This is a genomic window from Mycolicibacterium sp. 624 (assembly GCF_040548615.1).
Lineage (GTDB): Bacteria > Actinomycetota > Actinomycetes > Mycobacteriales > Mycobacteriaceae > Mycobacterium.
Map to the genome: position 1 here is coordinate 859,543 of NZ_JBEPRZ010000001.1, position 452,002 is coordinate 1,311,544.

Sequence of the window (452,002 nt, forward strand, 5' to 3'; positions counted from 1 at the left end):
GCCCTGGTTCGTTGTCGTGACCACGAACCTCGGACTCTTCATCACCTACGAGTCGATCGTCTCGATGCTCGGTGTCGGGCTTCAACCGCCCACCATTTCGTGGGGCCAGCTCATCTACGACGCCCAGAGCCGCTTCCTCGACGCGCCCCTTCCCCTTCTCGCACCAGCCGGATTCCTCACCGCCGCCGTCTTCGCCTTCATCCTGATCGGCGACTCGATGCGCGACGCGCTCGATCCCAAGGATGCGAAATGAACCCCAAGTCGACGAGTACGCCCGTCGTTTCCTCCGAAGAGGGCACGGAATCGCAACGCCCAGCGCTGCGCCTCGAAGATCTGCGGGTGTCGCTTCGCGACGGCACTCCCCTATTGCGCGGGGTCGATCTCGAGGTCAACGCCGGCGAGGGGCTTGCTCTCCTGGGTGAGTCCGGTTCAGGAAAGAGCCTCACTGCCCAGGCGATCATGGGGCTTCTGCCCAACACCTGCACCGTCGAGGGCCGCATCGAATCAGACGGCCTTGACCTTCGCAGCCTGACACCACGTCAAATGCAGGCAGTGCGAGGCGCTCGGATCGGTCTCGTCTTCCAGGATTCCCTGTCGGCATTGAACCCTGTGCACCGTGTCGGTGCACAGATCGGCGAGGCACTTCGCATTCGGGAGGGACTCTCGCGCACACAAGCCAAAGAACGCGCATTGGAACTCATGCGACGGGTCCGCATCCCCGACGCCGAAGCCCGATACCGAAGCTATCCGCACCAGTTCTCCGGCGGCATGCGCCAACGGGTCGCCATTGCGATTGCCCTCGCGCAGTCTCCCCGGATCCTGATCGCCGACGAGCCCACGACCGCCCTCGACGCGACGGTGCAACTGCAGATTCTGCACCTGCTGAAGTCGCTCCAAGAGCAACTCGGCATGGGCCTGATCCTGATCACCCACGACCTCAAAGCGGCGGCTGCGATCGCTGACCGGGTGGCCGTCATGTACGCGGGGCGCATCGTCGAGACGGGACCGACCCCGTCTCTGCTCGCTCACCCACAACACCCGTACACCTCTGCCTTGCTACGTGCGATTCCCAGCAGGAGCCGACGCGCAGGGCATCTCGATGTCCTGCCGGGAGGCCCACCCGAACTCACCGCTGAACTCAGGGGGTGCCCGTTCAGGTTCCGTTGCAGCGATGTCATCGAGATCTGCTCCACGACCGATCCCCGATTGACGCCTCGAGCCTCGGAGGGAGCGTGTGCCTGCCATGTCAAGTGAAACCCTTCCCAAGCCGGCAGCAGAGCCGATGCTGACGTTGCGGGGTGTCCAACGGCACTACAAGGTCGCGCGCGGACTGGGTCGCAACCAGCTGCTCCGCGCGGTCGACGGTGTCGATCTCGAAGTAGCGCGCGGCGAGACCCTTGGTCTGGTCGGGGAATCCGGCTGCGGCAAATCGACGTTGAGCCGAATGATCGTCGGCCTTGACCGGCCCACATCGGGTGAGATCCACGTCGGCAGTACAGAAGTCGGCCAGGCCGATCGACGAACGCGGCGGGAGCTGACGAAGACGGTCCAGATCGTCCTGCAGGACCCCTACACGTCGCTCAATCCCCGAATGACCGTCGGCGCGATCATCGGGGAACCGTTGGTCGTCCATAAACTCGGCGACAAGCAGTCGATCCGCCGCCGAGTGTCGGAGATGCTTGACCTGGTTGGGCTTTCGGCCAAGGTCTCGAGCCGCTATCCGCACGAGTTTTCGGGCGGCCAGCTACAGAGAATCGGCATTGCGCGCGCCCTCGCCGTCAACCCGTCTGTACTCGTCTGCGACGAACCGGTGTCCGCATTGGACGTCCTCGTCCAAGCCCAGATACTGAACCTCCTCGCGGACGTGCGTGACGAACTCCATTTGACCTGTATCTTCGTCGCCCACGATCTCGATGTCGTTCGTCAGATCAGTGACCGGATCGCGGTGATGTACCTCGGCAAGATCGTCGAAGTAGGTCATGTCGACACAGTCTTGACGGCGCCGCAGCACCCGTACACACAGGCGCTGCTTGGTTCAGTCCCAACCTTGGACGCCGCCGGCCGCGGTCTGCCGACCCCAACGCTCGTCGGTGACCCCCCGAGTCCGATCCAACCCCCGTCTGGCTGCGCGTTCGAGCCGCGTTGCCCCGTCGCAGTCGATGACTGTCGCGTTCAGGCTCCGTCACTCGATCTCGTAGATGGTCACACCCACAGCGTTTCGTGTCATCTCGTACACGGCGCGCCCCGGCGCACGCCGACACACACCCGGACCCATCAAAAGGAAGGTAAGGAATGAACACAGTAGGAACCAACACCCAATATGCGATAAAGGCACAGCGTGTCCTCGATCCAGAACGCGACGGCTATTTGGAGAATGCAGTTGTCGTCGTGAGCGGCGGCAAGATCGAATCCGTAGTCGATACTCCCCCGCCAGGTGCCGTGGTTGTCGATCTCGGCGACCGAACGCTTCTTCCCGGCCTTATCGACTGCCACACGCACATGCTGCTACGGCCGGAGGACCAAGTTTGGCCTCCCGCAATCCTTTTCAAAACCCAGGTCTACCGCATGATCGAAGGAGTGGCAGCCGCGGCACGGGCGCTGGAGATCGGAATCACCAGCCAGCGTGATACCGACAACGAGCAGGTTTGGCACGGGGATACCGCCCTGCGCGATGCGATCGCGGCCGGCACCGTTCCCGGCCCTCGGATGTGGGTCGCCTCCGACGCAATCTCGATCACCGGCGGAGACATGAGGATCGACGACAAGGTCAATCCGGAACTCAATCTGCCGGATGTCGCGGCGATGGCCGACTCACGCGACGCCTACATTGGTGAGGTTCGCCGCCAGATCAAGATCGGCGCCGACTGGATCAAGATCTACTGCACGAGCACTCGCAAGGATGTCGAGCCAGAGACGATGGAGCCGCTCCATCAGTTCGACATCGAGGACGTGCGTGCAATCGTCAAGGAGGCGAAGCGATTCCGCAGGGACGTCGCTGCACACGCGTATGGAGGGCACGGTGCACAGGCGGCCATTCAGGGTGGCGTCCGCACGCTCGAACACGGTCCACTGTTGCTTGAGGAAGACCTGCAAGCGATGCTCCAGAGTGGCACCTATTGGGTCCCGACGATGCAAACGTATTACAAGCGACAGAACACCGATTTCGAGAAGCGATTCGTCAAGCGACACGAAGTTGCCTTCAAACGAGGCCTGGAACTCGGTGTGAAGGTCGCATTCGGCACCGACATCGGGTCCTTCCCGCATGGTGAACAACTCGACGAGTTCGACTTGATGGTCGAGTACGGTATGACGCCACTGCAGGCGATTCAGTCCGCAACCACCGTGGCAGCCGAGCTACTGCGTCAGGACGGCAAGATCGGCTGCCTGCACGCCGGCGCACATGCGGACCTGATCGCTGTCGATGGAGATCCGCTGCAGAACATCGCCGATCTGAAAGCGACGCGCCTCGTCATGAAGGACGGGAAGGTCCACAGGGACGACGACCGAGTCACGACTGACGTCAAAGACCTCGCCTGGGTTCCCTCGCGCTGACGGAGGTTGGGACGAAAGCCTGTCCGGCGCCGTCTCGACGCACCATTCCTAACTCGAATGGTGTTCTTTGCCAGTGGGGGCCGACATATTGTCGGCCCCCACGAGCATCTTCGGCATGCCTGGCGACACTCAGGACCCCAGCCTGATTCAACTCCATTCACCACACCGATTCCCCGCGTGGCAGCCTCAGTGTGAACAGGTCACCGTGGGTGCCGCGCAACGCTCCATGAGGTCCAAGGGACGGACCGCCCAGACGGCCGTCTGCACCGCGACGGGAAGTCGGGCGCCAGCCGGCAGAACATAGCGGGCCAAGTCGGTCACCTCCGACCGGGAGCCGTCGGATCATGCGCTTGTTCAGAACAAACCTATGCGGTTCCCTCCCCTGGTCTGCTGGTCGTCAGCGGCTCTGGTGCACGGTGGTGTCGACCTGCGGTGCGTGAGCCCTCGGCTGGATGTCATAGAGCCAGCCGTGGTGGTCGATACCGGTCGGCGCCGTCTGTAGAACGGCCGCCACGTTGGCCGCGGGCACGGCGTTCGCGGTGTCGGCCTGAGCCGGTGCGGCGAGTCCGAGGACCGCGGCGGCCAGTCCCCCGGCGATCACTGAGGCGAATCCGATGTTCTTCATGTCATTCCCACTTCCCTGAAGTCAACCGGCCCGGGTGTTTCTCGTGCCGGTCTGATGGTAGGAACGGCCAGCTCAGGGCATTCATTTCCGGTGGCAGCAATTGACCGCCGGGTGGCAGGAATCGACCTACTTGAACCGGGCCTCGCAGAGGTCGCGGTCACCGCTGAGACCCGAGCGGTAGGCGATGATCCTGGTGAAGCCGCCGGGCACCGTTTGGCTGTCGACGTTGCTCGCCGCCAGTCCGTTGGTGAGCAGACCCGCGACGGCCTCGTCGAGGTCACCGGCGGTCAACGTGAGGCTCTGACCGCTGGGCAGCTCGACGGTGTCAGACATCGCGGCCTGTGCGACGCCGGTGAGGCATGCCGTGCGCAGGGCCGAGGCCGGTGTGTTCAGCGCGTCGCCGTTCTCGTGCTGGAGCGCAAGGGCGTACCGCGACGTGAGCACCGACAATGCGGTGTTGTCACCCTGCAGCAGAACGTAATTGGACTCGTCGGCGGCCTCCCCCATCTGCTGCAGCGCGCCGAGATCCACCGCGATGGTGTTGGTCGACGGGCAGTATGATGTCGGCGGGACTGGCTGCGCGTCCGGGCATGCGGCGGGTTCGTAGGACAACGTGGGCGCCTCGGACGGCTGGTACACCTCGCCGAGCGTCTCCATCAACAGGGCAAGGATGTCCTCGTCGAGGGTGACCTCGCCGCTCTGCACGTCCCCGTTGTCATCGAACGGCAGGGCGATCGGCAGGTCGCCGCGCCGCGTCTCGATCTCGTCCATGTCGATGCGAGCGCACTCGGATGCGCCGGAGGTGAAGCCCATCTGGAAGGCGCTGATCCGGTCGAGCGCGGTGCCGTGGCCGTCCTCGACGAAATCGATGTCCTGCGGTCCGAGGATCGGGTCGCGCAGCGTGATCGCCGCAGCGAGAACGTGATTGAGCCCATCGCCGGTACTGAGATTGAACCGGGGGGAGTTGCCCTCGGCGACCCAGCGGACGTAGGTGCCCGCGAAGCAGTCGGCCTGCTGTTCCATGACCAGGACGGGGGTGTCGTCAGCCACCAGCCCGGCCATGTGCTGTACGGCGTGGCCGTACTCGTGGGCCATCAGTGCGGCGACCGAGACATCGCCGAAGAACTCTCGGCCGATCGGCACCATCACCCCGCGGTCCCACGCCATGATCTCCTTGCTCGGGCAGTAGAAGGCGTTGGGTTCGCCATAGGTGTCGGTGTTGCACACCATTGGACTCGACGGGTCGTCGGAGTCGTAGGACAGCAGGTTCTCGATGGGCGCGAAGGTGCCGTCAAGGTCGCCGTAGTTCTGCTCCCAGAACTCGGCGATGTCGTTGACCGACAGCAGTGCCAACTTGTCGATGTCGCCGCCGTCGCTGCCCTGCACCTCGCCGGTCGGCGGTGGTGCGTCGTCCTTGACGCCGCTGGGTCCGTCCTGCGCAGGCAGCCCGCCGGCCCGGAACGGGTCGTAGAGCGTGGATACGGCCTGACCCTGGGTAACCGGGGAGCAACCCGCGATCAGCACTGCCACACATGCGGCGCTGATCGCCGCCACCACTCTGCTGTGTCGATTCATGTCCTGACGATCTTCTGATTCCGGTGTGAGCTAGCCGAGGTTATCCCGACGCCCGGAAGTTCGGACAGGCTTGATCAGCGGCGATGCGGTGGGGGAGCGCTCAGGGCGCGACACGCGGGGCACGTCTTTACCCGCGGAGAGGCGCGGGCAAACATCGCCGATCATTTTGCCGAAGCAGGTTATGAGAACGGAAAGTGGGCTCTTACCAGACCATTAGACGTAGTACCCCAAGATCTTAGGTTTGCGGCATAGCGTCGATCTCAACAGTTCGACGGCGCTACGGAAGGCGGCACATGACCACCACGATCGAGGACTTCCGCTACGGCATCTCCGCACAGGATGACGAGGGTGCGCTGGTCCGTGCGTACAGCCGTCAGCTGGCGACCGTCGTGAGCGTCAGCGGCGTGGTCGACGGCCACAACCTCAACCAGGTGTTGTCCCGCGTCGAGCGCCACGTTCTCGACGACGACTTCATTCTCGACCTCGGTGGCCTTGACGCCGTGAGTGCTGAAGGCCACGACCTCGTCTGCGCCGTGGAGCGTGCGTGCCGTGCAGCGGGTGTGCAGTGGGTTCTGGTGGCCGCCGACGAGGTGGTCGATGGACTGAATCTCGACGCCGATCAGGTCACGTGTGCGGTGGCGCAGTCGGTACGCGAGGCGCTGCGGTTCTTCGCCGATGTCTCGGGTGTGCGCCGACGGATTCTGCTGCCGTTGCTCGGCAGGACCGCCTGAACCGACCCACACTGGAATTCATCGGAGGCAACAGATGGCCAAGTCGAGAGGGACGCTGGGCACCTTCCGCTACGGCAACCCGGCCCTCGAGTGTGACGGCGCGCTGATCCGCGCGCACAGTCGTCGGCTGGCCACCGTGGTGAGCGTCAGCGGTGAGTTGTCTGCGCGCAATCTCGACCGGGTGGCGTCGCGGGTGGGCCGCTTCGTGATCGAGGAGAGTGATTTCATCCTGGATCTGGGCGGGCTGGAGGCCGTCGGCGCCGAGTGTCGTTCACTCATCCACGTCGTCGACGACGCGTGCCGCCTCGCGGGTGTCGAGTGGGTGCTGGTGGCTGCCGACGACGTCGCCGACGTGCTGGGTCTCGATGATGACGAGGTCAGGTGTTCGGGTGCGCGTTCGGTGCCCGCGGCACTTCGCCTCCTCGGCGACGCGGCCAACGCGCGGCACCGCGCCCTGTTGCCGCTGCTGCGCAGGACGGCCTAGAACACGCCCAACGGCATCCCGGTGATGGTGGTCACTGTCGGCTCCTGATAAGGATTGACGGTGGGAAAGAACCAGCGTTCGAAGATCGTCATGTCCGACGACGAGATCACCGAGTTCATCGATCGCAGCCGCACGGCCACGATGGCGACGGTCTCGGGCGGGGGGCGGCCGCACCTGGTCGCTATGTGGTACGCCGTGCTCGACGGTGAGATCTGGTTCGAGACCAAGGCCAAATCGCAGAAGGCCGTGAACCTGCGCCGTGACCCGACGATCACCGTGATGATCGAGGACGGCGACACCTACGACACGTTGCGCGGCGTCTCGATCGACGGCACCGCCGAGATCGTGGACAGCGACCCGGATCTGCTGCACCGTGTGGGCGTCAGTGTGTGGGAGCGCTACACCGGCCCCTACACCGACGAGATGAAGCCGTTCGTCGACCAGATGATGAACAACCGCGTCGCGGTGCGCGTGGTGCCGTCCCGGCTGCGCAGCTGGGATCACCGCAAGCTCGGCCTGCCCGAGATGCCGGTCGGTGGCTCGACCGCGCAGTACCTGGGCTGAGATGGCGGCGCCCAAACGGCCGGACCAGCTGGATTCACCCGTCCTTCCGGTGATCTTCCGGCACGTCGGCCGCGCCCAGGTCTGGATCTACCGCCGCACGGGTGGCCGGATCGGTGGGAAGTGGCGAGTGGGAGCGGGCTTCCGCAAGCCGGTGCCCACGCTGCTGCTCGACCACGTGGGGCGCAAGTCGGGCAGGTCGTTCACCGTGCCGCTGCTCTACATCCACGACGGCGACGACGTGATCATCGTCGCGTCGCAGGGCGGCCGGCCCGAGCACCCCCAGTGGTACCGCAACCTCGTCGCCAACCCCGACACCCACATCCAGATCGGTGCGCGGCGAATCGCTGTCCACGCGGTCGTGGCGGGCGCCGAGGAGCGGAAGCGGTTGTGGCCCAGCCTCGTCGAGGCCTACGCGGACTTCGACACCTACCAGAGTTGGGCCGAGCGGGAGATCCCGGTGGTGGTGCTGCGGCCGCGCTAGACCTCGCGATGTCGTGTCATCGCAAGTTCAGCATGGGTGGCGATTTGGATATGTCGGCGGTGCCTCCCACATAGATGCTCGCCACGCCCTGGTCCATCCCGCCGTCCGTCAACTTGTAGCTGAGGGGGAGATGGGCTTCACCGCCAAGGATGACAGTGAGCGAGTAGGCGGAGAAGTCGCCGATCGTGACACCGGACAGATCGGCCTGGCCCCAGCTAGCGGTCCCGTCCACGGCGTCCGGGCGGGTAACTCTGCCAGGACAGTTCGGCGGGGCAAGCGATTGAGACTTCTGGCAGTTGGCGAAAGCGTCGACCAATGATTGTTGAATGGCGTCGCGCCCGTCGTCGTTGAGGCTGATCTGCGGCGACAGCCACGCCGTGGAATACGACGAAAGATGTTGAAGCAAGAGCGGTTCGGCCGTTGCCTTCAGGTAGCGGTTGGTGCTGCCGATGTCGAGGTAGCCGGGAAATGCATACAGCGAACCCTTGTCGAAGGATTTGCCGAAGATGGTCACCGTTTTGGCTGACAGGTTCGAGTCCGCGCCGGGAGGCGGTTCGATCTTGATGGCGGCGGTCTCGAGCTTCCAGCTGCCATCGGCATCCTTCTTCAGCCGCAGCTCGACGTCGTCGACGACGCTCCCGAAGCTGGCTGCCGCGTGGACCGTCGTCATGCCGATGGCCATCATCGAGGTGTCCTCGTCGAGGATGCGAATGTTCGTGATCGGCATCCGGGCCAACTGCTTCTTGAGGATCTCGTCGGTGAGCAGGTCGGAGCTGGCGGGCTGCGCAGCGCCGTAGGACAACGCCTTGGCCGCGTCACCGGCGCTGAGGGCCTCCAGGTAACCCTTCACGGTGTCGCTGGCGGAGATGTTGTCGCTTCCTCCGAGCGCCTTGATGGCCAGTACTGCCACGACGATCACCACGACGGCCGCCGCGATCAGCCCCACGATCAGCGGGGTACGGCGGCGATTCGTGGGTGGCGGTCCGCCGGCTCCCGGGTAGACCGGCCACGGTGGCTGTGGCTGTTGGTGTGGCCACAGCCCTGGGGGCGGCGGTTGATTCTGCGCTGGCCACGGCGGGGGTTCTGCGGGTGGCTGCTGTGGCTGCTGCCATCCGCTTGGTTGTGGTCGTTGGTGCTGGGGTGCGAGGCCGGTAGGGGCGTCGGGATCGACCCACCCTGAGGAGCCGCCGGGCGGTGGTGGTGGCGGTGGTGTTCCCGGCCAGTTGGTCATTCCCGGTTCCTCATCTGTCGTGCTCGAAATCCGTGAGTGGTCAGGGGAATCGGGTGTAACAGGCGTCGCCATCGGTGTCGAGCAGCCCTGACCGGAACGCCATGATGCGACTGAAGCCCGCCGGAACGGTCTCGCCGTCGACGTCACTGGCGACCAGACCGTTGTTGAGTAGACCGGCCACCGCCTCATCCATGTCGCCGGCGGTGAGAGTGATGCTTGATCCGGACGGCAACGGCTCGACCTCGACCATGTTGCGCTGGGCGAATCCAGTCAGGCAGGCCGTGCGCAGGCTGGCAGCCGCGTCGTCCAGCGAGGCGTTGCGCTCGTGTTGAAGCGCGAGCACGTATCTGGAGATCAGCACCGATATCGCGGTGTTGTCACCTTGGACCAGCACGCCCTGCTCGATGTCGGCGACCGCTCCGAACTTCTGCATCGCTGGCACGTCGACTGTGATCGTGTTGGTGGACGGACAGTAAGACGCGACCAGGGTCGGCTTGGCGTCAGGGCAGGGTTGCGCCGCGGGCTGAGTGGACACCGTCGGCGGGGTCGTTGGAGTGAACTGGCGATTGAGCTGTCCGATGAGCGTGTCGACGAGTTTCTGGTTGATCGGCACCTCACCGGTCTGATCGGCGCCGGAATCGTCAGTGCCGAGCAATATCGGAAGATCACCTCGACGTGTCTCGATCTCCTCGAGATCGATTCGAGCACAGGCTGATACGCCCTCGACGAACCCCATCTGGAAGGCGGTGACGCGATCCAGCGCGGTGCCGTGCCCCTCGGTCACCATCTCCTGGTCTTCCTCATTCCACACGGGATCTCGACTTGTGAGGATGCTGGCGAGGACTTTGGTCAGCCCTTCGCCGGTATTGAGTTCGAATCGTGGCGATTTCCCCTCGGCGACCCAACGGATGTAGGTGCCCGCGAAGCAGTCGGCCTGTTGTTCCCCAATGACAGTGGGGTCAGACCGATCGACTATGTCGGCCATGTCCTGTACGGCGTGGCCGTACTCGTGAGCGATGACGGACGCGACTGAGAGGTCGCCGAAGTACTTTTGTCCTATCGGCAACAACACACCGCGATCCCAGGCCATCAGGTCCAGGGGATAGCAGAAGAACGCGTTGGGACTCTTATATCCGTTCTGTCCGCACAGTTCCGGTCCGTTGGGGTCGTTTGAATCCCACGAGGCGTAGTTCTCGACCGGCGCGAATGTGCCTTCGAGGGTGGGACTGTAATTCGCCCGCCAGAACTCCTCGGCATCGTTGACCGCGAGCATTCCCAACCGGTCTACTGAACCACCGTCGGAGTAGGCGACTCTGCCCTCGGGGTCCGGTGCGTCCGAACGGATTCCGCTGGGTCCATCGGTGAGGGGCAATCCGCCAACGTTGTCGGGGTTCCACAGGATTGACTTCGCCTCACCCTGCAGAGCGGGTGAGCACGCGGTGAGAACGGCGACGCTCAACGCGATCACCACGCACACCCAGCGTTTGCCCCCACTGACCGACTCACGTGCCCCGTCCAGAGTCGTTCGACTCTTCGGGCCCCCTCCCGTCCCCGTCCAACCCCAGCGAAGTGACCGGATGATGTCCGGGGCGTGGGCTGCCTCAATATGCTAAGCCCTGCCACGGGGGCCCTCGAGCAGTAATCGCGTAGCCGGTCTGGTAGCTGGCCCAGACGTCACCACCACTCAGAGGCCTACCGCAAAGGGCTGATGGCCGGCCCGACGACGGTGACGAAATGTTCAAGAGCCTCCGCCGCGGCGCCGGCCGGGCGGTCTTCTGTTTCGACGGCCTCGACGTCGGCGGCCGTGACCCCCGCTGCCGCAGCGACTTCGGGGGCGGTCAAGCCGCCGCGCTGGCGGATGGCGCCCAGGCGTTGCCCCAAACTGGCATGAGGCGAGCCGGCCGCCCGAACGATGAGATCGGCTCTGAGCTGACGGATCCCGGCCAGAGCCACGACCGCCTCCAGTCGGCCGGGGGCGTTGCGAGCCGCCGCGGTGACGGTGCGGTCCAGCCGCCGCAGTTCGGTGAGCATCGGGGTGATGTCGTGGGTGAAGTCGCGGGCGTGGGGGGAGGGCAGCAATTCGGCTCGAGCACGAATGGCGCGCATCGCGATGTCAGCGGCGTCAACGGCCACGGAGACCTGCACCGTGGGTGTGAGCACCTCGGTGAATTCGTCCTCGGGAACGGGCGCGCCGTCGCGGATGCTCGCGATGGCGCCCGCCGGCCATTTGAGGCGCTCCTCGAGCGTTGCGAGGGCGTCGTGATCCGGCCAGTGCCGCCCGCCTTCGAACAGTGCCAGCTCTTCGAGCGCGACGACGTCGGCGGACAGGGTCAGGTGAGACAAGCCGAGTTCTTCCCTGCGCGCCGCCACCGCGGAGCCCGCGCGACTGAGAGCCGCGTCGGCTGGCTCGACGTGGCGGGCGTGCGGAATGAGTTGAAGCGCAACGCCGTTGGGGTCTCCTATGTGCACGACCAGCCTGCTGCCGACGATGACGTGGTCGACGCGTTCGCCATCGAGGTAGATCCCGTTTCGACTGCCCGCATCGGTCAGCAACCAGTGGTCGCCGTCGCGCTGCACGCGAACGTGCACACGCGAGACGCCAGGCCTGGGTACCACGATCTCTGCCGGCGGCTCACGTCCGATCGTCACAGCGTGGTCGCCCGGCTGCAGGATGTGGGAACTGCCGTCGACCTCGATCGTCAACACCGGAAGTTCGGGTGTGTTGCTCGCTGCGGTGTCGTCGGACTGCTCGTCGCCCACTCGATCGCCTCCGGTCTGGCTCATTGCCGAAATGCTAGCCACTCTGGGTGGCATGCGGATGCGCTGCTGCGGTGCGGGCTGAGGCAAACCCCGATTTAGTGCATTCCGCTAGCCGCACGACATGCGAGGATGGCCGAACAGTCAGCGATCCGGCGTGGTCGTGGACGTGTCGGCACGCCATGGCGTGGCATATGAGACAAGGGAGAAGTCATTGAGCCCGAATGATCCCACCAGCGGGCATGACGGCGAGGAGACGTCGGACTGGCCGAGGAGTGAGCCGGCTTCGGCGGCACCCGGGAGCGCCGAACCTAGATTCCCGCCCGCCGCCAGTGAGGTGGACCCGGACGGAGCCACCATGGAGGCGCCGAAGTTCACTCGGCCACCCCAGCAACCACCAGTCCCTCCCACGTCGCCGAGTTGGCCCAACCCGCAGCAGCCACAGGCCCCGCAATGGGTTCAGGGCGCGCCGTCGTCCTACGGCCAGGCTCCTCCCGCCGGGTACCCGCCACATAACCAGAGTCCACCCGGCGCCTACCTGCCACACTCTGGCTACCAGCAACCACCCGTCGGTGGCCCGCCGCAGGGCCGACCGGGACAGGCTTCCGGGAAGCCGACGCTGAGCAGCCAGATGGCACAACGACGGTGGTGGATTGTAGGCGGCGCATCGGCGCTGGCAGCCGTGGTCGTCATCGCGCTCGTCGCAACCAACGGTGGCGAGGATTCCGACACGGTGAGCGAGCAGCCCTCCACGACCGCGGCTCAGGTGCCGGCGGCACCGATCACCACGGTCCCGTCCGATCCGGCGGCGCCCGAGGTGCCGGGGGCGCCCGCTCCGGCACCGTCCGGGCCGACCCTGGGAGTGGACGCACTGGCCGGATTGCTGCTGTCGGCTGAGCAAGTCGGTCAGCGCCTCGATACTCCCGGCATGTCTGCCATGGACGTCGAGAGCAATCTGCTTGATGGCACCATCACACCTCCCGAGTGCGCCAGCGCGTGGGGTCCGGCATACGCGGCCACTTACAACGGTTCGGGTTTCACGGGGCTAGCCGTGCAGGGAGTCTTCCTCGAACCGAGCGCGAAGGTGGCTCAGGCCGTTGTGGCGTTTCCCGACCCGGGCGCAGCCAAGAGTTTCTTCGACAAGCAGTCCGCCGCGTGGTCGGGGTGCAAGTCCACTCACGTGACGTTCAGCTACGCCGGCAATAGCACTGGGGTGGACGTCGGCGTGCCAGCGATGACAGGCGACATCATGACCCTGAAGTTGGTCCCCACTACCTCCTCGGTGGCCGGTCAGCAATGCGAACGCGATATGACGGTGCGCGGCAACGTCATCGTCGACGTGCGTTCGTGCTTGCCGACGGTTGGCAGCGGCGGGCTGTCGATCGTCAGTGATATCGCCGCGAAGATCCGGTGATGCGCTACCGGATCTGGCGTACCAACTGATTGACAAGCGCGGTGTTTAGGAAGTTGGTCGCGGCGTAGCCCGGGGCGTTCAGCGCGGCGACAGTGTCGGAGTCATCGACGATGATGGTGATTCCGCGGTAGGCCGAGAATGCTTGCGGGAGACCGTTGTAGCTTCCCCCACCTGCTGCCTGATCGGTGCGCACCAGCAGTCGGACGTCGGTGGGTGCGGCGTTGAGTTGTGCGGGGTCGGGCACCGATCGCGTTTGACCGCCAGCTCCTGCCGCCCCGAGGTCCGACGGGTAGCGGAAACCGAGCCCCTGCAAATAACGGGCCGCCCCCGATTGGGCAACGGCGACGCTCACGCCATCGTCGGAGACCAGCACCACCTGAATGCTCTTGCCGCCGAATGCGGGATGCGCGGCGCGGATCTCGGACTGCGTGGCGGCCGCGGTGTCCAGCAGCGACTGCGCCTGTTCGGCGCGGCCGAGGATCCGGCCGATCCATTCCAACTGGCTTTGCCATGTCCAGTCGCCAGTGCCCTGCGGACGGGTGATCGTCGGCGCGAGTGCGGCCAGCGCCTTGTAGGCGGTGTCGTCGATGTCGGAGGTGTCGATGATTAGGTCCGGCTTTGCTGCCTCAATCGCCACGGGGGCAGCATCGGGCAAAACTCGCACATCATCTACCACGAGCTGCTTCTCCCAGCTGGGCAGACCACCGCCTGTGGAGACGATGGCGACGGGCTGTACCCCGAGTGACAGAACAGCATCGCCGTCGCCCGGTCCGGCGGCGGCCACCGCCCGCGGTACCGCACTCATAACGGTTTCACCGTGCTGGTGCACCAGTGTCTGCACCTGGTAGGCCGGACCCGAATCACCCTTGAGCGCCACGAATCCGATAACACCGCCCGCTACCAAAGCGACGACTGCCGCGATCGCGGCTGCCATCCGAACCGTGCGCCGTCTGCGTGGCGGGGCGGGTACGAGCCAGTTCGCTCCAGCCCCGCTGGGGCTGGACGGCACTGAGTGGAGCTCACCGGACCGGTGGTCGTGGGGCCCTGCCATGCCAGAAGGATTGGGTTGCGACCGACCGGGACTGTTCTCGCCGGGCCAGTACGGCGGCATCGGGCGCGGCGGGGTCAGACGGACGGCGTCGGTCGTCTCGTCGAGGGCGCGAGCGGCCGCGTACGCCAGGTCCATCGCGTTTTGGTAGCGCTCCGCGGGATTCTTGGCCATCGCGGTGGCGATGACCGCGTCCATCGCCGTCGGCAGGTGCGGGGCGAGGTCGGTGGCGCGAGGCGGCGGTTCGGTGAGGTGTGCTGCGCCGACGGCGGCCATGCCGCCCGACCGCGCGTAGGGGGCGCGGCCGGTGAGCATCCGATACAGGGAGCAGCCCAGCGAGTAGATGTCAGATCGGTGATCGGCCGGCTCGCCGGTCAGCGACTCTGGGGACGCGTAGGCGACGCTGGCCATGACCATCCCGGTTTGTGTCAGTCCCACCACTTCGTCGAGCGCGCGCGCGATGCCGAAGTCCGCGAGGAACACACGTTCGTCGTTGTGTGCCAGCAGGAAGTTGGCCGGTTTGACATCGCGGTGCAGGAGATGACGGCGGTGGGCGTAGTTCAGCGCTTTGGCCACCTCGCCGATGATGTAGACCGCGCGCTGCGGCGACATCCGCCCCTGGGTCAACTCCTTGTCGGCGTCGCTGCCTGCGACGTACTGCATGGCGATCCACAGTTGACCGTCGGTCTCACCACGGCTGTAAACCGCGACGATATTCGGATGATCAAGGGTGGCGGCCAGCTCGGCCTCTCGTTCGAATCGTGCCCGAAAGTGCGCGTCCTGCGACAGTTCTGCTGAAAGCACCTTCAACGCGTCACTGCGAGGCAGCGATGGGTTGCGGGCGCGGTAGACGGTGCCCATACCGCCGCGGCCGACCACCTCTTCGATGGTGTAGCCCGCCACCACCGCACCTGTACTCAACGCCATTGATGAACCTTCATTCGCCGGCCAGGATGCGGTACTGCGCGGACATCTGTTGCCGGGCATCGGCCGCGTCCTCGGAGAACGCGGTGTAGGCGTAGCGGTCCACGCTGGCCACGCACTTGAAGTGCCACATGACGCGCTGCCAGCTCGGGGCCGCGGTCTCCGGAAGCCAATCCTTCACTCGCTCGAAGCACTGCGCCGACGGCAGTCCCGGTACTCCGTCGATTATGTTGACGGAATCCAGTTCGTCGATCTGGCGGGCGAACTCGTCGACGATCCGGGCGGCACCGTCGGCGTTGCCTGCCTGATAGACAGTGGTCAAGCGCTGGGTGACGGCGTCGACGCCAGCGGCGTTGAACACGGCGCCGGTGGCGATGGGATCCTCCTCGAAATGCAGCCACCCCTGTGGCGGCCACACTCCGGCGATCACCGGAAGCGCGTTGTCGGGCGCCCACAACGTGCGCGCGAAAAGTTGCCCGGTCGGATCCAGCGGCAGGCTCGCCAAGGCGGACGGCTCGGTCGGGGTGAACTCATCGATGCGCTTCTTCTGCGCGATCAGGTTGCCGACAACGAGATTGATGGCGGATGTGCCGACGAGCGCGTCGGCGGTGCGGGCGGACTGGTACAGCACGAAGACCCCGTGCGCGGTGAAGCTGTCGACGCGTGTGATGGCGTCGGGAAGGGCGTAGGTGACAGCCAATGCCTCTGGTGAGTACTCCACCGGCGTGGGTGGCCCGGGCAGGATGCCCTGCAGCGGTGGAGCCTTGGCCGCCATCTCCGCTGCGGCCGCGGCGGCGGCCGGGGCGTCGGGAAACCGCAAGACGACGTTCTGCAGCCCGCGGGACTGCCCGGCTTGCGGCGGCGACACCCGCACGGAGGAGAACCCCGACATGAAGCCGTGCGCTTCGGCGACGTCGGGCAGGGGGATGGGCAGGATCTCACCGTCCCGCATTATCTTCACGGTGGGGAGCGGTGACGTCACAATCGTATTGATTCCCTTGGGCAGCGTGACCAGCGCGTTGTCGACCTCCCAGGGACCCACGGTGAACTCCGCGATGCGATGTGCCTCGAGCATGTTCTGGCTATAGGCGTCGTCGCCCGCCACACCGAATGGGTGTCCGGGGGTGGTCGGGTACGCACCGGTGTCCATGAGAGCCACCACCGCTGCGTCCGCGTCGGTGTCCATGACTGCCTTGCCCGACGTCGTCGGCGCCGCACACCCGGCCACCATGGCGGCCGCGCATGCGAGCACCGTTGCGGTGCGTAGCGCAGTCGCCGTCACCGCGAAACGTCGCCTTGTCGTCTGGTCGGAACCCATGGCCTCACTCGGCAAACGAGGGTAGGCGAGCCGAGTCTTGTTCCCCGGTGAACGTATTGGCGAAGAGGACCTCATTGGTGGCCGGCAAGTCGGTTTCGCCAACCGCCCTTGCATCGTCTGAGAACCCGATGTTCAGTGCAGGCACCCCACGTCCCCTCGTCCGGTGGTATCGGTACGGTACTACGACACAAACGGCTTCGGCCCGGCTCTTGGCCGCGCTCACGTGTGGATCTACCGCAAGTTGGGCGGTCGGCAGTGCTGTTGGACAGCTGCGACCACGTCGGTTAGACCGGGTCGGTGATGTCGGCGAACTCGGGGTTCTTGTCGATGTAGCCGGCCACCATCGAGCACGTGGGCACGATGCGCAGACCCGCAGCTCGGGTGACTCGGAGTGCTTCGGCGACGAGAATCGTTGCGAGGCCGCGCCCTTCGAAGCTCGGCTGGACCTCGGTGTGGGGGAACACGCGGCGGCCGTCGATGTCCTGGAAGTCCGCAAGGCCCACGGCGCGGCCGTCGACCGAGATGACGAACCGTCCGGGCTCCTCCGTGACGGTGGTCGGAGCGCCGGTCTTGTCGGTGGTGATCTCGGTGGTCAAGGTGCTCCTCGGTGGGTGCGGTTCGCGCGGGGCTGCAGTCTGCCGCCCGGCATGGGTGGCGCGGGGAGGCGGGCGCCGGGGTAGCCGGTCACCGCACCGAACCGCTCGTCCTGATCCTGCCACTGGGTCCGGAACTGGACGATCTCGTCGTGACTGCGCCCGACGAAGTTCCACCACATGACGAGTTGCTCGGGGAACGGGGTGCCTCCCAGCAGCACGACGCGGGCTGGCTGCGCGCCAGTGTTGATCAGCTCAATGCGGTCGCAGCCCGGCGCCTGGTACCAGAGGTCGCCGATGCCCAGCACGTCGCCGTGTACGTCGACGACGCCCTGATCGAGAAGCACGCCGTGCTCGAAGTCGCGGTCGACGGCGAGAGCGATCGACGTCTGCGGCGGGAGGTCGACCTGCGCGCCCAGCAGGGGAGTGAAGGTGTGGACGGGCGAGCGTTCGCCGACCAGCTCTCCGAGGAAGACGCGCACCACCGCGTCGCCCACCTCGCGCGCCGCGGGCACGTAGTGGGCGAAGTCGCGGGCCGTGTCTCGGTCGGCGTCGGGCAGGGCCACCCACAGCTGCACCCCGTGCAGAGTGCGGGTGTCCGGTGTCGACACCTCCGAGTGGCAGATGCCCGCGCCCGCGGTCATCAGGTTGAGCTCGCCTGGCCGGACGTAGGCGTGCACACCCGCGCTGTCGCGGTGCTCGATCTCGCCGCTGAATAACCAGCTCACGGTCTGCAGGCCGGTGTGCGGATGCGGCGCGACGTTCATTCCACTTCCAGCGGCGACGTCATGTGGGCCGTAGTGATCGGCGAAGCACCACGCGCCGATCATCGACAGGTCGCGTTGCGGCAGGGTCCGTCGTACCAGGATGCCGCGGGGCCCTCCGAGGGGCACGTCGCGCGGGTGCAGGACGCCGCTGAACGGTGAAGGGCCGCAGGCCACTTCGTCAGGAGCGATCTCGGTATTGCTCACCGCACCCACACTATCCCCGGGTGGCCGACGTCAGCCCGTCATTGCCGAACGGATGACGCCGAAGTCGTGCTCGTCGATTTCAAAGACGCCGGACCGGAAGCGGTAACCCCAGCGCGATTTGTCCACGACGAAGTCCAGGTCGTCGAGCAGCGGGCGAATGGGTGTCTCCTCACACGGCAGGAACCGCATGCGTCGGCGCCAAGGCTGGAACTGCGGGTCGAAGTCCTCCTGGTAAACCTCGTCGTCGGTGACCTGACCGATGGCGGTGAACGCCTGCAGCGGAGCCCCGTCGGGATAGTCGGTCTTGGGGGAGTAGAAGGCGATCCAGTCATCCCTCGCCATCCGCCTCAGCATGTGGGGCTTGCCGTGATTGGCCTGAGTGAATCCGCCTGCCACCCCGCGCAGCACGTGGCCGCGGCTGACGGTGTTGATCCAGTACGTCATGCGCCCACGCTAGGAGCCCACGCCGACAGGCCGCGGAATCCATCCACAGGTTGGGAATCCATCCACAGGTTGACAGACGTCGTGGTGGGCGCGCTTCGCGTAGGTGAGACGAACAGAGCCGCCGACGCTAATGCGTCGGCGGCTCTAGGACAGTGCCGTCATGGCGCCTCTCGGCAGTTGGTCGCTCTAGGCGACTTAAGGGGTGGTACCCGGGGCATGTCCGGCACTGTCGATGATGTTAACGGTGTCCGGCGCCCGATTGTTCCTGACCCGCCCGAGTCGGCGTCGCCCCGCTGCCGTCCCCTCGAAAAGCGGCAGCGAGGCGGTCTGTCATGCGGATTCCAGGAAGACCCGTCGGGCGCGAACGGTGTAGCCGTTCTGTTCGGCCAGTGACCGCAGTTGGCGCAGCGCGAACGTGCGGCCGCGGCCGGCCTCCGGGATCACCACGCCAGCCCACAGGCCCTCGGCCCGCGGCAGCTCGACCGCGTCGCGGGCGCAGGCCCACCGGCGCGGGCACAGCCGGCAGATGGTCTTGGCGTCCTCGTCGGCCGTGGTCACCCACCGCTCGGGATCGCGTGTGCACTCACCGACGGGGAGTCCGTCCAGGCCCACTGCGTTCATTGGTTCTCCTCAGGTCTTGCGCCGGTCGTTCGGGCGCGATGGAGAGAAATGTATCGCAGGAACCGTAGCGATGCAACAGTTAGCGTCAAATGAACCGCTGCGGCGCTACGGAATCGTGGAAAGACCACGTCAGGGCAGGCGATCTAAGTGGGAAAGTCGCCGCTCTGGACGCGTGGTTTCCCGATAGTCGAAGCAATGACATGGTTGTAACTGTTTCCTCGCAACGGTTATAAACGCCGGGCGATCCGGCTAAAGTGGTTCAAGACGTAGCGGTGCAGCGGAACGGCTGGCCGCCCCACATGTAGGGGAAAGGGCACGCAGTTGGTCCCCGTCGACTCAGGCGTCGCACCCGACGACGCCGCGGATGTCGATCCGGGGATGGCGCGCGCCGGTGCCGCCGCCGCCGCCCGGCGCCGCGAACTCGACATCAGCCAACGCAGCCTCGCCGCCGACGGGATCATGAACGCCGGTGCGTTGATCGCGTTCGAGAAGGGCAGAAGCTGGCCGCGGGAGAAGACGCGCGCGAAGCTCGAGGAGATCCTGCAGTGGTCGCCAGGGACCATCGCCCGCATCCGACAGGGTGGCCCGGTATCCACCGAACCACAGCGCCAGCTCGAGCCGCAGCAGCCAGGCGGCGACGAGGTATCGCTCATCGCTCAGGCGGTCGACGCGGCGGTCCACACCCTGGGCAGCACCATCGGGGCGCTGCCGCCCCCTGAGAACGCCGACTTCACCCCGCGGGTCACCGCGATCCTGGCGGATCTGCGTCAGTTGGAGGCGGTCGCCGCCCGCGCGGCACGCATCGGTCGGGTGACCCCGCCCCTGCTGCGGGCGCTGAGCATGGTCCGGAGGCAGATCGACGAGCTCACGGTCCTGAGCGCGACATCACCCACCGCGACGCTGGGGCAGCGGCTGTACGCGGCCAGGCGGCGCGCCAACCTCACCATCGCCGAGACCGCGCAGGCGGCCGGGGTCGCCGAGGACGTGATCGTCGCCGCGGAGGCCGGTCAGCCCGTGCCGCCCGACATCGCACGCCTTGTCGAGTCGCTCATCGACCAAATCGACTGGCGCTGAACGTCAGTAGCGGTCGCGCGTGCGTTCCCGGTCGTCGTTGGCGGGGAAGTGTGCGGCCAGTGCCGCCGCGATCTCGATGATCTTGCGGCGGGTGGCGGGCGACATCTCGGCGGTTCGCTCGATGACTCCACCCGGACGGAGGTGGCCGTCGAAGGGCACCTCCACGACCACCTGGCCCTGACCGGCGAACTGCTGTGCCAGAATCGCGCGGGTTCGCTTGTCGGCGTGGCCATCCGAGTCGTTGAGGACGACGACGGTGCGTTGCAGCAGCCGGGTCAGGCCGCGGTTGGCCAGCCAGTCCAGGGTCTGGCCCGCGGCGGCCGCACCGTCGACCCAGGGGGACGACACCACGATCAGCGCGTCGAGATCCCGCAACACCTCCTGCGTGACCGGGGCGTCCATGGTGGAACTGCAATCGACGATCGAGATGGTGAAGTATCGGTCCAGGCGCGCGGTGGCCTCGCGGTAGATCGCCGGATCGAGCACGCGCCTGCGTGCCGGGCTGGCCTCACCGGCGAGGACGAACAGTCCCGCGGCGTTGTTGCCGACGCGGCTGCGCACGTCGGCGAACGTCTCGAGGTGCTGATCGGCTGCCAGCTCCCAGTACGAGCCCATGGCCTTCGGGTCCACCCGACTGCCCAGCTTGCCGAACGCGGTGTCGGCGTCGATCGCGACGACGCGGTCGTCCTGGCGCAGTTCGGCGAAGATCGAGCCGATGCTGGCCGACATCGTGGTCTTGCCGACGCCGCCCTTGCCCATCACGCCGATCTTGTAGTGGCCGCGCAGGACGCCGCGAATCCGTGCCTCGAGTTCCGCCTCGCGGATCTCCTCGGGTGACTGGCCCAGGTTGACCAGCCCGAACGTCGCGCGGAAGACCGCCAGCCGCCAGCCTCGGGTGGGTGGCGGCTGCTTGGTGGGGACCAGGTCGTCGGCCCGGATCCGGTCGGCGTAGGAGCCCGTCGGCGAGGGTGGCATGACGCGGGTGTCGGGCCCGAAGTTCGGCGCCGGCCAGGGGGCGGTCGGAGGCCCGGGGTTGTGCTGTCCCGGGTTGTGCGGTCCGCGCGGGGGAGCGGGTGGTTGGGGTGGCGGCGGAGGTGCGGGTGGCGGAGGCTGCTGCGGCCAGCCGGGCTGCGGACCCCACTGCTGACCCCACTGCTGGGGGTTGTCCGGACGACTCACCGCGGGGAACTGGCCTGTGTCACGGGGATTCGTCTCGCGTTGCGGTGCATCACGTCGAGGACTCTCGCGCGGCGGCTGGGTGGTGTCGCGGGCCAGCCCCGATGGCGGGGCGTAGCGGGGGCGCTGCTGATGGGCGCCGCCGGATGGGGGTTCGGCCTGTGGCTCGCGCGGGGGCTGCGGGCCGGGGAGTACGGGTTCGTCACTCGGTTCCTGGGGGTCGCTCGGCGCCACGAAGTCGACCGGCGGCCGGGTGGGAAGTGGTGTGGCCGCCGGGGTGAACGTCGGCTCGACGGGGGTGGGCTCGTAGTCGGTTTCCTCTGGCCCGGTCCACCCGAGTTGTCTGCGCAGATCATCGTCGCGGTCGTTCACGTCAGCAGGTCTCCCTTCGAACATCCGACGACGCGACTGTCGGCCTTGGTCTCAAGTATCAACCACGGCGTGCCGGGGGCGCGTCAGCACGGGGCCGGCGAGGGTCGTCAGCAAACACGTGATCGACGTCAGAGGCCGCCTTGTCGAACCCGAGATCTCCGATCCGCGGCCCTGGGACCGGGTGAGGTCAGCGTCGGCCGATGCCGGCGTCCGGCGCGGCGGTGCGGGACGACGCCGCGACCCCGGCCCGCGGTGAAGCAGGATAAGGCCTGTTCACCGACCCAATGGGTGCATCGCCGTGTCGAAAATTGGTGCGTTTTGGGCCCCGAATCCGCTGGTAACGTCGCAGCCGGCGAAGGGGATTGGGTAAATGAGCCTGCTCGGGGACATCAAGGACGTGGGTGCGGCCGTATTCGAGGTCGGCAAAGCCGCCAAGGGTCTCATCGGCAATGCCGACAAACTAGCGGGCGGCGTGAAGGGACTCGGCAGTCTGTTTCAGCGGTTCTCCACTGCCGGCCGGTTGGCGGAGCTGGCGCGACTGGGCCGCAAGCTCTCCGAGTACGGCGATGACGCGCTGCGCTTCCTCGCCAACCCCGAGATCAAGAAGTTCCTCAAGCGGGCGAAGACGCCCATTCTGGTCGGCGGCCAGATGACCATCTCCGGAATGAAGCTCACCACCGGAGTCGGCAGCCCCGACGACGGCGCGCGGTTCGGTGCCGGCGCCAGCCGGTTCGCCGGTGCCCGCGACACCTTGGCGGGCGCGTATCCGAACGGCTCCTGGACGGGCAGTGGTTCGGAGTCCTACTCCAACAGCAACTCCCGCCAGATCGGCCGCACTCAGACGATGGTGGCCTCGGATCAGTCGATCAATGCGGTGCTGGCGCGTGAGGCGGGACAGATCACGGCGACGCGCGCCGTGCTCGACGACCAGAGCGACTGGCTGGCCGACGTCGGGCTCGTCACCATGCTCGTCGCGGCCACACCGTTCGTCGGACAGGGGGCGGCGCTGGCGATGGAGATCGCCGCGGTGACCAAGGCGCTCGGCGCGTGCACGATGCAGCTCACCGAGCTCACGCAGCAGGTCAGCTCCAACGCCGCGGAGATTTCGCGCACGGCTGGCCGGTACGGCGAGCGGTCCGGGCGGTCTGGGCGGTCCACCATGTCTAAGAAGACGCCCGACCCGAACACTCCGCCCCCGTCCCCGCCGCCCGGTGGTGAGGAGGGCGATGCGCCTGGTGACGGGGACACGGGCGACAAGGACACGGACACCTCGCCCGGCGAAGCTCGATCGGACCGCACGCGGCCCGAGGGCGCCGGCACAGGTAGTGGTTCGGGTTCAGGTACGGGGTCGGGTGGTGGCTCATCGTCGGGTGGCACGTCATCGGGTGACGGCGAGTCTGCCGACATGCCATCCGCGCCGGAGCCCCCAGATGCCTCCACCCCCACGCCGCCGGTCGCCACCGGGTCGCCGGCGTCGGGCGGCGGCGCGGCACCAGGCGGTCTCGCGGCGCCGCTGAGCAGTCTGCCGGGTGCGGCGGTCGGGGCCATGCCCGCCGCGGCCGCTACGGGAATGAGTGCCGCACAGATCGCCTCGCTGGTGCAGTCGGCGGTGCAGAAGGCCATGCAGGAGCAGGCCGCGAAGGAGGAGGCAGAGAAGGAGGCCGAGGACGCGAGGGCGGCTACCACCGACACCGACGGCGACGGGATCCCCGACGTCGAGGAGGACGAGAACGGCGACGGCATCCCCGACGTCGAGCAGCACATCGAGGAGCAGGATGCGGACGGCGCGGTCCCGCCCGAGGAGCCGGGCGCCGCGCCCGGTGCCGCCGACGGCGGTCGCGCCCCGGTGCACTTGGCAGTCGATGTCGATCCCGCCGGGATGGCCGGCCCGATCACAGCTACTTTGGATCGGAATGACCCAATCGGGTCGCCGTCGCTGGCACAACAGTAGGAAGATGAGCGCGAGGGGGTTTTTCCAATGTCTGGTGAGCTAGAGGTCACGACCGCCCACTTGGGCGAACTGGCGGCGAAGCAGGGGCGAGCCGCTGCCGAGATTCTGTCGGCAACCGAGGTCACCGAGGGGGTCGACACATCGGTGCGGGTCAGCCACGGTGTCATCTCGTGGTCGACGGCGGCTGCGGTCGAGGCGGCCAACAGCGCGCGACGCGCGGCGGGCAGGTCCATGCAGGACATGTCGGACCACCTGGAGGCCAGCCTCGTCGACGCCGCCAGGCGCTACGACGACACAGACGACTGCGCCAGGGGTCTGCTCGGCGCGCAGATGCAGGGGCGGGCATGACCAATTCGTACGGTTCGACGCACGCTGATGACGTCGTCGCGGTCGAGGTGACCATCGACGGGCTGCTCGTCATCGCCGACAAGTTGAACCTGATGGACTTCCCGACGTCGTTGGGTATTCGGCAGAACATTCCGCTACTCGAGCTGCGTGACATGGTGTGGGAACAGGTGACCCGTGACCTCACGGCGCAGGGCATCCTGAACGTGTTCGGCGATCCGCATCCCGAGGTCGCCGCCATGCTCGACACCCTGAGCCGCGCCGATCGCACCCTCGAGGGACGATGGTGGCGACGCGATGTTGGTGGCAAAATGGTGCGCTTCACCGTGTGCCGTAAGGGGGACCGCCATGTCGTCGCCGCCCGCGACGGAGACATGTTGGTCCTGCAGCGCGTCGCACCTCAGGTCGGTCTGGCCGGAATGGTGAATGTCGTGCTGGGCTCGGCACCGCCAGCCGATGTCGAACCGTTGACCGGGGTGGCAAGCAAACTCGGTGATTGCACCACCGCTAATCAGCTCGCGCAGTTCGGAATTGCGCCGCCGTCGGCGCGTATTTACGCCGACGCCATCGCAGAGCCCAAGAGTTGGGTCGAGATCACCGCCAACGAGCGGCATGACGGCGGCACCTTCACCCAGACCGACGTCGCGGCCGGCGTTCTGGATGCGCGCCAGGGGCGGATCGTGTCGATTCCACGGCGGGTCAACGGGGAGCTGTACGGCAGCTTCCTCGCGGGCACCACCGAGAACCTGCAGCGGGCCCTCGACGGGCTGCTGGAGTTCCTGCCGTCGCGCTCGTGGTTCGACGTGGCCTGGTCTGACGGCGCCGACACCGATTCCTACGCGGACTGAGAGAGGGCAAGCCCCAGGTGGACGACACTTCGCCGCACGACGACGAAGAGGACGACTACGACGTCCTGTCGGCGTTGGACTTCTCGACGTCCGGCGACGACACCTCCCCCAACGACCGAGCGTCCGACCTGGATGCGTTCGACGGCTACGTCGTCGAGGACCCGACCGTCGATGGCGGCGGTTTGCTGCCCGACCCCGACCCCGACCCCGACCCCGACCCCGACCCCGATCCCGATCCGGGCCTGCCCGACGACGGGCTGCCGGTACCGCTCTTCACGGTGACGAATCCGCAGGGGACCGTGACCGTGACTACCTTCATGGATGGACGAGTGCACCGGATCGACCTCTCTCCGAAGGTGAGCACGATGACCGAAACGAACCTGGCCGACGAGATCCTCGTCATCGCGCGTCTTGCGACGCAGGACGCCAGGTCCGCGCAGTACACATTCATGCTCGAGGGCATGCGCCAACAGGGTCACGACGACGTCGCGACCCGCGACTTCCTCAGCCGGGACCTCGACCTGCCCTCGCCCGAACAGGCGGACGCGGATCGGGCCGCGGTGTTCTCCACTCGATACACAGGTGACCATGACTGACCAATTGGCCGGGCTCTTCGGAAGTGCCGTGGGCATGCTGCCGAACTCCCCGGCGCGCTCCCTGGAGATTTTCTCCGAGATCACATCGCACGACGAGACCGCGTGCGACGCGTGGGTGGGACGGATTCGCTGCGGTGACACCGACCGGGTGACGTTGTTCCGGGCGTGGTTCTCGCGCAACAACTTCGGCCAACTCGCGGGCGCCGCCGAGATCTCGATGAACAGCGTCGGCGCCCGGGTGCCCATCGGGGGGCAGTTCGGTGACATCACCTACCCGGTGAACTCACCACTGGCGATCACCATGGGCTTCGCCGTGAACGAGGCGGCCGAGGGCAACTTCGCCGACGCGATGGAGGCGCTCGAGGACGCGCCCGCAACCGGCGCCGAGCACCTGGTCTCCTGGGTCAAGGCCGTGGTCTACGCCGCGGCCGAGCGGTGGACCGACGTGATCGAGGAGGTGCGCGGCGCGACCGCGTGGCCCGACAAGTTCCTCGCCGCGGCCGCGAGCGTCGCCCACGGTGTCGCCGCTGCCAACCTCGGGCTGTTCACCGAGGCGGAACGTCGTCTGACCGAGGCCAATTCGTCACCCGCGGGGGAGGCCTGCGCGACCTCCATCGCCTGGTTCCTGGCCATGACACGGCGCAGCCAGGGCAACGAGGAGTCCGCCGTGGCGCTGCTGGAGTGGTTACAGGCCAGCCATTCGGAGCCGAAAGTCGCTGCCGCGCTGCGGGACCCGAACTACCGGCTGCAGACCACCACGTCGGAGAAGATCGCCTCGCGTCAGGACCCGTGGGATCCGTCCAGCGCGGTCACCGACAACTCGGGCCGCGAGAGGCTGTTGGAGGAGGCCCAGGCCGAACTCGACCGGCAGATCGGCCTGAGCCGGGTCAAGGAGCAGATCGAGCGCTACCGGGCGGCCACCCAGATGGCGAAGGTGCGTGCGGCGCGCGGCATGAAGGTCGGCCAGACGTCCAAGCACATGATTTTCACCGGCCCGCCCGGCACCGGCAAGACGACGATCGCGCGGGTGGTGGCCAACATCCTGGCCGGCCTCGGCGTTATCGCCGAGCCCAAACTGATCGAGACGTCACGCAAGGACTTCGTCGGCGAGTACCTCGGGCACACCGCGGTGAAGACCAGCAAGACGATCGACCGGGCGCTGGGCGGCGTGCTGTTCATCGACGAGGCCTACGCCCTGGTGCAGGACTCCAAACAGGGTGGTGGGGACCAGTTCGGCACCGAGGCACTGGACACGCTGCTGGCCCGCATGGAGAACGACCGCGACCGGCTGGTGGTCATCATCGCCGGCTACAGCGTGGACATCGACCGGCTGCTGGAGACCAACGACGGCCTGCGGTCGCGCTTCGCGACGCGAATCGAGTTCGACTCGTACTCGCCGGAGGATATCGTCGATATCGCCAAGGTCATTGCCACCAACAATGACTCGGCGCTCAGCGAGGAGGCGGCCAAGAGGTTGTTGGAGGCGGCCACGTTGTTGAGCGAGCGCAAGCTCAACGACAAGCCGGCGCTGGACATCGCAGGTAACGGTCGGTACGCGCGGCAACTCGTGGAGGCCGGGGAGCAGTGCCGCGACATGCGGCTGACGCGCTCGGTCGACTTCGAGAGCCTCGGGGTGGAACAACTCAGTGAAATCGGGGGGCAGGACATGGCGGAAGCCATTGAGGCCGTACATGCACGCCTGAACATCGGCGATTAGCCCATGGCTGGTTTTCGGCTCACCACCAAGGTTCAGGTCAGTGGCTGGCGGTTCCTCCTTCGCCGCGTCGAGCACGCCATCGTGCGGCGCGACACCCGGATGTTCGACGATCCACTGCAGTTCTACAGCCGGGCGGTGATGGCGGGCATCATCCTGGCGGTGGTGATCTGTCTGGGCGCAGCACTTCTGGCGTACTTCAAGCCCCTGGGCAAGCGCGGCGGCGACAGCCTGCTGGTCGACCGCACCACCAACCAGCTCTACGTGATGCTGCCGGGCACCGATCAGCTGCGTCCGGTGTACAACCTGACCTCCGCGCGGCTGGTGCTCGGAAACCCGGGCACACCGTCGGCGGTCAAGTCCGAGGAACTCAACCGGATGTCGAAGGGGCAGCCCATCGGTATCCCCGGTGCGCCCTACGCCACGCCGGTCAGTTCCGTCGCCGAGTCCACGTGGACCCTGTGCGACACCGTGACCAAGGCGGAAAGCGTTGCGCCGACGGTGAACACATCGGTCATCGTGCTGCCGCTGGTGAAGGACGGATCGGTGGGACCGATGCGGCCCGACCAGGGCATGCTGGTCACCTACGAGGGCGGGGACTGGCTGGTCACCGACCGCGGCAGGCACGCCATCGACCTGTCCGATCGGGCCGTCACGTCGGCAGTCGGAATCCCGGTGACCGCCAAGGCGACGCCGATCTCATCGGGGTTGTTCAACGCGCTGCCCAACGTGGGGCCGTGGCAGCTGCCGCAGATACCCGGGGCCGGCGCGCCGAACACGCTCGGGTTGCCGGCCAACCTGGTGATCGGGTCGGTGTTCCAGACGGTCACCGAGTCGGGTGAGCAGCACTACGTCGTGCTGCCCGACGGTGTGGCCAAGGTCAATGACCCCACGGCCGCGGCATTGCGCGCCGGCAACTCCTACGGGCTGGTCGCGCCGCCGTCGGTCGAGTCCAGCGTCGTCGCCAAGATCGCCGAACAGGTCTACGTGTCGCCGTTGCCGGACAAGGCACTCGAGATGCAGCTGCGCGAGGAGTCGCCGACGCTGTGCTGGTCGTGGCAGCGCCAGCCCGGCGATCAGGGGTCTCGGACGTCGGTGATCAGCGGCCGCAGGCTGCCCATCCCGGCGACGGCGATGAACAATGGGATCGACCAGATCGGTGGCGACTCAACGGTCTTCATCAACGGTGGCCAGTTCATCCGGCTGCAGTCACCTGATCCGCGCTACGGCGAGAGTATGTACTACGTCGATCCGCAGGGCGTGCGGTACGGCATTCCGAACGACGACGCGGCGAGCGACCTCGGGCTTTACGGGCCGTTGACGGCGCCGTGGCAGGTGGTCAGCCTACTGGTGGACGGCCCGGTGCTGTCCCAGCAGGCCGCGCTGCTGGAACACGACTCCCTGCCGGCCGATCCGAACCCGCGCAGGGTCGACGGCGGTAGCGCCGGTGGGGCCCAACCCGCGTCGAACACCGGAGGCGGTTGATGACGACCAAGAAGTTCACCCCCACCATCAAGCGGGGTCCGCGGCTGACGCCGGGCGAGATCAACGTGACGCCACCCGAGGACCTCGGCGTCGATATTCCACCGTCGGGCATGCAGAAGGCGATGCCGTGGGTGATGGGTGGCTGCATGCTCGGAATGATCGCGATCATGATCTTCACCGGCGTGCGTCAGCTCTCGCCGTACATGCTGATGATGCCGCTGATGATGGTCATGGGCACCGTGGGCTTCATGGCCGGAGGCGGATCGGGAGGCAAGAAGGTGCCCGAGATCAACGCCGACCGCAAGGAGTACCTGCGCTACCTCGCGGGGCTGCGGACCAGGGTCACCTCATCTGCCGCGGCGCAGGTGACGTTCTTCAACTACCACGCACCCCACCCCGATGACCTGCTGTCGATCATCGGCACCAACCGGCAGTGGTCACGACAGACCGGCACCGACTTCTACGCCGCCACCCGTATCGGCATCGGGTCGGAACCCGCGGTGGACCGCCTGCTCAAACCGTCCGTCGGCGGCGAACTCGCCGGTCCGCAGGCCGCACCGCAACCGCACCTCGAGCCGGTCAGCCACATGTGGGTCACCAAGTTCCTGCGCACCCACGGCCTGATCCACGACTGTCCGAAACTCGTTCAGCTGCGGACCTTTCCGACGGTTGCTATCGGTGGCGACCCGGATGGGGCGGCGGGACTGCTGACCGCGATGATCTGTCACCTGGCGGTGTTCCATCCGCCGGACCTGCTTCAGATCCGGGTGCTGACGGAGAATCCGGAGGATCCGGACTGGGCGTGGCTGAAGTGGCTGCCGCACGTGCAGCACCAGACCGACACCGACGCCGCGGGCGCAACACGGTTGGTGTTCACCCGCCCCGACGGACTGTCGGATCTGACTGCACGCGGGCCGCACGCCGCCGACTCCGCGCCCAGCGGCCCCTACGTCGTGGTCATCGATCTCACCGGCGGCAAGGCGGGTTTCCCCGTCGACGGCCGCGCGGGTGTCACCGTGATCACGCTCGGCAACCACCGCGGTTCGGCCTACCGGATCCGAGTCGACGCCGACGGCACCGCCGACGACCGCCTGCCCAACCAGACGTTCCGCTTGGTGACCAGTGGCACGGACACGATGACCCCGCAGCAGGCGGGCCGGATCGCGCGCAAGCTGGCGGGCTGGTCCATCACCGGCACGATCATCGACAAGAGCACCCGGGTGCAGAAGAAGGTCGCCACCGAGTGGCACCAGCTGGTGGGCGCGCAGACCATCGAGGAGGTCACGCCCAACCGGTGGCGGATGTTCACCGATCTCGACCGGGACCGGTTGAAGATCCCGTTCGGCCACGAATTGAAGTCGGGTGACATCTGCTACCTCGACATCAAGGAGGGCGCGGAGTTCGGCGCGGGCCCGCACGGCATGCTCATCGGAACCACGGGTTCGGGCAAGTCGGAATTCCTTCGCACGCTGATCCTCTCGCTCGCCGCGACGCACCACCCAGATCAGGTCAACCTCCTACTGACGGACTTCAAGGGCGGTTCGACGTTCCTCGGTATGGAGAAGCTGCCACACACCGCGGCAGTCGTCACCAACATGGAGGAGGAGGCCGAGCTGGTCAGCCGCATGGGCGAGGTGCTCTCCGGTGAGCTGGACCGGCGCCAGTCGATCCTGCGCCAGGCCGGCATCCAGGTGGGCGCGGCCGGTGCCCTGTCCGGGGTGGCCGAGTATGAGAAGCACCGGGAACGCGGCGCCGACCTGCCGCCGCTGCCGACGCTCTTCGTGGTGGTCGACGAGTTCGCCGAGCTCCTGCAGAACCACCCCGACTTCATCAACCTGTTCGACCGCATCTGCCGTGTCGGCCGGTCACTGCGCGTGCACCTGCTGCTCGCGACGCAGTCGCTGAACACCGGCGGTGTGCGCATCGACAAGCTCGAACCCAACCTGACCTACCGGATCGCGTTGCGCACCACCAGTTCCGCGGAGTCCAAGGCGGTGATCGGCACGCCCGAGGCGCAGTACATCACCAACAAGGAGAGCGGGGTCGGCTTCCTGCGGGTGGGGATGGAGGACCCGATGAAGTTCAAGAGCGTATACACCGGGACACCCTACGAACCGACGACGGTCATCAGCGAGAACGGTGAAGTCGCGCCACGGCATGCGCCGCAGAGCAAGCTGAAGATCCACGCGTTCACCGCGGCGCCGATCGCTGAGTCGGTGGTGAACTGATGAGCATCGAGCCCGAACAGCGCGTCCTGCGCGAGGTGGTCCTCGAACAGCTGAACACCGGCGAGATGCGGGCCTACGCAATGTGGTTGCCCCCGTTGACCGATCCGACGCCCGTAAACGAACTGGTCGAGCGTGACGACAGGCGTCAGCCGCTGCGCTTCGGCCTGGGCATCATGGACGAACCCCGCAGGCACCGCCAGGAGGTGTGGGGCGTCGACGTGTCCGCCGCGGGCGGGAACATCGCCGTCGGCGGCGCGCCCCAGACCGGGAAGTCGACCTTCCTGCAGACGATGATCCTGTCGGCCGCCGCGACACACACCCCGCGGCAGGTGCAGTTCTACTGCATCGACCTCGGTGGCGGCGGCCTGATGTACCTCGAGGACCTGCCACACGTCGGCGGCGTCGCCACACGTTCCGAACCAGACCGCGTGAATCGCATGGTGGCCGAGATAAAGTCCGTCCTGCGGTCACGTGAAGCGATGTTCAAGGAGCACCGCGTCGGCTCGATCGCGACGTACCGCCAGCTGCGCGACGACCCGAACCACCCCGCGTCCGCCGACCCGTTCGGCGATGTGTTTCTGGTGATCGACGGCTGGCCGGCGTTCACCTCGGAGTTCCCGGACCTGGAGCCGGTGGTGCAGGACCTTGCCGGCCAAGGGCTGGCGTTCGGTGTGCACACCGTGATCTCGACACCGCGCTGGACCGAGCTGAAGGCGCGCGTGCGCGACTACCTGGGCACCAAGCTGGAGTTCCGGCTCGGCGACGTCAACGAGACGCAGATCGACAGGATCACCCGGGAGATTCCGGCGAACCGGCCTGGCCGTGCGGTGTCGGTGGAGAAGCACCATCTGATGATCGGCGTCCCACGGATCGACGGCGTGCACAGCGCCACCGACATGGTTCCGGCGATCTCGGCCGCGGTGGAGCACATCGCCGCCCGCCACACCGACCAGGCGCCTCAGGTCAGGGTCCTGCCAGAGCGGATCCATCTGCATGAGCTCGATCCGCACCCGCCCGGGCCAGATTCGGACTACCGCACCAGGTGGACGATCCCGATTGGGCTGCGCGAGTCGGACCTTTCGGTGGCCTACAACCCGATGCACACGACTCCGCACCTGCTGATCTTCGGTGCGCCCAAGTCGGGCAAGACAACCATCGCACATGCCGTCGCGTCGGCGATCTGCGCGAGGAACAGTCCGTCGCAGGTGCGCTTCATGCTGGCCGACTACCGATCGGGTTTGCTCGATGCCGTTCCACAGAGCCATCTACTTGCTGCGGGCGCGGTCAACCGCAACAACACCACGTTGGAGGAGTCGATCAAGGCGCTGGCCACCAACCTCAAGAAGCGGCTGCCGCCGCCCGACCTGACCACCTCGCAGTTGCGGGCCCGGTCCTGGTGGACCGGCCCCGACGTGGTCCTGCTCGTCGACGACTGGCACATGATCGTCGCCGCCGGCGGCATGGTGCCGCCCATGGCGCCATTAGCACCACTGCTCCCGGCGGCCGCCGACATCGGTCTGCACATCGTCGTGACGTGCCAGATGAGCCAGGCCCACCGCGCCACGATGGACAAGTTCGTTGGTGCTGCCTACGGCGCCGGGTCTCCGACGATGTTCCTCTCCGGCGAGAAGACCGAGTTCCCCACCAGTGAGTTCAAGCTGAAGCGCAGGCCTCCTGGCCAGGCATTACTTGTCTCGCCGGACGGCAAGGAGATCATTCAGGCGGCCTACGTCGATCCACCCGAAGAAGAAGTGTTCGCAGCACCTCCGGAGTCCCGGTAACATTCTCTTCAGTCATTCAGCAACGCCTAGCACAATGGGCTAGCAAATGGGTCGGGGGATCACATGGTGGGGATTTGCAAATCTCTCAGTGCCGCCGAAACATCGGCTTTACAGCCCATTCGGAATTGGTAAAGGAGAAGTGCAAATGCAACCCATGTCCCACAATCCCGCAGCAGCCTCCATCGGTTCACAGGTGGTCGCAAACGGTGCCCGCGGCCTGGCCGGCGGTAGCGCGGCGGCCGCGGAGGTAACGGCACTTATGCCCGCCGGCGCTGACGAGGTGTCGATGCAGGCGGCGCTTGCTTTCGCGAGCGAGGGCGCACAGGCTCTCGCGACCAATGCGCTCGCTCAGGAGGAACTGTCGCGAACCGGCGCAGCCTTCATTGAGGTCTCGGGTATCTACGCCACAGTCGACGCAGCCAACGCCAGCGTTTTGTCGTAATAACAACATTAACTCTGTGAGCTGAAACTCGGATCTAGCAAACCATGTCTCTAATCCCCGCGGTGCCCACCATGTCGTGGCACGCCATGCCTCCGGAGGTCAACACCTCCCGGCTCATGCTCGGCGCGGGTCCTGCACCGATGATGCAGGCCGCCGCTGGGTGGGAGGCAATGGCGATCCTGTTGGAGACGCAGGCAGACGAGCTGGCCGCGAGCCTCACATCGCTCAGCAGCGTGTGGACGGGCGCGGCGAGTGAGCGGGCGGTGCAGGCGACCATGCCGATGGTGCTATGGCTGCGTACAACGTCACTGCAGGCGCAGAAGCGTGCGCTGCAGGCCACGGCCCAGGCGACCTCCTACACCGCAGCGCTCATGGGCACGCCGCCGTTGGCCGAGATCGAGTTGAACCACGTCACGCACGGGGTCCTGGAGGCGACGAACTTCCTGGGCGTCAACGCCGTGCCGATCGGGCTCAACGAGGCGGACTACTTCGTCCGGATGTGGAATCAGGCGGCGTTTGTCATGGACGCCTATCAGGCTGAGACCACGGCCAACACGTTGTTCGAGCCCATCATGCCCATGAAGCCGATCGTCGTGCCGGGTGTCGGCCAGGCGGGGGTGGGCGCGGCGTTGGGCCAGGTCGCGACAATGGCTCCGGGCGCGCTAGTCCGGGAACTGTCGATCGCGTCGGTGAGCGCACGGGCCAAGCTGGGGTCGATGGCGCTGCACGCCGGCAGGGGTGCGGCCCAGGCGAACATGGCCGCCCAGAAGGCCGAGGGTCAGACAGAGACGGCGAAGAACGCCGCTCAGCAGAACCCGATGCAGGGCGCCCAGCAGGGTGCGCAGATGGCGATGCAGATGGGGTCACAGTTGGGCTCCATGGCCATGCAGCTGCCGCAACAGGCCACACAAATGGTGACGCAGCCGCTGCAGCAGCTGACGTCGCCGCTGCAACAGATGACGTCCATGTTCAGCGGGATGGGCAACTCGTCCAATCCGGCACAGATGGGACTGATGGGGGCCAGCCCGTTCTCCAACCATCCGCTCGCCGGCGGATCGGGTCTGGGTGCGGGAGCCGGTCTGGTGCGGGCGGCGTCGCTGCCCGGGATGGGTGGATCGATGGCGCAGACGCCATTGATGGCCAATCTGGTCGGCAAGCCAGAGACACCACTACCGGTCGGCGCGGGTGCTGGCTCCGGTGGTGCCGGTCTGGCGCCCGTGGGCTCTGGAGGCGGTGCCCCGATGGGAATGATGGGCCATAACAAGAAGAGTGGCGGATCCAAGGCCGGTCTGCAGGCGCCGTCACCACTCGCTCATGACCTGGGCGAGGACGAGGACGACGACTGGTAGGTCGTCGACGAAAACAAGACTCCCGACCCGAGGGGGCGGAAGGACTCGCCATTTCCCGTGGTGAGGACACAGGAAAAAGAAGAGGTAAACACCGATGTCACAGATGAATACCGATGCCGCTGTCCTCGCCAAGGAGGCAGCCAACTTCGAGCGCATCTCCGGAGAGCTCAAGGGCGTCATCGCGCATGTCGAGTCCACAGGAGGCCAACTCGCCGCCCAGTGGCAGGGCCAGGCCGGTATGGCGGCGCAGAACGCGCTCTTGCGTTTCCAGGAGGCCGCTCAGCAGCAGATCCAGCAGCTGAACGACATCTCGGGGAACATTCACACGGCTGGCGCGGGGTACACGTCGACCGATGAAGACCAATCAGCCGCGGTGACCGCCGCCATGGGCAGCTCGATGTAACCGGCTTGACCTGATCGTCACAACCATTCACGAGAAACGGAGATAACTAATGTCAGAACAGCTTTGGAACTTCGCCGCGATAGAAGGCGGCGTGAGCGACTTGCAGGGTTCGGTGGCCACCACCGCGGGTCTGCTCGACGAGGGCAAGGGGTCGCTCGCCGCACTGAGTGCCGCTTGGGGTGGCGCGGGCTCAGAGGCCTACCAGGGCGTGCAGATGCGCTGGGACGAGGCGTCGCTCGAGCTGAACAACGCACTGCAGAACCTGGCGTCGACTTGCGCCGAGGCATCCGCCTCCATGCAAACGACCGAAAGCCACGCGCAGGGACTGTTTTCCGGCTAAGACGGACGCACCACGGAGGTGGGCGGGCCGGCCTCGGTGCCGCCTCGCCCACCTCGCCGCATGACCAGGCGTGACCCCACTGTCGAGAGGCTTCCCCATGTCGGCCGACTATGACCGGCTCTTCCACTCATCTGAGGCTGCACAAGCGGGCGATGACGAGACGACGACCGTCGACCCCAAGGCCCTGCAGGCAGCGATTGCTGCAGCTGCGTCGATGCCCACCGGCACCGTGAGCCCGGACGCGTCGGCCGATCCCATGCCCGTGACGCCGGCGCCCACCCAGGCCGCCGCCGCGCCGCCACCGCGCGCCGCCGAGATCACGGCCCAGATGCGGCCGACCCCACCGGCCACTGGTCAGCAGCGGGCCGTGCCGCCCAACGGGATGATGCGCGCGCCGCAGGGATCCGCATCCGCCGGAGCCCGCTACGAGCAGCAGCGCTCTGCCCCGGTTTCGCAGGCGCGGCACGCTCCGACACCCGCACCGTCGCAGCACTTCGCCGACGCTCAGATGGAGGGTCAGGGTGCCTGGACCGGTGGGCAGCCCGCACTGGCGTCGGCCGCGAGCATCGGCAACCACCGGGCGATCGACGCGCTGTCGCACGTCGGCGTGCGGTCGGCGGTCAAGGCGCCGTCGCAGCGCGGATGGCGCCGGTTCCTGTACCTGCTGACCCGCATCAACGTGGGACTCTCACCCGACGAGCTCTACGAGCTGGATCTGTTCGCACGGATCCGACGCAATGCGCGCGACTCGTACCAGATCGGTGTGTTCGGACTGAAGGGCGGCGTAGGTAAGACCGCGGTCACCGTGGCCCTGGGCTCGGCGATGAGCAAGATCCGCGGCGACCGCATCCTGGCCGTCGACGCGGATCCCGACGCAGGCAACCTGGCCGACCGCGCGGGCAGGCAGTCCGCGGCGACCATCGCAGACCTGTTGTCGGACAAGGAATTATCGCGCTACAACGACATCCGCGCGTACACCAGCATGAACGGCTCGAACCTCGAGGTGCTCTCGTCGGAGGACTACAGCGGCGCGCGCCGCGAGTTCAACGAGGAGGACTGGGCGGGCGCGGTCAACATTGTGTCGCGGTACTACAACTTGGTGCTCGCCGACTGCGGTGCCGGACTGTTCCAGTCGAGTTCACGCGGAGTGCTGTCCACAGTGTCGGGTCTAGTGATCGTGGCCAGCGCCTCGATCGACGGCGCACGACAGGCCGCGGTGACGATGGACTGGTTGCGCCAGAACGGCTACCAGGATCTACTGGGTCGGTCGTGCGTCGTGATCAACCACGTCGTACCGGGCAAGCCGAACATCGACGTGGAGGATCTGGTGCAGCAGTTCGAACGGCACGTTGCGCCCGGCCGGGTCATCGTCCTGCCGTGGGACAAGCACATCGCCTCGGGCACCGAGATCGAACTGGAGCTGCTGAGTAACACCTTCCGACGGCGCACGGTCGAGCTGGCCGCGGCGCTGTCCGACGACTTCGACCGGCTCGAGCGTCGTTGACCGCCACGGCCGCCGCACCCAGCACGCCGGGCGTCACGCCCGGCAGGCCATCGACGACTCGCGTCACGGTGCTGACCGGACGTCGCATGACCGATCTGGTCCTGCCCGCGTCGGCTCCGGTCGAGACCTACATCGATGACACGGTGTCGGTTCTCGGTGATCTGCTCGAGGACGCGCCGGCCGACGTGCTGGCCGGCTTCGACTTCAAGGCGCAGGGCGAGTGGGCGTTTGCGCGCCCCGGTGCTCCGCCGCTGCGGGCCAGTGAGTCCCTGGACGACGTGGGCGTGGTCGACGGAGCGCTGCTGACGCTGGTGTCGGTGAGCCGCACCGAGCGCTACCGGCCACTGGTCGAGGACGTGATCGACGCGATCGCAGTGCTCGACGAGTCGCCGGAGTTCGACCGCACGGCACTCAACCGTTTCGTCGGCCTGGCCATCCCGTTCGTCGCGCTGGTGCTGACGGGCGCGACGCTGCGGGCGTGGTCCACGACCGGGCATAGCTGGTGGTGGACGCTCGGGGTCGGCGTGCTCGGGCTCGGGGTGCTGGCCGGCAGCATGCTGGCCAAGACCCGATATGGCGACATCGCCATGTCGGAAAGCCTTCTGATCGCTGCGGTTCCGCTGCTGGCGGGCGCGGCGGCACTTGCCGTTCCGCTGCCGCGTGGCATCGACGGGCTGGGTGCCCCCAACATCGCCGGCGCGGCGGCAGTCGTCCTGCTGCTGGTGCTGGCAACCAGAGGTGGCCCACGAAAGCGCGCCGAGGTGGCGTCCTTCCTGGCTGTCACGGCCATCGCGGTCACCGCCGCGGCCATCGCGTTCGGGTACGGCTGGTCTTTCTGGGTGCCCGCCGGCGCCATCGCGTTCGGACTCATCGTGGTGACGAATGCCGCCAAGCTGACCGTCGCGGTCGCGCGCATCGCCTTGCCTCCGATCCCGGCGCCGGGCGAGTCGGTCACCAACGATGAACTGCTGGACCCCGTTTCGGTGCCCGAGGCCTCCGAGGAGTCCCCGACGTGGCAGGCGATCATCGCGTCGGTTCCCGAGTCGGCGGCACGGCTCACCGAGCGCAGCCAGCTCGCCAAGCAACTGCTGATCGGCTTCGTCATGGCGGGCGCCACGGTGCTGTCCGTTGGCGCCATCACCGTCGTGGTGCAGGGACACTTCTTCGTGCACAGCATGATCGTGGCGGGCCTGGTCACCGCCGTCTGCGCGTTCCGCTCCCGGTTGTACGCCGAACGCTGGTGTGCCTGGGCGCTTCTCGGGGCCGTGGTGGTCATTCCCACAGGTGTGGCAGTCCGGCTGTCCGACTGGTACCCCGATATGGCATGGCTGGTGCTGGTTCTTTATGCCGCCGCCGGGATGGTGGCGCTGATCGTCATCGGTGCGACGGCGGGCGTGCGCCGGGTGTCGCCGGTGACCAAGCGAATCCTCGAGTTGCTTGACGGCGCGGCGATCGCCTCGGTGATCCCGCTGCTGCTGTGGATCGCGGGCGTCTACGACCTCCTTCGCAACCTGCGTTTCTGAAGCGAGGTGTGACATGTCGATTGGTAACAGCGCCGGTGGCGGCGACATCCTGAGGGTCGACACGGAGATGCTGTCACAGTTGGGTTCTCAGCTCGAGGTGTCCGCCAGTGCTTTGCCCGACGCGCCTGCGCCGTTTAGCGTGCCTGGCGGCGACGCCATCTCGCAGGCGATCGCGGCGAAGCTGCCCGGCCTGGAGACGCCGATCATCGAGGGCCTGCCCGCGGTGAAGGAGGCGGCCGGTCAGACCGCGTCGAACATCGTGACCGCGGCGGACATGTATCAGACCAAGGATGAGCAGCTCGCCGCCGAGTACGAGAAGCATCGTTTCGACGGGTCTGGTGGTGGTTCCAGTTCCGGTGGCGGTTCGGGCTCGGGTGTTGCCAGCGGCATGGGTGCTGGCGCTGCCGGAAGTGCCGCCGGCGCAGGCGGGGACGCGATGAGTCAGATGAGCCAGATGATGGGCACGCCGATGCAGATGGCCAGTCAGGCCGCGCAGATGCCCATGCAGGCGATGGGCGCTGTGTCGTCCGTACCGCAGAGTGCCATGCAGGGCGTGCAGCAGATCAGTCAGATGGCTGGCGGCAAGGGTGCGAGTGGTGGCCCCGGGCCGGGCTCGGGCGACGCCCCGGCCGCTGCGCAGCGGGAGGAGCCGCGCCCCGAGGAGCGTTCCGCCGAGGAGCAGCAGGCCGCTGCGTCCGAGGAGCGCCGTGAGCGTGTGCCGGAGTCTGCGGTTGGTCAGTCTGATTCAGTGGTGCCGGATCAGCGTCCTGCTGGGCCGCGGCATGCCGCGCCGGATCCTGCTATCGAAGTGTGAGGGTTGAGCCGGGTCGCACCACCCGTCACGGCTGCGGAACCAGCACTGCATGTGCCCACCTCTGAGCGACAATCCCAGGTGGGGCCGCGAATATGACAATGGGGCACCGCCGCGGCGATGCCCCTTCGTCGTCGTAGGACCTACTTCACGTCGACGTAGACCGTCTTGTTGGTGACGGTCGTCTGCCGGCTGTCACCGGGGTTGCCCGAGTCGGTCCGGCTGTAGGTCTGCCCGGGACGTATCGCGACGACGGTCGCCTGGGAAAGCGGTGTGCTGCCAATGTGATTGACGATTACCTTGTAGCCCTGCTGCTGTAGTTGGTTGATGGTCTGCTGCGCGCTGCCCGGGCCGCTGGGGGCCGCAACCGCAGGAGCGGCGAGCCCGAGAACGGCTGCCGCCAAACCGCTTGCGACGATGGTGGCGATGCCGAGGTTCTTCATTATCGTGTTTCCTTCTCTTCTCACATCCGCTACCGAGCCGTGGCGCAAACGTCCTCGGTTCGGCCCGCAGTTGGTCCTGGGGCGCTGGCCGAACACTCAGGAAGGGCTTAGAGCGTAAGCAAGCCTGAACTTTTCGAGCATGTAGGGCCCGGATACCACCGGCGCGTACCGTGCCGGATTGTCGGGTGTGGTGCACGTGGGAATGCACTCAATGACGGCATCGAAATTGGGTTGGTGGAAGAAGGGGATGCTGAACCGATCGCCGCTCGGCTTGTCTGAGTCCGTGCTGACCACGCGGTGAACGGTGCTGACCCAGCGGTCATTGGTCCACCGCGCCAGAAGGTCACCAATGTTGATGACGAACGATCCAGGCACCACTGGCACGTCAACCCACTCGCCGCGATCATTGAGAACCTGGAGTCCGCGCTGGGATTCGTCCTGTAGCAGGATCGTGAGATTGCCCCAGTCGCTGTGCTGGCTGAGGCGAATCTGTCCGGGTGTCTGGTCATCGGCCGGGTAGTAGTTAGACATGAGGTTGGAGTGGTGTCGGTCGATCTTTTCGTCGAACCAGTCCTCGCGCAGTCCCAACGCGAGGGCGAACAACCGGGACAATTCGGTAGCAAGGGAGGCCATCTCGGAGTAATAGCTTTGGTAGACCGTGCGGAATCCGGGGACCTCGGGCCACCGTTCTTCGACGAGCACGCGCTCGTCGGTCCACCCGGGCCCATCGATACCCTCCGGGTTGCCCAGCGGAACGTAGACGAACTTCTCGACCCGGTCCGGTGCTTGGTGCTCCGCCTCGACGTCGGCCTGATCATTGGTCGCCGACAGTTTGCCGTTGCTGCTGAACCCGCGCGCCAGCGGATCGGCAGGATCAGCGCGCAACGCGTCCTTCGAGCTTTCGGGCAACGCGAAGAATGTGCGCACTGATCGATTCATGTCCGCGATCACGTCATCGGGAACGCCGTGTCCGACAAGTATGAGAAATCCACTGCTTTCGAAGCACCGGCCGATGGCTTCAGCGACGACTTGCCGTTGTTGCGGATCGCTGTCGCGGGCGCTGCTGATGTCGATCACCGGAACGAATCCGTCACGGAGTACGACGTTGTCTACGATTACGTCTTCTTGGTGTGCGGTCACATCCCGAACGTAGAATCTGAAGTGCGGTTGAGGTCAAGCGTCGCCTGTTACCCCGGTCTGTCGTTCGGCGTGGCGTGTAATCGACGTCACCGTTCGGGTCAAGGAACCGTCGGTGATTACGGCCGAGGGGGGTCAATACGCAGGATTGAGACACGGCATGACGAGGGTGGTGAAGTCGCCGTCGTCGGCTGATCGGATGGTGGCCGGTTGGTCGGCCCCACGGAGGTCGAGCATCAAGTGTTTGCCCAGTGCGTGGCTCACCGCTGGGTACAACGTGGTCAGCTCGAACCAGAGCGTCAGGTCGGGGCCAGACGCGGTTCCGTCGAGTTCCACGGCGCAGTCGGGCAGCAGGAGGATCGGCCGGCCAGCCGCTATCCGCAGGCCGATCCTCTCTGGCGCCTGTTGCTCTAGCGCCTTGAGCACGTTCTGCTTATCGACGGTGACGCGATGTGACACAGGGGGAAGTGAACTAACCAGAAGCTTGTAATCAGGAAAGACCTCGGCCAGTAGGCGGCAGTGCATCACGGTGGTGTCGGCCATGCGCAGGCCCAGGCTCCTTGCGCTTGCTTCCAGCGTCACGATGGGGGTTCGTCGGAGTCGCGAGGCTGCGGTCTGGAGATCGTCTCCGGCCAGCGTCCCTGCCCAGGAAGCGGCAGATGGTTGGCTGGGTACCAGTGTCCGCGTGGCCAGGCGGTAGCGATCAGTTGCGGTCAGCGAGATGGCGTCGGGATTCGCTTCCAGGCGTACACCATTCAGGACGGGGATGTCGGGATTGTGAATCGTGGTGGCCACGATCTGGTCGATCGCCGCTGCGAGGACCGGGCCCGAGAGCGTGCAAATATTGAGGCGATCCGCCTCTCCAAGTGACACCTTGAGCGTCGCGGCTGCCCGTTGTATCCCGGCTGCCTCTGCGGCAACCTTGGCGACTTGATCGTCGATCAGCTGCGCCGCCTCATGAATGCCGGCGGAGAAGAATTTGCCGATGGTGGGCAGCGGCATCCCGATATCGCGCAGCTGCCGCAACTGCGAGGCGCGAGCGAGCTGCGACTCGCTATACAGCCGGTATCCCGTGATCGGGTCGACCTGCTCGGGGGGAAGCAAGCCTGCATCGTCGTAAAACCGCAACGCGCTCGCGGTTAGTCCGGCGAGCTTGGCGAACACGCCGATCGACATCAACTCTGGGTCAGTCACCCGAACATCGTCAGGCCTCAACCAGCTTGAATGTCAAACCGCGACGAGAGCCGTCAACAACGTCTCGCCCCGCAACAACTAGACGACCGTCGCACCGGTGGCCAGGGCGTCCGACATCAGTACGCTCAGGTGCTGCCAGTAGACCCAGTCGGTGATGGCGGCACGCTGCATGACGGCGTTGGGTGCGATGTGGGCGCGGTAGAGCGCCTGCTCCTGGGCGTGCTCGGCGTAGTTCACGAAGGCCTCGAGGTGAACACCGGCGCGCTCCGGGGAGGTGCTCATCATCGGTTTGATGAGTTCGAACCACAGCGCGTTCAAGTTGTCGGTCGGCGCGCTGGTGTCGGTGGGTGCCGGGGGCAGCAGCTCGACCAGCGCCGCATCCGGCACCGACGCGAGGCGTGCGGCGATGTCCGGTGCGATGACTTCAAGGCGGCCGCGCCCCTCCATCTGACCGCTCTCGGGGATGTCATCAGCGCGCAGAACAACTTTCGCCACGCCGGGGTCGAAGCTGGCGAACTGCTCCTCGGTGGCGATCACGGCGCGCAGCTTCTGGCCTCGCGCCTGTGCCCAGCCCTGAATGGCGAGGACGGGGTAGGTGGCCCACTTCGCGCGCTCCTGCGGCAGGATCGACTCGTCCGCGGTCGCCATGGTGACCTGCGCCGGGAGGTTGACGCTGTCGGGGATGTAGCCCAGGCCAAAGCTGTTGGCCACCACGATCGAGCCGTCGACGGTGAGCCCGGTGACCCAGTAGAAGCCAAAGTCGCTCACGCCCATGTTCAGGGCCGCCGCGATCCGGCGGGCCAGGATGAGCGCGGCGTTGCCGTTGTTGCGCTTACGGTTCATCGCGCCGCCGGCTGAGGCCGACAGGATCGCGTCGCGCTCCAGACGTGCGGCCGAAACCGGAACGGGCGCAGCGCCCATGGCGCCGGGGTCGAGCTTGGTCGAGGCGGGGTTGACCCCGGGGCCGCCCGGCGTCGCCGACGCCGCGGGGTTGTTGGTCACGGTTCCGCCGCCGGGTGGCGTGGGCGCCGCGGGCGACGGAGTGCTCGGCGGGCCGAGTGGCATGGCCGGTGCGGCGGGCATCGATGGTGAGGCCGGCGTGCCGCCTCCGCCTCCGCCGCCTCCGCCGCCGCCCCCTCCGCCGGAGCCACCACTGCCCGCCACGTTGCCCAGGCCGCCGCCGCTCGACCCGCCGGATCCACCGGCTGCGTTCGCGGCGGCGCCGGGATCGACGGGGAGAGAGGGCGGGGCGACGGGTTGCAGCGGGCTCGCCGCCGCAGGCGAGATGGGCTGCTGCGAAGCGGGTACGGCCTGAGCCTGGCTGGCGCTCATGGCCTTGGCGACATCGTCCACCTTCGGCTGCCCAGTGCCCGCGGTCTGTTGGCCTCCGCTTGCGCCGGCCTCGGGCTTCGCCGCATCCAGCGGAGACTTGCCCTCGCTGCTGGTCTGCGCCACAGACGTCTGGCTGGGCGAGGAGGGCGATGACGAACCGCCTCCGCCGCTCGAGCCAGTGCCGCCGGACCCGCCGCCTGAGGAACCCATCGATCCGGCAGTGGTCGAGGGACGGGCGGATGGGGGAGGAGGTGCGCTCGTTCCGCCGAGTGCGCCGGCGCTGGTGGGGGGTGGTACAGGTTGGCCGCCGTTGCCACCCGATTTGAAGTGCGACAGGTCCTGTGTGGTGTGGCTCGCCGGAACTGCGGATGGGCCACCGCCGCTGCCGCTACTTGCAGGTGCTTGAATCTGGTCGTCGGTAGTGCTTGTTCCTGCAATTGGGGTCGCTCCACCGCCTCCGCTGCCTACTGCTCCATCAGTGCCGAGTGCTTGGGTCGGGTCGTCGATGGTTGTTGTTTCTGCCGCGGCCGCAGATCCGCCGCCGGCCGCGTTGCCGGGCGCCTGAATCTGATCGTCGGCAGTTGTAGTCGCGGGTGGGGTCAAGGGCCCACCGCCTACAACATTCAGCGATTCCGGGACCGGGGTCGAGTCAAACGTTGGCGCCTCGGATGTTCCCCAGATAGGGGCGTAGTCGCGGCCGGCTTCGATAGCGGCGCCTGCCGCAGAAACGACCGTCTCATTCGCTTGCCGCGCGGTATCTACGATCTTTCGAATAGCGTTCGTTCGCTCCGACTCGTCATCGACGTCTTGTCGATTCAGCTCGTCTATCGCGGCTTGCGCGGCGTTTGAGATATTGATGATATCGGTCTTCGCGCTAATGATTGTCCGAGATGCGTTCGTATGAAATGTAATTGCTGAATTCAGCAGAGCGTCTAGGGACTGCATTCTGTCGACGTGGGTACGGACTTTAGTCTGCGCCGCGGTCGATGCGATCCCAAACCAGGTGCTTCCGTCGAACAACTTCGTTTCAGCGTTGCGCCATGCGTCAAGCTGGATCTGGAGTTGACTAAGTATCGTGGTGAGGACCGGCACACGCGCGATGTGTGCGCTCTCGTCTGCGTCAGGCCACGCGGTCGGGGGCGGAGTCATCTCCCCCCGATAACCGTCCGTTGGTCGGGGGATCGTCATCTGAAATCAGCCCGCCACGGCACGGCATGCCCCAGCTACTAGGTTGGCGACCCGAAATCCGGTGTAGACCAGCCATCCGTCGGCTGTCGTGTAATCGTCGCCTGCTGCTACGTACGCGTTGATGTACAGCGCTGCTGTGAGGGCAAAATCCTCGAGGACTGGATTGCCGGAACTCCGGCCAGCCGCGGATATTTCGCTCGCAAAAGTCGTTAGCTGAGGTCGGACGGATTGCTCAAGCGCCTTGCGTTCAGGCGACCACTGGGATCCAGGTATGCCACCATCCCGGTTTTGCCACTCGGCGGGCGACTCCGCGTTGAACTTGTCGAGACGGGCGGTCCAATCGGTGCAAGTTGAATCCGACGTGGAGATGAAGCGTTCAGCAGTGGAGGGATCTCCGGGAGGGTTAGTTTCTGTCGGCGGACCCTCTGGTGCCAACGACAATGAACGACTCGTTGAGCCTGAGTCAATTGCGTTGCAGATCCCAGAAATGGCATTGCCAGCGCTCACCGTGACCGAGGCCATGCCGTCGTACGCAGGCCTATAGTCAGCAACACTGTCGGCATACGCCCTGCTGTATGCAATGAACTGCTCGTAAATCTCACGCACGACGCGATGCGGTGTCTGTTTAGCCAGGGGGACGACCTGATCTGCGGAGTTTCGCATAGCAGTCGCTACTGCTTCAACCTGACCGCGCTGTTCGGGTGTCCAGCTTGAGGCTGGCCCGAGTCCGGAGCGCATTTCGCCCCACCCATGAGATTGGACGTCGGCCAGTCCGTTCTGGATGGTGTTGAACGCCTTGCACGTCGGCTCTTCAGTAATGATCGAAACCGGCCCAGTGTCATTGGCACTAGCGATGTCCGACGGAGTCCCAGAGGTCGGCGGATTCGAAGGGTCATTGCCCCCATCGCGGGTAAACAGAAGTGTCGCACCGATGCTGACGCCAATCACCAGAAGAACTGCGATGGCGATCAATAGCCACTTGGTGCTATTCCCCTTTGGTGGCGGGCCGGAGGGCTGCTGCGGCCATGGGCCTTGCGGAAATCCCGGCGGCTGCTGCTGGCCGGAGTAAGGCTGCTGCGGATCCGAGTACTGCGGGTAGCCGCTGGGGGGCGGTCCGTAGGGCGGCTGACCGCCCGGTTGTTGTGGCTGCCATCCGCCTTGAGGGGGCATGCTCACGCGTCCGCCTCCGTGGTCGAAACAGTCACTTCCGAACCCCCGCACGATCGATTGCCCACTCGGTGAAGTTTACCGACGTCGTCCTAAGCCAGCGTAAGTTACGTATTGGTCGATGAATCGCATGAATTCCGCCATTCACCGCAGCCGGTCCAAGAATCGACGGCGGAAAATGCGCGATAAACGTCATCTACTTCATCCCTTACCGATCCGACTCATCGCCATCGCCGGTGATCTCAGCGACGATCGAGTCGATTCGCTCCCGGTCCGCATCCAGCGACGACGTGGCCTCCTCCATCGCCTTCTGCAATGCCTCGTTGACGCGCGCCTGCACGGTCTCGGCGCCCAGACGCAGGAGGCCGTCCTCGATGAACACATCGGTCAACCAGCTGTGCCCGTTGAGCGTCACCTCCACCGTCTCGGTCTCGTCGGACGCGGTGAACGTCTGGGTGTTCATCTTGGCCAGCTGGTCGTCCATCACCGACTGCAGGCGCTGCGCCTGTGCCAGCACCGCGGCCACCTGCGGATGCATTTCCTCGCTCACTTGGAGTCCTTGCCCTCGGTGACGTCCTTGCGGCGCGGCCGATTACCGATAACGGCCTCGGTCCACGGTCTGTCCTCGTTGTAGAGGTCCTCATCCGGCGACAGGCCCGGCGTGCGCTTCTTCTCCGTGCCACCGCCCTGGCCGTGTCCGGCGCCGCCCATCGGCATGCCACCGCTCATCATGCCGCCGCCACCGCCTGCCGCGCCGCCGCCGGACACCGGTGCACCGCCCGGTCCCGAGGCGGGGCTTGGCCCGACCGACACACCACCGATATTGGGCTGCAACGGCATTGACGGAACACCGCCACCACCCGAACCACCCCCACCCGAACCGCCTCCGGAACCCCCGCCCGCGGCGGCGGGGCTGAGGTCCGGTTCGTCCAGAAACGGCATGTCCTCGGGCGAGCCGCCCAGGTCAGGCATGCTCGGCAGCCCACCACCGGAGCCGCTGCCGCCCGACGAGCCACCCGACGGCGATCCACCACCCGACGGTGAGCCACCGCCGGACGGCGACCCACCACCGGAGGGCTGCTGCTGCGCGGCGGCCGGAGACACCTGAGGCTCGGCGTTGGGCATCTGCGGCATCTGCCCGGCGCTCGGACTGCCCGGGGGCGCGCCGCTACCGCCGCCACCACCGCCGGCGCCCGCTCCGGAGCCGGAGCCGGTCCCCGTTCCGTCGCCGGGCTTCTCCTGGATCTTCTTGAACCGGCCCTTGTCGCGGTCGGTTCTCTTGTCGTTCGTGGACGCCGGCGGCGTCGGTGTGCACTTGGGTGGGGTCGGCACGTCCAGGGGCGTCGCGATAGAGGCCCCCGCGTACTTGCCGAGTACTTCCTCGGATTGCTGCTGCATCTTCATGCGGATCTGCATCAGCATGTTCTGCTCCGCCATGTTCTGCGAGATCATGATTCGCGCGTTGATCTCGTTGACCTCGTCCACCGTCGGATGCTCGCCAACGGCGCTGCGATGGACCTGCGCGAAGTTTCCGGCCTCGTCAGCGAGCTGCCGAGACGCGCTCGCCATCTCCTCCAGCCACCGCTGGTGGCTCTTCAACTGGTCGAACGCAGCCTCTGCGGCGCCGCCCTCCCACTGGACGCCGCCCGAGTTGAAGGACTCCGAGCGCGCCTCCAGCGCACTGGCGTAAGCGGTCCACTCACTCTTGAACGCCTCGAGGGACGCGGCCTGATCCGGCTGTGCGATCTCCGCAGCGGCCTGCTCGAGCATCACGAGCGGCGACGCGTGGCACTGATAGCTCGGATTCGGCGGCAGCGGAATGGACGGCGTGGTGGCCGGCGCCGGCTGCACCGGCGGAATGGACGGTGCGGTCTCGCCGTTGTCGAGTGCGACGCCGGCCTGCTCATCGACCTGCCGGTAGGCGTTCGCGGCCGACCGGAACGTTTCCGCCAACCGAATTGCCTCGGCCTCGCCCGACTTGGCGTAGCCGAGCATGACCCCGGCGGACTTGTTCAGCTCACCCACCGCATCCCGGGCCACCTGCAGTCCGCACGCCGGCAACGGCTCCCCCGGCGCCGTGGGCATCGGCACGCTGATCTCGGCCGCCTTGGCGTCCAGTTCAGCCGGCTCAACCTTTACCTGCTCCCCCGACATCTCTCCTCCTCGATGTCTGCGCACGGTTGCCCGTGCACACCAACACTTCTCACTGCTCGAGCACCATCTGGTAGCGGCTCTCCTCGCGCGGGTTGATCAGCTGGATCGGCAGCTGGCGGTGGCGAGGCGTGTCGATGAAGTTGTGCCGCAACACCACCCGGCCCACCCCCGGATGCGGCCCCAGGTACGTCGTCGAGTTGGGCCACCCGATCTTGGCCACCTTGCCCACCCGGGCGTTGATCACCCCCGCGAACTCGGCGAACTGCGGACCCAGCGTGACGATGGCCCCCGCGGCGGCCGAGCGCACCACGAACTGGGTGAACAACCGCGAATCGCCCAGGTTGATGCTGACGTCGACGTTGTCGAACGGCATGTACACGGGATAGCGGTCGGCGGTCTCGCCGATCAGGACACCCGCCGAACCGATCGGCAGCTCGTAGTGCCGGTCGGTCACCGGGCTCAGCCCGTTCAGCGCGGCCCGCTGCCCGCCGAACAGACATGAGAACCCGCGTGGTGTTGACGGATTGGCCAACGTCGTCAGCAGCACGGTGGTGGTGGGTGCCAGCCCCGGCTGGATGCGCACCCGGGTGATGGTGTGATCCGCGCGCGCCGACCACCACACGTCGGGGCCACCGGGCGCGGTGTAGGCCGCGGTGAACGTGCTGCGACCCTTGATGGAGGACCAGCTCTCGCGCTCGAAGCTGATCTCGGTGGCCCGGTCGAAGTCATCGAAGCTGCGGGCGCACCGCGCGTCGATTCCATTGCTGGACAACTGGTCTGCTACTCGGGTCGTCGACGACACCAGATAGCGCGCCAGGCCCGCCACACCGGTGTCGCGGCGCAACGCGGCCTTGTGCGTCTCCTCGGGCTTCGCGCGCAGCACGATCCACGTCCGGCGATTGGCCGGCGCCGGGTAGGGACCGACGACCTGCTCGTAGAGCGAGACCAGGCTGGCCGGGGCCGTCTTGCCGACGCGGTGCCCGGCGGAGACGACGTCGGCCTCCAGTTCTGGGCAGTGCGCACTGAGCAGATCCTCGACCAGCTTGGTGCTCACCACATCGTCGGTGAATGCCTCACCGCCCACGATCACCGTCGGTGTGAACGGACGCGGCACGAGCTCGATGACCGACACCAGGTGATCGCCCTGCCACCGGACCGCGACATGATCCCCGGGCATGACCGTCGCACCCACGGCGGGCTCGGACGGGGCCTCGGGTGGGGCGCGATGACGCCTGCGCCAGGAGAAGATCGCGACGATCCAGCCGGCGAGCCTGCGTCCGCGCACCGTGAGCACCGCGGCGATCGCGATGAACACCGCGAGGGTGATCCCCAGCCACATCAGGTCCAGCTGGAGGAACACCAGGATGACCGCCGGGATCAGCGCCGCCGCCCACAGCAGATGCCCGGTGGTGAAGCGAAAGCCGAAGTGCGCCAGCAGCGTCCTCATCGACGGCTCAACGCGCGTCGGGCCATCGCGCCGATCCCGAGGATGAGCACCAGGCTGGCGCCGGCGATGACGACGATGGTGATGGGTCCGCGGTCGGGTGGCGGGATGTACACCGGCGGCGGCAGCTGCTTGACGCTGTAGGGCACGTCCTTCGGACCCTCCGGCACGTCCCACGTCAGGGCCGCCACCGGATCGATCACACCCGCGCCGACGTAGTTGTCCACGCCGCCGCCGGGATGGCGGGCGGTCGCGGTGATGCGGTTGATGATCTGCGCCGGGGTCAGGTCGGGGAAGCGCTGCTTGACGAGCGCGGCAAGGCCCGACACGTACGCCGCCGAGAACGAGGTCCCGTTGATCGGGATGAGACCGTCCTGGCCCTGCAGGGCGTTGACCGGGTTGCCGTCGTAACCGAGCGCGACGATGTTCTCGCCGGGGGCCGCGGCACCGAGCCACGGACCCGACATCGAGAAGCTGCTGGGCTGACCGTTCTCGGCGACGCTCCCCACGGTCAGCACGAGCGGCGAGTACCAGGCCGGCGAGACGATGGTCTGCACTTCCTGCCACCCGCGCGGATCGGCGGGCACCGCGGCGTCCGGTGGCGGATTCTGGGTGCAGTCCTGCCCGGTGTTGCCCGCGGCGACGATCACCACCGCACTCTTGACGTTGGTCGCGTACTCGATGGCCGCGCCGAGACCGGACTCATCGATCGGACGGGTCACCTTGTAGCAGGCGGCCTCGCTGATGTTGATGACCTGCGCGCCGAGATTGGCGGCGTGCACGATCGAACGGGCCAGGCTGCGTAGCGATCCCGCCGTCTGGGTGCTGTTGGGGTCGTTCGGATCGGTTCGCGCGCCGACCGGCTGGAAGTTGTCCGACGTCTGGCGCAGCGACAGGATCCGCGCGTCGGGCGCCACACCGATGAAGCCGTCGGTCGGCGCGCCGCGGCCCGCGATCAGCGACGCGGTGAGCGTGCCGTGCGAGTCGCAGTCGGACATGCCATCGCCGCCCTTGTCGACGAAGTCGCCGCCAGGCTGCGCGGGCACCCGCATTGAGCCGGTCACGCCGGTGTCGATGACGGCGACGGTGACACCCGCGCCGGTGGCGAACTTCTGCGCCTCACCGAGCCGCAGATAGGCATTGGGCCAAGGCTTGTCGACGAAGTTGGAATTCGGGAACACCATGGGCGCCGAGCAGGCACGTCGCTGCTCGGTGGGCTGATCGGGCCCCGTCTCATCCGGCGGCAACGCTCCCCGGTCGATGGTCGGCGGCTCGACGGCCACCGCAGGCGGTGCGCACAGCAAAGCCAACGTCGCCGCGGCCAGCAGCGCCGCTAAGCGATGCACCATGCGATCTCCCCCACCGTCGTCACGTCTCGCCTGTTCCGAACCCCTTGCAGCAAACGATATTGCCGCCGTGGCCCGGCGCATTCCGTGACGTCACGCCCCCTGTCCAGTTGCACGCCGCAATCCTAACGGTGGCTGATAGGGCTCCGTTCCGGTTTCTTGGCGCGCACCGGAGGTCTTGTCAGGCGTCGAGATCCTGTTCAACCAGGTCAACGACCGTCCTCAGCGCCGCCTCGTCGTCGGATTCCACGGTGACCTGGGCTCCCTTGCCGGCGCCGAGGGTCATGATCATCAACGCGGAGCCGGCGTCCACGGGCTCACCGCCGTCCATGGCCAGGGTCACTGGGACTCCTGCGGTGACGACGGCCTCGGCGATGATCGCGGCGGGGCGGGCGTGCAGTCCGATGGCGGAACCGACGGTCACTGTCTTGCTGGGCATGATTTCTCCTCGTTGATTGGGTGATCAGGCGTTGGCCAGCGCGGTGCTGGGCTCTGCGGGGGTGCGTTCGGCGAAGAACTGCTTGGCGGCGACGACGGCCACCGCGCCGACGGCGGTGCCGACGGCCAGCGCGACGATGAACCACACCAGGTGGCCGATCGCGAAGAACACGAAGATGCCGCCGTGGGGCGCCTTGAGCGTGACGTCGAAGGCCATGATGAGTGCGCCGGTGGCCGCGCCGCCGAGCATCATCGACGGGATGACTCGCAGCGGATCGGCCGCCGCGAACGGGATGGCACCCTCGGAGATGAACGATGCGCCCAGAAGCCATGCGGCACGCCCGTTCTCACGCTCGGGCTCGGTGAACAGCTTGGGCCGCAGCGTCGACGCCAGTGCCATCGCCAGCGGCGGGACCATACCGGCGGCCATGACGGCCGCCATGATGCGCAGCGATGACGGGTCGGCGACGTTCAGCCCGGCGGTGGCGAACGCGTAGGCCGCCTTGTTCACCGGGCCGCCGAGGTCGAAGCACATCATCAGGCCCAGGATGATGCCCAGCACGATCACCGAGGTGCCCGACAGGCCGCCGAGCCAGTTGGTCAGCCCGGAGGTCACGGCCGCCAGCGGGCGACCCAGCAGGAAGAACATCAGCAGACCCACGATCAGCGTGGCGCCCAGCGGAATGATCACCACCGGCATCAGGCCACGTGCCCACCGCGGCACCGGGATCCGGCTGATCCACAGCGCGGCGAACCCGGCGATCAGGCCGGCGACGATGCCACCGATGAAGCCGCCGCCGACGGTGACCGCGACGTACCCGGCGGTGAAACCCGGTGCGATGCCCGGCCGGTCGGCGATCGCGAATGAGATGTATCCGGCGAGCGCGGGAACCAGGAAGAAGAAGGCCAGCCCGCCGAGGGTGAACAGCACCGCGCCCAGGTACTGGACGAATCCGCCCGGCGGCAGGTTGGTCAGCGAGTTGGTGGTCGCGATGATCTTGCCGAGGTTGTCGGTCTGACCCTCGGGGGTGTTGGCGATGTCGTATCCGGCGAACAGGAAGCCGAGTGCGATGAGCAGACCGCCCGCGGCGACGAACGGGATCATGTAGCTGACGCCGGTGAGCAGGATCTGCCGAGTGCGCGTGCCCCAGCCGACACCGCCCGACGACGATGAGCTCGCGGACTCCGCGGCACCCGCCTCGACGCGTGCTGCGTTGGGATTGGCTGCGGCGCTTAACGCCTCGGAGATCATCTTGGCCGGCTCGTTGATCGCCCGCTTGACACCCGACGCGACGACGGGCTTGCCCGCGAAGCGGCCCTTGTCCTTGACGCCGACGTCGGTGGCGAAGATGACCGCGTCGGCGGAGGCGATCGTCTCAGGGGAGAGGGGCGTGCTGCCCGACGAGCCCTGCGTCTCGACGTGCAGCGTGACACCAGCCTCCGTGGCGGCGGCGGACAGGGAGTCGGCCGCCATGTAGGTGTGTGCGATGCCGGTGGGGCACGCGGTGATGGCGACCAGGGTGCGCTGACGCTTCTCCTCGACCGGTGCGGGCGCTGGTGCGGGCGCGGCGGCAGGAGCGGCGGTTAGAGCCGGGTTGACGACGCCCTCCACCAGGTCGACCACCTCGTCAGCGCTCGAGGCGTTGCGCAGCGATGCGACGAACTCCTTGCGGACCAGGGCGCGGGCCAGGCTGGACAGCAGCTTCATGTGCTCGGCGCCACCGGATTCCGGCGCGGCGATCAGGAACGCGAGATCGGCGGGTCCGTCGGGTGCGCCGAAGTCGACCGCGGGCGACAGCCGCGCGAATCCGATGGTGGCCTCGTCGACGTGCGGCGAACGGCAGTGCGGGATCGCGATGCCGCCGGGCAGCCCGGTGGCCGACTGGCCCTCGCGCGCCATGGCCGCCGCGATCAGACCCTCGCGGTCGGTGGCACGTCCGGCCTCGGCCAGCCTGCCTGCGAGGAGGCGGATGACGGACTCCTTGTCACCGCCGGCGTCGACGTCGAGGGCGACCATATCGGTGCTGATAATGGACATCTCGCTACTTCCTCGTGCTGGATTGGGCATTGGTGGGCGACGGTGTGATCGCATACAGCGCCACGGCGTCGAGGTCGATCTGGCCGGGCGACGGTAGTGCCGAACCGGGCAGTGCCGCGGCGGCACTGCCGTAGGCCACCGCCATCTGGAGGCGCTGTGGTGGCGGGGCGCCACCCGCCTCGGCGCGGATGTAGCCGGCCAGCGAGCTATCACCCGCACCGACGGTGCTGCGCGGCGTGATCGGCGGCGGTGTCGCCATCCAGGCCCCGCTCGCGTCGACGAGGACCGCGCCCGCGGCGCCCAGCGTGACGAGCACACTGCGTGCGCCGCGCTCGATCAGCTGGTGGGCCGCCGTCACCACGGGCTCGGGATCGCCTGCCGTGGCGGCGTTCTCCAACGCCTCGGCCGATGCGCCGACCAGCCCGGCGAGTTCCTCGGCATTGGGCTTGATCACGTCGGGGGCGGCGGTGCCGAACGCGTCAGCCAGTGCGGCCAGTGGACGCTCGGAGGTGTCGACGGCGACCTTGCACGGCGCGGCCGCGAGCATGGCGACCACCTCGGCGTACCAGGTGTCGGGCAGCCCCGGCGGCAGCGAACCGGACAGCACCACCCAGGCCGCGCTCGCGGCTGCGTCGACCACCGCGCGGGTCAGCGCCGCGCGCGCGGTGTCGTCGAGCAGCGCGCCGGGCTCGTTGAGTTTGGTTGTGGTGCCATCGGTCTCGGTGATCGCGACGTTGGTGCGGACCGCACCCGTGACCGGAACGCACCGGAACGAGACGCCGCTGGCCTGCAGTGCCGACACGATGGGATCGGTGTCGGCGGCGGGCAACACCGCCAGTGTGTCCAGCCCCGCCATGGTCAGGGCGCGGGCGACGTTGACGCCCTTGCCTCCGGGCTCGGAGATGGCGGAGGTGACCCGGTGGACGGCGCCGCGCGTGAGCGGTGTGGCGAGCGTGACCGTGCGGTCGATGCTGGGATTCGGTGTGACGGTGACGATCACGACGCCACCTCGGCGCAGAGGACCTCGACGCCCTCGTCGATCAGTGCCTGCCGGTCGCCGTCGCTGATCTCGCTGTCGGTGATGAGGGTGTCGACGCTGGAGATGGGCGCGAAGCTCACGAAGTCCTCCCGTCCGACCTTGCTGGAGTCGGCGGCCACCACGACGTAGTTCGCGCAGCGGACCATCGCCCGCTTGACCGCGGCCTCCTCGCTGTCAGGGGTCGACAGCCCGTGGCGCGCGCTGATGGCGTTGGTGCCGATGAACGCGATGTCGACCCGCAGGGAGTCGAGGACGCGCAGCGCCTGCTCGCCGACCACGGCCTGCGTCAACCCACGCACCCGACCTCCCAGCAGGTGCAGTGACACCGAGGCGATGGGTGCCAGTCGAGCCGCGACGGGCACCGAGTTCGTGACGACGGTGAGATCGCGGTCGGTCGGCAGGTGTGTGGCGATGCGAGCCGTTGTCGTGCCGGCGTCGAGGAGCACCGAGGCGCCGCCGAGCGGGAAGAACTCCGTCGCGGCCGCTGCGATGGCGTCCTTGTATTCGGCGCGGGTGGACTCGCGCTCGCCGATGCCGGGTTCAACCAGGTGCAATGCCCGGGCCGGGACGGCGCCGCCGTGGACCCTCCGGACCATGCCAGCCCTGTCGAGTGCGGCCAGGTCGCGGCGCACGGTCTCGGTGGTGACGTCATAGGTGCGGGCGAGTTCGGTGACTGATGCGCGGCCCTGGCTGATCACCAGCGCGGCGATCGCTTGTTGGCGCTCTTCGGCGTACATGCGCATCCGTTCGTGTGGGAAAGTTGCAGTCTAAAAGTTGTTATGTGTTGTTTTACTCCCGACTGTGTTGACTTGTCAATGATTTCTAGTAATCTGCATCACATGAGCGCAACGCAGCCCCATACGTCACCCGTCACTTCCGGGCAGGTGCTCCCGGGCGTCCCGGCGGTGGGCGGCGTGCAGTACGCGCCGGTGATTCGGCCGGGTGCGCGACCGAGGCTCGACGACGCACCGGTCGCCGACGTGGCGGAGTCGAACCGACCGGATGAGGTGGCCAGGCTTCTGGCCGCCACCGGTGCCGTCGCGGACCGGCTCCGAGTGCGCGCTGGTCACGCAACCGGGGTGGCGTCTGAGGTCCTGGCGACCACGGCGACGCTCGCGCAGGACCGGGCCTGGCTGGGCGATGCCGAGCGGCGCATCAATGACGGCCTGCCCGCGACCCGCGCCGTCGGCGCCGCCATCGACAAGATCGCGACGGCGCTGGCCAAGGCCGGTGACCTCATGGCCGAACGGGTCACCGACCTGCGCGACATCCGCGACCGCGTCATCGCCGAACTCAGCGGCCTGCCCGAACCCGGTGTGCCCGTACCCGACCGGCCCTCGATCCTGTGCGCCGAGGACCTCGCGCCCGTCGACACCGCGGGCCTGGACGCGTCTTTGGTGGTCGCGCTCGCCACCTCGCTCGGCGGCCCGACCAGCCACACCGCGATCATCGCCCGCCAACTCGGCATCCCATGCGTGGTGGCCGTCGCCGGTCTGGACGCGGTTCCCGCGGGCACCATGATCATGGTCGACGGCACGCTCGGCACCGTCACCGTCGCACCCGACGAGCAGACGGCGACGCAGGCCGTCGCCGCCTCCCGCCGCGAGGCCGAGGCCGCCCAGCAGTGGCGGGGGCCGGGCGCCACCGCCGATGGGCACCGGGTCGCGATCCTGGCCAACGTGCAGGACGGCGGCGCCGCGCGGTCCGCCGCCCAGACCCCGGCCGAGGGTGTCGGCCTATTTCGCACCGAACTGTGCTTCCTCAACCGCGACACCGAGCCAGGAGTCGACGAGCAGGCGCGGATCTACGGTGAGGTGCTCGAGGCATTCGGAGGCCGCAAGGTGGTGGTGCGCACGCTGGACGCGGGGTCGGACAAGCCGCTGAAGTTCGCGGGCCATCCCGAGGAGGCCAACCCGGCGCTCGGTGTTCGCGGCATTCGCATCGCCGACGGAAATCCCGGAATCCTGACCCGGCAGTTGCAGGGCATCGCCGAAGCCGCGAAGAGCACCGGCAGCGAACCGTGGGTGATGGCGCCGATGATCGCCACCGCCGGTGAGGCGGAAGCCTTTGCCGCCCAGGCGCGTTCGTTCGGTCTGACGCCGGGGGTGATGATCGAGGTGCCCGCCGCGGCGCTACTGGCCGACCGGATCCTGCAGCACGTCGACTTCCTGTCGATCGGCACCAACGACCTCACGCAGTACACGATGGCTGCCGATCGGATGTCGGCCGAACTCGCGACGCTGACCGATCCGTGGCAGCCCGCGGTGCTCGCGCTTGTCGCGATGGCGGCCAAGGCCGGCAACGCGGTGAACAAGCCCGTCGGCGTGTGTGGCGAGGCCGCCGCCGATCCACTGCTGGCCTGCGTGCTCGTCGGCCTCGGGGTGTCGTCGCTGTCGGCGGCCTCGACGGCGATCGCGGGTGTCGGCGCGAAGCTCGCGCAGGTGACGCTCGCGCAGTGCCGCGCCGCAGCCGACGCGGCGCTCGCGACGGCCACCGCCGCCGAGGCGAGGGCCGCCGCCACCTCCGCGCTGACCTGACTTCTCCCTGCTCCAGAGGGTGACGGGAGGGCGCGGGGGAATAATCGGACCGCGGTCCGGTTATATCCGGTAGTTCCGAATCAAGGAGGTACCGATGCCCGCCATCACCGCCGACACGCTCACCTTGCCCCGCGTTGGGGCCCCCGCGCCGTCGGACACCGAGCGCCCGGTGCGCTCGATCACCACCGGCCCCCGCGGCTACGAGGGCGAGGGTTTCCCCGTCGTCCGCGCCTTCGCCGGAGTCAGCTCCGCCGCGCTGGACCCGTTCGTCCACATGGACCAGATGGGTGAGATCGAGTACCAGCCCGGCGAGCCCCGCGGCACCGACTGGCATCCGCACCGCGGGTTCGAGACCGTCACCTACATGATCGACGGACGCTTCGCCCACCAGGACTCACACGGTGGCGGCGGCCTGATCACCGACGGAGCCACACAGTGGATGACCGCCGGCTCGGGTGTGCTGCACATCGAGACCCCGCCGGCCGAACTGGTCGAGAGTGGTGGCACGTTCCACGGTGTTCAGCTGTGGGTCAACCTGCCCAAGGCCGACAAGTTCGCGACACCCAAGTACCAGGCCATCGAGGGCGGTGAGGTCAAGCTGTTGTCGTCCGAGGACGGTGGTGCGCTGGTCCGCGTCATCGCCGGCGAGGTCGGCGGCCACCAGGGCCCCGGCGCCACGCACACTCCGATCACGTTGGCGCACGCCACGATCGAGCCGGGTGCGCTTCTGAACCTGCCGTGGAACCGGGAGTTCAACGCCCTGGTCTACGTGTTGTCCGGGCAGGGCACCGTCGGCCCCGTCGCGCGACCCATTCAGCAGGGCCAGCTGGCGGTGTTCGGTCCGGGTGACCGCATCAGCATCGCGGCCGCCGCGAGCCAGGACTCGAACCGTCCCGCGCTCGAGGTGCTGATCCTCGGTGGCAAGCCGATTCGTGAGCCGGTCGTCCACTACGGGCCGTTCGTCATGAACTCCAAGAGCGAGATCATCGACGCGATGGAGGACTTCAACGCGGGCCGGTTCGGCGCGATCCCGCCGAACGCGCTGCACCCCCACCGCGTTTAGCGACTTCGGCGCGGTTAGGAGCGGCCACCGCTCCTAACCGCGCCGAAATCGCGGCGGGTGGGGTCGGGGTCGGGCTCGGGGTAGAGCAGCTCGAGTTCGCCGAGAATCGCCGCGACGGTGACCAGGGGTAGCGCCGCCGACACCGACAGTGCGTCATCGGTCGCCTCGGCGCGCAGCGCCAGGACGAAGTCGTCGCTGATCGGCGCGTACTCCCGCACGGGTGTCCCGGCGAGGCGCTCACACACCGCGCCGGTGTGGGCCTCGAGGATGTCGCGGACCTTCGGGTAGGCCGTCAGCGGCGGCGGCACCACGTCGGCGATGAGCTCCGCGGCGTTGCGCAGCCTGATCGCCCGGTTGGCCGACCGGATCACCGGTGCGCGCCGGTCGGTGGAGCCGCCGCTCTCCGAGAGGTACTGGCGCACGGCGTCATCGAGCGTCCGCGACGCCGACATCGCGGCCGAGCCCAGCGCGAAGACGCGGTCGTTGGCGGCCTCCGAGGCGCCGCGGGTGACGCGGTGCACTGCCGCGGCCAGGTAGGTGCCGCCGACGGCGCGCGCCGCCTCCACCGCCCGCGCGACCGCCGCCGTCGCACCGCGCGGCCACAGCAGCACCGACACCACCACCCCGACGAGTGCGCCGACCGCCACGTCCTCGACGCGGATCAGACCGACGCTCCACCCTGTCGGGACGATGAGGTTGAAGATGATCAGCACCATCATCGTGAACATCGCCTGGCCGGCGATGAACGACGCGACCTCCGGCACGTAGGCCGAGCCGAACGCCACGATCGGCAGCATCACCCACATCACCGCCGGCTCGACGCCCATCAACTCGATGAACACCACCCCCAGTAGGAAGCCGAGCCCGGTACCGATCACCGCGCGGACCACCCGCGTGCCCGTCGTCAACGCGCTGCTGCGCAGCACCGACATCGCGCCGAGCACCACCCAGAAGCCGTGCTCGACGGGGAACACATGCGTGATGGCGACCGCGATCGCCAGTCCGAGTCCGGTGCGGACGCTGTTGCGCACCACCACCGCGCGGGTGGCGACGAAGCCGGTGGTCAGATACGCCAGCGCCTCGGACTCCCCCATCACTCGGTCGCTCGCACCGGAGTGGGGGAGCCGACGTCCCAGCACGCGTGCCCACACCGGCCTGGCGTCGGCCGCCGCGGCGACGCCGATGGTCCGTCCCGTCGCGCCGACGGCCGCCGATATCGTGCGCCGTGTCAGCAGCTTTCGGCCCACTGCGATGGCGGTTGCGTTGTTGTCCTCGCCGAGGATCTCGACGATGTCGTCGCGGTAGCGGCTCTGCGCGACGGCCTTCTGCTCGCCAAGGGCGGCCCCGAGGTCGGCGCGGTAGACGTCGCGACCCGCCGACGGCGACGTCGTGAGCACCAGCGCCGAGTCGCGCAGCACCCGCACCACCGGGGCGCGCATCTGCGCCAACAGCTCGCCGCTGGTGTCGGTGACGCGGTCGGACAGCCACTGCAGGTCGTCGACGACGCGGACCAGCGCGCGACTGCCCGCGGTCAAGCCGACGGGGCGGAAGTCCGCGCCGAGGAAGTTGGCGCGCAGCGCTCCCATCGCCGCCGACAGCTGTTCGTCTGTGGCGTCACCGTCGAGGCGATCCGCCAGCGTCCGGCACACCTCGGCGGCGTGCCTGCGCAGGTCGTCGTGATGGCGCGGCGGGAACAGGAACAGCGCGGCGGGCACCCCGACCGCCAACGCGATGGCCCACCCGAGCAGCCGGTCGGGGATGGGCCCGGGCGGCGTGCACACCGGCAGCACGAACGTCAGCAGCGTCGAGCGCTGGCCGGCGGCCACGATCTCGGACAGCACGCCGGAGAACGTCACCGCCACTCCGAGCACGAACATCAGCGTCACCGCGAGCCACGGGATCGGCGCCACCAGCGAGCCGATCGTGATGAGGACGGCGCCGTTGAAGCCGAGGCCGCCGTAGGCCACTGCTCGCGCAGGCCGGTTCCCCGGGAAGTCGACGATGACGAGAAGTGCGACAGAACCGAAGATGGCGAACATCGGTGTCTGCGAGCCGCTTCCGATGAGGAACGCGAGGGCGGCCACGATGGGTACGACGATCGCGGCGCGGACTGCACGACGCAGCGCGTCGCGCTCGGGATCTCGCTCGGCGAGCCGCCGCTGAACCCGGTGCCGCACACCTGCCGGGTTCAGCATGCCCCGGATGGTAGACCCGTGGCGGCCACCGCCGCGCCCGCAGAAGTCAGTTCACGTCGGTCACGGTGCTGAAGGCGCCGGTGTCCAGCATGTTGAGTAACTGCTCGGCGATCCACTTGAGGTCGGCGGGAACCCTCGGCAGGGTGGACTGCTCGCAGCCGATCAGGAGATACAGGGCAGCTGTCGCGAACACCTGTGCCTGGTGGTCGTTCTGCAGGATCTCAACGGCGGCATCGGCCAGGACGTCGAAACGCTGCTGGTCCACCTCGGACTGCAGCTTGGACACCGCTGGATCGATGGAACCCCAGACCCGGATCGCCGCCTCAGCGCCGTGAGACAGCACGAGCGCCTCCTTGACCAGCACGTCGACGCGGCGCCTCGGGTCGGGTTCGGCATCGATGACCGCGGCGAGGCCTGTCGTGCGGTTGTGCGCCCAGTGCGCGATCAGTTCCTGGCCGTAGGCCGACCAACTGCTGAAGTAGTGATAGAAGGAGCCGGTCGTGACGCCGAGGCGGTTGCACACCTCGGCGAGCTTCAAGCCGCCGTATCCCCGATCGGACAGCACGTCCAGGCCTGTCTCCAGGTATGACTCTCGTGACATGGTTCCCCCCATGCGAGCACCATAGTTCGCATTGGGAGGTAGTCGGCCACGCGCGGTCCCGTCGGCGATCCCGTTTCATGATCGGCAAATGGTCGTCCGTGGCTGCGAAACGCCGCGTTATTCGTCGTTCACAGTTTGCTGGCGGGAAAGACGAAATAGTTCGGCAATGATTTGGGGTCGGACGCCGACGCGGCGTGTGGCACAATTTGACTGTGCCGTATACCGCAACACGGGGTCCAGGACGTCCGCCCGCAGCGAAGGCGGCTGAGACGAGAGAGCGCATCGTGCGAGCCGCTCGGGAGGTTTTCAGCGAACTCGGCTACGATGCCGCGACCTTCCAGGCAATCGCGATCCGCGCCGATCTGACCCGACCAGCGATCAATCATTACTTCGCCAGCAAGCGTGTCTTGTATCGCGAAGTAGTGGAGAAGACAAACGAAATGGTCGTTGCCGCGGGCATGGCTAAGGCGGAGGTCGAGACGTCACTGCTGAAGCGGCTGACGGCGTTCTTCTCGGCTGCGATGCAGGCGGATTCGCGCGACCGGTCGTCTGCGGCGTTCCTGGTGACGTCGGTATTGGAGTCGCAGCGCCACCCCGAGCTGAGCCGCGATGAGCACAACTCGCTCAAGGCCTCCCGGGCGTTCGTCAGCTGGGCGGTCACGGACGCCATCACCCGGGGTGAACTCACCACGGACACCGACGTGTCCACTCTGGTCGAGATGCTGGTCGCGGTGATGTGGGGGATGGGCTTCTACGCCGGTTATGTCGGTAGTCATGACGAGTTGGGCGTGATCGTGGAGAAATTGGAGCTCCTCCTGGCGAACAAGCTCTGGACTTTGTCGGAGTAACTCGGCTCCGTCGGTGACGGCCGCTGGCGACGCGTCTTGGCAACCAGGCGTCGGGCGTCGGCACGGTAGCGACTAGCTAACCTAAGCTTTTCGGTAGCATCGTGAACGATTGTTCCTTCGCCTCCGCGGCGGCGCGCGACGCCGCTTTGACCCCAGGGATTGACACCATGAGTTCACTGCGCAGTCACGACGACACCTGGGATATCGCCACGAGCGTCGGCTCGACCGCGGTCATGGTCGCGGCCGCCCGCGCTGGCGAGACTGAGCGCGACGCCCCGCTGATCCGCGACCCGTACGCCAAGATGCTGGTGGCCGGCGCCGGAACCGGCCTGTGGGAGTACATGCTCGATGACTCGTTTGTGGCCAAGGTCGCTGAGGCCGATGTCGAGGTCGCCACGATCTTCGAGCACATGGGCAACTACCAGGCGGTTCGGACGCACTTCTTCGACGACTACTTCACCAAGGCCGCAGAGGCCGGTATCCGCCAGGTCGTGATCCTCGCCTCGGGTCTGGACTCGAGGGCGTACCGCCTGAACTGGCCCGCGGGCACCGTCGTCTTCGAGATCGACCAGCCCAAGGTGCTGGCCTACAAGGCGCAGACGCTGGACGAGAACGGGGTCAAGCCCACCGCCGACCTGCGCGAGGTGCCGGTCGACCTGCGTTTCGACTGGCCCACCGCACTGCGCGAGGCCGGCTTCGACGCGTCCGCGCCGACGGCCTGGCTGGCCGAGGGGCTCCTGATGTACCTGCCCGCCGACGCCCAGGACGGGCTCTTCGATCGGATCACCGAGTTGAGCGCACCCGGCAGTCGGGTGGCCGCCGAGACGGTCGGCGTGCACTCCGAGGAGCGTCGTGCCCGGATGCGGGAGCGCTTCCAGGGCATCGCCACGAAATTCGCGATGGCCGATGCGCTCGACGTGCAGGAACTGATGTACAACGACCCCGCCCGGGCCAACGTCGCCACGTGGCTGGGTGAGCATGGCTGGACCGCGGCCAGCGTCGCCTCCGACAGCGAGATGCGACGCCTCGGGCGCTGGGTGCTGACCGACCAGACCGACGAGGACTCCTACTCCGAGTTCGTGGTGGGTACCCGCCTCTAGGTGCACCGTCTCTAGCCCAACGGCTGGCGACGCCCTGTTGCCCAACCGGGTGGTTGGTTAGGATCGGGTTCTCGTCAGGTCCGGAAGGGACGTTCATGACCACAGAATCCACCGACGTCACCGCGTCAACCAGCTCGGCAGCGACGACATTCGATATCCCCGGCGTCGTCGCCCGGGTCCGCAAGACGTTCGCCACCGGCCGTACCCGGGACATCGAATGGCGCAAGCAGCAGTTGCGCGCCCTCGAGCGACTCGTCACCGAGAACGAGTCCGCCATCGCCGACGCGCTCGCCCAAGACCTCGGTCGCAAGCCGTTCGAGGCGTGGCTCGCCGACATCGCCAGCACTGCCGGTGAGGCGGCCGACGCCGCCAAGAATGTCGGCAAGTGGGCCAAGCGCAAGCACCGGCTGCTGGAGAAGGCGCAGCTGCCGGGCCGCGCTTGGATCGAGTACGAGCCGTTCGGCACGGTGCTCGTCATCGGCGCCTGGAACTTCCCGTTCGCGCTGACGCTGGGGCCCGCGATTGGTGCGATCGCCGCCGGAAATGCGGTGGTGCTCAAGCCCTCTGAGGTATCACCGGCGTCGTCGGCGCTGATGGCCGAGCTGGTGCCGAAGTACATGGACCGCGATGCGATCGCCGTGGTCGAGGGCGACGGCGCGGTCAGCCAGGAACTCATCGCACAGGGCTTCGACAAGTTGTGCTTCACCGGTGGCACCGAGATCGGCCGGAAGGTCTACGAGAGCGCGGCCGCGCACCTGACCCCCGTCACCCTCGAGCTGGGCGGCAAGAGCCCGGTGATCGTGGCCGCCGATGCCGATATCGACGTCGCAGCCAAGCGCATCGCGTGGACCAAGCTGATCAACTCCGGGCAGATCTGCATCGCGCCCGACTACGTCCTGGCCGACGCCTCGATCCGTGACCAGCTCGTCGACAAGATCCGCGACGCGGTTGAGAAGTTCGAGGCCGGCGACCCGTCCGGTAAGCGCATCGTGAACCAGCGGCACTTCGATCGGCTGGTCGCCTCACTGGCCGCCACCAAGGGAAAGGTCGCGGTCGGCGGTGGATCCGACGCTGCCGCGATGAAGATCCAGCCCACGGTGGTCGTCGACCCGGATCTGGACGAGCCGTTGATGCGCGACGAGATATTCGGACCGATTCTGCCGATCGTCACGGTCAAATCCCTGGACGAGGCAATCGATTTCGTGAACTCGCGGCCCAAACCGCTGGCCGCGTACCTGTTCACCAAGGCCAAGAGCGTGCGTGAGCGGGTCATCAAGGAGGTGTCGGCCGGCGGCATGCTGGTCAACCACCTGCTGTTCCAGTTCTCCACCACCAAACTGCCGTTCGGCGGTGTCGGCCCGTCGGGTATGGGTGCCTATCACGGCAGGTTCGGCTTCGAGGAGTTCAGTCACCGCAAGTCGGTGCTGACCAAGCCAACCCGACCCGACTTAACCGCGATGATCTACCCGCCGTATACAGATAAGGCGTGGAAGCTGGCCCGAAAGCTGTTCTAGTTCGGCCGACTCGCCCATCATTGACAGAGAGGAACTTCATGCCCGGAGTGCAGGATCGCGTTATCGTCGTCACCGGAGCCGGGGGAGGGTTGGGCCGCGAGTACGCCCTGACCCTGGCCCGCGAGGGGGCTTGTGTTGTCGTCAACGATCTCGGCGGCAGCCGCGACGGCAGCGGCGCCGGCCACAACATGGCCGACCAGGTCGTCACCGAGATCAAGGAGGCCGGCGGCCGCGCCGTGGCCAACTATGACAGCGTCGCCGAAGCAGAGGGCGCCGAGAACATCATCAAGACCGCGATCGACGAGTTCGGTGCGGTCCACGGTGTGGTCAGCAATGCCGGCATTCTGCGCGATGGCACGTTCCACAAGATGACGTTCGAGAACTGGGATGCCGTTCTCAAGGTGCACCTGTACGGCGGTTACAACGTGCTGCGCGCCGCATGGCCGCACTTTCGCGAGCAGAGCTTCGGCCGCATCGTCGTCGCGACCTCGACCAGCGGCCTGTTCGGCAACTTCGGTCAGGCCAACTACGGCGCCGCGAAGCTTGGGCTCGTCGGTCTGATCAACACGCTGGCCCAGGAGGGCGCCAAGTACAACATCAAGGCCAACGCCGTCGCCCCGATCGCCGCGACCCGCATGACCGAGGACATCCTCCCCAAGGAGGTCTTCGACAAGCTGACGCCCGAGTACGTGGCGCCAGTGGTGGCCTACCTGTGCACCGAGGAGGTGCCCGACACCGATGCCGTCTTCATCGTCGGTGGCGGCAAGGTGCAGCGGACCGCGCTGTTCCAGAACGCGGGCGTCACGTTCTCCGACGGCGTGCCGTCCATCGATGACGTGGCCGCCAAGTGGGGCGAGATCACCGACCTGTCCGCAGCGCAGCAGGCCGCCTTCAAGCTCGGCTGAATGAGTGAAAGCCCTTGTTGCGCAAGAGCTGTCAGGGCCATCTGGCCTGATCTACACCGACGTCGATGACATCGCGGGTGACTCCGCGGTGATCGTCGACGTCGGTGCGGCCGGCGTCTGCTTCCCCGATCTGCTGTTGATCAAGGGTGAGTACCAGCTGAAGCTGAACCCCCCGTTCGTGCCGGGCACCGAGATCGCGGGTGTGGTGCGGTCTGCACCCGCAGGCTCGGGTGTGACCCCGGGCCAAAGGGTCTCGGCGCTGTCGATGCTCGGCGGCTGGGCCGAGGCGGTGGCGGTGTCCCCGGACGCCGTCATCCCCACGCCCGACGGTATCGACGACGCCTCGGCCACGGCGCTGCTCGGCAACTACTACACGATGTACTTCGCGCTTGAGCGCCGGGCCGCGTTGCGAGCCGGTGAGACCGTGCTGGTTCTCGGGTCGGCGGGCGGCGTCGGAACCGCGGCCATTCAGATCGCGAAGGCCATGGGCGCCAAGGTGATTGCGATGGTGCACCGTACCGGCGCCAACGAGTTCGTCGAGTCGCTGGGCGCAGACGTCGTGCTGCCGCTGACTGACGGTTGGGCGCAGGCTGTTCGCGATCACACCGACGGCCGAGGTGTCGACGTGGTGGTCGATCCGGTCGGCGGCGATGCCTTCGACGATGCGATCCGGGTGTTGGCGACCGAGGGACGGCTACTGGTCATCGGATTCGCCTCCGGCGGCGGGATTCCCACCGTCAAGGTGAACCGACTGCTGCTGCGCAACGTCTCGGTCGTTGGTGTGGGGCTTGGCGAGTTCGTGAATCGCACGCCCGGCGCGCGAGCCGAGATCGGCGAGGGCGTGAATCGGCTGGTCGCTGGGGGACTGCGGCCGCCGCCACCTGTGCGCTTCCCGTTGTCGGAGGGGCGTGCTGCCGTGGAGGCTCTTGCGGCGGGTGAGATTCGGGGAAAGCTAGTGCTCGAGCCGTGATGAGGAACAGTCAATGATGCGGCGTCCGCGGGCGTTGGCGTTCGACGTCTTCGGCACCGTGGTCGACTGGCGAACCAGTGTCATCCGAGAACTCACCAGTTTTGGCGAAAGTCATGGGCTGGAACAGGACTGGGTCCAGTTCGCCGATGACTGGCGCGCCGGTTACCCGACCGCGATGGACCGCGTGCGCACCGGCGATCTGCCGTGGTTGAAGATCGACGCACTGCACAGGCTGATCCTGGATGACCTGCTCGAACGCGCCGGGATCGACTCGATTCCCGAACCAGAGGTCGACGAACTCAACCGTGCGTGGCACCGGCTCGATCCCTGGCCGGACTCGGTTGCGGGCCTGACGCTCCTCAAGCGATCGGCGACCATCACGACGCTGTCGAACGGGAACGTATCGCTGCTGACGAACATGGCTAAGCGCGCGGGCCTGCCGTGGGACTGCGTGATCTCCGCCGAGCTGTTCCACCACTACAAGCCAGACCCAGAGGCGTATCTCGGCTGTGCGGATCTGCTCGACGTCGCGCCGAGTGAACTCGCCCTGGTCGCCGCGCACCCCAGCGACCTGCGGGCTGCCCGCGACGCGGGTCTGATGACGGCTTATGTCGCGCGGCCGCTTGAACGTGGGCCTGGGCGCAGGCCACCGAAGGTGCAGGACGGCGAGTTCGACTTGGTCGCCGACGACTTCGTTGACTTGGCCCGGCAGGTCGACGCGCTGAGCCCCTAAGCTCTGGTGATGGACGCCCTCGGACTGACCCTCGTGGCGGTTGCCATCGCGATCGGCATCGTGGGCGTCGTCATCCCGTTCCTGCCCGGCACGCTGCTGGTGTTCGCGGCGATCGCGGTGTGGGCGTTCGTGGAGCAGACGACCGCGGCGTGGGTGACGTTGGCGGTGGTGGCCGTGATCCTCGGTGCCACGCTGCTGGCGAAGTACCTGTGGCCGGCGCGGCGGATGCGGAACGCCGACGTGGGCACGTGGAGCCTGGTCGCGGGAGGCGTTCTCGGCATTATCGGGTTCTTCGTGGTGCCCGTGCTAGGCCTGGTGCTGGGGTTCGTCCTGGGCATCTATCTGGCGGAGCTGGCCAAGCGGCGCGATCAACGCAGGGCGTGGGCCTCGACGGTGCACGCGATCAAGGGTGTTGTGCTGTCGGTGGGTGTCGAGCTGACCGGCGCACTGCTGGCAACGGTGGTGTGGGTGGTCGGGGTTCTGCAGGCTTAGAGGCCCGCGAGCCCGTCAGAACCGATACCGGCCTTGCCCGCCTCTGAGCGACAACGGGCCTCGCTTGCCCTCTCCCGCAGCGAAAGCACCCGCCGGTGAATGCGGTACTCGGTCGAGCGGGGCATCGATGCCGGCCCGTAGAGGCCACGTCCGCGCCGGTAGATGCGCCCGATCTTCGTCTCCCACCGCAGCGCGTCCGACACCGCCTTCGACGGTCTTCCGCTGAACTCGAAGCCCTGCCACGTGAGTCCGTCGATCAGCTCCTTGACCGTGCACCGTCCGTGTTGGAACAGGTACAGGGTCAGCGCGTAGCGCAGTTCGATGCCGCGCAGTCGTACCGGGTCAGTCATGGACCCAACGTGGCACGCCTGACCGACAGCACGCGTTTTGTCGCTCAGAGGCGGGCAAGTGCGGTGGTGGTTGCGGAGCTGTGCCGGTGGGATGTGGCTCGGTGTTCCATCACACTCTTCTACTGTCGGGAGGTAGACCACTTGGCAGGTTCATCACTGACCTGGCTAGTTTTTGGTGACATCACGTTGGCATGAGGAGTCGTAGTGAGTTCTCCGTCGTCCGCCCTAGGGGGTTCGGTCGCCGACGGCCGGGCAGAGGACGGCCGGGTCGAGCAGGGGCAGCTTGTCGTCCGTCTCGACGGCAGTCGCATCCTCTCCAGCACATTGGTGGGCGGGAAGGCATACGGTCTGTCCAGGATCCGCGCCGCGGGACTCCCGACGCCGCCAGCGTTCACCGTGACGGTCGACGCGTGCAAGCAGTACTTCGAGGCACGCGATGACCTGATGGCCCGACTGTGGCCGCAGATTCGTGACGGCATCTCCTGGTTGGAGGCCGAGTCCAATCGCACTTTCGGCCGCGGACCCATTCCACTTCTGGTGGCGGTCCGCAGCGGCGCCCCGGCAAGCATGCCCGGGATGATGGACACGGTGCTGAACCTCGGCATCAATGGCGAGGTCGAACGGATCCTCGCCGACCGGTGCGGCGCGCCGTTCGCCGAGAACACTCATAGGCGATTTCAGGACCTGTTCCGGCAGGTCGTGAACCCGGACGACGGGCAGGTTCCCGTCGATCCGTTCGTGCAGCTGCGCTCCGCGGTCACCGCGGTGTTCGAGTCCTGGAACTCACCGCGCGCGGTGTCCTACCGACGTCATCACGGGCTCGAGGGCACGATGGCGGGCACCTCGGTCACCGTTCAAGCCATGGTGTTCGGCAACCTCGACGACGATTCGGGCACGGGTGTGCTGTTCAGCCGCAACCCGCTGACCGGAGAGAACGCGCCATTCGGCGAGTGGCTGCCCCGTGGTCAAGGCGAGGACGTGGTGAGCGGCAAGTGCGATCCGCTGCCCCTGTCCGCGCTCGCCGAGAGGCATCCCCCAATTCACCGTCAACTTCTCGAGGCGGCGACCTGGCTGGAGAGGGACGGCGCCGATGTCCAGGACATCGAGTTCACCGTCGAGGCCGGCAAGCTCTACCTGTTGCAGACCCGAGCGGCGAAGCGGTCGGCCCAGGCGGCGGTCGCCATCGCGGTGGCGCTGCAGCGGGAGGGGTTGATCGACATCGACGCGGCGCTGGCCCGCGTCACGCCCGCCCAGCTCGACACCCTGCTCACACCGGTCATCGAGCCGTCGGCGCTCGCCCATGCCACGGTGGTGGCCGCCGGACTGCCGGCCTGCCCAGGCGTCGGAGTGGGCCGTGTGGTCACCGATGGCGAGTCGGCCGAGGACGCCTTCGACGATGGCGAGGATGTCGTGCTGGCCCGCGAGACCACAAGCCCCGACGACGTGGGCGGAATGATCGCGGCCCGCGCCGTGATCACCGAACAGGGCGGAGCCACATCGCATGCCGCGGTCGTGAGTCGTGAACTGCACACCCCGTGTGTGGTGGGCTGCGGCAAGGGCGCGTTTCGGGGGCTCGCGAACACCGATGTCACCGTGGACGGGGCGACCGGCAAGGTGTACGCGGGGCGGCTGTCGCTCACCCAGCCGTCGGAGGACGAGGACCCGGACATGGCGGCGCTCCTGGACTGGGCGCGAGAGCGAAGTCCGATTCGGGTGCACAAGGTTGGCATCCCGGAGGCCGCCGGCCTACCGGTGGTGGACCACCACGATCGGTCAGCGTTGACGGCGGCGCTGGCATCGGGCGGCGGTGCGCTGGCGGCGGAGCATCCTCTGCCGGTACTGCTGTTGCTTCTGGAGCGGACACGAACCGTCGATCAGTTGAGCGGAGATTGAGATGATCGACGAACTGACGATCCTGCGCCTCGTCGCAATGAAGGGGCGGGTCTCTCCCGACACCATCGCCCTCAGCCTGGATGCAGATGCCGCCGACGTCGGCAGGCGGCTGGATGAGTACGTGTCCCGTGAACTGATAGCGGCGACGCCCAGGGGTTTCCGGATCACACCGGCCGGGCGCGCGCGGTGCACGAATCTCGTTGCAGCGGAGCATCGCATAGTCGACACGGCGGCCGTGGAGCAGATCTACGGCACATTCACCGAGCACAACCTCGAACTGAGGGAAGTCATCACCGACTGGCAGATGCGCGGCCCTGACCAGCCCAACGACCACACCGACGGTGAGTACGACGGTGCCGTGCTCGATCGCCTGCAGGCCCTACATCAGCGGGTACTTCCGCTACTCGACCAGATCGCTGATGTGGCACCGCGACTGGGGCACTACAGAACACGACTCGTTAAGGCCGCGGACCGGGTGGCGGCCGGCGAGCACGGCTTCGTCTCGAAGCCCATCGTCGACAGCTACCACACGGTGTGGTTCGAGCTCCATGAGGACCTCATAGGCCTTGCCGGCCTGACGCGAGCAGATGAGGCAGAGGCGGGGCGCGGCGCGTGAGCGTCGTGCTGCCCGCGTCGACATGAAACGACGGATCAGCTAGGGCGCGTCGACGCCGAGCGCACGCGGCCACCAACGATGCAGAAACGCTCTGTCCTGTTCCCTGGTGCGCGCTTCCATGGGCTCTCGAATGAGCAGTGAGATCAGCATGCGGCTGTAGAGCTCGGCGGCGTCGTCCATCGTCGCGTGCACTGTCGGTGACAGTTCGGCGACGGGTTCCAATGCCTGGCGGGCAAACCAGAGTTCGTCGCGGCTCAGCGGCCCGCGGATCACGTCTTCGATCGCGAAGTGCGTGTCCATCGCGGGCTCGTGGCGCAGGTCGTAGATGGCGTAGATCAACGCCTCGACTGCGCGCTCGCTCGCGCTCGCATAGTCGCGACAATGATCCTGCATGCGGCTAACCACTCGGCGGATGGCCTGTTGCGAGGCCAGCTCGACCAGTTCGTCGCGGTTTGCGAAATAGGCGTACAGCGTCGGTCGTGAAACTCCGGCCGTCCGTGCGATCAGCACAGTGCTTGCCCGTTGTGCACCAACGGTTTCCACACATCGCACCGCGGCGGCGAGGATGCGCTCGCGAGAATCCTCGGCCGTCGCAGGCGTCGATCCTGACCACGGCACTCGCTTGGCTGCGTTCGCACTCATTTGAATCAACTTTACTGCTTGAACTCAAGCTGTCAAACATGTCAGACTCATGCCGTGATTCTCGAGAACAAGACGATCGTGGTGACGGGCGTCGGCGACGGCCTCGGCCGGGAATGTGCGACCAGTGCGCTCAGGCAGGGCGCACGGGTGGTTCTTGCCGCGCGTAGCCACGACAAGCTGAAGTCGATCGCCGCTGAACTCGACCCGGACGGCCAACGCGTTGCCGTGGTGCCCACCGACATCACCGACCCGGCCTCGTGTGAGGAACTCGCGGACGCCGCGGCAAGCCGATTCGGGGAGGTCCATGGGCTGGTGCAGGTCGCCGCGTTCGAGAACGCCTGGGGCGGACTGCACGACATGAAACCCGATGACTGGCGTAAGGCCCACGACACCAACGTGCTCGGCGCATACAACGTGGTGCGCGCGTTGCACCGGCATCTGAAGGCGGCGGGCGGCGGCTCTGTGGTGTTCATCGGCTCGCAGTCGATGTTCAAGCCATCGCTGTCTCAGGCCGGCTACGCGTCGACGAAGGGTGCGCTGCTGACCGCGACCTATTACCTGGCCGACGAACTCGGCGCCGACAACATTCGCGTCAACATGGTTGTGCCGTCCTGGATGTGGGGCCCGCCGGTCCAGATGTACGTCGACTACAAGGCGCAGACGGACGGCGTATCCCCCGAGGAGGTGCTCGACGGCATCGCCGGAGGCTTCCCGTTGCGGCGGATGGCAGAAGACGGAGAGGTCGCGGACACGGTGGCGTTCTTCCTCTCCGACCTTTCCAAGGCAGTCACCGGACAACACCTACAGGTCAACGCAGGGGAGCTATCACGATGAGCAAGCGAATTGTTGTATGGGGCACCGGCGTCGTCGGCAAGATGGTGATTGCCGAGATCATGCCGCACCCCATGTTCGAACTGGTGGGCGTCGGGGTCAGCAATCCCGACAAGGTCGGGCTCGACGCCGGTGAGATCTGCGGCATCGAACCCACTGGGATCACGGCCACCGACGACCTCGAGGCCCTCATCGCGTTGCGGCCGGACGCAGTGGTGCACTACGGGCCCACTGCAGGCCACGCGGACGAGAACATCCGGGTGATCGGCGGCTTCCTGAGGGCAGGCATCGATGTCTGTTCGACGGCGATGACGCCGTGGGTGTGGCCCGCGATGAGCCAGAACCCCGCCGCATGGACGGAACCGATCGAGGCCGCCTGCGAGGCGGGCGGGGCGTCGTGCTTCACCACCGGCATCGACCCGGGCTTCGCCAACGATCTGTTCCCGATGACGCTGATGGGACTGTGCGGCGAGGTGAAATCGGTGCGCGCCAGCGAGCTTCTCGATTACACCGATTACGCGGGTGATTACGAGGAGGAGATGGGAATCGGGCGGCCGCCGGAGTTCAAGGCGATGCTGGAGATCCCCGAGATCCTCGTAATGGCGTGGGGTGCAACTGTTCCGATGATCGCCAGCGCGGTGGGCATCGAGCTCGACGAGATCACCACCACGTGGGAGAAATGGGTCACCGACGTGCCCAGGAACAGTGCCAAGGGTGTGATCGAACCGGGGAACGTCGCGGCGATCAGGTTCACCATCAACGGTGTGTACCGCGGGGAGAACAGGATCCAGCTCGAGCACGTCAACCGCATCGGTCTCGACGCCGCACCGCACTGGCCCGCAGGCAACGACAACGACGTGTACCGGGTCGAGATCGAGGGCTCGCCATCAATCACCCAGGAGACCGCGTTCCGGTTCACTGACGGCAGCGGCCGCGACGCCGCCACCGCCGGCTGCCTGGCCACCGGCCTGCGTGCGTTGAACGCGGTGCCCGCGGTCAACGCGCTCAAGCCAGGGTGGGTCACCGCGCTGGATCTGCCGTTGATTCCAGGAGCGGGAACCATCCGCTAAGCCCTGGGCGGCATCGACACGACCGGCGGCTGAAAGGCCAAGGCCGAGCTAGTGGCCATACAACCCCAGCGCTCGGGCTGCTGCGGTGGCGACGTCGCCGCTCAGCTTTGCGATCGGTGGACCGCCGCGCTGATGGATGACGTTGGCGAGGACCACGACGTAGGTGTTTGACCCGGGGTCCATCCACAGCGTTGTTCCGGTGAAGCCGGTGTGGCCGAAGCTACCGATGGGAAAGACCAGTCCGCGCGGTCGGGAGTGGGGGGTGTCGATGTCCCAGCCGAATCCGCGGAGGTCTTGTCCGCCGATGGCCGGATAGTTCGGCGCGAGCAGGGGATCTGTGGCGTTGTTGGCTGCGACGAGTTGTTCCTCGGTGTGTCCGGGCTGTTGCGGAGTCGTCATCAGCGCCACGGTCGACTGCCTCAGCGGAAACGCGCTCGGGCGGTCGGCGAGGCGATCGAGGAGGGCTTGCGCGAACAGGCCGACATCGTTGACCGTCGAGAACACCCCGGCACTACCGGTCGCCCCACCCATGCGGCGTGCCGTCGGGTCGTGCACGGTACCGCGGAGCGGGTTGCCGTAGTCGGGGTTGATGCCCGGAGTGTCCTCGTCCAGCGCCGTCGGTGCGACGCGCGCCAGGAGAGCGGTGCTCCACGTGCCCTCCGGGCACTCGCCCATCCACGGCAGGTTCGCACCGAGTGCGAGCGCGTTTCCGCGGATCTGATGTGGGCCACATGCTTTGGCTGCAGGAAGATAGTGAGTGTCTGACATGCCAAGGGGCGCAAAGACGTTGTCCTGCACGTATTCGTCCAAAGGCTCGCCGGTGAACTTCTCGATGATCGCGCCAACCAGAATGAAGTTGATGTCGGAGTAGTGAAAGAGCTCTCCGGGAGCGAACACCACCCATGCGCCGAGTGCACGGTGAAGGCCCTCGGCCTTGTCGGCCTGGACCAGTCCCCACGGACCGTCCAGGCTCAGATCTCCCGCTATGCCGGAGGTGTGGGTGAGCAGCATGCGTAGCGTCACCGCGGCGCGCCGGGGATCGTTGGTGGGGTTGAACTCCGGCAGGTAGGTCTGCACACGTTCGTCGAAGTCGACCTTGCCCTGCTCGTACAGAGCCATGATGGCCGTCGTCGTCGCAATGACCTTCGTCATTGAGGCCAGGTCGAAGATCGTGTCCTCGGTCATCGGCTCAGCGGGGGCGGGCGACCCGTTCAGCCCGGGCTCGCCGTCGAGCTTGCGCGAGCCGAAAGCCTGGCGGAAGACGATCTTGCCCGCGTGCCCGATCTGGACGACCGCGCCGGGCAGCCGATGCACCGTGATCGCGTCGTTGATGAGCTGGGCGACAGGCGCGAAATCAGCCGCAGGAGCGACGACGGCCGCGGTGGCTGCCGGCGCGGACCTTGTCGGTGCGCCGGTGGCCTGTGCGCTGGTGGCCGGCGTGCCGGTGGCCGGCGGTGGAGGCGCGGACTGTCCACACGACGGGACCGCGGCGAGAGTGACCAAGACAGTTCCAACGGCGCAGAGCCGGGTCAGACGCGATCGCGACTCCGTCACCGGTTCGACGGTAGCCCGACCCGGTGCTTACGGCACGGGATCAGTCGCGACTGGCGCGCAATCCGAGCGTGCGCCGACCGGCCGCGATCAGTTGGTCGCGAAGTGCTGCGTCGTCCACGTCGCCGTAGTCGGCGCCCGCGGCTGAGGCGATTCCCGACATGACGAGCGCGGCCTTCACCTGGCCGCCCAGGCCGGGTTCGACACCGGCGAGCAGGGCCATCTGACGTTTGACGACCGCCGCCCATTCGGCCCGCGTTCGCAACAGCGCGACGACGCCGGGGTCGCCGGTGAGCAGTGGGAGCAGCTCACGATTCGTTGCGGCGAGCGCGGCGTAGCCGGTGAGCATGTGGTCGGCGCGTGCGCGGGCACCGCGGTGGCGCTCGGCAGCGTCGACGAGCGCGCTCACCTCGGAGACGACCGGTTCCATCACGGCGCTGAGAAGCTCGTCGCGTGTGCGGAAGTGGTGGTAGATCGCGGACTTCGTCAGGCCGAGTTCGTCGGAGATCATCTGCAACGACGTGCCGGCGACGCTGTGCTGTTTGAACAACTCGATCGCGACGTCGATGAGGCGCTGCCTGGTCGGCCCGCCGTCCTCCGTCGAGTGGCTGCTCACACGGGTGCCTCTCTGTGGGATGACTGACATCGCCCACTCTAGCTGACCAACCGTACAGATTGGGCCTGTACGGTTGGTCAGGTAACAACTGTACGATTGGTCAGTAGAAACCCCCAGCCCGAGGAACGCATATGACGACCGTTGACTCGCCGGAGACGGCAACGAGCCCCACCGAGGGGCGGGTGGCAGATCTCGACTTCTTCCACGACGACGCGTTGATCGCGGACCCGTATCCGGTGCTCAAACGCATGCGGGACACGAGCCCGGTTCTGCGCGAACCCGTACACGGAGTCATGGTCGTCACCGGCTACGACGAGGTTCTGGCCGTGGTCGGGGACCCTGAGACGTTCTCCTCGTGCAACTCGACGACGGGGCCCATGCCGGGTTTCCCCGTTCCCCTGGAGGGTCTGGACGGCGCTGAGGTCAGCGCGCTGATCGACGCGCATCGCGACGAGCTGCCCTTCAGTGACCAACTCCCGTCGTTCGATCCTCCCAAGCACACCGCGCATCGGTCGCTGCTCTCGCGGCTGATCACGCCGAAGCGACTGAAGGAAAACGAGGAGTTCATGTGGCGGCTCGCCGATCGGGTGCTCGACCCGTTCCTGGCGGGAGGCGGCGGGGAGTTCATCGGACAAGTGGGCAGCCCGTTCGCCCTGCTCGTCGTCGCCGACCTGCTGGGCGTTCCCGAAGAAGACCATGGAGAACTCGCCGCGAAGCTCACGGGCGATGTGGCACTGGGCAGTACCGACGGTGACACGAGCATGGAGCACGCTCCGCTGGAGTACCTCTACAGGCGCTTCACCGACTACATCGACGATCGGCGCAGGGCACCCCGCGGCGACGTCATGACGGAGATGGCGCTCGCCACGTTCCCGGATGGGTCCACTCCTGAGGTCATCGACGTCGTCCGCGTCGCCGCCAATCTGTTCTCGGCCGGCCAGGAGACCACGGTCCGGCTGCTGTCCACGGCACTCCAATTGCTGGCCGAGGACACCGAATTGCAGGGCCGGCTGCGCAGGGCCCCGGAGGGCATAGGGAACTTCATCGAGGAGACCCTGCGGTTCGAGAGTCCCATCAAGGGCGACTTCAGGCTGGCCCGAGCCGCCACAACGATCGGCGGTGTCGACGTCCCCGCAGGGACGACCCTCATGGTCCACTACGGTGCCGCCAATCGTGACCCCCGGCACTTCGAGAACCCCGACGCATTCGATCCCGATCGGCCAAACGCGCGTCGGCACATCGGGTTTGGACGAGGAGTGCACAGCTGCATCGGCGCTCCGCTCGCGCGGGCCGAGGGCCGCGTGATCATTGCGCGACTTCTCGAGCGCACCACCGAGATCAGGATCAACGACGCCGTGCACGGCCCTGTCGACGACCGGCACTACGGCTTCGTGCCCACCTACATCCTGCGCGGGCTCACCGATATCCATGTCACGGTCGACCCGGCCCAACCTCAGGCCACGACGCAGTGAGGGTCTTCGTCGACGACGACTCGTGCCGCGGCCACGGTGTCTGTGCCGCGTTGTGTCCGTCGGTGTTCACCATCACCGACGGCGGCTACGCCGAGGCCGCTACATCCGAGATACCCGCGAACCTCGAAGCCTCGGTGAACGAGGCGATCGCCGGTTGTCCAGAGCGCGCCATCCACAACGCATGACCACGAGGCATCTCACACTCATTGAAGGGAAACACCGTGTCGATTGACTTTCAGCACAAGGAACGCAGGGCGTTCGACCTGTCCGGCAAGGTCGTCGTCGTGGTGGGCGCGGGGCAGCAGCCCGGACCGGGCATGGGCAACGGGCGAGCCATCTCCATTCTGGCCGCGCGTCACGGCGCGGAGGTGGTGGCCGTCGACCGAAACATCGCAGCCGCAAGGGAAACGGTTGAACTGATCACCGCGGAGGGCGGCCGGGCCTATGCCGTCGAGGCGGATGTCGCCAAGAAGGAGGACTGCGAGCGCATCTTCGACGTCACGATGACGACAAGCGGTCGTATCGACGGCATGGTCTACAGCGTGGCGACGAACCCGCCGTTTGACCTCGAGTCGAACACCATGACCGTCGAGAACTTCAACTACGGCATCAACGTCAACATGCTCGGCTGCTACTACTGCAATCTCTTTGCCGCGCAGTACATGGAGAAGAACAGCGGTGACACCACCGGAAGTATCGTCAACATCTCGTCGATCGCGAGCATGAAGAACGAGCTCGGCCTGAACATCGGCATCATGCCCTACGCACTGGGCAAGTGTGGTCTGAACCAGATCACCGAGCTGACCGCCGTGCAGTACGCCGGAGCCGGGATCCGCGCCAACACATTGATGTTGGGTCCCATCGACTCCGTGCTGGGCAATCACGACTCCCAGTCACTGTTCGGCTTTGACCCCGATCAGGTCGAGGACGCGTACAACGAGGTCGTCAAGCTCAAGATGGGCCGCGCCACCGTGTGGGAATCCGCCTATGCCGCCGTCTATCTACTCGCCGACGAGTCGCGGTTCATGACCGGACAGCAGATACGCCTCGATGGCGGCGCCACTCTGGTGCGGTGAACGATTTCGCGCTTCGCTAACACCGCCTGCGCGACCGGCGATAACAGGGGTATGACTCCGCTTCGCGCTGCCTGCGCGCTCGCTGTCGGGCTGACAGCGCCCTGGTTGTGGGTGGCAACGGCCCAGGCCGAGGGCTTCGCGCAACTCGGTCAGGTCCCGGTCGTGGCGTCCCCGACGTGTGCCGGAAGCGTCAGCGCCGAGGCCCAGGTGGCGCCGGTGCAGATCGACGATCGCGTCGAGGACGGCGTCCGTGTTGCGATCCACTACGACGCCGGCATCTACGACGGTTCGTGTGCGCTCACCGTGACAGCCACCTGGACGAATCTCGACACCGGCGCGTCAGGAAGTCGTGACATCACCGCGGTGTCGACGATTGACGGGCACTACGGCTTCATCGGCTACGCCAACACGACCTTCGAGACGGGCAGCGGCACGGTGGTCGTCACGCTCAGTTCGCACCCGGGTGCCGAACTGCGGATCACCACCTGAGCCGCATGAAGCAGTGGACACGAAGGAGCGAATCTACGGCGGCGGCGCGCTGGGTAGGCTTTCACACGTGGGTCTGACTCTGGCGGCGCGTCCGCTGCTTGCCGTGACCATGCTCCTCGCCTCTGCCGGCCTCAGCCTCAGCGTTGCGGCGCCGGCAAACGCGGGCTGCGAGACCAAGCCGACCCACCAGTACTGCGACCTGCCGATGCGGCCGGACGGCACCTGGGACCGCTGCCGAATCATCTTCGGCAAGGGGGTCGGCGGCATCAGTGGTCACCGCAAAGGTGAGGTGCGCTGCTATCCCATGAATCCGACGCTCATGCCGTACACCGGCGAGCCGCGGCACTACATCCCGTAGCGATCCCGTAGCGCCTGCCGTCCAGCGCTGCCTACCTGACACACGGGATGTTCGTGGCGGTCATCTTCGTGAAATCGGTCGGAGCGGGCGCGGTGTCTCCTGTGGAGGTGGCATCCACGGCGGTCATCGCAAGGGGGGAAGCGCTCGGACCGTGGTGTTCCGGGCTTGCGGGGGTGATGAGGTAGTCGGCGGCGGGGAAATCGCTGCCAAGGACGAGTTCCACGGTGTCGGGCGCCACCGCATCGGAGGCTGTCGCAGTGAGTTTCAGTTGCGCGGCGAGGGCTTGAGCTGCCTGTTCGGCGCCGGAGCCATAGTGCAGAGTGCTGGTGGGTGACAGCGCATCTGCCGTGCTGCTCTCCCCTGGGGTGAACCCTCGGGTCACAGACCAGTCGGTGACCGCGGCCGCCAGACCGTTCACCGTGGTGGCGTTGACGACGTTCAAAATCGCCGGTGACGCCAGCGGTGCGGGGCTGGTGGGCGTCATCGAGGTCTGGTCGGTCGTCCCCGCGAAGAGGTCGTGGACGAGGGTGCGGATAGTGGCCACATCGACGATGTTGACGTCTGAGCCTGCCGGATCCTGACCGAATTCGCCGATCGGCAGCGTGTACAACGACATCTGTCGGCTAGTCAGCGATGATGCGTCACCGAGGAAGCCTGCCAGCTTGAACCCAGCGTCCACGGCGAGGTTCTTCTGGGCGACCTGTAGGAGATCGCTGAGGTTGGCGGGGTTGGAGAGCGCCCCGCCTTGGCGCAGCGCGCTGACCAGCGACACGATGAACGCTTGCTGGCGGCGTGTGCGGTCCAAATCGGTGAACAGCTCGTCATTGAGGTCACGGCGTTGCCGCACGAATGCCATCGCCTGGGACGCGTCGATGAGTTGCTCGCCCTGGTGGAAATTGGCACCCGAGTAGTCGTCGACGGTATCGGCGTTCAGACAGACGGTGATGGGCTCGACCACACGGGCGATCTGAAAGAACGCAGCCATGGTGATCTCGACGAAATGGTCGACCGGCACGCCCAGCAGTTGGCGCACCGCGGCGATCTGCGATTTACGCCCAGCTTCGCGCGCGGTCTGCTCGTTGGCCATCGGATCGTAAGCACCCGTTGCACTCTCGGATTGTGAGCTGGCCAGGGTTTCCATGGTCTGCTGATACGCCAGCCCGTAGGCCTCTTTGATCTTGCTCTTGCACTGGCCAGCCGGACATCCTGGCAGATCCACGAAATTGTCGCGGGGAATCGAGACGGCGGTGATCGGGCCATCACCGCCGGGAAGATGCAACAGAATCAGCACGTTGGCGTTGTAGCCGCCCACCGTTTCATCGCCGGCGTGCAGCGCACCGTAGATGTCCTCGGGCAGCGGTTGACCGTGCTGATCCAGGCGACTGTCCAACCCCATGATCAGGATGTTCTGCTCGCCACCAGTCGAAGCCGGGCCCCCGGCCAGTGCATTGGACGTGGTGATCCCGCCGACCACATTGCGGTAGCTGGCCCAGCCAATTCCCGTTGTCGTCACCACTGCCACGGCGGTCACCACTGCCACTACGCGCCAGACCTTGAATAGCTGACGGCGACCGACGGGGCGTTCCGCGCGGTGGCGCGGCCGCCGCGCGCGTGGGGACAGGTCGGCGTCCCGGGACGGCTGCACTCGGTATGTCATGGCACGAAGACTTTATCCTGAACCCCGACCAGTGTGGAGTCGCCCATGACGCGCACACGCTCGAATGGTAAGTGCCACAGGGCGTTACGCGGGGGCGGGTACACCGCGAACAGGTGCGGGCAAGGTCGTCGAAGCGAGCCCAGCTGAGGCCTCCCAAAGCCATGTTCACCGCGCCAGAGGGTCAAGCTCCGAAGTTGCTGTGAATAGCCATGGTTCGTGGTGAACCTACTTTGCCGGCCGGGGGTGGAGGCTCAAACGACGGGTGTCAAAGCCGCCAGGTCAGCTGAAGCGCACGTTCAATGTCGCCAGGCCGAAGATCTTCCGGCCACCGGACTTCGCGCCGACGATGACGACACCGGTGCGCGTGGCGGGGTCCAGCGACTTGATCCGGCCGCTGAACTCGATATCCGCGCCCCCGTCGGCGGGCACGATTGCGGGCTGAGACAGCCGCACCGCGTAGCGGGTGACCGCGCCGGGATCCCCTGACCACCCGGAGCCGAAGCCGGCACCAAGGCCCATGGTGAGCATTCCGTGGGCGATCACATCGGGCTGGCCCGCCAGCTTGGCGATCTCCTCGTCCCAGTGCAGCGGGTTGGCGTCGCCGGACACGCCGGAATAGTTCACCAGGTCGCCGCGGGAGAGCCGGGTGTGGTGCACCGGCAGCTCGTCGCCGACCTTCACGGCGTCGAACGACGGCGAGGCTGGGGTGCGGGCGCTGCTGTCCTCGGCGATCCGAACCTCGCCCTCGGGGCGCACCGTCTTCTCATACTCCGTTTGGGATGCGTCGACGCCGAGCATGTTCACGTCATGCATGATCACGTTCGCCACGGCGGGCCTGATCGCCGGATCGACGTCCTCGCCGGTGACGCCGACGACGGTGGTGTGCAGGGTGTGCACCCGCTCGCCAGCGGCGTCAGTGAAGGTGTTGGTCACGGTGATCAGGTCTCTGCCGGCGATCCTGCGCACCGATGTCAGCTCGACGTCGATTTTCAGCTCGTCGCCGGCCACGATCGGGCGATGCTGCTCGAAGACCTCTTCGGTCTGCAGGTACATGTCATAACCGACAACCACCGACTCGAACATGCGCTGATTGCAGGCCATCGCCGGCGTTGACGTGAACGTCAGCGGTGCCACCAGGTCCGAGTAACCGAGCTCCGCGGCGGCAGCGACATGCCAGTGTGCGGGGTGATAGTCCTGCACAGCACGGGCGAACTCGCGCACCTTCTCGCGGCCCACCAGATAGGTGTCTTCCATCTGGTAGTAGTGGCCGACTCGAGATTCGAGCGCCGTCGTTTCTGCTGCTGCGGTCATGAAGTTGCTCAACTTTCCTATCGGCGTTCGCTGAGACCGACCGAGCCAGCCTAACGCGGGCAGCTGTGGCGATATGAGGCGATCCGCCTCGCCGCCGTCAACGAGGCGTCCGTGACGCCGCGGCCCGCTTGACGACCGCTAGACCGTGAAGCCGCCGTCGACGTTGAGATTTGCGCCGGTGATGTAGCCGGACTCCGGGCCGGCAAGGAAGCTCACCAAGGCGGCGACATCGCTGGTGTGTCCGTACCGGCCCAGTGCGACGACCTGCTTCAGGCTCTCGGCGAACTCGCCCTCGGCAGGATTCATGTCGGTGTTGATCGGTCCCGGCTGCACGTTGTTGACGGTGATTCCGCGCGGGCCGAGTTCGCGAGCCAGCCCGCGGGTGAGGGAGGACACCGCGCCCTTCGTCATCGCGTACACCGAGATCCCCGGCCCCGGTACCCGGTCGGCGTTGATGCTGCCGATGTTGATGATTCGTGCGCCCTCGCTCAGGTGCGGGATCGCCGTGTGGATCGCCCAGAACACGCCGCCAATGTTGACCGCCACCAAACGGTCGAACTGCTCCAGCGTGAAGTCCTCGGCAGGCGCCAGGACAGCGGTGCCCGCGTTGTTCACCAGTACGTCCAACCCGCCGAGTTCGGCGACGGCCCGGGTGACCGCCGACGCGATCTGGGCCGGATCGGCGGCCTCGGCCTGTATCGCGACCGCCGTGCCGCCGTCAGCCTTAACCTCGGCGACGAGCTTGTCGGCGTCGGTCGCCGAGGACGAGTAGGTGAAGGCCACCGCGGCACCCTCTGCGGTCAGTCGTCGCACGATCGCCGCGCCGATCCCCCGCGATCCGCCGGTGACCAGCGCTCGCCGTCCTGCCAAGGGTGCTGTGCTCATCTGGGTGTTAAGCCCGGTCGCGTCGGATGTATTCCCAGTCCCACTGCGCGGTGGTGCGACGATAGGGCAATGACTGCAACGCTCGTCGCGAAGAATGTGGCCGGCGGGTTCGCCCATCGCACGCTTTTCGAGAATCTCCACGTGACCGTTGCACCGGGCGATGTCATCGGAGTCGTGGGCGCCAATGGCGCAGGCAAGAGCACGCTGCTGCGAATTCTGGCCGGCGATCTCGAGCCGCTCGAGGGCACGGTCAACGTCGCGCCAGCCGATGCCTTCGTCGGGTGGCTGCCGCAGGAACACGAGCGGGTGCCCGGGGAGACCGTCGCCGCCTACATCGCTCGCCGCACCGGATGCGCTGCAGCCACCGAGGCCATGGAGGCCGCGGCGGCGGCCTTGGCGGACCCGGATCAGGGCCCCGCGGATGTCGATCCGGCGGCAGCGTACTCGGCTGCGCTGGATCACTGGCTCGCCACTGGCGCAGCCGATCTCGATGAGCGGCTGCCTGCCGTTCTGGCCGACCTGGGTCTCGACACCGATGCGGTGCGGCCGGAGTCGACGCCGATGACCGCCCTGTCGGGTGGGCAGGCGGCGAGGGTGGGGCTCGCGGCGCTGATGCTGTCGCGATTCGACATCGTGCTCCTCGACGAGCCGACCAATGATCTCGACCTCGACGGACTCGCCCGGCTGGAGCAGTTCGTCCGCGAACTTCGTGGCGGCGTGGTGCTGGTGAGCCACGATCGAGAGTTCCTGGCCCGCAGCGTCACTCGCGTCCTCGAACTGGACTTGGCCCAGAACATGACCACCGTGTTCGGCGGCGGGTACGAGAGCTACCTGGAAGAGCGTGAGGTCGGCCGCCGACACCGGCGTGAGCAGTACGACGAGTTCGCCGACAAGAAGGCGGACCTCGTGGCGCGCGCACGCACCCAGCGGGAGTGGTCGAGTCAAGGTGTCCGCAATGCGATGCGCAAGGCTCCCGACAACGACAAGAACCGGCGACGCGCCGCCACCGAGTCGAGTGAGAAGCAGGCCCAGAAGGTCCGTCAGATGGAGAGCCGGATCGCGCGCCTCGAGGAAGTTGTCGAACCCCGCAAGGAATGGACACTCGAGTTCACCATCGGAGCCGCGCCGCGGTCGAGTTCGGTCGTTGCAACACTCGACAATGCCGTTGTGCGCCAAGGTGATTTCGTCCTGGGGCCGGTGTCATTGCAAGTCGATGCCGGCGAGCGGATCGGTATCACGGGCCCCAACGGGGCGGGAAAGTCGACTCTGCTGCGGCTACTTCTCGGTCGCCGACAGCCCGATGAGGGCCGCGCGAGCCTGGGGGCCAACGTGGAAATCGGCGAGATCGACCAGGCCCGTGCGGATTTCACCGGCTCAGAGCGGCTCGTCGACCGCTTCGAGCAGCGGGTGCCGTCATGGCCGACCGCCGACGTTCGAACCCTGCTCGCGAAGTTCGGGCTGCGCGCCGACCACGTGGAACGCACCGTCGACGAACTCTCGCCCGGCGAGCGAACCCGCGCAGGCCTCGCGCTACTGCAGGCCTGCGGCACCAATGTGCTGGTTCTGGATGAGCCGACGAACCACCTCGACCTCGCCGCCATCGAACAGCTCGAACAGGCACTCGACAGCTATGACGGTGCGTTGTTGCTGGTTACCCACGACCGTCGGATGTTGCAGAACGTTCGGCTGGACCGCTCGTGGTTGGTCGACAACGGCCGCGTTTCGGAGTTGTAAGCCGAAACGGACGCGACTAGGACTCCTACCAGCCGGCGTTGCGGGCCAGGTCGATGGCGTACTGGTTGACGAAGCGACCCGCCTGGGGATGCCCATTGCATGCTCCGTCGGACTCACCGGGACGCTTCACCCACAGGAAGGCGTCGACGTTGCCGTTCCCGGTCTCCGTCGTCGGCCGGGCACCGAGCGCCCGTCCACTCGGATTGCACCAGTACATCTCGCCCTCGGCTGGGCCCGCGCCGTTGCGCGAGGTGTCGATCACGTAGTGCGCACCGTTCGTCATCCCCGAGATCGCATTGCCGTAGCCCATCGACTCCTCGGTGGTGAAGAAGTTCGCGGTATTGAGGCTGAAGCCCCGCGCCTTCGCCACACCGACGTCGTTGAGCCGGGCGGCCATGACGTCGGCGGCGACCCAGCGTGAGTGACCGCCGTCGATGTAGACAGCCGTGGCCGGGTTGCGGGTCAGCGTGTCGACGGCGTAGCGCATCAGGTCGTAGCGTTCCTGCTGCTGGTCGGCCGACAGGCAGTCGGCCATCGCGAGTGCGTCGGGTTCGAGGATGACCGCAGCCGGTCCGGAGCCGATGGCACCCGCGACGCCGTCGATCCATCCCTTGTAGGCGCCGGCCGACCCGAACCCACCGGCTGCGTAGCTCCCGCAGTCGCGATTCGGGATTCCGTACAGCGCCAGAACCGGCATGGTGCCGGCAGCCTGTGCCGTGGCGATGTACTTCGCGTCGACCGCGGGGGTGGAGATGTTGTCCATCCAGTACGCCGTAGGGGTGTCGGCGATGGCGTTCAGCTCCGGATTGGGCGGATCGACGCCATCCGCGGCGGCACGTGCCTTCGACCGGGGGTTGACGTAGAAGGGCAACCCGGCCAACGGGTTGGCGTCGCTGACTAGCCGCACATCGGGGGCGGGACCAGTCTGCACCGGAACGGCTGAATAGCCGATACCGACGACGGTTGCCACGGCCAGGAACGGGGAGATCCACCGCGCGACTGCGCCGGCAGCTGAGGAGATCACCCTAGAAAAGTAGTGTCACCGACGCAGCATGCGCCAGTCGCAGACAACAGGCGGCGTGTGGTCGGTGCCTCCGTCCTTGCGACGGCAAACATATCCTGCCCGCCCCGGGCCGGCTCGAAATCGCAGGTTGGTCTGCGTCGACGGCAATGTTGTCCGAGTTGGGATCGGTAGCGCGATCGGCGAGGTCTACTTACTGCAGCACCGCAAGTGCGGTTCGAGCAAAGGGGTGGCCATGCATGTCACAAAGGGCAGTCCATGTACTCCCCGTGCCGCCGCGGCATGGTCCACCGTGGCTTGACCATGCCGCTACGTCCGGGTGTTCCATCAAAGTCGTGACACCGAACGACACCGCACAGACCCCTGTACACCTGACGGACTCCGATTACGCGCGTGCCGAGCAGATGCTCGCCCCGTACCGGAGGAGGCGGGTGCCCGGCAGTTCACTGCAACCGCAATGGCTCTCGGGCGGTACGCGGTTCTGGTATCAGGTCGGAACTCAATTCGTGGTGGTAGATCCCGGTGACGGCAGCCGTCGTGACGCATTCGACCACGACCGGTTGGCCACCGCACTGTCCGTCGCGTCTCACCACGCAGTGACAGCGGCGGACCTGCCGATCACGAGAGTCGAGATCGGGGATTCGGTGCGGTTCACTGCGTTTGAGTCGCGCTGGGAGTGGTCCGACAGCGCAGGCACATGCGTGCGGCTCGACGACGACGTGCAGGTTCGACCCGGCGAGGTGATGTCCCCGGACGAGTCATGGGTCGCGTTCCGCCGCGACGGCAACATCTGGGTTCGCTCCTACGATCGTGAGCAGGAGTTCGCGCTGACCGACGACGCCGAGCCGCAGTTCGACTACGGCGGGCTGCCCGACGCGACCGGGGCACGAGCGCTGATGCGTGTGCTCGGTCTGCCGCCGCCACTGCTTGTCTCCTGGTCGCCGGACTCGACCCGACTCCTGGTGCAGCGCCTCGACCAACGCGACCTACCCGAACTGGTTCTCATCGAATCCGCTCCGCACGACGGCGGCCGACCAGTGGAGCACCGAACCCGCTACCCGATGCCAGGGGAAGAGGCGCAGGTGACGATGTCGTGGACTGTTCTGAATGTCGTTGACCGCAGCGTGGTCCGACAGGATGGCCCACCCACCGTGATCACACACCCCACCGCCCTTGTGTATGCGTGGTGGACGGGCAAGGCAGGCGATGCGGTCCACTTCCTGCACCAGTCCCGCGACGCCCGAACGCTGGAGCTGCGACGCCTCGACCCGACAAGCGGCGCAACCACCACACTGATCAGTGAGTCCGGTGAGACCCGCGTCGACCCGACTCCACAGCTGGGTGAGCCGCCAATGGTGCATGTGCTGGAATCCGGCGAGATCCTGTGGTGGTCGCAGCGTGACGGGTGGGGACACGTCTACCTGTACTCGGCCGACGGGCAGCAGGTTTCGCAGGTCACCGCCGGGCAGTGGCTCGTGCGCAAGATCCTGTGGGTCGATGAGGAGCGTCGGCAGGTGTGGTTCCTTGCAGGCGGGCTCAACGAGAAGGACCCATACGTCCGCCAGATCTGCCGGATCGGGCTCGACGGCTCCGGGTTCACCCGACTCACCGACGACGACCTCGACCATGACGCGCTGAGCCCACCGGACGGCGGGTACCTCGTCGACCGGGCCTCCTCGTCGAGCCAACCGCCGCGTTCGGTGGTGTTGGACGGAGACGGAGCGGTTCTCGTCGAACTCGAATCTCCGGGCACGGAAAGGCTGGAAACCCTTGGCTGGAGCCCTCCGGAACGGTTCCGCGCGACGGCCGCCGATGGCAAGACTCCGATCTACGGTCTGCTCTGGCGACCGCACGGCTTCGACCCACAGCGCCGCTACCCGGTGATCGAACACATCTACCCCGGGCCGCAGATCTACCGAGCTGGCCCGTCGTTCAACGAGCCGCACTATGGCGAGCCCGAAGCGTTTGCCGCGCTTGGCTTCGCGGTGGTCGCTGTGGATGGGCGCGGTGGTGCCGGTCGTAGCAAGGCCTTTCATGACCACTCCTATGGTGACCTCGGAAATGCCGGTGCCCTTGACGATCACGTCGCTGCGATCCGCGAATTGGGCCACCGGTACTCGTGGCTTGACACCGGGCGGGTCGGGATCACTGGCCAATCCGCAGGGGGCTTCGCCGCCGCCCGTGCCCTGCTGATGTACCCCGAGTTCTATTCCGTGGCGGTCTCGGTGTCCGGCAACCACGACAACGGCGTAAACCTGGCCATGTGGGCCGAGCACTACCACGGTGATGTCAGCGCCGAGGGGAAGCGGGCCATCTCGAACGCGACCTTGGCCGCCAATCTGGAGGGCAAGCTGCTGCTCATCCACGGGGAACTCGACGACAACGCGCATCCGTATCAGACGCTGCGCCTCGTCGATGCACTAATCAAGGCGGACAAGGACTTCGACATGCTCATCATCCCGGGAACCGAACACGCCCTGGTCGGCCGCACGCACTACTTCCTCCGGCGCACCTGGAACTATTTCGTCCGTCACCTGCACGGCACCGAACCACCCAGCCATCGCCTGGCACCGTTGCCGATGCCGACTCTAGGGGGCTGAGCGCAGGATCTCGCCTGCGCGGCGAAGGACGTCGAGTTGCGCCGCGTTGTACAGCTCCGCCATCGCGCCTGCGATGGTCTCGTCGGCGAAGCGCGGTCCGCCGGGGGCGTCGACTCTGGCCTCAAGGAGGCCGGGGTGCGCAGCGTAGATCGCCCGAATGTAGGGGGCGAGGCTTTCGGCCATGTCCTGGCGGGTTGATTCGTCGGCATCGGTCGGCAGGTCGTCGAAGGCGGACAGCGAAGGCTCGTCCGGGGCGTTCTGCAGAAGGTCGGCGTAGACCTCCAGGCCCCGTGGCCCCAGGACACGGGTCAGGACGACGACCAGGGAACGGTCGGCGTCGGACATCTTGGCCACGGTGTCCGGAGGGACGAACTCCGGCGGTAGGTCGGTTGGCGCGGAGTGCTCCAGGATGAGGCCCAGTTCGGCGCGCGCCGCCTGTAGCCGTTCGATGGTCGCGGCGAGTTCGGCGTCGAGGCCCCGCAACGCCTCTTCCGGATGATCGTCGGTGTTGCCCATCGCCGCGATCTGGGGGAGTGAGAACCCGAGATCGGTCAGCCGTTTGATCCGGACCAGCCGGACGAGGTGGGCGACGCCGTACTGCTTGTAACCATTGGAGCGACGTTCGGGTTCGGCGAGAAGCCCGACCTGGTGGTAGTGCCGGACCGCCCTCAGGCTGGTGCCTGCGAGTTCGGCGACTTCACGCGTGCTCCATCCCACGGCTCCATTCTGATCGATGCCGACGGACTTGACTGTGCCGCAGCGTCCGGGTGTGCGATTGACGCTATGACCACAAGTGAGCGCCCACCTCGCCGAGTGTCTCGGCGGGACGAGAAGAAGCGATGACCGAAGCGCCCACCGATGAACGGCAACCGACACTGCTCGATCGCATGGGCGGTGTGACCGGTCTGGTGTTGGCCAGCGTGCCCACCTTCGCCTTTGTCGTAGTCGATGCGATCGCCGGGCTGGATGCCGCAATAGTGGCCGCCGTCGGCACCAGCGTTTGCCTCATCCTGCTGAGGGTGCTTCGCAAGGAAGCGATCCAACCAGCCGTTTCCGGCCTGATCGGAGTCCTCGTCGCGTCGTTGATCGCGTTCTACAGCGGTTCCGCCGAGGGCTACTTCCTGCCGGGCATCTGGGCAAGTCTGGTTATGGCCGTGATCTTCGCGGTCTCCGTGCTGGTGCGGCGGCCCCTTGTGGGGGTGATCTGGAAGCTGCTCACGAGCGCGGACGTGGGGCAGTCGTGGCGCGACGACAAGGTCGCTGTGCACGCGTTCGATGTGGCGACGCTCGCGTTCGTGGCGGTGTTCGCCGCAAGGTTCGTCGTCCAGGAGTGGCTCTATGGCGCAGGGTCCACAGGCTGGTTGGCCTTCGCGCGGATCGCGATGGGCTATCCGCTGCTCGCTGTGGCGCTGCTGGTGACGTACTGGGCGGTCCGGCGCGCGCGGGGACGGCTCCAGGTCGTGAGAGACGAAGACCGCTAGGGCGGACAACGCCGTCGGCCCAGCCGGCTGCGCTATGCCGTCCCGTGGCTCAACCGTGACGAACACTTGACCGAACTATTGACGTGTGCGGCAGGGACGGCACCGCGCCCCCGCATACGATGACGGCGCTCATGAAACGTTAGTCATTTCAAGGGGTTCGGATCGATGCGAGCGGTTTCTCATGCACTTCTGGCTGTTGTCGTTGTCGCCGCCACGACCGTGCCCGGTGCCATACGGGATATAGACACGGCTGCGGCGACCCAGGCGCTGAACCTGGGTGTCGAGTCGATCTCGCCGACGCCTGACGACGTCGTGGGCGTCGCGGCCCCCATCATCGTGACGTTCAGCAAGCCCATGCCCAACCGGCTGGCCGCCGAGCGCGACCTTGGGTTCAAGTCGACACCGCCGATGACCGGCAAGTTCGAGTGGCTCGAAAACAATGTCGTGCAATGGGTTCCCGACAGTTACTGGCCGTCGCACAGCACCGTGATGCTCTCGGTCGCGGGCAAGCGCACAGCATTCCAAACCGGCCCGGCCGTTGTCGGCGTCGCCGACATCTCGGACCACACGTTCACCGTGACCATCGACGGGGTGGGAGCAGAGTCGCCGATCGGACTACCGGCGCCGCACCACCTGCCGCACGCCGGTGAGGCGGGGGTCCTGCTGGCCAGCATGGGTCGGCCCGAGTACCCCACACCCGCCGGGAAGTACACCGTCCTGAGCAAGGAGCGGTCGGTGCTCATGGATTCCAGCAGCGTCGGCATCCCCACCACCGCCTCCGACGGCTACCTGATGGAGGTGGACTACGCCGTGCGCATCACACGCCGTGGCATCTTCGTGCACTCGGCCCCGTGGGCGGTGCCATCGATCGGATTCGATAACACCAGCCACGGCTGTATCAGCCTGATCCCGGCGGCCGCGGAGTGGTACTTCAACACGGCCAACGTCGGCGATCCTGTCATCGTGCAGGAGTAAGTCACCACGGGCATTCTGATCCCGCCGAATGTGAATAAGATGGCGAAGTTTCGCTGAAATCTCGCACATATCTTCACGTTCGGCGGTTTGTTGCATCAACCTGCCCCGCCGTGCGCCTGCCCCGCCGTACGCTCCGCCGAACGTGAAGTCTCGGCGAAATCTCGCCATCTTGTTCACGTTCGGCGACCCAGAAAACGACGAAGACCTCCGGGTGAGTGGAGAAGTCGGACTTCTCCACCCGACCCGAAGGTCTTCGCCTCCAGTCAGATTTCGGTCAAAGCGACTGCGGGATAAGGCTATCCGGCAGCGCTATCCGGCTAGTTGGGCCCGGGCAGGGCCGGCACACCTGCAGCTGGCCCGTTGGAGCCCGCTGGGGCGGTCGGTGCACCCTTGCCCGTGGCACCGCTCATCTCCATGAGCGGGGCGCCTGCAAGCGCAGGAGCGGCCGCTGCGACCGGCACGACGGGCACAGGTGGCACGACGGGCGGGACCACCGGTGGCGGCACCAGCGGCGGAACCAGGGGCGGCGGCACGATCGGCGGCACCAGTGGTGGCGGCACAATCGGCGGCACCAGGGGAGGCGGCACGATCGGGGGCGGCCCGAGAGGCACGGGCGGCACGATGCCAGCGGACTGGACCGCGGCAGCAGCGCACGGCGCAGCACCTGCGGCCGCCGGCCCGGCAGCGCCGGCCGGGGCCTCGACGCACACGTAGCCGCCACCCGTAGTGAACGGAGTGGCCAGTGCGTGCGGGCTCAACACCAATGCGCTGACGCAGAATCCCGCGCTAGCGATCGCCTTAATAGCGAATCGATCAAAGTTGACCGTCACCGTTCACTCCCTCGTTGCGTTGAGCTATTTACTGCGAAGATAATTTGTCTCTGGACCGTATGACATCGATGTAACCCGCGTCCAGGCACGGGACGAATTGAATGCTAGATGTAACCGAGAACCGCTAAAGCGTTGCCGCCCTGTGTCTTTCCCGTGACATTAGACGCCAATTGAACGCACTTTGTGGCGCGCCAGCCCGTCGCGCACCCCCGTGACGACTGAATCCGATTGCGAAGCAGAACCTTTACGAAACCGTTGCCGAATCGAGGTTGCCAATCGGGGATCCGTGAACGTGGCCGCATTCGGCCGGGGTCGAACGACACCTGCGCTCATCGATGCGTAGATAGCATCGACAAGGAGGGAAGGCGCCGCGTAGTGGATGACACCGAGGACATGATGGCCGATGTGACAGTTGCCGACTTGACGTTGGAGGAGAAGGCGTCGCTCACGAGCGGTGCGAGCTTCTGGCTCACCCAACCCCTCGAACGCGTCCGGGTCCCGTCGATCATGCTGACCGACGGACCACACGGCCTGCGGAAGCAACGCGCCGGCGGCGACCATCTCGGCATCGGCGACAGTGTTCCGGCGACGTGCTTTCCGCCGGCCGTCGGCCTGGGCTGCTCCTGGGACGTCGAACTCGTTGAGCGCATCGGCCAAGCCCTCGGTACCGAGGCCGCCATCGAGAACGTCGCGGTCCTGCTGGGGCCCGGCATCAACATCAAGCGATCACCGCTGTGCGGCCGCAATTTCGAGTACCTGTCCGAGGACCCCGTCGTCTCGGGCGTGCTGGGCGCCGCCATGGTGAGGGGCATACAAGCCAGGGGCGTGGGCGCCTCGCTCAAGCACTACGCGGCCAACAACCAGGAGAACGACCGCATGCGGTCGAGTTCTGACGTCGATCCCCGACCGCTGCGTGAGATCTACCTTCGCGGGTTCCAGCGCGTCGTCGAAGACGCGCAGCCGTGGACTGTCATGTGCTCCTACAACCGCATCAACGGGGTGTACACCTCGGAGGACCCGTGGCTGCTTATGCAGGTGCTGCGCGACGAATGGGGGTTCGAGGGCCTGGTCGTGTCGGACTGGGGCGCTGTCAACGACCGGGTGGCCGGGATAGCGGCCGGGATGGACCTGGAGATGCCGACGTCAAACGGTGCCACTGACGCCCAGGTCGTCGCCGCCGTCACGAACGGGCGCCTCGAGGAGGCAGTCGTGGACGTGGCGGCGGGACGCGTGCTCGACCTCGTGCACAAGGTGCAGAAGACGGGGGGCCTGGTCAACGGACCCCTGAACGTCGACGAACACCACGCGCTCGCCCGGGAAGCCGCCGGCCGGTCGATCGTCCTGCTGAAGAACGACGGCGCCGTCCTCCCATTGGCCACGGAGGCGAGCATCGCGGTCATCGGCGCCTTCGCCACCAAGCCGCGCTATCAGGGTGCGGGTTCGTCGCTGATCAACCCGACCCGTCTCGACAGTGCGCTCGACGTGATCCGCTCCTACGCATCGGGCGACGTCACATTCGCCGCAGGTTTCGAACTCTCGCTGTCCGAGACGTCCGAGCAGTCCGACCGGCTACGTGATGAGGCGGTCGCCGCGGCATCGCGAGCCGACGTCGCCGTGGTCTTCCTCGGGCTGCCCGCCGCGGCGGAATCGGAGGGGTACGACCGCGACGACATCGACCTGCCCGGTGAGCAGCTAGCCGTCCTCGATGCGGTGATCGACGCGAACCCGAACACGGTCGTGGTGCTGTCCAACGGCGGCGTCGTGGCGCTGCCGTTCGCCGAGAGGGTGCCGGCGATCCTCGAGGGCTGGCTGCTCGGTCAGGCGGGCGGCGCGGCGACCGCCGACGTCCTCTTCGGCGCGGTCAACCCGTCGGCGAAGCTGACCGAGACGATCCCGACTCGCCTGTCGGACTCCCCGGCATACCTCGACTTCCCCGGCGAGTTCTCCCACGTCCGCTACGGGGAGGGCCTGTTCGTCGGCTACCGCTGGTACGACGCCCGAGATCTCGACGTCGCGTTCCCGTTCGGTCATGGTCTGTCCTACACGACATTTGAATACGGTGCCGCCACGGCTGCGTTGAACGCCACGGGAGACATCGAGGTGCAGGTGGCGGTCTCCAACACGGGCGCCGTCGCGGGCCGCGATGTCGTGCAGGTCTACACGTCCCTGCCCGGCGGCGCAGTCCAGCGACCGCCGCGTGAACTCAAGGCCTTCACGTCGGTCGCGCTCGATCCCGGCGAGCGTCGCGACATCACCCTGACGGTTCGCCGAGAGGATCTGGCCTACTGGGACACCCGCGTGGAGAGTTGGATCGTCGAAGGCGGCTCCTATGTCGTGGACGTCGCAGCGTCGAGTCGGGACATTCGCACGTCCGCTGTGATCGAAGTCGACGGCGATCACGTGGTCCCGCCGCTGTCGCGGAACTCGACTATCGGCGAGGTCCTCGCGGATCCGGTCGCCGGACCCAAGGTGGGGGCTGCGCTCGCCGCGATGATAGGTGGAAGCGCGGACGCGGCTGCTGCCATCCTGCCCGAGGGTGTGGATCTCTCGAGAATGCTCGACTCATTCCCGATCGGCAGGGTCGGCATGTTCGCGGCCGCGACCGGGGTCAGTGTCGATCCCGACATGGTTGACGATCTCCTGGCGACCGACAGCGCCGACCCGGCAGGCTGAACCCTCGGACTGGGCTGCGCTCAGCCGGTCAGCGGTCACAGGAATCGGTCGTCGAGTCCCCGCTCATCACCCTGCCGACGAAATCCTGCGCATCCCGTAGCGAAGCGGGCACCGTGCCGCGGTGGTCCTGGCCCGGATAGATGTGATAGTCAACGTCAATGCCCTTGCCGCACATGGACTTCACCAACGCATCGGTGCCGGGCTTGGCCACCAGCACATCTGAGGTGCCCTGGACGACCATGATCGGTACCTGCGGTGTGACGTGCGTGGGATCTTGCCGACCGAGATATTCGGTGAGTGCGCTCACGTCCGCGTCCGCCGCGAATACCTGCGCAGCCGGCACCGGAGGTACCGCACGGATCTGAGGAAGACACGCTGTGCGGGCCGCGGTCAACAGAGGACGGGCCTGCGGCGTGAAGATCTCGTCAGCGTTGATCGAGGGATCGACCACTTGCGCGCCGAGCACCACGAGGGGCAGGAAGGCCTCGGCCGCCTCGGCTCCCGGCTGGCCGGACCTGGTGAAGTCGACGGCCTGACTCAGCCCGACCCCACCGGGGGCTATCGCGATCGCGCCCTTCAATGCGAGGTCGGGCGCTCGCCGCTGGGCGTCCTGTGCGGTGAACAGCGCCGCCTGCCCGCCCTGGCTGTGACCCATCGTCACCCAGTCGGTGCCGATGGAGGGATCGAGGGCTCGGGCGGCTCGCACGATGTCGATCACCGTGTTCGCCTCGCTCGTACCGTCGACGTAGGGGTGCCCGCCGGGGGTGCCCAGGCCCTGGTAGTCGGTCTGGACGACGGCGTAGCCACGCGCCACCCAAGTGTCCAGGTTGGCGGTCACCAGCTCGAAGTACTCGTGGTCGAGCCCGTCCTCGGTGTCCACCGACGGGGCGCAGGTGTCGGCGTAGCCGGTTGTCCCGTGCGCCCAGCTGAGCACCGGCCAGCCGCCGTCGGGCGGTGTCGACTTCGGCACCGCGACTGTGCCGGAGACGACGATGGGCCGCCCGTGCGAATCCTCGGAGACGTAGGTGATCAGACGGGTGCTGGCAGCGCTGGGGAGCGCGGCCGCCGTGGTCAACGGCTGCGTGGTGAGCAACTCACCGGGTTTCAGTGCGGCGGTGTCGCCGGATTCGCTGCTCGCGCAACCGGTTACGAGCAGGACTGCGGCGGCGAGCAGGCCACCGATCGTCCGTCCGGCGTGCTTCGACGGTGTACGGGTCCCACGACGAGCAGGCATGCCATCCTGTCTACCGCTAGGCAGGCCGCGGCGTCCGCGGAAATACAGTCTGTGCTCGGCCGAGGGTCACTCGTCGAGCAAGGCGCGGCGGCTCGCGGCGATCGGACTCTGCGCGGTGAGACCGCCGTCGAGCACCAGGGTCTGCCCGGTCATGTAGCGGGACTCATCGGAGGCCAGATAGACCATCGCCCACCCGATGTCCTCGGGGTCACCGATCAGGTCGAGCGCATTGTGGCGCTGGATGTCGGCGATCACGTCCGCCGGCAGATTGTCGCGCAGCGCGGGTGTCATGATCGCGCCGGGCGCGACGGCATTGCAGCGCACTCCGCTGCGGCCGTACTGGGTGGCGATGTACTGGGTCAGCCTGATGACGGCAGCCTTCGCCGCGCCGTAGGCGCACTGCAGGGTGTCACCTGCCAGGCCTGCGACGGAGACGGTGTTGATGATCGACCCGCCACCGGCGGAGATCATGTGCGGAAGAGCCAATCGGGAGGCGACGACGGTGCTGCGTGCGTTGAGCACCATCGCCCGGTCCCACTCGGCAAGGTCCATGCGCAGCAGATCGAGATCCTTCTTCGGGTTGCTGCCGCCCACGTGGTTGCAGAGCACGTCGATACCGCCGAACTCCGCGACGGCGCGGTCGATCATGACCGCGACCGAGCCCTCGTCCATCACGTCGACCGCGACGCCAACCGCCCGTCCGGCGGACTCCCCGCCAGTGATCTGAGCAGCCGCGGCGGCCGCGCCGCCCTCGTCACGATCGGCGATGAGAACCCGGGCGCCTTCCGCGACCATCAGCGCGGCTGCCGCGCGCCCGATGCCGCTCGCCGCTCCGGTAATGACGATCTTCTTATCCACCAGACGGTTCATGACGACCCGCATCTCTTCGTTGTGGCGCGGCAATGAGTTGAGTACTCGAAGGATACGTCCGGGGTCGTGCCGGAAACAGCGTCCGCTAGTTGCCGCTTCGCCTCAATTGATCATGTCAGTGGGACAGTTGTCCGAACACGTACGCCGTGCGGGCGACCGCGGCAGCGTTTCGTGACCGACCATCGGCGCCAACTGGCCGGCAATTCCAACGATGTCGATGAGGCGGTCCAACACATCCGAGCGCCCCGCCGCCCACGGAAGCCACATGGTGAAGACACCCAACAACGCCATCGTCACGATCGCGGCGAAAATAGCCATCCGTAGACCCTGTCGCCAGAGGTACTTCATGCACAATGCAGATCACTGACACGTACGAGCAAGATTCTGCCGCTGCGCCATCACTGGCGCCCCTCAGGTAACCGCAACGCCGAGTCCACCGCCCCGTAGAGCTTCCCAAGCCGTGTCCTCGGCGGCGACGGGTTCGGCATCTGCGCCACGAAGGCGCGCACAATGCTAGTGGAATGCTGTACCGCCCAATCGATCTCGATGGCGGCCGCGGCCGGGTCGCCAGTGGCGAGTTCGCACGCCTGGGCAGCGTAGACCGCAGGTGCGAGCAGGTGCATCGTCTGTCGAGCGGCGGCGGTGCCCGTGAGATCGAGGTGCGTGTAGGCCACGGCCACGGCCATCTGCGCAGCGCGCGCCGCCGACTTGGCCGGCTCGTCGACGTCGCCGGCCGCGGCGAGCGCGGCGAACGCCAGCGCGCGCATTGCCTTGTCTCGGCGTTGGCCATGGCCGAACAGCCTTGCACCCCCGATCGCGTCCCGTGGCCGGTGATCGCCGGCCACGCAGTCCTCGTAGAGGGGGAGTACGCGTTCGGCGCAGTCCGCCGCCCACAGGGCTACGGGCCGCAGGTCATCCACCGTCATCGCGATCATGCGTCGGCCACCGTCGTGGGCCGCGGTCGGCTAGTGGTCACGGAACACTGCGCACTCGTCGATCGGTTTGCGCGGGACGCTGAGATTGTTGGCGGGGAGGTCCTCGACGGGATAGCCGATGGCGAGCCCGCACAGGATCTCGTACCGATCGGGGATCGACAGGGTGTCGCGAACCACGTCAGGGAAACCGGCGATGAGCATTTGGACGCAGCTGCCCAACCCGCGTGCGGTGAGACCGAGGACGAAGGTCTGCAGGAACATTCCGACGCCGAGACTGTCGGCATGGTGGAGATCGCGGTGCATGCACACGATTCCGGCCAGTGGTGCGTTATAGAACCGCCAGTTGAGCTGCACCGCCCTCCGCCGGCCCTCGGAGTCATCGCGGGCGATCCCAAGACTTCCGTACAGTTGCTCTCCCAATGCGTATCTCGCACTGTCGAACTCAGCGGGGAGTGGCGGCACTGCGGGTTCGCGCACGCGGGCCTCGGTCACCAACGCGTGGACCAGCCGTTCGCGGGCGGCGCCGGAGGCGAGAACCAGGTGCCACGGCTGCGTGTTCGAGTTCGAGGGCGCTTGCCTTGCCAAGTCGAGTGCCTCTATGACGTGGCCGCGCGGTACCGGCTTGTTCGGATGGAAGAGTCGAATTGACCGACGAGCACGCACCACCTGCTCAAGTTCCACCCGTAATCTCCTCGCTCCGCCCGCCACGATAGTGCTGTCTCAGCGCAGTAGCGTCACGCCCTCACCGTCGAGTTCGTCGAGCAGTTCTGCCCGTCCGGTCATGGCAAGAAGCAGGGCCTCTCCCGTGCCCCGCGCCTCGGGCCCGTGACCGGCCGACCAGTCCATGTCCGTGGCGACCAGCCGAACCCTTCGAGTTCGCCGTGCCCCTCCGATGATCGGACTGACGCGGGCGTAGTCGAGCGAGACCTGCAGCCGGTCTTCGGGAATGGATCTTGGTTGCTTGAGTGGTCGGCGGATGTCCTGCTGGTGGATGAGGCACTCGATCAGGCCCACCCGGCCGCGGTAGAGGGCCGCGGCGCCGGACGGTTCGGCACGCTGGCGCATCAACTCGACCAGCCGGGCGGGTGACCGACCAGCTTGCTCCTGGAGCTGGTCCGCATTGATGCGGTCCACGTCGCCGCGCGCCCGGATCATGTTGATCAGCAGGCGGGTTCGGCTCTGTCCCAGATAGGCAATCGTGTGGGTGGCCACATCCCGTACGCTCCAGCCATCGCACAGGCTGGGTGTGGCCCACTGCTGCGGCGTCAATCCCTCCAGCAGATCGGCGAACTCCTCCCTCTCCAGTCGCGCGAGGGCCCGAACGGAAGTCACAGGGTCAGACTAGAAGACGAGGTGAGACCCGAGACTGGTGCCAGACGATCGCCCATGTCCGTCGCTCAGCAACCTCGCTCGGGCGGCGTGGCGACGCACCAAGATCCGCGGCGGCACCTGAGAGGTTTCTCAGTGATGCTCGTCACTGTAGACGGCGAAGTCGCCGACAGGCGCCCCTAGTGACGCGGGCGAAGATGCTAAAGTTCCCTGTTCACGTGGCATTTACAGGCGTAGTAATTCGGTCATCTAAATAGGGTTAGCCCACCCTATTGTTTCTTAGCTTAGCCTCAGCTAATCTTCAGGCGCCGTCTAGGTATTTCATTCGCGCTACAGGAGACCCCCCGTGCAACTAGCTCTTTCCGCTGACTCGTCGGCAAACGACCTTTCGTCGCCGCGCTCACCGTCCACCAGCCGCCGTGCCAAGGTCATGGTGGCCAGCGTCGCGATGGCCAGCGCCGGCGCCCTCGCCATCACCCCCGTGACGCCGAGCATGCCGACCGCTCGTGACATCGAGCAGCACGCGGTCTCTCTCTCCGCCTCCGCCAATCCGCTTGATGATCTTGGCGCGCTGTTCCAGAACACGCTCACCAACGTGGGGACCCTCGGTCGTTCGACCCTGACCACCTCGATTCCCTCTGTGGCGCAGGCGATCACCAACCCGGCGATCTACGCCGACTTCGTCAAGTTCCTCGGGTCCAACGCGATCAACCCGCTTCCGCTCCTGCAGCAGCTCGTGGGCTTCCCGGGAACCTACGGCGGCGTCATCGGCGCGGGCATGCAGGCGGGTGCTGTGGCGCTTCAGACCCGTCTCGAAATGCTCCCGACCGTCCTGACGAACACGTTGAACTTCCTTTCGACAGGCCAGTTCGTCGAGGCGTTCAGTGAGGTGAACGTCTGGTTCCTGGTGAGCATCGAGCGGGCGTTGGTGCCACTGCTCCCCACCTTGGCGATTCCCGGCGACCTCCTGTCGAGCCTTCCCAACGGGCAGCGCCTCGCGGCGGTTTTCGACACACTGCTCAAGCGCGGCGTCTTCACCGAGTTCACCCGGTCCCTCCTGGGGCCTGCGGCCTCCGCGGGCCTTCAGTTCGCATTGGTCCTGGACGACATCCGCGCCGCGGCCGTCTCGGGTGACCTGGTGGCCGCTGCCAGTCACCTCATCAGCTTGCCCATCAAGGTCACGAACGCCCTCGTCAACGGATTCACCCCGCCATTCACCACCCGGAGCCCGTGGACGGGAATCCTGGGTGACCGCGGCACCCTGGACTACTTCTTCGTCGATCTGCCCAAGGCGCTGGCGGACGCTTTCAACAACCCGGTGTTCCCCGTGCCGACACCTCCCGTCACCACCCAGTCCCTCGCCTCGGACGTGGCATCGACCAATCTCGCACTCGCCGGCGACGTTGTGACACTGCCCGCCGACGCCGATGCCAAGGTCGGAACGCCCGTGGGCGGCGCGGTGCCGGTCATCGAGGCTGGGCTCACCACAGAGGTCCCGGTTGAAACACCGGCGGAGACAACCGTTCCCGAGGTCGATGACGCCAGCGGGACGGGCGCTGACACCGCAGGCGAGTCGACTGACGCCGACGGCGGGCAGGCCGGCGCTGATGACGCGACGGGTTCTGCGGGTGGAGCCACCGGTGGCAGCGGCGACGACGCGACAGGTTCGACGGATAGCGACGACGACCAGCCCAGCGGCCGCGACAAGTCCGATAAGGACAAGTCCGACAAGTCCGATAAGGACAAGTCCGACAAGCCCAGCGGCAGCGACAAGACCGACAAGTCCGACAAGACCGACAACGCCAAGTCGGACAAGGACAAGACCGACAACGCCAAGTCGGACAACAACAAGTCCGACAACGCCAAGTCCGATAACAAGAAGTCGGACAACAAGTCCGGCGGCGACGACTAAGCAGGACTGAGTGAAGTGACGGCCCCCTCGGCAACGAGGGGGCCGTCTTTCATTCGGACGAAGCGACGTGTGGTCGCCTTGCAGTCCAGCGTCGCCAGCTGTGTGTCAGAATCTTGCGAACTCTGCGGGAGGGTGGGGAACGCGTGGTCGAACAGGGACGTCAGCGATCGCCATGGGAGGCGGTTGGAGCGATAGCGGCTGTGGTCGGGGTCGTCGTGGCGATCGTCGTCGCCTTACGGCCCGACGACTCACGGCCTCCTGACGGCCCGGACGGGCCCACGACCGTGACGGTGGCACCTCCGACCGCCGATACGCAGGACCCCGATCCGTGGTCCGATAGCCCAACTCCCGCCGGAAACTCTCCCGGTGTCACCAGAGAATCCCCGTCGAACAACGGTGCAACGCACGATCCCAATCCCCCTGAGGTCATCGTCGCGGCACAACCGGCGATCCAATCAGTGGCGGTTGTTCCCCGCGCGGGTAACGGCATTCTCACGAAGGTCGGGCCGAACACCTGGGAACTCCCCTCGTACCCCTCGAGCGTCAACCCGCCACGGATGACCTTCGACTGGGCTTCTCAGGGTCCCGGCGGGAAGGTGAACTCCGACGATTGCGCCGTCAGCGTCCAGATCGACGGTCCAGCACCGCACTTCCCGCAATCGGATCGAAGCAGCGAGTGTTCGGGTAGCCCCAATAGTCGTCCCGACGTATACGACCCCGGCCAGTACACCGTCACCATCACCGTGTCGCCTCCAGACGGTGGCGGTGCCGTGACCGGTTCGGCCTCGTTCACCCTTGTCCCGCAGGGTGGTTGAGCGACCAGCGGCGCGGTCGGTTCAGGCCTAGGCGGGTGCCTCGCGGTCCATCGCATGCAGCCCTATGGAGAACGCGGCCTGATCGTTATGGCTCAACGGATCTCGTCCGGTGAGTTCGAGAATTCGCGCCAACCGGTGTCGCACCGTGTTGGTATGCAGGTACAGATCCCGCGCGGTCTCGCTCAACGATCCGTTCGCGGTGAGGAACGCTCGCAGCGTGCGCACGTGCTGAGTGCCACGTTGACGGTCCATCTCCGCGAGCGGAGCGATCAGCTGCTGTCTGAAGGGGGCGAGCTGGGCGAGGGGGAGCTGCTCGAGGAGGCTATCGAGAGTGCTCAACTGATCGGGTCCGACGCGGCGGCCGCGGCGCTGGGCCAGATCCAGCGCGATGCGTGCCTGACCGATGGCCGAACCGATCTCCGTCAGCGGTACCAGCGCCGAGTGCCCGGACGGCAGGGACAGGTCCTCGGCCATCTCGAGCGGCTCCGAGGTCAGCATCAGGCACAGGTCGGGCGCATCGCCGACCAACGCCTCGGGCATCGCCATCGACAGCAGGGCTCCGGCGCCGGCCGGCCACGCCGAGCACGTGAGCGCTCCCGCCGCGAATCCGGGCCACTCCAGCAGCTGACCCAGGGCGTCGGGCAGCAGCATCCGCCGCTCGACCAGGGACAGCAGCTGACCGACGCGCTCGCGGGCCAGGGCTGCCTCGACATCCTGCTGAACCTGGGTCGCGCGCACGAACCGCGCGATCAGGTCGAGCAGTGCCGGCTCCGGTTCGTCGCCACCGCCTACCCACCCCAGGGTGCCCAGACCCGGCACGTCGACCGCGACCACCGGTGTCTCGGGCTCCAACGTGTCCACCGTGCCGTGTGGCTCCAAGAGGAAGTAACACTCCAGGATCTGGCCGGCGGTATCCAGCAGCTCACGCGCAGACGCATGCCGTCGCAGAGATGAGAGCAGCTCCGGCACCAGTGCGTTCGTCGCCCGCGCCACGGCGATCTCCGCGCCGAGTTCGTACTCGGCGACGAAGCGACTGATCTTGCTGAACGGCACGCTGGGCGCCGCGATCAGTACCGGTAGGTCGTGACGCCGGCACGCGGCAAGCAGGGCCGCCGGCACCGCGTCGTGACCGTCGCCAATCCCGAAGCACAGGCCCGCCGCCTTCGCCTTCGTCAGTGCGTCGGCGAACGTCTGGCAGTCCTGCGGTGTCTGCAGCGTGATGCCGACCGTGCAGACCAACTCGCCTCCACGCAGGTACCGCGAGGGGTCCCGCATCTCGGTGATGTGCGCCCAGTTGATCGCCCGGTCGAGGTTCTTCTGCGTTCCCTCGGAGGCGACGAGCCCCAACCCCGGAGCGTCGAGCACGTCGCGCAGGGTGGGAGCGCCCGTGTCAGGGCGTTCGGCCGCTGCGGGCTCCGCGGGGGCGCCGGGTGGCGGCGGAGTCATTGGACGAGCGTAACGCCGCCGTCACATCCGCGGGCCAAAGCATTGTGCGATCGTCCAATGCCAGGCCTCGGCGCGGTGGGATCTCTGCGTGTTCGGCTCAACTGCTGGCGCATGCGCTGAGCTGGCGTGATAGTTCCTGCCAGTAGCGCACCGAGTAGGGAGCAGCACATGTCGTCATCTGTCAGTACCGGGGAGCAGTCTCAGCAGCTGCGCCGCGAGTTCTCGTTGTGGTCGGCGTTCGCATTTGCGTTCGCCTTCATCTCGCCGATCGTTGCCCTCTACGGCATCTTCGGTCTGGCACTCTCGGCAGCGGGGCCCAGCTTCTGGTGGGGCTTCCTGTTGGTTTTCGGCGGCCAGCTCCTGGTTGCGCTGGTGTTCGCCACCCTGGTGTCGCGCTGGCCGCTGGAGGGTTCGATCTACCAGTGGTCACGCCGACTACTCGGCACGACCTACGGGTGGTTCGCCGGCTGGGTCTACATGTGGACGCTGGTGATCGCGATGGCCACCGTGGCGCTCGGCGCGGCGGGCTTCATCGCCAACATCTTCGGGATGGAGACGCCGTCGGGTGGCACGCTCGCGATGATCGCGTTGGTAATCCTGCTGGCCGGTACCGGGGTCAACCTGGTCGGTCGACGGGCGCTGAAGATCTTCATGGTCGGCAGCATCATCGCCGAGGTGATCGGGTCGTTCGTGCTGGGCACCTGGCTGCTGCTGTTCCACCGGCAGAACTCGCTCTCGGTGCTGTTCACCGGCGGTGGCCCGGACATGGACACCCTGGCGTATCTGACCGGTCCGTTCATGCTGGCGGTCGCCTTCATCGGCTGGTCGTTCGTCGGCTTCGAGAGTGCCGGCTCCATCGCCGAGGAAGTGCACGAGCCGCGCCGCGACCTGCCCAAGGCGGTGCTGTTCTCGCTGGCGTTCATCGCGCTCGTGGTGGCCTACTCCAGCCTGGCGATCATCCTGGCGATCCCGGATCTGGGCGCAGTGGCCGAGGGCGCGGTATCCGATCCGGTGTACGACACCCTCACCACCGCGCTGGGCCACGGCGTCGCGAAACCCGTTGAAGTGCTGTTCGTGATCGGCTTCCTGGCCAGCTTCCTGGCCCTGCAGACCTCGGCATCACGCGTCATCTGGGCCTACGCCCGCGACGGAGCACTGCCCGCATCGGCAACGCTGGTCCGGCTGCGCGGCAAGGCCCGCATCCCCACGGTGGCGATCCTGATCACCACGGTGGTCGGTAGCGGCCTGTTCCTGCTCAGCATCGTCGCCGGCGATATCTACTCGCTGATGGTCAACTTCACCGCAGGCGGCTTCTACCTGGCCTTCCTGTTCCCGCTGATCGGGTTCCTCGTGGCGCTGCTCCGCGGCGCCTGGACCCCCGCGAAGTTCTCGCTGGGCCGCGCGACGCTCCCGGTGGCTCTCGTGGCCGTGGTGTGGGCGGCGCTGCAGTTCCTCAACATCGCTTGGCCGCGCGCGGCTTTCGAGCAGCGCTACCTGGACTGGTCGGTCTGGATCGGCGTTGCGGTGCTGGGTGTGATCGGCGCGCTGCTGCTGGCGAGTGTTCGGTCGCGGATCACGGGTACCTCCGTGGTCGACGACATCGAAGCCCAGGACGAACAGGCCGACGATCGGGCGCTGGCCAATGAGTGAACAACCCGTAGCCCTGGTGACCGGTGGCGCAAGCGGTATCGGTGCGGCCGTCGTCGACGCGCTGGCCGGACGCGGGTTCGCCGTCGGCTGCCTCGACCTCACCGGGTCGTCGAATACCGCGGAACACACTGTGGCTGTCGATGTCTCGGATGCCGCAGCGGTCAGCGCCGCGGTGGCGCAGGTCCGCGAGAGGCTCGGGCCCATCAGCGCCGTCGTGACATCGGCGGGCTACTACGAGATGGCGCCGGTCACCGATATCAGCGCCGACGCGTGGCGCCGGATGCTGCGCGTTCATCTGGGTGGCCTGGTGAACGTGGCGCGGGCGACACTGCCCGACCTCATCGACCGGCGTGGGGCGCTCGTCGCGGTGGCCAGCGAACTGGCCGTCGGCGGTGGTGACGGCGACGCGCACTACGCGGCGGCGAAGGGTGCGATCCTGGGAATGGTCAGAAGCCTCGCCGCCGAGGTCGCCGGGCAAGGTGTGCGGGTCAACTGCGTGGCACCGGGGCCAACCGACACGCCGCTGCTGGCGGCCGACTCACCCTGGCGCGCAACCGAATACCTCTCGACGCTGCCACTACGGCGGCTGGCGACCCCGCATGAGGTCGCACGCTGCGTCGAATACCTGTTGTGCGATGCGACATTCAGCGTCGGCGAGGTCGTCAACGTCAACTCCGGAGCCGTCATATGAGCACCAATCTGAAGGGGCGGGTCGCCCTGGTCACCGGCGCCGCGCAGGGTATGGGCGCCGCCCACGCCAGGCGACTGGCCGCTGCCGGGGCCACGGTGGCCGTCAACGACATCCGCGACAGCGCGCAACTGCAGGCGCTGGCCGACGAGATCGGCGGCCTCACCGCGCCGGGTGATGTGTCCGACGCGGGCGAGTGCCGGCGCATCGCCGATGAGGTCGCGCGGGTGAGCGGCCGCCTCGACATTCTGGTGGCCAACCACGCCTACATGACCATGGCACCGCTGGCCGACCACGACGACACCGACTGGTGGAAGGTGGTCGACACCAACCTGGGTGGCACGTTCTTCCTGGTGCAGGCGGTCCTCCCGCACATGCGCGCCGCGGGCGCCGGGCGCATCGTGGTGATAACCAGCGAGTGGGGTGTCATCGGATGGCCGGAGGCGACGGCCTACTCGGCCGCGAAGTCGGGCCTGATCTCGTTGGTCAAGACACTCGGTCGCGAGCTGGCCTCCGAGCACATCATCGTCAACGCCGTCGCGCCGGGAGTCACCGACACCCCGCAGCTGCAGGTGGACGCCGACGCCGCGGGTATCGAACTGGCCGCGATGCACCAGCGGTACGCGTCCTCGATCCCGCTGGGCCGCATCGGGTCTCCCGACGAGGTGGCCGCAGCGGTCGAGCTATTGTCCGACTTCGATCTGGAGTCGGTTGTCGGTCAGGTCATCTCGTGCAATGGCGGCTCGACACGGTCGAGAGCATGACGGAGGGAAAGAACGTGTACAGCCAACCGTATGTGGAGTCGGCGGCAGGAGTGCTGGGCCAGGTCGACGCGCAGGCAGTCCCGCGCTACGCGGGCTTCGGGACCTTCGCGCGGCTACCGCAGCGCCACGAGGTCGGCGACTACGACATCGCGGTGGTGGGGGTGCCCTTCGACAGCGGCGTGACCTACCGTCCGGGCGCACGCTTCGGGCCCGCCGCGATCCGTCAGGCCTCCCGGCTGCTGAAGCCGTACAACCCCGCGCTTGACGTATCGCCGTTCGCCTCTGCCCAGGTCGTCGACGCCGGCGACATCGCAGCCAACCCGTTCGACATCACCACCGCGGTCGAAGAGATCCGCGACGGGATCCTGGGACTGGTCACCCGCCCCGAACAGCGCTTCGTGCTGCTCGGCGGTGATCACACCATCGCACTGCCCGCCCTGCAGGCCATCAATCAGGTGCACGGGCCGGTCGCGTTGGTGCACTTCGACGCTCACCTCGACACCTGGGACACGTACTTCGGGGCACCATGCACCCATGGCACGCCATTCCGGCGCGCCTCCGAGCAGGGGCTGTTGGTCAAGGACCGCTCCGCGCACGTCGGCATCCGCGGGTCGCTGTATGACCGTGCCGATCTCCTCGAGGACGCCGAACTCGGATTCACCGTGGTGCACTGCCGCGATATCGACCGCATCGGCGTCGACGGGGTCATCGAGCGCGTGCTCGAAAGAGTCGGCGAGCACCCGGTTTACGTGTCGATTGACATCGACGTCCTGGACCCGGCGTTCGCGCCAGGGACTGGAACACCCGAGATCGGCGGTATGACCAGCCGCGAGTTGGTCGCGGTGCTGCGGGCGATGCGTGACCTGAACATCGTCGGTGCCGACGTCGTGGAGGTCGCACCGGCCTACGACCAGGCCGAGGTGACGGCTGTCGCCGCGGCGAACCTCGCCTATGAGCTGATCAGCATGATGGTGAAGGCATGAGCGAAATACAGTGGCCCGACGGAAAGTCCGCGGCGGCGGCCTTCACCTTCGATGTCGACGCCGAGTCGGCGGTGCTGTGGAACAACGAGGCCGTCGGCGCCCGGATGAGCGTGATGAGCCACCAGGCCTACGGTCCGCTGGTCGGCATTCCCCGCATCCTGGATCTCCTTGAGCGGCACCAGATCGCGTCGACGTTCTTCGTGCCCGGTCACACCGCCGACCGCTACCCGCAGGCGATCCGCAGCATCGTCGCGGCTGGGCACGAGATCGCCCACCACGGGTATCTGCACGAGCAGCCCACCGCGCTGACCCTCGAGCAGGAGATCGACGTCATCGACCGGGGGCTGGCGGCGCTGGCCGATGTCGCCGGGGTGCGGCCCACCGGCTACCGGGCGCCGATGTGGGACCTGTCGTGGCGCACACCTGCCCTGCTGGCCGACCGCGGCTTCCTCTACGACTCGAGCCTGATGGACGCAGACCACCCCTACGAGCTGGCGGTCACGCCGGGCGCCGAGCGGTCGCTCGTCGAGATCCCGATCCAGTGGGCGCTCGACGACTGGGAGCAGTACTGCTTCCTGCCCGACATCTCCGGCAGCGGGCTGATCGAGAGCCCGCGCAAGGCGCGCGAGCTGTGGCAACTGGAGTTCGACGGTCTGCGTCGGGTCGGCGGCTGCTGGGTGCTCACCAACCATCCGTTCCTGACCGGGCGGACGTCACGCGCCGCCGAGCTCGACGACCTGATGCGCTACGTGCTCGAGCATGACGAGGTGTGGACCACCACCCTCGGCTCCATCGCCGAACATGTTCGAACACTGGGGCTCTCGCCGCGCTCGATCACCCCGCCCGACGTGCCGCGCTGAGCGAACCGACCCCGCCCCGCGGCGGTGCGCGGGCATGTCGGCGGACTACGGTGCCCGTATGCCGTTCTCAGACACCGAACCCGCCTGGACAGCGGACCTGCGCGGCCGCGTCGACGAGTTGATTGACGAGTATCGAGCGTCACTGCACGGATGCGTCGACGGGTTGAGTGAGGACGAGGCCCGGCTGCGGCTGGTGCCGTCGGCGACCACGCTGCTCGGTCTGCTCAAGCACGTGACCTACGTCGAGGGCGTGTGGTTCGACCAGGCCATCAGTGGCCGGTCCTACGCCGAGATCGGTATTGCAAGCACGCCCAGTGGGTCCTTCGCCCTCGCCAAGTCAGACACCATCGCCTCCGTCCAGGAAGCTCATCGTCGCCGGTGTGAGGCATCGCGCGCGACGATGGCCGAGCTAGCGCTCGACGCCATGGTTGACGGTCGCGGAGACCGACCGGTCTGGGCGCTTGCGCTGCAGGTGCTGCGGGAACTCGCGCAGCACGCCGGGCACGCCGACATCCTGCGTGAGCAGGTCCTGGCGAGACGTACCGCCTGACTGCGCGGTCGCAGCGCGCCCCGGCCGGCACACCCGATGCGACGGGCGACGATAATTCGCCGAATGGATGGCAAGGCGGACCCGTCGCCGACTGAGCACGACGGACAGTCGCGGGGGCGGGGCGCGCCCGGACGGTTCACCGTGACACCGGGGGATCTCACGCAGGCAGCGGTGTTCGCCGCGCTCATCGCCGCACTGGGCCTGCCGGGGACCATCACCATCGGCCCGAGCGGGGTGCCGATCACCGTGCAGACCCTCGGGGTGATGCTGGCCGGATCGATCCTCGGCCCGCGCAAGGGGGCTCTGGCCGTCGGACTGTTCGCGGTTCTGGCCATCGCCGGTCTGCCCATCCTGGCCGGCGCTCGCACGGGGCTGGTGTCACTGGCCTCCCCGACGGCCGGGTTCTTCGTCGGCTGGCTGCCCGCTGTGGTGGTCATCGGTGCCCTGAGCGCGCTCATGATGCCGCGCTATCGGGTCGGATGGGGGATCGTGATCAACGTTGTCGGCGGCATGGTGGTGATCTACACGTTCGGCACCCTGGGTCTGATGATCCGCACCGACCTGTCCTGGTGGGCGGCGCTATCGACGAACGGAATCTACGTGCCGGGAGATATCGCGAAGGCCGTCATCACGGCGTTTGTCGCCGCGCAGGTGCACCGTGCCCGGCCCGGCCTGATCGCCCCGTGGCGGCGGCGCCGCGCCAGTGCCGCCGATGGATGACGACACCGCCCCGGACGGCCCACCGGAGGGCATCGTCTTCGAGCGGGTGACGCACTCCTTCGGGGAACGCCAAGTCCTGCGGAACGTTTCGCTCACGTTGAGCGAGCGCCGGATCGGTGTGCTCGGCGCGAACGGAAGCGGCAAGTCGACCCTCGCGCGGATGGTCAACGGCCTGGTACTCCCCGACGATGGAGCGGTCCGCGTGCGTGGCCTGGACACCCGGCGATCGGCCCGCAAGGTCCGTCGCAACGTCGGCTTCGTCTTCACCGACCCCGACCGGCAGATCCTGATGCCGACGGTGGCCGAGGACATCGAGCTGTCGCTGTCACGTCACGGGCTGAGCCGGACCGAGCGCACCGACCGCACGCGGCGCGTGCTCGAGCGGTTCGGCCTCGCAGGCCACGCCGACCATCCGGCGCATCTGCTCTCGGGCGGCCAGAAGCAGCTCCTGGCGCTGGCCGCCGTGCTGGTCACCGAACCGCGCATCGTGGTCGCCGACGAACCGACCACGCTGCTCGACCTGCGCAACGCCCGGATGCTGCGTGCGGCATTCGCGACGCTGGACACGCAGCTCATCGTGGTGACCCATGACCTCGAGCTGATTGACGACTTCGATCGAGTGATCGTCCTCGATGAGGGGCAAGTTATCGCCGACGACGTGCCGTCGGTTGCGCTGGCGGCCTATCGAGAGCTCATGACATGACGGTGCTCGGGGTGTATCAGCCGGGGACGTCGGTGCTGCATCGGCTGCCGGCCGGTGTCAAACTCGTCGGACTCGGCGCGCTGATCGCGCTCATGTCGGTCCTGGTCGATTCGCCCACTGCCCTCGGCGTGGCCGCCGTCGGCGTGCTCGCCGTCGCCGCAACCGCGGGTATGCGCGTCAAAACCATTGTCGCGCAGCTGCGTCCGGTGCTCTGGGTCGTCGTCTTCATCTTCGGCTTCCAGCTGCTGTTCACCGACTGGCGTCGTGCGCTGGTCGTGTGCGGAACCCTATTACTGGCGGTGTCTCTCGCGGCGGTTGTCACCTCGAGTACTCGGACGACGGACATGCTCGCCGCCATGACCAGGGGAATGCGACCGCTGGCCAGGATCGGTTTTCCGGTCGAGCAGGTGGCGCTCGGGCTCGCTCTCGCCATCCGGTCGATACCGGTGATGATCGAGACGGTGCGCCAGGTGGAGGAGGCCCGCCGCGCGAGAGGTCTACGGTTCTCGCCCCGGATCGTGGTCGCCCCCGTGGTCGTCGCGGCCCTGCGCATCGCCGACGGCTTCGCCGAGGCGCTTATCGCGCGGGGTCTGGACTGAGGGTGCTCGTCGATCGCTGGGATCAGGCGGTCATGAGGTAGTCGGCGCCGCCGACGTAGACGATGCCAGACGGGTTCGGGGTGGTCGCGGCGTTGGCGATGGCCGCCGCGACGCTGACCGCTCCGTCGACCAGGTCGCCGGACACCACGGTGAGACGGACGCCGGCACGGTCGAACTCCGAGCGCATCGCGTACAGGGCGGTCTCGCCGGCGCGCTTGCTCGCCGCGACAGCCGAGTAACCCTTTGGCACCGCCTTGTGCGGGAAGAAGTGCGACTGGTGACTGGTGGCGAAGACGATGCGACCGCCGGCAGGCATCAGCGGCGTGGCCAGCAGTGCGAGGCGACGCTGGGCATCGCGGTTCAGGCGCATCGCGTAACCGGGGTCAGCACCCAGTTGGAGGCCGCCCGATGCGTTGAGGATCAGCGCGTCCAATCGCCCGAAGCGCGCCGCGATGGAGTCCATCATCGCCGCGGCAGCGGCCTCGTCGGAGATATCGGCGGCCAGCGTCGACGCCTGGCCGCCTGCGCTGCGGATGGCCGCCGCAATGGCCTCCGCACGTTGGGACTTCACCCGGTAGTTCACGATGACGTGGGTGTCGGCGCTGGCGAGCTGCCGCGCGACCTCGGCGCCGATCCCTCTGGATGCGCCGGTCACCAAGATGATCCGTGCAGGTCCGTGTGGCATATCGGGTTCCTTCCGTCAGTGCCGGTAACCGGCTCCGGTCGCAACCGTACACCCTTTTCTAAGGAAATTAAGGCATACATAAGATAACGATAAGGCTGCGGTCGATGGGTGCGTGCGTCGCGGTGAAGGTCGCCACATCCACCCAGCAAAGCGATCTGCCTGCAATAGATCGCGGCTCAGGCGCGTTGTGAATGGTGACCGCGAAGGTCCGTGAGTAATCGGCGAGTAAGAGGAGGCGAAAATGACGATTCAAGAGCGTGGCGCGATGAGTGGGAAGGCGGGCGTGACGCGCGTGAGTTCGTCGTGCGTGCAGGCGCGGCCTGTGCGTTCGCCTCGCGACCCTGCGGCGCGGCTGAGCGGTGACGTGGTGATCGTGCCCAAGGCGTTGACTCGGTGCTGAGGGAGTCTCACCTCAGAGCAACTCGCGGCGATCGACGCACTGGACACCGGCGTCCGCGGCGGCCCGGAGCCCGAGGTCATCACCCGCGAGAAGTTCGGCTTCCCCATCCCCGAGGCCTGAGGGATCAGATAGGTCGAGTCCAGCGATGCAGTAGCCAGGCCAGCGGAATCGTCATCGCCAGCGTGACGGCGAACAGCACCGGCATGGACCCGGTGAAGGCCGGCCACTGCAGCACGGTCGTCATCGCGACCTCCATCACGATCACGTGCAGCAGGAAGATCTCGTAGGAGATCTCGCCGAGCCACACGACGGGACGGGCGCCGAGGAATCGCCCGTATCCGCTGCCGCCACTGAGCACCAGCGGGGCCACGACGGCACACGCGAACGTGAGGTAGAGAGCCGACTTCACCAGCGGCTGCCAAGGGGTGACCTGCGCGAAGTTGACGTCCCCAGCGATCGGCGTCGACACGATCAGATAGCTGAGCACCGCCAGTGCACCGACGACGAGCCCATTGACCCGCGTCCCGACGGCCTGCAGCACGGCCAACGCCATTCCGCCGACGAAGTACAGCAGATGGGCCGGCAGCCACATGCCGGCCGAGCTGGGTAGCCATTCGCCTGCGTTCTGCAGCATCAGCCACACCGGCGTGATCGCGGCCAGGCCGGCCAAGCCGAGCAGTAGCAGCCCGGGCCGCCAAGCCCCCTTGCAGAGCACCCTCAACAACAACGCGGCGAGAAACGGAAGCGCGGCATAGAAGGCGAATTCAACGGCCAGGCTCCATGTTTGGGTCAGGCCCTGATGCATGACGAAGAAGTAGACCGGCTCATAGATCTGGGTCAGGGTGAGATGCTCCAGCAGGCCCAGCCACGTGTGGCCGGGATTGGGCCCGGCGTCCCGGAACTCATACAGCAGGAACGCCACCAACACGGTCACGACATAGGCCGGCAGGACACGTCGCACGCGGCGATGCGCGTATCGGCTCACCGACGGTGACCGCGTCCCGTTCGCCGCGGCTCGTACCCACGGGCGGAACAACAGGAATCCCGACAGGACGAAGAAGACCGGGACGCCCACCTCCAAATGCGCGTAGAGCGACCCGATGTAGCCATGTGTCAGCTGGCCCGTGCCATAGGCGGCGTGAGTTCCGAGAATCAGCAGCGCGGCGACCGCGCGCAGTCCGGTGAGCGAGGCCGTGCGGTCCCCACGCGTGTCTGAGGCGGAGATCGTGCGCACGGGGGTCGCGTCAACGCTGAAACCGGGTATCCACCCGTCCGCGACGACCGCCTGAGACTGCACCATGCGAGCGGACTATACGCGCAGAGTAACGAACCAATCACGTTCGTTCGACGTGGGGTGACCAAGGTAACTGAACGCCCCGGTTCGCGCAATCCTCGTAAAGAACTGCAGCACATGGTGTTCGACCCTCAACGCGGTGGCGCAGGCACCGATCAGGCTCCTGCGCAGCGCAATTCCGGACCAGGCAAAGTCTTGGATTCCGCAAGGGGATCTCTCAGTGAGGTCTCAGGCGGGCGGAGGAAACTGGCAGTTAAGCAACTGCGCTATTTGAGGATTGAGGAAGCGAACACACCATATGACGAACCCCACGTGGTACCCCCCGCAGCAACCGGCGCGCGGCGTGAATCCGCCGACTGGACCACAGTACCGGTCGGAGGAGTCCTATCGATCCCCCTATGACTGGCGGTACGCACAGCAGCCGCCACCGTCCGCCCGCGATTCGTATCGTGGTGCGCATCAGTCGTTTTCAACTCCACCCGTGACGCACCCGCGCAAGCGATCTCGCCTGGGCGTCGTGATGATCGGCGGGGCCGTCGCGGTAGCGGTGGTGGGCGGTGGGATTGGTGCGGCCGCATTCGCCGGCTCGCCAGATCGCTCAGCCGACGTGCAGATCGCGGCAGCGCCAACCCCTCCCGGAGTCACGGCGGCAAGCGCGCCCGCCGGGTCAGTGGAGCAGGTGGCCGCGAAGGTGATGCCCAGTGTCGTCAAGCTGCAGGTCGACATGGGTAACCAGAGTGGCGAGGGGTCGGGCGTCGTGCTCACCTCCGATGGCCTGATTCTCACCAACAACCACGTCGTGGCGGACGCCGCCGACGGTGGCGCCGCGAGCCCGTCGGCCATGAGGGGCGGTGGCGCCGTGCGGGCCACGGTCACGTTCGCCGATGGTCAGACTGTGCCGTTCAGCGTGGTCGGTACCGACCCGTCCGGCGATATCGCCGTCGTTCGCGCCCAGGGGGTCTCGGGCCTGACGCCGATCACGATGGGTTCGTCGGCCGATGTGCGGGTCGGCCAGGACGTGGTCGCGATTGGCTCACCGCTGGGTCTGCAGGGAACAGTGACAACGGGCATCATCAGCGCCCTTGATCGCCCCGTCGCTGCCGGTGGTCCCTCCAGCGGGCAGGGTTCGGTACTCGACGCCATCCAGACCGACGCCGCGATCAACCCGGGTAACTCAGGCGGCGCGCTGGTGAACATGAAAGGCGAACTGATCGGCGTGAATTCGGCGATCGCGACGCTCGGTGGCGGTGGGCAGGGATCTGGCGGTGCGCCGAGTGGCTCCATTGGACTCGGCTTCGCGATACCCGTCGATCAGGCGAGCCGCATCGCCAAGGAGCTGGTATCCACCGGCACGGCCACCCACGGTTCATTGGGCGTGCAACTCAGCAGTGACACCAGCGCACGCGGTGCGTCGATCGCCGAGGTGGTCGACGGAAGCCCCGCTGCGGCCGCGGGCCTGCCAAGCGGCGCGATCATCACCAAGGTCGACCAGCGTGTGATCGACGGGCCGGAGGCGCTTGTCGCAGCGGTGCGTTCAAAGGCGGCGGGTGACACCGTCACGCTCACCTATCTCGACCAATCCGGTGCGTCACAGAGCGCTGAGGTCACTCTCGGTCAGGCCTGACACGAACGGCGCGTGCCCTAGAGGGGACGACGTATTCCTTGACAGGAATATGTCGTCCCCTCTACCTTTGTGCTGTGCAGGCGACGATCTTCGGGGCCCTAGGTGAGCCGACTCGTCTGAGGATCGTCGAGTTGTTGCGGGATGGACCGATGTCGGTCGGTGAGATCGCCGAGGTGCTCGAGGTTCGTCAGCCGCAGGTCAGCAAACATCTTCGGGTACTTGGGGATTCGGGGATCGTCACCGGTGAGGCGCTGGCTCGGCGACGGATCTACCACCTTGAGGCGCAACCGTTCGAGGAGGTCGGGCACTGGGTCGAGTCGTTCGAACGATTGTGGGAGAGCCGGCTCGACTCGTTGGGCAGCTATCTCGCTTCCATGACAGGCGAAAGGACACGCAATGACACAGAAGACTGATCGAGGCGGCGACGCTGCGGTCACGGACGAGATCGCCGAGATCGTCACGCGAGCCGTCGGCTGAACACGGACTGGAGAGCATCATGATCATGCAACTGTTCAAGAAGACAAAGGATTTCAGCCTCGAGCGCTCATATCAGGCGCCGATAGCACTGGTGTGGGATGCGTGGACGCAGGCCGACATGCTGCGGCAGTGGTGGGGCCCGGAGAAGACGTTCGTACCCGAATGCCGGATCGACCCGCGGGTCGGTGGCGAGATCTACGTCGTCATGGAGGCGGGCGAGGGGATGGGCAAGTATCAGGGCACGCGATGGCCCATGGCAGGCACGTTCACCCGCACCGAGCCGACGTCCAGGCTGTCCTACGACGCCCGTTCGTGGACCGAGGGCGAGGAGGAGGGATCGACGATCCACCACGTCAACGACGTGACGCTGACCGAGCGTGACGGCACGACGACCGTGGCGCTTCACGTCACGATCACGCAGATCGGTTCCAAGGCCAAGATGGCGGCATTCGGGATGAAGTGGGGCTACAAGGCGCAGTTCGACAAGCTCGAGCAGTACCTCACGGCACAGCCCTGACGGGCACCCGCGTGCGGTCTGGACTGAGCCCGCGACGCATTCGATAGCACGGCTAATATATGGTCCGAGCATGAGCAGAGTGGCGGTCATCACAGGCGGCGCGGGTGGCATGGGTCTGGCCACGGCCAAGATCGTCGGACGAGACCACACCGTCGTTCTCTGCGACGTCAGGCAGGACCGCCTTGAACAGGCGTTGGCCGCGCTCAAGGACGACGGCATCAGCGCGACGGCCATCAACTGCGATGTCACCGACCGTGCGGCGGTCGCCCGGCTGTTCGAGGCCGCCGCCGGCTTCGGGACCCTCCACTCGGTCATCCACACCGCGGGTGTGAGCCCCAGCATGGGCGACGCCGAGTACGTGATGAGAACCAACGCGGTCGGCACGGTCAACGTCAACGAGATCTTCTTCGACATCGCCGCGGTGGGTTCCGCCATCGTCAACGTCGCGTCGATGGCGGCCCACATGCTGCCCGAGGAGATGATCCCGACGGGGCAGTTCCCGCAGGCCCTCCAGGACGCCGACGCCTTCATGAGCGACATGAGCAGCGCCTGCAACACGATTCCCGAGGAGGCGCGATCGGGCTTCGCCTACGCCGTGAGCAAGAGCTTCGTCAGGTGGTACAGCACGTCGCAGGCCGAGAGGTTCAACACCCGAGGGCTGCGCATCGTCTCGGTCTCCCCGGGTTCCGTCGAGACCGAGATGGGCAAGTTGGAGGCAGACGTCGGGGCCGGGGCGATGGTCGCCGACTTCGCGGTTCCGCGATGGGGCACGCCGGAGGAGATGGCGGCACTGCTGGCCTTCTGCGTCAGCGATCAGGCCGGTTACCTCACCGGCACCGACATCCTCAACGACGGCGGCGTTATCGCCTCGATGCGAGAGCGCGCCAGGGTGGCTGCACAAGGCAGTTGAGCTGTGGCCCCTAGACTTTCGGCCGGTACCCGCTGACGTAGACGATCTCACCGAGCGGGTCGTCGACATCGGCGAACTCGGGCAGCGGCACGCCATGCCGGGCGAACAACTCCGGGCGGGGCACACCGGTGATGTGCCAACCCAGAGACGTCAGATAGTCCATGACGTGGGTGCGTTCGCCGTGGTAGATCAGTGAGGGCATGTCGAGATCCAGCCCGTACTCGCGCATCTTCGCGGAGTCGGCGCGGGCCTTGTCGGCGTCGAAGTTCCTCAGACCCGGCACGTACTCCGTCGCAACGGTGCTTCCCGGCGCGCTCAACTCGGTGATGTTGTCGAACAACAGATCCTGGGCCTCGGAGGGCAGGTAGATGAGCAGACCCTCCGCGCACCACGCGGTCGGCTGCGTGACATCGAAGCCGGCAGCCCGAAGCGCGGCCGGCCAGTCCTCGCGCAGGTCGATCGCCACCGTGCGCCGGTCCGCCGTCGGCTCCGCACCGATGCCGGCCAGCGTGGTGGTCTTGAACTCGATGACGGCGGGCTGATCGATCTCGTAGACGACCGTGCCCTGCGGCCACGGCAGCCGGTAGGCGCGCGAGTCGAGTCCGGACGCCAGGATGACTGCCTGGCGGATGCCACCACGGGTGGAGTCCGCGAAGTAATCATCGAAGAACCTTGTGCGCAGGGCCATCTCGTCGATGCGGGCCTGCATGGTGGCGGCCGACGCCGGATCGATCGCGGTTATATCGACGTCACCGTCGACCAGCTTGCTGAAGAACTCGATACCCACTGCGCGTACCAGCGGCGCCGCGAACGGATCGTCGATCAGGCCTCGGCCGTCCCGACTCGCGACGGCGCGTCCGGCGGCCACCATCGTGGCGGTGGCGCCGACGCTCGATGCCAGGTCCCAGCTGTCGCCCTCGCTGCGTGCCATCATCGCTCCTGTTGGTCGGGTGAGATCGCTGTCGGTTTCGACGTTACTCAACCCGTCGAGCCCTGCCCGAAGACCGAGACCGACGAAACGGCTGCTTTTGAGCCAACGAGAGCAGCCATTTCGTTCGTCTCGTTCCCGAGACCGACGCAACACTAGGGGCTTGGCGCGGGCTCAGGCACGATCGGTGGTTCGGGCGGCAGCTGCCCGGCGGGGAGGTCCAGGACCCTCTGCATCAGGAAGCAGTCCCCGGTGATGTTGAGCGTGGCGAAGGTGATCTGCCCGATGTTGAACTCGTAGCCGTTGCCAGCCACGTTGTAGTCACGCTTGGTCTGCTCGTCGAACAACGACGAGTCGCCGACTGCCCCATAGGGAGCGGCCTCCTCACGCACGATGCCGGCGGCGATCGTGAACTCGGCTGCGGTGAACGTCCTGCCGAACGCGACGGTGTCGGCGTGGGGCCGCCGGGCGATGTCCCCGGTCAGCTTGTCGCACGAGGAACCCTCGCGGTTCATCCTCTGCAGATTGGGGTCATCTGTGAAGCGCCAGGTCTGGCCCGCGACGGCCGCGGCGATACGGTCTCCGATGACCCTGGCGGTGGCGTTGAGGCGTTGCCGCGCATCCTCAAACGATCCCTTGTCGCGCATACGGTCGATCAACGTGATCGCGTCGTCGCCCTTGACGGTCGTCGACTCGTGCGGGTTGTCGTTCAAGATGCACCCACCTATGAGAAGTGTCAGCATTCCGATCAGCGGTACCGTCACGAGTCGCCGCCAGATGCGCTTCTGTCGTTCATCGGTCATGAGATCGGGGTCTCCGTCACGGCGAGGTCGGGTCGATCGAGCAGGATCGTCGCCAGGTTGTACCCGGTCATCCGCTCGCCTGCATCGCGAGGGTAGTCCGAGTGGCCCTTGGCTTCAGTCTTGTACTCATAGTCGGGTATGGGTGTCGAGCCCGCCTCGGTTTCCAGATGCGGGAATCGGTAGCGGGGTGTCGCGTCGCCCTCGTTGATGACGTCGTTGGGATTGGAACCCCAGCCATGTAGGGGTGCAAGCGCCCCGACTGGATTGATCGGGTCGTCGGGGGCGCTCATCACCCAGAAGTTGTCATCGCGCATGCCCAGGTCAGCCGTCGATGAGGCCTGGAAACCCGGCGACCCGTACATCACCGCGTTCTCGACGTAGGCGCTGGCGCCGTCCTGCAGGGCGATGCCTGAGGTCAGCGAGCCGTAGGAGTGTGCGAACAACGCCGTGGTCTGATCCGGGTTGTGGGACGCGGAGTCGAGGTTCTGCAGGAAGGACGTCAGCTTAGGTGCGCCCGCCTGGGCGAGGTCGTCGGTGAGCACCTCCGCCGAGGTCAGACTGGGTGGGGGCTGATACCCGACCCAGGCGACGGTGGCCAGGTTCGTGCTCTCGCCGACCCTGGCGGCGACGGCCGCTGCCTCCTGGCGAAGGTCTGCGGCCTCGCGTGTCATGCCCTCGATCGCCCCGCGCGTGGTGCTGGAAACGCCCGGTACCGACACCGACACGTGATCGGCCGTGAACGGATCCCCCACGGAGGTGGCCGCGGGGATCATCTGGGAGGGGTCGTCCGGTTTCTCCAGGTAGACCAGATGAGAATCGGGGACCTTGAGGGCGTCCTGGATCGCGGCGATGTCGGCGAGCCGATCGGTCTTCACCTGTCCGTCGGGAAGCTGCTGGTACTCATGCAGCATCTCGGCCAATCGCTCGCGGTTCGCCCGGTCGATCGCCTCGATGTCCCCCGAGGACATGTCGGTCTTGTCGGCGCCCGCCTCGTCGCCTGCGGGTTCGTCCTCCCCCGGGGGCGCTGGCGACTCCTTGGACGTGAGGGCGTCGTACTCGCTCTTGAGACCCTTCAGCGATTCGGCGATGGTGTTCAGCTCCGCATTGGCACTCCGGACCACACCGCTGAGCTGTTCGAGCCCTCGGCTGGCGATCTGCGTGAGCACGGTCTCGCGTTGCCTGCCCGGCGGCACACTCGCGGCGGCATCAGTCACCCACTGGCGCACGCCGTCCAGATTGTGGCGACCGTTGGCGACGGCGCCTGCCGCCCGATCGACGTGCGCACCCAGCTGCCTGTCGAGCTCGGCCAGCCGGTCGAACACCATGCGGTGCTCGGTGTTTCTCCTGTCGTACGCCGTCGCCGCGCTACCCGACCAGTGCGATCCCGGCGCCGCCGCTGCCACCTGGGCGCCGAGCTGGCGCAACGTGGCGCTGGCATCGAACCGGGCGCCGCCAGCTGGCGTGCCCACCCCGAACGTCTCTCGTGCGCTGTTCCACGCCGCGTAGAACCCGTCGAGTGCGCTCATCGGCCACCGACCGCCGCCATGTCCTCAGTATCCCGTACGGGTGCACCCGGTCTTGACGGCAATTTCGGCCGTGTGTGATGCCGCACAGGACGCCCGGTTGTAGATGTGGCCGCGGATGGGTACGCATGGCGGCGATGGAGCACCGATCCCAAACTCGAAGGATTGCACCTTGTTACGCAACCCCAGACACATCGCCAGGGGAGACCGGGGCGACCACGTCCGGCGTCGAACCACGCTCAAGCTGCCGCTCCTGGCAGCAGCGGGCACGGCGCTGGCCAACGCACCCCGCGCGTCTGCCGCGCCCGCCCGGTGGTCGATCGAACGCGCCAACGACTGGTATCGAGAGCAGGGCTGGCTCGTCGGCGCGAACTACATCACCTCGAACGCGGTCAATCAGCTCGAGATGTTTCAGGCCGGCACGTTTGACCCGCAGCGCATCAACACCGAGTTGCGAGCGGCGCAGCAGCTCGGATTCAACACCGTGAGGGTCTTTCTCCACGACCTGCTCTGGGCCCAGGATCGCTCGGGCTTTCAACGTCGGCTCGCACAGTTCGTCGACATCGCGGCGCATCGCGGCATCAAACCGCTCTTCGTCTTCTTCGACTCCTGTTGGAATCCGATTCCCAGGCTGGGCCTACAGCCCGCGCCCCGACCCGGAGTGCACAACTCCGGCTGGGTGCAGAGCCCGGGGGCGGCGAAGCTCGACAACCCGGGTTACCTCGCCATCCTGTACGACTACGTGGTCGGCGTTATCGACCTCTTCCGCAACGATGACCGCGTCCTGGGCTGGGACCTGTGGAATGAGCCCGACAATCCCGCGAGCGAGTACCGCAAGGTCGAGCGGCAGGACAAACCGCAACTCGTCGCGTCGCTACTGCCCCATGTGTTCAAGTGGGCGCGCTCAGCCGATCCCGTTCAACCGCTGACCAGTGGCGTCTGGGAGGGGCCCTGGGGAGACCCCGGGCGTCGCAGCGACGTCGTGCGGATTCAACTCGAGAACTCCGACGTGATCACCTTTCACAGCTACGCCGCACCGCCCGAGTTCGAGGCACGCATCGCCGAACTCGCTCCGCTGCGGCGACCGATGCTGTGCACCGAGTACATGGCCCGGACCAAGGGCAGCTCCATCGAGGGAATCCTGCCCATCGCGAAGCGGCACAACGTCGGCGCCTACAACTGGGGTCTGGTGGCGGGGAAGACACAGACGTTTCTGCCATGGGACTCGTGGGCCCGCCCCTACACGGCGCCGCCTCGGGAGTGGTTTCACGACCTCCTGCAACCTGACGGACGGCCCTATCGGGACCACGAGGCCCACACGATCCGACAGTTGACTGCTAAGCCGGGGCCGCGCTGAACGCGCCGAACGGTCAGGTGGCCTGAATCTGGATCAGGTTGCCGCACGTGTCATCGAGGACCGCCGTCGTCACAGGGCCCATGTTCGTGGGCTTCTGGGTGAAGCGGACTCCGAGGTGGCCCTACCTGGTCGCCGCAATGGTCCGACCGGCGAGTTCCTCCTCGATCTCGGCGACCCGGTCGAGCGGCAGGCCCCACGGGCGATCCACGCCGACGCGGTGGTCGATATCCCACAGGACACACCGCTCGCCCGGGGATGCGACCAGCGACCACGCAATGACGGTCCTGCGGAGCTGTTCGGACATGGGGTCCGCGACCGCCTCGACTTCCGCCGGTGCGCCGCCGACTGGGTGGTGATGCATGAACCGGCCGTAGGCCTCATCGCAGAACGCCTGATACCGCGCGGTGCACAGGATCAGGCCGTGCCAGGCCTCGTCCACCGCGTGCGACGGCATCCCGATCACCTGATCGTCGCGCAATGCGGCGGCGCAGCATCTCAGCCATTGCCGCAGGCCCTTCTCGATCAGTGCGCGCGGCTCCCACGGGCACGTCTTGAACACGGCAGGCGGAAGGTCGAGAACTGCCACCGCGGCGGATGACCCGTGGAAATCGCTAGCCGCCGCAGCCACAGCCACCACACCCCCCGCAGGCGCTCATGAACACCGCGGTGCCCGCGGCCGCCGCCCTCGTGCTCCGCGACGTCGTGGCGGTCGTTGCCCCGGCATCCCAGATGTCGTCGGACATGTTGACTGCCAACCGATTCCGGCTTGCCGAACGCAGCGCCCTGGCGTGCCGAAGGTACGCGGCCTGCGGGTCCTCGGCGTCTCGCCGGCGGACCCGCCCCACCGATATGAGTACACCCGCGATGACCCCCGCCACCGCCAGTGTGATGATCAGCCAAATCCATTCCGTCGACATCATCGGCCCCTTCCCCGTCGTGCCCGATGCCAGGATCTGACTGTGGCCACATGAGGTGAAGGGGAGTGGGCCGCCGGGGCGCGTTTCCTAGCGCAATCCACAGATTCGCCTGATGGCGACGGCGATCCCGTGGGTCAAACAGGCGGCATGAAGGACACGTCGGTGCACTCGGCCAGCAGTTCTCGCAGCGCGGAATGCGGGGACGGGTCAGCGGATCGGGCGAGATTCGCGAGTGCCTGGTCCGCGACCGCGACCAGCTCGGCTATCCGCCGCATGACGTGATCCGCTGCGCCGCAACCCAACATGATGCGTCGCACCTCGGCGATAGCAGCCGGGTCAGCAGCGGCGTCGCCGACAACACCCGACAGCGTCCGCGCATCTGATCCGGTGGCCAGCTCCACGGCCATCCCGAGCAGCTCGGTTGGCTTGCCGGAGCGGATGTCATCACCCGCGCTCTTTCCGCTGGTCTCGGTCGAGCCGAACAGATCGGCGAGATCGTCGCGCAGTTGGAAGGCATGCCCCACCGCGCGGGCGTAGTCGTTGAGAGTCTGGGCCGTCGCCGGCGAGGCCGATCCAGCGAGACCGAGGCCCAGCTCGACGGGGCGCTCGACCGTGTAGGCGCTGGTCTTGTAGCGCCGAATCTGGCTGGCCGTCGCGGCGTCGTACCGGTGACCGGCCTGCGCACGCAGTTCCAGCAGCTGACCGGAGATCACCTCGACCCGCATGGACTGGAAGACGCGAGACATGGCGCGCTGGCGGGCAGGTGGAAGCCCTGACACCGCATCGTCGAACTCATCGTGGGCTGCCGACCACAGCAGGTCGCCCACCAGCAATGCGGTGTGATCGCCGAACTCGACAGGATCACCCGACCAGCCCTGGTCGCGGTGCTGCCCCGCCAGTGATGCGCGCACCGACGGCTGGCCGCGGCGAAGTTCGGAACCGTCGACGATGTCGTCGTGCACCAGGATGGCCGCGTGCAGAATCTCCAGTGACGCCGCCAGCTGGACGATCGGGCCGGTGTCCGCGCCACTCTGGTCGGCCACCCGCCACGCCCAGTAGGCAAACCGCGGCCGAAGCCGCTTACCGCCCGCTGTCACGGCGGACATGCCCAGCTGCGCGACGACGTCCAGGTGCTCGTCGATAACCCGCATGGGCTCGACCACGGCGTCCGTGACGGAGACGGCCAGCCGCTCCTCCAGCGCCGCCAGGAAGGCGGCGATCTCATCGTTGTCGCGCACGACACCCTCGTCCTGTCGGTTCTCGAATGGGCGCCGCGAGTCTATGGGCCACGCAACCACCTCGTCGGCCCCGGGCGTGCAGGGCTGTAGTTCTCTACAGTGCCGGGCCGCGTGACTGTGCGTGCAACCCGGCATTCGCCAACGGGGGTGCGCCGCCGGGAGTCACATGTCCATACTTCCGTGTCCATGCAGCACCGAAAGGCGGTCCAGATGGCGACCAGTGGTCAAATAGATTCCGCGCCTGGGGAATTGAAGCGAGAGTTCTCGCTGTGGTCGGCGTTCGCGTTTGCATTCGCGTTCATCTCGCCGATCGTTGCGATGTACGGCATTTACGGATTGTCGCTGGCCGCGGCAGGCCCCGGGTTCTGGTGGACCTTCGTCATCGTCGGCGCCGGACAGTTCGTCGTCGCGCTGGCGTTCTCCGAACTGGTGTCACGCTGGCCGTTCGAGGGCTCGATCTACCAGTGGACGAAGCGGCTGGCAGGCGAGGTGGCCGGATGGTTCGCCGGCTGGATCTACACCTGGGCGCTGGTCATCATCATGGCCACCGTCGCCTACGGTGGTGCCGGCTTCCTGGCCCAGTTGATCGGGATCGAGGCCCCCACCGCGGTCCAGCAGAGCGTCGTCGCGCTGCTGATCCTGCTCGCCGGAACCGGCGCCAACATCCTTGGCCGCGGCTTCCTGAAGGCCCTCATGGTCGGCAGCATCATCGCCGAGATCGTCGCCTCGGTGGGTCTGGGCACCTACCTGCTCATCTTCCATCGCCACCACGGGCTCGACGTGATCCTGCAGGGCTTCGACGCCACCAGCGGATGGACGTGGGCCTTCGTCTCCGGACCGTTCCTGGCCGCTCTGGCGTTCACCGGTTGGTCCATCCTGGGCTTCGAGAGCGCAGGAGCCATCGCCGAGGAGATCAAGGAACCGCAACGCAACGTCCCGAAGGCCATGCTCTTCGCGGTCAGCTTCATCGCCATCGTCATCGCCTATGCGTCCTTGGCGGTCACCCTGGCCGTGCCCGACTTCGACAAGATCCGTTCCGGCGAGGTCTCCGACCCCGTGAGCTATGTGCTCGGCAGCGCACTGGGCGAATCGGCAGTCAAGCCGATCCTGCTGGCCTTCGTCGTCGGCTTCCTTGCCAGCTTCCTGGCGCTGCAGGCGTCGGCCTCGCGGGTCATCTGGTCCTTTGCCCGTGACGAGGTGTTGCCGGGGTCGCGGATCCTGGTCAAGCTGTCCAAGGCCGAGGCACAGCCGGTCCGGGCGATCCTGGTGACCACCGTCATCGGCGCCTGCGTGTACCTGATCTCGGCAACCGACGTCTACTCGGTCCTGGTGACGTTCACTGCTGGCGGCTACTACCTGGCATTCCTGTTCCCCCTGGTGACCGGACTGGTTGCGCGCCTGCGGGGCAAGTGGGTGCCGGGACCCTGGAACCTTGGCAGGTTCGGCACACCGGTGGCGGTCCTCGCCGTGCTGTGGGTCGGTTTCGAGTTCGTCAACATCGTCTGGCCGCGCACCGTATCCGAGTCGTGGTACATCAACTGGGCGTTCTTCGTCGCAATGGGCGTGATCCTCCTGCTGGGCGCGGTCATCGTGAAAACGATCAAGGTGGGGCAGCGCAGGCCCGGCGAGGCCACCGAGCCCGCCGACGAACCCGTGAGCGAGCCCGTATGAGCGCCGGTCAACGCGTCGCCGTCATCACCGGGGCCGGTAGCGGTATCGGTGCCGCGATCGCGGCACTGCTGCGAGACCGCGGCTGGATCGTCGCGTCGATCTCGAGGGAGCCCGCACCGGACACCGACCTGTGGCAGATCGCCGACGTCGCCGACGAGCAGGCCGTGAAAGACGCAATCGAGCACGTGCAGAACACCTTCGGGCAGATCGACGCAGCCGTCATCTGCGCCGGGCACTACGAGGAGATTCCCGCACTCGACATCGTGGCGTCGGCGTGGCAGCGGATGCTGCGCGTGCACGTGGGCGGTCTGGCCCACGTGTGCCGCGCGGTCCTGCCCGACATGCGCAAGCGACGCAGTGGGCGCATCGTCGGAATCGCCTCTGAGCGCGCAATCGGCGGCGGCAGCAACGACTCTCACTACGCGGCCGCCAAGGGTTCCGCGCTGAGTCTGCTGCGCAGCATCGCCGTCGAAGTGGCTGCCGACGGGGTCCTGGTCAACGCCGTTGCGCCCGGGCCATGTGACACGCCGCTACTGCCTGCCGACTCGTGGGAACGCGGCGCACAGTTCGTCGAGACGCTGCCCGCCAGGCGTATCGCCGATACCGGTGAGGTCGCCGAGCTGGTCCGTGCGCTGCTTGAGGAGGACCTGTTCCTGTGCGGAGAAGTGTTGTCGGTCAACAGCGGAACGGTGATCTGACGATGTCCAACACCTCTCGGGTTCTCATCACCGGCGTCGACACCCAGCTCGGTGCCGCCGTACGCGAGTACTTCACCGTCCGCGGCGCCACTACGACCGGAACGCGCGCGGGCAGCCGTGAGGCGTCCGAGGCGAACGGGGGCAAGCTCACCGTGTGGGCCGACCCGACCAACCGTCACGAGGTTCGCCGTGCCGTGGCACAGGCAGCCGAACTCATGGGTGGGATCGACGCGTTGGTCGTCGCACATGGGCTGCCCCACGTTGCCGCGCTGAACGACCAGACCATGGACGCGTTCTGGGACCACGTCGATGCGACGCTGACCGGCAGCTTCCTCTACGCGCAGGCCGCGGCAGAGCACATGCGGGACAACAGAACCGGTGGTCGCATCGTGCTGACCACATCGCGCTGGCACATCGGCGGTGCCGAGCTGTCGGCGGTCGCCGCCGCTGCCGGCGGCATCGTCGCATTGACGAAGTCGCTGACCCGCGACTTCGGCGGCTTCGGGGTGGGCGTGAACGCCGTCGCGATCGGAGCCGTCGACTCGGAGTGGGCAGTGTGTGACGCCGCCGCGGGCGGCTCGAGTCTTACCCCGCCCACCGGCCAGGTGGGCACTGTCGAACAGGTAGCCGGGGTCATCGGAGTGCTGTGCCAGCGTCAGCTCGGTGCAGCCGTCGGACAGATCGTCAATGTCGATGGCGGGCTGTCGCGTAATCGTGTCTAGGAAGGGCAATCAATGAACAACGACAACGGCCGCAATGCGATTGTGGGAGCGGTGGATCCGGCTGTGCAGCCGCGATACGCCGGATGGACCACCTTCGCGCGGCTGCCGCGGCTCGAGGACGTGACCCACGCCGACGTCGCCGTGGTGGGGGTGCCATTCGACAGCGCCGTCACCTACCGTCCCGGAGCCCGTTTCGGGCCCAACGCGATCCGGCAGGGTTCCCGGCTCATACGCGGCTACAACCCTGAACTCGACATCAAGCCGTTCGAGGTCTGCCAGTTCGCCGACGCGGGCGACATCGCGTGCAACCCGTTCGACATCGGCGAGGCGGTCGACCAGATCGCGGCGCAGCTGACCGACTTGCTGTCCAAGGGCACGCGTGCTGTGATCCTCGGCGGCGACCACTCGGTGGCCCTGCCGTCGCTGCGCGCCGCGCACGCGGTACACGGCCCCATGGTGCTGGTGCACTTTGACGCCCACCTCGACACCTGGGACGGGTTCTACGGCGCCGACATCACGCACGGCTCGCCGTTCCGCCGCGCCTTCGAGGAGGGGTTGTTGCTCGACCGCAACCTGCACGTCGGCGTGCGCGGGTCGATCTATGATCGAAAGGATCTCGTCGAGGACGCCAGCTTCGGATTCTCCTGCATCACCTGCCGGGAGATCGACTCGCTGGGGGCCGATGGCATCATCGAACGCATCCGTGAGCTGGCGGGCGACGCGCCGGTCTACGTCTCCGTCGACATCGACGTCCTCGACCCGGCGCATGCTCCGGGAACGGGAACGCCGGAGGCCGGCGGCATGTCCAGCCGCGAGCTGCTCGCCGTCATACGCGGGCTTGAGCACGTGAACCTGGTGGGTGCCGACGTCGTCGAGGTGTCGCCGGCCTACGACCACGCCGAGATCACCGCGGTCGCCGCCGCCAACGTCACATGGGAATTCCTGTCCGTCTTCGGAAGAAAGGCTCAACGATGACCGCTCTGACCCCGGCGGGACCGGTGTCGTGGCCACAGGGAAAGACCTGTGCCGTCGCGTTCACCTTCGACGTCGACGCGGAATCCCCGCTGTTGACAACCGATCCCGCGTTCGCCGATCGCATGGGTGCGATGTCGCATCAGGCGTACGGCCCGCTGGTCGGTGTCCCGCGCCTGCTCAGCATCCTCGATGAGTTTCAGGTTCCTGGAACCTTCTTCGTCCCGGGCTACACCGCGCATCGGCACCCGGAACCGGTCCGCTCCATCGCGGCGGCTGGTCACGAGATCGCCCACCACGGCTATCTGCACGAGTCGCTGGTAGGTCTCGACGAGGACGCCGAACGCGAGATTCTCGACCGCGGGCTAAAAGCCCTCGAGGAGGTCGCCGGTGTTCGGCCCGTCGGTTACCGCGCTCCCATGTGGGAGATGAACTGGCACACACCGAAGTTGCTCGCCGAGTTCGGCTTCGTCTATGACTCCACGCTGATGGACTCCGACCACCCCTATGAGCTTGCGGTCTCCGACGGCACCTCACTGGTGGAGCTACCGGTCAGCTGGGCGCTCGACGACTGGCAGCAATACTGCTTCGTGCCTGACTTCTCCGGCACGGGACTCATCGAGACGCCGGCCAAGGCGATCGAGCTGTGGCGTGCCGAACTCAACGCGATGCGCGATATCGGTGGTGTCTGGATTCTCACCAACCACCCCTTCCTGTCCGGACGGCCCGGCCGCGCGGCCGCACTGCGTGAGTTCATCGCGGAGGTATGCGCGATGGACGACGTGTGGGTGGCAGGCATGGCTCAGATTGCCGAGCACGTCCGTTCCGCGCAGCTCACGCCGCGCACCCTGACTCGTCCCAACCTCGGCCCCACCGTTTGATTTAAGGAGATTCGACCGATGAAGCAAGAGGCACTGACCCCGGACAAACTCCGCGAGGCCTACCAGCACGTGTGGTTTGTGGTGGCCCGTTCCCGGGACATCGGCACCCCCCAGGCCGCCCAGCTGCTCGACCAGAAGCTCGTGGTGTTCCGCGATGCCTCCGGCGTCGCACGGGTGACTGATCGACGCTGCGTCCATCGCGGCGGCAACCTGGCCGATGGCGTGATCGACGGCAACAACATCGCCTGTCCGTATCACGGCTGGCAGTTCGACGGCGAGACCGGCGCGTGCCGCCACATCCCCTCACTGCCCGAGGGTGGGCGGATTCCGCCGAAGGCGGCCATCAAGACCTATCCCGTCATCGAACGGTTCGAGCATGTGTGGACCTGCCTGGGCGACCCGGTCTTCGGTCTGCCGAATCCACCCGAGATCGAGGGCCTGGAGCTGGATTGGCTACCGGCCGAGCCGATCCACGCCGACTGCGGGTTCATGGCGGCGACCGAGAACTTCCGCGATATGGCGCACTTTCCGTTCGTGCACGAGGTGTCGATGGGCGAGGTGAATCCGGTCGTCGGCGACCTCGACGTCAAGCGCGAGGGACGTGAGGTGTGGGCGTCCTACTTCTACCAGCAGGTCCCCGACTCGAACTTCTCCAGCACCGGCGATGCCGTGATGCACTACCACTCCTACGCTCCGGGTATCGCGACGATTCTGTACGACTTCGGAGAGGAGATCGGCAAGCGCTACCTCGTCGACTTCCCCTCCCCGGTGAGCTACGACAAGTGCATCATCTTCTGGGGCGTTGCCACGGACAAGAACTTCCGTGGCGGCACCGTCGAGGAGATCCTCGAGATCGAGACCCAGGTCTTCAACGAGGACACCCCGATTCTGGGCGGCCTTGAGCCCAAGGAGGTTCCGCTCGCCGGACAGGCCTTCGAGGTGTCGGCACCCGCGGACATCTACACGCTGAACTATCGACGTGCCACTCAGTACGCCGTGCAGACCATCCAGGAGTCTCGGGGTTTGACCGAGTCAGCAGACAACGGTCGTGTGCTCGCTGGCGCCGGGAGTCCTGTCCCGGCACCCGAGAAGCGATGAAGTTACTCGTCACCCAAATGCGGCTTGAAGCCGCAGGCGTCATCTCCGTGGTACTGCGGAGCGCGACAGGGGACCGGCTGCCCGAATGGGCAGCCGGTGCCCACGTGGCCCTCACGCTGCCGTCGGGCCTCTTGCGGCAGTACTCGCTCTGCGGGCCGCGCGAGGATCCGTTCAGCTACACGATCGCGGTCCTGCTGGTCGGGGACGGCCGCGGCGGTTCGCGGGAGGTCCACGAGCGGTTGCGCGTCGGAGACGTCATCGAGGTCGGGGCGCCGCAGAACAACTTCGCTCTCGCCCCGGCCGAGAGGTACCTGTTCATCGCGGGCGGTATCGGCATCACTCCGATCCTCGCGATGATCGACTCGCTTCGCGACCAGCCGGACCCGCCTCCGTTCCGGCTGATCTACGGCGGTCGCAGCCGATCGGCGATGGCCTTCCTCGATCGTGTCGGCAGCATCGACGGTGTCGATCTGATCCCGCAGGACACCGTGGGCCTACCCGATATCGATGGTGCGTTCGCCGACAGCCTTCCCGGCACCGCGGTCTACTGCTGCGGGCCGCCCGCGATGCTCACCGCGGTGCAGAGTGTCAGCGAACGGCACCCGGATCTGGCCCTGCACGTCGAACGGTTCGCCGCGGGCACCGAGGACGTCGTGCGAGCCGATGACGGCGCCTTCGAGGTGGCACTGGCGCGCACGGGCCGCACCATCACGGTGCCCCAGGATCGGAGCGTGCTCGACGCGGTGCTCGAGGTCGCCCCGGACACCCCGTTCTCGTGCACCGCGGGCTTCTGCGGTACCTGCGAGACCAAGGTGCTGGACGGCGCAATTGACCATCGCGATGATTTGCTGACAGACGAGGAACGCCGGTCCAACGCCACTATGATGATTTGCGTTTCTCGGTCTCTCGGTGGCGGCAGGCTCACGCTCGATCTGTGATTGCCGCGGCTTCAGCCTAAGATCCGCAGGCATGGACGATCCCGCGCCGAAGCGCCGATGGTGGCCGGCGTGGGTGCACTGGAGGGGAGATCTGCGGTGACTGCGATCGCGCCCCACGACGGTGTGGTGACGCTTGGACAACTCCTGGCCGAGGAGAGTCTTCAGGTCGAGGCACTGACCCCGATCCGTGATCTCGACCGGCCGATCCGCTACGTGTACCCCACCGAGCTGGCCGACCCGTCCCAGTATCTCTCCGGTGAAGAGCTGATTCTCAGCATCGGCGTGCCCGTCGTCGACCAATCCGAGGATGCGGTTCGGCGCTATGCCACCGCGCTGATCGGGCAGGGGGTCACGGCGCTGGTCGTCGGGCTCGGCGACCTGTTCGACGCACCGCCCGCGGCGCTGGTGTCGGCCTGTCGGGACTTGGATCTTCCGCTGCTGACCCTGGACGCCGCGGTACCGTTCCGCCGGATCGTCGACTGGGCCGAGTCCATGCGGGCCGCCGACCGCGAGGTGGGCACCCGCGAGGGTGATCTCGGATCGATACTGCGCTGGTTCGTGGCGGGCACATTGGGTGTCGGTCCCGTCGAGAACGCGCTCGGCGGCTACGGGTTGACCGGCGGCCCCGTCGTGGTCTGCGCGTTCACCTCGGATGTTCACCCCCAGGTGCACGACCTGGTGGACCGCTACTCCGGTGCCGTCGCGCTGCTCGAGGACCGCATTGTCGCGCTGTGTGCGCAGACCGACGAGTTCACCACGGAGTTGGCCGCGTCGTCCCTGGTGTGTGGTGTCGCGATCGCCCCGGACGCGCAATCCATGGCGTACGCGATTCCCGAGGCTCTCGAGGCGCTGCACGAGGCGATTCGCTGGCGCCGCACCGTGCACATCGACGAGATCGCCACCCTCGAGGGCCTGTTGGCCGCGGTTCCCAAGGTCCGGTTGGTACCGTTCGTGCAGCGGCTACTGGTCCCGCTGGTCGACCAGGACAAGGTCAACAACTCCCACCTCGTCGCCTCGCTGGAGGCCTTCCTTGCGCCGGACACGGATATCACGGCGGCCGCCAATCGGCTCTACGTCCACGTCAACACCCTGCGCAACCGGCTGGCCAAGATCGCCGAACTCACCGGCGCCAATCCGCTCGACGAGACCGACAGGATCAACTTCCGGATCGCCCTGTGGGCCGCGCTGAACATGGGCATGCGGGAGGACGCCGTCAATCCGCCCGGCGCGGATACCGGCGGTGCGCCCCGAACGATCGCGGATTCTGGCGCTAAACCACTGCAGCACAACGTGATCAGGAAGGCCGCCCGGCCTCCGACCTGGACTGCGCGGGGGCCGCGAACGCAGTGAGCGCGGGGTCCCTGCCGACTCTGTAGGGGCCTACAGCCGGCAACCGGTGACCTGTGCAGTTCTCCAAGTCCCGCGCCAGCACCTGCACCCGTGGGTAATGTTGCCTGGGTCGGTTGCGTCACCGGACATAGTGAGGAAACCTCATGGTTCTCTACGCTTTTCGCTGCGAATCTGGCTGCGGCACAACGAAACAGATGTACTCGATGGCCGACCGTCCGGATGCGATCGAGTGCCCGGCTTGTGCAGGGTCGGCCCGCAGGACCATCGCGGCCCCGCACCTCGGCCGCGCCGGAAGCACGGCGATGGCGCTGCAGGATGCAACCCGCGCCACCGCTGACCGTCCCGCGGTGGTGGCTGCGCCGTCACCGGTGACGCGGCGGCGCCAGAAGATCACCACCAATCCGCTTCACCAGACCCTCCCGCGAGCCTGAAGGAGTCCTCAATGCCCGATGTTGTGTTCCCGCTGGATTCGACCAAGAAGTTCACCAATCAGGAGAAGCTGGGCCACAACCGTTGGCATCCCGACATCCCCGCGGCGGTGACGGTCAAGAAGGGCGACTCGTTTCGGGTGCACTGCCGCGAGTGGTTCGACGGCGCGATCGTCAACGACGACTCCGCCGACGACATCCTCAACGCGCCGCTGACGACAGTGCACGTGTTGTCCGGTCCGATCGCCGTCGAGGGAGCGAAGCCCGGTGACCTGCTGATCGTGGACATCCTCGACGTCGGTCCGATCCCGCAGGAGGACTCCGGGCCGCTCGCCGGCCAGGGCTGGGGCTACACCGGCATCTTCCCAACCCAGAATGGCGGTGGCTTCCTCACCGAGCAGTTCCCCGACGCATACAAGGCCATCTGGGACTTCTCCGGTCAGAAGGCGACGTCGCGGCATGTCCCGCACGTCGAGTTCACCGGAATCGTCCATCCCGGCCTGATGGGCACGGCGCCGTCAGCGAAACTGCTCGGGACCTGGAACGCGCGCGAGGCCGCCCTGATCGCCACCGATCCCGACCGGGTGCCACCTCTGGCGCTGCCCCCCGAGCCGCAGGACGCGATCCTCGGCGGGTTGACGGGCGACGCCTTCACCAGGGCCGCCGCGGAGGCCGCCCGCACCGCGCCGCCGCGTGAGAACGGCGGCAACCAGGACATCAAGAACTTCACCAAGGGCAGCCGCGTCTTCTACCCGGTGTTCGTCGACGGCGCCAACCTGTCGGTCGGCGATCTGCACTTCTCCCAGGGGGACGGTGAGATCACCTTCTGCGGCGCCATCGAGATGGGTGGCTTCATCGATCTGCGGGTCGACGTCATTCCCGGCGGCATGGAGACCTACGGGGTCAGCGAGAACGCAATCTTCATGCCGGGCAACACCGACCCGCAGTACTCGGAGTGGCTGGCGTTTTCCGGGACCTCGGTCACGCTCGACGGTGAGCAGCGCTACCTGGACTCCCACCTGTCCTACCAGCGGGCGTGTCTGCACGCGATCGACTACCTGACCAAGTTCGGGTACAGCCCGGAACAGGCCTACCTCCTGCTCGGCGCGGCACCCATTGAGGGGCGGCTCTCGGGTGTCGTCGACATCCCCAATGCCTGTGCGACGGTCTACATCCCGACGGCCATCTTTGACTTCCCCGTGGAGCCGACGGCGGCCGGGCCGGTCAAGATCGACCCGGGTATGGGCGCCCCACGCGCGTCGTTCTGATCTAGCGGGGCGCTACAGCGCTAGGTCCAGAGCGTCGCGATCAGCACGTTGACGATCCCGAGGCCGCCGGCGGCGTGGGTCATCCACGCCACCTTCTTGCCGCGTTTCGCGGCGCCGCGGCCCATTTCGGCGAACGCGCAGACCAGCACGGCGATGACCAGCTTCACGCTGATCTTGATCATGTTGGGGTCTTTGCCCAGGATGGCGATGGACTCGGCCATGCCCACCAGGGCCACACCGGTGATGAGCTGCAGTCTGGCGCCCCAGACCATCACCTCGTTGACGGCAGGTTGGCCCGCGAGATACCCGCCTACGAGGGCGGCCATTCCCAGCAGGTGCGTGACGACGACGATGTTGTACACGAGATCCACAAACGGCGAGGTTACGCGAGTGGAGCGCTAATTACTACAACGTGTAGTACGCGGGCGCGCCCGGTCGGGATGGGGCTGCGCGGTGGTTCGGATCAGGTGCGGCTCGCGGCGAACGTCGCAGCCTCGTTGGTCATCCCGTTGAGTCCGTACAACGCGTGCGAGAACGTGGGCATGCCGTCTGGTGCACCGTCGCAGATCGTGTCGCCGCCCGCGCAGAGGTCGATGGTCTTGTCCACGTAGCGCGGGCCGATCGTGATGGCCGGCGCGCCGTACTTGCTCAGGAACGAGTCGGACGGCTTGCCGAACAGCGTCACGGCGGCCACGTGGTCGGCCACTTCGGGCGGCATGGGCGCGGGGACGAGAGCGGCCGGAACTCCCGGTGGGACTTCGGCGGCGGTGACGAAGCCTGCGACCACCGCGCCCTGGGAGAAGCCGCCGAGCACCACCTTGGTGTTGGGGCAGTTCGCCGCGGTGGCCTGCACGTGGGCACCCGCGTCGCGGATTCCCTCGACAACCGTGCCTGCGAACGCCTCGCGATTGTTGAAATCGCTGCTCGCCGCGTAATTGACCGGGTAAACGGCGAGCGATCGATTGCCCAGCTGCGCGCGCAGCGAATCGACGAATGCCTGCCCCACACCGCCCACACCCGGTGGCTCACCCGTGCCGCGGGCGAACACCACCTCCACGTCGGGGCACGGTTCGGCGGCGGCCATTGGCGCGGATGTGCTGAACAGGACGGCACCGCTGGCCAGGACTGCAGAGCCAAGGAACCGCGTGATGGGGCCTGTCCTCATGGTGAACTCCTTCGGAGGTCGGGCGCTGGCAGTGCGACGTTCGTCGCGACAGGGTTAATACCCCCGTGTTTGCCACCGAAAACCCGAACCCGACTGAGGACGCGAGGTTGCGTGAGCTGTCGTCGCTACCGGTGACCGGCTACGACTGCGATGTCAGGATGATTGCTCGGTCGGATCATCCTTGGACACAGGCGGATTCGGTGCCGGTGCGGGAGGGGGCGCAGCTGCTGGTGCTGCGCTCGTCGCAGGCACTGCCACCCGGCGGCTTCGTAGCGTCCTGCGCAGTGCCCAGAAGGCGCCGCCGATGACGAGAAACACCGGAATCCACGGCAAGAGGAACCCGATGGCGTGGCTGAGCCCCGAGGCGGCGCTGACCAGTGCGCGCCACCCCTGCTCGACGGCGCCGACGAAGCCGACCCGCGAGACACTCGGTTCTGAGGACAGGTCCACCGTGATCGTGGCGTAGGAGATCTGATCGCCGAGCGTGGCGCGCTGGGCTTGCAGCGAGTCCAGTTCAGCCTGTCGCTGGGTCAGCGAACTCTCCGCGGCGAGAAGGTCTTCGGTGCTGGTGGCCTTGTTCATCAGGTCGAGTAGACGGTTGACCGACGTCTGCAACGCCTTGATCCTGGCGTCGAGATCGACGCGCTGAGAGGTGACATCGTCGTAGTTGATCGACTTGGACTCCACGACACCGAGTTCGTCGATTCTGGCGAGAACGGCATCAACCTTGTCCGACGGTATCCGCAGCGTCAGGGTCACCGATGGTGTGGTCGACCCGCTCTGATCGGTGCGCGCCTCGACGCGCCCGCCGGCCTCGGTGGTGGCGGCCGCGAACTTGTCGGCGGCCGATATGGGATCGCGCACGGTCATTCGCATCGAACCGGTGGTGACGATGTCGGGTCCGTCGGTGACGGTGTCCTGCCCGGGTGGTGTCTCGGGCGCGAACTCCTGCTTGGCGGGGGCTGCCGGGGCCCCGCCGCCATAGGAGAACGTGCGCGACTGGGACACCGTCGCCCGCCTGGGCGGTGACGAGTTCGCGGTCCTGCTCGAGGATTCCGCGGACACCGTCCACGCTGTCACGCTCAGGGTTGTCCGCGCGTTCGACGAACCCTTTGCAGTGGACGGCCGCGAACTCTACGTCCGGCTGAGCGTCGGCCTGGCAACCGCACCGCCAACCGGTGATCCCGACGTCACCGCAGGCGAGTTGTTCAAACGCGCCGACCTCGCCATGTACTCCGCCAAGCGGGATCAGGCCAGCGGTGTAAGGGCGTTCACCCCCGATATGCGATTGGAGGCCACCCACCAACCGCTGCCGAGCCGCCGGGAGCGGACCGGCAGGCATGACGGCGTGGCGCGAATCCAACTCATCAACGACCTTCGCCACGCGATCGACGCGCGCGAACTCACCCTCGTCTACCAACCCAAGGTGAGCCTCACGACAAACGAGGTCGTTGGCGTCGAGGCCCTCATCCGCTGGCCACATCCGGACCTAGGAGTCCTGGAACCCGCCGACTTCCTGCCACTGGTCCGCCAGAACGGCCTCATGGAGGCAGTCACGGACGTCGTGCTGACACGGGCACTCGAGGACGCGGCGGGCTGGCACTCCGCGGGCGTGCGCATCCCCGTGGCGGTCAACCTGTCGGCGCCGTCATTGAACGACGAGTCCACCCCCGACCGCATCCGCATTGCACTCGCCAGGCACGGCCTGTCCGCTGACGCCCTGTCGGTGGAGATCACCGAGGACCTTCTGCTGGCCAGTGTCGTGCACGCCCGCGCGGTGCTGGACCGGCTGCGTCAGTCGGGCATCCGGGTGGCGATCGACGATTTCGGCAGCGGCTACTCAACCATGACCTACCTGCACGAGCTGCCGATCGACGAGCTCAAGCTCGACCGGCACTTCGTCGCCCCGATCCTGCACGATGAGCGCGCCGCGGCGATCGTTCGCTCGGTCATCGAACTGGCAGGCACCTTCGACCTGTGCAGCGTGGCAGAGGGTGTCGAGACGAAGGCCGTCGCCGACCGGCTCCGGGAGTACGGCTGCGACCTGGCCCAGGGGCACTACTTCAGCGCTCCAGTGTCAGCCCAGGCCGTGCGGCTCAATCGTTGGGGACCGGTGCTGGACCCGCACCGGGCCTCCCCTACTGCAGCTGCTCGGCCATCCGGGGCATGATCGCCTGCAGTCCCTTGAACGGGCGCAACATGACCTTGAACGAGTCGATGCGGCCGTCCTCGTTCCACGTGATCATGTCCACACCGTTGACGTAGATCCCGTCGATCGTGGCCGCGAACTCCAGTACCGCCGAACGCTCCGCGGACCACTCGCCCACATAGTGAAAGTCGGTTCCCGCAAACACCTTCGCCGCCGCGTTCAGGTACATCGCGGTCTTGGCACGGCCCTCCTGCGGTGAGAAGACCGCAGGCGAGTAGAACACCACATCGTCGGCGAGCAGTGCATCGAGGGCATCGGGGTCATGGCCGCCGGCCAGGAATGCGTGCCAGCGTTCGATCACGGGTGCTGTCATACCAATATGGTCGCAGGCGGCGCAGAGCTGGCCTGCTGCGGGACCACCACGATGTATCCGATGTCCTTGAGGATGGCTAGTTCGATGGGGCTTAGGACCCGCACACTCAGGCCGGTCCCGGTCTTGGCGTTCATCATCTTCTCGTCGGCGCCGGTGAACGTCTTGTCGTCCAGGTGAGCCATCGAACTGCCCGACTCGTAGGGGTTGGGCGTGAAGAGCGGGACGAGTCCGCCGTAGGCGGCTACGGCGTTGGCACCGCCGAAGTAGAAGCCGCCATTGGCGCCCGTCAGATAGTCGTCATAGGCGGTGTCCCACTTGAAGTCAGCGCCGATCGGCTTGTGCCCGCCTGCTGTCACGATGAAGCTCGAGAACACCGGCCAATGCACGCGTGTGTTCACCTGCCGCACCCGGGAGGTGAAGCCGAAGGAGTGCATCAGCTCGTGCATCGCGACGGCCTTGAAGTCGTACTCGTCGTCACCCACGACGTCGCCCAGCGCCCAGTCACTGTCGAAGTTCCAGTCGATCTCGCCGTCGGCCTCTGCTCCATTCGCGTCGACCCCGTGGATGAGCTTGTTCTGCACGACAGTGCCGAAGAAGCCCGGCGCCGAACTGACCAGCTCACTGGAGGCAGCCGCCAGCGTGGTCGAGGACGAGTCGTCCTCCCCCGTGACGTCGTAGGTCAGGAGGACCGGCGCGTTCACCATCAGGTACGCCGCAACCGCAGTCGCCGACGCTTGCAGCGCGTCGCGACGTTCCTGGGTCCAGTACTCGGCACCGGTCGTGTAGTTGAACGCGAACTTGATCGCGCCCTGGTTGACCAGCGTGCCCGCCCGGGTGCCACCGCGGAACGGGTCGAACAGGTTGACGTGCAACCCCTGGTCCTGCGCCACGATGACGAAGCTGTCGACACCGTTGAAATCGGCTCCGGGCGTGTAGGTGAAGGTGCCGTCGCCGTTGAGCTCCACGGTGCCGAGCGTCGGGCCCTTGACCACGCGGTAGACGATCCGGTCACCTTCGGGATCCACCGCGTCGACGCGGCCGGTGATCGGGCCCGTCGACTGGCCGGTCACCTGAACCGGGGCCACCGCAGGCGCCAGGTTCAAGAAGGTGCGGCGTACCGCCCACACCGCACCCTCCATGTGCCACTTCAACTCGGTGGGCACCGGCAGCGAGCCGATCCACCCCATCGAATCGGACGTCCACGCGATGATCGACCGGCTGATGAACTCCCTGCGCGGATCCTGGTGTGCCTCGACCTGAAGCGCCCACGGAACGACCGGTTCGACCACGGCAGCCGTGCTCAGCGGATCCGGCTCGACAACCGTGGTCTGCTCGACCTCCGGCGTTGCCGCCGCCACGAGAGAGTCGGTCACCTTGCTGTCCGCCGCGCTGTCCACCGCCGCGATCTTCGACACGGTGGACACGGCTGGCGACACGGTGGAGGACTTGTTCGAGTCGCTCGGCACAACGGGCGGCTGATCGCCCGACGGTGTCACGTCAGCCTCGACGATGACGGGATCCGCAACGCCCGTGTCAACGTCGGCCTCTGCCTCTGCCTCCGCCTCTGCCTCTGATTCGACGGTGTCCTTTACGGGGTCCTTGTCAGCGTCCTCGTGGGTGACCTTTACGGGGTCCTTGTCCTTGATCGTGTCGTTGGCGTCGGTGTCGGCGTCGCTGTCGGTGCTGTCCTTCGAACGTGCCGGAGACGATGACCCAACCGAGGTCTTCGGGCCGGAATCGACCTTCGAGTTCGACGGGGACTTCGTCGAGGTGTTCGACGAACTCGACGAGGACGATTCCCCGGGGCTCGAGTTGTCCGAGCCCGAACTCGACGACTGACCGGAGTCATCGGCGAGGGCGACACCCACCTGGGGACCCGTCAGCGACAGGGCGAACAACGCCGCACTCACACCGGCGGACGCGGCCCCGACCTGCAGCCAGCGTCGGACACCGAAGTCCCGCGACCGGCGACTCGTGTGCGCACCCGCCATAATATGACCCCTCCGTCAATTGCCGTAGGGGGAAGATATATCGCGGCCACTGGCCGCGCAGCTACTTGCAGCGGCAAGTTAAGAACCGTGTCGCCCGACGCAAGCCGGCAACCAAAGGAAACGACCCCCGGGCGTACCGCTCATGCCACGGGAGTCGTTGTTGGGTGATGCTGAGTGCGCCCGAAGGGATTCGAACCCCTAACCTTCTGATCCGTAGTCAGATGCTCTATCCGTTGAGCTACGGGCGCTTGCTATTCAGTTGTACGGCTTGACGCAGGTCAGCCGCGGCGGAGGCGAGAGGATTTGAACCTCCGGTCCGCTTTAAGACGGACAACTCATTAGCAGTGAGTCCCATTCGGCCGCTCTGGCACGCCTCCCGATTGATCCGAGGGCACAGCGTACACAGCCCAACGAGCGCAACGCAAAGCAGCTCCAGAGCAGGGTCGCGCGGGCCCTAGACTGAGCGGGTGACTGCCCGCCTCCGACCCGAGCTGGCCGATCTGCCCGCGTACACGCCAGGCCGAACGGTGCCCGGTGCAATCAAGATCGCCAGCAACGAGACCGTTGACGGTCCGCTGCCCAGTGTCCGCGCCGCGATCGTGGCTGCGACCGACACCATCAACCGCTACCCCGACAACGGATACATCGAGTTGCGGGCACACCTGGCCAAGTCCCTGGACGGCGGCTCCTTCGCCCCCGAGCACATCGCGGTGGGCGCCGGCTCGGTGAGCCTGTGTCAGCAGCTCATCCAGATCACCGCCTCGGTCGGTGACGAGGTGATGTTCGGCTGGCGCAGCTTCGAGATCTATCCGCTGCAGATCCGCACGGCCGGCGCCACACCGGTGGCGGTGCCGCTGACCGATCACACCTTCGACCTCGACGCCATGCTGGCCGCGATCACCGACCGGACCCGGCTGATCTTCGTCTGCAACCCGAACAACCCGACCGGCACCGTCGTCGACCCCGCCGCCTTGGCCCGTTTCGTCGCGGCCGTGCCGAGCGATATCCTGATCGCCCTCGACGAGGCCTACGTCGAGTACATCCGTGACGATCTGACGCCGGACAGCTTCGGCTTGGTGCGCGAACACAGCAATGTCGTTGTGCTGCGGACGTTCTCGAAGGCCTACGGCCTGGCCGGCCTTCGGGTGGGCTACGCCGTCGGCGACCCCGACATCATCACCGCCCTCGGCAAGGTCTACGTGCCGTTCACAGCGACCAGCGTGTCCCAGGCGGCCGCCATCGCGTCGCTGGACGCCGCGGACGAACTCCTGGCCCGCACCGACGTGGTCGTCACCGAACGCGCCCGCGTCACCCAGGCGCTGCGCGACGCGGGGTTCACCGTGCCGCCGTCACAGGCCAACTTCGTCTGGCTGCCCCTGGCCGCCGCGAAGATCGACGACTTCGTCAACAGCGCCGCCGACAACCGTCTGCTGGTGCGGCCCTACGGGCAGGACGGCGTGCGCGTGACGGTGGCCGCCAGGCACGAGAACGACGCCTTCCTCGAATTCGCCACCCGATGGATCGGAGACCAATGAGCACCTTCGCGAACCTGGTCGCACGCACCGACGTGATCGCCGACGCCGACCTCGACGCGTTCTGGGCCACGCTGGAACCCGCGAGCATCGAGGACATGCTCGGCGAGTGGAAGGGCGGCGAGTTCAACACCGGCCACCGCGCCAACGGATTCATGAACCGGCTCAACTGGTTCGGCAAGACGTTTCACTCCGCCGACGACGCCAAGCCCCTGGTCTGCCTCGACGCCGACGGCAACAAGTTCTCCAACACCGAGGCGATGAACGGTGAGGCCAGCCTCTGGATGGAGGAGTTTCGCGGCGAGGTGACGGCGTCGATGGTCTACGACGGTCAGCCCGTCCACGACCACTTCAAGAAGGTCGACGAGAACACCGTCATCGGCATCATGAACGGGAAGAAGGCGGTCGACACCACCTCGGGTTCGCCGCGCTACCTGTACTTCTACCTCGAACGGGTCCAGGGCCTATCGTTGCCCACATGAGAACCCGTGTCCCGGTCGCCCTGGCGGCCCTGCTCGTTGCGGGTGCCCTCGCCGGGTGTGCGCGCACCGTCCCGGGCACGGTCGCCATGACCACCGAACCCGGGTACAGCCCATCGACATCGAGTCCCCGGTCCTCGCCGGGCGTGCCTGCGCCGCCGGACTCGCAGACGATGACGTGTGCGGAGTTCTCGGCGCTCGACCCCGAAACCCAGACCGCGGTCATCACCGAGATCCTCGGTGAATTCGGACCGATGATCGGCGACCAGGACGGCGAGAGCATGCGGATCGCGGCCGACGCGTTGTGCCAGTTCATGCCTGGCGACATCGTGCTGAGCGAGATCCTCATGGGAGGGTCTCCCCCGTAACCGCTAGCCTCTGAAGCATGGGCAATAGCTACGAGTCCCTCACCGTCGAGGTGTCCGACCACGTCGCACAGGTGACGTTGATCGGTCCCGGCAAGGGTAATGCCATGGGGCCCGCCTTCTGGGCCGAACTCCCCGTTGCCTTCGAGGCTCTCGACGCAGACCCCGACGTCCGGGCGATCGTGCTGACGGGATCGGGCCGCAACTTCAGCTACGGCCTCGATGTGGCCGCTATGGGCAACACCCTCGGACCGATAATGGCCGACGGCGCGCTGGCCAAGCCGCGCTCAGATTTCCACAAGCACCTCAAGGGGATGCAACACACCGTCACCGCGGTCGCCGACTGCCGCACACCCGTCATTGCCTCGATACACGGCTGGTGCATCGGCGGCGGTGTCGACCTCATCGCGGCGGTCGACGTCCGCTACGCCAGCGCCGACGCCAAGTTCTCGGTGCGCGAGGTGAAGCTCGCGATCGTCGCCGACATCGGCTCACTCGCCAGGCTGCCGCTGATTCTGTCCGATGGCCACCTGCGTGAACTGGCGTTGACGGGCAAGGACATCGACGCCGCGCGCGCCGAGCGGATCGGTCTGGTCAACGACGTCTTCGACGATGCCGAGGCCTCGTTGGCGGCGGCGCACGCCACCGCCAAGGAGATTGCCGCCAATCCGCCCCTGGTGGTGCAGGGCATCAAGGACGTACTCGACGAGCAGCGCACCGCACAGGTGTCGGCCAGCCTGCGCTACGTGGCCGCGTGGAACTCGGCGTTCCTGCCGTCCAAGGACCTCACCGAGGGCATCAGCGCGATGTTCGAGAAGCGGGCACCCGACTTCCAGGGCGAGTGAGCCCTTGTCGCGCAGCTAGATCGCGTCTCCGGGGACGTTCGTGCCGACGTCCATGCCACCCTCTGCGATCCCGCCACCGCCGCGGTATGCGCCAAGATATTCGGCGTGCCAGCGCGGCCAGTCGAGGAAGGTCGCACCCGCGGTGGCCCGGTAGCGCCGGTACTGTCCGCGAGCGGTGCGCAGCGAGCGGCGAGCCTCCTGCGCGGCACGCCGGGCCGCGTGCCTGGCGGTCGACTCCTGCGCTGTGGTCAGCGCAACGGCGGCGTCACGAAAGAGCTGCCGGCTATCGAACATGAGCGGAGCCTACGTCCGCGCACCCAGCACCGCACCGCGGTGGCGGAGGGATTTGAACCCCCGGACGGTGTTAGCCGTCTCTCGCTTTCAAGGCGAGTGCATTAGGCCGCTCTGCCACGCCACCGCGGACCATCGTAAGGGGTTCGCGGTGGCTGCTCGTACAGGGCTCAGACCCGACCGAACCTCGCGGGTGCCGATGTGGACCTCAGCCCTGCCCCGATGCGACGACAGTTCTCCCCCATCGCGGCGATCTGCGTCCGTGACAGCCGGGCGAGGAAGTGCGTCCGCACACCGTCTCCGTAGGTCGCCATCGCCTGATTGAGGATCATCTTGCCGTGGGGCGTGATGGTGGCCAGCACGCCCCGTCCGTCATCCGGACTCGAACAGCGAGTCACCAACTTCTGCGCCTCGAGTCGATGGATCTGACGCGTCACCCGACTGGGCAGCGACGTGAGTTCCTCGGCCAAGTCCCCCATACGCGCCGAACCGGTCGGTGACCGATCCAGCACGTCGAGCAGTCTCACGTCGTTGAGTGTCAAATGATGCGATTCGACCAACGACTTGTTCAGCGTTGCGTGGAGCCGTAGCGCAGCATCAAGAAAATTTTGCCACGACCGTTGTTCCGCTATGTCTAACCCCGGCATGGCGCTAGCGGTGCGCCCTGCGATCATCCCCTCCATTGCGTCATAGTAAAACGCGGAACCTCGGGTAGTAGCGTTATCGCCATGCGTGCCATCGTCGCGAATCCCGACTCCGGGCTCATCTGGCAGGAAGTCCCTGACATCGCAGCTCAAGCTGGTGAGATCGTCATCGATGTGACAGCCGCAGGGGTCAACCGCGCCGACCTCCTGCAGGCCTCAGGCAACTATCCACCCCCTCCGGGGGCCAGCGAGATCCTCGGCCTCGAGGTGTCCGGGCACATCTCGGAGGTGGGACATTCGGTAGCGGGCTGGTCGGTCGGTCAACCCGTCTGCGCTTTGCTATCAGGCGGTGGATACGCAGAAAGAGTCGCCGTTCCCGCCCCACAGGTGCTGCCCGTTCCCCCGGGCGTGGACCTGCACGCCGCCGCCGCACTGCCCGAGGTCGCCTGCACCGTCTGGTCGAACCTCGTCATGACCGCCGGCCTCGCCCCCGGACAGCTGCTCCTGCTGCACGGCGGCGCCAGCGGCATCGGAACCCACGCCATCCAGGTGGCGCGCGCACTCGGCGTCCGCGTCGCGGTGACCGCGGGTTCGGCCGAGAAGCTGGCGCTGTGCGCAGATCTCGGCGCCGACGTGCTGATCTGCTACCGCGACGAGGATTTCGTCGAACGGGTCAGGGCATCCTCCGACGGCCGCGGCGCCGACGTCATTCTCGACATCATGGGAGCCTCCTACCTGGACCGCAACGTCGACGCACTCGCGCCGGACGGCCGGCTGGTCGTCATCGGATTCCAGGGCGGGGTCAAGGCCGAACTCAACCTCGGCAAGCTGTTGTCCAAGCGGGCCGGCGTCATCGCGACGGCACTGCGGTCACGGCCGGTGGACGGTCCGTCGGGTAAGGGCGCCATCGTCGACGAGGTGATCGCGCGGGTCTGGCCGATGATCGCCGACGGGCGGGTCCGCCCCATCGTCGGCGCCGAACTGCCCATCACCGAAGCCGCGGCCGCCCACGCACTTCTGAAGTCCGGCGAGGTCACCGGCAAGGTACTTCTGCGCGTAGCGGACTGACGCCCCTCAGCCCAGCGAGGCGAGCGCGCGGACCAACTGATCCACCTCGGATGTCGTGGTGTAGTGCGCCAGACCGATGGTGACCGCGCCCCCGATGTCGTTGACGCCGATCACGTCGAGCACCCGCGACGACGGATTCGACACAGCAAGCACACCGTTGTCGGCGAGCCGCTGGATCACCCGCTCGGCGGGCACCCCCTCCACCGCCAGGCTCAGCACGGGCACCCTGGAATCGGGCGCCCCGAGCACCATGGCGCGCGGCAGCGAACGCAACGACGCCACCAGGTAGTCGAACAGCCGGTCCATGTAGCTGGCCGCTGATTGCATTGACACCATGAGTCTTTCGCGACGCGAGCCCTTCGCGGTCTCGTCCAGCGAAGCCAGGTACTCCACACTGGCCACGAGTCCCGCGAGCATCCCGTACTGGTGGTTGCCGACCTCGAGCCTGGCCGCGCCGGTGGCCAGCGGGTCCAGTGACACCGAACCGAACGTGTCGATCAACGACGGGTCCCGGAACACCAGCGCGCCGATCGGGGGGCCTCCCCACGCCACGGCGTTCACCGCGATGACATCCGCCTCGACCTCATCGATGTCGATCAGGCGGTACGGCGCCGCGGCGGAGTGATCCACCACGACCAGCGCACCGTTCTCATGCGCCAGCTTGCTCACGGGACGCAGCTCGGTCACCGTGCCGAGCGATGCCGATGCGGACGTGATCGCCACCAACCGCGTCGGCTTGGTGATCAGGCTCTCCCACTGCCAGGTCGGCAGCTCTCCGGTCTCGATGTCGACCTCGGCCCACTTCACCTTGGCGCCATACCGATTCGCGGCCCGCAGCCATGGAGCGATGTTCGCCTCGTCATCCAGGCGGGTGACCACGACCTCGTAACCGAGACCGACCCGCGACGACGACGCATCGGCGAGTGAGGTCAGAAGAATCGCGCGGTCCGCGCCCAGCACGACACCGCGGGGGTCCGCTCCGACGAGATCGGCCACGGCCTGGCGGGCGGCGGCGAGTACCGCGGCACTGCGCAGCGCGGAGGGATGCGGACCAACATTGGTCGTCATGGATCCACGGAACGCCGTGGAAACAGTGGTCGCGACCGAGTCGGGAAGCAGCATCCCGTACTGGGCGTCGAAGTGCACCCAACCGTCGCCCAATGACGGGTGCAGCCCCCGCACCCGGGCGACGTCATATCCCATGTCAGCCACCTTTGAGCATCTGAAAAACGCGACCCATAGCGTTTCGGTCGACGCCCGCGCACGTCTACGCCGTACCGAACGAGGTCGCCTGGGCAGCCATACTAGTGCAGTGACCTTGGCTGCCGGAGTGCTAGTGGCATGGTTGTTGCTAGTCATTCCCGGAGCAATCGTCGGCCGCGCCGCTCAGCTAACTTGGCCCGCCGCCGTCGCGGTGGGCGCACCGGTGACGTACGGCATCATCGCCTTCGCGATTCTCCCGATGGGGGCGCTCGACATCCCGTGGAACGGGTGGACGGCGCTGCTGGCCCTAATCCTCACTGTGATACTCGTCACGGTGCTGCAGGCGGCACTGCCACGGCTTCGCGACCGCGCCGCCGAGGCTCGCGCCATGACGACCGGACCGGCCCTGGTGACCGCGGCGGGCATCGCACTCGGGGGGCTGCTGATCGGCTACGCAGCAATTCGCGGGATGCCGAACTGGCAATCGATCCCCAGCAACTGGGACGCCGTCTGGCACGCCAACGCCATCCGATTCATCCTCGACACCGGTCAGGCGTCGCCGACGCATATGGGCGAGCTGCGCAACGTCGAGACGCACGACGCGCTGTACTACCCGTCGGTGTTCCACGCGCTCGCCGCGCTGCAGTGCCAGTTGACCGGCGCGGCCGCGACCACCTCCTACACGCTGGCCTCACTCACCGCGGCCGTGTGGCTCTTCCCGGTCAGTGCCGCCACTCTGACCTGGCGCCTGCTGCGCCCGCAAACCGACGACCAGTGGCGAGTCGCCGGCTGCGCCGCGGGTGCCGCGGCCCTGGCGGCCTCCTTCACCGCGGTGCCCTACGTCGAGTTCGACACCGCATCGATGCCCAACCTCGCGGCGTTCGGGGTCGCGGTGCCCACGATGGTGCTGATCGCCTCGACCCTGCGGCACCGTGATCGCATTCCACTGGCGGTCCTCGCCCTGCTCGGGGTCTTCTCGGTCCACATCACGGGCGGTGTCGTCACGGTCACGCTGGTCGTGGCGTGGTGGCTCTTCGATGCCCTGTGGCGACCGGTGCGTGGCAGGCTCACCGACTTCGTCACGCTGCTTCTGGTCGCGGTTCCCACCGTGCTGCTGCTGCTTCCGCAGTTCCTCGGGGTGCTGCAACAGGCCGAGATCATCACCGGGCACGCATTCGTGACGCACGAGGGCAAGAAGCGCGCGCTGTTCGACGCGGTCATGCAGCACACCCGCCACCTCAACGACTACCCCATCCAGAATCTGCTGATCCTGCTCGCCGCTGTCGGCGGCCTGATCCTGTTGGTCCGGCGGGTCTGGTGGCCGCTGGCGGTGTGGCTTCTGCTGATCGTGTCGATCGTGCACTCGTCGGCTCCGTTCGGCGGGCCGATCGGCACGCTCACCGGCACCTTCAGCGACCTGTTCTACAGCGATCCGCGCCGGCTGTCGGCCGTCGTGACGATGCTCCTGGCACCGATGGCCGGCATTGCCCTGTTCACGGTGACGGCGTTCGTCGTCGGCCTGTGCCGCAGGCTCGCGCCCCGGGTCGACGCCCGCGTCTGGCACGCCGCCACCGCCGCCGTGGTCGCGGCTGCCTGCGTCGGGCTTGCCGTTCACTACCTGCCGCGTCACGAGTTCCTTATCGGGGAGAAGTACGACTCGGTGATCGTCGACGACAAGGACCTCGAGGCGTTCGCGTACCTGGCCGCGTTGCCCGGCGCACGCGACGGCATCATTGGCAACGCCAATACAGACGGCACGGCATGGATGTACGCCGTAGCGGGGCTGCATCCGCTGTGGACCCATTACGACTACCCGCAGCAGCAGGGTCCGGGCTACAACCGATTCGTCTTCTGGGCCTACGCCGACCAGGCGGACACCGACCCGCGGGTGGCCGAGGCCGTGCACGCGCTGGGCATCCGGTATGTGCTGACCAGCACGCCGGTGGTGCGCGGGTTCGTCATGCCCGACGGGCTAGTGTCGCTAGACGAGTCACGGTCGTGGAGGAAGATCTACGACAACGGCGAGAGCCGCATCTATGAATGGCAAGGGGCATGAGCACCGACGACAACGATTTCGAGATCATCAGCGACTACCAGTCCGCCGAGAATGACGACGCGGACAACGACGGCAAGGCGCTGACCGACCTCGTCGAACAACCGGCCAAGGTCATGCGGATCGGCACGATGATCAAGCAGCTGCTCGAAGAGGTCCGGGTGGCACCGCTCGACGACGCCAGCCGCACCAAGTTGCGTGAGATCCACCGCACCAGCATCCGCGAGCTGGAGGAGGGCCTGGCCCCCGAGCTCCGCGAAGAACTCGAGCGCCTCACACTGCCCTTCACCGACGACACGATTCCCTCGGATGCCGAACTGCGTATCGCGCAGGCACAGCTCGTCGGCTGGCTCGAGGGGCTATTCCACGGCATCCAGACCGCGCTGTTCGCCCAGCAGATGGCGGCGCGCGCGCAGCTCGAGCAGATGCGCCAGGGCGCGCTGCCCCCCGGCGTGCCCGGGCCCGGCCACCGCGGTACCGGGCACGGCACCGGCCAGTACCTGTAGGTCTGGCGCGGCTACGTGGAACCACACATCTCGACCCACAACGCGTGGGTGGAGTTTCCGATCTTCGACGCGAAGTCACGCTCGCTGAAGAAGGCCTTCCTCGGCAAGGCCGGCGGGACGATAGGTCGCAACAACTCCAACGTCGTGGTCATCGAGGCCCTGCGCGACATCACGATGTCGTTGAAGATGGGCGACCGGGTGGGCTTGGTCGGACACAACGGCGCCGGCAAGTCGACGCTGCTGCGCCTGCTGTCGGGTATCTATGAGCCCACTCGCGGCTCGGCGACCGTCACCGGCCGGGTGGCACCGGTCTTCGATCTGGGCGTCGGCATGGATCCGGAGATCTCCGGCATCGAGAACATCATCATCCGGGGGCTGTTCCTCGGGCAGACGCGCAAGCAGATGCTCGCGAAGGTCGACGAGATCGCGGACTTCACCGAACTCGGCGAGTACCTGTCGATGCCGCTGCGGACATACTCGACCGGTATGCGGGTGCGGCTGGCGATGGGCGTTGTCACCAGCATCGACCCCGAGATCCTGCTGCTCGATGAGGGTATCGGCGCCGTCGACGCGGAGTTCATGAAGAAGGCCCGCACGCGACTGCAGGATCTGGTGGCGCGGTCGGGAATCCTGGTGTTCGCCAGCCACTCCAACGAGTTCCTGGCTCAGCTCTGTGACACCGCCATGTGGGTCGACCACGGCACCATCAAGATGAGCGGCGGCATCGAGGAGGTCGTGCGCGCCTACGAGGGCGAGGACGCCGCCCGGCATGTCCGCGAGGTCATCGCCGAGAACGACCGCTGGGACTCGCCGGATGAGTGAGGCCGCCGGGCACGACGCCGACGAGCGGGTGTTCGCGGTGGTGGTGACCCACCGGCGCGTCGACGCCCTGGCGCGGTCGCTGCAGGCCGTCAGCACCCAACACCGGGCCCCCGATCACCTCATCGTCGTCGACAACGACAACGACCCCGCGGTGCGCGACCTCGTCGCGAGCCAGCCTGTGCCGAGCACCTACCTGGGCTCCGCGCGAAACCTCGGCGGCGCAGGCGGTTTCGCGCTGGGCATCCTGCACGCACTGGCCTCAGGGGCCGACTGGGTGTGGCTGGCCGACGATGACGGCCGCCCCGCCGACCAGTCGGTGCTGGGGACCCTGCTGGGCTGCGCGGCCCGGCACGCGCTGGCCGAGGTGTCGCCGATGGTGTGCGACCTGGACGACCCGACCAGGCTGGCCTTCCCCCTGCGGCGCGGACTGGTGTGGCGACGCCACGTCGCCGAGCTGAGGGTCGACGGCGCGGGTGACCTCCTGCCCGGTATCGCGTCACTGTTCAACGGCGCACTGTTTCGGGCGGCCACACTGGAAGCCGTTGGCGTGCCGGATATCCGGCTGTTCATCCGCGGCGACGAGGTGGACGTGCACCGCAGGCTGGTGGCATCTGGCCTGCCGTTCGGCACATGCCTGGACGCGGTGTACCTGCACCCGCAGGGCTCTGATGAGTTCAAGCCGATCCTGGGCGGCCGGATGCACACCCAGTATCCCGATGACGCCACCAAGCGCTACTTCACCTACCGCAACCGCGGTTATCTGCAGTCCCAGCGTGGCCTGCGCAAGCTGGTGCCCCAGGAGTGGATCCGGTTCGGGTGGTTCTTCCTGGTGACGCGGCGCGACCCGGCCGGGCTGGCGGAGTGGATCCGGCTGCGACGGCTGGGGAGACGCGAGAGGTTTTCTAAATGACGTTCACCGACGCGGCCGCGCAGTCGCGGACCTTCGCGCGCGCCTGGGGTGATCTGGCCGAGGGGTTCGCCAAGCGCGAGCTGTGGCTGCACCTGGGCTGGCAGGACATCAAGCAGCGCTACCGGCGTTCAGTGCTTGGTCCCATCTGGATCACCATCGCGACGGGCACCATGGCCGTGGCGCTCGGTGGCCTGTACTCCAAGCTGTTCAAACTCGAGCTGTCCGAGCACCTGCCGTATGTCACGCTCGGCTTGATCATCTGGAACCTGATCAACGCGTCCATCCTGGAGGGCGCCGACGTCTTCGTCGCCAACGAGGGCCTGATCAAACAGCTACCGACACCCCTGTCGGTGCACGTTTACCGCATGGTGTGGCGACAGGTGATCCTGTTCGCGCACAACATCATCATCTTCGTGGTGATCGCGATCATCTATCCGCAGCCGTGGAAGTGGACCGATCTGACCTTCATCCCGGCGCTGGCCCTCATCGTGCTGAACTGCGTCTGGGTCGCACTGTGCTTCGGCATCCTGGCCACGCGTTACCGCGATATCAGCCCGCTGCTGTTCAGTCTGGTGCAGCTGCTCTTCTATATGACACCGATCATCTGGAACGACCAGACACTGCGCAGTCAGGGCGCAGGCGGCTGGGCGAAGATCATCGAGTTCAACCCCCTGCTGCACTACCTCGACATCGTGCGCGCGCCGCTGCTCGGCGCCGATCAGGAGCTGCATCACTGGGTGGTGGTGATCGTGTTGACGATCGTCGGCTGGACCGTGACGGCGTTCGCCATGCGCCAGTACCGAGCGCGCGTGCCGTACTGGGTGTAAAAACCAAACTGTGTCGTCCTCGCCCGCCCCGTTGGTCGGGCGTGCGGACGAGGTGCACGCGCTGCGCACCCTGATCACCCGTGCCCGCAACGGGACGGGCGGTGCGCTGGTGGTCAGCGGCGACCCCGGCATCGGCAAGACCGCTCTGCTGGAAGCCGCGACCTGCGACCAGGCAGGCGTCACCGTCATCCGCTCCGACGGGTTCGAGGCCGAACTGGCGATGCCGTTCGCCGCACTGCAGCGGATGGGGATTCCACTCACCGAGCACGTCGACGCCCTGCCTGCCCGCCAGCGGCAGGCACTGGCCGTCGCGTGGGGTATCGAGGAGGGCCCAGCACCCGATCGGTTCCTCGTCGGGCTGGGCATGCTCGGCCTGCTGGCCGAGGCGGGCGGTACGAGACCCGTGATCTGCGTCGTTGACGACGCCCACTGGCTGGACTCCGAGTCGCGTGACGTCCTGGCATTCGTCGCGCGGCGACTGCAGGCCGAGTCGACCGCCCTGTTGTTCGGCGCCCGCGACACCGACGAGGCCACGTCACAGTTGGCCGGAATCCCAGCCCTGCGGCTCGGCGGCCTCGACACCGCCTCGGCCGTGTCGCTGTTGAGCACCACCGCCCCCGACTTGATCGATCCGTACGCCGCCACCCGGATCGCCACGGCAACCGGCGGCAATCCCCTTGCCCTGATCGACCTGGCCCGCGATCTGAACATCCGACAGCTCACCCACTTGTCGCTGTCCACCGAACCTGTCCCGATCAGCAGCCAACTGGAGGCGCACTACCTACGTCAGGTCCGCGAACTGCCCGACGATGCCCAGGTGTGGCTGCTCCTGGCCGCCGCCGAGCCCGCCGGACACCGCACGCTCATCATGAGTGCGGCTGCGGCCCTTGGCCTCTCACCCGACTGCGCGTCGGATGCCGCACATGCTCAGTTGATCGCCATCAGCGACTCCATCACGTTCCGGCACCCCTTGGTGCGCTCAGCGGTGTACGGCGCGGCGCCCGGGATGGACCGTCGGCGCGTTCACGCGGCTCTGGCGTTACGGGCCGGTGCCCTCGGCCTGCTCGACGTCGAGGCCTGGCATGCCGCGGAGTCCACCACCGGTACCGACGCCGCTGTCGCCGACAGGCTTGAGGCCGTCGCCGAGCGCGCCGCGCGCCGCGGCGGCCTGGTCTCGCAGGCTCGGCTGCTCACCCGCGCCGCCGATCTCACGCCTCGCGGCGCGAAACGCAACGATCGCCTGCTGTTCGCCGCCGAGGCCGCCGCCGATGCGGGAGCGGCACAGCTGTCGAAGGATCTGCTCGACAGCATCGATCCCGATGACCTCGTATCCGTTCAGCACGGGCGGATGATCAAGTTGCGCTGCGAAATTGCCCTCTTCATCGCCGATCCCGCACCCATCATGCAGGCTCCGGCGGACCTGCTGTCGGCCGCCGACCAGTTTCATGGCAAGGACCCCGACCTGGAGCAGAGAGCACTCCTGCGCGCCTTCGAACTCGCTTTCGTCGCCGACGCCTTGATGCAGGGCACCACACTGGACGAACTCGGCCGCCGCGTATTGGCCGGCGCCGATCTGCTGGAGGGCCCGCGAGCAATCATCATGCGGGGGCTCGCGGCGCACGCACTGCTGCCGTACGCCGAGGCGGTGCCGCTGATGCGAACGGCGCTGGACACCCTCGCCGCACTCGACGATCGGGAGGTGGCCTCCTACGGCTACGTCGGGATAACCCTCAGCACAGCGCTTTTCGACAAGAAGACAGGTGTGGACTACCTCGACCGACTCGCAGACATCGCTCGGGAGGCCGGCGACCTGCGCACCCTCGACACGGTGCTGTGGGTGCGGTCGCTCCTGGAACTCGATGCCGGTGATCCCGCCGCATGCGGTGTCTTCGTCAAACAGGTTCGCGAATTGCGCCAGGCCATCGGCTACGAGGCTGAGAACGTCGTCAACGTCGCCCATCTGGCGTGGACCGGGGCCCCGCGTGACCAGGTGGAACTGATCTCCGATGTGGTGCGCACCATGGGTTTCGGCGGCGTACACACCTCCGCCGTCACCGCGCTCGCCATCCGCGACCTCGCCGAGGGCCACTACCTCGACGCGCACACCCGACTCAAGCCCATCATCGAGGCGCCACTGCTACAGGTGACCTACATCCGATTCGCCGACTACGTCGAGGCGTCGGCCCGTAGCGGCCAGGCCGAGGACGCCGAGCGGACGGCAGGTCGGATCGCCGCGATGGCGGCCGCCAGCGGCACGGCGGCACTACGCGGACTCGATCAGCGGTGCCGCGCACTGCTGGCCACCGACGACCAGGCCGAGATGCACTATCTACAGGCGATCGAATTCCTCGACGTGGCGGACACACCTGCCGATCTGGGTCGTGCGCACCTGCTGTACGGCGAGTGGCTGCGGCGGATGCGACGCAGGCGCGACGCACGCACGCAGTTGCGCACCGCCGTCGAGATCTTCGACCGGATAGACGCGCCCGCCTTCGCCGCGCGGGCCCGAACCGAACTGGCTGCCACTGGCGAGACGGTGTCGCATCGCGAACTGGTGGCCGGTGTCGAGATGTCCCCCCGCGAGGCGTCCGTGGCACGCCTGGCCGCCAACGGGCAGACCAATGCCGAGATCGGTGCCGCTCTGTTCATCAGCGCCAACACTGTCGACTACCACCTGCGGAAGGTGTTCGGGAAGCTCGGCGTCTCATCCCGCAGGCAACTCGGCGAGCGGTTCGGCCGCGGCGACTGACCGTCGCGACTACGTGGTCCACGTGGTCCGGTGACGACGGTGGTTGCCGGAGGCTTCATCGCATGCCGCATGTGACGACCGAGGACGCCACACAGATCTTCTTCAGAGACTTCGGCTCGGGTAGCCCCGTCGTCCTCAGCCACGGTTGGCCGCTCAACGGCGATGCGTGGGAGGCCGCCGCGGTCTTCCTGGCCACCAACGGACACCGCGTGATCGCGCACGACCGACGCGGGCACGGCCGGTCGACACAGACCTGGCACGGCAACGAAATGGACACCTACGCCGACGATCTGGCGACGCTCATCGACACACTGGACCTCACGAACGTCACGCTGGTCGGGCACTCGACGGGTGGCGGTGAGGTCGTCCGCTACCTCGCCAGGCACGGGTCGCGGCGCGTGGCGCGACTGGTACTGGTGTCCGCCGTCCCACCGCTGATGCTGCGCACCGAGGACAATCCCGAGGGACTGGCATTGGCGACGTTCGACGCGTTGCGCACCGGGGAGGCGACGGGCCGCGGACAGCTGTACCGCGACCTCGCCGACGGCCCCTTCTTCGGCAACAACCGCAGCGGCCCCGAAAACGCTGTGTCCCAGGGTGTTCGCGACGCCTTCTGGCACCAGAGCATGGCCTGCGGGCACCGCGCGGCCTACGAGTGCATCGCCGCGTTCTCGGCCACCGACTTCCGGGCTGACCTCCGGGCCGTCGACGTCCCCACCCTCGTGATCCACGGCGACGACGATCAGATCGTCCCGTTCGACGTCGGAGGGAAGCGTTCCGCCGACCTGATCGACGGCGCGGTCCTCAAGGTGTACGAGGGTCGCCCGCACGGCCTTCCTGACACCGACCGCGCGCGTCTGCACGCGGACCTGCTCGCCTTCATCAACTCCACCGAAAGGAACTGAGATGACCGACAACCAACCACCCTGCGACACCATCGTCCTGGTGCACGGCCTCTGGATGACGCCGCGCAGCTGGGAGGGCTGGAAGGCCCGCTTCGAGGAGAAGGGCTACCGCGTCCTGACCCCGGCATACCCGGGCTTCGAGATCGAGGTCGAGGAACTGCGCGCCAACCCCGACGTCATCGCCAAGCTCACCGTCCCCGAGACGGTCGACCATCTGGCGAGCGTCATCGAGTCCGTCGAGGTGCCGCCGATCATCATGGGCCACTCGTTTGGCGGCACGCTGACGCAGCTGCTGTTGGCGCGCGGGCTCGGCGCCGCCGCCGTGGTCGTGGACTCCGCGCCGACCGAGGGCGTGCGCGTGAACCCACTGTCACAGGTGAAGTCGCTGTTCCCGGCGCTGAAGAACCCGGCCAACATCCACAAGGCCGTGGGCTTCACGCAGGAGGAGTTTCACTACGCCTTCACGAACACACTGTCGCGAGAGGACTCCGACGCGGTGTGGGAGCGCTATGCGATTGCGGCGCCGGGCAGTTGGGTCTGGCACTACGGGCTGATCGCCAACTTCCAGCCCGGACACCAGGAGACGTGGGTGGACTACAAGGCGGACCGGGCGCCGCTGCTGTTCATCGGCGGCGAGAAGGACCACATCATGCCGCCGTCGGTCAACAAGTCCAACGCCAAGCACTACGCGAAGTCGCCGGCGGTCACCGAGTACTTCGAGTTCGAGGGCCGCGACCACTGGACGTGCGCCGCACCCGGCTGGGAGGCCGTCGCCGACCACGCGCTGGACTGGGCGCTGGCGTACGCCGACACCAAGCCGCGGGGCAAGCACGTCGTGTGACCCGGGCCCCCCGAACGTGAACTAGATGTCGATCTTCGCGCGAGAGTTGACCATCTACTTCACGTTCGGCGGGGGTGGGTGGTGGCTCTCAGGCACTTCCCAGGATGTTCGGACGTTGGCCATACATGAGCATCCCGCCATATGAGCCGCCGAAGTCTCCGTCGATGCCCAGCGTGGGCAACACCCTGCTGTGTCCGAAGTGCGCCGGGGTCATGAAGACCTATGAGCGCAACGGCATCCACCTGGAACAATGCGATACCTGCAAGGGGATCTTCCTCGACTTCGGTGAACTCGAGTCGTTGACTCAGATGGAGAGCCGGTTCGTGCAGGCGGCACCGCCGCCGCCACCGGTCCAGCAGGGCTACGCGCCGGGACCCGACTACGGATACGGCCCGGGCTGGGGCAACCGCGGTAACAAGCACTACCGCAAGCAGGGCTTCGGCCGACTGTTCTTCTCGAGCTAGTCCTCGAGCGAGGACATCTGCTCGCATGCGGCAACCAACACGTCATCGTCAGGGTGGTTGGCTGCCGCCGCGATGACCGCGGCGCGGGCGAACGGCTCCAGCGTCGGCCACGGGTCACCGTCGGTTAGCGCCGGCCCGCCCGCCCCGCGGTACCCGTCGAGGAACACATGCCAGTCGGCGTCGGGCACCAGGCCAACCGCCCAGAACCCGGCGGGCCGGGCCAGGTCCCATGCGGGGTCTCCGACGCCCAGGTCGTCAATGTCGATGAGCACCCAGCGGCCATCGTGGCGGCCGAGCTGACCGAGGTGAAAGTCGCCGTGCACCAACGTCTCCCGGCCCTGCGGCGGAGGTGGCAGGCGAAGCCCTGACGCGGCGGCGCGGATGACGGCGGCACGCGGTCCCCCACCGAGACGGTCGATGGCGCGGCGCAATCGCTGCAACGCACCGTGGCCCAACGTGACGTCCTCGACGGGCTCGCGGTGCAGGCGCGCCAGCAGCTCGCCGGCCTCACGCCACGGCAGGTCGCGTGGTTCGGCTGTCACGACGTCGACCCGCGGCCAGCGGGTGCGCCACCGGTCGCCCACCCGCTCGGGCTCGGCGCTGCACGGCGACAACAACTCCGGAAGACGCACGGCGACCCGCAGGCGTCGTGCCAGTGCCTGCGGGTCCGTGCCCCATCGGTGGGTCTTGATGACGGTGTCGCCGTCGACGACGACCTCCGCACCGGACGGGGTGGTCAGAAAGCGCTCACTAGCGCCGCGGGGCCTTCATGCGGGTGGCCACGTTGAACCGGTTCCATGCGTTGATGGTGACAGCCATGCCGATCACCTGCGCCAGTTCCTTCTCGGTGAAGGCCGCGGCGGCCTTGGCGTAGACCTCGTCGGACACGTGGCCATGGTGCAGTTCGGTGATGGCCTCGGTCAGCTCCAGGGCTGCACGCTCCTTGTCGGTGAACAGCGTGCCTGCCTCGTCCCACGCGGCGATGAGCGCCAGACGCTGCTCGGTCTCACCCAGCTTGCGGGCGTCGGCGACGTGCATGTCGAGGCAGAACGCGCAGTGGTTGATCTGGCTGGCACGGATCTTGATCAGCTCGCCGATGATGGGCTCGATGTCCTTCGCCGACGCGGTGCTGAGCTTCATCATGCCGTCGTACAGCTCGGGCGAGACCTTGTAGATGTTCAGCCGGTCGATCGCGGTGGGATGTTCGAGTGTCTGTGTCATGCCCACAACGCTAGACCGCAAAGAACCATCCACATGGTTCAATCCAGGGGTGACTTCGAGGGCCAATTCTGGAAGCCGCGATCTGCACCTCGACCTGCGCGCCGCGATCACACCCGGCGCGCGAGGTGCCAGAGACCTGCTGCTCAGCGCGCTGCGCGACGCCGTGCGCACCGGCCGACTCGCGCCCAACACCATGCTGCCGCCGTCGCGCACACTGGCATCAGACCTGGGATTGGCCCGCAACACCGTCGCCGAGGCCTACGCGGATCTGGTCGCCGAGGGCTGGCTCGCCTCGCGACAGGGCGCGGGGACGTGGGTGGTCAACACCCGTGCCACGCCGCTGCCCAGTCAGCCGCGGGCCGCACCGGGCACCCCGATCCACAACCTGATGCCGGGCTCACCCGACGTCGCCGAGTTCCCGCGCAGCGCATGGCTGGCCTCCACCCGGCGCGCGCTCGCCACCGCTCCCACCGAGGCGCTGCGGATGAGCGACCCACGCGGGCGCATCGAACTGCGCGAGGCACTCGCCGAGTACCTCGGCAGGGTCCGCGGCGTCCGCACGTCACCCGACTCGATCGTCATCTGCGCGGGCACCCGCCACGCCGTCGAGATCCTCGGCCGGGTGTTCGCCGATTCCGGGCCCATCGCCGTCGAGGCCTACTCCCTTTTCGTGTTCCGCGAGGCACTCGCCGCCATCGGCGTGCCGACCACACCGCTGCCCATCGACGAGCACGGCGCCGTCATCGCCGGCCTGGACCGTACCGACGCCGCCGCTGCCCTCCTCACCCCCGCCCACCACTTCCCGCACGGTGTGCCACTGCACCCCACCAGGCGCACCGCGGTACTCGACTGGGCCCAGCGCAGCAACGGCTACCTGTTGGAGGACGACTACGACGGCGAGTTCCGCTACGACCGCCAACCCATCGGGTCGGTGCAGGGACTGGACCCCGACCGCGTGGTCTACCTGGGTTCGGCCAGCAAGAGCCTGTCGCCGGTGCTGCGGCTGGGCTGGATGGTGCTGCCCGAGGACCTCATCGATGCGGCCATCACCGCCATGGGCGGCCAGCAGTTCTACGTCAGCGGCATCGCGCAGCTGACGATGGCCGACTTCATCGCCAGCGGCAACTACGACAAGCACGTCCGACGCATGCGCCTGAGCTACCGGCGCCGTCGCGACCGCCTTGTCGAGGCACTCGAACCGTTCGACGTCGGGATCAGCGGGCTGTCAGCGGGGTTGCACCTGATGCTGACGCTGCCCGAGGGCACCGAGGCCGAGGTCATGCGGCGCGCGGGCGAGGCGGGTATCGCGCTGTCGGGCCTCGCGCTGCTGCGCCATCCCGACGCGGGACCGCAGACACCGGCCATCGACGGGATCGTGGTGAGCTTCGGAACACCTGCCGAACACGCCTTCGGCGCGGCCGTCGACGCCCTGTGCGGTGTCCTCGGCGCCGTGTGTAGGTGAATCCGGCCGACGGCTAACCCCTAAGCTTCCTCAGGTGGCCGAGCCCCCGATGTCGCCCAACCTGAGCCTGACCACCCAGATGTGGCGATTCCTCGTCACCGGCGGGTTCTCCGCGATCGTCGACTATGGGCTGTACGTCGGGCTGCACGCCCTTGGACTGCAACGCGACCTGGCGAAGGTGATCAGCTTCATCGCGGGCACCACCACGGCATATCTGATCAACCGAAGGTGGACGTTCCAGGCACCGCCGAGCAATGCACGCTTCATCGCCGTTTGCGTGCTGTACGCGCTCACCTTCGCGGTACAGGTCGGCATCAACCACGTGCTTTACACGGCATGGGCCGACAAATCATGGGGCGTGCCGGTCGCGTTCGTCATCGCCCAGGGCACGGCGACAGTGATCAACTTCGTGGTGCAGCGAGCGGTGATCTTCAAGCTCAGATGAGCGAGGGCGGTACCCTTCATCACTGATATGTCTACCGAATCTGGCAGGACCCTGCCGCTGACGTCGCGTGCCCTGACCGGTTTCGGTCGTACCGCGCCGAGCGTGGCCCACGTGCTGTCGACCCCCGACGTCGAGGTCATCGCCGCCGCCGTCCGACGGGTCGCGGACGCCTCCGCCAGCGATCCGTCACACTTCCACCGCGGCATCATCGCGCGCGGACTCGGGCGCTCCTACGGCGACCACTCCTGCAACGGCGGCGGCATCGTCGTCGACATGACCGCACTGAACACCGTGCACTCCATCTCTGCCGACACCGCGATCGCCGATGTGGACGGCGGCGTCAGCCTCGACCAGCTGATGAAGGCCGCGCTGCCCTTCGGTTTGTGGGTCCCGGTGCTGCCGGGCACCCGGCAGGTGACCATCGGCGGCGCCATCGGCTCCGATATCCACGGCAAGAACCACCACAGCGCAGGCAGCTTCGGCAACCATGTGCTGTCGATGGACCTGTTGATGGCCGACGGCGACGTCCGCACCCTCACCCCCGATGGCCCGGACAGTGAGCTCTTCTGGGCCACCGTCGGCGGCAACGGGCTGACCGGCATTGTGATTCGCGCCCGAATCGCCATGACCCGCACCGAGACGGCCTATTTCATCGCCGACGGTGTAGCCACCGCGGACCTGGACGAGACCATCGCCGTGCATCAGGACGGCAGCGAGGACAACTACACCTACTCCAGCGCCTGGTTCGACCTGATCAGCCCGCCCCCGAAATTGGGCCGGGCGGCGGTCAGCCGGGGCAGCCTGGCCAGACTGGATCAGCTGCCTGCGAAGCTGGCGAAGAATCCGCTGCAGTTCGCCGCGCCGCAGCTGCCCGCCGTGCCGAACCTGTTCCCGGTCAGCGTCATGAACAAGCTCTCGCTCAGCCTGGTCGGCGAGGCCTTCTACCGGATGAGCGGCAACTACCAGAACAAGATCGTCAACCTGACGCAGTTCTACCATATGCTCGACATCACCACCGGATGGCAATACGCCTATGGCCCAGCGGGTTTCGCGCAACACCAGTTCCTGGTGCCACCGGATGCCCTCGACGAGTTCAAGGCCATCATCCGCTGGATCCAGACACGCGGCCATTACTCGGCTCTGAACGTGTTCAAACTGTTCGGCCCGGGCAATCCAGCACCGCTGAGCTTCCCCATGAAGGGCTGGAACGTCGCGATGGACTTCCCGAACAAGCCGGGTGTCAACGAGTTCCTCAACGAACTTGACACTCGCGTCATGGAGTTCGGCGGACGCATCTACACCGCCAAGGACTCCCGAGTCAGTGCAGAGAATTTTCACAAGATGTACCCGCGCGTTGATGAATGGATCGCGGTGCGCCGCAAGGCTGATCCACACGGCGTCTTCGCCTCCGACATGGCGCGCCGCCTCGAACTGCTTTAGAAAGGCTCTGCCCCTACATGATTGACGCCACCGGAAACCCGCAGACCATCCTGCTATTGGGCGGCACCTCCGAGATCGGCCTGGCCATCTGTGAGCGCTATCTGCGCAACGCGAAGGCCCGGGTGATCCTTGCCGACCTGCCCAACGCACCCAAGCGGGACGCGGCCATCGCACAGTTGCAGGCCGCCGGCGCCAAGTCGGTGGAATACCTGGACTTCGACGCCGTGGACACCGCCTCCCACCCGGCCGTCATCGAGGCCGCCTGGGCCAACGGCGATGTCGACGTCGCCATCGTGGCGTTCGGCATCCTGGGTGACGCCGAGGAACTGTGGCAGAACCAGGCCAAGGCGGTGCTGACGGCTCAGGTCAACTACACCGCCGCGGTCTCGGTCGGGGTGCTGATCGGCGAGCGGATGCGGGCCCAGGGTTTCGGGCAGATCATCGCGATGTCCTCGGTGGCCGGCGAGCGCGTGCGCCGCTCCAACTTCGTCTATGGCTCCACCAAGGCCGGCCTGGACGGCTTCTACCTCGGACTCGGGGAGGCGTTGCGCGAGTTCGGCGTTCATGTGCTCGTCATCCGACCGGGTCAGGTCCGGACCACCACCACCCTGGACCACTGGAAGGCCACCGGCGCCAAGGAGGCGCCCTTCACGGTCGACAAGGAGGACGTCGCCGAGCTGGCGGTGTCGTCGGCAGCCAAGGGCAAGGACCTGGTCTGGGCACCGGGACCGGTGCGGTACCTGATGGCCGTGATGCGGCACATCCCGCGGCCGGTCTTCCGCAAGCTCCCGATCTGACGCCCGGTGGGCAGGAGCGAAGCGACCCGGGGGATGTGGCGCGTGGATCGCACCATCAGGACGGCGGGCCAGATGCTGGCTGCCGCCGTCGCCGCGGTGCTGATCTCCGTCGTGGCTCTGGCAGCCATCTCACGGGTGGAATGGCCCGCATTCAACTCCAGCAACCAGCTGCACGCCCTCACCACCGTCGGCCAGTTCGCCTGTCTGGCAGGACTGTTGGCGTCCGGCTGGCTGTGGCGACGAGGTAGGCACCGACTCGCAGGGGCCGGCGCCGTGACGTTCCTGTCGGCATTCTCGCTCGTCACGCTCGCCATGCCGCTTGGCGCCACCAAGCTCTACCTGTTCGGCGTCTCGGTTGATCAGCAGTTCCGCACCGAGTACCTGACGCGGCTCGCCGACTCGGCGGTCCCCCGCGATATGACCTACATCGGCCTGCCGCCGTTCTACCCGCCCGGCTGGTTCTGGCTTGGCGGACGGATGGCCGACCTCACCGGGATGCCTGCATGGGAGGCCTTCAAGCCTTGGTCGATCATCTCGATCACCGTCGCCGTTGTCGTCGCGTTCGTGCTGTGGGCCAACATGATTCGCTTCGAGAATGCACTCATCGTGACGACGGCCACCGCCGCGGTCACGTTGGCGTACACGTCGACTGAGCCCTACGCGGCGATCATCACCGTGCTGCTGCCGCCGGTCTTCGTGCTGGCGTGGTCCGGCCTGCGGGGACGCACCCGGAACGGTGGGTGGGCCGCGGTGATCGGAGTGGGGCTGTTCCTCGGTGCGGCCGCGCTGTTCTACACACTGCTGTTCCTCTACTGCGCCTTCACCCTGACGATCATGGGGTTGGTGCTGGTCGTCGCGCGCTCCGGGCGGGACAGGCTCGACCCCGTGCTGCGGCTAGTCGTCATCGCCGTCATCTCCGGCGCCATCGCGCTGATCGGGTGGGCGCCCTACCTGCTGGCTGCGCTCAAGGGCGCACCCGCGGACTCCGGAACCGCGCAGCACTATCTGCCGGCGGACGGCGCCCAGCTCACGTTCCCGATGCTGTCCTTCACCCTGCTTGGCGCGCTGTGCATGCTCGGCACACTGTGGCTGGTCGCCTACGCCCGCAGCTCCACCCGCGCCGGTGCGTTGGCCGTCGCGGTCCTCGCCGTCTACGCCTGGTCGCTGCTGTCCATGCTGACCACTCTGGCTGGCACCACGCTGCTGTCATTCAGGTTGCAGCCGACCCTGAGCGTGCTGCTGACGGCCGCGGGCGTGTTCGGCTTCATCGAGGCCACCCACGCATTGGCGGCCCGATACCAACCCACCACGGGGCGACGCGTCCTGGCCGGCGCGACGATCATCGGCGCGATCGGCGCCATGACGTTCAGCCAGGACATCCCCAACGTGCTGCGGCCCGATATCGCCGTCGCCTACACCGACACCGACGGCTCCGGACAGCGTGCCGACCGCAGACCACCCGGCGCGGAGCGCTACTACGCCGAGATCGACGAGCGCATCACCGCGACCACGGGACGGCCGCGCAACGAGACGGTCGTCATGACGGCCGACTACAGCTTCCTGGCCTTCCACCCGTACTACGGCTTCCAGGGCTTGACGTCGCACTACGCCAACCCGCTCGCGCAGTTCGACGAACGCTCGGCCGCGATCGAGGGCTGGGCCACGCTCACCAAACCCGATGAGCTCATCGCGAACCTCGACGGGCTGCCGTGGCAACCGCCGACGGTGTTCCTGATGCGCCACGGCGCCAATGACACCTACACGCTGCGGCTTGCCAGCGACGTCTACCCCAATCAGCCGAACGTGCGGCGCTACCAGGTCACCCTCGACGCCGCCCTGTTCGACGACCCGCGCTGGGACGTCACCGACATCGGGCCGTTCGTGCTCGCGATCCGAACATGACCGGCAAGGGATCGCCGCAGGCCGGACCACTACCATCTAGGCCCGTGGTCCAAGACGCGGTGCCGGTGCGCAACCATCGAACCGCGCGCATCATCGCGATCGTCGCCGGCCTGCTCGGGGCGGTGTTCGCAATGGCGACCCCGATGCTCCCGGTCGAGCAGACCACCGCCGAACTCAACTGGCCGCAAAACGGCGTCCTGAACAGCGTCGATGCGCCGCTGATCGGGTACGTGCCCACTGCGCTCAACGTCTCGATCCCGTGCAGTGCCGCGGCCGAACTATCCGGCACACGCAACGTGCTGCTATCGACCGTGCCCAAGCAGGCACCCAAGGCCATCGACCGTGGGCTGCTCATCGAGCGCGTCGGTGACAACCTGCTTGTCATCGTCCGCAACACCCCCGTGGTCAGCGCACCGCTGGACCAGGTGCTCAGCCCCGCCTGCGAGCGCCTGACGTTCACCGCACACGCCGACCAGGTCACCGGCGAGTTCGTCGGCCTTGTCACCGGCCCGGACTCCGACAAGCCCGGCCAGCCCCTGCGAGGCGAGCGTGGCGGCTACGACTTCCGGCCGCAGATCGTCGGCGTCTTCACCGACCTGTCCGGACCCGCGCCGCCGGGCCTCACGTTCACCGCCACCATCGACTCCCGCTACAGCAGCACCCCGACGCTGCTGAAGACGCTGGCCATGGTGCTTGGCGTCGCCCTGACCATCGTCGCGCTCGGCGCGCTGCACGTCCTGGACTCCGCGGACGGCGTCCGGCACCGGCGCTTTCTGCCGCAGCGGTGGTGGTCACTGTCCGCGCTGGACGGAATCGTGGCGACGGTACTGGTGTGGTGGCACTTCGTCGGCGCCAACACCGCCGACGACGGCTACATCCTGACCATGGCTAGGGTCTCCGACGGCGCCGGCTACATGGCCAACTACTACCGCTGGTTCGGCACCCCCGAGGCGCCGTTCGGCTGGTACTACGACCTGCTCGCACTGTGGGCACACGTCAGCACCGCCAGCGTCTGGGTGCGGCTGCCCACGCTGGTGATGGCCCTGGCCTGCTGGTGGGTGATCAGCCGCGAGGTGATCCCCCGCCTCGGACATGCGGTCAAGCACAGCCGGGCCGCGGCATGGACCGCGGCGGGCATGTTCCTCGCCTTCTGGCTGCCGCTGAACAACGGACTGCGGCCCGAGCCGATCATCGCGCTGGGCATCCTGCTCACCTGGTGCTCGGTGGAGCGCGGTGTGGCCACCAGCAGGCTGCTGCCGGTGGCGATAGCGATCATCATCGGCGCGCTGACACTATTCTCCGGGCCCACCGGCATCGCCGCCGTCGGCGCCCTGCTTGTCGCGATCGGTCCGCTGAAGACCATTGTCGGACAGCACACCTCGCGTTTCGGGCACCTCGCACTGCTGGCGCCCATCCTGGCGGCGTGCACCGTCACCGTCATCCTCATCTTCCGCGACCAGACGCTTGTCGGCGAGCTGCAGGCCAGCACCTTCAAGTCGGCGGTCGGCCCCAGCCTGGCGTGGTTCGACGAGCACATCCGCTACGAACGCCTCTTCATGGCCAGCCCCGACGGGTCCATCGCGCGCCGCTTCGCGGTCCTGGTCGTGCTCCTGTCGCTGGCCGTGTCGGTGGCGATGATCCTGCGCAAGGGCAAGATTCCCGGCACGGCACTGGGGCCCAGCCGACGCATCATCGGCATCACCGTCATCTCGTTCCTGGCGATGATGTTCACCCCCACCAAGTGGACCCACCACTTCGGCGTGTTCGCCGGTCTCGCAGGCTCACTCGGCGCGCTGGCCGCGGTCGCCGTGACGGCGGCAGCCATGAAATCCCGGCGCAACCGGACCATCTTCGCCGCCGCAGTGTTCTTCGTCTGCGCACTGTCGTTCGCCAGCGTCAACGGCTGGTGGTACGTGTCCAACTTCGGCGTGCCGTGGTCGAATCAGTTCCCGGAGTGGACGTTCGGCTTCACCACAATCCTGCTCGGCCTGTCCGTGCTGGCACTGCTCGTCGCCGCGTGGTTCCACTTCACCGGCCGCGACAACACTCCGCCATCGAAACCCAGGCGCTGGTCGCGAGTTGCCCAGGCCCCGTTGGCCGTCGCCGTGTGGGTGGTCGTCATATTCGAGGTGGCCTCCCTGACGCTTGGCATGATCGACCAGTACCCGGCGTGGTCCGTCGGCCGGTCCAATCTCGAGGCGCTTACCGGCAAGACGTGCGGCCTCGCCAACGACGTGATGGTCGAGCGCGACCCCAATGCCGGTGTCCTGCAGCCCGTCGACGCTCCGGTGGGCGCCGCGCTGGGCGCCGTGACCGCGCGCGGCTTCACCCCCAACGGGATTCCCGCCGACCTGTCGGCCGACCCCGTCATGGAACCCGAGGGCAGCGATAACTTCGCCGACTCGGACGGCTCCGTCGTCACGGGAAGTGAGCCCGGCACCGAGGGTGGCACGACCGCCGCGGCCGGAGTCAACGGTTCACGCGCCCGGCTGCCGTACGGCCTGAACCCCGCGCAGGTACCCGTCATGGGCAGCTGGCGCTCGGGTCCGCAGCAGCCGGCCGCCTTGCGATCCGCCTGGTATCGGCTGCCGCCCAGTGACGAACGCGGACCCCTTCTCGTCATCGCCGCTGCGGGCCGATTCGACCCCGGCGAGGTCACCGTGCAGTGGGCCACCGACGAACAGGCCGCGCGCAACGAACCAGGTGGCGGCATCGGCTTCGCCGACGTCGGCGCCGCACCCGCATGGCGCAACCTTCGCGCGCCCATGGGCGCCATCCCGGACGACGCCACCGTGGTGCGCGTCGTCGCCTCCGACGATGACCTCGCACCCCAGCACTGGATCGCGGTGACACCGCCACGCATCCCGTCACTGGAGACCCTGCAACAGGTCGTCGGCTCGAATGACCCGGTGCTGCTCGACTGGCTCGTCGGCCTGGCCTTCCCGTGCCAACGTCCGTTCGGCCACGTCAACGGCGTCACCGAGGTGCCCAAGTGGCGGATCCTGCCCGACCGATTCGGCGCGGAGGCCAACTCGCCGGTGATGGACTACCTCGGCGGTGGACCGCTCGGCATCACCGAGCTGTTGGTGCGGGCCACACCGGTGCCGACCTATCTCCGCGACGACTGGTTCCGGGACTGGGGCGCTCTGCAGCAGCTGACGCCGTGGTACCCCAACGCCGAACCCGCACGCATCGATCTGGGCACGGCGACGCGCAGCGGGTTGTGGAGCCCAGGGCCACTGCGGCTGTCCTGACCACCGTGTAGACAAATGATCTCGCCAGCGGCCGCATGGCACCGCCACGCTCTCATGGGCGTGGCATACCCTTGACCGTCGTGCCCGCCCCGACCACTCGACTAGTCGCGATCATCGCCGGTCTCGTCGGATTTCTGCTCTGCGCGCTGACGCCGCTGATGCCCGTCAAGCAGGACACCGCGACCATCCTCTGGCCTCAGGCCGCCGGGCCCGGCGGCCTGGTCACCGACCTCACCGCGCCGCTGGTGTCGGGCGCACCCCGCGCCCTTGACGTGACGATCCCCTGCGTGACGACCGCCACGCTGCCGCGCGACGGCGGCGTCGTGTTCTCCACGATCCCGGCCGGCGGCATCGAGGCGGGCCGCAACGGCATGTTCATCCGCGCCAACGCCGACGTCGTCTACGTCGCGTTCCGCGACACCGTCGCCGCCGTGGCCCCGCGCGCTGCCGTGGACTCCGGCGCGTGCAGCAATATCCGCGTCTGGGCCAACGTCGGCGCTGTCGGCGCGGACTTCGTCGGCATCCCCGGCGCAACGGGCACGCTGCCCGTGGACAAGCGCCCCCAGGTCACGGGCGTCTTCACCGATTTGCAGGTCGGCCCGCAGTCCGGCGTGAGCGCGCGCATCGACGTCGACACTCGCTTCATCACCACACCCACGGCGCTCAAGACCGCCGTCATGGTGCTCGGCGTGCTCTGCGTCATCGCCTCGATCCTGGCGCTGATCCTGACCGACCGCGTGGCCGGCCGGCGGCCACCCCGTGGCCGACGCCGCGTCGGCCTGTGGACCTGGCTGGCCGACGTCGGCGTCATCGGCACCCTGCTCGCCTGGCATGTGGTCGGTGCGCTGTCATCGGATGACGGTTACAACCTGACCATCGCCCGGGTGTCCGGAGAGGCCGGCTACACCGCCAACTACTTCCGCTACTTCGGTGCGACCGAGGCCCCGTTCGACTGGTATCAGAGCGTGCTGGCCCACCTCGCGTCGATCAGCACCGCCAGCGTCTGGATGCGCGTGCCCGCCACCGCGGCCGCGATCGCGACATGGCTCATCATCAGCCGCTGCATCCTGCCCCGCATCGGCAGGCGTTTGGCGGCCAACCGGGTGACGGTGTGGACCGCGGGTGCGGTGTTCCTCGCCGCGTGGCTGCCGTTCAACAACGGTCTGCGCCCCGAACCGCTCATCGCGTTCGCCGTTGTCGCGGCGTGGATGCTGGTCGAGAACGCCGTGGGAACGCGGCGACTCTGGCCCGCCGCGGCGGCGATCGTCATCGCGATGTTCTCCGTGACACTCGCCCCGCAGGGCTTGATCGCGCTGGCACCGCTGCTGGTCGGTGCGCGGCCCATCGCCCGCATCGTGGCGGACCGCCGCGCGGCCAACGGCATCCTCGCGTCGCTGGCCCCGCTGGCGGCATCGGTGGCACTCGTGTTCGTCATCATCTTCCGCGACCAGACGCTGGCCACGGTCATGGAGTCGGTGCGCATCAAGTACGTCGTGGGACCGACGATCCCCTGGTACCAGGAGTTCCTGCGGTACTACTTCCTCACGGTCGAGGACAGCGTCGACGGCTCGCTGACCCGCCGGTTCTCGGTGCTGATCCTGCTGCTGTGCCTGCTCGGTGTGATCATGGTGCTGCTGCGCCGCGGCCGGGTGCCCGGCGCCGTCAGCGGACCGGTGTGGAGGCTGGCGGGCACGACTGCGATCGGGCTGCTGCTGCTGACGCTGACGCCAACCAAGTGGGCGGTGCAGTTCGGTGCCTTCGCCGGACTGGCGGGCGCGCTCGGCGGTGTGACGGCATTCGCGTTTGCCCGCGTGGGGCTGCACAGCCGCCGCAACCTCGCGCTGTACGTGACAGCGCTGCTGTTCGTCCTCGCGTGGGCGACGTCGGGTATCAACGGCTGGTTCTACGTCGGCAACTACGGCGTGCCGTGGTTCGACAAGCAGCCCGTCATCGTCGGCTACCCCGTCACCACGATCTTCCTGGTGCTGGCCATCGCCGGCGGCCTGCTCGCCGGCTGGTTGCACTTCCGGATGGACTACGCGGGCCATACCGAGGTCGCCGACACCGGGCGTAACCGCGCGCTGGCGTCGACGCCGTTGCTCATCGTCGCCTCGATCATGGTGGTGCTCGAGCTGGGCTCCATGCTCAAGGCGACGGCAAGCCGCTATCCCGTCTACACCACCGGTGCGGCGAACCTGGCGGCGCTGAGATCGGGACTGTCAGACGCCAGCTGCGCCATGGCCGACTCCGTGCTCGTCGAGGCCGACCCCAACGCCGGCATGCTGCAACCTGTCCCGGGTCAGCGCTTCGGGCAGTACGGCCCGCTCGGCGGTGAGGACCCCGTCGGCTTCACCCCGAATGGCGTCAGCGACACCCTGGAGCCTGCTGAACCCGTGGCCGCCAATCCCGGCACCGTCAACTCCGATGGGCCCATCGACAAACCCAACATCGGCGTCGGCTACGCGGCGGGCACGGGCGGCGGCTACGGACCCGAGGGCATCAACGGATCACGCGTGTTCCTGCCGTTCGGCCTCGACCCGAAGCGCACCCCGGTGATGGGCAGTTTCGACGAGAACACCGTCGCCGCGAAGGCCACGTCGGCGTGGTACCAGCTGCCACCGCGCACATCGGACCGGCCGCTCGTCACCGTCGCCGCCGCGGGCGCGATCTGGTACTACGAGGAGGACGGCTCCTTCAACTACGGCCAGTCACTCAAGCTCCAGTGGGGCGTACAGCGGCCGGACGGCTCGTACCAGGCACTCAACGAGGTGCAGCCGATCGATATCTTCCAGCAGAAGGCGTGGCGCAACCTGCGCTTCCCGCTGACCACCGCGCCGCCGGAGGCCAACGTCGCGCGCATCGTCGCCGACGACCCGAACCTGTCGACCGACCAGTGGTTCGCGTTCACGCCGCCGCGCATGCCGGTGCTGCAGACCGCGCAGCAGTTCCTCGGCAGCCAGACTCCGGTGCTGATGGACATCGCCACAGCGGCCAACTTCCCGTGCCAGCGCCCGTTCGCCGAGCACCTCGGGGTGGCCGAACTTCCGGAGTACCGGATCATCCCGAACTTCAAGCAGATGGTGGCGTCGTCCAACCAGTGGCAGTCCGCCCAGGACGGTGGACCGTTCCTGTTCATCCAGGCACTGCTGCGGACTGAGGCGATCCCAACGTATCTGCGCGACGACTGGTACCGGGATTGGGGTGCCATCGAGCGCTACGTCCGGGTGGTACCGCAGGAACAGGCGCCCAACGCCGCCATCGAGGAGGGATCGACACGAGTGTTCGGCTGGAGCCGTGGCGGACCGATTAGGGCACTCCCGTGAGCGGGGCTGACCGCACAGCGGTGAGCGGTACCGACCGGACTCCCGCGAGCGGGACTGACCGCACTGCGATGAGCGACGTGAAGGTGGCGCGCTGGGTCGCCACGATCGCCGGCTTGCTTGGCTTCGTGCTCGCGGTCGCCACCCCGCTGCTACCCGTCATCCAGACCACGGCGACGTTGAACTGGCCGCAGCAGGGTCAGCTCAGCAATGTCACCGCGCCGTTGATCACACAGGCGCCCGTGAGCCTGACCGCGACGGTGCCGTGCGCCGTGATCGGCGACATGCCCGCCGACGGCGGTCTGGTCTTCGGCACCGCGCCTGCCAAGGGACGCGACGCGGCACTCAACGCCATGCTGGTCACGGTCACGAAGTCGCGTGTCGACGTGATCGTCCGCAACGTCGTGGTCGCCAGCGTGAATCGCGATCGGGTGGCCGGAACCGGCTCGGCCCCCGGTTGTTCGAGTATCGACATCACCTCGAACATCGACGGAACCTTCGCCGACTTCGTGGGCCTGACCAAGGCGGACGGCTCACCGCAACGCACCGGCTACGCCGACCCCAACCTGCGGCCCGCCATCGTCGGCGTCTTCACCGACCTCACCGGGCCTGCGCCACAGGGACTCTCGATGTCGGCGACAATCGACACGCGGTTCACCACCCAGCCGACGCCGCTGAAGCTCGCGGCGATCCTGCTGTCGATCGTCTCGACCGTCATCGCGCTGCTCGCGCTGTGGCGACTGGACCGAGTCGACGGGCGGCGGATGCACCGCCTCATCCCGACACGCTGGCGCACCTTCACACCTGTCGACGGTGTGGTGATCGGCGGGTTCGCGCTCTGGTACGTCATCGGCGCCAACTCATCCGACGACGGGTACATCCTGCAGATGGCCCGGGTGGCCGACCATGCGGGCTACATGTCGAACTACTTCCGCTGGTTCGGCAGCCCCGAGGACCCCTTCGGCTGGTACTACAACGTGCTCGCCCTCATGACCAAGGTCAGCGATGCCAGCATCTGGATCCGGCTACCCGACCTGATCTGCGCGCTCGTCTGCTGGCTGCTGCTGTCACGCGAGGTGCTACCCCGACTGGGACCCGCCGTGTGGTCGAGCCGCAGCGCCATGTGGGCAGCCGGCCTGGTGCTACTGGCCGCGTGGATGCCGTTCAACAACGGCCTGCGCCCCGAGGGCCAGATCGCCACCGGCGCCCTCATCACGTACGTGCTGATCGAACGCGCCATCACGTCGGGCCGGCTGACCCCGGCCGCCCTGGCGATCATGACGGCCGCGTTCACGCTCGGCATCCAGCCCACGGGCCTGATCGCGGTGGCCGCACTGCTGGCCGGCGGCAGGCCCATCCTGCGCATCATCATGCGCCGCCGACGCGTCGTCGGGACCTGGCCAGTGATCGCACCGCTGCTGGCGGCGGGCACGGTGATCCTCTGCGTGGTGTTCGCCGACCAGACCCTGGCAACGGTGTTGGAGGCCACCCGGATTCGCACGGCGATCGGCCCCAGCCAGGAGTGGTGGACCGAGAACCTGCGCTACTACTACCTGATCCTGCCGACCACCGACGGCGCGATATCGCGGCGGGTGGCATTCGTCTTCACCGCGATGTGCCTGTTCCCGTCGCTGTTCATGATGTTGCGGCGCAAGCGGATTCCAGGCGTTGCACGCGGCCCGGTCTGGCGGCTGATGGGCATCATCTTCGCCACCATGTTCTTCCTGATGTTCACGCCCACCAAGTGGATTCACCACTTCGGACTGTTCGCCGCCGTGGGCGGTGCGATGGCAGCCGTCGCCACCGTGCTGGTGTCGCCGCTGGTTCTGCGGTCGGCCCGCAACCGGATGGCATTCCTGTCGCTGGCGTTCTTCGTGCTGGCCTTCTGCTTCGCCTCCACGAACGGGTGGTGGTACGTCTCCAACTTCGGTGCGCCGTTCAACAACTCAGTGCCCCAGTTCGCCGGCATCTCGGTAAGCGCGGTGTTCTTCGCGCTGTCGATCATCACGGCGCTGTGGGCGTTCTGGTTGCACGTCTCGCGCCGGGGTGACTCGAAGGTGGTCGACCGGCTCACGGCGGCGCCGATTCCCCTGGCCGCCGGATTGATGGTCGTGGTGATGATGGCGTCGATGGCGATCGGCGTCGTCCGCCAGTACCCGACCTATTCGAACGGGTGGGCCAACGTCCGCGCACTCGCCGGTGGCTGCGGCCTGGCCGACGATGTGCTGGTGGAACCCGACTCCAACGCCGGTTTCCTGACGGCCCTGCCCGGCAACTATGGTCCGCTCGGTCCGCTCGGCGGAGAGGCCCCGACAGGGTTCTCCCCCAACGGCGTTCCCGACCGCATCATCGCCGAGGCAATCCGGCTGAACAACCCGCAGCCCGGCACCGACGTCGACTGGACCCAGCCCATCAAGCTGGCCCGGCCGGGCATCAACGGTTCGACCGTGCCACTGCCCTATGGTCTCGACCCCGCGCGTGTCCCGGTGGCCGGAACGTATTCGACTGCGGCACAACAGGAGAGCAAGCTGGCCTCGGCGTGGTACGACCTACCCGCCGCCGACGACGCGCACCCGCTCGTGGTGATCACCGCGGCGGGCACGATCTCGGGCATCAGCGTCGCCAATGGTCTCGACTCGGAGCAGACCGTCGAACTCGAGTACGCCCGGCGCGGTCCCGACGGGGCGCTCACCCCGGCGGGCCGGGTGAAGCCCTACGACGTGGGCCCGACGCCGTCGTGGCGCAATCTGCGCTACCCGCGTGCGGAGATCCCGGCCGACGCGGTGGCCGTGCGGGTCATCGCCGAAGATCTGTCGCTGAGCCAGGGCGACTGGGTCGCAGTCACGCCACCACGCGTGCCCGAGGTGCGCTCGGTGCAGGAGTACGTCGGATCGCAGCAACCCGTGCTGATGGACTGGGCAGTCGGCCTGGCCTTCCCGTGCCAGCAGCCGATGCTGCACGCCAATGGCGTCACCGAGGTGCCCAAGTTCCGCATCGCACCGGACTACAACGCCAAGCTGCAGAGCACCGACACGTGGCAGGACGGCAAGAACGGTGGCCTGCTGGGCATCACGGACCTGCTGCTGAAGGCATCGGTGATGTCGACGTATCTGTCGGAGGACTGGGGTCAGGACTGGGGCTCGCTGCACCGGTTCGACACCGTCGTGGACGCCGAACCCGCCGAACTCGACCTCGACTCAGCGACGCGCAGCGGGCTGTGGTCACCCGGGCAGATCCGGATCAAGGCCTAGGCTCGAGCGCATGAGCGGCGAGCGAGAAGCGGAGCGGGATCGCGCATGAGCGGCGAGCGAGAAGCGGAGCGGGATCGCGCATGAGCCAGAGCACCCGGCTCGGACGGGCCACCCTGACACGCGTGGTGGAACACGGATTCATGGTGCCCTCGACCATGTTCGCCCAGACCCCGCCCGAGGCCTGGGCCGATAACGCGGACCTTCTGGTGCCGACCTTCTACGACCCCGAGGCCGATCGCTGGCGGGTGTCAATACAGACATGGGTCCTCGAGGTCGACGGTCTGACGGTGCTGGTGGACACCGGCGTCGGCAACGACCGTGAGCGCCCGCACATCCCGGGGCTCGCCAACCTCGACACGAGCTTCCTGGCCTCGCTCGCGGCAGCCGGTTTCGAGCCCGCCGACGTCGACATCGTCATCAACACGCATCTGCACACCGACCACGTCGGCTGGAACACCAACCGGGTGAACGGGTCATGGGTGCCGACATTCCCCAACGCGCGCTATCTGGTGCCCGAAGCGGACTACCGGCACTTCTCCCCCGATGGCCTCGGTGACGACGAGGGTGCGCGGGTCGTGTTCTCCGACAGCGTGTTACCGATCGCCGATCAGATGGAGCTGTGGTCGCAGGACCTCGTGCTCAGTGAGTCGCTGCGACTGCGTGCAGCGCCAGGACACACACCCGGATCATCGGTGCTGTGGCTCGACGCGGGTAAGCCCGCCGTCTTCGTGGGCGACCTCACGCACTGCCCTGTCCAGATTCCGCGGCCCGACGATCCGTGCGGGTTCGACGTCGACGCACGTGCGGCGGCGGCGACACGCCACCGGGTGTTCACCGAGGCGGCGCGCGCCCGCGCGACCGTCATCCCGGCGCACTACCCCGGTCATGGTGGCGCGACGATCGTGGCGCGCGGCGACCGGTTCGAGGTCGATGACTGGCTGGAGATTGACGCGATCTAGGCGGCTGCGTCAGTGCGGTGTGCCGAGATACGGGAACTCCGCCAGCGTGTCGGTGTGCGGCCTCAGCCCGGTCGGCGGGCAGTCGCCCTTCGTCAGAAACGCCAGCCGATAGTCGATCACGTCATCGGTGAACACCCGACCGTTCGGGTACTTGGCGGGCCTGCTCGGGTCGAAGGTGAGCATGTCGGGCAAGGTGCCCTCCTCGTCGATGGCGGCGATGGCCTCATCCCTTGAGTAACCACCGGTGTGGCCCATCAGGTGGACGAACATGTCGATCCACTGTTCGCGGTCATCGGCCGGCTCGGACGCGTTGTACCGCTCCTTGGTGTCGTCGGTGTTGAAGAAGCTGCTCACTGACGGGTGCCCGGCCCGGTCGACGTGCAGCAGTTCACCGTCGCGGCGCACACTGCAGCGGCCCCAGATCCGCATGTCGGTGTGCACGCCGAGCGCGCTGGTCGGCAGCTCGAGCACCATCGAGAACACATTGGCCTCGGTGTTGGAATCCACACCCGTCCAAGGGGATTCGGAACCCAGGTGAGGTGCGGTGAAGTTGCGGCCACCGGATGTGTCGAACAGGTTCTTGATGCCGTCGAAGTCGAAGAAGAACGCGTCGCTGCGAGCACCTGCGAAGAATGTGATGCCCTCCGATGTGACGACGTTCGGTGTCTTGCCGAAGGACACCTCGACACCCTCGAAGATCCTGGCCCCCACGGCTTCGGGGTTCAGCGCCTCGTCGTCACGCGCCAGATGGACGTCAACGGTCTGACGTCCATCAGCCGGCTCGGAGAAGACGAAGCTGAACGCGATGTCATTGAGCAGATCGCCGTCGTTATCGATGGCGAGCCGGTAGATCGCGTCGGGGTGCAGCGCGTCAGCCGTGGGGTTGGCGTTGAGAATCAGCACCGTCCGGCTGGGATCAGCCGGAGACTGGAAAGCGTAGAGATCGCACAGATCAAGGCGTTGGTCGCCAAGTGGTGGCCCGAGGCTCAGCCCGGTGAAGTGATTTGACACAAGGGCCAATTGAACGCGCGTCAGGCCCCCCGCGTGGCACGTTCACCCGAACCGGGCCCTAGATCGGGGTCAAGCCATGCTTACGCTGCACGCGCGAGATCTGCTTGTCGGCCAGCAGTCGTATCGCACTGCGCAGCAGCAGGCGGGTCTGGTGCGGTTCGATGACCCCGTCGATGTAGCCGCGTTCGGCGGCGATCCACGGCGTCGCCAAGTTGGCGTTGTAACCCTCGATGAAGTCGGCGCGGATCTTCTGCACCTCGGGTGCCGTCGGATCCGGGAACCGCTTGACCAGCAACTGGGCGGCGCCCTCGGCACCGATCACCGCGATGCGCGCGGTGGGCCATGCGAAGTTCAGATCGGCGGTCAGCTGCTTGGAGCCCATCACCGCGTAGGCACCGCCGTAGGACTTGCGCACGGTGATGGTGACCTTCGGTACATCGGCCTCGACGACGGCGTTGAGGAAGCGGCCACCACGCTTGATGATGCCGCCCTTCTCCTGCTCCACGCCCGGCATGAACCCGGGGGTGTCGACCACGAACACCAGCGGCGTGTTGAACGAGTCGCAGAACCGGATGAAGCGGGCGGCCTTGTCAGAAGCCTCGTTGTCGATGGCACCCGACATGTACATGGGCTGGTTGGCGATAACACCCACCGGTCGGCCCCCCACCCGGGCGAAGGCGGTGATGATCGCCGGGCCCGCCTGCTCGGCGACCTCGAAGACGTCACCGTCGTCGAAGATGCGCAGCAGGATCTCGTGCATGTCGTATGCCGTGTTGTCGGCGTCGGGCACGATCGCGTCGAGTTCCAGGTCGTGCGGAGTGATCTCCGGTTCGAGACCTGGGTTGACGATGGGCGGGCCGTCAAAGGTGTTGGCGGGCAGGAAACTCAGGTAGTCGCGCACGTACTGGAACGCCGCGGCCTCCGACTCCACCACCTGATGGATGTTGCCGTACCTGGCCTGCGCATCGGCACCGCCGAGTTCATCGAGCGACACCTCCTCACCGGTGACGTCCTTGATGACGTCAGGACCCGTGACGAACATGTAGCCCTGATCCCGGACGGCGACCACCAGGTCGGTCTGGATCGGCGAGTACACCGCACCACCGGCGCACTTGCCGAAGATGAGCGAGATCTCGGGAACCAGTCCGCGGAGCAGTTCGTGGCGTCGGCCCAACTCGGCGTACCAGGCCAGCGATGTCGCGGTGTCCTGGATGCGCGCGCCCGCGGAGTCGTTGATGCCGATGATCGGGCAGCCGACCATGGCGACCCACTCCATCAGCTTGGCGACCTTGCGGCCGAACATCTCCCCGACCGAGCCCTGGAAGACGGTCTGGTCGTGGCTGAACACACCCACCGGGCGGCCGTCGATCATGCCGTGGCCGGTGACGACGCCGTCACCGTAGAACGCGTTGGGATCACCCGGCGTCTTGGCCAGCGCGCCGATCTCGAGGAAGGTGCCCGGATCCAGCAGCGAGTGGATGCGCGCCCGCGCCGACGGGATACCTCTCTTGTCGCGCTTCGCCCTGGCCTTCTCGTCGCCGGGATCCTTGGCGAGTTCCAGCCTCGCCCGCAGGTCGGCTAGCTTCTCGGCCGTGGTGTGCGGCTTGGCGGGGGTGGGGGCGTCCGCTGTCACTTGGGCTTCTTCTCCTCAGCCTCAACCTGGTTGATCGCCTCGCTCATGTGCGCGCCGACCTTCGCAATGTACGGCTCATCGATCGCCTGGATGTGTTCGCCCCCGATGGGCACGACCTCCAGATTCGACGCGAACTCCCCCCACCCGCCGTCGGGCTGACGGGTGGCGTAAGAGGGCTCGAAGACGATGGCGTCATCGTGGTAGCGATCGGCCATGTAGAGCGTGACATGTCCGTCGTAGGGCTGGATCTCGATGGTGTCCAGCGCCCGGTTATCCAGGTACGAGGTGCGCTGGTGCTCGATGATCCCGCCGGGGATCTGCACGCCGCTCTGCGCGACGATGTCCAGGACGTACTTCACCTGGCCCTCGTCGTCGAGCTTCTCCAGTTCCTCGTAGGGAATCTCAGGGACCTCGACGTTGAAGGTGCGCTCGGCGAAACGCGCGTAACGATCCCAGCGCGCACGCATCCCGGCCTGGGACTTGTCGATCGGCACGCCCGGGCGCACGCAGTCGATCAGGCCGACGAAGCGGACATCGGCACCGGCCTGCTTGAGTCCGATGGCGCACGCGTAGGCCAGCGCACCGCCCAGCGACCAGCCCGCCAGCACGAACGGGCCCTTGTGCATCTCCAGCAGTTTGGGCACGTACTCGGCGGCCCGCTCCTCGATGGAGCCCTCAACCCGCTCGATGCCGAACACCGGGATGTCGGCGGGCAACCGCTTGATCAGCGGCTCGTAGACCACCGTGGATCCACCTGCCGGGTGGAACACGAACAGCGGCACGCCATTCGAGCCCTCCGATGCGGCGCGCAGGGTGCGGACGAAGCCGTCCACCACGCCGTCCTCGAGCTGGTTTCGGACGTGGGTGGCCAGTTCCTCGATGGTCTTGGCCGATGTCACGTTCTCGACAGTGATAACGCCCTCTGCGCGCTCGGACAGCCGGTCTGCCATCTTCTCCGCAACAGCGGCGTCCAGCGACGGCAACTCGTTGAAGATGCCGCCGGGTGACTTGCCGGTCACGATCGCCCAGGTGGCGAACGTGACGCGCTCGGCCGCGTCACGCGGAGGAACGTCGGCGCCGAGCGCCTCAGTGACGGCCTCCTGGGTGAGCACCGCAGCTGCCGCACCGGCGGCACTGGGACCCGCCGGGTTCGTCGGCGGGGGCGGTGGCGGGACCGCGGGGCCCGCCGGATTGGTCGGCGGGGCCGGGATGTCGGCCGGCGCGGCCGCATCCTTCTCCTGCGCGTCCTTCTCCTGCGTGTCCTTCTTCTCCCCGAGGGAGTGTCCGGCCTCGGCCAGCTTCGCCTCGAGTTCGGCCACGGTGGTGGCGCCACCCAGCAGCTCGGCCTGGGCCGCGGCGATCTCCTCGGCCGTCTGACCCTTCTGCTGCTCGGCGAGCTCGCCGACCTCATCGCGATGCTCGATCGCGTACTGGATCAGCTTCTCGACGGCGTACAGGTTGGCGTCGCGCACCGCGGTCAGCTGAATCGGCGGAAGGTCGAAGTCGTACTCGACGCGGTTCTTGATCCGCACCGCCATCAGCGAGTCCAGACCCAGCTCGATCAGCGGCACCTCCCACGGCAGATCCTCGGGCTCGTAGCCCATGGCGCTGCCGACGATGGTGCCAAGCCGCTGCGCGATGGTCTCGCCGGAGTCAGGAGACCACTTGGCGAAGCCCGAACCGAGGTTCGCCCCCTTGGTCAGGTTGTCACTCAGGATCGCTGCGTCATCTGAAGGCGCGTCATCCGGCGTCACGTCGGGCACGCCCTGGGCGGCCACGGCGTCGGTGGCGACCGCGATGCCCGCGCCGACTGCGGTCGGCAATGTGGTGGCCGCGCCGCCACGCGAGACGATCGCGTCGTAGACGAGGGTGAACGAATCGCCGATGCGGGCGTGCACCTGCACCGTCGCACCGCCGGGGTGCCGGGTCAGCGACGTCACGAGACGCGCGTCGTCGGACGGCACCGCGCGCTGCTCGAACGCCGTCAGCTTCGCATCCGGGATCACCTGCACCGCAGCGGCTCTGACGAGCGAGGCGAGGTCGGTGGCGTCGCGCGGGGCGAACTCCCACACGTGCCGACCGTCGGGCATCGCCACGTGGGCACCCGGCATGATCGCGCTGCCGTCGCCGGCGAACCGCACGTCCAGCCAGTGCGGCTTGCGCTTGAACCGGGTCGGGGGGATACCCGCGAAGTCCAGCGCGCCGGCCAGGCCACGGGAGCGGCGCGGGAACAGGGTGCGGAAATCGAGGTCGTGGCCGTGCACGAACAGGCTCGCCATGGCCGTGGTCATCGAGTCGACCTCGTCCTGCTTGCGCGCCAAGGTGGCAATCAGCTGCGCGTCATGAAGCCCAGCGCTGGCCGTGGTCAGGCCAACCTGCATGAGCGCCACCGGATTCGGGGCCAACTCCAGGAACGTGGTGTGCCCGTTGTCGACGGCGTTGCGGATGCCGTGCGTGAAGTACACGCTGTGCCGCAGGCCCTTCTTCCAGTAGTCGACGTCGTGGATCGGCTCGGCGCCGGCCCGAATCAGGCCGCCCTCATGCACCGTCGAGTAGTACGCGACCTGCAGCGGACGTGGTTCGATGCCCTGGATCTCGGCGGCCAGTTCGCCGAGCAGCGGATCCATCTGCTGGGTGTGGCTGGCGCCCTTGGTCTGGAACTTGCGGGCGAACTTGCCCTCCGACTCGGCGCGCGCGATGATCGCGTCGACCTGCTCGGGCGGGCCACCGATGACCGTCTGGGTCGGCGCCGCGTACACGCACACCTCGAGATCGGGGTAGTCCGAGAAGACCGTCTTGATCTCCTCGGCGGAGTACTCGACGAGCGCCATCAGGCGGATGTACTCACCGAACAGCATCGCCTCACCCTCACCCATGAGGTGGGCGCGCGAGCAGATGGTGCGCGTGGCGTCCTCGAGCGACAGACCGCCCGCGAAGTAGGCCGCGGCCGCCTCACCCAGCGACTGACCCACCAGCGCACCGGGTTTCGCGCCGTGCGCCTTGAGCACCTCACCGAGTGCGACCTGGATCGCGAAGATCACGGTCTGCGTGGTCTCGATGCCGTAGTCCTGGGAGTCGTCGAGGATCAGCTCCACGACGGAGTAGTCGCGCTCGTCCTGCACGTAGGCATCGACCTTGTTGATCCACTCGGCGAAGATCTCGTCGCGCAGGTAGAGGCTCTTGCCCATCTTGCGGTGCTGCGCACCAAAACCGGCGAGCACCCACACCGGACCGTTGGTCACCGGACCGTCGGCGGCCAGCACCAGGGGGCTCTGCTTACCCTCGGCGAGCGCCCGCAGACCCTTGATCGCCTCGTCGTGGTCATGCGCGAGCACCACGGCGCGCGACCGGCCGTGGTTGCGCCGCGACAGTGCGCGCCCGATCGACTCCAGCGACGACTCCCGACCCTCCGGGCTCTCGATCCAGTCGGCCAGCTCAGCCGCGGCGGCGCGCTTGCGTGAGGTCAGGAAACCCGACACCGCAAGGGGCACCAGCGGTTTCGCCGGGCCCTCGGCGGCTGCCGCGGACTCCTCGGCCGCAAGCTCCTCGCGGGCCACCTCGAGCAGGCGCAGTGCCTCATCGGTCAGGCCGGGAAGCTCGGGCTCCTCGGAACCCTGGGCGGACGTGCCGTACTCATCGGCGTCATCGTCGTCATCGTTGTCGATGAACTCGCCGTACTCGTCCATGCGGACGCCGCCGACGAAAACCGCTCCGGCGTCACCGGCATCCTTCTTGCCTTCCACCGCTTCGGTTTCCGGCTCGGGCTCGATGAGGTCGGCCGGCAGCACCTCACGAAGCACCAGGTGTGCGTTGGCACCGCCGAAGCCGAAGCCCGAGACGCCCGCGATGGCGTGCCCGCTGTAGCGCGGCCAATCCGAGACGGTGTCGTTGACCTTGAGGTGTTCCCGGTCGAAGTCGATGTAGGGGTTCGGGCCCGCGTAGTTGATCGACGGCGGCAGCTTGTCGTTCTTGAGTGACAGCACCACCTTCGCGAGGCTCGCCGCACCGGCGGCCGACTCGAGGTGCCCCAGATTGGACTTCACCGCACCGAGCAGGGCGGGCTTGTCCGCGGCACGGCCCCGGCCGACGACTCGGCCGAGCGCGTCGGCCTCGATCGGGTCACCGAGGATGGTGCCGGTGCCGTGCGCCTCGACGTAGTCGACGGTGCGCGGGTCGATGCCGGCGTCCTTGTAGGCCTTGCGAAGTACCTGCTCCTGCGCGTCGGGATTCGGCGCGAGCATGCCGTTCGAACGGCCGTCGTGATTGACCGCGCTGCCCGCGATCACGGCGAGGATCTCGTCACCGTCGCGACGCGCGTCGGCGACGCGCTTGAGCACCAGCATGCCGCCACCCTCGGAACGGGCGTAGCCGTCGGCGTCAGCGGAGAAGGACTTGATCCGACCGTCGGGTGCGAGCACGCCGCCGACCTCGTCGAAGCCGATGGTGACCAGCGGGGTGATCAACGCGTTGACACCGCCGGCGACCACGACGTCGACATCACCTGCGCGCAGTGCCTTGACACCCTCGTGCACGGCGACCAGCGACGACGAGCACGCGGTGTCGATGGCCATTGATGGGCCGCGGAAGTCGTAGAAGTAGGACACCCGGTTCGCGATGATCGAACTCGTGGTGCCGGTGATGGCATACGGATGCGCCGTCGAGGGATCGGACACCGACAGGAAGCTGTAGTCGTTATTCGATGCACCGACGTAGACGCCGACGCTCTCACCACGCAGGCTCGATGCCGGAATCCTGGCGTGCTCCAACGCTTCCCAGGTCAGCTCGAGAGCCATCCGCTGCTGCGGATCGATATTGTCGGCTTCCATCTTCGACAGTGCGAAGAACTCGGAGTCGAAGCCCTTGATATCGGTCAGGTAGCCGCCGCGGGTGCGGGCCTTGGCGACCCGCTCCGCGATCCGGGGCTCGCCGAGGAACTCCTCCCAGCGACCCTCGGGCAGATCGGTGATGGCGTCGCGGCCCTCGATCAGGCCCTGCCACAGTGTTTCTGGGGTGTTGAGGTCACCCGGAAGGCGGGTGCCGATCCCGACGATGGCGATATCGTCGACGTCAGCCGCGCGGGACCAGTCCTCGCCGTCGAGTGCGGCCTGGTCAACCTCGGGCTCGCCCTCGATGATCACCGTCGCCAGCGACTCGATGGTCGGGTTCCGGAACACCACGGTGGCCGTCAGCATGACCCCGGTGAGGTCCTCGATATCGCTGGCCATGGCGACCGCGTCACGCGAGGACAGGCCGAGTTCGACCATCGGAGCCGACTCGTCGATACCGTCCGGGGACTGGCCGGTGGCGTTGCCGATCCAGTTGCGCAGCCATTCGCGCAGCTCGGGGATCGTCATGTCGGTGCGGGCCACCGCGCTCCCGGCCGCCGCGTTCTCGGCCACCGGGTTCTCGGCTGCCGCCTCGGTGGCCGGATCTGAGGCTGCCGCCTCGGCTGATTGCGAATTATCTTGCGAGTCAGTCATTTTCACTGTTCACTTTCGCCGCCGGGCGGCCTGAGTCGACGAACGTCCGGTCAGTCGGTGGCATCCGGGAAGTCGTTGGCGATCTTCCCGTTGCGCAGACTGCCGTCAAGGTATGCCGCGCGGCAGGCGCGTCTGCCGATCTTGCCGCTTGAGGTACGAGGAATCGCTCCCGCCGAGGTCAACAGCACGTCGCGCACGGTGACGCCGTGGCGCACAGCGATCGCCGCACGGATGTCGTCGATGACGGGGGCCTGGTCGAGCTTGTGCGCGCCGGCGGCCCGCTCCCCGACGATGACCAACTGCTCGGAGGTGTCCTGCGGATCGCGCTTGAGACCTGCATGCGCATTGTCGAACACCACGTCGGGCAGCTGGTTGGCCGGCACCGAGAACGCGGCCACGTAGCCGACGCGCAGGGCCTTGGTGGCCTCCTGCGCGGAGTACTCCAGATCCTGCGGGTAGTGGTTGCGGCCGTCGATGATGACGAGATCCTTCACACGACCGGTGATGTAGAGCTCACCGTCGTAGAAGGCGCCGTAGTCGCCCGTCGCCACCCACGTCGCGTCATCGGTCGCACCCTCAGCGTGTGACGGGGTGCTTCGCGACTTCAGGATGTTCTGGAAGGTTGCGACCGTCTCCTCGGGCTTGCCCCAGTAGCCGGTGCCCATGTTCTGTCCGCTGATCCAGATCTCACCGATCTGGCCGTCGGCCAGCTCCGTGGCCGACTCGGCGTCGACGATGACGGCCCACTCGGCGATACCGACCTTGCCCGCCGATGCCTGGGCGACCGCGCTGGGCGCGTCCTCGGGCACCTCGACGAACCGGTGCTGGTTGAGCGCGTCACGGTCCACGTAGACGATCTTCGGCGGATCGCCAGCGGGGGTCGTCGAGACGAACAGCGTCGCCTCGGCCAAACCGTAGGACGGCTTGATCGCCTTGGGCGCGAAACCATACGGCGCGAAGGCCTCGTTGAACCTACGCACCGTCGCCGCCGAGATCGGCTCGCTGCCGTTGAGGACCGCCTTGACGTTGGACAGGTCCAGCGGTTCCTCACCGTCCTTGGGGACTCCGCGTGCCGCGGCGTGGTCGAAGGCGAAGTTGGGGGCCACCGAGATGACGCCACCGGTGTCATCGGGCTTGCGCGCCATCTCGCGGATCCAGCGGCCCGGCCGCCGGACGAACGCCGCGGGGGTCATGAAGGTGACGTAGTGCCCGATCATCGGGGCGACCAGCGCGGTGATGAGGCCCATGTCGTGGAAGAACGGCAGCCAGGTGACCCCGCGGTCGCCTTCATCACCGTCGAGCGCGTCGATCACCTGAATGACGTTGGTCGCCAGGTTCAGGTGGGTGATCTGCACACCCGTGGGGATGCGGGTCGAGCCCGACGTGTACTGCAGGTAGGCGATGGTGTCGAGATGAACGGCCACCGGCTCCCAGGTGACGCCGACCTCGTCGGGCACGGCGTCGACCGCGATGACGCGGGGGCGGTCCTTGGCCGGCCTGCTGCGGAAGAACTTGCGCACACCCTCCGCGGCGGCTGTGGTGGTCAGGATCGCCGACGGCTGGCAGTCGTCGAGCACGGCGTGCAGCCGTCCGACGTGACCGGGCTCGTTGGGGTCGAACAGCGGCACGGCGATGCGGCCCGAGTACAGGGTCCCGAAGAACGCGACCATGTAGTCGAGGTTCTGCGGGCAGAGGATCGCGACGCGGTCGCCGGGCTCGGTGACCTGCTGCAGCCGGGCACCGATGGCCCGGTTGCGGGCACCGAAGTCAGACCAGTTCAGCTCGCGTTCGAGACCCTCGCGTTCGGTGGAGAAGTCCAGGAACCGGTAGGCGACCTTGTTGCCGCGCACCTTCGCCCACTTCTCGACGTGCTTGACCAGGCTGCCATTGTCGGGAATCTTGATCTGACCGTCCTTGAGGAACGGGTTGTGGAATCCCATGTCACTACTCTCCTGTCAGACTGCATTCACCGCAAAGCCCCGTGGGTGGCGGTGGCGCATCCGGGTGGCTCTCAACGTCTCGGGCGGGTATCGCACCCGCCGATGCCAAACCTCGTGCATCCTACCGGTCGGTGCGCGCCGGTTACCGGACCTCGGATTCGGACACCGCACGGGCGACCCACGTCCAACTCTCCCGTCGCTTCGCTCGCCCCGGGCACTCTTACGTTTCTCTTAATGTTAGGTGACGCGCGGATAGGGGCCAAATCGATTGGCCGATATTCGCCGATCTTGGCTGGATCGTGACTCATCCGTGCTTCGGGTGCGGAGCATTCTCAATCAGCCCCCTCGCCCAGTTCTGCGTCCACTGCGTGGAGGTCTGGCCGTCGAGCACCCAGAAGTCCGGCGTGTTGTAGAGGGCGTGCACCGGTTGACCGGCGCCACCGGACAGCACCTCCAGCGTCTTCGGCAGGTTGGTGATGGAGAACGCACCCTGGGGTGCGGCACAGATCAGATCACCCGCCGCGCAGATCTCATTGGTGCGGTCGTTGAGCCACCCGAAGCCGCCAGGCCGCGGGCCGGTCATCTCCAGACCGAGCTGTTTGAGCATCGGCACCTCGGCGAGCGTGATCTCCGCGCCCTGACCCGGCGGGTTGGGCCCGACGTCCTTGCCGACGCTGTCCTGCCGACGGCCGTCGGCGATCAGCGTCACGCCGAGCACCAGATCCTGGTCGACGGGCCCGCGCCCGTTGCCGATGTCGCTGGCGATGTCACCGGCGATGATGGCGCCCTGAGAGAAGCCCACCAACACGAAACTGGTCAGCGGGCAGCGCTCGTTGATGTCCTTCATCGCCTTGACCGTCGCGGCCGTGCCCTCGGCCCGACTGTCGTTGTAGGACATCTGCTTGTCGGCGGCGAACGGATTGTGGAACTGCGCGGTGTAGGGAACCGTGTACTGCGCCAGGCGGTCGGTGCCGAAAGCGTCGCGCAGCGGGTTGGTCACGTTCAGAAGCAGCGCGATGGGGAACTGCACCGGGTTGAGCGGGTCCATCTGCGGTGATGACTCCCACGTGCCGGGAACCGAGATCAGTTGGACGTCAGGACAGCTCGCGTCCTGGAACTCCGGGCGCGGCTTGGACGGCGCCGGCCCACTACTCGTCGGAGGAATGGCGCTCGGCGGGGTGGCCGATGGCGGGGTGGCGGGCTGGCGCAGCCACACCACCACAGCGGCGACAACCACCGTGACCAGCACGGCGACCGCAACTGCGGCGGCCAAGGCGAGGATGCGGTGGCGCCTGTTGGCGCGTTTGGTGGCCATGAAGTGAGCTGTTCTCCTGCTAGCAGAGTCGTTCGGTGGCGATGCGAATGTAGTCGGCGGTCACGGAGTTGACCTGCCCGGCGGGCAGTGCCTCCGAACTCGGATGGGAGTCGCGCACGTCATCACGCACCATCGGCAGGACGAAGTCCCACACCGCCTGATCGCTCTGGCTCGCCGCGTGGGCCTGACAGACATAGGCGCCGATGCTCAGCGCCAGCAGCTCGCTGGAAGGGGCGACGCCAGCTGAAGCCAGCGCGTCGAGGTAACTGCGCTGCTTGGGGGTGACATCCATCGCCCCAAGCGGTCCGCCCGCGAGCCCCCTGGGGGGCGGGTCCATGCCTGGCACGTCCGATGGTGATTCCACGGTCGCGGACGTGGCCATTCCGATACTCGTGATGACGTTGTCACTCACTTCGCACGCGCTCACCGAGACGGCGGCGACCGCGACCATCATCGACAACGTCAATGGGGTCAGCGAACGGCGGGACGGCACGATGACCAAGGTACCGGCTGCGATCCGGCGTCCCCTTGACCTGCGCGTCCTACTTGATCGTGGCGGTCAGCTCGCCCGACAGCGCCGCGAGCTGCGGCGCCCAGGTACCCCAGTCGTGCTGCCCGCCTGTCGGGAAGTCGAAGTGCCCGTTACTGCCGCCGACCGAGCGATAGTGCTGGTAGAACGTGCGATTGCTGCCCTGGGCCTGATCGCAGTAGCCGATCATCGCGGCCGGGTCGCTACACGTCAGCGTCGCGGGGCTGAAGACCCAGATCCGGGTGTTGTTGTCCTTCAACAGCTGGATGTGGACGTCCGGGTCGTGCCACTTCCAGCGGCCCAACTGTGCCGCACCCCACATGGCTTGGGTATTAACGCCGCCGAACTGGGCCAGGCCAGCGGTGATCGCGCCATTCAGCTGTGTGGCCGACGGGGTCATGAAACCCGACATCGAGCCCGCGTAGCGGAACCGGTCGGGGTGGAATGCGGCCATCGTCATCGCGGCGGTCCCGCCCTGCGAGGCGCCCACGATGCCGTGCCCACCGGGCGCCAGCCCCTTGTTGGCGGCCAGCCAGTCCGGCAGCTCGGCGGACAGGAACGTCTCCCACTGCTTGCTGCCGTCGGCCTCCCAGTTGGTGTACATGCTCCAGGCGCCACCGGCGGGGGCGACCACCGAGATGCCCTTGCCCGCGAGCGTGTTCATCGCGTTGCCCGCCGTCACCCAGTTGCTGACGTCGGGTGCGGCGTTGAACGCATCGAGCAGGTAGACCGCGTGCGGCCCGCCCGCCATGAACGACACCGGGATGTCGCGGCCCATCGCCGCGGACGGCACCATCAAGTTCTCGACGGCGGCGGCGCTCGCGGTCTGCGGGGTCACGGTCCAAAGCCCCAGGGCCAGCGTCAACGCGCACATCGCGCGGAACAGCACCGAAAACAGCCTCATGCCAATCCTCTTCTTCGCTCGTCTGGTACCGGTGTCGCCGCTTTGCCGGACCCCCGGTCAGCCCGCGTGTAGTGAATCACATCACGCAGTCTGGCGGCGCCGGAAATGACCGACGGCGGCATCCCCCAGGGGGATAACCGCCGTCGATTCGTCGCGCTATGACTATGTGGACCTGATCAGGCCTGCGGCGTCGCGCCCAGCACCCGCTGGATGTCAGGCTTCATTTGCTGCAACTGCGAACCCCAGTAGTTCCAGGCATGTGTCCCGTTCTGCGGGAAGTTGAACACTCCGTTCGTCCCCCCGGCCGCGATGTAGTTCTCCTGGAACGTCTTGTTGGTCCGCAACGTGAAGCCCTCGAGGAACTTCCCGTTGAACAGGTTGCCCGTGCTGGTGCCGGCGTCGAGGTCGGTCGGGGTGCCGTCACCGCAGTAGATCCAGATGCGGGTGTTGTTCGCGACGAGCGTCGAGATGTTGACCATCGGGTCGTTGCGCTTCCACGCCGGATCGCTCGACGGTCCCCACATGGCGTCGGCCTTGTAGCCACCCGCATCACCCATGGAGATGCCGACCAACATCGGCCACCAGCCCTCGGAGAGGTTCAGGAAGCCCGACAGCGATGCCGCGTACGGGAATTGCGCCGGATGGTGGATCGCCAGCGTCAGCGCCGCCGAACCGGCCATCGACAGACCGACCGCCGCGCTGCCGTTTCGACGCACCTGGTGATTGGCGGCGAGGTAGGCGGGCAGCTCCTGAGTCAGGAACGTCTCCCACTTGTAGGTCTGGCAGACACCGGCCTTATTGCATGCCGGCTGGTACCAGTCGCTGTAGAAGCTGGACTGACCGCCGACGGGCATGACGACCGACAGGCCCGAGTTGTAGTACCACTCGAACGCCGGGGTGTTGATGTCCCAGCCGTTGAAGTCGTCCTGTGCACGCAGACCGTCGAGGAGGTAAACGGCAGGCGAATCCGGTCCGCCACTCTGGAACTGGATCTTGATGTCCTTGCCCATACCCGCAGATGGCACCATCAGGTACTCGACGGGCAGACCCGGTCGCGAGAACGCTCCCGCAGTCGCCGAGCTGCCGAGCGCGCCAACGAGTCCGGGCAGCAGCGCAGCTGCCGCGCCCGCAACCGCCAAGCGGCGCACCAACTTCGAAACAAAACTCATGCGTGTGTTCATCCGATCTGTCGTGTGCCGCACGTCAGACTCGCTGCGCGCATGTGTAGTCAACCACATCAGCGGGTGGTCCTTCCCAGCGAAAAGAATCGACGCTGGTCTCCCGCTCAGCCGTTTAGCGTGGCGATCAGATCGGGCTTCATCGCCTGCAGTTGCGCACCCCAGTACGACCAGGAGTGGTTTCCCTCTGACGGGAACACGAAGGTGGCGTTGGCGCCACCCGCCTTGTCGTACTTCTCCTGAAATCGCTTGTTGCTGTTGATCGCAAGCGATTCCAAGCTGTTGGCGTTGAACGACTGGCCGGGATCGACGTTCTCGTCGAGCGGGCCGCCACCCGGCGCGCAGTAGATCCACAACCGGGTGCGGTTGGCGACGAGGCGGTCCACCTGCAACACAGGGTCGTTGCGCTTCCACGCCGAATCCCATGGCGGACCCCACATGTTGTCGACGTTGAAGCCGCCGGCATCGAGCATCGCGACGCGAATCGCCTGCTTCATGAAGAGTGTCGAGGGGTTGAGGAATCCGGACAGCGACGAGGCGAACTTGAACTGCGCCGGGTGGTACGCCGCCAATGTCAGCGCGGCTCCACCGGCCATCGACAGTCCGACGATGGCGTTACCCGTCATGGACACCTGCTTGTTGGAGGCCAACCACATCGGCAGTTCCTGGGTGAGGAAGGTCTCCCACTTGTAGGTGTAGGTCTGGTTGTTGAAACTCGACGGTGAGTACCAGTCGGTGTAGAAGCTCGACTGCCCGCCGACGGGCATGACCGTCGCGACGCCCGAGTCGTTGAACCACTCGAACGCCGGGGTGTTGATGTCCCATCCGTTGAAATCGTCCTGCGCCCGCAGACCGTCGAGGAGGTAGACGGCCGGGCTCGGGGCCGCCGCGACGGGTGGCTGGATGCCGCTGCCGTGCGGGACGGGGGCGGGTGTCACGGCAGGTGCGCCGTCGGGTCCCGCGCTCGGATCTGCCGCCTCGGGGGCGACGGGTTCGACAGGGGCGTACGCGGGCTGGAACTGGACACGGATATTGCGGCCCATCGCCGTCGAGTACACGTCGAGGTACTCCACCGGCAGCCCGGCGCGCGAGAAGGCGTGCGCTGTCGGCGCGGTGGCAACAGTGGCCACACCACCGGCGAAAACCGCCGCGGCGGGCAACACCAGCACCCCGGCCATCGCCACGATCATGCGACGTATTCCGCCGCTCACTGCACCTGCGCGTGATCTAGTTCGCATTTGCTGCACTTAATATCCATTCCGTATGTCCGGCGCCGACGTAGCGGCGATTCCGCGGCACAGCTCATGGCACGTGGTGACTCACTGACGTGCTTATCGCGTCAACATGGCTGCAGCGTTACTCTGGCGTAACCAAAGCAGACAACGTCACACCCGGACAAATCGCAGTGTGATGCGTCACGGACCGGTAGCTGGCAACCCGGTGTATGGCGGATTTCTCGGTGGCGGCGGGGTGAGCCCGCACCGCTCCAGCTCGTAAAGCGGCACACGGTTGATCCGGTATTTGCCGAACTCATACGCGTGGAGAACGTTCGACAGGAATCTGCGCGGTCCCATCGGTCCCCGCACCGCGTTGAGCATGGCGTCAGTCTCGGGGCACTCCAGTGCGACCTGAGCCTGAGCGATCCAGTCCTCGTCGAGGTAGAGCGGGATGTACGGACGCTCCTTCAGGAACGGTCCCTCAGCGACGGCCCAGTCCGGGAAGAGATTCTTGTCGTGCCCGATGCGGCCGTCCTCGATGCGCTCAGTGTGTGCGGCCAACGGGTTGGCCAGACCGATCTGATCGATCACACGGACGTCCAGTCCGAGGTTCATGGCCGTCATACCCATGTTGGTGAAGAACACCGTGTGCGGTCCGCGCTGATCCGACGGCGGCTCACCGGGCGCCGGGGGTGGCGGCGGTATGGCGGGCACCACGTCCCATTGGTCGTAGTTGCCCGACGGCAGCAGCAATGCACCGTCGGGTGTGTTGTCGATCGCCTGCAACATCGACCGCATCCGCGGATAGTCGAGGTAGTCGGCGGCGGTCAGTGGGTGTGCGTGCCCGGTTGCCTGGGCGTAGAAGCGGCGCTCGTCGACGATGCCGCTGTGGGTCACACGGGTGGCGTCACTGCCCATACCGGGCGAATTCGCCGCCCACAGTGACCATCCCACGATCGCGAGCCACATCGCCATCGTTGACCCGGCCAGCAGATAACCACCGACCCGGGTGAACCGGGTGCCGTCGGGCAGCACCACAGGGATCACCGCGATGGGCATCAGAACACAGAACAGCGGGGTGAGCAGAACCCGGCCGTGCATGAAGTCGCCGCCCTGACGCACCCAGTACACCGCCTGCAGGACACCGCTGAGAACCATGAAAGCGACTACGGCGGGCGGACTCTGGACCGTCCGTGCCAACCGGCCCACACCCTCAGGCGGACGGTGCGTGGTCCACCACGGCATGGTCCTGGTCGCGAACATCACCAGACCCACCGCCGCGAGCAGCATGATCGGCACCCACAACATGTAGGGCTGGTTGAAGTTGGCGAGATAGGTGAAACCCTGCGCCCACTTGGAACCGGTGGCGTCCTTGGCGATCGCGGTGCCCGGAACCAGGAGACCGTAGTAGCCCATCCGGAACACCTCGTAGGCGACCGGCAACAGCCCGCCCGCGGCGATGATGAGCAGCCGGCGCTGCCGGTCGCGGGCGGCGATGAGCATCATCACCAGCGCCAGGCCGCCGATCAACGCGAGCTCGGGACGCACCAGCACCGACAGGCCGGCGACGAATGCCAGCGTCATCTCGAAGGGGCGGCTGACGGTATTGACGCCCACCGACCCGCCCGCGTTGACCCCCACCGACGTGCCCGGATCAGCCCGCAGCGCCTGCGACCAGCAGACCATCATCCACCACAGCAGCCCGAGATAGGCCAGCACCAAACCATTTTCGAGACCCGATGTGGCGAAGTCCCTGGCCGGCGGGATCGCGGCGTACACCAGCACACCGGCGGGCAGAAGCAACGCCCGCTTGCCGCGTAGACCCGGTGCGTACAACCTGCCCGTGCCCAGCATCGCGAACACCACACCAGCGACGCTCAGCGTCAGCGCCAACGTCAGGACGACGTACTCCATCTGCAGCGAGCCACCGAGCCAGCTGAAGAATGTGACGAGGTAGGTCCACAACGTCGAGGTGTTGGCCTCGACCCGCTCGCCCTTGTTGAAGACGGGACCGTTGCCCGCCAGCAGATTTCGGACGGTGCGCAGGACTATCAGACCGTCGTCGGCGATCCAGCGGCGCTGCCAGGCGCCCCAGCCGAACAGTGCGGCCACCACCACCACACTCAGCCAGAGGCTGATCCGGACGCTGGCGTGATAGGGAAACGCCGCTCCGCGCGCCATCCGGCGCGCGACGGCGGACATCAGCCGGTCAGCTGAAGATGACTGCAGCACCGATGGTTCCGATCCACGCCACTGCGAGCAGCTGCAGCACCCGGTCGCCGAACGCGATCTCCTCGGGCTCGCCGGCCTGACCGCCGTCGACGTCGACGGCGTAGCGCAGGATCGCGATGGTGAAGGGAATCATCGAAACGGCGAACCACGAACCACCCGCTGGGCCGTCCCGGTAGAACGCCCACAGGCCGTAGCAGACCACCACGGCGGTGGCCGACAACGTCCAGACGAACCGCAGGTAGCTGCTCGTGTAACTCTCCAGCGACTTGCGGATCTTGGCGCCGGTGCGCTCGGCGAGCTGCAGTTCGGCGTAGCGCTTGCCCGCCGCCATGAACAGCGACCCGAACGCCATCATCAGCAGGAACCACTGTGACAGTGGGATATCCGCCGCGACGCCACCGGCGATGGCGCGCAGCAGGAATCCCGATGACACGATGCAGATGTCGAGGACGGCCTGGTGCTTGAGACCGAAGCAGTAGGCCAGCTGAACCGCGATGTAGATCGCCATGACGATCGCGAGGTTGGGCGTGGCGAGGAACGAGATGGCCAGTGATGCCAGCGCCAGCACCACGGCCATCGTGTAGGCCAGTCCCACCGGGACCACGCCCGCCGCGATCGGCCGGAACCGCTTGGTGGGGTGTTCCCGGTCGGCATCGACATCGCGGGCGTCGTTGATCAGATAGATGGACGACGCCGCGAGGCTGAACGCCACGAACGCGATACCGACCTTGATCAGCACGTCGAGGTAGTCGTAGGAGGCCTCGACGCCGAACGCCGCCAACGGCGCGGCGAGCACCAGCAGGTTCTTCACCCACTGGCGTGGGCGCAACGCCTTGATGATCCCGCTGAACAGATTCTTGGGTGGGCCGACCACCGGCGCGGCTTGCTCGCTCACTTACCGGGCTCCTTCGACGTTCTCTCGACGCGGTCTCCCACGGCACCGACCGTGCTGGCAACGGCGGCGCCGACCACCATGCCCGTGAGCACGTCGGTCGGGTAGTGCACCCCGAGCACCAGGCGGGACAACGCCATCGGCGGCACCACCAGCAGGGGCAGTCTCGACCGCGTGGCGCGTGCCAACAGCAGCGCCGCGGCGGTGGTGGAGGTGGCGTGAGCGGACGGGAAGCTCAGCTTGCTTGGCGTGCCGACGTTCACCGAGATGTCGGGGTGCTCTGGGCGGGTCCGCTTGACGACCCGCTTGATCACCACGGCGGCCGCGTGCGCGATGAACGCGCCGACGCCAGCCGTCAACCACGCGCGGCGTCGCCGAGGCTGCGCGAGGGCGCCGAGCAGCGCTACCCCCACCCAGCCCGCGCTGTGCTCGCCGAAGTGCGAGAGTGCCCGCGCGCCCGGGAGAACGCCTGGGCGGCCAGCGATTCCGTGCTGCACGGCAACCAGCACCGCATCCTCGCCCCGCGGTGCCGTGTAGCCGCCGAGGCTCACGACTTAGCTTCTGCGCTGGTCGGCAGGACGGTTTCCCACTTCTGCTTGCTGGACAGCACCGGAAGTGCCTCGCGGTAGACCCGGCGCATCCGGTTGAACTTACGCAGCAGCTGCACCTGGCGCTTGAGCGATTCGCGAAGCAGCTCGAACATCTTCTCGCGGTCACGCTGGCGGTAGACGACGCCGCGCCCGTCGGCGGTCGTCACCGTGACACCGTCGACCCGCGACAGCGAGAACCAGCGCGCGTCCTGGGTGGCGACGTTGATCTGCGGGCGACGGTGATGCTCGGGGTCGTGTGGCTTGAGCTGGTGAACGACACCGCGGGCCAGGCGCACCGCGATCGACACTGGGCCGACCGGGATCTGCACCTTCTTGCGCCAGCGCTTGTCCGACGGCGTCGGCAACGCGCTCGCACTCGACAGCACCACCGCATCGGGGTAGTCGTTGCGCATGCTGCGCACCTCTGGCAGCGCCGACTCCAGGATCGAGAAGATGTGCTCGGGTCCGGCCAGGAAGTCGTCCATCGCCTTGTTCTGGATGGCGACCGTCGAATACTCCAGGCACAGAAGGTGTTTGATGGTTGCCTTCAAGTGGCTGGCCACCAGACCCGTGACGCTGCCGTCCCAGTGCAGCGACGCCACGACCAACCGGTTGCGCAGGTGGAAGTACGCCTGCCAGTCGATCGCGTCGTCCTTGTCACTCCACGCCATGTGCCAGATGGCGGCGCCGGGCAGTGTCACGGTCGGATAGCCGTGCTCACCCGCGCGCAGCCCGTAGTCGGCGTCGTCCCACTTGATGAACAGCGGCAGGGGCTGGCCGAGCTCCTCAGCCACCTGGCGCGGGATCATGCACATCCACCAGCCGTTGTAGTCAACGTCGATGCGGCGATGCAGGAGCCGGCTTCGGGACTCCTCCTCGTCGTTGAGGGGGTACTTGGCGAAGTCGTGGTCGTACTCCGTGTTGATGGCGCCGGTCCACATGAAGTTCGCCTGGTCGACCATCTCGCCCATGACATGCAGGTGAGATGGCTCCTGCAGGTTCAGCATCTGGCCACCGACGAGGGTCGGGCTCTTCGCGAAGCGGTTCAGCGCGAGTGCCCGCAGGATCGAGTCGGGCTCGATGCGGATGTCATCGTCCATGAACAGGATCTGTTCGCAGTCGGTGTTCTTCAGCGCCTCGTACATGACTCGGCTGTAGCCACCGGAGCCACCGAGGTTGGGCTGGTTGTGGATGGTCAACCGGTTGCCGAGGGCCGCGGCGGCCTCGGGGAAGTCGGGGTGATCGCAGGCCTTGTTGTTGCCCTGATCCGAGACGATCACCGCGCTGATGACGTCATCCACCATGGGGTCTGACGTGAGCGCCGCGAGCGCGCTGACGCAGTCCGCGGGCCGGTTGAACGTCGGGATGCCGACGGCGACGTTGGCCCGCCCCGGCGCCGGTTGCGGCGCGTACCACCCGGCGCTGTGCACGGTGACCTTGGAGTCGGTGGTGATGTCGAACCAGATCCAGCCGCCGTCCTCGAACGGGTCGAGTCCGATCTCGAACTCGGTGACAGCAGGAGCGTCCGGGTCCGCGCTGGACGCCGCGGCACCGCCGACGGTGATGCGTGCGCCGGTGGCCTTGGAGCGGTAGACGTCGATGCGTGCGCTGCCGGTCAGTTCGACGCGCAGCACCACGGACTCGAGGATCGACCAGCGGCGCCAGTAGCTGGCCGGGAAGGCGTTGAAGTAGGTCGCGAACGAGACCTCCGACTCGGCGCCGATCTCCAGCGTGGTGCGGCTCGGCGCATGGGCACGCCGGGAGTTGGTGGACGACTCCTCGATGTAGAGCTTGCGTACGTCCAGCGGCTCGCCCGGGCGCGGCAGGATGACGCGCGACAGCAGGCTGACCGCTTTGGACTGTCCGGCATCAAGTGCGCCGGACGGAATGTCACTCATGGTGTGCTGCTTTCGTCTTGGACCAGCGCCGCTCCGTCGCGCAGATGCGGTACCAGGGTGTTGTCGTACATGTTGAGCGCGCTCGCGATCGCCATGTGCATGTCGAGGTACTGATAGGTGCCCAGCCGTCCGCCGAACAGCACTCCGGCCGAAGCCGTCTCGCCCTTGGCCAGTTCACGGTAGGCCGTGACCATCGCCCGATCCTCGGGGGTGTTGATGGGGTAGTAGGGCTCGTCGTCGTCCTTGGCGAACCGCCCGTACTCGCGCATGATGACGGTCTTGTCGGTCGGGTAGGCGCGCTCGGGGTGGAAGTGCCGGAACTCGTGAATCCGGGTGTAAGGCACGTCGGCGTCGTTGTAGTTCATGACGGGCGTGCCTTGAAAGTCGCCCGTGTCGAGGACCTCGGTCTCGAAGTCGAGCGTGCGCCAGCCGAGTCGGCCCGCCGAGTAGTCGAAGTAGCGGTCCAGCGGCCCGGTGTAGATGACGGGCGCGTCGGGGTTGGCCGCAACGAGCTCGTCTCGCACGTCGAACCAGTCGGTGTCCAGTCGCACCTCGATGCGCTCGTCGGCGGCCATGTTCTGCAGCCAGGCGGTGTACCCGTCGACCGGCAGCCCCTCGTACGTGTCGTTGAAGTAGCGGTTGTCGAACGTGTAGCGCACCGGTAGCCGGGTGATGTTGCTTGCCGGCAGGTTGGTCGGATCGGTCTCCCACTGCTTGGCCGTGTAGTGCTTCATGAACGCCTCGTAGAGCGGGCGCCCGATGAGGCTGATCGCCTTCTCCTCGAAGTTCTGCGCGGCCTTGGAGTCGAACTCGGCGGCCTGCTCGGCGATCAGGGCCCTGGCCTCATCGGGAGTGAAGTAACGGCCGAAGAACTGCGACACCAGGCCAAGGCCCATCGGGAACTGGTAGGCCTGACCGGCGTGCATCGCGAAGACGCGATGCTGATAGCCGGTGAACTCGGTGAACTGGCGGACGTAGTCCCACACCCGCTGGTTAGAGGTGTGGAAGAGGTGCGCACCGTAGCGGTGCACCTCTATACCTGTCGTGGGCTCGGGTTCGGAGTAGGCGTTACCGCCGATGTGTGGCCGCCTGTCGACGACAAGCACACGCTTGTCGAGTTGAGTGGCTACACGCTCGGCGATCGTCAGGCCGAAGAATCCGGAGCCGACGACGAGCAGGTCGTACGGGCCGGCGGACGGGACCGGAGCGACCCGGGGATCAGCGGAGGTCATCGGCAGCAAGGGTATCCGACCCGGCCTGTCGGACCCGAATTCTGCATGCCAATGGGTGAGCCGAACGCCCTCGAACAGCAGGTCGCAATTCGCTCACGATTCCGCATCGTCACTCCAGACACTCTTGTCACATCCGTACCATCGACCAGGTCGGTATTGACGGATTCGCACCCGAGTCTGACGACCACCGACGGACCGAAGACCTAACACAAAACACGTAGTCGAATATTTGAGGAGACTTCCGTGCCGAACCGACGTCGACGCAAGCTCTCGACAGCCATGAGCGCAGTCGCCGCCCTGGCCGTCGCAAGTCCAGTTGCAGTGGTTGCCATGTCCGACCTGTCTCAAGACGCCGCAGAGCCGCAGCACCGTGAGTTCGTCCAGGCCGCGCTCATCACAGATCTGCCCACCGAACTGTTGGGGGCCCTTTCCCAGGGCCTGTCCCAGTTCGGGATCAACCTGCCGCCCATGCCGACAGGCCTCCTGACCGGGTCGGGCGCCTCGTCATCGCTGACATCGCCTGGCCTGACCTCGCCTGGCCTGACGGCACCTGGCCTGACCTCGCCGGGGCTGACCTCGCCCGGACTGACGGCACCCAGCCTGACGTCGCCTGGCCTGACGGCTCCTGGTCTGACCTCACCTGGCCTGACCGCACCGGGGCTGACGACTCCGGGGCTGACCACGCCCGGCCTCACGACGCCGGGGCTCACCACGCCCGGCCTCACCACGCCGAGCGCCACCACCCCCGGCCTGAGCGTGCCGCCGGTGACGGCGACGGGCCCGTCTCTGACTGACGCAGGCCTGGCCAACCCCGCGCTGACGAACCCGGCGCTGACCAGCCCCGGGCTCACCACGCCGGGACTGACCACGCCGATCTCCAACAGCACCGGACTGGGAATCCCCGGCGCGAGCGAGATCCCGATCAGCGATCCGATCGGCCTCGACCCGTCGGCCGGCATGTACCCGATCCTCGGCGACCCGTCGCTCGGGATGCCCGCCGCCGCACCCGCGAGCGGAGGGCTGCTGGGCGACCTGTCCAGTGCCGCGCAGACGCTCGGCGCCGGCCAGGCGATCGACCTGCTCAAGGGCATGGTGATGCCCGCGATCACGTCGGCGATGCAGAACGCCGCTCCCGCGGCGGCCGCAGCGGCTCCCGCGGCGGTTCCCACCCCCTAGACCCTGTGCGAAACGGCACCGCAGAGGCCCAACAGGCTCTGCGGTGCCGTTACAGGAAGGCACCGACAGAATTGTCGCGCCGCCAGGCCGTGTCGAAACTCTGGTAACAACTGACACATACGTAACATCAGGCCGTGCTGAGTAGACGCGCAGTGCCATCGCTGCTCTTCTCTGCCGTGGCAGCGACGGTCGTCATCCTGCCGTGGGCGGTGGATGGCCTGCCGGGTGACCATGAATCGCAGTCCACGGCCAGCACACTGCTGCTCGTCGAGAAGCCATTGACCGATATCGGCGGCGGCGAGACCATCCGCGATATCACCCAAGACACCCCCTTCTCGATGGTCGCGCTCACCGCGGCCGACTTCACCGGCACGACGGCCCGGGTCCGCGCGCAACAACCCGATGGCTCGTGGGGACAGTGGTACGAGGCGGAGCCACTGGACGGCGTCGGCGAGGAGAACTCGCCGAAGGACGGCACCGAACCCGTCTTCGTCGGCCGGACCAACCACGTACAGATCGCCGTCACCCGGCCAGTCGACGCACCCCGCAGTGGCACTCAGCCCACGGGCGCACCGAAGTCGAAGCTCGGCTACATTCCCGCCAGCGTCGAGCAGTCGACGGTCCCGACATTCAACGCAGTCTTGATCAGCCCGCCCACCGCACCAGCCAACGTGCAGTGGGAACCACCGACGGCGGCGACCATCCCCGGCCAACCGCCCAACGTCATCGGCCGCGCTCAGTGGGGTGCCGACGAGGCGATGCGATGCGGAAACACCGTGTACGACAACAGTGTTCGCGCGGGCGTGGTGCACCACACGGCAGGCAGTAACAACTACAGCCCGGGCGACTCCGCCGGCATCGTCCGATCGATCTACGAGTACCACACCCGCACACTGGGCTGGTGCGACATCGCCTACAACGCACTGGTGGACAGGTACGGCCAGGTCTTCGAGGGCCGCGCAGGCGGCATGAACCGACCGGTCGAGGGCGCCCACACCGGCGGCTTCAACGCCAACACCTGGGGTGTGGCGATGATGGGCGATTTCACCATCGAGCCGCCCACACCGATCCAGTTGCGCACCACCGGACGCCTGCTCGGCTGGCGCCTCGGCCTCGACCACGTGGACCCCAAGGGCACCGTCGTGCTGACATCGGCCGGCGGTAGCTTCTCCACGTTCCCGCGGGGGGCCACGCCGACGCTGCCCAGCATCTTCACCCACCGCGACGTCGGCAACACCGAATGTCCCGGCAATGCCGCGCTTGCCGTGATGGACCTGCTGCGCGATACCGCCGCTCGGTTCAACGCCCCACCGGGACCCATCTCGCTGGTCGACTCGCTGCGCGGCGGCGCCATCCACGCCAAGTGGTCCGCGATGGGTGGCGACGCGAGCGCTCTCGGGGCCCCCACCTCGCCGGAGGCCTCCGGTGACGGCAACAGCCGGTACGTCACCTTCCAGAAGGGCGCGATGTACTGGTCACCGGAGAGCGGCGCAGAACCGGTCACCGGGGCCATCTACGACGCGTGGGGCTCGCTGGGTTTCGAGCGCGGCGCGCTGGGCCTGCCCACCAGCGGCGAGATCCAGGAACCGCTGTGGATCGTGCAGAACTTCGCGCACGGCACGCTGAACTTCGACCGGGAAAAGGGCACCGTGACGCGGGTGATCGACGGCGTGCCGATCGAACTCCCGCCCCCGGCCCACCCCGGCACACCCGTTCAGCTGGAGCGCTTCACCCCCATCGACTACTTCAGCTAGAGCCACCAACGCTCGAGCACACGCGCCAGCCCGTCGTCGGTATTGGGTGCCGTGACCTCGTCGGCCGCGGCGATCGCCTCCGGATGCGCGTTGCCCATCGCGACGCCCAGTCCCGCCCAGCGCAACATCGGTATGTCATTGGGCATATCCCCGAAGGTCACCACATCCTCGGCCGTGATGCCCAGCGGGCGTGCCACCTCCTCGACGCCGGTGGCCTTGCTGATACCAAGCGGCACCACCTCGATGAGGCCGTTGTTCGTCGAGTAGGTCAGATCGCCGAGTAGCCCCACATGGGGCTCCAGCACCGCCAACATGTCCGCACTTGCCGCTCCCGCTTGGCGGATGAGGAGCTTGACCGCTGGTGCGGCCAGCAGGTCCTGCAACGACACCTCGGTGTTGTCGGGGTTGAGCCAGGCGTGCTCGTAACCGGGCGAGGAGACGAACTGCGGCGTCGCAGCGTCGTGGGCACTTCGTCCCACCCGCTCGACGGCCAGTCCTGCGGTGGGGATCAGCCGGGTCGCCAGCTCGGCCAGCTCACCGAGCTGGTCCGTCGACAGCGTGCGGGCCGAGATGATGCGGTCGGTAGCCGAGTCGTAGATCACGGAGCCGTTGGCGCACACCGCGATAGGTGCGAAGCCCAGCCCGTCGACCACCTGGGCGATCCAGCGCGGAGGTCTACCGGTGGCGAGCACGAACTGCGTGCCCGCGTTCACCGCCGCCCATACCGCGGCCCGGGTGCGGGGTGTGACGTTCTCGTCGTTATCGAGCAGCGTGCCATCGACATCGGTGGCTATCAGCGCGGGAAGCACTAGGCCCCACCCGTCCGCCTGCGCGCACGCTCCGCGAGTTCCGCCGCCTCGAGCGCACGTGCCTCCTCGAGGGTCGGCGCACCGCCGCCGAGCCGGCGCGGCACCCAGGGGGCACCTTGCGGATGCTCGTAGTCGTCTTGCGCGCGATAGAGAAGATCGTTCATCTCGGCGCGCAGATCGTCCATGACCGTCTCGACGGGGCCGGTGGCGGCCATCGGGGCACCCACCGACACGGTGATCGGAAACTTGTTGCGGCCCAGGCTCTTCGGATTGTCCTTGGTCCAGATGCGCTGAGCGCCCCACACGATCATCGGGATGATCGGCACGTCGGCCTCCTTGGCCATGCGTGCGGCACCTGTCTTGAACTCCTTGAGTTCGAAGCTGCGGCTGATGGTTGCCTCCGGGTAGACGCCGACGAGTTCGCCGGCTTGTAATCGCTCGACGGCGATGGGGTAGGAATCGCCACCCGCGCGCCGGTCGACGGGAATGGCCTGAGTGTGCTTGATCAGGAAGTCAACCGCCTTCACGTCAGCCATCTCGGCCTTGATCATGAAACGCATCCGCCGCTTGCGGTACATGGCAGCCAATGCCGCGGGGAGGAAGTCGACATAACTCGTGTGGTTGATGGCAGCCACCGCTCCGCCAACCGCGGGGATGTTCTCCAAACCGTGGTAGGTGATGCGGGTACCGGTGACTCGCACCGCCGTTCTACCCGCGATCTCCAGGCTGCGGAAGATCGGTTCCATGTCATACCTGCCCGGGCGCCCCGCCCGGCTCGGGTCGTTCCGCGCGGTTCGCTGCCTTCTCGGCGGCTTCCTCGGCGTCGAGCTGATTGGCCTCGGCCAGCGTCGGGGCTCCCCCACCAAGACGGTGTGGCACCCAGAACTCACCCGCCGGATGACGACCGTAGGCGTCCTGCACCTCCGTCAGGAGGTGCTGCATGCGCGAGTGCAACAGCGCTGTCAGTTCGGCGGCGGGAAGGGTCGGATAGATCGGTTCACCGACCGCGATCGAGATCGGCACCTTCGTCCGCCCCATCCTGCGTGGATGCCCTTTCGTCCAGATGCGCTGAGCGCCCCACACGATGTGCGGGATGATCGGCACGTCGGCGGCGATCGCCATCCGCGCCGCACCCGACTTGAACTCCTTGATCTCGAAGCTGCGGCTGATGGTCGCCTCGGGGTAGACGCCGACCAGCTCGCCCTCCTTGAGCCGCTGGCACGCCTCCTCGAACGACGCCGCGCCGCTGCCGCGATCCACCGGGATGTGTCGCAGACTCCGCATGATCGGACCGGTCAGCTTGTTGTCGAACACCTCCTTCTTCGCCATGAAGCGAACCTTGCGGCCGCGTCCCTGACGAAAGGCCGGTAGGCCGGCGAAGGTGAAGTCGAAGTAGCTGGTGTGGTTGATGGCGATCACCGCTCCACCGGTGACGGGAAGATTCTCCACACCCGTCACGGTGAACTTCAGGCCCTGCAGCCGCCACACCAGGCGGGCGGCCGTGATGGCAGTGCCGTAGACAGGTTCCACGTGGTCCAGCCTAGTGCGGGCGCAACACCGTCCCGATGGAAAGGTCGTTTGGGTGAGCTACCCCAGTACCCCTGTCCCCGTGCCCGATGTCGTCACAACGATCGCGGCGGGTCGCGATGTGGGTTCCGTGTGGCTCAACGAACTCGGCGGTGTGACGTTCTCGGTGGGAACCGCGGGTTCGGTGACGGCCGAGTTCGTGAAGGTCTATCCCGATGAGCACGCCGCCCTGCTGGTGACCGAGGCGCAGCGGCTGACCTGGGCGGGCCGCTTCCTGGCGGTGCCGCGCGTGATCTCGTCAGGGCCCGGATGGCTGCACACGGCGGGGGTGCCAGGGCTCTCAGCTGTCGATCCGTCCTGGGTGGCGCGGCCCGTCGCGGCGGCCCGCGCGATCGGCGCCGGTCTGCGCAGGATGCACGACACACTGCCGGTGGCGCAGTTCCCGTTCGGCAGGCCCTCCTGGATTCCGGCCGACGCACCGCCCGCAGACCGCCTCGTGGTCTGCCACGGCGACGCGTGCGCGCCCAACACACTGATCGCCGACGACGGTTCGTGCGCGGGGCACGTCGACCTCGGCGATCTCGGTGTCGCCGACCCGTGGTCGGACCTGGCGGTGGCGACGATGTCGCTGGCGTGGAACTTCCCGGACGACGGCACCCTGGAGGCGGCGCTGCTGGACGCCTACGGAGTGGCACCCGATCCGCCGCGGATGGCCTACTACCGGGAGCGCTGGGAGGAGTAGCGCCGGAGTTTCCGGCTAGAATTACCCGTGGTCGCCGGTCCCGTCGACCAGGCTCAGAGAGGTTATTCGTGCAGGTCACAAGCGTCGGACATGCCGGTTTCCGGATCGACACCGCCGCAGGCAGCATCCTGTGCGACCCCTGGGTGAACCCGGCGTACTTCGCATCGTGGTTCCCCTTCCCGGACAACACCACCCTCGACTGGGACGCACTCGGTGACTGCGACTACCTCTACGTCAGCCACCTGCACAAGGACCACTTCGACCCGGCCAACCTCGCCGCGCACGTCAACAAGGACGCCGTCGTGCTGCTGCCGGACTTCCCGGTGCCCGATCTGCGCCGTGAGCTGGAGAAGCTCGGCTTCCACCGGTTCCTCGAGACCACCGACTCCACCAAGCACCGCGTGACAGGGCCCAAGGGTGATCTCGATGTGATGATCATCGCTCTGCGCGCGCCTGCCGACGGGCCGATCGGCGACTCGGGTCTGGTGGTCTCCGACGGTGAGACGGTGGTGTTCAACATGAACGACGCCCGTCCCGTCGACCTTGACGTGCTGGAGTCGGAGTTCGGGCACATCGACGTCCACATGCTGCAGTACTCGGGCGCGATCTGGTACCCGATGGTCTACGACATGCCCGCGCGGGCCAAGGAGACCTTCGGCACCCAGAAGCGGCAGCGCCAGATGGACCGCAGCCGCCAGTACATCGCGCAGGTCGGTGCGACGTGGGTGATTCCGTCGGCCGGGCCGCCGTGCTTCCTCGACCCCGAGCTGCGCGACCTCAACGACGACCACGGCGACCCCGCGAACATCTTCCCCGACCAGGTGGTGTTCCTCGAGCAGATGCGCATGCACGGACACGACCGGGGTCTGCTGATGATCCCGGGCACGACCGCGGATTTCACCGGCTCGCAACTGGACTCGCTCACACACCCGGTGCCCGAAGACGAGGTGCAGGCCATCTTCACCACCGGTAAGGCCGACTACATCGAGGCCTTCGCCCAGCGCATGGCGCCGGTGCTGGCCGCGGAGAAGGCGAGCTGGGCACCCGCTGAGGGGGAACCGCTTCTCGAGCCGCTGCGGGCCAGGTTCGAGCCGATCATGCTTGCCACCGACCAGATCTGCGATGGCATCGGGTACCCGGTCGAGCTGCGACTCGGGCCCGAGACCGTGGTGCTCGACTTCCCGAAACGCACAGTCCGCGAGCCGATTCCGGACGAGAAGTTCCGCTACGGCTTCGAGATCGCCCCAGAACTGGTCCGCACCGTGCTGCGCGACGACGAACCCGACTGGGTCAACACCATCTTCCTGTCCACCCGGTTCAAGGCCTGGCGGGTCGGCGGTTACAACGAGTTCCTGTACACGTTCTTCAAGTGCCTGACCGACGAGCGCATCGCCTACGCCGACGGCTGGTTCGCCGAGACACATGACGACTCGGCGTCGATAACCCTGGACGGCTGGGAGATTCAGCGCCGCTGTCCGCACCTCAAGGCCGACCTGTCGAAGTTCGGTGTGGTCGAGGGGTCGACGTTGACCTGCAATCTGCACGGCTGGCAGTGGAACCTCGACAATGGACGCTGCCTGACGTCGAAGGGTCACGAACTGCGGAGCGCCAAGGCGTGAGCGATTCGAACCATGAGGCCCGCTATGACGACGGCCTGATCCAGCTGGACCGGCACGCGATCACGTTGCGCCGCTACCACTTTCCCTCGGGCACGTCCAAGGTCATCCCGCTCGACGCGATCCGCGGCTACCGCGCCGAGTCGCTCGGGTTGTTCATCAACCGGTTCCGCATCTGGGGCTCGTCTGATTTTCGCCGCTGGCTGCCATTGGATGTGTGGCGCCCGATCAAGTCGACGTTGGTGACGTTCGACGTGCCGGGCACCCGGCCGCAGCCGGCTTGCACACCGTTGCGCCCCATGGAGTTCCTTACGACTCTTGATCGCATCCTGGAGCAATGACAGCGTCCGTCCAGCGTTCCGCGATAGCGGAGTCCTCCGCGGAACGGTCCGCATCCACCCGGTACAGTCGGCGGGCGAACTCGATGGCGCGACGGGCTCCGCTCCAGCCCTTGGCCTCGAGGTGGCCCACCCAGTCGTCTTCATCCAACCGGTCCACTGCGATCTGGTACCAGAGGTGGTCGGCCGGATAGACAGCGAATTCAGTGAAATACCAACCATCTATCCGTTCGATGACCCTAACCAGGAGTCCTCGGTACCCCATCAACTCCTGCGACCTCAACTTGGTCACCTCAATCAGCATCTCGGACAGGTCCTCGATCGACGCCGTGGGGTCATTCAGGTGTAGCCCTAGGTCGGCCCCTGCCGAACCAACGGCATCGACCAATTCCTGCAAGAACTCGTCGATCGACATATCACGTGTCCATGGATGACGGGAGATCAATTCCGCGCCATCGGACTCCAGGCATATCGTCATCTCATGACCGCCACTGTCAACCACGAATCGATAGTGAAGCGCCGTCTCCCACACCGGTGCGCGAACACCAGCTGCGCTGATCACTCCACCATGCGCTGCGTGTCTCAACGCTCGAATGAGTACGTCCCGCGAGAACGCGACAACTAGATCGCGGTAGATGTCGAGTTCGGCATCGAACTTCGCCTGCTGCCGCCGCATGACCTCCTGGCGCGCGCGCTGGAGAGTGGCTTGTTGCGTTTCCACCTCATGGCCGCTGGTTCCGGCGGCGGGTGCCTGCGCCGCCTTCCACATCTCATGCCAAAGCTCCTCGTCGGTTCGGGTTGGATCGATCGCGATTCCCTGTTCGGCGGCTGCCTCACCGCATACCGCGACAAAATCCCGCAGGACCTCCCACGACGGAAGCCGTCCCGTCTTCAGATTGTCGGACATCGTACTTCTCGCGAGAGATCGTCGCCCAGCCTTGCGCGCGAGGCGCTCCATCGTCCGCAACGATGGCGACCCACAGTCGAGTCGAAGGCTCTTCAGCTGTTCCACCAAGTCGGCGCGCGTCATTCGGGCAGTTACCTCCGTCAACGTGCCGTGAGCATCGACGATACCCACTGCAGGAGGTCAACAGTCCCCGAAACCACCACTACACAGACACAGAATCGCGCGGTGCTTGCCCAGGTGGCGACCACCAGCCGCACGGTTTGGCCCGCCTCCCGCCAGGCCGAGCCGCCCAGATTGAACGAGATTTTCATGCCTTGATTGCATCAACTGCGACCGTGCACGTCACTAGTTGCGGACGTAGTCGGACGAAGCCGGACAGCCACCGGACGATTGTCCGAGGCGCTAGCCCTTCCCGCGCAGGACGGTGGCCTCCAGGATGCGCTGCAACCCCTTGGTGGCCGCCCTGTTCGCGGCGGCCGTGGCTCGCCGAACGGGACCCGGTGCCGACGGCGGGTCGACACGCACGACGTCGCCAACCCGCAGCACGCCTGCTCGTGTCACGTCGGCGTATACCCCGAGGAAGCGATCGGTGCGCTCGGCCAGTCGCCGGGTGATCGCTCTATCGAGTTCGACATCGGGCTGCGGACGCGTCGGCACCACACACCGAATGGTCGGGTTGGTCACCCGCAACCGCGCCGTACCGATGCCCAGTTCGCCACCCACCCACGCAGATTCGGGGAACTCGCGGTTCGGTGCGTCCACGTCGAGCAGCACATTGGGCCGGAACCTGCGTACGTCATAGGGGGTGCCGTCGGACAGGTCGCGCAAGCTGGCGGTGCTCAGCAGGTGTATAGGACTCAGATCGACGAAGGTTCCCGGCGGCGTGGAATAGCGTGCCAGCGTGATGATCTGACGGGTCGAGAAGATCGAGGTGTCGGGCATCTGCTCGGCGTCGGTGAGGCCGAAGTCGCGCCGGACCTGCGCGGGCGAGAAATTGGCCAGCGACTCGTGAACCGACATCCGGTGTTGGCTGGTGTCGGCTTGCGGCGGTAGCGCCGTCAGCCGCATCTCCCGGCCGACCAGTTCCGAGAGCGCGTCGTGGACTGCGGGGTCATCACTGGCCAACTCGCGGCCGTCGGGGAAGTTGATCACAACCGCTGGCACGTTCCCGGGGCCTGCGGCATCTCCGGGTTCAGTCACATATCGCGCCGCGCAACCCAGAAGAACGGGGAGCCTGCGGGCCGACGCCGTGACGGCCTTCTCCACATCGCGCACGGCCCACAGCCGGTCGGCGTGCATCCCTCGTGCGTCGATGACGACCTGATCCACCTGGTGCCCGCCCATGGACTTGACCGGGAACCGCCAAAGTTGCGCGACCGTCACGTTGGGCATGGATTCTCTTGCTGAGTTCCTCTAGCCGCCCGAAACCGTCTGCCGCAGTTCGGAGAACACATCGCTGGCGGTGTCGTAGACCCGAACGAGGGCCTGGTCGCCGGGCTGCAGGAACGTCGTCTCGCCGAGTTCGGTGTAGCGCGTCGCGCCGATCCCGATCAGCACCCGTTCGGGCTTGCCGCTGGCCACCATCAGTGCGCCAACGTCCTCCAGCGGCGTGTCGGGCGAACCCTTCTGGTTGGCGAGGCGCTCAGTGATCCAGTCCAGCAGCACCTCCCCGTAGTAGGAGTAGCCGAGCAGTGGGCTGTCGACCCCGTACTCGTGCTCCTGACCGTCGGCCGTGCGGAGGTGGCACACCAGTCGTAGCGTCGAGGTCGGTCCGTCGGGCGTGAGGTCACTGACGTCGAAGAACTGCGCTGCAACACCTTTCGATGCCGGTCCCCAGTTCTTCTTGTGGCTGATCTTGGGGGCGTTCGGCCTACGGATCGAGCAGTCGTTGAACGCCCCGAGCGCGAACGGCCGAAGCGAGGACACGGTGTCGCCCTGCCAGCTCACCTCGCAGGCCAGACCCACCTCGGGCTCGATCTGCAGGTTGAGCGGAGTGTCGCTCTGAGGAAGCTTGATCGTGTCGTGCGACAGCGGGAACTCACCGAGGAAGCTGTCGTAACCCGGTGCGTACCAAGGGAAGATGCCCTTGGGCGCAACCCCTTCGGAGGTCACATTGACGAAGTCGGCCGCCTCCCCAGCCTGCTCGAGGTGGCCGGCGAAGTTGCCTGCCACACCGAAGCCGAACCACGTTCGCAGCTCATCGAGGTCCAGGTCGATCATCGTCAACTCACGCTCCTTCATGATTCGCTCGCAAGCTCGCTCATGGTTCCAGCACCGACCTTCCGACGTAGGGCACCAACGCGTCGGGCACTCGAACACTGCCGTCGGGTTGTTGGTGGTTCTCCAGGATGGCAACCAGCCACCGAGTGGTGGCCAGTGTGCCGTTGAGGGTGGCAGCGATCTGCGGCTTGCCGTTGTCGTCGCGGTAGCGCGTCGAGAGGCGGCGGGCCTGGAATGTGGTGCAGTTCGAGGTCGACGTCAGCTCACGGTAGGTGCCTTGGGTCGGCACCCAGGCCTCGCAGTCGAACTTGCGCGCCGCTGAGGATCCGAGATCGCCTGCCGCGACGTCGATCACGCGGTAGGGCACCTCGATCTGCGCCAGCATCTGGCGCTCGAGGTCCAGCAGGCGCTGGTGTTCGGCCTCGGCGTCCTCGGGCTTGCAGTAGACGAAGCCCTCGACCTTGTCGAATTGGTGCACGCGAATGATGCCGCGAGTGTCCTTGCCGTAGCTGCCCGCCTCGCGGCGGAAGCACGACGACCAGCCGGCGTAACGCAGCGGCCCGTCGGACAGGTCCAGAATCTCGCCGGAGTGATAACCCGCCAGCGGAACCTCTGATGTACCAACGAGATACATGTCGTCATCGGCAAGGTGATAGATCTCGTCCGCGTGCGAGCCCAGGAACCCGGTACCCGACATCACCTCAGGCCGCACCAGCACCGGCGGAATCATCAGGGTGTGCCCGTTCTCGGTCGCCAACCGGACCGCGAGTTGCAGCAGACCCAACTGCAACAGCGCGCCGAAGCCGGTGAGGAAGTAGAAGCGCGACCCGGACACCTTGGCGCCGCGCTCCATGTCGATCAGGCCCAGTGACTCGCCGAGTTCCAGGTGGTCCTTCGGATCGGTGATGGCGCGTGGCTCGCCAACCGTGTCGAGAACCACGAAGTCGTCCTCGCCGCCGGCGGGCACGCCCTCGATGACAACGTTGCTGATGGCCATGTGCGCGGCGGTGAAGGCGGTTTCCGCCTCGGCCTGGGTGACCTCGACGGCCTTGATCGCCTCTGAGAGTTGCTTGGCGTGCGCCAGTAGCGTCGGGCGCTCCTCTGGCGACGCCGAACCAACCAGCTTGCTGGCCTTCTTCTGCTCCGCGCGCGCGTTATCGGCTTCCGCGATGGCCGCGCGGCGCGCCGAATCCGCGTCGAGCAGCGCGTCCACGAGCGCCGGGTTCTCGCCGCGGGCCCGCTGCGAATCGCGGACCAGGTCTGGGTCGTCCCGCAGGAGCTTGAGGTCGATCACGGGCGCAACCCTACTTTCGCGGTGCGTCCGCCGACAGCGCGGAGGGGGCCGCAGTTGACGTCGACGCAAAGCACAACCACATAACGTTACAACTGCATCTCTTGTCACAGCACTCGGCGCGCCTGTCACAATGGAGCCGATGTTGGAAGCACCAGATCGCGATGACGAACCCACCGACGAGCCCGCCGCAGGGGCGCCGGCTGGACGCGCGTGGTGGAAGAGCCTGCAGTCCAACTCCACGCGTCGCGGGTTGCTGCTGACCGCGCTGGGCGGCCTGTTGATCGCCGGGACGGTCACGGCATTTCCCGGCGGACCGGGCCAAGGGCCCATCGGGCTTGCCACGGGCACCGCGCTGGGCGGGCGCACCAACGCCACCTTCGACTCCGCCAAGGCGGGCGACTGCCTGAACTGGCCGGAACGCACCCCCGACGACGCCGAGGTGGTCGACTGCAACGACGAACACCGCTTCGAGGTCGCCGAGTCGATCGACATGCGGACGTTCCCGGGCAGCGAGTACGGACCCGATGCCGCACCGCCGTCGCAGGCGCGCATCCAGCAGATCAGCCAGGAGCAGTGCGGCGCCGCCATTCGGTCCTACCTCGGCCCGAAGTACGACCCGAACGGCAAGTTCACCGTCAGCCTGCTGTGGTCGGGCGACAAGGCGTGGCGCCAGGCCGGTGAACGCCGGATGTTGTGCGGTCTTCAGCTGCCCGGCCCGAACAACCAGCAGCTGGCGTTCCGCGGCAAGGTCGCCAACCTCGACCAGTCGCAGGTCTGGTCTGCGGGTACCTGCCTCGGCATCGACCCGACGACCAACCAGCCCACCGACATCCCGGTCGACTGCGCGGCACCGCACGCCATGGAGGTCACCGGCTCGGTCAACCTCGCCGAGAAGTTCCCGGGCGGACCGCCACCGGAGAACGAGCAGGACACGTTCATCAAGGACGCCTGCACCCGGATGACCGACGCCTATCTGGCCCCGGTCGCCCTGCGCAACACCACGTTGACGCTCATCTACGGCACCATCTCGCTGCCGAGCTGGTCGGCCGGTAGCCACCAGGTGTCGTGCAGCATCGGCGCGACGCTGGGCAACGGCGGCTGGTCGACGCTGCTGAACAGCGCCAAGGGCCCACTGGTGATCAATGGCCGCCCGCCGGTGCCACCGCCGGATATTCCCGAGGAACGCCTGAACCTGCCGCCCATTCCGATGCCGTCGGTCGACACGTCGAGCCAGCAGTCGGAGATCGATCTCAGCCAGCAGGGGCAGAGCCAGGGCCAGCAGAGTTCCTCACAGCATCTGCCCGGCCAGCAGCAACAGCAGCAGCAGACCTCCACGGCGCCCACCAGCTCCGCGGCGCCCGAACCACCCGTGCAGGGCAACACCTTCCTCAACGGTCCCCCGCCACCACCTGGCGCACCGCCGCAGGACGGCCCGCCGCAGGACGCCCCGCCGCCGCCCGGCGCCCCCGTCCCGCCACCGCCGCCCGGCGCACCGCCACCGCCCCCGGGTCCGCCTCCGGGCGAGCCGGCACCTGGTGCTCCGCTGCTTCCACCCGCCTGATCACGATGCCCGTGGGGATGAGCCCGCAGCGATTCGACGAGCTGGTGTCCGACGCGCTCGATGCGATTCCGCCGAAACTGGCCGCGGCGATCGACAACGTCGTCGTGCTCGTTGAGCCGCGGCATCCCGAGGAGCCCTCGTTGTTGGGCCTCTACGAGGGCATCGCGCTGACCGAGCGCGACTCGTCCTACGCCGGGTCACTGCCCGATGCCATCACCATCTACCGGGATGCGCTGCTGGACATCTGCGACACCGAGGAGGACGTCGTCGAGGAGGTGGCCGTGACCGTGATTCACGAGATCGCCCACCATTTCGGAATCGACGACGACCGTCTGCACGAACTCGGCTGGGCCTGATCCCCAAACCTCGGTGTGCCGATCCGATTTCGTCGGCCAATGGTGCTATGAACGGATCATGAGTGGCGACTGCCGGGAGTGCACGCGGGGGCTGGCGCACTGCCATGGCACCGTCATCGCCCACGCCGCCGCGCGTGCGGAGTGCACCGAGCCGGACTGTGTGCAGCCCGAGTCCGAGCACTCGCTCACCATCGACTGCGACGCGGTCGGCTGCACGTGCTCCCATGACATGGCCGCGGCAGACCTCGCGATCTGAGGCTCACCCCATGGGGTCGGCGCCCGGCACGTCGTCCTGCCCGGGGTGCGGGTCGGGCTCCGGCAGGAACGGCGGCAGCTTCGAGCCCCACTGCACGCAGCTCCAGCGACCATCGGTGATCGGGCTCAACACCACGCACTCGGTGTTCGCGAGATGGTGTTCGAGGGCGAAGCCGCCGTCCACCCCGGCAAGCGACGAGGCGACCAGACGGATTGCCGCGCCGTGGCTGACGACGACGATGTCGCCGTGCCAGGCGTGGTCGTCGAGGTGCCGCAATCGGAGTTCGGTGACGCCGGGCACGTAGCGCTCGAGCACTTCGTGGCCGGACTCCCCACCGGGCACCCGTTGGTCGAGATCACCCTCGAGCCAGCGCCGGTACACGTCGTGGAAGAGGTCGATCGACGCCTCGTCGTTGCGATCCTCGAGATCGCCGGCCTGCACCTCGTGAATACCGTCGATCTCGGTGGTGGGCATCCCCAGCCGTTCGCCGATCTGACCCGCCGTCTGCACGGCCCGCAGCGCCAATGAGTGCGCGATCATTCCGACGGGATGCTGCCAGTTCTGCGCGAACTTCTGCGCCTGATCTAGGCCCTGGTCGGTCAACGCGGCACCCGGGGGCCGGGTGTCGAGTCTGCGATCCACGTTGGCGATCGACTGGCCGTGCCTGACGAGGACGAGCCGGCCCGTCACGACTCGACTCCGGTACGCCGCGCCCCGCCCGCACGCAGCTGTTCCAGCCAGCGCGTCGCCTCGTCACTCGGCGGTGGTACCGCCCCTAACGCCGACCCCGTCGGCCATGAACCCAGATATCGCACGTCCCTACAACGACGGTGCAGCGCCTTGAGTGCCTGGGCGACCGAATCGTCATCGATGTGGCCGACCCAGTCCAGGATGAACATGTAGGTACCCAGCTCGGTACGGGTGGGCCGTGACTCGATACGTGTCAGGTCGATGTCTCGGATCGAGAGTTCGGTCATGGCGGCAACCAGCGCACCCGGGACGTTCTCGAGGCGCAGAATCACCGAGCTGCGGTCAGCCCCGGTGCGCTCCGGCGGCTGCCCCGGTGGCCCGGCGAGGACGAACCTGGTTCGCGCGTTCGGTTCGTCGACAACGCCTGCCGCGAGTGCGTCCAGACCCAGTTGTCTGCAGGCCAGTGCGGTGCTGACACCGGCATCGGCGCGGCCGTTGACCACCTCGTGAGCGGCCCCGGCGTTCGAGCTCGCGGGAACCAGCGTCGCGGTGGGCAGGTTCTCGGCCAGCCAGCGCCGCACCTGCGCGGCGGCGACGGGGAACGCCGCGACGGTTGATATGTCCGCCGCGTCCGTTCCAGGTTTGACGACGATGGAGAACGCCACGTCCAGTGTGTGCTCGGCGTAGATCTGCAGCGCGGCGCCTGTCGACAGGCTGTCGAGGGTTGGCAGCACCGAACCCTCGATCGAGTTCTCGATGGGCACGCATGCGTAGTCGGCGTCACCGGCGCGTACCGCGGCAAGGGCGGCGGCCGGGCTGTCGCAGGACATGGGCACCACGTCGGCCGGTGTCAGCGACATCGCGCCGGTGCCTGCGATGTGCCACAACGCCTCTTCGGTGAAGGTTCCCTCCGGTCCGAGGTAGGCGACGCGCGGCACGTTTCAACCATATCGGCTCAGGTGGGCGGCTCAGCCCAACCTCGGTGATCACCGGTCCGATGTCGCCGCGGAGGCCTTGCGCACTCCCGGGATCGTAGTTAAGTTAGGCTTACCTCACTATCCGGAAGGCTCCCGATGACGATGGCCCAGGCACCCGCTGCACCGACGACAGCCGAGCGAATCCGTAGCGCTTGCGTCCGCGCGGGCGGCGCCATTCTGGCCGCCGAGGGTGTCGAACCGGTCGCCACACCGGTCCATCACCTACTCGAGGACGGCTCGTTCGCCATCACAGTGCCGGCCTACGGCAAGTTGGCCGGCATGGTCATCACCTCGGGCGCATCGGGCATGCAGGCCGTACTGGAGATGACCGACTACGCACCACTGCCACTGCGCGAACCGGTGCGATCCCTGGTCTGGACGAGCGGCCTACTGCGCCACGTTCCGCCACGCGACGTGGCCGGCCTGCTCGATCTGATCGCCACCGAGAACCCCAACCCCGCTCTGCTGCAGGTCAATACGGGCACGGTGGACGCGACGACGGGCGACACGCCCTACACGCTGGTGCGCTTGGAGGTCGAGTCAGTTGTGGTGGCCGATTCGACGGGAGCGGAGTCGGTGGGTCTGAGCACCCTGCTCGAGGCCAAGCCCGATCCGTTCTGCACCCTGGAGTCGTGCTGGTTGCAGCACCTCGAGTCAGCGCACCGCGACGTCGTCGACCGCCTCGCCGACCGACTGCCCACGACGCTGCGACGCGGCCGGGTCCGCCCGCTGGGGCTGGATCGCTACGGCGTGCAGTTGCGGGTCGAGGACACCGACGGTGATCACGACGTTCGCCTGCCCTTCGCCAAGCCCGTCGACGATGTCAGCGGCCTGAGCCAGGCAATCCGGGTGCTGATGGGATGTCCGTTCCTCAACGGCCTCCGCGCGCGCCGTATCTGATCGGAGATCGCAGGCGGCACTACCGTTGCTCGGTGTGACCGGGCCGGCTGACGACTTCACTGCACCTCAGCGTCGGAAGATCCGCATCGAGATCGCCGTCGTTCTCGCGGTCACCTTCGGACTGTCGGCCTACACGGCGCTCCTGCGACTCACCGAGGCAGTGATCCTCGGCCTCTCCGGCCAGACGGTCGCACTCAACCCACGCCGCTCGCCCATCGACCTCATCGACCTCGGGCTCAACCTCGCGACGGTGTTCCAACTGTTGGCGTGGGGAACCCTCGGGCTGTACCTGTTGTGGCGCAGCGGTTTCGGCCCGGCAAGCATCGGGCTCGGACGCTTCCAGCTTCGCCCCGACCTGCTCGGCGGCCTCGGCCTGGCCGCGCTGATCGGCCTGCCCGGCCTCGGCCTCTACCTCGTCGGCCGCCTGGTCGGTATCGGTGTGTCGGTCGAGCCAGCCGAACTCAACGACACCTGGTGGCGAGTGCCCGTCCTGCTCGCAGTGGCGTTCGCGAACGGCTGGGCCGAGGAGATCATCGTCGTCGCGTTCCTCATGACGCGGCTGCGTCAGCTGCGCCTGACGCCGGTCACCGTGCTGGTGGCCTCCAGTGTCGTACGCGGGCTATATCACCTGTACCAGGGCTTCGGCGCCGGGCTGGGCAACATCGTCATGGGCCTCGTGTTCGGCTACGTGTGGCAGCGCACCGGACGGCTGTGGCCGCTGATCATCGCGCATGGCGTGATCGACGCCGTCGCATTCGTCGGGTACGCACTCATGGCGGGTCGCCTCGGCTGGCTGCCGTGATCCCAGCGCCGACGGCACTACATTCAAACGTGTGAACAGCAGCCGGCCCCCTGTCGGTGGGCCGGACCCCAGACGGGCTCGCCCGCCCCACGAACCGCCACAGGTGATCCGACGCGACCCGCGCCATCAGCCGCCACCCGCGCCACCTCCTCGCCAGGCTCCGCCACCGCACCGCCCGCCGCCACCCCTGCGCACACCGCCACCGAGACGGCCCGCACCCCCACCACCGCCACCGCTGCCGCCGCCGTCAGCGCGCCGGAAGTCACCACCCCCGCCACCGCCGGCGAAGCCCGTCGCGCGGCGGGCCGCGCCGCCGCCACCACCGCCTGCCGTGCGGAAGCCGAAACGCAAGCGCCGATGGGGTCGCACCGTGCTGGTGTGCCTGCTCGTCGCCGCGGCCGCGACGGTAGGGACCGGGTACTGGATCGACACACACCTGCACCGCATTCCCGCGCTCGCCGACTACGCCGAACGGCCTGCGAGCGGCCGCGGAACCACGTGGCTGCTGGTCGGCTCCGACAGCCGCACTGGGCTGAGCCCGGAACAGCAGGCCGAACTCGCGACCGGCGGGGACATCGGAAACGGCCGCACCGACACGATCCTGCTCGTTCACGTCCCCGGCCTCGGGTCGAGCGCACCAACCACGATGGTCTCCATACCGCGCGACTCCTACCTCGCGATCCCTGGCTACGGCCAGGACAAGGTCAACGCCGCCTTCGCGCTCGGTGGCGCGTCGTTGCTTGCGCAGACCGTTGAGGAGGCCACCGGGCTGCGACTCGACCACTACGCGGAGATCGGCTTCGACGGCTTCGCCGAGATGGTCGACGCCGTCGGCGGGGTCACCATGTGCCCACCGGAGCCGGTCAGTGATCCGCTGGCGGGCATCGATCTCGCACCCGGCTGCCAGGAACTCGACGGACGGACGGCGCTGGGTTACGTCCGCACCCGCGCAACACCGCGGGCTGATCTGGACCGGATGACCAACCAGCGCGCGTTCATGTCGGCACTGATGCACCGCGCCGCGAGCCCGGCTGTGCTGGCGAACCCGCTGCGCTGGTACCCCATGGCGCACGCCGCCTCGGGCGCCATCACGGTCGACGACGACGCCCATGTGTGGGACCTGGCCCGCCTGGCATGGGCAATGCACGGCACCATCACCACCACGACAGTGCCGATTGGCGAGTTCACGGCCGGCGACTCCGGGGCTGTGGTGGTGTGGGACGACGACGCGGCGAGCCGCCTGTTCAGCGCCATCGGCTCCGACTCCCAAATCCCACCAGACGTCCTCGACGCGGCGGAGCCGTGATCGTCCAGCAAACACATTTGCGTAGTCAAGGATAGGCTGGACTCAGTTAGGGAAAGCTTGCCTGAATAAGGCATACCTTTGATGACAACCCCTTCTGAGCTGCCCTATCGTGTGTCTCATGAATGACGTCACGACACTCGACACCAAGTTCCACCACCTGCTTCAGGAACAGGTCCGCGCCGAGTTCACCGCGTCTCAGCAATACATTGGGATTGCGGTCCACTTCGACGGCGCAGACCTCCCGCAACTGGCCAAGCTCTTCTACGCCCAGGCGGTCGAGGAACGCAATCACGCGATGATGCTGGTGCGCTATCTGATGGACCGCGGCGTCGAGGTCGAGATCCCCGGCATCGATCCCGTGCGGAACTCATTCGACTCACCACGCGAGGCACTTCAGCTGGCGCTCGACCTGGAGCGCACCGTCACCGAGCAGCTGACGCGACTGGCCGCGGTGGCCCGCGATGAGGGCGACTACCTCGGCGAGCAGTTCATCCAGTGGTTCCTCAAGGAGCAGGTCGAGGAGGTCGCCCTGATGAGCACGCTGGTCCGCGTCGCCGACCGCGCTGGCGTCAACGTCTTCCACCTCGAGGACTTCGTGGCACGCGAGATCGCCACGGGCACCGCAGATCCGTCGGCGCCAAAGGCCGCGGGCGGCAGTCTCTAACCCGCTCTAGGTGCCTCAGGGCTCCGGCTGATCGAGGCCGGCTCCGGTCAAACCCTCGTTCAGCCAGCCCTTGGTTCGTCCTGGATGGTTGGTGGCGACCCACGCCACACCGACGTCGCGGCAGTATCGAACGTCCTCGTAGTGATCGACCGTCCAGCAGTACAGCGCCCTGCCGTTGGCGGCAGCGCGATCCACCAACTCCGGGTGCTCGCGCAGTGTGGCGATCGAGGGACCGACGGCCGTGGCGCCGACAGTTGTCGCTGCACTACCGCCGAGGTAGCGCGATGTCTCCCCGAGGAGCACCGTCGGCAGCATCGGTGCCGCCCTGCGGATGCGCCACACGGCCGCCGCCGAGAACGACATCACCACGGCGCGGGACAAATCCGCCGACGCGGGCGACGCGATGCCGTAACGGTGCAGGATGGCCAGCACCTTGCTCTCGACGAGCGCGCCGTACCGCACCGGGTGCTTGGTCTCGATGAAGAGCTTGACGGGCCGGTTCCAGTCCAGCACCAGCGCGATGAGGTCATCGAGGGTGAGCAGGCCGGTGTCGCCGATCCCGGCACCCGCCTTATTGCTGGAATGCCATGCGCCGTAATCGAATTCGCGCAGTTGCGCCAATGTCATATCGCTGACCAGGCCAGTGCCCGTCGACGTCCGGTCCACCCGGCGGTCGTGCACACAGACCAGATGGCCGTCGCGGGTGAGCCTGACATCGCACTCAACACCGTCCGCACCTTCACGCAATGCCAGCTCGTAGGCGGCGATGGTGTGCTCGGGGCGATCCGCGGAGGCACCACGGTGCGCGACCACGAAGGGGTGGCCACCGAGGGTGCCGTCGCCCGAGTTCACGAGGCTAGGCCACCGGTTCCCGCTGCCGAGGCGGTGCCGGTACCTCCGACTGTTCGTCGGGGACGCTGTCTTGTTCGGGGGCGCTCTCCTGCTCGGGGGCACTGTCTCGCTCGGTGGCTCTGTGGTGCCCGGGGACGTTGCCTTGCTCGTCGGGGACGATCACCCACCTCTTGGCCGGCCGGTCGACCGGCTTCGCCTCGAAACCGAGGAACACCCGTCCGGCGAGCACGAGTGCGGCCAGGCCCGCGAGGTAGGCGATGATCGTGGTGACGGTGTTGTCGGCGATGCCCTGGGCGTCCCGGGTGAAGCTGGTCGCCACCGACCACACCATCAGTGCCGTGCTCAGCACCCAGACACACCACCAGACCGCGATGTCACGACGCAGCCTCGACAATCGGCCCTCAGCGCGCGCCAACTCGATGACGTAGAGCGGCGCCAGCAGCAGGTTGGCCACCGGTATCACACACCCGGCGAGGATCTCCCAACCCGACCGCGGGTCGGTGGCGCCGTTGAGGGCGTAGGCCGCCGCGCGGCGCGCTATCAGCCAGTTCGTCAACACCACCGCGCTGGCGACCACCGCGAACGAGGCCAGCACGCTCAGCGCGACGCCCAGCCAGGTGGCCACGCCTGCCACCAGCGGATGCAACAGCATCGACCGATTCACCAGCAGCAGCACATACCGGACCAGGTGGATGAACGCGGCCAGTGCGAGGAGCACACCGGTGACCAGCAGGACGGTCCGGACCATGCTGACCGAGGGGCCGCTGCGCGCATCTGCGGCGTCGGCGGCGTGCTGATCGAGCGAATCGAAGTGATCCACCAGGCCCCAGCGCGGTATGACGGAGTAACGCGGGGTGGGCCCCAAAGGCTGCGGGCCGCGGCGCGGCGCAGGCGCGGCACCGGGGCGAACCGCGATCCATCGGAACCCCTGGGGAAGCCTCGCCGGTGCGCCACCCGCACTCGGGGTGGGCCGCTGACCCCACTGCTGCTCTGCTGGATCAGTGGTGGGTGCCTGCAGGGTGCCTTGGCACCGGGGGCACCAACTTCGCTGACGGTCGCGAACGTTCCACCGCGTGCCGCACCGCGAACAGACCTGGATCACGCGACCAGCCTACGACCCTCAGACCGTGCCGACGCCGCCGTCGTCGGTGACCACAGGCCGGCCGAGTCCGGCCCAGGCGAGCATTCCACCGCTGACGTTGAGCGCTTCGTACCCGTTGCGAACCAAATACTGCGCAACACGTTGCGATCGGCCTCCCGCGTGGCACACCACATACAGCGTCGCCCCGTTGTCGATCTCGGCGAGGCGAGCGGGCACCTCACCCATCGGGATGTGCTGCGCACCGGCCACGTGACCGCGCTGCCACTCGTCGTCCTCGCGAACGTCCAGAAGAACCACCGACTGGTCAAATGTCATCGGAACGTCGGCGACCTCCGCCTGCCCGACCTCGACGTCATCCATCAACCTCGTCCGATCCGGCCACCAGGGGCCTCATCCTCTGCGGATCCCGCGGTTGCGATCCGTCCCAACCATGCTGGCATGCGCGACGGGCGCACGCACCCGCGTCTCCTAGCAATGGTTGGACTATCCACAGTTTCCACAGGTTCATCCACAGGCCGGCGAAAGCCCGAACACGGCCTGAACCGCGGAATCCGTCGCGCATCCGAAATTGACTGTGGATAACCGGACCCACTCACGGGCCGGTGATCAACAGGTGATCAAGCCGGTGAGCGAACATGGCGGGCACGACGGAGGAACTCGAGGACTTTCGCGCACCGTGGTCGCATCTCGCTCCTCCCCTGAATAGCCCCCGTAGCCGCCGCCGAAACTGGCCGATCCGCGACCCCCGGAGGGCGCGTGGAACGCGATTTTCACGGTTGGGCAACCGGGGGCTATGATCGTCGTCACCAACGCAGGCTGTGACAGATCTCACGCGAGGGACAATATTGATCGTGCTGGTCAGGAGTTCGTGATGGCATCTCACCCGCTGGGCCCGAATCCGGCCATGCCCCCATCCGAGTGGAACTCCTCCGCGCACGTCTACACGCGCAGCCAGTTGATGGCTTTCATGCGAGCAAGCGTCATCGCACTCGTCCTGCTCGGCGTACTCGCACTCATCATCCTGTTCTAACTCCCCCCGGCCCGGGTACACGTTCGGTACGCGCACGCGTCCTTGCGGTGCGCGCAGGCATGGAGCAAGGTGGACAGCGATCTTGAGGGATGATCTTGAGGGACCGAATCTTGCGGATCTCTTGTAGGACCACGCTCCATCGAAACACCGCGCTCCACCGAAACACCTAGGGAAGGAAACCTGTGGCTGAGTACACATTGCCGGAGTTGGATTACGACTACGGTGCGCTGGAACCGCATATCTCCGGTCAGATCAACGAGATCCACCACAGCAAGCACCACGCCACCTATGTGAAGGGGCTCAACGACGCCATCGCGAAGCTCGATGAGGCGCGCGGCGAGGGCGACCACGCCGCCATCTTCCTCAACGAGAAGAACCTGGCCTTCCACCTCGGTGGCCACGTCAACCACTCGATCTGGTGGAAGAACCTGTCGCCTAACGGTGGCGACAAGCCGACGGGTGATCTGGCCGCGGCCATCGACGACCAGTTCGGCTCGTTCGACAAGTTCCGGGCGCAGTTCACCGCCGCCGCCAACGGCCTGCAGGGTTCGGGGTGGGCCGTGCTGGGCTACGACAGCCTCGGCGACCGGCTGCTCACCTTCCAGCTGTACGACCAGCAGGCCAACGTGCCGCTCGGCATCATCCCGCTGCTGCAGGTCGACATGTGGGAGCACGCCTACTACCTGCAGTACAAGAACGTGAAGGCCGATTACGTCAAGGCGTTCTGGAATGTCGTCAACTGGGAGGACGTTCAGAACCGGTACGCCCAGGCGACCTCGAAGACCAACGGGCTCATCTTCGGCTGACCCGACCCACAGTTCCTCTGCAGAAGGGCGTCGTGCGCATCGCGCACGGCGCCCTTCTCGCGTGTGCGCACATTCGCGTCGCGCTGGCAGTCGTGTCCTCTTGCGTGCCAGCCACCCCTGCCGCATGCTGACGGGATCGACCCACAGCCGTGTCGGGGCAGTCGCCAGGCGCCGAGAACGGAGGCGATATGGATACGGGTTCCGGCAAGGCCGTGGAGATCTCCCCCTTCCACTCGGGTGGGTCTCTCAAGGGTTTCGTGGTCTCCGGCCGTTGGCCGGATTCGACCAAGGAATGGGCCCAGCTGCTCATCGTCGCCGTCAGGGTCGCGTCACTTCCCGGGCTGCTGGCGACCACTACCATCTTCGGTGTTCGCGAGGAGCTGCCCGACGCACCTTCGCCCGGCACCGTCGGACTGGTCCTGGCCGAGGGTCCGGTGATAGGTGAGTTCGCCCTCCCTCCCGGATATTTCGCCGACCATCAACCGCCGGCGCTGCTGATGCTTCATCCTCCTTCGGAGACGACGCCGTCGCTGCCCGAGTGCAGCGGCGCCGCATCGGGGTGCGTTCTGCTGCCCGGGCTGCCGCACCTCGGCCTGGAGCACCGCGCCGCATGGGTCGAGGCCGAGTCGGACGGCACCATCACATCGATGATCAGTCGGGTGGGCGTCGATCCGATCAGTCACCCGGACACCGCGATCCTGGCGATGCTGCTCGCGGCATAGCGCCACCGCCGCTCGTCGCCAGAATCAATGTCCGAGGGGATTGGTTACCCGGACGCGGGACGGGCACCGCGCGCCGCGGCCATCGGGCGACCCAGGCCAGCGCACGACGGCCGCAGATACAGCTACTGCGTGCAGGAACCGTTAAGTTCGTGAGCAAATCACGACCCGGGGATCGAAGTCGCCGCAGTTCGGTAGCCGGGAGTGCACCAGGGGCCACCCCAGACCCAGTCGTCGCAGCCGTCGAGGTTGGCAAAACAACTCGCGCGTCAGTATTTGCTTGCACTCGTCCCATGTCGTCCGGAACGGCGCCCAGAAAAGCCGCAGCTAGATGGCTTTCCGGCGGGTCCCGCCGAAGGGCGGCAGCGAGTTTTCGGTGGTTTGCACTTGGCGGCAGTGCTATCACTCGCTACGATGATCAGCAAATACGTCCAGATAGACGCCCGCCTGTAACGCTAAGTGGAGGATTCACGATGAGCATGACGTTTGCCGCCCGGCTAAACCGCCTCTTTGACACGGTTTACCCGCCCGGACGCGGCCCGCACACGTCGGCCGAGGTGATTGCTGCACTCAAGGCCGAAGGCGTCACGATGTCGGCGCCGTACCTGTCGCAGCTGCGTTCAGGCAACCGGACCAACCCGTCGGTCGCCACCATGGCCGCACTTGCCAACTTCTTCCGCATCAAGCCCGCTTACTTCACCGACGACGAGTACTACGAGAAGCTCGACAAGGAGCTGACGTGGCTCGCCGGTATGCGCGACGAGGGCATCCGACGTATTGCGGCGCGTACCGTGGGCCTGTCCCCCGAGGCCAAGCAGGACCTGGTCGAGAAGGTCGACGAACTCCGTCGTCAAGAGCACCTGGACGATTAGCCCGCCGGGTGCAGACTGTTGCACCTGGCGAAAATTGACTGCCGCGTTATTTATTGCGCGGCAACCCCGACTGCCTGATCCAGCTTTCTGTACTCATCGGCGATGGCCAGGATCCACTCGCGGTCGGAATACCCCGATGGTTGACGCAGCCAAGTGGGACCGGGGAACTTCGAGTTTGCCGACTCACGTGATGCGCCACGCCCATCGTGTATCCACTCGGCCACTCGACGTGCCTGCAGCTCGGGTGATGCCGTCTCCGGGTCCACGTCGTCATACGCGCCCCGCATCGGCGTCTCATTCGCCTGCCCGTCCTCGAGGACTTCCGTCGCCTCCAGGTAGAGCGCGTCGGAGATCAGCGACATCTGCTCAGCGACGCGGAACAGCAGCGGGCCGCGTGGACGCACGCCGATGCCGATATTGGGATGCCGCACACTGAGTTCGCTGAGCAGCGGCTGGATGGTCTTCAGTTCACGGCGGGCCCCGAACCAGTCCTCGATGCTGGGCAGCAACGAGCCACCGGCCACCACCAACATGGCGCACCCGAGAAGTGTTGCCGCCGAGCCCACTCCGACGAACCGCGTGTTGCCCACGGCGCGGAGCAGGAAGAACGCGCTCGCCAGGACGATCAGGGCGATGCCGAGCGTGAACAGGAACAGGGCGCGGCCCCGTCGCGTGCGGTTGGAGTGCCGGACACCCGCCCATGCCACCAGCGTCAACGCCAGAAGCACGTAGAGCAGCGGCAGGAGCCACGACATCCCGGTCCCACCGGCCCCGAGGTTGCGCCGCAGGTATTCCTCAGGCGCCATCTCCGGTTGTTGCGGCGAGGTGAAGAACGTCAGCAGCGACAGCGCCGCGATGACCAACGCGACGGAGTACTGCACGATCGCGATCCGCCGTATCTGAGCCGGCTTTCGACTCGACGACGCCGACGTGATCATCACGCAACTTCCGGCCGCACAGGCGATCAACGCCACCTGGCTGAACACCATGGACACGTTGGGCCACCGCAGCAGGCTGTCGATGAGCAGCGTGAGCGGCTGCCAGTTGAGGGCGGCGACAGTACCCAGGCTGCCCAGCGCGAGGATCATGGCCGCGCTGACGAGCGACTGCTTGTTGACCAGTGCCCAGCCGATGCGCAGGCCCGTCGCCAATCCGAGGAGACCGGCGATCACCCAGACGATCAACCAAACGCCTCTCCGAGCCGGACCTGGACGATCGACGAACGGTCGGACGGTAGCCGACCGAGTCGATAGATGAGCAGCGCCGCGAAGTCCTCGGCCTCCTGCTCGGCGTCCTCGCCGCTGGGGCCCATACATCCGGTGCGCTGGTTCAGCATGTAGCCGATGAGATCGCTGCTGGCGAGTTCGACGTTGTCACGCGCGGCTTCGACGATGGAGATGCCCTCATGGCCGAGCACCAGGTGGCCGAGTTCGTGGGCGAGCGTGCGATCACCGGCAGGCAGTCCCCGCTGGATCAGGAAGACGTCGTGGTCGACGTACTGACGCCACTGCCCGCACACCCCAGACGGCAGATCCGCCATCGTCAGCTCGATGGGCCGGGCACGCGATTCGGCGACGGCCTGCACCAGACGATTGAGTGACACCTCACCTCGTCTCGGGGCGAGGTCGAGTACCTCGTTGACAGCGCGCGTCACGCGGCGGCTGGCGGGCAAGTCGACCCCCTCTCAACGAGTTCACTAGGACGTGTCTACTCCCGCACTGGCAGGTGAGGGAGGTCAACCCATGAAGCGCGCCGGGCCCCCTGCACGGACGGCTCGGCCGGCTCGGGCCTGGCGGTATCCGATCAGACCTCCGGCACTCGTCAGGACGAGGATTCCGGTCACTCCGGGCACGGCGACCGCTGCGACCTCGCCCATTCCGGCGGCCCGCAGGTAATCGACGTAACCCATCCGATATGTCGGTGCAGCGAGCAATTCGTTACTCGCCGGGGATGCCGGGGGCGATGTCTGCTGCTTGACGGGCGGCGGCGCAGTCACATGCCTGGGCGGATCCGGGGCCACCACAGGCGGCGGCACGGCGGGCGGGGTGAACCGCGGACCCTCGGGCACGGCCGTCCCCGCACCCCTACTGCCACCGCCCGCACTCATGCCGACACCAGCGTTCGGGCCCGGCGAGACGAACAGGGGCAGGGTGCTGGCGGGTGGGAACGGTAGGTGCGACGCGGCGGTCGCGAGACCCGTGACTGCCGCCTCGATCAACGGCTGCGCGATGCCGTTGATCTCATAGAGTATTTGCACGGGGATCTGCAGCAGTAGCGGAATCGGGCCGGCGGGGTACTCGGGCGTCTCTCCATTGCTACCCGGCGTCGAGCCCCAGCCCCACCACGACCAGGGCAGGCCGGACACCTGTGCCACTTCACCGCTGGGTGCCTCGACGCGCTGCTCCGACAGCGCACCGAGAAGCAGTGCGGGGTCCAGCGCCGCCGGATCGACGGGCTGCGGGGCGGTCGGTGCGGGGTGGTTGAGAGACTCCGCGGCCCGCCGTAGGGCATCGCCGATCGGATTCGATGCGGCGGCGCCAGCCCCGTCACCGGTGGCCTCGCCTGTCCCGTCGCCGATGATCTCGCCGGATCCGTCACCGATGACCTCGCTGGATCCGTCGCCGATGATCTCGCCGTCGACTGGGGCGCCCTCTTCAGGCTTGCCAGAACCGACGTCATCTGTCGGCTCAGCATTATCGGACACATCGTCGGACACTTTGCCGGGTTGTCCGGTTCCAGTGCTGCCGGTGGGGCCACCCGGTGGCGTCGAGGCCTCTTCGCCGGTGCGGCCGTTCCCGACCTTGGACGGGGGCTTCGATGGATGACCAGAAGTACCCGTGGATCCCGTTACACCACCGGCTGACACACCCGGGGTCGTCGTCGGCTCGGCTTTCGTGGGGCCCGGGGACTGCCCCGTGGGGCTTCCCTCGGTATTGCCCGAGGTGGCGCCGCCGCCTGCAGCTGCCCCACCATCGTCAGGATTGGCAAACGCCAGCGATGCGCTGCCACCAGTCACGAGCAGGCCAGACGCCATCAGGCACGCAGCCGCGGCGATACGTGCTCTCGAAGCCACGGGTTCCCACCTCTCACGGCACGGTCTATTGGCGAACACTCGTCCAACAGATTGTCGCACAAGACCGCCGATCTGTTTGCTGGTGGAACGAATTCGATCATTCGCCCGGGGCCGGAGCCAAGGCGCTTCCCATTCGGCGATAGTGTGAGCCAAACCAGCGCAGCCACAATCGCAGGTTCTCGACTAATTGACCGGGAGGCAGCCGGGATGGGCCTGTTCAAGCGACGTAAGAGCCGCGCCACACGCCGAGCCGAGGCCCGCGCCATCAAGGCCAAGGCGAAGCTGGAGGCTCGGCTGGGCGCCAAGAATGACGCCCGCCGCATCAAGAACGAGGCCAAAAGCCAGACGACCGCCATCAAGGCAGGGCTGAAGGCTCAACGCGAGAGCGACCAGGCGGCGTTGAAGGTTGCTGAGACCCAATTGAAGGCGGTCCGGGAGGGCAAGCTGCTCTCCCCCAGCCGAATTCGCCGGGTGCTGACGATCTCGCGGCTTCTGGCCCCCGTCGTGGTCCCTATCGTCTACCGCGCCGCGATCACCGCGCGTGGCGCCGTGGATCAGCGTCGCGCCGACAAACTGGGCGTGCCACTGAGCCAGATCGGCCAGTTCTCCGGGGTCGGTGGCGCACTGTCCGCGCGTATTGCGGGTGCCGAGCAGTCGCTGCGCAAGGTCGCCGAGAAGAAGCCCAAGGACGCCGAGACCAAACAGTTCGTCGCAGCGATCACCGATCGCCTCGGTGACCTGTCGGCCGCCGTTGCCGCGGCCGAGAACATGCCAGCCGCGCGTCGCCGCGCCGCCCACACCGCCATCGCGGACCAGCTCGACGGTATCGACGCCGACCTGATGGCCCGGCTCGGCTTGATCTGAGCATCCCGTGACGTCCCGCGCTCAGACGCCCGCAACGCGGTTGCGTGGGGGTGCGGCCGGAATCCTCACCGCGGCCCTGGCCGCGGTCGGTCATGCCGCTGCGGGTGGTGGCGCGCCGTCGGGTGCAGCGGTGGTCCAACTCACGCTGCTCGCGGTGGCCGTCGGAGCGTTCGCAGCCACCGTTCGTGGCGCCGACCGTTTCATCGTGTTGGTCGCGGTGATGACTGCGGGCCAACTGCTCGCCCACGTCCTGCTGTCGGCCGCGAGCCACCACCACAGCGGCACGTCGACCGCGGTGATGCTGGCGGCGCACGCTGCCGCCCTGGTGATCGTCGCAGCGCTGGTCACGGTCGGCGAGTACCTGTGCCGCGTCATGTCGCGGGCGGTGCGCAGTGTCACCCCGCCACCGCGGGGGCCGGCGATCGCCGCGTCCGCCGTGGTGTTCCAGCGGTGCGATCATCCGTTGCGATCCGCAATTGCTCTCGCCTCGTCGCTGTCTCATCGCGGGCCACCGGTCACAGCCGCACGCTGACCGATCCCCCGACACACACGACCAGAAGGCAGTCACACCAATGCGATCCCAACTGCGCGCGTCCTCGCGCGCCCTCTTGGCGGCCGCCGTAGCCGGCGCCGCCCTTTCGATCACCGTTGCGGCGGGAGCCCCGCCCGCCTCGGCTCACGTGCACGTCGACGCCGCCAATCCGGCGCCCGGCAGCACCACAGTTCTCACCTTCCGCGTACCCGGCGAATCCGATGGCGGCGCACTCACAACTCAGTTCAGCGTCACACTTCCCGACGTTGCGTCGGCACGCACCGAGGTGATGCCGGGATGGACGGCGCGCCTCGACCGCGACGCCAGCGCAGGCACCGTCCGATCGGTCACCTGGACCGCAAGCCCCAACACCGGCATCGCGGGCGATCAGTTCGCACTGTTTCGGGTGTCGGTGGCACTTCCCGATCAGCCGTCGGTGACGCTGCCCGCCGCGCAGACCTATTCCGACGGCAAGGTGGTCCGCTGGGACCAGGCTCCGTTGCCCGGGGGCGGTGAACCGGAGTACCCGGCGCCGGTGCTTGCCCTGACCGGAACCGACGAGGGTGGACACGACCATCCGGCACCGTCCGTCGCGCCGTCGACCGCCCCGCCCGGGGCACCCGACGTCGCGGTGACCGCAACGCCCCAGGAATCGGCCAGCACGGGCGATGACACCGCCCGCTGGTTGGCCGGTGGCGCGCTCGTTCTGGCCGCCGTCGCGGTGGTTGCGTCGCTTCTGCGACGGAAGTCGGCATGATCCGGCGCGCACTAGCGGCCACCCTGGCCGGGTTGATCATCGCCGCGCTGAGCCTGATGGGCGCGGGGACCGCATCCGCGCACGCGGCACGCATCGCCGCTGAACCCGCTGCAGACGCCGTCCTGGAGACAGGTCCGCCGCGGGTGGCCGCCACGTTCAACGAGGCGCTGCAGTCGAATTTCGCCGGCATGACGGTGGTCGGCCCCGACGGCAACATGTGGTCGACGGGGCCCGTCGAGGTGTCGGGCGCCGTCGCGAGCGTCGCGATGCTGCCGTCCGGACCAGCCGGCGTCTACACGGTGAACTACCGCGTCACCTCGGCAGACGGTCACGTGGTGTCGGGCTCGTGGTCGTTCCAGGTGACCGTCGCGGGCACCGGTTCGCCCGGACCGGCGGTGGCGCAACAACCCGCAAACGGTGCCGACGGCGGAGTGCCGGTATGGCCATTCGTCGCGGTGGCCGCGGTGATTGTCGGTGGAGGCGCGTGGTGGGCGGTACGACGCAGGTCGTGATGCGCTGGCGCACGGTGGCCGGCGGTGCCGCCGTTGTCGCTGCCGCGGCGGCACTCGCCTGGGCGCTGGCCTATCCGCAGAGCCCGTTCGGATTCACCCTGGCACGCGCTGTGGTCGATGTTGCGGCGGTGCTGACGCTCGGCCTCGCGGTGGTGCCGTGGCTCGACGTCGAGCGGTACCGCCGCGAGCTCGCCGAACGGGCCGTCGGTCCGTTGATCGTCGCGGCGGCGGTGTGGGCCGTCGCCGAGTTGGTCCGGCTGCCGCTGTCCGCGGCTCAGGCTGCGGGCGTGCCGGTACTGCAGGTGGGCGCCGCAACCACCGTCGACTTCGTCATGGACACGGCAGCGGGCAGGTCGGGCCTGGTGTGTGCGGCCGCGGCAGTGGTGGTGTGCGTCGCCGCCATCGCGCCACGCACCCCGGCGACGTCGGTGATCATCGCGGGGGCGGCGGCCGTCGGGCTGACCGGGCGGACGCTGGTCGGCCACCTGTCGGCCGACGAGTGGGGTGGCATGGCGGTCGCCGTCCACGCACTGGCCGCCGCGGTGTGGTGTGGCGGCTTGGCGGCGCTGGTCCTCACTGTCGACCACCGCGGTCAGTGGGCACGCGTCCTGCCGCGCTTCTCCCGCATGTCGGCGGTGTGCGTCGCGCTGCTGGTGGTGGCCGGCATCATCGGGGCGGTCGTCGCGCTGCGGGCGCCCGCCGAGCTGTGGTCGACTGGCTACGGGCGGCTGTTGTCGGCAAAGATCCTGCTCACGGCGGCGCTGACGGTGCTCGCGTGGCGCAATCGGACGGTGTGGCTGCCCGCGGCACGGACGCATCGCTCGACCGCCGCGGTGTCTGGGCTGAGGTCGCGAATCGAATTGGCGGGGATGGCCGTAGCGCTGACGCTGGCGGCGGCGCTGGCGGTCACGGGTTAGCCGCCCGAGGCCAATGGCATGATGGAGTCCACTGCCGACCGCGCGCCGTCGACCGTTGGACGAGAACTGCAAAGGAGCAGCTACATGGCAGACCAGCAGGATCGCCCGGAGGACAACTCCGAGAGCCGACCCGCCGATCAGCAACCTCCTGCCGCCGCGACCCCACCACCGCCTGCTGCCGCGCAACCTCCGGCGAAGGCTCCTGCCAAGAAGGTTCCCCCGGCCAAGGCGCCGGCGAAGAAGGCAGTTCCGGCCAAGGCACCTGTGAAGAAGGCCGCCGCGAAGAAGGCCCCCGCCAAGGCCGCCAAGAAGGCACCGGCGAAGAAGGCCCCGGCAAGCCCTCCACCGCCCTCGGCGACCTCCCCGGCAGCCACGGCCGCTGCCGCTGCTGACACCAACGGCGGCCGCCCGGAAGTCAACACTGCGCGGGAGGCCGCGAAGGAGACTGCCGCACAGGCGAAGTCGACGATCTCGACCGCTCCCTCCATACCGCTTCCCGTGGCCCCCGGGCCGCAGTCCTCCCGGCTGCCGGTGGCCGCGGCCATCGCCGCGGGTGTGCTGGCGATCCTCGTCGTACTGCTGGTACGACGCGGATCCGACGACGACTGACACCGCAGCCTTGACCCTGACGCGACGTCAGGGGCGATAGTTCCTGGCATGGACGCGAGGACCGTCGGTGCTGTCGCCGAACTGATCGGTGTCTCGGTGCGCACGCTGCACCACTACGACCACATCGGTCTGGTGATGCCCAGCGTGCGGACCGCTGCCGGCTACCGGGGCTACACCGATGCCGATGTGGAACGACTGCATCTGGTGTTGACCTACCGGGCCACCGGGCTGCCGCTGGACGAGATTCGCGCCCTGCTCGACGACCCCGAGGTCGACGGGCTGGCCAAGTTGCAACACCAGCACGCCCTGCTCCTGGAGCGGGCCGATGGGCTGCAGCGCACGATCAAGGCAGTGGAGGAACTCATGGACGCGCATCGCAGCGGGATTCAACTGACAGCCGAGGAACAGGTCGAAATCTTCGGCACGACGGCGTTCGGCGAGGAGTACGCGGTCGAGGCCGAGCAGCGGTGGGGCGACACCGACGCGTGGCGTCAGTCGCAACAACGGGTCGCGCGCATGTCCAAGCAGGACTGGATCGACCTCAAGGCCGAGGGTGACGCCCTGCTGGCGGCGCTGGCGCAGGCCAAACGAGACGGGGTCACACCGGGGTCGCCGGCGGCCGACGAGCTCGCGGCCCGGCACCGGGCCTCGATCGAGCGGTTCTACGAGTGCGGCGGCGAGATGCACCGTGGGCTCGTGGAGATGTATGTGGCTGATGAGCGATTCGCGGCGTACTACGACGACGTCGAGCCGGGGTTGGCCCAGTTCGTCCACGACGTGGTGATCGCTAGCATCTTGAGGTGACCATCGAGCCCCGCCCCACTGCCGATCTCGTCGACGACATCTACCCCGACGTCCGCAGCTGCGATCTGCAACTGCAGAACTACGGCGGGACGACGATGTTCGCCGGCCCCATCACCACCGTGCGCTGCTTCCAGGACAACGCGCTGCTGAAGTCGATCCTCTCGACGCCGGGCGCCGGCGGCGTGCTGGTGGTCGACGGTGACGGCTCGCTGCACACGGCGCTGGTCGGCGACATCATCGCGGGGCTGGCAGCCGATAACGGGTGGGCGGGTGTGATCGTGAACGGGGCGGTGCGAGACGCCTCAACGCTGCGCACCATCGCGGTCGGGATCAAGGCGCTGGGCACCAACCCCCGCAAGGGCACCAAGACCGGCGAAGGTGACCGCGATGTCGCGGTCACCTTCGGCGGTGTCACGTTCTCGCCGGGCGAGATCGCCTACTGCGATGAGGACGGAATCGTCGTTCTAGCTCAGAGCTAAACCGTCACCGGTGCACGGTGTTTGGTGAAGAGCAGCGCCTCGTCGTCGACCTTGCCCTGACGGATCATCCTGATGTCGAGGAAGTAGTTCTGCTTGAGCTTCCACGGCGTCTTCGAGCCAGCCTTGGGTAGCTCGTCGAGCGCGCGCAGCACGTAACCGGGGGTGAAGTCCATCAGCGGACGCTCATCGACCGAGTCACCCGGATGCTGTGGCACCACGGTGTCAAAACCGTTGTCGTCCATGTAGTTCAGCACGCGGCAGACGAACTCCGAGACCAGGTCGGCCTTCAGCGTCCAGGAGGCGTTGGTGTAGCCGATGGTGAACGCCATGTTCGGCATGCTCGAGAGCATCATGCCCTTGTAGGACATCGTGGTGGTCAGGTCGACGGGCTCGCCGTTGCGGCGGATCTCGGCGCCACCGAACAATCGCAGGTTGAGACCCGTTGCGGTGATGATGATGTCGGCCTCGATCACCTCACCGGAGGTCAGTTTGATACCGGTCTCGGTGAAGTGGTCGATGGTGTCGGTGACGATGTCGGCGTGACCCTTGCGGATGGTCTTGAAGATATCGCCGTTGGGGGCCAGGCACAGTCGCTCGTCCCACGGGTTGTAGCGCGGGCCGAAGTGCTTCTCGACGTCGTAACCCTCGGGCAGGCGACGCTGCGCCATGCTGAGCAGGATCTTGCGCATCTGCTTGGGGAACTTGCGGGCGAACTGGTACCGCGCGGTGCTGATGGCAATGGCCTGCCACCGGTTGACCACGTGGGCGGCCTTCTCCGGCAGGAGCTTGTTGGCCCGCTCCGCGATGGGATCGACCTCGGGCAGCGAACCGATGTAGGTCGGTGACCGCTGCAGCATCGTGACGTGGCCGGCCCCGCTGTTGACCAGCGCCGGGATCAGCGTCACCGCGGTGGCGCCGCTGCCGATGACGACGATCTTCTTGCCCTGGTAGTCGAGGTCCTCGGGCCAGTGCTGGGGGTGCACGATGGTGCCCTTGAAGTCCTCAGCGCCGGGGAACGTCGGCGAGTAGCCCTGGTCGTAGTTGTAGTAGCCCGTGGTCGCGAACAGGAACGACGTGGTCATGATGACCTCTTCGCCGTCGTGGTCGACAGTGACCGTCCACTGGTTGTCGGCATCGGACCACTCCGCGGCCACCACCTTGTGGCGGAAGCGGATGTTCTTGTCGATGCCGCTCTCGGCCGCTGCCTCCTTGACGTAGTTCAGGATCGACGGCCCGTCGGCGATGGCCCTGGCCGAGGTCCACGGCTTGAACCGGAAGCCGAGCGTGAACATGTCGGAGTCCGAGCGGATGCCCGGGTACTTGAAGAGGTCCCAGGTTCCGCCGAGACCTTCGCGGCTCTCCAGGATCGCGTAGGACTTCGATGGGCTCCGGTCCTGCAGGTGCCATGCAGCGCTGATGCCGGAGATGCCTGCGCCGACGATTAGAACGTCGAGATGTTCGGTCATGGCGCCAATTTATCAACACGGTGTCGAATAGGTCAACGGTGTGTTGAGAAATTCGACATCGAGTAAGGTGTGGCCCGTGTCCACCACCAGCTCAGCCCGCGCGGGACGCGGCCGACGTTCGGCCCGCCCTTCGGGCGACGACCGCGAGGCAGCCATCCTCGCGACCGCCGAACAGCTGCTCGAGGAGCGCAACTTCGGCGATATCTCCGTCGATGACCTGGCCAGGGGTGCCGGCCTGTCCCGCCCGACGTTCTACTTCTACTTCCCGTCGAAGGAAGCCGTGCTGTTGGCGTTGATGGACCGCGTCGTGGCGGAGGCGGACCGCAAGGCCGACGAGGCCCTCGGCGGCCGTGACGACGCCCGGGAGGACCCCGCCGGTGTGTGGCGGGGCATCAACGCGCTGTTCGACACGTTCGGCGCGCACCGCGCGGTCACGCTGGCCGGAGCCTCGGCCCGCGGGAATGTGCCCGCGCTGCAGAGCATGTGGTCGACCTTCATGGAGAAGTGGATCGACCACACCACGGCCTCAATCCAGACCGAGCGCGACCGGGGGGCGGCACCGATCACCATCCCCGCCCGCGATCTGGCCATATCGCTGAACCTCATGAACGAGCGGACCATGTTCGCGGCGTTCGCCGACGAGTCCGCGGCCATCCCGGCCGACCGAATGGTCGACACGCTCGCGCACATCTGGGTGAGCAGCATCTACGGCGGCCGGGCCTGATTCACTCATTATTCGAACGCATGTGCGAACATGGGTAGGTGTCGGATCAGGCCACTACCTCTTCTGGTCGGCCGCGTGCCTCGGCCTCGCGGTCATCGACTCCGCCTCGGGGCTCGGCGTCGATCCTGCACGCTGATCTCGACTCGTTCTACGCATCGGTCGAGCAGCGCGATGACCCGACCCTGCGCAACCGGCCTGTCATCGTCGGCGCCGGTGTGGTGCTGGCGGCCAGCTACGAGGCCAAGGCCTACGGCGTACGCACCGCGATGGGCGGGCGCGAGGCACGGCGGCTGTGCCCGCAGGCGATAGTGGTGCCGCCGCGGATGGCGGCCTACTCGCAGGCCAGCAAGGCGGTGTTCGAGGTCTTCCACGACACCACTCCGCTGGTCGAGCCGCTGTCGGTCGATGAGGCGTTTCTCGAGGTGAGCGGGCTGGCCCGGGTATCGGGCACACCGGTGCAGATCGGCGCGCAGCTGCGGTCGGCGGTGCGCGAGCGGGTCGGCCTGCCCATCACGGTGGGCATCGCACGTACCAAGTTCCTGGCCAAGGTGGCCAGTCAGGAGGCCAAGCCCGACGGGTTGCTCCTGGTGCCACCCGATCGCGAGTTGGCGTTCCTGCATCCCCTGCCCGTGCGCCGACTGTGGGGCGTCGGGGCCAAGACGGCGGACAAGCTGCGCATCCACGGTGTGCACACTGTGGCCGATGTGGCCGAGTTGAGCGAGACGACACTGGGCTCGATTGTGGGCGGCGCCATGGGCAGGCAGCTGTTCGCGCTGGCGCACAACGTGGACCGAAGACGCGTGGTCACGGGCGTGCGACGCCGCTCGGTCGGTGCGCAGCGGGCACTGGGTCGCGCCGGAAACTCGATGTCCGACGCCGAGGTCGACGCCGTGGTGGTCAACCTGATCGATCGCATCACGCGCCGAATGCGCACGTCCGGGCGGACCGGCCGGACCGTGGTGCTTCGCCTGCGGTTCAACGACTTCAGCCGCGTCACGCGGTCGCACACGCTGCCGCGGGCGACCGCATCGACCGACGTCATACTCGCCGCGGCGCGTGAACTTGTCGCGGCAGCGCGACCCTTGACCGCCGAACGCGGTTTGACGCTGGTCGGTTTCGCGGTGTCCAACATCGATCGGGACGGCGCACAGCAATTGGAGTTGCCGTTCGACGCGGCGGTGGACCCGGTGGCACTGGACTCGGCGGTCGACGAGGTCAGACAGCGCTTCGGAAACGGCTCGGTGATGCGGGGCGTGCTGCTGGGTCGTGATCCCGGGCTCGAGATGCCGATGCTCCCCGAGTAGTTGGGCCCCCTCGTCGAATGTGCGCTACGGCTGGCCCGAGACCTTGCGCAGTAAGCGGTCGCGCACCGCAATCGGCAGGTTGGTCATCAGCGCCGCCTGCGCTCGCGGTCCCGCGCCGACCACGTAGCGGGGTCGAGGTCGGCGTGCGGTCAGTGCCCGTTCGACCACCAGCGCGACCTTCTCCGGCGCGACGGCCATGCGCCGGGCCATCGGGATGAGCTTCTTCATGCCGACGACATGCCTGGCGTACAGCGCGCGTTCGTCGGGACTCAGCGCCGACTCCATCTCCTCGACCATGGTGTCGGCGGTTCGCCACATGTCGGTGTCGGTCTGGGCGGGCTCGACCACAGACACCGGTATGTGCCACGGACGCAATTCCATGCGCAGCGCCTCGGCGGCCGCCTCGAGCGCGAACTTCGAGGCACAGTAGGCGCCGAGCATCGGCATGACCAGCTGACCGTTCACGCTGGATATGAAGACGATGCGACCGTGCGACTCCCGCAGTCTGGGCAGCACGGCGCGGGTCACGGCCAGCGCGCCGATGACGTTGACTTCCAACTGATTCCGCCAGCTCTCACTGGTCACGGTCTCGATCGGGCCAGTCACTGCGATACCCGCGTTGTTGACGATGCCGTCGAGCCGGGCGGGCAGCTCGGAATCCAGCCGGGCCAGGTGCCCGGCGTCGGTGACGTCGAGGATGAGAGGCCTGATCCGATTCGGGTTGGCGGCCGTGACCGAGGCCGCGTCGGTCTCGCTGCGGACGCCTGCGATGACGTCCCAGCCACGCTCGGCGAGATGCTCGGTGATCGACCGGCCGATGCCACGGGCGGCGCCGGTCACGAGGGCTGAGGGCATGGTGGCCACGCTAATCGTCTGCGGCCGCGAGCGGAGCCGGTCCGAACCGAAACAGGGCAGCGCTCGCCGCGACCGCCAGCGCGGCCAGCGCGATGATCGGGGCCACCGTGAACCGGGTGAGCGTCGCGCCAAGGGCCGCTCCACCCAGCATGGTGGCCACCACCCCGTAGCGCAGCCCCTCGCGGTGGCCTGTCCCTCCGGCCAGGCGGCTGTCGAAGCCGATGCCGACGATTGTCGCCGTGAGCACCGTCGTGCTGAGTTCCTGAATGCCGAACTGCCGCGCCGTTGCGCTCTGGATTCCGAACGTCACCGCCAGGCCTGCGATCAGCAGCATGCGCCCACGGCCCTGGTAGTGCAGAACGCCGGCGCCGGCCAGCGCGGCCAGGGTCACCAGCAGCACCACCTCGATGCTCAGTGCGACCACCAGCCAGCGTCTCACCTGTGCGTCGAGGTGGCGGGCCAGCCTGCCACCGAGCACCGTGCCCACCATGAAGCTCGCGAAGGCGACGACGGCGGCCGCCATGTCGACACCCGAGTGCGGTACGAACCAGAACCCCAGGAAGATCACGTTCCCGGTCATGTTCGCCACGAACACATGGCCGAGCACCAGCACACTGACCGCATCGACCAGACCCGTGGCGAACGTCAACAGCAGCAGCGCTGTGACCGTGGTCCGGTGCGTCACAGGTGATTCCGTGGCCATGACCCGCCTCCGCCCTAGAGTCTCGGCGTCAGATCCAACGAGGTGACGGCGGTCATCTGGGTGATCAGCCACTCGGCGTCGCGCCGCTCCATCGTCAACCGGTAGGACAGGTAGCGCAGCGAGGGGATCCCCTTGGTCACCGGGCTCGTCGCCACCGAGTTGGTGTACACCAGCGCGGTCGCCTCGGTCGGGCTCAGCGACTCGACGGCCGCGCCCAGCACCTGCGTGCTGTTGGTGACCTGGGCCTGCTTGTTGGATTCGACGATCGCGTCGATGTAGCGTCGGTAGTCCGCCGCGAAGTCGCCACCCAGGAACTTCGCCGACCGGTCGGGCAGTGTGTCCATATCGTCGGGGGTGTAGGTCCACAACGTGGTGATCGCGTTGGCCGCGGTCTCGGCGATCTCGAACTTGGTGTGCACCTCTGCGCGGTCCGCCAGATAGGGCTGCAGTGTCGCACCGGCGAATGCGGCCGCACCGACGAACAGCACCCCGGCCGCGATGGCCGCCACCTTGAGCCTGCGGCCCGCAGTGCGGTGTGGCACGAGGACGGGTTCGGCTTCCGGCTCCGGATCAGATTCCGGCTCCGCGTCTTGCTCCGAGTCCGGGACTTGCTCCTGTTCCCGCTCTTGGTCCTGCTCTGAATCTTCCTGCCCGACAGCCGGTTCGTCCTCGGTCAGCTCCACCTCGGCGCCGGTGTCACCGTCGGAGTCGTGCGGCTCGTGTCGTGGCAGGCGATGCCGACGGGAAGACTTACCCTGCGGGACGCCGCCGGTGGTCAGATCACCTGAATCAGCTGGCTGATCCTCCACTGTTGTCCCTCCTTGACTGTCGTTACCACCCAACGGCTTCCACTCTCAACCGTCGACTTTCCATCCGGGGCTGCGGTACCAATCTTCACGGCGACCAACACGTCGGCGCTCCCGTTGTCGTTCCACCGCTGCACTCCCGCATCAAGCACAGTGCCGGTGGTGGGTTCGGCGCGCGCCACCTGAACGAGGATCTCGTTCATCTTGCCCTTGAACTGCGTCGCGAAGTCTCCGGTGCCCTGCGCCAGGATCCGATCGGCGTAGTCGTTGGCGTGGAAGGGATCCAGTGTCGTGTAGGCGGTCATGAAGCCACGCACGTAGTCCAGGGCCGCGGCATCCCTGGCCTGGGTGCGTTCCTGGCTCACGTGCCCCGCCACCATGAACACGCTGGCTGCGATCGCCAGCGCCGCGATGAGTCCGGTGAGCATCGCCGTGACCGGAAGACCCCAGCGCAGCGGACGTTTGGGCTCGACAGTGAAGTCGAAGTAGTCCCGCTCGCCCGTCTCGATCCTGCGACGGGGGCTCATCCCGTAGCTCCCGTGGCCGTGTTCATCGCGGGCTTCTTCAGCACCGTGAGGCTCGCGACGTGCCAGCGGTCGCCCGCGACCCTGTCGAAGTCCACCCGCACCGTCGCCGTGATGAACTTCAGGTCGTTGGCGTTGTCGCCGCGCTGGCCCTGCAGCGCCAGCAGCATCGAGGCCTTGGTCGCGGTGTTGTTCAGCACCGCGCTGCTCACCGCCCAGTACTCATTGCTGACCACGCCGCCCTTCTCCACCGCCTCCTGCTGGGAGATCAGCTGCGGCCGGTAGGCGTCGGTGGCCAGGGACTGCGCGTTGGCGAAGTCGTCCTTCACCGTCGTCGCCCCGTAGCTGAGCATCTTCTCGACGATGCGGGGTCCCTGCTCGGCGATCTGGGTCCGCGCCTGCTCGACGGCCCGGTCGTGACTGTAGATCTGTTGGTACGCCAGCCCACTGCCCGCCGCGCAGATCACCGCGGTGATCACGAACGCCGTCCCCGCGCGTCGTCGCACATCACTGCCGGGCGGGTCGACGACGCGGACCTCGGTACGCAGCAGCAGATCGGCGAAGGTCCGGTGCCGGCTGTCCCACAGCGGCCACAGCCAACCCAGGAGAACCGCCGCGGTGTCGAGCAAGTGCGCCAGATCGCGCAGCAGTAGCCGCAGTGCACTGGCGGCCGTGCCCGTGTCCGTCACGGCGCGGATTCCGAGAAGTGCGCGGCCGAGGGTCCACCCCGTCACTGCAGGCACGACGGTGCGGTTCAGCACCGTGGCCAGCAGCGCCAGGGCTGCCGTCGTGACGAAAACCCACCTCAACAGGCTCCACTGATCGGTCATATAGGCGAGCAGGGCCATCGTCACGATCACCGCAGCTCCCGGCGTGACGTCGATCAGCAATGCTGCGGCCCGCGCCTGCCAGGACGCGTAGCGGATCGCCTCCTGGTCGGTCGCCGGGGAACCGTCGGTCTCGGGCAGCACTGCTGTCACGACGTGACCTGGTCCAGCTTGGCGACCTTGTAGGTGCCGTCAACCGGGGCCATGTTGACCCGCAGCCGGTAGCCCTGCTCCTGGTTGGCCGCCTCGGTGTTGGTCACCTTGGTTCGCAGCGCCACCAGGACGTCGACCGATCCGTCGTCGTGGTGACGTTCGACGGCAGCCCGCATGTCGGACACCTGCACCTCCACGTTGGCGGCCTGATAGGCCTCCACCAGGATGCTGCTGAACAGGTTGGCCTGGACCGCGAAGTCACCGGTCCCGCATTCGATGATCTTCGACTGGCTGGCCGTCATCGCCGCGGTGTCGGGTGCCTGGGTGGCCGCGACGCACTCCTTGGCGCGCTCCACGGCCAGGATGTCGGCCCGTGCGATCGCCTGACTCTCGTCGTGGCCGCGCAACGCGAGGTAGCCACCGACGCCGACGCCAGCGGCAAGCAGGACGAGCCCCGCGGTGATTCCGGCGAACCAACCGCGGCCTAGTCGCTCCTGCCGACGCGCATCAACGACCTCCGCGGCGTGTTCCTCGGAATCGTCGTGTGCTTCTGACGGCGTAGCGGTGTCCGTCGTCTCAGTGTCGGCTTCGGCCTCGATGTCGGCGTCAGGCTCGTCGTTGTTGCCGGTGGGGTTCAGCTGGCTGGTGCCAGCATCTCCTTCCATCCGTTATCTCCTGGGTTGCTCGAGTTGGTGACGGAGTATGTGACCCCGTCAGGGCCCATGACTTCACCGCTCGATGGGCTGTAGATCGCGCTAGGTCCCGATGCCGGAGTGTAGACACACGGATTGGGCTGCTGGCCACTGCAGCTGACGGTGCCCTGGCCAGGGGCGGTGAGCGGGTCGCTCATCGGTGACGGCGGCTTCGGCGGCAACTGATCGGCGGGCAACGGGTTCATACCGTTGTTGATCGACGGTGCCGGTATCACGTAGCCGGGTTTCACCGGCTGGTCACATCGGGCACCGGCGGCCGGGCAGGTGAGGATCTGGTTCGGGTCGCCGTACCAGGGGTTGGTGCCCAGTGGCTCATAGGGCTTGTCGCTGCGGCACTCCTCCGGGGACGCGGCCCGCTTTCCCGGCACGTCGGCGCACGGATAGTTACGCGCACCACGAACGACGTTGGCCTGGAAGTCCTTCGGGATCTTGCAGTACAGGCCGTCCGGCAGCGGTTTCGTCGTGGTGTCGGCAGGCGATCGCCACTCCGAGGCCGGGAGGAACCCGGTGAGACACGGCGGGGGCTGGTTGATGGACAGACCGAAGTGCAGCAGTCCCTCACCGTCGAAGATCGTGGCCGCCTGCGCAATCGTGGCGCCCTGGGGCAGGATCACCAGCGCCTGTTCGAGGCCCTTGTTGTAGCGCTTGAGCAGGTCGGCGACGATCGCGATATTCGCCAGCGTCTGCGGCAGCGCCTCCCGCACGTCACCGAACACCGCGTTGAGCTGGTCAGCCGTCGGCGCGGCCTGTTGGATACCGCTGCGCAGGGCCTGATCCTGCTCGGCGGTCTGGCTGGTGATCGTGTTGAGGTTGGCGGCCCACTGCGATATCGCGTCACCCGAGTCGACCTGGCTGTTCAGGATCGGCGTCGAGTTCTCGATGATGTCGTTGACTGGCCCCAGGTTGTCCTTGAAGTCGCTCGCGATCGCCGTCGTCGAGTCCACCAGGCGCTGCAGGGCGGGCCCGAGCCCACCCACCGCCTCAGACGTCTCCGTCAGCAGTGCGTCGATCTTCTCCTTGGGCAGCACCGCCAGCCCCTTGTTCGCGGCGTCCAGCGCGGGACCCACCTCGCTGGGCACCGAGCTCTTGGTGATGGTGTCGCCGTCGGACAGGTACTTACCCGTGGTGCTGTCGGAAGACACGATGTCGAGGTACTGCTCACCGATCGCGGACACCGAGTGCACGTTCGCGACGGAGTCGGCCGGGATCTTGATATCGCTGTCGATCCGCATCGTCGCCCGCGCACCGCGCTCGGTGGGCTCGACACTGGTGACCTTGCCGATCTGCGTACCTCGGTAGGTGACGTTGGCCGTCGCATACAGCCCGCCCGAACGCGGCAGCTCGGCACTCAGGTTGTACTGCCCGACACCCACGACGCTGGGCAGCCGCAGGTAGTAGATGCCGAGTACGAGCAGCGCAACGATCGTGAGGATCGTGAACAGCAGCAGCTGGATCCTGATGAAGCGGGTCAGCATCGCTCACTCACCTCTCTCGACCAGCGGGCCACCGGGCGCGTTGTGCGGGTTCGGTGTGAAGCGCACGTCCGGAATCATCGTGTTCGGATCTCGTCCCCAGGCCTGCTCGAGTGCCCGCAGCATGCCCGATACGCCGGTGCCCGAGAGGAACCCGTTGTCGACGGCGGACAGCGTCAGGTCCACGTTGAGCGACACGTTGATGTAGTCGCCGCGGATGGCCTTCGGCACGTTCTCGATGCTGAACGGCGCGGTGCCGATCATTTTCAGCGCACCGAGCAGGTACGGCGATGCCTTACCGAGCTGGGTGAGCGGTCGCTGCAGGTTCTGCAGGTTCTTCTGGATGTCCGGGTTCGCCTGCGACAACGCGTCGTCGGTGGCGTTGCTGATCCGACCGAGCGCGGTCACCGCGTCGGCGAACAGATCCCGCGTCTCAGCGAAGTGCTTGATGAGCGGCGGGAACTCGGTCAGCACGCGGTCCAGCGTGTCGTTGCGCTGCGCCACGATGGCCAGCAGCCGGTTCGTCGAGTCGATGGCGCGGGTGATGTCCTGGCGCTGATCGTTCAGCTCGGCGGTGAACGTGTCGAGCCGGTTCAGGAACTCGCGGATCTGGTCACCGCGGCCCGTGAGGATATTGCTGATCTCGGTCTGAATGACTTCCAGGTTCGGGATGCCGCCACCGGTCAGGATGGTGCCGATGCTGGCCAACGTCCGTTCCGTGGTCGGGAATGACGACGAGTTCTGCAGCGGGATGGTGTCACCGCTCTTGAGCGGCTGACCCGACGGATCTCTCGGCGGGTCGAGTTGCACGTGCTGGCTGCCCAGGAGGCTGGTCTGCCCGATCGCCGCCATGGTGTTCGACGGCAGGTTCAGACCCGGCTGGACGTCCAGCGTGAGGGTGGCCACCCAGTTCTTCAGCTCGATGGCACGCACGGTGCCGACGAAGACATCGGCCACCCGGACCCTGCTGTTGACGTTGAGCGCCAAAGTATCCGGCATCTGGACGTAGAGCGTCATCTTGTCCGCGCCGGTACCGGGTCCGCCCGGCAGCGGCACGTTGGCGATGCCCTGCCAGCCACACGAGGTCAACACCACGGCGGCGGCCGACAACGTCGTGACGCGCTTGACGATCCGTCCCAGCGTCACCGACCCCACTGCCTTCCTCATCCTCATCAGCCCGCTCCTGCTTCAGCGGGCAGCGGTGGCCCGGCCGGTGCCGGTGCGGATACCGGTGCCGGTCCGGCCGCCGGTGTGATAGCACCCAGCGGATCGCCCGCGAGGACGCCCGGTGCGGGTAACGGCGGCGGTCCCGGCTGCGGGTACCACGGCGGTGGCAGCGGGTTGTTCTCCGTGTAGGCGTTCGGCGGCCCAGGCAGCTTGCCGTTGGGTTGCACACCGAATGCCGGGGGCGCGGCGGGGATCGGCACGTCGGGTCCACCCAGCAGTGCCGAAAGCGATTCCGGCGTCAGCATGTTCGCGGTGAACGGCTGCACGTCGACACCCTGCATGCCCGGCGCGACCACCCAGCCCGGCTCGTGATTGCCGTGCGAGAACAGGGTGTCGCGGCTGAAGATGCCCGGCACCGTCGTGTCCTTGTAGCCCGGCGGCGGCTGCAGCCGCGGCTCGGAGTACGCGATCTGCTTGGGCAGCGTCATCGCCGTGCTGACCTGGTTGAGGCCGAACGGCGGATGGTTGAACTTGGTCGCGTCGAGGATCGGCGCCAGGTACTCGGCACACAGTTCCGCCGACTCCTGGTACCCCAGCCGGCTACCGGCCTGGATCGAGCTGCAGAGGAACTGCATGGGGTTGGCCCAGTTGTTGATCACCGGCAGACCCACGATGCCGCCCGCGTTCGGCGAGCTGATGTTGACGATGTTCGCCGCCAGGTTGGGGTACACGTGCAGGCCGGTCTCGAGACCCTTGAGCGGCTCGGGCTGCAGGATCGCGTTGGTGACCTCGGCGAGGTTGTTGACGTCCTTGGTCAGCACGGACGAGTTCTCGTCGAGGAAGCCGCGCGTCGTGGTCAGCAGCTGGTTGAGATCGTTGAGTGCCGTCGCGACCTCGCGGTCGGTGTTGGTGAAGGCGTTGGTGAACGTCGCCAGGTCGTTGTTCAGTGCGACGAACTGCTGATCGCTCTTGTGCAGCGCGTTGACGAACAGCGCGAGGCTCTTCACCACGCCGAAGAAGTCGCCGCGGCCCGTGTTCAGCGTGGTCAACGCCTCGGACAGGCTGTTCAGCGTCTTGTTGATCTCCTGACCCTTACCCTGCAGGCCGTCGGAGAAGGACTCGATCACCTCACCGAAGGGGCCCTTGGGCTGTTCCGGAGTCGGCCCGAGGTCGACCAGGATGCGGTTCAGCGAGTCACGCAGTTCGTCGTACTCGACCGGCACCTGGGTGCGGTCCATCGGGATGACCGCGCCGTCCTCCATGACGGGGCCACCGGTGTACGGCGGGGCCAGCTGGATGGTTCGGGACGCCACCAGGCTCGGGTTCAGTATCGACGCCGTCGCGTTGGCGGGCACCTTGTACTTCGAGGCGTAGTGGAACGTCACCTTCATCTTGTCGCCGGCGGGCTCGATCTTGTCGATCTGCCCGACGCGCACGCCCATGATCTGGACCTTGTCACCGGGGTACAGCGCCAGCGTCTGCGGGAACTCGGCGACCACGGTGTTGGTGGTCAGCTTCCTGTACAGATTCCAGCCCACGAAGGCGATGACGAGCGCGAGGACCACCGCGATGACCCCGACGATGACTGTGCCCTTTGTCAGCGCAGGCAACTTCATGTTGCGGACGTTGAAGATCGTTGACATCAGCTATCCCCCTATCCCTGGGATCCGGGCGGGAGGAAAGGCGGATTGCCGGGCAGCGGCGCACCACCGCCGCCGACCTGCGGTCCCGGACCGGGAGGCGGCGGGGGACCGACGAGCGCGGGCGGCAACGGCGACGTGCCGTCACCCTGCAGCGATCCCGGGGCGATGTAGGGATCAGACGGGCCGGGCGTGACCGGAACCGTCCGGGCTCCGGGCGGACCAGGCGCAAACGGAGCAGCCGGGATGCCGTGGACCGGCGGTGCGTACTCACCGGGGAACGCCGAACTCGGCACGCCGGGTGCCGGTGGCGGCGCATCCGGATTGGGCGGTGCACCAAGAACATTCGGCGGTCCGTAGGTGTTGGTGCCATACGGGTTGGGACCGAACGGCCCGTCGGTGGCCTGAGCACACGGCATCGGGTTCTGCGGGGTCGGGAAGTTGCCGGCCGCCGGCGCGTAGGAACACGGCGAGCCCGCGATGACTGCCGGGCCGGGATTCTCGGGCGTGCCCTCCAGCGGCATCGGGGCCTGCGGCGGTGCACCATTGGGGAAGCGCTGGCCGTTGGGGTCCGGGTACCGGAACTCGGGCAGGCCCGCGTTGCGCCAGAACTCGTTGGGATCGATGCCACGCTTCTTGAACGCTGCGTCGACCCACGGCTGGATGATCTGGAACGGCAACAGGTTGACCAACATGACCTTGAAGTAGGGGCCCGACGCGATGGCCTCGGCCAGCGCTCCGGTGAACTTGCTCAGCGTCGTCAGGACGTCGACCAGGTCGTACTTCCGCTGCACCAGGACATCGCTGATCGTGTTCAGCTGGGTCAGCACCTTGTTGAGGTTCGGGTTGTCGTCGATGAAGCCCTTCACCTGAGCGGAGAAGTTGCCGACGCGCTCGAGCAGCTGGCTGACCGCGTACTGACGCTCGTTGACCGCCGCCAGCAGGAACTGCGCATTGACCAGGAGATCGTTGATCTGCTCGCTGCGGTTGCCGAGCACGCCGGCGATCTTGTTGGCGTTGGCGAGCAGCGACTTGATGTCCTCGTCGCGCTTGCCGATCGTGTCCGAGAACCGGGCGACACCGTCGAGCGCCGCGCTCAACTGCGGGGAGGTCTGATCGATGGTCTCGGACAGCACGTTGAGCGACCGCTTCACGGTCTCGGTGTCCCAGCCCGACGCCGCCTTGGTGACGTCGAAGAAGGCGTCGTAGATCTGATAGGGCGTTGTCGTCTGGCCGAGCGGGAGAATTCCGTTGGCGGCCAACGTCGTCGAGCCCTTCGGCGTGATCTCCAGGTTCTTGCGACCGAGGATCGTGTCGGTGCGGATCGCGGCGTGACTGTCGGTGCCGACCCGCGTGCCGTCGAGCGAGTAGCCGATGACGACCTTGTCGCCCTCGATCTCCATGCTGCGGACCGAACCAACGTCAACACCCGCGATGCGGACCTTGTCGCCCGGGTTCAGGCCGCCGGTGTCGGAGAACTGGGCGTAGTACGTCGGTGTCGCGAAGATCATCGGCACGCTGGCGAAGCTCTGCCCGACACCGATGATGAGCGCCAGGATGATGATGCCCATCAACCCGTTGCGGATGCGATTGTCGCCTTCGATGCTTCTCATTGCGGCGTGCACCTACCGGTCGGCTGCGACGTGATCTTGACGGTGCGGACGGGTCCGCCGGGCTGAAGTCCGTTGAGCTTCAACGAGATGTCACATGCGTAGAAGTTGAAGAAGTCGCCGTAGATGCCGCCCGCGCGTCCGATGATCTTCAGCGCGTTGGGGATCTGGATCAGTGTGTCGTTGAGCTGCTGCTTCTGATCCACCAGCGGCTGCTGAATGATCTCGAGGCTGGTGACGGTCTTCTGGAGCAGCGGCCGGTTGTCGCCGAGCAGGTCAGCCACCGAGCCCGCCGCATCGCTGATGTCGGCCACCGATGTCGCGATCGGATCGGCGCGGTTCTTCAAGCCGGTGATCAGCTTCTCGAAGTTCTGCACCGTGTCGTCGAACTGCTGCTGATGCTTCACCGTGGTGTCGAGCACGGTGTTGAGGTTCTTCACCACCTCGCCGATCGCCTGGTCCCGGTCGGCCAGCGCCGACGTCAGCGATGCCGTCTGGTTCAGGATGTCGTTGATAGTGCCGCCCTGGCCCTGGAAGATCGTGATGATCGACTGGGCGATGTTGTTGACCTTGTCGGGATCCAGCGCCCGGAACAGCGGCCGGAACCCGCCGATCAGCGCGTCGAGATCGAGCGCCGGTTCGGTCTGCGTGTCGGGGATCGTGCCACCGGCGGGCAGCCGCTGCTCGTCGTCACCACGCTTGAGTTCCAGGTACCGATCGCCGATGAGATTCAGGTAGCGAATGGAGGCGCTGGTGCCCTTGAACAGCTCCAGCGAGCGGTCCACGTTGAAGTCGATGCGCACCCTGTCGCCACCCTCGAGGAGTTCGACCTTGTCGACCTTGCCGACCTCCACGCCCGACGCGCGGACGAACTGCCCGGCACGAAGACCGCTGGCGTTCTTGAAGATCGCCGAATAACCGGTCGTGCGGTCGAACCGCATCTGTCCGAACACCACGATGATGATCGCGGTGAACATCAACAGCACCAACGACATGGCGCCGAGCTTGATAGCTGTTCCGGTGATTCTCATGGGTTGATCGTGTTCTCCCCGATCTGGCGTCCCCAGACGTATTCGATGGCGATTGGCTGACCCAGCTCGATGTGGTTGTAGGGCGCGATGCTGGCACCGGTGTCCATCACCAGGTACGGCTGCGGCCACAGGTCACGGGTCACGGGCTGCCAGCAGCCGGGCCTGCCCTCGGGGCCACCCTTGGCGTTCACGCGCGGCAGGTTATCCGGGTAGACGTAAGGGTTGGCGGCACCGAGAACCTCGGAGTGGGTGTTCAGCGAGTAGCCGTTGCCACCGAGCGACGAGGCGACCTTCGGCTCGACGTCGTGGAAGTTGCGGATTGTGCAGAACAGCATCGGGCTGTACTCGTCGAGCAGGGCACCGGTGGGCACCAGGTCAGCGGCACCGCGCACCAGGTACGGGCCGCCCTTCTCGAAGATCTCGCCACCGGTGTTGCCGAATCCGACCGAGGCCATCAACGCCTGATCGACGTTGTCCTGCTGCTCGTTCAGCGTGCGGGCGGTCGTCACGGCGTTCTCGAGACCGTCGAACAGATCGGGTGCGTTGTCGGCGTAGACCTCGGCCAGGTCGGCCAGCGCCCGGTTGTCCTCGCGGATGCGCGGCATCTGTGGGTTGATGTCGGCCAGGATCGTGTTGGCGTTCACCAGGGACTCACCGAACCCGTTGCCCAGGCCGTCGAGCGCCTGCGCCGTGGCGCTCAGCGTCTCGTTGAGCTTGATCGGGTCGACCTTCTGCGCCACCGACACCACGGTCTCGAACAGCGTGTTGAACTCGGTGGTCACCGATGACACGTCGATCGGGGTGGAGCTGCTGACCCGCTGCGGGCTGGGGTTCGCTGGCGTCGAGAACGCGATGTACTTGTTGCCGAACACCGTGCTGGCCTTGATCTCAGCGTCGACGTTGGACGGGATGAGGCCGACGAACTTGCGGTTGACGTCGAGCGTCACCTTCGCCCTGGGCTCACCGTTGATGTCGACGGCGTCGATCCCGGACACACGCCCGATCTCGACCCCGTTGTAGGTGACCTTGGACCCGGGGTCCATCGACAGACCCGAGCGCGACGAGATCAACGTCAGCTTCTCGGGATTGTTGAAGTCGCCGCGGAACTGCATCCAGACGAGCGTGACGACGACGGCGAAGACCAGCAGGAGCACCAGGCCCGCGATCTTGTAGGGCGGCGTCCGAGGCGCGTTGACCGGTGACTGCGTCTGATTGGGTGCGGTCATCGCGTCACACCGTCAGGTTGAAGTTTGCGTTGGTGCCATACAGCGCCAACGAGGCGAACAGGACGACGAGCACGATCGCGATGAGTGAGGCGCGCATCGAACGGCCCACGGCCTCACCGACACCCACCGGGCCTCCGCTGGCGTAGAAGCCGTAGTAGCAGTGGTTGACCATCACGATCACCGAGATGATGATCGCCTGCACGAACGACCAGGCCACGTCGTCGGGCCGCAGGAATGTGCGGAAGTAGTGCTCGTAGGTGCCGGTGGACTGCCCGTAGAACAGCGTCGTGGTGACCTGCGCCGAGAGGAACGACATGATGATCGCCATCGCGTAGAGCGGGATGATCACGACGAACCCGGCCATGATGCGCGTCGACACCAGATACGAGATGGACTTGATGCCCATCACCTCGAGCGCGTCGATCTCCTCGCTGATCCGCATGGCGCCGAGTTCGGCTGTGGCGCCGGCGCCGACGGTGGCGGCCAACGCCTGTCCCGCGACGACGGGCGCGGCGATGCGGACGTTGACGAGTGCGGCGAAGAAGCCGGTGAATGCCTCGACACCGATGTTGCCCAGCGATGCGAAGCCCTGGATGGCGATCAGGGAGCCGCCTGAGAGCGTGACGAAGCCGACGATCGCGACGGTGCCACCGATGACGGCCATCGCGCCTGTGCCCATGCCGATCTCGGCGATAAGCCGCAACATCTCACGGCGGTAGTAACGCAGCGCGTGCCCGATCGAGCCGACGGCGGTGACGATGAACCACGCGATGTGCCCGATGCTGCCCAGCGCCCGCCCGGGCGCGCCGGCCAGGCGCTCACCCCGCGAGACGGCCCGCGGGAAGCGGGAGCGAACGACGGCAGAGGTCGACATGTCAGCGCCCCGTTCCGAATCGGACGCCGATGGTGGTCAGCACGACGTTGACCGCGAACAGCGCGATAACGCACAGCACCAGCGTCTCGTTGACAGCGGTCCCAACACCCTTGGCGCCACCGGAGACCGTCAGGCCGCGGTAGCAGCCGACCAGTCCGGCGATCAGCCCGAAGGTCATGGCCTTGACGACCGAGATGAGCACCTCGGGCAGGCCCGTCACCAGAGTCAGTGTCGAGACATAGGCGCCGGCCGAGATGTTCTGGATGTAGACGCCGAACACGAAGCCGCCCACCAGGCCAATGGTGATGACCGCGCCGTTGAGAAGGAACGCGACGAACGTCGAGGCGACGACGCGCGGAACCACCAGACGGTGGATCGGGTCGATGCCCAGCACTTCCAGCGCGTCGATCTCCTCGCGGATCGTGCGCGCGCCGATATCGGCGCAGATGGCCGTGGAACCGGCACCTGCGACCACGAGCACCGTCACCAGTGGCCCGAGCTGGGTGACCGCACCGAGTGCCGCACCCGCTCCGGAGATGTCAGCGGCGCCAAACTCGGCGAGCAGGATGTTCAGCGTGAAGATGATGAGGACGGTGAGCGGGATGGCGACCGCGATAGTGGGCAGGAACGCCACCCGCATCAAGAACCAGCCCTGAAGGATGAACTCCCGCCACTGGAATGGCCGACGGAAGAGCGCCTTGGCTGTCAGCACGGTCATCTTGACGAAACCGCCGACTGCCTGCAATCCAGGCCTGACCTGGTCTCTTACGTAGCCGACCAGGCCCGTTTGCTGCGCCGTCACAGGCAACCTCGCCGGGTGCAGCCGCCATCGCTGCGGCGGATCGGAGAAACCCGTCGCACTCGCCCTCCTAGCGTCGGCCCCGACTGTGTGATATCCGTCTCCCTACTCGCGGGTAGTAAGTCGGACCACAGGACTGTACCCGATAATTGGCGGCCGTTGCACGCCATCCGCAGGATTGCGGGTCCGGCCGCTGGCAAACTCATCGGCACTGGTCAGGACTCTGCGGGCGTTGCAGAACCCGTTGGAGCAGAGGTACTTTCGCCGGCGTCAGCAGAGTCACCGTGACCAAAGCGCTCTCTCAGTTCCGTCTTGAGAACCTTGCCTGCGGGGTTGCGCGGGAGCGCATCGACGATCTCGAGCACCTTCGGGTGCTTGTACCTCGCGAGCCGCTCGGTGAGAAATTCGTCGAGATCGGCCAGCGTGAAGCCAGACGCCGGGGCCGCTCCGAGCGCGACGACCGCCAACGGCACCTCGCCCCACTTGGCGTGCGTCCGACCGATCACGGCGACCTCGACGATCGCGGGATGGGCCGCCAGGACGTTCTCCACCTCGGCGCAGTAGATGTTCTCTCCGCCGGAGATGATCATGTCCTTCTTGCGGTCGACGACCCAGATGTAGCCCTCGTCGTCCTGGCGGACGAGATCACCGGAGTGGAACCAGCCGCCGTGGAATGCCTCGGCCGTCGCCTTCGGGTTGTTCCAGTAGCCGGCCATCAGAGTGGGTGCGCGGTAGACGATCTCGCCGACCTGACCGACGGGCACGTCGTTCATCGCCTCGTCGACGATGCGGGCGGACACCGTCGGGATGACCTTGCCGACCGAGCCGAGTTTGCGAATCGCGTCCTCGCCCAACAACATACAGGTCACCGGCGACATCTCGGTCTGTCCGAACGCGGCGAGGATCTGGGTGCCGGGGAACGTCTCCGCCATATCGCGAAGCAGCGTGTCCGATGCCGGGGCCGCACCCCACGACAGCACCCGCAGTTTGAGCTGACGGGGGTTGGCGCGCTGCGCCGCACAGACCGCCTGCCACTGGGCGGGGACCAGGAAGATGCCGGTCACCTGCTCCTCGGACAGCACGCCGAGCAGCGCGTCCGGGTCGAACGCCCCCAGCGGGTAGAGCACCGTTGGCCGGCCCAGGAGCAGACCGACGATCATGTTGCCGATGCCCGCGATGTGGAACAGCGGCACACCGATGAAGCCGACGTCGTGGTTCAGATCGGCACCACTGGTGAAGAGGAATGTCATGCCCTGGCCGGCGATGTTGGTGTGCGTGAGCACGGCGCCCTTGGGCTGCCCGGTGGTGCCCGAGGTGTACATGATGAGCGCCGGCGCGTCATTGGGAACGTCGACAACCGGTGGCGGTGCGCCCCCCTCGGTCAACACGTCCTCGTAGCCGAGCACGTCGTCATCGGTGACACCGCCGGCGACGATCACCGTCGCGAGCGTGGCCTCAAGATCGCGCACGGCCGTCGCGACCCCCGCCAGCACCGGTTCGGTGATGACGACCGATGCCTCACAGTCGGTGACCAGGAAGGCGATCTCCGGTGGCGTCATGCGGAAGTTCACGGGTACTGCGATGGCGCCTATGAGGTTGGCGGCAAGGAAGGTCTCGATGAACTCGGTGCGGTTGAGCATCAGGATCAGCACGCGGTCGCCGAACCCGACACCGCGCCTGCTCAGCGCACCCGCGAGCGCCGTGACGCGACGATCCAGATCACGCCAGGTGGTCGTGTGGCCGAGAAACCGCAACGCCGCGGCATCCGGCTGCATCAGCGCGTGCCGGGCGAGTTGGGTGTTCCAGTTCTGCCTGCGCGCCAGGTAGGGCTGCTCGGCGGGGTGGGCAGATGTGTCAGGCGAGGCGCTCAATGGTTGGTGCTCCCTGGATACCCGCGACGCGGGTTGCGCCGCTTTGATATTTGATCAAACATGGTGTTGCCCCGGTCACACTATGGCCTCGGTGGCCCAGGGACAACCCCTCACCGGACGGACCGGCAACGACTGACAGCGGGGAACGGAGCGCCGTGAAGGCCAGCAGATCGCGACCCTCCTCGCGCGGGGCGGTCCGTCGCGAGCAACTCTCCGATGAGGTCGCCGCGCATCTTCGCGCCCGCATCATGTCGGGCACCCTGCGGCCGGGAACGTTCATCAGGCTCGACGAGACCGCGGCCGAACTCGGGGTCAGCATCACGCCGGTACGCGAGGCGCTACGGACGCTGCGCGGAGAGGGCATGGTGGACCTCGAACCCCACCGCGGCCACGTGGTGTCCCCGTTCACCCGCGGTGACATCGAGGATCTGTTCTGGCTGCAGGCCACCATCGCCACCCAACTGGTGCGCTCGGCGGCCGCTCGCATCACCGACGAGGAGATCAACGACCTCGAGGGGCTCGCCGCCGAGACCGCCGCGGCCATCGACGACGGCGACGCCGATGCGGTGGCATCGGCACATTTCGCCTTCCGCCGAGCGGTCAACCGAGCCGCGGGCCGAACCAAGCTGGCCTGGTTCCTGCTGCACGCGACGCGCTACCTGCCGTCTCGCATCTACGCCGACGACCCGTCATGGGGCGCCGCCGCGGTGGCCAATCACCGCGAGTTGATCGCCGCGTTCCGCCGCCGCGACGCCGACGAGGCCGTGCGGCTGACCCGCGATCAGTTCGAGGACGGGGCGCGGCGTCTGACCGCCCGCCTCGACGAACTCGGGCTGTGGACCTGACCTAGCCGGATTGATTCCCCGGGTCGCTGCGCTCCTGCCCGCCGGCCGAAAGCTGCTCGGCCCGCGTCTTCAGATTTCCTGCCAGGTGATCGAGCGCGTCGTTGACGACCTTCTTCACCATCATTGCCGGCACCGGCATCGAGACCTCGACGTCGAGGTCGACCGTCAGCAGCGTCGTCGGACCCATCTCGACGACGGCGAAGACCTGTTCCTGCTTGGTGAACAGATCGCCCTGCTGCATGACGGTCTGGATCTGAGTGGGGCTCGGGTAGTAGACGGCCTGGATGTAGGTGCCGTCCATGCCCTGCACCGAGGTGTCCAGGCGCAACTGGCTCGGTCGACCGTCCTCGTAGCGGGCCAGAATCCAGCAGCCCTTGATCTCCTCGTTCCACTCCGGATAGGCCTCGAAGTCCGCGACGATCGCCATGATCGCCTCGGCGGGGGCCGACACCTCTACGGTCTTGCTCACCAACGGCATCGGGCGAGCATATCGTCGCCACACAGACACGATGGAGGCCGATGAGCACCCCAATCCGGATCGCAGTCCTTGACGACTACCAGAACGTCGCGCTGAGCATGGCCGACTGGTCACCCGTCACGGCGCGGGCGTCCGTCACCGTCTTCGCCGACCACGTCTTCGACGCCGACGAACTCGTCGCACGGTTGGCGCCGTTCGACGTGGTGTTCGTCATGCGCGAGCGAACTCCGTTGCCCCGCAGCATCCTCGAAAGGCTCCCCCGGCTGCGGATGATCGCCTCCACGGGCAACGTCAACGCCTCGATCGACACGGAGGCGGCCGCTGACCTCGGCATCCACGTGAGCACGACAGGCGGATCCATCGGATCCACGGTCGAGCTCACCTGGGCGCTCATCCTGGCCGCGGCACGTCACCTCGTCGCCGAACGGCAGTCAGTGGCGGAGGGGGGCTGGCAGACCACCGTCGGCCGCGAGCTCGATCGCCGAGTGCTCGGCGTGCTCGGCCTCGGCCGCATCGGCTCACGGGTCGCGCGCGTCGGCGCGGCATTCGGAATGGACGTCGTCGCGTGGAGCCAGAACCTGACTCCCGAGGCTGCGCAAGACGCCGGTGCCCGCTACCTGCCCCGCGAGGAGTTCTTCGCCACCGCGGACGTCGTGACCGTCCACCTCAAGCTCAGCGAACGGTCCCTGGGCCTGATCGGCGCCGCTGAACTCGCGGCGATGAAACCGTCCGCGCTGCTGGTCAACACGTCGCGTGGACCCATCGTCGACGAGGGTGCACTGATCGACGCGCTGCGCTCGGGCTCGATCGCCGGCGCGGGTCTCGACGTGTTCGACGTCGAACCCCTGCCCGCCGACCACCCGCTGCGCACCATGCCCAACGTGACGGCCACGCCACACATCGGCTATGTCGCCGACCGTCCGTACCGGACCTTCTTCCGCGACGCCGTCGCTGCCATGGCCGAGTGGCTCGACGGACAGACCTAGCCGTCAGACCTCGGCGGTGGCCAGGAGTGTCCGGACGGTCTCCGGAATCGGGACGGGTCGGCGGGTGGATCTGTCGACGTAGACGTGCACCCAGTGCCCGACCGCCGCAACGGGCGCCTGGGCCGACGAGTCGAACAGTGCCGTCCGGTAGGTGACGCTGCTGGTGCCCAGTCGGGTGACGGCTAGCCCCACCACCAGCGGGTCGGGGAACTTCAACTCCGCGAAGAAGCGGCAGCCCGACTCGGCCACGACGCCGAGCCACGGCGCGGTGACCGGGTCCACGTCGACGCTGGTGTTGATCCACGCATTGATCGCGGTGTCGAACAGCTCGTAGTAGACCGCGTTGTTGAGGTGCCCGAACATGTCGTTGTCGGTCCACCGCGTCAACACAGGCCAGTGCACCGGAAAGTCGCCTGCCCGCAGCGATCGTTCGTCGACGCTCATCGCGCCAGTCTGTCAGGCAGGGCAGTCTGGAGGTCATGAGAATCCGGGGAGCTGTTCTCGAACGCATCGGAGCACCGCGGCGCTACGCCGAGTCGCAGCCGTTGAGGGTCACCGATCTCGACCTCGCACCGCCCGGCGACGACGAGCTGCTGGTCCGCATCGAGGCGGCCGGCCTCTGTCACTCCGACCTGTCGGTTGTCGACGGCAACCGGGTCCGGCCCGTACCGATGCTGCTCGGCCACGAGGCGGCGGGCGTGGTCGAGGCCGTCGGCTCCGCGGTCGGCGACATCGCGGTGGGTCAACGGGTGGTCATGACGTTTCTGCCGCGGTGCGGCGACTGCCGTGCATGTGCCACCGACGGCCTCGCGCCGTGCAGCGCAGGCAGCGCGGCCAACGCGGCCGGCACGCTGCTCGACGGTGATGTGCGCCTGAGCCGTGACGGCACCACCGTGCTGCACCACCTCGGCGTCTCGGCGTTCGCCACCCACGCCGTCGTTGACCGGCGATCGGTGGTCCCCGTCGACGACGACGTGCCGCCCGTGGTCGCCTCACTGCTGGGGTGCGCGGTGCTGACCGGCGGCGGCGCGGTGCTCAACGCAGGCCAGCCCCGGCCGGGCCAGACCGTGGCGATCGTCGGGATGGGCGGTGTCGGCATGGCGGCGATGATCACAGCCCTGGCCCACGATGACGTACGAGTCGTGGCCGTCGATCAGGTGCCCGAGAAGCTGTCCCGGGCAATCGAACTCGGCGCCCACGCGGCGTATGCGCCGGACGACGTGGGCGATCTGCGGGCTGAGGTGGTGATCGAGGCGGTCGGCCACCCGGCGGCCCTGGAGACGGCCCTCGCGCTGACCGCACCCGGCGGGAGGACGGTGACCGTCGGGCTGCCGCGGCCCGATGCCCGAATCAGCGTGTCCCCGTTGAGCTTCGTCGCCGAGGGGCGATCGCTCATCGGCAGCTACCTCGGCTCGTCAGTGCCTGCGCGCGACATTCCCCGGTTCGTCGAGATGTGGCGCGCCGGGCGCCTGCCCGTCGAGTCGCTGGTGTCGTCCACGATCACGCTCGATCAGATCAACGAGGGAATGGATCAACTCGCCGACGGGCAGGCGGTACGGCAGATCATCGCGTTTGACTAGAACCGTGTTCTGCGCGACCTCAGGCTAGGACTTCGGGATCACGGGCAGCAGGACATAAGGCCAGTGACTGGCTCGTCCGATGAGCGTGGTCTCGCCGTCGTAGACGGGATTGTCCCGGTCGCCGGGGAGTTCGTGCCAGTAGGCACCGCTACCGCGAATCTCGCGGCCGTAGGTGATCTCCGGCTCGCCAGCCAGGTCGTGGGTGTAGTCCTGGCCGCGCACCGACAGTCCGATCTGGTACCCGGCCGGGGCGACGATGGAGAACGGCCAGATCTCGACGTCGGCCTCGTAGGTCTCTCCGGGTGTCAGCGGGGCAATCTCGGTGTGGTGGTGCCACGGCCGGTACGGCAGCGACCGATCCTCGTCGAGCGCCCTGTGCGACATCCGCAGCCACCCCTGAGCGAGGGGCCCGTGGGGCTCGAACGCCGTCGGGAAGAGCACTTCGGTGCCGCTGGGGTCGAACAGGTGCATGGTGACGAAGAGGTCCGCGTCAGCGGTGGTCGACGACACGAACAGTTTCAGTGCCGCCGGCCCCGTGATCTCGATGTCGTCGTCGAACACCGGCGTCTTGAACATGACGCCCTCCGAGCGGGCCTTGAACGCCGCGTGGCTGTCGCCAGATGGCGTTGTCTCCGAGAGCATTCCGCAACTCGCGTCGAGGTAGAACCGCGTCCACTGGGTTCTGGCAAGTGGCCACTCGTTCTCCTGGCGCACGAAGAAGTCGTTCGGAGTGCGCACCTTGAGCTGCACCGGCGGTCGGCGATCCCACCCGTTGTCCTCACCCTTGAGGAAGTGGTCGAAGAACTGCCGCTGAATGGCGAGACCGTAGTCGGTGTAGAACTCGGTCCAGTGCTCCAGCCCGTGGACTTCAAGCCATTTCTGCTCCGATGCAACGCGAGAGAAGCCCTCGAAGTTCCCACGCGAGTGCAGACCCATGCCACCCCAGTTGGACGCGGAAAGAACTGGAAGCGTGATCTTCTCGAGTACGGCCGAGCGGTCGCGGTAGTATTCGCCGAGTGTCGGATTGGCGCGCAGGACGTCGCCGATGGCGATTGCGTTGTCCTCCAGCTCACGCTCGGAGCGGATGGGCTTGCCCGAGACCCGCCGCCCGGTGTGCGGGTTGAGCTGCGCATCCCCGCGGCCGTGCTGGACACTCTTCACCTGATAGGGCATCCAGCTCGGCATGAACTCGGTGGCGATGCCACCGTGGTGGGTGTACTCACGGAAGAAGTCGGAAGCACCCTCCCACGGGCAGATCGCAGCGAGGTGCGTCGGCGCCAGTTCGGCGACCTGCCACTGATTGCTTGCCAGATACGAGATGCCGAGCAACCCCACCTTGCCGTTGCTCCACGGCTGCGCGGCGGCCCACTCGATGCAGTCGTACAGGTCCTGCGTCTCACGCGGTGAGAAGAAGTCGATCGCTCCCTCGCTCGCGCCGGCCCCGCGGGTGTCGATGCGGACGCAGACGTATCCGGCAGGCACCCAACGCTCGGGGTCGGGGTACTCCCACACCTGGTACTCATTCGACGAGGACGCGGCGACCTCGGGGTGTTCGGTGAGGAGGCTGCGCAATTGGCTGGCGAACCCCACCGCGAACGGCAGGCCCTTCCCGTACGGGCTGGCGGCCAGAAGCACCGGGTGCGGCTGGTCGTCGTCGGGGCGGAAGATGTCGGCGGCGAGCGTGACACCGTCGTCCATCGTGATTCTCACGTCCCAGTCGACGCGCATGCCGTCCCGTAGATCGTTTATCGGTGGGTAGTGCTCGGACATGTCGGACCCTTCCCTTGTTGTTGCGAATCTCGTCAGGTGAGGCTGATTCATCGGTTGCCCCCGGCCGGGGCTCTTCCCATCGCCGCCATCGCCACCAAACCGATGATGGGAATCACCGTCAGTTGGACGACTCCTGCGATCTCCCAACCGAAGCTGTCGCGCATATGGGCGAAGAAGTAACCCGAGGCGCTGGCGGGGATGTACATGGCGGCTACGAAGAGTCCGCTCACTCGACCGACGTATTTGACGTCAACAGAGCGTTGCAGCAGTGTGCTGGTGTTGGTGTAGACGATGCCGGTGAATGAGATGCCAAGCAGCAGTGAGAAGAACATCTGCACAGGCAGGGGTGTGGTGAATGCGAAGATGGCAACACCGAGACCCATGATGCCGAGGAAGCCGACGACGTTCAGCATCCGTTGGTCGACGCGATCGGCGATGGCACCACCCACGAGCGCCCCGAGTGCGCCGATGCCGAACATGCTGGCTGCCCAGCCCGCCTGCGTCGCTGTGAACCCATGTGCCTCGCGCAGATATGTGGGGTACAGGCCGAGGTATCCATAAATGGTGAAGCCTGCGGCCACAGCGGCGATCGCACCGCAGATGACGCGTCGGTTGATGAACCCCAGTGCGGTCTCGTCAGCGTTGCGCTTTGCGTCGCTCGCGGGTGTACTTCGGCCGACTTCTGTCACGGACTCGGGTACCAGCGTCAGGAGCAGAATCAAGATTATGATTCCGATGCCGCCGAAGATGACGAGTGGAACTCGCCAGTCGCCGGTGGCTGCCACGATGGCACCGCCGAGGATCGGGCCGGTGAAGGCGCCCAGGCCGAACGCCGCGTTGATGGAACCGATTGCGAATCCACGGTTGCGACTGAAATATGCTCCGACGGCGGCGAATAGCGCGGCATTCTGCATTCCCTCGCCAACGCCGGACAGGACGCGCCACAACGTCATATCGACGATGCCGAGGGCGGTGGCCTGCAGCGCAACGCTGACCGAGAAGATGGCGAGGCTGATCAGGATGATCCTCTTGCGGCCAAAACGGTCAGCGAGGTAGCCGGCCGGTATTCCCGCCAGTCCCATGCCGAGGGTGAAGATCGTCGCGATGATGCCTGCCTGGCCGCCGGTCAATCCATAGGCGGTCTTGATGTCGGGCAGCAGGATCGAGAAGACCTGGCGGTCCATCGCATTGATGAAGTAGGCGAGGTCGAGGATGAGAAGCAGGAACAGCGCGCGGCCACCCAGAGTGGCTGCGGGGAGATAGGCGCGGCTATCGGCCGCTGGTGCGGCGGCCGCGGCCGTGCTGGCATCGTGGGTTGGCATCGAAACTCCTGAGGGGGTAGCACTTTCGGGAAAGAGCGCTCGTCGGGTTGGTGTGCACGATCACAGGTTCTGGGCCTGTCGCCGGTCGTCCTTGGCACGTAGTCTCGATGTCGGTGAACGGCGAGGTCATGTGCCTGGCGGGGGTGTCCAGCTGGGGTGTACTGCGTTTGGGCACTAGAAGAGTTCTAGAAGTCTGAGGCCAAATTCCACTTCTCTCAGTCGCTGTCGTTGGACTCTCCTCGCTGACATGGCGTTGTCGAGCGAGACGGGTGTGAACTGAATCGCGTCCGGCGCCTTCATCTGCGCGATCAGGTCCAGGTCACTGGTGATGACAGTGCCGATGGTGGCGTATCCCCCACCGGTGACTGCATCGCGCAGCAGGCATATGGGCTCCTCACCATTGGGGACCTGGATAGACCCCATCGGATATCCGAGATCGACGACGTTGCTCGGATTGTCACCAGCGCCGAAAGGCGGTTCACGGGGCACGAATTCGAGTGGTGGCCCGATCAGGCGGTATCCCGTGCGGTCGGACACCGAGGAGACCGTGAAGGTCGAGGAGAAGAAGACATCAACACTATCGGGATCGAATCGGTAGTGGCACAGCCCTTCCACGACACGCACGCGGTGGACCTCACCCCCGAGAGGCGGCCGCAGGTGGTTGTCGACGGTGCTACCCACCCCGGGGCATGGGGTTGCTGAGTCACTGCCGATCGAAAGCCGGTCACCGGCTGCCAGAGCCGAGCCGCTGAGTCCACCCATGGCGGAGCTGACGTACGTCGAACGGCTCCCGAGAAAGGGAGGGCAGTCGATGCCACCGCGGACAGCCAGGTAGGCGCGGCAGCCGGTGTGCAACGCGCCGACGGTCAATGTCTGCCCCGAACGCACGGCGAGCGTGCGCCAACTGTCGTGCGGCTCGCCATCGATCCAGACCGGCACATCACCGCCCGTGATGGCCACTCGAGCCGACGTGGCGAACTCGAGTGTCGGTCCGATCATGGTGATTTCGAGCGTTGCCGCGTTGGGATCATTGCCCACCAGGAGGTTGGCGCAGCGATGCGAGAACTGATCGAGCGCCCCGGACGGGGGCAACCCCATCGCGTAGTGCCCCGCGCGCCCCAGGTCCTGGATGAGCGTGTACGCGCCAGCATGACACACGGTGATCATCGGAGGTGACCCGTGAGCGCGGCCGCATACGCGTCCGGATTCTGGAGATAGCGGGCCAGCTCGAAGGTTACTGGACGACGTCTGTACTCATAGTGACCCGCTTTCGAGCACTCACGCGTGTGCCGGTACTCATCGCCGTCGATGACGCGAAACTTGAGAAGGCTTGCCGCCCGCGTGAGCACCATGGAGGTCTCGAACCCGGGAATGCTCTGGGTCAGATCGACGACCGGCACGGGCGACCGGCCGAGGAGCTGGTATCCGCCAACCCCGCGGGTGGGATACACAACGGTGAAGGCGCCGCCGTGCGCTACGGCCCGGGCTGGGGTATCCGTGCGCGGGCGCAGGTATTTCGGCGCCTGTATCTGTCTGCTGCGCTCCACGAGTTGAACGCTCTCGGTGTTTCCCGGTTTGAAGCACGGGAAGGTCACGATGAAGGGGGCCGACGAGTGCGCCAGGACGAGCTCGTCGACCGACGAGAATCCGTTGACCCGCGCGGTGTACTGAATGTCGGTCTCGGTGTCGGATTGATGGTGGTCGCGGAAACGCATGCACGTCTCCGCTGACCACGGGTCGTCGTACCACACCGGGATCTCCACGATCTCGGTGTCGAGAGTGACGGCGTTCGAGTCGGCGAATCGCTGGTGCAGTTCCGCCATCAACCCGATCAACTGCCGCTGCTCAGCCAACTCCGGCTCGATCCGCAGCATGTAGCTCGCATTGGCGGGAACGATGTCGACCAGGCCGACGACGTCAGTCTGCGCCAAGGCAGTCGTGATCGCCTGAATCCGTAGCGCTTTAGCCAGGTCCATCGCCTCGCCGACTTCCACGAAGATGAACTCGTCGCCGCCGAAGCTCACGCGGGTGCCATCGTGAAGTATCTGATAGGGAGCGCTTCGCATGGCTAGTCGGCTTCCGTGCGGGCGTGCGAATGGACGACGAAGCCAGACCGTTCGAGTCGTTGCCTCACTGCGGCGGCGATGGCGACCGCGTTCGGTCGGTCACCGTGGATGCAGATGGAACGCACGGGCATCGCGATCGTGGAGCCCGATACGGTCGTCACGCTGCCGCGTGCCATCTCGACGGCACGATCCGACACCTGTTCGGGATCCTTGGACTCGGGGCGCGGTTCGACAATGTTGATGCCATCGTCGTCGAAGTCGAGATCGGCGGCGTTCTCCGGGATTGCGGGCAGTCCGGCGCGGCGCACGGCGTCGAACGCGGCCGTTGGGGCGAACATCAGGGGTAGCCCGGCCATGACGGCCTGCAGCTGTGTCGCGATGGCGACGGCCAGTTCGGGACTGCGACAGATCCGGCCCATCAGGGAGCCGTGCGGCTTCACGTGCGTCAAGGCAACGGACTCGGAAGCCGCCAGCGCCTGCAACGCGCCGACTTGGTAGATGATGTAGTCCACGACGTCGGAGTCAGTGGCGGGCAGCGCACGTCGTCCGAAGCCCAACAGATCGGGGTAGCCGGGGTGGGCGCCGACGGCGACACCTGCATCGCGTGCCTGCGTGACGGCGACACGCATCGTCACGGGATCACCGGCGTGGTAACCGCATGCGATGTTGGTCGTGGTGACGAACTTGAACAGGGCTGCGTCGTCACCCAGGGTCCAGCGTCCGAAGCCCTCGCCTGCGTCGGCGTTGATGTCGATGCTGTGTGTGTTCACCGTTCACTCCATCGGTCGAAGGCGGCGAAGAAGGCCTCGAGCAGCCGGTCGGCGTGTGCGTGACCGAAGACCAACGGCGGCCTGATCTTCAGGACGTTGCCCTCGGGCCCCGAGGCCGACACCAGGACGAAGTTGCGGCGGAGGTCGTCGACGATCTGTTTGGCGAGAGCACCGTTCGGTGTTGCGGACTGCCGATCCTCGACGATGTCGACGCCGATGAAGAGCCCGGCACCGCGGATCTCGAAGACCTGTTCACGCGTTGCGCAGCCCGACCGCAGTTCGTTGAGCAGATACGTACCGACCGTCCGCGCATTCTCGATGAGCTGATCGCCGCGGATGACGTCGAGGACGGCTCCGGCGGCGGCGATCGGCACGTTGCTCCCGCCAAAGGTGTTGAAATACCGCACGTTGTCGCCGAAGGCGTTGCCCACTGCGTGCTTCAGCACCACGGCTGCCACCGGGATGCCGTTGCCCATCGGCTTTCCGATGGTGACGATGTCGGGCACCACGCCGTGGCGCTGAAATCCCCACCACGCGTCACCGGTCCGTCCGAAGCCCGACTGCACCTCATCGGCGATGTACAGACCACCGGCCCGTCGCACTTCTTGGGCAACGGCGCCGAGCACCGACGTCGGCGTCGCGAACACGCCATCGGAGGAGAAGATACTGTCGGCCACCAGGGCGCACAGCCCGTAGCCGTGTCGATTGAGGTCGGCGATCGCCTGCCGGACTTGCTGGCGCATGAACTCCGCGACGTCGCCTCCCGGCAGGCGGCGGCTATCCGGGGCCTCGATGAGGCGCACGTGCGGCCCCAACGGCGAGGTCGGCCCCAGCGACGGTGAGAACGCAGCGACGGTCTCGGTGACACCGTGATACGCGTTGCGGGTGACGATGATCCCTTCGGCGCCTGTGTGTGCGCGGGCGATCCGGATGGCGAGATCGTTGGCCTCTGACCCCGTGCACGTGTAGGTCACGCGGTCCAGGTCGGCGGGGAAGGTCAACAGGAGGGCCTCGGAGTAGTCGAGGATCTGGTCTTGCAGGTACCGCGTATTGGTGTTGACGACGCGAAGCTGGGCGGCGACCGCATCGGCGACGGCGGGGTGGCAGTGTCCGATCGCCGCGACGTTGTTGTAGGCGTCCAGGTATTCGTGGCCGTCGGAGTCGTACAGGTGGACGCCGCTCCCCCGGGCAATGTCGACGGGATCGGTGTAGAAGAGTTGATATCCGGGGCCGAGGAGCCGTTGTCGGCGTTCGATTCGAGCCCGGTTGGGTGCGGGTTGGCGGGCGAGGTCCACGGCCGCAAAACCGTTGACCATGGCTGGCTTTCGGCGAGGCGAGAATTCGGCCTGGGGTGCCGAAGCGGCGACGACCGCTTCGAGTGCATGCCAGTCCTGCGCAGCGTGCGCGAGGACGTAGTCCGCGCGTGATGGGTCGCGCCGAGCGCGCCATTGTGCGATGAGCGCTCGCTGTGCGCTGCGAGCGGCAACCGCGACGGGAAGGACCGCCAACTCATCGGCGTCAATCTCCCGTTGCGACCGGTAGCCAGTCAGATGATCGAGGGCTCGATGCCATGGATCGGCGGCGTCCGGGTCGAGAAGGTTCGACATGGCGATCGCCACGTCGAATATCTCGGCGGTGCGTAGGGTGTCGCCGAAGTCGATGATCCCCGAGACGAATTCGGCCAGCCCGGAGTCCACCAGAATGTTGTGTGTGCTGAAGTCGCCGTGCACCACCTGGTGTCGCAGCCCAGCTACGCGCGGTGCCACCACTTCGTGAAAGCTGTCGAACACCTGCGACGCGAGTCGCCTATGCGCCGTGTCGTCGATGTCGTCGAGCAGCACTCGCAGAGTCGGGAAGTGGCGAAGGTCCCACACCAAACGCCGGTCCTGCCTGAAGTGGTGGAATCGGCTCAATGCGCTGGTGACGGCCGCCTGCCCGGCCCCGACTGACTGGAGCTGCCCCGGCGTGGCGGCGGTACCGCTCAGTGGCGTTCCTGACAGGAATGACATGACCCGCAGGACCCGCCCACCGTGTTCCGGGCCGGCCAAACGGTACTCGTAGGCACCGTCTGTTCCCTGGTGCATCCGTGGGACCGGCAGACTCGGCGATGCCGCCTCGATGTGCCGCAGGGCGGCCGTCTGCAGGTTCACGATACCGGGGTCCTCCTGCGCCCCGCTGACCTTGACGAGATGACGCGCGGTGTTGCCGTCGAGCTCGAAGGTGTCGTCCTTCTCGGTCGGAATCCGGGTCAACTCCCCGGTCATCCCGAACCATGTGGCCAGTGCAGACTCCACCACCTGTTCGGGCAGCGGAGGTGACGCGGCATTGAGCCCGCTCTCCTCCATGAGGGCGGTGAACGCGGATACGTCGTTCACCTCCCTGCCGTGGCGACGCGAGGTGCGGTTCGGAGAAGTGCTGTTGGGCAACATGAGTGACTCCTGCTAGGTCGAGAGCGTGGGAGACGGGCCGTGCCGCGGGCTGTCAGGAGGCGACCCACCCACCGTCGATGAGCAGGCTCGCGCCGTGGATGTAGGAGGCCGCTGGAGAGGCCAGGAAGGCGACTGCCGGGGCGATATCGGAAACCTCTCCGACCCGGCCGGCCGGCGTGGAGTCGAGCATCTGCTGCTCGTAGGCCTTGTCGGCGAGCAGGTGGGCGTTGATACTCGTCCGCACGTTGCCCGGCGACACGGCGTTGACGCGGATGCCCTTGGGCGCGAACTCCGCTGTCAGCGATTTGACCAGGAGTTCGACAGCACCCTTGGTTGCGCAATAGGCGCTCGAGTTGGGGAAGCCGACATGTCCGCAGATGGAGGATACGAAGATCACTGCGCTGCCCTCACCGAGGTGCTCCACTGCAGAACGGGTCAGGCGAAACGGAGCGCGTACGTTGACCGCCCACTGTGCGTCTAGATCGGAGTCGGGGGTGTCGGTGAAGGGTGTCGGAAGAAAGATGCCAGCTGCGTGCACCAGGATGTCGATTGCGCCGAATGCCGCAAGCGTCCCTTCGATGACCTGCTCCGGTGCATCGTCGTCGGTGATGTCAACGCACAGACGGATGGCGTCCGCGCCGGTGGAGGTCAGGTCGTCGAGGACACTGTCCAAGCGGCCCGCATCGCGACCGACCAGGGCCACCGACGCGCCCCACTGGCTGAGTTCGCGGCAGATCTCGGCGCCTATGCCCGAGCTGGCGCCCGTCACGACCGCGACCTTGCCTTTAAGGGATGTGTGCGTAGGGGCCATGGGAATCCTCATCTCGTCGATCTGAACCTGAAACTGCGTTGCAACACAGGAGATTCGGACCGTCGCGCGCCGCGCCAGGCGTGCACCGCCACCGGTCTAATGTAACTAATCCTGCATTAAGGCCAAGTATGACCCCGGTCACCCATTAATGCAAGATCTCTTGCAGTACTGGTTTCGGGCGCGATGAGATGCCGCCTGTGGACGCCAAGGATCTGCCAGGTCACCCGAGGTCGGACGTCGGCGTGGCCGCCGGCACAGATTGGGGGACGGGCGCGCCCCTACCCGCGATGCGCTGCGCTTCTAGCTGCCACTCTGCAGCGCGCGGTCAACGAGCGCTTCAATTTCAAAGTCCGGCGACGAGTACCCGAAGACTGCGCGGAGATAGATCGGGGCAAGCACGATGTCGAATATCATCTCGACAGTCGGCGCGCTGCCGCCGTGTAAGGCCTCGTGGCGGTCGATCGCGATTTGAATCTGATCCATTCTGCGACGCAGATAGGTCGTCGCATCCACAGTCGGAACGGTCCCATCCTGGACGTACAACGCGGACCGCGCCATGGCCAACGCACGAAACAGCGCGAACCCCACATGCGTCTTCACCTGTGCTGTAACAGAATTCGCCCAATCGAGGATATCGCGTCGCAGATCGCCCGAGTTGGGGAACGGGGATTCGTCGTTGAGCTGCGTGACGGCGACGTCGAGGATGAGCGACTCAATGGAACCCCAGCGCCGATAGATCGTCACCTCGTGAACGCCGGATCGCTCCGATACCTCACGGACCGAGGGCGTGTCTTTGCCCTCGCCGAGCAGCGCCCGCACCGCGGCGTGGACCTGCGACCGAGTCCGAGCGGTGCGACCGCCAGGGCGCCGCTTGCCAGCCTGTGACTCCGTCATGTTCACCGATTGTAATGCAATACATACTGCATTAGCGCCCGACGCATGGCGACTGCTAGAACCAGTTGTCGCGCATATCGAGCGTTGTGTGATCCATGCTCTCGAGAAGATCGAATTGTGGCGCAGTCCTTGGCAGTTCGTAGCGGAAGAAGAACCGCGCGGCCTGCCGCTTGCCGTCGTAGAAGTCGCCATCGCGGCCGTCGGCGGCGATGAACTGCTCCAGCCACATCCACGCCACCACCACGTGCCCGAACGCCTCGAGGTAGACCACGCTGTTAGCCAGCGCCGCCTCGATGTCGCCGGAGGCGAACATTCCCGCCGTCACCTCGAGCAACCTGTCCCAGGAGGCACCCAATGTGGCGGCCAGGCCGGCGGCCTCGCCACCGAGCGTCGTCGCCTGCGCCAGGGTGGCCTGCACCGCGTCGCCGAGCACGGCCAGGTTCGCGCCGCCGTGCTGGGTGACCTTGCGGCCCAACAGGTCCAGACTCTGGATCCCGTGGGTCCCCTCGTGGATCGGGTTGAGCCGGTTGTCGCGGTAGTGCTGCTCGACGTCGTACTCGCGGGTGTAGCCGTAGCCGCCGTGGACCTGAATGGCCAGGTCGTTGGCCGCCAGGCACCACTGCGAGGGCCAACTCTTGGCAATCGGAGTCAGGATGTCCAGGAGGTGCGTCACGCGCTCCGCCTCGTCGTCGGACTCGGCCGTCTGCTGAAGATCGATCAGACGCGCGCAGTACAGGGCCAGCGCCAACCCGCCCTCGACATAGGCCTTCTGCGCCAATAGCATTCGCTTGACGTCGGCATGCTCGACGATCGGGACCTGCGGCGCGGACGGATCCTTGGCCGTGGGCGGTCTGCCCTGCGGGCGCTCCCGCGCGTACTGCAGTGACTTCAGATAGCCGGTGTAGCCGAGCGCAACCGCGCCCATCCCGACACCGAGTCGCGCCTCGTTCATCATGCGGAACATGTAGGTCAGGCCGCGGTGCGGCTCGCCCACCAGGTAGCCGACGGCACCGGGCTGGCCGCCGGGCTGGAAGGTTCCGTCGCCGAAGTTGAGCACGGTGTTGGTGATACCCCGTTGGCCCATCTTGTGATTCAGCCCGGCCAGTGCCACGTCGTTGCGCTCGCCGATCGCCCCGTCGCGCTCCACCAGGAACTTGGGCACGATGAACAGCGATATACCCTTGGTGCCCGCCGGCCCGCCGGGGATCTTGGCCAGGACCAGGTTGATGATGTTGTCGGACATGTCGTGCTCGGCGCCCGAGATCCACATCTTGGACCCGAACACCCGGTAGGTGCCATCGCCCACCGGCTCGGCGCGGGTGGTGATATCGGCCAGCGACGACCCCGCCTGCGTCTCCGAGAGCGCCATCGTGCCGAGAAACCGGCCAGCCAGCATCGGCCGGACAAAGGCGTCGATCTGCTCCTCGGTGCCGAAGTGCGCGATCAGGTTGGCGTTGGCGACGGTCAGCATGACGTAGCCCGACGTGGACACGTTGGCTGCGGCGATCCACGCGAAGGCCGCCTGCGCCACGGTCACCGGAAGCTGTGCGCCGCCGAGGTTTTCGTCGGCGGTCATGCCAATCAGGTCGGCGGCGGCGAAAGCGTCCAGCGCCTCCTTGACCTCACCGATGACGGTGACGCGGGTGCCGTCGAAGGTCGGCTCGTTGGCATCGCTGGTCTTGTTGTGCGGCGCGAAGTACCTGGTCGCCAGCTGCTCGCACAGGTCGAGGACGCCGTCGAACGTCTCGCGGGAGTGCTCGACGAAGCGGACACGCTTGGTGAGGTCGTCGACGCGCAGCCACTCGTAGAGCAGGAAGTCCAGGTCGCGGCGCGACAGAATCGTTGACTTCATCGACAGCAGGTCAGTCGTTGGCCGCGCTGGTTTGGCTGACGTCGATTCCCAGTGGGGACTCGACGCGCACGGTCTCATCCTTGATGAGGCCGCGCAGCAGCGCGGTGCTGAACTCGACTGCGATCTCCTGTGCGCTGCGCCGGCCCTGCGGCCGCAGCCACCGGTAGGCGCCCAGCGTCATGCCGATGTAGCCGAGCGCGAGTACATGCGAGTCGCAGTCGTAGAACTCACCGCTGGCGATGCCACGGTCCATGACGTCGCGGACGTGCTCGTAGACGGTGGTCTCCGACGTGCGGATATAGGCCACCTGCTCCTCGGTGAACCACTCCGTGATGTAGGGGCCCTCCTGGAAGTAGACGGCCGCACGCTCGATGTCGCTGGCGATGCCGACCAGCAGTCGCCGGGTGAAGTTGTAGAGCGTCTCGCGCGCCGTCGCCGTCGGGTCGTCGTGCAGGGCGCCGACGGTGAAGTCGGCGGCGCTCTTGTAGATGTCCCAGAGGATCAGCGACTTGCTGGCGTAGTAGTGGTAGACCGTCGCCTTGTTCAGGCCGACAGCGTCGGCCACGTCGTCCATGCGGGTGCCGTGGTAACCACGGGCGGCGAAGAGTTTGGTGGCTACCGCGAGCAGTTCTTCCCGGCGGGTCAGGCCGTTCGCGGACGGTTCCTTGGACGTAAGGGACATGGCGACTCACTATATGCAGGCCGGGACGCTCCCCGGGGATCAATCAACTGGTTGGCCAGTCTATTCAGTCGACCCAATCCTCTGTCCGTGGACGGGGCCCGGGGGTTAGACTTCGGACAACGACGTCACTGCTGGGAGGCTTTTCACATGGATCCGAATCCGGATTACGACGCCAGTGACGAGATAGAATACTTCTTCCAGTGGCTGCCCTGGGGGCTGCGCGGGGTCTACCCGCCGCCAGCCTATCCCCCGGTGTAGCGACTCGACGGCACACCACTACCAACGCAGTGTTCGGAGCCTCCGAACACTGCGTTTGGCGTTGCACGTCGTGTGAAGCTGGATTTCGTTTGATACCGCGCGTCAGGCCGCGGCGGCCTTGACCGCGCGGCCAACCTCCGCGCGCAACCGGGTGTACTCCGGTGAGCGCCGCAGCTCGTCCGGGTCGACGCCTGTGCGCGGGAGGTCGACGGGCAGGTCGAGAGCCACCTGACCCGGCCGCCGCGTCAGCACGACAATGCGCGAGCCGAGGAACGCCGCCTCATCGGCACTGTGTGTGACAAACACCGTGGTGCGTCCGGTCTCGGCGCTGACCTGCCGGACGTCCTCCTGCAGCCGTTCGCGGGTGAGCGCGTCGAGCGCCGCGAAGGGCTCGTCGAGCAGGAAGAGCGGGGTCTCGGCGGCCAGCGCACGCGCGATCGCCACACGCTGCTGCTGTCCCCCGCTGATCTCCCAGATCTTGCGGTCGGCCGTTCCCTCGAGCCCCACGCGCGCCAGCAGCTGGTCTCGGCGCTCGGTGCGCCGATCACGCGGCACCTTGGCGTACTTGAGCGCCAGGTCGACGTTGCCGCCGACCGTGCGCCACGGGAACAGCCTCGGCTGCTGGAAAACCACCCCCGCGGTGACGCCCGGGGTGGGCGCGTCACCGGCGATCTCGACCTCGCCCGCGGTCGGCTGCTCGAACCCGGCGATGAGTCGCAGCAGCGTGCTCTTGCCGCAGCCCGACGCGCCCACCAAGACCAGGAAGGCACCGGGTTCGATATCGAGATCGACCGGCCCGAGCGCTGTCACGTCGCCGTAGCGGTGCGCCACGTTGCTGATGCGCAGGCCGCCACGGACGACGGGGGTATCACTGCGTGAGGACATCGGGTAGTCCCTTGACGTAGATGGCGTCCTGGAACGTCTTGAGCGGTGCGGCCGTTGGGATTTGGCCCTGCTCGGCGAGGAACTCCGATGCGCTCTGCAGGTTCACGGCGATGTTGCCGACGGCACCCTCGCTGCCGAGCCACTCCGGGGACGCCACCTGCTGCGGTGTCAGGTAGACGCCCTGCTTCAGCTGTCCCGCAACGTCTTCGGGTGCCAGACCGATCTCGGCGGCGATAGCCTTGGCGGCCGCATCCGGCTCGTCGGAGATCAGGTTGAGCGCGCGCGCCTGCTGCTGACGCCAGGTGTCGACGACCTCGGGGTGAGCCGAGGCGAACTCATTGGCCACCACGGCCAGGTCCAGGGTCGGCTTGCCATCCTTGGCCAGCTGGCGGCTGGTGATCAGGTCCTTGCCGGTCTTGCGCAGCTGATCCAGGGTCGGCAGCCAGGTGTAGGCGGCGTCGATGTCACCGCGCTCCCACGCCGCGAGAATCGCCTGCGGCTGAAGATCGATCAGCTGAACGTCCTTGGGCGTCAGGTTGTTCTGCGCCAACGCAGCGAGCAGGCTGTAGTGCGCTGTCGACGCGAACGGCGTGCCGATGCGCTTGCCCCTCAGCTCGGGGATCGAGTTGATACCCGACTCGTTGCGGACCACCAGGGCCTCGTTGTCACCGGCCACGTCGAGGACGAACGCGACGCTGTACGGAATGTTCAGTGGTGCGGACAGGCCGCGGGCCACCGGGCTGGAGCCCAGCGCGCCGAAGTCCAGCTCCTTGGCGATGAACGCGGTGTTGACGTCGGCGCCGGAGTCGAACTTGACCCACTTGATGTTGTAGTCCGGCAGCGCCTCCTCGAGCCACTTGTTGTTCTTGACGATGAGGTCACCGCTGGGGAACGTCTGGTAGCCGAGGCGAAGCGTCGGCTTGCTGGAGTCCGACCCGGAGTTGTCCACCGCGCAGCCCGCCAAGGCCAGAGTCGCCACCGCGGCCGCGGCCACCAGTGCTCGAATCCTGCGAATCCTCATATTTTTCCTCTCCAGGGGACGGCGCGCCGTTCAGCGGCGCGAAGTAGACCGTCAATGACCAGACCCGAGAAGCCGATCGCGAAGATGCCGACCAGCACTACGGGGGTGTTGTTGTAGTTGCTTGCGTCCTTGACCAGGCCGCCGATGCCGGGGATGCCGTTGAAGAGCTCGGCGGCCACCACCGCCGAGTAGGCCATGCCCACCGCCAGCCGGATACCGGTGAACGTCTCGGGCAGCGCCGATGGCACGACGACATCGCGGATCACCTGGATACGGGTGGCGCCAAGCGCACGCGCCGCCTCGGTCAGACCGACCGGCGCGGCGACGACGGCCGCCGTGGTCGCCACCGCCGCAGGAGGCAGTGCCGCCAACGCCAGCAGCGTGATCTTGGGGGCCTCATCGATGCCCAACCAGATGACCAGCAGGAAGAAGTAGGCCAGGGGCGGCAGGGCCCGCAGGAACGTGAGCCAGGGCTCGAGCACGCTGCGCACCCAGCCGACCGAACCCATCACCAACCCGAGGAGCACGCCGACTCCGACGCCGATCACGACGCCGACCAGGACGCGGCGCAACGTCATGTAGAGGTGCTCCCACAGCAGGTAGCCGGCATAGCCGCGCACCCCGTCGTGGGTGGTGGACACGTCGATGAAGGCCTTCCACACCGTGGCCGGATATGGCACGAAGGTCTGGTTCCAGACACCGCTGGCCGCGGCCACCTGCCACACCACCCCGAACGCGACCACTGACAGCAGGGGCAGTGCGGCACGGGTCAACCGGCCGCGCCACCGATTGGTGGCTGCCGTGGCTGCCGGCGAGTCGACATGCGACTCGTCGGGGGTGATGTCGACGAAAACGGACACGGGTTCCTGCGACTTTCGAAAGCTGGGTGCGACGCTGAGGCTGGACGGGACGCGTTCAGCGACAGCAGCAGTCGGAAGTCGGTGTCGCCGGCATTCAGCAATTGATACGCATCCGCCGGGGCGCTGGGAAGCGCTGCGATCACCGCGAGTTTTAAGGGGGCCCGAACGCAGCGACGCGTTTCATAACGCCTCCCGTGGGTAATAGTCCACAGTGACACTCGCGCGCTCCGTTCTCGAGCCCTCGCTTCCCGCTCATCGAGGGCCTCTGTCGATGACGGTCCTCGACCTCCTGACCGAGCGGGTTCCCGTGGGCCACCTGAACCGGATCACGTCGTCACTGAGCGACGTCGACCCCTACGGGCTGGATCTACACCTGGCCCTGTCGGTTTGCTACGAACTTCACTACCGCGGCTTCTCGGGTGTGGACCCAGAATGGGAGTGGAACGCCGGACTGCTGCACCTGCGCGGTCGCCTGGAGCAAGTGTTCCTGACCGCATTGCGTCAGGACGTCGTCGTCGGCGCCGATGAGACCGCAGAGGCCGAGATGGCACGCCTGTCGATCGAACCCACCACCGGGACGGGACCGACCCACCATCTGCGCACCAACGGCACGTGGGAACAGTTGCAGGAGTATTTCGTTCACAGGTCGCTGTACCACCTCAAGGAGGGCGATCCGCACGCCTGGGCGATTCCGCGGCTGACCGGCCAGGCCAAGGCCTCATTCGTCGCAGTGGAGTTCGACGAGTTCGGAGGTGGTCGTGCGGCGCAACTGCACCAGCAGCTGTTCACCGATCTTCTCGCCGCCATGGACCTGGACTTCGGCTACCTCGGCTACCTGAATCATGCGGTCGCGGAGTCGTTGATCCCGGTGAACCTGATGTCGATGTTCGGGTTGCACCGGGCATTGCGCGGCGCCACGATCGGCCACTTTGCCGCGACGGAGATCACGTCGTCGCCCGGATCACGGCGGATGGCGCAGGCGCTGCAGCGGCTGGATGCACCAGATGCGGCCGTCAGGTTCTATCTCGAGCACGTGGAGGCCGATGCCGTGCACGAACAGGTGGTGCGCACCGACGTCGTCGGCGATCTGGTGCGACGCGAGCCGTCACTCGAGACCGACGTGGTGTTCGGCATGAGGGCATTCGAGTTCGTGGAGGACCGCCTGGCCGACCACCTGATGGACTGCTGGTCGGCGGGGCGGACATCGCTACGTCGACCCCTGTCCTGACACAGTCTGTTCTGCTTCCTCTGGCGACTGGCGTCGCCGGTGGCTGGTGTCACAGAGTGGAAAGATCTTGCTGCGCTTGCAGGTACAGATCGCGACCATGAAGCGGTCGGACTCGACAACCGCGCCGTCCGATGTCTCGATTCGTACCGGCCCCTGCACCAGGATCGGTCCGTAGGTCGGGACGCGGACGACGCGGACGTCGTCGGTCACGGTTTCACCGCCGCGATAACCGCCAGCCTCTCGGTCCGCCGCCCCGGTTCCAGCTTGCCCGTCGACTCCAACCACGCCGCCCGGCTCATCATCACCGGACCAAACGGAATACGTTGGTAGGTAATGCAGTCCACGCGCATCCCGGACGCCAGCAATGCGGAGACCGTCTGACCGACTCCCGCGAACTCGGACTGCACAATCAGCAGCGCGCCGCCGTCGGCCAGCAGCGCAGGAGCGTGGGCACACAGCGGGTCGAGAACGAGCCGGCCATCGAGACCGGCATCGACGGCCACCGGTGGGGCCGCGTCGGCGGGATGTACCGCGGTGTCCCCGTCGGGCGCGGGCAGATAAGGCGGATTGCTCAAGATCAGGTCGAACGGCCCGAACTCGGCGGCCCGGGCCCAGTGGCCGAGATGTACGTCGACGTCCACGCCAGCAGCCGACACATTGGCTCGGGCGCACCGGACTGCGCGAGGACAGATGTCGAACGCGGTCACAGTCGCGGCGCCCCGAATCGCAGCCGCCACGGCCACAAAACCGCTGCCAGTGCACAGGTCAGCGACCCTGAGTGCCATCGGTGGCCGGTACTGGTCCATGACGTCGACGAGGAACCGAGAGTCCTCCTGCGGCGCGTACACGCCCGGAGCAGCGATGACGAGGTCACTCGGTTCGGAGTATGCAGTGGTCACACTTCGGCCTTTCGCGGAGGGTCGCCGTCGGGCTGCAGCGCTTTGATCTTCATGCCCGCTGCTCAGCGTGCTAAACCTCTAAGAGTTTGGTGCGAAGTTCTGCATCGCGCGCTCAGGCGAGTAACCTGAGGGGGTCTACATGGACACCCCGCCGTTTAGTTAGAAGCGGCGACGTCGCTCCGTCGATTGGGTAACGCCTAGCTCGTTGAGACTCCTGCGGGAGGTGGCGCCCATCCCTCGCAGTGCGACTACGGCAGATCGCCGGTTCCGTCTTCAGACGGAATGGATGCGGCGCGACCAAGTCGCGGCAGCATCGCTGGACGCCTGATAGGCGGGCCCACACCATGAATTCTTCTTTTACCGTAGTTAGTTTCGACAGCACATCCGGACACGATCGGGTGCGCCCATGACCACGCAACTCGAAGTACGGCCCGCGACAGAGACTTCGTCGCCGCCGCAAGCAACCCGAGCGCAGGACGTACGCACGGAGGGCATCGACGAGTTCGCCGACGTCGCCGACCTTTTCGTCGTACTGCGCGAAACGTCTGTCGGCACTCTGGCGCACGCTCGCGCCCGCGAGGCCATCGTCGCGCGTTGCCTGGGCCTGGCCGACCGAGTCGCCCGGCACTTCGACCGCCGTGGTGAGGATCTCGAGGATCTGGTCCAGGTGGCGCGCGTCGGGCTGGTGAATGCCGTCAACCGGTTCGATCCCGACAAGGGTTCAAGCTTCGTCGCGTTCGCGATTCCGACGATGATGGGCGAGGTCCGCAGACACTTCCGCGACCACGGCTGGTCGATGCACGTGCCACGTCGGCTCAAGGACCGGCATATCGCAGTGTCCCGCGCCACCACCAGCCTGATTCAGGACCTGGGCCGGGCACCCACACCGAGCGAGCTGGCTGAGTATCTCGACGTCGACCGCGACGACGTCGTGGAGAGCCTCGTTGCCTCCGCGGCGTACCGCACACAGTCGATCGATGCGCCCGTCGTCAGTGGAGACGGCAGCGCCCGACACATCGCAGACACCATCGGAACGATCGATGCCGCCTTCGGCGACGTCACCGACCGGGAATCGGTGCGACCGCTGCTGGCCGCCCTGCCCGAGCGTGAGCGTGAGATCCTGTATCTACGGTTCTTCGCCTCGATGACACAGAGCCAGATCGCCGAACGCATCGGCGTGTCACAGATGCACGTGTCCCGCATCCTCGAGCGCACGCTGCGCGAACTGCGCGTTCAGCTGTCATAGCCCGCCCGTCGCCGGTGTCCTCCCTACCGGAAGGGCACCGGTGCGTCGACGTCCTCAGTTGAGTGCCGCACCAATCGCGACGCGCGAACCTGCTCCACACTCCGATGAAGGCCGCGCATCGCGGTGGCCACCACTGTGCTCCAGAGCTGGCGAAGCTCGTCGATCGCTCGACGCAACGCCTCACCGTCGTTCGTCGGCGGCGTGTACACGTACGGCTCGACGTCGGTGCTGAATACCGTTGGGCCGGTGCAGGTCACCTCGATGTAGACCTCACTGCACCGGGCGCACCGGATCTCGTACCGGACGGATTCGGTTCCGCACTCGGTGAAGGAGTACTCCGCGATGCCCACACAGCGGGGACAACGGGCCACGCCCCGTTCGACCACGACGTTCATGGAGCCATCCTGCGGTGGTCAGGGCCCTGATGGACCCCATCGGCACATGTCGATGCGGTTTTGGTGCGCAATCGAGATCGGCGGCGGAGGACGGTTTTTCGGTACATGATGGCTCCATGACCGAGGTACGCGGGCGAGTGTGGAAATCCGGTGAACCGCAGGACGGATTCTCCTTCGAGGAGATCTCGACGTATCTGGCCGACGAGGAAACACTGGTGTGGGCCGACGTTTACGCCCCCGACCACGCCGCTCTCGCCGCACTCGCCGAGGAACTCGGGTTGAACATCTGGGCCGTCGAGGACGCGACGGCGCCCAAGGAGCGCACCAAGGCCACGGTGTATCGCACCCACACCTTCTTCACCGTGTACGCGATTCAGACCGTGCAGGCGCAGGACGACACCACCTCGACGTTGATCAAGCACCGCATCTCGGGATTCGTGTTACCCCGTGGGCTCATCACGGTGCGTCTCCCGCCGGAGTTCGACATGGACGAGGTGTCGGAACGCTTCGACGAACTCGGCGGTCAGCAGCACGGTGTCGGCGCGTTGGTGCACGGGCTGCTCGATGTCGTGGTGGACGGCCACTTCCAGGCCGTGCAGAAGCTAGACGACGGTATCGAGTCCCTCGAGGACGAGTTGTTCGCCGACGGCGGACCCAAGCGTGGACTGCAGCGTCGCACCTTTCGGCTTCGCAAGGACCTGGTGGACCTGCGCCGGGTGGTGTTGCCGATGCGCGAGGTGGTCAGCGCCATCCAGCACCGCCGGATGGACGCCAAGACCTCCCCCGAGCTCGATCCGCTCTACGCCGACCTCTACGACCACGTGCTGCGCGCATCGGAGTGGACGGAGTCGCTGCGCGACATGATCACCACCGTGTTCGAGACGAACCTGTCACTTCAGGACGCCAGGCTGAACACCGTGATGAAGAAGCTCACCGGCTGGGCGGCGATCATCGCGGTGCCGACCGCGGTCACGGGTTTCTACGGCCAGAACGTCGACTACCCGGGAATCAACACCGTCGCGGGTTTCCTCGCCAGCTCGGCGGTCATCGTGCTGGCGGTGGTGGTGTTGTACGTGATGTTCCGCCGCCGCGACTGGCTCTGACGCCACCCCACGAACGTGAACAGAATTGCGAGATCTCCCGCGAAGCTCGAACACTTCTTCACGTTCGGCGGGCTAAGGTCTCCGACGCGCTGCCTTGCGCAGCACGGCGCGGAGCTGCGCTGACTCCTCGCCGCTCATCTGCTCGAGGAAGAAGTTCAGGACCAGGTGAGCATCACCACCGGACTGGAACGCATCGCGCATGAGGTTCGCCGAACGCTGTTCGCGCGTCATGGCTGGCCAGTAGCTGTACGCCTTGCCCTCGCGCGTGCGGTCCAGCCAGCCCTTGCGGTGCAGGTTGTCCATCGTGGACATGACTGTGGTGTAGGCGATCTCGCGCTGGGTGACGAGATCGGCGAAGACATCTCGCACCGTCACAGGGTCGTCGGCCGACCACACCCGTTCCATCACGACGGCTTCCAGGTCACCGAAACCCCGGTTCTCAGGCACGGTTCGCGCTGCCCTTGAGCCAGACATCCCAGGGGACGCTCCAGTCGCCGTTCTGCCACTGCTCCAGTGGCGGGCCACCGGTGTTGCGCACCTCGACGACGTCGCCGGGCTGGGCCAGATCGAAGAACCACTTCGCGTTCTCAGCGCTCAGGTTCAGGCAGCCCGCCGAGACGTTGCTATTGCCCTGCGCCCAGACCGTGTCCTCGAGTTGGTGCAGGTAGATGCCGTCAGGGCTGATTCGCGTGGCATACGGGACGCTGATCTTGTACCCCGCTGCGGAGTCCACCGGCAGGCCGTAGGTCGAGGAGTCCATCAACACCGGGTTCGCCTTCTCCATCACGGTGTAGACCCCGCGCTGAGTCCAGAAGTGAATCGGCCCGCTTCCCGCCGTGGTCGTTCCGCCGCGCCCCATCGACGTCGGCATGGTCCGCACGAGTTGCCCGTCGACGAAAACGCTGACCTGCTTGGTCACATCGTCCGCGATCGACACGTGCGACCGGCCGATCTGGAAGCTGACCCGCCGGTCCTCGTCACCGTAGAGGCCGCCGCCCAGATTCGCGCCGTAGACGTTCGCCTCGACGGTCACCCGGGTGCCTGCGGGGTAGTACTCGCGGGGACGCCAGTGCGCCTTGCGATCGTTGACCCACGACCACGCGCCCTCCACCGCGGGTTGGGTGGTGACCTTCATTCGCTGTTGTGCCGCAGCGCGGTCGACGACGGGTGCGTCGAACTGCGCGACGATGACGGTCCCGACGCCGTAGGTGCCGCCCTCGGCCAACGGGGCGACCGCGGTCGTCCGCAGCGACACCCCGGTCTGGGTGTCGGGAACCACCGTCGAGAAGCTTGAGGTCTGGGTCTGGACCGTGGCGTCGGTGCCGCGACCCGTCGCGCTCAGCACGTAGTCGCGTCCGTAGCCGAGGGGTTCGGTGGGCTGCCATGCGCGCCTGTCCGGCGTCATCTGGCCTGCGACCACACGCCCCTGTTCGTTGGTCATCCGCACGTCGGTGAGCGTTCCCGACGTGGCGGTGACGCGCACCGCGTCGACCGTTCCGACGTCCTGTGCACCGGAGGCCGGGGTGATGGCGATGGTCGGCGGCACGAGTTCCACCTGGGTGCCGAACTTGGATGTCGTGACTGGATCAGCGACAGACGTTGCGGATGAACCACTTTGGGATACCGCAACGAGTGCGATGACGCCGGCGACGGCGGTCGACACGAGGAGCCGGTGCCGACGTTGGACGGTCAAGGACGCCTCCGGGTTCTGAGCGTGAGCGATCTACGTATCAACATCGTAGATGAAATTCGGCGGTGGTCCGCTCCCAACGCGGCCTATCGCAGCGGCAGGACGGCAGCCCCGCGTTGGTGCAGCATATCGGTCATCAGCGCGCTCTCGGATGTCTGTGTGGCCAACATCTGTCGAGCGAGGTCACGCACGTAGCCGACCTCCGCCCCGTCGGCCGCCGCGGCGAGCATGTCCGTGCCGCCCTGATGGTGGCGCAGCATCAACTGCAGGAACAGCACGTCCCGCTCGGCCGGGTCGGCGCGCCGCAGCCTGGCCAGATCGTCGGCGCTGGCCATGCCCGGCATCGCGGCGACAGCGCCAGCCGAGCCGTGCGTGCCGTGCATGTCGTCGCCGTGCGAATGCTGCATGTCATCCCCATGCCCCATCCATGCCATGTATCCGTCGGTCGGCAGCAGCGGTTCCCCCCACGACGTCAGCCAGCCCTGCATGCGCCCTATCTGGCTCTGCTGCGATGTCAGGATGTCGAACGCCAGGTTCTTCACCGCGGGATCGGCCCCGCCGAGTAGTTCAGTGGTGGCCATGTCGACCGCCTGGGTGTGGTGGACCGACATGTCCTGGGCGAAGCCGATATCGACGGCCCCTGGGCCCGCACGCTCGGCACGGTCCCCCGCGAGAAGGCCGACTCCCAACCCCGCCGCCAGCAGGACGACGGCCCCCAGCACGACGAGCGCCGCGCGCCGGGCCCGGCCGCTGACGTGCACCGGTTACTTCCTGACCGGAACCGCGTCGGGTCCCGGCGGTGTCGGGTCGAACGCCGGCGGATTGTCGACGTCGAAGTAGGGCGAGGCGCAGCTGGCGCCCGGTTCGGGGTAGGCGCTCTCGTTGAGACGCAGTGCCTCGATGAACTCGACGAGCCGCGGGTCCTGGGGGTCCTCAAGCTTGAGCTGGTGACCCCATGACTGCACCGACAGCGGGGTGTCCAGACCGGGGTAGGGCGACATCATCGTGTACGGCTGGCCCTCGACGATCATCGCCAGTCCGTCGATCTGGTCGGCCGTCAGCCGCTCCGGGTCGTAGGTGATCCAGACCGCGCCGTGTTCGAGGGAGTGCACGGCGTTCTCATTGCGAATCGCGGTGGGGTAGACGACCCCGGTGCACACCGCCCACACGGCGTCGTGTGCGCCGCCGAACGGTGGCGACTGGTCATAGGCGACGCGCTGATCACCGGTGACGTGGTCACCGGCGGGGTACTCGGCGCGCACCACGCCGGGGATCTTCAGCGACGGGTCGCTGCTGCTCGCATCCGGTGGTGCGGCGGCGTCGTCACCGCCGAAGAGCCGCGGCCCGAAGACCGCGCCGATGACGACGACGGCGATCACCGCGACCGTGGCGATGATGGTGCCCCAGGGCATGCCGGCGAACATCCGGCTCACGTCGGGTCCGCGGCGCTCGGTGGACTCTTCCGGTTCACGCTTGTCATCTGCCATGTGTTCAGTCACTCCGCCGTCGGATCAACGCGCGGGTCCCTACCGACCGCGCCGTCGTGCATTGATGTCACTCTATCCATCGCTTACCAGAGCACCCCGCGGCTGGGCGAGACCACGAAACCGTGTGCTCCGCCGACGGTTTCGCATGTCACCGTCTCACCGGCGCTGACGGCGCATCGGGTGGCGCCGTTGGTCAGCCGGTGCCCCTCGGGCAGGACGTCGACGGCCCGGGTGAACGTCGGCGTGTCCGACTTGCGGTAGACGGCGGGGCGGTTGCCCTCGATCGCGGTCTGGTTGGTGCCCGCCGGGGCATCGGACGGAACGGCATCGCACCCCACGATGCGGCCCACCGGACCGATCCCGCAGGAGATGCCGGAGGCGGTTCGAAAGTGAATCCACCCCGGGTCGCTCTCGAGGACGTAGTTGCCCTCGCCCAGCGGGTACTTGTCCACTCCCGGGTCCCGGTCGGGCCGCGCTACCGAGGCCTCGGCCGAAGCCACGATTGCCGTCGAATCCGTTGCGTCGCTGTCCCTGTCGGACCCGCCGCAGCCTGCCAGCAGGACTGCGGTCACCGCGAGGACCGGCACGCCCCAGATCGCCCTCATCACCGGCGTTCCGGCGCGCCGACGACCCTGACGTCGTCCCCCGCGCTGCTCGGGTCGATGAGGATCTTCGCGTGCGTGTCCGGATGACCCAGCGCATCGAAGGCCACCTCGACACCGTCGAGTCCCACGGTGCCGGTGACCAACGCCGAGGCGTCGACCTTGCCGTCGGCCAGCAGGTGCAGGGTGTCGCGGAATTCCAGCGGTGTGTAGCCGAACACGAACCGCATGTCGATCTCCTTGCTGATCGCCAGCGACGGGCGCAGGCGGTCCTCGCCCATACAGACGCCGACCACCACGACCCTGGCGTTCAGCGGCGCCGCCGCGGCCACGCCGTCGATCATGCCCGGGACACCCACGCACTCGAAGATCACGGGGCGCTTGGGCCCGGCGGCGCCCAGCTTGTCGGCGGCGCGGTACAGGTGCACCCAGCCGGGCAGCTTGCGCATCTTCTCCATCGAACTCATCCCGAGTTCGTAGAGCGCGGGGGCGGAGGTCATCATGCCCCGCTGCGATTGCAGGGCGGTATAGGGCGACTCGTCCGCCGGGTCGACGACGACGTCGGCACCGCACCGCTGTGCCAGCGCCCGTCGGCCCGCCGAGAAGTCGCTGGCGATGATCGTCGACACGCCCTGCGCCTTGAGATGGCATATGACGGCCAGCCCGACGGGGCCGCAGCCCACCACCACTGCCACGTCACGCTTGCCGATCTCGCTGCGCCGCACCGCGTGCAGCGCGACCGCCATCGGCTCGGTGAGCGCGGCGGTGTCCACGTCTAGTCCGTTCGGCACGACGAAGCTCATCGAGGCCTCGGCCAGCACCTGCTCGGCATAGCCGCCTGGCGCCAGCGGCGAGAGGCCCGTGAGGTGAACGCCACCGTGCGAGCGCACCAGCGGGAAGGCGACCACCGTGGTGCCGGTCTTGAACTCCTTGGCGGCGCCTCGTCCGCGTTCCAGCACCTCACCGCAGAACTCGTGGCCCATCACCACCGGGGTGTCCCCACGCATGAAGTCCTCGTAGCCGACCGCGGTCATGACGTCAGTCAGCTCGTCCGAGTGGTCCTTGGCGTGCAGGTCCGAACCGCAGATGCCGCAGCGTCGCACGCCGAGCAGCAACTGCCCCTTGTCGGGCTGCGGTGACGGCAGGTCGATGACCGACAGCGTGCCGTGCACACAGCTGACCGCCCTCATCGAGGACGGGCTTGCGTTGTGATCTCGGTCATTCGGCCAGTATGCCTCTACCGCGGCGGGCCTCTGGAGGCTTACGCCGCCGAGGATTGCGGCTCGCCGTCACCCAACGGGGTGCGGGGCAGCGCACGAATGGCGATGCGGATCGCCAGAAAGATGAGCGTCGACGTCACCACGAACACGGGCCAGCCCATCGCGATGCGCGCGACCGCCAGAAGCCCCGACTGATTGGTGTCGTACAGGTAGTACTGGACCATGAACCGTGACCACGACACCGCGGCCATCACGGCGGTGACCAGTGCGAAGACACGGCGGACCCGTGCCACACTCCGCCACGTCTGGTCGCGCCCGGTGAGCCACGCCCATCCGACACCGACGAGGGGCCGCCCGACGAGCAGCGAGATCGTGAACACGATCGCCATGACGAGATAGGCCCAGATGCCGGGCAGATAGAAGTCCTTGGCCTGCCCGGTGACGAAGGCTAACCCGCCGGACACCGCGACGCCGGCGAATCCCAGCAGCGCGGGGCGGGTTGACTCGCGCCGTACCAGCTGCCAGATCGCGATGATCGCCGCGGTACCGAGGGCGGCCACGATGGCGGGCACCAGGCCCGACGCGGTATTGGTCGCCGCGAAGACGGTGACCGGCACCGCGGTGTAGACCATTCCCCGAATCCCGCCGGCGCGCGCCAACAGCGCCTCGTACGGCGTGTGAGTGTGTGTCACGGGCGTCGCGTTCCCTCGGGGTTGGACCGGCGTGCGGTCGGGGGGCGGTCCCAATCGAGCGTACCGATGCGGACGGATACGAGCCCCGCGCCGATTACTCGGTCGCCGCCAGCTGCGTCACGGGTGCGGCGCCACGGTCGTTGATCCGCGCCGCGACGAAGTCCGCCGCCTGGCTCGCGAGTCCCGTCTGCACGTACTGGCTGTGGGCGGGGCGATCGTCGCCGGTGGAGCAGACAGGATCGGCACCGTTGCACAGGTCGATCGTCCTGGGCCCGTACACCGGGCTCAGCGCTGTGAGCGGTTGGCCGATCCGGTTCGACGGGTTGCCGAAGACTGCGACCGCTGCGACGTGGTCAGCGACGTTGGCGGGCATGGGATTTGCGAATCCGAAGAGCGATCCCGCTGGCGCGGTGATGAAGTCGACGACGGCCGCTCCCTGCGAGTAACCACCGAGCACGATGCTGGTGTCCGGGCACGACGCCGCGATGCGCTGCACGTAGGCGCTGGCGTCATTGGCGCCGTCGGAGGCCTTCAGGAAGTCGTAGGAGGCGGGGTAGTTCACCGCGTACACGCCAACGGTCTTTCCGTTGAGATCGCTCTCAAGGGCGTCGACGAACGCCTGACCGACAACACCGACTCCCGCGGGTTCGGCCGTGCCGCGGGCGAACACGACCTCGACGTCCGAACAGCTGTCGGCTGCCGATGCGGTGGGCGCAAGGGTCAGCGCGCCCGCGACTGCGAGCAAGCCGCCACCCAGGGCCGCCATCACCCGCCTGGCCACGGCGGGGATGCCACGGGTGTTCTCAGTCAGGTCGGCGCGCATGGCTTCTCCTCGGTCGGGGCTTTCTTGTGGCTGCTATCCGTCGAACCCCACAACAGCCGTTTGAATTCCACTCCATCGCCGGATTACGGCCAATGTGGCTACCGCCACGTTCTTCTACCGGCTAGCAGGAAGAACGTGCCAGTTCGAATTTGCTTCCACCGCCAGGATTCGAGTGGGTCAGATGCGGGAAGCCACGTCACATCAACACGCCACACACACAAGGAGCTGTCACGATCATGACGATGCAACAGGTGAAGTCCCGGTCACGCGACGAATCCGGCTGGCCAGCGATGCGCCGATGGACGGCGGTCGTTGGATTCAGTGCGGCACTGGCGGCCACTCCCCTGCTCGCGGCGTGTGGCTCCAGTGAGGAAGCGCCCTCGGACACCACCACCACGACGACGACGTCGATCAGCGTGTCCACCGCTCCGAGCACAACGGACATCAGCCCACCGGCGCCTGCCACTGGCGGCCCAACTGGCACGGGCGGTCCCGAGGGCGGCGGCGGCTCCGTCCCCGGTGGCCCGACCGGTGGCGGCGGTCCCGAGGGCGGCGGCGGCTCCATCCCGGGTGGCCCGACCGGCGGCGGAGGACCCGGTGGTGGCGGCGGCGGCATCCCGGGTGGACCCAGCGGATCGGGCGGTCCCGGTGGCGGCGAGGGTTGTGTTCCCGGAGTCGGTTGCATCACCGTCCCCGCGCCCTAGCGCGTCTGGGATCAGCCGCGACGCAGCGTCAGCAGCGTGATCTCACTGGGCGCGAAGACCCGGAACGGCGGGCCCCAGAATCCCGTACCCCGGCTGGTGTAGAGCTGCGTTCGAGCACCGTGCCTGCTCAATCCAGCCACCACGGGTTGGTCGAGTCTGACCAGGAAGTTGAACGGCCAGATCTGCCCGCCGTGGGTGTGCCCGGACAGCTGGAGATCGACGCCGGCCTCGACGGCCTGCGGCACCTGCTTGGGCTGGTGCGCGAGCAGTAGCACCGGCAGTGCGGCGTCGGCGCCCGCGAGTGCCCTCTCGAGGTTCGCCCCGTGCCCGTCGACGCCCGACGCCAGCGCCGTCGCGTCGTCGACACCCGCGACGACGAGCTTCGCTCCGTCGCGTTCAACGACAATATGACGGTTGTGCAGGACGTCCCAGCCGATGTCGGCCATGTAGTCGAGCCAGCCCTGCGCCTCGTGGAAGTACTCGTGGTTACCAGTGACGTACACGCGGGCGAGCCTGGCCCGCACCGTGGCCAGGGGCGCGGCCTGTCGTTCCCGCACGGCCGGGGTTCCGTCGGCGATATCGCCGACGTGGCACGCGATGTCGGCATCGAGCGCGTTGACGCGATCCATCACCGCCGACGACCATCGGGTGCGATCGATCGGCCCGTAGTGGGTGTCGGTGATCATCGCGACGCGCACCCCGTCGAGCCCCTGGCCGAGACCGGCGATCGCCACGTCGACGTGTTTGACGCGCGGCACGCGCATCGCCTCGACGTATCCCCATGCGAGCAGGGCGAGCACGACCACCACCACCGCGCCGGCCACCACGCGGGAGCGCACCGGATCGTCGACGCCGAAGATGAACAACGCCAACCGCAACACCTGGGCCAGAACCGACCAGACGAACAGGACCCAGACCGCGCCCAGCAGCGCGTCACCGATCGCGGCGGCCCGGTCCCGGTGGCGACCGTGTCCCAACACCAACAGCGCGGGCAGCGCGACGAAGACGGCCACCAATGTGCCCGATCCGGCGATGACCACCGCCGCCGGCCACCGGGTGCCCGCTGAGAGCAGCGTCCACCACGGCACCGAGAAGAGCAGCAGCAGGATCGCCGACACGATGAGCACCCGCAGCCAGTTACGCGGTCGCCGGGTCGGCGCCTCGGGTTCCACGACGGCGGCGGGAGTTTCTGTCATCGCGGAGTGTCTCGATCTGGTCGGTGGCGTTTGATCCCTCGACGGTACCGGCGTGTCAGTCGGCGTCGCCGTACTCGTCGAACCAGTGGGCGAGCTTGCCGCGGCGGCTGACGGCGCGCAGCCTCGACTCTGCGGCCGGCCGGATCTTGCTCGTGGTGACGATGAGCAGCTCGTCACCCGCCTCGATCCGGGTGTCGGGCAGCGGGACGAACGTGTGCCCGTCGCGGATGATCAGCGTGATCACCGCCGGATCGGGCAGCCGGAGTTCGAGGATCGTGACGTTGTGCAGGCGCGACGTCGGTTGCACCGTCATCGTCAGGAGTTCGGCGTCGAGGACGTCCAGCGGTGCCGCCTCGACCTGAATCTCGCGGGTGGACTCACGGGTGATGAGGCCCAGCACCTGTGCGATCGGACGCAGGCTCGGCCCCTGCACCAGGGTGAACACCACCACGAGGAGAAACACGATGTTGAGCAGCCGGGAGCTGTCGGGCACACCGGCGACGATCGGGAATGTCGCCAACACGACGGGGACCGCACCGCGTAGGCCCGCCCACGACAGGAAGACCTGTTCGCGCCACGGAATGTTAAACGCGGCAAGCGATCCCACGACCGACACCGGTCGCGCGACCAGGAGCAGAACGAGGCCGACGATGATCGCGGGCAACACGGCGGAGCCGAGTTCACTCGGGCTGACCAGCAGGCCCAGGAGCACGAAGAGGCCGATCTGCGCCAACCAGCCGAGCCCCTCGGCGAATGACCGCGTCGCCGACCTGTGCGGCAGCCCGGAGTTGGCCAGCACCACAGCGGCCAGGTAGGCGGCGATGAACCCGCTGGCATGGACGGTGCCCGCCGCCGCGAAGGCGACGAGACCCAGGCCGAAGGTCGCGATCGGGTACAGGCCGGAGGCCGGCAACGCGATACTTCGCAGCGCGAACGCCCCGACGAATCCGACCGCCAGACCGATCGCCGAGCCGGCAAGCAGTTCGAACACGATGCCGGCGATGGCGCTCTCCGGCTCGAAGACGAAGGGCACCACGCTGAACATCAGCACGAGGATCACCGCGGGCGCGTCGTTGAACCCCGACTCGGCCTCGAGCAGACCGGCGACGCGCCTGGGCAGCGGGAGAACACGCAACACCGAGAAGACCGCCGCGGCGTCGGTGGACGACACGATCGCGCCGAGCAGCAAGGCGAGCTGCCAGTCCATTCGGAGCAGCACGTGCGCACCGGCCGCGGTGATCAGCGTGCTGATCACCACGCCGACGGTGGCCAAGGCGGCCGCGGGTGCCAAAACCTTGCGGATGTCAGTGAACCGGGTGGTCAGACCACCTTCGACGAGGATCACGGCGAGCCCGGCGGTGCACACATTCCTGGCCAGTTCGACGTTGTCGAAGGCCAGACCGAACCCGTCCTCGCCGAGCACGACACCGACCAGCAGGAAGAAGAGCAGGCTGGGAAATCCCACGCCCGTCGCCACGCGCGTGCCGACGATGCTTGCCAGCAGCACGAAGCCACCGATCAGCAAGGCCAGATACAGCTCGTGCAAACTCATTTCGTTCCCGTCCAGGCAGAGCCATCAGTAAATCAGTAGACGGCCCCGCCAGTAGGCGTTGTCCGTCGCCGCGGAGCCCACGCGCGTCGCCTCCCGATGCGACAAGATGAACCCATGGCGGAGCGCAGAATGCGGGTGGGCATTGCCGGTGCCGGCAATGTCGGGCGCTCCGTCGCGCGTGAATTGCTCGACTACGGCCACAAGGTGCTGTTGATCGAGCGGGAGCGGCGGCGCTTCGAGCCGCAGACGGTGCCGGGCGCGGACTGGCTCAATGCCGACGCGTGCGAGCTGTCCGCGCTCGAGGAGGCGGGCGCGCAGACATGCGATGTGTTGATCGCCGCCACGGGTGACGACAAGGCCAACCTCGTCGTCGGCCTGCTCGCCAAGTCCGAGTTCGGCGTTCCGCGGGTTGTGGCACGCATCAACGACGTCCGCAATGAGTGGCTCTTCAGCCAGGAGTGGGGCATCGACGTCGCCGTGTCGACTCCGGGCGCACTGGTGGCGGGTATCGAGGGCGCCATCGATGTGGGCCACCTCGTCCGGCTGATGGGGCTGCGGGAGGGACGCGCCGATCTGACGAAACTGACGCTGCCCGCAGATAACCCGCTCGTCGGGCAGCGCGTGGACGAGCTGGCGCTTCCGGGCGACACCGCGCTGGTGACCCTGATCCGGGACGGCCGGGTCATGGTGTCGCAACCGGATCAGGTCCTGGAGGCCGGTGACGAGTTGTTGTTCGTCGCCGACAGCTCCCTGGAGCAGTCGATTCGGGCGGCCATCCACAGCGCGGAGCCCCCGCGCGTATCTGTCAAGCACGACCCGTGACGGACGACTCTCTGACGGGCCCCGACCGCACAGAAGGGCGCACAAGGATGTCGGACACGTTCCCGCCGTCGGGTCGAGCACCCGGATGGATCGCCATCGGATCCCCGTTCGACTGCTCGGCCAGTGGGCGAGGAGAGCAAATGGCGCCCGCTGCGCTGCGCGACAGTGGGCTCCTGGATCGCCTCAGGATCCCTGATTCGGGCGACGCCCATCCGCCCCACGCCCCTGACGTCCGCGACCGACGCTCCGGAATCCTCGCCCACGAGCAGGTCCTGCAGTCCAATAGGTCGATCCGCGACGCGGTCGCCGCGGTGTACGAACAGCGCTGTCGGCCGCTGGTGCTCGGCGGGGACTGTGGCTGCCTCATAGGCGCCGTCGCCGCGGCCGCCGACCGGTTCGGCACGATCGCGTTGGTCCTCGCCGACGGACACGCCGACTACTGGGACGGGAATACATCGGAGACAGGCGAACTCGCGGACATGGGCACCGCAGTCATAAACGGATGGGGCCCGCCTGACCTCATCGGACTCGCGGATACCAGCCCGATGGTGCATCCGAAACACACAGTGCTCCTGGGTTATCGCGACGATCCTGACATCGCGGCAGGCCAGGAACAGGAACTCGACCGAGTGCCGGCTGACACACAGATCATCACCGGTGTGCAACTGCGCGATTCGAATACCGCAGTGCTCGTCCAGGAACTCACCAGCCATCTCGCCACCGAGACCTCGGGGGTCTGGCTGCACATCGACGTCGACGTCCTCGACGCAGCCGTCATGCCCGCGGTCACGTACCCCAAATCAGGCGGTCCGGACTTCGATCAGTTGGCCGACGCGCTGCGCCCGGTGCTCCGAAGCCCCGGCCTGATCGGGATCAGCGTCGCCGATCTGCGCCCCGACCTCGACAGCGACGCGACACTGACCAACCGGACGCGCGATCTGCTGGTGGACCTGCTCACAGACGAATCGCCATAGCCTGTGTCGCCGCACTGACGACGATCCTGCCGATGGGCCGCCCGCATCACTGAGCAGCGACGGTGGCGACTCGCCACTACGGTAACCACGGTGAACGACGCGCAGAGCTCCCGACCGTTCCCCAGGGGCATGGCCCTGTTGGTGGCCGGCGCATTCTTCATGGAGATCCTCGACGCGACGATCATCGCCCCGGCGATCCCGCTCATCGCCGACTCATTCGGCGTCGCGGCCGTCGATGTGAGCGCCGCGATCTCGGCGTACCTGGTCACGGTGGCGGTGCTCATCCCCGTGAGTGGCTGGCTAGCCGACAGGTTCGGCATCCGGCGGGTGTTCATCATCGCGATCGTCGTGTTCACCATCGCGTCGATCGGTTGCGCGGCGAGTGTGTCGCTGCCGATGTTGGTGGCCATGCGGGTACTGCAGGGTGTCGGTGGCGCGATGATGGTGCCCGTCGGCAGGCTCGCGGTGCTGCGCAACAGCGATAAGTCCGACCTGGTCCGCGCCATCGCCCTGCTGACCTGGCCGGCGCTGGCCGCACCCATCATCGCTGTGGCGCTTGGCGGGGCGATCGTGACAGTGGGGTCGTGGCGGTGGATCTTCCTCATCAACATCCCGATCGGCATCGTCGGATTCCTGTTGGCGCTCAAGTTGATCCACGGCGCACCCACCCCGACCTTCCGGCCGCTGGACTGGCGCGGGCTGCTGATGATGGGCTCGGCGATCACCGCGGCGCTTCTCACGCTGGAGCACGTCGGCCAACCCGGTGCCGCACCGAAGGCGGTGATCGTCGGCATCGTATTCGCCGGAGTGTTGTTCGGCGCGACGGTCTTTCATCTACTGCGTTCGAAGTACCCGCTCATCCGGCTTCGAGTGCTGCGCATCACGACCTTGCGCATCACGGTGACGGCGGGCTCGCTGTACCGCGCGGTCATCGTCGCGGTGCCGTTCCTGCTACCGCTGCAGTTTCAGCTCGAGTTCGGATGGTCGCCGCTGGCGGCGGGACTAGCGGTGTCGGTGCTCTTCATCGGAAACCTGGCCATCAAGCCGGCGACCACACCGCTGATGCGCCGATTCGGCATCCGCCGCGTGCTGCTGGTCAACGGCGTGGCATCGGTGGCCTGTTTCGGGCTGCTCGCGGCACTGGCCCCGGGACTTCCACTCGTGGTGATTCTTGGCGTCCTCTTGGTCAGCGGTGTGCTGCGCTCGACCGGTTTCACCGCCTACAACAGCCTGGCGTTCGCCGACGTCGACGGCGACGATCTGACGCACGCCAACACGCTCAACGCCTCGGTGCAGGAACTCGCCGCGGGTTTCGGCATCGCGGTGGCCGCCCTGATCGTCGCAACGCTCGGGTCCTACTCGCTGACCTATCTCCTACTGGGCGCGGTGATGGCCGTGACCATCATCGAGACCCTGCGGCTGCCGCGCACGGCCGGGGCGCACGTGAGCGGTGCCCGGTAGAGCGGTGCACGACAGGTCTCAGAAGGGGCTGCTGTTCTTCTGCCACTTGGCTTCCTCGGGCCGTGGCCCGAAACGGCGCTCGTAATCCTCGTGCATGTGCGCGTCACGCTTGCGCTTGATCACGTCGACCAGGTTGGGGTCAAGGCCGTGCTTGGCCAGCCGGTGCCGACGCCACACCTTGTTCAACGCAATCGCCATCAACACCGCCCAGATATAGATCGGCGCCGTCATCTCCAGGTGGACGTAGAACGTCGTCGGGATCAGCCAGAGCGGGGCGAGCGCCAGCAGCGGCGGGATCGCCATCCGGATGATGTGGCGGCGGACCGCGCCCTGACCGGCGAGATCCTCTGCGACCCAACGCTGCATCGAATCGGGCAGCCTGCGCCCGTAGCAGTAGGTGATGTACTGCCAGAGGTTTGGCTTGTCGGCGGCCATGGTGACTCCTGTGGGTCGGAGGGGTTCAGGGTTTGAGTGCGCCCGCTGCCAGGGCGGCGACGTTGATGCGGGTCAACGCCTTGTGTAGTCGCTCGAGTTCTGGCAGGTCCACGCCGAGACGCGCGACGACGGTTGGCGGTATGTCGAGCGCCTTGTCGCGCAGGGCGATTCCGGCTTCGGTGAGTTCCACGTCGGTGGCGCGCTCGTCGGTCGCACTTCGGGTACGGGTGACGAAACCGAGCGCCTCGAGGCGCTTGAGCATCGGCGAGAGCGTCGCCGAGTCCAGTTGCAGTGCCGTCGCGATCTGCTTCACCGATAACGGCGACCGCGACTCAGTGGACACCTTGCGATGATCCCAGAGCGCCAGCATCACCAGGTACTGCGGGTGAGTCAGGCCCAGCGGCTCGAGCAGCGGGCGATAGACGGCCAGGACGGCCCGATTGGTGACGGCCAGGGCGAAGCACACCTGCTGCTCGAGAGCGAGCGGATCCACGTCGGGGACGGTCGATGCGGCCATGTTTTCATCGTACCCACTTAATTAGTGCACTAACAATGTCGCAGGTGTCACAGCTGCCGCTTCGCTCTAGGGTGGGGCCATGACCGCCGGGGAGCAGCGGCACGGCGTTGAGCTGACCAACCTCGACCAGCCGCTGAGCGCTGAGTCCAATGCGACCAAGCGCGACCTGGTCGACTACCTCGACGCGGTGGCCAATCGCCTGCTGCCCGGCCTGACCGGCCGTCCACTGACGGTGCTGCGGGTGCTGCGCGGACGCGCATTCATGCAGAAGAACGTGCCCGCCTACACCCCGGAGTGGGTCGCGACGGTGTCGATGTGGGCCGAGACCTCACAGCGAGAGGTCCACTATCCGCTGTGCGACGACCGGCGGACGCTGATCTGGCTGGCCAATCAGCGCGCCATCGAGTACCACCCGACCCTGGGCCTGGCCGATAACGTCTACCGGCCCACGCACCTGGTCCTCGACCTGGATCCGCCCACCGACGATGACTTCGCCGCCGTGGTCACCGTGGCCCACCTGGTTCACCGGGCGCTGCGGGACGCCGACCTGGCCGGTGTGGTGAAGACGAGCGGGGCCAAGGGCCTTCACGTGTTCGTGCCCGTCGATGACGCCGTTCCGGTCGACGACGTGGCCGCCGCCACCCGCGCGCTGGCCGCGCGAACCGAGGCACTCGATCCCGATGTGGCCACGACGGCGTTCATCGTGGCCGATCGCGGCGGCAGGGTTTTCGTGGACTCCACCCGCGCCGGTGGCGCCACCGTCGTCGCGGCCTACAGCCCCCGCTTCCGCCCCGGCACACCTGTTTCGTTCCCCGTCGCCTGGTCGGATCTGGACCGGATCCACCCCACCGACTTCACGGTGCGCACCGCGATCGAGGCGCTGGACGGCGGCGATCCGTGGGCGGAGGCGATGCCGGCCTCGCAGCGATTGCCGACCGATCTCATCGAGCACGGCCGGACGATCCCTGTCGCGCGGGTGGCGGCGATGCACGAGGGCAAGCGACGCGCCCGGGCTCGGCGGGCCGAGGGCGGCACGGGGTAGAACAAGCCCATCCCGGGTCTACTAGGCGTTGTAGTAGTGGCGGCGGTAAGGTGCGGCGGGTGAGCACGCCGAAGTCACGCGCCCGCTGGGTGCGCGGCGCCCTGGTCGGGGCGTCTTCGGCGGTCGTCACGACCGGAGCCCACTCGGCGGCTGGCGGCGGGATGCCGCGCGGTGCCGCCCTCCTCATTGCACTGCTGGTGTGTGCCGCGGTGGGCGCACTGTGCGGCTGCACCCGATTCGACGGACGCGCGAGCCGGCCGCTGAGCACCGCCGCCGCCCTTGGCGCCGCCCAGCTCCTGGGCCACGTGTCCCTCGCGATGGCGGGCGGCCACCACCACGGCGGCCATTGGCTGGGGCTGAGTCCCTCGATGCTCGCGACCCACGCCGCGGCCGCCGTCCTGCTCGCCGTCGCCATCACCGCCGTCGAGCACCTTTACGTCGTCTGCTGCTCAGTGCTGTGCTGGCTGCGGCTTTTTGCGATATCGGCCGCCGAGCCGGTCTCCCGGCCGTCGTGCCGTATGACCAGTGTCGTCGTCGCGCGGCCGGTTCTGCACTTCCCTGGCCTGGGCATGCGGGCTCCGCCTCGGCTGGTCTCCGCGACCGCATAGCGGTCGTCTCTACATCTCACTCGCCGGGCCCTCGCCGAACACGCGATCGCGCCCCGATCGAGCACGCCACCGCGCGGCTCATCTCGCAGCTCAACGACTGCAAAAGGCTTGAGAAACATGACCATTCCCAAAGACACAACCATTCCCAAAGACACCTCCCCTCCACCGCCGACCCAACGCAGTTGGCGACCGCTGATCGTCCGGCTGCACTTCTACGCTGGCGTCCTGGTGGCCCCGTTCATACTGGTCGCCGCAGTGACCGGTGGCCTCTACGCACTGGCCCCCACGATGGAGAGGTTCGTCTACGACGACGTCCTGTTCGTGGAGCCGACCGGGGAACCACTGCCGTTGCGTGACCAGGCCGCGGCCGCACGTAATGCGTTCCCGGATCTGACGATGACCGGCATGCGGCCGCCCGCCACCGGTACCGAGTCCACGCGCGTCTACTTCAGCGATCCGACACTCGATGAGGAGTGGTCGCGCGCCGTGTTCGTCGACCCCTACACGGGGCGCGTGCTCGGTGACGAGGCGACATGGCTCGGCTATCTGCCGCTGAGCACCTGGCTCGACGGGCTGCACCGCCACCTGAATCTCGGTGAGCCCGGCCGCATCTACAGCGAACTCGCCGCATCGTGGCTGTGGGTGGTGGCACTCGGCGGCCTGTATCTGTGGCTGGTCAAGGCGGCCGGTGAGCGACGCCGCAACCGCGCGGGCCGGGTGCTGTCGGTGGATCGCAGCGCGACGGGCCGAGCACGCACCCTGAACTGGCACGGCACCACGGGGATCTGGCTGCTGGCCGGGCTCTTGTTCCTGTCGGCGACGGGTATCACGTGGTCGACATATGCCGGTGCTCACGTCACCGACATCAGGACGGCGTTGAGTTGGCAACGCCCGCAACTGGACACGGCGCTGGAGCACGCTGGTCACGGCGGCACCGCGCCGGCCCACGCGACGGGCGATCCGGCATCGATCGACTACGACGCCGTGCTCGCGGCCGCGGCGGGCGCAGGCGTGCACGTCCCGCTGGAGCTCACGCTGCCCACCGAGGGGGGCCAGGCCGTCGGGGTGACCGAGATCGACGCGCCGTACCGGTTGACCACCAACGCCGCATCGATCGATCCCGACCAACTCACGGTTTCCGGCGAGATCGATTTTTGGCGGGACTACTCACTGGTGGCCAAGCTGGCCGACTGGGGCATTCGCGCCCACATGGGCCTGCTGTTCGGACTGCTCAACCAGCTCGTGTTGCTCGGGGTCGCGGTCGGGCTGCTGACCGTCATCGCCCGCGGCTACCGAATGTGGTGGCAGCGCCGTCCCACTCGTGGTTCGGCATGGGCCGTGGGCCGACCACCGACGCGCGGCGGAGTTCGACGGCTCTCCCGGCCAGCCATCGCCGGCCTGGCGGTCGCCGTGGTCGGCATCGGCTGGTTCCTGCCGCTGCTCGGGCTCAGCCTGGCCGCATTCGTGGCCGCTGACATCGCCATCTCAATGATCAAGCGGCACAAGGCATCCAACATGACACAGGAAGAGGGCAATGATGCGTGACACGACGAGGCGGGCACGGCTGTACATCTCGATGGCGCTGGTGGCGTGGACGGCTGTTGGCTGTACGTCGCCCGCGGGTCATGACGAGGCGCCGATGGCGGGGTCCGTCACCATCGGTGAGCAGTGGGCGAGTTCGGCGGATATGGGCATGACATCGGTGTTCGGCACGTTCACGAACGCGGGTCATCACGATGCCCGCATCGTCTCGGCACTTTCACCGGCTGCCGACCGCGTGGAACTTCACGAGGTGACCACCGACGGCGCGGGTACAAAGACCATGCGCCCCAAGGCCGGCGGTGTGTCGATTCCGGCCGGGGGCACGCACGACCTGGTGCCCGGCGGTGATCACCTGATGCTGATGGACCTGGTGGCGCCGCTGCCACCCGGCGCCGACGTCACGCTGACGGTCGAGTTCGAGGACGGCTCGACGCTGCCCTTCACCGCGCAGGTCCGCGACTTCGCGGGCGCCGGCGAGGAATACCATGGCTGACCCGGCACGACGCGGGTTCGCGGTCAACCGGCGCAGACTGCTCGCCGGGAGTGCCGCCGCACTGGCCGCGGGCGCTGCCGTGACGCAGTGTGGTGCCGCCCGATCCGCCACGGCGGTAGATGGTTTCGGTAGTCGGACCGAACCGTTCTTCGGCGCGCATCAGAGTGGTGTCGCCACGCAGCCGCAGGCGCACGCGCTGTTCATTGGGCTCGACTTGGCACCTCAGGCTCACCGCAGCCCGCGTGAGACGCTCGCTGCGGTACTGAAACTGTGGAGTTCGGATGCTGAGCGGCTGACTCAGGGCATGCCCGGCCTGGCCGACACCGAGCCCGAGCTCGCACGGCGTCCCGCTCGGCTCACAGTCACAGTCGGCCTCGGACCGGGCGTGTTCGACAGCATTGGCCTCGGCGCTCGGCGACCCGCACCGGTCGCCGAGCTGCCGGGCTTCACCACCGACCACCTCGAGCCTCGTTGGTGCGGAGGCGATCTGCTGTTACAGCTCTGCGCGGACGATCCCGCCGTGATCGCCCACGCCAGCCGGGTCCTGCTCAAGAACGTGCGCGCGCTGACGTCACAACGGTGGCGGCAGAGCGGCTTTCGCAACGCTCACGGAGCCGACCAGTCCGGCACCTCGATGCGCAACCTGATGGGTCAGGTCGACGGCACCGTCAACATCCGCGACACGGCGGGGCTGGATCGCAACGTGTGGGACGACGGGACCACCCAACCCTGGTTCGCCGGCGGCACCGTGCTGGTGTTGCGGCGCATCCGCGCCGAGATGGACACCTGGGATGAACTGGATCGCGCAAGCAAGGAGTTCACCGTCGGCCGGCGACTCGACACCGGCGCGCCGCTGACCGGCCGACTCGAGTCCGACGAACCCGATCTGTCCGCCACTGCGAACGGGATTCCCGTCATTCCACCCAATGCGCACATCGCTCTGGCGAGGCACCGCACCGCCGACGAGCAGTTCCTGCGCAGGCCCTACAACTACGACGATCCCCCGGACACGGGTCAGACGACCGACAGCGGTCTGATATTCGCTGTGTACCAACGGAACCCCGCGGCGCAGTTCACACCGGTGCAGCAGCGGCTCGCGGCAGCCGATGCGCTCAACCGCTGGATCACCACGATCGGTTCGGCCGTCTTCGCGATACTGCCTGGTGCCAGCGACGGCGGCTACCTCGGTCAGTCGCTACTGGAGGGATCGGGGTGAGATCGAGGCGTCACCTGCTCACAGATAGGGATCCACCCAGGCGCTGATGATTCTGGCTGCCCTGGCGGCCTGGTTTTTGCCGGTGAGCAGGTGGTCGGCCCCCTCGAGTGAGACGAAACTCCTTGGGTGCCGTGCGGTTCGGAAGATCTCGCTGGCGTTCGCGATGCCCACGGTGTTGTCGGTCGGTGAGTGCATCACCAGCAGCGCACGGCGCAACGTGCGGATCAGCTCCGTCAGATCGGCGGCACGGACGTCCTCGACGAAGTGCCGCTTGAGTGTCAGGGCCTTGCCACCGACGGGGAAGGGTGCCTCACCGTCGGCCTCGATCCGGTGGATCAGCGCGTCGTAGTTGCGTTCGACGTGGGCGGGGTCGTAGGGCGCGCCGACGCTGACCACCGCGGCGACGGTGTCGCAGTGGTGGGCTGCGGCGATCGCCGCAGCCCCGCCGAAGGAGTGCCCGACGAGCAGTCGCACCTCGCGGCCCGACGCGTTCATCACCTCCACTGCGCGCACGGTGTCGGCGACCTTGTGCGAGAACGAACCGTCGCCCCAGTCACCGTCGGAGTCGCCCAGCCCGAGGTTGTCGAAGCGCAGCATTCCGATGCCCTCGCTCGCGAGCTGTTTGCACATCCGGTTCGCCGCAGGGCAGTCCTTGCCGAGGGTGAACCCGTGGGCGAAGACACCCCAGCCACGGAGTTCCCCGCGCGGCGGTTCGATGACACCCGCCAGCTCGGGGCCCGTCGTGCTGGGAAACCTGATGCGCTCGGCCACGAGCGTCATTTTGTCACCGACACTCTCCCCGGATTAGTCCTTGGAGTAGTCGGTGCTCAGCCACTGCTCCGGGCGCATCCGGATGATGACGGAGTTCGACCCGAGGTTCTCGTCGGTGAAGGCGTTGCCCTCCTCCTCACCGAGATAGCGGATCGCGATCGCGCGCACCGTCGCGTCCTCGGCGGGTTCGATCCCCGTGACCGGCCCCTCCGCTGTGACATAGCGATATGGCGGCGTCTCCACCTGGACCGAGATCGCGAATCGCCCGGCGGCCCGGATCAACTTCTCCTTGACGGTTCCGGCGTCGGTCCACAGCAGCACCTCGCCGCCGGGCTGGTAGCCGTACCAGATGGGCACCGCCAACGGTGCTCGGTCCTGCCGCTCCACCGCGACCACACCTACGTGTAGATCCGCAAGGAACGCTTCGCGCTCGTCGGCGTTCATCTTCGCCATTGAGGAGATCCTTTCGACAGCTCGGGTTCCCCGAGTGCAACCCACACCCGGTCCGGCCGATTCCCCGAGGGCATCAAACCGACCCGACGAGCATCGCGGCACCCGGACCGTCGAGGGCGTCGACGGGGACCGGTCTGCCGGAGACTGCCATGAGTAGATCGATCGACCGTCCCCTCACCTGCGGTCCATGTCCATGGGTCAGAGCCGAGTCGGTGGCGACCAGACGGAGGCCATCGATGCGCTCGCGTCCGCCGCCCATCACCGCACCCGTCCTGGCCTGGTAGGTCAGGGCCGTCACCACCGCGTGCAGCGGGTAGGCGGCCGCGATCCCGAGGGGCCGCCGGATGTCCTCACCGTGGACGAATGCCTCGACGAGACGCGTCGCCAACGGGGCCGGAGGCGTCAGCGTCCAGTCGGACACCGCGCGCAACGCCTCGAGTGTCGTGCGCGGGTCATCGGCCCGCCGTCGACGAACGCCGAGATCGTTGTCGCGGTCGAAGTCCAAGCGCGCCCGAATCATCCGCGCGATGAAGCCGAACCGCGATGTCTTCGCACTGTCCACGAGGTGTGCCACGACGTCGTGCACGTTCCAGCCGTCACACAGCGACGGTGTCGCCCACGCCGTGTCGGGAATGCACCGCAGGTCCGCCACCAGCCGTGCGCGTTCGGCGTGCACTATTGGCCACACCTCCGATCGGTTCACCATCGCCTCTGCTCCCGCCCCGTCAGCCGCTGAGATCGTCGGAGCGCCCAGCCGCCAGGCGTGACCACTGCGACGTCGGTCGACCGTTCAGCCGGAACTGTTGTCCCGCAGTCGCATACGACTGTGGCCAACCCTCCGGCGAGTCCTCCCACGTCTCCTGTCGCCCGTAGACGGTGAGATCAAGGAGGTGGTAGCTGTTGGCGCCCGCCTCGGTGCCGCGGCCGGTAGACCAGTAGGTCTCGAACACCCGGTCGCCGTCGCGCAGGTAGCAGGCGTAGAAGCCGACCGATCGGCCCGCGAGCAGCTCAGTTGCCTCGGTCAGCGAATACCACGGCATCGTCCATCCCATGAAGTCGCGATACCGCGCGCTCTCGGCATAGGGGCCCTCACAGAACGTCGCGTACGTGACGTCGCGACTGTGCAGGTAGGACAGCTCCTGGGCATGACCGGTGAAGAAGGTGCAGCCCTCGCACTGGTCGGTGGCCGGTTTCCCGTCGTGCCACATGTGCAGGTAGACGAGCAACTGTCGGCGTCCCTCGAAGACGTCCACCAATGGCACCGGTCCGTCTGCCCCGATCAGCGGAATCCGGGCGTCGACCTCCACCATCGGCAGCCGTCGTCTCGCCGCGGCGATGGCATCGCCCTCCCGTGTGTGCGCCTTCTCGCGCTCGGTCAGCCGATCGACTTCGGCCTGCCACGCTGGCCGGCCTACGACGGCGGGCAGCGGGTACGTCGCCTCCCTCGCGATCATGGTCACCTCCTGGTCCTGGGCGCCGCGTTCGGTGCGGTCTGAATGGGTAGACCGCGAAGGCGAGCACAACTCATCGCCACAATCGAGCGTTCCAACGTGGGATGGCGGCGTTACCCTGCGCGCAGGGCGGTCGGCTGGGGAGGTCGGATTGATGGCTGGTTCACTGCGCATTCGCGTCTGCGCCGCGGCGATCGCGGCACTGACGGTGGCGGCGACCGCGGCATGTACGGACACGCCGCCTGCGGAGCCTCAAGCGACCGAGCGTCCGTTCTGTGAGGTGGCAGTCCCCGCGGCCTGGCAGTCGGCGATCGACGCGGGCAGAGTCGACACGGGCGGCGTCTCGACGCTGCCGTTGGCGGTCAGTCGGGTCGGCGAGGTCATCGCGGTTCGCGACAACGGCGACACCCGCGACGTGCTGTTGGTCGGTGCCGACAGCTCGGCCGCCGAGATCTACCCCGTCCCCGACCCCGACAAGAACGACGTGGGTTTCGCGGCGGTCGACGACCGCTGGATCGTCATCGGCGTGGACCGCATCCCACGCGGATCCAACGGGGTGCTACCGGGGTTGATCAGGATCGACGTGGTCGATCGACAGGGTGGGCCGGTGCGGACCATCGCACAGCGGAGCATGGCCGACTACACGACGGGCCGCAACGCCATCGACTCGGTCGCCGCGTTCGACGGCAAGGTGTACTGGCTCACCCACGAGTCCCCCGACGATGACACCACCACGCTCAGCTCCTACGACCTCGCGACGGACACGGTCGACGAGGTGCGGTCTGACTCCGCGCGTGACCTTCGTACCTCCGCAGCCGGGCTCACCTGGTCCCGCGAGGGCCCGGGAATGCCGCAGATGAAGATCGACGGCACGCTGCCGCCCGCAGTCGCCGAGTCGGTCGGCCACGGCCAGGACCGGGTGTCCGTCGCGTCGGATGGCACCGCCTACGCCTGGCTCACTGGGCTCGATGAAGGCGGCACCGGTGTCGCGTGGTGGTCACCTGATTCCGGATTGGTACGTGTCACAGGCGAAGTCGTCGCGCCGATCAGGCTGAGTGTGCCTTCGGTGTCGGTGGCGGGACCGTACGTGGTCATCGACCGGGGGCCGCGTGAGGGCAGTGCCCGCGATGCGTACACGGCCGTGGTTGACACACGCTCGGGGGCGGTCACCTACCTGGCCAACCTCACGCGCGGTGCCGACGGCGGCACCATTGCCGTTGACGTCGGTGTTGTCCCCAACAAGTTGGTTCCGCCGAATCTGAGTGTCGTCCGAGGCGACTCGCTGCCCGGACTGTCCTGCTGACGCCCGGCCGCTACCGCGTCTCCATAAGCAGAGTTCGGTGTTGACGTGACGCCCTCGATGCCCGAGTGTTGACGTGGGGGGTAATTAATGCCGAGCAGAGATATCGCGACCATCCGTCAGATCAAGCGCGTCGCCGGACATGGGGGGCACGTCAGCTACGACGTCGAGGTGCAGACCGACGACGGACGCATTCAACAGCTCACCTTCAGCGGCAGCATCTTCGTCGGCCCGGTGATCCTGTCGATCCGGAGCCACGACGGCCAGTGGAGCCGCGAGGCCATCGACGAACCGCGGCGATTCGGTGAGTTCGCCTCGGCGGACTGGGTCAGCCACTACTTGAACTCGGGGAGGCGAGCCGTTACCAGCGCCTACGCGTCGGACTGAAGGGTCAACACCGAGATGTCCGGGGGCGCGCCGACCCGGACCGGTGGCCCCCAGAACCCTGCACCCCGCGAGACGTAGAGCTGAGTGTCGCTCACCGTTGACAGCCCGGCAAGGGACGGCTGGACAGCGCCGACGACGTAGTGGAACGGCCACATCTGTCCACCGTGGGTGTGCCCGGACAGTTGCAGGTCCACCCCGCGTGCGGCGGCGTCAACCACCTGAACCGGTTGGTGTGCGAGCAGGACTGTTGGCCCCGAGAGATCCACTCCGGTCAACGCTCGCTCGAAGTCGGGTGGAGTTGATCGCGAGTCGCCCGCGATGTCGTTGACGCCGACCAGGTCGAACGCGGCGCCACCGCGCCGGATCGCGGTGTTCTCGTTCTGCAGTGGCTGCACGCCGAGCCGCTCCAGCTCGCGCAGCCAGGAGGACGTGTCGTCGACGAAGTACTCGTGGTTACCGGTGACGAAGAACGTCCCCTCACGGGAGTTCAAGTCCCGCAACGGTTCCGCGGCTGCACCGAGCTGCTCGACGGTGCCGTCGACCAGATCCCCCACGATCGCCACGAGGTCCGGCTCGGCCTCGTTGATCATCCTGACGATTCGCTCAGTGTGCGCGCGGCCAGACAACGGACCGAGGTGTACATCGGACACCACGGCGATCCGGAATCCGTTGAACGCCGGATCGAGCCTGCGCAGTCGTACCGGCACCCTCAACAGGTCCGGTGGACCGAGTGCATTGGCGGCACCGGCAGCGACCAGACCCACCGACGCCGCGCCAGCGGCGACGGCGCTGGCGCGCGCGATGAAGACCCGCCGGTTCACCGCAGGCGCGGACTCGGGCGCAGGCTCGGGCGTGGTCGTCGGGGCAGCCGCGACGGCGTCCGGTCGCGCGCGCTTCAGCAAGGCCCATGCCACGAGCCGGACCGGCTCCAGCACGAGCAGCGTGAGGAAGAGGTAGGCCAGGAGCCCCAACCAGAGGTAGCCCGGCCACGCCAACCACGCCGCCTCGGGCACCCCGGTGACACGAGGCAGGACCAGCGTCGCCAGCAGCAGGACGGTGAGCGCGAGCAGGACAGCCGTGAGGATCCACCGCACGCGTCCCGGTGCAGTCGTGTCCTTGACCAAGCGTTTCCACAGGTACACCGTCATGAGCCCGAGGATCGCGCTGAGGATGACGATGAACATGCCACTCATTGCACACTGCCCCTGCCGAAACCGCACCCAGCAACGCCAGCAACCAAGATCATCTCGTCGGTATGGTCGAGAGATGAGCGTGGGGGGACGAACCGTTCGACTGCTGGCCATGGTGGGTGTCCTGCTTCTGGTCATCACCGGGTGCGCCGGCGGCAACCAGGGGCAGCCGTCCCTGGATCCGGTCGCCGACCGCGCGGAGCAGTAGGTCGCCGACCGGGTGGCCCAGGCTGTCGTTGACGAGCTTGAAATCGTCGATGTCGGCCAATAGCACCGCGACGGGCACGGCGTTGCGAGCCCGAAACTGCATCGCATGCGTCAACCGGTCATTGAACAGCGCACGGTTGGCAAGGTCGGTGACTGGATCGCGTAACGCGATATCGGCGACGGTGACGCGCAGGGTCCGGTTCTCGTCGAGGAGCAGGAACTGGCGCAACAGCGCGGTGAACACCAGCAGCAGGCCGGCACCGAGGACCGGCCCGGTGTACCCGATCTGCGGCCAGAGTTCGCGGACCCCTAGGGCCACGGCGAACGGTAGCGGTAGGTAGGGCAGCCACAGCGAGAGCTTCGACAGTGTGCGTGGTTGTGCCAGGGGTGCCGGCCGGGGTTCGGATGACAGTGCGGCCAGTCCGGCCAGGTACATCCCGCTCGCCCAGCCGAGGCGAACCAGATCGGTGGTCTCGCGGTCGTTCGCGGCGAGATAGACGTACATGGCGTTGGCCGCCGCGAGAATGACGATCCCGGCGGCGAAGAGCCTCAGCGGAAGTCGAAACCCGTTGATGCCCTTGGTGACAACCATGAGCGCGATGGCGACCACGACGAGGTCGGTGAACGGATAGGCGACCGATAGGGCGAACTTCATCGTGGATGACGCCGAGCCCGCGAACAGATCGCGTAGGACGAGCGACCACAGGATGATGAACGTCGACGTCGCGATGATCATCCCGTCCAGCACAAGGCGCAGTCCCGAGCGTGTACCAGCGCCCTCGGGGCTGATGAGAGCCGCGGCGCAGATGCTGACCGGGAACACCAGATAGCTGACGTCCGCCAGCATCACGGCCGGGGAGCTGCCGTAACCCGCCAGGTTTAGATACGTCCAGAGCACGTCGCCCACCGCATAACTGGCGAGCCCGACGGTCAGGCACGTCCACGCGGCGCGCTGTCTGCCGCGAACACGCATGGTCGCGAAGAACGCGCATCCGGTCGCGAACACGCTGAAGGCGATACCGCCCAGCGCGGCACTCACGGAGTTCGCCGCTGGTCCACCGAGGTCCAACAGCAGCCACCCCGCGAAGGCGACGAGCCCGAGCCCGCCGGCTGCGGCCACCCATCGGCGTTGCGGTGTCAGCTTGTGTCCTCCCAGGTCGACCGCCCGTTGCTGCCCGGTCGAGGTCGACCGGTTCTTGCTGCAAGAGCATCTTGCTCGCTCTGGACATGAATTTGCAATGTGCGGGCTGATTCTGCGAGCGGACCGCGCGATACCGTGGCGGCGTGAGGCTTTTACTCATCGCGGACACGCATGTGCCCACACGTGCTGCAGACCTGCCCGCCGTGGTGTGGGATGAGGTCCCACGTGCCGATGTCGTGATCCACGCCGGGGACTGGATCGACGTGTCGCTGCTGGACGACCTGGAGCGCCGGGCTCAACGGCTGGTCGCCTGCTGGGGTAACAACGACGGCGAGGAGTTGCGTCGTCGGCTGCCCGAGCGGGCCGACGAGAACCTTGGCGGTGTGCGGTTCACCGTGACGCACGAGACGGGGGCCTCGGGCGGGCGGGACGCCCGGATGGCGAGGCGCTACCCCGATACCGACGTCCTGGTGTTCGGACACAGCCACATCCCGTGGGACACGACGGCCGACACCGGTCTGCGGCTGCTCAATCCCGGGTCGCCCACCGATCGTCGTCGCCAGCCGTTCTGCACGTATATGACGGCTACTGTCGCTGACGCCACATTGACCGACGTGGTGCTGCACCAGATCTGACCTACCTCGCGCGGGTGAGCCCTGACACCACAGAGCCGTTGCCCAGCAGGCGAACTGCACGATTCTGGTCCAGATCGCTGAGAGCGTAGCCTCGCAGAGTTGCACGCCGCGTGGTGTTGGCGTGGCGCGACATCCGCAAACTATGCACAGGTGAAACTCATGGACATCCAGAACGACTGGATCACGACGGCCGTCATCGAGGATCTCGTGTTCGGGGCTCTCGAACTCGAACGCACCGAACACAGCGTGCGGCCGCACCGGCTGCCTGCTGGTGCACGCGCACAATGCGCTGACAGCCAACTGGCGATGGCGGAGTCGCAGCCCTCGGGGGTGCGGTTGGTCTTCCGCACCCGCGCGACGACCATCGAACTCGACACGCTGCCCACCAAACTGATCTACATCGGCGCCCCGCCGCGACCACAGGGCGTGTATGACTTGCTCGTCGACGGTCAACTGGTCGGTCAAGCGGGTGCCCCCGGCGGCAACACCGTGACCATCGACATGGCGACGGGCGCCGCGGACAGGCAGGCGGGACCCGTCAGCACCGTCCGTTTCGAGGACCTGCCCGACCGCATCAAGAGGGTCGAGATATGGCTGCCGCACAACGAGAGCACGGAATTGGTCGGACTGCGTACCGACGCGGTCGTCGAACCCGCGCCGGATGACGGTCGCCGCGTGTGGCTGCACCATGGCAGCTCGATCAGTCAGGGCTCCGGCGCCGCCAGTCCGTCCACCACCTGGCCGGCTCTCTCTGCCTCGCACGGAGGCGTGGAGCTGATCAACCTCGGGATGAGCGGCAGCGCGTTGCTTGACCCCTTCACCGCCCGCGCGATGCGCGACACCCCCGCCGATCTGATCAGCGTCAAGATCGGCATCAACGTGGTCAATGCCGATGTGATGCGCATGCGTGCGTTCGGCCCTGCGGTGCACGGCTTCCTCGACACGATCCGGGAAGGTCACCCCAGTACCCCACTGCTGGTCGTCTCGCCGATCTTCTGCCCCATCCACGAGGACACCCCGGGGCCGGGCGCATTCGACTTCGAAGCGCTCGGTAGGGGAGAGCTGCGATTCGTTGCCACCGGAGATCCCACCGAGCGCTCAGCCGGCAAGCTGACGTTGCGCAGCATCAGGGAGGAGTTGGCTCGAATCGTGGCGCAGCGGTCCGGGCAGGACCCCAATCTGCACTACCTCGACGGGTGCGAGCTGTACGGCGAAGCCGATCACGAGCGACTGCCGCTACCTGATCAACTCCACCCGGATGCCACGACCCATCAGCTCATCGGTGAACGCTTCGCGAAACGCGTCTTCACCGATACCGGGGCCTTCGCGTGTAACTCAGCATGAACCGAACTCTGACATCAGGCTATGCGGTGTCGGCGGCGCAGATGAGGTCGATGTGCTCGGTGGCCCAGTCGCCAAGCGGCTCAAGCGCTTCCAGTAGCTGCCGGCCGGGTCCGGTCATCGAGTACTCCACCCTCGGCGGCACCTCGTGATAGCTCTCGCGGTGCACGACGCCGTAGCGCTGCAGTTCCTTGAGGTTCTGCGTCAGCATCTTCTGTGAGATGCCGGTCAGGCTGCGGTGCAGGGCGTTGAACCGCTTGGGCCCGGCCTCCAACTCCCAGAGAATCAGCGGCTTCCACTTCCCGTCGACGACCGCCATCGCCGCGTCCAGACCGCACGTGTATCGGCCGAGTTGTGTCACTGCAGCTCACCGCCATTACTTTCGTCTGAGTAAGTACCGCACTAATTAGTGGGTACTTGCCGAGGTGGATGCGTCCTTCAACGATGGTGACATGACCAACCCACATTCCTCACCCGTTTCGTTCCTCGGGGTCGGCGAGATGGGCTCGGCCCTGGCCCGGGCCGCCGTCTCCGCCGGATTCAGTGTCACCGTGTGGAACCGAGACCGCACCAAGGCGGCCGCGCTGGACGGAGTCGCGGTGGCCGACACCGCCGCCGAGGCGGTCAAAGCCGCGCCGACGGTCGTGGTGTGCCTGTTCGACCACGCGTCGGTGCACGACGTGCTCGACCCGATCGTGGACAGCCTCGCGGGACGTCGGCTGATCAACCTGACCACGACGTCACCCGATGGAGCCCGCGAACTCGCGGCGTGGGCGTCGGCCGCGGGCGCGGAGTACCTCGACGGTGGCATCATGGTGCCCCCGACGCTGGTCGGAACACCGCAGTCCAGCGTCCTGTACAGCGGGTCGCAGGGCCTGTACGACGATTGCCGCGAGCTTCTCGAGTTATGGGGTGCCGCCGAGTATTTCGGCGACGACGCCGGAATGGCATCGCTGTACGACCTGGCGCTGCTGTCGGGAATGTATGTGATGTTCGCCGGCTTCTTCCACGGCGCGGCGATGGTCGGTGCGGCGGGGATTCCCGCCAAGGACTTCGGTGTACGCGCAGTCGCGTTGCTGCAGAACGTGATGTCGGCGATCCCCTTGTACGCCGATGTCATTGACGGCGGCGACTATGCGTTGCCGGGTCAGCAGAGCTTGGAGTTCTCCGACATCAGCGACATCGTCGACACCAGCCGCGCGCAGGGGATCAGTACCGAACTGGTCGATGTGGTGCAGCGCCTGATTCACCGGCAGATTGACGCCGGGCACGGCCGCGATGGGTTCCCCCGCGTGATTGAGAGCATCAAGCACCCGGAGTCGGCCGCATGACCGTGACGGTACTGGGACTCGGACCGATGGGTCAGGCTCTTGCGAATGCGTTGCTCGACGCGAATCTGTCCGTCACGGTGTGGAATCGCACCGAGGAGAAGGCCGCGAAGTTGCGGGACAGAGGCGCCGAGTGGGCAACCACACCCGCCGATGCCGTTGCAGCCAGCGACATCACGCTGATCAACGTCGTCGACCACGCGGTGGTGGACGCACTGGTTGCGGCAGCGGGCCCAACCGTCGCGGGGCGCACCATCGTGAGCCTCACCTCGGACACCCCGGACAAGGCGCGCCGCACCGTAGAGCTGGTGGCGGCGGCCGGGGGGCGGTATCTCGACGGCACCATCATGACGCCGACCACGACCATCGGGACTCCGGATGCCAGCATCCTCTGCGCTGGGCCGCGCGAGGTGTTCGACGAGCAGCTCGCCGTGCTCGCCGTGCTCGCGGTGCCGACATGGTTGGGCGATGACTATGGTCGCGCCGCCGCGTTCGACGTCGCCCTGCTCAACATGTTCTGGACTTCGATGAGTGGTGCCCTGAACGCGCTGAAGGTGGCCCAGGCCAATGGCATCGGCGCGACCGACCTCCTTCCGCATGCGCTCGGCATCGTGGACATCCTGCCCGCGATTCTCACCGAGGTCGCGGAACGGATACGTGACGGCCGGCACGACGAGGCCGAGGCCCCGGTGGTGTCAGTCGCCGCCTCGCTGCGCCATCTCATCGCCGCATCGGGGGAGGCGGGCGTGGACGCGGCGGCGTTGACGGCGCTGCAGCGCACCGCTGATGCCGCGGTGGCGGCTGGGCACGGGCAGGACGAGATATCTGGTTTGTTCGAGTACCTGTGACAGGTCAGGCGGCGTGGAGACGGACGATCTCCACGGCGATCCCGTACTCCAGTTCGCTGTACTCGGTCCACGGGAGGCCCGGTAGTGGTGGCGCCTTGGAGCGATGGCGGTCACCGGTCGGCGTGGTGAATTCCGCTGTGTGGCTGCCATCTTCGTCGCACCCGGCATTGACTCTCCAGCCGGGCGCCTCCTTGTCGTAGTTGCACCGTTCGCATTCGCCAAGCCCGTTGGGCCCTGACGCGACGGTCCTCGACGTCGAGGCACGCCGATTTCCGCACGATCAGTGTGGCGCGCCACTCCGAGAGCGCGCCGACTTCCAGTGCGGCCAGGGTGTGCGGCATCTCGTGCGTCAGCGCACGGGCGAATCCGAGGTGGCGGCCACCTCGATTGGGGGAGTCGTGGCGGGCCAAGGCGATCTCGCTGGCCAGCCCGCGCCCCCGTTTGGCGCCGGGCCCTCCGCGGGCGGCCTCGCCGGCACGGCGCAGCTCGTCGAGGCGCGCGGTATGCCTGGCCTGCGACGCAGCCGCGGCGGACTTGACGCGTTCCAGTTCGCCGACAAATTCCGGCCAGCATTCCATCGCGATATGAAGTCGTTGGTGGCATGGTCGTATCCATGGAGCAGCAGCCGCCGAGCGATGTCATCGAAGCCGCGCATGCCGAGCATCACAGCGCCCTTCCGCTGGAGGACACACGGGACTTCGAGGATGCCGACCGCGGCTTCATCGGCGCACTGGAACCCTGCGTCGTGAAGGCCGCGGACGGCAGAGTGGTGTGGGACAACGACTCCTACGCGTTCCTCGCCGGGGACGCACCGACCACAGTGCACCCCAGCCTCTGGCGTCAGTCGCAGCTGTGCGCCAAGCAGGGCCTGTACGAGGTGGTCGAGGGCATCTACCAGGTGCGTGGACTCGACCTGTCCAATATCAGCTTCATCGAGGGCGACACCGGCGTCATTGTCATCGACCCCCTGATCTCAACTGAGACCGCGGCCGCGGCCCTGGCGCTGTACCGCGCGCACCGCGGCGACCGGGCCGTCCGGGCGGTCATCTACACCCACAGCCACGCGGACCACTTCGGCGGCGTGCTTGGCGTGACGACTCAGGCCGACGTCGATGCGGGAAAGGTCGCCATCATCGCGCCCGAGCACTTCACCGAACACGCCGTGCAGGAGAACGTGTACGCCGGAACGGCGATGGCGCGCCGTGCCGCCTACATGTACGGCGCCGCGCTCGCCCGGGGACCGCAGGGGCAGGTCGGGTGCGGGCTCGGCCAGGTGGGTTCCACCGGCGAGGTTGCGCTGATCGTCCCGACGGTGGACATCAAGACCACCGGCGAGAAGCACACTTTCGACGGCGTCGAGATCGAGTTCCAGATGGCGCCCGGTACCGAGGCGCCCGCCGAGATGCACTTCTACTTCCCGAAGTTTCGCGCGTTGTGCATGGCGGAGAATGCCACCCACAACATGCACAACCTGCTGACGTTGCGCGGGGCACTGGTGCGCGATCCGCACGGCTGGTCGGGGTATCTGACCGAGGCCATCGACACCTTCTCCGACCGAGCCGACGTGGTGTTCGCCTCGCACCACTGGCCGACGTGGGGCAAGGATCAGATCGTCGAATTCCTGTCCCTACAACGAGATATGTACGCATACCTGCACGACCAGACGCTGCGTCAGCTCAACCAGGGCTTCACGGGCATCGAGATTGCCGAGACGTTCCAGATGCCGCCGGCACTGGATCGAGCGTGGCACACCCACGGCTACTACGGCTCTGTGAGCCACAACGTCAAGGCCGTGTACCAGCGCTACATGGGCTGGTTCGACGGCAACCCCGCCCGGCTGTGGGCGCACCCGCCGGAGGCCATCGGTCCGCGCTACGTCGAGGCCATCGGCGGCCTCGACCGCGTCGTCGAGGTCGCGCAGCACGCCTACGACGAGGGTGACTACCGTTGGGCTGCAACGCTGCTCGATCACGCCGTTTTCACCGACCAGGAGCACGCCGGCGCGCGGCAGCTGTACGCCGACACTCTCGAGCAGATGGCCTATGGTGCCGAGAATGCCACGTGGCGCAACTTCTTCCTGTCCGGCGCCACCGAGCTTCGGGAGGGGAACCTCGGCACGCCGACCCAGACGACGTCACCGTCGCTGCTGGGCCAGTTGACGCCGGATCAGATGTTCGACTCCTTGGCCATCAACGTCAACGGACCGCGTGCGTGGGACCTCGATCTCGCGATCGACGTGACGTTCGCCGACATCGCGACCAATTACCGGCTGACGCTCCGCAACGGAGTCCTGGTGCACCGCAAAGTGCCCGCCGATCCAGCGACGGCCGGCGCCACCGTCACGCTCGCCACCAAGGCACGGCTGCTGATGTTCGCCGCGGGAGACGTCACCTCGCCAGGGGTTGAGGTCGCAGGCGACGCGAACGCGTTGCCGATGCTGCTAAGTGCCCTCGACCGGCCGAACCCGGGCTTCGACATCGTCACGCCCTAGCGAGATCAGGGAATCCCGCCGTCGGCCCGCAGGATCGATCCGGTGGTGAAACTCGATGCATCCGAGGCCAGAAACATTGCCGCGCCGATGATCTCGGCTGGCTGACCGGCACGTCGCAGTGCGAGGTGCGCGAAGGGATTGGTCGTCGCGCCGAAATCCCACGCCTTGCTGATGTCGGTGAGGAACGGACCGGCCATCAAGGTGTTGACGCGGACGGTCGGGCCGTACGCCTTGGCCAGACCCTCGGTGAGGGCGTTGAGGCCGGCCTTCGCCGCGGCGTACGGCAGCATGTGCTCATCGGGCCGCAGCGATCCCGTCGAACTCACGTTGATGATCGACCCGCCACCGTCGGCGATCATGCGCTCGGCGACCAGTGTTGACAACCGGAACGGGCCCTTGAGATTGAGGTTCACCACCGCGTCGAACAGCTGCTCGGTCACCGACGTCAGCGAGTCGTAGAGCGGTGACATGCCTGCGTTGTTGATCAGGACGTCGACCCTGCCGAAGCGGTCATAGGTGGCGTCGACGAGGCCGTCGAGTTGATCCCAGCGTCCGACGTGCACCTGGTAGGGGTACGCCGTGCGACCCGTCGATGCCGAGATCTCCTCGGCGGTCATCACGCACGACTCGAGATTGCGGCTGGCGATGATGACGTCGGCGCCACACTGGGCGGCGGCGAAGGCCATCTCACGCCCCAGGCCGCGGCTGCCCCCGGTGACCAACACCACCCGGTCCGTCAGGTCGAAGAGGTCGTCGGCGTAGCCCATGCGAGGTCTCCTGTCCGGCTCACGTGCCACGAAGGCGCGCACGAGCCATATGGTGGCACAGGCGAGAAGGCCATCAGGCGAAATGGAGTGAGCGCGATAATGCAACTGCTCGTGATCCGGCACGCGTTGCCGCTGCGAAGTGAACCCGGTCAGGGTTCGGACCCCGACTTGTCCCCCGAGGGCATCGAACAGGCCAACCGGCTGCCCGATGCACTCAAGCGGTTTCCGATCACCCGGCTGGTGAGCAGCCCGCAGCGCCGCGCGATCCAGACCGCGCAGCCGGTGGCCGACGCGTTGGGCATGTCCGTCGACATCGATGACCGGCTCGCCGAGTACGACCGGGATCTGGAGCACTACACCCCCATCGAGGAGGCGTCGAAGGAGGACCTGCAGCGCCTCATCGACGGTCACCTGCCCGGCGGGGTGGACGAGGGCGGGTTCATCGCGCGGGTCAAGGCCGGGGTCGAGGACATCGTCGGCTCCGCCGCGCACGAGGACACCGTCGCGCTGTTCAGCCACGGTGGCGTCATCAATGCGCTGGTCCACGACATCATGTCGACCTCACGGCTGTTGTGCGTGCAGGTCGACTACGCAGGCATCACCCGGCTGCTGTCATCGCGCAGGGGCGGGCTGGGGGTGGCGGCGATCAACTCGACGGAGCACGTGTGGGACCTGCTGCCGAGGAACCAGCAGTGGTAGACAAGTCCGGTGACTTCCGGGACTGACGCAGGATCACTCGACGGACTCGACCTGGGGGCACTGGATCGCCACCTGCGCGAGATCGACGTGCCGCGCACCGGTGACCTGCGTGCCGAACTGATCGCGGGTGGCCGGTCGAACCTGACGTTCCTCGTCTTCGACGACGTCTCGAAGTGGGTGCTGCGGCGGCCACCGCTGCACGGTCTGACACCGTCGGCGCACGATATGGCCCGCGAGTACAAGGTTGTCGCCGCGCTGGAGGGCACGGCGGTGCCAGTCGCCCACGCCGTGACGATGCGCAACGACGACTCCGTGCTCGACGCGCCATTCCAGATGGTCGACTACGTGCCGGGGCGCGTTGTGCGACACACCGCCGAACTCCGGGCGTTGGGCGATGACTCCGTCATCGACGCGTGCGTGGACGCGCTGATCAAGGTGTTGGCCGATCTGCACGCCGTCGACCCCGACGCCGTCGGCCTCGGCGACTTCGGCAGGGCGAACGGCTACCTCGAACGTCAGGTACGGCGCTGGGGTTCGCAGTGGGATCTGGTCAAGACCGATGACGACCCACGGGACGCCGACGTGCGCCTGCTGCACGCCAAGCTGGGTGAGCGGATCCCGCCGCAGAGCAGAAGCGCGATCGTGCACGGCGACTACCGCATCGACAACACGATGCTGGACGCCGAGGACGCCACCAAGGTGCGCGCGGTACTGGACTGGGAGATGTCGACACTCGGCGACCCGCTGTCCGATGCCGCCCTGATGTGCGTCTATCGCCATCCGACGTTCGACAACGTGCACGCCGATGCGGCGTGGGCGTCGTCGCTCATCCCGGCTGCCGACGATCTCGCGAACCGCTACTCGCTTGCCGCCAACCAGCCACTGGCACATTGGGACTTCTACATGGCTCTGGCGTACTTCAAGCTGGGCGTGATCGCGGCGGGCATCCAGTTCCGCGATCGCATGAGTGGCGGCACGGAATATGGGGACAAGGTGGGTGCGGCCGTCGGACCGTGTATCGCGATGGGGTTGTCCGAACTCGGCTGACTGCCGCGCGGTTTGGCCCGGCCCGTGGTGGGGTAGGAACGGGCGAGATCTCGCGTCGGTGCGGGAATCCCACAAACAGAGAGGCGGTCACCATGCCGTCATTGACCCCGCGCGCCGATTCGTTCCGGCGCGAGGTCGGTGCGCACCTCGACGTCTACATCGAGGCGGCGACCACACTCGAGTTTCAGATCGCCGTCGCACCGCATCCCGGTGCGAGCGTCACCGAGTCGCTGTCATTCACGTTGAACGGCAACCCGATCGAGGCCACCGAGATCATCGGTGAGCACGGCAACCGGATCCACAAGTTCGACGCCGGTGAGGGCAGTCTCATCGCCGAGTACTCGGCCACCGTCGTCGGCTACGCCGACCCAGCTCCGGTAACCGATATCGAGCCGTCGACGTACCTGCGGCCCAGTCGGTACGCCGAGGCCGACAAGTTCTTCGGCTTCGCCGCCACCGAATTCGGTCAGTACACCGACTCGGCGACGCTGTTGGAGAAGGTGTCGGCCTGGGTGGGCAGGCGGCTGAGTTACGTCCCCGGCTCATCGGATCCGATCGACGGCGCCGCCGACACACTGCTGTCAGGGAAGGGGGTGTGTCGGGACTACGCGCACCTCGTGGTCGCGCTACTGCGCGCGGTGAACGTGCCGGCCAGACTGGTCGCCGTGTACGCGCCGGGATGCCACCCCATGGACTTCCACGCCGTGGCGGAGGCGCTGGTGGACGGGCAGTGGCGGGTGGTCGACGCGACGTGCCTGGCGCCGCGGCAGTCGATGGTGCGCATCGCGACCGGACGCGACGCCGCCGACACGGCGTTCCTGGACAACCACAATGGGTCCATCATCTTGAACGCGGCGCACGTCACGGCATACGTCGACGGCGATCTGCCCATCGACTCGATACACGATGTGGTGTCGATCCGATGAGGGGTTACCGGCCTACCGGATAGCGGCCCGGTAGTTCTTCTTAGCCGCACGCCGTAGCTGGAAGATGCGCGCCGCGCCGGCCAGCACCGTGACCAGCCCACCAAGCACGGCGGCGCCCAGAATCGACACCCCCAGCGGAAGGCTCAGCTCCCAGCCCAGGAAGTGCAGGATGACCGACCCGGTGTTCTGCGCGATGAAGATGAGCAGCACGATGAGGACCAAGAAGCCCACGATCAGCGCCGACCACAGCGCGCCCGCGCGGGTGAACTTCACCTCACTCGCAGGTGGGGGAGGGTTGGGCACCGGAGAGTTCGACGCCGGCTCGTGGACCGTGGGATCGAGGGGTGCCGGCGATCCCGTGTTGACGGGCGGCTCGTGCGGGTCGGTGCTCATGGCTTCATCTTGCCCCCACCCGGGGTGAATGAAACAGACATTCCCTGGGTAGATCACTCTTGTGTCATAGCGCTACGCGTGATGCAAAGCCCGGCACCGAGGCCGCAGGGCCGTTAGGGTCGCTCATTGGCAAGTGACGTCGAAAGGACGTTCGCATGATCCCGGCGCGTAGCACCGTGCACCACCGCGGCCTTGCGGCTCTGGCCGCGCTTCTCATGATCTTCGTCGCGGCGTGCGGCAGTTCCAATCCGCTGGGCGGCGGCCAGATATCGGGCGATCTCAAGACGATCAAGGTGGGTTCGGCGGACTTCCCGGAGTCCAAGATCATCGCCGAGATCTATGCACAGGTGTTGGAGACGAACGGGTTCGACGTCAGTCGTCAGTTCGGCATCGGCAGCCGCGAGACCTATGTGCCCGCGGTCAAGGACCACTCGATAGATCTGATCCCCGAGTACACCGGAAATCTGCTGCAGTACTTCGACAAGGAGAACCACGCCACCGATCCCGATGCGGTGCTGCTGGCGCTGTACAACGCGCTGCCCGGTGATCTCGCGATCCTCACGCCATCCCCGGCCAATGACCAGGACACCGTGGCCGTCACCGCCGAGACCGCTAAGAAGTGGAACCTCAAGACCATCGGGGATCTCGCCAGGCACTCGGCGGAGGTCAAGTTCGGTGGGCCATCGGAGTTCATGAACCGGGCCGAGGGACTGCCGGGCCTCAAGGAGAAGTACGGCCTCGACATCACGCCAGCCAACTTCGTCTCCATCAGCGACGGTGGCGGTCCGGCGACGGTGCGGGCGCTGGTCGACGGAACCGTCACGGCCGCCGACATCTTCAGCACGTCGCCTGCGATTCCGCAGAACAACCTCGTCGTGCTGGAGGATCCGAAGAACAACTTCCTGGCGGCCAACGTGGTTCCGCTGGTGGCGTCACAGAAGATGTCCGACCAACTCAAGACCGTTCTGAACGCCGTCTCGGCCAAGCTGTCCACCGAGGCGCTCGTCGAGATGAACACCGCCACATCCGGCAACAGCGGCATCGATCCCGATGAGGCGGCCCGGAAGTGGATCCAGGACAACGGATTCGACAAACCGCTTCCAGGCTAGGGGGAGACCTGCAATGGGGAATGAACTGCCGTGATCTCATTCGAAGGCGTCACCAAGAGGTACCCGGACGGCACTGTCGCCGTGGACGATCTGAGCCTGGAGGTGCCCGCAGGCACACTGACGGTCTTCGTCGGCCCGTCCGGATGCGGCAAGACCACCTCGATGCGGATGATCAACCGGATGATCGAGCCCTCCTCGGGCACGCTGACCGTCGACGGCAAGGACGTCACCAAGATCGATGCGGTCAAGCTGCGGTTGGGAATCGGCTACGTCATTCAGAGTGCGGGCCTGATGCCGCACCTGAAGGTCATCGACAACGTGGCCACCGTTCCCATGCTCAAGGGCGAATCCCGCCGCTCCGCACGCAAGAACGCATTGGGCGTTCTCGAACGCGTCGGCCTGGATCCCAAGCTCGCCAACAGATATCCCGCGCAGCTGTCGGGCGGCCAGCAGCAGCGGGTCGGCGTGGCCCGCGCGTTGGCGGCCGACCCGCCGATCCTGTTGATGGACGAGCCCTTCAGCGCCGTCGATCCCGTGGTGCGCGAGGAGCTGCAAACCGAGATCCTGCGGTTGCAGAGCGAACTGCGCAAGACCATCGTCTTCGTCACCCACGACATCGATGAGGCCATCACGCTCGGAGAGAAGGTCGCGGTGTTCGGCCGCGGCGGCGTGCTGCAGCAGTACGACGCGCCCCAACGTCTGTTGTCCAACCCCGCCAACGATTTCGTCGCGGGCTTCATCGGCGCCGATCGCGGGTACCGCGGCCTGCAGTTCACCCCGGGGACCGGCCTGCCGCTGCATGACATCCGGACCGTTGCCGAGGAGGATGTCGACGCCCTCGAACTTGGCGAGGGGGACTGGGTTCTGGTGACCAGACCGGACGGCTCTCCGTACGCGTGGATGGACCGTGCCGGAGTGGCGCTGCACAGGGATGGAAAGTCCTTGTACGACAGCACGATCGCCGGCGGATCCCTGTTCACTCCCGATGGCACGCTGCGGCTGGCCATGGATGCCGCGCTGTCCTCGCCGTCGGGGCTGGGTGTCGCCATCGACGCCGACCGGCAGGTGATCGGCGGGGTCACGGCAGAGGATGTCATCGAGGCGCTGAAGACGCGCCCGCGCGATCCCTGGGCGGGTCAGACCTCGTGAACTATCTGCTCACCCATCTCGACGACGCGTGGGAGCTGACGCTCATCCACCTGTGGCTGTCACTGCTGCCGTTGCTGCTGGGGCTCTTGATCGCGGTGCCACTCGGCGCGCTGGTGCAGCGAACGACATTGCTGCGTCGGATCACCACGTTGACCGCCAGCATCATCTTCACCATCCCGTCGCTGGCGTTGTTCGTCGTGCTGCCGCTGATCATCCCGACGCGCATCCTGGACGAGGCCAATGTCATCGTCGCGCTGACGCTCTACACCGTCGCGCTGCTGGTGCGGGCGGTGCCCGAGGCGCTCGACGCGGTGTCGCCCGCTGTGCTCGACGCCGCGACGGCCGTCGGCTACAAGCCGTTGAGCCGGATCCTGAAGGTCGAGTTGCCGCTGGCCATCCCGGTCCTCGTGGCGAGCCTGCGGGTGGTCGCCGTCACGAACATCTCGATGGTGTCGGTCGGTTCGGTGATCGGCATCGGCGGTCTGGGCACCTGGTTCACCGAGGGCTATCAGGCCGACAAGAGCGACCAGATCATCGCGGGCATCATCGCGATCTTCGTGGTCGCGATTGTCGTGGACACCCTGATCATGCTGGCCGGCAAGCTCGCCACACCGTGGGTGCGCACCGGCCGCAGGGCGAAGGCAGGCGCCCAATGAACTTCCTGCAGGACGCGCTGTCGTTCATCTTCACCGCGGACAACTGGGGCGGTGCCGCCGGGCTGACCGCGCGCATCCTGGAGCACCTGCAGTACACCGTCGTGGCGGTGCTGTTCTCGGCCCTGATCGCTGTCCCGATCGGCATGATCATCGGGCACACGGGCCGCGGCACGTTCCTGGTCGTGACGGGTGTCAACGCGCTGCGCGCCCTGCCCACTCTCGGCGTCCTGCTGCTCGGCGTGCTGCTGTGGGGCCTGGGTCTGATCCCGCCGACCGTCGCACTGATGCTGCTGGGCATCCCGCCGCTGCTGGCGGGCACCTACTCCGGCATCGCGAATGTCGACCGCACGGTGGTCGACGCCGCGAGGTCGATGGGCATGACGGAGTCGCGGGTGCTTCTGCGGGTTGAGGTGCCTAACGCGCTGCCGCTGATCCTGAGCGGACTGCGCACGGCCACACTGCAAATCGTTGCCACGGCCACCGTCGCCGCCTACGCCAGCCTCGGCGGACTCGGCCGCTACCTCATCGACGGCATCAAGACCCGTGAGTTCTACCTGGCGCTCGTCGGCGCGTTGATGGTGACGGCGCTGGCGCTCCTCGTGGACGCGGTACTGGCCCTCGCGGTCTGGCTGTCCGAGCCGGGCGCGGACCGACTGAGGCGGATGCCGCAGCCGTTCATCGCCGATGAGATCAAGCTGGAGAGCTCGGCTCCGTCCCGTTCTGGGGCGAGTTCGGAGGGTGGCCACGAACACCCGTGGCCGTCGCCTACGGTAGGGGGGTGAGTGAAGCAGCCCGCTCCGAGGAAACCGAGGGCACCTGGCCGGCCGTCCTGACCTGGCGGGCGCATGACACGTCCAGGATGGAGTCCGTCCGGGTTCAGCTCACGGGTAACCGCATCAAGGCCTACGGGCGAATCGTCGCCGCGGCGACCAAATCGCATCCCGCCTTCAGCGCCTCCTATGACCTGGTCACCGACGAGGGTGGCGCCACCAAGCGGCTGTCGCTGACGGTCACGTTGGCCGAGCGGGAACGCCAGCTGTCCATCGCCCGCGATGAAGAGAACATGTGGATGGTCCAGGACCACCAGAACCAGACCAGCCGGGCGGCCTTCGACGGCGCGTTGGATGTCGATGTGATCTTCAGCCCGCTCTTCAACGCTCTGCCGATCAGACGCACCGGCCTCAACAAGAAGACCGGGACCGTGTCGCTTCCCGTGGTCTACGTGCGAGTGCCCGAGCTGTCGGTCGAACTCGAGACCATCACCTATTCGAACGACGGCAAGCGGTTGAGACTGAAGTCCCCGGTCGCCGACACCACCATCACGGTGGACTCCAACGGTTTCATCCTCGACTACCCAGGACTGGCAGAGCGGATCTGATCACGCCGCCCGCGCGGCCCTCGGCAGCGAGTTCGTGGCGCCAGTTGGGCGCACCGATCGTCGTGGTCAAGATCTGTGGGCGGCTGAAGCTGTCGTAGCGCATCCGGGCCGCGTGCCCGGCTTCGACCAGTTCGGCGACCGATCCGGTGGCGGCAAGACCGTCGCGGGCGCGGGTGAGCAGCTCGATGGTGCGGTCCAGCGAGACCTGCAGCTGCTCGGAGTTGGCCTCACACATAGCCCGCACCAGATCGGGCGCGCTGGCCGCCACGCGGGTGCCGTCCCGGAACGATCCTGCGGCCAGTGAGAACGCCAGTGGCACGTCTCCTGCCGTCACGGCAAGCGCCTCGGCGAGCATGTGGGGCAGGTGCGATATCGCGGCGGCCGCGGCATCGTGCTCATCGGAGCGGGCCGGGACGACGAAGGCACCGCAGTCCAGCGCCAGCTGCATCACGAGTGCCCACACCTGCGGGTCAACGTCATCGTCGACGCTGATGACCCACGGCGCCCCGACGAACAGACGAGCGTCGCCTGCGGCCCAGCCGGAGTGGGCCGTGCCGGCCATCGGATGCCCGCCGACGAAACGGCCGTGCAGGCCATGACTGCGAACCGCCTGTAGGACGGCGCCTTTCACGCTGATGACATCGGTGAGCGCGCAGTCCGGTGCGGTGCGCAGTACGTGTTCGAGCATGGTGGGCAGCGCGGGCATCGGGACGGCCAGCACGATCAACGCGTCGACGAGCGCGGCGCGCGTCAGCACCTCGTCGAGGGCGTCGGTGGCGTCGAACCCGTCGAATCGCGCCGCCTCCACACCGTCGATGGACCGGTTGTAGCCGAACACCTCGCGGCCGGCAGACCTGGCTGCCCGCATCACGGAACCGCCGATCAATCCCAGGCCCAGAACACACACCGGTGAGGTCACGCTTCAAGGTTGGCACACCATCGGCCGACGTAGGCGCTGGGCTTAGTCTCACCGCTGGTCAAAGGTCCACGTCTGGGACTAGCGTCTACCCCGTGGGAGCAGAGCGCGCGCAGGCGAATAACCGGGCCGCCGATCTCCCGGAGGGCTTCGGTGTCGCGGTCGTCCGGGAGGACGGTAAATGGCGTTGTACCGCGATGCGCCCAGCGTCGCTGGCCAGCCTCAGCGCGGCTGAAACCGAGCTTCGGGAGCTGCGCAGCGCCGGTGCTGTCTTCGGGCTGCTCGACGTCGACGACGAGTTCTTCGTGATCGTGCGACCCGCCCCCGCCGGTACCCGCCTGTTCCTGTCCGATGCGACGGCCGCCCTGGAGTACGACATCGCCGAGGAGATCCTCAGGAAGCTCGACGCTGATGTTGAGCTGGACGATCTCGACGACGAGAACCCCTTCGAGGAGGGTGATCTCGGAGTGTTGGCCGATATCGGTCTCAACGAGAGCGTGCTGAGCATCATCCTGGACGATGACGACTACGCCGACGAGCAGCTCGCCAGGATCGCGCAGGAGATGGGCTTCGCCGACGAGATGTCGGCAGTGCTGGACAAACTCGATCGGTGACCGCCGACGAGCAGCTGATCCGTAGCGCGCTCGAGGCCGCGGCAGCCGCAGGTCCCCGCGATGTGCCGATCGGTGCCGTGGTGTTGTCGGCTGACGGCACCGAACTGGCCCGCGCGGCCAACGCCCGCGAGGCGCTGGGCGATCCGACCGCGCACGCCGAGATCCTGGCGATGCGAGCTGCGGCGAAGGTACTGGGTGACGGCTGGCGCCTCGAGGGCACGACCCTTGCGGTCACCGTGGAGCCCTGCACCATGTGCGCGGGCGCGTTGGTGATGGCCCGGGTGGGGCGGGTGGTGTTCGGGGCCTGGGAGCCCAAGACCGGTGCGGTCGGCTCGCTGTGGGATGTGGTGCGCGACCGTCGGCTCACCCATCGCCCAGAGGTTCGGGGTGGGGTTTTGGAGCAGGAATGCGCCGCGCCGCTGGTGGAGTTCTTCGCCAAGCAGCGATGAGCGCTCGCGCGAAGAGCCGAGGGCTGGCGATGAGCCTGGGCGATTATGGGCTCCGGGCGGGTTCCCGGTAGGCTGCCCCACGGTGGCGTGTCCGAGCGGCCTAAGGAGCACGCCTCGAAAGCGTGTGACGGGTAACCCCCGTCCGAGGGTTCAAATCCCTCCGCCACCGCCATAACCGCCCTCCTGTTCACTCAGGTAAGGGCGGTTTTTGCGTCGGCGTTCCGGCGTTTGTGAATCTGGCGACGTTTCGGGGCGGATTTCGTCGTGAGATTCACAATCGGTGCACCCGTCCTTCAGTAATCGCATCGTCGGCGTCGAGTTGGACGTGGGCTGTCAATCCACCGTCCGGGTTGGCGCTTAGCGTGAGTACGCCGCCGTGGGCCGTCGTGATGGCCCGCACGATGGACAGACCGAGGCCGTACCCGCTGGCTCCGGGTGTGTTCAGGCGTGTGCGGGTGCCGCGTCGGAACGGCTCGAGAAGCTCGGCCAGCCCCTCGTTGTCCAACTGGGGGCCGGTGTTGCGGACCTCGAGGCTAGTGCCGTCGGTCTCGACATGCACGGTGCCGCCGGGGTGGTTGTAGGCGATGGCGTTGCTGATGAGGTTGCGCACGAGATGGGGGAGAAGGACGGGGTCGCCGTGGACGCGGGCAGGTTGCCTTTGCACGTGAATCGACACCTCAGCAGCCCGGGCGGCCTCGGCGGCTGCTTCGATTTCATGGCTGACGACGGCGGCGAGGTCGACCACCTCGTAGGAGCCCAGGCCGTGCTGCCCGCGAGCCAGCAGCAGCAGCGAGTCGATCAGCTTCTCGCTACGGCGGTTCGCCACGAGCAGCTCATGGCGGACCTGCTCGATCTCATCCGGACTCGGGTCGCGTAGCCCGATCTGGATGAGTGTGCGTTGGATCGCCAGCGGCGTCCGCAATTCGTGGGAGGCGTTGGCGACAAAACGACGCTGGGAATCGAATGCCGACTGCAGCCGATCCAGCAGTTTGTCGAACGTCTCGCCCAACTCGGTCAGTTCGTCGCGAGGGGCGCCGGCGTTCAGCCGTTCATCGAGATTGGCCGCGCTGATGCGGCGGGCCGCGGTTGTCATCTCGTGCACAGGCCGCAGCAACCGGGCGGCGGTCCACCAGCCGACCACGGCGGCGAACAGGGCGGCCGCGACCAGCGCCACTCCGGACCACATCAGCTGCTGGCGGGCGGCCGCGTCGCTCACCTCTCGGCTCACCGCGGTGACGGTGAGGGCATTCATGGGTTCGAACGCCACGTCGTCGTCAAGGGGTTGCGCCGGCATCCACTGCAGGGGTGCTGGGACGCTATCGGCGATCGTCAGCAACTGGGCGTCGGTGCCCTGTCGAGTGAGCAGGTACACCGCACCGAGTAGTACTGCACCCAGGGTGAAGAACACGCAACCGAAGACGATCGCGATGCGGGTGCGAATAGTCCAGCGCGTCAACACAGTTGGTAACCGCTTCCGGGCAATGTGCGGATCGGGACGGGAGCGCCGAGCTTGGCGCGCAGCTTGCTCATGGTGACGCGAACCGCGCTGGTGAACGGGTCGGCGTGCGCATCCCACACCCGCTCGAGCAGCTCCTCCGCACTGACCACCGCACCGTCGGCCTCCATGAGCACGCGCAACACTCCAAACTCCTTGACTGTCAAGGACAACAGGCGCCCCTCACGTTCGGCGTGACGACGCGCGGTGTCCATGGTGATGCCAGCGTGGCTCAGTAGAGGTGGGGTCACCGGGGCCGTACGCCGCCCAAGGGCCTGGATGCGCGCTACCAGCTCTTGGAACTCGAAGGGCTTGCACAGGTAGTCATCAGCGCCCAAATGCAGTCCGTCGACGAGATCTTCGAGTGTGCCGGAGGCTGTGAGCATGATGATCTTGGTGCGCACGCTCGACGTTGTCAGCCAGCGGCACAGCGTGTCACCGTGCACCTCGGGCAGGTCGCGGTCGAGAACGACCACGTCGTAGGACGTCAGCTCGATCAAATCGCGGGCGGCGCTGCCGTCGAGCACGACATCGACTGCCATGCCCTCGCGGCGCAGTCCCACCGCCACCATCCGGGCCAGGACGGGTTCGTCCTCGACCACCAGTATCCGCAAACCGAACTCCTACTCCGTCGAATGCTGGGCGCTAGTGAGTGTCTAGCGACAGTCTCCACTCACGATGACGGTCGCGGAGGGCAGGCTGTTCACATCGACGTCGGTGGGTAGCGGCGCGGTCGGCATGAAGTCCGCCGGGGCTGCTGGCAATGCTGGGATGACGCACGGACAGATGTCGTTGGTCTGGGCGTCCGCCAACTGCAGACACGCGACATCGTCCGCGGAGGACATCGTTGGTCCACCGCGTGGCGCCACGTCGGCGCCGGGAGTCTGCGCGGCAGCGATGCCGCTGCCCAGAATGGTCAGCGCCGCCACTGTCAGTGTCACGGTGGTTGACAGACGTCGGATATGTCGTGCAACTCGCATGGTGGTGTCCCTTTCGACTGTGGGACAGCCGTCGGTGGCTGCCTGAGCACAGTCCACCAAAACCCCTGTTTCGTCAGGGTTTCGTGGTGACGACCCCAAGTTCTGCGCCGGCGATGAGGTCTTCAGTCAGTGCCATTCTGAACTTGTCGTTGTCCAGGGTTTCGTCGGTGTTCATCAGCACGGCGACAGCATGGCTCTGGTCGTCGGTCACAACCACCATGTTGGTGGCTCCGGTGTCGCGGCCGGAGTGTCCAATGAACACGCGTCCGTTGATCTCCTCTTCCGTCCATCCCAGCCCCTGGTAGCGCGCGATCGTGGGATCGACCTGCCGGCGCAGCATGGCCTCCACTGCAGGTGGAGACAGGATTGCCGGTTGGTCGATCTCGCCGCCGAGCATGGCGCGCAGTGATGTCGCAAGATCGGCCACCGAGCAGCGAAGCATGCCGGCGGGAACGTCTGGATACCCTTCCTGCGGCAGCTCGGCGAGCTTGCCCTGCTCAATCGCGTAGGGCTTCGCGAGCACACCAGGCTCGAACTGCTTGAGATACCAATGCGCATTGCGGATGCCGAGCGGCTCGAAGATGTTGGTCTCCACGTAGGAGGAGAAACTCTGCCCGCTGACGCTCTGCACGACGTAACCCGCCAGGGCAACGGCAACATTGCTATAAGACCATTGCGTCCCTGGCTCTGCGCGAAGAAACGACTCGTCCGGCGAATAGGTGCTCCCACCCTCTGACAGATAGTCGTGCAGGAAACTCGACAGGCTTTGTATTGGATCTCCCACTAATGACGTATCGGCATATCCGTCATCGGAAATGCTGGACGTGTGTGTGAGGAGTTGATGCGGGGTGATCGGTACGTTCGGGTGGTGAGGATTTCGCACCGATAAATCGATGAAGCCATTGATGTCGTCGTGAAGACTATGGCCTCTGCGTTCAAATAGCTGGACCAGCGCCGATGCCGTGAATAGCTTGCTGACCGATGCCAGATGCGACGGTGTGTCAACGGTGAACTTCCGCTGTTGATTCAGATCGGCAAAACCGAATGCCGCCGTGTAGTGCGTCGAGCTGTCTCGTGACGCTATGGCGACAGCGACTCCGGCAACGTTGGCGGCTCTCATACGTGCTGGAATTCCCGCTTCGAAATCGCGGCGCCAGGTTTCGAATGATTGAGGCTGTGTTTCAGGCGCGCAGGCGGTGAATCCCGCGGGGATCAGGAGACCGGCGAAACCCATTTTCAGCAATGAGCGTCGTGTCGAGGCCATGATCAGTCCTTCTCTGTGGGGGTCGAGCCGGCTCATGCTCTCCGTCGATGCTGACTCGCGTGCCCTCGCTGGGCCATCGGTCATCCGGCCATTTCGGTCGGCCACCTGGCCGGAATGCAGCCGGCTGATGCCCGCTCGGCGGCACCGGTACTACGGTCAGCTGCATGCCGCGGGTGATCATCGTCGACGACGAAGCACTGATCCGGTCGGGATTCGAGCTCATCCTGTCCGCCGCGGATGACATCGACGTGGTCGCGACGGCGGACGGGGTGCACGCCGCCAAGGTGATCGGCGAACACCAACCCGACGTGGTGCTGCTCGATGTTCGGATGCCGGGCAAGGACGGTCTTGTCGTACTGGCCGAGCTGCAGCAGTTGCCGAACCCACCGGCGGTGGCCATGCTCACCACGTTCGACGTCGACGAGTACATCGCATCGTCACTGCGGCTTGGTGCTTCCGGATTTCTGCTGAAAGATACTGACCCCGAACAACTCCCGCACATGGTGCGCACGCTGGCCGCGGGAGGTCTGGTGTTGTCGAACGCCGTGAGCCTCAAGGTGGTGTCCGGCTACCTCGATGACCGTGTCGATGCGGCCGCGAAGTCACACATCCGGACGCTGAGCGACCGCGAGACCCAGGTGCTGCAGCTGTTGGCGCGCGGACGGTCCAACCGCGAGATCGCCGCATCGCTGTATTCCAGCGTCGGCACCGTCAAGGACCAGGTCAGCTCGATCCTGGCGAAGTTGTCGGTCAACACCCGGGTGGAGGCGGCGATCATCGCGCAGCGGGCGGGCGTGCTCGACGATCACGGCATCTCATGACGACGAGGTTGGCCGCGCTCGCCCGCACTCATCTGCTCGACCTGCTGCTACTCGTACTGGCCGCGGCCGACGCCATCTTCGAGATCACCAGCGACGAGATGACCCGCCTCGACATGGCGTTCGCCGTCGTCGCGGTGGCCGCGCTGTGCTTTCGCAGACGCGCCCCGTACGTCGTGCTCATCGCCACGCTGCCCGCGCTAGAAGTGGGCTCGGCGGTGGTAGCCGCGCTGGTCGCGCTGTACACCGTCGCGGAGTTGCGGCCCGCGCGCGTGCGGCTGGCGCTGTGCGCTGTCGCGCTCTTCGCGTGCTACACCAGCTACTGGTATCCCACGGAGTCCAAGGCCAGCGCCGTACTTGACGCCATCTACGCGCTCATGTTCGCCGGTGCGCCCGTGGTGCTCGGTCTGCTGGTACGGGCCCGCGCCGAGTTGGCGGCCAAACTGGCCGAGATCGACGAGGCTCGGCAGCACGAGCAGGAACTGTTGGTGGACAAGGCGTTAGCGCGTGAGCGGGCTGATCTCGCCAGGGAGATGCACGATGTGGTGTCCCATCAGGTCAGCCTGATCGCGGTGCAGGCAGGTGCGCTGCAGGTGACAGCGAAGGACGATGCCAGCGCCCAGACCGCGCGGGTGATCAGGACCCTGAGCGTGCAGACCCTCGACGAGCTGCGCGATATGGTCGGTGTCTTACGAGCCTCGGGTAGCCGGGACACTGCGCTGACCCCGCAGTCGGGCATCGACGACCTGCCCGCTCTGGTGTCGGCATCGGGCATCGCGACGACGATCGAGGCGCACTACGGCGATTCGATCAAACCGACACCCGCGGTGGAGCGCGCGATCTACCGTGCCGCGCAGGAGGGGCTGACGAACATCGCCAAACATGCCCCTGGTGCGACGGCGACGTTGGAACTACACGTCGATGCGCGGCTGGTCCGGCTCACGCTGACCAACACCAAGGCGACCAGCGATCCCGACCCGTGGCCAAGTGACCGCAATGGACTGCTCGGGCTGCGCGAGCGAGCCGAACTGCTTGGCGGCGCGTTGCACGCCGACCATCTGACCGACGGCGGCTACCGGTTGTCGATCCTGCTGCCGCCCCACATCTGAGAGTCCTTCCTCCCAACTGATTTTCGAGTGACCGGCCAGCCGGCTGACCGAGTTCGTCCGGCCGGCTGAGGCTAAGGGCCGTCCGACCGATGGTTTTGGGGCCGAACAGCACCGCATGATCGCTGCGCGACACCACACACCACGGAGGCCGATTCATGAGCGAGAAATTCACTGCCGCAGCAATATTCGCCGGTATTTGCGCTTCCATCGCGCTAGCCGGTACGGTCGCCGCGCCGGCCAACGCTGCCCCGGACTCGTCGGGCAAGACCTACGCGGAAGCCAAGGAACGACTGGAGCGCGCCGGTTACACAGTGGTGGTCGCCGCGACGGTGGGCGACAAGCTGCCGTGGGCCGATTGTCAGGTGTACCGCCAGCAGATGAAGCCATCTCCGTTGGCAGGCAAGAAGAACGAGATCGACAGGACACGCGTGCTGCTCTCATTGCGTTGTTACCCGTCCACCAGCGAGGACGAAGGCGAGTAGCCGCTGGATTCCAGCCAGGTGACTGGCCGATATCGCCGTCTGGCCGATGGTCAATCGGTGACGGCGGCGGCAACGATCGTGTCGTGAAAACACATCCACGAGGTCCCCGGATGGCCAGCAGGCTGGCGGTGGCGGCGACGGCGGCGCTGGCCGCGATGTTGGCTCTCCCCGCGACGTCTCGGGCGGTCCTGGACAACGAACTCTCGCTTGTCGACGGCAGGGATCGCGCGCTGACCGTGCAGCAGTGGGACACCTTCCTCAATGGCGTTGCGCCCCTGGACCGCAATCGGTTGACCCGAGAGTGGTTCCACTCCGGTCGAGCCACGTACGTCGTTGCGGGTCAGGGGGCCGACGACTTCGCCGGCACATTGGAGCTGGGCTACCAGATCGGCTTTCCATGGTCGCTGGGCGTTGGCATCAAGTTCACTTACACCACCCCGAACATCCTGCTCGACGACGCCAACATCAGCCCGCTAAGCCCCGGCTTCAACCCGCTGGGCAAGGTCATCACGCCGAATCTGTTCCCGGGGGTTTCGATCTCCGCGGACCTGGGCAACGGCCCCGGCATCCAGGAAGTCGCCACCTTCAGCGTCGATGTCAGCGGGCCCTCGGGTGGTGTTGCGGTCTCCAACGCTCACGGCACCGTCACCGGTGCGGCAGGCGGAGTGATGCTGCGCCCGTTCGCCCGGCTGATCTCCAAGGACGGCGACAGCGTCACCACCTACGGCGAACCGTGGAACATGCAGTAGGTTTCGGGGTCCAGAACGGGACGTAGTGCGACGAATCAGCCGGCGTCGGGCGCCTTGCCGACGGCCCGACGGATGCGGGGAGACAGCTGCACCACCTCGGTCACCACCGACGGGTTTGCGAATGCGGTGGTGACGAGCGATACCAGCGTGTTCGCGACGTCACGCAGCGCCGACATCTGCTCGGGCAGCTGACCGTGTGCAACCCACGACTTGAACAGCACCGACAGCAGGTCGCGATCGACACCACGCAGGATCTCGGTGTCCTCGGTCGGGCCGACGCCCACCCTGATGAGCGACAGTTCGGGGTGCTCGCTGCGCCAGGAGTGCAGGATCTCGTCGAGCGCGGCCTTGCTCGCGCCGTACGCGGCGACACCGGCGCGGGGCCGTCCGACGTCGTGGCTCGAGGCGATCAGCGCGACACCGTTCTCGGACAGATACGGCAACGAGGCACGCAGCACGTTGTTCGCGCCGAGCGTGTTCACGTTGAAGGCATGCACCCACGTCGAGACGTCGGTGTCCTCGATGCGGGCGAACGGCACGGCGGTGCTGGTGAAGACCACGGCGTCGAGACCACCCAGGGCATCGACCGCTTCGGCGACCACCCGGGTGATCGCCACGGAGTCCTCGACATCGAGTTCGAACGCGAACCCGCCGATGTCCTCGGCCAGCTGCTTGAGCAGATGCGTGCGACGGGCGGCGACGGCCACCGTCGCGCCACGCTCGGCGGCACTGGTGGCGACGGCATGGCCGATTCCCGACGACGCCCCGACGGCCAGCAGGCGAAGCCCGGCGGCATCGGCATGTTGAGTACTCACTGGTGACCACCTTCGGGGGGCTGGCGTTTCTGTTCAGACGTCACCATAGAGCCTCAGGCAAGGGCTGCCTAAGTTGGCCGCAGGTTACGCGCTCAGCGCCGCCAGTCGGGGGTCGAGACTGGGGATCGTGGTCGGCGCCGACTCGGCGAACATCAGCGGCGTCCGCGCCGACGACCCGGCCGCGGGTGGCGCGCCGATGACGACACCCTTCGCGATGCCCCGCGGGGTGACGATGTCGATCGTCGACCCGGGGACCAGGTCGTCACCGATATCGGTCTCACCCTCGAACCACTGGTTGAACCAGGTCGCGGCCAGATACTCGACGGCAGGCGGGTTGATCGGCCGCGGGATCCCTGCGACCACGTAGGCGACGAACTGGATCAGGGGATTGCCGCCGAGCATCGAGTCCATGTGCACGCCGCCCTTGAGGACGACGCCGTTGTAGCGGCCGGGACGTCCCTCGTTGAGCGATTCGTTGACGTTGCTCAGCGAGTTGAACAGGTTCCAGGGGGCGCCGATCTCGCGAATCGGAATGTAGTGGCCGCCTGCTGCCTCGTAGGCGTCGAGCTTGTCGATCGAATCGGCCAGCGTCGTCCCGGTCGGCACGCCGTCCAGGGTGATGACCCCGACCAGATTGTCGGCCTCGCCCTTGTCCACCAGGTATCCCGCCACGCCCGACACCAGCTGGCCACCCAGCGAGTGACCCGCCAGGCCGAACTTCTGCGGCAGCGCGGCGGTCGCGGGGTCGAGCCCGTATCGGGTCGCGAAGCCCGCGGCGATCGCACTCTTCGTCAGCGCCTCACGGTCACCGACGAAGAGGTCGGCGATGGCCTCGGCCATGCCGTCGCCGCCGAGCCAGCGGTCGTCACCGGCGAAGAAGTTCGACGGCAGCGTCGGGGTCACGACGATGCTGTTCGTCGCCTGGGCGAGGTTGGCGGCGGTGTAGCTGTACATGGGGCCCAGCGCCATGAACCCGTGGCTCAGCAGGATCATCCGCTCCGGCGGCACGTCACCCTCGGGGTAGTACCAGTTGGCCGACACGCGTTGTCCGGTGCTCAACGTGATCGTCGAGCTGCGCACGGTGACGGTGCTGTTCGGGGGTAGCACTGGCGGTCCGGTGACGAGCGCCTCGAGAGCTTGGAAGGTATTGATCGCGAAGGATCCGACGGTCACGACGATCGAGCCGATGACCGCGCCGATCGCTGATCCGATCGCGTCGAGCACTGACAGTGGCCTCGGCAGAGGCGCGATGGTGGTGGAGACCGCGGCCTCCGACATCCGTGTCTCGGTCAGATTCGCGATCGAGAGCGATTGCTGCCCGGCAGTCTTCGCGATCTTCTCGACGATGGTCACGGCGGGTTCGACGCCGGGCGCCGGCTCCTCGGTGACGGCGGTGGGTTCGGGTTCCACCTTGTCTACGGGTTTGACCTCGGGGGGCGTGACGACCGCGACCTGCTGCTCGACGACGGTGTCCTTCTTCGGTGTGACGGGCGTAGGCGTCGGTGCCACGTCTGCGGGGTCGTCGATGACGAGTTCGGGTTCCTCAATCGCCTCCGGTGGCGATGTGGGCGCCCCGGACTCTGGCTCGGTGGCCTTCTCGGGGGTGTCCGCGTCGACGTCGGACGACACGTCCGGCGCCGGCTTCTCCGGCTTCTCGGCCTTGTCCGGCTTGTCGACCTTGTCGGCCTTCTCGACCTTGTCGACCTTGTCGACCTTGTCGACCTTGTCGACCTTGTCGACCTTGTCGAGCTTGCCCGCAGTGTCTGGCGTCTTGGGCTTGTCGACCTTGCCGGGGCTCGAACTCGACGAATCCGATGACGAATCCGATGACGAGGACGAACTCGGTCCCGAGTCGGATCCGGGGTCCGCCGTCGCCACCGCGGGCCCCGCGAAGAAGGCCGCGGTGACACCTGCGGTGACGAAACCGGCTCCCACCCACGCCGACAACTGCTGCATGACACCCCTGACGGTCGTACCGGATCGTTCGAAGTCTCGATCCTGGCAGGGGCCGCAGTCAGGTGAGGGCGGTTTCGTCTGGTTCAGCACTCTGGGCGACTTGGAACAAAGATTAGGTTACGGTGATTCCGATGTCCGATGAGGCGGAGTACCCCATGCGCGTTGTGGTCTGGTCGACGGGAGGGGTTGGCTCGGTCGCGATCGACGCCGTGCATCGTCGACCGGATCTCGAACTCGTTGGTGTGTGGGTGCACTCGCAGGAGAAGGTGGGCGCGGACGCCGGCGTGCTGGCGGGCGGTGCCCCGATCGGTGTGACGGCCACTGACGACGCCGACGCGCTGATCGCGCTGGCGCCCGACTGCGTGGTGTACGCGGCAAGCGGGCCCGAGCGCGACGCGGCGGCGGTGCCGGACTACGTCAAGCTGCTCAGCGCGGGGATCAATGTGGTCTCCACATCGTCGACCAGCCTGGTGTTTCCGCCGTCGTACCCCGCCCCGCAGTGGCGTGAACAGCTCGAATCCGCCGCCGAGACGGGAAACGCCTCGCTCTACGTCTCGGGAATCTTCCCGGGTTTCGCCTCCGACCAGCTGGCACTGCTCATGACGACGCAGTCCAAGTCCATCCGCACCATCAAGGTCACCGAGGTCGCGCTGAACGACCACTACCCGGTGGCCGACGTCATGATGGACGGCATGGGGTTCGGCCGCCCTCTCGACTTCGAGCCGCTACTGAAGACGCCCGGTTTCATCGAACTGGCCTGGAAGGCGCCCATTGCGCTGATCGCCGAGGGGCTCGGTGCGGAGGTCACCGAGATCCGCGGCTCCCTCGACCGCAGGCTGACCGACCGGGACATCGAGGTGGCCTTCGGCACCATCCCCGCGGGCACGTGTGGCGCGGTCTGCACCCGAGCGGCGGGTGTCATCAATGGGCGAGAGGCCATCGTCGTCGAGCACATCATCCGGATGGCACGCGATGTGGCACCGGACTGGCTGAGCTCGGAGCACGACGCGACCTACCGCGTCGACATCGAGGGCGTTCCCGACATTCACTGCGAGATGACGATGGGTGCCGCGGCGGGCCACGGTGCCGGTCATGCGGCGATGGCCGCCACCGCCATGCGGGTCGTCAACGCGATTCCGTACGTGGTCGATGCGAAGTCGGGTCTGCTCAGCTCGCTGGACATGTCAACGACGCTGCCCCGCTACGTCTTTCAGTAGGAGTCCTTCATGACGGAGCCGATCGCGACCGACGAGCTATCCCAAGGCGTCAAGGACGCGCAGGCGAGGTTCGACGCGGGTATGGGAGCCGACGGCGACGCGTCGCCCTACCCGATGTTCGCCGAACTCAGGGCGACCGCGGCGGTTCATCCCGGGTGGCCCGAGATGGGGATCTTCGATAACCCGGCCGAGGGCCAGCAGATCTTCTCGGCGTACACCTTCGACGCCGTCAAGGCCGTCTTCACCGACAACGAGACGTTCAGCACGCGCTGCTACGAGGCGATCGTGCGGCCGCTGCAGGGTCCCACCATCCTGGAGATGCAGGAACCCGAGCACGCGGTTTACCGCAAGCTGCACGAGTTCGCCTTCGCACGGTCGTCGATGCGTCGGTGGGAGGCCGAACTGGTGCGGCCCCTCGTCGAGCGCACCGTGGGCAGGATTCGGGACAGGAAGCGGGCCGACCTCGTCGAAGAGGTCTTCATGCCGATCCCGGTCAGGGTTATCGCGGCGCTCATCGGCCTACCCGAGGGTGACATCCCCGAGTTCCACCGCCTCGCGATCGACCTGCTTGGATTCCACTCCGACATGGACAGCGCGCTCAGGGCGTCAGCGAAGCTGCGCGAGTACTTCGTCGGCATCCTCGCCGATCGCAGGCGCGAACCGCACGATGACATGGTCACCGTCCTCGCCGGCGCCGATATCGACGGTGTCACGATGTCCGACGAGCAGATCTACGGCTTCATGCGCAATCTGCTGCCGGCCGGTGCCGAGACGACGTCACGTTCCACCGCGAGCCTGGCGCTCGGGCTGCTGACGCACCCCCAACAACTGGCAGCCGTCACCGCCGATCGCGGACTGCTCCCACAGGCGATCGAGGAGGGCATCCGCTGGGAGACACCGCTTCTCAACTTCATGCGGGAGGCGACGCGCGACGTGGAGTTCTTCGGACTCCATATCCCGGAGGGGTCGACAGTCTCGGTCAACCTCGGCAGCGCGAACCACGACGAGGCCAGGTGGGATCGCGCACAAGAGTTCGACATCTTCCGGGATCGTAAGCCGCACATCGGGTTCGGGCACGGTGCCCATGTCTGCCTGGGCATGCACCTGGCACGCCTGGAATCCATGATGATCTTCAACACGCTGCTCGACCGGCTGCCCGGGCTTCGGCTGGACCCCGACGCAGCGGCACCGTTCGTCTCGGGAACCTACTTTCGCTCGCCCCAGCATCTCCAGGTCGTCTGGGACTGAGCGCTCGCTCCCGCGGGGCAGCAACCGTCCGTCCAGGCGGGTCGGGTAGCTTTGAAGAACTGTCGGTTTGGCCCGACAAATGCGACTGCGGTCGGCTCACGACGTCGTGAGCGCCTCGCCATGGCTGGCGCACCGCTGCGGACGAGTGACGTATATGAGGAGTTCCCACGTGGCCTTGAACACCATCGCGCTCGAACTCGTCCCCAGCAATGTCGAGCGCGGAACCGAGTACGCCGTCGAGGAGGCGCGCAAGGTTCTGGCGCTGTCGGCGTCATCGGGGATCTCGGGTCGGATCGGTCACGTGATGATCCCCGGGATGATCGAGGAAGACAACGACCGGCCCATCGAGATGAAGCCGAAGCTCGACGTCCTGGACTACTGGTCGATCATCAAGCCCGAACTGCCCGGGATGCGGGGGCTGTGCACGCAGGTCACGTCGTTCCTGGGGGAGGACGCACTGCGGCAGCGACTGACCGAGCTGAGCGGGGCGGGTTTCGACGGCATCGCGTTCGTCGGGGTGCCGCGCACCATGGCCGACGGCGAGGGCGAGGGCGTCGCCCCGACCGACGCGCTGTCGATGTTCGACAATGTGGTGCCCAATCGCGGTGCGATCCTCATCCCCACCCGCGAGGGCGAGGCCGGCCGGTTCGAGTTCAAGTGCCGCCAGGGCGCCACCTACGGCATGACGCAGCTGCTCTACTCCGACACGATCGTGGGCTTCCTGCGTGACTTCGCCAGGGACACCGACCACCGGCCCGAGATCCTGCTGTCGTTCGGCTTCGTGCCCAAGATGGAGTCCAAGGTCGGGCTGATCAACTGGCTGATCCAGGACCCGGGCAACGCCGCCGTCGCCGCCGAGCAGGAGTTCGTCAAGGCGATGGCGGCCATGGAGCCCGCCGATAAGCGCCAGGCGCTGATCGACCTCTACAAGCGCGTGGTCGACGGTGTCGCCGACCTCGGCTTCCCGCTGAGCATCCACCTGGAGGCCACCTACGGGGTGTCCGCGCCGGCGTTCGACACGTTCGCGGAGATGTTGTCGTACTGGTCGCCGTGACGCGCGCTAAGGGGTGCGACCGTCGATCACGACCCCCGCGGCCTCCTCGAGGGGTTTGACGATCGAGGTGAAGTCCGATCCGGGGCCCTGGGTGTCCATCGTCGACTCCCACAGTGCGGCAACGGCATCCGCGACTTGGGTGGGCAGGCCAAGCGAGTGGGCCTCCTCCAGGTAGAGCCTGACGTCCTTGACCATCAACCCGGTCGCGAAGCCGTAGTCGAAGGTGCGGGGCAGCACGGCGCGAGGGAACTTGTCGCGGCTGGCGTGGGTGCCGCCGGAACCCGCGTTGAGGACGTCGATCATCACCTGAGCGTCGAGCCCGGCCTTGACCCCCATGACCATCGCCTCTGCCGTCGCGGCCAGCGCCGTCGCCGCGAGGAGGTTGTTCACCAGCTTCATGGTCTGCGCGGCACCGGGTTTCTCGCTGACCAGGATCGGGCGGCCGATGGCCTCAAGCGCGGGTTTGACGGTGTCGAACTCGGTGCGGGCCCCCGACACCATGACCGCGAGCGTGCCGTTCTGCGCGCCTGCCACACCGCCGCTGACCGGGCTGTCCAGCGCGGCGATGCCAGCGTCGGCCAGAGTGCCGTGAATGCGTTGCGCCACATCGCGCCCCACCGTTGAGAGATCCACGAAGCGACGAACGCGGCTGCCCGCGACGACGCCGTCGACGCCCGTCGCGACATCGAGTGAGGCCTGTAGCGACGGCAGGCTGGCGAGCACCGTCTCGGCGCGGTCGGCAACATCGCGCACGGAGGCGCCCTGCGCAGCGCCCACCGCGACGGCACTGGCCACCACGTCGGGACGGGCGTCGAACACCACGACGGCATGACCGGCGTCGACGAGACGCCGCATCATGGGAAAGCCCATGTTTCCCAGGCCTATGAACCCGATGTCCACTGGCTAATCGCCGTCGATCTCGGCGAACACCTCGCGGGCCAGGCGAAAGCTGTCCACCGCGGCGGGTGCGCCGGCATAGACGCCCACCTGCAGGAAGACCTCGCGGATCTCCTCACGGGTGACACCGTTGTTGAGGGCACCCCGGATGTGGGTGCGCAGTTCGTGCGGACGGTTGAGTACGGCGATCATCGCCAGATTGAGCATGCTGCGCGTCTTGAGTTCCAGGCCGTCGCGACCCCACACCGCGCCCCAGCAGTATTCGGTCAGCAGATCCTGCAGCGGTTTTGAGAACTCATCGGCGTTGGCGGTGGCCTTGGCGACGTAGGCTTCTCCGAGCACTGCCGTGCGGATCTCGCGTCCCTTGTCGTACGTTTTCTGGTCCATGAGTCCACCATTTCATGGGGACGTGCGTCGGTGTCAGTCGCGCCGCTCGAGCACCCGTTCGGTGATGTGGCTGAGCGTGACGCGCAGAGTCTCGTCGTCGATATCGTTCACCAGCGGGTTGATCACCGACCCTGCGATCGCCGCTGACATCACCGCCGCTGTGACCCGAGCCTCGATGTCGTCGTGTTCATCGAGCAGGACGCCATAGAGGCGGCTGAGGAAGTGCGCGAACGGTTCGTGTGCCCCGAGCAGCCGCACGATCACCGGGTCGTTGACCAGTGTGCCGATCCACTTGCGACGCGTGACTGCCACCGCGATGACTTTGTTCAGCAACACCTTTCGGCCATTGAGCGGATCCGGATCGGCCTCCGCGGCCGCCAGCGGTTCCTCGAGCGTGGCCAGTTCTCGGTCGGTCATCGCGATGATGATCTCGTTCTTGGTGTTGAACTGGTGATACACCGCGGCCTTGCTCACCCCGATGGCGTCGGCGATCATCTGAAGCGACGTGCCGCCGACGCCGTGATCGCCGATCAGGTCCATCGCGGCGTCGAGGACGCGGTGCTGAGCGGCCGTCCTGGCAATGCTGCCCAAACGGTGCTTCGGGGTGGTTGGCGCTTCTGGCACGGCATTCACGATAGTCAGTACAGGTAGATGACGAGAACGCCGAGCCACAACGTGGCCAGCCAGCCGTCGGTGGCCAGCCTCAACCACTGGGGCGCGGTGCGGACCTCCATGAAGTAGCGGATGATCATGCGGCTCTTGATGAATCCCAGTGCGATCACGGTGATGGAGATCCACGCGCTGGCCTTCGCAATGCCGGCGGAGTGATCGGGTGCCAGCCACCATGACGCGACGGTTATCGCGGAAAGCACCACCCACGCGCAGGTGATGGCGCGGCTGGCGTGCTCGGTGCTCGCGGTGGTGGTCGGCGCGGTGGTCATGGGTGTCACCTCAACACGTAGAGCAGGGCGAAGATGGCGATCCACAGCAGGTCGATCAGGTGCCAGTAGATGGCGCCGGACTCGACCATGGACAGCCGGCGCTTGCGCGGATTGCGCAACTCGCGGACCACGACCCCGAGGATGATCAGGCCGAGGGTGACGTGGAACAGGTGCACGCCGGTGAGCATGTAGTAGAACGTGAAGAACTCGTTGGTCGACATGGTGTAGCCGGCCATGAGCTCGGTGGCCCACTCATAGGCCTTGACGGCAATGAACAGCGCCCCGAACGCCCCGCCGTAATAGGTGAGGCGGATGGCCCGCCGGTGCTCTCCTGCGCGCACGGCCAGCACGCTGCGCGCGATGAACCAGGAGCTGGTCAGCAACACGATGGTGTTGACCACGCCCACGGTGATGTTGAGGTGTTGCTGCGAGGCGATGAACAGCTGCGGGTTCATCGCGCGGTGGATCATGAAGATGATGAAGTACGCGCCGAAGATGACCATGTCGCCGAGCACCATGATCCACATGTGGTGGTCACCGGGCGTGTGCGGTTGAGGTTGCGCCACAGCGCCTTCGGGCTGCGCAGTGTTCAGCGGGTCTTGGGGTGGTGCGGTCTGCTCGGCGTTCGTCATGGCAGCGGCGCCTCATCGACGGGCTGGTTCTGGGTGGCCTTCTTCAGGAACATGATGACGGCTGACAGCCACACACCGAAGATCACCGTGCCCATCCAGAAGGAGATCGAGCCGTTCCATGCGAACGCCCCGGCCTTCGACACGAACACCGCGACCGCCATGACCTCGGTGACGATCTGCCAAACGCTCACGTAGGCAAGCCATTTCGGGAAGATCTCGTTGCGGTCGTAGAGGATCGCGACGGCCATGGCGAAGTAGGCCGCGGTGAAGCAGCCAAGCGAGCCGACGTAGGACAGCAGGCCCAGGTCGTAGAGCAAGGCAAGCTGCTCGGGGTCCCGGTCGGGGCGGAATGTGGCGACCAGGAAGAGGCACGCGACCAGCAGACATCCCGGCAGCGCGCCGACCGCCATGCCGCCCATATAGGCGTAGGCCATCACCGACCCGCTCGTCATGCGCTTCATGTGAAAGACCACGATGCCGTTGGCGATGCCCGCGCCGCCGACGATGAGGATCAAAGCGCAGAAGCCGATCTGGATGGTGGTGGCGTGCTGGCTGAAGAAGTCGACCATCTGGGACTGCGTGATGTCCGGCCGAGGTGGTGGCATCACCCGCGCCAGCGCGAAGAAGATCACCCCGAACGCGGCGTAGAACGCGGGCACGATCCAGAAGACGAGCCACACATCCCGCTTACCCGCTGCGGGTGGCCTTGCCGGGTCCCGGGTTTCGGTGCCATGGGTGCCGTCAACGGGAGCGGGCGTCGCGACCTCGGTCATGCGGTGATGCCCTCCTTGACCGCTTGACGGTGCAGTGCGGCGCGCAGCACGAAGAACATGACGACCACGAACGCGGCGTACGCACCGTTGCGCAGCCAGAATGAGATGAGACCGTCCCAGGCCAGCGGGCCCGTACGGAACGCACCGGCCAGGGCGGCGGGCGCGATCGCGACCGCGGTGGCAATGGAGAAGTGCCCGACCCACCGCGGGAACACAGGCTCGTGCGCGGTGTCGCTCGTTCCCGTGTCGAAGTACACCGCGAGGCCGAGCAGCAGATTCTGGCCGACGATCATGCCCACCGGCGCGATGAACACGATCCACGCCATGTCGTTGAGAAGCATGATCAGTTCGGGGTTGCGTTCGGGTCGGAAGGCAGCGACGAGGAAGAAGATGTTGGCGAGCGCGAATATCGTTGCGCCACTGACGGCAGCCGTCAGAAAGCAGTAGGCGAAGACGTGGCTCTGGGTGGCCATGCGCTTCATCTGCACCACGATCACCATGAAGAACGGGATCAGCATCACGCCGCAGAGGTCATAGGTCACCATGCTGAATCTGATGGTGGCGGTGTTCTCGGCGTAGAACGCCGCCACCTGTTCGGCGCTGAGTTCCGGGGACAGTGGCGGTGTGAAACCGCGGAAGGCGAAGAACGCGACCACGTAGATCAGCAGGAACACCGGCGCCGCCCACAACGCGACCAGCTGGGTCTTGACGTTGGCAGTCTTCGGAAGATCCTCGGCCTCGGCGAGTATCTGCATCGCACCTCTTCTCCGCAGGGCCGGCCTTGCCGATCGGCTACTTGCGACGCTAGCCGATCGGCTAGTGGAGACGCAACGGTCAGGCGCTAGGTGAGCGCCTTGCGAAAGAAGACCCGCCGGTATCCGTCCTCGTCGCCGCGACCCGTCTCCACGTAGCCGCGCCGCGGGTAGTAGTCGAGGTTCTCCGTCATCGCCTCGTTCGTACTCAGTCGGACCTCGGTGACCCCGAGATCGGCGGCATCGCGCTCGGCGCGCTCCAGAAGGCGTCGACCGTGACCGGCGCCCTGTGCCTGCGGTGCTACGGCGACGGTTTCGATGACGACGTGATCGGCGTGGGGCACCACGACGATCATGGCGACAACCGAGGAACGGTCCTCGATCACCCAGACGCGGGCAGTGCCCACGAGCGCCGCGTAGTCGGCGAGCATCGGGGCCGGCGGCTTGCCGATCCGGTTGATGTACCGCGTGAATGCCTCGTCGACGAGTGTGGCGATCGTGCTCACATCGGCGGGGGTCGCGCGGCGCAGTACCGGTTCGATCACCAACCCGACGCTAGTGCGTGCCCGGGCGGTTAGGCCGCGGCGTCCTTGCGGTCGTTGTCGGAATCCGGTGCGGACGTCTTGGTGTCGGGCTTCGTATCGGGCTTGGCGTCGGGCTCAGAGACCTTGGTCTCGGGCTCGGACTTCGGCTCGGTTTTCGGGTCCGGTTCGGTGGTCGATCCGGTCGCGGCACCCGGTGTCGTCTCGGCTGGGGTGGTGCTGACTGGACTCGCGCCGGTACTGGTGGCCGGCGCCTTGGTGGCACCGATCGGGGTGACCTTGTTGCCGTTGGATGTCAGCTTCGGTTTCAGGCTGTCGGCGCTCAAGGGCTTCGTCGGCTCTGTCTCCGGAGTCTCCGGATCCTCCGTGATCGCACCGGTGGTCTTCTCTTGTACTGCAACGGGTTCGGGCTTGGCGACCTCGGGCTCGGTGCTCTCGGGCTCGGTGCTCTCGGTGACCTGGAGTGCGGTGAAGTCGCTGCCGTGCAGTCCGGGAACCGCCGACGGAGACGCCGACGGCGAGGCGGCCACGGCGATCGACTTCGAGTCGGTGGCAAGGGACTTCGCGGCCAGTGCGGTCTGCCCGCCGGAGAGCAGATTGGTCATCCCCTCCTGGAAGTTCATCAGCCCCTCGTGCAGGGCGCCCGGCACCGCGAGTAGCGCCTTGATGATCCTGTCGGGGGGAGTGAAGAGCGAGAAGGGTGTGTTGACATCGGCGTTCGCGTACGTGCGATCGGTGTAGCCCATGTCGACCACGACTCGTAGCAGCGGTTCGATGGCGCCGAGGAACGGTTCGGTCAACAGCGTCAACTGCAGCATCGACGACAGTTCCCGTATCGGTCCCAGCAGCGGCAGCTGTTGGTTGCGGTAGAGGATGTAGGTGTCAGTTCCGCCGGCGCTGTTCACGACCTCCTTCTCCAGGTGAGGCGTGGTCTCGGGGTCGATGGCGTCGTAGTACCGATCTGGATGCGCGTAGCGGGCCGCGAGTGCGGCGTTGAGCAGTGAGAGCGGATTGAAGTACGCAGGGAAGTCCGCGACGGGGTCGTACTCGATCGCGTGATAGGTCGTGTCGTATCGCGTTGGCTGGCTGGGGCCAATCGGGTCGATGATGAAGGGGATGAAGAGTCCGGGGAAGCGGCTGTAGATACCGCCGTTGGGCGCGAATGGGGACGCGATCATCACGAACGTCAGTTGGTCGGCCGATGGTGCGCCTTCGGGCCCTGGACCGACGGGTTTGGCCTGCAGGTTGCGTCGCACCCGTTCGGCGACCAGGGATCCCTCCGAGTAGCCGGCGACGATCAGGTACGTCTCACTGGAGTGGGCCACGAGGGCGAGGTGCATGGCGGGAACCCCGATGTTGCGACTCTCGGCGAGGTTGATCGTCGCGGGGTAGTGGACGGCCTCGTAGCCGTAACCGGCAGGCTGCACCGTCGCACTGAGCTTCTGCTGCACACGCTCGCCCGCCGAGTCGCCGCGTCCGCCCGCGCCGATGACGGTGTTGGTGAGCGCCACCATGGCGTCCATGACGGTGTTGTTGGTCGCGTGCCCCAGGACCAGTGCGCCGGACATGCCGGCCGCCGTGACGAAGACCAGTGCGGTGTCACGCGCCCTGCGGTGTCTGCCGTTGTGATTCCGCGCCACAAAACGCCCCCACTCCCGATGCTGCGCGACCCTGCGCGAATCGGACACTACTCCCGGTCATGGGCGTTTCGGCGTGGTTTTCAGAGGTGGTGCGGACACGATGACGGCGGCGCCCCGATGGGACGCCGCCGCCTCGAAATGTGCCTGTTGGTTGCCCGAGTCAGGGGCAGGTGACCTCAATCGCGAAGGGCTTGGTGACCGGGGCCATCGGGTTGGCCATGTCGATGCCGGTCGCGTTGCCGGTGATCTTGTAGGTGTTGCCGTCCTTCGACGCGGTGGCCTCACCCGCGCCGGCGCCGACGGCCAGCGTGACGCCGTTGACGTTGCCCAGGCCGACCGAGGTGACGGTAGGCGAGTCGCCCTCGCTGATGACGGCGGCGATGCCGGTGGCTGCCTCGCCGATCGCGATGTTCATGTTGCCGCCCATGGCGCTGCAGACGACTGTGCCGTTGACCTGCTGGTCCTGGCCGTCGATGGTGACCTTCGTGCCGCCGGGTGCGGCTGTGGCAGTTGGGGATTCGGCCGCGGACGTCGTGGCCGTGGTCGAGGTGGCCCCGGTGGTGGTCGTACTCTCCGCCGACTTGTCGTTCGACGAACAGCCGGACAGGCCGGCGATCAGAACGGCCGCACTACCCACAACGACGAGCAATCCAGTCTTCACATCGGTCTCCTTCGGTAAGTGTGACCTGTCAAGATCAACAAGCCATCTCTCGTACTATGGCCCGCTGCTGACCTGCGGTCATGGGAATGCGTGAAAAATCCGTCAGGCGGTGCCAACTTGTCGCTCGTTGTTCAGGCAGTCAGCACGCGGCCGTGATCGTGAAGGAGCCGGCGGACCGGAAGCTGGGATCGGAGGTGAGAAAACCGTCGGCCTTCCCCGAAATGTTGTACGTCCGACCGGTCATCGTGACGGTGGCCTCGCCCCCGAGTCCGGCGTTGTAACTTCCGGTGAAGCCGGCGAGGTTGTTGAGGTTCACAGATTGGACGGTCAAGGCACCCTCGTTCGACACCACGCTGACCGATCCCGATTTATCGTCACCGGTCGTGATGGTGACCACTGATCCGGCGGTGGTGCAGGACACTGCGTCGGTGGTGCCAGCGTCGGTGTCGTTTATGGTCACAGTGGCGGTCCCGACGGGGAGGGCGCCGGGCTCGTTCTCGGCTGGCGGTGGGGACGAGCACGCGGTCATACCACCGGCCACGAACACCATTGTGAGTACCGCGATCGCGGGGGCTGTACGCATGGTGTGAGAATCTACAGCGGTGAGCGCGCCGTTGAAACCGTACTTCGAGGTCGGGGCGCAGTTGCCGGATCGGGCCGGTCGGGTCGGTGTCATCCACACCCCGCACGGTGACGTCCACACCCCGGCGTTCATCGCGGTGGGCACCCAGGCCACGGTCAAGGCCGTGCTGCCCGAGGCGATGAAGGGTGTTGGGGCACAAGCGGTTCTGGCCAATGCATACCACCTCTACCTGCAACCAGGGTCTGACGTCGTCGATGAGGCGGGCGGCCTCGGCGCGTTCATGAACTGGCCGGGACCCACTTTCACCGACAGTGGCGGATTCCAGGTGATGTCGCTGGGTGTGGGCTTCAAGAAGGTGCTGGCGATGGACGCCTCGCGCGTGCAGGCCGACGACGTCATCGCCGAGGGCAAGGAGCGTCTGGCGCACGTCGACGACGACGGCGTGACGTTCCGATCGCACCTTGACGGGTCCACCCACCGGTTCACCCCCGAGGTGTCCATCGGGATTCAGCATCAACTGGGTGCCGACATCATCTTCGCTTTCGACGAACTCACCACGCTGGTGAACACCCGCGCCTACCAGGAGCAGTCGGTGCAGCGCACCCATGACTGGGCGGTGCGCTGTCTGGCCGAACACCGTCGGCTCAGCGTTGAACGTGCCGACAAGCCCGCGCAGGCGCTCTTCGCCGTCGTGCAGGGCGCGCAGTACGAGGACCTGCGCCGGAAGGCCACCCGCGGCCTGGTGTCGATAGGGGAGTCTGCCGGGCCCGCGGAGGGGCTGAGCTTCGACGGATACGGCATTGGCGGCGCGTTGGAGAAGCAGAACCTCGCGACCATCGTCGGCTGGGTCACCGACGAGCTGCCCGACGACAAACCGCGGCACCTGCTCGGCATCAGCGAACCGGACGACCTGTTCAACGCCGTCGCGGCAGGCGCGGACACATTCGATTGCGTGTCACCGTCGCGGGTCGCCCGCAATGCGTCGATCTACTCCGCGACGGGCCGATACAACATCACCGGCGCCCGCTACAAGCGCGACTTCACGCCACTGGACCCCGAGTGCGACTGCTACACCTGCGCGAACTACACCCGGGCCTACATCCGGCACCTGTTCAAGGCCAAGGAGATGCTCGCGTCGACGCTGTGCACGATTCACAACGAGCGCTTCGTGATCCGCCTGGTCGACTCGATCCGGGACTCGATCACGGCCGGTGACTTCGATGAACTCCGCGAGCACGTTCTCGGGCGCTACTACTCGAGCTAGCGGGGCCGACACAGCACTCTTGGACGCGTGCACAATAAGAGCATGACGACGACCGCCGAGGCGCAGACGCTGGTGATGCAGCTGCTCGATCCGTCGGCCCGAGCCAACCCCTACCCGCTGTACGAGCAGATCCGCGAGCATGGCCCGCTGCACATGCCAGACAGCCGGCTCACCGTGTTCTCGTCCTTCGCCGACTGCGACGAGGTGCTGCGCCACCCGGCATCGGCCAGCGACAGCATGAAATCGTCTGTCGTACAGGAGCAGATCGCCCAGGGTGCCGAGATGCGGCCACTGGGGCCACCGGGGTTCCTGTTCCTCGATCCACCGGACCACACCCGGCTGCGCGGCCTCGTCAGCAAGGCCTTCGTGCCGCGGGTTGTCAACGCGCTGGAACCCGATATCACCGCGTTGGTCGACGGACTGCTGGACGCCATCGAGCGCCGGGGCTCCTTCGACGTGATCGCCGATCTGGCGTACCCGCTCCCGGTCGCGGTGATCTGCCGACTGCTCGGCGTGCCGATCGAGGACGAGCCCGAGTTCAGCCGCGCCTCGGCGCTGCTGGCCCAGGGGCTCGACCCGTTCAGCACCCTGAACAGTGAGGATCCCGAGCGTGCCGAGAAGCGCCAGGAGGCGGGCCGGTGGCTGCGCGAGTACCTGCGTGGTCTCATCGATGTGCGGCGCGGTGCGCTCCGCGAGGACCTGATCTCGGGTCTGATCGCCGCGGAAGAGGGCGGTGACCAGCTCACCGAGGAGGAGATCGTCGCGACGTGCAACCTGCTGCTGATCGCGGGGCACGAGACCACGGTCAACCTGATCGCGAATGCCATGCTGGCGATGCTGCGAGAACCGTCGCTGTGGCGTGCACTGGCGAGCGACCCGAGCCGGGCGGGGGCGGTGGTCGAGGAGACGATGCGGTACGACCCTCCGGTGCAGCTCGTCATGCGAATCGCCAGCGAGGATATGACGATCGGGAGTGTGGACATTCCGAAGGGCGACAGCATGCTGCTGCTGATCGCCGCGTCACACCGCGATCCCGCGGTGGCCGAGCGGCCGGGTGAGTTCGATCCCGACCGAGCGACCATTCGACACCTGGGCTTCGGCAAGGGGCGGCACTTCTGTCTCGGTGCCCCACTGGCCCGGCTGGAGGCCACGGCAGTGCTGTCGGCGGTGACGGTCCGCTTCCCGAACGCGCGTATCGCCGGTGAGGCCGTCTACAAGCCCAACCTGACGTTGCGCGGTCTGGCCTCACTGCCGGTCACCGTCTAGCGATTTCGGCGCGCTCCGGAGCGGTGAGCGCTCCAAAACGCGCCGAAATCACGGGGAGAGATAGGGTCGCGCCATGCCAGAGGAGCTGACCGCCGAGCAGGCCGCCGCACGGCTCGGCCCCGAAGACACGCTGGGGATACCGCTCGGGCCGGGTCAGCCGCCGGCGTTCATGCGTGCGCTCGGCGAGCGCGACGACTGGACGGACCTGCGCGTGTACGGCGCGCTGCTCGCGGTGCTCACCGAACTGTTCACGCGCCCGGGCGTGCACTACCTGTCGGGATTCTTCGGCCCGCTCGAGCGGGCGCTGCTGGCCACGGGCGCCGATATCGAGTTCACGCCCGCGGACTTCCGACGCTTCGCACCGCTGTTGCAGCGTCAGGCGCCGCGCGTGATGACGACCGTCGCGACGCCGCCCGACGCCGACGGCTGGTGCTCCCTTTCGCTGCACGCAGGTGGGACGATCGGCGAGCTGCGCAGTGCGGGTGCCGATCCCGATCGGCTGCTTATCGTTGAGGTATCCGATGCCTACCCAAGGACTTTCGGGTTGGGTGAGCATCGCCATGCCTTGCACGTCGACGATATCGACATCCTCGTGCACTCGACTGACGGACCGCTCGCGCTGCCCGGAGGTGACGCCCCACCCACCGACGTCGACCAGGCGATCGCGCGGCACGCCGTCGACTTCATCCCCTCCGGCGCGACACTGCAGACCGGGATCGGCTCGATTCCAAACCAGATCGCGACGCTGCTGGCCGAGGGGGACGGCGGCGACTATGGGCTGCACAGCGAGATGTTCACCGACGGCTGCATGCGGCTGCATCGCGCGGGCAAGATCAGCAACACCGGCAAGGGGCAGTACGACGGTGTGAGCGTGACGACGTTCGCGTTCGGCTCCACCGAGCTGTACACGTGGCTGGACGGTAACTCCGAGGTGGCGTTCCTGCCCGTCGAGATCGTCAACGCACCGGAGGTGATCGCCGCGAACAGCGACATGATCTCCATCAACGGCGCACTCTCGATCGACCTCCAGGGTCAGGTCGTCGCCGACACGATCAACGGCAAGCAGTTCAGCGGGATCGGCGGTGCCGAGGACTTCGTGGCAGGCACCGGGCTCGAACTGTCCGACCGCTCGCTGATCTGTCTACCCTCGACGTTCTCCAATGAGGATGGACTGCAGTCGAGGATCGTGGCGGCGTTCGGTCCCGGCGCGGTGATCACGACGCCACGGCATCACGTCGACGTGATCGTTACCGAGTACGGTGTCGCCGAACTGGAGGGCAAGACCGTCCGCCAGCGCGGTGAGGCGCTCGCGGCGATCGCCCACCCGCAGTTCCGCGACGAGCTGCTGGCGGCCGCCCTCAAGGCTTGAGTTCGGCGCGGTTTGGAGCGGTGAGCGCTCCTTTTCGCGCCGAAATCACCTCGTCAGCTCGGCGATGACCGCGCGGGCGGCACGCTCACCCGCCTCCACCGCACCCTCCATGTAGGCACTCCAGTAGGTGGCGGTATCGGTTGACGCCCAATGGATCGCGCCGATCGGCGCCGACAGGGCCGCACCGTAGGTGGTCCACACCAGCGGGCCCAGGTTCGCGTTGTAGCAGCCGCGCGTCCACTGTCGATCCGACCACTCGCCGTCGACGTAGAACTCCGGGTGCGCGGCCTTATCGCCGTAGTGACGCACCAACTCCGCTGTCAGCGCGCTGCGGCGCTCGCCGGTCGGCATGCGCCCGAACGTCCGGGCCTGCTGCCCCTCCAGGAACAGCAGCAGCACGCCGTGGTCGTCGCCGGGGATGCAGGTGTCATTCGACATCCGCGCCGGGCCGATGTCCGAGATGAGCTGGCCGTTGAGACCGTCTGCGCGCCAGAAGGGTTCGTCGTAGACGAAGAACGCCTTCATGGACGATCCGTTCGGCATGCGCTGGGTGAGCTGGTCGCGAACCCCGGACAGGGGCGGGTCGTACATGATGCGGCCGGCCAGCGTCGGTGAGACCGCGACGATGACCCGACGTCCGCGGGCCGTGATGCCGCCTCGGCAGTGCACCGTGACGCTGTCGGCGCTGTGCTCGATCAACTGCACGGGTGCCTCGAGCACGATGTGGTCGGTGATCAGCGCGGCCAGCCGCCGCGGAATCTCGCTGGTACCACCAACGAATCGGGTGGTCTGGGCGCCACCCTCGGACTCGGCGAAGAGTTCCGAGGTCACACCGCAGGTCTGGATGGTGAACAACAGATGCAGGAACGACACTTCGACGGTGGGCACCGCGAGGATCCCGACCGTGCAGATCTCCAACAGGGTCCGCGCCACGACGGACAGTCCCTGGGCGTCGTACCAGGCGCCCGCGGTAATCGCGTCCCACGCGTCGGCGCGCGGCGCCAGCCACGGCGCGTCGACCGGCACCTCGGCGGCCAACTGGTCGAGTTCACGGAACACACGCTCGAGTGAGGCCAGCTCATCGGCGTACCTGGTGTGAAAGTCGTTCTCGCGCAGCACACCCGAACCCACCAGCTCGTAGGACGTCTCGCCCTCCTCGTACTGCGGGAACGTCTCGACGTCGAGTTCGGCCGCCAGCGCGAACATGCGCTCGTGGGTGTCGCCGATCCACTGCGCCCCGATCTCCACTGGCAACCCCGGAGCCACCTCCTCGGTGAGGATTCGTCCGCCGACGCGGGTGTCGGCCTCCAGGACCAGGGGCGTGAGGCCGGCCGCGAGTACCGTTCGGGCGGCGATCATTCCCGACAGGCCCGCCCCGACGATGACGACGTCGGCTTCCATGTTGCGTGACATGCTCACAGCATCGCCGGTAACCGACGCTCGGTGGGGGAAATGGGCTACAGCGGGTTGAGGATGCGCTGCAGGAACTGGCGGGTGCGCTCCTCCTTCGGATCCCCGATCACCTGGGCCGGTGAGCCCTTCTCCAGTACGACGCCACGGTCGGTGAACAGCACCTGATTGGACACCTGCCGCGCGAACTGGATCTCGTGCGTGACGATCACCATCGTCCAGCCCTCGACCGCCAGATCCTTGATGACCGAGAGCACTTCGCCGACCAACTCGGGGTCCAGGGCCGACGTGGGCTCATCGAACAGCACCAGTTTCGGCTTGAGCGCCAGCGCACGGGCGATACCGACGCGCTGCTGCTGCCCGCCGGAGAGCTGATACGGGTACTGGTCCCTCTTCTCGGCCAGCCCGACCTGGTCGAGCAGTTCGACGGCCTCTTGGACGACTTCGTCCTTCGGCCGCTTCTGCACGATGTGCGGTCCCTCGATGATGTTCTCCAGCACCGTCTTGTGCGGGAACAGGTTGTGTCCCTGGAACACGAAGCCGCTTCGTGACTGAAACCTGCGTACCTCGGGTTTGGGCACTGGTTTGGAGAAGTCGATCTCGATGTCGTCCACCCGGATCACTCCGGCGTCGGGGCGGTCGAGCGCGTTGAGCGCCCGCAGCAGCGTCGTCTTGCCCGACCCCGACGGGCCGATGATGGCGGTCGCCGTGCCGCGCTCCACGGTGAACGACACTCCCTTGAGCACCTTGTTGTCGCCGAACGCCTTCTCGACGCCCTCGGCAGTGACCCGGTACTCGACTTCTCCTGCTTCCTCCGTCATCGCGCCACGTGCCTTTCCAGTCGATGTTCCAGGCGGTTCTGGCCGAATGACAACACCAGGCAGATCACCCAGTAGTACACCGCGGCCGTGCCATAGAGGGCGAAGAACTCGAACGTCGGCGCCGCGGCAATCTGTGCGGTCCGCAGAAGTTCGGTCACCAGGATCGTCGACGCCAGCGACGTGTCCTTCACCAGTGAGATCAGCGTGTTCGACAGCGGCGGGACGGCGACCCTGGCGGCCTGCGGAAGAATGATGCGGCGTAGCGCACCGGCGTAGTGATAGCCGATCGTCTCGGCCGCCTCCCACTGGCCCTTCGGCACGCTCAGGATCGCCGAGCGGATGATCTCCGCCGCGTAGCCGCCGACGTTGAGGCTGAAGGCGATCACCGCCGCGGGGAACGGATCGATCGTCACACCTAACGTGGGCAGCGCGAAGAACACGATGAACAACTGCACCAGCAGGGGCGTGCCCCGGATGATCGAGATGTAGAAGCGGGCGGCGTTGCTCAGCAGCACATTCGGGGAGAGCCGCGCCAGTGCCACCGCCAGCGCGATGATCAGGCCCAGCACGAAGCTGATGATGGTCAGCGGGATCGTCACCGTGATCGCCGCCTTGGCCAAGGGCAGGAGGTTGTCGGCGATCAACCGCCACGTCGAGCGTGGTGCCGCAACCTCGTCACCGGCCGACGGAGTTCCAGAGGCGTTGACCTTGAGGTACTTCTCCGAGATGTTGGCCAACGTGCCGTCAGCCTTGAGCGCCTCGAGTGCGGTGTTCAGTTCGGGTAGCAGGCCGCTGTCCTTGCGGGCGGCGAACCCCTGCTCGCTCTTCTCGCCGGTCTGGCCTGCGATCTTGACCGATGTGTCGTTGGTCTCGGCGAGGTAGGCGTAGACCGCGATGCTGTCGTTGATCGTGGCGTCGACTCGGCCCTGGTTGAGCAGGGTGATCGCCTGGGTGAAGCCCTCCACCGCCTCGACGCGCGCGCCGGCGTCCCTGGCGACCTGCGCCCAGTTGCTGGTGGTGGACTGTGCCGTCGTCTTGCCCTTCAGATCGGCCAGCGAGGTGATGGAGTCATCGTCGGCGCGGGTGACGATGACGCCCTCGGCGACCGAGTACGGCTCCGACAGGTCGTACTTGGCCTTGCGCTCGGCGTTGATGGTGACCTCGTTGGCCACCACGTCGAACCGGTCGGCCTCGAGCGCGGCGAAGATGGAATCCCATGGCGTCTCGACGAATTGGACACGCACCCCGAGCTTCTGCCCGACTGCACGGGCGACGTCGACGTCATAGCCGGCCAGCTCGCCGGTGGCGGGGTCGTGGAAGCTGAACGGCGCGTACGTGCCCTCGGTGCCAACGCGCAGCACCCCGGACGACTTGATCGAGTCATTGGCGCTTGAACCGCAGGCTGCGGTCAGCAGCACGGCAGCGATCAGCAGGACTGGAAGCAGTGCTCTTCGTATCTTCCGCACTGGCGGACGCTAACAAGTGCGAGGCGGTGGGCACAGTGTTCTGCTCATGTGGGTCGGTATACCCAGGGCTCGCGGGGCAACCGGGCGGGGTCGAACTCGGCGAGCATGCCCTCGACGGTCCTTGCGTGCCAGCCCAGCGACTCGGAGATCTGCGCGAGTGCCGTCGGAACGCCGATCTCGGCCAGGCTCACCGCGCCGTCACGCTTGGCCAACCGCTTGCCCTCCGCGCCCAGCACCAGCGGCACGTGCGCGTACGTCGGCGGCTCGTGGCCAAGCAGTGATGCCAGGTAGGCCTGTCGGGGCGAGGACGACAGCAGATCGTCACCGCGCACCACCTGATCGACACCTCCCGCGGCGTCGTCGACGACGACAGCCAGGTTGTAGGCGGTCACGCCGTCACCGCGCCGGAGCACGAAGTCGTCGACCACGCCGGTGTAGGGGCCGTGCAGCAGGTCGGTCACGGTGAACGTCGTGAGCTCCGAGCGCAGTCGCAGCGCGGGAGGACGGCCCGCAGCGACGCGTTCGGCGCGCTCGGCGGCGGTCAGGTTCCGGCACGTGCCCGGATAGGCTCCCTGCGGCGCATGCGGTGCGCGGGGCGCGGCGAGGATATCTCTTCTGCTGCAGAAGCATTCGAATGTCAGGCCGCGGGCGACCAGATCCTCGACCACGGTGTCGTAGCGGTCCTCGTGTGCCGTCTGGAACTCGACGTCCCCGTCCCACGTCACGCCGATGGCGGCCAGATCGGCGATCTGGCGTTGCGCGATGTCGGCGGACGTGCGGTCATCGAGGTCCTCCACCCGCAGGAGGAACCGCCGGCCGGTGGAGCGCGCGAAAAGCAACGCCAGGATCGCTGTCCGTAGGTTGCCGACATGAAGGTCGGCCGACGGGCTTGGCGCGAACCGGCCGGCGGGACTCATGCCCGCAATCTAGCCGCCTACGCGCATGCGACCGCGTCGGAGAGCTTGGACCGCGCCTGCGCGACGCTGTCCGACCACTGCGACCCGGACGAGACGTGCACTGCGGTGTCGCTCGCGAACGCGCTGGAGATCACCAGGTCGGGCCGAAGCGGGGCCAGCACCTGAAGGCTGACGGCGAGTGACTCGGCATCGCTGATCGGCGGGATATACCCGGCTGCCCAGGTGCCGTCGGCGCCGACGAACATCGTGTCGCCGGTGAACAGGTACTGCCTGCCGTTGGCCCCGGGCACCAGGTAGCAGGTGCTGCCCGGCGAGTGCCCGGGCGTCGGGATCACCTCGATGCCGTTGCCGTCGACGTGACGGGTGGCCAGCGGCACGTCGACGTGCGCGTGCTGGCCGATCTCGACGAGTTCGGCGACGGGTGCGTGCAGGCGCGCACCGAAGCGTTCGGCCACGCGCGCCAGCATCGGCCCCGCCTCGTCGCGGTGAGAAAGGTAGTGGTGGGCCACGCCACCGAGCTCGGCGATGTGGTCGTGCTCGGTGTCGGTCATGGTGCTGTAGAACAGCACGTTGCCCTCAGACCCGCCGGTCCACAGGTAGGCGTGTGTGGTCAGACCGGGAAAGGGGCTGTCTACCTGGGTTTCCCAGAGATCAGAGCGAATCGGACGCATGGTGATCCTCCTTGGTGGTGTGGGGCTCGCGTGGACCGGGATGGACGACGCGGGCGACGGTGAACCGGGGCGGTCCGGTCATGTTGGGTGTGGCGGTTCCGGACACGCCGGCGATGGCGGACTCGATGGCCGCCATTCTTCCGGCTGTGTCTGACACGGATTCGAACTCATCGAAGTCGGCACGTGACGCCCACTCGATGACGTTGTAGACGCGACGGCCGTCGATGCTCGCCAGAAGGTGCGCGCTGCGATAGCCGGGGTAGAACCGCACCCAGCGACGCTGGATCTCGGCGAACGCGTCGATGAGCTCGTTCTGCGCCTGAGGCCCGTCGACGGTGTAGTCGATGATCGAGTAGAACCCGTTGTCGTTCACGGGGACCACTGTGCAACCTCAACCTAACTAAAGGTCAAGGGATGGCGGTGAGGTCGCTCAGCTGGCCTTGTCCTCGGCGGCCTGGCTCTGCAGCGCCACCGAGGCGGTGTCGATGGTTGACTGCGCACCCAGGCCGCGGCCCTGCACCGTCACGGCCAGTCGGGTGCGGTCACCACGAAACAGATCGCGGGAGAACTCGCACGGCGTGCCGTGCTGGTCGTAGGTGATGCGAGTGATGAGCAGCAGTGCCGACTTCGGATTGACGCCAAGCAGTGTCGACTCCTCGGCGGTGGCGTTCACCGCCTCGATGCGCTCGTCTGCGCGGGCGGTGACCAGACCGTACTGGCTCTCCAGGATCTCGTAGATTGAGCCGCCGAGTTGTTGTTCGAGAAGGCCGGGAAAGACGTCGGCGGGAAACTGCGCCAACTCCAGCGATATTGGCGACCCGTCGGCGAGGCGCACGCGTTGAATCTCGACGACGAAGTCGTCGGCGCCGATGTGCAGGGCCTGCTGTGTGGTGCGGTCGGGGCCGGTGATCTTGGTGGACAGCACGCGGGTCCCGGCGACGTAGCCCTGGTTGGCGAGGAACGCCGGGACGCCGACAACATCGGAGAGGCTGCGCTGCACCTGCGCGTGGCTGATGAAGATGCCGCCGGCACGGCCGATCGCCCGGTCGACGAGCCCCGCCTCCTCGAGCGCCGCCAGAACCTGGCGGAGGCTGGACCGGCTGGTGCCGTATCGCTCAGCGAGTTCGCGTTCGCTGCCGAGCTTCGTGCCGGGTGTGCCCGCATTGATGTCGGCAACGATCCGGCGCCGCAGCTCCTCGGTTGGCGTTGACACCGGTACCTCCTGGCCGAAGAATTTGGTACGACCAATTCTAGGGGACACCGGTGGCGGTCGGGGCCACTAGATCTCGGCGAGTGCCTCTTGGGACTCGGGAAGAATCTGGCCGCCGTCCACGACCAAGGACTGGCCGGTGACATACGACGCCTCGTCGGTGGCGAAGAACAGCGCGGCATTCCCGATGTCGGCGACGCTGCCGAGGCGTCCGGCGGGGATCGCGGCAGCCATTTGGTCCATGTAGTTCTGGCCCATTTCGACGAGACCCTCGGTCACGATGTTGCCCGGCAGGACCGCGTTGACAGTGATCTTGCGGGGCGCGAGCTCCATTGCTGCGGTGCGCAGGAATCCCAGTTGCGCCGCCTTGCTGGCACCGTAGTGCGACCACCCGGGGTAGCCGGTGATGGGTCCCGTGATTGACGACGTGATGATCACCCGGCCGTGTCCGCTTTCCGTCAACGCGGCCAGAGCTGCCTGCACGATGTACACGGTGCCCTTGAAGTTCACCCCGATCACCTGCTCGATGTCCTCGGGTGTGAGGTCCTCGAGCCGTCCCGACGGGAAGATGCCCGCATTGGCGCAGACGATGTCCAGCCCGCCATGCCTTTTCACCGCGGTGTCTACGGCGTGGCGACAGTCGTCGGGGCTCGTAACGTCGGCAGCGACGCCGCTCACCGCGCCGGGCCTGCCCGCGAGGTCTGCGACCGCGGCCTCGATGTCACTCTGCGTGCGGCCGGTGAGCACGACGTTCACGCCCGCATTCGCGAACGTCTCGGCAATCCCACGGCCGATGCCCTTGCTTCCGCCGGTGACGACGGCGGTTCGGCCCTGCAGGGATGTGAACATGTCATTGGCCTTTCGGTGGTGATCTCTTTGATTGCCGGGGCGGCTAGGGGGTCAGATGGAGGCCGTTGGAGGTGAGGTAGCGCTCGGCGAGCGCACAACTGCCCTCCGCGTAGGTGACCGAGATGGCCTGAGATTCCTTGGAGTGACTGTGGGTGCCCATCCACGCCAGCAGCAGCAGCCGGCGCAGCAGCACGAAGGATGACAGCATCTCCTCGTCAGCGGCCGGGAGCGGACGTCGGCTCCGGTAACCAGTGACCCACGCATCCTGCCACTCCGGTACTGCGGGATCGTCCTCGAAGAACGACACCGCGGTACCGAAATCGTAGAAATACCAGCCGAAGCCACAGTCGTCGAAGTCGATCACCGTGATGGCATCGCCGTCGACCAGCAGGTTCGCCAGACGCAGGTCGGCGTGGATGAGGCCGAAGGTGTCCCGGCTGGAGCCGTAGTCGGCCAGCCGCTGCTGCAGGAGCTGCTGTGCCCGGTCGAGAACCGCGGCCTCCGACGCGCCGACGCCGATGGCGTCCTGCCAGCGGCCCCACCGGGGCTGGTTGCCCAGGCTGTGCTCCCAGTCCCAGGCGAACCTGCCGAAACCGGCCGGGCGCGACCATTCCCGGGAATGGTCGTGAAGGGCCGCGGTGATGCGGCCCAACGTCCGGAAGTCGTCGACCGTGAGGGACTCCTCAGCGGGTTCCGCTCCGTTCACCATGTCGAAGTGAACGACGTGGCGTGCCACACCGTCGTGCTCGACCGTCACGACGCGCCGGCCGTCGCGTGCGGGCAGGACCACCGGTACCGTGACATCACTGTCGCGGCGCAGCGCGTCAAGCCACTCGAGTTCGGACTCGATCTCGTGCTGCTTGTGGTAGTCCCTGCGGTGTACCCGCAGGATCGACCGTTTTCCGGTCCCCGCGTCGTCGACTGCGTACGTCGCGTTCTCGGAGAGATTCAGTAGCCGCAGTGTCGAGTCGGGCGCGATGTCGAATGAGCGCAGGGCGAGTTCGGCGACCTCGACGTCGTCGCCGACAAACGCAGCATCCCCGGGCTCACCCATCAGTGGTCGCGCCCCTCGATACCCGCCAACACCTCAGTGATTCGATCCCTCGCCATTGTCACGTCCTTGGTACTTCCGCCGATGTACAGCCTGCCTGCGGCACCGATCATCTGCACGTCGACCAGTGTGAGCCCAGGTGCGACGCGTTCGGCCTCGTTGGCCGCCACCGCTGCGAACAGCGCAGGTGTCATCTCGTAGACCAGCAGCGACTGTCCCGGGAGCACCATTGATCCCTGACGGTTGCGGTTGATGATCACCGCGTGCTGGTCGGTGATGTCCTCGATTATGTCGTGGTACAGCACCCGCGGTCGCAACTGGTCGGCCGCAGAGTTCCCAGTGCCGGAGAGAATGGCCTCGCCTGCTCGCCGAACATCGGCGAGGTTTGCCGAGTGGATCTCCAGCACACCGAACTGCCGCTCCACGTACAGGATTCCGGGCTGGATGCCAGGAACCTCCCGCAGCGCGAGGTCGATCACGCGCTCGATCGCCAAGGCGGGGGACACCTCAACGATCAAGGCGTGCTCGCCGGCGTACGGCGGGTACCCCCGGGCCCGCGTCGGCGTGCCCAGGTATGCCGCGAACTGCTGCTGGAGATCCTCGACCAGGAGGTAGACGCGAATATCGGTTCGCGTCCCCGTCATGGTCATGGCGTCGGTTTTGGCCATCGTGGCTGCTACTGAGCGGCGACGGAGAAGTGCGCGCCGAGTTCAGTGTGCGGCCGCGGGATGACATGCACGCTGATCAGTTCGCCTACCTGAGAGGCGGATTCGGCACCGGCCTCGGTGGCGGCCTTGACCGCGCCGACCTCACCGGTGACGATGACGGCCACCAGTCCATCGCCCACCTGCTGGCGATCGGTGATAGTCACGTTAGCGGCCTTGACCATTGCATCGGCTGCGGCCAGTGCGGCGACGAAGCCCTTGGTCTCGATCATTCCGATCGCGTTGCTTGCCATGATGATTCTCCTTCTTATCGGGGTTTGTCTGAACTGCTTATTCGGTTGGATCGATGGAGCCGATGATGAGTGCATCGACGGGCGGTGGGGTGCCGGTGAACCAGCTCGATGCCACCGAGCCCTGTGCGATGAGGACCTGTTCGCCCACACCGCTGCCGAGGACGTCGAACGCGATGAGCCGCGAGCTGGAACCGTCGACCTCGACCTCGAGGAAGGCGCCCGCGGGCACACCCTCGACACGTCGCGTTGACCACACCTGGCCGGTGACCGTCGCTTTGATCATTTTCGCTCCTTCTCAATCGTCAGTCCGAGCGCACGCGCGCGTTCCCGGGCCAGCGGGGTGAGTACGGCCCGCGGGCCGAGCACCAGGGTCGCGCCGGACTCGGCGAGTTCGGCAACGGTCCGTTCCGTGACGGCGCCGCGATCGAAACGTCGAGTGGTTCCGCCGGGACTGCGTGTCGCGCCGGCCAGCCGAAACGTCAGCCGACCGTTGCGCAGGTCTGCGCGGGTCTTGGGATTCTCAAATAGCCGCAACAGGTTACGGACGAATGCGTCGAGATCCGCGTCCGAGCGGATGCTGACGGTGTCCGCGCGGGACCTCTCATCGGCGGCCAACGGACCGGTCGGGGTGGGGCCCGTCGGCGTGGGGGGTACCACGGTCGGCGCGGCGGGCGGCGGGGCGACCGACTTGGACACCTTCGGCGTCAGGTCGCTGACGGCGTCGCGCACCACCTCGCGGACCAGGAGGCGCAGTTGGTCGCGATCGATACCGGTCACACCGCACTCCGGCGCAGTGCGTCCTCGGCAGCCTCGGCGGCCTGTCGTACATCGGCTTCCGAGCCCGACAGGTAGACCCGTCCGGTGGCGCCGATCATGCGGAAGTCGACGACCTTGATGTCGGCGGCCTTCTCGGCCTCGTTGGTGGCGAGGATGGCGTAGGACGCGGGCGAGACCTCGAGCACGTACAGCGTCTCACCCGCCAGAACCATTGACCCGATCTTGTTGCGGTTGATCAGGAACGCGTGCTGCTGGTCGATGCTGGAGATGATGCGTGAGGCGAGGATCGTCGGGCTGATCGCCGAGTCCCCGGCGTCGCCGAGTTCGGCGAGCGCGGCGTCGGCGGCGGCCTTGACGGCACCGGTCTCACCGTGGAACTCGAGGTACCCGAACTGCCGCTCGACGACCAGCACACCGGCCTTGACCTCGGCGTGCTTGAGCGCCACGTCGGTGATGCCCTCGATGTCCAGACCCGGTGCCACCTCGATGATCTGGGCAGCCGAGTCGGCACGCGGCAGAGCACCCTTGATCCAGGTGCCCAGATACGACATCGTCTGGGGTTGTAGCCGATCGATGAATATGAAGGAACGCAGTTCAGCCACGGGTCACCTCTTGATGAGTTGAGCGAGTTCTTCGACGACCAGCGCGCGTAGTTCGGCGCGCAGTGCATCGATGCCGGGATCGGCGGTGCGCAGGGGCGCGGTGTTCGGAGTGCGGGTCGCGATGATCTGGGCGCCGGAGTCGTTGGACGCCAGCGGGTAGGCCGGCACGGGACCGACAGGAGAATGCCACGGCGCGATGCCCGCGAATTCTGGCATCCTCACGCCCGCGTCGGCGTTGTAGGCGATCTTCGCCCAGTTCATCAGGTTGTGCGGTTGCAGGTTCTCGCCGATCGAACTGCGGCCGACGAACCCTGTGCCGATCGTCATCGACGGCGCGAGGTTGGTCTCCAGACCGGAGGAACCGGTGCTGTTACCGACGTTGACCGACACCCGCAGCACGGGTACCTGCGCGGCGAATTCGGTGATGACACGCGGGTTCTCGCTGTGGATGGCCGCCGAGTGTCCGGCTCCGGCGATGCGCACGACGGCCCGAGCGGCACGGATGCCGCGTGCCGCGTCCGCAACGGTCGTCATGCCGATCACCGGGCAGAGCTTCTCGTGCGTCAGCACCTCCTCGGTGATGACGTCGGTGAACGGCGCGACGAGCAGGCGGGTCTTGGCGGTGACACGCAGCCCGGCCTGCTCTGCGATCCACGCCGCGGAACGTCCCACCACATCGGTGTTGAGGTGTCCGTCGGGGAACATGTACGCACGAAGCCGCGTCGCGGCATCGGCGTCGAGGATGTGCGCCCCGTTGCGGGTCAGCGCCGAACTGAGCTTGGCCGCAATGGAATCCTCGGCGATGAGAACCGACTCGTTGGTGCACAGCACGGAGTTGTCGAACGCCTTGCTGTCGACGATCCGCCGAGCCGCGGCCTCCACATCGGCGCTGGCGTCGACGAAGACCGGGACGTTACCCGGCCCGACGCCGAGAGCGGGGTTACCCGATGAGTACGCGGCCCGCACGACGCCGGTGCCGCCGGTGGCGACGATGACGTCGGTGCGCTCGTCGGCCATGAGTGCCTCGATCAGCGGGATCGAGGGCTCCTCGACCACCGAGACGATGCCGTCGGGCGCGCCTGCGGCCACCGCGGCCTCGGCCAGAATCCGGACGGCGTCGATCGAGCACTGCCTGGCCCGCGGGTGCGGTGCCACCACGATGGCGTTGCGGGTCATCAGGGCCAGGATCACCTTGAAGTACACCGTTGCCACGGGATTCGTGGTTGGCGTCAGCGCCAGTACCACGCCTGCGGGGCGCGGGAGCTCGACGATCTTGCGGGCGGCGTCCACTCGCGGTGACACGAAGTCCTCACCGCGGTAGTACTCCAGGATGCCGCGTGAACAGGCCCGGTTCTTGGTCACCTTGTCGGCGACCACACCCATGCCGGTCTCGGCGACGGCCGCCGCGGCGAAGCGCTCGGCCTCGGCGTGGCCCGCGTCGGCGACGGCCTGCACGATCGATGCGACGGTGGCCTGGTCGTACTCGGCGTATGCCCCGGCTGCCCAGCGCGCCCGTTCGAGTAGATGGCCTGCCGCTGCGATGCTGCTCATGCGTTCCTCCGTCCGGTTGCCGCAGCCCGTGCCCGACCCACGGAGACCTCGACGCGGTCCAGCACGTCCTCGCAGAGGTCGCGGCTCAAGAGCAGGCCCGGTTTGAATTGCAGCACACGGGGATCCAGTGTCGAGAAGATCGCCCACACTCCGTTTTCGTACAGTTCCCGCATGACGAACTTGGCGCCCTCGGGGTGGTCGAACTCGAGGCCGATCACGACGCCGTTCTGCCGGATGCCGACGAACCAGTCGGGGTAGTCGGCCTGAATGCGGGCCAGCCCCTTGGCGAAGATGTCGGCGATGTAGTGCACCGACGACCGGACCTGGGGTCGGCCGGTGATCTCGAGGGTCTTGATGGCCGCGACGCAGCCGAGTTCGGCGCCACCGAATGTCGAGATGTGGCCGAACCCGTCTTGATCGAGCCACTGGGCAGCCCGGTCGCTGAGCATCACGGCGGAGATCGGGTACATCCCGCCCGACAGGCCCTTGCCCGAGACCATGATGTCGGGTTCGATCCCGTGCTTGGTGATAGCCCACATCTCCCCGGTGCGCATCAGACCTGTCTGCACCTCGTCGGCGATGTAGAGCGCGTCATAGCGGATGCAGAGATCCTTGACAGCCTCGAGGTAACCCGGTGGCGGCAGCGGGAATCCGTATGTCGCGGGAATGGTCTCCATGATCACTGCCGCGACGTCGCGTCCGCGCAGAGCCTGTTCCATCGCGTCGACGTCGCCGAAGAGTACTTGGATGAACTCGTCCGGGCGGTCAGAGAGGAACAGTTTGGCGAAACGGTCGTCGCCGGTGGCGACCGCCAGACCGGTGTGCCCGTGATAGGCCTTCACGATCGAGACGATCTTGCGACGCTGGGTGGCGTGGCGAGCGCTCTTGAGTGCGATGTCGATCGCCTCACCGCCGCCGGAACCGAACGCCACCTTGGTGATTGACGCCGGTGAGGACTCGACCAGCTTCTGCGCCAACGCCGTGCGGGCGACCGAGGGGAAGTGGTGATTGCCCATGTCGAAGTGCTGCATGCCCTCCGAGATCGCAGCCATGACCTCAGGATTGCGGTGACCGAGGTTGTAGGTACCACCGTTGAGGTGCATGTCGATCAGGCGTCGCCCGCTCATGTCCCACAGGAAGTAGCCCTCCCGGCGGTCGATGACCAGGTCGACACCAGTGTCTGTCCAGAACTGCGTCTTGTCCGGATTCCAGTATTCCTTCGCTCGCTCCAGGACCTGCGTCTTGGACTCGAACGAGAACGTGCCGTAGTCGTACACGAAACTCCCTGCCGTGGATGATCTTGAGGGGGTGTTGGCGACCACCATAAAATGGTTGGACCATTAATGTCAATGGATCAGAAATCTTCGGCTAGCGGTTGCGCTCCCTAATTGGTAGTGCCAATATACGGAGGTTCGGCTGTGGGCTGCGCCACACTGGCGCGGCGCGTGAGCCACACCGTTTTCCTATCGTTCGCCTGGAAGGTGTCTACACAAGATGACCGATCAAGTCGCATCACGCGACGTCAAGACAGGTGACCCCGTCCAACGGCTTAAGCGAAACGCCGTCGGGACCTTTGGTGTCATCTTCATGGCGGTGGCCACCGCCGCGCCGATCACGGCCATGGTCGGCAACGTGCCGATCGCCGTCGGGTTCGGAAATGGTTCCCACGCACCCGCTGGTTACATCGTCGCCACCGTCGTGCTTGGCCTGTTCGCCATCGGCTACGCCACGATGGCCAAGCACATCACCACCACCGGTGCTTTCTACGGCTACATCTCGCACGGGTTGGGTCGTGTGGTTGGCATGGCCAGTGGCCTGTTGATCACCATGGCCTACGTCGTCTTCGAGGCCTCGCTAATCGGCATCTTCTCGTTCTTCTTCAAGAACTTCCTGTCATCACAGTTCGGAGTCGAGATCCACTGGATCCTGCCGGCCATGCTGATGCTGGCGCTGAACGCGATCCTGACCTACTTCGACGTGAACCTCACGGCGAAGGTGCTCGGCGTGTTCCTGGTGACCGAGATCGTGATGCTGTCCCTTGGTGCGTTTGCAGTGCTGTTCCAGGGTGGCGGCCCCGACGGCTTCGCGGTCGGGGAGATCCTCAACCCGATCGGTGCCTTCACCCCGGCTGCCATCGCGGGCGCCAGCGCCGGCCTCGGTCTGTTCTTCGCGTTCTGGTCCTGGGTCGGGTTCGAGTCCACCGCCATGTACGGCGAGGAGTCCAAGGACCCGAAGAAGATCATCCCGCGCGCCACGATGCTCAGCGTCCTCGGCGTCGGCATCTTCTACGTCTTCGTGTCCTGGATGGCGATCGCGGGCACCGGCCCGCAGCAGGCGGTCGATCTCGCGCAGAGTGCGGACACCTCGTCGGAGATCTTCTTCGGCCCCGTCCGCAGCACCTACGGCGAGTGGGCCATCACGCTGTTCAACATCCTGCTGGTGACGGGTTCGTTCGCCTGTGGCATGGCATTCCACAACTGTGCATCGCGCTACCTGTACGCACTGGGCCGCGAGGGACTGTCGGAGGGTCTGCAGAAGACGCTCGGCGCAACTCACCCCAAGCACGGATCCCCCTACATCGCGTCGTTCGTGCAGAGCGGCATCGCGTTGGTGCTGATCCTCGCCTTCTTCTTCGCGGGGATGGATCCGTACGTGCACATGTACACGCTGCTGGCGATCCTCGGCACGATGGCGATCCTGATCGTGCAGTCGCTGTGCGCCTTCTCTGTCATCGCCTACTTCCACTTCCACAAGAACCACCCGTCCAGCGCGCACTGGTTCAAGACGTTCCTCGCCCCAGGGCTGGGCGGCATTGGCATGCTGTACGTGGTGTACCTGCTGTGGGAGCACAAGGACGCGGCGGCAGGTGCGGCGTCGGGCACGCTGCTGTTCAAGCTGACCCCGTGGATCGTGGTCGGGCTGTTCATCTTCGGTGCGAGCATGGCGCTGTACTTCAAGCTCCGCGATCCGCGGCGCTACGAGCTGATCGGTCGAATCGTTTACGACGAGAACGAAATTCGCGACTAAAGGAGTACGTCAGCATGGTTGACTCAAGCTCCGATCAATCCGCGCCTCTGCTGGGGCGGTTCAAGGTCCTCGACGCGAAACCCGTCAATCTCGACGGGTTCAGCGTCCCGGACGTCGGACTCGGGCTGGTCGCCATGCACTCTGAGAACGACCCCACCCCGTCGCTGGTGATAGGCGACGGGGTGGTTCTCGAACTCGACGGCAAACCAGCCGCGGAGTTCGACGTGATCGACGAGTTCATCGCCCGCTACGGCATCGACCTGACGGTTGCGGCCGAGGCGATGGCACTCGATGACGTCGAGCTGGCCCGGATGGCCGTCGATGTCAACGTGTCGCGGGCGGAGGTGGTGCGGCTGATCGGCGGCACCACCCCCGCCAAGCTCGCCCGGGTGATGGCCGCGATGTCGCCCGTCGAGATGCAGATGGCGATGGCCAAGATGCGCGTCCGGCGGACGCCGAGCAACCAGGCCCACGTCACCAATCAGCTCGACGACCCGCTGCTCATCGCCGCCGACGCCGCCAGTGCGGTCGCCTACGGGTTCCGCGAGGTCGAGACGACGGTGCCGGTCCTGGGCGACGCGCCGTCCAACGCGGTCGCACTGCTGATCGGCAGCCAGGTCGGCACGCCGGGCGCCATGGCCCAGTGCGCGATCGAGGAGGCGCTGGAACTGCGGCTGGGGATGCGCGGCCTGACCAGCTATGCCGAGACGATCTCCATCTACGGCACCGAGCAGGTGTTCGTCGACGGTGACGACACCCCGTTCAGCAAGGCGATCCTGACGAGTGCCTACGCGTCGCGCGGCCTGAAGATGCGGGTCACCAGCGGTGGTGGCGCCGAGGTGCTGATGGGTGCGGCCGAGCGGTGCTCGATCCTGTATCTGGAGTCGCGGTGCGTCTCGCTGGCCCGGGCACTCGGCTCCCAGGGAGTGCAGAACGGTGGCATCGACGGCGTCGGTGTCGTGGCCTCGGTGCCCGACGGCATGAAGGAACTACTCGCCGAGAACCTCATGGTGATGATGCGGGACCTGGAGTCCTGCGCAGGCAATGACAACCTGATCTCCGAATCTGACATTCGCCGCAGCGCACACACGCTGCCCGTGTTGCTCGCAGGCGCGGACTTCATCTTCTCCGGATTCGGCTCGATCCCGCGCTACGACAACGCCTTCGCGCTGTCGAACTTCAACTCCGATGACATGGACGACTTCTTGGTGCTGCAACGGGACTGGGGTGCCGACGGCGGTCTGCGCACCGTCTCGGCCGAACATCTGGAGGCCGTGAGGCGCCGCGGGGCTAGGGCCGTGCAGGCGGTGTATCGCGACCTCGGCCTCGCCGACTACGACGACGCCCGGGTGGAGGAAGTGGTGGTGGCCAACGGTTCCCGCGACCTCTCGGCCGGGCATCCGAAGATCGTCGCGGAGGCGGCCGCCTCGATCGAGGCCAGATCGCTCACCGTGTTCGACGTCATCGCGTCATTGCAGCGCACGGGGTTCGAGGCTGAGGCCGACGCGATCGCCCGGCTCACCCGGGAGCGGCTCAAGGGTGATCAGCTGCAGACCTCCGCGATATTCGACGAGGAGTTCCGTGTCCTGTCCAAGGTCACCGATCCCAACGACTACGCCGGGCCGGGAACGGGCTACACGCTGTCCGAGCGACGGCGCGCCGAGATCGACGGTGTCCGCCAAGCCCGCAGCGCCGCGGAACTGACCGCCGATCAGGCCGAGCATCACGGCCACGTCATCGTCAACGATGTCGAGATCGCCCGCCAGGGCAGCGACCCGCGTGAAGTCTGCATCGGACTGTCCCCGGCGTGGGGACGCAGCGTATGGCTGACGCTGTGCGGGTTGACCGTGTCCGAGGTGCTGCGGCAGATCTCGGCCGGTCTGGAGGAGGAGGGCTGTGTGCCCAGGCTGGTGCGGGTGCGGTCCACCATCGACGTCGGTCTGATCGGGCTGACCGCTGCGCGGCTGTCGGGCTCCGGTATCGGAATCGGACTGCAGGGCAAGGGGACAGCGCTGATTCACCGGCGCGATCTCGCACCGCTGGCCAACCTCGAACTGTTCAGCGTGGCACCGCTGCTGACGGCGAAGATGTACCGCGAACTCGGCAAGAACGCCGCGCGGCACGCGAAGGGTATGGCGCCGGTCCCGATCCTCACCGGCGGTACCGACGAGTCGATCTCGGCGCGCTACCACGCCCGCGCGGTCGCCCTCGTCGCGCTTGAGCGGGAGGCCTGCGAGCCAGGCCAGCCCCCCGTCACCGTCGAGGTGAGGCGGCCGTGAGCGCCGAGGCAGAACGGTTCACCGTCGAGAACGCCGTCGACGGCAAGCTCGGCCTGTCAGACCTGCGGATGGATCCCGCGACGCTGGTCCATCAGGCCGCCGTCGCGGAACAGCACGGGAACCCGCAGCTCGCCGAGAACTTCCTGCGTGCAGCGGAATTGGCGACCGTCGATGACGAAGAGGTGATGGCGCTGTACGAGGCGCTGCGCCCGTACCGGTCCACTGCCGAGCAACTCGAGGAACTTCGCGCGTCACTCGAGGCACGCGGTGCACCGCGGTGTGCGGAGCTGGTGCGCCAGGCCGTCGACGTCTACGGCCGGCGGGGACTGTTGCGTTGAGCGTGCCGGACCGGTTCGCGGGCGTCGTCGCCGGGATCGACGTCGGCAACCACACCACCGAGATCGTGCTGGCGCGGGTGGATGGCGGCACCGTCACCACGCTTGCGCACGGGCAGGCTCGCACCCGTGACCGCAAGGGATCTCGCGAATCGCTCAAGGGCGCGGCCGCCCTGTTGCACCGGCTCGAGGTCGAGGCAGGAGTTGTAGCCGAGGAACTTCTGCTGTCAGCGCTGCGGCCGGTTGACACGGCGACCGCACCGATCCCTCCGGCGTCATCGCCGCGCTCTCCGGTCCGAAACCTGCGCAGGCCCGACGCCAGCACCCCGGCCGGCGCCGGGTACGGGGTGGGACACCATGTTCGACTCGCCGATCTCGACGGCCCGGTGGATGGCGGAACGGTCGTCGTATCCGTGGACGGGGCAACCGATTTCGAGGTGGCCGCACGGGCCATCTCCGACGCCGTGGCCCGCGGCTGGCAGGTGGCCGGCGTGATCGTCGCGCAGGATGACGCCGTGCTCATCCGCAACCGCATCCCCATCGACGTTCCGGTCGTGGACGAGGCAGACGTCGACGGTGTGGAACCCGGCGCGTTGGTCGCCGTGGAGGTCGTCGAGGAGGGCCGTGCGTATCGCGCCATGGCCGATCCCATCGCACTGTCGGCGGCACTGCACCTGAGCCACGACGACATCGTCGACATCGCGGAGTTCTGCCGTGAACTCGCCGATTCCTCGGCGATCGCCGTCACGCGGCGCACCAGCCCGGTGCCCGCGCCGACGGCCGACGACGACTACGTCGACTGTGTCATAAACGGCACGGACGGCATGGCCGGCGACCTGGTGCGATACTCGCCCGCCCAGGCCCACGCCGTGTTGCGGCTGGCGCCGCCGGGCTGCGTCGAACGCATCCGCCTGCGCTCGGTTCCCGCCGCGGCACAAGGCATCGCGGTGGAGGATGCGTTCTTCACCGATCTCGCGTCGATCGACAGTGGGGCGTGGCTGCGCCGCGGTGTCGTCGACGCCCAGGGCACGGTTGTGGCCATGCTGTCGGCTGACGAGGTCTCCGATGCCGCAATCACGTTGGCGGAGTTGACCGGACGGCCGACACGCACCCTGAGCACCGAACCGGAGGCGGCGGCATGGGGCGCTCGCACCACACCGGGGTTGCCTCCCGACGCGCTGGTGTGCGATATCGGCGGCGGCACCATCGACCTGATCGGCGGCGAGCGAACCGTCGTCGCGGCAGGGGCGGGGGAGACCATCACGGTTGCCGTGGCGCGGGTGCTGGGCATTCCGCGTGCGCTTGCCGAGCGTGTGAAGCGCACCCCCGCCATCCGGGTGGAGGGCCCGCACGTCGCGCACGAGGAGGACGGCCGCCGCGTCTTCCTGGACTCACCCGCGCCGGCCGACGCGATCGGCAGGCTCTGCACCCGAGGTGACGCGGGCCTGGTGCCGTTCTCCAGCAAGCTGGCGGCCGAGGAGTGGCGCAGTCTGCGGTTGGCCGTCAAACAGGAGACGGTCGCGTCCAACATCGCCCGCTGCATGCGAGCCTTCGAGCAGCCGCCGAGCGCCCTGGTACTGGCCGGTGGCGGCGCACTCGACGACGAACTGCTGCGCACTGTCGGGGAGGCACTGCGCGCCGTGCCCGTCGTTGTCGGGCGGGCCAATATCGACGGTGTGCACGGACCGCGGTTCGCGGTGGCGTGCGGGCTGATTCACCTGTTCGCGGCCCGGCATTCAAAACCATTGAGCTGCTAGAGTTCAGCCGTTCTTCGCGATGTGGAACAAGGAAGTCCGGTGCGATTCCGGCGCGGTACCGCCACTGTGAGCAGGCGTCTTGTGCGCTTCGTGAGCCAGATACTCGGCCACATCGTTCCCTTCGACCTCGGGGCGGTGCTTCCCCGAGACAAGGACTAAGTCATGACTGCCCGCCCTCACCGCCTTGTCCTTGTCGGATTGGGCGTCGACGCACCGTCGCAGGACGCCGACCTGTTGCTCATCGCCGAGTATGCCGACGCACGCGTCGCATACCTGCAGATGGGGACACCCACCCTGGTCGAGGTGCTGGACGATCTCGCAGCCGACGAGCCGGGTGCGCACGTGCACCTCGTGGCCGCGCCCACCGCGGGGGCCCCGGCGCCCGCACGATCGTGGTTGCGGAGGGTGGCCGGGGACTGGACCCGGCGGCACCCGGGCTCACTCGTCGTCACGGTCGCAGACCGGCCCGTGACAGGCGGTGAGGCCGCTCTGTCGTCGCCTGCCTGGGAGCAGGTGCCCGGGCACGGTCGTCATGTTCTGGTGTGTCGCGGTCCGCGTTGCACCGCACGTGGCTCGGCGTCCGTCGCAGAGGCGATCGACGACCGGCTGCGCGAACGCGGGCTCGGCGACGACGACGTATTGGTGACGCAGACGGGGTGTCTCTTCCCGTGTAACCACGCCCCAGTTGTCGTCGTGCATCCGGACGATCAGTGGTGGGGTCCGGTCTCTGCTGAAGACGCACGGGCCCTCGTCGACTCGTGGGTCACCGAGCCGCGGCGTGAGGTCCAACGCTCAATCCACAAACCACAACCACTGCGAAATGATCGTGATTCGCCAGCGGCCCCTTAGCCGAGGCCGGGCAGGATGTCGCCGAGGCCGAAGGTGACGGGCTGCTCTAGTTGCGCGAAGGTGCACGAGCGAGGGGCGCGGTCGGGGCGCCAGCGGTTGAACTGCGCGGTGTGGCGGAACCGCTGCCCCTCCATGTGGTCATAGCGGACCTCGACGACGCGTTCGGGCCGCAGCGGTACGAACGACAGGTCCTTGCCCGCGCTCCAGCGTGACCCGGCACTGCGCTGCGGTGCGGGGTCCGCGACGTGGGCGGCCCAATTCCACGGATGGTCATCGAAACTCGTTACCAGCGACTGTAACTCGGCGTACAGCTGGCGCCGCGTCGCCATCGGGAAGGCGCCTATGATCCCGACAGAGGCGAGCATTCCGTCATCGGTGAACAGCCCGAGCAGCAGAGACCCGACGGCGTCCTCACCCGACTTGTGCACCCGGTAACCGGCGACCACGCAGTCCGCGGTCCGGGTGTGCTTGACCTTGAACATGACGCGTTTGTCAGGCTGGTAGGTGATGGACAGCGGCTTGGCGATGACACCGTCCAGACCCGCACCCTCGAACTCGGAGAACCAGCGCTGCGCGGTGGCCAAGTCGGTGGTCGCGGGCGTCACGTGGAACGCCGGACCCGAGTCGGCGAGCGCCGCGACCAGCGCAGCGCGGCGCTCGTCGAACGGCAGAGATGTGTGGTCGTCGTCGCCGAGGGCCAGCAGGTCGAACGCGATGAACGCCGCGGGCGTCTTCTCGGCGAGCATCCGCACGCGGCTGTCGGCGGGATGGATGCGCTGCTGCAGCGCCTCGAAGTCCAGGCCGTGCGCGGTCGGGAGGATGATCTCGCCGTCGATGACGCAGCGGGGTGGCAGCTCGGCCCTGGCCGCCGCGACCAGTTCGGGGAAGTAACGTGTCAGCGGTCGCTCGTTGCGGCTGCCGAACTCGACGTCGTCACCGTCGCGGAAGCAGATCGACCGGAACCCGTCCCACTTCGGCTCGTAGCTGGCGTCGGGTGGGATGGTGGGCACCGACTTCGCCAGCATCGGCGAGACCGGCGGCATGACGGGCAGGTCCATCGACTCATTCTGACGGGTCGCGATGACATTTCCCGGCATCGGAGGTCACAACTGGCATGGACGCGACAATGGGTGAGGTGACGGGTATGAAACCGTCGCGCAGTGGACATCTACCGATCAACGGCCTGAACGTCTATCACGAGGTGTACGGGGAGCTAGGCGCGTCGAAAACGCCTCCGCTGCTTCTGATTCCCGGCGCGTTCATGGCCACCGACTCGATGACGTCGTGGGCGGCGGCCTTCGCCGGCGAGCGCACCGTCATCGTGTTCGATCAGCAGGGACACGGCCGCACCCCGGACACCTCACGCGCGATGTCCTACGAGCAGTTCGCCGACGATGCCGCGGCACTGCTACAGGCACTGTCGGTCGAGCGCGCGGACGTGATGGGCTACTCGCAGGGTGGCGGTGTCGCATGGCAGCTGGCTATCCGGCATTCGGCGCTGGTCGGGCGGCTGGTGTCGATGTCGGCGACCTATCGCAGGGACGGCTGGTATCCGTCGGTGCTCGAGTCCATCGGGGGCTTGAGCGCCGACGTCTTTGCCGGTACGCCTGTCGAGTCGGCGTTCAAGGCGCACACGCCGGACGCCAAGGCCTTCGATGCCTACGTCGAGAAGATGAAGGTCCTGAACGTCGACGACCAGGACATCAGCGATGAGCAGATGCGTGCGGTCTCGGCTCCGACGATGGTCATCGTCGGTGATGCGGACGGTGTGACGCTGGAACACGCGTTGGCGATGTTCGCGCTGCGCGGTGGCGGTGATGAGGAGGCGGCGGCGTCGGGAGTGCTGCAGCGAGTTCCTGCCGCGCGCCTGGTGGTCCTGCCGGCGATGTCCCACATCGGGCTCTCCGGGGCGTCCGCGGTGCTGGCGCCAATGGTGAGCGCATTTCTCGACGATGCACCGCCAGTGACGCCGAATCTGTTCTAGGGAGCCGGGATTGCAGCCGGCTTGAGGTGACGGACTGCCCAGCCGACACCAATCATCAGCGCCACGCCCACGCCCGCACCGATGAGCGCGACCGCCCAGGACTCGCGCAGGGATCCGCCCATGGCGAGCCAGGCGGGCAGTGCGGCGGTGAGCACGCCCTCGACCAGTGCGACAGTGCCGGTGATCTTGGTCAGACCGGTCCGCTCCAGGCCCAGAACCAGGAAGAAGAGCATCCACAACGCCGCCCAGGCGAGCCAGATGATCCCGAAGACCGGGGCGTCGGCAGCGAAACTTCGTGCGGCATAGGCGATCGCGGCCACCGCGACGAAGAGCGAGAACCAGCCCAGGCCATGGCCTGGTAGGTCGAACAGCGCGTTGATGCCGACCCACAGATAGGTGAAGCCGAACAGGTACAGGCCGGCTGCGGCCTGGATGACGGCGGGGTCGCCACCGGCGGTGAGGACCAGATAGGTCGGGGTGAAGACCTGCATCAGGCCGACGAAGAGATTGAGCGGTGCGGCTCCGCGCGGGCTCACCCAGCCCAACAGCATGACGCCGTTCACTATCAGTACCGCGCCCACATAGAACAGTCCGATGTTGCTCATCGGGGACCTCGATTTCTCTCGGGATGCCGCCCGGTCGGAGAACCCGGCCGGGCGGCCTCGCGCTGTTCTTTGGCTTACTGCTAGTGGGGAAGGATGTCCTTGTCGAAGATGTCCAGGGGGATCTTCAGGACGACTGCCGCGTTCGGAATGTCGACGACGCCGCCGACGTGCATCTCACACGGCGCCACCGAGATGATGGTGTACGCCTGCTCGGGGGTGTAGCCGAACTTCCCGAGGTATTCGATCGCCTGCTCGACGACCTGCGTCACCGCCATGGTGGTGTCGAGGTACTTCTGTTCACGGCCACCTGCCGACAGGCCGGTGAACGAGATGTACCTGGTGCCGAAGTCTGGATCGACCGGGGACGGCCGGAACATCGGGGTCCGGACGCCGTAGCGGGCCATCCCGTCCTTGATCACGTTGAACCGGTACCAGCCGGCACCGTCCATCTCGATTGCGTTCCAAGTGATTTCGCCGTCACCCTCGGCGAAGTGGAAGTCTCCGCTGGAGAACAACGCCCCGTCGACGAACACTGGGAAGTAGACACGTGAACCGCGCGACAGGTTCTTGATGTCCATGTTCCCGCCGTTCTCGCGCGGCGGGATGGTCCGTGCCGCGGTCTCGGCGACGCGCGCCCACTCGTCGCCCTCGAGGTCACGAAGGACAGCGGTGTCCCTGGCGTCTGCGCGAGGTGCGGCCAAACCGTCGGCGATGAACGGGTCTTCGCGCTCATTCCAGATCCGAAGCAGATCATGCGAGGGAGCGACGCCGATGATGCCCGGGTGACTGATCGCCGGGATCTCCACCCCGGGGATCTGGCGGCTCGTGGCAAAGAGACCGTGTAGATCCCAAATGGTCTTGAATCCGTCGGGGAAGGATGCTGCCAGCGGCCCACCCATGCCGGGCAGGATGTTGGAGTAGCCGATGCCCGAGAGTGGCTGAACGTCGAGAATGTCGACCACGAGCAGGTCGCCGGCCTTGACACCGTCCACTCTGACTGGGCCCGTGAGCGGGTGGGTGCGGGTCAGGTCGAACGTGTGGATGTCGCCGTCGTCGTCGACGTCCTTGAGCTGGTAATCGTCGTAGCCGCCGCTCTCCAGAATGAGTTCATCGCCGATACCGACCTCGATGAGGGGCGGGATGTCGGGATGCCAGCGGTTGTGACCGAGATGCTTCTGCTCGGCCAGGGGGACGCCGACCTCACAGGAGAAGCGTTGGACACCGAGGTCGCGATTGGGGAATCGGGATACGCCCGAGCGCGTGAAGTCGGTGGGTTCGGCCATGGTGCATTCCTCTGTTCGCGGGATGTGACGGCGCCCACGTTATCTCCATTTGGAAATAAATCAACCCCGAAGTTTCGCGCAGTCGGACTGTTCGCCTTGGGGCGGGAAATGGGGGAGCGGACGGCGCGATGCGCTGTCAGCAAAGGCCTCGATAGAGGGGTGGCGTCAGCTCTGTCAGCTGCGTTTGGCCAGTAGGCCGGCGAGAGCTTGGTGCTCCCACGCGGCCAGATCATGCAGCTCGACTTCGATGGTCTCGCTCACTCGAGGAGTGATGGCCTGGTACTTCGAGCGCCCGCGGTCGGTCAGATGCACGAGCACCCGCCGACGATCCAGCGTGTCAACGGTTCGGTGCAGCAACGCCTGATCGACGAGCCGGTCTACGCTGCGGGTAAGGGTTGCGCCCGGCAGGCCGACGACGTCAGCCAGGCCGGTCATCGTCAGCCCGTCCGTGGCGCGATGGAGTGCCCCGAGTATCAACCAGTGCGGTACCGCAAGCCCGGTGCCCGACAGGCTGGCGCCAATGGTCCGCTCGAGGCGCGCTGCGCGGTCCAGGAGTAGTGCGGCGAGCTCCTCGAATTCTGCCGACATTGAACGATCCACACTCCGATCCGCACCCGGTCTGCGATGCTTGGCGGGCATCGAAATCGGGGAAACGAGACTCCACAATCAATTCCATTTGAACACATGCCCGCGGGGTAAGTCGACCAGAGGAGGTGAAGTGTGGGTTGGAACACGGATGCCTTTCGGATAGGCCTCGCCATCCCGCTTCAAGGCCCTGGAGGCATATTCGGCCCGTCCTGTGAGGCGGTCGCCGAGTTGGCCGTGGCCCAGCTCAACGCCACCGACGGCATTCTGGGCAGACGAGTGGAGATCGAGGTACTCGACGCCGGGGCTCCGGTGGAGGAGTTCTGCGACCGCACGTTGCAGGGCGTTCAGCGGGGCGCAGTGCACGCGGTGGTCGGTTGGCACATCTCCTCGGTTCGACAGCACATGTCCCCGCTGCTGGCGCAGATGAATGTCCCCTACGTCTACACATCGCTGCACGAAGGTGCCGCCGGTGAGCCAGTGCTCTGCTCGGGGGAGACCCCGGCGGTTCAGGTGGTCCCCGGGTTGAGTTGGCTGCGGGAGCATCTGGGATTGCGTCGGTGGGCCATCGTGGGCTCGGACTACGTGTGGCCGCGGCGTACCGCTCGTGCCGTGCACGCCTACGCGGAGGCTTCCGACTCGAAAGTCGTCGGTGAGTTCTACGTGCGCTACGGCTGTCGCGACTTCACTGGCGTCCTGCGCAACTTGGACACGAGCAATGCCGACGCGGTGATCATGCTGTTGGTGGGACGAGACGCGGTGCTGTTCAATCGGCAGTTCGCCGCCAACGGCATGCAGGAGCGCGTGGTGCGGTTCTCGCCACTGATGGAGGAGAACATGCTCCTGGCATCAGGCGGTGCGGCCACAGGGAACCTGTACGTTGCCGCGGCGTACTTCAACAGCCTTGCCACATCGTCGGCACTGGACTTCACCGGCGCCTACCTGGATCGATTCGGCCCGCACGCACCAGCTTTGAACAACGCCGCGGAATCGTGTTACGAGGGAATCCTGGCACTGGCTGCGAGCGCAAACACCGTCCAGAGTGTCGACTCGCATCAAATACTCGCGGCGATCGAGAACCGGGGAGTGAGCTACAACGGGCCCCGTGGGACGGTGCACCTCGGCGTGGGCCGTTCACGTCAGCAGGTGCATATCGCCCGTGCCGACCACTATGACTTCGACGTCATCGGGATGTTGCCGGAGCCGTCGGACCGCTAGCGCGCGCAGCGGCGATGAGTTTGGGGCGGTGCGGTGGTCTAGATCCATGACAACCGATGAACCAGGATGGACTTTGTGGATCTCCCCGTGCAGCCACCCGTCGACCCGATGCTCGCCAAGGCCGCGGCCAAGGTGCCCGACGAGCCCGGTGTGTGGTCGTATGAACCCAAATGGGACGGCTTCCTTCACTGAACTTGTCAAGGTTGTTGAAGGAGAAGTCCTTGGTGTTGTCGGTATCGAGCCGCGGCTATTTGTCTTGTCATGTTGCACGACGTTGGGGGATCAGTAGCCCGCTTATCAAGCGGCGACAGCGTCTTGTCCCGCAACATCTAGGTGTCGCGTGTCTAGCGACTCATCGTGTAAGTCGACGCTCGACGATGTTGAGGAGGGTGGCGATCGCGGTTTGGTCACCGGTTGCGTGCAGATGACCTCGTGTGACGGCGTCGCCTAGGGTGACCCTACTCCCGGCGATAGCGGCGATCGTCGCTGCGCTCGCTCGGATCGTTACGTCGCTTGGCTTTTCGCCGGCCCCCGGTGTAACTGTTGTGTGGCCGTCGCGGATCCGTAGACGTGCGACGCTCTCATCGATCTGGAACTCGAACTCGGCATCCAGTTCGCTTGGCAGATCGTCAAGGTCGCTGCCGGTGAAGAACGTCAACGACCATTCCGCGTTGTAGGCCTCGTGGTCGACGTCGTCGTCGTCCATGTGGTGCCGGGCGCCCCACAACGCCAGCGGGACAACCGCCTGGGCGAGTTCGCGTCCCGCGTCAGTCAGTTCGTAGGCCACCGCGGCGCTCGGCTGATCAAGCAGAAGTCGTCGACCGATGATGTCGTCGGCCTCGAGTTGTCGCACTCGCGCGGCCAACAAACTGGTGCCGATCCCGGACAGCGCCTCAAGCAGCTGCGAGTACCGCTTCGGGCCCGAACTTAACTCACGCACGATGAGCAACGTCCAGCGTTCCCCGACGACATCGAGGGCATGTGCGAGCCCGCAGAACTGTCCGTACGTCCGCCGCGTCATGCTTCGATCCTAACGAACGACTCACTGATTTTAGATCATACTTCTAAAATATGTAGCGCACTGCAAAATCACCTGCTACTTTCTACGCACGGGTCGCGGCCCGTCCGTTCGAAGGAGCCCACGTCGTGAATGGAAGAACAACCGGAACCGACGGGCAGGCCATTTTGGATGCCACACAATTCGCTGAGACCGCTGAGCGCATCACCAACCAGGCGCTGACCGCCGAGATGCTGGCGCTCTACGCCCCCGATGCGGTGGTGGAGTGGATCATCGACGGCGCCTACGAACGCCACGAGGGCATAGACGCGATTCGGCCGGCCGTCACCGCGATGTCCGACCTCTGGCGTGCACGACGTCTATACGTACGCAAACAGTCGCAGTGCGCAGACGCTGACCACGTCGTGCTCACCTATTCCGGCGGTTTCTCCGGCGGCAAGAAGCTATTTGGCACCGAGATTTGGACGCTGCGTGACGGACTCGTCGTGTGCCACCAAATGTACGCATATCTCGACGTTCGGCCGCGAACGTCGCTATGGGCCCAAATCCGAGTGGCCCTCATGGATCCACGAACAGCGCTGCGCGCCAGACGCATCGACCGGAATCTGTCAAGGTAATCGACCACGAATCCACTGCCGGGAATCAACCACCGTCCGGCTCATCCATCCGAAGCGAGAAGGCAAGCAAAATGTCCACCCCATTGGAAACCACCACCTCGATCCAAACCCACGCGATCGGCCGGGAGCCAGCTCTCACCACCATGGCCATCGGGCGACTCCTGCTTGGGATCGCGTCCCTAGCAGCACCACGAGCATTCGCCCGAGCGGTCGGCGTATCGACCGTTACACCCGAATTGACCTACATGACAAGGATCTACGGTGCTCGTGCCCTCGCAATGGGAACTGCATTTCTGACCAGCAGTCAACCCGAACGGGCCCGATGGACACGGCTGTCGCTAGCCATCGACATCTCCGATACCGCCACGGGGATCGTTCACCTGCTACGACGAGACTCCGCACTGCGGGCGATCATTGCGATGATCGCCCTCACCGCCTCCTATGCAGTGCTCGGCGCACTCCACCTGATTAGCAGCAACGACGAAGGCCGGTCTCGGTGAAACACCCTCGAACGCAGGCGATCATGACGATTGCCACCGGATACCTCGTTCTTGGCATCTGGGCGACGGTGGCACCGGCCAACTTCACAACAATTCTCGCGAACTTCGGCGAGTTCAACCCGCACCTCGTCCGCGACTTCGGAGTATGCGCACTCAGTTTCGGCTCCGCTCTCATGATCGCTGCCTTCAAACCTGCCTGGCGCCGCCCAGCGCTACTGATCACGGCACTATGGAGTTCGCTGCACGCACTGAACCACTGGGTCGACGCCGCCGAAGCCGATCCTGCATGGATCGGGTGGGCCGAAGCCTCACTCCTGACAATCGTCGCGCTCGTCCTCGCAGGCCTTGCTCGCGCCGAGCACTCCTTTAGTGAAACTGGCTCGGACTCGCGCAGTGCTTGACGCCGCGCCCAGTCGCAGCCCACCATTCATCGACAGGAAGAGCTCAAATTCACTTGTAGAGCCACCCGAAGCCGGCATCAGCCTCATGGCCGTTGCAATGGGCTGGTCATTGACCGTCCGTACACAAAAGCCCTGAACGCGGCGGGTGTCGTCTCGGCCAGGGCCGCCGTCACCAGTTCGGGAAGTAGCGCGTCAACGGCCGCTCGTTGCGGTTGCCCAACTCGACCTCGTCGCCGTCACGGAAGCAGATCGACCGGCCCCGTCCCACTTCGGCTCGTGTGACAGAGCGAGGATTCGCCGGGCAGGTCAGGAATGGACTTCGCGAGCACGCGACATCGGCGGCATGACGGGCAGGTCCACCTGCTCATTGTCGCGACTCCACCGCGGCGATGAGTTTGGGGCGGTGCGGTGGTCTAGATCCATGACAACCGATGAACCAGGATGGACTTTGTGGATCTCCCCGTGCAGCCACCCGTCGACCCGATGCTCGCCAAGGCCGCGGCCAAGGTGCCCGACGAGCCCGGCGTGTGGTCGTATGAACCCAAATGGGACGGCTTCCGCGCGCTGGTGTTCCGCGACGGCGACGACGTGGTGCTGCAATCACGCAACGGCAAGGAGTTGGGCCGCTACTTCCCCGAGCTTCTCGACGCGCTGCGTGACGAACTCGCACCACGATGCGTGCTGGACGGTGAGGTAGTGGTGCCGCGCGAGATCGGCGGACGCACCCGGCTGGACTGGGAGTCGCTGAGCCAGCGCATCCATCCTGCCGAGAGTCGCGTGCGGATGCTCGCCGAACAGACTCCCGCGCACTTCATCGGTTTCGACGCATTGGCCGATGGTGACCGCTCGCTGCTCGACGAACCGTTCCGCGTGCGTCGCGAAGCGCTGTCGGCGTCTGTGCAGCACAAACAGTGGTGCCATGTCACCGGCACCACCGAGGACCCGAAGTTGGGCGCGCACTGGCTGACCAGCTTCGAGGGCGCGGGCCTGGACGGCGTCATCGCCAAGCGCCTCGACGGCCACTACCTGCCGGGCAAACGCGAGATGGTGAAGGTCAAGCATGCCCGCGACGCCGACTGCGTCGCGATCGGCTACCGGATCCACAAGAGTGGTGAGGGTGTCGGCTCGGTCCTTCTGGGCCTCTATCGCGATGATGGAGAACTCCAGATGGTCGGCGGCGCAGCATCGTTCAGTGTGAAGGATCGGATCAAGCTGCTCGCCGAACTCGAGCCGCTGCGGGAGGCCGAGGACCTGGTGCGCGACGGTGAGCCCAGTCGGTGGAACTCGGCCGCGGACAAGCGGTGGATCCCGATCCGGCCCGAGCTGGTCGCCGAGGTGGCCTACGACCAGATGGAGGGCAACAGCGAGCACGGAGCCGGGCTGCCGGCGACATCAGGCCAAGGCAGGCGATTCCGGCACGCGGTGAAGTTCGTGCGCTGGCGCCCCGACCGAGAACCGTCCAGCTGTACCTTCGACCAGCTCGAAGTTCCGCTCAACTACGACCTATTCGACGTACTGGAGTCCTGAGATGGCAAGTGCTGCTACCGAACTCGACGTTGACGGGGTCAAGGTCAGGCTGACCAGCCCGGACAAGGTCTACTTCCCGAAGCCCGGTTACACCAAGCGTGACGTGGTGGACTACTACCTCGCGGTCGCCGACCCCATGGTTCGGCTGCTGCGGGACCGCCCAGTGCATCTGCAGCGCTTTCCTGACGGTATCGACGGCGAGGAGATCTACCAGAAGCGGGTCCCCGCAAAGCATCCCGACTACCTTCAGACGTGCACGGTGACATTCCCGTCCGGCCGCACAGCCGACGCACTCAAGGTCACCCATCCGTCGGCCATCGCCTGGGCGGCGCAGATGGGCACCATCACACTGCATCCCTGGCAGGTGCGCTGTCCCGACACCGAACACCCCGACGAGTTACGCATCGACCTCGACCCGCAACCCGGGACCGACTTCTCAGATGCCCGCGCGATCGCCGTCGACGTCCTCAAGCCCGTGCTGGACGAGCTCGGCATCGTCGGCTACCCCAAGACATCGGGAGGCCGCGGCGTGCACGTGTTCGTGCGCATCAAACCCGACTGGGACTTCATCGCGGTGCGGCGCGCCGGTATCGCGCTGGCGCGTGAGGTCGAGCGGCGGGCGCCCGACGCGGTCACGACGTCGTGGTGGAAGGAGGAACGCGGCAAGCGGATGTTCATCGACTACAACCAGAACGCGCGCGACCGCACTTTCGCGTCGGCCTACTCGGTGCGGCGCACCGCGATCGCCACCGTGTCCATGCCGTTGACGTGGCAGGAGTTGGCCAGCGCCGATCCGGACGACTACACGATCGCGACGGTGCCGGACCTGATCGCCACCCGGGACGACCCGTGGGCCGATATCGACGCGATCGCGCACACGATAGAGCCGCTGCTGGAGATGGTCAGGGCCGACGAGGAGGAACGCGGGCTGGGGGATATGCCTTATCCGCCGAGCTACCCGAAGATGCCGGGCGAACCGCCGCGGGTCCAGCCGAGCAAGAAGGTCGCCGCGAACTGGGACGAAGACGGCAATCCAGTGGGTGACTAGCGCTCAGCGCAGCGTGACGGCACCGACGACCGGTACCCGGGTCATCCAGAACTCGGGTACCTCGGCGTTGGCGCGCGCGTCCCTGGCCTTCGTGTACAGCGCCATCACAGCGAGTTCCAGGGCGCCGATGACGAGCATCGGCCACACCGCGCCGGCGATGACGCTGAGCGACAGGGGGTGCGTGGCGGGTTGACGGCGATCGGTGAGGCAGTTGCCCGCCACGAACACGACCACCGTGGCCACGAGCCAACACGCCAGGTAGACGAGACTCCAGGTCGGAAACACTGCAGTCCTCCGGTCGCTGTTCGGTAGCTAGTGACCGTCAATGTAACCTTCGCCACTGGCCCTAACAAGGTCTTCCCGACGCTCCCAAAGCTGGGAAACCCGCTGGCTATAGCCCTGAAGTTAGCTGGCGGCTATCAATTTGTGGGGCCTTCTCTGCCGTGATTGTGGCAGCAAACGGCAGTGGGCGACACGGCCGCCATATCGGTGGCGGCATCGACTGCGGAGATCCCGACGGCAACGCGCTGAGCGCAGTGAACGCCCCTCGAATGGCCCGTACCTGGCTGGACACCGGTTTTCGACCGATCAGCCGGTTGGCGTAAACGAACCATTTCGATGGCACGAACGAGCGGGGGTTTGTGGCCGAAGAGATCGATTGACGGACCGGCGGGCGGTCGACGACGCCGTCAATCGTTTGCGTTGTCAAAGTGGTTGCCGATTCCCTCGCAGGAAACTGACAGAAGTTCGGCGATCAGCCGGCGTTGAGCGGGGCTTTGCCCGTCATGTGGCGCCCCTCGCGGTCAATCCACACGAGATCGACAACGTCGCCGGGGTAGTGCCGGTCGAGCACGTTGGTCAGGGTCGTCGCCGAGTCCAGACCCGACCCGTCGATGCTGATGAGGACGTCACCGTTGTTCAGCCCGGCCAGCGCAGCAGGCCCGCCAGGCAGGACGTCTCGGATGATGACGCCGGGAATCGACGGGTCCTGATCGCCCGTGGCCACTCCGACCCCGAGCAGCGTGGGGGGACCGATGTGCACGGTGTCCGACGCGGCACCCGAGCGGATCTGACCGGCCACGGCCATGACGTCGTTGATCGGGATCGCGAAACCGGCACCGCCGGGACCCATGCGGAAGGTCACGGTGGCTGCTGTCGTCAGGCCGACCACCTGGCCTCTGGCGTTCACCAGCGGACCGCCCGAGTCGCCCGCCCGAACGGGGGCGGCGAACTCGATGAGCCCGGTCATCTCCGACGAACTGCCGGTGAGTTCGTCCTTGGCGCTGATCGTCTGGCCGAAGGCCGTCACGCTGCCGGCCTCTTGGGTCAGGGGGCTGCCGGATCCGTAGGCGTTGCCGAGCGCCACGACGGGTTCGCCGGCGGCGAGTGATGACGAGTCCCCGATGGACGCCGCCGGCAGTCCGCTCGCGCCGCGCAGCTGGAGGACGGCGACGTCACGGGACCGGTTGTAGCCGACGAGGTCGGCGGTGTACGGCCGACCCAGCACGACCCCGGTGATGGTGTCGGCGCCGGCGACGACGTGGTAATTCGTCACGACGGTGCCGTTCGGGTCGATCACGATGCCGGTCCCGGTGCCGATGGCGTGCTGGTAGTCGATTCTGGTGTCGAGGCGTACCACCGCGGGCTCAGCGGCGGCGATCGCACCGGTGAGGTCGTCCGGCGCGGCGAGGGCTGGGACAGGTGCCGTCAGCGATGCCGCTGCGACGATCGCGATGCCGACGGCGAGCCGCCATCGCGAGAAAGACCTGCCCATGTGCCGCCCCTGTCTGGCCGAGATTGTGCCTCAATACTGACGGTGAGACGCCCAGCTGTCGACGAAGCTCGCCCGTGCAGAGTCAGTCGTCGAGGGCTACCCCACCGCGTGAGCGGCGAAACAGGCGTGACGATGACTTGCCCGCCGGGCGGCGGTTGCGCAGCTTGGCATCGGACTCCTCGGAGTCCTTCTCGGTGACCTTGTCGGCGTTCTTCTCGTTGTCGTTACCGTCGGCGACGTCGGTCGCCTCGTCAGCAACAACGGTCTCGTCGGCCTCTTCAGCCTCGACGGACGCATCGTCCTCAGTCGCCTCGGAAGCCTCGGTGGTCTCGGGCTCGTCAAGCTCGTCGGCCTCGGCCTCGGACTCGGACTCGGCGGCCTTGCCGCGGCCCCGACGCTGATTCGCCGACTTGGGCTTGAGCGGCTTCGGCGGAGGCGGCGGCAGTTCGGCGACGTAAGCCAGATGGAAGGCGAACGCACCGAGCAGGGCAAGTGCGGCTGCCGCGCCGTAGATGCCGAACAGCCAGGCGCCCGCAGTGTCCAGGCTCAGCCAGATCTCGCTGATGGCCGCGCCGACGATCAGAACGCCTGCCAGGACCTGCAACGCGATCGAGCAGACCCGCAGCGTTAGCGCCAGCGTGGGGGTGCCGTACTCGGGCTTACGGGTGCGCAGCCAGGTGAACACGACGGGAAGCGCAGACAGCCCGATCAGAACGCCGCACACGATGCGCATCGCCGTGCCGAGGGTCTCCGACCAGGCGCCGGTCAGCTCATTCCAGCGGGGCAGAACGAAGAAGAAGTACAGAACACCGGCAAGGACCAGGAACGATGCGTGCCACAGGACCGCGATCCAGCGCCGCATGCTCCTCCTCGAGTCGGTGGTGGGGCTTCGGCGTGGGGTACGGCCGGTATTTCTACCGGCCGTACCCCCACCATGTGCGGAGGATAGGGGATTTGAACCCCTGAGGGCTATTAACCCAACCCGCGTTCCAGGCGAGCGCCATAGGCCACTAGGCGAATCCTCCGCGGGCAATGGTAGCCGACCTTCCCGGCACACCCCACAAGACGCAGACTCTGGGGTCGTGACCGGCACCGGTCCGGGGCTCGTGCTGGCGGGTATTACACTCATGGCGGACCCCGCGCGGCGTCCATCCTGTGAACTCCCCCAGGGCCGGAAGGCAGCAAGGGTCAATGGGCTCTGGCGGGTGCGCGGGGTCCCCTTAGGTTCAAGGGTCCAGTAGTTCTTTCGTGTTTCAGTAGACGGTGAAAGGCGCGCCGTGTCGTTTCAGTCCCTCGGCGGCGACGATCTGCAGGCGCAGCATGAAGCGCAGCGCCGCAACTATGCCGATCTGCAGGCCAAGAAGCTCAGCCTCGACCTGACGCGCGGCAAGCCGTCGCCGCTTCAGCTCGACCTTTCCAACGCGCTGCTAAGCCTCCCGGGGCCGGACTACCGCGACGGTGATGGCACCGACACCCGAAACTACGGTGGCCTGCACGGACTGCCCGAACTGCGGGCGATCTTCGGTGAACTACTAGGTATCCCCGTCCCGAACCTGATCGCGGGCAACAACGCGAGCCTCGAGATGATGCACGACATCGTGGTCTTCTCGCTGCTGCACGGTGGCGTCGACTCGCCAAGACCATGGCGGGACGAGCCGGTCATCAAGTTCCTGTGCCCGTCGCCCGGTTACGACCGGCACTTCGCCATCACCGAGAGCTTCGGCATCGAGATGATCCCTGTGCCGATGCGCGAGGACGGGCCCGACGTCGACCTGATCGAGGAGATCGTCGCCGCCGACCCCGCGGTCAAGGGCATGTGGTGCGTGCCGGTGTTCTCCAACCCGACCGGCGTCACGTTCTCCTGGGAGAACGTCCGCCGTCTCGTCCAGATGGAGACGGCCGCAACCGATTTCCGGCTGTTCTGGGATAACGCGTACGCGGTGCACACCCTGACCCACGATTTCCTCCGGCAGGTCGACGTGCTCGGCCTGGCGGCGGCCGCGGGCAACCCCAACCGGCCGCTGGTGTTCGCGTCGACGTCGAAGATCACCTTCGCCGGCGCGGGGGTCAGCTTCTTCGGGGGCTCGCTGGGCAATATCGCCTGGTACTTGCAGCACGCGGGCAAGAAGTCGATCGGCCCCGACAAGGTCAACCAGCTGCGCCACCTGAGGTTCTTCGGGGACGCCGACGGCGTGCGCCTGCAGATGCAGCGCCACCAGCAGCTGCTGGCGCCCAAGTTCGCGCTCGTCGCCGAGATCCTCGAGGACCGGCTGGGGGAGTCGAAGATCGCGTCGTGGACCGATCCCAAGGGCGGCTACTTCGTCAGCCTCGACGTGTGGCCGGGTACCGCCAAGCGCACCGTGGCCCTGGCCAAGGACGCGGGTATCGCGGTGACCGAGGCGGGCGCATCGTTCCCGTACCGAAACGACCCGGACGACAAGAACATTCGGATCGCACCCACGTTCCCGTCGCTACCCGACCTGCGCGAGGCCATCGACGGGCTGGCCACCTGCGCGCTGCTGGCGGCGACCGAGACCCTGCTGGGCTCGAGCTAGTTCGGGACTAGTCCGCCGCTCTGGGTAGCCTTCTCCCGTGGCTCTCTACCGTAAGTACCGCCCTGCTTCGTTCGCCGAGGTAGTCGGCCAGGAACACGTCACCGAGCCACTGTCGACGGCGCTGACCTCCGGTCGGATCAACCACGCCTACCTGTTCTCCGGTCCGCGCGGGTGCGGCAAGACGTCGTCGGCGCGCATCCTGGCCCGCTCGCTCAACTGCGAGCAGGGTCCGACGGCGACGCCGTGCGGGGTGTGCAACTCGTGTGTCGCGCTCGCCCCGAACGGGCCGGGCAACGTCGACGTGTCCGAACTCGACGCGGCCAGCCACGGTGGTGTCGATGACACCCGCGAGCTGCGCGACCGCGCGTTCTACGCCCCAGCGCAGTCGCGGTACCGGATCTTCATCGTGGACGAAGCGCACATGGTCACCAACGCGGGCTTCAACGCGCTGCTCAAGATCGTCGAGGAGCCACCGGAACACCTGATCTTCGTGTTCGCCACCACCGAACCCGAGAAGGTGCTGCCCACGATCAGGTCGCGGACCCACCACTACCCGTTCCGGCTGCTGGCACCCAAGACCATGCGCGGCCTCATCGAGCGGATCTGCGCCCAGGAAGACGTCGTCGTCGAGGACGCGGTGTTCCCGCTGGTGATCCGGGCGGGCGGCGGTTCGCCACGTGACACCCTGTCGGTGCTCGACCAGCTGCTCGCAGGCGCCGACGGCAATCGCGTCACCTATCCACGGGCACTGGCGCTGCTCGGCGCCACCGATATGGCACTCATCGACGCCGCCGTCGACGCGCTCGCCGCGGGTGACGCCGCGGCGTTGTTCGGTGCCGTCGAGGCCGTCATCGATGCGGGCCACGACCCGCGCCGGTTCGCCAACGACCTGTTGGAGCGGTTCCGCGACCTCATCGTGTTGCAGGCCGTTCCCGACGCCGCCGCGCGCGGTGTGGTCGACGCACCGGTGGACGTGCTGGAGCGGATGCGCTCCCAGACCACGCGCCTCGGCACGGCGACGCTGACGCGCTATGCCGAAGTGGTGCACGCCGGTCTGGGCGAGATGCGCGGGGCCACCGCTCCACGTCTGCTGCTCGAGGTGGTGTGCGCCCGGCTTCTGCTGCCGTCGGCCAGTGACACCGAAGCGGCTCTGCTGCAACGGATCGAACGCCTCGAGACGCGCCTGTCGGTGTCGATCCCCGCGGGGGAGGCAGCGCTGGCCGGGCAGACGACGGCAGCCGCGCCCGCTGCGGCGCCGTCATTTGGCGCGCCGGCATCGGCCCCGCCGACAGGAGCTCCGGGCAAGCAGTTCGCCCGACGCAGTCAATCCGCAGCCGAGCCGGCCAGTGCGGCCGTCGCCGAGCCTGAGCCCGCTGCTGTCACACCGCCCCCTGCGGTCGTGACGCCACCTCCTGCGGTCGTGACGCCACCTCCCGCCCCACCCGAGCCGGTTGCGCCACCCGAACCGGTTGCACCACCCGAGCCGGTTGTTCAGCCCGAGCCGGTTGCCCGGCCCGCGCCGACACCACCGCCGGTGGCGCCTCCCGCCGCGGCGACGCCTCCGGCCGCGGCCGGACAGCCCGACGCTGCAACCGTGCGCAGCCTGTGGCCGACGGTGCGCGAGAAGGTGCGGGAACGGCGCCGCCCCACCGACGTGATGCTCGACGGCGCGATCGTCGTCGCCGTCGAGCGGGACACGCTCGTGCTGAGCCATATCTCGGCGCCGCTGGCCAAGCGCATCAACGAGGCGCGCAACGTGGAGATCATCCGCGACGCGCTCAAAGACGCGCTCGGCGTGAACTGGAACATCAGGTGCGAGGCCGGCGCGACCAACGCCGCGGGCCCCGGACCCGATCAGCGGTCACACCCGCAGGCCGACCCCACGCCGCCTCCGCCTGACGCCGCCGAGGAGGAGAGCATGCTCGCCGAGGCCGAACGCGATGGCGCCGTGCCCCGGCGCGACCCCGAGGAAGTGGCCCTCGAACTACTGCAGACCGAGCTCGGCGCCCGCCCGATCGACGGAGGCTAGGCCGTCCACCACGGCCGCAGCGGCAGTCCGCCGTCGCTGCCCCGCTGATCGAGCTTCACCGCCAGAATCTGGTGCAGCTGGACCACATTGGTCTCGAAACCGAGCCGGGAACCGGCCATGTACAGGCCCCAGACCTTCGCCGTTCCCACGCCGACCTCGTCGACCGCCTCGTCCCAGTGCTCGACGAGGTTGCCGCACCAGTCCCGCAGCGTCTTCGCATAGTGGTTGCGCAGGTTCTCCTCGTGCATCACCTCCAGGCCGACATCCTGAGCCTCGGTGATGATGCGTCCCGACCCCGTGAGTTCGCCGTCGGGGAACACATAGCGGTCGATGAAGCCGCCCGCGCCTGCGCCTGCGCGATTGCCGGGCCGGGTGATCGAGTGGTTGAGCAGCAGGGCACCGGGCCGCATCTTCGATTTGAGGAACCGAAAGTACGCCGGGTAGTTGGCCACACCGATGTGCTCGGTCAGCCCGATCGAGGACACCGCGTCGAAGCCGGACTCGCGCACGTCTCGGTAGTCGCTGTGCCGCACCTCGGCAAGGTCGGACAGACCCTCCTCGGCGATCGCGTTCTGCGCCCACTCTGCCTGCTGCCGCGACAGCGTCACGCCGATCGCCTTGACGCCGTGCCGGGCGGCGTAGCGCACCATGCTGCCCCAGCCGCAGCCGACATCGAGTAGGCGATCGCCCGGCTGTAGGCGCAGCTTCTCGAAAACCAGTCGGTACTTGTTGTCCTGCGCTTCCTCCAGCGTCGCGCCATCGTGCGGGTAGCACGCGCAGGTGTAGGTCATCGACGGTCCGAGAACCCACTCGTAGAAGGCGTTCGACACGTCGTAGTGGTGAGCGATGGCCTCAGCGTCGCGAGACTTGCTGTGCCGCATACCCTCCGCGATGCGCCGCCAGCGCGGCAGCGCCTCCTGCGGCGGCGGTGCGATCGGCATCAAGTGCTCGAATCCGATGGAGCGCACAATGTTTGCCAGTACCCGCGCCGGCGGCCTCTTGAAGTGCAGCTTCTCGGCCAGCGCGCGGAGCAGGTCGTACGGGTCGCCGGGGTGTACGCCACGGGGCTCGACGTCGCCGGAGACATACGCCCGCGCCAGGCCCAGCTCGCCGGGTGCGGTCGCCAGATACGTGGTGCCACGCGGGGTGCGCAGATCCAGGCCGAGTTCCGCGTCGTCCGGGCCGGTTGAACTGCCGTCGTACGCGGTGAACTTCAGCGGCATCTCCTCACCGGCGGCGAGGATCTCGAGGATCTCCGCCAGTGTCAGCCTGCCGTGGTCTGTGGTGTCCTGTGGGTCCTTGATTGTCGTCACCGTCTTAGCACCGCCTTCGCATACAGTTCAAGCAAACGAGAATCCGGGTCGTATGTCTTCTTGACCGTCTTGTAGGCCTCTCCGCCGTAGAGATCATCGAACTCCTCCGGCGAGTAATACGCATCTGAATACAGCGACTTGTGACCGTCGAGTTCACTGATCCTGCGCTCGATCAGCCTGTTCGTGTGGCCCTCCTCGGGCCCGACGGGCACAGACGACCAGAATCCGATGTTGACGTAGGTGTGATGCGGTCGGATCGGGTAGAGCGGCCAACCGGAGTCATCGCGCAACCGCAGTGGGCACAACCAGAGTGGCTCGATCGGCACGTTGGTCAGGAACCAGTCGATGAACTCGGCGGTCCGGTCGATCGGCACCTCGACGTCCTGCACAACGCGCTCCCGCGGCGGTCTGCCGTTGCGCTTCTCGATGCGGTCGGCGATGCCGAACCGTTGGTCGTAGCCGATGAGCTTCCAGTAGAAGCTGCTGCGGCGGAGGCGTCGTGGCCAGAAGGGCCGAACCCGGGGGCTCTGCGCGCCGAACGCGCGTGAGCACCAGAACCAGTCGGTGTCCCAGCGCCACAGGTAGTCATGGATGGTGAGGCGGTCGTGCAACTCGCCTGCGGGGTGCTGGATCGACCGGTAGTAGATGTCTCGACCGGTGTAGTCGCTGACCGGGCCGGGTGTCGATGTGCGCAGGCCCAGTGTCAGATAACACTCGTCGGCGCTGAACACCACGCCGTCGAGGTAGTCCACGGGAGCGCCGTCGAGGCCGCGGGTGTCGACGATCCGGTCCATCGTCGCCACCAGTTCAGGCACTGACTCGAATCGGAGGTGCCGCAGCGCGACGAACGGCTTGACGTCCTCCAGCTCGATCTTCAGGCGCACCGAATAGCCGAGCGTCCCATAGGAATTGGGGAACGCCCTGAACAGGTCGGCGTGCTGGTCTGCGGACGCGGTGATCACTTCGCCTGTGCCGGTGAGGATGTCCATCTCCAGTACCGACTCATGCGGCAGCCCATTGCGAAACGATGCCGACTCGATGCCAAGCCCCGTCACCGCCCCGCCCAGGGTGATGGTCTTGAGCTGCGGAACCACCAACGGCGAGAGGCCATGGGGCAGTGTGGCGGCGACCAGATCCTCGTACGTGCACATCCCGGCCACGTCGGCGGTGCGGGCGACCGGATCGACCGCGATGACCCCGGTGAGCCCGGAGGTGTCCAGACCCTTGGCGCTGGATTTCGCGCGGGCCCGGAACAGATTCGACGTTGGCTTGGCCAGTCGGACGGGAGCGTTCTCGGGAATGGACCGGTAACTGGCCAGGAGCCGCTTGACGCCGGCAACGTGATCAGCTGTAAGAGCGGACACGCATATACGCTAGTCCCAGGCGGCGGTCCACGCGACCGCTCCAGCCGGGCAACACGCCCGCGATATTTCGAGACTTAGGAGTCTTCACCGATGGGACAGGTCAGCGCCTCGAGCACCGTCTTGATCAATGCCGAGCCGGACGCCGTTCTCGCAGCGGTCGCCGACTACCAGAGCACCCGGCCGAAGATCCTCACCGACCGCTACATCGGGTACCAGGTACTCGAGGGTGGGCAGGGTGCGGGCACGGTCGCCACGTGGAAGCTGCAGGCCACCAAGTCGCGGGTGCGTGACGTCAAGGCGACCGTCGACGTCGCCGGGCGCTCCGTCATCGAGAAGGACGCGAACTCCTCCATGGTGACCAACTGGACGATCGCGCCAGCCGGCACCGGAAGCACCGTGACACTGAAGACCGCGTGGCAGGGTGCGGGCGGAATCGGCGGCTTCTTCGAGAAGACCTTCGCGCCGTTGGGTCTGCGCAAGATTCAGGCCGAGGTGCTCGAGAACCTCAAGACTGTCGTAGAAAAGGGCTAGCGCGGGGTCACGCGGTTCGCGCCGGGCGGGTCCCCAGGAAGCCCGCGATGCCGCGCACGACGGCCTCGGCGTACTTCTGCCGGCCCTCCGGGCTCTCGATCAGTGCCGAGTCCGCCGGGTTCTTCATGTTGCCGAGTTCGACGAGCACCGACGGGTACTGAGCGAGGTTCAGCCCGGCGATATCGGAGCGTGGGTTCAGGCCACCCTGGCCGATGTAATTGGACGGTGGGATGCCCGATGCCTGCAACTGATCGCGCATGATCTGGGCGAACTGAACCGAGGGCCCTGCCTGCACGTCGTTGAGCGGCGGTGCCGAGTACAGCACGTGGAAGCCGCGACCGGTTGCCGGGCCGCCGTCGGCGTGGATCGACACGATCGCGTCCGGGCGCAGTGCGTTGGCCATCGCGGCGCGCTCGTCGACGCACGGTCCGAGACCGGTGTCGTCGCCACGGGACATCGCGGTGCGCACGCCCAGCGCCGTGAGCTGCTGGCGGATGCGCAGAGTGGTCTCCCAGGCGAACGAGTGCTCGGGGTAACCGTCGTTCGCTGATGTTCCGCTGGCCTGGCAGTCCTTGGTGCCGCCGCGGCCGGTCGTCACCTGGCGGCTGATCGACGCGTCGTTGGACCCGTTGTGGCCGGGATCGAGGAACACGATCTTCCCGGCGATATTGGCGGGAGCGGCACTGGCGGTGGGTATGGCTGAGGGGATGCCGGAGGGCGCGGCGACCGTTGATGCGACCAGGACGGCGGTGGCTACCGCGGCGCCGACACGCAGCCTTGCTGGGACGTGCACGGCGCCACCGTAGCCCGAGGGACGACTACGCTTGAACCCCAAATGGCCGCATAAGGCCATGCGCAACCAAGTCGAGACCAAGATGCGACCAACATGCAAGGGGACACTTCATGCAGCCCGGCCAAGCACCCGATATGTCAGCACTCCTGGCGCAGGCCCAGCAGGTGCAGCAGCAGTTGATGGAGGCCCAGGAGGCGCTGGCCAACGCAGAGGCGCACGGTCAGGCCGGTGGCGGCCTGGTTCAGGTCACGATGAAGGGCAGTGGCGAGGTCATCGGTGTCGCCATCGATCCCAAGGTCGTGAACCCCGATGACATCGAGACGTTGCAGGATCTCATCGTCGGCGCGGTGAAGGATGCCGCCCAGCAGGTCACGCTGCTGGCGCAGAGCAAGCTCGGACCCCTGGCCAGTGGCCTCGGCGGCCTGGGTCTGCCGGGGGCCTGACACCTTGTTCGAGGGGCCCGTTCAGGATCTGATCGACGAACTAGGCAAGCTGCCCGGGGTGGGTCCGAAGAGCGCGCAGCGCATCGCGTTCCACCTGCTCTCGGTCGAGCCGCCGGATATCGACCGGCTGACGGCTGCGCTGGGCAGGGTGCGCGACGGTGTCACGTTCTGCGAGGTCTGCGGCAACGTGTCAGATCACGAACGGTGCCGAATCTGCAGCGATTCGCGTCGTGACGCCTCGCTGGTGTGCGTCGTCGAGGAGCCCAAGGACGTCGCGGCCGTCGAGCGCACTCGCGAGTTCCGCGGCCGCTACCACGTGCTGGGTGGCGCGTTGAATCCGTTGTCGGGGATCGGGCCGGAGCAACTGCGGATCCGTGAGTTGCTCAACCGGATCGGCGAGCGTGTCGACGGCGTCGATGTCGCGGAGGTCATCATCGCCACAGACCCCAACACCGAGGGTGAGGCGACCGCGACCTACCTGGTGCGGATGTTGCGCGATATCCCCGGACTTTCCGTGACGCGGATCGCCTCGGGGCTGCCGATGGGTGGCGACCTCGAGTTCGCCGACGAGTTGACGCTCGGTAGGGCGTTGTCCGGCCGTCGAGCCATGGCCTAGTTTGGTGCTCGTGCCAGATGAAGAGTTCAAGGTCGAGGTAGAACTCGGAAGCGAAGAACACGGTCTCTCGTTTTGGGAGCGCCTGCGGACGCTTGACCTCGATGACGACGCCCGTAAACGCCTCGGCAGCCGGGTGACCATCACGCGTGACGGCAACAGGATGCAGCTGTACACGCACACGCTGGCTGACGCCCAGGAGGCCGAGCGGACCGTGCGCGCGCTGGTGACCGCCGACGAGTTGACCGCGGACTACACGGTGAGCCGGTGGGATGCCGAGGCCCAGGAGTGGGTGGACCCGACCGATGGCGACGTCATCGTGGACGACGCTCCGGAGACGCCCACACCAGACCCGAACTACGTCATCCTCGAGGCCTACCGGCCGCAGTTCCTGCGCGACCTTGGTCTGTAAGCCCTAGCCGCGGCAAGCGCTAGACGCGACGCGGGGCGGCCAACCGCTCGCGACGCAACTGCTCCACCTCGGGCAAGTCCAGCGGGGCGAGGTCGCCGACCACGCGCGACAACAGGTGATCGGCGAGTTCGGGATTGCGGGCCAGACACGGCCCGTGCAGATAGGTGGCGATGACGCTGCCCTGCACCGCACCGTCGAAGCCGTCGCCGTCCCGGTTGCCCGCACCGGAGATCACCCGTGCCAGAGGGGTGGCGGCCGAACCCAGAACCGTTCCCCCGCGGTGGTTCTCGAATCCGGTGAGTCGCTGAGTCAGCCCGTCCAGCAGGGGTGCTGACACGACCTCGCCGATGGTCCGCTTCGGTTGCGGCGAGGTTGTCACGTCCAGCAGGCCGACACCGTCGACGCGCTCACCCGACGACGTCTCGTACCAGTGCCCGAGCACCTGAATGGCCGCGCATATCGCCAGTACCGGCGCGCCGCGTGTGGCGGCCCGCTGAAGCCCGGGATAGCGGATCAAGTGCTTGGTGGCCAGGCGCTGCGCGAAGTCCTCTGCGCCGCCGAGCGTGTAGAGGTCCAGCTCGGCGGGCACCGGATCGGCGAGGGTGATGTCGACGACCTCGGCGTCGATTCCGCGCAGCCTCAGTCGCTGTCGGAGCACGACGGCATTCCCGCCGTCGCCGTAGGTGCCCATGACGTCGGGCAGTACCAGCCCGATGCGAACCGTCGACTCACCCATGGTTGATCGCCCTACTCAGCTGAGAGAAGGCCGTGTAGTTGGCGACCACCTCGACGTGCCCGGGCGGGCACGAGGTGATGGCCTCGACGGAGTTGGCGACCAGCGTGTGCTCAACCCCGGCGTACCCGAGGCGCACGGCAAGGTCGGTCCCGCGCTCGCCGCTCGCCACGACGGGGTGTTTCACGAAGTGCTCGAAGTTGACGTCCCACAGCCACGACAGGTCCTCCCCGTCGGGCACCTGGCCGTTGACGGCGATCACGACCGAACCCGCGTCGGTGTCGACCATCGACAGCGCCTCCTGCCAACCGGCCGGATTCTTGGCCAGCAGCATCCGCACGGTGTGCTCGCCGAGCGCAATCGTGGAGTACCGGCCCGCGACCTCATCGACGCTCTCGGCCGCCTTCACCGCTGCGGCCGGGTCCGCGCCAAGGGCCACCGCGGCGGCGATCGCCTGCGTGGCATTGCCGCGGTTCACCGTGCCGGGAAGCGCCAACGTCATCGGCAGGCACAAGCCGTCGGGCCCGTGGATGTGGGTGTCGTCGTACCACCACTGCGGCGTGGGGCGCTTGAAATCGGTGCCGGTCGAGTACCAGTGGTTCTGCTCGCGCACGATGACCTCGCCGCTGCGCGGACAGCTCACCGAGTCGTTGGCCCAGCCGCCGCCGGCCGCCACCCACACCACGTGGGGGCTGTCGTAGGCCGCGGACGTCATCAGCACGTCGTCACAGTTGGCCACGATCACTGCGCCGGGGTGCCTGGCCAGACCGCCGCGCAGCGTGCGCTCGATGTGGTTGATCTCACCCACCCGGTCGAGCTGATCGCGCGAGAGGTTCAGCAGCACGATGACGGCCGGGTCGACGGCATCGGCCACGTGGGGCACGTGCATCTCGTCGACCTCGAGGGCCGCCAGCCTCGCGTCGCGGGTGCCGGCGAGGGCGGCGATGAGGCCGGCGTCCATGTTGGCGCCCTCGGCGTTAGTGGCGACGGGACCCATCGTGGCGAGCGCGGCGGCGGTCATTCGCGTGGTGGTCGACTTACCGTTCGTGCCGGTCACGACCACCGAGCTGCGGCCCTTGCCGAGCTGTCCGAGGATCGAGGGGTCGAGCGTCATGGCCACGAGCCCGCCGATCATGGCGCCCGCTCCGCGGCCGGTGACCCGCGAGGCCCACCGAGCTGCGGCTCCAGCTCCGAGGGCGAGACGTCCGCGCGTGGTGACCATCCACGGCAGTCTAGAAGGCGGGAAGTGGGCGGGCGACACGCGGCGCTGAGGGTCCGGGGATGTCGGGCCGCCGTGTCATCCTGGCGTTTGTGAGCCAATCTGCCGCAAGTCGCCCCCATGGCGGCTCCTGGGGCCGGCCCGCCGCCGAACCCGGTGCGGGCTGGGCGGTCGTGGATGTGGAGACCTCCGGGTTTCACCCGCGGCAGGCTCGCGTCGTCAGCGTCGCCGCGCTGGCTCTTGGGGACGACGGCAACGTCGAGGGCAGCTTCTCCAGCCTGCTCAACCCCGGGGTGGACCCCGGGCCCACCCACGTGCACGGGCTGACCACCGAGATGTTGGAGGGCCAGCCGACCTTCGCCGACGTCGTCGGTCAGCTCAACGAGGTGCTCGCGGGCCGCACGCTGGTGGCGCACAACGTGGCCTTCGACTACTCATTTCTGACCAGCGAGGCAGAACTCGTCGGCGCCGAACTCCCCGTGGACACCGTGATGTGCACGGTCGAGTTGGCGCGCCGCCTCGATCTGGGCACCGAGAACCTGCGCCTGGAGACGTTGGCCGCGCACTGGGGGGTCACCCAGATGCGGCCCCACGATGCGCTGGACGACGCGCTGGTCCTGGCCCAGATCCTCAAACCCGCCCTGGCCGGCGCGCTCGACCGCAGGGCGTGGCTGCCGGTGCGTCCGGTGACGCGGCGGCGCTGGCCCAGCGGGCAGGTCACTCATGACGAGTTGCGTCCGCTCAAGACGATTGCGGCCCGGCTGCCCTGCCCGTATCAGAACCCCGGCCGGTTCGTCTCAGGCAGACCGTTGGTGCAGGGCATGCGGGTGGCGATGTCCGCCGAGGTGCGCCACACCTACGAGGAGCTCATCGAACGTGCACTGCACGCGGGGCTGGCATACACCGAGACGGTCGATCAGCAGACATCGCTGGTCGTGTGCGATGAGGTCGAGCCGGATCAAGGCAAGGGCTACCAGGCCGGCGAGATGGGTGTCCCGCTGGTCAGCGACGCCGACTTCATGGATCTGCTGGACCGCGTGGTGGGCGGCCGGGACATCGAGGAGTTCGCCGACCCGACCCTGACCGGCGATCAGTTCACCCTGTTCTGAGCGGGGTCTCCGGCGCGACGTGACCTCGCCACTCGCGTGGTGAGATCCCATGCGTCGAGCGGAACAGTCGGGCGAAGTAGCCGGCGTCAGAGATCCCGACTCGACGCGCGACCTCGGCGATCGGCATGTCGGTTCCGGCGAGCAGCGCCCGTGCCTCGGTCATTCGGCGCTTGGTGATCCATTCCTGAACCGTGCGCCCGGTGCGGCGACGCACGACGGTGGTCAGATGCCCGGGTGTCAGCCCGAGCTCATGGGCGACGTCCTTGAGTGAGAGCGGCAGGCCCACCCGGCGATCGATGACGGCGAAGACGTCGGCGACGATCGGGTCGTTACTGCGGCGCAGGTCGCCGACGACGTCGTCGGTCATCCGGGCGAGGTCGATGAGCAGCAGGGTCAGATGCGCCAGCACGGCCTGCCGATAGCCGTCGCGCCGGTCGGAGAGTTCGGTCTCGAGCGACTCGATTCGGCTTTCCCAGAAGGGCTTTCGTGCATCAGGAAGCTGGAGATGAAGCAACCCGCCAGCGGTGCCGTGCACGAACGGGAACAGCAGTGGATGACTGCGCCAGGATGGCCAGGGGGATCGAGCGCCGCCTTCGAGTGCCGCCGGATCGAAGAAGACGGCGGCACCGCGCGTCTTGTCGGCCGCCCAGACCGGGTCTATCGCGTCACCCGCCGCGGCGACGTGAACCGATGCGGTGTCGGGCAGGTACAGCAGAATCGGGAAGTCATGGATATGGCGGCGCTTCTCGGGCAGGCCGTCGCGCTGCAGCCGAACCACTGACACCGGTGGTGTCGCCGGATCGGTTGGGTAGTCGTAAACCGGGATTCCGTCGTCGTGGCGAACCAGTCGGGCCGACGGCGTCATGATCCGAAGATAGTCCCACTTCTCCCAATGATCCAACGACATGTCAGCTGATTTGGCGGCGACGATGGAACCATGACCAAAGATCATCCGCATTCAGTGACGAACTCCATGGGCCACCGCCATGACTACGTGCCGGCCGCGGGACGGGACTGGCTGCTTCCGAGCTACGACCTCTTCACCCGCCTGCTGGGGATGCCGCCCGCCTACGACGCGCTCATCGCGCAGACCGAGCTGTTCGACGGCGCGCGTGTGCTTGAGATTGGTTGCGGAACGGGCAATCTCACGACGCGCGTGCATCGAGCTCGACCGAGCGCCGTGGTGACGGGGACCGACCCCGATCCGCGAGCGCTCGACCGGGCCAGGCGAAAGTTGCGCAATGCCAGCGCGGTTCGCCTCGAGCAGGGGTATGCGCAGGCGTTGGGTTACGCCGACGGGGCGTTCGATCGGGTGCTGTCGTCGATGATGCTGCACCACCTGGATCACGATGTGAAGGCGGCGGCGGTATCGGAGACGTTCCGGGTCCTGCGGCCGGGTGGCAGCGTGCACATCGTCGACATCGTCGGGGATCGCATGGGGGTGGCCAACGACGCGGAGGTGATTCTTGACCTGTTGCGCAACAGCGGTTTCGAGGCGGCGGATCTGGGCTCGCGGCGACTGCGCTTCGTCGGCCCGGTGACGTTCTATCGCGGCTTGCGTCCCGCGTGACGTCGAGGTCCGGCCGGGTACTGGGCCCGGCCGGCCTCGTCGATCAGGCGGCGAGCGCCTTGGCCTTCAGCGAGTCGAACTCAGCCTGGCTGATGGTGCCACCGTCGAGCAGTTGCTTGGCATGCGCGATCTCCTCGGCGGGTGACCGTCCTGCGGCCTGACGGATGTACTCGTCGGTCTGCTGCTTGGCCTCCATGGCGGCCTCCCGCGCCCGCGCGGACATGCCCTGGCCACGGAATATCAGGTACACCAACGCCGTCAGCCAGGGGATCAGGATGAGGAAGACGACCCAGATCGCCTTGACGACGCCCGATGTCTTGTGGTCACGCCAGAACAGGTCCGTGAGGATCTGGAAGAGCACCAGAAGGTAGGCGATCCACGCGAAGATGATGAGAAAGTGCCAGAGGAAGTCCCACGTTGAGCCCCAGTCCACGTCTAACTCCTAAACGCTAGATACTCGCAAACTTTGCGTGCGCGTCAGTTTAGCCGCGGGCGGCACGGTTCACGGCCGATACGACGGCGCGCAATGAGGCCGTCGTGATGGACGTCGCGATACCCACACCCCACACGGTCCTACCGCCGATCGACGCCTCGACATACGCCGCGGCCTGCGCCTCCTCGCCCGAGGACATCGCATGCTCGGAGTAGTCGAGTACCGACACGTCGAAGCCGACTTTGCCGATGGCGTCGACGAACGCCGCCAACGGTCCGTTGCCCGCGCCGACGATCTCCTGCTCGACACCGTCGACCTTCACCACGGCGGTGATCGTGTCGATACCACCGTCGACCTCGGCGGCGTCCACCTTCTGGCGAATCCGCTCCAGCGGCTTGATCGGCGCCAGGTACTCCTCGGCGAAGACATCCCACATCTCCTTGGGTGACACCTCGCCACCCTCACCGTCGGTGATCTTCTGCACCGACTGGCTGAACTCGATCTGCAGTCGGCGCGGCAGCGACAGACCGTGATCGGACTTCATGATGTAGGCGACGCCGCCCTTGCCGGACTGCGAGTTGACCCGGATGACGGCCTCGTAGGTGCGGCCGACGTCCTTGGGGTCGATCGGCAGATACGGCACCTGCCACAGGATGTCGTCGACGTCGGCGTCCGCCTCGTCGGCCGACACCTTCATGGCGTCCAGTCCCTTGTTGATGGCGTCCTGGTGGCTGCCGGAGAACGCGGTGTAGACCAGGTCGCCGCCGTAGGGGTGGCGCTCATGCACGGGCAGCTGGTTGCAGTACTCGACGGTGCGCCGGATCTCGTCGATGTTGGAGAAGTCGATCTGCGGATCGACGCCGCGGCTGAACAGGTTCAGGCCCAGCGTCACCAGGCATACGTTCCCGGTGCGCTCACCGTTGCCGAACAGGCAGCCCTCGATCCGGTCCGCACCGGCCTGGTAGCCCAATTCCGCTGCGGCGACGGCGGTTCCGCGATCGTTGTGCGGGTGCAGGCTCAGGATGATCGAATCGCGCCTGGCCAGGTTGCGGCTCATCCACTCGATCGAGTCGGCGTACACGTTCGGCGTGGCCATCTCGACGGTGGCGGGCAGGTTGATGATCAGCGGCACATCCGGGGTGGGCGCGACGATGGCGGAGACGGCGTCGCAGACCTCCTTGGCGTACTCCAGCTCGGTGCCGGTGTAGGACTCCGGGCTGTACTCGAAGCGCCACTGGGTGTCCGGGTACTTCGCCGCCTCCTCGACGCACATCCGGGCCCCGTCGGTGGCGATGGCCTTGACGGCGTCGCGGTCGGCGCGGAAGACCACCCTGCGCTGCAGGATGGACGTCGAGTTGTAGAAGTGCACGATCGCATTCGGGGCGCCGGCGCACGCCTCGAAGGTGCGGGTGATCAGCTCGGGACGGCACTGGGTCAGCACCTGGATGGTGACGTCGGAGGGGATCGCGCCCTGCTCGATGATCTCGCGGACGAAGTCGAAGTCGGTCTGGCTGGCCGACGGGAAGCCGACCTCGATCTCCTTGTAGCCCATTCGCACCAGTAGGTCGAACATGCGCCGCTTACGAGCCGGGCTCATCGGGTCGATCAGGGCCTGGTTGCCATCACGCAGGTCGACCGCACACCACATCGGGGCTGTCGTCACGACCTTGTCCGGCCAGGTGCGGTCGGCCAGGGTCACTGGCTCGACCTCGTCGGCGAACGTGCGGTACCGATTGACCGGCATCGAGGTGGCGCGCTGGGTGTTCCAGGCGGGCTGGCCGGGGTTGGGCGGGCCCGCGGGAGTGCTGATGGTGCGCGCCGACGTGTAGGCGTCGATCGAATGGGGATTGGGATTGTTCACGGTGTTCTGCTCCGGTTTTGTCTTGTTTGGAACCTCGGGGAGAGGTCAAGACCGGCGCATCAGAAACACCCGCGACGGAGAGCCGGTCTGGTCAGACCCCGTCGCGGCGTCCGAGGAGGAGCACCCGCTGCACGTCGCTCACTGTACGCCGCCGCCCTGCGGCGACCAAAACTCGATTGAGGGCTCCTGTGCGTGGGACTCCTCACACCTGGGAGTCGGGAAACGCGATCACCGACAGGAACCGGATCGGCACCTCGATCAGGTCGACGGGGCCGTGGGAGCCCTCACCGTCGATCTGGAGTGAGTCGCCGGGGTGCAGCCGGTACACCGAGCGGCTGTGGCCGTAGTCCATCACGCCCTCGAGCATGTAGATGAACTCGGTGCCGGGGTGCTGGAACAGCGGGTAGGTCTTGGATTTGTCCGACAGCGTGACGTGCAGGCACTCCAACCGCTTGTGCTCGCCGCGCAGCGACCCGAGCAACCGGTACTCGTGCCCCTCCCGCGTGCCCTCACGCACGATGTGCGCGCCGCCGCCCGACTGGACGAAGGCGGCGGGCCGTTCAACGTCGGCACCGCGAAACAGGCTGGTGACGGGCACGTCCAAACCCTTGGCCAGCAGCGCCAGCGTCGACAGGCTGCACGAGGTCTGAGCGTTCTCGATCTTGGAGAGCATCGCCTTCGAGATACCGACCCGCGTGGCCATCTCAGCCACGGTGAGGCCATGCTGCTGCCGTAGCTTGCGCACGTTTGCGCCGATGGCCGTCTCGATCTCGACCTCGTCGACGGGCCGCGCCGGATCGCGGTCGCGGGCGCTGCCGGACACGTTGCGAAGCAACCCGTCCTCTGCTGTGCGCGGACGCGGCACATCATCGTCAACAGGGCTCACGGGTCCATTCTCTCGCTCGGTGGCTAGCGCATCTCACCCGCACCGACGTACGGGTACGGGCTCCGCAGGGGCGCGCCGTCGGCGAACCGGGCGAGCCGGAAGTCGCTCGCCGGGATGCGGGCATCGGCACTGGCGCCGTCGATCACCAGATCGGCGACCAGCCTGCCCACGGCGGGCGCGATCTTGAAGCCGTGCCCGCTGAATCCCGCGGCCACCAGCAGGCCGTCGATCCCGGTCGGCGAGATCACCGGATTCCAGTCCGGGGTGACGTCATAACAGCCGGCATAGCTGCCGCTGATCGCCGCGTCGGTCAGGCCGGGGAAGCGGGTGCCGACCCGGTCGACGACGAGGTCGACGAACTGCTCGGTGGCCCGGTTGAGGTAGCCGTCGGGGTCGGCGGTCTCGCAGTGCGACAGGTCGCTGTTGCCGAACAGCAGTTCGCCGTTGGGCTCGGGCCGGATGTACTGCAGCGACACCAGGTCGGAGAACACGGGCAGTCGGTCCACGACGCACTTCTCGATGCCCGGCGCGATCAGCACGATCTGCTCCCGGACCACCTCGATGGGGACGTCGACGCCATACGGCGCGAGGAAGGGACGTGTCCACACCCCGGTCGCGACGACGACGCGTTCCGCCGCGATCGCCTGCCCGTCGCGCAGGCGCACACCCGTCACGCGGTCGCCGTCGAGCAGCAGGTCGGTGACCTCGGCTCCCTGCCTGATCCGGACACCGGCCGCACGGGCAGACGCCGAGAATGCCTGCGCGGTCAGATAGGCGTCGCCGTAGCCGCCGCGGGCCTCCCAGCCGAACGCGCCGAACGGTGTCAGGTCGGCATGCGGCCACAGCCGGGCCACGTCGGCTGTGTCGATCTCCTCGGTCTGCACCCCGACCGCGCGCTGCGCGGCGAGGCTCTTGCGCAGCGCATCGACGTTCTGCTCGCCGACGCCGACGACGTAGCCGCTCTGACGGAACCCGATGTCGGTGACGTCCTCACCGAAGTGGGACTGCGGATTCTCGAACACCTCGAGACTGGCCGTGGCCATCGCGGCGAGTGAACTCACGCCGTAGTGGCAGCGAACGACGCCCGAGGACTTGCCGGTCATGCCTGCGCCGACGGTGTTGCGTTCGCACACAACGACATCGGTGACGCCGCGCGCCGCGAGCGCCCACGCCGCCGACGCACCCTCGATGCCACCTCCGATGATGACGACGTCCGCGGTCTGTCTCACTTTGCTCCTCGCGTCCGCGGCGTCACAGGCCGGCCCCGGGGATCCAGTTCGTGCCCGCCAACGGGACGCGCGCCATCGCGGCCGCCTCGATCGACACGGCGACGAGATCCTCGGGCTCGAGGTGGCAGACATGTGCCTTGCCGCAGGCGCGGGCGATGGTCTGCGCCTCCATGGTCAGCACGCTCAGATAGTTCGCCAGCCGGCGTCCGCCCTCGATCGGGTCGAATCGCGCCGCCAGTTCCGGGTCTTGGGTGCTGATCCCCGCCGGGTCCCGACCGTCCTGGAAGTCGTCGTAGAAACCCGCTGCGCTGCCGATCTTCTCGTACTCGGCGCCATAGCGCGGATCGTTGTCGCCGAGTGCGATGAGCGCGGCGGTGCCGATGGCGACGGCGTCGGCGCCCAGCGCCAGTGCCTTGGCGACATCGGCGCCGCTGCGGATGCCGCCGGACACGATGAGCTGAACGCCCTTCTTTCCCGTCGCTCCGCTCGCCCCGGTCCGGTGGACGCCCAGCTCGGTGAGCGCCTGCACGGCCTGCGGCAGCGCCGCCAGCGTCGGGATGCCGACGTGTTCGATGAACACCTCCTGGGTGGCCGCGGTGCCACCCTGCATACCGTCCACGACGACGACGTCGGCGCCGGCGTGCACGGCGAGCTTCACGTCGTAGTAGGTGCGGGTGGCACCGACCTTGACGTAGATCGGCTTCTCCCAGTCGGTGATCTCGCGCAGCTCGTTGATCTTGATGGTCAGATCATCGGGCCCGGTCCAGTCCGGATGTCTGCACGCCGAGCGCTGGTCGATGCCCGCGGGCAGGGTGCGCATACCCGCGACCCGGTCGGAGATCTTCTGGCCCAACAGCATTCCGCCGCCACCGGGTTTCGCGCCCTGGCCGAGCACCACCTCGATGGCATCAGCCCTGCGCAGGTCGTCGGGGTTCATCCCATACCGTGACGGCAGGTACTGGTACACCAGATGCTTGCTCTGGCCGCGTTCCTCGGGCGTCATACCGCCGTCACCGGTGGTGGTGGACGTGCCCGCCGCACTGGCACCGCGACCGAGCGCCTCCTTGGCCGGGCCCGACAGTGCGCCGAATGACATGCCCGCGATGGTCACCGGGATATCCAGGTGCAGTGGGTGTTTGGCGTGCCGGTCGCCGAGCACCACGTCGGTGCCGCACCGTTCGCGATACCCCTCCAATGGGTATCGCGACATCGAGGCACCGAGGAACAGCAGGTCGTCGAAGTGTGGCAGCGGGCGTTTGGCACCCCAGCCGCGGATGTCGTAGATACCGGTGTCGGCGGCGCGTTGGATCGCGGCGATGGTGGCCCGATCGAAGGTCGCCGATTCACGCAGGCCCAGCCGGGCCCGCTCGTCTGCGGTGGTCATCAGTAGCTTCCTGCGTTGTCGACGTGGAAGTGGTAGAGGTCGCGGGCCGACCCGTACCGCGTGTAGCCGGCGGTGTCGTCCTCGCCGTAACCGGCCGCCTTGAGGAGACGTCCGAGTTCCTCGTGATGTTCGGGCCGCATCGGCTTGGCGATGCAGTCCGCACCCAGCGAGGCGACATCCCCGCGGACGTAAAGCCTGGCCTCGTAGATCGAGTCGCCCAGTGCCTCCCCGGCGTCGCCGCGCACCACCAGGGTGCCGGCCTGGGCCATGAAGGCGCTCATGTGGCCGATGTTCCCCCCGACGACGATGTCGACACCCTTCATCGAGATACCGCACCGCGCAGCGGCATTGCCCTCGATGACCAGCAGACCGCCGTGTGCCGTCGCACCCGCGGACTGCGACGCGTTGCCCTTGACCCACACGACGCCGCTCATCATGTTCTCGGCGACCCCGGTGCCCGCGTTGCCGTCGATGACGATCTCGGCCTGCTGGTTCATGCCCGCGGCGTAGTAGCCGACGTGCCCGGCCACCGTGACCCTCACCGGGGCGTCGACGCCGACGGCCACGTTGTGCGCGCCCGCGGGGTGCTCGATCACGAACTCGCCCATGAGATTCGGTGCGTGCAGTGCGCTGTTGACGTCGCGCAGCGGGGACACTGCGAGGTCGAATGTCATCTGGTCCACGCGTACACCACCTCGGGCTCGGGCTCCCAGATCGAGGCGTGCTCGACGTCGGGCAGGCCGGACAGTGCGCGGTACTCGCTGGCCATAGCCACCCAGTCGTCGGTCTCGGCGATGACGGCGGGCTTGCAGGCGATGGCGTCGCGTACGACGGCGAACGAGTCGCGGTTGGACACCAGCAGCGTGTAGAAGCCGTCGAACGTGGCGCAGAGCTCCTTCAGCGCGGTCTGCACGTCGCGGCCGCTGGCGAGCTGGTCGGCGACGAACCGCGCGCCGACCTCGGTGTCGTTCTCGCTGTCGAAATGCACACCGGCGGCCCGCAGTTCGCGACGGATGGTGGCGTGGTTGGCGAACGAACCGTTGTGCACGAGGCACTGATCGGGTCCGACGGCGTAGGGATGGGCACCCGAGGGGGTGACGGCGGACTCGGTGGCCATCCTGGTGTGCCCCACGCCCTGCCAACCGCTGGCCCCGGCCAGGCCCCACGCGTCGGTGAGTGTCCTGGGGTGTCCGACGCCCTTGAGCACGGCAAGATCGTTGCCGAACCCCGCGATGAGTGAGTCGGGATAGACGGCGCTGACAGCCGAGCTCAGCGTCTCCGGTGCCGTGTCGGCGGTGATTAGATACGTCGCGTCCAGCACCGAAACCGTCACCGGTGCACCGAGTTCGACGCCCACCGCAGTCTGCACCACATCGGCCGCGTCGGTCAGTTCGAGAATCGAGACGCACGCCCGCCCCGGTGGTGTCCAGATTGGGTCGCCGTAGACGGCGACACCCGCCGAGTCGTTACCTCGGTTGGACATCTCGCACAGCATGCCGGTGAGTAGCTCACCGAGCCGGGGATGAAGTTCGGGGTTGCGCAGATGCAACCCCACGATGCCGCACATGGATTGTCTCCCTGGTCCTTTCGTGTCGACGGTCAGAATGCGGTGAGGTACTTGTCGACCTCCCACGGGCTGACCTTGCTGTGGTACTCGAAGAACTCGGTGCGCTTGAGGTCGGCGAAGTAGCCGGACACTCCGGCGCCCTCGGCGTCGAGCACACCGGTGATCAGCGGATCGGCCTGCAGATCGTCGACCGCGTGCAGCAGCGTGGGCGGCAGGGTGCGGGCGGAACCGGAGCCCAGCTCCCCGGGGTCGAGGCTGCGCTTGATGCCGTCGATACCCGCCCCGAGCGCCGCGGCGATCGCGAGATAGGGGTTGGCCGAGCCGTCACCGCCGCGCATCTCGATGCGCTGGTCATCGGGCACCCGGATGTAGTGGGTGCGGTCGTTGCCGCCGTAGGTCGGCGTCCTCGGTGCCCACGACGCACCCGAGGCCGTGGTGAGTGCACCGGTTCGCTTGTAGGAGTTGACCGTCGGGCCCACCACGGCCTGCAGGGCGCACGCGTGGTCGAGGATGCCGCCGATGAAGGCGTAGGCCGTGTCCGAGAGGCCGAGGCCGCGGGCGTCGTCCGCGTCGGGGAACACCGGTGTGCCGCCACTGGTGAGGGAGAGGTGGAAGTGCAGCCCGCTGCCGGTGCGGTCGGCGAACGGCTTGGGCATGAACGTCGCGATCATGCCGCGCTGGGCGGCGATCATCGACAACAGGTAGCGCAGCGTCACCACCCGATCGGCGGTGGTCAGGGCGTCGGCGAACTCGAAGTTCTGCTCGAACTGGCCGTTGCCGTCCTCGTGGTCGTTGGCGTAGTTCGACCAGCCGAGCGAGTTCATCGCTGTCGAGACGGTCGTCAGATGCTCGTACATGCGGGTCACGCCGCGCGCGTCGTAACAGGGCTGGGATGCGGTGTCGTCGACGTCTGCGGTGGCCAGACCCCCATCGGCGTCGCGCCGGAGGAGGAAGTACTCGACCTCCGCGCCGACCCAGGGTTCGAAGCCGGCGTCGGCGGCGCGGGCGATAAGCGACTTGAGGATGATGCGTGGCGCGTATGGCCACGGCTTGCCCTCGACGTGCGGGTCGCAGTGCACGATCGCCAGGCCGTCCTTGATGAACGGGATCGGGGTGAACGACGCCGGATCGGGGATCGCGATCAGGTCGGGGTCCTTGGGCTCCTGGCCCATGGCACCCACGGCGTAGCCGGCGAATCCGACGCCGTCGGTTGCCAGCATGTCGATGGCCTCGACGGGTACCAGCTTCGCGCACGGCTTTCCGCGGAGGTCCACGAACAGCGCGAGGATGAACTTGGTGCCCGCCGCTTCCGCGCGTTCCGCGAGGGTGTCACTGCCATTGGTCATGTCAGCCCTTGTCTCTTGTCAGGAATCAATGTATCGCGAGAGGAAACATCATGCAGCGCGAGAAACCCCGGCCAGCGCGCGTGAGTGCGCCGACCGGGGGATCGCGTCACATCAGGCAGAAGCCATGTCGTAGGAGGACTCGCGGTGGAACGTGGAGTCGATGCCCTGCTCCTCCTCCTCCGGCGAGATGCGGATGCCCATCGTCTTCTTGATGGCGAAGGCGATGGCGAAGGCCACGACGAACGAGTAGGCCATCACCGCGAAGGCTGCGACCGCCTGCTTCCACAACTGGTCGACGCCGCCGCCGTAGAACAGGCCGTTGACACCGTTGGGCATGCCCTCGCTGGCGAAGAAACCGATCAGCAGGGTGCCGATGACGCCGCCGACCAGGTGGACGCCGACCACGTCGAGCGAGTCGTCGTAGCCGAACTTCGACTTCAGGCCGACCGCGTAGACGCAGATCGCCCCGGCGATGGCGCCGACGAAGATCGCGCCGACGGGAGTGACCGCACCACAGGCGGGGGTGATCGCGACCAGGCCGGTGATGGCACCGGAGGCCGCACCGACGCCCGTCACGTGACCGTCCTTGATCTTCTCGACGGCGAGCCAGGCCAGCGTCGCCGCGCATGTCGCGACGAACGTGGTGACCATGACGATGGCCGCCGAATTGCCTGCCGCCAGCGCCGAGCCGCCGTTGAACGCGTACCAGCCGGCCCACAGCAGACCCGCGCCCAACAGTGTCAGCGGCACGTTGTGCGGCTTGCGCAGCTGGCCGAACATCGCGGACTTGCCGAGAACGATCGCCACAGCCAGCGCGGCGGCGCCAGCGTTGATGTGCACCGCGGTGCCACCGGCGAAGTCGATCGCGCCGAGGGTGTTGGCGATCCAGCCACCGACCGAGTTCTCGGTCACCACACCGTCGAACGCGAAGACCCAGTGCGCGACGGGGAAGTAGACCAGCACGGCCCAAACGGTCGCGAACAGCATCCAGGCACCGAACTTCATCCGGTCGGCCACCGCACCCGAGATCAGGGCGACGGTGATGGCTGCGAAGAGGGCCTGGAACAGCGCGAACAAACTGACCGGCAGGCCGGAGATGGTGGTCTGTGTCTCGAGCAGGTCCTTCATGCCGGCGAATTCGGTGAAGCTGCCGACGAAACCGCCGTAGCTGGTGCCGAAGACCATCGAGAAGCCGAAGAGCACCCAGAGCAGGCCGACGATCGCGACCGCGCCGAACGTCATCATCATCATGTTCGTCGAGCTCTTGACTGAGACCATGCCGCCGTAGAACAGCGCCAGTCCCGGAATCATGAGCGTGAGCCCGATGATGCAACACAACATGAATGCCGTGGTGCCTGTATCCACTACGTCCATACGGTTACTTCCTTAGGTGTGGCGGCCGCTCATTCGGGCCGTTCACTGGCAGTAACCGATGTTTCTGTTACGTGGACGGTGTTCTCGGGTTTCGACCACGTAACGGGACCGTGCGAAGTTGATGGGAACCTCCCACGTGCGGGTACGCGCCGAACCTGTGCCAGCATCGTGTGGTGAGACGAATCAAGCCCCTGACAACGGTGGTGGTGTTGGTGGCCGTTCTCGTCGGTGGCGGCATCTGGTGGGTGTTCTTCCGGGACCAGCGATCATCGGCGGACTGTGCGCCGGTGAGAGAGCTGCTGTCGTTCAATGAGACTCAGATCAACGCGCTCAACGCCAAGACTCACGTCCCCGAGGAGGGGTCCTATGAGGCCGCGACCGAGCCCAGTGACCTCGACTACCTAGCCTGGTCGGATGGCCTGTCCGATCGTGCCGCCAAGGTGACCGCGGAAGGGCTCGCGGACCAGGCGCAGGAGCTGGCGAAGACGGCCAAGCGCCTGGTCGACGCCAAGATCAGCTACAACTCCCAGACCAGCGCTCCGGGAAGTCCGCCACGGCAGGCCGCGGGGATGATGGTCACCGCGTTCAACGATCAGTACGAGGCGGAGATCAGCCAGCTGGCGGCGGTGTGCCCGGCGTGAACGCCGCGCCCCAGCGGCCGGTGAACGCGATCTGATCGAGCGGTAGTCGCTCGCGGGGACGGGAGTCCCGCTCGACGATCTCGGGGGCCGCGGTGGCGTAGTCACCCAGCACGCCGACCGCGACGACAGCGATCGGTCGCACGTCGTCGGGGATGCCGAACGCCGACCGCGCGGCGTCGACGTCGAACCCCGCCATCGGATGGGCGATCAGATCCCGCGACACCGCCTCGATGGTGAGGTTCGCGATCGCGGCGCCGGCGTCGACCGCCGAGTACAGGGCGGTCCTCTCGTCGGGTCCCTGATCGGCGCACACCAGGATCAGTGCGCTCGCCGCGTGCGCATACGAGTTACCCCGCTTCAGCGTCGCGGCCAGTGAGGTGAACGTCTCATCGGGCTCGATCTGTCCTCCACCCGTTCCGGTCCGCAACCCGATCACGAAGCGCACCGGTTGCCGGTGTCCCCACGTCGCCGCCCACCGCGCCGCCTCCACGAGCGCCGTGATCTGAGCTGCTGAGACGGTGGAATCGGGGTCGAACGCCCGTGGACTCCACCGGGCCGCGACGTCCGGATGGATGGGCACCCGTGTGTCGGCCAGCCGGTCGGCGGGGCGCTGGGTCGCTCGCTTGCTCACGCGATCCCACGCTACCGGCGTGACCTCGGCAGGAGGTGACGAGAAACCAGGTGCGCAGACCCCCTATTCTTGGAGGGACCCGACCGGGTCAAACCGGAACGCCCAGAGAGGCTGGACAGTGGCGCTCGTCGTCCAGAAGTACGGCGGATCCTCGGTGGCCGACGCCGATCGGATTCGGCGCGTCGCTGAGCGCATCGTCGAAACCAAGAAGGCCGGCAACGACGTCGTCGTGGTGGTCTCCGCGATGGGTGACACCACCGACGACCTGCTCGACCTGGCCCGCCAGGTCAACCCCGCCCCACCCGCCCGCGAGATGGACATGCTGCTCACCGCTGGTGAGCGGATCTCCAACGCCCTGGTTGCGATGGCCATCTCGTCGCTCGGTGCCGAGGCGCGGTCGTTCACCGGCTCGCAGGCAGGCGTGGTCACCACCGGCACCCACGGCAACGCCAAGATCATCGACGTCACACCCGGCAGGCTGCGCGAGGCTCTTGACGAGGGCCTGATCGTGCTGGTCGCCGGCTTCCAGGGCGTGAGCCAGGACAGCAAGGACGTCACGACGCTGGGTCGCGGCGGATCGGACACCACCGCCGTGGCACTGGCCGCCGCCCTGGGCGCCGACGTGTGCGAGATCTACACCGACGTCGACGGCATCTTCACCGCCGACCCGCGCATCGTGCCCAACGCGCGGCAGCTGGACACCGTCAGCTTCGAGGAGATGCTCGAAATGGCCGCGGCAGGCGCCAAGGTGCTGATGCTGCGCTGCGTGGAATACGCCCGCCGCTACGACGTTCCGATTCACGTCCGGTCGTCGTACTCCGACAAGCCGGGCACGCTCGTAAAAGGATCGATGGAGGACATCCCCATGGAAGACGCCATTCTCACCGGGGTAGCCCATGACCGCGGCGAGGCGAAGGTGACCGTCGTCGGTCTGCCCGACGTTCCCGGTTACGCCGCGCAGGTGTTCCGCGCGGTCGCCGATGCCGATGTCAACATCGACATGGTGCTGCAGAACATCTCCAAGGTTGAGGACGGCAAGACCGACATCACCTTCACCTGTTCACGCGAGAGCGGGCCGGGTGCGGTCGAGAAGCTCACCGCCCTCAAGGACGCCATCGGCTTCACCGCCGTGCTCTACGACGACCACATCGGCAAGGTGTCGTTGGTCGGCGCCGGCATGCGCAGCCACCCCGGCGTCACCGCCACGTTCTGCGAGACGCTGGCCGCGGTCGGCGTCAACATCGATCTGATCTCGACATCGGAGATCCGAATCTCGGTGCTGGTCAAGGACACGGAGTTGGACAAGGCCGTCGCGGCACTGCACGAGGCCTTCGGGCTCGGTGGTGAGGAAGAGGCGGTCGTGTACGCGGGAAGCGGTATCTAGTCATGGGGCGAGCGAAGCGACGGGATTTATAGATGGTTTCGATCGGCGTAGTGGGTGCAACCGGCCAGGTCGGCCAGGTGATGCGAAAGCTGCTGGAGGAACGCGACTTTCCGTCGACCTCGGTGCGGTTCTTCGCTTCGGCGCGCTCGCAGGGCAAGAAGCTGACCTTCCGCGGCCAGGAGATCGAGGTCGAGGACGCCGCGACGGCCGATCCTTCTGGCCTGGACATCGCGTTGTTCTCGGCGGGCGCGACGATGTCGCGGGTACAGGCGCCGCGCTTCGCTGCCGCCGGTGCGGTGGTCGTCGACAACTCGTCGGCGTGGCGCAAGGACCCCGATGTGCCGCTGGTGGTGTCCGAGGTGAACTTCGCGCGTGACGCGGCAACGCGTCCCAAGGGCATCATCGCCAACCCGAACTGCACCACCATGGCGGCGATGCCGGTGCTCAAGCCGCTGCACGACGAGGCCGGCCTGACGCGGTTGATCGTGTCGAGTTACCAGGCGGTGTCCGGTACGGGTCTGGCCGGTGTGGAGGAGTTGGCCACCCAGGCGCGCGCGGTCATCGACGGTGTCGAGGAGTTGGTGCATGACGGTGGCGCGCTGACCTACCCCGCGCCGGTGAACTACGTCGCTCCCATCGCCTTCAACGTGGTGCCGCTGGCCGGCTCGCTGGTCGACGACGGCTCGGGGGAGACCGACGAGGATCAGAAGCTGCGCAACGAGAGCCGCAAGATCCTGGGCATCCCCGACCTGCTGGTGAGCGGAACGTGCGTGCGGGTGCCGGTTTTCACCGGGCACTCGTTGTCGATCAACGCCGAGTTCGCCCGGCCGATTTCGGCTGCGCGGGCGCGGGAGGTGCTGGCCGATGCGGCGGGCGTGAAGCTGGTCGACGTGCCAACACCGCTGGCCGCCGCCGGTGCGGATGACTCACTGGTGGGCCGGATTCGGCAGGATGAGGGCGTGCCCGGCGGCCGCGGATTGGCGCTGTTCGTCTCGGGGGACAACCTCCGCAAGGGCGCTGCGCTCAACACCATTCAGATCGCCGAACTGCTCGCCGCTCAGCTCTGACACCCGCCACGCTGTGCGCCGAAATCGACGTTCTGGCGGGAAAATGCGGGTAGGCCTCGCCATTTCGTCGATCTCGGTGTTGGCCTTGGCGGTCGCCGCGCCGGTCCACGCGGATCCACCGGCCCCGGTGCCGGGCCCCGTGCTGGGGCCGCTGGCGCCTGGGCAGGCGATCCGGATCGGTCCGGCGGCTGGAACAGGAACGCCGACAAGGGATTACGGTATCGGCGCGACCGACCTGTGCGAGTTCATGGAGTTTCCGAGCGGGATACTGCAGGTGTGTGGTGACAGTTTCGCGGGCCAGGGTGTCGGCTTCGGCGGCTGGTACTCGCCGATCGCCCTGCATGTCGACACCGATTCCATCGGGGACCCGGGCGGGGTGCGCTACGACGGGGTGACCGGCGTGTACAAACCACTGCTGGCTGACCCCACGCCGCCGGGTTCGTCGCAACTGCCCGCGGGCGTCGTCCAGATCAACCGCGAGAACTACATGCTCGTCACGACCACCAAGAGCCTGGTGCCCGCGACGTCGCGACTGGTGAAGGCCAATGCAGCGCAGGGGAATTGGCCGACGGTGCCGAAGTCGGAGCGTCCCGCGGAATACGCAGGGGGCAGGCAGTCCCAGATCAGCGGGTACTACGACCCCATCCCCACACCCGACTCGCCCAGCGGGTGGGTCTTCATCGTGGCCAACGACTTCGACCGCAGCGGACCGGTCGAGCTGTACCGCGTGACACCGCAGCACTTCACCGATAGGAGCACCTGGCAGGCCTGGTCGGGGCTACCCGGGCCTGACGGCGGTTGGGGTAAGGCTCCGACACCGTTGTGGAATGACGCCGTCGGCGAGATGAGCGTGCGCCAGATCGATGGCAAGGCGGTCCTGTCGTACTTCAACGCGACCACCGGAAACATGGAGGTGCGGGTGGCCGCCCACCCGACGGGACTGGGCACCGCGCCGGTGACCACGGTGGTCTTCGCCGCGGACTGGCCCGACCGACCCGATGATCTGCCCCCGCCACACGACAACCGGCTCGCCCAGCCCTACGGCGGGTACATCTCGCCGGGCTCCACCATCGATGAGGTGCGGGTGTTCGTCAGTCAGTGGAACACCCTGCCCCGGGGTGACAACGCGCCATATCGCGTCATCCAGTTCGCGGTGAATCCGCTCAAGCCCTAGGTGCAGCGACTCGGCCCGCCACCGAGGTGACGGGCCGAGTCGGCTGAAGGCCTACTTCTTGAAGGCGTCCTTGACCTTCTCGCCCGCATCCTTGAGATTGGCCTTGACCTGGTCGGCCTTGCCCTCGTTCTCGGTGCTCTTGTCGTTGGAGGCCTTGCCGGCCGCTTCCTTGGCCTGGCCGCCGAGGTCCTCGACCTTGTTCTTGGCCTTGTCCACAAAGCTCATACTGACTCCTATTGGCTATCCGTCCGGTCCGTTGACCGGACACTTGGGCGGAGTACCACGGCACGGCCACGCCAAACCCCTTGCGGGTCAACTCACAGTCGGACTCTCACAGCGGATTCATAGCCTGTTCTTCACCAACGCATTGCGAGCGGGGTCACGATCGAGGAATGAGCGAAACCCCACCCCCTGCGCCGTCGACCCCGCCGTCCTCCGAACCCGCGACCGGGCCGATCACGCCCCAGGAGGCCCCGCCGCCGCAGTTCGCGCCCGCACCGGCCAGTGTCGGCCCGTACCCGCCCGAACCCCGCAGGTCGAGCCGGCTCAACCAGGTCGCCGCGTGGGTGGGCATCGTCGCGGGCGTCGTCTTCATCGTCACCGTCATCTTCGGTACCGGTTTCGTGCTCGGCGCGCACTCCGGTGGTGGACATCACCGCGGTGGTGGCGACCGCGACGGCTCGATGGAGCACCGGCAGGGTCCGCCCCCGATGTTCCAGATGGGTCCGATGGGTCCGATGGTGCGTCCCGGGCCGGGCTTCGTCTTCCCGGGTGGTCCCGGCGGCACCATGGGCCCGGGTGGCCCCTTCGGTGACGGATCCGGTCAGTCGAGCCAGGGGCCGTCCTCGATGAACCCCACGCCGCCGCGCTAGGCGCGACTGCGCCGCATCGCGGCGCGACTCGAATCCTGACGCGCCCACTGGGATATCCGCGCCCAAACGCGGGTACCCCAGTGGGCGCGGCCCAGCCCAACGGCCGCGGCAGAGGAGATGAGTGATGACCGAGAAGATCGCGACGACGGATGGTGGCGCCGCCGTACCCAGCGTCGAGCATTCGCTATCGGTCGGCCCGGACGGACCGATCCTGCTCCAGGACCACTACCTGATCGAGCAGATGGCCAACTTCAACCGGGAACGCATTCCGGAGCGTCAGCCTCACGCCAAGGGCGGCGGCGCGTTCGGCACGTTCGAGGTGACCAACGACGTCAGTCAGTACACCAAGGCCGCAGTGTTCCAACCCGGCACCAAGACCGAGATGGTCGCTCGGTTCTCCACCGTCGCCGGCGAGCGTGGCAGCCCAGACACGTGGCGCGATCCGCGCGGGTTCGCGCTGAAGTTCTACACGTCCGAGGGCAACTTCGACATGGTCGGCAACAACACGCCGGTGTTCTTCGTGCGTGACCCGATGAAGTTCCAGAACTTCATCCGATCGCAGAAACGCATGGCCGCCAACAACCTTCGCGATCACAACATGCAGTGGGACTTCTGGACGCTGTCGCCGGAGTCGGCGCACCAGGTCACCTATCTGATGGGTGATCGCGGCATCCCGAAGAGCTGGCGGCATATGAACGGCTACTCCAGCCACACCTACAGCTGGGTCAACGCCGGCGGTGAGATGTTCTGGGTGAAATACCACTTCAAGACCGACCAGGGCATCGACTTCCTCACCCAGGAGGACGCCGACCGTATCGCCGGCGAGGACGGTGACTACCACCAGCGCGATCTGTACGACTCGATCGAGGCGGGAAACCACCCCACGTGGACGCTGAAGATGCAGATCATGCCGTTCGAGGACGCCAAGACCTACCGGTTCAACCCGTTCGACCTGACGAAGATCTGGCCGCACGCCGACTACCCGCTAGTCGATGTCGGCACGATGAAGCTGGACCGCAACGTCGTCGACTATCACGCGCAGATCGAGCAGGCCGCCTTCGAGCCCAACAACATCGTGCCGGGCACCGGACTGAGCCCGGACAAGATGCTCCTGGCCCGTGGGTTCTCCTACTCCGACGCCCACCGCGCCCGACTCGGCGTCAACTACAAGCAGATTCCGGTCAACGAGCCCAAGGTTGAGGTGAACGCCTACTCCAAGGACGGGGCGATGCGGATTCGCAATGCCACCGACCCGGTCTACGCGCCGAATTCGATGGGCGGCCCCGTGGCGGAGGACCCGAAGCGCGTCGCCGAGGCGCACTGGGTGTCCGACGGGGACATGGTCCGATCGGCGTACACGCTGCGGGCCGAGGACGACGACTGGGGGCAGCCGGGCACGCTGGTCCGCGACGTCCTCGATGACGCCGCGCGCGATCGGTTGGCCAGCAACATCATCGGCCACGTGCTCGACGGCGTGAAGGAACCGGTGCTCTCGCGGGTCTTCGAGTATTGGCGAAACGTGGATGCTGACCTGGGGAAGAAGGTCGAAGAGGGAGTGCGCGCCGGTAAGGGCTAGCCCCGGTGCCCCGACCCGCCCGCCGAGACTGCGGGGAGATCGCGTTGTGCGTGAAATGTGCGATCTCACCGCAGTTTCGATGAGGACGGCGTGCGTTGTGACACGCCAACGAATGTCAATGCTGTAATTCTGATGTGGTCTGTGGGACCATTGAGAACTTTGATGTTCCTGTGGCGTGCGGCGCTCATTCGTGAGAGCGTCGCTAACCATGACGCGCATAGGGCACCGCCGATGGCTGCTGCTGGTGGCGGTGGTGGCGGGCCTGATGGCGACGGTCGTCGGCTGCGGGTTGCGACCCGAACCGCTGGAACGCGCCGCCGTCAGCATGTTCGAGGTCGGTGACTGCGTCCAGCTTCCGGTCGGCACCCCCGATGCGCCCGGCGACCTGCGCGCCGACGAGGTGTCGTGCAGCGTCGACGCCAGCTACACCGTTGGCGCGACCGCCGATGCCTCCGGTGCATGCCCGAGCAACGAATACCAGCGTCTGTCAGGCGATCTCGTCGATCCCACGACATCGCGTCTGTGCCTGGTGCCCAACCTGGTCGCCAACCACTGCTATGTGCTCGACATGCCGATAGGCGTCATGCAGCGTGCCGACTGCGCCGACCGTGGCCAGGAGGGCCTGCTCGTCCAGGTCACCCAGCGGCTCGACGTGCGCGATCAGGCGGCGTGCCCGTCGGACGCCGGCCAGTACGCCTGGCCCTACCCGTCGCCGGCCCGGACGTACTGCACGCTGACGATCTTCTGACGCGCCTCGGGGACCGGGTGGAACTGGCATCATCGAAGCCATGAGCATCGAAGTCGTCTACACCGCAGAGTCCACCGCGTCGGGCGGAGGCCGTGACGGCCACGTCAAGTCCACCGACGGGAAGATCGATCTCGACACCCGCCCGCCCAAGGAGATGGGCGGCAGCGGCGAGGGCGTGAATCCCGAACTGCTGTTCTCGGCGGGCTACGCCGCGTGCTTCCTCGGCGCACTGCGCCTGGTCGCGCGCACCGAGAAGATCGCCATCGACGACGCCAGCGGTATCACCGCGCAGATCGGGTTCGGCAAGGACTCCGAGGGCGGGTTCGGCCTCACCGCCCATCTCATCGGCTACCTGCCAGGCCTCGAGCAGAGCGCCGCCGACGATCTCATGCAGAAGGCGCACGGTGTGTGCCCGTACTCCAAGGCCACCCGCGGCAACATCGACGTCAAGCTGTCGGCGAAGGTCTGAGCATGCGTCGTGCCGCCATCGCCGCGATGACGGGCCTGTTCGCCGCCGCCGCGTTGGCGGCACCGGCGAGCGCACGACCATCGGACCCCGGGGTGGTGTCGTACGCCGTGCTCGGCAAGGGCTCGGTCGGCAATATCGTCGGTGCGCCAATGGGCTGGGAGTCGACGTTCACCGCGCCGTTCCAGGGGTTCTGGGTTGACACCCCGGTGTGCAACAACTGGGCCGATATCGGGCTGCCCGATGTGTACGCCGACCCCGACCTGGCGTCGTTCAGCGGTGCGGTCGCTCAGCGCGCCGCCAACGATGACACGCACATGGTCAAACAGGCCGTCGGGGTGTTCGCCACGAATGACGCCGCCACCCGGGCGTTCGGCCGGGTCAACGACAGAACCGTGGGGTGTTCGGGCCAGACCACCACGATGCACATGGACGATTTCGTCAACGAGGTCTGGACCTTCACCGGAGGTCCTCCCGACGGCAACGACGCCGTGTGGATGAAGCAGGAAGCGGGTACAGACCGTCGGTGCTTCACTCAGACCCGGCTGCGCGAGAACGTTCTGCTGCAAGCGAAAGTCTGTCAACCTGGCAATGGTGGGCCGGCGGTGAACGTACTGGCCGGAGCGATGCAGAACAGCCTCGGGCAGTAGCCGCCACGCAGCCGCGGGACCGATTTTTTGGGGGTTCACGGGAATATCGCGCGACATTGTCAGTGTCCTCTCCCAAGATGGAGTGCGTGGATGCTGCGGGCGGGCGGGTTTCCGCGGTCGGGAGGGGGACGGTTGACATGACCACCACCGACACGGGCCGGGGTCTGCCGCGCACCAAGCACGCTGACCGGGAACTCTCCAGTGCCGCCAGCGCCGCCCTGCACATCGGCGGCGCATGCCTGCGTGACGGCCCCGTCGGACAGGTCGGCCTCGAGGTCGAGGCCCACTGTTTCGACCTGACCGATCCGATGCGGCGCCCTGAGTGGTCGGAACTGAGCGATGCCATCGCGTCGGTTCCCAAACTCCCCGGTGGCAGCGCCATCACCGTCGAACCGGGTGGCGCGGTCGAACTGTCCGGACCGCCGCTGGACGGGCCGCTCGCCGCGATCACCGCGATGCGCGCCGACCGCACCGTGCTGGCCGAGGCCTTCGCCCGCCGGGGCCTTGGCCTGGTTCTGCTGGGCGCCGATCCGCTGCGGCCCGCGGCCAGGGTCAACCCCGGGGACCGCTACCGCGCCATGGAGCAGTTCTTCGACGCCAGCGGCACCGGTGCCGCTGGCGCCGCCATGATGACGTCGACGGCCTCGGTGCAGGTGAACGTCGACGCCGGGCCGCGCGACGGCTGGGTGGATCGGGTGCGTCTCGCGCACGCGTTGGGCCCGACGATGATCGCCATCTCCGCGAACTCGCCACTGCTGGGCGCCGAGTTCACCGGCTGGCGCAGCGCGCGGCAGCGGGTGTGGAGCCAACTCGACGATGCGCGGTGCGGTCCCGTCCTCGGCACCACCGACGACGACCCCGTCAATGACTGGGTCCACTACGCACTCAAGGCCCCGGTGATGCTGGTGCACACACCCGAGGCGATCCCGGTCACCGAGTGGGTCCCCTTCGCCGACTGGGCCGACGGCACGACGAGGCTCGGTGACCGCCAACCGACCGAGGCCGATCTCGACTACCACCTCACCACGCTGTTTCCGCCGGTGCGGCCCCGCGGCTTCCTGGAGATCCGTTACCTCGACAGCCTGCCCGACGACATCTGGCCGGCGGTGGTCTTCACCATCGTCACCCTGCTCGACGATCCGGTGGCAGCTGATATCGCCACCGCTGCAACCGAATCGGTGGCCACTGCGTGGGATCGGGCTGCGCAGATCGGGCTGGGCGACCGGCGTCTGCGCCAGGCGGCGGTCACATGTGTGGCTGCCGCCGCCGAGCGTGCGCCCGCGGAGCTTGTTCCCGCGATGGAGAGCCTGCTCGCCGAGGTCGAGCAGGGCCGCAGCCCCGCCGACCGCTTCTGCGACCGCGTCGTCGACCACGGAATCGCCACGGCGGTAGTGCAACTGGCGACGGAGAAGGCATGACCGCCCGCGACGTGCTCGCGCGTGAGCTGACGCTGGCGCGCGAGCGGACCCTGCGGCTCGTGTCCTTCGATGACGCCGAGCTGCACCGTCAGTACGACCCACTGATGAGCCCGCTGGTGTGGGATCTCGCGCATATCGGTCAGCAGGAGGAACTCTGGCTGCTGCGCGCCGGTGATCCCAACCGGCCGGGCATGCTGCCGCGTGCCGTCGAGGGGCTCTACGACGCGTTCGAGCACTCCCGGGCCAGCCGGGTGGACCTGCCGCTGATGCCGCCCACCGACGCGCGCTCCTACTGCGAGACCGTCCGCGCCAAGGCACTCGATGCGCTCGACGCCCTGCCCGGGGACGCATTCGATCCGACGGACTCGATGGCCGACCCGGCGTTCTCGTACGCGCTGGTGATCAGCCACGAGAACCAGCACGACGAGACCATGCTGGCGGCGCTCAACCTGCGGTCCGGACCCCCGATCCTGGACCCGGGCACACCGTTGCCCGCGGGCCGGGCGGGTGTTGCCGGGACGTCGGTGCTGATCCCCGGTGGCCCGTTCCTGCTCGGCGTCGACGGCGGTACCGAACCGTACTCCCTGGACAACGAGCGCCCCGCCCACATCGTGGACGTGCCCGCCTTCCGAATCGGGCGCGTGCCGGTCACCAACGCCGAATGGCGGGAGTTCATCGACGACGGCGGCTACCGCGAGCCGCGCTGGTGGTCGAGTGCTGGCTGGGCGCACCGGCGGGAGGCGAATCTGACGGCGCCGATGTTCTGGAACGACGGCGTGCACAAGGGCACGCGCATCCGGTTCGGCCACGTCGAGGACGTGCCCGGCGACGAGCCCGTACAGCACGTCGGCTACTACGAGGCGGAGGCCTATGCGGCGTGGGCGGGTGCCCGGCTGCCCACCGAGGTGGAATGGGAGAAGGCCGCCGCCTGGGACCCCGTCTCCGGTACGCGTCGCCGATTCCCCTGGGGTGCTTCAGAACCGACCGCGCAACTGGCGAACCTCGGTGGCGACGCGCTTCGCCCCGCACCTGTCGGCGCCTACCCCGCCGGCGCCTCGGCGTACGGCGCGGAGCAGATGCTCGGCGACGTGTGGGAGTGGACATCCTCGACGCTGCGGCCGTGGCCCAACTTCACGCCGATGATCTACGACCGGTACTCGCAACCCTTCTTCGACGGCGCAGGCGGCGGCGAGTATCGGGTGCTGCGCGGCGGCGCGTGGTCGGTCGGGGCGGGCATCGTGCGGCCCAGCTTCCGCAACTGGGATCACCCGATTCGCCGGCAGATATTCTGCGGTGTCCGCTTGGCGTGGGACGCCGCCTGATGTGCCGTCACCTCGGTTGGCTCGGCCATTCCGCGTCCGTGGCGTCGCTGGTTCTCGATCAGCCGTACGGCCTTCTGGTGCAGTCGTATTCGCCACGTCGTCAGAAGAACGGCCTGATGAACGCCGACGGTTGGGGGGTGGGCTTCTTCGATCACGGAACGGCGCGCCGCTGGCGCAGTGCGGCACCGCTGTGGGGTGACACCTCGTTCGCGTCGGTGGCCCCGGCGCTGCGCAGCGAGTGCATCGTCGCCGCGGTTCGCTCGGCGACTGTCGGCATGCCCATCGAGGCGTCGGCGTCGGCCCCGTTCAGCGACGGCGCCTGGCTGCTGTCGCACAACGGCGTCGTCGACCGGTCAGTGCTGCCGGCCTCAGCCACCGCCGAGTCCACCGTCGACAGCGCTCTACTCGCCGCGCTGATCTTCGAGCGCGGTCTCGACTCGCTGGGCGACACCGTGGTCGAGGTCGGTGCCGCCGATCCCAATGCTCGACTGAATATATTGGCCGCCAACGGTTCCCGTATGCTGGCCACCACCTGGGGGGACACCCTGTCGGTGCTGCGGCGCGACGACGGAGTCGTGCTTGCCAGCGAACCCTACGATGACGACCCGGCGTGGCAGGAGATCCCGGACCGGCACCTCGTCGATGTCGTCGGGTCCAACATCGCGCTGAGTCCCTTGAAAGGATCGTTATGACGCTGTCCCTGTCGAACTACCTCGCCGCGGACTCCGCCGCGAACGCGCTGCGACGCGATGTTCGCGACGGGCTCACGAGGACCCCGAAGTCGTTGCCGCCGAAGTGGTTCTACGACTCGGTCGGCAGCGACCTGTTCGACCAGATCACCCGGCTGCCCGAGTACTACCCGACGCGCACAGAGGCGCAGATCCTGCGGGCCCACGCGGCCGACGTGGCGGCGGCCTCCGGTGCGGACACGCTCGTGGAACTCGGCAGCGGCACGTCGGAGAAGACGCGCATCCTGCTCGACGCGATGAGCGAGGCCGGATCCCTGCGCAGGTTCATCCCGTTCGACGTTGACGCCGGTGTGCTCGAGGCGGCCGGCGCGGCGATCGGCGCCGAGTACCCCGGGGTGGAGGTTGATGCGGTGTGCGGTGACTTCGAGGAGCACCTCGAGAAGATCCCGACCGGCGGCCGTCGACTGGTCGTGTTCCTCGGGTCGACCATCGGCAACCTGACTCCAGGCCCGCGCGCGGAGTTCCTCGCTGCGCTGGCACGGACTCTCGCACCCGGTGACGCGCTGCTGCTGGGTACCGACCTGGTCAAGGACACCGAGAGATTGGTCAGGGCCTATGACGACGCGGCCGGCGTCACGGCCAGGTTCAACCTCAACGTGCTGGCGGTGGTCAACCGCGAGTTGGACGCCGACTTCGACCTGGCCGCCTTCGAACATGTCGCCCGGTGGAACGCTGACGACGAGCGAATCGAGATGTGGCTGCGCGCCCGCACCGCGCAGCGCGTACAGGTTGGCGCAGTGGATCTCACGGTCGATTTCGCCGCAGGGGAGGAGATGCTGACCGAGGTGTCCTCCAAGTTCCGGCCCGAGGGTGTGGAGGCCGAGTTGGCGGCGGCCGGGCTGCGTCGTACCCACTGGTGGACCGACCCCGCGGGCGACTTCGGCCTGTCGCTGTCGGCACTGTGATGGCGTCACGGCCGACGTCCACGGAGCCGACCCTCGTGCAGACGTGGCGTGCCGCTAGGCCGCCCGTGGCCGGGGTGCACCTGGACAGCGCGGCGTGCTCACGGCAGAGTCTGGCCGCCATCGAGGCGGCCGCCGCGCACGCCCGGCACGAGGCGGAGGTCGGCGGCTACGTCGCGGCCGAGGCCGCCGCCCCTGTGCTCGACGCGGGTCGCGCCGCTGTCGGCGCGTTGACCGGCTTCGCCCTCACCGACGTCAACTTCACCACGGGCTCGAATCACGCCCTCGACATTCTGCTCGGCGACTGGCGGGGCGAGCGCACGCTGGCCTGCCTGCCCGGCGAGTACGGGCCCAACCTGCTGATCATGGCGCGACACGGTTTCGACGTGCGGGCGCTGCCGGTCGACGGCTCCGGGCGGCTGGACGTTGGCGCGGTAGCGGCCGCGCTGGCCGCGGATCCCCCTGCGCTGGTTCATCTCACCACGCTGGGTAGCCACAAGGGGATCGTGCAGCCCGCAGCCGCCCTCGGCGCGGTCTGCCGTGCCGCAGGTCTACCACTTGTCGTCGACGCCGCGCAGGCCTTCGCGCACGTCGACTGTGCTGACGTCGGGGCCGACGCGATGTACTCCTCGTCGCGCAAGTGGACGGCGGGTCCGCGCGGGCTCGGCTGGTTGGCCGCCCGGCCGGGGCTGCTCTCTGAGGGGGTGTTGGCGCGCATGGCGCACGCCGAGGTGAATGTCGCTGCGCAGGTGGGACTCTCGATCGCGCTGGGTGAACACGTGGAAGCCGGCCCGGCGCATGTGCGTGCCCGACTGGCCGAGGTCGGTGCGACCACCCGGGTGGCACTGTCCGATGTGGCGGGCTGGCAGGTCGTCGAACCGATTGAGGAACCCAGCGCGATCACCACGCTGATCCCACCCGACGGCGTCGATCCGCAGGCCGTGCGGGCGCGGCTGATCGCCGAGCACCGCATCGTCACCACCTACGCCGGTGTGGAGCGCGCGCCGAAAGAGATGACGGGCCCGGCACTGCGGGTGTCGCCACACGTCGACGTCACGACCGACGATCTCGAGGTGTTCGCGGCGGCGCTGACCGCCCTGTCCTAGCGGCGGGCGCGACACCGCGCCCGGGCCTGCCCGATCGGACGGTTCTGGTGATCCGGTCGGTCGGTAACGGCGGCGAACCGTTGTGACCACCACCACAGCGGGTCCACCGTGGTCTCGGTAACCCAACCGAACACGGGAGATCGATCCAATGGCCATTGAGCTGAATCAGATTTGGGAATTCCCGATCAAGGAGTTTCATCCGTTTCCACGCGCTCTGCTCGGCGTCGGCGCCCACGATATTATCGGTGTCGAAGCCAAGAACCTCGGCTTCAAGCGCACCTTGCTGATGACCACCGGCCTGCGCGGGTCGGGCATCATTGAGGAACTCACCGGCAAGATTGAGTACCAGGGCGTCGAGGTCGTCCTCTACGACAAGGTCGAGTCCAACCCCAAGGACTACAACGTCATGGAGGCCGCCGCCCTCTATCAGCAGGAAAAGTGCGACAGCATCATCTCCATCGGCGGTGGTTCCAGTCATGACGCCGCGAAGGGCGCCCGCGTGGTGATCGCCCACGACGGCCGCAACATCAACGAGTTTGAGGGCTTCGCCAAGTCCACCAACAAGCAGAACCCGCCGCACATCGCCGTATCGACCACGGCCGGAACGGGTTCGGAGACATCGTGGGCCTATGTCATCACCGACACCTCCGACATGGATCACCCGCACAAGTGGGTGGGCTTCGACGAGGCGACGATCGTCACGTTGGCGGTCGACGACCCACTGCTCTACTACACCTGCCCGCAGCACTTCACCGCCTACTGCGGGTTCGACGTGCTGGCCCACGGCAGTGAGCCGTACGTGTCCCGGCTGGACTTCGCTCCGTCGCTCGGAAATGCCTTGTACTCGGTCGAACTCGTCGCCAAGCACCTGCGCGAGGCGGTGTTCGAGCCGAAGAACCTCAAGGCCCGCGAGGGCATGATGAACGCGCAGTACATCGCCGGTCAGGCGTTCAACTCCGGCGGTCTGGGCATCGTGCACTCGATCAGCCACGCCGTCAGCGCATTCTTCGACAGTCACCACGGCCTGAACAACGCGATCGCGCTGCCACGGGTCTGGGAGTACAACCTGCCCGCTCGCTTCGAGCGATACGCGCAACTGGCTTCAGCGATGGGCGTCGACACGCGCAACATGACCACCGTGCAGGCGGCCGACGCCGCCGTCGAGGCGGCTATCCGGCTGTCGCAGGACGTCGGCATCCCGGACAACTTCGGCCAGGTGCGTACCGACTCCTACGACAAGAACCGGATGAACACCGGGAAGTACGCCGGTCGTGGCGAGGTCATCAAGGGTGACGACAAGACCGTGCTGGCCATCTCCGAGCACATCCAGGGTGACTGGTGCACGCCGGGCAACCCCCGTGAGGTCACGGTCAACTCGATGATTCCGGTTGTGGGGCATGCGATCAACGAGTCCTACTGAGCCCCGGGGGGGACGCGACCGATCCCTCGTCGGTCGCGCCCCCACCCGGCTATTCGCCGACGCTGAGGACCTCGGTGCGGCGCTGCGCGACCAGGGCTACATCGCCGACGATGATCTGGCGACGGTCGTCCACCTCGCGACCGCGCTGGATCGGCCCCTTCTCCTGGAGGGGCCGGCCGGCGTCGGCAAGACCGAACTGGCCAAGGCGCTCGCCGCGGCGGCGGGGCGGCGCCTGGTCCGGCTGCAGTGCTACGAGGGCCTGGACGACAACCGCGTCCTCTATGAGTGGGACTACGCCAAGCAACTCCTGCACGTGCAGATGTTGCGGGACCGGATCACCGAATCCACCTCGCACCTAACTGATCTCGACGAGGCATCGCGCTTCCTGGCGGCGCGCGACTTCGGGCTGTACACCGAGGACTTCCTCTCCGCGCGCCCGCTGCTGGACGCGGTGCGCTCCGAGGAACCGGTGGTGCTCCTGGTCGACGAGGTGGACCGCACTGAGGAGGCGATGGAGGCACTGCTGCTCGAGGTGCTTGCCGAGCGTCAGGTCACCATCCCCGAGATCGGCACGTTCACCGCGCGGTCCATACCGTGGGTGGTGTTGACGTCAAATGACACCCGCGAGCTGTCGGCGGCGCTGAAGCGGCGCTGCCTGCACTTCCACGTCGGATTCCCGTCGGTGGACCGCGAACGCGAGATCGTGTCGGTGCGTGCACCGCACGTAGAACAGGACGTTGTCACCGATGTCGTCGAGCTGGCCAGTACGCTGCGCGATCTGCCACTGCGCAAGGGTCCCTCGATATCGGAGGTGGTCGACGCCGCCCGCGCCGCAAGCATCCTGCGCCGCAACGGGGTGTCCGACGAGAGGGGGCGCGATGTGCTGATGTCGGCGCTGGTCAAGTTCACGAGTGACCGGGACATCGCGCTCGGGCACTTCGCCTCGGTGCCGTCCCCGGCGGCCGTGTCCGAGCCCGCCCAGGAACGCGCCACAGTCGCGTCCCGGCCTGCCAACACCACGACCTCGGCGTTCCGCGGGCGTGGCGGCGGGCTCCGCCGTGCTTGACCCCAGTGACCTCCTGGACGTGGTCGCGGCCGCGTTCGGCAGGTTGCTGCGGGTCGCGGGTGTCGCGACGTCGCCAGCCGAGATGATCGAGGTCCGCAGGGTTTTCGGGCTTATCGGCACACGCGACCGGGCCGCGTTGCGGGCGGCGCTGCGGGCCACCTGCGCTAAGTACGCCAGGGAGCAGCCGGGTTTCGACCGCGCCTTCGAGGCGATGTTCGGTGACCGGGCCGCCGCGTCCGCAGCCTCCGATATAGGCGCCGCCGGTCGGGCGCACACCGCTGCGGGGCTGCCCGAGGAACTCGATATCGCCGAGGATCAGGAGATCGGTCGTTACGCCGAGTACAACGAGCGGGCTGCCGAGGTCGGTGAGTTCTTCGACGCCCCAGACGCCGTGAAGGGCTTCAACCCGCACAAGGACGACGACGACATCAGCGTGTCGGGAGCGGATAACGAACTCACCGTGTCTGCCCAGACAGATGAGGGTCGCCGCGGCGTCCGCTACACCGTGGAGGTGGACCGGGCCGGCTCCACCGTTGTCGGCGACCTCGCCGACTCGGTGGGGCCGGTGGTGGCCGGGACACTGAGTTTCGACGACCCGGACTCGATCCTGGCGTGGCTGGACGCCTACGACCCGAACCGCACCTACGGCGGTGACGACAGCACCGAGCGGCTCACCGCCGAGCAGTTGGCCCGGCTCACCCGCGCCGTCGAGGAGTTCGTCACCGCGTTGGCGGGCCGCGCGGGGTTGGCCGCGAAGCCCGAGACGGCCGAACGCAGCACTGCATCGGCCCCGGCGGCCGATGTCGATCTCGCCTGTCACGAGGTGCTTCGCCGGATGCGAGGAGCGCCGCGACCGCGACCCAGGGAGTTCGGCCGCGGCCGGCTGGACATGCGCCGCACCACGCGAGCCAGTCAGCGCACCGACGGCGTGCCGTTCCGGCTTGTGATGCGCACGCCACGACCCGACCGCGTCCGGTTGCTCGTCATCGCCGACGTGTCACTGTCCGTGCGACCGGTCACCGCGTTCACCCTGCGGCTGGCCCAGGCCATGCACCGGCGGGCGGATCGCTGTCGGGTGGTGGCCTTCGTCGACCGGGCCGTTGACGTCACCGAGACGCTGCTGCGCAGCGGCGGTGACGACGTCCTGGCGGCAGTGCTGGCCGACGCGAGGCTGGATCTCGAGGCCAGCAGCGACTACGGCCGCATGCTCGAGGACATGCTGACCGGGCACGCCGACGCCCTCGACTCGCGCACCGCGGTACTGGTGGTGGGCGACGGGCGCTCGGGCGGGTTGCCGCCCCACGTCGAACGGCTCAAGACCCTGCGTCGCCGCGTTCACCGCCTGGCGTGGATCACCCCGGAGCCTGATCGGTACTGGTCGCAGGCCACGTGTGCGATGCCGGACTACGCGCAGGTGTGTGACGAGGTGTTCGTCGCCCGCGATGCCGCGCAGCTCGCCGCACGGGCCGGTGAACTCGCTCACGCCCTGTCCTAGGGCGGACTGACCTACCCGATCGGGCAGGTGGGTGACCTGCCCGTCTGCATGTTGTGACGGGCTGTCCGGACCGTATGGTGGAAGTCGGACTGTTAGGTGGATCACACTCATGACGATGGCGGCACTCGTACCCGAATACGACCGCGGCACGGTGGGCGGAGGGGCCTCCGCGGTCGCCCCCTCCGCGGAACCGCCCCGGCTGCTCAAGTTCCACGCACCCGAGATCGTGTTCGGCATCGACTCCATGGTGGAGGCCGCGCGCGCCGCCCTCCGCCTCGGTGCGTTACGGCCGCTGCTCGTCACCGACCCCGGCCTGATCGAGGCGGGCTGGGTCGCCGAACTCGTCGGCCACCTCAGGGCGCAGGGCGTCGACGCCCGGGTGTGGAGTGCCCTGACACCGAACCCGAAGGACTACGAGGTCGCGGCGGGTTACGAGTACTACCGCGAACACGGCTGCGACGTTCTCATCGCGCTTGGCGGCGGGTCGGTGATCGACGCGGCCAAGGGTGTCGCAATTCTGGCCGCCAACGGTGGGAACATTCTCGACTATGCCGGCGTGGACAAGGCGACCATGCCCATCCCGCCGTTGGTGGTGGTGCCGACCACGTCGGGCACCGGAGCTGACGTGTCGCAGTTCTGCATCGTCACCGACACGGCTCGCGGCACCAAGATCACGATCCTGGGTCGCGCGCTGGTTCCCGACATCACCGTCATCGACCCGCGGGTACTCACCACGATGCCCGAATGGCTCAACGCCGCAACGGGTCTGGACGCACTCACGCACGGTATCGAGGCATTCGTCTCGCTGGGGCACAACCAGCTGACCGACCATCATGCGCTGCGCGCCGTGGTGATGGTGACCGACAACCTGGTACGCACCATCGAGAAGCCGAATGAGATGAGTGCGCGGGTGTTGATGGCGCAGGCCAGCCTCGAGGCGGGTCTGGCGTTCACCAACGCGATCCTTGGGGCCGCCCACGCGATGAGTCATCAGGTCGGTGGCCTCCTCGACCTGCCGCATGGTGTGATCAACGGAGTCCTGCTGCCCCACGTGATCCGGTTCAACGCCGAGGTGGATCCCACACCGTTTGCCACCATCGCCAACTGCCTGGGGCTGGTCGACCAACGTGCACCCGCGGCCGACGCCGCCTGCGCCCTCGCCGACCGGGTGCAGCGACTCGCGGCCGACGTCGGCGGACCGCGCGGGCTGGCCGAGCTGGGTGTCAGCGAGGACGACCTGCCCCGCCTGGCGAAGACCGCGCTGCAGGACGCATGCATGACCACCAATCCGCGCCAGGCCGACGAGGCGCAGATGGAAGCGTTGTTCCGGGAGGCGATGTGACGGCGGCACCGGGGCTGGGTGGTGGCAGCAGGCGGGTCAGCACACCGGATTTGGAACGGCTCACCGGCGTCCGATCCGGCAAGGGCACCTTCTACCCGGAGTTCCGGGTTGCCGCGCAGCGCACCGAAAGGGTCGTCGCAGCCCTGGACGCGATCTCGCGGGCGCTGGTGCAGACGGTGCACGGGCCCGAACCGCTGGTGCGGGCGGTCGCAGAGGCCGCTCGTACCCACCTGGGTGCCGACTGGGTGCTGCTCGCCCTCGCCGACGGTGCGCTGCCCGAGGCGCGGCCGCGTCACCTGATCCTCGACGTCGACGGGACCATGTACTCGTTCGAGGGTCTCGCCGGTGCGCGGGATCCCGGCCCTCACCTGCCGGACGCGGTCCTCAATCGGCTCAACGACGTCCTGCGCGGGCAGCTGGCCCAGTTCCGGCTGCCCGTGATCGAGAGTCACCACGCGCATGTGCCGATCGAACTCGATGGCGGCGTGATCGGCGCCTTCGCGGCGTGGACGCCGAGCCACCGCACGCTCGACGGCACCGACGAGACCGTCATGCGAATTCTCAGCAGCCAGACGGCGGTGGCGCTGCAGAACTGCGCGCTGTTCCAGACCTCGCAGGCCCTGCTGGCAGAGTCCCGGGCCCGATACGCCGAACTACTGGCCACCCAGCGTGAACTCGATGCGGCACAACGACATCAGGTGCTCGACTCGGAACGGCACCGCATCGCGCGCGAACTGCACGACAGCGTCACCCAGTGCGTCCTGTCGGCGGGTATGCAGATCGAGGTGGCCCGCAGTGAGCTGAATGCCGCAGGCGGCCACACGGAGGAACCAGGCGCCCGCCTGGATCTGGCCAGGGACCTGACCCGCTCGGCGGTTGAGCAGCTGCGCTCGGCCATCTACGCGCTCAACCACCCGGACCACGCAGGCCGGAGCAGTCTGCCCGACTTGCTCGAACAGCTTGCGACGGTGCACATGCCGGAGGACCTACAGGTGTCGCTGCAGGTCTCGGGCACCGTGATCGAACTGCCAAGTGACGTCGAGCACGCCCTCCTGCGCATCGCGGGGGAGGCGCTGTTCAACACCGCGATGCACGGGCACGCCAGGAGAGCGATCGTGAGGCTGGGGTACCGGCCGGGCGCGGTCAGCCTGTCAATCTCCGATGACGGCACCGGGGAACCCGACAAGCTGCGAATCGCGTTGCGTCTGGCGGAGGCGACCGACGTCGACGGCCACCATCGCGGCCTGGTCAACATGCGGGCCCGGGCCCAGGAGTACGGCGGCACCTTCGAGGTGCAACGGTCGCGCATCGGCGGTGTCCGGGTGGTCGCCACCATCCCGGTCCATCCAAGAGCAAGAGAAGGAGTCGGCAATGACTGCTGACCTCACGACACGCACTATCCGTCTGGTCCTGGTCGACGACCACGCGATCCTGCGCCAGGGATTGCGCTCTCTGCTCGAACGCGAGGACGACTTCGTCGTGGTCGGCGAGGCATCGTCGGAGGGCGAGGCAGAGGCGGTGGTACGCGCAGTGTCCCCGGATGTGGTGCTGCTCGACCTCAAGTTGTCCGCCGGTTCGGACTTCGAGGGGTTGTCGTTGTGCACCAAGCTGTCTGCGGCGCATCCCCAGGTCGGACTGCTGGTGCTCACCACGTTCCTCGACGAGGATCTGGTGGTCCGTGCGGTGCACGCCGGTGCCAGGGGATACGTTGTCAAGGATGTCGACACCACTGAGCTGGTTCGGGCCATTCGGGCGATCTCGTCGGGGGAGAGTGCCTTCGACGCCCGCAGCGCCGCCGCCGTGGTGCGTTCACTGAACGGGCGCACCGAACCGCGTCAACAGTTGACCGACCGCGAACTGGACGTGCTGCGCCTGCTGGCGACGGGACTGTCCAATCAGAAGATCGGCGAGACGTTGTTCATCTCGGGGACGACGGCCAAGTTCCACGTCAGCAACATCATGCGCAAGCTCGAGGTCAGCCGGCGTGCCGAGGCGGTCTATGCGGCCAGCAAGCGCGGCCTGATCTAGCGGTCCAGAACCAGCCAGCCGCCGTGGAATTCGTGCGCGCGCGCCCTGGCCACGGTTGCCCGTCGGGCGTCGGCGATGGCGCACAGGGCGCCCATGTCGAAGCGCTGGACGTGTCCGTAGCAGGCTCTCGGGACCTCCTCGAACGGCACGGCCACGATCACGCGGCGGCGCGCCAGTCGCACTGCCTCATCGAGGATTGCATCGGCAGTCACCGTATCCACGTGCTCGAGCAGATGAAGCACCGTGACGGTGTCCGCCGCTCCTGCGGCCAGCGGTACGGTCGTCGCGTTGCAGCCGATGGTGCGCAACGGCCTGCGCAGGCGCACGCTCATCCTGTCCAGCAGCCGCATGGTCGGCGCGCTGAGATCAGTCGCCGTGACGGTGAGCCCGGCTGCCGCGGCGCGTAGCGGGAAGAATCCGAAACACGAACCGAGATCGATGATCTCGTTGCCGATCACCAGAGAAGCCGCATGCTCGTGGATGGGTGCGAATGCGGCGTCGCCGCGCTCGAGACGGTCGACGGAGTTGCGGTAGAACCGATACCAGGGGTCGCCGCCGTCATCGTCCAGCGTGGACTCGATGACGCCGGTGAACACGGCCTCGAACTCCGGCTGGCCGCGAAGCACGCCGGAATCGTCGAGTTCCGTGGCCAGCAGTTCGGCGAGGTCGTCGGACATCTCCTCGGGACGCAGATCGTGGGCCACGTCGAGCACACCCGTGCGGCGGGTGGTGCAGAATCTCTTCGTGCACAGCGCATCACGGTCGACATGGGCGTGGACGTGGGCCATGTGAGGGCCGGTGCGGCGGCGGACCCGGACGGTGAGCTGGTCGACCATGCGGATCACGCTATGTCGCGGCGGCCCCCGGCACGCGCCCCGATCGGGTCTCATCGTCGACCCGTCCGGGTGGGTGAACAACTGCCCGTTCGGCGGGTGCCCCGGCGCCGAGCGAACCCTAGCGTGGGTGTTGTCCGTCACACCTGGAGGTAATCACGATGTCCGACCACGACGCGCAAAACGATTCCACCGCAGACGACCTCGTCGAGGAGACGCTGGTGGAGGAAGTCATGATCGACGGGATGTGCGGGGTCTACTGATGTTCGACCTCGACCAACGCTGGCTGCTGCACCACCAGGTCGAGCTGCGGCCCGAACCGTTCGGTGCGTTGCTCTACCACTTCGGTACCCGCAAGCTGTCCTTCCTCAAGGATCTCACCGTCGTCGCCGTGGTGCGTGCGCTTGCGGATCATCCGTCGGCGCGGGCCGCGCTGCGTGCCTGTGATGCCGATCGACCTGCGTACGTCAAAGCGCTTTCCACCCTGGCGGATTCGCACATGCTGGTGCGTGCGTCATGACGCTGGTCGACCAGTTCGAACTGGGCCTCGACGCGCCGATCTGCCTAACCTGGGAACTCACCTACGCCTGCAACCTGTCGTGCGTGCACTGCCTATCCTCGTCGGGTCGGCGAGATCCACGTGAACTCACCACCGAGCAGTGCAAGGCCGTCATTGACGAACTCGAACGCATGCAGGTCTTCTACGTCAACATCGGCGGCGGGGAGCCCACAATCCGCTCCGACTTCTGGGAACTCGTCGACTACGCCACGTCGCATCACGTGGGCGTCAAGTTCTCCACCAACGGCGTGCGCATTACCCCCGCCGCCGCGGCCAAGCTCGCCGCCAGTGACTACGTCGACGTCCAGATCTCACTGGATGGTGCCACCGCCGCCGTCAACGACGCGGTTCGCGGACCGGGCTCCTACGACATGGCCATCCGGGCACTGCGGAACCTGGCGGCGGCCGGCTTCAAGGATGCGAAGATCTCCGTTGTCGTCACCAGACACAACGTCGACCAACTCGACGACTTCAAGGCTCTGGCAGACGAACACGGGGCCACATTGCGCATAACCCGGCTCCGCCCCTCCGGGCGAGGCGCCGACGTGTGGGACGAACTGCACCCCACGGCCGCGCAGCAGCGTCAGCTGTATGACTGGCTGGTGGCCCGCGGCGATAACGTGCTCACCGGAGACTCCTTCTTCCACCTGTCTGCCTATGGCGAGTCGTTACCCGGTCTCAACCTGTGCGGCGCCGGCCGGGTGGTGTGCCTGATCGACCCAGTGGGTGACGTCTACGCATGCCCGTTCGCCATCCACGACCAGTTCCTGGCGGGCAACATCGTCTCGGACGGCGGCTTCGGTTCGGTCTGGCGCGATTCCAAGCTGTTCACCGAACTCCGCACGCCGACCACCGGTGGGGCGTGCGCGAAGTGCTCGCACTTCGACTCCTGCCGCGGTGGCTGCATGGCCGCGAAGTTCTTCACCGGCCTGCCGCTGGACGGGCCTGACCCGGAATGCGTTCAGGGATATGGCGAACCGGCCCTGTCGGCCGAACGGCTGGTGCCCAAACCCGCGGTGGACCACTCCCGTTCCATCCCACTAGCCGTCATCAACCGTCCACCCAAACGGGTGTGCGACGTCAGTCCGCTGGCCGGACTGCTGTAGAGGAAGGCCCACGACATGGCGAAGACCACCTGGTTCGAGACCGTCGCCGAAGCCCAGCGAAGGGCGGCCAGGCGGCTTCCGCCGAGCGTCTACTCGGCGCTGGTTGCCGGATCCGAGCGCGGCACCACCATCGATGACAACCTGGCCGCGTTCACCGAACTCGGATTCGCGCCACACCTCGCAGGCCTGTCCGGCAAGCGTGATCTGACGACGACCGTCATGGGGCAGGCGATCTCGCTGCCGGTGCTCATCTCACCCACCGGCGTTCAGGCGGTGCACCCCGACGGTGAGATCGCCGTCGCACGGGCCGCCGCGGCCCGGGGCACCGTCATCGGCCTGTCCTCCTTCGCGAGCAAGTCCATCGAGGCGGTGGCCGAGGCCAACCCGCAGACCTTCTTCCAGATGTACTGGACGGGTGGCCGCGACAGACTCGTCGCCCGTATGGAGCGGGCCAGGGCCGCGGGTGCAGTGGGGCTCATCCTCACCACCGACTGGTCGTTCTCCAGCGGGCGAGACTGGGGCAGCCCTGCGATCCCAGAGAGAATGGATCTGCGGGCGATGATTCGCCTTGCACCAGAGGGGCTTCGACGACCACGCTGGCTGGCGGACTTCGTCAAGTCCGGTCGCGTACCCGACCTGACCACCCCCAACCTCGCCGAGCCGGGCAGCCCCGCGCCGACCTTCTTCGGTGCATACGGCGAATGGATGCAGACCCCGCTGCCGACATGGGACGACATCGCCTGGCTGCGTGAGCAGTGGGGCGGGCCGTTCATGCTCAAAGGCGTCATGCGCGTCGACGACGCCCGCCGTGCCGTCGACGTCGGGGTCAGCGCGATCTCAGTGTCCAACCACGGCGGCAACAACCTCGACGGCACACCAGCCCCGATCAGGGCGCTGCCCGCGATCGCCGAGGCAGTGGGTGACGACGTCGAGATTCTGCTCGACGGCGGGGTGCGTCGCGGCAGCGATGTGGTCAAGGCACTGGCCCTCGGCGCGCGAGCCGTTATGCTGGGCCGCGCCTATCTGTGGGGGCTCGCCGCCGGAGGACAGGCGGGCGTGGAGAACGTCCTCGACGTCATCCGAGGCGGGATCGACTCCGCACTGCTCGGATTGGGCCACTCGTCAGCGCACGACCTGAGCCCCGCCGACCTGGTGATACCCGCCGGCTTCCGGCGTGACCTCGGCGTCTAGGTCTGACCGCCATCGGCTCAGGCCGGGACGGACGCCGCGACGAGTTCGACCTCCACCGGTGCACCAGATGGAAGGCACCGCACGCCAATCGCACTGCGCGCGGGCAGCGCCCGTGAGCCCAGGGTGGCCACGATCGCATCGGAGGCGCCATCGGCCACGGCGGACAGATCGTGGAAGTCCGGCGCACAGGCGATGTAGACGGTCATGCGCAAGCACCGCACGCCGGCATCCGCGGGCAGCGCCACCCGGACGGCTGCCAGTGCGTTGGCGGCCGCGAGTCGCGCTGCGGCGCGGGCCTGTTCGATGGAGACCGTCGAGCCGACCTCCCCGGTGATGGTGAGCTGCCCGTCCCGTCGCGGTGTCATGCCCGCGCTGTACGCGACGCCGGCATGCACGACAGCAGACGCGTAGTCGCCCTGCGGGTCAGGAGGCTGATGGCGCTCAGTCGACACCGATCGCCACCCCCTCCTGTCTGGGATCGGCTGCACCGCTGAGGATTCCGCGTTCGTCTCGGGAGATGATCTGGGCGCTGCCGTCCGCCCCGTACGCGGGTTGCACCACGACGTGGTGGCCGCGTGTCCGCAACTCGTCGCGGACGGACTCCGCTGTCGTCGCCTCGACCCGCAGTTCGTCGGGTTCGCCGATGACGTGGGCGTCCGAGCCGGGGTACACGGTGAACCGGGGCGCCGAAACGGCTTGATGCGGGCCCAGCCCGTGGTCGACGAGGTGCGACAGCAGCTGCATGTTCCATTGCACCTGGCCGTCACCGCCGGGGGTGTTCCCGACGTGGAGCAGTTGGTTGAGATCGTCGGTGACGATCCAGGCGTTGAGGGTGTGCAGCGGTTTGCGCCGTGGCGCGACCTCGTTCGGATGGCCGGAGAGCAGGTAGGCGCCGCGCCCGAGCCGATTGTTAAGCACCACACCGGTTCCGGGAATGGAGAAGTTGGCGCCGAAGGTGAGTGCCAGCGAGTGGATGAAGCTCACGGCGCGGCCCTCGGCGTCGACGGCGACCGTGGAGGTGGTGTCACCGGCGAGCACGCCGAACGCGGAGGGGTCTGCGACGGAGGACTCCAACTGGTCACGCTGGGACTGAATCCGGCTGGGGGCGAGCACATCGTGAGCGCCGGTGTTATCACTGCCGCACAGTTCGAAACGGTCCCGAAAGGCAAGTCGCGCGGCGCGCGCCATCCGGTCGATCGCCTGGGCGCCGAGCCACGACATGGAACCGACGACACCGTCGCACAACGCCGCCTGCTGCAGCATCATCCAGCCGGCAGAGGGCAGCGGGGTCTGGTGCACGAGCGCGCCGCCGTATCGGGCCGTGATCGCCGGTTCCGCGTCCACCGACGCGCCTGCCGCCCATTCGTCACCGCTGAACGGGGCGCCGCCTGCGGTCAGCGCCGTGACGGCTCGTTCGGCCAGCTCGCCGTGATAGAAGCCTCGAGGGTCGCGGGCCAGCTGACGGATGGTGCGGGCCAGGTCGGGCTGGCGGAGCCGATCCCCGACGTCGACCGCGGTGGATCGTGCGGCGAACACGGCGGCGAGGCCCTCGTCAGTGCGGATGCTGTCAAAGGCCTCGCGCACGTCCCGGGCGGTCTTGGCCGAACACGGCAGTCCGGTCTCGGCGAGGCGAGCGGCGGGCTCCCACAGCTCTTCGAGCGCTGTCGTCGCGCCATGGGCGTGCATCGTGGCGAGCGCCGCGGGCGCACCGGGGACGGTCACGGACAGGGGGCCGTCCAGCGGAATGCTCGACAGGCCCTTGGCGCGGTAGAAGTCAGCGGTGCCCCCGTCTGGCCCGAAACCCGAACCGTTGACCGTCCACACCCGACCGTCGGGTTCCCGGACGATCGCGAAGGCATCTCCGCCGACTCCGCATTGCCCGGGAAGGGTCAGCCAGGTGACGGCGGCCATGGCGAGGGTGGCATCGATCGCGTTACCGCCCTCGGCGAGCACCCGCGCGCCGGCGAAGCTCGCGGCCGGATGGCTCGAGCTGACCATACCGCCGGCCGACAGCGCCGGCGGGCGCGCGGGAGCCGTCATCCCAAGCCTCTGCGGGCGCGTCGGCTGGGGACGATCGCGGCGTCGCCGGGATCCACGCCGACGAAGATCTCACCGTCGCGTTCCTCGACGGGATAGGTCTTGATGGGCACGGTCGCGGGCGGGCAGACGGGTTCACCGGTCTTCAGATCGAATGCGCTGCCGTGGCAGGAACATCCGATACCGTCGTCGACCAGCTTCCCCGATGACAGCAGGCAGTCCAGATGGGTGCAGTAGTTCGACGTCGCATATGCGGTGCCGTCCAGGCGGGCCACCGCGAACTCGTGGTCGCCGGCGAAGAACCGTCGCACCATGCCCTCCGGCACCTGCCCGGACCGGGCGACTCGCTTGAATTCCATTGCAATCTCCGTATTTTGGTGAACAGTCAGGCGACTGGATTGAGATAGACGGTTTTCTCGAGCGTGTAGAACCCCATCATCGACGGGCCCGCCTGTTCCTTGAAGGTCTGGGTGCTCGACGCCTTGTACCCGCCGAACGGCGCGTTCATGGCCATCCCCGTCGTCGGCTGGTTGATCTTCACCAGACCACTCCTCGACCGGGACGCGAATTGCGTTGCGGCGGCGATGTCATTGGTGACGATGGCCGCGCTGAGCCCGTACTCCGTCGCATTGGCCAGCAGGATCGCCTCGTCGAGGGACACCGCTCGCTGAAAGGTGAGCAGCGGTCCGAAGACCTCCTCGCGGACGATGCGCATCGTGGGCGTGGTGTCGGAGAAGACCGTCGGGCGGACGAAGAAGCCCCCGCCGCCCACCGTCGTGCCGCCGCAGCGCAGCGTCGCCCCGTCATCCTCACCGGCACGCACGTAGGCCAGAAACGTCTCGAGCTGAGCGGCGCTGGCCAGCGGGCCCATGTTGACGCCGGTGTCCGCGCCGGGGCCGACAGACAGCGCCTCGGTCTTCGCGACGACGCGCTCCAGTAGCTCGTCGTGGACAGCGTCGACGGCGATCACTCGGCTCGTCCCGGTGCACGCCTGGCCGCTGAGACCGAAGGCGCCCTTGATGATCAGCGCCGCGGCCGCGTCGAGGTTCGCGTCCTCGGCCACCACGACGGGGTTCTTGCCGCCCATCTCGAGCTGCACCCGCCGGTCGGGACCCACCTCGCGGTGGATCAACCGTCCCACCCGGGTTGACCCGGTGAACGTGACGGCTGCGACTCGGGGGTCGGCCACCATCGCCGCCCCGGCGTCGGCACCGCCGTGCACCAGGGCAATCGCGTTCGGCGGCAGCCCGCCGGCCAGCATCGCCTCGACCAGGCGCTGGCCCATCAGCGGCGTGACCTCAGACGGTTTGAACAGCACCGGGTTACCCGCGGCGAGGGCAGGGCCGAGCTTGCGTGACGGGATGTTCAACGGGAAGTTCCACGGGGTGATCGCAGCGACGATGCCCACCGGCTCGCGCAGTGTGTACACCAGGCCGGCCCCGGCCGCGGGGTAGGTGTCCCCGGTGGTGCGGGTGGCCTCGCCTGCGTAGAACCGGAGATTCGCCGGTGTCCGGCTGACCTCCATGGTCGCCTCGGCGGTGGTCTTGCCCTCCTCCCGGACGAGTTCGGCGATCAATTCGGCAGACCTCGACTCGAGGTGCGTCGCCGCAGACTCCAGGATTGCTGCCCGACGCTCCGGCGAGGTCGCGGCCCATTCGGGTGCGGCCTTGTCGAGTGCGTCGATGGCGCCGCGGACGTCGGCCTCGCCTGAGGCCGGGAAGCTGCCGATCACGTCGTCCTGGCAGGCCGGATTGCGGCGTTCAAACGTCTCGCCGGAAACCGCTGGCACCCAACGGCCGTCGATGAAATTGGCACCCTCGAACATCACTGCACCGCCTCTTCCGTGTCGACGAGATCCCATAGGTCGGTGTCCTCGTCGGCGAGCACCGTGGCCTCGACGGGGCGGCCGAGTAGTTCACGCGCAACCATCACGTCGTCTCCGCGGTCAATCGCGAACGCAGCACAGAGGATGCCGTCGTCGACATAGAAGGCGGTGAAGTCCCGCTCGGCGGGGTTACCGCGGATGACGATGTCGCAGGTTTGCGTTGCGGCACCGAGGAACTGGATGTTGTGGTCGAACTGGTCCGACCAGAACCAGCTCGCCTCGTCTGAGACGGCGTCGCGACCGAGCATGGCGTTGGCGACCGCAGCGCCCTGCTTGTTGGCGTTGTCGAAGTGCTCGAACCGGACGTGGCGCCCGGCCCGTGCGGAGTGGCGGCGAGCGACGTCGCCTGCGGCGAATACGTTGGGAATCGAGGTCCGGCCCTGCGCGTCCACGACGATCCCGTCGTCGATGTGCAGCCCCGCCTCCGCGGCGACAGCGGTGTTGAGCACGATTCCTATCCCCACCACGGCGATGTCGGCTTCCAGCGGCGGCCCGTCGTCGATTTCGATGACGACGTGATCGTTGGTGGTGCGAAGGGAACGGACCACGGCGTTGGTGCGGAGATCGACGCCCCGATCGCGATGCATTCGCGCGCACTCGGCGCCCATACGTGCGCCGACGACGGCGGTCAGCGGCACTGCGGCGGCCTCCAGTATCGTGACGTCGACACCCAGGGCCACTGCTGTGGCGGCGATTTCGAGCCCGATGAACCCGGCACCGATCAGTACCAGCCGCTGACCGGGTGTCAAACACCGCTGCAGTCGTTGCGCGTCACCGATGGTGCGTAACTGGTGCACCAGATCGGGCCGTGGCCCCGGCACCGGCAGTGTGCGCGGGCGACCGCCGGTCGCGATCAGCACCGAATCCGCGAGAATCGGTTTGTGCCCGGCGATTTCGACGGTCCGCGTGTTCGGGTCGAGTCGCGTCACCGCCGCGCCGGTCAGGACTTCGACAGCGTTGGCGGTCCGCCACGCCTCGGGCAGTATCTGCAGCGACTCGAGAGTATCGGTGCCGGCGAGGAATTCCTTCGACAGCGGTGGCCGCTGGTACGGCATGTGCGGCTCATCGCCGACCAGGACGATGCGTCCGTCGAATCCTCGGCGGCGCAGGGTGCGGGCCGCCACCGCGGCGGTCTGTCCCGCACCTATGGCGACGAATGTCTGAACGGTCATCCGTGGGCTTCCTCTCCGGCGGTCGTGATGGTGGACAGCTGAACCGTGGTGTCGACGTAGATGGTGTCCGCCTCCACCCGCACCGGGTAGGTGGGTTGGCAGCGGTCCTGGCCCTCCTCGTATCCGGTTTCCAGGTCGAACTGCCACTGGTGGCCCGGGCAGATCACCTTGCCGTGCAGCAGTGTGCCCTTCGACAGCGACCGATCCTGGTGGATGCAGGAGTCCGCCATCGCGTACACCCGCCCGGCCGCGGCGAAGAGTGCGACTGCCACACCGCCGCACTCGACCCGCAGTTTGCGGCGACGATTCAGGTCTGTGATCGTCGCCACCGCAATCCAATCCGCGGTCATGCCGGGTACCTTCCTGGCCAGGCGCGTGCACCGTGAGCGAGGGCCCACGGTGCACGACGCACGGGATGTTCAGCTGCTGGAGCGGCTCAGACGGCCGCCGACTCCAGATCCGGAGCGACGTAGTGGTCGTAGAGGCCCTTGGTGTAGGAGAAGCGCATCTCCGCGCCCCACCGGACCAGTTGCAGGCAGCGCTGCTGCAGCTGTGGGGTGTCGGCATGGTCGAGCACGATCTGATACCCGCGCTCACCGTGCACCACGTCGGAAGTGATGTGCAGGTCGAAGAACTCGATCTCGTCCTCGGTGAACTTGTACACCTCGCGAAGGGGAACGATCTGCTTGGTGTAGATGCTCGGCACCTGCGACTCCAGGCCCACCACCAGCGCTGCCGTCGCGACGACGAAGTGCTCACGCTGCGACACCGCGTAGCACCACGCCTGCAGGCCACGCGTGATCGGGTTCATGTTCGAGGGATCCTCGATGCGTTCCTTCGTGGTGCCGCACGCCTCGCCGAACTTGATGAGGAGGTCGGTGTGCCGGATATCGGCGAGTTCCTCCTCGTACATGTTCTGCAGCGTGAAGTCCTTGGCTCCCGTGAACTCGTCGGGGGTGTTCGAGTAGATGTTGGCCAGGTAGTCGGCGAACGGTCCGACATAGTGGAAGTGGTTCTCGGCCCACCGCGCGAAGTGCCGCTTCTGCAGCTTGCCCTCCGCCCATGCCTTACTGAATGAGGCGTTCTTGGCCTCGCGCCCCTTGATGGCGTTCTCGAGTTCTGCGCGAAATTCTTCGCGCCCGAGGAGTGCGGTCATCGAAGTGTCCTTTCTGGCTGTTTCACGAAATCGATTGATTTGTACTGTCTTCGGCGCCGATGTAGCGAATTCGGTGCTGTACCAAGGACATTAACCAAACCCACTGCGGTCAGCCATGGACAGAATCACCCGCGAATGCGCCCCGCGCTGGTCAATATGCACAGGTGCGTGTCAACGCGCGACGGACGCGGTCAGCGCCTCGAACTCCGCCAGGATCGCGGCGCCGACGGCCTTGTCCTGCTTCCCGTTGCCGCCGCTGATCCCCACCCCGCCGACGATCTGACCATCGAAGACCAGCGGGAATCCGCCGACGAAGATGGCGAACTTCCCGGGCAGCATGTGGCTGATTCCGAACGCCTCGTTCCCCGGCAGCGCCGGCCCGTCCGGCGGCTCGTTGAAAAGGTGCGTGGCCCGCTCGTGTCCGGCGGCGGTGAAGGCCTTGGCGATCGCGATGTCCACACCCGTCAGCCGGGCACCCGGCAGGCGGTGCAGGGCGAGGACGTTGCCGCCGTCATCGCAGATGCAGAGTGTCTGTTTCACGCCGAGTTCCTCGGCCTTTGCCCGGCCCGCGGCCAGCAGTGGCAGCGCATCGTCCAGGGTGATCCGGTGAATTTGGTGCATGGTGGTCGGCTCTCGCTTTCTCGCAGGGGGCCAGCGATAGGTGATCGGCTGTCGATGGCATGTCTACCAACGCGGGTCGACGAGCGGGATAGTCAATATGACCGGCAGATAGCCGGTTTGCGGGTCATACTGCACATGGTGTGGGTGCAGGAGATCCGGTACCGATGAGGTACGAATCGAAAGAACGCAGGGTGTTCAGATGACGGCTTCACCGACCAACAACGACCGCATGACGGTGCACGGCCTGCTCGACGAGTCCCTCATGTCGGGCGCTCGCGTGGTAGCCGGAGCGGACCGGCTCGACGTGGAGCTGAACTGGGTGCTGCCACTCAACGAGGTGTTGTCGCAGCCCGACCGACTCGAGGCGGTCGCGGTCTACGCCCGCCCCGAGGCGTTGGTCGGCCACAGCGGTGCCATGTCCGCGCTGGTCGCCCGCGGCGCCGCGACCCTCCTGGTGGATGGTGTGTTGCCACTGAGTTTCTCCCGATCCGTGCTGCCGCCTGCGCTCGTCGTCATCGAGATGGGCGTCCCGGTGGGTTTTGGGGCGCTCAATCGCCTGCTCGCGGAGCGGGCCCTCAACCAGGAAGTGCACGTGATGCGTTACTCGACGCACGTGCATGACTTGCTCGCGGGGCTTTTCCATCGCGGCGCGGGACTGCGGATCCTGATCCAGGAGGTGTCGAACCTGGCGCACAATCCGGCGGTCGCGCTTGACTCGCGCGGCCACCTGGTGGCCCACCACGGCCTGGCCGCCGATGCCGTTGCGCCGCTGGCGGAGTCGGTGGGCGAGATGCTCGCCGCCGACCTGCCTGCCGCGGCGCGGCGAATCGACGGCCATGACACCCGGGTACAGACCGTCACGGGGCCGCACGACAGCGTCTGGACGTGTGTGGCCAGCGCGATTCGGCTCGGCAAGTCGTTCGAGGGGTGGGTGGTGATCCTGGTGCCCGACGCCCACCCGGGTAGCCATGACCTCGCGTGTCACGTCGTCCTCACCGAACAGGCCACCGCCATTGTCGGCTCGGAGATGCTGCGCCAACGCAGCGTGGATGAGGCCGAGGAGCGCGCCCGCGGCGACTTCGTTCAAGCCCTCGTGCACGGGAGCTTCTCCAGCGAACATGACATGCGCGCAAGGGCCGAGCATCACGATATCGACCTCGACTCCCGGTTCGGGGTGTTCGTCGCTCCCGGTGTGCTGCCGCACGGGACGGACAGCCCGACCGCGAGCATGGTGCGTCTTGCCCGGTACGCGGCCGGCGTCGCACCGCACCGATCGGTGCACGCCTACGTGACAGTTATCGGTGACGTCCTCGTCGTCGTGCGGACGCTGCGCAGCGAACAAGACGATGCGATGCGTGAGGAGATGGACGAGTATGCGTGCGCCATGTCATCAGAACTCGAGCGGCGCCGCGGTATGCGGGCACCGGTGTCCTACGGTCGCCCGGCGCGCGGTGCCGGAGAGGTCCGCGAGAGCTACCGGGAAGCACGTGTCGCCCTCGGCATTGCCCGCCGCCTGCACCGCACCGGCGCAACGTCGTATCAAGAGCTGCGCAGCTTCACCGTTCTGGCGCAGATCGCCGATTCGGAGCACAGCCGCCAGCTGGTGAGAGAAGTGCTGGGGCCGTTGAGGTCCGGACCTGATCTACTCGACACACTCATCGCCTACCTCGCCGAGGGCGGCAACGTGAACGCGACCGCTCGAGTGCTCAACGTGCACCGCAACACCATGCTTGCGAAGCTGGACCGGATCTCGCGCGCACTCGGGATGGACATTCGTGTCTCGGAGAACCAGTTCACGGCGTGGCTGGCAATTCGCCTCGGACTACTCGACGAAGTGCAGTCTGCGGTCGATCGTGAGGCCAGCTTCCGCTGATCAGGTCGGTTGCGGGTCCGGTCCGACGAATGACCCGGCCAGGCCCAGAGCGACGACAACCGCTGATGCGGCGAACACCGCCGGATATGTCGACACCTCGAGCGCCACCGCCACCCACGCCGCCCCCATCGCAGAACCGGTGAACCTGACCAGGTTGTACAGGCCAAGACCGGTGCCATCGGCCCCCGCGGGCGAACGGGTCGCGCCGGTGGCCGCGGGTGTCTGCACCAGTGCGATCCCCGTACCGGTCACGACGAGGAGGGTGATCAGCACGGCGGGCACGAGTCGTTCCTGGGCCACCCCGACCGTCAGCGCGATCTGCGCGATCAGCAGGACCACCAGGCCGGTCCGCAGGACCCGTCTCGGACGCAGCCGGTCGAGCCAACGTCCCACCAGGGGTCCGAGCAGCACCATCGTGGCCGGTACCGCGAACAACACCACGCCCGCCATCGACGTGGACGAGCCCCTGCCGACGAGGTAGAGCGGGATCGCCAACAAAGTTGCACCCAGGCAGAACATCTGGGCGAAGCCGGCCAGGGTGCTGCGCGCGAACCGTGACTCCGCGACGAGGCGGATCCGCACGAAGGGATGCTCCACCCGTGCGCAATGCCAGGCGAACCAGGCCAGCGCCGCAAACGCGGCCGCCACCATTCCGCCGACAGCCCAGACCGGGATGTCGGGCCGCGGGATCAGCGCCAGCCCCAGCACCAGCATCGCCGTTCCCACAGTCAGCGCGGCAGCACCGGCGACGTCGAAGGGCATCCGGGCGCCGGGATAGGACGGGATGTAGCGCAGAGCCCCGACGAATCCGGCCAGCGCCACCGGAACCAGTGGTACGAATACCCAACGCCATCCCCAGGTGTCGGCGACCAGCCCACCCATCGTCGGCCCGATCGCCTGGCCGAAACCGTTCACCGATGCCCACGCTCCCATCGCACGGCCGCGGCCCTCGGTTGAGAACATCCAACTGATCAGACCCATCACTGCCGGTCCGAACGCGGCCGCCGCAACGCCCCCCAACGTGCGCCACCCGATCAACAGGGGCAATGACGGTGCTGTCGCGGCACCGATCGCACACACCGCGGTGCCGAGCAGCGCCGCGCAGTAGATGCGTCGTCGGCCGAACCGGTCGCCGACCCAGCCGGCCAGCGGCATGGTCGCCGCCATCGCCAGCAGAAAGCCGACCACCACGAACACGCCGCTGCCCAGCGGGGCGTCGAACTCGTCGAGTATCGCGCCGAGTGGGACGTTGACGACGTTGTTGCTCACCGTCCCGACCAGTGTCCCCGCGAGCAGCGCGGCAAGGCCCAGCGGCGTGCCCGTGTCCGGATCCACCACGGGCGGATTCGTCTCAGCTGAGGAGCGTACCTCGGTCATTGTTGTCGGAATGCCGCCTGTTCGCCTCGAAACATGTTGTGAGCCTAGCTATCACACCCACTGTCGCATGTCGGGGTGCCCATTTGGAGTGGGGCGACAGGCGAAGGTGCACAGCTGCGAGGGGACGAGTTGGGCGAATATGCACAGCCGCCGGGAATCGCCGCGCCGCCCGTGCTCGCGGCGCGATGATCGTTACACCGTCGAAACGCCACGACACATCACCGACAAGATCGGAGCTTATGCACAGGGGAAAGCCCTCGGGGCTGTGCACTCTTGTCGTTGACCAGGACCGTGACCACGCCGACGATTCCAGCATCAAACTGCACAGCCCCCAGCAGTTAACGAAGGGTCCCCTCAATGGACACGCATATCACCGTGGCGCACTGGATCTATCTAGCCGGCATCGTCGTCATTCTCATCACGATGGCGGTACGTAAGAACATCGTCGTGCCCGCAGTCACCGGGACGATGCTGACCGCATGGGCGTTCTCCGGCAGCATCGTCACGGGCCTGTCGTCGATCTTCAACGCCAGCCTGGTCGCGGCGAAGGAGCTGTTCAACATCTTCCTGATCATCGCGTTGGTGACCGCGATGCTCGGCGCGCTGCGACAGATGGGCGCAGACAAGCTCATGGTCACACCGTTTCGTCGTGTTATGCGCACCGGAACCAGCAGTTTCATCGTGTTGGCGGTCGTCACGTACGTGATCTCGTTGTTCTTCTGGCCGACGCCCGCCGTACCGCTGGTGGGCGCCGTGCTCATTCCGGTCGCCATCCGGGCCGGCCTGTCGCCCCTGTCGGTCGGCATGGTGATCGCCATCGCAGGGCAGGGTATGGCCCTGTCGGCGGACTACATCATCAAGGTCGCCCCCGGTATCTCCGCCAAGGCCGCAGGCGTCGACCCGGACGCCGTCGCGGACAAGGCACTGGTCCTCTCGCTGATCGTCGGCGTGACGGCGCTGATCATCACCTTCGTGATGCAGCGACGCACCTGGCGCACGCCGTCGGCGGACCTGCTCGTCGCCTGGGAGAACGAGGCCGACCGTCTGGGGATCGAACCGATCGACGAGTCGCCTCGGCGCACGGATGGAGATCAGGACACCGGCGGTGCAGCGGATGCGCCCACCCCTCGGCCCCCCGTTCCGGTCGCCGACGGCCCGACGGCAACCGAACCCGTCATTCGCACGGCGACGGCGGTGCTGACCGCTCCGGATGTGGATCAAGGGCTGCCGCCAAAGGTGTTGCCTTCGAAGATCTTTGCAATACTCGTGCCGCTGGTCTACCTCGGCTTCATCGTCTACCTGCTGCTCGGCAAGTTCACGACAGCCGTCCCGCCGCTCAAGGGCGGCGACGCCGCAGCGATCGTCGGGGGCCTCGCCGCCATCATCCTGTTCGCCGCCTCCGCCACCAACGACAAGCGCAACTTCCTGGAAACCTCCTCTCGGCACGTGGTCGACGGTTTGGTGTTCGCGTTCAAGGCGATGGGCATCGTGCTGCCGATCGCGGGATTCTTCTTCATCGGAAACGGCGACTTCTCCGGTGCGATCCTCGGTATGCCAGAGGGTGTTCCGGGGCCGGCCATCCTCTTCGACCTCATCAACGCCGCGCAGTCACACCTGTCCCCGAACCCGTTCGTCACCTCGTTCGGCATCCTGCTCGTCGGCCTCATCGCCGGTCTCGAGGGCTCCGGCTTCAGCGGCCTGCCGCTGACCGGTTCGCTTGCGGGCGCGCTCGGTCCGGCCGTCGGCATGGATCCGAGCACACTGGCGGCCATCGGGCAGATGGGCAATATCTGGTCCGGCGGCGGCACCCTCGTCGCGTGGTCGTCGCTGATCGCGGTGGCCGGTTTCGCCCGAGTTCCGGTCCTCACCCTCGCGCGGAAGTGCTTCCTTCCCGTCATGGCCGGACTGGTGCTATGCACCCTGTTCGCCATCCTGGTGTTCTGAACTCCGCTGATGCGACAACCTGATCGGCCGCAGTTGGCCCTAGCCTCCATGATCGCTCTGACCTTCGTCACCGGCGTCGTCGACGCGGTCGGATTCCTCGGACTCGACCGCGTGTTCACCGGCAACATGACGGGCAACATCGTCATCCTCGGCATGGGCGTCGCAGGCGCCGATGAACTGCCCGTACTGGGCCCCGCCGTGGCCCTGGCCGGATTCACCGCCGGCGCCTTCGCCGCAGGATGGGTGCTACGAGATCGCCCCGCCGGATCGCCTGCGTCCACCTGGGACCTGCGCGTCACCGTCCTGCTGAGCGTGGGCGCGGCGGTCCTGCTCGCATTGACCGTCGTCGCCGCCGTCATGGAGAACTTCGGCACGCACATGCAGGTGGTCATCGCCACTGCCATCGCCGCGGTGATGGGTCAGCAAGCCATGGTCGCACGCAAGCTGGCGGTGAAGGACATGACCACTGTCGTGGTGACCTCCACATTGACGAGCCTGGCCGGTGAGACCTGGGTGCGCGGGACGTCGGGCGCCATCGTCAACCGCAGGTTCAGCGCGATCCTCGTCATCTTCCTCGGCGCGCTGGCCGGGGCGGCGCTGCTGCAGATCCACATGGCCATCCCGCTGGGCGTTGCCGCCGCGGGCACCGTGGTCGTGGTGATCACCGGGCACCTTCTGTTGCGCGAAAAGCGAGTCAGAAGACCCGATTTCGCTGAGACGAACCGCTCCTAGCGGATGTCGAGCAGTGCCGGCTCTCGCAGGTGATGTGCGGTTCGAGCCTGGTAGGCGGCAGCGAGATTGAGCACCGTCGACACGTCTCGACCCGCGATCTGCACACCGATGGGCAGACCGTCGGGGGTCATGCCGCACGGCACCGTGACAGCGGCCAGGCCGCACCAGCTGAACGGTCCGCACAGCCGCATCAGGGTCCCGACAATGGGGGCGCGACCCTCGTCATCGGGACGGTGCACACAGTCGTCCACCAGGGGTGCGGCTATCGGGGTCGTCGGAAGGACAAGGACATCGACGTCGGCCATGCCTGCGCGTAGGCGCCGTTCGAGGACCTCGAGTTCGCGCACGGCGTCCGCTCGCGCCTCCGGGGTGATGCGCTCGGCGTTCGCGAAATAGCTCGCCAGCTCCTCGCCGTATCGGTCGAGACGCTGTGGATACCATCCCGCGTTGCGGTGCACGTCGAGAAAGTCCGCCAACACGTAGACGGCGCGCGGGGCGCTCCACGCAGGAAATGGCGGCACATCGGCGGTCACGACGTCGGCTCCGGCGGCCGCCAGCACGTGCACGGCCTCCTCCACAGCGTCCCCGACCTCGTCGTCCAGCTCGCCGAGCGCTGCGCGCGCGACGGTGCCGACGCGCACGCCCATGGCCGAGCCAGGGATGGGACACGGTGTGCCGGACAAGATTTCGAACATCAGCGCGAGGTCCAGTGCGTCTCTCGCGATCGGACCGCAGGTGTCGAGGCGGGGCGAGAAGGGGAGAATGCCGCCCACCGGTATATCCCGTGGAAGGGAGCGCAGCCCCGAGACACCGCACAGTGCGGCAGGCACGCGTATCGACCCCCCAGTATCGCTGCCCAGCGCGGCTAGGCACTGCCCGGAGGCAACCGCCACCGCTGATCCGCCGCTCGAACCCCCGGGGATCCGCTGTGGATCCCAGGGATTGCGGGTCGGGGGAGTCGTGACCCCGTGCGCGAACTCATGGGTGTTGACCTTGCCGACGATCAGGGCGCCGGCCGCCCGGAGGCGCTCGACGGCCGGCGCGTCGGCGCGTGCAGCATTTGATTCGGTGGCGGCGGATCCACCGCGGGTCGGCAGGCCGCGCACGTCGATGACATCCTTGACCGCGATCGGAACGCCATGCAGCGGACCGCGGACTCGGCCCGCGTCGGCCTCCCTCGTCAGTTCGATGGCGTCGTCGCGCACACCGTCCTCGTTGATCGCGACGAAGGCCCGCAGCAGCGGATCGACCTCCCGTATCCGTTCAAGTGACCGCTCGAGCAGCGTCAGGGGCGTCAGTTTCCTGTCGCGGACCTGTTGCGCCGCAACATGAACGGTCATGGGCATCGAGCCTGTGGAGCTACTCGACGGAGAAGTGCACATTCTTCACCTCGGTGAACTGTTCGACACCTTCGATTCCGCGGGTGCGCCCGAGGCCGGAAGCCTTGAATCCCCCACTCGGCATCTCTGGATAGGACTTGTTGTAGCCATTGACCCAGACGGTGCCGGCGTCGATTGCACCCGCCACCCGCCACGCGCGGTTGACGTCGGACGTCCACACCGCTCCGACCAGACCGAACGATGTTGCGTTGGCGGCCGATACCGCCTGGTCCTCATCATCGAACGGTTCGATCGTGACGACCGGACCGAAGACGTCATCCTGGACGATCGGGGAGTCCAGGTCGACGTCTGTGACGACGGCCGGGGAGATGAAGCCGCCCGGCAGGCCCGCCGGGTGCAGTTCCCTGCCCCCGGTCAGGACGGTGGCGGTCCTGCGGGCGTCATCGAGGACTCCGGCGACCCGTCGGGCATGCGCCGGGGAGATCAGCGGCCCGATGTCGGTCTCGTCGGATCGGGGATCTCCGACCCGCAATCGGGCTGTCCCCTCGACGATTCGCTCCACCACCTGGCGGTGGACCGCCTTGTCGACCAGCACTCGCGTGCAGGCCATACACATCTGGCCTGCGGTGATAAACGCCGCCGACAGGATGGCGTCGCACGCCCTGTCCACGTCACTGTCACGAAACACGACGGCGACACCTTTGCCGCCGAGTTCGAGCAGTGGGCGAGTCAGGTCCGCAGCTGCCGCCGCCATGATGTGCCGACCGACCTCAGACGAGCCCGTGAACGAGACGGCGCGAATGAGCGGGTGGCGCACCAGGGCGTCGCCGACGACGCGATCGCCGATGACGACCTGGACCGCGTCCTCGGGCACTCCCGCGTCGTGGCCGAGCGCCACGACGCGTGCGGTCACTGACGCGGTCTGCGGGGACGGTTTGACCACGGCTGTCACACCCGCTGCCAGCCCGGGCGAAAGGTCCCGCAGCAGCAACAGAACGGGCCAGTTCCACGGCACGATGAACGCCGACGGCCCCACCGGCTGACGGACGAGGTGCAGGATGTTCCCGTCGGCGAGCGTGCCGGCCCGCCCCCCGATGAACCGGCACAGGCCGGCGTTGTACTGCAGCGCCTCAGCGGCGCCGGCCACCTCCGCGCGCGCCTCTCGCACCGGCTTTCCCGTTTGCGCCACCAGGGCGCCGACGAGTTCGTCGGTGTGGGCCAAGAGATTCTGCGCCCACAGCGCCATCACCTTGGCCCGGTGTCGGTGGTCCCGAGCCCAGTCCCGAAGGCCTGCATGCGCTGCCGTAACCACCCGATCGAGTTCATTCGGGGTGGTCGCGGCGATAGCCCCGAGCGGGGCGAGCGACGTGGGGTCGATCGGCGTCGCGTCCTCGTCGGAACCCCAGGTGACTGGCCGGGATACCGGTGGCGCCGTGCTCGTCACGCGAACACCTGACCGCCGTCGACCAAGATCGTCTGACCCGTGACAAAACCGCTGGTCTGGCTCGCGAGCCACAGCACGGCGCCCACCAGGTCGCTCGGAGTCATCTCACGGGCCAGTGCGCGGGTCTGGGCGGAGCGGGCGGCGTAGCCGTCCGGGTTTATCGCCTCGGTGGCCGAGTCCGAGACCAGCCCCGGGGCAACGCCATTGACCCGGATGTTGTGAGCGCCCAGCTCGCGCGCGGCGGCGCGGGTGAGCCCGTCGACCGCGGCCTTGGACGCAACGTAGTGCGCGAAGCCGGGCACACCGGCTCTGGCGACAGTGGAGCTGATGTTGACCACTCGGCCACCCCCGCGCTCGATAAACAGTGGCGTGACGGCCTTGATGGCCTGCCAGCTGCCCCGGACGTTGACCCGGAGCGTGGTGTCCCAGTCGTCGTTGCTCAGCTCGCGTAGCGACCGCTTCGGTCCCAGCGACCGATAGATGGCCGCATTGTTGATCAGCGCGTCGAGGCCGCCGAATCGTTCGACGGCGAGGACCGCGGCCGCCGCGAGGTCGTCATCGGACGTGACGTCGACCGTGGTGAAAACTGCCTTGCCCGGGCCGAGTTCGGTGGCGCGGTCGGCGAGTTCCTGTCCTGCTTCGGCGGTCTGCGCAACGTCGGTGGCGATGACGTCGGCCCCCGCAGAGACGAGGGCGCAGACATACTCGGCGCCGATGTCACCGGTGGCACCGGTGACCATAACGGCGTCACCAGTGAGGTCGATGGATGGTCTGGAGGACACGTTGATTCCTTTCACATGCGTTGTTATTTCTCACTCAAATGCGTTGTCATGGCGTCACGTTCAATCCGGTGAACTCACCAGATGAGCGCCGCCAGAGCCACACTCAGGATCAGGCCGGACACGACGGGCACGAACAACCGGCGGGCAAGCGTCGTCACGGGTATGCCGGTGAAGCCGGCGACGGCGACGAGCGAGGACCAGATGATGAGCGTTCCGCCACCGGTCCATCCGGCCGCGTTCTGCGCTATGGCCGCCAGGGTGGCGGCGTCCGCGCCGGACGAGTGGGCGAGCGCGTCAGCCAGTCCTCCGGTGAACGGAAGGCCGGCCCAGCCCGAGCCATCCAGACCGATGAGCATGCCGGCGATCAGCATGGCGAACATCACCAGCACCGGATTGTCGGGGATGAAACGCTCACCGCTGCCGATGATGTCGAAGAGGAACGCGGGTGGTTCGACGTCCTCGGGGAGCAGCATGATGCGGCCGGCGAAGTCCGAGATGCCGATGAGCACGAAGCCGGCGACCGGGATGACGACACCCATGGCGCGGAAGGCGACCACCAGTCCGTCGACGAAGTGTTGCCCGGTCCGGTCCAGACGGTCGGTACCTCCGGTGGTGAGGCTGACGACGAGTGTGAGGAGCAGGGCGAGGCCCCCGACGAGGGCGGCGCCGCTGCCGCTCTCCACCGGCGGTACCCAGTCGGTGAGCCTGCCGAGCAATATGAACGCGACCAGCGCACCGAAGACAATCGGAACCAGTATGGCGAACAACTTGGCCCGCATCCCGTCGGTGGGCACGACATCGTCCGAGAGGTCGACCGATGCGTCGGGTAGCGCGTCTACGTCGTCGGCCGATCCGTTTGTGGACGGAGGCGGGGCGATGACCTGCTCCCTCTTGGTCAACAACGCCCGGCCGACGGCGGTGGACACGCGATCGCCCAACGTGGCTGTAGCGGCGCCGCCAGCGGTTGCCTCAGCGTCCTGGCGGTTGGCTCGTCGCGTCGCGGTCAGCACTCGTTCCGTCGACCGAGCGCGGACGTGCAACACGTACGTCATCGTGATGGCGACCGCGCCCACCACCCAGCTGAGGATCAGCGCCCGGTCGGCGATGAGGCCGGCCGAGACACCCGCTCCGCTGGCCGACAGGCTCGGAGCCACGCCGATCACGTAGTCGGAGGCCAGTGCCATGCCCTGCCCGGCGATCGCCATCGCCATGGCGGCGGCCAGTGGCGAGAGACCCGTGCGGATGGCGGCAGGCAGCAGTATCGCGGCGATGAGACCAAGGGCTGGAGTCGGCCAGAAGACCATCGACAGCAGGTACGTGACGCCGAATAGGACGAAGTAGGACAGCGTGCCGTTCTTCATCAGTCGTGCAATGGGATTGATCATCCGCTGCTCTGCGCCGACCCTCTTCATCGCGCCGAGCATGGCCGTGACCGCGGTCAGAACCAGGAAGATGTTCAAGAGTTCCGTCGTGGCGACCGCGGCTGCACTGAACACGCTGCCGACGCCCTTCAGGAGGTCACCGGTGTACACCCACGTCGTCAGAAACGTCGCGATAATGGCGGGGACCACCACACTCTTTCGCGCGACCATGAAACCGATCAGCGACAGGATTCCGACGATGTAGACGCCGTGCGCTGCGGTCAGGTGCATGTTGCCCTCCGGGTTGGTTTCGGCGCCGCCACATCAGTGGATGACTGGTCAGGGTTGGAACAGTCGATGACGTGCCCTGCGGGCTTCAGGAGGGCACCGTGATCGAGATCACGGTGTAGACGTTAAGGGTCGCTGGGGGGCCAGACAAAGGTCACTTTGTCCAGCAGGGTGCAAACTGGCCGTGCACTCTGCACCTGGTGTTCACGGCTCGGTCAGGTATGACCGGCGTCGAAGTGTCAGCGGAATCGGACCTCTGGGGACCGCATTCGGCCACAACGAAGGGCCGCAGGGCGTTTCGCCACTACGGCCCGTTCGCCTCAGCCGACTCGGGCTGAGCCGGATTCAGTCCACCGCTAGCCCGGTTTGTGTGCGGTGAGCAGGAACGCGGGTAACTTCATGCGTCCCTTGTCATCACGGTCGTGCTTCGGCAGCGGCAAGTCGACGCCTGGCGGCGCAGCCATGATGTTGGCGTGGATGAACGCGGGCCGGACGTCGGCCACCGCCCAGTACTTACCCACGGCGTCACGCAACTCGGTCTCGTCCACCTCGTTGGGCTTGGCGTCCCATTCGTCGGGGAACGCACCCTTGGCGAACACCAGGATGTAGTACACGGCACCCGGCGCGGCGGCCCGCAGCACCGACTGCTGGTACCCGTCGCGGCCCTCGACGGGCAGCGAGTGGAACAGCGTCGAGTCGATGATCGTGTTGAACCGGCCGTCGAAACCGGTGAATGCGGTGATATCGCCCTGGACGAAGGTGGCGTTGGGCAGGTTGCGCTCCGCGGCGGCCTGCGTCGCCGCGGCGATCGCCGTCGGCGACAGATCGATGCCGACCACGGTGTAACCGTCAGCGGCCAGCGTCAGCGCCAGTTCGGCGTGCCCGCAGCCCGCGTCCAGCACGTCACCGGTGACCTTGCCATCGCGGATGAGTGCCGCCAGCTCAGGCTGTGGCTCGCCGATGTTCCACGGTGGTGGTCCCTCGAAATCGCCCTCCCCGCGGTAGGCGCCGTCCCAGTCCAGTACCTCAGGATTCATTGAGTCACTCATGAATTCCAACCTACGCGGGGCCGTCCCAGGTGTGCACGGGCTCGTTGCTGTGCATGCGCTGGCAGTAGAGTCGCAGCATCTCGGCCAGCGCCTGGGGCCTGGTCAGGCCTCGCTCCTGCAGCGCGTGCACCGTCTGCACCTGCCAGACCGCACCGTTGCGGCCCGTCCTCGCCCGCCCCTCGATGACGCCGAGAAATCGCTCACGCACCTCGGTGGCGACACCCCGTCGGCGGAGGCCCTCGTGGGCCATCGGCAGCAGTTCGCGCAGGACTAGTTCATCGGCCGCGACACGTCCCAGACCGGGCCAGTACAGCTGCGCGTCCATACCGTGTCGCGCCGCGGAGCGGAAGTTCTGTTCGGCGGCAGCGAAACTCAGCTTCGTCCAGACGGGGCGGTCGTCGTCGGCCATCGTCCGCAGCGCCCCGTAGTAGAAGGCGGCGTTCGCGATGGTGTCCACGACGGTGGGGCCGGCGGGCAGGACGCGGTTCTCCACCCGAAGGTGGGGCCGGCCGTCCACCACGTCATAGACGGGACGGTTCCACCGGTAGATGGTGCCGTTGTGTAGACGAAGCTCCGGCAGCGTCGGCGTCCGCCCCGCCGCGAGTTCGGCCACCGGGTCCTCGTCGGAGAGTTCGGGAAGCAGTGACGGGAAGTACCGCACGTTCTCCTCGAACAGGTCGAATATCGAGGTGATCCAGCGTTCCCCGAACCACACCCGCGGCCGCACGCCCTGCGTGCGCAGTTCGTCGGGACGAGTGTCGGTGGCCTGGGCGAAAAGTTCGATGCGCGTCTCCGCCCACAGCTCGTGGCCGAAGAAGTAGGGGGAGTTGGCGCCAAGGCACAGCTGCGGCCCCGCCAGCACCTGAGCGGCGTTCCAGTTGTGGGCGAAGTCGGCGGGGGAGACCTGCTGGTGCAACTGCACGCTGGTGCACGCGGATTCGGGCGCGATGGATGCTGCCTGCACACTGAGCCGTTCCGGACCGGAGATGTCGATGACCATGTCCTCGCCGCGCGCGGTGAAGATCGAGTCGTTGAGCGCCCGGTAGCGAGTCGACTCGCTCATCCAGTCGCCCGACAGATGCTCGGGCATGAGGGTGGGCAGGATGCCGATCATCACGATGTGTGCGCCGTCGGTGTTGGCCCTCTCCTCTGCGGCGTTGAGGCTGGCGCGTATCTCGAGCTCGAGGCCAAGGGCGGCGTCCCCCGGCAGCGGCCGCGGTGGGACGTTGAATTCGATGTTGTAGGCGCCCAATTCGGTCTGGAAGGCGGGGTTGGCTATCGAGGCCAGCACCTCGGAGTTGCTCATCGCCGGCTGGTATTGGCCGTCGACCAGGTTGCACTCGATCTCCATACCGGTCAGCGGCCGTTCGAAGTCGAAGCTGGACTGGCGCAACATCGTCTCGAAGACGTCCAGGCTCAGGGCTACCTTGCGCCGGTACTGCTGCCGTTGCGCTCGACTGAACTCGGTCTGACTGACCTCATCGCCCACGACACGAGCCTAGTGGCGGGTGGCCACCACCACCTGAGGACTCGTCAACCCACCGCGCAGATCGACGTCGATGGCCGGGTCGGCATGTGCGGCCAGCGCCCGCAGCGCCGATGGGCTGTAGCAGCGCAGTGAGCTGATGACCCCGTCGTGGACGAACGGCACGAACGGGGCGAACGGCAACATCACGGCGAGTTGCACCAGGTGCAGCGGTGCCGGAAGCCGGGGCAGGTCGATGATCAGCAGCTTCTTGGCCGCGCGCGTGCCCTCGGCGAAGACCCTGGCCGCGGCGGCTGGCGGCAGATGATGGAACGACAGCGCGAACACCGCGAGATCGAAGTGGCCGTCGGGGGCGTCGATCGAGGTGGCGTCCATCGCTGCGACGGTGGCGCGCGGATGGTCCCCGAGTTCACCGGCGGCGATCGCGGCGACCGAGTTCGGCTCGAGGTCCGTCACCGTCAGGTGCGCGGTCGGGTGCATCTCCAGCAGCTTCGCCGAGAGGCCACCGTGACCCGAGCCCAGTTCGAGGATTCGCGGATCGGGGACCTCGGCGACCTCCTCCAGCGCGATGGCGGCGAACCGCTCGTGGTTGCCGAACCACTCGCCGGTGCGTTCCAGCGCGCGCACCACACTGCGCTTGCGCGCCTCGTCGGCGGGGTTTCCGTCGGAGTCGCGATCCAGGTACTCGTCGCGGTCGGTCTGCAGCATGCGGTCCAGGCACGAGGCATCCGGCCCGCCGCGGGGCATGCGGGTTATGTCCTTGAAGTCGGATGGTGGCGAGGCCATGTAGACCATGATGGACGACTACACAGCCCCCAGCCACGAGGAGTGACCGTTGGCCGACTTCGTTGCCGCCATCGACCAGGGCACCACCAGCACCCGGTGCATGGTCTTCGATCACAATGGCGCCGAGGTGGGGCGTCATCAGCTCGAACACGAGCAGATCCTGCCGCGGGCGGGATGGGTCGAGCACAACCCGGTGGAGATCTGGGAACGCACCTCATCGGTGGTGATGTCCGCGCTCAACACCACCGGCCTGTCGGCCAGTGACCTCGCCGCGCTCGGCATCACCAACCAGCGCGAGACCGCACTGGTGTGGAACAAGCGGACCGGAAGGCCCTACTACAACGCCATCGTGTGGCAGGACACCCGAACCGACCGGATCGCATCGGCACTGGACCGTGACGGCCGCGGTGACATCATCCGGCAGAAGGCCGGACTGCCTCCCGCGACGTACTTCTCGGGCGGCAAGGTGCAGTGGATCCTCGAGAACGTCGACGGTGTGCGCGCCGACGCCGAGCGGGGTGACGCGCTCTTCGGCACGCCCGACACGTGGGTGCTGTGGAATCTGACGGGCGGCCCGCGCGGCGGCGTACACGTCACCGATGTCACCAACGCCAGCCGGACGATGCTGATGAACCTCGAGACGCTGGACTGGGACGATGAGCTGTTGTCGTTCTTCGGTATTCCGCGCCAGATGCTGCCCGAGATCAAGCCGTCATCGCATCCGGAGTCCTACGGCACCACCCTTGCGCACGGTCCCGTCGGCGGCGAGGTGCCGCTGACCGGAATCCTCGGCGACCAGCAGGCCGCGATGGTGGGCCAGGTGTGCCTGAGTGCGGGCGAGGCCAAGAACACCTACGGCACCGGCAACTTCCTGCTACTCAACACCGGCGAGAAGATCGTGCGGTCCTCCAATGGCCTGCTCACCACCGTGTGCTATCAGTTCGGGGACGCGAAACCCGTTTACGCACTTGAGGGTTCGATAGCCGTCACCGGGTCGGCCATACAGTGGCTGCGCGATCAGCTGGGCATCATCAGCGGTGCCGCGCAGAGCGAGTCACTGGCCCGCCAGGTCCCCGACAACGGTGGCGTCTACTTCGTGCCCGCGTTCTCTGGGCTGTTCGCACCGTACTGGCGCTCGGATGCCCGCGGCGCGATCGTCGGATTGTCGCGGTTCAACACCAACGCACACGTGGCGCGCGCGACATTGGAGGCGATCTGCTACCAGAGCCGCGACGTCGTCGATGCCATGGAGGCCGATTCCGGTGTGCACCTTGAGGTTCTGAAGGTCGACGGTGGCATCACCGCCAACCGTCTGTGCATGCAGATTCAGGCCGATGTGCTGGGCGTTGACGTGGTCAAACCCGTCGTCGCGGAGACCACCGCGCTGGGTGCGGCCTACGCCGCCGGATTGGCGGTCGGCTTCTGGGAGGGCCCGGATGACCTGCGAGCCAACTGGCAGGAGGACCAACGCTGGACGTCGACGTGGAGCGACGATCAGCGCGCCACCGGTTACGCGGGTTGGCAGAAGGCGGTGCAGCGCACGCTGGACTGGGTCGACGTTCAGTGATTTCGGCGCGTTTTGGAGCGCTCAGCGCTCCATTTCGCGCCGAAATCGCTAGGGAGCGAAGTCAGCGGGGAGTTCGATATCCGCGACGGCCATGTTCTCCTCGAGGTGCGCCACCGATGACGTGCCGGGGATCAGCAGCACGTTGGGCGCCACCGACAGTGTCCACGCCAGCGCGATCTGGGCAGGCGTGCGCCCCAGCTCGGCGGCGGCCTTCTGCACCGCGGCATTGCCCAGGACTGGATTCTCGGCGAAGAAGCCCGAACCGAGGGGGAAGAACGGCACGAACGCGATGCCGTGTTCGGTGCACAGGTCGAGTACCGGCTGTGAACTGCGATCGACCAGGTTGTACGCGTTCTGCACGGTGACGATCTCCGTGCGATCGAGCGCGATCTGAAGGTGCTCGACGGAGACGCTGCTCAGCCCGATGCCCCCGATGAGGCCCGCGTCGCGCGCGGTGATCATGGCGCTCAGCTGACGGTCGAACAGTTCGCGGTCGACCTCGGCGACGGCGCTGGGATCCCCTGAGTGAACGCGCAGGTTGACCGCGGCCAGCTGGTCCACGCCGAGTTCGCGGAGGTTCACCTCGATGTCGGCGCGCAGTTCGTCGGGTTGTTGCGCGGCGTTCCAGTTGCCGGCGTCGTCGCGGCGGGCCCCGACCTTGCTGACCAGGGCGAGGTCGGCGGGATACGGGTGCAGCGCCTGGCGAATGAGCTCGTTGGCCACGTCTGGGCCGTAGAACTGAGCGGTGTCGATGTGGTCGACCCCGAGTTCGACGGCACGTCTCAGCACGGCGAGCGCCTGATCGCGGTCGCGTGGCGGCCCGAAGACTCCGGGGCCGGGCAGCTGCATGGCCCCGAAGCCGATGCGCTTGACGGTGAACGGGCCCAGCGGGAATGTCGTCATGAGTAATACCTACGCGACTTCGGCGCGGTTTCATCCGCTTGAGGGAAACGAAACCGCGCCGAAATCACGAATCAGTCGGACTCGCCCAGGATCTGGTAGATCTCCCGGCGGGCGTTGTTGACGATGTCGACGACCCGCTGCTGCTGATCAGCGGATGCGGCGTGCGCTGACTGCGCGACCGCTCCCATCAGCTGTCCGATGGCGCTGTGCAGGTTGACCGCACCCGGGTCGGCGCTCTCGGTGATCGCGTCCCACGGGGCCGTCTCGATCTTCTCGGCGGCGGCCCGGCCCTCCTCGGTCAGTTCGAAGAGCTTCTTGCTTCCGCCGGCCTCGGTGGCGACGAGCAGACCCTCGTCGACGAGCAGCTGCAGCGTCGGGTAGACCGAGCCGGGGCTGGGCTTCCACATCTGCCGACTGCGCTCGTTGATCTCCTGGATCATCTCGTAGCCGTGCATCGGCCGGTCGAGGAGCAGCGTGAGGATCGCGGCGCGGACGTCACCTCGGCGGCTGCGTCCACCGCCGCGCGGCCCGCCGCGCCTGCCGCCGCGGCCAGGTCCGAAGCCGAACTCGAGGAAGGGGCCGAGGCCGCCACCGGGGACGAATGGCCCGAAGCCGGGTCCGAATCCGCCGTCGCCGCGGTGATCGCGGACGTGGTCACGGAAGTCCTGGCGCGCCTGCCTGCGGCTTTCGTGAAATGCGCGCCGGTCCTCGGGGCTGAACGCGCGGCCGAAGCCGAAGCCGGGACGTTGTCCTCCGAACGGGCCCCGTCCTTCAAACGGGCTCCGTCCTTCAAACGGGCTCCGTCCTTCAAACGAGTTCTCTGGGGGTGTGAATGGGTTGTTCATGAGTGGTTCTCCTTCGGCGGGAAACGCCGAATGCGTTTCCGATACGTTGACGATATATCGGAAACTATCGCGATGCAACGACTAATTTGACTTCACTTCTTCGCTCGCTCGTCGATGCCCGCCACGACCCACCGCGCCCAGTCGGCTTCGAGCCGGGCTCGGCGCAGGCCGAACTCGAGCGCGGTCCCGCCGTAGAAGTCCGCGTCGGTGTCGTCCCATTTGATCGAATCACGCAGTTGTTCAAGGGATTTAATGTCGTCATCAGCGCGCTGGGCCACCGTGAGCATGTACTCACGGGCGTCGGCGGCCGGGATCTCGCTGAGCAGGAAGACGCGCAGCAGCGCGGCGCTTCGAACCGGCGGATCGTCCTGCGGTGAGGTGATCCAACGGACTAGTTCCTCCCGGCCGGTGTCGGTGGCGCGGTACTCCTTGCGGCCCCGCGGCCCGATGGCGGACACCTCGATCAGGCCGGCGTCGGCCAGCTTGTTCAGTTCGCCATAGAGCTGACTCTGGGTCGCGGGCCACACGTTCGCCATCGACTTCTCGAAGCGTTTGAGCAGGTCATAACCACTTCCCGGGGCTTGGACCAGCATGCCGAGTGCTGCGATGCGAAGGCTCACCTCCGAAGAGTACGACTCGACATTTCAGTTGTGACATGTCGACGCGGGGCGACCCGTGTCGCGAGGGTCCGCGATCACGTTTCACTATTGACATGTCACAAGTGGAATGTCACGATGGGCGTATCGTCCAATTCCAGCCCAAGGAGTGCGATATGACCGACACCCATGACGTGGCACCCGCCGACAATCTGCCCGCGACCGGGAACTTCTTTCAGACCGGCAACTACGCGCCCGTCCCCGACGAACTCACCGAGTACTCGCTCCAGGTCGACGGCGCGATCCCCACCGATCTCGACGGTTGGTACCTGCGCAATGGACCGAATCCCCGCCAGGCGACCGCGCACTGGTTCACCGGTGACGGCATGATCCACGGCGTCAGGATCGAGGACGGCCAGGCCAAGTGGTACCGGAACCGGTGGGTGCGCACCGACAGCTTCATCAAGGATTTCCCGCTCTACAACGCCGACGGCACCCGCAATCTGCGCTCGGCCGTAGCCAACACCCATGTGGTGAACCATGCCGGAAAGACGCTGGCGTTGGTGGAGTCGTCGCTGCCTTATGAGATCACCAACGACCTGGAGACTGTCGGCGCGTACGACTTCGGCGGCAAGCTCGTCGACTCGATGACCGCACACCCGAAGATCTGCCCAACCACCGGTGAGATGCACTTCTTCGGCTACGGCAACATCTTCGCGCCGCACGTCACCTATCACCGCGCGGACGCCAACGGAGAGCTGGTGATCAACCGGCCGCTGGACGTGAAGGCGCTGACGATGATGCACGACTTCGCGATGACGGCGAAGCACGTGATCTTCATGGACCTGCCGGTCGTGTTCAACATGGACGTCGCCATGAAGGGTGAGGGCGACATGCCCTACCGCTGGGACGACTCCTACGGCGCGCGCCTCGGTGTGCTGAGGCGAGACGATCCGTTCGGCGAGGTCCGGTGGTTCGAGATCGATCCGTGCTACGTCTTCCACGTGGCGAACGCACACGACACCGCGGACGGAAACGGCATCGTCCTGCAGGCGGTCCGCTACCCCGAGTTATGGCGTGACAACGGTGGATTCGACGTCGAGGCGGTGCTGTGGTCGTGGACTATCGACCTGGCGTCGGGCACCGTGACCGAGCGTCAGCTCGATGACCGCGCCGTGGAGTTCCCGCGCATCGACGACCGCCTCGCCGGTCTGCCCGCGCGGTACTCGGTGTCGGTCGGCGCCAATGGTTGGGTGCGCCATGACCTGCAGACCGGATCGGCCGTCGTGCACGATCTCGGCGCCGGGGGACCGGGGGAGGCGGTGTTCGTGCCGGCATCCGGGGCGCCTGACGAGGGCAGCGGTTGGTACCTCGGCTACGTTTACGACCCCGCGCGTGACGGCAGCGATCTGGTGATTCTGGACGCGTCCGATTTCGCGGGAGACCCCGTCGCCAGGATCAAGCTGCCAACTCGCGTGCCCTACGGGTTCCACGGGAACTGGATCAGCGCCTAGCGCTTCGTTGGCCGTCCTGCGGTTTAGGGTGGCCGAATGCCGGGATTCGGGTTCGACACGCTGGCGCTGCTGGTCGTGATCGGCATGGCGGGCCCGCTGCTCACCATGATCCCGCGCCTGGCTGTACCCGTCATCGTGGGCGAGCTGGCCGCCGGAATGCTTGTCGGCAAAACGGGTTTCGATATCGTCGACACAACGGACCCCACGTTCGTGCTGCTCGCCAACATCGGCTTCGCGCTCGTCATGTTCGTCGTGGGTACCCATGTCCCCGTTCGGGATACGTCATTGCGCGCCGGTGTGCCGAAGGCGATCCTGCGTGCGGTGCTCGTCGGGGTGGTCGCCGCGGTGCTCGGGGTGCTGCTGGCACACGCCTTCGGCACCGGGCACGCCGCGCTGTACGCGGTGCTGATGGCGTCCTCGTCGGCCGCCATCGCGTTACCCGTGATCGACGGTCTCAAGCTTGATGGGCCGCCCGTGCTATCGGTCAAGGCGCAGATTGCCATCGCCGATGCCGCCTCGATCATCTTGCTGCCATTGGTGATCAACCCGAGCAAGGCGGCGCATGCGGCGCTCGGTGCACTGGCCATCGCCGGTTGTGCTGGCGTGTTGTACTTCGTGCTGCGGCATTTCGAACGCAACGGCACACACGACCGGCTGCGCGAGTATTCGAAGCGCCACGCCCTGGCGCTGGAACTGCGCACCAGCCTCATCCTGCTGTTCGCTTTGTCGGCGCTGGCGGTCAGCGCGCACGTGTCGATCATGCTGGCCGGTTTCGCGCTGGGTTTGGTGGTCAACGGGATCGGTGAGCCGAAACGGCTTGCCCGCCAACTGTTGGGCATCACCGAGGGCTTCTTCGGGCCACTGTTCTTCGTCTGGCTCGGGGCGTCGCTGCAGGTTCGTGAACTCGCCGATCATCCCGAGTTCATCGCACTGGGTCTCGCACTCGGGGTGGGTGCCGTCATCGCGCACTGCGCTGGACGCCTGCTGGGCCAGCCCCTTCCGTTGGGGACGATGGCCGCCGCCCAGCTGGGTGTGCCGGTCGCTGCCGCCGCGCTCGGCACCGAGCAGAACCTGCTGGGCCCCGGGGAGCCGGCGGCCTTGATCCTCGGCGCACTGCTGACGATCGCGGCGACGTCGATTGCCGGCGGGTTCGCCAAGCGTCGTCAGCAGGCGTCGAGCCGGTAGGTGTTGGGGCTTACGCCGTACGCGCGCTTGAACGCGCTGCTCAGCGCGAAGGGCGTGCCGTAGCCGACCTGGCGTGCGATCGCGGCGATGGTCGCCTGGCTCGACCTCAGCAGGTCGGCGGCCAGTGCCAGACGCCACCCGGTCAGGAATGCGATGGGGGACTCGCCGATCTCTCCGGTGAAGCGGCGCGCGAACGCGGCCCGTGAGTTCCCCACGGCGGCAGCGAGTTCGGACACAGTCCACGGATGGGCGGGATTGTTGTAGATGAGCCTCAGCGCAGGCCCGACGACAGGGTCCCGCTCGGCGTTCCACCATGCAGGCGCACGCTCGTCGCGGTCGAACCAGGTGCGCAGCACATCCATCAGCAGCAGATCGAGGAGCCGGTCCAGATAGGCCGCCTGGCCGGTGCCGTCACGTCCCGCCTCCGCGGCGAGCAGGCCGACCAGCGGGGTCTGCCACTCGTCGCCACGCAGCACGAGCACCGTCGGAAGTGCGTTCAGCAGACGAAGACTCACCTCGCTGTGCCCCTCGTAGGCACAGATCACGGCAC

The 452,002-nt window shown here is 67.1% G+C and carries 447 protein-coding genes, 5 tRNA genes, 1 other RNA gene, 5 pseudogenes and 1 riboswitch (2 of these 459 running past the window's edge); of the genes and pseudogenes, 223 read left to right on the forward strand and 235 right to left on the reverse strand.

The window, feature by feature from the left end; genetic code table 11:
- The 3 genes in view from ABIA65_RS03860 to ABIA65_RS03870 are tightly spaced (each overlapping or abutting the next) and all read left to right on the forward strand, a layout consistent with a single transcriptional unit that may run on beyond the window.
- Window positions 1-253, forward strand: partial view of an ABC transporter permease gene (locus ABIA65_RS03860; protein WP_354522677.1) — the final stretch only. It extends 635 nt beyond the left edge of the window; only the last 253 of its 888 coding nucleotides appear in the window; its start codon lies off the left edge, out of view; the stop codon is at window positions 251-253.
- On the forward strand, window positions 250-1,254 hold the full coding sequence (locus tag ABIA65_RS03865; protein WP_354522678.1) for an ABC transporter ATP-binding protein: 1,005 nt from the start codon (window positions 250-252) through the stop codon (window positions 1,252-1,254). Before ABIA65_RS03860 ends, ABIA65_RS03865 begins: the two co-directional genes overlap by 4 nt.
- A complete protein-coding gene (locus ABIA65_RS03870; RefSeq protein ID WP_354522679.1) occupies window positions 1,244-2,296 on the forward strand; it encodes an ABC transporter ATP-binding protein in 1,053 nt (350 codons plus the stop codon). Before ABIA65_RS03865 ends, ABIA65_RS03870 begins: the two co-directional genes overlap by 11 nt.
- Here the strand turns inward: ABIA65_RS03870 and ABIA65_RS03875 are convergent.
- A complete protein-coding gene (locus ABIA65_RS03875) occupies window positions 2,275-2,493 on the reverse strand; it encodes a hypothetical protein (protein ID WP_354523116.1) in 219 nt (72 codons plus the stop codon). The two genes, ABIA65_RS03870 and ABIA65_RS03875, sit on opposite strands and share 22 nt — an antisense overlap.
- 6 nt (window positions 2,494-2,499) lie before the next feature.
- On the opposite strand from ABIA65_RS03875, the gene ABIA65_RS03880 reads away from it, so the two are divergent.
- A complete protein-coding gene (locus ABIA65_RS03880; protein ID WP_354523079.1) occupies window positions 2,500-3,552 on the forward strand; it encodes a metal-dependent hydrolase family protein in 1,053 nt (350 codons plus the stop codon).
- Window positions 3,553-3,949: 397 nt separating this feature from the next.
- Here the strand turns inward: ABIA65_RS03880 and ABIA65_RS03885 are convergent, their stop codons facing one another.
- Complete coding sequence (locus ABIA65_RS03885; protein ID WP_354522680.1) at window positions 3,950-4,177, reverse strand: hypothetical protein; 228 nt, start codon at window positions 4,175-4,177, stop codon at window positions 3,950-3,952.
- A 126-nt stretch (window positions 4,178-4,303) separates the two neighbouring features.
- Window positions 4,304-5,752 carry a neutral zinc metallopeptidase gene (locus tag ABIA65_RS03890; protein ID WP_354522681.1) on the reverse strand — a complete coding sequence of 483 codons (1,449 nt, stop codon included), beginning with the start codon at window positions 5,750-5,752 and terminating at the stop codon, window positions 4,304-4,306.
- A gap of 293 nt (window positions 5,753-6,045) precedes the next feature.
- On the opposite strand from ABIA65_RS03890, the gene ABIA65_RS03895 reads away from it, so the two are divergent.
- The 4 genes from ABIA65_RS03895 to ABIA65_RS03910 are packed head-to-tail and all read left to right on the forward strand — an operon-like array spanning window position 6,046 to window position 8,012.
- Window positions 6,046-6,483 carry an STAS domain-containing protein gene (locus tag ABIA65_RS03895; protein ID WP_241402231.1) on the forward strand — a complete coding sequence of 146 codons (438 nt, stop codon included), beginning with the start codon at window positions 6,046-6,048 and terminating at the stop codon, window positions 6,481-6,483.
- Between the two features lie 34 nt (window positions 6,484-6,517).
- A complete protein-coding gene (locus ABIA65_RS03900) occupies window positions 6,518-6,967 on the forward strand; it encodes an STAS domain-containing protein (RefSeq protein ID WP_354522682.1) in 450 nt (149 codons plus the stop codon).
- Window positions 6,968-7,027: 60 nt separating this feature from the next.
- Window positions 7,028-7,531, forward strand: a complete 504-nt coding sequence (locus ABIA65_RS03905) for a pyridoxamine 5'-phosphate oxidase family protein (protein ID WP_241402229.1) — start codon at window positions 7,028-7,030, stop codon at window positions 7,529-7,531.
- A gap of 1 nt (window position 7,532) precedes the next feature.
- On the forward strand, window positions 7,533-8,012 hold the full coding sequence (locus ABIA65_RS03910; RefSeq protein WP_354522683.1) for a nitroreductase family deazaflavin-dependent oxidoreductase: 480 nt from the start codon (window positions 7,533-7,535) through the stop codon (window positions 8,010-8,012).
- 16 nt (window positions 8,013-8,028) lie between these two features.
- Here ABIA65_RS03910 and ABIA65_RS03915 read toward each other — a convergent pair whose 3' ends face one another.
- The 4 genes from ABIA65_RS03915 to ABIA65_RS03930 form a co-directional block, all read right to left on the reverse strand.
- A complete protein-coding gene (locus ABIA65_RS03915) occupies window positions 8,029-8,958 on the reverse strand; it encodes a hypothetical protein (protein WP_354522684.1) in 930 nt (309 codons plus the stop codon).
- Window positions 8,959-9,283: 325 nt separating this feature from the next.
- A complete protein-coding gene (locus ABIA65_RS03920) occupies window positions 9,284-10,714 on the reverse strand; it encodes a neutral zinc metallopeptidase (RefSeq protein ID WP_354522685.1) in 1,431 nt (476 codons plus the stop codon).
- Window positions 10,715-10,935: 221 nt separating this feature from the next.
- Window positions 10,936-12,027 (reverse strand): FHA domain-containing protein, encoded by a 1,092-nt coding sequence (locus ABIA65_RS03925; RefSeq protein ID WP_354522686.1) that lies wholly within the window; start codon window positions 12,025-12,027, stop codon window positions 10,936-10,938.
- A 117-nt stretch (window positions 12,028-12,144) separates the two neighbouring features.
- Window positions 12,145-12,378 carry a hypothetical protein gene (locus ABIA65_RS03930; protein WP_354522687.1) on the reverse strand — a complete coding sequence of 78 codons (234 nt, stop codon included), beginning with the start codon at window positions 12,376-12,378 and terminating at the stop codon, window positions 12,145-12,147.
- Between the two features lie 253 nt (window positions 12,379-12,631).
- Between ABIA65_RS03930 and ABIA65_RS03935 the strand changes: the two genes are divergently transcribed.
- Window positions 12,632-13,414, forward strand: a complete 783-nt coding sequence (locus tag ABIA65_RS03935; protein WP_354522688.1) for a sensor domain-containing protein — start codon at window positions 12,632-12,634, stop codon at window positions 13,412-13,414.
- 4 nt (window positions 13,415-13,418) lie between these two features.
- Here ABIA65_RS03935 and ABIA65_RS03940 read toward each other — a convergent pair whose 3' ends face one another.
- From ABIA65_RS03940 to ABIA65_RS03965, 6 genes are all read right to left on the reverse strand, one after another.
- Window positions 13,419-15,389, reverse strand: a complete 1,971-nt coding sequence (locus tag ABIA65_RS03940; RefSeq protein WP_354522689.1) for a serine/threonine-protein kinase — start codon at window positions 15,387-15,389, stop codon at window positions 13,419-13,421.
- Window positions 15,390-15,399: 10 nt separating this feature from the next.
- Window positions 15,400-16,704: a DUF7373 family lipoprotein gene (locus ABIA65_RS03945; RefSeq protein WP_354522690.1), complete on the reverse strand. Its 1,305-nt coding sequence runs from the start codon at window positions 16,702-16,704 to the stop codon at window positions 15,400-15,402.
- Between the two features lie 284 nt (window positions 16,705-16,988).
- Window positions 16,989-17,300 (reverse strand): GNAT family N-acetyltransferase, encoded by a 312-nt coding sequence (locus tag ABIA65_RS03950; protein ID WP_241402222.1) that lies wholly within the window; start codon window positions 17,298-17,300, stop codon window positions 16,989-16,991.
- Window positions 17,297-18,268, reverse strand: coding sequence for a pirin family protein (locus ABIA65_RS03955; RefSeq protein WP_354522691.1), 972 nt, complete (start codon window positions 18,266-18,268; stop codon window positions 17,297-17,299). Before ABIA65_RS03955 ends, ABIA65_RS03950 begins: the two co-directional genes overlap by 4 nt.
- A 30-nt stretch (window positions 18,269-18,298) precedes the next feature.
- Window positions 18,299-18,712, reverse strand: coding sequence for an EVE domain-containing protein (locus ABIA65_RS03960; protein ID WP_241402220.1), 414 nt, complete (start codon window positions 18,710-18,712; stop codon window positions 18,299-18,301).
- A 330-nt stretch (window positions 18,713-19,042) separates the two neighbouring features.
- The gene (locus ABIA65_RS03965) at window positions 19,043-19,333 is read right to left on the reverse strand and encodes a WhiB family transcriptional regulator (protein ID WP_241402219.1); all 291 of its coding nucleotides are present in this window, start codon (window positions 19,331-19,333) and stop codon (window positions 19,043-19,045) included.
- A 378-nt stretch (window positions 19,334-19,711) separates the two neighbouring features.
- On the opposite strand from ABIA65_RS03965, the gene ABIA65_RS03970 reads away from it, so the two are divergent.
- Window positions 19,712-20,407 (forward strand): helix-turn-helix domain-containing protein, encoded by a 696-nt coding sequence (locus tag ABIA65_RS03970; protein ID WP_354523080.1) that lies wholly within the window; start codon window positions 19,712-19,714, stop codon window positions 20,405-20,407.
- Window positions 20,408-20,410: 3 nt separating this feature from the next.
- Here ABIA65_RS03970 and ABIA65_RS03975 read toward each other — a convergent pair whose 3' ends face one another.
- Entirely contained in the window at window positions 20,411-21,955 is a 1,545-nt protein-coding gene (locus ABIA65_RS03975; protein ID WP_354522692.1) for a MinD/ParA family ATP-binding protein, read from the reverse strand.
- Window positions 21,956-22,325: 370 nt separating this feature from the next.
- Here ABIA65_RS03975 and ABIA65_RS03980 point away from each other — a divergent pair, with 370 nt between their 5' ends.
- From ABIA65_RS03980 to ABIA65_RS04050, 15 genes are all read left to right on the forward strand, one after another.
- Complete coding sequence (locus tag ABIA65_RS03980; protein ID WP_354522693.1) at window positions 22,326-23,906, forward strand: EspA/EspE family type VII secretion system effector; 1,581 nt, start codon at window positions 22,326-22,328, stop codon at window positions 23,904-23,906.
- Window positions 23,907-23,933: 27 nt separating this feature from the next.
- Window positions 23,934-24,254 carry an ESX-1 secretion-associated protein gene (locus tag ABIA65_RS03985; RefSeq protein ID WP_354522694.1) on the forward strand — a complete coding sequence of 107 codons (321 nt, stop codon included), beginning with the start codon at window positions 23,934-23,936 and terminating at the stop codon, window positions 24,252-24,254.
- The gene (locus tag ABIA65_RS03990) at window positions 24,251-25,099 is read left to right on the forward strand and encodes an ESX secretion-associated protein EspG (RefSeq protein WP_354522695.1); all 849 of its coding nucleotides are present in this window, start codon (window positions 24,251-24,253) and stop codon (window positions 25,097-25,099) included. Before ABIA65_RS03985 ends, ABIA65_RS03990 begins: the two co-directional genes overlap by 4 nt.
- Window positions 25,100-25,116: 17 nt before the next feature.
- Entirely contained in the window at window positions 25,117-25,695 is a 579-nt protein-coding gene (locus ABIA65_RS03995; RefSeq protein WP_354522696.1) for a YbaB/EbfC family DNA-binding protein, read from the forward strand.
- A complete protein-coding gene (gene eccA, locus ABIA65_RS04000; RefSeq protein ID WP_241402213.1) occupies window positions 25,688-27,412 on the forward strand; it encodes a type VII secretion AAA-ATPase EccA in 1,725 nt (574 codons plus the stop codon). Before ABIA65_RS03995 ends, eccA begins: the two co-directional genes overlap by 8 nt.
- 3 nt (window positions 27,413-27,415) lie before the next feature.
- Complete coding sequence (eccB, locus tag ABIA65_RS04005; RefSeq protein ID WP_354522697.1) at window positions 27,416-28,894, forward strand: type VII secretion protein EccB; 1,479 nt, start codon at window positions 27,416-27,418, stop codon at window positions 28,892-28,894.
- Entirely contained in the window at window positions 28,894-31,122 is a 2,229-nt protein-coding gene (gene eccCa / locus ABIA65_RS04010; RefSeq protein WP_354522698.1) for a type VII secretion protein EccCa, read from the forward strand. The genes eccB and eccCa overlap by 1 nt, the downstream gene beginning before the upstream one ends.
- A complete protein-coding gene (eccCb, locus tag ABIA65_RS04015; protein WP_354522699.1) occupies window positions 31,122-32,903 on the forward strand; it encodes a type VII secretion protein EccCb in 1,782 nt (593 codons plus the stop codon). Before eccCa ends, eccCb begins: the two co-directional genes overlap by 1 nt.
- A 145-nt stretch (window positions 32,904-33,048) precedes the next feature.
- Window positions 33,049-33,345: a PE family protein gene (locus ABIA65_RS04020; protein WP_354522700.1), complete on the forward strand. Its 297-nt coding sequence runs from the start codon at window positions 33,049-33,051 to the stop codon at window positions 33,343-33,345.
- A gap of 44 nt (window positions 33,346-33,389) precedes the next feature.
- Window positions 33,390-34,694, forward strand: coding sequence for a PPE family protein (locus ABIA65_RS04025; RefSeq protein WP_354522701.1), 1,305 nt, complete (start codon window positions 33,390-33,392; stop codon window positions 34,692-34,694).
- A gap of 94 nt (window positions 34,695-34,788) precedes the next feature.
- Complete coding sequence (locus ABIA65_RS04030; RefSeq protein WP_354522703.1) at window positions 34,789-35,097, forward strand: WXG100 family type VII secretion target; 309 nt, start codon at window positions 34,789-34,791, stop codon at window positions 35,095-35,097.
- A 49-nt stretch (window positions 35,098-35,146) separates the two neighbouring features.
- On the forward strand, window positions 35,147-35,437 hold the full coding sequence (locus tag ABIA65_RS04035) for a WXG100 family type VII secretion target (protein WP_354522704.1): 291 nt from the start codon (window positions 35,147-35,149) through the stop codon (window positions 35,435-35,437).
- 97 nt (window positions 35,438-35,534) lie between these two features.
- The gene (locus ABIA65_RS04040; protein WP_354522706.1) at window positions 35,535-36,941 is read left to right on the forward strand and encodes a MinD/ParA family ATP-binding protein; all 1,407 of its coding nucleotides are present in this window, start codon (window positions 35,535-35,537) and stop codon (window positions 36,939-36,941) included.
- Window positions 36,938-38,464 (forward strand): type VII secretion integral membrane protein EccD, encoded by a 1,527-nt coding sequence (gene eccD, locus ABIA65_RS04045; protein ID WP_354522708.1) that lies wholly within the window; start codon window positions 36,938-36,940, stop codon window positions 38,462-38,464. Before ABIA65_RS04040 ends, eccD begins: the two co-directional genes overlap by 4 nt.
- A 13-nt stretch (window positions 38,465-38,477) precedes the next feature.
- The gene (locus ABIA65_RS04050; RefSeq protein WP_354522709.1) at window positions 38,478-39,278 is read left to right on the forward strand and encodes a hypothetical protein; all 801 of its coding nucleotides are present in this window, start codon (window positions 38,478-38,480) and stop codon (window positions 39,276-39,278) included.
- A 140-nt stretch (window positions 39,279-39,418) separates the two neighbouring features.
- Here the strand turns inward: ABIA65_RS04050 and ABIA65_RS04055 are convergent, their stop codons facing one another.
- From ABIA65_RS04055 to ABIA65_RS04115, 13 genes are all read right to left on the reverse strand, one after another.
- Window positions 39,419-39,718 carry a hypothetical protein gene (locus tag ABIA65_RS04055; RefSeq protein ID WP_354522710.1) on the reverse strand — a complete coding sequence of 100 codons (300 nt, stop codon included), beginning with the start codon at window positions 39,716-39,718 and terminating at the stop codon, window positions 39,419-39,421.
- Window positions 39,719-39,814: 96 nt separating this feature from the next.
- Window positions 39,815-40,795, reverse strand: coding sequence for an isopenicillin N synthase family dioxygenase (locus ABIA65_RS04060; protein WP_354522711.1), 981 nt, complete (start codon window positions 40,793-40,795; stop codon window positions 39,815-39,817).
- A gap of 195 nt (window positions 40,796-40,990) precedes the next feature.
- Window positions 40,991-42,049: a DNA polymerase III subunit beta family protein gene (locus tag ABIA65_RS04065; protein ID WP_354522712.1), complete on the reverse strand. Its 1,059-nt coding sequence runs from the start codon at window positions 42,047-42,049 to the stop codon at window positions 40,991-40,993.
- A gap of 78 nt (window positions 42,050-42,127) precedes the next feature.
- Complete coding sequence (locus ABIA65_RS04070; RefSeq protein ID WP_354522713.1) at window positions 42,128-43,504, reverse strand: EspK C-terminal domain-containing protein; 1,377 nt, start codon at window positions 43,502-43,504, stop codon at window positions 42,128-42,130.
- 1,071 nt (window positions 43,505-44,575) lie between these two features.
- The gene (locus tag ABIA65_RS04075; protein WP_354522714.1) at window positions 44,576-45,541 is read right to left on the reverse strand and encodes an ESX-1 system-associated protein; all 966 of its coding nucleotides are present in this window, start codon (window positions 45,539-45,541) and stop codon (window positions 44,576-44,578) included.
- A 403-nt stretch (window positions 45,542-45,944) separates the two neighbouring features.
- Entirely contained in the window at window positions 45,945-46,286 is a 342-nt protein-coding gene (locus ABIA65_RS04080; RefSeq protein ID WP_354522715.1) for a YbaB/EbfC family nucleoid-associated protein, read from the reverse strand.
- Complete coding sequence (locus tag ABIA65_RS04085) at window positions 46,283-47,890, reverse strand: PPE domain-containing protein (RefSeq protein WP_354522716.1); 1,608 nt, start codon at window positions 47,888-47,890, stop codon at window positions 46,283-46,285. Before ABIA65_RS04085 ends, ABIA65_RS04080 begins: the two co-directional genes overlap by 4 nt.
- Window positions 47,891-47,939: 49 nt before the next feature.
- Window positions 47,940-49,337, reverse strand: a complete 1,398-nt coding sequence (gene eccE / locus ABIA65_RS04090) for a type VII secretion protein EccE (RefSeq protein WP_354522717.1) — start codon at window positions 49,335-49,337, stop codon at window positions 47,940-47,942.
- Window positions 49,334-50,683: a type VII secretion-associated serine protease mycosin gene (gene mycP, locus ABIA65_RS04095; RefSeq protein WP_241402195.1), complete on the reverse strand. Its 1,350-nt coding sequence runs from the start codon at window positions 50,681-50,683 to the stop codon at window positions 49,334-49,336. The genes eccE and mycP overlap by 4 nt, the downstream gene beginning before the upstream one ends.
- Window positions 50,684-50,861: 178 nt before the next feature.
- Entirely contained in the window at window positions 50,862-51,119 is a 258-nt protein-coding gene (locus tag ABIA65_RS04100; RefSeq protein ID WP_241402194.1) for an HPr family phosphocarrier protein, read from the reverse strand.
- Between the two features lie 24 nt (window positions 51,120-51,143).
- Window positions 51,144-53,156: a PTS fructose transporter subunit IIABC gene (locus ABIA65_RS04105; protein WP_354522718.1), complete on the reverse strand. Its 2,013-nt coding sequence runs from the start codon at window positions 53,154-53,156 to the stop codon at window positions 51,144-51,146.
- 4 nt (window positions 53,157-53,160) lie between these two features.
- Window positions 53,161-54,156, reverse strand: a complete 996-nt coding sequence (gene pfkB, locus ABIA65_RS04110; protein ID WP_354522719.1) for a 1-phosphofructokinase — start codon at window positions 54,154-54,156, stop codon at window positions 53,161-53,163.
- Window positions 54,153-54,932 carry a DeoR/GlpR family DNA-binding transcription regulator gene (locus tag ABIA65_RS04115; RefSeq protein WP_354522720.1) on the reverse strand — a complete coding sequence of 260 codons (780 nt, stop codon included), beginning with the start codon at window positions 54,930-54,932 and terminating at the stop codon, window positions 54,153-54,155. Before ABIA65_RS04115 ends, pfkB begins: the two co-directional genes overlap by 4 nt.
- Window positions 54,933-55,034: 102 nt before the next feature.
- Here ABIA65_RS04115 and ABIA65_RS04120 point away from each other — a divergent pair, with 102 nt between their 5' ends.
- Both ABIA65_RS04120 and ABIA65_RS04125 read left to right on the forward strand, forming a co-directional pair.
- On the forward strand, window positions 55,035-56,732 hold the full coding sequence (locus ABIA65_RS04120) for a phosphoenolpyruvate--protein phosphotransferase (protein ID WP_354522721.1): 1,698 nt from the start codon (window positions 55,035-55,037) through the stop codon (window positions 56,730-56,732).
- A 94-nt stretch (window positions 56,733-56,826) separates the two neighbouring features.
- Entirely contained in the window at window positions 56,827-57,795 is a 969-nt protein-coding gene (locus ABIA65_RS04125) for a pirin family protein (RefSeq protein ID WP_354522722.1), read from the forward strand.
- A gap of 14 nt (window positions 57,796-57,809) precedes the next feature.
- Here ABIA65_RS04125 and ABIA65_RS04130 read toward each other — a convergent pair whose 3' ends face one another.
- Together ABIA65_RS04130 and ABIA65_RS04135 are read right to left on the reverse strand one after the other, a co-directional pair.
- A complete protein-coding gene (locus ABIA65_RS04130; protein ID WP_354522723.1) occupies window positions 57,810-59,990 on the reverse strand; it encodes an FUSC family protein in 2,181 nt (726 codons plus the stop codon).
- 46 nt (window positions 59,991-60,036) lie between these two features.
- A complete protein-coding gene (locus tag ABIA65_RS04135; protein WP_241402187.1) occupies window positions 60,037-60,603 on the reverse strand; it encodes a TetR/AcrR family transcriptional regulator in 567 nt (188 codons plus the stop codon).
- A 200-nt stretch (window positions 60,604-60,803) separates the two neighbouring features.
- Between ABIA65_RS04135 and ABIA65_RS04140 the strand changes: the two genes are divergently transcribed.
- The 7 genes from ABIA65_RS04140 to ABIA65_RS04170 all read left to right on the forward strand — a co-directional run bounded on the left by ABIA65_RS04140 (window position 60,804) and on the right by ABIA65_RS04170 (window position 67,153).
- Complete coding sequence (locus tag ABIA65_RS04140) at window positions 60,804-61,439, forward strand: TetR/AcrR family transcriptional regulator (RefSeq protein WP_241402186.1); 636 nt, start codon at window positions 60,804-60,806, stop codon at window positions 61,437-61,439.
- A gap of 167 nt (window positions 61,440-61,606) precedes the next feature.
- A complete protein-coding gene (locus ABIA65_RS04145) occupies window positions 61,607-62,539 on the forward strand; it encodes a class I SAM-dependent methyltransferase (RefSeq protein WP_241402185.1) in 933 nt (310 codons plus the stop codon).
- 95 nt (window positions 62,540-62,634) lie between these two features.
- Entirely contained in the window at window positions 62,635-64,053 is a 1,419-nt protein-coding gene (locus ABIA65_RS04150) for an aldehyde dehydrogenase family protein (protein ID WP_241402184.1), read from the forward strand.
- Between the two features lie 38 nt (window positions 64,054-64,091).
- Window positions 64,092-64,958 (forward strand): SDR family oxidoreductase, encoded by an 867-nt coding sequence (locus tag ABIA65_RS04155; protein WP_241402183.1) that lies wholly within the window; start codon window positions 64,092-64,094, stop codon window positions 64,956-64,958.
- A 4-nt stretch (window positions 64,959-64,962) separates the two neighbouring features.
- The gene (locus tag ABIA65_RS04160) at window positions 64,963-65,928 is read left to right on the forward strand and encodes an NADPH:quinone oxidoreductase family protein (protein ID WP_241402182.1); all 966 of its coding nucleotides are present in this window, start codon (window positions 64,963-64,965) and stop codon (window positions 65,926-65,928) included.
- Between the two features lie 13 nt (window positions 65,929-65,941).
- On the forward strand, window positions 65,942-66,661 hold the full coding sequence (locus ABIA65_RS04165) for a haloacid dehalogenase type II (protein ID WP_502919511.1): 720 nt from the start codon (window positions 65,942-65,944) through the stop codon (window positions 66,659-66,661).
- Window positions 66,662-66,670: 9 nt separating this feature from the next.
- Complete coding sequence (locus ABIA65_RS04170; RefSeq protein ID WP_354522725.1) at window positions 66,671-67,153, forward strand: DUF456 domain-containing protein; 483 nt, start codon at window positions 66,671-66,673, stop codon at window positions 67,151-67,153.
- On the opposite strand, the gene ABIA65_RS04175 is transcribed toward ABIA65_RS04170, so the two are convergent.
- Entirely contained in the window at window positions 67,150-67,503 is a 354-nt protein-coding gene (locus ABIA65_RS04175) for a hypothetical protein (protein WP_354522726.1), read from the reverse strand. The genes ABIA65_RS04170 and ABIA65_RS04175 overlap by 4 nt on opposite strands.
- A 204-nt stretch (window positions 67,504-67,707) precedes the next feature.
- On the opposite strand from ABIA65_RS04175, the gene ABIA65_RS04180 reads away from it, so the two are divergent.
- The gene (locus ABIA65_RS04180; RefSeq protein ID WP_354522727.1) at window positions 67,708-69,396 is read left to right on the forward strand and encodes a pyruvate, phosphate dikinase; all 1,689 of its coding nucleotides are present in this window, start codon (window positions 67,708-67,710) and stop codon (window positions 69,394-69,396) included.
- A gap of 1 nt (window position 69,397) precedes the next feature.
- On the forward strand, window positions 69,398-70,012 hold the full coding sequence (locus ABIA65_RS04185; RefSeq protein WP_354522728.1) for a hypothetical protein: 615 nt from the start codon (window positions 69,398-69,400) through the stop codon (window positions 70,010-70,012).
- Window positions 70,013-70,051: 39 nt separating this feature from the next.
- Here ABIA65_RS04185 and ABIA65_RS04190 read toward each other — a convergent pair whose 3' ends face one another.
- Window positions 70,052-70,654: a TetR/AcrR family transcriptional regulator gene (locus ABIA65_RS04190; protein ID WP_354522729.1), complete on the reverse strand. Its 603-nt coding sequence runs from the start codon at window positions 70,652-70,654 to the stop codon at window positions 70,052-70,054.
- Between the two features lie 54 nt (window positions 70,655-70,708).
- Between ABIA65_RS04190 and ABIA65_RS04195 the strand changes: the two genes are divergently transcribed.
- Window positions 70,709-71,488: an SDR family oxidoreductase gene (locus ABIA65_RS04195; RefSeq protein ID WP_241402176.1), complete on the forward strand. Its 780-nt coding sequence runs from the start codon at window positions 70,709-70,711 to the stop codon at window positions 71,486-71,488.
- Window positions 71,485-72,555, forward strand: a complete 1,071-nt coding sequence (locus ABIA65_RS04200; protein ID WP_241402175.1) for an NAD(P)H-dependent amine dehydrogenase family protein — start codon at window positions 71,485-71,487, stop codon at window positions 72,553-72,555. The genes ABIA65_RS04195 and ABIA65_RS04200 overlap by 4 nt, the downstream gene beginning before the upstream one ends.
- Before the next feature lie 48 nt (window positions 72,556-72,603).
- Here the strand turns inward: ABIA65_RS04200 and ABIA65_RS04205 are convergent, their stop codons facing one another.
- Both ABIA65_RS04205 and ABIA65_RS04210 read right to left on the reverse strand, forming a co-directional pair.
- Window positions 72,604-74,109, reverse strand: coding sequence for a serine hydrolase domain-containing protein (locus ABIA65_RS04205; RefSeq protein WP_354522731.1), 1,506 nt, complete (start codon window positions 74,107-74,109; stop codon window positions 72,604-72,606).
- A 40-nt stretch (window positions 74,110-74,149) separates the two neighbouring features.
- Window positions 74,150-74,722, reverse strand: coding sequence for a TetR/AcrR family transcriptional regulator (locus ABIA65_RS04210; RefSeq protein WP_354522732.1), 573 nt, complete (start codon window positions 74,720-74,722; stop codon window positions 74,150-74,152).
- 131 nt (window positions 74,723-74,853) lie between these two features.
- Between ABIA65_RS04210 and ABIA65_RS04215 the strand changes: the two genes are divergently transcribed.
- The 5 genes from ABIA65_RS04215 (at window position 74,854) to ABIA65_RS04235 (ending at window position 78,117) form a co-directional block, all read left to right on the forward strand.
- Window positions 74,854-76,194: a cytochrome P450 gene (locus ABIA65_RS04215; protein WP_354522733.1), complete on the forward strand. Its 1,341-nt coding sequence runs from the start codon at window positions 74,854-74,856 to the stop codon at window positions 76,192-76,194.
- On the forward strand, window positions 76,191-76,379 hold the full coding sequence (locus ABIA65_RS04220) for a ferredoxin (RefSeq protein ID WP_354522734.1): 189 nt from the start codon (window positions 76,191-76,193) through the stop codon (window positions 76,377-76,379). Before ABIA65_RS04215 ends, ABIA65_RS04220 begins: the two co-directional genes overlap by 4 nt.
- 36 nt (window positions 76,380-76,415) lie before the next feature.
- Window positions 76,416-77,270, forward strand: coding sequence for an SDR family NAD(P)-dependent oxidoreductase (locus ABIA65_RS04225; RefSeq protein ID WP_241402170.1), 855 nt, complete (start codon window positions 76,416-76,418; stop codon window positions 77,268-77,270).
- A 51-nt stretch (window positions 77,271-77,321) separates the two neighbouring features.
- Window positions 77,322-77,759, forward strand: coding sequence for a hypothetical protein (locus ABIA65_RS04230; protein ID WP_354522735.1), 438 nt, complete (start codon window positions 77,322-77,324; stop codon window positions 77,757-77,759).
- Window positions 77,760-77,826: 67 nt separating this feature from the next.
- Window positions 77,827-78,117: a CDGP domain-containing protein gene (locus ABIA65_RS04235; RefSeq protein ID WP_241402168.1), complete on the forward strand. Its 291-nt coding sequence runs from the start codon at window positions 77,827-77,829 to the stop codon at window positions 78,115-78,117.
- A 31-nt stretch (window positions 78,118-78,148) separates the two neighbouring features.
- On the opposite strand, the gene ABIA65_RS04240 is transcribed toward ABIA65_RS04235, so the two are convergent.
- The 3 genes from ABIA65_RS04240 to ABIA65_RS04250 form a co-directional block, all read right to left on the reverse strand.
- On the reverse strand, window positions 78,149-79,774 hold the full coding sequence (locus ABIA65_RS04240) for an LCP family protein (protein ID WP_354522736.1): 1,626 nt from the start codon (window positions 79,772-79,774) through the stop codon (window positions 78,149-78,151).
- A 279-nt stretch (window positions 79,775-80,053) separates the two neighbouring features.
- The gene (locus ABIA65_RS04245) at window positions 80,054-81,085 is read right to left on the reverse strand and encodes a fused (3R)-hydroxyacyl-ACP dehydratase subunits HadA/HadB (RefSeq protein WP_241402166.1); all 1,032 of its coding nucleotides are present in this window, start codon (window positions 81,083-81,085) and stop codon (window positions 80,054-80,056) included.
- A 138-nt stretch (window positions 81,086-81,223) separates the two neighbouring features.
- Window positions 81,224-81,970, reverse strand: a complete 747-nt coding sequence (locus ABIA65_RS04250) for a 3-oxoacyl-ACP reductase family protein (protein WP_241402165.1) — start codon at window positions 81,968-81,970, stop codon at window positions 81,224-81,226.
- 69 nt (window positions 81,971-82,039) lie between these two features.
- Here ABIA65_RS04250 and abc-f point away from each other — a divergent pair, with 69 nt between their 5' ends.
- Window positions 82,040-83,704, forward strand: coding sequence for a ribosomal protection-like ABC-F family protein (abc-f, locus tag ABIA65_RS04255; protein ID WP_241402164.1), 1,665 nt, complete (start codon window positions 82,040-82,042; stop codon window positions 83,702-83,704).
- A gap of 25 nt (window positions 83,705-83,729) precedes the next feature.
- On the opposite strand, the gene ABIA65_RS04260 is transcribed toward abc-f, so the two are convergent.
- The gene (locus ABIA65_RS04260; protein ID WP_241405933.1) at window positions 83,730-84,725 is read right to left on the reverse strand and encodes a glycoside hydrolase family 6 protein; all 996 of its coding nucleotides are present in this window, start codon (window positions 84,723-84,725) and stop codon (window positions 83,730-83,732) included.
- Window positions 84,726-85,129: 404 nt separating this feature from the next.
- Here ABIA65_RS04260 and ABIA65_RS04265 point away from each other — a divergent pair, with 404 nt between their 5' ends.
- Window positions 85,130-87,325, forward strand: coding sequence for a S9 family peptidase (locus ABIA65_RS04265; protein WP_354523082.1), 2,196 nt, complete (start codon window positions 85,130-85,132; stop codon window positions 87,323-87,325).
- Here ABIA65_RS04265 and ABIA65_RS04270 read toward each other — a convergent pair.
- A complete protein-coding gene (locus ABIA65_RS04270; RefSeq protein ID WP_354522737.1) occupies window positions 87,314-88,042 on the reverse strand; it encodes a helix-turn-helix domain-containing protein in 729 nt (242 codons plus the stop codon). The genes ABIA65_RS04265 and ABIA65_RS04270 overlap by 12 nt on opposite strands.
- Window positions 88,043-88,164: 122 nt before the next feature.
- Here ABIA65_RS04270 and ABIA65_RS04275 point away from each other — a divergent pair, with 122 nt between their 5' ends.
- A complete protein-coding gene (locus ABIA65_RS04275) occupies window positions 88,165-88,806 on the forward strand; it encodes a DUF3159 domain-containing protein (protein ID WP_354522738.1) in 642 nt (213 codons plus the stop codon).
- Window positions 88,807-88,971: 165 nt separating this feature from the next.
- Window positions 88,972-89,781: a L,D-transpeptidase gene (locus ABIA65_RS04280; RefSeq protein WP_241402160.1), complete on the forward strand. Its 810-nt coding sequence runs from the start codon at window positions 88,972-88,974 to the stop codon at window positions 89,779-89,781.
- 317 nt (window positions 89,782-90,098) lie between these two features.
- Here the strand turns inward: ABIA65_RS04280 and ABIA65_RS04285 are convergent, their stop codons facing one another.
- Complete coding sequence (locus ABIA65_RS04285; protein WP_241405946.1) at window positions 90,099-90,611, reverse strand: hypothetical protein; 513 nt, start codon at window positions 90,609-90,611, stop codon at window positions 90,099-90,101.
- Between the two features lie 393 nt (window positions 90,612-91,004).
- On the opposite strand from ABIA65_RS04285, the gene ABIA65_RS04290 reads away from it, so the two are divergent.
- A complete protein-coding gene (locus ABIA65_RS04290; protein ID WP_354523083.1) occupies window positions 91,005-93,284 on the forward strand; it encodes a glycoside hydrolase family 3 C-terminal domain-containing protein in 2,280 nt (759 codons plus the stop codon).
- Between the two features lie 28 nt (window positions 93,285-93,312).
- Here the strand turns inward: ABIA65_RS04290 and ABIA65_RS04295 are convergent, their stop codons facing one another.
- The 6 genes from ABIA65_RS04295 to ABIA65_RS04320 all read right to left on the reverse strand — a co-directional run bounded on the left by ABIA65_RS04295 (window position 93,313) and on the right by ABIA65_RS04320 (window position 97,655).
- Window positions 93,313-94,518: a lipase family protein gene (locus tag ABIA65_RS04295; RefSeq protein WP_354522739.1), complete on the reverse strand. Its 1,206-nt coding sequence runs from the start codon at window positions 94,516-94,518 to the stop codon at window positions 93,313-93,315.
- A 66-nt stretch (window positions 94,519-94,584) separates the two neighbouring features.
- Window positions 94,585-95,388: an SDR family NAD(P)-dependent oxidoreductase gene (locus ABIA65_RS04300; RefSeq protein WP_354522740.1), complete on the reverse strand. Its 804-nt coding sequence runs from the start codon at window positions 95,386-95,388 to the stop codon at window positions 94,585-94,587.
- Between the two features lie 102 nt (window positions 95,389-95,490).
- On the reverse strand, window positions 95,491-95,706 hold the full coding sequence (locus tag ABIA65_RS04305) for a hypothetical protein (RefSeq protein ID WP_241402145.1): 216 nt from the start codon (window positions 95,704-95,706) through the stop codon (window positions 95,491-95,493).
- Window positions 95,707-95,786: 80 nt separating this feature from the next.
- The gene (locus tag ABIA65_RS04310; protein WP_354522741.1) at window positions 95,787-96,323 is read right to left on the reverse strand and encodes a putative immunity protein; all 537 of its coding nucleotides are present in this window, start codon (window positions 96,321-96,323) and stop codon (window positions 95,787-95,789) included.
- 30 nt (window positions 96,324-96,353) lie between these two features.
- Window positions 96,354-97,004: a nitroreductase gene (locus ABIA65_RS04315; RefSeq protein WP_241402143.1), complete on the reverse strand. Its 651-nt coding sequence runs from the start codon at window positions 97,002-97,004 to the stop codon at window positions 96,354-96,356.
- A gap of 39 nt (window positions 97,005-97,043) precedes the next feature.
- Window positions 97,044-97,655: a maleylpyruvate isomerase family mycothiol-dependent enzyme gene (locus ABIA65_RS04320; RefSeq protein WP_354522742.1), complete on the reverse strand. Its 612-nt coding sequence runs from the start codon at window positions 97,653-97,655 to the stop codon at window positions 97,044-97,046.
- Window positions 97,656-97,998: 343 nt separating this feature from the next.
- Between ABIA65_RS04320 and ABIA65_RS04325 the strand changes: the two genes are divergently transcribed.
- The gene (locus ABIA65_RS04325) at window positions 97,999-99,564 is read left to right on the forward strand and encodes a hypothetical protein (protein WP_354522743.1); all 1,566 of its coding nucleotides are present in this window, start codon (window positions 97,999-98,001) and stop codon (window positions 99,562-99,564) included.
- 143 nt (window positions 99,565-99,707) lie between these two features.
- The gene (locus ABIA65_RS04330) at window positions 99,708-100,379 is read left to right on the forward strand and encodes a hypothetical protein (RefSeq protein WP_354522744.1); all 672 of its coding nucleotides are present in this window, start codon (window positions 99,708-99,710) and stop codon (window positions 100,377-100,379) included.
- Window positions 100,380-100,406: 27 nt separating this feature from the next.
- On the opposite strand, the gene ABIA65_RS04335 is transcribed toward ABIA65_RS04330, so the two are convergent.
- Window positions 100,407-101,825: a PucR family transcriptional regulator ligand-binding domain-containing protein gene (locus ABIA65_RS04335; RefSeq protein ID WP_502919512.1), complete on the reverse strand. Its 1,419-nt coding sequence runs from the start codon at window positions 101,823-101,825 to the stop codon at window positions 100,407-100,409.
- A 168-nt stretch (window positions 101,826-101,993) separates the two neighbouring features.
- Here ABIA65_RS04335 and ABIA65_RS04340 point away from each other — a divergent pair, with 168 nt between their 5' ends.
- The 9 genes from ABIA65_RS04340 (at window position 101,994) to ABIA65_RS04380 (ending at window position 109,342) form a co-directional block, all read left to right on the forward strand.
- Window positions 101,994-103,475 carry an APC family permease gene (locus ABIA65_RS04340; RefSeq protein ID WP_241402139.1) on the forward strand — a complete coding sequence of 494 codons (1,482 nt, stop codon included), beginning with the start codon at window positions 101,994-101,996 and terminating at the stop codon, window positions 103,473-103,475.
- Entirely contained in the window at window positions 103,468-104,166 is a 699-nt protein-coding gene (locus tag ABIA65_RS04345; RefSeq protein WP_354522745.1) for an SDR family NAD(P)-dependent oxidoreductase, read from the forward strand. The genes ABIA65_RS04340 and ABIA65_RS04345 overlap by 8 nt, the downstream gene beginning before the upstream one ends.
- Window positions 104,163-104,927 carry an SDR family NAD(P)-dependent oxidoreductase gene (locus ABIA65_RS04350; RefSeq protein WP_354522746.1) on the forward strand — a complete coding sequence of 255 codons (765 nt, stop codon included), beginning with the start codon at window positions 104,163-104,165 and terminating at the stop codon, window positions 104,925-104,927. The genes ABIA65_RS04345 and ABIA65_RS04350 overlap by 4 nt, the downstream gene beginning before the upstream one ends.
- Window positions 104,924-105,910 (forward strand): agmatinase, encoded by a 987-nt coding sequence (gene speB, locus ABIA65_RS04355; protein ID WP_354522747.1) that lies wholly within the window; start codon window positions 104,924-104,926, stop codon window positions 105,908-105,910. Before ABIA65_RS04350 ends, speB (ABIA65_RS04355) begins: the two co-directional genes overlap by 4 nt.
- Entirely contained in the window at window positions 105,907-106,770 is an 864-nt protein-coding gene (locus tag ABIA65_RS04360) for a polysaccharide deacetylase family protein (protein WP_241402135.1), read from the forward strand. The genes speB (ABIA65_RS04355) and ABIA65_RS04360 overlap by 4 nt, the downstream gene beginning before the upstream one ends.
- 58 nt (window positions 106,771-106,828) lie before the next feature.
- Complete coding sequence (locus ABIA65_RS04365) at window positions 106,829-107,320, forward strand: DinB family protein (RefSeq protein ID WP_241402134.1); 492 nt, start codon at window positions 106,829-106,831, stop codon at window positions 107,318-107,320.
- Window positions 107,321-107,383: 63 nt separating this feature from the next.
- Complete coding sequence (locus ABIA65_RS04370; protein WP_241402133.1) at window positions 107,384-108,040, forward strand: biotin transporter BioY; 657 nt, start codon at window positions 107,384-107,386, stop codon at window positions 108,038-108,040.
- Complete coding sequence (locus ABIA65_RS04375; protein ID WP_354522748.1) at window positions 108,033-108,743, forward strand: energy-coupling factor ABC transporter ATP-binding protein; 711 nt, start codon at window positions 108,033-108,035, stop codon at window positions 108,741-108,743. The genes ABIA65_RS04370 and ABIA65_RS04375 overlap by 8 nt, the downstream gene beginning before the upstream one ends.
- Window positions 108,740-109,342, forward strand: a complete 603-nt coding sequence (locus ABIA65_RS04380) for an energy-coupling factor transporter transmembrane component T family protein (protein WP_241402131.1) — start codon at window positions 108,740-108,742, stop codon at window positions 109,340-109,342. Before ABIA65_RS04375 ends, ABIA65_RS04380 begins: the two co-directional genes overlap by 4 nt.
- Before the next feature lie 22 nt (window positions 109,343-109,364).
- Here the strand turns inward: ABIA65_RS04380 and ABIA65_RS04385 are convergent, their stop codons facing one another.
- The gene (locus tag ABIA65_RS04385) at window positions 109,365-110,027 is read right to left on the reverse strand and encodes an SDR family oxidoreductase (RefSeq protein WP_354522749.1); all 663 of its coding nucleotides are present in this window, start codon (window positions 110,025-110,027) and stop codon (window positions 109,365-109,367) included.
- A 241-nt stretch (window positions 110,028-110,268) separates the two neighbouring features.
- Between ABIA65_RS04385 and ABIA65_RS04390 the strand changes: the two genes are divergently transcribed.
- Both ABIA65_RS04390 and ABIA65_RS04395 read left to right on the forward strand, forming a co-directional pair.
- The gene (locus ABIA65_RS04390; RefSeq protein WP_354522750.1) at window positions 110,269-110,427 is read left to right on the forward strand and encodes a hypothetical protein; all 159 of its coding nucleotides are present in this window, start codon (window positions 110,269-110,271) and stop codon (window positions 110,425-110,427) included.
- 6 nt (window positions 110,428-110,433) lie between these two features.
- Window positions 110,434-110,547, forward strand: a pseudogene (locus tag ABIA65_RS04395) (aldo/keto reductase); the annotation flags it as partial.
- A gap of 4 nt (window positions 110,548-110,551) precedes the next feature.
- Here ABIA65_RS04395 and ABIA65_RS04400 read toward each other — a convergent pair.
- Complete coding sequence (locus tag ABIA65_RS04400) at window positions 110,552-111,727, reverse strand: acyltransferase family protein (RefSeq protein ID WP_354522751.1); 1,176 nt, start codon at window positions 111,725-111,727, stop codon at window positions 110,552-110,554.
- A 292-nt stretch (window positions 111,728-112,019) separates the two neighbouring features.
- On the opposite strand from ABIA65_RS04400, the gene ABIA65_RS04405 reads away from it, so the two are divergent.
- The 4 genes from ABIA65_RS04405 to ABIA65_RS04420 all read left to right on the forward strand — a co-directional run bounded on the left by ABIA65_RS04405 (window position 112,020) and on the right by ABIA65_RS04420 (window position 115,249).
- Window positions 112,020-113,345, forward strand: coding sequence for a S1C family serine protease (locus ABIA65_RS04405; RefSeq protein WP_354522752.1), 1,326 nt, complete (start codon window positions 112,020-112,022; stop codon window positions 113,343-113,345).
- Between the two features lie 74 nt (window positions 113,346-113,419).
- On the forward strand, window positions 113,420-113,758 hold the full coding sequence (locus ABIA65_RS04410; RefSeq protein ID WP_354522753.1) for an ArsR/SmtB family transcription factor: 339 nt from the start codon (window positions 113,420-113,422) through the stop codon (window positions 113,756-113,758).
- 83 nt (window positions 113,759-113,841) lie between these two features.
- Entirely contained in the window at window positions 113,842-114,339 is a 498-nt protein-coding gene (locus ABIA65_RS04415) for an SRPBCC family protein (RefSeq protein WP_354522754.1), read from the forward strand.
- A gap of 70 nt (window positions 114,340-114,409) precedes the next feature.
- The gene (locus ABIA65_RS04420; protein ID WP_354522756.1) at window positions 114,410-115,249 is read left to right on the forward strand and encodes an SDR family oxidoreductase; all 840 of its coding nucleotides are present in this window, start codon (window positions 114,410-114,412) and stop codon (window positions 115,247-115,249) included.
- Between the two features lie 10 nt (window positions 115,250-115,259).
- Here the strand turns inward: ABIA65_RS04420 and ABIA65_RS04425 are convergent, their stop codons facing one another.
- From ABIA65_RS04425 to ABIA65_RS04435, 3 genes are all read right to left on the reverse strand, one after another.
- Window positions 115,260-116,180, reverse strand: a complete 921-nt coding sequence (locus ABIA65_RS04425) for a class I SAM-dependent methyltransferase (protein WP_354522758.1) — start codon at window positions 116,178-116,180, stop codon at window positions 115,260-115,262.
- Between the two features lie 152 nt (window positions 116,181-116,332).
- A complete protein-coding gene (locus ABIA65_RS04430) occupies window positions 116,333-116,980 on the reverse strand; it encodes an LppA family lipoprotein (RefSeq protein ID WP_354522759.1) in 648 nt (215 codons plus the stop codon).
- On the reverse strand, window positions 116,977-118,506 hold the full coding sequence (locus tag ABIA65_RS04435; RefSeq protein ID WP_354522760.1) for an alpha/beta hydrolase: 1,530 nt from the start codon (window positions 118,504-118,506) through the stop codon (window positions 116,977-116,979). The genes ABIA65_RS04430 and ABIA65_RS04435 overlap by 4 nt, the downstream gene beginning before the upstream one ends.
- Window positions 118,507-118,675: 169 nt before the next feature.
- On the opposite strand from ABIA65_RS04435, the gene ABIA65_RS04440 reads away from it, so the two are divergent.
- Window positions 118,676-119,860, forward strand: coding sequence for a glycoside hydrolase 5 family protein (locus ABIA65_RS04440; RefSeq protein ID WP_241402120.1), 1,185 nt, complete (start codon window positions 118,676-118,678; stop codon window positions 119,858-119,860).
- Window positions 119,861-119,873: 13 nt separating this feature from the next.
- Here the strand turns inward: ABIA65_RS04440 and ABIA65_RS04445 are convergent.
- Window positions 119,874-119,975, reverse strand: a pseudogene (locus ABIA65_RS04445) (VOC family protein); the annotation flags it as partial.
- Between the two features lie 6 nt (window positions 119,976-119,981).
- Window positions 119,982-120,488 (reverse strand): UCP032817 domain-containing protein, encoded by a 507-nt coding sequence (locus ABIA65_RS04450; RefSeq protein ID WP_354522761.1) that lies wholly within the window; start codon window positions 120,486-120,488, stop codon window positions 119,982-119,984.
- 26 nt (window positions 120,489-120,514) lie between these two features.
- On the opposite strand from ABIA65_RS04450, the gene ABIA65_RS04455 reads away from it, so the two are divergent.
- Entirely contained in the window at window positions 120,515-120,817 is a 303-nt protein-coding gene (locus tag ABIA65_RS04455) for a hypothetical protein (protein ID WP_354522762.1), read from the forward strand.
- A gap of 94 nt (window positions 120,818-120,911) precedes the next feature.
- Here ABIA65_RS04455 and ABIA65_RS04460 read toward each other — a convergent pair whose 3' ends face one another.
- Window positions 120,912-122,015 carry a polyprenyl synthetase family protein gene (locus ABIA65_RS04460; protein WP_354522763.1) on the reverse strand — a complete coding sequence of 368 codons (1,104 nt, stop codon included), beginning with the start codon at window positions 122,013-122,015 and terminating at the stop codon, window positions 120,912-120,914.
- Between the two features lie 210 nt (window positions 122,016-122,225).
- Here ABIA65_RS04460 and ABIA65_RS04465 point away from each other — a divergent pair, with 210 nt between their 5' ends.
- The 10 genes from ABIA65_RS04465 to fmdA all read left to right on the forward strand — a co-directional run bounded on the left by ABIA65_RS04465 (window position 122,226) and on the right by fmdA (window position 132,041).
- Complete coding sequence (locus ABIA65_RS04465) at window positions 122,226-123,686, forward strand: APC family permease (protein WP_354522764.1); 1,461 nt, start codon at window positions 122,226-122,228, stop codon at window positions 123,684-123,686.
- Window positions 123,683-124,384, forward strand: a complete 702-nt coding sequence (locus tag ABIA65_RS04470) for an SDR family NAD(P)-dependent oxidoreductase (RefSeq protein ID WP_354522765.1) — start codon at window positions 123,683-123,685, stop codon at window positions 124,382-124,384. The genes ABIA65_RS04465 and ABIA65_RS04470 overlap by 4 nt, the downstream gene beginning before the upstream one ends.
- A gap of 2 nt (window positions 124,385-124,386) precedes the next feature.
- Complete coding sequence (locus ABIA65_RS04475) at window positions 124,387-125,106, forward strand: SDR family NAD(P)-dependent oxidoreductase (RefSeq protein WP_241402114.1); 720 nt, start codon at window positions 124,387-124,389, stop codon at window positions 125,104-125,106.
- Window positions 125,107-125,118: 12 nt separating this feature from the next.
- Window positions 125,119-126,081: an agmatinase gene (speB, locus tag ABIA65_RS04480; RefSeq protein WP_241402113.1), complete on the forward strand. Its 963-nt coding sequence runs from the start codon at window positions 125,119-125,121 to the stop codon at window positions 126,079-126,081.
- Complete coding sequence (locus ABIA65_RS04485; RefSeq protein WP_354522766.1) at window positions 126,078-126,959, forward strand: polysaccharide deacetylase family protein; 882 nt, start codon at window positions 126,078-126,080, stop codon at window positions 126,957-126,959. Before speB (ABIA65_RS04480) ends, ABIA65_RS04485 begins: the two co-directional genes overlap by 4 nt.
- A gap of 18 nt (window positions 126,960-126,977) precedes the next feature.
- Window positions 126,978-128,057, forward strand: a complete 1,080-nt coding sequence (locus ABIA65_RS04490) for a Rieske 2Fe-2S domain-containing protein (RefSeq protein WP_354522767.1) — start codon at window positions 126,978-126,980, stop codon at window positions 128,055-128,057.
- Complete coding sequence (locus ABIA65_RS04495; protein WP_354522768.1) at window positions 128,054-128,995, forward strand: PDR/VanB family oxidoreductase; 942 nt, start codon at window positions 128,054-128,056, stop codon at window positions 128,993-128,995. The genes ABIA65_RS04490 and ABIA65_RS04495 overlap by 4 nt, the downstream gene beginning before the upstream one ends.
- A 96-nt stretch (window positions 128,996-129,091) precedes the next feature.
- A complete protein-coding gene (locus ABIA65_RS04500) occupies window positions 129,092-130,345 on the forward strand; it encodes a helix-turn-helix domain-containing protein (RefSeq protein WP_354522769.1) in 1,254 nt (417 codons plus the stop codon).
- 203 nt (window positions 130,346-130,548) lie between these two features.
- On the forward strand, window positions 130,549-130,776 hold the full coding sequence (locus ABIA65_RS04505) for a zinc ribbon domain-containing protein (protein WP_354522770.1): 228 nt from the start codon (window positions 130,549-130,551) through the stop codon (window positions 130,774-130,776).
- A gap of 11 nt (window positions 130,777-130,787) precedes the next feature.
- The gene (fmdA, locus tag ABIA65_RS04510) at window positions 130,788-132,041 is read left to right on the forward strand and encodes a formamidase (protein WP_241402108.1); all 1,254 of its coding nucleotides are present in this window, start codon (window positions 130,788-130,790) and stop codon (window positions 132,039-132,041) included.
- Between the two features lie 20 nt (window positions 132,042-132,061).
- Here fmdA and ABIA65_RS04515 read toward each other — a convergent pair whose 3' ends face one another.
- From ABIA65_RS04515 to ABIA65_RS04525, 3 genes are all read right to left on the reverse strand, one after another.
- On the reverse strand, window positions 132,062-132,412 hold the full coding sequence (locus ABIA65_RS04515) for a hypothetical protein (protein WP_241402107.1): 351 nt from the start codon (window positions 132,410-132,412) through the stop codon (window positions 132,062-132,064).
- A 92-nt stretch (window positions 132,413-132,504) separates the two neighbouring features.
- Window positions 132,505-133,206, reverse strand: a complete 702-nt coding sequence (locus ABIA65_RS04520) for a cutinase family protein (RefSeq protein ID WP_241402106.1) — start codon at window positions 133,204-133,206, stop codon at window positions 132,505-132,507.
- Between the two features lie 153 nt (window positions 133,207-133,359).
- Window positions 133,360-134,214 (reverse strand): DUF4349 domain-containing protein, encoded by an 855-nt coding sequence (locus ABIA65_RS04525; RefSeq protein ID WP_354522771.1) that lies wholly within the window; start codon window positions 134,212-134,214, stop codon window positions 133,360-133,362.
- Here ABIA65_RS04525 and ABIA65_RS04530 point away from each other — a divergent pair.
- Window positions 134,198-135,376 (forward strand): putative bifunctional diguanylate cyclase/phosphodiesterase, encoded by a 1,179-nt coding sequence (locus ABIA65_RS04530; RefSeq protein WP_354522772.1) that lies wholly within the window; start codon window positions 134,198-134,200, stop codon window positions 135,374-135,376. The two genes, ABIA65_RS04525 and ABIA65_RS04530, sit on opposite strands and share 17 nt — an antisense overlap.
- On the opposite strand, the gene ABIA65_RS04535 is transcribed toward ABIA65_RS04530, so the two are convergent.
- From ABIA65_RS04535 to ABIA65_RS04550, 4 genes are all read right to left on the reverse strand, one after another.
- Window positions 135,345-135,728: a nuclear transport factor 2 family protein gene (locus ABIA65_RS04535; RefSeq protein ID WP_354522773.1), complete on the reverse strand. Its 384-nt coding sequence runs from the start codon at window positions 135,726-135,728 to the stop codon at window positions 135,345-135,347. The genes ABIA65_RS04530 and ABIA65_RS04535 overlap by 32 nt on opposite strands.
- Entirely contained in the window at window positions 135,725-137,719 is a 1,995-nt protein-coding gene (locus tag ABIA65_RS04540; protein ID WP_354522774.1) for an Ig-like domain-containing protein, read from the reverse strand. The genes ABIA65_RS04535 and ABIA65_RS04540 overlap by 4 nt, the downstream gene beginning before the upstream one ends.
- A gap of 175 nt (window positions 137,720-137,894) precedes the next feature.
- Window positions 137,895-137,967, reverse strand: a tRNA-Arg gene (locus ABIA65_RS04545).
- 40 nt (window positions 137,968-138,007) lie between these two features.
- Window positions 138,008-138,096: transfer RNA gene (locus tag ABIA65_RS04550), tRNA-Ser, on the reverse strand.
- A gap of 90 nt (window positions 138,097-138,186) precedes the next feature.
- Between ABIA65_RS04550 and ABIA65_RS04555 the strand changes: the two genes are divergently transcribed.
- The 4 genes from ABIA65_RS04555 to ABIA65_RS04570 are packed head-to-tail and all read left to right on the forward strand — an operon-like array spanning window position 138,187 to window position 140,940.
- The gene (locus tag ABIA65_RS04555) at window positions 138,187-139,254 is read left to right on the forward strand and encodes a pyridoxal phosphate-dependent aminotransferase (protein WP_241402563.1); all 1,068 of its coding nucleotides are present in this window, start codon (window positions 138,187-138,189) and stop codon (window positions 139,252-139,254) included.
- Window positions 139,251-139,733, forward strand: coding sequence for a DUF4334 domain-containing protein (locus tag ABIA65_RS04560; protein ID WP_241402562.1), 483 nt, complete (start codon window positions 139,251-139,253; stop codon window positions 139,731-139,733). The genes ABIA65_RS04555 and ABIA65_RS04560 overlap by 4 nt, the downstream gene beginning before the upstream one ends.
- On the forward strand, window positions 139,730-140,098 hold the full coding sequence (locus ABIA65_RS04565) for a hypothetical protein (protein WP_241402561.1): 369 nt from the start codon (window positions 139,730-139,732) through the stop codon (window positions 140,096-140,098). Before ABIA65_RS04560 ends, ABIA65_RS04565 begins: the two co-directional genes overlap by 4 nt.
- Before the next feature lie 17 nt (window positions 140,099-140,115).
- The gene (locus ABIA65_RS04570) at window positions 140,116-140,940 is read left to right on the forward strand and encodes a crotonase/enoyl-CoA hydratase family protein (RefSeq protein WP_354522775.1); all 825 of its coding nucleotides are present in this window, start codon (window positions 140,116-140,118) and stop codon (window positions 140,938-140,940) included.
- Window positions 140,941-140,955: 15 nt separating this feature from the next.
- On the opposite strand, the gene ABIA65_RS04575 is transcribed toward ABIA65_RS04570, so the two are convergent.
- From ABIA65_RS04575 to ABIA65_RS04585, 3 genes are all read right to left on the reverse strand, one after another.
- Window positions 140,956-141,234: a hypothetical protein gene (locus ABIA65_RS04575; RefSeq protein ID WP_354522776.1), complete on the reverse strand. Its 279-nt coding sequence runs from the start codon at window positions 141,232-141,234 to the stop codon at window positions 140,956-140,958.
- 37 nt (window positions 141,235-141,271) lie between these two features.
- Window positions 141,272-141,358: transfer RNA gene (locus tag ABIA65_RS04580), tRNA-Ser, on the reverse strand.
- Between the two features lie 43 nt (window positions 141,359-141,401).
- Window positions 141,402-141,914 carry a MarR family winged helix-turn-helix transcriptional regulator gene (locus tag ABIA65_RS04585; RefSeq protein WP_241402558.1) on the reverse strand — a complete coding sequence of 171 codons (513 nt, stop codon included), beginning with the start codon at window positions 141,912-141,914 and terminating at the stop codon, window positions 141,402-141,404.
- Between the two features lie 45 nt (window positions 141,915-141,959).
- Between ABIA65_RS04585 and ABIA65_RS04590 the strand changes: the two genes are divergently transcribed.
- A complete protein-coding gene (locus tag ABIA65_RS04590) occupies window positions 141,960-142,943 on the forward strand; it encodes an NAD(P)H-quinone oxidoreductase (protein WP_354522777.1) in 984 nt (327 codons plus the stop codon).
- A 6-nt stretch (window positions 142,944-142,949) separates the two neighbouring features.
- On the opposite strand, the gene ABIA65_RS04595 is transcribed toward ABIA65_RS04590, so the two are convergent.
- The gene (locus ABIA65_RS04595; RefSeq protein WP_354522778.1) at window positions 142,950-144,146 is read right to left on the reverse strand and encodes a cysteine desulfurase-like protein; all 1,197 of its coding nucleotides are present in this window, start codon (window positions 144,144-144,146) and stop codon (window positions 142,950-142,952) included.
- A gap of 109 nt (window positions 144,147-144,255) precedes the next feature.
- Between ABIA65_RS04595 and ABIA65_RS04600 the strand changes: the two genes are divergently transcribed.
- From ABIA65_RS04600 to ABIA65_RS04640, 9 genes are all read left to right on the forward strand, one after another.
- Complete coding sequence (locus ABIA65_RS04600; RefSeq protein WP_354522779.1) at window positions 144,256-146,202, forward strand: DUF6541 family protein; 1,947 nt, start codon at window positions 144,256-144,258, stop codon at window positions 146,200-146,202.
- Window positions 146,199-146,705 carry a bacterial proteasome activator family protein gene (locus ABIA65_RS04605; protein ID WP_305853323.1) on the forward strand — a complete coding sequence of 169 codons (507 nt, stop codon included), beginning with the start codon at window positions 146,199-146,201 and terminating at the stop codon, window positions 146,703-146,705. The genes ABIA65_RS04600 and ABIA65_RS04605 overlap by 4 nt, the downstream gene beginning before the upstream one ends.
- A gap of 15 nt (window positions 146,706-146,720) precedes the next feature.
- Window positions 146,721-147,527, forward strand: coding sequence for a galactan export ABC transporter ATP-binding subunit Wzt/RfbE (gene wzt, locus ABIA65_RS04610; RefSeq protein ID WP_354522780.1), 807 nt, complete (start codon window positions 146,721-146,723; stop codon window positions 147,525-147,527).
- Entirely contained in the window at window positions 147,520-148,437 is a 918-nt protein-coding gene (gene glfT1 / locus ABIA65_RS04615; RefSeq protein WP_354522781.1) for a galactofuranosyltransferase GlfT1, read from the forward strand. The genes wzt and glfT1 overlap by 8 nt, the downstream gene beginning before the upstream one ends.
- The gene (wzm, locus tag ABIA65_RS04620; protein ID WP_241402551.1) at window positions 148,434-149,264 is read left to right on the forward strand and encodes a galactan export ABC transporter permease subunit Wzm/RfbD; all 831 of its coding nucleotides are present in this window, start codon (window positions 148,434-148,436) and stop codon (window positions 149,262-149,264) included. The genes glfT1 and wzm overlap by 4 nt, the downstream gene beginning before the upstream one ends.
- Before the next feature lie 10 nt (window positions 149,265-149,274).
- Window positions 149,275-152,013: an AAA family ATPase gene (locus ABIA65_RS04625; protein ID WP_354522783.1), complete on the forward strand. Its 2,739-nt coding sequence runs from the start codon at window positions 149,275-149,277 to the stop codon at window positions 152,011-152,013.
- Window positions 152,014-152,075: 62 nt separating this feature from the next.
- Window positions 152,076-152,918 carry an alpha/beta fold hydrolase gene (locus tag ABIA65_RS04630; RefSeq protein ID WP_354522784.1) on the forward strand — a complete coding sequence of 281 codons (843 nt, stop codon included), beginning with the start codon at window positions 152,076-152,078 and terminating at the stop codon, window positions 152,916-152,918.
- A 1-nt stretch (window position 152,919) separates the two neighbouring features.
- Entirely contained in the window at window positions 152,920-153,759 is an 840-nt protein-coding gene (locus tag ABIA65_RS04635; protein ID WP_354522785.1) for an alpha/beta hydrolase, read from the forward strand.
- Between the two features lie 125 nt (window positions 153,760-153,884).
- Window positions 153,885-154,223, forward strand: coding sequence for a TFIIB-type zinc ribbon-containing protein (locus ABIA65_RS04640; protein ID WP_354522787.1), 339 nt, complete (start codon window positions 153,885-153,887; stop codon window positions 154,221-154,223).
- Here ABIA65_RS04640 and ABIA65_RS04645 read toward each other — a convergent pair.
- Complete coding sequence (locus tag ABIA65_RS04645; RefSeq protein WP_354522789.1) at window positions 154,220-154,855, reverse strand: phosphotransferase family protein; 636 nt, start codon at window positions 154,853-154,855, stop codon at window positions 154,220-154,222. The two genes, ABIA65_RS04640 and ABIA65_RS04645, sit on opposite strands and share 4 nt — an antisense overlap.
- A 118-nt stretch (window positions 154,856-154,973) precedes the next feature.
- Window positions 154,974-155,444: a carboxymuconolactone decarboxylase family protein gene (locus ABIA65_RS04650; RefSeq protein WP_354522790.1), complete on the reverse strand. Its 471-nt coding sequence runs from the start codon at window positions 155,442-155,444 to the stop codon at window positions 154,974-154,976.
- On the opposite strand from ABIA65_RS04650, the gene pdxR reads away from it, so the two are divergent.
- From pdxR to ABIA65_RS04695, 9 genes are all read left to right on the forward strand, one after another.
- Window positions 155,443-156,906, forward strand: a complete 1,464-nt coding sequence (gene pdxR, locus ABIA65_RS04655) for a MocR-like pyridoxine biosynthesis transcription factor PdxR (protein ID WP_502919513.1) — start codon at window positions 155,443-155,445, stop codon at window positions 156,904-156,906. The genes ABIA65_RS04650 and pdxR overlap by 2 nt on opposite strands.
- Window positions 156,907-156,955: 49 nt before the next feature.
- Window positions 156,956-157,351 (forward strand): GtrA family protein, encoded by a 396-nt coding sequence (locus ABIA65_RS04660; RefSeq protein ID WP_241405429.1) that lies wholly within the window; start codon window positions 156,956-156,958, stop codon window positions 157,349-157,351.
- A gap of 27 nt (window positions 157,352-157,378) precedes the next feature.
- On the forward strand, window positions 157,379-158,791 hold the full coding sequence (dprE1, locus tag ABIA65_RS04665; protein ID WP_241402544.1) for a decaprenylphosphoryl-beta-D-ribose oxidase: 1,413 nt from the start codon (window positions 157,379-157,381) through the stop codon (window positions 158,789-158,791).
- Window positions 158,792-158,808: 17 nt separating this feature from the next.
- Entirely contained in the window at window positions 158,809-159,588 is a 780-nt protein-coding gene (gene dprE2 / locus ABIA65_RS04670) for a decaprenylphospho-beta-D-erythro-pentofuranosid-2-ulose 2-reductase (protein WP_241402543.1), read from the forward strand.
- A 33-nt stretch (window positions 159,589-159,621) separates the two neighbouring features.
- Window positions 159,622-161,490, forward strand: a complete 1,869-nt coding sequence (locus ABIA65_RS04675; RefSeq protein WP_502919514.1) for a galactan 5-O-arabinofuranosyltransferase — start codon at window positions 159,622-159,624, stop codon at window positions 161,488-161,490.
- Window positions 161,487-164,744, forward strand: coding sequence for an arabinosyltransferase domain-containing protein (locus ABIA65_RS04680; protein WP_354522793.1), 3,258 nt, complete (start codon window positions 161,487-161,489; stop codon window positions 164,742-164,744). The genes ABIA65_RS04675 and ABIA65_RS04680 overlap by 4 nt, the downstream gene beginning before the upstream one ends.
- An 80-nt stretch (window positions 164,745-164,824) precedes the next feature.
- Window positions 164,825-168,067 carry an arabinosyltransferase domain-containing protein gene (locus ABIA65_RS04685; RefSeq protein WP_354522794.1) on the forward strand — a complete coding sequence of 1,081 codons (3,243 nt, stop codon included), beginning with the start codon at window positions 164,825-164,827 and terminating at the stop codon, window positions 168,065-168,067.
- A gap of 68 nt (window positions 168,068-168,135) precedes the next feature.
- The gene (locus tag ABIA65_RS04690) at window positions 168,136-171,315 is read left to right on the forward strand and encodes an arabinosyltransferase domain-containing protein (RefSeq protein WP_354522795.1); all 3,180 of its coding nucleotides are present in this window, start codon (window positions 168,136-168,138) and stop codon (window positions 171,313-171,315) included.
- A gap of 80 nt (window positions 171,316-171,395) precedes the next feature.
- Window positions 171,396-172,274 carry an MBL fold metallo-hydrolase gene (locus tag ABIA65_RS04695; RefSeq protein ID WP_354522796.1) on the forward strand — a complete coding sequence of 293 codons (879 nt, stop codon included), beginning with the start codon at window positions 171,396-171,398 and terminating at the stop codon, window positions 172,272-172,274.
- 9 nt (window positions 172,275-172,283) lie between these two features.
- On the opposite strand, the gene ABIA65_RS04700 is transcribed toward ABIA65_RS04695, so the two are convergent.
- From ABIA65_RS04700 to glf, 14 genes are all read right to left on the reverse strand, one after another.
- Entirely contained in the window at window positions 172,284-173,285 is a 1,002-nt protein-coding gene (locus tag ABIA65_RS04700; protein WP_354522797.1) for a DUF4331 family protein, read from the reverse strand.
- Between the two features lie 58 nt (window positions 173,286-173,343).
- Window positions 173,344-174,918: an acyl-CoA carboxylase subunit beta gene (locus tag ABIA65_RS04705; RefSeq protein WP_241402537.1), complete on the reverse strand. Its 1,575-nt coding sequence runs from the start codon at window positions 174,916-174,918 to the stop codon at window positions 173,344-173,346.
- Complete coding sequence (gene pks13 / locus ABIA65_RS04710; protein WP_354523086.1) at window positions 174,915-180,272, reverse strand: polyketide synthase Pks13; 5,358 nt, start codon at window positions 180,270-180,272, stop codon at window positions 174,915-174,917. The genes ABIA65_RS04705 and pks13 overlap by 4 nt, the downstream gene beginning before the upstream one ends.
- A 176-nt stretch (window positions 180,273-180,448) precedes the next feature.
- The gene (fadD32, locus tag ABIA65_RS04715) at window positions 180,449-182,338 is read right to left on the reverse strand and encodes a long-chain-fatty-acid--AMP ligase FadD32 (protein WP_241402536.1); all 1,890 of its coding nucleotides are present in this window, start codon (window positions 182,336-182,338) and stop codon (window positions 180,449-180,451) included.
- A gap of 304 nt (window positions 182,339-182,642) precedes the next feature.
- The gene (gene culp6, locus ABIA65_RS04720; RefSeq protein ID WP_241402535.1) at window positions 182,643-183,653 is read right to left on the reverse strand and encodes a carboxylesterase Culp6; all 1,011 of its coding nucleotides are present in this window, start codon (window positions 183,651-183,653) and stop codon (window positions 182,643-182,645) included.
- A 19-nt stretch (window positions 183,654-183,672) separates the two neighbouring features.
- The gene (locus ABIA65_RS04725) at window positions 183,673-184,146 is read right to left on the reverse strand and encodes a DUF732 domain-containing protein (protein WP_241402534.1); all 474 of its coding nucleotides are present in this window, start codon (window positions 184,144-184,146) and stop codon (window positions 183,673-183,675) included.
- 49 nt (window positions 184,147-184,195) lie between these two features.
- Window positions 184,196-185,086 carry an esterase family protein gene (locus ABIA65_RS04730; protein ID WP_241402533.1) on the reverse strand — a complete coding sequence of 297 codons (891 nt, stop codon included), beginning with the start codon at window positions 185,084-185,086 and terminating at the stop codon, window positions 184,196-184,198.
- A 176-nt stretch (window positions 185,087-185,262) separates the two neighbouring features.
- A complete protein-coding gene (locus tag ABIA65_RS04735) occupies window positions 185,263-186,255 on the reverse strand; it encodes an esterase family protein (protein ID WP_354522799.1) in 993 nt (330 codons plus the stop codon).
- Between the two features lie 116 nt (window positions 186,256-186,371).
- The gene (locus ABIA65_RS04740) at window positions 186,372-187,502 is read right to left on the reverse strand and encodes an esterase family protein (protein ID WP_502919515.1); all 1,131 of its coding nucleotides are present in this window, start codon (window positions 187,500-187,502) and stop codon (window positions 186,372-186,374) included.
- A gap of 177 nt (window positions 187,503-187,679) precedes the next feature.
- Window positions 187,680-189,713, reverse strand: a complete 2,034-nt coding sequence (aftB, locus tag ABIA65_RS04745; RefSeq protein WP_502919516.1) for a terminal beta-(1->2)-arabinofuranosyltransferase — start codon at window positions 189,711-189,713, stop codon at window positions 187,680-187,682.
- A complete protein-coding gene (locus tag ABIA65_RS04750; RefSeq protein WP_241402530.1) occupies window positions 189,691-190,608 on the reverse strand; it encodes a decaprenyl-phosphate phosphoribosyltransferase in 918 nt (305 codons plus the stop codon). Before ABIA65_RS04750 ends, aftB begins: the two co-directional genes overlap by 23 nt.
- Window positions 190,605-191,156 carry a phosphatase PAP2 family protein gene (locus ABIA65_RS04755; protein WP_354522801.1) on the reverse strand — a complete coding sequence of 184 codons (552 nt, stop codon included), beginning with the start codon at window positions 191,154-191,156 and terminating at the stop codon, window positions 190,605-190,607. Before ABIA65_RS04755 ends, ABIA65_RS04750 begins: the two co-directional genes overlap by 4 nt.
- The gene (locus tag ABIA65_RS04760) at window positions 191,153-193,093 is read right to left on the reverse strand and encodes a glycosyltransferase (protein ID WP_354522802.1); all 1,941 of its coding nucleotides are present in this window, start codon (window positions 193,091-193,093) and stop codon (window positions 191,153-191,155) included. The genes ABIA65_RS04755 and ABIA65_RS04760 overlap by 4 nt, the downstream gene beginning before the upstream one ends.
- Entirely contained in the window at window positions 193,090-194,325 is a 1,236-nt protein-coding gene (gene glf / locus ABIA65_RS04765; RefSeq protein ID WP_241402527.1) for a UDP-galactopyranose mutase, read from the reverse strand. The genes ABIA65_RS04760 and glf overlap by 4 nt, the downstream gene beginning before the upstream one ends.
- A gap of 243 nt (window positions 194,326-194,568) precedes the next feature.
- On the opposite strand from glf, the gene ABIA65_RS04770 reads away from it, so the two are divergent.
- Window positions 194,569-195,501 carry a hypothetical protein gene (locus ABIA65_RS04770; RefSeq protein WP_241402526.1) on the forward strand — a complete coding sequence of 311 codons (933 nt, stop codon included), beginning with the start codon at window positions 194,569-194,571 and terminating at the stop codon, window positions 195,499-195,501.
- A 134-nt stretch (window positions 195,502-195,635) separates the two neighbouring features.
- Window positions 195,636-197,255, forward strand: coding sequence for an N-acetylmuramoyl-L-alanine amidase (locus tag ABIA65_RS04775; RefSeq protein ID WP_241402525.1), 1,620 nt, complete (start codon window positions 195,636-195,638; stop codon window positions 197,253-197,255).
- Here the strand turns inward: ABIA65_RS04775 and ABIA65_RS04780 are convergent.
- The 3 genes from ABIA65_RS04780 to ABIA65_RS04790 are packed head-to-tail and all read right to left on the reverse strand — an operon-like array spanning window position 197,252 to window position 199,594.
- Window positions 197,252-198,064: an HAD family hydrolase gene (locus ABIA65_RS04780; RefSeq protein ID WP_241402524.1), complete on the reverse strand. Its 813-nt coding sequence runs from the start codon at window positions 198,062-198,064 to the stop codon at window positions 197,252-197,254. The two genes, ABIA65_RS04775 and ABIA65_RS04780, sit on opposite strands and share 4 nt — an antisense overlap.
- Entirely contained in the window at window positions 198,064-198,810 is a 747-nt protein-coding gene (locus ABIA65_RS04785) for a lysophospholipid acyltransferase family protein (protein ID WP_241402523.1), read from the reverse strand. Before ABIA65_RS04785 ends, ABIA65_RS04780 begins: the two co-directional genes overlap by 1 nt.
- A gap of 1 nt (window position 198,811) precedes the next feature.
- Complete coding sequence (locus ABIA65_RS04790; RefSeq protein ID WP_241402522.1) at window positions 198,812-199,594, reverse strand: lysophospholipid acyltransferase family protein; 783 nt, start codon at window positions 199,592-199,594, stop codon at window positions 198,812-198,814.
- A 52-nt stretch (window positions 199,595-199,646) separates the two neighbouring features.
- On the opposite strand from ABIA65_RS04790, the gene ABIA65_RS04795 reads away from it, so the two are divergent.
- The 3 genes from ABIA65_RS04795 (at window position 199,647) to ABIA65_RS04805 (ending at window position 202,290) form a co-directional block, all read left to right on the forward strand.
- The gene (locus ABIA65_RS04795) at window positions 199,647-200,333 is read left to right on the forward strand and encodes a phosphotransferase (RefSeq protein WP_241402521.1); all 687 of its coding nucleotides are present in this window, start codon (window positions 199,647-199,649) and stop codon (window positions 200,331-200,333) included.
- Between the two features lie 68 nt (window positions 200,334-200,401).
- Window positions 200,402-201,952, forward strand: a complete 1,551-nt coding sequence (locus tag ABIA65_RS04800) for a Rieske 2Fe-2S domain-containing protein (protein ID WP_354522803.1) — start codon at window positions 200,402-200,404, stop codon at window positions 201,950-201,952.
- The gene (locus ABIA65_RS04805) at window positions 201,949-202,290 is read left to right on the forward strand and encodes a hypothetical protein (protein WP_354522804.1); all 342 of its coding nucleotides are present in this window, start codon (window positions 201,949-201,951) and stop codon (window positions 202,288-202,290) included. Before ABIA65_RS04800 ends, ABIA65_RS04805 begins: the two co-directional genes overlap by 4 nt.
- On the opposite strand, the gene ABIA65_RS04810 is transcribed toward ABIA65_RS04805, so the two are convergent.
- From ABIA65_RS04810 to serS, 4 genes are all read right to left on the reverse strand, one after another.
- A complete protein-coding gene (locus ABIA65_RS04810; protein ID WP_354522805.1) occupies window positions 202,259-203,194 on the reverse strand; it encodes a hypothetical protein in 936 nt (311 codons plus the stop codon). The genes ABIA65_RS04805 and ABIA65_RS04810 overlap by 32 nt on opposite strands.
- Before the next feature lie 402 nt (window positions 203,195-203,596).
- A complete protein-coding gene (locus tag ABIA65_RS04815; protein ID WP_354522806.1) occupies window positions 203,597-204,586 on the reverse strand; it encodes an MOSC domain-containing protein in 990 nt (329 codons plus the stop codon).
- 21 nt (window positions 204,587-204,607) lie between these two features.
- Window positions 204,608-205,414, reverse strand: coding sequence for a DUF5718 family protein (locus ABIA65_RS04820; protein WP_354523088.1), 807 nt, complete (start codon window positions 205,412-205,414; stop codon window positions 204,608-204,610).
- A 40-nt stretch (window positions 205,415-205,454) separates the two neighbouring features.
- Window positions 205,455-206,708, reverse strand: a complete 1,254-nt coding sequence (gene serS, locus ABIA65_RS04825; protein ID WP_354522807.1) for a serine--tRNA ligase — start codon at window positions 206,706-206,708, stop codon at window positions 205,455-205,457.
- 130 nt (window positions 206,709-206,838) lie between these two features.
- On the opposite strand from serS, the gene ABIA65_RS04830 reads away from it, so the two are divergent.
- Genes ABIA65_RS04830 through ABIA65_RS04840 form a run of 3 tightly spaced genes read left to right on the forward strand, consistent with a single transcriptional unit; the run spans window position 206,839 to window position 208,881 of the window.
- On the forward strand, window positions 206,839-208,269 hold the full coding sequence (locus tag ABIA65_RS04830) for a septum formation family protein (protein ID WP_354522808.1): 1,431 nt from the start codon (window positions 206,839-206,841) through the stop codon (window positions 208,267-208,269).
- 5 nt (window positions 208,270-208,274) lie between these two features.
- Window positions 208,275-208,625: a metallopeptidase family protein gene (locus ABIA65_RS04835; protein ID WP_354522809.1), complete on the forward strand. Its 351-nt coding sequence runs from the start codon at window positions 208,275-208,277 to the stop codon at window positions 208,623-208,625.
- Window positions 208,626-208,683: 58 nt separating this feature from the next.
- On the forward strand, window positions 208,684-208,881 hold the full coding sequence (locus ABIA65_RS04840; protein WP_354522810.1) for a hypothetical protein: 198 nt from the start codon (window positions 208,684-208,686) through the stop codon (window positions 208,879-208,881).
- Window positions 208,882-208,884: 3 nt separating this feature from the next.
- On the opposite strand, the gene ABIA65_RS04845 is transcribed toward ABIA65_RS04840, so the two are convergent.
- Both ABIA65_RS04845 and pheA read right to left on the reverse strand, forming a co-directional pair.
- On the reverse strand, window positions 208,885-209,571 hold the full coding sequence (locus ABIA65_RS04845) for a histidine phosphatase family protein (RefSeq protein ID WP_354522811.1): 687 nt from the start codon (window positions 209,569-209,571) through the stop codon (window positions 208,885-208,887).
- Entirely contained in the window at window positions 209,568-210,509 is a 942-nt protein-coding gene (gene pheA / locus ABIA65_RS04850; protein ID WP_241402513.1) for a prephenate dehydratase, read from the reverse strand. The genes ABIA65_RS04845 and pheA overlap by 4 nt, the downstream gene beginning before the upstream one ends.
- A 135-nt stretch (window positions 210,510-210,644) precedes the next feature.
- Here pheA and ABIA65_RS04855 point away from each other — a divergent pair, with 135 nt between their 5' ends.
- The gene (locus tag ABIA65_RS04855) at window positions 210,645-211,448 is read left to right on the forward strand and encodes a DUF2470 domain-containing protein (protein ID WP_241402512.1); all 804 of its coding nucleotides are present in this window, start codon (window positions 210,645-210,647) and stop codon (window positions 211,446-211,448) included.
- 34 nt (window positions 211,449-211,482) lie between these two features.
- A complete protein-coding gene (locus tag ABIA65_RS04860) occupies window positions 211,483-212,250 on the forward strand; it encodes a CPBP family intramembrane glutamic endopeptidase (RefSeq protein WP_354522812.1) in 768 nt (255 codons plus the stop codon).
- Window positions 212,251-212,273: 23 nt separating this feature from the next.
- Here the strand turns inward: ABIA65_RS04860 and ABIA65_RS04865 are convergent, their stop codons facing one another.
- A complete protein-coding gene (locus tag ABIA65_RS04865; RefSeq protein ID WP_354523117.1) occupies window positions 212,274-212,519 on the reverse strand; it encodes a hypothetical protein in 246 nt (81 codons plus the stop codon).
- On the opposite strand from ABIA65_RS04865, the gene ABIA65_RS04870 reads away from it, so the two are divergent.
- Together ABIA65_RS04870 and ABIA65_RS04875 are read left to right on the forward strand one after the other, a co-directional pair.
- The gene (locus ABIA65_RS04870; RefSeq protein ID WP_502919534.1) at window positions 212,438-213,556 is read left to right on the forward strand and encodes an LCP family protein; all 1,119 of its coding nucleotides are present in this window, start codon (window positions 212,438-212,440) and stop codon (window positions 213,554-213,556) included. The genes ABIA65_RS04865 and ABIA65_RS04870 overlap by 82 nt on opposite strands.
- Before the next feature lie 118 nt (window positions 213,557-213,674).
- Complete coding sequence (locus ABIA65_RS04875; RefSeq protein ID WP_241402510.1) at window positions 213,675-214,220, forward strand: ferritin; 546 nt, start codon at window positions 213,675-213,677, stop codon at window positions 214,218-214,220.
- 15 nt (window positions 214,221-214,235) lie between these two features.
- On the opposite strand, the gene ABIA65_RS04880 is transcribed toward ABIA65_RS04875, so the two are convergent.
- Genes ABIA65_RS04880 through ABIA65_RS04890 form a run of 3 tightly spaced genes read right to left on the reverse strand, consistent with a single transcriptional unit; the run spans window position 214,236 to window position 216,534 of the window.
- Window positions 214,236-215,072, reverse strand: a complete 837-nt coding sequence (locus tag ABIA65_RS04880; RefSeq protein ID WP_354522813.1) for a glycerophosphodiester phosphodiesterase — start codon at window positions 215,070-215,072, stop codon at window positions 214,236-214,238.
- A 4-nt stretch (window positions 215,073-215,076) separates the two neighbouring features.
- Window positions 215,077-216,174, reverse strand: coding sequence for a DUF4328 domain-containing protein (locus tag ABIA65_RS04885; RefSeq protein WP_502919517.1), 1,098 nt, complete (start codon window positions 216,172-216,174; stop codon window positions 215,077-215,079).
- An 18-nt stretch (window positions 216,175-216,192) separates the two neighbouring features.
- Window positions 216,193-216,534 (reverse strand): rhodanese-like domain-containing protein, encoded by a 342-nt coding sequence (locus tag ABIA65_RS04890; protein WP_241402507.1) that lies wholly within the window; start codon window positions 216,532-216,534, stop codon window positions 216,193-216,195.
- A 511-nt stretch (window positions 216,535-217,045) separates the two neighbouring features.
- Between ABIA65_RS04890 and ABIA65_RS04895 the strand changes: the two genes are divergently transcribed.
- From ABIA65_RS04895 to ABIA65_RS04910, 4 genes are all read left to right on the forward strand, one after another.
- Window positions 217,046-217,204: a hypothetical protein gene (locus ABIA65_RS04895; protein WP_241402506.1), complete on the forward strand. Its 159-nt coding sequence runs from the start codon at window positions 217,046-217,048 to the stop codon at window positions 217,202-217,204.
- Window positions 217,205-217,386: 182 nt separating this feature from the next.
- A complete protein-coding gene (locus ABIA65_RS04900) occupies window positions 217,387-218,010 on the forward strand; it encodes a superoxide dismutase (protein ID WP_241402505.1) in 624 nt (207 codons plus the stop codon).
- Between the two features lie 188 nt (window positions 218,011-218,198).
- Window positions 218,199-218,732, forward strand: a complete 534-nt coding sequence (locus tag ABIA65_RS04905; protein ID WP_241402504.1) for a peptidase — start codon at window positions 218,199-218,201, stop codon at window positions 218,730-218,732.
- Between the two features lie 470 nt (window positions 218,733-219,202).
- Window positions 219,203-219,601 carry a helix-turn-helix domain-containing protein gene (locus ABIA65_RS04910; RefSeq protein ID WP_241402503.1) on the forward strand — a complete coding sequence of 133 codons (399 nt, stop codon included), beginning with the start codon at window positions 219,203-219,205 and terminating at the stop codon, window positions 219,599-219,601.
- A gap of 50 nt (window positions 219,602-219,651) precedes the next feature.
- On the opposite strand, the gene ABIA65_RS04915 is transcribed toward ABIA65_RS04910, so the two are convergent.
- From ABIA65_RS04915 to ABIA65_RS04925, 3 genes are all read right to left on the reverse strand, one after another.
- Entirely contained in the window at window positions 219,652-220,785 is a 1,134-nt protein-coding gene (locus tag ABIA65_RS04915; protein ID WP_241402502.1) for a hypothetical protein, read from the reverse strand.
- Window positions 220,782-221,273, reverse strand: a complete 492-nt coding sequence (locus ABIA65_RS04920; RefSeq protein ID WP_241402501.1) for an ImmA/IrrE family metallo-endopeptidase — start codon at window positions 221,271-221,273, stop codon at window positions 220,782-220,784. Before ABIA65_RS04920 ends, ABIA65_RS04915 begins: the two co-directional genes overlap by 4 nt.
- 63 nt (window positions 221,274-221,336) lie before the next feature.
- A complete protein-coding gene (locus tag ABIA65_RS04925; RefSeq protein ID WP_354522815.1) occupies window positions 221,337-222,674 on the reverse strand; it encodes a hypothetical protein in 1,338 nt (445 codons plus the stop codon).
- A gap of 207 nt (window positions 222,675-222,881) precedes the next feature.
- Between ABIA65_RS04925 and ABIA65_RS04930 the strand changes: the two genes are divergently transcribed.
- The 8 genes from ABIA65_RS04930 (at window position 222,882) to rraA (ending at window position 228,148) form a co-directional block, all read left to right on the forward strand.
- A complete protein-coding gene (locus ABIA65_RS04930; RefSeq protein WP_354522816.1) occupies window positions 222,882-223,538 on the forward strand; it encodes a DUF6474 family protein in 657 nt (218 codons plus the stop codon).
- 7 nt (window positions 223,539-223,545) lie between these two features.
- Window positions 223,546-224,070 (forward strand): hypothetical protein, encoded by a 525-nt coding sequence (locus tag ABIA65_RS04935; protein ID WP_354522817.1) that lies wholly within the window; start codon window positions 223,546-223,548, stop codon window positions 224,068-224,070.
- Between the two features lie 40 nt (window positions 224,071-224,110).
- Window positions 224,111-224,827, forward strand: coding sequence for a YcnI family copper-binding membrane protein (locus ABIA65_RS04940; RefSeq protein ID WP_354522818.1), 717 nt, complete (start codon window positions 224,111-224,113; stop codon window positions 224,825-224,827).
- Complete coding sequence (locus ABIA65_RS04945) at window positions 224,824-225,339, forward strand: copper resistance CopC family protein (protein WP_354522819.1); 516 nt, start codon at window positions 224,824-224,826, stop codon at window positions 225,337-225,339. Before ABIA65_RS04940 ends, ABIA65_RS04945 begins: the two co-directional genes overlap by 4 nt.
- Complete coding sequence (locus ABIA65_RS04950; RefSeq protein ID WP_502919518.1) at window positions 225,315-226,256, forward strand: CopD family protein; 942 nt, start codon at window positions 225,315-225,317, stop codon at window positions 226,254-226,256. Before ABIA65_RS04945 ends, ABIA65_RS04950 begins: the two co-directional genes overlap by 25 nt.
- Before the next feature lie 84 nt (window positions 226,257-226,340).
- Complete coding sequence (locus ABIA65_RS04955) at window positions 226,341-226,865, forward strand: hypothetical protein (RefSeq protein ID WP_354522820.1); 525 nt, start codon at window positions 226,341-226,343, stop codon at window positions 226,863-226,865.
- 48 nt (window positions 226,866-226,913) lie between these two features.
- Window positions 226,914-227,669: a MerR family transcriptional regulator gene (locus ABIA65_RS04960; RefSeq protein WP_354522821.1), complete on the forward strand. Its 756-nt coding sequence runs from the start codon at window positions 226,914-226,916 to the stop codon at window positions 227,667-227,669.
- Window positions 227,666-228,148: a ribonuclease E activity regulator RraA gene (gene rraA, locus ABIA65_RS04965; RefSeq protein WP_354522822.1), complete on the forward strand. Its 483-nt coding sequence runs from the start codon at window positions 227,666-227,668 to the stop codon at window positions 228,146-228,148. Before ABIA65_RS04960 ends, rraA begins: the two co-directional genes overlap by 4 nt.
- Here the strand turns inward: rraA and ABIA65_RS04970 are convergent.
- Window positions 228,145-229,614, reverse strand: coding sequence for a flavin-containing monooxygenase (locus ABIA65_RS04970; RefSeq protein ID WP_354522823.1), 1,470 nt, complete (start codon window positions 229,612-229,614; stop codon window positions 228,145-228,147). The genes rraA and ABIA65_RS04970 overlap by 4 nt on opposite strands.
- A 76-nt stretch (window positions 229,615-229,690) precedes the next feature.
- Here ABIA65_RS04970 and ABIA65_RS04975 point away from each other — a divergent pair, with 76 nt between their 5' ends.
- Entirely contained in the window at window positions 229,691-230,338 is a 648-nt protein-coding gene (locus tag ABIA65_RS04975; RefSeq protein ID WP_354522824.1) for a TetR/AcrR family transcriptional regulator, read from the forward strand.
- Window positions 230,339-230,460: 122 nt separating this feature from the next.
- On the forward strand, window positions 230,461-231,642 hold the full coding sequence (gene dinB, locus ABIA65_RS04980) for a DNA polymerase IV (protein WP_354523091.1): 1,182 nt from the start codon (window positions 230,461-230,463) through the stop codon (window positions 231,640-231,642).
- 24 nt (window positions 231,643-231,666) lie between these two features.
- On the opposite strand, the gene ABIA65_RS04985 is transcribed toward dinB, so the two are convergent.
- The 15 genes from ABIA65_RS04985 to fadD5 all read right to left on the reverse strand — a co-directional run bounded on the left by ABIA65_RS04985 (window position 231,667) and on the right by fadD5 (window position 247,913).
- The gene (locus tag ABIA65_RS04985; protein WP_354522825.1) at window positions 231,667-232,497 is read right to left on the reverse strand and encodes an SDR family NAD(P)-dependent oxidoreductase; all 831 of its coding nucleotides are present in this window, start codon (window positions 232,495-232,497) and stop codon (window positions 231,667-231,669) included.
- A 10-nt stretch (window positions 232,498-232,507) separates the two neighbouring features.
- Entirely contained in the window at window positions 232,508-233,200 is a 693-nt protein-coding gene (locus tag ABIA65_RS04990) for a YoaK family protein (protein ID WP_354522826.1), read from the reverse strand.
- A 14-nt stretch (window positions 233,201-233,214) separates the two neighbouring features.
- Complete coding sequence (locus tag ABIA65_RS04995) at window positions 233,215-234,009, reverse strand: mammalian cell entry protein (RefSeq protein ID WP_354522827.1); 795 nt, start codon at window positions 234,007-234,009, stop codon at window positions 233,215-233,217.
- On the reverse strand, window positions 233,976-234,533 hold the full coding sequence (locus ABIA65_RS05000; RefSeq protein WP_354522828.1) for an Rv1363c family protein: 558 nt from the start codon (window positions 234,531-234,533) through the stop codon (window positions 233,976-233,978). The genes ABIA65_RS04995 and ABIA65_RS05000 overlap by 34 nt, the downstream gene beginning before the upstream one ends.
- Entirely contained in the window at window positions 234,530-235,510 is a 981-nt protein-coding gene (locus ABIA65_RS05005; RefSeq protein WP_354522829.1) for an RDD family protein, read from the reverse strand. Before ABIA65_RS05005 ends, ABIA65_RS05000 begins: the two co-directional genes overlap by 4 nt.
- Window positions 235,507-236,175, reverse strand: a complete 669-nt coding sequence (locus tag ABIA65_RS05010) for an Rv1363c family protein (protein WP_354522830.1) — start codon at window positions 236,173-236,175, stop codon at window positions 235,507-235,509. Before ABIA65_RS05010 ends, ABIA65_RS05005 begins: the two co-directional genes overlap by 4 nt.
- Window positions 236,145-237,698 carry an MCE family protein gene (locus tag ABIA65_RS05015; RefSeq protein ID WP_354522831.1) on the reverse strand — a complete coding sequence of 518 codons (1,554 nt, stop codon included), beginning with the start codon at window positions 237,696-237,698 and terminating at the stop codon, window positions 236,145-236,147. The genes ABIA65_RS05010 and ABIA65_RS05015 overlap by 31 nt, the downstream gene beginning before the upstream one ends.
- A gap of 3 nt (window positions 237,699-237,701) precedes the next feature.
- Window positions 237,702-238,862, reverse strand: a complete 1,161-nt coding sequence (locus ABIA65_RS05020; RefSeq protein WP_354523092.1) for a virulence factor Mce family protein — start codon at window positions 238,860-238,862, stop codon at window positions 237,702-237,704.
- Window positions 238,863-238,867: 5 nt separating this feature from the next.
- A complete protein-coding gene (locus tag ABIA65_RS05025) occupies window positions 238,868-240,505 on the reverse strand; it encodes a virulence factor Mce family protein (protein ID WP_354522832.1) in 1,638 nt (545 codons plus the stop codon).
- 11 nt (window positions 240,506-240,516) lie between these two features.
- Complete coding sequence (locus ABIA65_RS05030) at window positions 240,517-242,115, reverse strand: virulence factor Mce family protein (RefSeq protein WP_354522833.1); 1,599 nt, start codon at window positions 242,113-242,115, stop codon at window positions 240,517-240,519.
- Complete coding sequence (locus ABIA65_RS05035; protein WP_354522834.1) at window positions 242,112-243,143, reverse strand: virulence factor Mce family protein; 1,032 nt, start codon at window positions 243,141-243,143, stop codon at window positions 242,112-242,114. Before ABIA65_RS05035 ends, ABIA65_RS05030 begins: the two co-directional genes overlap by 4 nt.
- A complete protein-coding gene (locus ABIA65_RS05040; RefSeq protein WP_354522835.1) occupies window positions 243,140-244,369 on the reverse strand; it encodes an MCE family protein in 1,230 nt (409 codons plus the stop codon). The genes ABIA65_RS05035 and ABIA65_RS05040 overlap by 4 nt, the downstream gene beginning before the upstream one ends.
- Before the next feature lie 4 nt (window positions 244,370-244,373).
- Window positions 244,374-245,243 (reverse strand): MlaE family ABC transporter permease, encoded by an 870-nt coding sequence (locus ABIA65_RS05045; protein ID WP_354522836.1) that lies wholly within the window; start codon window positions 245,241-245,243, stop codon window positions 244,374-244,376.
- A gap of 1 nt (window position 245,244) precedes the next feature.
- Window positions 245,245-246,045 (reverse strand): MlaE family ABC transporter permease, encoded by an 801-nt coding sequence (locus ABIA65_RS05050; protein ID WP_241402477.1) that lies wholly within the window; start codon window positions 246,043-246,045, stop codon window positions 245,245-245,247.
- A gap of 212 nt (window positions 246,046-246,257) precedes the next feature.
- Window positions 246,258-247,913 (reverse strand): fatty-acid--CoA ligase FadD5, encoded by a 1,656-nt coding sequence (fadD5, locus tag ABIA65_RS05055; protein WP_354522837.1) that lies wholly within the window; start codon window positions 247,911-247,913, stop codon window positions 246,258-246,260.
- Between the two features lie 155 nt (window positions 247,914-248,068).
- On the opposite strand from fadD5, the gene ABIA65_RS05060 reads away from it, so the two are divergent.
- Window positions 248,069-248,758, forward strand: coding sequence for a GntR family transcriptional regulator (locus ABIA65_RS05060; RefSeq protein WP_241402475.1), 690 nt, complete (start codon window positions 248,069-248,071; stop codon window positions 248,756-248,758).
- Window position 248,759: 1 nt separating this feature from the next.
- Here the strand turns inward: ABIA65_RS05060 and ABIA65_RS05065 are convergent, their stop codons facing one another.
- Entirely contained in the window at window positions 248,760-249,236 is a 477-nt protein-coding gene (locus ABIA65_RS05065) for an SRPBCC family protein (protein ID WP_354522838.1), read from the reverse strand.
- Between the two features lie 41 nt (window positions 249,237-249,277).
- Here ABIA65_RS05065 and ABIA65_RS05070 point away from each other — a divergent pair, with 41 nt between their 5' ends.
- Complete coding sequence (locus tag ABIA65_RS05070; protein ID WP_354522839.1) at window positions 249,278-250,222, forward strand: D-2-hydroxyacid dehydrogenase family protein; 945 nt, start codon at window positions 249,278-249,280, stop codon at window positions 250,220-250,222.
- Between the two features lie 3 nt (window positions 250,223-250,225).
- Here the strand turns inward: ABIA65_RS05070 and ABIA65_RS05075 are convergent, their stop codons facing one another.
- Window positions 250,226-250,666 (reverse strand): acyl-CoA thioesterase, encoded by a 441-nt coding sequence (locus ABIA65_RS05075; RefSeq protein ID WP_241402472.1) that lies wholly within the window; start codon window positions 250,664-250,666, stop codon window positions 250,226-250,228.
- A 35-nt stretch (window positions 250,667-250,701) separates the two neighbouring features.
- On the opposite strand from ABIA65_RS05075, the gene ABIA65_RS05080 reads away from it, so the two are divergent.
- Window positions 250,702-251,802, forward strand: coding sequence for an alcohol dehydrogenase catalytic domain-containing protein (locus ABIA65_RS05080; RefSeq protein WP_354522840.1), 1,101 nt, complete (start codon window positions 250,702-250,704; stop codon window positions 251,800-251,802).
- 24 nt (window positions 251,803-251,826) lie between these two features.
- On the opposite strand, the gene ABIA65_RS05085 is transcribed toward ABIA65_RS05080, so the two are convergent.
- The 10 genes from ABIA65_RS05085 to ABIA65_RS05130 all read right to left on the reverse strand — a co-directional run bounded on the left by ABIA65_RS05085 (window position 251,827) and on the right by ABIA65_RS05130 (window position 264,398).
- Window positions 251,827-253,572 carry a CocE/NonD family hydrolase gene (locus ABIA65_RS05085; RefSeq protein WP_354522841.1) on the reverse strand — a complete coding sequence of 582 codons (1,746 nt, stop codon included), beginning with the start codon at window positions 253,570-253,572 and terminating at the stop codon, window positions 251,827-251,829.
- Window positions 253,573-253,619: 47 nt separating this feature from the next.
- A complete protein-coding gene (locus tag ABIA65_RS05090; protein ID WP_241402469.1) occupies window positions 253,620-254,894 on the reverse strand; it encodes an MFS transporter in 1,275 nt (424 codons plus the stop codon).
- Window positions 254,895-255,068: 174 nt separating this feature from the next.
- Window positions 255,069-256,061, reverse strand: coding sequence for a 5-oxoprolinase subunit C family protein (locus ABIA65_RS05095; RefSeq protein ID WP_241402468.1), 993 nt, complete (start codon window positions 256,059-256,061; stop codon window positions 255,069-255,071).
- Window positions 256,058-256,960 carry a 5-oxoprolinase subunit B family protein gene (locus ABIA65_RS05100; protein WP_241402467.1) on the reverse strand — a complete coding sequence of 301 codons (903 nt, stop codon included), beginning with the start codon at window positions 256,958-256,960 and terminating at the stop codon, window positions 256,058-256,060. Before ABIA65_RS05100 ends, ABIA65_RS05095 begins: the two co-directional genes overlap by 4 nt.
- 2 nt (window positions 256,961-256,962) lie before the next feature.
- A complete protein-coding gene (locus ABIA65_RS05105; RefSeq protein ID WP_354522842.1) occupies window positions 256,963-257,730 on the reverse strand; it encodes a 5-oxoprolinase subunit PxpA in 768 nt (255 codons plus the stop codon).
- Complete coding sequence (locus ABIA65_RS05110; RefSeq protein ID WP_354522843.1) at window positions 257,727-260,159, reverse strand: aminotransferase class III-fold pyridoxal phosphate-dependent enzyme; 2,433 nt, start codon at window positions 260,157-260,159, stop codon at window positions 257,727-257,729. Before ABIA65_RS05110 ends, ABIA65_RS05105 begins: the two co-directional genes overlap by 4 nt.
- 52 nt (window positions 260,160-260,211) lie before the next feature.
- Window positions 260,212-260,970, reverse strand: coding sequence for an SDR family NAD(P)-dependent oxidoreductase (locus tag ABIA65_RS05115; protein ID WP_354522844.1), 759 nt, complete (start codon window positions 260,968-260,970; stop codon window positions 260,212-260,214).
- Between the two features lie 300 nt (window positions 260,971-261,270).
- A complete protein-coding gene (locus ABIA65_RS05120; RefSeq protein ID WP_354522845.1) occupies window positions 261,271-261,789 on the reverse strand; it encodes a TetR-like C-terminal domain-containing protein in 519 nt (172 codons plus the stop codon).
- Between the two features lie 130 nt (window positions 261,790-261,919).
- On the reverse strand, window positions 261,920-263,716 hold the full coding sequence (locus ABIA65_RS05125) for an acyl-CoA dehydrogenase (protein ID WP_354522846.1): 1,797 nt from the start codon (window positions 263,714-263,716) through the stop codon (window positions 261,920-261,922).
- 10 nt (window positions 263,717-263,726) lie between these two features.
- Window positions 263,727-264,398 carry a TetR/AcrR family transcriptional regulator gene (locus ABIA65_RS05130; protein ID WP_354522847.1) on the reverse strand — a complete coding sequence of 224 codons (672 nt, stop codon included), beginning with the start codon at window positions 264,396-264,398 and terminating at the stop codon, window positions 263,727-263,729.
- A 147-nt stretch (window positions 264,399-264,545) separates the two neighbouring features.
- On the opposite strand from ABIA65_RS05130, the gene ABIA65_RS05135 reads away from it, so the two are divergent.
- A complete protein-coding gene (locus ABIA65_RS05135; protein WP_241402460.1) occupies window positions 264,546-264,656 on the forward strand; it encodes a hypothetical protein in 111 nt (36 codons plus the stop codon).
- Window positions 264,657-264,758: 102 nt separating this feature from the next.
- On the opposite strand, the gene ABIA65_RS05140 is transcribed toward ABIA65_RS05135, so the two are convergent.
- The 3 genes from ABIA65_RS05140 to ABIA65_RS05150 are packed head-to-tail and all read right to left on the reverse strand — an operon-like array spanning window position 264,759 to window position 267,422.
- Window positions 264,759-265,541, reverse strand: a complete 783-nt coding sequence (locus ABIA65_RS05140) for an ABC transporter ATP-binding protein (RefSeq protein ID WP_241402459.1) — start codon at window positions 265,539-265,541, stop codon at window positions 264,759-264,761.
- Window positions 265,525-266,562, reverse strand: coding sequence for a taurine ABC transporter substrate-binding protein (locus ABIA65_RS05145; protein WP_241402458.1), 1,038 nt, complete (start codon window positions 266,560-266,562; stop codon window positions 265,525-265,527). The genes ABIA65_RS05140 and ABIA65_RS05145 overlap by 17 nt, the downstream gene beginning before the upstream one ends.
- Window positions 266,559-267,422 carry an ABC transporter permease gene (locus tag ABIA65_RS05150; RefSeq protein ID WP_241402457.1) on the reverse strand — a complete coding sequence of 288 codons (864 nt, stop codon included), beginning with the start codon at window positions 267,420-267,422 and terminating at the stop codon, window positions 266,559-266,561. The genes ABIA65_RS05145 and ABIA65_RS05150 overlap by 4 nt, the downstream gene beginning before the upstream one ends.
- Window positions 267,423-267,693: 271 nt before the next feature.
- On the opposite strand from ABIA65_RS05150, the gene ABIA65_RS05155 reads away from it, so the two are divergent.
- A complete protein-coding gene (locus ABIA65_RS05155) occupies window positions 267,694-268,650 on the forward strand; it encodes an iron-containing redox enzyme family protein (protein WP_371746916.1) in 957 nt (318 codons plus the stop codon).
- On the opposite strand, the gene ABIA65_RS05160 is transcribed toward ABIA65_RS05155, so the two are convergent.
- Together ABIA65_RS05160 and ABIA65_RS05165 are read right to left on the reverse strand one after the other, a co-directional pair.
- On the reverse strand, window positions 268,630-268,860 hold the full coding sequence (locus tag ABIA65_RS05160) for a CDGSH iron-sulfur domain-containing protein (RefSeq protein WP_241402455.1): 231 nt from the start codon (window positions 268,858-268,860) through the stop codon (window positions 268,630-268,632). The two genes, ABIA65_RS05155 and ABIA65_RS05160, sit on opposite strands and share 21 nt — an antisense overlap.
- A complete protein-coding gene (locus ABIA65_RS05165) occupies window positions 268,857-269,549 on the reverse strand; it encodes a HemK2/MTQ2 family protein methyltransferase (protein ID WP_241402454.1) in 693 nt (230 codons plus the stop codon). The genes ABIA65_RS05160 and ABIA65_RS05165 overlap by 4 nt, the downstream gene beginning before the upstream one ends.
- Window positions 269,550-269,955: 406 nt before the next feature.
- Between ABIA65_RS05165 and ABIA65_RS05170 the strand changes: the two genes are divergently transcribed.
- On the forward strand, window positions 269,956-270,795 hold the full coding sequence (locus tag ABIA65_RS05170) for a SigB/SigF/SigG family RNA polymerase sigma factor (RefSeq protein WP_354522848.1): 840 nt from the start codon (window positions 269,956-269,958) through the stop codon (window positions 270,793-270,795).
- A gap of 23 nt (window positions 270,796-270,818) precedes the next feature.
- Here the strand turns inward: ABIA65_RS05170 and ABIA65_RS05175 are convergent, their stop codons facing one another.
- A complete protein-coding gene (locus ABIA65_RS05175) occupies window positions 270,819-271,190 on the reverse strand; it encodes a hypothetical protein (protein WP_241402452.1) in 372 nt (123 codons plus the stop codon).
- Window positions 271,191-271,306: 116 nt separating this feature from the next.
- On the opposite strand from ABIA65_RS05175, the gene ABIA65_RS05180 reads away from it, so the two are divergent.
- Window positions 271,307-272,293, forward strand: a complete 987-nt coding sequence (locus tag ABIA65_RS05180) for a magnesium transporter CorA family protein (protein ID WP_354522849.1) — start codon at window positions 271,307-271,309, stop codon at window positions 272,291-272,293.
- A gap of 72 nt (window positions 272,294-272,365) precedes the next feature.
- On the opposite strand, the gene ABIA65_RS05185 is transcribed toward ABIA65_RS05180, so the two are convergent.
- From ABIA65_RS05185 to ABIA65_RS05220, 8 genes are all read right to left on the reverse strand, one after another.
- On the reverse strand, window positions 272,366-272,740 hold the full coding sequence (locus ABIA65_RS05185) for a BlaI/MecI/CopY family transcriptional regulator (protein ID WP_502919519.1): 375 nt from the start codon (window positions 272,738-272,740) through the stop codon (window positions 272,366-272,368).
- The gene (locus ABIA65_RS05190; protein WP_241402449.1) at window positions 272,733-273,986 is read right to left on the reverse strand and encodes a L,D-transpeptidase; all 1,254 of its coding nucleotides are present in this window, start codon (window positions 273,984-273,986) and stop codon (window positions 272,733-272,735) included. The genes ABIA65_RS05185 and ABIA65_RS05190 overlap by 8 nt, the downstream gene beginning before the upstream one ends.
- 83 nt (window positions 273,987-274,069) lie before the next feature.
- A complete protein-coding gene (locus ABIA65_RS05195; protein ID WP_241402448.1) occupies window positions 274,070-274,744 on the reverse strand; it encodes a DUF305 domain-containing protein in 675 nt (224 codons plus the stop codon).
- Between the two features lie 3 nt (window positions 274,745-274,747).
- Window positions 274,748-275,407, reverse strand: a complete 660-nt coding sequence (locus ABIA65_RS05200) for a thioredoxin-like domain-containing protein (protein WP_371747070.1) — start codon at window positions 275,405-275,407, stop codon at window positions 274,748-274,750.
- Between the two features lie 146 nt (window positions 275,408-275,553).
- Window positions 275,554-276,075 (reverse strand): hypothetical protein, encoded by a 522-nt coding sequence (locus ABIA65_RS05205; RefSeq protein WP_354522852.1) that lies wholly within the window; start codon window positions 276,073-276,075, stop codon window positions 275,554-275,556.
- Window positions 276,075-277,262: a zinc-binding dehydrogenase gene (locus ABIA65_RS05210; RefSeq protein ID WP_241402445.1), complete on the reverse strand. Its 1,188-nt coding sequence runs from the start codon at window positions 277,260-277,262 to the stop codon at window positions 276,075-276,077. The genes ABIA65_RS05205 and ABIA65_RS05210 overlap by 1 nt, the downstream gene beginning before the upstream one ends.
- Window positions 277,263-277,333: 71 nt before the next feature.
- Window positions 277,334-277,984 (reverse strand): DUF3159 domain-containing protein, encoded by a 651-nt coding sequence (locus tag ABIA65_RS05215; RefSeq protein ID WP_241402444.1) that lies wholly within the window; start codon window positions 277,982-277,984, stop codon window positions 277,334-277,336.
- Between the two features lie 94 nt (window positions 277,985-278,078).
- A complete protein-coding gene (locus tag ABIA65_RS05220; protein ID WP_371746915.1) occupies window positions 278,079-278,807 on the reverse strand; it encodes a cutinase family protein in 729 nt (242 codons plus the stop codon).
- Window positions 278,808-279,097: 290 nt separating this feature from the next.
- Between ABIA65_RS05220 and ABIA65_RS05225 the strand changes: the two genes are divergently transcribed.
- The gene (locus tag ABIA65_RS05225) at window positions 279,098-279,511 is read left to right on the forward strand and encodes a hypothetical protein (protein ID WP_241405420.1); all 414 of its coding nucleotides are present in this window, start codon (window positions 279,098-279,100) and stop codon (window positions 279,509-279,511) included.
- Between the two features lie 11 nt (window positions 279,512-279,522).
- Here the strand turns inward: ABIA65_RS05225 and ABIA65_RS05230 are convergent, their stop codons facing one another.
- A complete protein-coding gene (locus ABIA65_RS05230; protein ID WP_354522853.1) occupies window positions 279,523-280,707 on the reverse strand; it encodes a metallophosphoesterase in 1,185 nt (394 codons plus the stop codon).
- A 55-nt stretch (window positions 280,708-280,762) separates the two neighbouring features.
- Window positions 280,763-282,259, reverse strand: coding sequence for a potassium/proton antiporter (locus ABIA65_RS05235; protein WP_354522854.1), 1,497 nt, complete (start codon window positions 282,257-282,259; stop codon window positions 280,763-280,765).
- A 129-nt stretch (window positions 282,260-282,388) separates the two neighbouring features.
- On the opposite strand from ABIA65_RS05235, the gene ABIA65_RS05240 reads away from it, so the two are divergent.
- The 3 genes from ABIA65_RS05240 to ABIA65_RS05250 all read left to right on the forward strand — a co-directional run bounded on the left by ABIA65_RS05240 (window position 282,389) and on the right by ABIA65_RS05250 (window position 285,516).
- Window positions 282,389-283,081 (forward strand): potassium channel family protein, encoded by a 693-nt coding sequence (locus ABIA65_RS05240; protein WP_241405419.1) that lies wholly within the window; start codon window positions 282,389-282,391, stop codon window positions 283,079-283,081.
- Between the two features lie 47 nt (window positions 283,082-283,128).
- Window positions 283,129-284,055: an arginase family protein gene (locus tag ABIA65_RS05245; RefSeq protein ID WP_354522855.1), complete on the forward strand. Its 927-nt coding sequence runs from the start codon at window positions 283,129-283,131 to the stop codon at window positions 284,053-284,055.
- A gap of 129 nt (window positions 284,056-284,184) precedes the next feature.
- Window positions 284,185-285,516, forward strand: coding sequence for an MFS transporter (locus ABIA65_RS05250; RefSeq protein ID WP_354523093.1), 1,332 nt, complete (start codon window positions 284,185-284,187; stop codon window positions 285,514-285,516).
- A gap of 18 nt (window positions 285,517-285,534) precedes the next feature.
- On the opposite strand, the gene ABIA65_RS05255 is transcribed toward ABIA65_RS05250, so the two are convergent.
- Together ABIA65_RS05255 and ABIA65_RS05260 are read right to left on the reverse strand one after the other, a co-directional pair.
- Complete coding sequence (locus tag ABIA65_RS05255; RefSeq protein ID WP_241402441.1) at window positions 285,535-285,951, reverse strand: DUF5313 domain-containing protein; 417 nt, start codon at window positions 285,949-285,951, stop codon at window positions 285,535-285,537.
- A gap of 25 nt (window positions 285,952-285,976) precedes the next feature.
- Window positions 285,977-286,468 carry a MarR family winged helix-turn-helix transcriptional regulator gene (locus ABIA65_RS05260; protein WP_354522856.1) on the reverse strand — a complete coding sequence of 164 codons (492 nt, stop codon included), beginning with the start codon at window positions 286,466-286,468 and terminating at the stop codon, window positions 285,977-285,979.
- 79 nt (window positions 286,469-286,547) lie between these two features.
- Between ABIA65_RS05260 and ABIA65_RS05265 the strand changes: the two genes are divergently transcribed.
- The 5 genes from ABIA65_RS05265 to ABIA65_RS05285 all read left to right on the forward strand — a co-directional run bounded on the left by ABIA65_RS05265 (window position 286,548) and on the right by ABIA65_RS05285 (window position 291,369).
- On the forward strand, window positions 286,548-287,510 hold the full coding sequence (locus ABIA65_RS05265) for a DNA polymerase domain-containing protein (protein WP_354522857.1): 963 nt from the start codon (window positions 286,548-286,550) through the stop codon (window positions 287,508-287,510).
- Between the two features lie 59 nt (window positions 287,511-287,569).
- Entirely contained in the window at window positions 287,570-288,118 is a 549-nt protein-coding gene (locus ABIA65_RS05270) for a hypothetical protein (RefSeq protein ID WP_354522858.1), read from the forward strand.
- Between the two features lie 117 nt (window positions 288,119-288,235).
- Entirely contained in the window at window positions 288,236-289,663 is a 1,428-nt protein-coding gene (locus ABIA65_RS05275; RefSeq protein ID WP_354522859.1) for a PepSY-associated TM helix domain-containing protein, read from the forward strand.
- Complete coding sequence (locus tag ABIA65_RS05280) at window positions 289,656-290,153, forward strand: copper chaperone PCu(A)C (RefSeq protein WP_502919520.1); 498 nt, start codon at window positions 289,656-289,658, stop codon at window positions 290,151-290,153. Before ABIA65_RS05275 ends, ABIA65_RS05280 begins: the two co-directional genes overlap by 8 nt.
- Window positions 290,146-291,369, forward strand: a complete 1,224-nt coding sequence (locus ABIA65_RS05285) for a Dyp-type peroxidase (RefSeq protein ID WP_354522860.1) — start codon at window positions 290,146-290,148, stop codon at window positions 291,367-291,369. The genes ABIA65_RS05280 and ABIA65_RS05285 overlap by 8 nt, the downstream gene beginning before the upstream one ends.
- Window positions 291,370-291,387: 18 nt before the next feature.
- Here ABIA65_RS05285 and ABIA65_RS05290 read toward each other — a convergent pair whose 3' ends face one another.
- The 4 genes from ABIA65_RS05290 to ABIA65_RS05305 form a co-directional block, all read right to left on the reverse strand.
- Window positions 291,388-292,140, reverse strand: a complete 753-nt coding sequence (locus tag ABIA65_RS05290; protein WP_354523095.1) for an alpha/beta hydrolase family protein — start codon at window positions 292,138-292,140, stop codon at window positions 291,388-291,390.
- 33 nt (window positions 292,141-292,173) lie between these two features.
- The gene (locus ABIA65_RS05295; protein WP_241402434.1) at window positions 292,174-292,593 is read right to left on the reverse strand and encodes a pyridoxamine 5'-phosphate oxidase family protein; all 420 of its coding nucleotides are present in this window, start codon (window positions 292,591-292,593) and stop codon (window positions 292,174-292,176) included.
- A gap of 73 nt (window positions 292,594-292,666) precedes the next feature.
- A complete protein-coding gene (locus ABIA65_RS05300; RefSeq protein WP_354522861.1) occupies window positions 292,667-293,299 on the reverse strand; it encodes a maleylpyruvate isomerase family mycothiol-dependent enzyme in 633 nt (210 codons plus the stop codon).
- A gap of 19 nt (window positions 293,300-293,318) precedes the next feature.
- The gene (locus ABIA65_RS05305; protein ID WP_241402432.1) at window positions 293,319-294,047 is read right to left on the reverse strand and encodes a DUF899 family protein; all 729 of its coding nucleotides are present in this window, start codon (window positions 294,045-294,047) and stop codon (window positions 293,319-293,321) included.
- A 151-nt stretch (window positions 294,048-294,198) separates the two neighbouring features.
- Here ABIA65_RS05305 and ABIA65_RS05310 point away from each other — a divergent pair, with 151 nt between their 5' ends.
- Together ABIA65_RS05310 and ABIA65_RS05315 are read left to right on the forward strand one after the other, a co-directional pair.
- Window positions 294,199-295,347 (forward strand): hypothetical protein, encoded by a 1,149-nt coding sequence (locus tag ABIA65_RS05310; RefSeq protein WP_354522862.1) that lies wholly within the window; start codon window positions 294,199-294,201, stop codon window positions 295,345-295,347.
- An 87-nt stretch (window positions 295,348-295,434) separates the two neighbouring features.
- Window positions 295,435-295,731, forward strand: coding sequence for a hypothetical protein (locus tag ABIA65_RS05315; RefSeq protein WP_241402430.1), 297 nt, complete (start codon window positions 295,435-295,437; stop codon window positions 295,729-295,731).
- On the opposite strand, the gene ABIA65_RS05320 is transcribed toward ABIA65_RS05315, so the two are convergent.
- Both ABIA65_RS05320 and ABIA65_RS05325 read right to left on the reverse strand, forming a co-directional pair.
- A complete protein-coding gene (locus ABIA65_RS05320) occupies window positions 295,716-296,915 on the reverse strand; it encodes a metallophosphoesterase (RefSeq protein ID WP_354523096.1) in 1,200 nt (399 codons plus the stop codon). The genes ABIA65_RS05315 and ABIA65_RS05320 overlap by 16 nt on opposite strands.
- A gap of 58 nt (window positions 296,916-296,973) precedes the next feature.
- On the reverse strand, window positions 296,974-298,248 hold the full coding sequence (locus tag ABIA65_RS05325; RefSeq protein WP_354522863.1) for a diguanylate cyclase domain-containing protein: 1,275 nt from the start codon (window positions 298,246-298,248) through the stop codon (window positions 296,974-296,976).
- A gap of 164 nt (window positions 298,249-298,412) precedes the next feature.
- On the opposite strand from ABIA65_RS05325, the gene ABIA65_RS05330 reads away from it, so the two are divergent.
- Both ABIA65_RS05330 and ABIA65_RS05335 read left to right on the forward strand, forming a co-directional pair.
- Complete coding sequence (locus ABIA65_RS05330; RefSeq protein ID WP_241402567.1) at window positions 298,413-298,904, forward strand: metallophosphoesterase family protein; 492 nt, start codon at window positions 298,413-298,415, stop codon at window positions 298,902-298,904.
- Window positions 298,905-299,063: 159 nt separating this feature from the next.
- The gene (locus ABIA65_RS05335) at window positions 299,064-300,248 is read left to right on the forward strand and encodes an SGNH/GDSL hydrolase family protein (RefSeq protein ID WP_241402568.1); all 1,185 of its coding nucleotides are present in this window, start codon (window positions 299,064-299,066) and stop codon (window positions 300,246-300,248) included.
- A 19-nt stretch (window positions 300,249-300,267) separates the two neighbouring features.
- Here the strand turns inward: ABIA65_RS05335 and ABIA65_RS05340 are convergent, their stop codons facing one another.
- Window positions 300,268-300,606 carry a winged helix-turn-helix transcriptional regulator gene (locus ABIA65_RS05340; protein WP_241402569.1) on the reverse strand — a complete coding sequence of 113 codons (339 nt, stop codon included), beginning with the start codon at window positions 300,604-300,606 and terminating at the stop codon, window positions 300,268-300,270.
- Between the two features lie 91 nt (window positions 300,607-300,697).
- On the opposite strand from ABIA65_RS05340, the gene ABIA65_RS05345 reads away from it, so the two are divergent.
- Entirely contained in the window at window positions 300,698-301,576 is an 879-nt protein-coding gene (locus ABIA65_RS05345) for an NAD(P)-dependent oxidoreductase (protein ID WP_354522864.1), read from the forward strand.
- On the forward strand, window positions 301,573-302,421 hold the full coding sequence (locus tag ABIA65_RS05350) for an NAD(P)-dependent oxidoreductase (protein WP_354522865.1): 849 nt from the start codon (window positions 301,573-301,575) through the stop codon (window positions 302,419-302,421). The genes ABIA65_RS05345 and ABIA65_RS05350 overlap by 4 nt, the downstream gene beginning before the upstream one ends.
- A gap of 239 nt (window positions 302,422-302,660) precedes the next feature.
- On the opposite strand, the pseudogene ABIA65_RS05355 reads toward ABIA65_RS05350, so the two are convergent.
- Window positions 302,661-302,999 (reverse strand): annotated as a pseudogene (locus ABIA65_RS05355) (HNH endonuclease); the annotation flags it as partial.
- A gap of 35 nt (window positions 303,000-303,034) precedes the next feature.
- Between ABIA65_RS05355 and ABIA65_RS05360 the strand changes: the two are divergent.
- Window positions 303,035-304,912 (forward strand): alkyl/aryl-sulfatase, encoded by a 1,878-nt coding sequence (locus tag ABIA65_RS05360; RefSeq protein ID WP_354522866.1) that lies wholly within the window; start codon window positions 303,035-303,037, stop codon window positions 304,910-304,912.
- Between the two features lie 5 nt (window positions 304,913-304,917).
- Here the strand turns inward: ABIA65_RS05360 and ABIA65_RS05365 are convergent, their stop codons facing one another.
- Complete coding sequence (locus ABIA65_RS05365; RefSeq protein WP_241402573.1) at window positions 304,918-305,679, reverse strand: SDR family NAD(P)-dependent oxidoreductase; 762 nt, start codon at window positions 305,677-305,679, stop codon at window positions 304,918-304,920.
- Between the two features lie 99 nt (window positions 305,680-305,778).
- On the opposite strand from ABIA65_RS05365, the gene ABIA65_RS05370 reads away from it, so the two are divergent.
- From ABIA65_RS05370 to ABIA65_RS05380, 3 genes are all read left to right on the forward strand, one after another.
- Window positions 305,779-306,378: a histidine phosphatase family protein gene (locus ABIA65_RS05370; protein WP_241402587.1), complete on the forward strand. Its 600-nt coding sequence runs from the start codon at window positions 305,779-305,781 to the stop codon at window positions 306,376-306,378.
- A 9-nt stretch (window positions 306,379-306,387) separates the two neighbouring features.
- Window positions 306,388-307,425, forward strand: a complete 1,038-nt coding sequence (locus ABIA65_RS05375) for a phosphotransferase family protein (protein WP_354522867.1) — start codon at window positions 306,388-306,390, stop codon at window positions 307,423-307,425.
- A gap of 92 nt (window positions 307,426-307,517) precedes the next feature.
- Window positions 307,518-308,351, forward strand: a complete 834-nt coding sequence (locus ABIA65_RS05380) for a transglutaminase-like domain-containing protein (RefSeq protein WP_241402589.1) — start codon at window positions 307,518-307,520, stop codon at window positions 308,349-308,351.
- A gap of 12 nt (window positions 308,352-308,363) precedes the next feature.
- Here ABIA65_RS05380 and ABIA65_RS05385 read toward each other — a convergent pair whose 3' ends face one another.
- Window positions 308,364-308,744 (reverse strand): LapA family protein, encoded by a 381-nt coding sequence (locus ABIA65_RS05385; RefSeq protein WP_354522868.1) that lies wholly within the window; start codon window positions 308,742-308,744, stop codon window positions 308,364-308,366.
- 215 nt (window positions 308,745-308,959) lie between these two features.
- Between ABIA65_RS05385 and ABIA65_RS05390 the strand changes: the two genes are divergently transcribed.
- Genes ABIA65_RS05390 through ABIA65_RS05410 form a run of 5 tightly spaced genes read left to right on the forward strand, consistent with a single transcriptional unit; the run spans window position 308,960 to window position 313,036 of the window.
- Complete coding sequence (locus tag ABIA65_RS05390) at window positions 308,960-309,853, forward strand: ABC transporter substrate-binding protein (protein WP_354523097.1); 894 nt, start codon at window positions 308,960-308,962, stop codon at window positions 309,851-309,853.
- A 30-nt stretch (window positions 309,854-309,883) separates the two neighbouring features.
- Entirely contained in the window at window positions 309,884-311,002 is a 1,119-nt protein-coding gene (locus tag ABIA65_RS05395) for an ABC transporter ATP-binding protein (RefSeq protein WP_354522869.1), read from the forward strand.
- On the forward strand, window positions 310,999-311,658 hold the full coding sequence (locus ABIA65_RS05400) for an ABC transporter permease (RefSeq protein WP_354522870.1): 660 nt from the start codon (window positions 310,999-311,001) through the stop codon (window positions 311,656-311,658). The genes ABIA65_RS05395 and ABIA65_RS05400 overlap by 4 nt, the downstream gene beginning before the upstream one ends.
- A complete protein-coding gene (locus ABIA65_RS05405; protein WP_241402594.1) occupies window positions 311,655-312,440 on the forward strand; it encodes an ABC transporter permease in 786 nt (261 codons plus the stop codon). Before ABIA65_RS05400 ends, ABIA65_RS05405 begins: the two co-directional genes overlap by 4 nt.
- Window positions 312,437-313,036 (forward strand): putative glycolipid-binding domain-containing protein, encoded by a 600-nt coding sequence (locus ABIA65_RS05410; RefSeq protein ID WP_241402595.1) that lies wholly within the window; start codon window positions 312,437-312,439, stop codon window positions 313,034-313,036. The genes ABIA65_RS05405 and ABIA65_RS05410 overlap by 4 nt, the downstream gene beginning before the upstream one ends.
- Here the strand turns inward: ABIA65_RS05410 and ABIA65_RS05415 are convergent.
- The gene (locus ABIA65_RS05415) at window positions 312,999-313,943 is read right to left on the reverse strand and encodes a prephenate dehydrogenase (RefSeq protein WP_354523098.1); all 945 of its coding nucleotides are present in this window, start codon (window positions 313,941-313,943) and stop codon (window positions 312,999-313,001) included. The two genes, ABIA65_RS05410 and ABIA65_RS05415, sit on opposite strands and share 38 nt — an antisense overlap.
- Window positions 313,944-314,047: 104 nt before the next feature.
- Between ABIA65_RS05415 and ABIA65_RS05420 the strand changes: the two genes are divergently transcribed.
- The 3 genes from ABIA65_RS05420 (at window position 314,048) to ABIA65_RS05430 (ending at window position 315,187) form a co-directional block, all read left to right on the forward strand.
- Window positions 314,048-314,566 carry a tRNA adenosine deaminase-associated protein gene (locus ABIA65_RS05420; protein ID WP_241402596.1) on the forward strand — a complete coding sequence of 173 codons (519 nt, stop codon included), beginning with the start codon at window positions 314,048-314,050 and terminating at the stop codon, window positions 314,564-314,566.
- On the forward strand, window positions 314,563-315,015 hold the full coding sequence (locus ABIA65_RS05425) for a nucleoside deaminase (protein ID WP_241402597.1): 453 nt from the start codon (window positions 314,563-314,565) through the stop codon (window positions 315,013-315,015). The genes ABIA65_RS05420 and ABIA65_RS05425 overlap by 4 nt, the downstream gene beginning before the upstream one ends.
- Window positions 315,016-315,096: 81 nt before the next feature.
- A tRNA-Ser gene (locus ABIA65_RS05430) sits at window positions 315,097-315,187 on the forward strand.
- A gap of 99 nt (window positions 315,188-315,286) precedes the next feature.
- Here ABIA65_RS05430 and ABIA65_RS05435 read toward each other — a convergent pair.
- The 4 genes from ABIA65_RS05435 to ABIA65_RS05450 all read right to left on the reverse strand — a co-directional run bounded on the left by ABIA65_RS05435 (window position 315,287) and on the right by ABIA65_RS05450 (window position 318,790).
- The gene (locus ABIA65_RS05435) at window positions 315,287-316,471 is read right to left on the reverse strand and encodes a sensor histidine kinase (protein ID WP_354522871.1); all 1,185 of its coding nucleotides are present in this window, start codon (window positions 316,469-316,471) and stop codon (window positions 315,287-315,289) included.
- Window positions 316,468-317,124, reverse strand: a complete 657-nt coding sequence (locus ABIA65_RS05440; protein ID WP_354522872.1) for a response regulator transcription factor — start codon at window positions 317,122-317,124, stop codon at window positions 316,468-316,470. The genes ABIA65_RS05435 and ABIA65_RS05440 overlap by 4 nt, the downstream gene beginning before the upstream one ends.
- A gap of 42 nt (window positions 317,125-317,166) precedes the next feature.
- Window positions 317,167-317,451, reverse strand: a complete 285-nt coding sequence (locus tag ABIA65_RS05445) for a hypothetical protein (RefSeq protein WP_241402600.1) — start codon at window positions 317,449-317,451, stop codon at window positions 317,167-317,169.
- A 112-nt stretch (window positions 317,452-317,563) separates the two neighbouring features.
- On the reverse strand, window positions 317,564-318,790 hold the full coding sequence (locus tag ABIA65_RS05450) for a serine hydrolase domain-containing protein (protein WP_354522873.1): 1,227 nt from the start codon (window positions 318,788-318,790) through the stop codon (window positions 317,564-317,566).
- 128 nt (window positions 318,791-318,918) lie between these two features.
- On the opposite strand from ABIA65_RS05450, the gene ABIA65_RS05455 reads away from it, so the two are divergent.
- From ABIA65_RS05455 to mspA, 4 genes are all read left to right on the forward strand, one after another.
- Window positions 318,919-319,575, forward strand: a complete 657-nt coding sequence (locus tag ABIA65_RS05455) for a response regulator (protein WP_354522874.1) — start codon at window positions 318,919-318,921, stop codon at window positions 319,573-319,575.
- A complete protein-coding gene (locus ABIA65_RS05460; protein WP_354522876.1) occupies window positions 319,572-320,681 on the forward strand; it encodes a sensor histidine kinase in 1,110 nt (369 codons plus the stop codon). The genes ABIA65_RS05455 and ABIA65_RS05460 overlap by 4 nt, the downstream gene beginning before the upstream one ends.
- Before the next feature lie 155 nt (window positions 320,682-320,836).
- Complete coding sequence (locus ABIA65_RS05465; protein ID WP_241402604.1) at window positions 320,837-321,163, forward strand: PASTA domain-containing protein; 327 nt, start codon at window positions 320,837-320,839, stop codon at window positions 321,161-321,163.
- A 110-nt stretch (window positions 321,164-321,273) separates the two neighbouring features.
- On the forward strand, window positions 321,274-321,912 hold the full coding sequence (gene mspA / locus ABIA65_RS05470) for a porin MspA (protein ID WP_241402605.1): 639 nt from the start codon (window positions 321,274-321,276) through the stop codon (window positions 321,910-321,912).
- A 35-nt stretch (window positions 321,913-321,947) separates the two neighbouring features.
- Here mspA and ABIA65_RS05475 read toward each other — a convergent pair whose 3' ends face one another.
- Both ABIA65_RS05475 and ABIA65_RS05480 read right to left on the reverse strand, forming a co-directional pair.
- Window positions 321,948-322,727 carry an SDR family oxidoreductase gene (locus ABIA65_RS05475; RefSeq protein WP_354522878.1) on the reverse strand — a complete coding sequence of 260 codons (780 nt, stop codon included), beginning with the start codon at window positions 322,725-322,727 and terminating at the stop codon, window positions 321,948-321,950.
- An 84-nt stretch (window positions 322,728-322,811) separates the two neighbouring features.
- On the reverse strand, window positions 322,812-324,683 hold the full coding sequence (locus ABIA65_RS05480; protein WP_354522879.1) for a hypothetical protein: 1,872 nt from the start codon (window positions 324,681-324,683) through the stop codon (window positions 322,812-322,814).
- A 131-nt stretch (window positions 324,684-324,814) separates the two neighbouring features.
- Here ABIA65_RS05480 and ABIA65_RS05485 point away from each other — a divergent pair, with 131 nt between their 5' ends.
- From ABIA65_RS05485 to ABIA65_RS05495, 3 genes are all read left to right on the forward strand, one after another.
- Window positions 324,815-325,900, forward strand: coding sequence for an NAD(P)H-dependent amine dehydrogenase family protein (locus tag ABIA65_RS05485; RefSeq protein WP_241402608.1), 1,086 nt, complete (start codon window positions 324,815-324,817; stop codon window positions 325,898-325,900).
- A gap of 9 nt (window positions 325,901-325,909) precedes the next feature.
- Entirely contained in the window at window positions 325,910-327,148 is a 1,239-nt protein-coding gene (locus ABIA65_RS05490) for a cytochrome P450 (protein ID WP_241402609.1), read from the forward strand.
- Window positions 327,149-327,317: 169 nt separating this feature from the next.
- Entirely contained in the window at window positions 327,318-328,202 is an 885-nt protein-coding gene (locus tag ABIA65_RS05495; protein ID WP_354522880.1) for a mycobacterial-type methylenetetrahydrofolate reductase, read from the forward strand.
- Between the two features lie 6 nt (window positions 328,203-328,208).
- Here ABIA65_RS05495 and ABIA65_RS05500 read toward each other — a convergent pair whose 3' ends face one another.
- The 11 genes from ABIA65_RS05500 to ABIA65_RS05550 form a co-directional block, all read right to left on the reverse strand.
- Window positions 328,209-329,102, reverse strand: coding sequence for an NAD(P)-dependent oxidoreductase (locus tag ABIA65_RS05500; RefSeq protein WP_241402611.1), 894 nt, complete (start codon window positions 329,100-329,102; stop codon window positions 328,209-328,211).
- 3 nt (window positions 329,103-329,105) lie between these two features.
- The gene (locus ABIA65_RS05505; protein ID WP_241402612.1) at window positions 329,106-329,486 is read right to left on the reverse strand and encodes a carboxymuconolactone decarboxylase family protein; all 381 of its coding nucleotides are present in this window, start codon (window positions 329,484-329,486) and stop codon (window positions 329,106-329,108) included.
- 33 nt (window positions 329,487-329,519) lie between these two features.
- The gene (locus ABIA65_RS05510) at window positions 329,520-330,110 is read right to left on the reverse strand and encodes a TetR/AcrR family transcriptional regulator (protein WP_502919521.1); all 591 of its coding nucleotides are present in this window, start codon (window positions 330,108-330,110) and stop codon (window positions 329,520-329,522) included.
- A 14-nt stretch (window positions 330,111-330,124) separates the two neighbouring features.
- Window positions 330,125-330,427: a cytochrome C oxidase subunit IV family protein gene (locus tag ABIA65_RS05515; RefSeq protein WP_354522882.1), complete on the reverse strand. Its 303-nt coding sequence runs from the start codon at window positions 330,425-330,427 to the stop codon at window positions 330,125-330,127.
- A gap of 5 nt (window positions 330,428-330,432) precedes the next feature.
- On the reverse strand, window positions 330,433-331,059 hold the full coding sequence (locus tag ABIA65_RS05520; RefSeq protein WP_371746928.1) for a cytochrome c oxidase subunit 3 family protein: 627 nt from the start codon (window positions 331,057-331,059) through the stop codon (window positions 330,433-330,435).
- Entirely contained in the window at window positions 331,056-331,832 is a 777-nt protein-coding gene (locus tag ABIA65_RS05525) for a hypothetical protein (RefSeq protein ID WP_354522884.1), read from the reverse strand. The genes ABIA65_RS05520 and ABIA65_RS05525 overlap by 4 nt, the downstream gene beginning before the upstream one ends.
- Complete coding sequence (locus tag ABIA65_RS05530; protein ID WP_354522885.1) at window positions 331,829-332,587, reverse strand: hypothetical protein; 759 nt, start codon at window positions 332,585-332,587, stop codon at window positions 331,829-331,831. The genes ABIA65_RS05525 and ABIA65_RS05530 overlap by 4 nt, the downstream gene beginning before the upstream one ends.
- Before the next feature lie 86 nt (window positions 332,588-332,673).
- A complete protein-coding gene (locus ABIA65_RS05535; protein ID WP_354522886.1) occupies window positions 332,674-333,129 on the reverse strand; it encodes a GNAT family N-acetyltransferase in 456 nt (151 codons plus the stop codon).
- A 29-nt stretch (window positions 333,130-333,158) separates the two neighbouring features.
- Window positions 333,159-334,766: a PE-PPE domain-containing protein gene (locus tag ABIA65_RS05540; RefSeq protein ID WP_354522887.1), complete on the reverse strand. Its 1,608-nt coding sequence runs from the start codon at window positions 334,764-334,766 to the stop codon at window positions 333,159-333,161.
- Window positions 334,767-334,926: 160 nt separating this feature from the next.
- Window positions 334,927-335,427, reverse strand: coding sequence for a lipoprotein LpqH (locus ABIA65_RS05545; RefSeq protein WP_241402618.1), 501 nt, complete (start codon window positions 335,425-335,427; stop codon window positions 334,927-334,929).
- A gap of 139 nt (window positions 335,428-335,566) precedes the next feature.
- Window positions 335,567-336,010 (reverse strand): lipoprotein LpqH, encoded by a 444-nt coding sequence (locus tag ABIA65_RS05550; RefSeq protein WP_241402619.1) that lies wholly within the window; start codon window positions 336,008-336,010, stop codon window positions 335,567-335,569.
- A gap of 19 nt (window positions 336,011-336,029) precedes the next feature.
- Between ABIA65_RS05550 and tgt the strand changes: the two genes are divergently transcribed.
- The 3 genes from tgt (at window position 336,030) to ABIA65_RS05565 (ending at window position 339,909) form a co-directional block, all read left to right on the forward strand.
- Window positions 336,030-337,274 (forward strand): tRNA guanosine(34) transglycosylase Tgt, encoded by a 1,245-nt coding sequence (gene tgt / locus ABIA65_RS05555; protein WP_354522888.1) that lies wholly within the window; start codon window positions 336,030-336,032, stop codon window positions 337,272-337,274.
- Between the two features lie 42 nt (window positions 337,275-337,316).
- Window positions 337,317-338,540 (forward strand): cytochrome P450, encoded by a 1,224-nt coding sequence (locus ABIA65_RS05560; protein ID WP_241402621.1) that lies wholly within the window; start codon window positions 337,317-337,319, stop codon window positions 338,538-338,540.
- Window positions 338,541-338,613: 73 nt separating this feature from the next.
- Window positions 338,614-339,909 carry an acetyl-CoA hydrolase/transferase family protein gene (locus tag ABIA65_RS05565; RefSeq protein WP_354522891.1) on the forward strand — a complete coding sequence of 432 codons (1,296 nt, stop codon included), beginning with the start codon at window positions 338,614-338,616 and terminating at the stop codon, window positions 339,907-339,909.
- A gap of 45 nt (window positions 339,910-339,954) precedes the next feature.
- On the opposite strand, the gene ABIA65_RS05570 is transcribed toward ABIA65_RS05565, so the two are convergent.
- The 16 genes from ABIA65_RS05570 to ABIA65_RS05645 form a co-directional block, all read right to left on the reverse strand.
- The gene (locus ABIA65_RS05570) at window positions 339,955-341,322 is read right to left on the reverse strand and encodes a flavin monoamine oxidase family protein (RefSeq protein WP_354522892.1); all 1,368 of its coding nucleotides are present in this window, start codon (window positions 341,320-341,322) and stop codon (window positions 339,955-339,957) included.
- A gap of 44 nt (window positions 341,323-341,366) precedes the next feature.
- Window positions 341,367-342,140 carry an amino acid ABC transporter ATP-binding protein gene (locus tag ABIA65_RS05575; RefSeq protein WP_354522894.1) on the reverse strand — a complete coding sequence of 258 codons (774 nt, stop codon included), beginning with the start codon at window positions 342,138-342,140 and terminating at the stop codon, window positions 341,367-341,369.
- Window positions 342,137-343,606: an ABC transporter permease subunit gene (locus tag ABIA65_RS05580; RefSeq protein ID WP_241402625.1), complete on the reverse strand. Its 1,470-nt coding sequence runs from the start codon at window positions 343,604-343,606 to the stop codon at window positions 342,137-342,139. Before ABIA65_RS05580 ends, ABIA65_RS05575 begins: the two co-directional genes overlap by 4 nt.
- A gap of 44 nt (window positions 343,607-343,650) precedes the next feature.
- Complete coding sequence (gene gluQRS / locus ABIA65_RS05585) at window positions 343,651-344,523, reverse strand: tRNA glutamyl-Q(34) synthetase GluQRS (protein WP_354522895.1); 873 nt, start codon at window positions 344,521-344,523, stop codon at window positions 343,651-343,653.
- Window positions 344,524-344,540: 17 nt separating this feature from the next.
- Window positions 344,541-345,194, reverse strand: a complete 654-nt coding sequence (locus ABIA65_RS05590) for an MBL fold metallo-hydrolase (RefSeq protein WP_354522896.1) — start codon at window positions 345,192-345,194, stop codon at window positions 344,541-344,543.
- Window positions 345,175-345,567 (reverse strand): antibiotic biosynthesis monooxygenase, encoded by a 393-nt coding sequence (locus ABIA65_RS05595; RefSeq protein ID WP_354522897.1) that lies wholly within the window; start codon window positions 345,565-345,567, stop codon window positions 345,175-345,177. Before ABIA65_RS05595 ends, ABIA65_RS05590 begins: the two co-directional genes overlap by 20 nt.
- Before the next feature lie 57 nt (window positions 345,568-345,624).
- A complete protein-coding gene (locus ABIA65_RS05600) occupies window positions 345,625-346,407 on the reverse strand; it encodes a GntR family transcriptional regulator (RefSeq protein WP_241402629.1) in 783 nt (260 codons plus the stop codon).
- Between the two features lie 66 nt (window positions 346,408-346,473).
- The gene (gene fabG / locus ABIA65_RS05605) at window positions 346,474-347,253 is read right to left on the reverse strand and encodes a 3-oxoacyl-ACP reductase FabG (protein ID WP_241402630.1); all 780 of its coding nucleotides are present in this window, start codon (window positions 347,251-347,253) and stop codon (window positions 346,474-346,476) included.
- A gap of 43 nt (window positions 347,254-347,296) precedes the next feature.
- Window positions 347,297-348,307, reverse strand: coding sequence for a phosphotransferase enzyme family protein (locus ABIA65_RS05610; RefSeq protein WP_241402631.1), 1,011 nt, complete (start codon window positions 348,305-348,307; stop codon window positions 347,297-347,299).
- The gene (locus ABIA65_RS05615; RefSeq protein WP_354522898.1) at window positions 348,307-348,972 is read right to left on the reverse strand and encodes a microcompartment protein; all 666 of its coding nucleotides are present in this window, start codon (window positions 348,970-348,972) and stop codon (window positions 348,307-348,309) included. The genes ABIA65_RS05610 and ABIA65_RS05615 overlap by 1 nt, the downstream gene beginning before the upstream one ends.
- An 8-nt stretch (window positions 348,973-348,980) precedes the next feature.
- Window positions 348,981-349,262: a BMC domain-containing protein gene (locus tag ABIA65_RS05620; protein ID WP_241402633.1), complete on the reverse strand. Its 282-nt coding sequence runs from the start codon at window positions 349,260-349,262 to the stop codon at window positions 348,981-348,983.
- Window positions 349,263-349,299: 37 nt separating this feature from the next.
- A complete protein-coding gene (locus tag ABIA65_RS05625; RefSeq protein WP_241402634.1) occupies window positions 349,300-349,545 on the reverse strand; it encodes a EutN/CcmL family microcompartment protein in 246 nt (81 codons plus the stop codon).
- Window positions 349,542-350,039, reverse strand: coding sequence for a hypothetical protein (locus tag ABIA65_RS05630; RefSeq protein WP_354522899.1), 498 nt, complete (start codon window positions 350,037-350,039; stop codon window positions 349,542-349,544). Before ABIA65_RS05630 ends, ABIA65_RS05625 begins: the two co-directional genes overlap by 4 nt.
- Window positions 350,036-350,641, reverse strand: coding sequence for a BMC domain-containing protein (locus ABIA65_RS05635; RefSeq protein WP_354522900.1), 606 nt, complete (start codon window positions 350,639-350,641; stop codon window positions 350,036-350,038). The genes ABIA65_RS05630 and ABIA65_RS05635 overlap by 4 nt, the downstream gene beginning before the upstream one ends.
- A gap of 3 nt (window positions 350,642-350,644) precedes the next feature.
- Window positions 350,645-352,192, reverse strand: a complete 1,548-nt coding sequence (locus tag ABIA65_RS05640; RefSeq protein ID WP_354522902.1) for an aldehyde dehydrogenase family protein — start codon at window positions 352,190-352,192, stop codon at window positions 350,645-350,647.
- A complete protein-coding gene (locus tag ABIA65_RS05645) occupies window positions 352,189-353,469 on the reverse strand; it encodes a class-III pyridoxal-phosphate-dependent aminotransferase (RefSeq protein WP_354522903.1) in 1,281 nt (426 codons plus the stop codon). The genes ABIA65_RS05640 and ABIA65_RS05645 overlap by 4 nt, the downstream gene beginning before the upstream one ends.
- Before the next feature lie 217 nt (window positions 353,470-353,686).
- On the opposite strand from ABIA65_RS05645, the gene ABIA65_RS05650 reads away from it, so the two are divergent.
- The 5 genes from ABIA65_RS05650 (at window position 353,687) to ABIA65_RS05670 (ending at window position 360,439) form a co-directional block, all read left to right on the forward strand.
- Window positions 353,687-355,219, forward strand: a complete 1,533-nt coding sequence (locus ABIA65_RS05650; protein ID WP_241402639.1) for an APC family permease — start codon at window positions 353,687-353,689, stop codon at window positions 355,217-355,219.
- A gap of 14 nt (window positions 355,220-355,233) precedes the next feature.
- Window positions 355,234-357,498, forward strand: a complete 2,265-nt coding sequence (locus tag ABIA65_RS05655) for a propanediol/glycerol family dehydratase large subunit (RefSeq protein WP_354522904.1) — start codon at window positions 355,234-355,236, stop codon at window positions 357,496-357,498.
- On the forward strand, window positions 357,495-357,836 hold the full coding sequence (locus tag ABIA65_RS05660) for a diol dehydratase small subunit (protein ID WP_354522905.1): 342 nt from the start codon (window positions 357,495-357,497) through the stop codon (window positions 357,834-357,836). Before ABIA65_RS05655 ends, ABIA65_RS05660 begins: the two co-directional genes overlap by 4 nt.
- A 2-nt stretch (window positions 357,837-357,838) precedes the next feature.
- Window positions 357,839-359,590: a diol dehydratase reactivase ATPase-like domain-containing protein gene (locus ABIA65_RS05665; protein WP_502919535.1), complete on the forward strand. Its 1,752-nt coding sequence runs from the start codon at window positions 357,839-357,841 to the stop codon at window positions 359,588-359,590.
- Window positions 359,573-359,715: riboswitch (cobalamin riboswitch) on the forward strand. (Overlaps the previous gene by 18 nt.)
- A gap of 37 nt (window positions 359,716-359,752) precedes the next feature.
- The gene (locus tag ABIA65_RS05670; protein ID WP_354522907.1) at window positions 359,753-360,439 is read left to right on the forward strand and encodes a (2Fe-2S) ferredoxin domain-containing protein; all 687 of its coding nucleotides are present in this window, start codon (window positions 359,753-359,755) and stop codon (window positions 360,437-360,439) included.
- On the opposite strand, the gene ABIA65_RS05675 is transcribed toward ABIA65_RS05670, so the two are convergent.
- Window positions 360,436-361,497: an ATP-dependent DNA ligase gene (locus ABIA65_RS05675; protein WP_354522908.1), complete on the reverse strand. Its 1,062-nt coding sequence runs from the start codon at window positions 361,495-361,497 to the stop codon at window positions 360,436-360,438. The two genes, ABIA65_RS05670 and ABIA65_RS05675, sit on opposite strands and share 4 nt — an antisense overlap.
- A 56-nt stretch (window positions 361,498-361,553) precedes the next feature.
- Between ABIA65_RS05675 and ABIA65_RS05680 the strand changes: the two genes are divergently transcribed.
- Window positions 361,554-362,423, forward strand: coding sequence for an alpha/beta fold hydrolase (locus ABIA65_RS05680; protein ID WP_354522909.1), 870 nt, complete (start codon window positions 361,554-361,556; stop codon window positions 362,421-362,423).
- On the opposite strand, the gene ABIA65_RS05685 is transcribed toward ABIA65_RS05680, so the two are convergent.
- The 3 genes from ABIA65_RS05685 to ABIA65_RS05695 all read right to left on the reverse strand — a co-directional run bounded on the left by ABIA65_RS05685 (window position 362,420) and on the right by ABIA65_RS05695 (window position 364,899).
- Window positions 362,420-363,028 carry an AmiS/UreI family transporter gene (locus ABIA65_RS05685; RefSeq protein WP_241402647.1) on the reverse strand — a complete coding sequence of 203 codons (609 nt, stop codon included), beginning with the start codon at window positions 363,026-363,028 and terminating at the stop codon, window positions 362,420-362,422. The two genes, ABIA65_RS05680 and ABIA65_RS05685, sit on opposite strands and share 4 nt — an antisense overlap.
- Window positions 363,029-363,108: 80 nt before the next feature.
- Window positions 363,109-364,311: an acetamidase/formamidase family protein gene (locus tag ABIA65_RS05690; protein ID WP_241402648.1), complete on the reverse strand. Its 1,203-nt coding sequence runs from the start codon at window positions 364,309-364,311 to the stop codon at window positions 363,109-363,111.
- 174 nt (window positions 364,312-364,485) lie between these two features.
- Window positions 364,486-364,899 (reverse strand): MarR family winged helix-turn-helix transcriptional regulator, encoded by a 414-nt coding sequence (locus tag ABIA65_RS05695; protein ID WP_241402649.1) that lies wholly within the window; start codon window positions 364,897-364,899, stop codon window positions 364,486-364,488.
- Between the two features lie 132 nt (window positions 364,900-365,031).
- On the opposite strand from ABIA65_RS05695, the gene ABIA65_RS05700 reads away from it, so the two are divergent.
- Both ABIA65_RS05700 and ABIA65_RS05705 read left to right on the forward strand, forming a co-directional pair.
- Window positions 365,032-366,114, forward strand: a complete 1,083-nt coding sequence (locus ABIA65_RS05700) for a substrate-binding domain-containing protein (RefSeq protein WP_241402650.1) — start codon at window positions 365,032-365,034, stop codon at window positions 366,112-366,114.
- A gap of 66 nt (window positions 366,115-366,180) precedes the next feature.
- Window positions 366,181-366,297, forward strand: a pseudogene (locus tag ABIA65_RS05705) (ATP-dependent DNA ligase); the annotation flags it as partial.
- A gap of 169 nt (window positions 366,298-366,466) precedes the next feature.
- Here the strand turns inward: ABIA65_RS05705 and ABIA65_RS05710 are convergent.
- Complete coding sequence (locus ABIA65_RS05710; RefSeq protein WP_241402651.1) at window positions 366,467-367,135, reverse strand: winged helix-turn-helix transcriptional regulator; 669 nt, start codon at window positions 367,133-367,135, stop codon at window positions 366,467-366,469.
- 125 nt (window positions 367,136-367,260) lie between these two features.
- On the opposite strand from ABIA65_RS05710, the gene ABIA65_RS05715 reads away from it, so the two are divergent.
- From ABIA65_RS05715 to ABIA65_RS05725, 3 genes are all read left to right on the forward strand, one after another.
- Window positions 367,261-367,749 (forward strand): nuclear transport factor 2 family protein, encoded by a 489-nt coding sequence (locus ABIA65_RS05715; RefSeq protein ID WP_354522910.1) that lies wholly within the window; start codon window positions 367,261-367,263, stop codon window positions 367,747-367,749.
- Window positions 367,750-367,832: 83 nt separating this feature from the next.
- Window positions 367,833-368,249 (forward strand): hypothetical protein, encoded by a 417-nt coding sequence (locus ABIA65_RS05720; RefSeq protein WP_354522911.1) that lies wholly within the window; start codon window positions 367,833-367,835, stop codon window positions 368,247-368,249.
- 23 nt (window positions 368,250-368,272) lie between these two features.
- Window positions 368,273-368,650, forward strand: a complete 378-nt coding sequence (locus tag ABIA65_RS05725; protein WP_354522912.1) for a hypothetical protein — start codon at window positions 368,273-368,275, stop codon at window positions 368,648-368,650.
- A 178-nt stretch (window positions 368,651-368,828) separates the two neighbouring features.
- Here ABIA65_RS05725 and ABIA65_RS05730 read toward each other — a convergent pair.
- Window positions 368,829-369,010 (reverse strand): annotated as a pseudogene (locus tag ABIA65_RS05730) (ATP-dependent DNA ligase); the annotation flags it as partial.
- Window positions 369,011-369,091: 81 nt separating this feature from the next.
- Here ABIA65_RS05730 and ABIA65_RS05735 point away from each other — a divergent pair.
- Window positions 369,092-370,177, forward strand: coding sequence for an ATP-dependent DNA ligase (locus tag ABIA65_RS05735; protein ID WP_354522913.1), 1,086 nt, complete (start codon window positions 369,092-369,094; stop codon window positions 370,175-370,177).
- Window position 370,178: 1 nt separating this feature from the next.
- Window positions 370,179-371,225 carry a non-homologous end-joining DNA ligase gene (ligD, locus tag ABIA65_RS05740; protein ID WP_354522914.1) on the forward strand — a complete coding sequence of 349 codons (1,047 nt, stop codon included), beginning with the start codon at window positions 370,179-370,181 and terminating at the stop codon, window positions 371,223-371,225.
- A 3-nt stretch (window positions 371,226-371,228) separates the two neighbouring features.
- On the opposite strand, the gene ABIA65_RS05745 is transcribed toward ligD, so the two are convergent.
- The 4 genes from ABIA65_RS05745 to ABIA65_RS05760 all read right to left on the reverse strand — a co-directional run bounded on the left by ABIA65_RS05745 (window position 371,229) and on the right by ABIA65_RS05760 (window position 374,024).
- On the reverse strand, window positions 371,229-371,510 hold the full coding sequence (locus ABIA65_RS05745; RefSeq protein ID WP_241402657.1) for a hypothetical protein: 282 nt from the start codon (window positions 371,508-371,510) through the stop codon (window positions 371,229-371,231).
- Between the two features lie 469 nt (window positions 371,511-371,979).
- Window positions 371,980-372,999, reverse strand: coding sequence for a S1C family serine protease (locus tag ABIA65_RS05750; RefSeq protein ID WP_354522915.1), 1,020 nt, complete (start codon window positions 372,997-372,999; stop codon window positions 371,980-371,982).
- 82 nt (window positions 373,000-373,081) lie between these two features.
- Window positions 373,082-373,861 carry a lipid uptake coordinator LucA gene (gene lucA, locus ABIA65_RS05755; protein WP_354522916.1) on the reverse strand — a complete coding sequence of 260 codons (780 nt, stop codon included), beginning with the start codon at window positions 373,859-373,861 and terminating at the stop codon, window positions 373,082-373,084.
- A gap of 77 nt (window positions 373,862-373,938) precedes the next feature.
- Window positions 373,939-374,024 (reverse strand) — tRNA-Ser (locus ABIA65_RS05760).
- 104 nt (window positions 374,025-374,128) lie between these two features.
- Between ABIA65_RS05760 and ffs the strand changes: the two genes are divergently transcribed.
- The 3 genes from ffs (at window position 374,129) to ABIA65_RS05775 (ending at window position 377,583) form a co-directional block, all read left to right on the forward strand.
- Window positions 374,129-374,223: signal recognition particle sRNA small type (gene ffs, locus ABIA65_RS05765), an RNA gene on the forward strand.
- 53 nt (window positions 374,224-374,276) lie between these two features.
- Window positions 374,277-375,554 carry an aspartate aminotransferase type Ic gene (locus ABIA65_RS05770; protein ID WP_241402660.1) on the forward strand — a complete coding sequence of 426 codons (1,278 nt, stop codon included), beginning with the start codon at window positions 374,277-374,279 and terminating at the stop codon, window positions 375,552-375,554.
- A gap of 37 nt (window positions 375,555-375,591) precedes the next feature.
- Window positions 375,592-377,583: a DNA polymerase III subunits gamma/tau gene (locus ABIA65_RS05775; protein ID WP_354522917.1), complete on the forward strand. Its 1,992-nt coding sequence runs from the start codon at window positions 375,592-375,594 to the stop codon at window positions 377,581-377,583.
- Here the strand turns inward: ABIA65_RS05775 and ABIA65_RS05780 are convergent.
- Together ABIA65_RS05780 and ABIA65_RS05785 are read right to left on the reverse strand one after the other, a co-directional pair.
- Complete coding sequence (locus ABIA65_RS05780) at window positions 377,580-378,896, reverse strand: class I SAM-dependent methyltransferase (RefSeq protein WP_354522918.1); 1,317 nt, start codon at window positions 378,894-378,896, stop codon at window positions 377,580-377,582. The two genes, ABIA65_RS05775 and ABIA65_RS05780, sit on opposite strands and share 4 nt — an antisense overlap.
- Window positions 378,893-380,260, reverse strand: coding sequence for an FAD-binding oxidoreductase (locus tag ABIA65_RS05785; RefSeq protein ID WP_354522919.1), 1,368 nt, complete (start codon window positions 380,258-380,260; stop codon window positions 378,893-378,895). Before ABIA65_RS05785 ends, ABIA65_RS05780 begins: the two co-directional genes overlap by 4 nt.
- Window positions 380,261-380,350: 90 nt before the next feature.
- Here ABIA65_RS05785 and ABIA65_RS05790 point away from each other — a divergent pair, with 90 nt between their 5' ends.
- Window positions 380,351-380,791 (forward strand): SRPBCC family protein, encoded by a 441-nt coding sequence (locus tag ABIA65_RS05790; RefSeq protein WP_241402664.1) that lies wholly within the window; start codon window positions 380,351-380,353, stop codon window positions 380,789-380,791.
- Between the two features lie 7 nt (window positions 380,792-380,798).
- On the opposite strand, the gene ABIA65_RS05795 is transcribed toward ABIA65_RS05790, so the two are convergent.
- Window positions 380,799-381,584: an Rv3717 family N-acetylmuramoyl-L-alanine amidase gene (locus ABIA65_RS05795; RefSeq protein ID WP_241402665.1), complete on the reverse strand. Its 786-nt coding sequence runs from the start codon at window positions 381,582-381,584 to the stop codon at window positions 380,799-380,801.
- Between the two features lie 110 nt (window positions 381,585-381,694).
- Between ABIA65_RS05795 and ABIA65_RS05800 the strand changes: the two genes are divergently transcribed.
- Genes ABIA65_RS05800 through ABIA65_RS05810 form a run of 3 tightly spaced genes read left to right on the forward strand, consistent with a single transcriptional unit; the run spans window position 381,695 to window position 383,052 of the window.
- The gene (locus ABIA65_RS05800; protein WP_241402666.1) at window positions 381,695-382,027 is read left to right on the forward strand and encodes a YbaB/EbfC family nucleoid-associated protein; all 333 of its coding nucleotides are present in this window, start codon (window positions 381,695-381,697) and stop codon (window positions 382,025-382,027) included.
- Between the two features lie 4 nt (window positions 382,028-382,031).
- On the forward strand, window positions 382,032-382,643 hold the full coding sequence (gene recR / locus ABIA65_RS05805; RefSeq protein WP_241402667.1) for a recombination mediator RecR: 612 nt from the start codon (window positions 382,032-382,034) through the stop codon (window positions 382,641-382,643).
- Between the two features lie 10 nt (window positions 382,644-382,653).
- Entirely contained in the window at window positions 382,654-383,052 is a 399-nt protein-coding gene (locus ABIA65_RS05810) for a ricin-type beta-trefoil lectin domain protein (protein ID WP_241402668.1), read from the forward strand.
- A 19-nt stretch (window positions 383,053-383,071) separates the two neighbouring features.
- Here the strand turns inward: ABIA65_RS05810 and ABIA65_RS05815 are convergent, their stop codons facing one another.
- Window positions 383,072-383,788, reverse strand: a complete 717-nt coding sequence (locus ABIA65_RS05815) for a type 1 glutamine amidotransferase (RefSeq protein ID WP_354522920.1) — start codon at window positions 383,786-383,788, stop codon at window positions 383,072-383,074.
- A complete protein-coding gene (locus ABIA65_RS05820) occupies window positions 383,781-385,007 on the reverse strand; it encodes a Mur ligase family protein (protein ID WP_354522921.1) in 1,227 nt (408 codons plus the stop codon). Before ABIA65_RS05820 ends, ABIA65_RS05815 begins: the two co-directional genes overlap by 8 nt.
- A gap of 59 nt (window positions 385,008-385,066) precedes the next feature.
- Here ABIA65_RS05820 and ABIA65_RS05825 point away from each other — a divergent pair, with 59 nt between their 5' ends.
- The gene (locus tag ABIA65_RS05825; RefSeq protein WP_502919522.1) at window positions 385,067-386,113 is read left to right on the forward strand and encodes a DEDDh family exonuclease; all 1,047 of its coding nucleotides are present in this window, start codon (window positions 385,067-385,069) and stop codon (window positions 386,111-386,113) included.
- Here the strand turns inward: ABIA65_RS05825 and ABIA65_RS05830 are convergent.
- On the reverse strand, window positions 386,100-386,978 hold the full coding sequence (locus tag ABIA65_RS05830) for a helix-turn-helix transcriptional regulator (protein WP_354523100.1): 879 nt from the start codon (window positions 386,976-386,978) through the stop codon (window positions 386,100-386,102). The genes ABIA65_RS05825 and ABIA65_RS05830 overlap by 14 nt on opposite strands.
- Before the next feature lie 72 nt (window positions 386,979-387,050).
- On the opposite strand from ABIA65_RS05830, the gene ABIA65_RS05835 reads away from it, so the two are divergent.
- A complete protein-coding gene (locus ABIA65_RS05835) occupies window positions 387,051-387,683 on the forward strand; it encodes a class I SAM-dependent methyltransferase (protein ID WP_354522923.1) in 633 nt (210 codons plus the stop codon).
- Window positions 387,684-387,726: 43 nt separating this feature from the next.
- Here ABIA65_RS05835 and ABIA65_RS05840 read toward each other — a convergent pair whose 3' ends face one another.
- The 9 genes from ABIA65_RS05840 to ABIA65_RS05880 all read right to left on the reverse strand — a co-directional run bounded on the left by ABIA65_RS05840 (window position 387,727) and on the right by ABIA65_RS05880 (window position 397,754).
- Window positions 387,727-388,116 (reverse strand): SHOCT domain-containing protein, encoded by a 390-nt coding sequence (locus ABIA65_RS05840; RefSeq protein WP_241402673.1) that lies wholly within the window; start codon window positions 388,114-388,116, stop codon window positions 387,727-387,729.
- A gap of 49 nt (window positions 388,117-388,165) precedes the next feature.
- Entirely contained in the window at window positions 388,166-389,977 is a 1,812-nt protein-coding gene (gene leuA, locus ABIA65_RS05845; RefSeq protein WP_354522924.1) for a 2-isopropylmalate synthase, read from the reverse strand.
- 202 nt (window positions 389,978-390,179) lie between these two features.
- Window positions 390,180-390,863 carry a type II toxin-antitoxin system RelB family anti-toxin gene (locus tag ABIA65_RS05850; protein ID WP_354522925.1) on the reverse strand — a complete coding sequence of 228 codons (684 nt, stop codon included), beginning with the start codon at window positions 390,861-390,863 and terminating at the stop codon, window positions 390,180-390,182.
- A gap of 23 nt (window positions 390,864-390,886) precedes the next feature.
- Entirely contained in the window at window positions 390,887-392,092 is a 1,206-nt protein-coding gene (locus tag ABIA65_RS05855; RefSeq protein ID WP_354522926.1) for an NAD(P)/FAD-dependent oxidoreductase, read from the reverse strand.
- A gap of 22 nt (window positions 392,093-392,114) precedes the next feature.
- Window positions 392,115-393,476: an FMN-binding glutamate synthase family protein gene (locus ABIA65_RS05860; protein ID WP_502919523.1), complete on the reverse strand. Its 1,362-nt coding sequence runs from the start codon at window positions 393,474-393,476 to the stop codon at window positions 392,115-392,117.
- A complete protein-coding gene (locus ABIA65_RS05865; protein ID WP_354523102.1) occupies window positions 393,476-394,150 on the reverse strand; it encodes a protein glxC in 675 nt (224 codons plus the stop codon). The genes ABIA65_RS05860 and ABIA65_RS05865 overlap by 1 nt, the downstream gene beginning before the upstream one ends.
- A complete protein-coding gene (locus ABIA65_RS05870; protein ID WP_354522927.1) occupies window positions 394,147-395,043 on the reverse strand; it encodes a class II glutamine amidotransferase domain-containing protein in 897 nt (298 codons plus the stop codon). The genes ABIA65_RS05865 and ABIA65_RS05870 overlap by 4 nt, the downstream gene beginning before the upstream one ends.
- 32 nt (window positions 395,044-395,075) lie before the next feature.
- Window positions 395,076-396,389, reverse strand: coding sequence for a type III glutamate--ammonia ligase (gene glnT, locus ABIA65_RS05875; protein WP_354522928.1), 1,314 nt, complete (start codon window positions 396,387-396,389; stop codon window positions 395,076-395,078).
- 111 nt (window positions 396,390-396,500) lie between these two features.
- Window positions 396,501-397,754, reverse strand: coding sequence for an ammonium transporter (locus tag ABIA65_RS05880; protein WP_354523103.1), 1,254 nt, complete (start codon window positions 397,752-397,754; stop codon window positions 396,501-396,503).
- A 182-nt stretch (window positions 397,755-397,936) separates the two neighbouring features.
- On the opposite strand from ABIA65_RS05880, the gene ABIA65_RS05885 reads away from it, so the two are divergent.
- Window positions 397,937-398,404: a hypothetical protein gene (locus tag ABIA65_RS05885; protein ID WP_241402680.1), complete on the forward strand. Its 468-nt coding sequence runs from the start codon at window positions 397,937-397,939 to the stop codon at window positions 398,402-398,404.
- On the opposite strand, the gene ABIA65_RS05890 is transcribed toward ABIA65_RS05885, so the two are convergent.
- Window positions 398,373-399,035: a nitroreductase family protein gene (locus tag ABIA65_RS05890; protein WP_241402681.1), complete on the reverse strand. Its 663-nt coding sequence runs from the start codon at window positions 399,033-399,035 to the stop codon at window positions 398,373-398,375. The genes ABIA65_RS05885 and ABIA65_RS05890 overlap by 32 nt on opposite strands.
- Before the next feature lie 118 nt (window positions 399,036-399,153).
- On the opposite strand from ABIA65_RS05890, the gene ABIA65_RS05895 reads away from it, so the two are divergent.
- Genes ABIA65_RS05895 through ABIA65_RS05905 form a run of 3 tightly spaced genes read left to right on the forward strand, consistent with a single transcriptional unit; the run spans window position 399,154 to window position 402,660 of the window.
- On the forward strand, window positions 399,154-400,419 hold the full coding sequence (locus ABIA65_RS05895; RefSeq protein ID WP_241402682.1) for an aspartate kinase: 1,266 nt from the start codon (window positions 399,154-399,156) through the stop codon (window positions 400,417-400,419).
- Between the two features lie 32 nt (window positions 400,420-400,451).
- Complete coding sequence (locus tag ABIA65_RS05900) at window positions 400,452-401,486, forward strand: aspartate-semialdehyde dehydrogenase (protein ID WP_241402683.1); 1,035 nt, start codon at window positions 400,452-400,454, stop codon at window positions 401,484-401,486.
- 43 nt (window positions 401,487-401,529) lie between these two features.
- Complete coding sequence (locus ABIA65_RS05905; RefSeq protein ID WP_354522929.1) at window positions 401,530-402,660, forward strand: DUF4185 domain-containing protein; 1,131 nt, start codon at window positions 401,530-401,532, stop codon at window positions 402,658-402,660.
- A 51-nt stretch (window positions 402,661-402,711) separates the two neighbouring features.
- On the opposite strand, the gene ABIA65_RS05910 is transcribed toward ABIA65_RS05905, so the two are convergent.
- Window positions 402,712-402,885 carry a CsbD family protein gene (locus ABIA65_RS05910; RefSeq protein WP_241402685.1) on the reverse strand — a complete coding sequence of 58 codons (174 nt, stop codon included), beginning with the start codon at window positions 402,883-402,885 and terminating at the stop codon, window positions 402,712-402,714.
- A 167-nt stretch (window positions 402,886-403,052) separates the two neighbouring features.
- Here ABIA65_RS05910 and ABIA65_RS05915 point away from each other — a divergent pair, with 167 nt between their 5' ends.
- The 16 genes from ABIA65_RS05915 (at window position 403,053) to ABIA65_RS05990 (ending at window position 419,820) form a co-directional block, all read left to right on the forward strand.
- Window positions 403,053-403,532, forward strand: coding sequence for a hypothetical protein (locus ABIA65_RS05915; protein WP_354522930.1), 480 nt, complete (start codon window positions 403,053-403,055; stop codon window positions 403,530-403,532).
- 124 nt (window positions 403,533-403,656) lie between these two features.
- A complete protein-coding gene (locus tag ABIA65_RS05920) occupies window positions 403,657-405,108 on the forward strand; it encodes a catalase (protein ID WP_354522931.1) in 1,452 nt (483 codons plus the stop codon).
- Window positions 405,109-405,316: 208 nt separating this feature from the next.
- Window positions 405,317-405,856 carry a hypothetical protein gene (locus ABIA65_RS05925; protein ID WP_354522932.1) on the forward strand — a complete coding sequence of 180 codons (540 nt, stop codon included), beginning with the start codon at window positions 405,317-405,319 and terminating at the stop codon, window positions 405,854-405,856.
- Between the two features lie 40 nt (window positions 405,857-405,896).
- On the forward strand, window positions 405,897-406,325 hold the full coding sequence (locus ABIA65_RS05930) for an organic hydroperoxide resistance protein (protein ID WP_241402689.1): 429 nt from the start codon (window positions 405,897-405,899) through the stop codon (window positions 406,323-406,325).
- A 2-nt stretch (window positions 406,326-406,327) separates the two neighbouring features.
- Window positions 406,328-406,972: a sensor domain-containing protein gene (locus ABIA65_RS05935; protein ID WP_354522933.1), complete on the forward strand. Its 645-nt coding sequence runs from the start codon at window positions 406,328-406,330 to the stop codon at window positions 406,970-406,972.
- A gap of 137 nt (window positions 406,973-407,109) precedes the next feature.
- Entirely contained in the window at window positions 407,110-408,390 is a 1,281-nt protein-coding gene (gene egtA, locus ABIA65_RS05940) for an ergothioneine biosynthesis glutamate--cysteine ligase EgtA (protein WP_354522934.1), read from the forward strand.
- The gene (egtB, locus tag ABIA65_RS05945) at window positions 408,387-409,712 is read left to right on the forward strand and encodes an ergothioneine biosynthesis protein EgtB (RefSeq protein WP_241402692.1); all 1,326 of its coding nucleotides are present in this window, start codon (window positions 408,387-408,389) and stop codon (window positions 409,710-409,712) included. Before egtA ends, egtB begins: the two co-directional genes overlap by 4 nt.
- Window positions 409,712-410,404, forward strand: a complete 693-nt coding sequence (gene egtC, locus ABIA65_RS05950) for an ergothioneine biosynthesis protein EgtC (RefSeq protein WP_354523104.1) — start codon at window positions 409,712-409,714, stop codon at window positions 410,402-410,404. The genes egtB and egtC overlap by 1 nt, the downstream gene beginning before the upstream one ends.
- Window positions 410,401-411,366, forward strand: coding sequence for an L-histidine N(alpha)-methyltransferase (gene egtD, locus ABIA65_RS05955; RefSeq protein ID WP_354522935.1), 966 nt, complete (start codon window positions 410,401-410,403; stop codon window positions 411,364-411,366). Before egtC ends, egtD begins: the two co-directional genes overlap by 4 nt.
- Complete coding sequence (gene egtE / locus ABIA65_RS05960; protein ID WP_354522936.1) at window positions 411,366-412,469, forward strand: ergothioneine biosynthesis PLP-dependent enzyme EgtE; 1,104 nt, start codon at window positions 411,366-411,368, stop codon at window positions 412,467-412,469. Before egtD ends, egtE begins: the two co-directional genes overlap by 1 nt.
- Before the next feature lie 148 nt (window positions 412,470-412,617).
- Window positions 412,618-413,889, forward strand: a complete 1,272-nt coding sequence (gene mdo / locus ABIA65_RS05965) for an NDMA-dependent methanol dehydrogenase (RefSeq protein WP_241402695.1) — start codon at window positions 412,618-412,620, stop codon at window positions 413,887-413,889.
- Complete coding sequence (locus ABIA65_RS05970; protein ID WP_241402696.1) at window positions 413,867-414,955, forward strand: MadB family AAA-type ATPase; 1,089 nt, start codon at window positions 413,867-413,869, stop codon at window positions 414,953-414,955. Before mdo ends, ABIA65_RS05970 begins: the two co-directional genes overlap by 23 nt.
- Entirely contained in the window at window positions 414,948-416,450 is a 1,503-nt protein-coding gene (madC, locus tag ABIA65_RS05975; RefSeq protein WP_354522937.1) for a MadC family VWA domain-containing protein, read from the forward strand. Before ABIA65_RS05970 ends, madC begins: the two co-directional genes overlap by 8 nt.
- A gap of 115 nt (window positions 416,451-416,565) precedes the next feature.
- Window positions 416,566-417,792 (forward strand): iron-containing alcohol dehydrogenase, encoded by a 1,227-nt coding sequence (locus tag ABIA65_RS05980; RefSeq protein WP_241402698.1) that lies wholly within the window; start codon window positions 416,566-416,568, stop codon window positions 417,790-417,792.
- Complete coding sequence (locus ABIA65_RS05985) at window positions 417,789-419,174, forward strand: MadS family sensor histidine kinase (RefSeq protein WP_354522938.1); 1,386 nt, start codon at window positions 417,789-417,791, stop codon at window positions 419,172-419,174. The genes ABIA65_RS05980 and ABIA65_RS05985 overlap by 4 nt, the downstream gene beginning before the upstream one ends.
- Window positions 419,164-419,820, forward strand: a complete 657-nt coding sequence (locus ABIA65_RS05990; RefSeq protein WP_354522939.1) for a MadR family response regulator transcription factor — start codon at window positions 419,164-419,166, stop codon at window positions 419,818-419,820. The genes ABIA65_RS05985 and ABIA65_RS05990 overlap by 11 nt, the downstream gene beginning before the upstream one ends.
- Here the strand turns inward: ABIA65_RS05990 and mftM are convergent.
- Complete coding sequence (mftM, locus tag ABIA65_RS05995) at window positions 419,817-420,656, reverse strand: mycofactocin oligosaccharide methyltransferase MftM (protein ID WP_354522940.1); 840 nt, start codon at window positions 420,654-420,656, stop codon at window positions 419,817-419,819. The two genes, ABIA65_RS05990 and mftM, sit on opposite strands and share 4 nt — an antisense overlap.
- Window positions 420,657-420,814: 158 nt before the next feature.
- On the opposite strand from mftM, the gene mftA reads away from it, so the two are divergent.
- Genes mftA through mftD form a run of 4 tightly spaced genes read left to right on the forward strand, consistent with a single transcriptional unit; the run spans window position 420,815 to window position 423,509 of the window.
- Window positions 420,815-420,916, forward strand: a complete 102-nt coding sequence (gene mftA / locus ABIA65_RS06000) for a mycofactocin precursor MftA (RefSeq protein ID WP_241402701.1) — start codon at window positions 420,815-420,817, stop codon at window positions 420,914-420,916.
- Entirely contained in the window at window positions 420,916-421,173 is a 258-nt protein-coding gene (mftB, locus tag ABIA65_RS06005) for a mycofactocin biosynthesis chaperone MftB (protein ID WP_241402702.1), read from the forward strand. The genes mftA and mftB overlap by 1 nt, the downstream gene beginning before the upstream one ends.
- Window positions 421,170-422,318 (forward strand): mycofactocin radical SAM maturase, encoded by a 1,149-nt coding sequence (gene mftC, locus ABIA65_RS06010; RefSeq protein ID WP_354522941.1) that lies wholly within the window; start codon window positions 421,170-421,172, stop codon window positions 422,316-422,318. Before mftB ends, mftC begins: the two co-directional genes overlap by 4 nt.
- A gap of 15 nt (window positions 422,319-422,333) precedes the next feature.
- A complete protein-coding gene (mftD, locus tag ABIA65_RS06015; RefSeq protein ID WP_354522942.1) occupies window positions 422,334-423,509 on the forward strand; it encodes a pre-mycofactocin synthase MftD in 1,176 nt (391 codons plus the stop codon).
- 17 nt (window positions 423,510-423,526) lie between these two features.
- Here mftD and ABIA65_RS06020 read toward each other — a convergent pair whose 3' ends face one another.
- From ABIA65_RS06020 to ABIA65_RS06055, 8 genes are all read right to left on the reverse strand, one after another.
- Entirely contained in the window at window positions 423,527-423,961 is a 435-nt protein-coding gene (locus ABIA65_RS06020) for a RidA family protein (protein WP_241402705.1), read from the reverse strand.
- Complete coding sequence (locus tag ABIA65_RS06025; RefSeq protein WP_354522943.1) at window positions 423,951-425,549, reverse strand: gamma-glutamyltransferase family protein; 1,599 nt, start codon at window positions 425,547-425,549, stop codon at window positions 423,951-423,953. Before ABIA65_RS06025 ends, ABIA65_RS06020 begins: the two co-directional genes overlap by 11 nt.
- Window positions 425,546-425,905 carry a Rieske (2Fe-2S) protein gene (locus ABIA65_RS06030; protein WP_354522944.1) on the reverse strand — a complete coding sequence of 120 codons (360 nt, stop codon included), beginning with the start codon at window positions 425,903-425,905 and terminating at the stop codon, window positions 425,546-425,548. Before ABIA65_RS06030 ends, ABIA65_RS06025 begins: the two co-directional genes overlap by 4 nt.
- Window positions 425,906-425,931: 26 nt before the next feature.
- On the reverse strand, window positions 425,932-427,371 hold the full coding sequence (locus ABIA65_RS06035; protein ID WP_354522945.1) for an aldehyde dehydrogenase family protein: 1,440 nt from the start codon (window positions 427,369-427,371) through the stop codon (window positions 425,932-425,934).
- Complete coding sequence (locus tag ABIA65_RS06040; RefSeq protein WP_354522946.1) at window positions 427,371-428,603, reverse strand: NAD(P)/FAD-dependent oxidoreductase; 1,233 nt, start codon at window positions 428,601-428,603, stop codon at window positions 427,371-427,373. Before ABIA65_RS06040 ends, ABIA65_RS06035 begins: the two co-directional genes overlap by 1 nt.
- Window positions 428,600-428,953, reverse strand: coding sequence for a Rieske (2Fe-2S) protein (locus tag ABIA65_RS06045; protein WP_354522947.1), 354 nt, complete (start codon window positions 428,951-428,953; stop codon window positions 428,600-428,602). Before ABIA65_RS06045 ends, ABIA65_RS06040 begins: the two co-directional genes overlap by 4 nt.
- Window positions 428,954-429,039: 86 nt before the next feature.
- Window positions 429,040-429,759: an iron-containing redox enzyme family protein gene (locus ABIA65_RS06050; protein ID WP_241402711.1), complete on the reverse strand. Its 720-nt coding sequence runs from the start codon at window positions 429,757-429,759 to the stop codon at window positions 429,040-429,042.
- A gap of 171 nt (window positions 429,760-429,930) precedes the next feature.
- Window positions 429,931-430,380, reverse strand: coding sequence for a GlcG/HbpS family heme-binding protein (locus ABIA65_RS06055; RefSeq protein ID WP_241402712.1), 450 nt, complete (start codon window positions 430,378-430,380; stop codon window positions 429,931-429,933).
- A gap of 199 nt (window positions 430,381-430,579) precedes the next feature.
- Here ABIA65_RS06055 and ABIA65_RS06060 point away from each other — a divergent pair, with 199 nt between their 5' ends.
- Window positions 430,580-432,253 carry a PucR family transcriptional regulator gene (locus ABIA65_RS06060; RefSeq protein ID WP_241402713.1) on the forward strand — a complete coding sequence of 558 codons (1,674 nt, stop codon included), beginning with the start codon at window positions 430,580-430,582 and terminating at the stop codon, window positions 432,251-432,253.
- Here ABIA65_RS06060 and ABIA65_RS06065 read toward each other — a convergent pair whose 3' ends face one another.
- Complete coding sequence (locus ABIA65_RS06065) at window positions 432,254-433,630, reverse strand: MFS transporter (protein WP_354522948.1); 1,377 nt, start codon at window positions 433,628-433,630, stop codon at window positions 432,254-432,256.
- A gap of 357 nt (window positions 433,631-433,987) precedes the next feature.
- On the opposite strand from ABIA65_RS06065, the gene ABIA65_RS06070 reads away from it, so the two are divergent.
- Window positions 433,988-435,574 (forward strand): hypothetical protein, encoded by a 1,587-nt coding sequence (locus ABIA65_RS06070; protein WP_354522949.1) that lies wholly within the window; start codon window positions 433,988-433,990, stop codon window positions 435,572-435,574.
- Window positions 435,575-435,583: 9 nt separating this feature from the next.
- Entirely contained in the window at window positions 435,584-436,306 is a 723-nt protein-coding gene (locus ABIA65_RS06075) for a YoaK family protein (protein WP_354522950.1), read from the forward strand.
- On the opposite strand, the gene ABIA65_RS06080 is transcribed toward ABIA65_RS06075, so the two are convergent.
- The 7 genes from ABIA65_RS06080 to ABIA65_RS06110 form a co-directional block, all read right to left on the reverse strand.
- Window positions 436,303-437,646, reverse strand: a complete 1,344-nt coding sequence (locus ABIA65_RS06080) for an amidase (protein WP_354522951.1) — start codon at window positions 437,644-437,646, stop codon at window positions 436,303-436,305. The two genes, ABIA65_RS06075 and ABIA65_RS06080, sit on opposite strands and share 4 nt — an antisense overlap.
- Before the next feature lie 19 nt (window positions 437,647-437,665).
- Window positions 437,666-439,090, reverse strand: coding sequence for an aldehyde dehydrogenase family protein (locus tag ABIA65_RS06085; RefSeq protein WP_354522952.1), 1,425 nt, complete (start codon window positions 439,088-439,090; stop codon window positions 437,666-437,668).
- On the reverse strand, window positions 439,087-439,872 hold the full coding sequence (locus ABIA65_RS06090; RefSeq protein WP_354522953.1) for an SDR family NAD(P)-dependent oxidoreductase: 786 nt from the start codon (window positions 439,870-439,872) through the stop codon (window positions 439,087-439,089). The genes ABIA65_RS06085 and ABIA65_RS06090 overlap by 4 nt, the downstream gene beginning before the upstream one ends.
- A gap of 74 nt (window positions 439,873-439,946) precedes the next feature.
- Window positions 439,947-441,524: a permease gene (locus ABIA65_RS06095; RefSeq protein WP_354522954.1), complete on the reverse strand. Its 1,578-nt coding sequence runs from the start codon at window positions 441,522-441,524 to the stop codon at window positions 439,947-439,949.
- A 353-nt stretch (window positions 441,525-441,877) separates the two neighbouring features.
- Entirely contained in the window at window positions 441,878-442,570 is a 693-nt protein-coding gene (locus ABIA65_RS06100) for a class I SAM-dependent methyltransferase (RefSeq protein WP_241402721.1), read from the reverse strand.
- A 10-nt stretch (window positions 442,571-442,580) separates the two neighbouring features.
- Complete coding sequence (locus ABIA65_RS06105) at window positions 442,581-444,059, reverse strand: glutamate-cysteine ligase family protein (RefSeq protein ID WP_241402722.1); 1,479 nt, start codon at window positions 444,057-444,059, stop codon at window positions 442,581-442,583.
- 9 nt (window positions 444,060-444,068) lie between these two features.
- Window positions 444,069-444,851: a class I SAM-dependent methyltransferase gene (locus tag ABIA65_RS06110; RefSeq protein ID WP_241402723.1), complete on the reverse strand. Its 783-nt coding sequence runs from the start codon at window positions 444,849-444,851 to the stop codon at window positions 444,069-444,071.
- A gap of 40 nt (window positions 444,852-444,891) precedes the next feature.
- Between ABIA65_RS06110 and glpK the strand changes: the two genes are divergently transcribed.
- Window positions 444,892-446,409: a glycerol kinase GlpK gene (glpK, locus tag ABIA65_RS06115; protein ID WP_354522955.1), complete on the forward strand. Its 1,518-nt coding sequence runs from the start codon at window positions 444,892-444,894 to the stop codon at window positions 446,407-446,409.
- Window positions 446,410-446,457: 48 nt separating this feature from the next.
- Here glpK and ABIA65_RS06120 read toward each other — a convergent pair whose 3' ends face one another.
- The 3 genes from ABIA65_RS06120 to ABIA65_RS06130 all read right to left on the reverse strand — a co-directional run bounded on the left by ABIA65_RS06120 (window position 446,458) and on the right by ABIA65_RS06130 (window position 448,777).
- The gene (locus tag ABIA65_RS06120) at window positions 446,458-447,312 is read right to left on the reverse strand and encodes an oxidoreductase (RefSeq protein WP_241402725.1); all 855 of its coding nucleotides are present in this window, start codon (window positions 447,310-447,312) and stop codon (window positions 446,458-446,460) included.
- A gap of 71 nt (window positions 447,313-447,383) precedes the next feature.
- Complete coding sequence (locus ABIA65_RS06125; protein WP_354522956.1) at window positions 447,384-448,157, reverse strand: PadR family transcriptional regulator; 774 nt, start codon at window positions 448,155-448,157, stop codon at window positions 447,384-447,386.
- A gap of 92 nt (window positions 448,158-448,249) precedes the next feature.
- Window positions 448,250-448,777: a PadR family transcriptional regulator gene (locus tag ABIA65_RS06130; protein WP_354522957.1), complete on the reverse strand. Its 528-nt coding sequence runs from the start codon at window positions 448,775-448,777 to the stop codon at window positions 448,250-448,252.
- Between the two features lie 152 nt (window positions 448,778-448,929).
- On the opposite strand from ABIA65_RS06130, the gene ABIA65_RS06135 reads away from it, so the two are divergent.
- Together ABIA65_RS06135 and ABIA65_RS06140 are read left to right on the forward strand one after the other, a co-directional pair.
- On the forward strand, window positions 448,930-450,267 hold the full coding sequence (locus ABIA65_RS06135) for a carotenoid oxygenase family protein (protein ID WP_354522958.1): 1,338 nt from the start codon (window positions 448,930-448,932) through the stop codon (window positions 450,265-450,267).
- A gap of 36 nt (window positions 450,268-450,303) precedes the next feature.
- Window positions 450,304-451,452, forward strand: a complete 1,149-nt coding sequence (locus tag ABIA65_RS06140; protein ID WP_241402729.1) for a cation:proton antiporter — start codon at window positions 450,304-450,306, stop codon at window positions 451,450-451,452.
- On the opposite strand, the gene ABIA65_RS06145 is transcribed toward ABIA65_RS06140, so the two are convergent.
- A protein-coding gene (locus tag ABIA65_RS06145) for an AraC family transcriptional regulator (RefSeq protein ID WP_241402730.1) crosses the window boundary here: on the reverse strand, window positions 451,431-452,002 show its 3' portion. It continues 361 nt past the right edge of the window; only the last 572 of its 933 coding nucleotides appear in the window; the start codon falls outside the window, past its right edge; it ends in the stop codon at window positions 451,431-451,433. The genes ABIA65_RS06140 and ABIA65_RS06145 overlap by 22 nt on opposite strands.

Bases quoted from the DNA above. Each gene is read 5' to 3' on its own strand.
- ABIA65_RS03865 (WP_354522678.1), top strand. From the start codon at position 250: ATGAACCCCAAGTCGACGAGTACGCCCGTCGTTTCCTCCGAAGAGGGC.
- ABIA65_RS03870 (WP_354522679.1), top strand. From the start codon at position 1,244: ATGTCAAGTGAAACCCTTCCCAAGCCGGCAGCAGAGCCGATGCTGACG.
- ABIA65_RS03880 (WP_354523079.1), top strand. From the start codon at position 2,500: ATGCTGCTACGGCCGGAGGACCAAGTTTGGCCTCCCGCAATCCTTTTC.
- ABIA65_RS03885 (WP_354522680.1), bottom strand. From the start codon at position 4,177: ATGAAGAACATCGGATTCGCCTCAGTGATCGCCGGGGGACTGGCCGCC.
- ABIA65_RS03890 (WP_354522681.1), bottom strand. From the start codon at position 5,752: ATGAATCGACACAGCAGAGTGGTGGCGGCGATCAGCGCCGCATGTGTG.
- ABIA65_RS03895 (WP_241402231.1), top strand. From the start codon at position 6,046: ATGACCACCACGATCGAGGACTTCCGCTACGGCATCTCCGCACAGGAT.
- ABIA65_RS03900 (WP_354522682.1), top strand. From the start codon at position 6,518: ATGGCCAAGTCGAGAGGGACGCTGGGCACCTTCCGCTACGGCAACCCG.
- ABIA65_RS03910 (WP_354522683.1), top strand. From the start codon at position 7,533: ATGGCGGCGCCCAAACGGCCGGACCAGCTGGATTCACCCGTCCTTCCG.
- ABIA65_RS03925 (WP_354522686.1), bottom strand. From the start codon at position 12,027: ATGAGCCAGACCGGAGGCGATCGAGTGGGCGACGAGCAGTCCGACGAC.
- ABIA65_RS03935 (WP_354522688.1), top strand. From the start codon at position 12,632: ATGGCACAACGACGGTGGTGGATTGTAGGCGGCGCATCGGCGCTGGCA.
- ABIA65_RS03940 (WP_354522689.1), bottom strand. From the start codon at position 15,389: ATGGCGTTGAGTACAGGTGCGGTGGTGGCGGGCTACACCATCGAAGAG.
- ABIA65_RS03945 (WP_354522690.1), bottom strand. From the start codon at position 16,704: ATGGGTTCCGACCAGACGACAAGGCGACGTTTCGCGGTGACGGCGACT.
- ABIA65_RS03960 (WP_241402220.1), bottom strand. From the start codon at position 18,712: ATGACGTACTGGATCAACACCGTCAGCCGCGGCCACGTGCTGCGCGGG.
- ABIA65_RS03965 (WP_241402219.1), bottom strand. From the start codon at position 19,333: ATGAACGCAGTGGGCCTGGACGGACTCCCCGTCGGTGAGTGCACACGC.
- ABIA65_RS03970 (WP_354523080.1), top strand. From the start codon at position 19,712: ATGGCGCGCGCCGGTGCCGCCGCCGCCGCCCGGCGCCGCGAACTCGAC.
- ABIA65_RS03980 (WP_354522693.1), top strand. From the start codon at position 22,326: ATGAGCCTGCTCGGGGACATCAAGGACGTGGGTGCGGCCGTATTCGAG.
- ABIA65_RS03985 (WP_354522694.1), top strand. From the start codon at position 23,934: ATGTCTGGTGAGCTAGAGGTCACGACCGCCCACTTGGGCGAACTGGCG.
- ABIA65_RS03990 (WP_354522695.1), top strand. From the start codon at position 24,251: ATGACCAATTCGTACGGTTCGACGCACGCTGATGACGTCGTCGCGGTC.
- eccA (WP_241402213.1), top strand. From the start codon at position 25,688: ATGACTGACCAATTGGCCGGGCTCTTCGGAAGTGCCGTGGGCATGCTG.
- eccB (WP_354522697.1), top strand. From the start codon at position 27,416: ATGGCTGGTTTTCGGCTCACCACCAAGGTTCAGGTCAGTGGCTGGCGG.
- eccCa (WP_354522698.1), top strand. From the start codon at position 28,894: ATGACGACCAAGAAGTTCACCCCCACCATCAAGCGGGGTCCGCGGCTG.
- eccCb (WP_354522699.1), top strand. From the start codon at position 31,122: ATGAGCATCGAGCCCGAACAGCGCGTCCTGCGCGAGGTGGTCCTCGAA.
- ABIA65_RS04020 (WP_354522700.1), top strand. From the start codon at position 33,049: ATGCAACCCATGTCCCACAATCCCGCAGCAGCCTCCATCGGTTCACAG.
- ABIA65_RS04025 (WP_354522701.1), top strand. From the start codon at position 33,390: ATGTCTCTAATCCCCGCGGTGCCCACCATGTCGTGGCACGCCATGCCT.
- ABIA65_RS04030 (WP_354522703.1), top strand. From the start codon at position 34,789: ATGTCACAGATGAATACCGATGCCGCTGTCCTCGCCAAGGAGGCAGCC.
- ABIA65_RS04035 (WP_354522704.1), top strand. From the start codon at position 35,147: ATGTCAGAACAGCTTTGGAACTTCGCCGCGATAGAAGGCGGCGTGAGC.
- ABIA65_RS04040 (WP_354522706.1), top strand. From the start codon at position 35,535: ATGTCGGCCGACTATGACCGGCTCTTCCACTCATCTGAGGCTGCACAA.
- ABIA65_RS04050 (WP_354522709.1), top strand. From the start codon at position 38,478: ATGTCGATTGGTAACAGCGCCGGTGGCGGCGACATCCTGAGGGTCGAC.
- ABIA65_RS04055 (WP_354522710.1), bottom strand. From the start codon at position 39,718: ATGAAGAACCTCGGCATCGCCACCATCGTCGCAAGCGGTTTGGCGGCA.
- ABIA65_RS04085 (WP_354522716.1), bottom strand. From the start codon at position 47,890: ATGTCGGGGGAGCAGGTAAAGGTTGAGCCGGCTGAACTGGACGCCAAG.
- eccE (WP_354522717.1), bottom strand. From the start codon at position 49,337: ATGAGGACGCTGCTGGCGCACTTCGGCTTTCGCTTCACCACCGGGCAT.
- mycP (WP_241402195.1), bottom strand. From the start codon at position 50,683: ATGGTGCATCGCTTAGCGGCGCTGCTGGCCGCGGCGACGTTGGCTTTG.
- ABIA65_RS04100 (WP_241402194.1), bottom strand. From the start codon at position 51,119: ATGCCCAGCAAGACAGTGACCGTCGGTTCCGCCATCGGACTGCACGCC.
- ABIA65_RS04105 (WP_354522718.1), bottom strand. From the start codon at position 53,156: ATGTCCATTATCAGCACCGATATGGTCGCCCTCGACGTCGACGCCGGC.
- ABIA65_RS04115 (WP_354522720.1), bottom strand. From the start codon at position 54,932: ATGTACGCCGAAGAGCGCCAACAAGCGATCGCCGCGCTGGTGATCAGC.
- ABIA65_RS04120 (WP_354522721.1), top strand. From the start codon at position 55,035: ATGAGCGCAACGCAGCCCCATACGTCACCCGTCACTTCCGGGCAGGTG.
- ABIA65_RS04125 (WP_354522722.1), top strand. From the start codon at position 56,827: ATGCCCGCCATCACCGCCGACACGCTCACCTTGCCCCGCGTTGGGGCC.
- ABIA65_RS04130 (WP_354522723.1), bottom strand. From the start codon at position 59,990: ATGCTGAACCCGGCAGGTGTGCGGCACCGGGTTCAGCGGCGGCTCGCC.
- ABIA65_RS04135 (WP_241402187.1), bottom strand. From the start codon at position 60,603: ATGGGGGGAACCATGTCACGAGAGTCATACCTGGAGACAGGCCTGGAC.
- ABIA65_RS04145 (WP_241402185.1), top strand. From the start codon at position 61,607: ATGAGTTCACTGCGCAGTCACGACGACACCTGGGATATCGCCACGAGC.
- ABIA65_RS04150 (WP_241402184.1), top strand. From the start codon at position 62,635: ATGACCACAGAATCCACCGACGTCACCGCGTCAACCAGCTCGGCAGCG.
- ABIA65_RS04155 (WP_241402183.1), top strand. From the start codon at position 64,092: ATGCCCGGAGTGCAGGATCGCGTTATCGTCGTCACCGGAGCCGGGGGA.
- ABIA65_RS04165 (WP_502919511.1), top strand. From the start codon at position 65,942: ATGATGCGGCGTCCGCGGGCGTTGGCGTTCGACGTCTTCGGCACCGTG.
- ABIA65_RS04170 (WP_354522725.1), top strand. From the start codon at position 66,671: ATGGACGCCCTCGGACTGACCCTCGTGGCGGTTGCCATCGCGATCGGC.
- ABIA65_RS04175 (WP_354522726.1), bottom strand. From the start codon at position 67,503: ATGACTGACCCGGTACGACTGCGCGGCATCGAACTGCGCTACGCGCTG.
- ABIA65_RS04185 (WP_354522728.1), top strand. From the start codon at position 69,398: ATGATCGACGAACTGACGATCCTGCGCCTCGTCGCAATGAAGGGGCGG.
- ABIA65_RS04190 (WP_354522729.1), bottom strand. From the start codon at position 70,654: ATGAGTGCGAACGCAGCCAAGCGAGTGCCGTGGTCAGGATCGACGCCT.
- ABIA65_RS04200 (WP_241402175.1), top strand. From the start codon at position 71,485: ATGAGCAAGCGAATTGTTGTATGGGGCACCGGCGTCGTCGGCAAGATG.
- ABIA65_RS04215 (WP_354522733.1), top strand. From the start codon at position 74,854: ATGACGACCGTTGACTCGCCGGAGACGGCAACGAGCCCCACCGAGGGG.
- ABIA65_RS04230 (WP_354522735.1), top strand. From the start codon at position 77,322: ATGACTCCGCTTCGCGCTGCCTGCGCGCTCGCTGTCGGGCTGACAGCG.
- ABIA65_RS04240 (WP_354522736.1), bottom strand. From the start codon at position 79,774: ATGACATACCGAGTGCAGCCGTCCCGGGACGCCGACCTGTCCCCACGC.
- ABIA65_RS04245 (WP_241402166.1), bottom strand. From the start codon at position 81,085: ATGACCGCAGCAGCAGAAACGACGGCGCTCGAATCTCGAGTCGGCCAC.
- ABIA65_RS04250 (WP_241402165.1), bottom strand. From the start codon at position 81,970: ATGAGCACAGCACCCTTGGCAGGACGGCGAGCGCTGGTCACCGGCGGA.
- abc-f (WP_241402164.1), top strand. From the start codon at position 82,040: ATGACTGCAACGCTCGTCGCGAAGAATGTGGCCGGCGGGTTCGCCCAT.
- ABIA65_RS04265 (WP_354523082.1), top strand. From the start codon at position 85,130: ATGCTCGCCCCGTACCGGAGGAGGCGGGTGCCCGGCAGTTCACTGCAA.
- ABIA65_RS04275 (WP_354522738.1), top strand. From the start codon at position 88,165: ATGACCGAAGCGCCCACCGATGAACGGCAACCGACACTGCTCGATCGC.
- ABIA65_RS04280 (WP_241402160.1), top strand. From the start codon at position 88,972: ATGCGAGCGGTTTCTCATGCACTTCTGGCTGTTGTCGTTGTCGCCGCC.
- ABIA65_RS04290 (WP_354523083.1), top strand. From the start codon at position 91,005: ATGATGGCCGATGTGACAGTTGCCGACTTGACGTTGGAGGAGAAGGCG.
- ABIA65_RS04295 (WP_354522739.1), bottom strand. From the start codon at position 94,518: ATGCCTGCTCGTCGTGGGACCCGTACACCGTCGAAGCACGCCGGACGG.
- ABIA65_RS04300 (WP_354522740.1), bottom strand. From the start codon at position 95,388: ATGAACCGTCTGGTGGATAAGAAGATCGTCATTACCGGAGCGGCGAGC.
- ABIA65_RS04305 (WP_241402145.1), bottom strand. From the start codon at position 95,706: ATGGCTATTTTCGCCGCGATCGTGACGATGGCGTTGTTGGGTGTCTTC.
- ABIA65_RS04310 (WP_354522741.1), bottom strand. From the start codon at position 96,323: ATGATCGCGATGACGGTGGATGACCTGCGGCCCGTAGCCCTGTGGGCG.
- ABIA65_RS04335 (WP_502919512.1), bottom strand. From the start codon at position 101,825: ATGACTCCGCCGCCACCCGGCGCCCCCGCGGAGCCCGCAGCGGCCGAA.
- ABIA65_RS04340 (WP_241402139.1), top strand. From the start codon at position 101,994: ATGTCGTCATCTGTCAGTACCGGGGAGCAGTCTCAGCAGCTGCGCCGC.
- ABIA65_RS04345 (WP_354522745.1), top strand. From the start codon at position 103,468: ATGAGTGAACAACCCGTAGCCCTGGTGACCGGTGGCGCAAGCGGTATC.
- ABIA65_RS04350 (WP_354522746.1), top strand. From the start codon at position 104,163: ATGAGCACCAATCTGAAGGGGCGGGTCGCCCTGGTCACCGGCGCCGCG.
- speB (WP_354522747.1), top strand. From the start codon at position 104,924: ATGACGGAGGGAAAGAACGTGTACAGCCAACCGTATGTGGAGTCGGCG.
- ABIA65_RS04360 (WP_241402135.1), top strand. From the start codon at position 105,907: ATGAGCGAAATACAGTGGCCCGACGGAAAGTCCGCGGCGGCGGCCTTC.
- ABIA65_RS04365 (WP_241402134.1), top strand. From the start codon at position 106,829: ATGCCGTTCTCAGACACCGAACCCGCCTGGACAGCGGACCTGCGCGGC.
- ABIA65_RS04370 (WP_241402133.1), top strand. From the start codon at position 107,384: ATGGATGGCAAGGCGGACCCGTCGCCGACTGAGCACGACGGACAGTCG.
- ABIA65_RS04375 (WP_354522748.1), top strand. From the start codon at position 108,033: ATGGATGACGACACCGCCCCGGACGGCCCACCGGAGGGCATCGTCTTC.
- ABIA65_RS04380 (WP_241402131.1), top strand. From the start codon at position 108,740: ATGACGGTGCTCGGGGTGTATCAGCCGGGGACGTCGGTGCTGCATCGG.
- ABIA65_RS04385 (WP_354522749.1), bottom strand. From the start codon at position 110,027: ATGCCACACGGACCTGCACGGATCATCTTGGTGACCGGCGCATCCAGA.
- ABIA65_RS04390 (WP_354522750.1), top strand. From the start codon at position 110,269: ATGACGATTCAAGAGCGTGGCGCGATGAGTGGGAAGGCGGGCGTGACG.
- ABIA65_RS04400 (WP_354522751.1), bottom strand. From the start codon at position 111,727: ATGGTGCAGTCTCAGGCGGTCGTCGCGGACGGGTGGATACCCGGTTTC.
- ABIA65_RS04405 (WP_354522752.1), top strand. From the start codon at position 112,020: ATGACGAACCCCACGTGGTACCCCCCGCAGCAACCGGCGCGCGGCGTG.
- ABIA65_RS04415 (WP_354522754.1), top strand. From the start codon at position 113,842: ATGATCATGCAACTGTTCAAGAAGACAAAGGATTTCAGCCTCGAGCGC.
- ABIA65_RS04420 (WP_354522756.1), top strand. From the start codon at position 114,410: ATGAGCAGAGTGGCGGTCATCACAGGCGGCGCGGGTGGCATGGGTCTG.
- ABIA65_RS04425 (WP_354522758.1), bottom strand. From the start codon at position 116,180: ATGGCACGCAGCGAGGGCGACAGCTGGGACCTGGCATCGAGCGTCGGC.
- ABIA65_RS04430 (WP_354522759.1), bottom strand. From the start codon at position 116,980: ATGACCGATGAACGACAGAAGCGCATCTGGCGGCGACTCGTGACGGTA.
- ABIA65_RS04435 (WP_354522760.1), bottom strand. From the start codon at position 118,506: ATGAGCGCACTCGACGGGTTCTACGCGGCGTGGAACAGCGCACGAGAG.
- ABIA65_RS04455 (WP_354522762.1), top strand. From the start codon at position 120,515: ATGAACACCGCGGTGCCCGCGGCCGCCGCCCTCGTGCTCCGCGACGTC.
- ABIA65_RS04465 (WP_354522764.1), top strand. From the start codon at position 122,226: ATGGCGACCAGTGGTCAAATAGATTCCGCGCCTGGGGAATTGAAGCGA.
- ABIA65_RS04470 (WP_354522765.1), top strand. From the start codon at position 123,683: ATGAGCGCCGGTCAACGCGTCGCCGTCATCACCGGGGCCGGTAGCGGT.
- ABIA65_RS04475 (WP_241402114.1), top strand. From the start codon at position 124,387: ATGTCCAACACCTCTCGGGTTCTCATCACCGGCGTCGACACCCAGCTC.
- speB (WP_241402113.1), top strand. From the start codon at position 125,119: ATGAACAACGACAACGGCCGCAATGCGATTGTGGGAGCGGTGGATCCG.
- ABIA65_RS04485 (WP_354522766.1), top strand. From the start codon at position 126,078: ATGACCGCTCTGACCCCGGCGGGACCGGTGTCGTGGCCACAGGGAAAG.
- ABIA65_RS04490 (WP_354522767.1), top strand. From the start codon at position 126,978: ATGAAGCAAGAGGCACTGACCCCGGACAAACTCCGCGAGGCCTACCAG.
- ABIA65_RS04495 (WP_354522768.1), top strand. From the start codon at position 128,054: ATGAAGTTACTCGTCACCCAAATGCGGCTTGAAGCCGCAGGCGTCATC.
- ABIA65_RS04505 (WP_354522770.1), top strand. From the start codon at position 130,549: ATGGCCGACCGTCCGGATGCGATCGAGTGCCCGGCTTGTGCAGGGTCG.
- fmdA (WP_241402108.1), top strand. From the start codon at position 130,788: ATGCCCGATGTTGTGTTCCCGCTGGATTCGACCAAGAAGTTCACCAAT.
- ABIA65_RS04520 (WP_241402106.1), bottom strand. From the start codon at position 133,206: ATGAGGACAGGCCCCATCACGCGGTTCCTTGGCTCTGCAGTCCTGGCC.
- ABIA65_RS04535 (WP_354522773.1), bottom strand. From the start codon at position 135,728: ATGACAGCACCCGTGATCGAACGCTGGCACGCATTCCTGGCCGGCGGC.
- ABIA65_RS04540 (WP_354522774.1), bottom strand. From the start codon at position 137,719: ATGGCGGGTGCGCACACGAGTCGCCGGTCGCGGGACTTCGGTGTCCGA.
- ABIA65_RS04560 (WP_241402562.1), top strand. From the start codon at position 139,251: ATGAGCACCTTCGCGAACCTGGTCGCACGCACCGACGTGATCGCCGAC.
- ABIA65_RS04565 (WP_241402561.1), top strand. From the start codon at position 139,730: ATGAGAACCCGTGTCCCGGTCGCCCTGGCGGCCCTGCTCGTTGCGGGT.
- ABIA65_RS04570 (WP_354522775.1), top strand. From the start codon at position 140,116: ATGGGCAATAGCTACGAGTCCCTCACCGTCGAGGTGTCCGACCACGTC.
- ABIA65_RS04575 (WP_354522776.1), bottom strand. From the start codon at position 141,234: ATGTTCGATAGCCGGCAGCTCTTTCGTGACGCCGCCGTTGCGCTGACC.
- ABIA65_RS04585 (WP_241402558.1), bottom strand. From the start codon at position 141,914: ATGGAGGGGATGATCGCAGGGCGCACCGCTAGCGCCATGCCGGGGTTA.
- ABIA65_RS04590 (WP_354522777.1), top strand. From the start codon at position 141,960: ATGCGTGCCATCGTCGCGAATCCCGACTCCGGGCTCATCTGGCAGGAA.
- ABIA65_RS04595 (WP_354522778.1), bottom strand. From the start codon at position 144,146: ATGGGATATGACGTCGCCCGGGTGCGGGGGCTGCACCCGTCATTGGGC.
- ABIA65_RS04605 (WP_305853323.1), top strand. From the start codon at position 146,199: ATGAGCACCGACGACAACGATTTCGAGATCATCAGCGACTACCAGTCC.
- glfT1 (WP_354522781.1), top strand. From the start codon at position 147,520: ATGAGTGAGGCCGCCGGGCACGACGCCGACGAGCGGGTGTTCGCGGTG.
- wzm (WP_241402551.1), top strand. From the start codon at position 148,434: ATGACGTTCACCGACGCGGCCGCGCAGTCGCGGACCTTCGCGCGCGCC.
- ABIA65_RS04630 (WP_354522784.1), top strand. From the start codon at position 152,076: ATGCCGCATGTGACGACCGAGGACGCCACACAGATCTTCTTCAGAGAC.
- ABIA65_RS04635 (WP_354522785.1), top strand. From the start codon at position 152,920: ATGACCGACAACCAACCACCCTGCGACACCATCGTCCTGGTGCACGGC.
- ABIA65_RS04640 (WP_354522787.1), top strand. From the start codon at position 153,885: ATGAGCATCCCGCCATATGAGCCGCCGAAGTCTCCGTCGATGCCCAGC.
- pdxR (WP_502919513.1), top strand. From the start codon at position 155,443: ATGCCCACAACGCTAGACCGCAAAGAACCATCCACATGGTTCAATCCA.
- ABIA65_RS04650 (WP_354522790.1), bottom strand. From the start codon at position 155,444: ATGACACAGACACTCGAACATCCCACCGCGATCGACCGGCTGAACATC.
- ABIA65_RS04660 (WP_241405429.1), top strand. From the start codon at position 156,956: ATGTCGCCCAACCTGAGCCTGACCACCCAGATGTGGCGATTCCTCGTC.
- dprE1 (WP_241402544.1), top strand. From the start codon at position 157,379: ATGTCTACCGAATCTGGCAGGACCCTGCCGCTGACGTCGCGTGCCCTG.
- dprE2 (WP_241402543.1), top strand. From the start codon at position 158,809: ATGATTGACGCCACCGGAAACCCGCAGACCATCCTGCTATTGGGCGGC.
- ABIA65_RS04675 (WP_502919514.1), top strand. From the start codon at position 159,622: ATGTGGCGCGTGGATCGCACCATCAGGACGGCGGGCCAGATGCTGGCT.
- ABIA65_RS04680 (WP_354522793.1), top strand. From the start codon at position 161,487: ATGACCGGCAAGGGATCGCCGCAGGCCGGACCACTACCATCTAGGCCC.
- ABIA65_RS04690 (WP_354522795.1), top strand. From the start codon at position 168,136: ATGAGCGACGTGAAGGTGGCGCGCTGGGTCGCCACGATCGCCGGCTTG.
- ABIA65_RS04695 (WP_354522796.1), top strand. From the start codon at position 171,396: ATGAGCCAGAGCACCCGGCTCGGACGGGCCACCCTGACACGCGTGGTG.
- pks13 (WP_354523086.1), bottom strand. From the start codon at position 180,272: ATGACGATCCCCGAGCTGCGCGAATGGCTGCGCAACTGGATCGGCAAC.
- fadD32 (WP_241402536.1), bottom strand. From the start codon at position 182,338: ATGGGATTCCACAACCCGTTCCTCAAGGACGGTCAGATCAAGATTCCC.
- culp6 (WP_241402535.1), bottom strand. From the start codon at position 183,653: ATGGCCACCAAACGCGCCAACAGGCGCCACCGCATCCTCGCCTTGGCC.
- ABIA65_RS04730 (WP_241402533.1), bottom strand. From the start codon at position 185,086: ATGAGGCTGTTTTCGGTGCTGTTCCGCGCGATGTGCGCGTTGACGCTG.
- ABIA65_RS04735 (WP_354522799.1), bottom strand. From the start codon at position 186,255: ATGAGTTTTGTTTCGAAGTTGGTGCGCCGCTTGGCGGTTGCGGGCGCG.
- ABIA65_RS04740 (WP_502919515.1), bottom strand. From the start codon at position 187,502: ATGCGAACTAGATCACGCGCAGGTGCAGTGAGCGGCGGAATACGTCGC.
- ABIA65_RS04760 (WP_354522802.1), bottom strand. From the start codon at position 193,093: ATGAGTGACATTCCGTCCGGCGCACTTGATGCCGGACAGTCCAAAGCG.
- glf (WP_241402527.1), bottom strand. From the start codon at position 194,325: ATGACCTCCGCTGATCCCCGGGTCGCTCCGGTCCCGTCCGCCGGCCCG.
- ABIA65_RS04785 (WP_241402523.1), bottom strand. From the start codon at position 198,810: ATGGAACCGATCTTCCGCAGCCTGGAGATCGCGGGTAGAACGGCGGTG.
- ABIA65_RS04810 (WP_354522805.1), bottom strand. From the start codon at position 203,194: ATGTCCGACAATCTGAAGACGGGACGGCTTCCGTCGTGGGAGGTCCTG.
- ABIA65_RS04815 (WP_354522806.1), bottom strand. From the start codon at position 204,586: ATGCCCAACGTGACGGTCGCGCAACTTTGGCGGTTCCCGGTCAAGTCC.
- ABIA65_RS04820 (WP_354523088.1), bottom strand. From the start codon at position 205,414: ATGATCGACCTGGACCTCGATGAGCTGCGAACGTGGTTCGGCTTCGGT.
- ABIA65_RS04830 (WP_354522808.1), top strand. From the start codon at position 206,839: ATGGAGCCGATGTTGGAAGCACCAGATCGCGATGACGAACCCACCGAC.
- ABIA65_RS04835 (WP_354522809.1), top strand. From the start codon at position 208,275: ATGCCCGTGGGGATGAGCCCGCAGCGATTCGACGAGCTGGTGTCCGAC.
- ABIA65_RS04840 (WP_354522810.1), top strand. From the start codon at position 208,684: ATGAGTGGCGACTGCCGGGAGTGCACGCGGGGGCTGGCGCACTGCCAT.
- ABIA65_RS04855 (WP_241402512.1), top strand. From the start codon at position 210,645: ATGACGATGGCCCAGGCACCCGCTGCACCGACGACAGCCGAGCGAATC.
- ABIA65_RS04875 (WP_241402510.1), top strand. From the start codon at position 213,675: ATGAATGACGTCACGACACTCGACACCAAGTTCCACCACCTGCTTCAG.
- ABIA65_RS04890 (WP_241402507.1), bottom strand. From the start codon at position 216,534: ATGGATGACGTCGAGGTCGGGCAGGCGGAGGTCGCCGACGTTCCGATG.
- ABIA65_RS04895 (WP_241402506.1), top strand. From the start codon at position 217,046: ATGGCATCTCACCCGCTGGGCCCGAATCCGGCCATGCCCCCATCCGAG.
- ABIA65_RS04905 (WP_241402504.1), top strand. From the start codon at position 218,199: ATGGATACGGGTTCCGGCAAGGCCGTGGAGATCTCCCCCTTCCACTCG.
- ABIA65_RS04910 (WP_241402503.1), top strand. From the start codon at position 219,203: ATGAGCATGACGTTTGCCGCCCGGCTAAACCGCCTCTTTGACACGGTT.
- ABIA65_RS04930 (WP_354522816.1), top strand. From the start codon at position 222,882: ATGGGCCTGTTCAAGCGACGTAAGAGCCGCGCCACACGCCGAGCCGAG.
- ABIA65_RS04940 (WP_354522818.1), top strand. From the start codon at position 224,111: ATGCGATCCCAACTGCGCGCGTCCTCGCGCGCCCTCTTGGCGGCCGCC.
- ABIA65_RS04945 (WP_354522819.1), top strand. From the start codon at position 224,824: ATGATCCGGCGCGCACTAGCGGCCACCCTGGCCGGGTTGATCATCGCC.
- ABIA65_RS04955 (WP_354522820.1), top strand. From the start codon at position 226,341: ATGGCAGACCAGCAGGATCGCCCGGAGGACAACTCCGAGAGCCGACCC.
- ABIA65_RS04960 (WP_354522821.1), top strand. From the start codon at position 226,914: ATGGACGCGAGGACCGTCGGTGCTGTCGCCGAACTGATCGGTGTCTCG.
- ABIA65_RS04970 (WP_354522823.1), bottom strand. From the start codon at position 229,614: ATGACCGAACATCTCGACGTTCTAATCGTCGGCGCAGGCATCTCCGGC.
- ABIA65_RS04985 (WP_354522825.1), bottom strand. From the start codon at position 232,497: ATGCCCTCAGCCCTCGTGACCGGCGCCGCCCGTGGCATCGGCCGGTCG.
- ABIA65_RS04990 (WP_354522826.1), bottom strand. From the start codon at position 233,200: ATGGCCACGGAATCACCTGTGACGCACCGGACCACGGTCACAGCGCTG.
- ABIA65_RS05000 (WP_354522828.1), bottom strand. From the start codon at position 234,533: ATGAGCCCCCGTCGCAGGATCGAGACGGGCGAGCGGGACTACTTCGAC.
- ABIA65_RS05010 (WP_354522830.1), bottom strand. From the start codon at position 236,175: ATGGAAGGAGATGCTGGCACCAGCCAGCTGAACCCCACCGGCAACAAC.
- ABIA65_RS05015 (WP_354522831.1), bottom strand. From the start codon at position 237,698: ATGCTGACCCGCTTCATCAGGATCCAGCTGCTGCTGTTCACGATCCTC.
- ABIA65_RS05020 (WP_354523092.1), bottom strand. From the start codon at position 238,862: ATGAGGAAGGCAGTGGGGTCGGTGACGCTGGGACGGATCGTCAAGCGC.
- ABIA65_RS05025 (WP_354522832.1), bottom strand. From the start codon at position 240,505: ATGTCAACGATCTTCAACGTCCGCAACATGAAGTTGCCTGCGCTGACA.
- ABIA65_RS05030 (WP_354522833.1), bottom strand. From the start codon at position 242,115: ATGAGAAGCATCGAAGGCGACAATCGCATCCGCAACGGGTTGATGGGC.
- ABIA65_RS05035 (WP_354522834.1), bottom strand. From the start codon at position 243,143: ATGAGAATCACCGGAACAGCTATCAAGCTCGGCGCCATGTCGTTGGTG.
- ABIA65_RS05040 (WP_354522835.1), bottom strand. From the start codon at position 244,369: ATGACCGCACCCAATCAGACGCAGTCACCGGTCAACGCGCCTCGGACG.
- ABIA65_RS05045 (WP_354522836.1), bottom strand. From the start codon at position 245,243: ATGTCGACCTCTGCCGTCGTTCGCTCCCGCTTCCCGCGGGCCGTCTCG.
- ABIA65_RS05065 (WP_354522838.1), bottom strand. From the start codon at position 249,236: ATGCCGTTGGTGAGCAAGACCGTAGAGGTGTCGGCCCCCGCCGAGGCG.
- ABIA65_RS05070 (WP_354522839.1), top strand. From the start codon at position 249,278: ATGAGCACCCCAATCCGGATCGCAGTCCTTGACGACTACCAGAACGTC.
- ABIA65_RS05075 (WP_241402472.1), bottom strand. From the start codon at position 250,666: ATGAGCGTCGACGAACGATCGCTGCGGGCAGGCGACTTTCCGGTGCAC.
- ABIA65_RS05080 (WP_354522840.1), top strand. From the start codon at position 250,702: ATGAGAATCCGGGGAGCTGTTCTCGAACGCATCGGAGCACCGCGGCGC.
- ABIA65_RS05085 (WP_354522841.1), bottom strand. From the start codon at position 253,572: ATGTCCGAGCACTACCCACCGATAAACGATCTACGGGACGGCATGCGC.
- ABIA65_RS05090 (WP_241402469.1), bottom strand. From the start codon at position 254,894: ATGCCAACCCACGATGCCAGCACGGCCGCGGCCGCCGCACCAGCGGCC.
- ABIA65_RS05095 (WP_241402468.1), bottom strand. From the start codon at position 256,061: ATGATCACCGTGTGTCATGCTGGCGCGTACACGCTCATCCAGGACCTG.
- ABIA65_RS05100 (WP_241402467.1), bottom strand. From the start codon at position 256,960: ATGCGAAGCGCTCCCTATCAGATACTTCACGATGGCACCCGCGTGAGC.
- ABIA65_RS05110 (WP_354522843.1), bottom strand. From the start codon at position 260,159: ATGTTGCCCAACAGCACTTCTCCGAACCGCACCTCGCGTCGCCACGGC.
- ABIA65_RS05115 (WP_354522844.1), bottom strand. From the start codon at position 260,970: ATGGCCCCTACGCACACATCCCTTAAAGGCAAGGTCGCGGTCGTGACG.
- ABIA65_RS05125 (WP_354522846.1), bottom strand. From the start codon at position 263,716: ATGAAGTCAACGATTCTGTCGCGCCGCGACCTGGACTTCCTGCTCTAC.
- ABIA65_RS05130 (WP_354522847.1), bottom strand. From the start codon at position 264,398: ATGTCCCTTACGTCCAAGGAACCGTCCGCGAACGGCCTGACCCGCCGG.
- ABIA65_RS05135 (WP_241402460.1), top strand. From the start codon at position 264,546: ATGGATCCGAATCCGGATTACGACGCCAGTGACGAGATAGAATACTTC.
- ABIA65_RS05140 (WP_241402459.1), bottom strand. From the start codon at position 265,541: ATGTCCTCACGCAGTGATACCCCCGTCGTCCGTGGCGGCCTGCGCATC.
- ABIA65_RS05145 (WP_241402458.1), bottom strand. From the start codon at position 266,562: ATGAGGATTCGCAGGATTCGAGCACTGGTGGCCGCGGCCGCGGTGGCG.
- ABIA65_RS05155 (WP_371746916.1), top strand. From the start codon at position 267,694: ATGACGGTCCTCGACCTCCTGACCGAGCGGGTTCCCGTGGGCCACCTG.
- ABIA65_RS05170 (WP_354522848.1), top strand. From the start codon at position 269,956: ATGACCACGCAACTCGAAGTACGGCCCGCGACAGAGACTTCGTCGCCG.
- ABIA65_RS05175 (WP_241402452.1), bottom strand. From the start codon at position 271,190: ATGAACGTCGTGGTCGAACGGGGCGTGGCCCGTTGTCCCCGCTGTGTG.
- ABIA65_RS05180 (WP_354522849.1), top strand. From the start codon at position 271,307: ATGACCGAGGTACGCGGGCGAGTGTGGAAATCCGGTGAACCGCAGGAC.
- ABIA65_RS05200 (WP_371747070.1), bottom strand. From the start codon at position 275,407: ATGTTCGCCGGCATGCCCTGGGGCACCATCATCGCCACGGTCGCGGTG.
- ABIA65_RS05205 (WP_354522852.1), bottom strand. From the start codon at position 276,075: ATGAGGGCGATCTGGGGCGTGCCGGTCCTCGCGGTGACCGCAGTCCTG.
- ABIA65_RS05210 (WP_241402445.1), bottom strand. From the start codon at position 277,262: ATGAGGGCGGTCAGCTGTGTGCACGGCACGCTGTCGGTCATCGACCTG.
- ABIA65_RS05220 (WP_371746915.1), bottom strand. From the start codon at position 278,807: ATGCGCGCCGACCTGACTGAGAACACCCGTGGCATCCCCGCCGTGGCC.
- ABIA65_RS05225 (WP_241405420.1), top strand. From the start codon at position 279,098: ATGCGCCGATGGACGGCGGTCGTTGGATTCAGTGCGGCACTGGCGGCC.
- ABIA65_RS05230 (WP_354522853.1), bottom strand. From the start codon at position 280,707: ATGACAGAAACTCCCGCCGCCGTCGTGGAACCCGAGGCGCCGACCCGG.
- ABIA65_RS05235 (WP_354522854.1), bottom strand. From the start codon at position 282,259: ATGAGTTTGCACGAGCTGTATCTGGCCTTGCTGATCGGTGGCTTCGTG.
- ABIA65_RS05240 (WP_241405419.1), top strand. From the start codon at position 282,389: ATGCGGGTGGGCATTGCCGGTGCCGGCAATGTCGGGCGCTCCGTCGCG.
- ABIA65_RS05245 (WP_354522855.1), top strand. From the start codon at position 283,129: ATGTCGGACACGTTCCCGCCGTCGGGTCGAGCACCCGGATGGATCGCC.
- ABIA65_RS05250 (WP_354523093.1), top strand. From the start codon at position 284,185: ATGGCCCTGTTGGTGGCCGGCGCATTCTTCATGGAGATCCTCGACGCG.
- ABIA65_RS05255 (WP_241402441.1), bottom strand. From the start codon at position 285,951: ATGGCCGCCGACAAGCCAAACCTCTGGCAGTACATCACCTACTGCTAC.
- ABIA65_RS05260 (WP_354522856.1), bottom strand. From the start codon at position 286,468: ATGGCCGCATCGACCGTCCCCGACGTGGATCCGCTCGCTCTCGAGCAG.
- ABIA65_RS05265 (WP_354522857.1), top strand. From the start codon at position 286,548: ATGACCGCCGGGGAGCAGCGGCACGGCGTTGAGCTGACCAACCTCGAC.
- ABIA65_RS05275 (WP_354522859.1), top strand. From the start codon at position 288,236: ATGACCATTCCCAAAGACACAACCATTCCCAAAGACACCTCCCCTCCA.
- ABIA65_RS05280 (WP_502919520.1), top strand. From the start codon at position 289,656: ATGCGTGACACGACGAGGCGGGCACGGCTGTACATCTCGATGGCGCTG.
- ABIA65_RS05285 (WP_354522860.1), top strand. From the start codon at position 290,146: ATGGCTGACCCGGCACGACGCGGGTTCGCGGTCAACCGGCGCAGACTG.
- ABIA65_RS05295 (WP_241402434.1), bottom strand. From the start codon at position 292,593: ATGGCGAAGATGAACGCCGACGAGCGCGAAGCGTTCCTTGCGGATCTA.
- ABIA65_RS05300 (WP_354522861.1), bottom strand. From the start codon at position 293,299: ATGGTGAACCGATCGGAGGTGTGGCCAATAGTGCACGCCGAACGCGCA.
- ABIA65_RS05305 (WP_241402432.1), bottom strand. From the start codon at position 294,047: ATGATCGCGAGGGAGGCGACGTACCCGCTGCCCGCCGTCGTAGGCCGG.
- ABIA65_RS05310 (WP_354522862.1), top strand. From the start codon at position 294,199: ATGGCTGGTTCACTGCGCATTCGCGTCTGCGCCGCGGCGATCGCGGCA.
- ABIA65_RS05315 (WP_241402430.1), top strand. From the start codon at position 295,435: ATGCCGAGCAGAGATATCGCGACCATCCGTCAGATCAAGCGCGTCGCC.
- ABIA65_RS05320 (WP_354523096.1), bottom strand. From the start codon at position 296,915: ATGTTCATCGTCATCCTCAGCGCGATCCTCGGGCTCATGACGGTGTAC.
- ABIA65_RS05335 (WP_241402568.1), top strand. From the start codon at position 299,064: ATGGACATCCAGAACGACTGGATCACGACGGCCGTCATCGAGGATCTC.
- ABIA65_RS05345 (WP_354522864.1), top strand. From the start codon at position 300,698: ATGACCAACCCACATTCCTCACCCGTTTCGTTCCTCGGGGTCGGCGAG.
- ABIA65_RS05350 (WP_354522865.1), top strand. From the start codon at position 301,573: ATGACCGTGACGGTACTGGGACTCGGACCGATGGGTCAGGCTCTTGCG.
- ABIA65_RS05360 (WP_354522866.1), top strand. From the start codon at position 303,035: ATGGAGCAGCAGCCGCCGAGCGATGTCATCGAAGCCGCGCATGCCGAG.
- ABIA65_RS05365 (WP_241402573.1), bottom strand. From the start codon at position 305,679: ATGGGCTACGCCGACGACCTCTTCGACCTGACGGACCGGGTGGTGTTG.
- ABIA65_RS05370 (WP_241402587.1), top strand. From the start codon at position 305,779: ATGCAACTGCTCGTGATCCGGCACGCGTTGCCGCTGCGAAGTGAACCC.
- ABIA65_RS05380 (WP_241402589.1), top strand. From the start codon at position 307,518: ATGCCGTCATTGACCCCGCGCGCCGATTCGTTCCGGCGCGAGGTCGGT.
- ABIA65_RS05385 (WP_354522868.1), bottom strand. From the start codon at position 308,744: ATGAGCACCGACCCGCACGAGCCGCCCGTCAACACGGGATCGCCGGCA.
- ABIA65_RS05390 (WP_354523097.1), top strand. From the start codon at position 308,960: ATGATCTTCGTCGCGGCGTGCGGCAGTTCCAATCCGCTGGGCGGCGGC.
- ABIA65_RS05405 (WP_241402594.1), top strand. From the start codon at position 311,655: ATGAACTTCCTGCAGGACGCGCTGTCGTTCATCTTCACCGCGGACAAC.
- ABIA65_RS05450 (WP_354522873.1), bottom strand. From the start codon at position 318,790: ATGAGCCGGCTCGACCCCCACAGAGAAGGACTGATCATGGCCTCGACA.
- ABIA65_RS05455 (WP_354522874.1), top strand. From the start codon at position 318,919: ATGCCGCGGGTGATCATCGTCGACGACGAAGCACTGATCCGGTCGGGA.
- ABIA65_RS05460 (WP_354522876.1), top strand. From the start codon at position 319,572: ATGACGACGAGGTTGGCCGCGCTCGCCCGCACTCATCTGCTCGACCTG.
- ABIA65_RS05465 (WP_241402604.1), top strand. From the start codon at position 320,837: ATGAGCGAGAAATTCACTGCCGCAGCAATATTCGCCGGTATTTGCGCT.
- mspA (WP_241402605.1), top strand. From the start codon at position 321,274: ATGGCCAGCAGGCTGGCGGTGGCGGCGACGGCGGCGCTGGCCGCGATG.
- ABIA65_RS05480 (WP_354522879.1), bottom strand. From the start codon at position 324,683: ATGCAGCAGTTGTCGGCGTGGGTGGGAGCCGGTTTCGTCACCGCAGGT.
- ABIA65_RS05485 (WP_241402608.1), top strand. From the start codon at position 324,815: ATGTCCGATGAGGCGGAGTACCCCATGCGCGTTGTGGTCTGGTCGACG.
- ABIA65_RS05490 (WP_241402609.1), top strand. From the start codon at position 325,910: ATGACGGAGCCGATCGCGACCGACGAGCTATCCCAAGGCGTCAAGGAC.
- ABIA65_RS05505 (WP_241402612.1), bottom strand. From the start codon at position 329,486: ATGGACCAGAAAACGTACGACAAGGGACGCGAGATCCGCACGGCAGTG.
- ABIA65_RS05515 (WP_354522882.1), bottom strand. From the start codon at position 330,427: ATGACCACCGCGCCGACCACCACCGCGAGCACCGAGCACGCCAGCCGC.
- ABIA65_RS05520 (WP_371746928.1), bottom strand. From the start codon at position 331,059: ATGACGAACGCCGAGCAGACCGCACCACCCCAAGACCCGCTGAACACT.
- ABIA65_RS05525 (WP_354522884.1), bottom strand. From the start codon at position 331,832: ATGACCGAGGTCGCGACGCCCGCTCCCGTTGACGGCACCCATGGCACC.
- ABIA65_RS05530 (WP_354522885.1), bottom strand. From the start codon at position 332,587: ATGCAGATACTCGCCGAGGCCGAGGATCTTCCGAAGACTGCCAACGTC.
- ABIA65_RS05550 (WP_241402619.1), bottom strand. From the start codon at position 336,010: ATGCGTACAGCCCCCGCGATCGCGGTACTCACAATGGTGTTCGTGGCC.
- ABIA65_RS05560 (WP_241402621.1), top strand. From the start codon at position 337,317: ATGACGACGACCGCCGAGGCGCAGACGCTGGTGATGCAGCTGCTCGAT.
- ABIA65_RS05565 (WP_354522891.1), top strand. From the start codon at position 338,614: ATGCCAGAGGAGCTGACCGCCGAGCAGGCCGCCGCACGGCTCGGCCCC.
- ABIA65_RS05570 (WP_354522892.1), bottom strand. From the start codon at position 341,322: ATGTCACGCAACATGGAAGCCGACGTCGTCATCGTCGGGGCGGGCCTG.
- ABIA65_RS05575 (WP_354522894.1), bottom strand. From the start codon at position 342,140: ATGACGGAGGAAGCAGGAGAAGTCGAGTACCGGGTCACTGCCGAGGGC.
- gluQRS (WP_354522895.1), bottom strand. From the start codon at position 344,523: ATGAGTCCCGCCGGCCGGTTCGCGCCAAGCCCGTCGGCCGACCTTCAT.
- ABIA65_RS05590 (WP_354522896.1), bottom strand. From the start codon at position 345,194: ATGCGTCCGATTCGCTCTGATCTCTGGGAAACCCAGGTAGACAGCCCC.
- fabG (WP_241402630.1), bottom strand. From the start codon at position 347,253: ATGTTCACATCCCTGCAGGGCCGAACCGCCGTCGTCACCGGCGGAAGC.
- ABIA65_RS05610 (WP_241402631.1), bottom strand. From the start codon at position 348,307: ATGGGTGAGCCCGGGGATGCTGCGTTTGTCGGCGACGACGTCGAGGTC.
- ABIA65_RS05615 (WP_354522898.1), bottom strand. From the start codon at position 348,972: ATGGCCAAAACCGACGCCATGACCATGACGGGGACGCGAACCGATATT.
- ABIA65_RS05620 (WP_241402633.1), bottom strand. From the start codon at position 349,262: ATGGCAAGCAACGCGATCGGAATGATCGAGACCAAGGGCTTCGTCGCC.
- ABIA65_RS05625 (WP_241402634.1), bottom strand. From the start codon at position 349,545: ATGATCAAAGCGACGGTCACCGGCCAGGTGTGGTCAACGCGACGTGTC.
- ABIA65_RS05640 (WP_354522902.1), bottom strand. From the start codon at position 352,192: ATGAGCAGCATCGCAGCGGCAGGCCATCTACTCGAACGGGCGCGCTGG.
- ABIA65_RS05650 (WP_241402639.1), top strand. From the start codon at position 353,687: ATGACCGATCAAGTCGCATCACGCGACGTCAAGACAGGTGACCCCGTC.
- ABIA65_RS05655 (WP_354522904.1), top strand. From the start codon at position 355,234: ATGGTTGACTCAAGCTCCGATCAATCCGCGCCTCTGCTGGGGCGGTTC.
- ABIA65_RS05670 (WP_354522907.1), top strand. From the start codon at position 359,753: ATGACTGCCCGCCCTCACCGCCTTGTCCTTGTCGGATTGGGCGTCGAC.
- ABIA65_RS05675 (WP_354522908.1), bottom strand. From the start codon at position 361,497: ATGGACCTGCCCGTCATGCCGCCGGTCTCGCCGATGCTGGCGAAGTCG.
- ABIA65_RS05680 (WP_354522909.1), top strand. From the start codon at position 361,554: ATGGACGCGACAATGGGTGAGGTGACGGGTATGAAACCGTCGCGCAGT.
- ABIA65_RS05685 (WP_241402647.1), bottom strand. From the start codon at position 363,028: ATGAGCAACATCGGACTGTTCTATGTGGGCGCGGTACTGATAGTGAAC.
- ABIA65_RS05690 (WP_241402648.1), bottom strand. From the start codon at position 364,311: ATGGCCGAACCCACCGACTTCACGCGCTCGGGCGTATCCCGATTCCCC.
- ABIA65_RS05695 (WP_241402649.1), bottom strand. From the start codon at position 364,899: ATGTCGGCAGAATTCGAGGAGCTCGCCGCACTACTCCTGGACCGCGCA.
- ABIA65_RS05710 (WP_241402651.1), bottom strand. From the start codon at position 367,135: ATGACGCGGCGGACGTACGGACAGTTCTGCGGGCTCGCACATGCCCTC.
- ABIA65_RS05725 (WP_354522912.1), top strand. From the start codon at position 368,273: ATGACGATTGCCACCGGATACCTCGTTCTTGGCATCTGGGCGACGGTG.
- ABIA65_RS05735 (WP_354522913.1), top strand. From the start codon at position 369,092: ATGGACTTTGTGGATCTCCCCGTGCAGCCACCCGTCGACCCGATGCTC.
- ligD (WP_354522914.1), top strand. From the start codon at position 370,179: ATGGCAAGTGCTGCTACCGAACTCGACGTTGACGGGGTCAAGGTCAGG.
- ABIA65_RS05750 (WP_354522915.1), bottom strand. From the start codon at position 372,999: ATGGGCAGGTCTTTCTCGCGATGGCGGCTCGCCGTCGGCATCGCGATC.
- lucA (WP_354522916.1), bottom strand. From the start codon at position 373,861: ATGCGGCGCTGGATCGCGGTCCTGTGGCACGCATCGTTCCTGGTCCTT.
- ABIA65_RS05790 (WP_241402664.1), top strand. From the start codon at position 380,351: ATGGGACAGGTCAGCGCCTCGAGCACCGTCTTGATCAATGCCGAGCCG.
- ABIA65_RS05800 (WP_241402666.1), top strand. From the start codon at position 381,695: ATGCAGCCCGGCCAAGCACCCGATATGTCAGCACTCCTGGCGCAGGCC.
- ABIA65_RS05815 (WP_354522920.1), bottom strand. From the start codon at position 383,788: ATGGGTGAGTCGACGGTTCGCATCGGGCTGGTACTGCCCGACGTCATG.
- ABIA65_RS05820 (WP_354522921.1), bottom strand. From the start codon at position 385,007: ATGGTCACCACGCGCGGACGTCTCGCCCTCGGAGCTGGAGCCGCAGCT.
- ABIA65_RS05825 (WP_502919522.1), top strand. From the start codon at position 385,067: ATGTCGGGCCGCCGTGTCATCCTGGCGTTTGTGAGCCAATCTGCCGCA.
- ABIA65_RS05830 (WP_354523100.1), bottom strand. From the start codon at position 386,978: ATGACGCCGTCGGCCCGACTGGTTCGCCACGACGACGGAATCCCGGTT.
- ABIA65_RS05835 (WP_354522923.1), top strand. From the start codon at position 387,051: ATGACCAAAGATCATCCGCATTCAGTGACGAACTCCATGGGCCACCGC.
- ABIA65_RS05860 (WP_502919523.1), bottom strand. From the start codon at position 393,476: ATGACCACCGCAGACGAGCGGGCCCGGCTGGGCCTGCGTGAATCGGCG.
- ABIA65_RS05865 (WP_354523102.1), bottom strand. From the start codon at position 394,150: ATGACATTCGACCTCGCAGTGTCCCCGCTGCGCGACGTCAACAGCGCA.
- ABIA65_RS05870 (WP_354522927.1), bottom strand. From the start codon at position 395,043: ATGTGCGGCATCGTGGGGTTGCATCTGCGCAACCCCGAACTTCATCCC.
- glnT (WP_354522928.1), bottom strand. From the start codon at position 396,389: ATGACCAATGGCAGTGACACCCTCGCGGAACGCGCGGAAGCGGCGGGC.
- ABIA65_RS05900 (WP_241402683.1), top strand. From the start codon at position 400,452: ATGGTTTCGATCGGCGTAGTGGGTGCAACCGGCCAGGTCGGCCAGGTG.
- ABIA65_RS05905 (WP_354522929.1), top strand. From the start codon at position 401,530: ATGCGGGTAGGCCTCGCCATTTCGTCGATCTCGGTGTTGGCCTTGGCG.
- ABIA65_RS05910 (WP_241402685.1), bottom strand. From the start codon at position 402,885: ATGAGCTTTGTGGACAAGGCCAAGAACAAGGTCGAGGACCTCGGCGGC.
- ABIA65_RS05915 (WP_354522930.1), top strand. From the start codon at position 403,053: ATGAGCGAAACCCCACCCCCTGCGCCGTCGACCCCGCCGTCCTCCGAA.
- ABIA65_RS05920 (WP_354522931.1), top strand. From the start codon at position 403,657: ATGACCGAGAAGATCGCGACGACGGATGGTGGCGCCGCCGTACCCAGC.
- ABIA65_RS05925 (WP_354522932.1), top strand. From the start codon at position 405,317: ATGACGCGCATAGGGCACCGCCGATGGCTGCTGCTGGTGGCGGTGGTG.
- ABIA65_RS05930 (WP_241402689.1), top strand. From the start codon at position 405,897: ATGAGCATCGAAGTCGTCTACACCGCAGAGTCCACCGCGTCGGGCGGA.
- ABIA65_RS05935 (WP_354522933.1), top strand. From the start codon at position 406,328: ATGCGTCGTGCCGCCATCGCCGCGATGACGGGCCTGTTCGCCGCCGCC.
- egtA (WP_354522934.1), top strand. From the start codon at position 407,110: ATGACCACCACCGACACGGGCCGGGGTCTGCCGCGCACCAAGCACGCT.
- egtB (WP_241402692.1), top strand. From the start codon at position 408,387: ATGACCGCCCGCGACGTGCTCGCGCGTGAGCTGACGCTGGCGCGCGAG.
- egtC (WP_354523104.1), top strand. From the start codon at position 409,712: ATGTGCCGTCACCTCGGTTGGCTCGGCCATTCCGCGTCCGTGGCGTCG.
- egtD (WP_354522935.1), top strand. From the start codon at position 410,401: ATGACGCTGTCCCTGTCGAACTACCTCGCCGCGGACTCCGCCGCGAAC.
- egtE (WP_354522936.1), top strand. From the start codon at position 411,366: ATGGCGTCACGGCCGACGTCCACGGAGCCGACCCTCGTGCAGACGTGG.
- mdo (WP_241402695.1), top strand. From the start codon at position 412,618: ATGGCCATTGAGCTGAATCAGATTTGGGAATTCCCGATCAAGGAGTTT.
- ABIA65_RS05970 (WP_241402696.1), top strand. From the start codon at position 413,867: ATGCGATCAACGAGTCCTACTGAGCCCCGGGGGGGACGCGACCGATCC.
- ABIA65_RS05980 (WP_241402698.1), top strand. From the start codon at position 416,566: ATGGCGGCACTCGTACCCGAATACGACCGCGGCACGGTGGGCGGAGGG.
- ABIA65_RS05990 (WP_354522939.1), top strand. From the start codon at position 419,164: ATGACTGCTGACCTCACGACACGCACTATCCGTCTGGTCCTGGTCGAC.
- mftM (WP_354522940.1), bottom strand. From the start codon at position 420,656: ATGGTCGACCAGCTCACCGTCCGGGTCCGCCGCCGCACCGGCCCTCAC.
- mftA (WP_241402701.1), top strand. From the start codon at position 420,815: ATGTCCGACCACGACGCGCAAAACGATTCCACCGCAGACGACCTCGTC.
- mftB (WP_241402702.1), top strand. From the start codon at position 420,916: ATGTTCGACCTCGACCAACGCTGGCTGCTGCACCACCAGGTCGAGCTG.
- mftC (WP_354522941.1), top strand. From the start codon at position 421,170: ATGACGCTGGTCGACCAGTTCGAACTGGGCCTCGACGCGCCGATCTGC.
- mftD (WP_354522942.1), top strand. From the start codon at position 422,334: ATGGCGAAGACCACCTGGTTCGAGACCGTCGCCGAAGCCCAGCGAAGG.
- ABIA65_RS06025 (WP_354522943.1), bottom strand. From the start codon at position 425,549: ATGACGGCTCCCGCGCGCCCGCCGGCGCTGTCGGCCGGCGGTATGGTC.
- ABIA65_RS06030 (WP_354522944.1), bottom strand. From the start codon at position 425,905: ATGGAATTCAAGCGAGTCGCCCGGTCCGGGCAGGTGCCGGAGGGCATG.
- ABIA65_RS06035 (WP_354522945.1), bottom strand. From the start codon at position 427,371: ATGTTCGAGGGTGCCAATTTCATCGACGGCCGTTGGGTGCCAGCGGTT.
- ABIA65_RS06040 (WP_354522946.1), bottom strand. From the start codon at position 428,603: ATGACCGTTCAGACATTCGTCGCCATAGGTGCGGGACAGACCGCCGCG.
- ABIA65_RS06045 (WP_354522947.1), bottom strand. From the start codon at position 428,953: ATGACCGCGGATTGGATTGCGGTGGCGACGATCACAGACCTGAATCGT.
- ABIA65_RS06050 (WP_241402711.1), bottom strand. From the start codon at position 429,759: ATGACCGCACTCCTCGGGCGCGAAGAATTTCGCGCAGAACTCGAGAAC.
- ABIA65_RS06055 (WP_241402712.1), bottom strand. From the start codon at position 430,380: ATGCACCAAATTCACCGGATCACCCTGGACGATGCGCTGCCACTGCTG.
- ABIA65_RS06060 (WP_241402713.1), top strand. From the start codon at position 430,580: ATGACGGCTTCACCGACCAACAACGACCGCATGACGGTGCACGGCCTG.
- ABIA65_RS06065 (WP_354522948.1), bottom strand. From the start codon at position 433,630: ATGACCGAGGTACGCTCCTCAGCTGAGACGAATCCGCCCGTGGTGGAT.
- ABIA65_RS06070 (WP_354522949.1), top strand. From the start codon at position 433,988: ATGGACACGCATATCACCGTGGCGCACTGGATCTATCTAGCCGGCATC.
- ABIA65_RS06075 (WP_354522950.1), top strand. From the start codon at position 435,584: ATGCGACAACCTGATCGGCCGCAGTTGGCCCTAGCCTCCATGATCGCT.
- ABIA65_RS06080 (WP_354522951.1), bottom strand. From the start codon at position 437,646: ATGACCGTTCATGTTGCGGCGCAACAGGTCCGCGACAGGAAACTGACG.
- ABIA65_RS06095 (WP_354522954.1), bottom strand. From the start codon at position 441,524: ATGCACCTGACCGCAGCGCACGGCGTCTACATCGTCGGAATCCTGTCG.
- ABIA65_RS06100 (WP_241402721.1), bottom strand. From the start codon at position 442,570: ATGAGTGACTCAATGAATCCTGAGGTACTGGACTGGGACGGCGCCTAC.
- ABIA65_RS06110 (WP_241402723.1), bottom strand. From the start codon at position 444,851: ATGGTCTACATGGCCTCGCCACCATCCGACTTCAAGGACATAACCCGC.
- ABIA65_RS06120 (WP_241402725.1), bottom strand. From the start codon at position 447,312: ATGACGACATTCCCGCTGGGCCCGTTCACCGTCAAGCGCATCGGCTTC.
- ABIA65_RS06125 (WP_354522956.1), bottom strand. From the start codon at position 448,157: ATGAACAACCCATTCACACCCCCAGAGAACTCGTTTGAAGGACGGAGC.
- ABIA65_RS06135 (WP_354522958.1), top strand. From the start codon at position 448,930: ATGACCGACACCCATGACGTGGCACCCGCCGACAATCTGCCCGCGACC.
- ABIA65_RS06140 (WP_241402729.1), top strand. From the start codon at position 450,304: ATGCCGGGATTCGGGTTCGACACGCTGGCGCTGCTGGTCGTGATCGGC.